The organism is Rhizobium aouanii (assembly GCF_037002925.1).
Taxonomy (GTDB): domain Bacteria; phylum Pseudomonadota; class Alphaproteobacteria; order Rhizobiales; family Rhizobiaceae; genus Rhizobium; species Rhizobium aouanii.
Window position 1 is genome coordinate 110,937 of the sequence record NZ_JBAMYD010000003.1, and the last position, 347,565, is coordinate 458,501.

Consider the following 347,565-nt stretch of genomic DNA (forward strand, 5'->3'; position numbering starts at 1 on the left):
TTGCGGGCCGAGCTGCGAGACATCGGACTCGAAAACCGGTGAACATCAAAATGGCGACACCCAGAACGGCCTTGGAACGAATTCCGTGGTGCTCGATATATTGCGCGAGGGTCCTGGGGCGTCGCCGTCGCATACCCGTCGGTGTGCACTGCAAATGGGTTGACCAGTTTGCCGTCCTTCTTGGTGTCGAAGACCTGGCGGAGCACTTCAGGCGTTCATCGGCGGCGAAGGACGTTTCCTTCTTTCGGTCTCGAAGCACCTCGATATTGTTGTGATCCATGTAGGTGGAAAAGATTAAGGCGCTGGCACCGGAATACTCCGGCCGGCGCAAGGGTGTTGTCTGGATCAAGCCGACGTTGGTTGCTGAGATTGAATACCGGGCATGGACCCACGACGGAAAGCTGCGCCATGCATCCTATAAGGGGCTGCGCGAGGTGCAGGACAATCCTGCGGTTTATGAGATCGGCTAGCATTCAGCGGGTAAAGAGTGCCAGAAGGCGGGCTATGACGCTGAGCTTTACCGGGATGCCGATTGTTTTTTTGCCGAGCTTTGTAAGCCGCCAGCCGGTCACGTAGCTCCATCCGCCACCCGGACTATGAATGGCGACGAGACCGAGGTCGCATGCGCGATTTACAACGGTTTTGTCGTAATCCTCCCACTCCCCGTCAGTCATGAGACAGCAGAGATCCTCTTCCTTCGCCGTCATATAGAGAAGTTGAATAACTTCCTCGTCAGGTGACGCTATGGCAGCCGCAGAGGACATGCCTGCGCTATTTATTATGTTCATGAATTTCCCTCACCCCAAGTAATTAGCTACAGCCCATGCGAGTAATTCGCGCAAGCACTATTTCTGGACTTTTGTAATATTGGTTACCAAGTGCACAGTTGTTCAACAGGTGTCTAAGTGTGGCAGGGTGTGGCAGCCGCCATTGATTTCTAATGAGAAATATTTCAGCGGAGGTGGCGATAAGCTCGGTAACTGTTTGACTTCGCCCGCTTGCGCCCTTCCGGGCGAGGCCTCCAACATCTTCCACAAGACATAATCTGTGTGAAACGCTGCTGGTTCAGCGGTACGGCATTGGTGTTTTCGATGTTACCAGACCCGCTGGCCGGGCGAAAAATCGAACTGTAACGGATTGATTCCCGTGAGGCGGTAGAGCGCTCTCAGGCCGCGTTTGCGGATTTCCGCCTGATATTGCAGATCGCTCAATTCGGGCCTCTCATCGATATCGGGACCGGCGCCGAGCAGCCGCCGCATGCCTTGCGGCGAAATGCGGGTGAAGCTGCGAATGTCGCCGCTGCTGTATTTGATCAGCAGCAGTCAGGCATCGGCATTGTAGCGAAGCGCTTCTATGCCGCGTGATTTGATCATGAAGGTTTGCATGTGCACACCCATAGCGGAAGGTGAGCGCGCCGCAACAAAATGGTTGACGTAACGTTAATACGCGTGCGGCTGTCGAGGGCTGGACTTCAAAGGAAAAGAACGCATGTCAGACCCGTGCTCGCCGACATGCATTGCCGCGATGCGAGGATATCTCCGAGTGCGCTTCGGCGCCCTATCGCTTCCAAGTCGTTTCGCCGTCCAGCAGCCCGCAGCAGAATATGCCGATGAGCGCCGCGACGATGAAGAAATCGAACAGCGTGAAATATTCGAAAATCGCAGACATGGCCTGCTCCTCCTATTTCCTCCGTCGCAGATCATAACATGAAGGGGCAGAAGATTCCACGTTTGAGTTGTGGCGTCCCTCCTGCCCCTGTGGCGTGGAAGAGGCGCCTGCCGGATTCTTTTTGTCGGCGCCTGCCAAGCCTTGAAAGCATCCGTGGCGGGGATTAAGAGACGAGGGACAGGAACCGCTTTTCAAGAGCCAGAGGACATGATGGATTTCGAAGCAGCGCGCGCAAAGATGGTCGATACCCAGGTTCGCACGACGGACGTTACCTCGCATTCCGTGCTGACGGCGTTTCTCACGGTGCCGCGTGAGGCTTTCGTGCCGGAGAAGGCGAAGCTGCTGGCTTATATCGACAACGACGTCGAGATCTCCGCAGCCGCTCCGGGAAAGCCCGCCCGCTTCCTGATGGAAGCGTCGCCGCTCGCCAAGCTGCTGCAGTTGGCAGCGATCACCAAAGACGACTTCGTGCTCGAGATTGGCTGCGGTACGGGTTATACCTCGGCGCTTTTGTCGATCATTGCCGGCTCCGTCATCGCGCTCGAATGCGACGAGGCGCTGGCCACTGAAGCGAAGGCGCAGCTTGCCGGCTACGCCAAGGTCGAGGTCGTGACCGGCCCGCTCGAACAGGGCTACGCTGCCGGCGCTCCCTATGATCTGATCTTCATCAACGGCGCAGTCGAAGAGGTTCCGGCGGCCCTTCTCGGTCAATTGCGCGATGGTGGCCGTCTGATCACCGTCGAAGGTTACGGCAATGCCGCCCGCGCCAAGGTCTTCGTCGCCGAGCGCGGCGCCATTTCGGAAAACGTCTTCTTTAACGCCTCGGTCAAGCCGCTGCCGGGTTTCGCCAAGGCGCGCGAATTCGTTTTCTGATATCGTTCTTGTCGATGACATTCAGCAACGGGCGCCATTGGCGCCCGTTTTTTGTCAGCGCCGCTGCAAAGCCTTCACAAACATCATCTAGGCTGACGCCGCCACGGCGGATCGGACGGATGTTATGCGCTTCAACCTCGGTTTCATGGGATGCTTCCGCCGCAAAATCGCGACAGGTTTTGCGGGTGGCAAACATCCGGTAACAAAACTGTGCATGGCCGCATTCATTTGATTCGCGATGATTTTTTTCACGCTTGGGGTATTCTAAGGTCGTGGTGATTCGGATGAACGCTCCACACCATCCGGTCGTTGTTTTGGGATAACGGGGATAGAAATGGCTCAGCCAAGTGTAGCGCGTGAACCGTCCATGGAAGAAATTCTGGCGTCCATCCGTCAGATTATCGAAAGCAATGAGCCCGGCGCCGGCAAGGCGATTTCCGCGTCCCTGCCGCCGGTCTACGGCGCCGACGAGGATGACAATGGCTCCGAAATTCATCTGACGGTCGACGATACCTATGCCGGCGTGGAATTCCCCGAACCGGTCATGCGCTCCTCCGATCCGCGTTTCGTCGCCGCCAATTCGGCCGGCACCGCCCCCGAAGCAGAAGTTCCGGCCCGCGCTCTGTCGCTTGCCGATGTCGCCGCCCGTGTGCGCGCCGCCTCCGAGCGCAGCGCCGTGCAAGCCGGTCAGGCCCTGCGCGAAATTCCGAGCGGCTTCCGTCAGCCCGAACCGCAGCCTGCCGTGACGCCGGAACCGCCGCGCGCCGCGGCACCGCAGCCGCAGCCGGCACAGCCTGTTTTCCCGGATGCCGCAGCGCCCATCCAGCCTCCTGCGATCCAGCAGCCGGCCGAGCCGGTGTTTACGGAAACGCAAAGGGTTGTCGTCGCCGAGCCTGCGCCTGCCGTCGAAACAGCGCTGCCGGCCATGGAACCTGCCCAGTCGTCGACCGAGCATTTCCTGCCGAGCGTCATAGACGAGGTCCAGCCGACGCTGCTTTCGGAGGATGCCGGCCTGCAGATCAGCCGCTCCTTCGAAGAGCTCGCCGCTGCGATCGACGGTGCCGAGCGCCGCTCGCTGGACGAGATCGCAGAGGACATGCTGCGCCCGATGCTGCGTGAGTGGCTCGATGATAATCTGCCGACACTGGTCGAGCGGTTGGTGCGCGAGGAAATCGAGCGCGTGGCGCGCGGCCCGCGCCGCTGATCGGATTGCTTTTTCCTGAAAAGCCGCTCCGGTCTCCGGGGCGGCTTTTTTATTGACTTGGCCGTGACCATCCTATTTACAAACGCCACCCTCGAACCTCGAAATTGGTCAGAAAATGCTCGACAAGACCTATGATTCCGCTGCCGTCGAACCGAAAATCGCCGCGTTATGGGATGAGGCGGACGCTTTCCGCGCCGGCGCGAACGCCAAAGCCGGGGCCGAGACCTTCACCATCGTGATCCCGCCGCCGAATGTCACCGGTTCGCTGCACATGGGCCACGCGCTGAACAACACGCTGCAGGACATACTGGTGCGCTTCGAGCGCATGCGCGGCAAGGACGTGCTCTGGCAGCCGGGCATGGACCACGCCGGCATCGCCACGCAGATGGTCGTCGAGCGTAAGCTGATGGAACAGCAGCTGCCGGGCCGCCGCGACTTGGGCCGCGAAGCCTTCATCGACAAGATTTGGGAGTGGAAGGCGGAATCGGGCGGCCTGATCTTCAACCAGCTGAAGCGTCTTGGTGCGTCATGCGACTGGTCGCGCGAACGTTTCACCATGGACGAGGGCCTGTCGAAGGCGGTTATCGAGGTTTTCGTCACCCTCTACAAGGAAGGTCTGATTTACAAGGACAAGCGCCTGGTCAATTGGGATCCGAAGCTGCTGACGGCGATTTCCGATATCGAAGTCGAACAGCACGAGGTCAAGGGCAATCTCTGGCACCTGCGCTATCCGCTGGAAAAGGGCGTAACCTACCAATACCCGATTGCATTCGATGAGGAAGGCAAGCCGACCGAATTCGAGACGCGCGATTATGTGGTCGTCGCAACGACACGACCGGAGACCATGCTGGGCGATACCGGTGTTGCCGTCAATCCGAAGGACGAACGCTATCAGGGCATTGTCGGCAAGCATGTCATTCTGCCGATCGTCGGCCGCAGAATTCCGATCGTTGCTGACGATTATGCCGATCCGGCTGCCGGCACCGGCGCGGTGAAGATAACGCCCGCGCACGATTTCAACGACTTCGACGTCGGCAAGCGGGCAGGTCTTCGCGTCATCAACATCATGAACGGCGACGGCACGATCACCATCAAGGACAATGAGGATTTCCTCGAAGGCCTCGACAATCCGGCGGCGCTGCATGGCGCCTGGGATCGCCTGGAAGGCCAGGACCGTTTCTATGCGCGCAAGGTCATCGTCGAGATTTTCGAAGAGGCGGGCCTCGTCGACAAGATCGAGCCGCACAAGCACATGGTCCCGCACGGCGACCGCGGCGGCGTGCCGATCGAACCGCGGCTGACCGAACAGTGGTACGTCGATGCAAAGACGCTCGCCGAACCGGCGATCGCCTCGGTCCGCGAAGGTCGCACCAGGATGGTGCCGAAGAGCTGGGACAAGACCTATTACGAATGGATGGAAAACATCCAGCCCTGGTGTATCTCCCGTCAGCTCTGGTGGGGTCACCAGATCCCCGCCTGGTACGGCCCGGACGGCCAGGTCTTCGTCGAAAAGACCGAGGAAGAGGCGCTGCAGGCGGCGATCCAGCACTACCTTTCGCACGAGGGGCCGATGAAGGCCTATGTCGAGGACCTGCTTGAAAACTTCAAGCCGGGCGAGATACTGACGCGTGACGAGGACGTGCTCGACACGTGGTTCTCCTCAGCACTCTGGCCTTTCTCGACGCTCGGCTGGCCGGACGAGACGCCCGAACTGGCGCGTTATTACCCGACCAACGTTCTCGTCACCGGCTTCGATATCATCTTCTTCTGGGTTGCCCGCATGATGATGATGGGCCTGCACTTCATGAAGGATGAGGACGGCGAACCCGTCGAGCCGTTCCAGACCGTCTATGTCCACGCGCTGGTGCGCGACAAGAATGGGCAGAAGATGTCGAAATCGAAGGGCAACGTCATCGATCCCCTCGAACTGATCGACGAATACGGTGCCGACGCGCTGCGGTTTACCCTGGCGATCATGGCGGCGCAGGGCCGGGACGTGAAGCTCGATCCGGCCCGCATCGCCGGCTACCGCAATTTCGGCACCAAGCTCTGGAACGCCACACGCTTCGCCGAGATGAACGGCGCGAAGAGCGACCCGCATTTCGTGCCCGAAGCCGCCGAGCTCACCATCAATCGCTGGATTCTGACGGAACTTGCCCGTACGGAACGTGACGTTACGGAAGCACTCGAAGCCTTCCGCTTCAACGATGCTGCCGGCGCGCTCTACCGCTTCGTCTGGAACGAGGTCTGCGACTGGTATCTCGAACTGTTGAAGCCGGTCTTCAATGGTGAGGACGAGGGCGCCAAGGCGGAAGCCCAGGCTTGCAGCGCCTATATTCTCGAAGAGATCTACAAGCTGCTGCATCCCTTCATGCCCTTCATGACCGAAGAGCTTTGGGCCCATACCGCAGGCGAAGGCAAAGAGCGCGACACATTGGTCTGCCACGCCGAATGGCCGGCGCCGTCTTATGCCGATGACGGGGCCGCCGACGAAATCAACTGGCTGATCGACCTCGTCTCCGGCATCCGCTCGGTGCGCGCTGAAATGAATGTGCCGCCATCGGCGACAGCCCCGCTTGTCGTCGTCAAGGCCAACAACCTGACGCGTGAACGGCTGTTCCGCCACGATGCCGCCATCAAACGGCTTGCGCGCGTCGAGGCGATATCGCTGGCTGATGATGCGCCCAAGGGTGCCGCTCAGATCGTCATCGCCGAGGCCACCATCTGCCTGCCGCTCGGCAATCTGATCGACCTTTCCGCCGAAAAGGCTCGTCTGGAAAAAGCGATTGCCAAGATGGAAGGCGAGATCTCCCGCATCGACGGCAAGCTCTCCAACGAGAAGTTCGTCGCCAACGCCAATCCCGAAGTGGTCGAGGCCGAGCGCGATCGTCTCGATGAACTGAAGGGTCAGATCGCAAGCCTGAGGATCGCTCTTTCCAGGGTGAGCGAAGCCGGGTAAGTTTCGTCGACCCGTTTTGGTAAGTTATTTCAAAGACGCGCCCTTTGCGGGGGCGCGTCTTTTTGTGTCGTTCTGGGCGTGATTCTGTCGCGAACGCGGCTGGTTTTAGGCGCCGAGCCTGTGGATTGTGGCTTTGTCAGTATCCGTTCGGCGAAAACTGTCACTGTTGTCTGATTGATACAGTTTCTGGAATGCTTGGAACGAAAACCCAAAAACCCATCTCAAAATCAATTGCTCTGGAATAAAATTTTATTAACCAGGTTTTTTGACGTGTCCGTCAATTTGTTTACGTAAGTTCGCCGTTGCAATGCCTGGGAGCGCTGCCGTGGGGCGCGTTGCCATATCGAGCGAACGCTTACTAAAGTGGCGTCACATCAATTGCTGGAGTGGGGGAGACACAATGGCATCGCGTAGGTTTTCCAAGGGCGTAACGTCGCTCGTTCTTTTTTCGTCGCTTGCATCGCCGTCCTTCGCCGGCGGTCTGGAGCGCGGCGGATACAATATCGACCTTCTCTTCGACAATTCGAGGTTCGCTGTCCAGTCCGGCGCGACCTTTGTCATGCCGCAGCGCAAGCTGAAAAATGTCAGGGATACCGATGCCACCGATGGCCTCGGCACGAACGGCATTGGCGGCGGTTCGACCACGGCGGATGATACCGAGGACTACTGGATCCCCTATCTCGGGGTGAAAGTCGGTTTCGGCGATGCCATCGACTGTATGGGCGATTTTTCGACACCCTTCGGCGCACATACCAATCCCGGCGCTGACTGGTTGGGCGTCAACGACAACATCGAAACCAAGATCAGCACCCGCAACTATGGCGCCACCTGCTCCTATCGTTTCGATATGGGGCCTGGCCAGCTCCGCCTGATCGGCGGCGGCTTCTATCAGACGGTCGAAGGTTTCAAGACACGCCTCGTCGCGCCGATCCCAGGGGCGGCCGCGCTGGTCTATGACGGCACCGGTCGTCTGGACCTTGCCGACCAGGCCATGGGATGGCGGGCGGGCATCGCCTACGAAATCGAGGAATATGCCTTCCGCGCCAGCCTGGTCTACAACAGCAAGGTCAAATATGACAATCTTACCGGCACGGTCGACCTGACCGAGGTGCCGGCGAATCCCGCCAATCCCTACCTCGGCGTCGTTACGCCGGTCTACGGTTCGGCCGAAGCGCCCGATTCTGTGGAATTGAAATTGCAGAGCGGCATTGCGCCCGATTGGCTTGCCTTCGGTTCCGTCAAGTGGACGAACTGGAGCGTGCTGCAGTCGATCGCCTTCTGCCCGAAGGCCAACAAGGGCGTCGTCGCCTGCGGCGCCGGCAGCCAACTCACCTCGCTCGATCTCTTCTACCGCGACGGTTGGACGATCAGCGGCGGCGTTGGCCACAAGTTCAACGAACAATGGGCCGGCGCCCTCAGCCTGACCTGGGATCGAGGCACGAGCCAGGGCTACGGCGCCCAGACCGACACATGGACGCTCGGCGCGGGTGTCTCCTATACGCCGGTGGAGAATGTCGAGTGGCGTCTGGCCGGCGCGCTCGGCATCATGACCGGCGGGGAATCCGGCACCTACGTCTATAATGGCCGGACCTACGGCAACGACGTCTCCTATTCCTTTGGCGACGATCTGTTGGCGGCCCTTTCCACCAGCGTAAAGGTCAAGTTCTGATCTTGCAGCCCAAGTAGAAGTCTTAGAGCCCGGCAGTTTGCCGGGCTTTTCTTTGGGCGCCGCAAGACAAATCGACGTTCCAATTTGTGACGATTCAGCAACACATTTTTACGACGTTTGGCGTATGGTGGTGGTGGGGCGAATTTGTCCATTTCCCGCCACAAAGAGGGCGCAGCGATATTTGCGGGTGAGGAAATGGCAGGCGTACGGTGCGTGTAAATAGTAGCATGGGTCGATTTTTTTCCGGGTACATCAGATCGTACGGCGCGATTGGCGACATTCGTTTGATTACGGTTGTTTCGCTTTCCGAACAAGGCTGTTCCGGCCGCCAATCCGGCCTCGCGATGAAGTCGTTGATCCGTTCATTGTCGCTGTTTTCGACCCGCTCGGATGAGCAGCCCGGCTTTGCCGGAAAGGTCGATACCGGTTTCGTCACATTTACTGTTTACGAATGCGATAAAGGCGGGAAGGCGGATGCCGCACCTGCCGAAAGAGTGCCACGGAGATTGCAGTCGAGCCATGCCGGGAGCCGGGTGGTTCTGAAGGATGGGCTGAGAATATCGCCTTTGAGAAAAGGCCAGTGGGCTGGATGCGACGCGGGTAAAGGAGCCATGGAGCTCGCCGCGGGATCGCTCGCCTCGAAGAAATACATCCGCGGGATGCACGGCATGAGCGCCGTTGCCGCCTGCCTGGGATGAGCGAAAGAAATCGGTTGAAATGGTGACGTCCGAGTTCAAACTGTTCAAATTCATGCTGGTGGGCATGTCTATAGCGCTGGCGCTGTCCGGTCCGTGCCGCGCATTCGACATCAAAGGTGGCGTCAGCAAGGAATCCGGACCCTTCGATCTCTTCAAGTTCGGCTTCAAGGCCTATAAGAACGGCCAGAAGGAAGAGGCGGTCGAAGCCTATAAATACGCCGCCGAAAAAGGGCATACCGGCTCGCGCTGGGCGCTCGCCAACATGTATGCCGATGGCGACGGTGTCACGCAGGACGATTTCGAAGCCTTCAAGATCTACAGCGAGATCGCCCAGCAGGGTGTCGAACCCGGCTCCGAAGATACCGGCTTCTTCGTCAACGCGCTGCTCTCGCTCGCCAACTATTACAAGCACGGCATCGCCGGCAGTCCGGTCAGGACCGACCTCAGCCAGGCGCGCCAGCTTTATTTTCAGGTGGCTTCCACCTTTGGCGTGCCCGAGGCGCAGTTCCAGCTGGCGCAGATGATGCTGGCCGGCGAGGGTGGCAATTCCAGCCCGCAGCAGGCGAAGAAATGGCTGAACCAGGCCCGCAAGAGCGGCCATCCCGGCGCCATGGCGGTCTTCGGCAATATTCTGTTCGACGAAGGCCAGACGGCCCGTGGTCTGGCGCTGATGACGGCGGCACTCGACCGCTGCAAGCCCAAGGACTGCGGCTGGATGGAAGCGCTGCAGGAGCAGGCCTTCTCGGTTGCAAACGAGTCCGACCGCCGCACAGCGGTATCGCTGTCGCACACCATCGCGAGCGGTACCGACGACTGAGGCTGGGCGGAAGGCCTCAGCCCGCGAAATCGAAATAGGCGATGACAGGCACGTGGTCGGACGGCTTTTCCCAGGCCCGCACATGTTTTTCGATCGCAGCCGACGTCATCCGGTCGGCAGCTTCCGGCGACAGCAGCAGATGGTCGATGCGGATACCGTTGTTCTTCGGCCAGGCGCCGGCCTGATAATCCCAGAAGGAATAGAACTGCGTCGCATCCGTCGTGGCGCGCACCGCATCCGTCAACCCGAGATTTTCGAGCCGGCGGAAAGCCGCCCGCGTCTGCGGCAGAAATAGCGCGTCGTTTTCCCAGACCTTGGGATCGAAGCAGTCGTGCGGTTCCGGGATGACGTTGTAATCGCCGGCAAGGACCAGCACTTCCTCGTAGGCCAGCCGTTCGGCGGCGAACGTCCGCAGGCGCTCCATCCAGGCGAGCTTGTAGGGATATTTCTCCGTTTCGATGGGATTGCCGTTCGGCAGGTAGATACAGCAGACGCGCAGGATGCGCGTGTCGGACAGAGTGAACGCCGCTTCGAGGAAACGCGCCTGTTCGTCCAGCGGATCGCCGGGCAGGCCGCGGTTCACTTCGAAAGGTGAACTCTTGGAGAGGATCGCCACGCCGTTGAAGCCCTTCTGACCGTGTGTCTCGACGTGATAGCCGAGCGCCTCGATCTCCAGCCGCGGGAAACCCTCGTCGACCGTCTTGATCTCCTGCAGGCAGACGATATGCGGATCGGAATCCTTGAGCCATTGCGTGAGATTGTCGATGCGCGCTTTGACGCCGTTGATGTTCCAAGTCGCGATCTTCATCTCTTCGCCCTGTTCGCTTCGTGCGCTTCTTTTATCTCGGTCTTTGATCACCGGACAAGACGATAAACCGGCCGGAAGAAATTCTTCGGCCGGTTCGTGGGAGAATGTTATGAGTTCAGGCGTTCAGATCGAGAAGCTGGTGCCGCAGCCGCAGCTTGCCACCGCGTTCGGGTTCTTGATCTGGAAGGATTGGCCAAGCAGATTGTCGACGAAGTCGATCTCCGAGCCCGCCATATAGGCGAGCGAAAGGCTGTCGATCAACACTTTGGCATCGTTCTTTTCGACGATGATGTCGTCGTCGCCGGCGCTGTCGGCAAGGTCGAACTTGTAGGAAAAGCCCGAACAGCCGCCGCCTTCGACCGAAACGCGCAAGGCGCTCTTGCCGGCTTCGGCGCCGACGATCGCAGCGATACGCTTTGCCGCGGCATCTGAAAGGGTTACACTCGTATCCGTCATGTTTCCTCCTGCCGGGGTCAAGATCCGGAGAGAATGGGTTTTGGCACTTGAACGTTCAAATGCCTGATATCAAAGAAACTTACCATGATATTCGCGAAAAGGCGATGATGCGCCGAAGCGGTTAAGAAAGCGCCTCTTTGCCGTTTCATCGGGCTATAGGTATGAAGAGCGTCAAGCGGCGTCAATGGGCAGATGCGGCAACATGCAGGATGACGGTGAAGAATGACGATCGATACGCGTGCTTTGGGTTTCGGCAGCAGTGAGAGGGCGGTCTATGCGGCCGACCCCTGGACGACGCGCGGGCGGCTCTATCAGGAGGACGAAAGCCCGACGCGCTCCGATTTCCAGCGCGACCGCGACCGCATCGTCCACACCACCGCCTTCCGCCGGCTGAAGCACAAGACCCAGGTCTTCATCGCCCAGGACGGCGATCATTACCGCACCCGGCTGACGCATACGATCGAGGTGGCCCAGATCGCCCGCGCGCTTGCCCGCGCCCTAAAGCTCGACGAGGATTTGGCCGAAGGCGTGGCGCTCGTGCACGATTTCGGCCATACGCCGTTCGGTCATACCGGCGAGGACGCGCTGCACGAGGTGCTGCTGCCCTATGGCGGCTTCGATCACAATGCCCAATCGCTGCGCATCGTGACCAAACTGGAGAGGCGTTATGCCGAATTCGACGGCATCAACCTGACCTGGGAAAGCCTCGAAGGTCTCGTCAAGCACAATGGTCCGCTTCTGACGGCTGATGGAGTCGGCACCCGCGGTCCGGTTCCGCAGCCGATCCTCGATTATTGCGAGCTGCACGATCTCGAGCTTGCAACCTTTGCCAGCCTTGAAGCCCAGGTCGCGGCGATCGCCGACGACATCGCCTATAATACCCACGATATCGACGACGGCCTGCGCTCCGGTTACCTGACTTTCGACATGCTGGAGGAAATCCCGTTTCTTGCCGGGCTGATGGCCGAGGTGAGGGAGCGATATCCGCATCTGGAGCCGAGCCGTTTCACCCATGAGATCATGCGCCGCCAGATTACCCGCATGGTCGAAGACGTGATCGGCGTGGCGCAGCAGCGCCTGTCGGTCCTCCGCCCTGAGAATGCGGCCGACATCCGCGCTGCCGACCGGGTTATCGCCACCTTTTCCAAGGGAATGGCCGAGACTGACAGGCAGATCAAGGCCATGCTCTTCAAGCACATCTACCGCAATCCCGATATCATGCGCATCCGTGCCGGTGCCGCCCAGATCGTCACCGATCTCTTTGCCGCCTACATGGCCAATCCCAAGGAGATGCAAAGCCATTACTGGGTCGATCATATCGCCGGCCTGTCCGATGCGCCGAAGGCCCGCCATGTCGGCGATTATCTCGCCGGCATGACCGACACATATGCGATCAGCGCCCACAGGCGGTTGTTTGACCACACTCCGGATTTGCGATAGGCAGCGGTCGCCCACGCCGAGGGCCGATTTGAGCCTTTGGCACAGCCTATGCATGGAAGAGTGCGATGAACCTTTTTACCGACTTCGAAGCCAGGATCAAAACTGCCCTTGAACAGATCGATCTGGTCAGGGAAAAGCGATCCGAGCTCGATTTCGGCCGCATTACCGTCGAGCCGCCGCGTGACGCGAGCCATGGCGATGTCGCGACCAATGCCGCAATGGTGCTGGCAAAACCGCTCGGAACCAATCCGCGCGCGCTGGCCGACGTCATCATAGCCAAGCTCAAGGAGGATGCAGACGTCGCCGATGTCTCGGTCGCGGGTCCCGGCTTCATCAACATCCGTCTCGCCGTCGGCTACTGGCAGCGGCTCCTCGCCTCGATGATCGGCGCCGGCACCGATTACGGCCGCTCGACGCTCGGCGAGGGCAAGAAGGTCAATGTCGAATATGTTTCGGCCAATCCGACCGGCCCTATGCATGTCGGCCATTGCCGAGGCGCCGTCGTCGGCGACGCGCTTGCCAACCTGCTCGCTTTTGCCGGTTACGGCGTCGAGAAGGAATATTACATCAACGATGCCGGCTCGCAGATTGACGTGCTCGCCCGTTCCGTCTTCCTGCGCTATCGCGAAGCGCTCGGCGAAAAGATCGGCGAAATCCCCTCGGGTCTCTATCCCGGCGACTATCTCGTGCCCGTCGGCCAGTCGCTTGCCGCCGATTATGGCGTGCGGCTGCACAACATGCCGGAAGACCAATGGATGCCGATCGTCAAGGATCGCACCATCGATGCGATGATGGTGATGATCCGTGAGGATCTGGCGGCTCTGAACGTCCATCACGACGTCTTCTTCTCCGAACGCACCCTGCATGCCAATGTTGCAGCTGCGATCCGCACGGCGATCAACGACCTGACCTTCAAGGGCTATGTCTACAAGGGCACGCTGCCGCCGCCGAAGGGCCAGCTTCCCGAGGACTGGGAAGATCGCGAACAGACATTGTTCCGTTCGACCGAGGTGGGCGACGATATCGACCGGCCGCTGATCAAGTCGGACGGTTCCTACACCTATTTCGCCGCCGACGTCGCTTACTTCAAGAACAAGTTCGACCGCGGTTTCGACGAGATGATCTATGTGCTCGGCGCCGACCACGGCGGCTACGTCAAGCGTCTGGAAGCGGTTGCACGCGGTGTTTCGGATGGTAAGGCGAAGCTGACGGTACTGCTCTGCCAACTCGTCAAGCTCTATCGCAACGGCGAGCCGGTGAAGATGTCGAAACGCTCGGGCGATTTCGTCACGCTTCGGGACGTCGTCGAAGAAGTCGGCCGTGATTCGGTCCGGTTTATGATGCTCTATCGCAAGAATTCCGAGCCGCTCGACTTCGATTTCGCCAAAGTGACGGAACAGTCGAAAGATAATCCTGTTTTTTATGTGCAGTATGCGCATGCTCGCTGCATGTCGGTCTTCCGGCAGGCGAGGGAGGCTTTTCCCGACCTCGATGTCTCCCACGAGAAACTGGCGAAAACCGTTGCAGGCATTGGCGATCCGGCCGAATTGCAGCTTGTCGCCAAGCTCGCTGAATTCCCGCGTATCGTCGAGGCGGCGGCCCAGTCGCAGGAGCCGCATCGTATCGCTTTTTACCTCTACGACCTCGCCAGTTCCTTCCACGCGCACTGGAACAAAGGTAAAGATCAGCCGGAATTACGATTTGTTAATGATAAAAACCGAGAATCAAGTATTGCCAGACTTGGGCTGGTGTACGCCGTCGCGTCGGTTTTGAAGTCGGGACTTGCCATTACAGGCACTGCCGCACCGGACGAAATGCGATAACGTCACCATTTCCCCACAATGCGCTGGCATTTGAGCGTTGGCGTTTGCGAGTGGGAATAGGCATGGCTGATAAACAACTTGCGTATGATACGCGCGGAAAAAACGATCTGTTTGCCGACGATGATCCGTTGGCTGAACTTGCCCGTATCGTCGGCTTCGAGCCGCGTGTTGCGGCGAATACGGTGACGGAGACCGCACGGCGCGAGCCAGCCCTCGATCTCGAGGATGAGCTTGGGCGCGAGTTCGATCGCTACGATTCGCCACGTCCGCTCGCAGAGCTCGACCGGCCCGCCGAACCGATCTCTGATGACCTCACGCCTGAAGATTACGTCGAGCCCGTTCTCGATGCTTCTTCCGCTGCCGAACATGCGGAGGCTCCTGAGCCGGTTTCGGTTTCTGTCGTCGCTGTTGAGGCTGAAGAAGCTTTGCCCGACGCAGGAAGTGGGGACGCATCTGTCGCCGACTGGGCGGAGCAGCTTTCTCCCGAGCCCGACGCGTCGGTGCAATCGGCCTTCGGCGGTGCGCGCGACCTGATCGAGGAGCTTGAACTGTCGATCGGCGCAGCTCCGGTCTCTTCGCTGGCGCAGCCCACTAAGGCGCCGCAATGGTCGGCTGCCAGCATCAGGCTGCCGCTTGCCAATTTCCATGCCCCGAGGCGCGAGGAACCGGTTGTTTTGCCGGAGCCAGTGGTCGAAACGGTCGCCGCACCGGTTGCTGAAGCGCTATCCGCCGATCTTCCTGTGGTCGAGCCTCAACCTGTCATCGAGCCGTCGGCGCTTGTCGCCGCTGTCGAGCCTTCCGAGGAATTCGAATCCGCTTCTCCGTCACTTGGCTTTCCCGCCGAACTCGATCGCCATGATGAGGTGATCGCGCCGGAAGAGACCGCTGAGGCCGAAGAATTCGTCGAAGTCGAGGAAGAGCTGGAGGATTTCGGGCCCGAGGCCGGTTTCGATCTCATCGCCGCCGCCGTCGAAGGCGAGATCCAGGCCGATGCCGCGCTGACCGAGGTCGTGCCTGATGTTCCGCACACCGCCGGCACATTCGATCTCGACGATCTGCTCGCCGACGTCTCGCGTTATCCGGTCCCGCAACGTGCCAATCCGGCGCCCGTCTCGCCGCAACCCGCTTCGATCGAGGCAGCGCCCGTTCCGGCCGCTCCCGCCGCCGCACCTGTTCAGTCCGAGGTGATCGCGCCCGCACCGCTCGCCGTAGCACCCGTCCGGTCTGTCCCAGTCGAGCCGGCTCCGGTCTATGCGGCCGAAGCCGCAAGACCGATCGCGCCGCAGCTTGCCGAGGTCGGTACGCCTCAACCTGCCGCAGCGGCATATTCGCCGACGCCGCAGGCGGCACCGGAAGCCGACGACCCCTTCGCCGGCCATGATTTCGAGCTGGATCTTGCCGGCATCGAGCTGGAACTCACCGATCTCGATTTTTCCGAGCCGTCCGAGCCAGCACCGCAGCCTGAGCCGCCAGCCCCTGCTCCCCAGCAGGCCGCTGCCGTCGCTTCTCGGCCCGCTCCGGTTTTTGCTCCTGAGCGGCCGGCTCCTGCTTTTGAGCAGGCTGCTGCCGCTCCTGCACGGTCCGCTCCGGCCTTCGTTCCCGAGCCGCAGGCTCAAGCTCCGGCTCCGGCTTTCAACTGGACGCCTGTCTCCGAATCGACCGAAGACCTGCCATTCGATCCGGCGATGATCGCCGATCCGGAGGATCGTCCCGAGGCCGTCGACGACATGCACGTGCCGGCGCTGCCGCCGGTCGAGCAGCCCGCGCCGGTCGCGAAATCTGCGGATTTCGATTTCGATCTCGACGCCGAGATCGCCAGCTTCTTTGAACCGGCCAAACCGCGGCAAACGCCGACGCCGGTGCGGGATACGGCCGCCGCTGCTGCAAAGCCGGTCAAGCCCACCATCGCCGATGGCCTCGATGATTTCGAACGGGCGCTGGAGGAAGATTTCCGCCGCAGCGTGCGCGAGCCGGTCGAGCGCCGCGAGACCTCCGAGGTCCGCATTGAATCGGCAAGCCAAGCCGCCGATTTCAGCCGCGCCCGATCGATGCGCCAGTTGCTTGCCGGGGCCGTCGTGCTCGTGGTCTTTGCCGGCGTCGGTTATGGTGTCTATTCCTCCGTCTGGAACGGCGAGGGGCTCGGCATTGTCGCGTCCGGCGAACCGCGCGTGATCACCGCCGACAAAGAACCGGTCAAGGTCGTTCCGGAAAATCCTGGCGGCAAGACCGTGCCGAACCAGGATAAGGCCGTCTACGACCGCGTTGCGGGTTCTGCCGAAGAGCCGAAGCAGAAGGCGCTCGTTTCTTCCGATGAGGCGCCCGTCGATGTGGTCCAGCGCACGCTGACACCGGAAGCGCTGCCCGAGGACGACGAGAACGCCAGCGTCGACGATCAGGTCACGCCGACTGCGGTCGGTGAGACGGAGGATCCGCGTCTGCTGCCAACCCAGGACAACGCCGACAACGCTTCGGCAACCAACACTGACAAAACGCCGTCCGTTTCGCCGCGCAAGGTCCGCACGATGATCGTCAAGCCTGACGGTACGTTGGTCGCCCGCGAGGAACCGGCGCCCGTCGACGAGCCGACACAGTCTGCCCAGGCGACACAGTCTGCCCAGGTGACGCCCGCTGCCCAGCCGATGCCGCCGGCTCATCCGGCGTTGACGGCTCCGTCGACCTCGTCCGCGCAATCGACCCCGGCTGTACCTCCCGTCGGTGGAACGGCCGCAAGCTTCCCGGCAAGCGCCGAGGTTGCTTCCGCCGATGCGCGTTCTGCAGCCCCCGTCGAAACCGCGCCGGTGCAGCCGCCGCTCGCCGGCAGTGCCGACGCGCAGGCCGCAAACCCGGCTCCGGTCGCTCCGCCGGTGCGCCCGGTCAAGACCTCGGGGATTGCCGATACCGCTCCCATTCCGACCGCCCGTCCGGCCGACCAGCCCGTCAACGTCGTCGGCACCGTCACCGAGAAGGGCAATGTCCGCCCGCCTTCTCAGCAGCCGAAGACGACGGAGGTCGCGGCCGCAGCACCAGTCGCCGCAAAGCCGCAGCAGGCCGCATCCGCCGGCGGCTACGGCATCCAGATCGCCTCGCTGCCTTCGGAAGACGAGGCGACCAAATCCTATGCCAACCTGTCCAAGAAATTCGCCAGCGTGCTCGGCGGCCGCAGCCACGAGATCCGCAGGGCCGATATCGCCGGCAAGGGCACTTTCTACCGTGTCCGCATTCCGGCCGGTTCCAAGGATGAGGCCGCAGCACTCTGCGAACAGTATCGCGCGGCGGGTGGAAGCTGCCTGATCTCCAGGTAGGATCGCGTCTTTGAATATCGGAGCGGCGGGCCGGATCGGTTCCGCCGCTCTTTTTTGTGCATCGGGCTCGACCTTGCTCGCATCTGCCCGGGCTCCGCTCTAAGATTCTGACATGACCGAATCAAAAGCGATGATCCTTGGCTGCAGCGGCCTTGCCCTCACATCCGAAGAGAAAGCCTTTTACCGGGGCGAGCGACCCTGGGGCTTCATCCTCTTCGGGCGCAACATCTCCGAAGCACGGCAGATCGCCGATCTCGTCGCCGAACTGCGCGATAGCGTCGGCTGGCATGCGCCGGTGCTGATCGACCAGGAGGGCGGCCGCGTCCAGCGCATCCGCCCACCCATTCTCACGCGCTATCCTTCCGGCCAGGAGCTCGGCGATCTCTATCGCCGCAATCGCGCACTCGGCCTGCGCGCCGCCTGGCTGATGTCGCGGCTGCACGCCTTCGACCTTTCGAGCCTCGGCATCGATGTCGATTGCCTGCCGGTGCTCGACGTGCCGGTCGAGGGCAGCAGCAGCGTCATCGGCGACCGCGCCTATGGCGGCGATCCGGAGACCGTCATCGCGATGGGTAGGGCGGCTGCCGAGGGGCTGAAGGCCGGCGGCCTCTTGCCCGTGATGAAGCATATGCCCGGCCACGGTCGCGGCTTTGCCGATTCACATCTGGAGCTGCCTGTCGTCAGCGTCCCGCGCGATGAGCTGGAGCTCCATGATTTCCCGCCCTTTGTCGCGATGAAGGACGAGTTGATGGCCATGACCTGTCACGTCGTTTTCGCCGCCATCGACCCGGACAGTCCGGCGACGACCTCGCGCAAGGTGATCGACGGCATCATCCGCGAGCACATCGGCTTTAACGGTCTGCTGCTCTCCGACGACAGCTCGATGAACGCTCTTTCCGGTACGATCGGTGAACGTGCGGCGAATATCATTGCAGGCGGATGCGATATCGTGCTGCATTGCAATGGCAATATGGACGAGATGCGGGAGGTTGTGGCAAATGTTCCACCGCTCGCCGGCATATCGCTTGCCCGCGCAAAAGCGGTGGAAGCGGGCTTCGCGGCGCCGGATACCGCCGATGAAGCGGAATTGAGGGCGGAATTCGAGGCAATGTTTGCAACGGTCTGATCGTAAGGGAGCAGCTAGGTGAACACGGTCAAGGGCACGGAACGTCCGCAGGCGGCAACGCCGATGGACAAGCTGTGGCAGGATAACGGTGCCGAGCGCGCCAGCCACGAGCCGGCGCTGGTGATCGACGTCGCCGGCTTCGAAGGTCCGCTCGACCTGTTGCTCTATCTCGCCCGCAACCAGAAGGTCGATCTGTCGCGCATTTCGGTGCTGGCGCTCGCCGAGCAGTATCTGCTCTTCATCGAAAGCGCCCGGCGTATCCGCATCGAGCTTGCCGCCGATTACCTCGTCATGGCAGCCTGGCTTGCCTATCTCAAGTCGAAGCTGCTCATTCCCCAGCAGGCCAAGGATGACGGCCCTTCCGGCGAGGAGCTGGCGGCAACGCTCGCCTTCCGCCTGAAACGCCTCGAAGCCATGCGCCAGGCGGCAGCCGGCCTCGTCAACCGCAACCGCCTCGGCCGCGATATCTTTGTGCGCGGCGCGCCCGAACATATTCCCGACCGGCAGCAATCCGCTTATGCGGCGAGCCTTTACGATCTCCTGACCGCCTATGCGGCGCTGCGCCAGCGCCATGCCGTCACGCAGGTGACGATCGAGCGGCGTACCGTCTGGTCGCTGACCGATGCCCGCGAGCTGCTGACCCAGATGATCGGCGAGGTCGCCGACTGGACGGCGATGGAGCATTATCTGCTGCGTTATCTCGCAGCGCCCGAAGAACGCGTCACGGCAATCGCCAGCGCCTTTGCCGCCTCGCTGGAGCTGGTGCGCGAGGGCAAGCTCGAAATCCGCCAGGACGGCGCCTTTCAGCCGATATATATGCGCCGCGGTCCGAAACATGCCACGCTGCAAGTGGTCGAACAGGAGCGGCCGGTTTGATCGATCTGAAGGGCGAAGAGGATTTCGACGGCAATTTCGAAGACAGGGGCCGCGACCTGCAGGCCGAGATCGAGGCCGAGCGCATCGCCGAGGCGCTGGTCTTCGCCTCCTCGCAGCCGGTCTCCGAAGGCTTCCTCGCCGAGCGCCTGCCTGAGAAGACTGACGTGCATGCGATCATGCTGCGCCTAAAGGAGCAATATGCGCCGCGCGGCGTCAATCTCGTGCAGGTCGAAGGCGCCTGGGCCTTCCGCACTGCCGCCGACCTGTCCTTCGTCATCCGCCGTGATGACAATGAGGTGAAGAAGCTTTCGCGCGCCGCGCTGGAAGTGCTGGCGATCATCGCCTATCACCAGCCGGTGACGCGTGCCGAAATCGAGGATATCCGCGGCGTCCAGACCTCTCGCGGCACGCTTGACGTGCTGATGGAAGCTGGCTGGGTTCGGTTTCGTGGTCGCCGGCGCACGCCGGGCCGGCCGGTGACATTGGGCACGACACGTGATTTCCTCGACCATTTCGGTCTCGAAGAGCTGCGTGACCTGCCCGGTCTCGAAGAGTTGAAGGGAGCGGGCTTGCTGTCGGGCCGCATTCCGGCGAACTTCAATATTCCCTCGCCGTTGATGAACGACGAACTGACCGAGGACGAAGACCCGATCACCCAGATGGACCTCGAGGAACTGGGGTTGCTGGCACCACGCGGCACCTCCGAAGATTGAGGGGCCTGCGTCTTGCTTTTGCCATGCATGGCGAAAACAATGGTGGCCACCACTTTTCGATGGGTCAACGGCTTGTCACAAAGGGCGATACCGTGACATTAAGCTCAATCCAAAGGGCTTGATGTTGGAAACGGTGTGGGAAATCCTTACATCGTAGGAACATGGAAACAGGGAGTTAGCGTAATGGGTTCTTTTAGCATGTGGCACTGGTTGATCGTTCTGGTCATCGTGCTGTTGTTGTTCGGTCGCGGCAAGATCCCGGAACTGATGGGCGACGTTGCCAAGGGCATCAAGAGCTTCAAGAAGGGCATGACGGACGAAGACGCGCCGGATACGGCAAAGACCGTCGATCACAAGGCCGACGAAACGAAGTAACCAAGTCCGGGAAAAAGCGCAGCCCCCGCGCTTCCCGTCCAGGAGCCTTGCATGTTCGATATTGGCTGGACCGAGCTTTTGGTCATCGCGATCGTACTGATCGTGGTCGTCGGTCCCAAGGATTTGCCGCCGATGCTGCGCGCTTTCGGCAAGATGACGCAGCGTGCCCGCAAGGTGGCGGGCGATTTCCGTGCGCAGTTCGATGAAGCGCTGCGCGAAGCCGAGCTTGACGATGTCCGCCAGACGATCGGCGACGCCCAGAAACTGAACCCGGTCAACAGCCTGCGCGAGGCGATGAACCCGCTTCGCCAGATGGGCAACGAGATCAAGGCCGACCTGCAGAAATCGACTACGGTCACGGAAAACAAGACCGAGGTGCCGCCCGATGCTGTCGCAGCCCCGACGCCGTCGATGAGCCTGCCGGAAACGCCCCCGTTGGTGGCGACACCTGCGTCGCCTGAACCCGTCGCAGCAGCGATTGTGCAGGCCGATAGGGTTGCGGCTAAACCGAAAGCCGTGCGCAAGCCGCGCGTCAAGGCTGCTGACCAGGTCGATGCCGCGGCCGCCGTTGCCGTGCCTGTGGAAAAGCCGAAACGCACGACGGCAGTCAGGAAGCCTGCAACGCTGAAGAAGCCTGCGCAGACAAAGAAGGACGAGGCATGAGCGGTGATATTGAAGACAAGCCGCAGCCGTTGATCGAGCACCTGATGGAGCTGCGCACGCGGCTGATGTGGTCGATCGGCGCATTTTTCGTTGCCTTCATCGCATGCTTCTTTTTCGCCAAGGATCTCTTCAATTATCTGGTCATCCCATACAAGACAGCGGTCCAGTGGGCTAATCTCGACGTCGAGAAGGCCCAGCTCATCTACACCGCGCCGCAGGAATTCTTCTTCACCCAGGTCAAGGTGGCGATGTTCGGCGGCCTTGTAGTCGCTTTCCCGATCATCGCCGCCCAGGTCTACAAGTTCGTGGCGCCCGGCCTCTACAAGAACGAGCGTCAGGCTTTCCTGCCGTTCCTGATCGCCTCGCCGGTCCTATTCCTGATGGGCGGCGCGCTCGTCTATTTCTTCTTCACGCCGATGGTCATGTGGTTCTTCCTGTCGATGCAGCAGGCGCCGGGCCATGACGAAATAGCGATCTCGCTGATGCCGAAGGTCTCGGAATATCTGAGCCTGATCATGACGCTGGTCTTTTCCTTCGGCCTCGTCTTCCAGCTGCCTGTCATCACCACGCTGCTCGCCCGTGTCGGTCTTCTGACGTCGCAATGGCTCGCCGAAAAGCGCAAGTTTGCCATCGTCCTCGCCTTCGTCGTCGCAGCCGTGCTGACGCCGCCGGACCCGATGTCCCAGATCGGCCTTGCGATACCGACGATCCTTCTCTACGAGATTTCCATCTATGCGGCGCGACTCGTGGAGCGCCAGCGTACCCGGCAGGCGGTCGAAAAGGAAACCGGATCCGCAGATGTTGCCAAGACGGACAGCGTCTGAGCGGCGATCCCGGAAATCCCTTCATGAACGCCGTCCCATCCGGTCGAAGCCCGGTCAGGCTTTGGCCGGGTCATTTCTGTTGCAACGACCTGGAACGACGATGCTCGATATCAAATGGATCCGTGAGAATCCCGAAGCGCTCGATACCGCCCTAGCCAAGCGCGGCGCGGAGCCTTTGGCTCAAAGTGTCGTTGCTCTCGATGAAAGGCGCCGCTCCGCCGTCCAGAAGGCGCAGGACTTGCTGTCCCGCCGCAACCTCGCCTCCAAGGAGATTGGCGCGGCGATGGCCCAGAAGAACAGCCAGCTGGCCGAGAAGCTCAAGGCGGAGGTCTCCGAACTGAAGACCCTGCTGCCGGCGATCGAGGAAGAGGACCGGCAACTGACGGCCGAACTCAACGACGCGCTCTCGCGCATCCCGAACATCCCTTTCGACGACGTCCCGGTCGGCAAGGACGAGCATGACAATGTCGTCACTCGCACCGTCGGCGAAAAGCCGCGCTGGAACCACGCACCGAAGGAGCACTTCGAAATCGGCGAAGCGCTAGGCTATATGGATTTCGAGCGTGCTGCCAAGCTCTCCGGCTCGCGCTTCACCGTTCTGACCGGGCCGCTCGCCAGGCTCGAGCGCGCGCTCGGCCAGTTCATGGTCGATCTCCACACCAGCGAGCACGGCTATACCGAAGTCAGCTCGCCGCTGATGGTGCGCGACGAGGCCGTTTATGGCACCGCCCAGCTGCCGAAATTCGCCGAGGATCTCTTCAGGACGACGGATGGACGCTGGTTGATTCCGACGGCCGAAGTGACGCTGACCAATCTGGTGCGTGAGGAGATCCTCGATCAGGAAAGGCTGCCGCTCCGCTTTACTGCGCTGACGCCGTCCTTCCGTTCGGAAGCGGGATCCGCCGGCCGCGATACGCGCGGCATGCTGCGCCAGCATCAGTTCTGGAAATGCGAACTCGTCTCGATCACCGATGCCGAGAGCGCCGTTGCCGAGCATGAGCGGATGACCGCCTGCGCCGAGGAAGTGCTGAAGCGCCTCGGCCTGCATTTCCGCACCATGACGCTTTGCACCGGCGACATGGGTTTCGGCTCGCGCAAGACTTACGATCTCGAAGTCTGGCTGCCGGGACAGAATGCCTTCCGTGAAATCTCTTCCTGCTCGGTCTGCGGCGATTTTCAGGGTCGGCGGATGAATGCGCGCTACCGCGGCAAGGACGACAAGAGCAACAGGTTCGTCCACACGCTGAACGGTTCCGGCACGGCGGTCGGCCGCTGCCTGATCGCCGTCCTTGAAAATTATCTGAACGAGGACGGTTCCGTCACGATTCCGGACGTTTTGCTGCCTTATATGGGCGGATTGACCAAAATCGAACGGGCGGCCTGAGGCGATGCGCATCCTGCTTACGAATGACGACGGCATTCACGCCGAAGGTCTTGCCGCGCTGGAGCGGATCGCGCGCACGCTGTCCGACGATGTCTGGATCGTGGCGCCCGAGACCGACCAGAGCGGCTTGGCCCATTCGCTGAGCCTCTCCGAACCTTTGCGGCTGCGCAAGATTTCCGACAAGCATTTCGCCCTGCGCGGCACGCCGACCGATTGCGTCATCATGGGCATCAGGCAGGTGATGGACATCAAGCCGGATCTCGTCCTGTCAGGCGTCAATTCGGGCTCGAACGTTGCCGACGACGTGACCTATTCCGGCACGATCGCCGGCGCCATCGAGGGCACGATGCAGGGCGTGCGCTCCTTCGCGCTGAGCCAGGCCTATCTCTATGAGGACGGCGCGCGCATCGTGCCCTGGGAGGTCTGCGAGACGCATGCGCCGGCTCTTCTGGAAAAGCTGATGGTCCTGGACCTGCCGGAGGGCACGTTCCTCAATCTCAACTTCCCGAACTGCCGACCCGACGAGGTCGACGGCGCCGAGGTGACCATGCAGGGCAAGCTCGCCTTCAATCTGCAGGTCGATGCCCGCTCCGACGGCCGGGGCTTTCCTTACTACTGGCTGAAGTTCGGCGAGCGCGCCGGCGCCTTCGTCGAGGGCACCGATATTCACGCCCTGAAGCATAACAAGATCTCGGTAACGCCTTTGAAACTGGATCTGACCGATTATTCCGTGACGGACCGCGTGGCGCGGGCCTTGGGATACGGAGCACAGGTTTGACGGCAAGACTGGCGGAGAAGGAGGGCTTTGCGGCACTCGTCCTCAGATTGCGTGCCGAAGGCATCTCGGACCTCGATCTGCTGACGGCGGTCGAGCAGACGCAGCGTTCGTTGTTCGTGCCGCCGCAATTCGCCGACGACGCCTATTCGAGCCGGACGATCCCGATCGAATGCGGTTCCTTCCTCGAAGGCATCGATTTTGCCGTCCGCATCCTGCATCACCTGAAGCTCAAGCCCGGCCAGCGCGTCCTGGAGATCGGCACAGGAAGCGGCTTTACCGCCGCCGTGATGGGCCGCCTGGCCGAGCGGGTTCTGTCCATCGACCGCTACAAGACGCTGACATCAGCCGCGCAGCGGCGCATGGAATCGCTTGGTCTGCGCAGCGTCGTCATCCGCCAGGCCGACGGCAGCGCCGGCATGCAGGGTGAGGGCACCTTCGATCGCATCCTGGTGACAGCGGCCTTCAACGCGATGCCGCGCTTTTATACAGACCAGCTCGTTTCCGGTGGCTCGATGATCGCGCCGCTGATGATTTCCGAGAATGAGTGTCGCATGGTGCGGCTGACGAAAACCGGCAGCCGTTTCGAACGCGAGGAATTATTCGAGGCGCCCTATCTGCCGATCGTTCCGCGCCTTGCCTCGCTGCTTTAGGCACTGCGATTTTTCACCTGTAAGCTATGGTTATCAACTTCTCAAAAAAATCGCACTGATTCCAGCATCTTAACTGCGTGGTAATACTAACGCGTTTTAATAGACTCACAAATGGTTGCGTTCTCAGTGGGTCGAGTCATGCGTTTCAGTCTTTCGCCAAAGTTCGGGAAGTCGGCCGGTAATCTTCTGGTTGTGAGCCTGCTGGCAAGTGCCGCAACGGGCTGCAGTTCCGATGTGACACGGTTTGGCGGCTTGTTTTCCTCCTCAGGGCAGGATCAGATCACTACCGGTTCAGTGCCGCGCAGGAATATGAACGGCTCTCAGGGTGATCCGGTGCCGCGAGCCGATCTTAGCAGTTCGGCCGTTGCCGGCCAGCCAGGCTATGGCGGCGGCAATGACGCACTGAACCAGCCTTATCCGGCAAGCCCGGGTTACGATCCGACCCGCACATCGAGCTCGAGCGCACGTCTCGCTTCCGCGCCGGTCTCAGTGCAGCGTTCAGAGTTGGCCGCGCCGACGTCCGCGGCACCCTCCCGGCAGAGGGAAAAGGAAGTCGCGCTCGCCCAGCCTTTCCCGACTGCACCGCAGGCTGAGAAGCCTCGACTGGTAGCGCCGGCCGCGCCGAAGGTTACGCCCGATACGCTGACAACAGGCACGACGCCCAAGGTTTCCGGCTGGTCCTCGACCAACGCTCCGTCGGTGACGCTGCGTCCGGGTGAAAGCATTGCCACGCTCTCGAGGCGCTTTGGCGTGCCTGAAAAAGAAATTCTGCGCGTCAACAACCTGAAGACGGCATCTGCCGCCCAGCCTGGCCAGGCGGTCCTCATCCCAACCCTCAACGGCGGCAATGCCGCCAAGGCCGCGTCGCAGGCGGCTGACCTTTCCAAGCCCGGCAAGATGCCGGCGCCGAAGGCACCTGAGCAGAACGTCGCCGTCATTCCAGGCGCCAATTCCGCTCGCGACAAGACACTGGCGAGTGGCGATGTCACCGGCAAACTTCCCGCCGGCGCCGGCAAGGATCCGAAGGCGCCTGCCGGGACCTATGTCGTCAAGCAAGGCGATTCCCTGGCAAAGATTGCCAAGGCGACCGGTAGCAATGTCGACGACCTCAAGGCCGCCAACAATCTTTCGGCCAGCTCGCTCCGCATCGGTCAGGCTCTGAAGATCCCGACCGGCACCGCCGATAATATCAAGACCGCCTCGATCCCGGCTGAGAAGGTCGATCCGAAGCCGCTCCAGCCGGCGGCTGCCCAGCAGACGGCTTCCGCGCAGCCCGCGCCCTACAAGGCGCCGGCCGCCACCCAGACCGTCGACGATGCCGAGAAGAAGTCTGATGTCAGTTCCGCTGCGCCGGAATCGACCGGCATCGGCAAATATCGCTGGCCGGTGCGCGGCCAGGTCATTGCCTCATACGGCGCCAACGTCAACGGCAACCGCAATGACGGCATCGACATCTCGGTCCCGCAGGGCACGCCGATCAAGGCCGCCGAAAACGGCGTCGTCATCTATGCCGGCAACGGCCTGAAGGAACTCGGCAACACGGTTCTCGTCCGTCACGACGACGGCACCGTCACCGTCTACGGCAACGCCGATACGCTGAGCGTCACCCGCGGCCAGAAGATCCAGCGCGGCCAGACCGTCGCCGTCTCCGGCATGAGCGGCGACGTCAAGCAGCCGCAGGTCCATTTCGAGGTGCGCAAGGATGCGTCCCCGGTCAACCCGATGACTTTCCTGGAATAGGTACAGCGTACCAGGAAACGCAAAAGCCCGGCCGCCAGCCGGGCTTTTGTCATTGATGGATGCCGCCCAAAAGTGGGCAGCGGTTTTGGGAGAACGACGTGCATCAGCGCGTCGCATGAATTCCGATCGGCGCGACGCACTTCAGCCCCGGTCGATGTGAACCCGCATGCGTCCGGCCAGGTCCTGAATATACTGCCATGCGACGCGGCCGGAGCGTGCACCGCGCGTCGTTGCCCATTCCAGCGCTTCGGCATGCATCTTGTCGCGTTCGAGCCCGAGCTTGAAGTGATCGGCATAGCCGTCGATCATGCCGAGATAATCCTCCTGGCTGCATTTGTGGAAGCCGAGCCAGAGGCCGAAGCGGTCGGAAAGCGAAACCTTCTCCTCGACCGCTTCCGACGGATTGATCGCCGTCGACTGCTCGTTTTCCATCATGTGGCGCGGCAGGAGATGGCGCCGGTTGGAGGTGGCGTAGAAGAGCACATTGTCCGGCCGCCCTTCGATGCCGCCGTCCAGTGCCGCCTTCAGCGACTTGTAGGCGGTATCGTCGTGATCGAAGGAGAGATCGTCGCAGAAGACGATCACGCGGTACGGCGTGTCCTTCAGGAGGTCGAGCAGATTGGGAAGGCTGGCGATATCCTCGCGGTGGACTTCGACCAGTTTCAGCGAGGCGCTGTTTTCGCGCCGGACATCCTCGTGCACGGCCTTGACCAGCGAGGATTTGCCCATGCCGCGCGCGCCCCAGAGCAGCACATTGTTGGCGGCATACCCCTCGGCGAAACGCACCGTATTCTCGTGCAGGATGTCGCGCACGTGATCGACGCCGCGGATAAGCGTCAACGCCACCCGGTTCGGCCTCTTGACCGGCTGCAGATGCTGGCGCAGTGGCGCCCAGACGAAACAGTCGGCAGCATCCCAATCGTTGAGGGCGGGTGCCGGTCCGGCAAGACGCTCGACGGCGTCTGCGAGCCGTTTCAGCTCGGCAAGCAGGGCTGTATTGATTTCCTCGGTCATCGGTGGCCTCCTGATGTCTCACTGCGGCAATCCGCTTTGATCTTTCGATGCCGCTAATGCATGTCGCCCGGAAGCGTGGAGCGGTTCCGGGATAACGACATGCTTGAAAACAAAAGAGCTAAAGCGCGTCGCATCGATCAAGTTCGATGCGACGCGCTTTAGCATGGCGTTTTGGTGGCGGAAAGGTTATGAGGCAGCGGAATCGGTACGGTTTCCGGCTGTTTCTGTTGCATTCATCGAAGCCGTAACTATAGTCCGGCAACCTGAAAAGAGAGGCGGAGTTCCGCCGCCCAAGCCTGAGGAGTTTAGCATGTTCATCACCCCGGCATTCGCCCAGAGCGCGACCGATACCGCAACGGGATTCGGCGGTTCCGGTTTCGAAATGATCATCCTGTTCGTGCCGCTGATGGTCGTCTGGTACTTCCTGCTGATCCGTCCGCAGCGCGCGCAGGCAAAAAAGCGTGAGGAAACCCTGAAGGCGATCCGTCGCGGCGACCAGGTCGTCACCGGCGGCGGCCTCGTCGGCAAGGTCACCAAGGTGATCGACGAAAAGGAAGTCGAAGTCGAGATCGCCGACGGCGTGCGCGTGCGCATCGTCCGCAGCGGCATCTCCGAAATTCGCGTCAAGGGTGAACCGGTCAAGGCCGACGCGGCGTAACAAGCGATAACGGCAGGACCGCCGGATCGGAAGATCGTCGAGAGAATGTTGCATTTTTCCCGCTGGAAAACACTTCTGATTTGGCTGGCCGCGTTTGCGGCCATCGTCATCGCTTCGCCCAATCTGCTGACCGAGGCGCAGCGATCCTCCCTGCCGGACTGGTTGCGGCACGACCGCGTCGTGCTTGGTCTCGACCTGCAGGGCGGCTCGCATATCGTTCTCAAGGTCGAGCGTTCCGATATCGTCAGGGACCGCCTGGAAGAGGTGGTCGCCAATGTGCGCAACGCGCTGCGCGGCGCCGGCATCCGCTATACCGGGCTCACCGGCAATGACCAGACCGTCACCGTCCGCATCACCGATGCGGCCCAGACACAGGCGGCAGTCGATCTCCTGAAGCCTTTGACGACGGCTGGTGGACATTCGGGACCTGAGGTCGCCCTGCAGCAGGGTGACCAGGGGCAGCTCTCGCTGCAGATTTCCGACGCCGGCATTACTGCTGATGTCGCTTCCGCCCGGACCCGCTCGCTCGATATCGTTGGCCGCCGCATCGCCGGATTGGGCAATGATAATTTCCTCGTTCGCCCCGATGGCGCCGACCGCATTGTCGTGCAGGTGTTGGGATCGATCGATGCGGAGCGGCTGAAGAACATCCTGAACCAGCCGGCCAAGCTTTCCTTTCACCTGATCGACGAAAGCATGTCGGGGCAAGAGGCGCTGAACGGTCGCTGGCCAGCGACATCGCAGGTGCTCTATTCGCTTGACGATCCGCCGGTGCCTTATCTCGTCGACCGCACGGCTTTCGTCACCGGCAGCAACATGGTCGATATCGAGCCGGTCGTCGATCCACGGACGCAGGATACTTCGATTGCCTACCGTCTCGATGCCGAAGGCAAAGAGCGGCTGGCGCAGGCGACAGGGCAGAATATCGGCAGGCACCTTGCCATCGTCTTCGACGATCAGGTGATGTCGTCACCGGTCATCGATGCGGCGATCACCGGCGGCGAGGGCCGGATTTCGGCAAACTTCTCCGAGGATGGCGTCCGCGACCTTGCGATCATGCTGCGCGCCGGCGCCTTGCCGGCGACGCTGACCAGCGTTGAGGAACGCAGCGTCAGCCCGAAATTCGGCGCCGATTCCATCTTCAACGGTCTCGTTGCCGGTCTCGTCGCCGTCGTATTGGTCGCGGCCCTGATGATCGCACTCTATCGCATCCTCGGCCTCATCGCCGTCGCATCGCTCTTCCTTAACCTGATCCTCATCGTCGCGGTGCTCAGCCTTGCCGGCGCGACGCTGACCTTGCCGGGGATTGCCGGCATCGTGCTGATCGTCGGCATGGCGGTCGACTCGAATGTTCTGATCTATGAGCGAATCCGCGAAGAGGAAAAAACCACCCATTCCTTTGCGGAGGCGGTCGGCCGCGGTTTCTCGCGCGCATTCGCCACGATCGTCGATGCCAATGTGACGATCTTCATCGCCGCCATCATCCTCTTCTTCCTCGGCAGCGAATCCATCCGCGGTTTCGCCGTGACGCTGGCGGTCGGCATCCTGACGACCGTTTTCACGGCCTTCACGCTGACACGCTCGATCGTCGCCGTCTGGTTGAGAAGGCGCCATCCCCGGCATCTGCCGAAGAGCGTGCTGACGCATCTTTTCGAACACGCCAATATCCGCTTCATGGGGATCCGCCGTTATGTCTTTACGGCGTCGGCGGTCATCTCGCTGATCGCCATGGCCGCCTTTGCCACCGTCGGCCTGCATCTCGGCATTGATTTCACCGGCGGCTCGCTCATCGAGGTCACGGCGAAGCAGGGCAATGCCGACATCGCCGATCTCAACGCGCGCCTCAACGATCTCAACCTCGGTGAGGTCAGCGTCGAGCGCACGGGCGGGCCGTCGAACGCGCGCATCCGCATTGCTTCCCAGGGTGGCGGCGAAAATGCCGAGCAGTCGGCGGCGACGCTGGTGCGTGGCGAGCTCCAGGAAGATTATGATTTTCGCCGCGTCGAGGTCGTCGGCCCCGCCATCTCCGGCGGATTGACGATGATGGCGACGCTCGGTGTGCTTGCCGCACTTGCGGCGATCCTGATCTACATCTGGATCCGCTTCGAATGGCAATTCGCGGTCGGCGCCATCGTCGCCACGCTGCACGACGTCATCATCATGCTTGGTCTCTTCGTGCTGACCGGCATCGAGTTCAACCTGACGAGCATCGCCGCCGTGCTGACCATCGTCGGTTATTCCCTGAACGATACGGTCGTGGTCTACGATCGAATGCGCGAGAATCTGAAGCGATACAAGAAGATGCCGCTGCCGATCCTGATCGATGCTTCGATCAATCAGACGCTGTCGCGCACCGTTCTGACCGCGGCGACGACGTTGATCGCCTTGCTGGCGCTCTTTCTCTTCGGTGGTGAAGTCATCCGTTCCTTCACCTTTGCGATGCTCTTCGGCGTCGCTCTCGGCACCTTCTCTTCGATCTATATCGCCGCTCCTGTCTTGATCGTCTTCCGGCTGCGGCCGGAGGCTCCCGACGGGGAAGAGAGCAACAAGACGGATGCTGGTGTAAAATCCGGCACGGTGGTTTGAAAACATGGCAAAAGGCATAGAAATCCGCGCCGCACATTTCCCCGGGCGCGCTCCGATCGATGCTTACGGCAATGGCGGCTTTCGTTTTGCCGACATGTCGCATCGCGGCTCGATCCTTTGCCTACCCTCCGGCATTCACGGCTGGGATATGGACATGTCGAAACCGCTGTCGCCTGAAAATTTTCGCCGGGTGCTGGATGAGGCCGCCGATATCGAGGTTCTGCTCGTCGGTACCGGAACCGAGCTTCGCCGTCTGCCCGAGGAATTGAGGCTGGCGCTGAAGTCGCGCGGCATCTCCTCCGATCCGATGAGCACCGGGGCTGCAGTGCGCACCTTCAATATCATGCTCGCCGAGCAGCGTGCCGTCGCCGCGGCGTTGATTGCGGTCTGACGATGACCGAAGCGCATATTGCGACCAACCAGGAGATCTGCCTGGCGATGCTGCGTGACAGCGATCGCGACCGCTATCTCGCCTGTCTGCTGTCGCCGGAGGCAAAGCGCGGCGCGCTCGCAGCTCTTTATGCCTTCAATGCCGAGCTTGCCCGCATCCGCGATCTCGTGCACGAGCCCTTGCCCGGCGAGGTGCGGCTGCAATATTGGCACGATCTTCTGGAAGGCAGCGCACATGGCTCGACGGCGGCCAATCCCGTCGCCGCAGCCCTTATCACCGCCATCGAAACGCACCGCCTGCCGCGCAAGACGCTGATCGACATGATCGAGGCCCGTACCTTCGATCTCTATGACGATCCGATGGAGACACGTCTTTCGCTTGAAGGCTATGCCGGCGAAACGGCATCGGCGCTGATTCAGCTCGCAAGCCTGGTGCTTTCGCCGGAGGAGGCAGCACGCTCGGCCGACGCCGCCGGCCATGCCGGCGTCGCCCAGGCGGTCGCCGGGCTGTTGCTGCTGATGCCGCTGCATCGCCGCCGCGGCCAGATCTATATTCCGCTGCAGATCCTTTCCGCCACTGGTCTCGACCGCGATGCCTTCCTTGCCGGCGAAGACAGGCCGCGCATCTCTGCCGCCATCGAGGCCTTCGCCGGCCTCGGTCGCGAACATCTGGCAAAGGCAAGGGCGGCGGGGCCGATTGCGCCGGCCGTCTTTCCAGCCTTCCTGCCGGCTACGCTTGCCGAACCGGTGCTCGTCAAGGCGCAGAAACGGGGCGCCTTGCTGTTCGACCGGCCGCTGCAGCCGCCGCAGTGGCGCCGCCAGCTGCGGATGGGGCTGGCTGCCGCACGCCGAAAAATCTGATATCGGTCAAATTCGCGCAAGTCTCGCGCATTACAAGGCTTCCACCGCTACCCTTTGAACGGAGACTCGGCGTGGGCATTATCGTCTGGTGCGTCCTTTTCGCCATCGTCATTTTCTTTGCTTTCGTGGCAACGCGCATGGCCGCGCAGAATAAGGACGATGGCCTGCATGACACGGGCCTTGCCATCATCGAGTTCGGCCGCGCCTTTCCGACCGAGGCGATCCGTCAGCTGCAGGTGACGGAAAACGGCCAGGCCGTCTTTGTGCGCCTGCACGACAACAAGGCCGGCTTCATGCGCAACATGTCGCGCCATTTCTCCTGCCACCTGATCGAGCCGGGCCGGGTGCGCGTCGTCGGCTCGGAAACGGGCAGGGGACTGGTGATCGACTTCCTCGATGCACCCCATCACAACGGTGGTTTCGAATTCGCTTCCGCCAAGGAGGCCTCGGAGGTTTCGCTCTGGCTGCTCGGCAATTATATCGCCGAGCCGGATAAGGACCTGCCGCCCGGCAATATTTCGGCGGCGAACAAGCAGTAGCAAATGTCGCCCAAAAGTATGCAGCGGTTTTGGAAGGACGACATGCGTAAAAGCAAAGACTTCAAGCGGGTCGCATGAGCTAGGCTTGAGGCGACGCGCTTGAAAAGCGCCGATCAGGCGCTTTCGGCAAACGTCGACTGTTGACCGAGCCAGGCCGCGCAGTCGGCAAGCGCACGCCGTGCGATCAGCTGCCGCTTCATGATCGTCTTGTCCTTGCCGCGGAAGCGCTTGACGCCTTCGGGTTTGACGATCGACCCCGGCTGGAGCTCCGGAAACAGCCCGAAATTGATGTTCATCGGCTGGAACGATCGTTTGCCCGGCTCCTCGTCGGTGACGAGGTGCCCACCGGTGATATGACCGAGCAGCGAGCCGAGCGCCGTCGTCGCCGGCGGTAGCGAAATCGCCTCGCCCTTGCGTTCGGCGGCGGCGAAACGCCCGGCCATAAGCCCGACGCTGGCGCTTTCCACATAACCCTCACAGCCGGTGATCTGGCCGGCAAAGCGCAGGCCGGGCCGCGATTTCAGCGTCAGCGACGGATCGAGCAGGGTGGGGGAGTTGATATAGGTGTTGCGGTGCAGACCGCCGAGACGGGCAAATTCCGCATTTTCCAGACCCGGGATCATCCGGAATATATCCGCCTGCGCGCCATATTTCAGCTTCGTCTGAAAGCCGACCATATTGTAGAGCGTGCCGAGCGCATTGTCCTGACGCAGCTGCACGACGGCATAGGCCTTGACCGTCGGATTATGCGCGTTCGTCAGCCCCATCGGCTTCATCGGTCCATGACGCAGCGTCTCGCGGCCGCGTTCGGCCATCACCTCGATCGGCAGGCAGCCGTCGAAATAAGGCGTGCCCTCCCATTCCTTGAAACCGACCGTGTCGCCGGATATCAGCGAGTCGACGAAGGCATTGTACTGCGCCTCGTCCATCGGGCAGTTGATGTAATCCTTGCCGGTGCCGCCGGGGCCGACCTTGTCGTAGCGCGACTGATACCAGCAGATATCCATGTCGATGCTCTCACGATAGACGATCGGCGCGATGGCGTCGAAGAAGGCAAGCGAATCTTCGCCCGTCTCCGCCTGGATCGCACTTGCCAGTGATGGCGCCGTCAATGGTCCGGTGGCGACGATGGCAAGATCCCAATCCTTCGGCGGCAGGCCGGTGACCTCTTCACGCACGACGGTAATCAGCGGGTGGTCATGGACCGCCTTGGTCACCGCCTCTGAGAAGCCATCGCGGTCGACAGCGAGCGCACCACCGGCCGGTACCTGGCATCGATCGGCAGCGGCCATGATCAGCGAACCCGCCATGCGCATCTCGGCATGGATGACGCCGACGGCATTGCTGGTCGCGTCGTCGGACCGGAAGGAATTGGAGCAGACGAGTTCGGCAAGGCCGTCGGTCTTATGCGCATCCGTGCCGCGCACCCCGCGCATTTCATGCAGGATAACGGGAACGCCGGAACTGGCGATCTGCCAGGCGGCTTCCGAACCGGCAAGCCCGCCGCCGACGACGTGGATAGGAGAATAGGAGGAGATCGTGTTCATTCCGGGCTGATATCATGTCGGCAGGTGCGATCCAACACCCCGGAATCAAAAACGGCGCCCTGGGGCGCCGTCTTGGAAGCATCGTACTCGCTATTAGCGGAACGAGCGGGATGCGATATTCCGGATGTCGTAGCGGCTAACGCCGATATCGGACAGGGTCTGGTTCGAAAGGCCGCCGAGTTCATTGAGCGTACGACGGTAGCTGAGCCAGCTTCTTGCAATGCGGATCGGGTTCATTGTCTTCATCCTATGTCCGCGGGACGGCGGGATCGCCTGTCTCTCTGCGGTTGATGTTTATATAGGCGAGAACCGTCCGATTGTGCAGTGCAAATAAAAGGCGTCTGCCATGCAATTGTGCACTATGATGCTCTTCAATTAAGCAGAGGATATTTTTTGAGCGGGCTAACGAGTGGGAAAACCTGCAACCGCCGCGGCCACCACGTGCAGACAAAAGAAAACGCCCGCTGTGGGTACAGCGGGCGTTCGATCGAGAGCAATCGTGCTTGGGAGGAGCAGCGATCGCCTGGAATTAGCGGTGAGAAGCCTCACGGGCAACGCGATGGATGTCCGAACGGTCGATGCCGAGATCGTGCAATTCGCGGTTGGTCATGCGGCCGAGTTCCGTGACGGTCTGACGATACTTGCGCCAGTTATTGAAAGAGCGAGAGAAGTTCATGTTAAGCCCCTTTCCGAGGGTTTCATCCGCCAGCAGCCACCGATCGGCGCTGACCTCTATATGATGACTGGAATATATGTTGCGACGCGAAAGACTAAAATAGACAAGTTTTCAGATCACCTATGCGAGGCATGCAATGCTCAATGGGTATTTGACCCAGACTTACCATTTTTTGGTCAACGAATAGGCAGAATGACTTTTGAGAAAGCAGTTCGGTTTGGAGAGGCAAATAGGGTGCCGTAGCAGAAAATGCTGCTTCCTCCGGTGATTCCGCCCGTCCATCCGCTGCAAAGAGGCGTTTCCGCTTCGGATCGGACGTCGCCATCCCTTCGCGGGGTGGTGGGGCGGCGTCACGACAATGTGGCATGACGGCGCCATGCGACGAAAATCCTCTCACCGCCAAGGCTTCAATGAAGCTTTGGCCAAACAAAAACGCCCGCCGGGGGAGGATCCGGCGGGCGCGTTATGGTGACTGACAACTGGGAGGAGGAGTGTTGCCAGTCTATCGCAGCGCGCTGGGAGGAGGAGTGCGCGGCTGCGAATCTCGTCACGGAAAAAGCATCCGCGGGCGTCCGGCTGATGCCGGGCCGGGGCGCCATCCCCGTGCTTCGATGTGCTGATCAATAGTATGACTAATGAGTATTGTGCAGTGCAATAAATTCATGGGGGATATGCAAGAACCGCATACCTCTCCGTCCATAGGCTTATATTAGCGCTTCTGACGTTAGCGGCCGGTTAACACTGGATACTATTTAGACCAGTGAGGAACTTGTATAATTGTCGCAAGAGCGTTTGCGAACACCCGTGCTGCGTCTATAACGGCGTGAGCTGCAGCGCCGCAGTCGACGTTGCGGAAATCGAGGGGTTGAGCATGTATCGCGGCAGATTGGAGCGGGATCTCTCGCTCTGGGTGGGCAAGGGCCTGCTCGGGCAGGAAACGGCAGGTGCGCTTCTCGCCGAATATGACAGCCGCCCGGCAAGCTTCAGCCTCGGCAGGGTGCTGATGGCGCTGGCGGCGGTGCTGCTTGCCGCTGCCATCCTGCTGGTCGTCGCCTCCAACTGGGAGGCCATCCCGCGCCTGGTGCGCGTGGGCGGCATCCTTGCGCTGATCTGGTTCGTGCATATCGCCGCCGCCCGGATGCTTGCCCGCGGTGCGACAGCCGCCGCAGGCGGCTTGCTGGTCATCGGCGCAATGAGTTTCGGCGGCGCCATTTCGCTGGTCGGCCAGATGTATCACCTCTCGGGCGACCAGCAGACGGTGATGTATCTCTGGTTCGCGATTGCGACGGTCTCCGCGATCCTCTTCCGTTCAGCCGCCGTGACCGTCGTCGCTGGCTTCCTTTCCTGGGCGTCCTTCGCCGTCTATCTTGAGAATTATGACACGCATTGGATCGGTCTCGATCCCTGGATTGCGCCCGTCATGGCAGTAATCGTCATCGGGCTGGTGCGGTATACCGGCGCCGAGCGAGCGCGCCATCTGGCCTATCTGCTGCTGATCGGCTGGCTTGCCTGGCTCTATACTCTTTATGAGGAGATCGCCGTGGCGCTTGCCTTCGCCATCGGCGGCATGGCGGCCTTCGTCCTGACGGCGTTGCCGCTCCGGCCTATTGCCTCCTTGGTCAGAAGCGCCGGTGCGGCTCCTGCCTTCTACAGCTTCCTTGTCGCCGCAATCGGCTTCCTGCTGCTGCATATCGAGATCGAAGACGGCTGGGGTTTGGTGGTGCTCGGAATGGCGACGCTTGCCGCTTCCGTGCTGGCGATCGTCCTGCGTGGCAGGGATAATGGCGCGGTGCGATATCTCGCCTATGCGACCTTTGCCGCGGAGATGCTCTATCTCGCCTCCGTCACCGTCGGCTCGATCCTCGGCACGTCAAGCCTCTTCCTCTTCTCCGGTCTCGTGGTTGCGCTGGTCGCCTGGATGGTCATCCGTCTCGAACGGCGGTTTTCGGCGAATGCACAGGGGGAACGGGCATGAGCTCGTTCATCGCAAGGCTGCAATCCGGTAAGGGCTATTTGCTTTCGGCCATCATCGTCGCTGGTCTGCAGACACTTATCCTCGGCACGATCATCCAGAGCCGGGCGTCGATCCTCAGCGATGGCGCCGAGGTGCTGCTGAAAACGGCGCCCGTCGATCCGCGCGATTTCCTGCGCGGTGATTATGTCGTCTTGAACTACGACATTTCCTCGGTGCCGGTGCAGACGGTTTCCGGCGGCATTCCGGCCGAGGCCGGCGAACGGGTGCTATGGGTCCGGTTGAAGAAGCAGGAGGACGGTTTCTGGACGGTGACCGAATCGTCCTTTCACGAACTGCCTCCGCAGCCGGAGACCGTGATCCTGCGCAGCCAGCCATTTTATAGTGGCGGACTTGCCGCCGGCGACAGCATGCGTGTCGAATACGGCATCGAGCGCTACTACGTTCCAGAAGGCGAGGGCAAGCCGCTCGAGCAGGCCCGCAATGACGGCAACGTCGCCATCGCAGTGCGTGTCTCGCCTGATGGAAGCGCACAGATCCGCAGCCTGCTCGTTGACGGCAAGCCGGTTTACGACGAGCCGCTTTACTGATCTCGTTACACTTCGGGGCAGGGCGGCTCCAGGGCCGCAAATCCCCTGTCATTCACCGTTCATTTTTCCTTTGCCTCGACCAAATCGGGTGATATAGAGACGCCGCGCTCCGGAAGGCCTCATGCGCAGGCATAGGCATGCGGTTTTGTGAACGCGGGTATGGTGAAATTGGTAGACACGCCAGATTTAGGTTCTGGTGCCGCAAGGCGTGGGAGTTCAAGTCTCTCTACCCGCACCAAGCTGTTTGCAGGCGGGAGACTGAAATCGGTTGGCTTAGGGCAGCCGAGAGTTGTCCCGAATACCCGGACGCGAGTGCCGTTCCCCTTTGGGCGGAATGATACGGGAATTGGGAAAAGCCACGCGCGGCAGGATCGCCGGCGTCGTGCTCATCGAAACGAACGGCGTCTGGGCACGGCCGCCACGAAATGAAGGTAGGAAGACATGCAGGTTATCGAAACGCTCGCTGAAGGGCTGAAGCGCGAAATCAAGGTCGTAATCCCGGCCAAGGACATGCAAGACAAGATGAATGAGCGTCTTGCCGATGTGAAGGACAAGGTTCGCATCAACGGCTTCCGTCCGGGCAAGGTACCTGCCGCTCACCTGAAGAAGGTCTACGGCAAGTCGATCATGGCCGACCTCGTCAACGAGATCGTCCGCGAGCAGCCGGCCGCCATTCTGTCCAGCCGCGGCGAGAAGTCGGCCACGCAGCCGGAAATCGCCATGACGGAAGACAAGGACGAAGCCGATAAGATCCTCGCCGCCGAGCAGGATTTCGAATTCACGCTCTCCTATGAAGTTCTGCCGCCGATCGAACTGAAGTCGGTCAAGGGCATCAAGGTCACGCGCGAAGTCATCGACATCTCGGACGACGAAGTCAACGAGCAGGTCCTGAAGGTCGCCGAAAGCGCCCGCGCCTATGAGACCAAGACCGGCAAGGCCGCGAACGGCGACCGCATCACCATGGACTACGTCGGCAAGGTCGACGGTGAAGCCTTCGAGGGCGGCACCGACCAGGGCGCCGAACTGGTGCTCGGCTCCGGCCGCTTCATTCCGGGCTTCGAAGACCAGCTCGTCGGCGCCAAGGCCGGTGACGAGAAGACCATCACCGTGACCTTCCCGGCCGACTATCCGGCCAAGAACCTCGCCGGCAAGGAAGCGACCTTCGACGTGTCAGTCAAGGAAGTCGCCGCACCTGCCGATGTCGAGATCAACGACGAACTCGCCTCCAAGCTCGGCATCGAATCCGCTGATCGTCTCAAGGAGATCGTCCGTGGCCAGATCGAATCGCAGTACGGCTCGCTGACTCGCCAGAAGCTGAAGCGTCAGATCCTCGACCAGCTCGACGAGATGTACAAGTTCGAGACCCCGAACTCGCTCGTAGACGCCGAATATAACGGCATCTGGAGCCAGGTGAACAACGACCTCGCCCAGTCCGGCAAGACCTTCGAGGACGAAGACACGACCGAGGAGAAGGCTCGCGAGGAATACAAGACGCTCGCCGAGCGCCGCGTTCGCCTCGGCCTCGTTCTCTCGGAAATCGGCGAAAAAGCCGGCGTCGAAGTCAGCGAGGACGAGATGCAGCGCGCCATCTACGATCAGCTGCGTCAATATCCGGGCCAGGAAAAGCAGATCCTCGAATTCTTCCGCAGCCAGCCGGGTGCGGCCGCTTCGATCCGCGCACCGATCTTCGAAGAGAAGGTCATCGATCACCTGCTGACCGAAATCGACGTCACCGACAAGAAGGTGACGAAGGAAGAGCTGCTCGCCGAGGAAGAAGGCGAAGCGAAGGCCGAAACCAAGAAGGCCGCACCGAAGAAGAAGGCTGCCGCCAAGGCCGAAGCAGCTGACGCCGGTGAAGGCGAAGAAGCCGCACCGAAGAAGAAGGCTGCTCCGAAGAAGAAGGCGGCTGACGAAAGCGCCGAATAATCGCTTTTCAGTTCAGAAGTTTGGAAGGGCCTCGCCATCGTGCGGGGCCTTTTTCTATTGTCCAGGTCAGTTGATACTCGAACGCCTACTCCATTGTGTTTATTCACTCTGAACAACAAAGAGTTGCATTAAAGTATAACTAGATGCAAGTTTCGCTGATGGTGGAGGGATCTGAAAATGACCGCAAAGCACGACATGAAGAAGCTAGTAGAGGAAATTTATGCTGTGCGTGACCGTGGCGATGTCGAAGCTACGCTTGCGCTGATCGGCGAGAATTGCACCTTTCGCATGGTCGGCAATACCCGGCTGGCGCCTTTTTCGACTGAATCAAGCGGGCATGATTTTCGCCAGGCGATAACGCAGCTTATCACTGTATGGGATCTATCGAATATCAGGACAGCCGGCATCTATGTGGACGAAGATGAGCATATGGTCTTTGCCCACCGCGAAGGCGAGGTCAGGCACATCCCATCGGATGTGAGCTTCCATACGGAATTCGTCGACAACATCCATTTCCGGGATGGGAAACCGGTCAAGATCGTCGAATTCGTCGACACGCTGCAAGTGGCCGAGACCACCAAGATGATCCAAGTCGCTTAAACGGCAAGTCGGAGCTTTCAAAGCGCGTTGTCAAACTTGATTGATGCGACGCACTTTAGCGACATGTATCGGCTTGCCGCCCATGTGTTCGGGCGTCAGCCGCGGTTCGCAAGAATCGGCGCTCAATGCGCGGTCAGTTGCGCGACTTTCCTGACATGGCTGACGGCTGCGGCGCCGCCGGCGGTCTGTGTGAAGAGGTGGAGTGTTTCCTCTTCGTCGTCGGCAACCGGCGTCAGAGCCTGGTCCATATAAGTCTTCGACTTTGCATCCCTTGAAATCAAGAACGCCGAAATCGTCAGGCCAATGATCGTGCCGGCGAGCGAAGCATGTTTGCGGAAGGTTTCCCAGGCAAAGCGCGGCCAGAAGACGAGCGGATTCTCGCGCGGCAGATCCGGGCGCCGCTCCGACGGCGTCTTCAGGCGCAGCAGGCCGCTTTGCAGCGGATGCACGTTTTCCAGCGGCACGGTGGTCGCGAAAGAGACCAGAACCTTGACGAGCCTTGCGAGCGGTACGCCGGTTGCTACGGCGCGGCGCAGCAGCGTCTTCATATGATCGGGCGAATAATAGAGCGACCAGGCCTCGTGGTAGATGTCTTCCCATTCCTGCTTGCTCATCTTCGGATGCGCGGTGCAGACATGCTCGACATCGTAGATGTTCAGATCGGCATCCATGTCGACGCCCTTCTTCCACAGGACCTGATGGTCCTCGGAGCCGGGCAGCGGCGTCAGGATGAAGAATTCGATGACGTCGAGCGGCAGCTCTTCCTGGATGATCGTGATGTCGCGGCGGATCGATTCCGGCGTATCGGCGGGGAAGCCCAGGATATAGCCGGCAAGCGTCATGATCCCCTGCGCCTTCCAGGCGAGCAGCATCTTGCGGTATTCGGTGATCTTGTTCTGGTTCTTCTTGGCGGCGGTCAGATTATCAGGATTGACGTTTTCGAGGCCGATGAAGACGCGGGTGACGCCGGCGCGCCTGGATTTCTCGATGAAATTGGGGATCTTGTGGCAGAGCGTGTCGACCTGGATCATCAGGCCGAGCGGAATGCCGTCCCGTTCCTTGAGTTCGATCAACCGGTCGAAGATCGCTTCCCAATCCTTGTTGCGGGCGAAATTGTCGTCGGTGATGAAGAATTTGTGGATGCCCTGCGCCCAGTTCATCCGCACCAGTTTTTCGACGTCGTCGGCCGAGCGGAAGCGCGACTTGCGTCCCTGCACGTTGATGATGGTGCAGAACGAGCACTGATAGGGACAGCCACGTCCGGCATCGAAGCTGGTGCTGAGCCCGAGCGTGCGCTGGATGTTGTCCTTCGGCAGGAAGGGAACCGGTGTGCCGCCGATGCCGGGAAGGTCGTTCATGAAATTATAGAGTGGCTTCAGCTCGCCGGCTGCGGCATCGCGCAGCACCATGTCGAGCCGGCCCTCGGCCTCGCCGGCAAACATCGAGATGCCCATGTCGCGGCAGGCGTCGAGCCCGACCGCCTTGCCATCCAGCATCGACAGGCAGCCGGAAACATGGAAGCCGCCGATCGAAACCGGCAAGCCGGCATCGCGGAAGGGACGGGCGATATCGAGGGCGCGCGGATATTGGTTGGTCTGGACGCCAACCAGCGCGATCATGCCGAAATTGTCGTGACGCTTGAACTGTGCCAGCAGTCCGGCGATATCGATCCGCGTATTGGTCTCGTCGATCACGGTGATATCGATCGCCGTATCGTCTCCTAGCACCTTGCGCTCGGCGCATTCGGCGGCAATGCCGTAGAGCGCCGCCAGCGAATTGGAAGGGATCATCGCCCGCCACCAGCGGATGACGTAGCCGTCGTCGTCATAATGCGACGGCTTGATCAGGATCAGCTGAAAACGTCTGCGCGCAGCTTCCAAGACATGGGACAAGAGTATCTATCTTTCTTTAGAAGCTTTTGCCCGAAGGCAAAATGGCGTTGAAGGCATATACCGGCACGACATACCAATGCGATTTAGGAGGTCAAACTAAGGCGTAAAAAAACGGTACGGCGCGCAAACGCTTCGCGAAGTGTATCATTCCTCAATATACTACCCGATATCGAGCAGCAATGCGCGATGGTCGGAGACTTCGGGCGCCTCGACCACCTCGAATTTGGCAACCTTCATCCCCGGCGTCACCAGCATGTAGTCGGCAAAGCGGCCCTGCTTCAGATAGTAGGAGGTTCGCGTGTCTACAAGGCCGCTTCCGGTGACGAGGTCGGAAAGCCCGAGTCTGGCGAGAATAGCAAAGGTCGCGCTATCGGGCAGCACGTTGAAATCACCGCAGACGACGAGATTTTCGTCGCCTGGCCAGACACGGTCGATGAGCCTGACCAACGCTATGGCCTGCTCTTCGCGGGCCGTTGTGTCGCCCTTGCCTGCGGGATCGCGCAGGCCATGCATGTGGGCGATGGTCACGGTAGAAGCGCACTCATGGCTGAAGAGACGGATGCAATGGGCGTTTCGCGGCCGAGGATGTTCGCCCCAGCCATCGGCGGAAAAACGGCCATGCACGAAGCCCAGCCCTTGGGCGATGACGGAATGCGTTTTGCGCACGAAGGTCGCTAGCCCGAATTCGGCGACAATGGCGCTATCGCCATCGAAGAGTTCGCCTCTCGATGTCGGGCAGAAGAAGCCGTCATGGCCGGGCAGGGCGGTGCTGATCTCGGTAAAGAGATTGAAGCGCTGCGGCAGCTCGACATCGCCGTCCCGATAGACCGACCAGCCTGAGCGGGTGCCGGGTGCGCGCAAAACCTCCTGCAGGCACAGCACGTCGGGTTCGGCCGCCGTCACATATTCATTCAGCGCCTCATGAAGCCTGCCGCCCCATGCGTTCAGCGAGATGATGCGCAATGTCATTCGGCTCCGTTTTGGTGGCCGGACTTAGACGGCAGTTCCCTCGACGATGCGACGGACTTTAGAGCTCCGACTTGATGTCGCCCATCCGGTTCCAGGCATCGAGGCCGGCGATCTTGTAGGCTTCGGCGAGCGTCGGATAGTTGAAGGTGTTCTCGACGAAATATTCGACGGTCCCTTTGAGATTGAGCACCGCCTGGCCGATATGCACCAGCTCGGTGGCGCCTTCGCCGACGATATGCACGCCGAGCAGGCGGCGTGTCTTCAGCGAGAAGATCAGCTTCAAAAGCCCGGTGTCGAGGCCCATGATATGGCCGCGCGACGTCTCGCGGAAGCGGGCGATGCCGCATTCATAGGGAATACCGCGCTCCTTCATCTCTTCTTCGGTCAGGCCGCAGGTCGAAATCTCCGGCACGGCATAGATGCCGTAGGGGAAATATTTCGGCGGCTCCTTGGCGACCGCGCCGACCGCGACGCGGGCGGCGATGCGGCCCTGTTCCATCGAGGTCGAGGCAAGGCTCGGAAAGCCGACGACGTCGCCGGCGGCGTAGATGTTGGCAACCGATGTCTGGAAGGTTTCCGGATTGACCTTGAGACGGCCGCGGCTGTCGGCTTCGAGGCCTATGGCCTGAAGGTTCAGCGCATCAGTCGCCCCCATGCGGCCGGCGGCGAAAAGCACCATGTCGGTCGTCAGGCGCCGGCCGCTGTCGAGTGTCAGTCCGACCTTGCCGTTTTCGAGCCTCTCCACCTTGTCGGCCTTCTGGCCGAGCAGCAGCTTCATGTTGCGGTCGCGCAGCTGGTAGGTAAAATCCTCGATGATTTCCTTGTCGATGAAGTCGAGCATTGTCGCCTTCGGGTCGATGACGGTGACGGCGGTGTCGAGCGCGCTGAAGATCGTCGCATATTCGATTCCGATGACGCCGGCGCCGATGACCACCATCGATCGCGGCAGGTCCTGGATGTCGAGCAGTTCGTCGCTGTCGAGAACGGTCTTGCCGTCGAAGGGCATGTAATCGGGGCGGAACGGCTTTGTGCCGACGGCGAGCAGCACGCTGGCGGCGGTGACCTGCGTGGTCTCGCCGTCATCCTTGATCACCTGCAGCGTCGACGCATCGATGAAGCTCGCCTTGCCGCGAATATGCTGCACGCGGTTGCGGGCGAACTGGTGTTCCAGCACCTCGACCTCGTGGTTGAGCGTAATCAGCAGGCGGCGGCGCAGGTCATCTGCACTGATCTCTTCCTTGACGCGGTAAGACCGGCCGTAGAAGCCGCGTTCGCGCCAGCCGGAAAGATTAAGCGCAGTCTCGCGCAGCGTTTTGGAAGGGATGGTGCCGGTATGCACGGATACGCCGCCGACGCGTTTTCCCTGCTCGATGACAAGCACTTTCTTGCCGAGTTTTGACGCCTGGATCGCGCCGCGGCGCCCTGCGGGACCGCTGCCCACCACAACGAGATCGTACTGAAGCATCATCAAGCCCCGGATTGGAAAGGAATCATATTGCAACGCAAAATGTCGCCCGTCCATCGTTAGCCGGTCAATGTTACAGATTGTTTTACGACCATCTGATTGGTCCTGACGGGTGCTTTTTCGGGCAAGTGAGCCCTGCGAGAAACAGCTTTACGCCATGGGTCGTAGCCGACGAACACCGGCAGGGGTTCTTGCCATGTTCTGTGGCTCGACGGCATTTCATGCGCGGGTGATGTAGTCCGCCGAAATATCGCCCACCTTGGTGACGCCGAGCAGCGCCATATTGCTATGCAGTTCCGTCTTCAGGATATCGGCCGCCTTGAGCACGCCCGGTAGGCCCGCGACGGCTGCGGCATAAAGGAACGGCCTGCCCACGAACACGAAACAAGCCCCGAGCGCCAGGGCCTTCATGATGTCCGTTCCACGCCTGAACCCGCCATCGACCATGACGGCAACGCGGTCTCCAACACGGGATGCAATCTCCGGAAGGACCTGGAGGGGAGATGCGGTGCCGTCGAGCTGGCGGCCGCCATGGTTGGAGACGATTACGCCATCCGCTCCGGTGTCGACAGCCCGGGCCGCGTCGTCAGGATGCATGATCCCCTTGACCACGAGTTTGCCGGACCATCTGTTGCGTATCCGCTCCAGATGGTTCCAGTTGAGATGGTCGCGCCTGCCGAAATCTCGCGTGACATTCGAGGAGATGATCGGCGCGCCTCTTGTGGCATAGGAATTTTCAAAATGCGGAATACCGTGCCGGACGATCGTGCGCAGGAATGTGCCGGCGGTCCAGCGCGGGTGCGAGATGCCCTGCCATGCCAGGCGGAGACCGGGACGCAGAGGCGTCGAAAACCCGGCCCTTACATTGTTTTCACGGTTTGGCAGCGTGGCTGTGTCCACGGTCAGCAGAAGCGTGCGCAAGCCGGCCGCGCCGACGCGATCGATGAGAGCGTCGATACGGTCGGGTTCGCCGGGGAGATAGGCCTGAAACCATGCTTGCGGCGAAACCGCAGCGATCTCTTCCAAAGGGACAAGCGATGAACCGCTTATGATCATCGGGATTCCCGATTGATCCGCTCCTTGCGCGAGCACGATGTCACCTCGATAGGCCATCAGCGCGCTGATACCCATCGGCGCGATGCCGAATGGTGCGGCATGGGTCTTGCCGAAGAGGCTCGTCTCGGTGCTGCGTTTCGAGACGTCCCGAAGGACACGAGGTCGGAAGGCATAGGCCTGGAAAGCCTCTGCATTATGCCGTAGCGATGCATTGGTCTCGGTCGCGCCTGCAATATAACCGAACAGCGGCTTTGGCAGATGTCGCCGCGCCTTTATTTCAAAGTCATCGAGGCAGAGCACTTCGCGGCAGAGCCGGGTCGATCGATCGGTGTTGCCGCTGCGGATCGTCATGGAGTTTCATCTTCTCGGTATTTCGGGCGGGCATTGTCCAGTGAGTAGCGGTGCAGAACTGCATACAATCCCGCACCGCCGACTGCTGTCAACTCCAGCATTCCTCAGTATTCTCGCGGATGGACCGGGGGCATGGTCGACGCGCCGGGGCTGCATCTCGTCGGCGATCGGTCGTAGTGTTTGTTCAGATCAGCTTCAGCCCCTTCAGGCTGACATGGCCATCCTTGCCGATGATGACGTGGTCGTGGACGGTGATATCGAGCGCCTTGGCGGCATCGATGATCACCTTCGTCATGTCGATGTCGGCGCGCGATGGCGTGGGATCGCCGGAGGGATGATTGTGCACGAGGATCATCGCCGTTGCCGAAAGCTCAAGCGCGCGTTTGACCACCTCGCGCGGATAGACCGGCGTATGGTCGACCGTGCCGCGGCCCTGCACCTCATCGGCGATCAGCACATTGCGCTTGTCGAGGAAAAGGATGCGGAACTGCTCGCGGGTCTCGTGCGCCATGGCGGCATGGCAATACTGGATGACCGAAGACCACGAGGACAGGACCTGTTTGCTCCTGAGTTCGCTCTTCAGCGTCCGGTGGGCGACAGTCGAGATCAGCTTCAGGTCGAGCGCCACGGCCTCGCCGACGCCCTTGACCTCCATCAGCAGCGCCTGAGGCGCACCGAAAACGCCGGCGAGCGAGCCGAACCGTTCGATCAGCGCCTTGGCGATCGGCTTGGTGTCGCGTCGCGGGATCAGGCGGAAAAGCAGCAGTTCGAGGATTTCGTAGTCGGCCAGCGCCGCATCGCCTTGCTCCCGGAAGCGGTCACGCAACCGCTCGCGATGGCCGTGATAATGCTCTTGGCCGGCGAGTGAGGCGGGTAGGGCGGCCCTGGCATTTGGTGCGGACGGTTTCTGCGGCTGGCCTGCAAAGAACGAACGTTCGTCGGCGGCAATCGGCTCTTGCGTCTCGAAAGGCAGCTCGTCGTCGGAAGATGTCGAAACAGGCCCCTTCGCCATCAGACCTTCACCCGTTGTGCGACGGCAGACCGGGGCGGTCGAGCCCACCCGGCGACAGCGTGAAGATCTCGCAGCCATCGGAGGTGACGCCGACCGTATGTTCGTACTGGGCTGAAAGCGAGCGGTCGCGGGTGACCGCGGTCCAGCCGTCGGCCAGCACCTTCACATGCGGCCGGCCGAGGTTGATCATCGGCTCGATGGTGAAGATCATGCCTTCGCGCAGCTCCGGCCCCTCATTGGCGCGGCCGTAATGCAGGATATTCGGCGAATCGTGGAACAACCGGCCGACACCGTGGCCGCAGAAATCGCGCACCACCGAACAGCGCTCGGCCTCTGCATAAGTCTGGATCGCCTCGCCGATCGCGCCGGTGCGGGCGCCGGGCCTGACGGCGGCAATGCCGCGCATCAGCGATTCATAGGTGACGTCGAGCAGCCGCTCGGCAGCACGCTTGACGACGCCGACAGGATACATCCGGCTGGAATCGCCGTGCCAGCCGTCGAGCACGTAGGTGACGTCGATATTGACGATGTCGCCGTCACGCAGCGGCTTATCGTTCGGAATGCCATGGCAGACGACGTGGTTGATCGAGGTGCAGGTCGATTTGGTGTAGCCGCGATAGTTCAGCGTCGCCGGATAGGCGCCGTGATCCATGCCGAAATCGAAGACGAACCTGTCGATCTCATCGGTCAGCAGGCCGGGCTTGACGATGTCGGCAAGCGCATCGAGGCAGCGCGCGGTCAGCTGGCATGCCTTGCGCATGCCCTCGAATGCTTGCGCGTCATAAAGCCGGATGGCGCCCGTATTCTTCGGGGGCGCAGTAGAGGCTTCGATATAGTTCACCATTGCAGGGCCTTAGCGGAGATTGTTAGATTTGTCCATAATGCAGCTATGCCGGGTTCGTCCATCACGATCAACCGCTGGCACGAGATTTCTGAACCGATCCGGGCCGCCCAACGTGCAGCCTTCCACATCCGTTCGACGGACAATCAACGGTCCGGCTCGAATATCCACAATCTTCCCAAAGGGATAGGATTGATTGCATGCAGCTTCCCCGCTACTCACCGATTGGTGACAGCGGGGAAGGGTCGATCATGCTGAATGAAGCCGTAAATCTTGAAAATTCACCCGGGACCGGCGAGGGGCCGGAACGGCGCGCGCGTGATCGCGGTGCCACCGAGCGCGCAATCCTTGCCGCCGCCAAGGGGCTGCTCGCTGAGGAAGGCTTCCAGAATTTCGGCATCAACGCGGTCGCGCGCCGCGCCGGTTGCGACAAGCAGCTGATCTATCGTTACTATGGCGGCCTCGACGGCTTGGTCGAGGCGATCGGCGCCGATCTCGGCACATGGGTGAAGGATCGCATTCCGGAAGACGCGGGCGGCATGTTCCTGCTCACCTATGGTGACCTGATGGAGCGGCTGTCGCTTCTCCTCCTCGACGCCTTGAGAAACGATCCACTGATGCGCCGCATCCTCGCCTGGGAGATATCGGAAAACACCGAGCAGGTGAGGCGGTTGTCCGAGGCGCGTTCGAAGGCGCTTGCTCTTTGGCTGGAGCGCATGCGCGGCTCGCTGGCGCCGCCGAAGGGCGTGGATGCGGCAGCCGTCAACGCCATTGTCATCGCCGCGATCCAGCACCTTGTGCTGTCCGCCGCAGCCGGCGGGCAGTGTGCCGGCCTGTCGCTGAAGACGCCGAAGGATTGGGAGAAGGCGGCGACGGCGCTGAAGCGCATCGTGCGCGGCGTCTACGGCTGATATCTGCTCATCCACAGGGGGCGGGCGTAGCATTAACCTTAACAAATGGTTTACGTTGCGTGGGGCTGGTTAACCCGACAGTGTGGTCTCAGCAGAGATTGTATGAGTAGAAGACCCGAGTTGACGACCATGGGAACCAAGATCGCCAAGGCAGTGTTTTTGGTGGCGGCGATGATGTTTTTCGCAGTCCTGGCGCTGGATATCGCAACTCCGACGCTCGTGCTTTGTATCATGGCTTTGTCGACCTGGTTGGTCTCTCTTGATCTGCCTGTCGCGCGCAAGCATGGAGGAGAGGCCGCATGAAGTGGTTTCTGATCTTCTGGGCCGGCCCCATCGTCTTTCTGGGCGGATGGTACTGGCTCTCCTATTACGACATGAGTTTCGGCATCTTTATGCTGAGCCGGCAGGTCCATGACCTGACCTTCGAGCTTTACGGCAAGGCGCTCGGCATTCCGCCGGAGACCATCCCGCCGCTGGTTGCCCGCGCGATTGCGGTGGACAGCCTCGTCGTCTTCGCCATCCTGGCCTTCCGGAAGCGCAAATCGATCATCGCCTGGTGGAAGACGCGTCAGGCGCTGAATTCATCTCCATCAGACCTTGCCAGCAAGGATAGCCTGTCAAGCGCGCCCTGAAGGATGAAGCTTGCCGCGGCCGAATCGATCCGTTCGGCCCGCTTGGCGCGCGAAACGTCCATTTCGAGCAGCGTCCGTTCGGCGGCAACCGTCGAAAGCCGCTCGTCCCAATAGACGAAGGGCAACGCCGTCTTCTGCTCCATATTGCGCACGAAGGCGCGCGTCGCCTGCACGCGCGGACCCGCCGATCCATCCATGTTCATCGGCAGGCCGATGATGAAGCCTGCGACCTTTTCCGATTGTGCGAAGTCCAAGAGCGCCTGGGCATCGATGGTGAACTTGACGCGGCGGATCACTGTGCGCGGCGTGGCGAAACGCCGCCCGAGATCGGACATCGAAAGCCCGATTGTCTTGGTGCCGAGATCGAGGCCGGCAATCGCCTGTCGCGGGACAAGCGTCTCGGCCATTTCCTCGATCGTCAGCACCGTCATCGCCGTTTCATCCCGTCAAAACAAATTGAAGTCGCCGCCGCTTTTCTTTGCGGCCACGTAAGATATGTCCTTAAAGCATGTCGCGCAAAAGTGTGCCGCGGTTTTGCGATAACGACATGCGCAAAAACAAAGACCTAAAATGCTAGGAGCGAATCTGAAAGATCGCGAAGCGTTTTAGGGCATGACGCCGAAAAGTGTGAGCGGTTTTCGGACGACATCATGCTCTCATTCTTTGATGTGGCATCGAAACCGGCTTTGCATCACGTAATAAAGGAGACATTTCATGAAGATCACCTGGCTCGGCCATTCCGCCTTCCGCATCGAGACATCAAAGGCGAAGATCCTGCTCGATCCATTCCTCAGCTATAACGCCTCCTTTTCCGGCCAGGATATCAAGGATGTCTCCGCCGGCATCACCCACATCCTGTTGACGCATGGCCATGGCGATCATGTCGGCGATACCGTGGCACTCGCCAAGGAAACCGGCGCCGTCGTTCTCGCCAATGCCGATCTTGCAGCCTGGCTTGGCTCCAAGGGCGTCGACAAGATCGAGATGGGCAATACCGGCGGCACGATCGCGCTCGGCAGCTTCTCGGCAACCTTCACCAACGCGCTGCACTCCTCCGCCCAGATCACCGAGGACGGCGTCTCGCATGCGCTCGGTAATGCCAACGGCCTGATGCTGCATTTCGACGACGAAGCCTCGATCCTTGCCATGGGCGATACCGACATCTTTTCCGACATGGCGCTGATCAACGAATTGCACCAGCCTGATATCGGTTTCGTGCCGGTCGGTGACCGCTTCACCATGGGCGGCGCGGTGGCGGCCCTTGCCTGCCGGCGCTATTTCAACTTCAAGACCGCGATCCCCTGCCACTACGGCACCTTTCCGATCATCGACCAGACGGCGGAAAAATTCGTTGCCGGCATGGACGGATCGAAGACGGATGTGAAGGCGATCAGGCCTTCCGAGAGCCTGTCGATCTGACGAAACCCCGTTGCGTCAGGCGGACATGGCCTTTATAGCGGGTAGGAAAAATCCTATCCGGAGAATGCCATGTCCGTCGATCTTGCCACCGTGAAGCGTGTCGCCCACCTTGCCCGTATTGCCGTCTCCGAGGACGAGGCAAATCGCATGGTCGGCGAGCTGAACGGCATCCTTGGCTTCGTCGAGCAACTCTCCGAAGTGAATGTCGAGGGCGTCGAGGCGATGACGTCGGTGACCCCGACGGCGATGAAGAAGCGGCCCGATGAGGTGACCGACGGCAGCAAGGCAGCCGATATCGTCGCCAATGCGCCCGTCACCGACCACAATTTTTTCCTGGTGCCGAAAGTCGTCGAATAAGGCTTCGAAGCCTCTTTCCGACCCTGTTGCCATTTCCAGATCTGAAGCGAAAACACGATGAGCGAACTCACCAGCCTGACCATTGCCGAAGCCCGCCAGAAGCTGCGCGCCAAGGAAATCACCGCGATCGAACTGACCGAAGCCTATATCTCGGCGATCGACGCAGCCAATGACCGGTTGAATGCCTATATCAAGATCACGCCGGATCTCGCCCGCGTCATGGCGAAGAACTCCGACGAGCGCATCGCCGCCGGCAAGGCAGGCGAACTCGAAGGCATTCCGCTCGGCATCAAGGATCTCTTCGCCACCGTCGGCGTTCACACCCAGGCCTGCAGCCACATTCTCGATGGTTTCGAGCCGCGTTATGAATCGACCGTCACGCAGAACCTCTGGGATGACGGCGCCGTCATGCTCGGCAAGCTGAACATGGACGAGTTCGCCATGGGCTCGTCCAACGAGACCTCGCATTACGGCGCTGTGATCAATCCCTGGCGTGCCGCAGGCTCCAACCAGCAGCTCGTGCCCGGCGGCTCATCGGGCGGTTCGGCCTCAGCCGTTGCCGCCCATCTTTGCGCCGGCGCGACCGCGACCGATACCGGCGGCTCGATCCGCCAGCCGGCTGCCTTCACCGGCACCGTCGGCATCAAGCCGACCTATGGCCGTTGCTCGCGCTGGGGCACAGTCGCCTTCGCTTCCTCGCTCGACCAGGCAGGCCCGATCGCCCGCGACGTGCGCGATGCCGCGATCCTTTTGAAGTCGATGGCAAGCGTCGACGCAAAGGACACGACATCGGTCGATCTGCCGGTGCCGGATTACGAAGCAGCTCTCGGCCGATCGCTGAAAGGCATGAAGATCGGCATTCCGAACGAATACCGTGTCGACGGCATGCCGGATGAGATTGAGACCCTTTGGCGCCAGGGCATCGCCTGGCTGAAGGAAGCGGGTGCCGAAATCGTCGACATCTCGCTGCCGCACACCAAATACGCACTTCCGGCCTATTACATCGTCGCTCCCGCCGAGGCATCCTCGAACCTCGCGCGCTACGACGGCGTGCGCTACGGCCTGCGCGTCGACGGCAAGGATATCGTCGACATGTACGAGAAGACGCGTGCCGCGGGCTTCGGCAAGGAAGTCAAGCGCCGCATCATGATCGGCACCTATGTGCTGTCGGCCGGTTATTACGATGCCTATTACATCCGCGCCCAGAAGGTGCGCACGCTGATCAAGCGCGATTTCGAACTCGCCTTCGACGCCGGCGTCGATGCCATCCTGACGCCGGCAACGCCGTCGTCCGCCTTTGGAGTTGCCGATGAGAACCTCGCCGCCGATCCGGTGAAGATGTATCTGAACGACATCTTTACGGTGACGGTCAACATGGCGGGCCTGCCCGGCATCGCCGTACCGGCCGGCCTTGACCATAAGGGACTGCCCCTCGGCCTGCAGCTCATCGGCAAGCCCTTCGACGAGGAAACCCTCTTCAAGACCGCCCATGTCATCGAGCAGGCGGCCGGCCGGTTTACGCCGGCCAAGTGGTGGTAACGGATCTAACGATCCGAAGAATAGCGGCTGCCGACCACGAAACGGTCGGCGCCGTCGGCTTTGCTGCATGGTTGACCGATTGATAGCCGGAACCAGGAGAAGGTTTTATGGCCAGCGATGATCTTGCGCAGTTGATCGAGGCATTCGATCGCCTCTCTGCCGGCGGTTTCACCATGGGCGCGGAGTGGCAGGCGGTCCACGACATCTGCCAGCGCCACGAAGGCGAACAGCCGTTCGACTGGGGGCACGCCCTTTGCCATCGCATCGAGGGCGATGACTGGAACGCCGACTACTGGTATCGCCGCGCCGGCAAGAGGCGCGGCATGGGCTCGATGGCCGACGAGTGGTCGGCGATGCGGGCGGAACTTTCTGCAAAGGCTTGAGGCGATACCGCCGATCGCGCCCGTTCGAGACGCGATCGGAAGTGCCACGATTACCTGTTGTTCAGCTGCGACCTGACCAAACTCAGCCCTCTTTCGGTGATCCGGTAGGGGTGACCTCCTGAGGACTTGATTGCCCTCAGCCGCTTCAGCCTGCGGAAGAGATCGAGGTCGACGCCGGGATAGAGCCAGCCGTCGCGAGTGAAGCAACTGACCGCTTCGATCTTCCTGTCGTCGTCGCGGGTAATTTCAATGCGGCCGCCTTGGGCCATGAGATGCAGGATGCGCTGCTCCGTGCGAGAAATGTCCATGTGTTGAGATCCGGTATCGCGCCCGGCAGGGCGCACAAAAACGATCTGGCGCTCACTCGAACGTCAGGGTTTCGTTTTTTCGGGCCCATGCGCGCAAGCGAACTTGCGGGCAGGGCCTTTACCGGGTCTCAGGCAGGCTCAACATAAAACACCTCGATAAGACCTATTATTCAGCCCGGAAAATACGGTCAAGAGCGTACTTGTCTCTCAAAACCAGTCGACAACCGCAGTTTCGGTCGATCATCCCGTTGGAGCTACTGGTAAAATTCGCGACTCAATGGTCTAGTTGCGGGGTAACGCGGAGGTGTCGTTGATCCACATTCGCAATGCCCGCGACGGTGAAGCGGAGCTATTGAGCGAGATCGGGCTCAGAGCCTGGCAAAAGGCGATGGCGTCGATCGGCGAATCGGACGCGATGGTCGACGCAGCGCGCAGCGCCTTCCGGAATTTCGTGGAAAACGACTGGCTAACTATCACCGTCGTCGAGCAGAACGGCCAGGTCGCAGGCTGGGCAGCACGCGAGGGATTGGACGAAACCATCTCGGATTTCTGGATCGATCCCGCATTCACCCGCCAGGGCCTCGGTTCGGCCCTTCTCGTCCGCATCGAAAAGGAGATCGCCGATCAGGGCTTCGAGAAGGCGGCGATGCAGACCCATTCCGGCAACAGCGAGGCGATTGGCTTCTTCCGGAAGCACGGCTACAGCATCCATTGGCTCTCGGTCGCCTACAATCCGAAGCTTGATCGAGACGTACCCTCCGTTGGATTGACGAAACAGCTCGTTTCGGACGGCCAAGGTGGATATGGGCAGGAATTCTGACGCTTCAGAAATCCTGAGGAAGCAGAAAGCTCCATTGCGGCACGAAGGCCAGCGCAGCAATCAGTGCGCCATGCAGGATCAGGATCGCCGCCAGGATTGACCGGAACGGCTCCTTTCTCGTCTTGTGCCGCAACAGCTGCTGTGCCGCCACCGCGCCAAGGCTGCCGCCGATCAGCGCAAGCAAAAGAAGCGTGCGCTCGCTGATGCGCCGCTTGCCGTGGCGCGACGCCTGCTTGTCGAAGAAATAGATCGAGAATACCAAAAGGTTCAGCGCCAGAAACAGCAAGGCCCATTTGATAATATCGGTCATCGTCATAGGGGAACCCTACCGCGGCTGCGTTAATGGACGGCAAAACCGCAATGCGCGCCATGGCGAAAGCCTTGCACCGGCACGCCATTTCCTTTACCTCACAGTGGAAAAGAACAGCCTGCAAAGAGCATCAGATGACCCTTGTCGACGTCCGCACACCTGATCCGAAACGCTTCATCCCCGGCGCCACCGGCGACTGGGAAGTCATCGTCGGCATGGAAGTCCATGCCCAGGTGCTGTCCAATTCGAAGCTTTTCTCCGGCGCTTCGACGGAATTCGGCAAGCCGCAGAATTCGAATGTCTCGATGGTCGACGCTGCCATGCCCGGCATGCTGCCTGTCATCAATGAGGAATGCGTCAAGCAGGCGGTGCGCACCGGCCTCGGCCTGAAAGCCCAGATCAACAAGCGCTCGCTGTTTGATCGCAAGAACTATTTCTATCCCGACCTGCCGCAGGGCTATCAGATCTCGCAGTTCAAGGATCCGATCGTCGGCGAGGGCAAGATCGTCATTTCGCTCGGGCCGGACCGCCAGGGCCAGTTCGAGGATATCGAGATCGGCATCGAGCGCCTGCATCTGGAGCAGGATGCCGGCAAGTCGATGCATGACCAGCACGCAACCATGTCCTATGTCGACCTCAACCGTTCCGGCGTCGCTCTGATGGAGATCGTCTCCAAGCCCGACATGCGCTCGTCCGACGAGGCCAAGGCCTATATGACCAAGCTGCGCTCGATCGTGCGTTATCTCGGCACCTGCGACGGCAACATGGACGAGGGCTCTATGCGCGCCGACGTCAACGTCTCCGTCCGCCGGCCGGGCGAAGATTTCGGCACGCGTTGCGAAATCAAGAACGTCAACTCCATCCGTTTCATCGGTCAGGCGATCGAATACGAAGCCCGTCGCCAGATTGGCATTCTGGAGGACGGCGGCAAGATCGATCAGGAGACCCGCCTGTTCGACCCGAACAAGGGCGAGACGCGCTCGATGCGCTCCAAGGAGGATGCGCACGATTATCGTTATTTCCCCGATCCGGACCTGCTGCCGCTCGAATTCGACGATGCCTTCATCAAGGCGCTCGAAGCCGATCTGCCGGAACTGCCTGACGACAAGAAGGAGCGCTTCGTGCGCGAGCTCGGGCTGTCGATCTACGACGCCTCGGTGCTCGTTTCCGAAAAAGCGATCGCCGATTATTTCGAAGCGGTCGCCGCAGGCCGTGACGGCAAAACGGCCGCCAACTGGGTGATCAACGATCTGCTCGGCGCCCTGAACCGCACCGGCAAGGACATCGAGCAGACCCCGGTTTCGCCGGCTCAGCTCGGCGCCATCATCGATCTCATCAAGGCCGAAACCATCTCCGGCAAGATCGCCAAGGATCTCTTCGAGATCGTGCTCAACGAGGGCGGCGATCCCGCCGAGATCGTCGAAGCACGCGGCATGAAGCAGGTGACGGATACCGGCGCGATCGAAAAGGCCGTGGACGAGATCATCGCCGCCAATCCCGAACAGGTCGAAAAGGTCAAGGCGAAGCCGACCATGGCGGCATGGTTCGTCGGCCAGGTGATGAAGGCGACCGGCGGCAAGGCCAATCCGCAGGCTGTCCAGGCCCTCGTCAAGGCGAAGCTCGGCATCGAGGAGTAAGCGGGTGTATTTCGTCCGCACCGCCGGCGAGCACGACCTGGAGAAGGTGCGCGCCCTCTTGGTGGAGAGCTTTCATGCCACCTATGACAGCCTGCATGGCAGAGCCAAGGTGGCGGATCTGATCGCCCATCTCTTTTCGCCGGCGGCGCTGAAGACGCGCCTCGTGCGAAAGGATGCCGAATTCCTCGTTGCCGATGACGGCCGCAATATCGGCGGCATGGGTTATGCGGCAATGTCGCAGCAATTGACGAAGACGGTCATGCTGCATCTCCTCTATGTCGGGCCGGCGCTGCAGCGCCAAGGTATCGGCCGCGATATCTTCGCCGAGCTCGAAACTTGCTTTCCCGATGCCGAGATCATGCGCCTCGAAGTCGAACCGCAGAATGCTGCGGCGATCGCCTTCTATCTCACGCACGGCTTCACCGAGATCGGCCGCAATGAGAATAGCGAAGCCGGGCAATCCGGCATTCCGGCATTGGTGTTGGAAAAGCGCTTGGCGGGTTAAACGCCTGTATCGTTGAGTGCCTTGCTGTGGTGGGTGTGGTAGGTCTGGAGCAGTTGCATCAGTCGCTCCTTGCTGACGGTAAGACCACTCGTTTCGATGCGTAGTTGCCGAAGATCATTCGTGGCACGTGCGGTATGGAATAGTGAGAACATCGGTTTGCGACCCTGAATGCCGTCTGGTCGGCACCAGACAGCGATTGTATCTCCGGTGCCTTCTGCGTCCGTTCCCGGCGATGCGGACAACAGGTTGCCCAGAACCAGAAAAATTGTTCGTAGAATCCTTTGCGCCAGGGTGGGTGCCGCAGCCTCGATGCGTGCGACTGCTGGCCACGGAATTAATTCTTGCATTAGCCGAAGATCTTTGAAGCCATTTGGGCCTATCGCAATGATCGTCTTATTGGATGAAAAGATCAGGACATAAAGATTGCGAAATAGGTAGTACGCAATTGGCGGCCCACAGAGCAGGAACAGGAAAAACGAATTCAAAGTCCTATCGAAAATCCAGAAGCCGAAGACAACTATCACCAGTGTTGATAGTGCAATTCTAAGCCGAATATCCCTCGCGGAGTATCTGACCTCACGGATATCGCTCAAGAACATCCGTCTTTTTCCTTCCGCAACAATCATCGTCCGATTTTTACATAGGTAGAAAAGTGTGATGCCACAAGATTTGAATATCCGTGAAGCTCGCAAGGACGATCTGCCGGCGCTGGTGGCTATGTTTGCCGCCGATGCGCTCGGCGGTCACGGCGATACCACGGAAGCTGAAGCTTTCCCGGATTATCTCAGGGCCTTCGCCGTCATCGAGGCTTCGCCCGACCAGACGCTTTACGTCGCAGAGCGTGGCGGCGAGGTCGTCGGCACGTTCCAGACGATGGTGACGACCTCGCTCACCGGTCGTGGCTCCTCGGCGATGATCATCGAGGCGGTGCAGACGCGCGCCGATATGCGCGGGCAGGGGGTCGGCGGACTGATGATCGAATTCGCCATTGCCGAGGCAAAAGGCCGCGGTATCGGGCGGGTAGCGTTGACCTCGAATGCAGTACGCAAGGATGCCCACCGTTTCTATGAAAGGCTGGGCTTCAAGCCCTCGCATCTCGGTTTCAAGATGGCTTTGAAATGACCCATGGCCGTCGTGGAATCGCTGGACAATTCGGCTTGGCGACGGCATAAGCGAGGAAACGAATTCTGGTTTGGCTCGCATCTGGCGGGCACAAGGAAAAGACATGTGGAATCTTCTGGTTCAGACCTTTACCTGGTGGAACGGTCAGACGATGGGCACGCGTTTTGCGACCTGGCGTTTTGGCAAGCGCGTCGGCGAGGATGAATTCGGCAACGTCTACTACGAAGGCGGCATGTCCTCCTACGGTCTGCCGAAGCGTTGGGTGATCTACAAGGGTTATGCCGAAGCCTCCGCCATTCCGCCGGGCTGGCATGGCTGGATGCATCATCGCACCGATGTTCCCCCCTCCAAGGAGACCTACGTCGCCAAGGAGTGGCAGAAGCCGCACCGTCCCAACCATACCGGTTCGCCGCAGGCCTATCGTCCGCCGGGCTCCATCGCCGTTCCGGGCGAGCGGCCGCGTGTCACCGGCGACTACGACGCCTGGACGCCGGGCAACTGAGGCGGCTCGACCGGGCGATCCCAAGACCCGGCTTTTGGCCACAATTGACCTTTACCCGCAGGTTGGCTGCGCTTGACCGCGGCCGTGAACTGAAAATGTCTGGAGACGGGTACATATGAAGCTCTTCACGCGGAACATGGTGCTGCGTGCCGCCGGATCGCTGCTGGCGCTCTCGGCCCTGCTTCCGGCGGTTGCGGCAAATGCCGCACGCATCGAAAATCCGGTTGCCGTCTTCTCCGGCCTCGACAAGATCACCGGCCGGATCACGACCTTCGACGTCTACGTCAACGAGACGGTACAGTTCGGCGCATTGCAGGTGACACCGAAAGCCTGCTATTCGCGCGACCAGTCGGAAGCACAGAAGATCGACGGTTTCGTCGAGGTCGACGAGATCACCCTCGACCGCAAGATCCGCCGCATCTTCACCGGCTGGATGTTCGCCGCCAGCCCCGGCCTCAACGCTGTCGAGCACCCGATCTACGACGTCTGGCTGAAAGACTGCAAGGCAAACTCGGATGTCCCGGCGCCTGACGGCGCCAAGGCGAAGTAACTGCGTCTTCGCTGGTCTGCCGCATCTTCCTCAACCCGGCGTGTGGCAAGGGGCGATGTTGTCTGCCGGATTTTACTCTGAAAACGATCCTCAGAATTCCAGATGCGGCGATTCCATCGCCGCGGCAAGCATCGCGGCATAATCGGCCTTCGGAACGTCGATCGCTCCGAACGTCTTCAGGTGCTCGGTGGTGAACTGGGTGTCGAGCAGGGTGAAGCCCCTTTCCCGCAGCCGGTCGACCAGATGAACGAGGCAGATCTTCGAAGCATCCGTCCGGCGCGAAAACATGCTTTCGCCGAAGAAGGCCGAGCCGAGCGAGACGCCGTAGAGGCCGCCGACCAGTTTATCGCCCTCCCAGGCTTCGACGGTATGGGCATGACCCATGTCGAAGAGCGTCGCGTAAAGCGATCTGATCGTCTTGTTGATCCAGGTGCTCGGGCGCCCGGATGTTTCCTCCGCACAGGCGGCGATGACCTGATCGAAAGCGTGATCGAAACGGATCTCGAAGGGTTTCTTGCGCACTGCCTTGGCAAGGCTTTTCGACACGTGGAAATGGTCGAGCGGCAGCACGCCACGCAGTTCCGGTTCGACCCAAAAGATCTCCGGGTCATCGGCGGATTCGGCCATCGGGAAGAGGCCGATGGAATAGGCGCGCAGGAGAACGTCAGGGGTTATGCCTGGTGACTTCCTGCGCGATCCTGCCATTCCTGTCCTATGCCGCTGGTGTGTTGGCGAGGTAGTCTTCCAGCCAGTGGATGTCATAGTCGCCGTTGGCGATATCCTGGTTGGAGACGAGATCCTGGAACAGCGGCAGCGTCGTATTGATGCCGTCGACGACGAATTCGTCGAGCGCGCGGCGCAGCCGCATCATGCATTCGACGCGGGTACGGCCGTGCACGATCAGCTTGCCGATGAGGCTGTCGTAGTAGGGCGGGATCTTGTAGCCCTGATAGGCACCGGAATCGATGCGCACGCCGAGGCCTCCCGGCGCGTGGAAATGCGTGATCGTGCCGGGCGAGGGCACGAAGGTGCGCGGGTGCTCGGCATTGATACGGCACTCGATGGCGTGACCGGAAAAATGCACCTCGTCCTGCGTCACCGAGAGACCGCCGCCGGAAGCGACGCGGATCTGCTCATGCACCAGGTCGATGCCGGTGATCGCTTCGGTGATCGGATGCTCCACCTGCAGACGGGTGTTCATTTCGATGAAATAGAACTCGCCGTTTTCGTAGAGGAATTCGATCGTGCCGGCGCCGCGATATTTCAGCTTCTTCATGGCGTCGGCGCAGACCTGGCCGATCTTCATGCGCTGCTCGACGTTGAGTGCCGGCGAATTCGCCTCTTCCCAGACCTTCTGATGGCGCCGCTGCAGCGAGCAATCGCGCTCGCCGAGATGGATGGCATTGCCTTCGCCGTCACCGAACACCTGAATTTCGATGTGGCGCGGCTTGCCGAGATATTTTTCCATATAGACGGCATCGTTGCCGAAGGCGGCTGCCGCTTCCGTGCGCGCCGTCGACCAGGCCTCGATCAGGTCAGCCTCGCTCTTGGCGACCTTCATGCCGCGTCCGCCGCCGCCGGCCGTGGCCTTGATCAGCACGGGATAGCCGATTTCGGCGGCCGTCTTCAGCGCATCCTCCTCGGTCTTCACTTCGCCGTCCGAGCCCGGAACGACGGGAATGCCGAGTTCCAGCGCCGTTGTCTTGGCGGTGATCTTGTCGCCCATGATGCGGATATGGTCCGCCGTCGGCCCAATGAAGGTAATGCCGTGGGCTTCGAGGATATCGGCGAACTTGGCATTCTCCGACAGAAAGCCGTAACCCGGATGCACGGCGTCAGCGCCGGTGATCTCGCAGGCGGCGACGATCTGGTGGATGTTGAGATAGCTCTCGCGCGAGGAGGGCGGTCCGATGCACACACTTTCGTCGGCAAGGCGCACATGCATGGCATCGGCGTCGGCGGTGGAATGAACCACGACGCAGGCGATGCCGAGCTCCTTGCAAGCCCGGAGCACGCGAAGGGCGATTTCCCCGCGATTGGCGATGAGGATTTTCGAAATCATGGGCATCGGCCTATTCGATGACGACGAGGGCTTGGCCGTATTCGACGGGATGTCCGTCATCGACGAGGATCTCGGTCACCTTGCCTGACTTCGGCGAGGGGATCTGGTTCATCGTCTTCATCGCTTCGATGATGATCAACGTCTGGCCTTCCTTGACGGTTGCGCCGACTTCGATGAACGGCCGCGCGCCCGGCGCCGGCGCCATGTAGACGGTGCCCACCATCGGTGCATTGACGACATTGGCCGGGTTACGGCTGGGAGCTGCGGCAGGCGCAGCAACGGCCGCCGCAGCGGCGGCTGCGGGCGCGGCATAACCAGGTGCTGCGATCGGCGCCTGGACGTATTGCGGCGTGCCGGCGCGCGAAACGCGGATGCGCAGGTCGTCCTGCTCGACCTCGATCTCCGTCAGATCCGTTTCGTTCAGAATATTGGCGAGATCGCGGATCAGTGCCTGGTCGATACCCGATTTCTTTTCAGCCATGGTGTTGCCCTGTCTTCTTCTTATGCCGTGATGTTCTTCAGCGCGTGGAGCGCCAGGATGTAGCTATGAGGCCCGAAGCCGCAGATCACGCCTTTGCATGCCGGGGCGATCATCGACTTGTGGCGGAATTCTTCCCGTGCATGCACGTTGGATATGTGGAGCTCGACGACGGGAATGGAAATCGCGCGGATCGCATCATGCAGTGCGACCGATGTATGCGTATAGGCGCCCGCATTGATCGCAACGCCCACGGCCTGTTCCTCGGCCTCGTGGAACCAGTCGACCAGCACGCCTTCGTGGTTGCTCTGGCGGAAATCGATATCAAAACCGAGTTCGCGGCCTGCGGCCTTGCAGTCCAGCTCGATGTCCTTGAGCGTCTTGCCGCCATAAATGCCAGGCTCTCGTTTGCCCAGCATGTTCAGGTTGGGGCCGTTCAGGACAAAAATCGTTTGCGTCATCGAATGTTCCGTAAAATGTACGACGGCAACCTATAGACTCCGCGAAGGCTGAATGAAAGCCCTTACGGATTGCCCAGCGGCAATCGTGCCACATTTGTCCACATGGTTGAAACACTTCGATTTTGGCGATTAGATGGGCTGACGGTCGGCGCTTTAATTACTCAGCAGGCGGTCTTGCCGCAGCTGCGCATGTTCTTGACCTTGGCTTCGAGATCGTCAAGCCCGACGGCGCCGGGCACCATTTCGTTGCCGATCACATAGGAGGGCGTGCCGCTGATGCCGAGACTGGAGGCAAGCCGGTAGGTTGCCTGGACTATACCGTCATTCGGGCTCTTTGCGATCTCGGCGCGGATCTTGTCCTCGCTGACGCCGAGCGAGGCAGCGACCGCGACCGCTGTTTCGTCAGAGGCACGGCCTTCGGTGCCGAGAAGGGCGACGTGGAAATCGGCATATTTCTCCGGCGCGAGCTTGCGGAAGGCGTCGGCCACCTTGTGGGCGGCGATCGAATCCGGCCCGAGGATCGGGAATTCCTTGAGGACGAAACGGACGTTCTTGTCCTTCTTCAGCATCGCCTGCATGTCGGGAAGCGCATGGCGGCAGTAGCTGCAATTATAATCGAAGAATTCGACGACGGTGACATCGCCCTTGGGATTGCCGAGCGTGACGTCGTTCTTCGATTCGAAGATGTCGGTGCTGTTCTCTTCGATCGCCATATTGGCCTTCACCGACCGCTGGGCCTCCTGCTTCTTCTGCAGCGCATCCTGGACTTCCAGCATGATCTCGGGGTTCTCGAGCAGGTATTGCTTGATGAATTCGCCGAACTCCTTCTTCTGCTGGTCGTCGAGCGCTGCCGCCGGAAGCGGAAGGGCGATCGATGCGGCAAGCGCCAGTGCGGTGAAGGTCTTCGGGAAGAATGCCATGATATCCTCGTCATCGGCGATATGGTCGTCTCTTCGTCGAGAAGACCCGTCGCCGGGTTAATGGACTTGAATGCGTCGCGTCAAGGTACGGTGCGTTCGGTTCTGCTCAAATCAGAATTTTTCATCCCCACGCGGCCCTCGCGGGATTGTGATGAGCCGATTAATGCGGCAATTGTCGGGCCGTCATTGCAGAAGCTGAGCGAGAAACGATCTTGTTTTCCATATCGAAACGCAGCGAAGTCGAGCCTTTTCACGCCATGGACGTCCTGGCGGAGGCGACGAAGCGGCGTGCGGCCGGCCATCCGGTGATCTCGATGGCGGTTGGCCAGCCCTCGCATCCCGCACCTCTAGCGGCCCTCGAAGCGGCGCGCGCAGCCCTTGCCGAAGGTCGGATCGGTTATACCGATGCGCTGGGGACGGCGCGGCTGAAATCGGCGCTCGCCTGGCACTACAAGGATCGCCACGGCCTGGAGATCGATCCCAGACGCATCGCCATCACCACCGGTTCCTCGGCCGGCTTCAATCTCGCCTTCCTGTCGCTCTTCGATGCCGGCGATGCCGTGGCGATCGCAAGACCCGGTTATCCTGCCTATCGCAATATCCTGGGCGCGCTAGGGCTGAAGGTTCTCGAAGTGCCGGTAACGGCCGAGACCCACTTCACCCTGACGCCGCAAAGCCTCGAAGCGGCGCAGATGGAAAGCGGCATGACGCTGAAAGGCGTACTGCTCGCAAGCCCCGCCAATCCGACTGGCACGGTGACTGGCCGCGATGGGCTGAAGGCGCTTTCGGATTACTGCGCGGCCCATTCCATCGCTTTCATCTCCGATGAAATCTACCACGGGCTGACCTTCGCCGGCGAGGAGGCGAGCGCGCTGGAACTGACCGACGAGGCGATCGTCATCAACTCCTTTTCCAAATATTATTGCATGACCGGCTGGCGAATCGGCTGGATGGTACTGCCGGAACGCCTGGTTCGGCCGATCGAGCGGGTGGCGCAGAGCCTCTATATATCCCCGCCCGAGCTCTCCCAGATCGCGGCCACGGCCGCTCTCAGCGCCGGCGCCGAGCTCGATCATTACAAGGCCAGTTACGCCGGCAACCGCGATTTGCTGATGCGGCGACTGCCGCAGATCGGGTTTTCGATCGCTTCGCCGATGGATGGCGCCTTCTACGCCTATCTCGACGTCACCCGCTTCACCAATGACAGCATGGGCTTTGCCAAACGCATGCTCGCGGAAATCGACGTCGCCGCAACGCCCGGTCTCGATTTCGATCCGCTGGAGGGAAATCGAAGCCTGCGTCTGTCCTATGCGGGCTCGCAGGCGGAGATCGCCGAGGCGGTGGAGCGAATCGCAGCCTGGTTGAAGTAGCGTCCGCTGCCGGGCAGGCGGCAGTGCTCTCCAATCCTCAGCTGCGCCGCGAAAACAGCGAGGCAAGTGTCGAAGACGGTTTGTTGTTCAGCCGCGGCACCACCACGAGCTGCTTGATGTCGCCGCGCTTGTAGGCGGCGAGGAAGCGGCGGTAGTCCTTGAAGGAGACGCAGCCGTTGGAATCGCCGTTCTTGCCGAGCATGTAGGTGTGGGCAAGCAGGCCGACACGGTCATAGATGGCGTCCGAACCCTCGATCGGCGTCAGCCGCAGCGCCTCGACGCCATGGAAAAGGCTCTCGCGCATGGTGAGAACATAGGTGTGCGGCGGCGTCGGTCCGCGCATCTTCTTGTTGGCGAAACGCGGCTTGTCGCGCATCTTGCCGAGCCCGGAATGGGCCTCGAGCCGCTCGCCGTTCGGCAAATAGACGATGCTGTTTTCGATATCGTAGATCGCCACGCCTGCGCGCAGTTTCGGCGAGAAGACCGGCTTGTCGTAGCGCGGCACTGCATCGTCCTCGTCATCCTCGATCGGCGAGTTCGGCTGGGCATAGGCAAGCACAGGCTCGCCAGAGCGCTCAGAGCCCTTGGAGGCCGGTGTCGGTTTGCCGATGAGTCCGTCAGGACGCGCCATCGGCAGCGGCACCGAACCTTCGTCCGGCGCCAACACGAGATCGAAGGGTGGCGCGTCTTCCGCGGCGGCGACAACCACCGGAGCTGGTTCCGATGCGGGAATGGAGGCCGTTTTGAGGGGAGATGCGGTTGGCTCGACCGGAGCCGGCGCGATTTGCCGGGATCCGGCATCGGCAAGAGCCAGCAGGGTCGGGAGTTCGGCTGCGGCGACGGCTTCTTTCGACGGAACGATGATCCGGTCGCCGTCGTCTTCTTCCGTCTCTGCCGAGGCGAGCTCGACCGGCGCCGCCGCAATCACATCATCCTTGCGGAATTTGGCGCTGTCGGAGATCGCCGCCACGACCGACTGTTCGGCAGCCATGGCGAGCCGGTTGTTTTTGGCGAGAACCGCAAGCGCCGTTGCCGCGGCGGCGGTCTTTTCGGCATGGGATTGGATGAGGGTCGCGGTCAGAGGGACCTTCGGCTTCGCATCGAAGGCGGCCAGCCGGTCGGCCTTGCCGACATGGATCAGCCTCTCATGGCTCGGTGAAGGCGCCACCTTCGGCGCGGTCGCCATCTGTGCTAGGCGATCCGGCGGAGAATAGGGAGTGGCAATCGAGTGCATCGTCGCGAAGGTCGCGATCAGCCAGGTGGAGGTCAGAAATCCGGCGCCGACAACACCGTAAAGGAAACCGCGAGATCTGCGCCAACGGAAAGCAGATCCGCCAAGAGGGGTGACGTCATCGAACGTCCCGACCGCACACGCCATACTAAACTCGTCTTTCAAACTCGCTGCGCAGGCCGGCGGCACTGACTGACTACACTTCGCCGGGGGCCGGTACAGGCGCAAATGGGCCGAATTTAGACCACCCACGACGTCCGACTGTCTCGCAAGGATGACGAATTATGGTTTCTAATTTGTTTACGCGGCGTCGCTCTTTCTTTCGACGTCTCAAAAAGAGATGCGTTGGGCCTTCTCAGGCGCGCTCCATCACATAACTTCCCGGCGCTTCCTCGATCGCGTTCAACGCATCGCCGCCGGGTTTGCGCGCCGGCACGCGTCTGCCGTCATGCGTCTCAATCCAGGCCTGCCAATGCGGCCACCATGATCCTGGAGTCTCCGTCGCGTGCTCGAGCCAGGTCTCGTAGTCTCCCTTGGCGGGGCCGCCCGTCCAGAATTGATACTTCTTCCTGTCGGGGGGATTAACGACGCCGGCGATGTGTCCGGAGCCGGTCACGACGAATTCCACCTTGCCGCCGAAGAACCGGCTGCCGAGGAAGACGGACTTGGCAGGGGCGATGTGATCCTCGCGGGTGGCGAGATTATAGATCGGGATCTTCACGTCCTTCAGCGACACGGGCTTGCCGTCGAGGATCATCTCGTTCTGCGTCAGCGCGTTCTTGAGATAGCAATTGCGCAGGTAGAAAGCATGGTTTGCCGCTGCCATGCGGGTCGAATCGGCGTTCCAGAACAACAGGTCGAAGGGCAGGGGATCCTGGCCCTTGAGGTAGTTGTTGACGAAATAAGGCCATATCAGCTCGGAGGCGCGCAACATGTTGAAGGCCATGGACATCTTCGTGCCGTCGAGATAGCCGGCCGCCTGCATATGCTCTTCGAGCGATTCAAGCTGCTCCTCGTCGACGAAGACCTTGAGGTCGCCGGCATGGGTGAAGTCGACCTGGGTGGTGAAGAGTGTGGCGGTCTTGATGCGCTTGTTCTTCTCCTTGGCATGCAGTGCCAGTGTTGCCGCAAGCAGCGTGCCGCCGACGCAGTAGCCGACGGCGTTGACGTCCTTTTCGCCTGTCGCCTTCTCGACCGTTGCCAGCGCGAAATCGATGCCCTCGCGGGCATAGGCCGCCCAGTCCTTGTCGGCGTGGCGCGCATCCGGGTTGACCCAGGAAATGACGAAGACCGTCTGACCCTGGTCGACGCACCATTTGATGAAGGATTTTTGCGGGTTGAGGTCGAGAATATAGAATTTGTTGATCCAGGGCGGGCAGATCAGCAGCGGCCGCTTCAGCACGGTTTCGGTCGAAGCCTCGTACTGGATGATTTGGCAGATGTCGTTCTGGGCGATCACCTTGCCTGGCGTCAGCGCCATGTCGCGGCCAACGGCAAATTTCGTCATGTCGGTCTGGCGAAGACGAAGGTCGCCATGTCCAGCAGCGATATCCTCGGCCAGCATCTTCATCCCGCGCACCAGATTGGCGCCGCTGGTCGCGATCGTCTCGCGGTAGAGCTGCGGATTGGTGGCGATGAAGTTGGTCGGCGAAAGCGCTGCCGTGATCTGCTTCACGTAGAAGCCGGCCTTGTGTTTGGTGTGCTCGTCGAGACCATCGGTTTCCGACACAAGCTTTTCTACCCAGTCGGTCGTGACGAAATAGACCTGGCGAAGAAAATCGAAGAACGGATTCTTCTCCCAATCCTCGTCCGAGAAACGCTTGTCCTTGCGGGTGTCCGGCTCGGGAGGCGTGGGATCGCCCTGCATGCCGCGCGTGCCTTGCATGCGCTGCATCGAGCGCATCCAGATGCCGAAGAACGAGGACATCAGCTGCGTTTGCGCCTCGAAGGTGCGGCGCGGATCAGAAATCCAGTATTCGGTGACCTTGGAAAGCGTCTTGACCATGTCGGTCATCGGATCGACGGTGCTTTCGGTGATCTCGCCGCGTTCGCGCGGCGCAAGCCAGGCTGACGCTGCTTGTCCGAGATTTTCGAGCGCCCGGGCGAAATTCATCGCCATGGCCTCAGGATCCTTCAACAGATAGGGATCGAGATCGGTCGCGTCGAAGCCGGCCTTTTCGCCATTCTTTTGGCCGCCATTCTCCTGCTTGCTGTCGGTCACCATTTCCTCCGGCGGCAGCACCACTCTTTTTATCCATTCGTTGTACATCGTGATCGAACGAGAAAACAAGTTCCACCCGCATCGGCTCATGCTATTGCTTTGTGGCTGCGACAAATTTAACAGTCGAAGCAGTCAAAACTGGATTTTTGAGGCATGACGAAGAACGGCATTCGGCGCATCGCAACCTTCAACCGCACCGCACTGATCTGCGCCGCGGCGGCGATGGCCCTTGCCGGATGCAATCTGACGGCGGAACAAAAGGCCGCAGCCGCCGCCAAGCGAGCGGCACCGACCGCCGTCGTCATGCCGGCCACCAAGGGCGAGGCGGCCGAGGGCGGCCTTGCAAAATACCCGGACGGCTATCCGAATTTCGGCGCGCCGCTGACCGCCGCCAATGTGCAGATGAGCGACGAGCAGGCGGCCGACCTGCAGCATCAGCTGACGGCACTTGCCGCCCGGCGCAAGGCAGGCGCAATCTCGGAAGCCGAATATCAGGCCAAGGTCGCCGAAATGCGGCGTCTCGCCGCCGAGCACGGCACCGATACGCTGTCTGAAATCTCCAAATAGACCTTGCCTTTCAGGCAATTTGGACGCAAAGCCTTCGGCAAGGATCGGAAGATACAATTTTCCCGATAAAGCGCGTTACGCGGCCTTTCCGTCAAAGAATCGCCGCGTCGCTTGGGTCTGATGAAATACGGCGTTGCGATTCTGAAGTTCGTGTCGCAGCCGCCGGGAGACGGAACGAACTTCGACTGCGGCCCGAAATGCCGCCTTTCCATGGGGAATGAGATGGAAGAGTTTCACAAAGTCCGGCGTTTGCCGCCTTATGTTTTCGAACAGGTCAACCGTTTGAAGGCAAGCGCGCGAGCGGGCGGCGCCGATATCATCGATCTCGGCATGGGAAACCCCGACCTTCCCACTCCCCAGTCGATCGTCGACAAGCTTTGTGAGGTCGTGCAGGATCCGCGCACGCACCGCTATTCCTCTTCCAAGGGCATTCCGGGCCTGCGCCGCGCCCAGGCCGCCTATTATGCCCGCCGTTTCGGCGTCAAGCTCAACCCGGATACCCAGGTGGTCGCCACCTTGGGCTCCAAGGAAGGCTTCGCCAACATGGCGCAGGCAATCACCGCGCCTGGCGACGTGATCCTCTGCCCGAACCCGACCTATCCGATCCACGCCTTTGGCTTCCTGATGGCGGGCGGCGTGATCCGCTCCATGTCGGTCGAGCCGGATGAGAGCTTCTTCGAACCGTTGGAACGCGCCGTCCGGCATTCGATCCCGAAGCCGCTGGCGCTGGTTCTCAATTATCCCTCGAACCCGACGGCCTATGTCGCGACGCTCGATTTCTACAAGGACGTCATCGCCTTTGCGAAAAAGCACGACATCATCGTGCTTTCCGACCTTGCCTATTCGGAAATCTACTTCGACGGCGCCCCGCCGCCGTCGGTTCTCGAAGTGCCGGGCGCAATGGACGTGACCGTCGAGTTCACCTCGATGTCGAAGACCTTCTCCATGCCCGGCTGGCGCATGGGCTTTGCGGTCGGCAATGAGCGGCTGATCGCGGCGCTCACCCGCGTCAAATCCTATCTCGACTACGGCGCCTTCACGCCGATCCAGGTGGCGGCGACGCATGCGCTGAACGGCGATGGTTCCGACATTGCGGAAGTCCGTAACGTCTACAAGCGCCGTCGCGACGTCATGGTCGAAAGCTTCGGCAAGGCCGGGTTCGACGTGCCGCCGCCGGCTGCGACGATGTTCGCCTGGGCGAAGATCCCGGAAAAGTTCCGTCATCTCGGTTCGCTGGAATTCTCCAAGCTGCTGGTCGAGAAGGCCGACGTCGCCGTTGCCCCGGGCATCGGCTTCGGCGAAATGGGCGACGACTACGTCCGTCTGGCACTTGTCGAAAACGAACACCGCATCCGCCAGGCTGCGCGCAACATCAAGAAGTTCATGTCGACGGCAGACGAGACGATGCACAACGTCATCTCGCTGAACGCACACCGCTAATCCAACTCTCGGGCAGCCGCGTCCGGCGGCTGCCGCCACACAGATATTTCAGGATCGATCTATGGCAGATGCCCTCAAAATCGGCATTGCGGGCTTGGGCACCGTTGGCGCCTCGCTTGTCCGCATCATTCAGCAGAAGAGCAACGAGCTTGCCGTTACCTGCGGGCGTCCGATCACCATCACGGCGGTCTCAGCACGTGACAAGGCGAGGGACCGCGGCATCGATCTTTCCACTGTTAGCTGGTTCGACCGGCCGGAGGAGCTTGCCGAAAAGGGCGATATCGACGTCTTCGTCGAGCTGATGGGCGGCGCCGAAGGCGCGGCCAACATCTCCGTGCGCGCTGCACTCCAACGTGGTCTCCATGTAGTGACAGCCAACAAGGCGCTGCTTGCCTATCACGGCGTCGAGCTTGCGACGATCGCCGAGGAGAAGGGGTCGTTGCTGAACTTCGAGGCGGCGGTCGCCGGTGGCATCCCGGTCATCAAGGCGCTGCGTGAATCGCTGACGGGCAATTCCGTCTCGCGCATCTACGGCATCATGAACGGCACCTGCAATTATATCCTGACCAAGATGGAGAAGGAGGGGCTTTCCTTCGCCGAATGCCTCAAGGAAGCGCAGCGGCTGGGTTATGCCGAGGCCGATCCGGCCTTCGATATCGAGGGCAACGACACGGCCCACAAGCTTTCCATTCTGACGACGCTCGCCTTCGGCAATCAGATCGCGGCCGACGACATCTATCTCGAAGGCATCACCAACATCTCGATCGAGGATATCCACGCCGCTGCCGAGCTCGGTTATCGCATCAAGCTCTTGGGCGTTGCCCAGCGCACCGATACCGGCATCGAGCAGCGCGTCCATCCCACAATGGTGCCGGTCGATTCGGTCATCGCCCAGGTCGACGGCGTCACCAATGCGGTGGCGATCGAATCCGACGTGCTCGGCGAACTGCTGATGGTCGGCCCCGGCGCCGGCGGCAACGCCACGGCCTCGTCGGTGCTTGGCGATATCGCCGATATTGCCAAGAGCCAGCCAGGCGCCCAGCGCGTTCCGGTGCTCGGCCATCCGGCAACGACGCTGGAGCCCTACCGCAAGGCGCAGATGCAGAGCCACGAGGGCGGCTATTTCATCCGCCTGACCGTGCTCGACCGCACCGGCGTCTTTGCCAGCGTCGCAACCCGCATGGCCGAAAACAACATCTCGCTGGAATCGATCGTCCAGCGCTCCAAGCAGCATCTGGCGCCATCGCACCACCAGACGATCATTCTCGTCACCCATGCGACGACGGAAGAATCTGTGCGCAGGGCAGTCGTCTCGATCAAGTCGGAAGGTTATCTCTTCGGTGAGCCGCAGGTGATTCGCATCGAGCGGCCGAAAGAGGAAGGCTGACCTCTTTTTTTGCCATAATCCCGGATGGCTGACCCGCTCTGTGCACGCAGGGCGGGTTTTTGTATTGCCTGTTTAGCCGCTCTCACGAAAACTTATATTAACAGATACCGAAACATTGATATAAATAAGCCGGGAGAGGGAGTCGCCGGCTTTGGAGAATTTCGTGAACAAGGACAGCCATGCCGGGAAGGGGTATGGTCGCCCGGAAGAGGAACCTCCCGATCATCCGGGTGTGTTTAAAGAAGTCCCCGAGACGAACCGTAACAAGGTTCGTGACCACCCGTCCGACGAGGCCTCGAATGAGGCCCATGACGACGACGAAAGCCCGGAAGGTCGTAACTGGGCCATTCTTCTCACCCTCTTCTCCGTCATCCTGGTGCAACTAGGCGGCATCGCCCTGATCGTCTGGGCAGTATTCTGGTAAAAATCCGTGTCTGCAAATCCATCGCTATGTTATCTCCGCTGCTCCTGTAGAAAGAGCAGATGAAGTCAGCGGAGTATGGCATGGCAGATCTCGTCGACCCGGTACAGCGCGCGTTTCTCGGTGTGGAGAAATCCGCGCTCGACAATCGCTGGGTCGCACGGCTCGACCAGGCCGGGCAGAACCGCGCGCTGGCCATGTCGCAGATCCATGGATTGCCGGATCTCATCGCCCGGGTGCTCGCCGGGCGCGGCGTGACGGTAGACGAGGCGATCGAATTCCTCGACCCGACGATCCGCAGCCTGATGCCCGATCCTCATAAGCTGACCGACTGCGAAAAGGCCGCGACCCGCCTCCTGCGCGCGATCGAGCGCGGCGAGAGCGTGGCCATCTTCGGTGACTACGACGTCGACGGCGCAGCCTCCTCGGCGCTGATGTTTCGCTTTCTCAGCCATTTCGGCGTCAGGGCGAGCATCTATATCCCCGACCGCGTCTTCGAAGGTTACGGTCCCAATCCGGCGGCGATCAACCAGTTGATCGACAACGGTGCTGAGCTGATCGTCACCGTCGATTGCGGCTCCACCAGCCACGAGGCGCTGGCCGCCGCTGCGGCGCGTGCTATCGATATCGTCGTCATCGATCACCACCAGGTGACACATGAGCTGCCGCCCTGCCATGCGCTGGTCAACCCGAACCGCGAGGACGATCTCTCGGGGCAGGGCCATCTTTGCGCGGCCGGCGTCGTCTTCATGGTGCTAGTCGCGACGCTCCGGCTGCTGCGTGCGGCCGGCAACAAGCGCATCCTGGCGCTCGACCTGCTGCAATGGCTGGATATCGTGGCTCTTGCGACGGTCTGCGATGTCGTGCCGCTGAAGGGCCTCAACCGCGCCTATGTCGTGAAGGGTCTGGTCGCTGCCCGCCACCAGAGCAATGCCGGACTGGCAGCACTGTTCCGCAAGGCGGGGCTCGCCGGCCCGGTGACGCCCTATCATTTCGGCTTCCTGATCGGCCCGCGCATCAATGCCGGTGGGCGGATCGGCGACGCGGCACTCGGAAGCCGGCTGCTGACGCTCGACGATGCTGGCGAGGCTGATGTGATCGCGCAGCGCCTGGACGAGCTCAACCGCGAACGCCAGGCGATGGAGGCGATCATGCTGCAGGAGGCCGAAGCCGAGGCGCTTGCCGAATATGGCGATGGCGAGGGCGCCTCCGTCATCGTTACCGCCCATGAGAAATGGCATCCCGGTATCGTCGGGCTGATTGCGGCGCGGCTGAAGGAGAAATTCAAACGGCCCGCTTTCGCGATCGCCTTCGATCCCTCCGGCCGCGGCACCGGCTCGGGCCGCTCGATCAACGGCTTCGATATGGGCAGGATGGTCCGGGCTGCGGTTGACGAGGGGCTGCTCGTCAAGGGCGGCGGCCACGCCATGGCCGCGGGTCTGACGGTCGAGCGCGCCGATCTTGGCAGGCTAAGGACCTTCTTCACGGAGAAGGCCGCAAGAACGGTTGCCGGCCTCGTCGCCAACGAAACGCTGAAGATCGACGGCGCGATCGGCGCAAGCGGCGCTACCCTCGAACTCATCGATCGCCTGGAGGCCGCCGGCCCCTACGGCTCCGGCCACGCACAGCCGCTTTTTGCCGTGCCGGCGCATAGGGTGCGAGACGCCCGCCTGGTCGGTGAGAAACATGTGAAGGTGACGCTGGAGGCCATGGACGGATCGCGGCTCGACGGCATCGCCTTCCGCGCCGCCGATACGGCGCTCGGCAATCTTCTCGTCAATTCACGCGGCGCCAGCCTGCATGTCGCCGGTTCGCTCGGTGCCGACCATTACCAGGGCGCACGCCGCATCCAGCTCCGCGTCTGCGATGCTGCGCCGGCGAAATAGAGCAGTCGCGCAAGAGTGCTGACGATGGGAAGTCTCAAAGGAGAGAAAGTGGTACGCCCTAGGGGAGTCGAACCCCTCTTCCCAGAATGAAAATCTGGTGTCCTAACCGATAGACGAAGGGCGCTTCCTTCGTGGTGGCGCCCTTATAGTCAGCACCTTCGAAGGCCGCAAGCGCCAAGGCGCGAAAAAATCATCGTTTTCGCCGATTTATTTGCCGCTGTGGAAAATCGAGGCGCAGGCTACGGCGGAGCGGAGAAAAATCAAACCGGCGGGCTAGAATGGGCGACGTCGCGCGAACCAGAAGGGTTCTCCTCGACGGGACTGATAGCGCCGGCCGACGTCGATCGAATGACGACGGCCTATCATCGGGATGGTACGCCCTAGGGGAGTCGAACCCCTCTTTACAGAATGAGAATCTGTCGTCCTAACCGATAGACGAAGGGCGCAGGCAGCCTCGTTAAAATAGGAGTGCGCGCTGGCTTCTGCAAGCGGAAGTGTTGGCTTCTATATGGAGAGAAAGTGGTACGCCCTAGGGGAGTCGAACCCCTCTTCCCAGAATGAAAATCTGGTGTCCTAACCGATAGACGAAGGGCGCTTCCTTCGTGGTGGCGCCCTTATAGTCAGGCGTTTTGAATCCCGCAAGCGGAATTGCGGTTTTCTTTCAAAAAAATGACAGGAAATCCGAGTGTGTTCGAGAAGCCGATTATTGAAACCGAATCAATAGGCTGCCGGTTGTTTCTTTAACGAGACGAGGTGCAGCTGCCGTAACGTAATGCTGAAATCGCGCGGGTGTCAGATCGCTCTTGCCGTCGTTATCGGTGTGCGCTTGCCGCCGCAGCCCCAGTTCCAGTCACGGGTTTTGCCGGTATCGAGGTGAACCGAATCCGTGTGGCAGTAGGTGCCGACGCCGCCGCGGTCCGGAAGCGAGCGGATATAGGCGGCGATATCCCATTTCGTCACGCCGTCGATCTGGATGTCGGCGGCCTCGCAGCTCTTGTGCATCGATTCGTCAGCGCCGCCGACGAGGCGGTTGTGCTCTTCGTCGCGATAGCCGGAGGTGACGATAACAGGCCGGCCGAAATAACTTTCGACCATCTTGATCACTTTCAGCAGGTCGGGCTTGAAGCAGCCGACCTCGACCTTTTCGTTCTGGAGATGCAGCCCGTTCGGCGCGATACGCGTCATGCCGGGCAGGGCCGCCTTGTGCAGCAGGCCGGAGAGGCTGCCGAGCAGGTTCTGCTTCGGCGCGCTGTAGAGCGCGTTCATCGTCGAGGTCGGAATGCTGGCCGTCGCCAACGATGCCGTCTGCACGGGCGCAAGCTGCGTGCTGCTATTCTGCGAGGATTGCTGCGGCAGCACTGGCTCCACCGGCTGTGTGGGCACGGGCGGTTGGCTGTAGACGCTGCTTCGCGCAGGTGCTGCACCTTCCACCGGCACATAGGCCTGCGGCTGAATGACGGTGGACGTGCTGTTGTTCTGCGGCGCCGGCTGATGATCGGAAAAGATGCTCATCGCCTGCGCGTTGATCCGGGTCGACTGCAGGACGAGCCCGCCAATATTGGCAGGCGCCGCCATTGCCGAGCCGGCGGGCGGGGCGGCTGCATTCGGATCTTGTGCCACGACCTGAGGCGCGCCCTGGACGCCGGAGACGTTGACGAGCCGGGGGTCGGTATAGACCGAACGTGGGGCAGGGCTTGCAGGCGCTGCCGTGGCCAGCTGCGGTGCTGCTGCCGGCACAGCCTGAACCACCGCCGCCGAATCGAGCGCCTTCTTGTCCGACGCACAGCCGGACAGTGCCAGCACCGAGGTGGCGATCAGCAAAGCGCCCGTCACGGGCATCCGCATCTGCATGTTACGCAAGCGACAGTCTCCAGTTGATGCGGAAAATAGGCGACAAACGCTTCTCTTCCGCTTCGAGTCGCCAGGAGATTGCCTGCGGCGTGGGATGGCGGCAAGCGCCGAGGCGCCGGCCGGACCCGAAATCGAAAAAACCACAAGCCTCGCAAAAGCCTTGCGGCAAAAACCCTTACCAGGCGCCGGTATTGCCCATCGAGGCCCAGGGCTCAGTGGTCGGAAGCGGGCTGCCCTTCTGCAGGATTTCGATCGAGATGCCATCGGGCGAGCGAACGAAGGCCATGTTGCCGTCGCGCGGCGGCCGGTTGATGGTGATGCCGTTGTCCATCAGATTCTGGCAGGTCGCGTAAATATCGTCGACCTCATAAGCGAGGTGGCCGAAATTGCGTCCTCCGCTATAATCTTCCGTGTCCCAATTGTAGGTCAGCTCGAGGCAGGGCGCTTTTTCGCTGCGCGCACGGTCGAGATCGTCGCGAGCAGCCAGGAAAACCAGAGTGAAGCGGCCCTTCTCGTTTTCGTGGCGGCGAATCTCCTCCAGCCCGAACAGCGTGGTGTAAAAGGTGAGCGAGGCGTCCAGGTCTTTGACGCGAACCATTGTATGAAGATAACGCATTCTATTTACTCCTTTATTGGGGCTAGCTTTTTTCGGCGAGCCGAGGTCAGCTTCGGGCAAGTCATCTTTATAAAATGTGCACCTGGGAATAACCGAAAACTAGGACTTGCGCTTATCCGTTACCAAGATGTTAATCTTGATTTCAAGAATCAGTTAACCGTAACAGTGTGACGCGTATTCGAGGGGCTGGCGACAATGGCTGACAGGATTTCATCGAACGAATACTCCGACCTCGACGAGCTATCAGGAGAGGCGGTCGATCTTGTTGAAATCACCGGCGTCGTCAAGTGGTTCGACGTCGCCAAGGGTTTTGGCTTCATCGTGCCCGACAACGGCATGCAGGATGTTCTCCTGCACGTGACCTGCCTGCGCCGCGACGGTTACCAGACGATCCTCGAGGGGACGCGCATCGTCGCCCTCATCCAGCGCCGCGAGCGCGGCTATCAGGCCTTCAAGATCCTCTCGATGGACCAGTCGACCGCGGTTCATCCCTCGCAGCTGCCGCCGGTGCGCACCCATGTGCAGGTCACCGCGACGAGCGGGCTCGAGCGTGCGCTGGTCAAGTGGTTCAACCGCACCAAGGGCTTCGGCTTCCTGACGCGCGGCGAGGGCACCGAAGATATCTTCGTGCATATGGAGACGCTGCGCCGCTTCGGCCTGACGGAGCTGCGCCCCGGCCAGGTGGTTCTCGTCCGCTTCGGCGACGGCGAAAAGGGCCTGATGGCCGCAGAGATCCATCCCGACGTTCCGAGCCCGGCAAGCCGGTCGCACTGACATGCGCGGCCTAATCCTATTTGATGCTATCAGAAGCGCCATATTGGCGCTTTTTTTCATGGTGGCGCTGCCGGCGTTGGCTCAAGAGGAGATGCGGTTCGACAAGGAGCCGCTGCTCATCCAGACCGCTGCGGGCAAGGTATTGCATTTCACTGTCGAAATCGCCGCGACCCCGGATCAGCGCGCCCGCGGATTGATGTTTCGCAAGGTGATGGCCGATGATGCCGGCATGATCTTCGATTTCGACCAGCCGCGGCGCGTCACCATGTGGATGGAAAACACCATCCTGTCGCTTGATATGCTTTTTGCCGACGACACCGGCACGATCCGCCACATCAAGGAAAAGGCAGTGCCCTATTCGCGCGACATCATCGATTCGATGGTTCCGGTGAAATACGTCGTCGAACTCAACGCCGGCATCGTCGCCAAACTGGGAATCAAGCCCGGCGACAGGATCGTCAGCGCCACGACAACGAAGAAGGCGAAGTGACGGCGCGCGACCACGAGCAGGGGTGCGGCTGTCAAGGAATTCAACAATATCGGGATATTTGAATGGTCGGAGTGGAGAGATTCGAACTCCCGACCCTCTGGTCCCAAACCAGATGCGCTACCAGGCTGCGCTACACTCCGTGCCGTGAATGGCAGGGGAGATACACGGTTCACTTCGCCGTCGCAACCCATAAATCCAGCTCTGGCCGAAGATTCCTCGCCGGACCTGTGGATGCAAGACAGAAAAATCTTGATAGGCCGCCAGCCTGCTTGCCGGGCGCACGAGTTCGGTCCGCCTGGCGCAATTGTACGTCAGCACAAGGCTACCTTAGCCGTGGGCGATCAGGCCGATATATTGGGCGTAGCTGATGACAACGTAGAAGAACGCCGTGATGCTAGCGCCTATGACAATGGCATTGAACTCCGCCGAACGTCTCATCATGAGCTGCAAATCCACTGAAATCGATTGAGCCGTAAACTAGTGCCGAGGGAAGGCAGCGGCAATCAGGTTGTGATCACAAGGTGAGACAAGCGGAAATATTGCGAAATCCGGCCGGCAATCACCGGATTTGAAAGGGAGGCGGTGTCGGCCGTCATGCGAACGGAGTCGGCAGCCGTGTCGCACTCCGCCTTTTTTCTTGAAAAAGCGGGGATTCGCGGCTAAGCAAAATTCATCTCTTGGCATTATCCTCAGCGATGATGCCAAGGCCCGAGAACGGGCCGGCAACGGGATTGAGACCATGAAAGGCGGGCGCTGCCCGCATAGTCGGAGACGCTGCAGTCATGTCTGCCAAGATCTATCGTCCAGCCAAGACCGCCATGCAGTCCGGCAAGGCCAAGACCCATCTCTGGGTGCTTGAATACGATCAGGAGTCGGCGCGCAAGATCGATCCGATCATGGGCTACACTTCCTCGGGCGATATGCGCCAGCAGGTGAAGCTCACCTTCGAAACGCAGGAACTCGCCGAAGCCTACGCCCAGCGCAACGGCATCGAATACCGCGTCATCGCGCCGAAGGATCCGGTCCGCCAGGTCGTCGCCTATCCGGACAATTTCCGCTATACCCGCACGCAGCCCTGGACGCATTGAGATTTCTGGTCCAGATATGCCGCATCCGGTCGCGCTCCCTGAACGCGACCGCCGGACGGCCCCTTAGCTCAGCTGGATAGAGCACCTGCCTTCTAAGCAGGTTGTCGCAGGTTCGATTCCTGCAGGGGTCGCCACCATCTTACGCAGCGCCAGATACGTCTGGACAGCCTTCAAGATTACCGGACTCTACGCCCACATACGTCTGGCCTCTCGGTCCGCCGGAAGATCCGGCGTCGCTTCTGGCAGATCGACAGCTTTATCCGCGCGACGGCCTGCGTTACAGCCGCCTGTGTTCACGCGCGCCGTCCGCTGGGAGCACCCGCTGAACATTGTCGATATTACATCCACAATGAGCACAGGAAAGGTTAGATCTTGCCGAGGCTTTATGGGCAATAACACGGCATTTCGATATGCTCAGTTTGCCGTCCCGAACATTGCTTGCACAAACTTGTCCTTCTCGGCCGATTGCGCGGGTGAATTACCCCTTGCGAACATCAGTGTCCTCCATGCGTCACGGCCGGCAACGACAATGGTCACCTCGACGTTGGCGTCATTGAAGTTTACGGACTTTCCTGTGGCTCGCAGAGCGGGTATCCCCTGAACAGTGACTGGCTTCCATTCAGTGGTGATGCTGATGTCTGAGGCGATCGCCCTCTTGATCGCATCCGCATAGGCGGCGGGCTCGATTCCTTCGGACGGAAACTGCTCGTAACCGAGTATAGCCTCGGCGAGTAGGTCGTTGGAGGCGAAGTAGAAAGCTCGGCCGCTATTGGTGGTCATTTCCTTCGCCTGCCAGGTCTTTCCGATGATTGCTGGTTTCTTCGTCACAGGGTTGACCCATGTCTGGGTGCCGACGAGGTTTCTGGAGGCCTCTTGATCCTCGACCCGCAGGACGATGTTGCCCGTGAACAGGGCCATGACGACCACGATCGCCGTTCCAAGCCGCATTTTCGACGGATTGGCGACGACCGGAGGATTGCCTTCGTCGTAGCTTGCGGTCTTACCTTCCGCGAGGCGGCGGTATTGGTGGATTTGCGTGAAGAGGGCGACGAAGGGTATGCCGAGACCCAGGCCGGCGACCCACACCTTGAACTCTCTACCGAGGAAGAAGCCGATGCGGTTGCGGTCAACGGGAACAGGTACGCGCACACCTACGATAGCCTTGCCGGGCGTATAACCCGTTGTGATCATGCACAGGGCGAGGAATAGGGTGACGAGCGGTAGCAGAAGGAGACCGAATAGGCCGGTGTTCATCGTGACAATCTGTAAGTAGACGTCCGGCGCATACAAGACCGCCAGGAGGACGGTACAGAACCCGAGTAGCGGCACAAATATGAGATTGTCGATGAACCTCGCCCAGAAACGAGGCCATGGTCGAGACGTGATGACCACGCCTTCTCCGCCTACACGCGGTTCGAAAGCGGGCGGTGGTCGCTTAGAAAGCTGGACGACAGGCAAAGGTGGCGGCGCAACGAAGGCTGACGCAAACTCTGGATGTTCGGAGGCTCGTTGCCATGCGTCCATTCCCTCATGCCACAGGTAGATTTCGCTTGTGATCTGCCCGCTTTCGATGAGTTCTCGAAGTTCGTCTTCGCCAACAGGACCCTTTTGATTCTGTCCGACCGCATAATACCAATCTGCCATGCTCTAGCCCCCATGCCCTTGACGGCAACAATTAGCAAGAGCGTAGAGCATCGTAAAGTTGCAGCAAGACGATAAGGTAAACGCCGATCGCAATGCCGGTACACCAAGATCGGCTCGTTGCTACTTAAACGACTTTGGGCGGACGGCTTGCGAGCCTGACAGCGCAAGCCGGCGGCGCATCCTGTTTAGCGACCTTGAAAAATTTTGATCAGCTTCGGAGTGGGCCGGTGGCGTTTGATGTCAACGACGTCGTCATAGGTGGCGCGACCGGAAGCGAGCGCTGCGACAAATCGATTGCAGCCAACGCGCGCAGCGTCTTTATCCGACGTGTTTGTCAAAAGGCCGAAGTTGCGAGTGGTCCTTCCATCGAAGCCCCTCACGCATTCTTTGACGGCTTCATTTCTCGCTCTCGCGCTGCCCTGCAGCAATGTGACGAGAGCATCATAGTCCTGACGCGTCGGCGTGCAGGCAGTAAGCAATCCCATGGCAATCAATACTGTTAGGATACCAGCGCGCATTATTATATTATTCCCTTAATTACCCATTGATCGGCGTTCGATGTTTATTTCGATTCGTGTGACGCGGGAAAGACCGTATGCGAAATTGCGAAGGTCGATCGGAAGGCAGAAATGCCTTGCTTCAAACGCGCTTGAAATGGCGAAGCCAGGAAGATGCGCGCGGCTCGAATTCGGCAATCGTTTCGTTATTCGCCAAAGCTCGGGAACGCGGTGCCCACATCTGTTCGAGCGGCGGATTTGCACTGCTCGAGCGTTTCCGCAAATTCTTCCCTGGAATCTGCTCGAGCGATCTCAGTGAACGACGGAGAGGTAGCGGATGCCGGCTTCATCCGCCGCTCTCATCAGCGCTTCCCGCGCGGCGCCCGGGGGCGTCGTTCCGCGGATGGCGTCGAGGCATGTCCTCACCGCCACGACATACTCCTCGCCATCATCGCCCGGCCATTCGGAAATGAGCATGGTGGCTGCATCGCCGAGTGTCCTGACGACGCTGTATTTTTCCTGGCCGCTCATGAGGATCCTCAGCGCGGGAAACTGATGCGATGTGTACCGATTCATGACATTTGGTCCTTGCATCATAAACATATTAGTAACTCTGCAAGAAGCGTTCCAACCGGCGCTGCAGGATGATTATCCTCTATGAATCGACAAAAGCAGTCGGCAACGCCTCTCCAGGCAGGAAGCCGGCAACTTGTTTTAAACACATTGCCGTCATATTGATTCATCTATCGAAATTGCTTGTCGAGCTTGGTTTGCGCCCTTGGCGTCCCAGCTGATCTTTCCTTTCAAAATCGATTTCTGCGCCGTCCGGCAGCCGCCGGAGGGTGATTGTCATGCCGGTTGAGGGGGATCGTCGTGAACGCAGGCAAGCCTTTGATCGACGCAAGCCTCCGCCATCGCCGCTGCCTGATATGCCTTCGGTCTTTGACCGCGGATGTCAGTGTCGGCATTCCGGCTGGGTTTTCCAGCCATTGAGGAGAATTTCATGAGCAAGACCAATGCAGAGGCACTGTTGCGCAAAGCGCAGCGCCAGGTTGCCAATACCAGCGGCGGTGGCCATCTCGGCGGCACCAACTTCGGTCAGGGCAATGACGCCAAGACTGCGTCCGGAAGCGGCAATCGCCCGGCGGGCAAGGGCCGGCCACCAGCTGGCGGCAAACGCTGACGACAGCGCCGCGCATCTTTTGAGACAGGCAAAGGATGGCTGCATCATTTTGTCCTTAAATCGGATCCGATTTAAGAAATTATGCAGGAGAAGCAGCATCGCGATTGAGGACAGCCCCGCCAAAATGGCGGGGTTTCTGTTTGACAGGCCTCTGAAGGGCGCGGCTCTTCTCAGCGATCCAGGAAATGATCGAAGTAGACCTGGGGGATAGGATAGGCGTGGACGCCCCTGTCGACGAAGCTGCGCCTATAAAGGCAATTTCTGAGAGCCGCGTTGTAGTGCAGGCTTCGCGGGTCCGGCGAGCCTCGTCGCCATGAGCTTGCTTCCGGCACGCAGCGTTGGAGTGCCTTGTCGTATCGAGCCAGGAGGACCGGGTCAGTATCGACCCGAATGCCGCTGTAGGATTGATAATTTGACGGAGATTCTGCGGCCGATATACAGCCCAGGCTAACTGCAACACCAACGACTGCCATCAATCTCATCGGATTTAATTCTCCCCTGATCGATTATCGAAGTATCGAGCCGAACGTTATTGGTTCCAGCGCCTGCGGGCAAGGGACGCCTTGTTCCGGCGTCCGCATCTGCCGGAGACGGTATCCACATCGCTGCCGCCACAGAATAGCGGCAGCGATGCGTCATCGATCAATCCAGGAGGTCGGCCGGTACCTTGCCGCCGTTTTCCGAAAGCCGCTTCATCAGTGCCTTGTGCAGCCACATGTTCATTTTTGCGGAATCGTTGGTGTCGCCGGTATAGCCGAGTTCAGCGGCAAGTTCCTTGCGCTCGGTCAGGCTCGCATCCATCCCGACGGCTTTCATCAGGTCTACGATCGAGCGGCGCCAATCGAGTTTCTGACCGCTCTTCTTTGCCGCCGCGTCAAGGATCGGGACGATATCGACTGTAGCTGTGCCTGGTGCAGTGGCCGTGGGGACCGGCTTGCTCTGCGGGGCAGGGGCCGCAGGCGCCGGACTGGGGGCTGCCGACGGTGAGGCAGGCGCTGGCGCCGGCTCTGTCTTCGGCGCGCCGGCAGCAACGGGTTCGGCTGCTTTCGCCTCTCCGAAGATTGCATTTTTGATCTTGTCGAAAATACCCATTCTAAACCTCCAGTTCCATCAGATGAGAACATGCTGAAACATGGACTTCCCGCTTGATATATCCAGGCGGAAAGGGAGATATTTTTAGCATGTTCAATCGTTGGTGGAAAAGCCTAGGACAGCTGTGGTCCATCAAAAGGAACAGCTGCCATCGGATTGATCGCCGCCGGCTGAAGATTGCTGGCGCAAGCGGAGGGAATACTTCAGCAGCCTTCCGACTGTCATCAGACATGCCCGCTTTTGGCACAGTCGGTCCGTCGATTCGGAATTCAATAACCGCGAAACATCATTATACGCCGCCGAACCGACTTGCCGCGCCCTGTCGTGAAACATTCGTCATCTCTTCACGTTGCCTTGCCATGGACGTCCTGTAGTTGCAGGCGATCCGATCGATCGAAGGTACGCGCGTTCCTCGATTTTCGACTGCCGGGCAGATCGTTCGGCGGAATGGAAACGGAGGAAAACATGACCCATCACCACAATAGACTCTCCTTTGCAGTCTTCGCATCCACCTGCGCCCTCCTTGCCATGCCGGCAAGCGATGCGCGTGCGATCGATGTCGGTGTGTCGGTGAATGCAGGCAATGCCGTCAGCGCCGATGTCGGGGCTTCGATTGGCGGTGGGAGCGGCATCAGCGCCGATGCCAATGCTTCCGTTGGCGGCTCGAATGGCGTCAATGCCGATGCGACCGCCAATGCCGGCGGTGGCCGGGGCATAGATGCCGATGTCAATGCCAGTGTCGGCGGCGGCCGCGGTCTCGACGCAGACGCCAAAGCCAGGATCGGTGGCGGGCGCGGCGTCAATGCCGATCTCAATGCACGCACCGGCGGTTCCGATGGAATTGATGGCAACGCCACGGCCTCGGTCGGCAGCGGCAATGGCATCTCCAATCTCGCCATTGGCGGGGTAGACGAAGCTGGCGGCGATGCCACGGCTACGCGTGGTAACACCCTCAGCCCCTCACAGGCCCGCACTCTGGAGGCCTTCCGGGCGAGGCCTGTCAATGAGCAGCGCAAGATGCTCGTCCGTTGCGCCGATATCTCCGGTTCAGGCGGCTCCGATTCGGGTCTTGCCGGTCTCTGCAGTCTGCTGCAGGCGACAGCCTCCCGCTGAACGTGAAAGACCCGCCGAACCGGAAGGTGCGGCGGGTCTTTTCAAAGGACGCTTCGCTCTAGTGCAGGATCTGGCTGAGGAACAGCTTGGTGCGTTCGTGCTGCGGGTTATCGAAGAAGGCGGCGGGTTCGTTCTGTTCGACGATCTGGCCCTGGTCCATGAAGATGACCCGGTTGGCCACCTGGCGGGCAAAGCCCATTTCATGGGTGACGCAGAGCATGGTCATGCCTTCCTCGGCAAGACCCACCATGGTGTCGAGCACCTCCTTGATCATTTCGGGATCGAGCGCCGAGGTCGGCTCGTCGAACAGCATGATCTTCGGGTTCATGCACAGCGACCGGGCGATCGCCACGCGCTGCTGCTGGCCGCCGGAGAGCTGGCCCGGATATTTGTTGGCCTGCTCCGGGATCTTGACCCGCTTCAGGAAGTGCATGGCCACTTCTTCGGCCTGCTTCTTCGGCATCTTGCGGACCCAAATTGGCGCCAGCGTGCAGTTTTCGAGGATCGTCAGATGCGGGAAGAGGTTGAAGTGCTGGAACACCATGCCGACTTCGCGCCGCACCTCGTCGATCTTTTTGAGATCGTTGGTGAGCTCGGTGCCGTCGACGACGATTTTGCCTTTCTGATGCTCTTCCAGGCGGTTGATGCAGCGGATCATCGTCGACTTGCCCGAGCCCGACGGGCCGGCAATGACGATGCGCTCGCCGCGCATGACCTTCAGGTTGATGTCGCGCAGCACGTGGAAATCGCCGTACCACTTGTTCATGTTGACGATCTCGACCGCCACTTCCGTTGCGGAAACGGTGAGCTTTTTCGCTGGAGCTTCAGCCATGACTATTTTCCCTCATTCTTATCGTTGTAGCGTTCTTATCGTTTGTGGCCGGTATCGAGATGGCGTTCCATGAAACCTGAATAGCGCGACATGCCGAAGCAGAACAGCCAGAAGATGAAGCCCGCGAAGATCAGGCCCGTGATCGGCGTGACGGCGCTTGCCCAGTTGGAATCGGAGAAGTTCAACTTGACGATGCCAAGCAGATCGAACATGCCGATAATGGTGACCAGCGACGTGTCCTTGAACGTCCCGATGAAGGTGTTCACGATGCTCGGGATGACCAGCTTGATGGCCTGCGGCATGATGATCAGCCGGGTCTTCTGCCAATAGCCGAGGCCGAGTGAATCGGCGCCTTCGAACTGTCCCTTCGGGATCGCCTGAAGGCCGCCGCGGATCACTTCAGCCATATAGGCCGACGTGAAGATCGACACACCGATCAGCGCCCGAAGCAGTTTGTCCACGTTCCAGCCTGTGGGAAGGAAAAGCGGCAGCATGACACTTGCCATGAACAGAACGGTGATCAGCGGAACGCCTCGAATGACCTCGATGAAGGTAACGCAAAGCATCCGGATGACGGGCATATTCGAGCGGCGTCCCAGCGCAAGCAGAATGCCGACGGGTAGGGAGACGGCAATACCGACAAAGGACAGGACGAGCGTCACCATCAACCCGCCCCAGAGCGGAGTCTCCACCACTTCGAGGCCGAAGCCGCCGTGAAGAAGCCAGAAGGCGATGACCGGCAGGACGGCGAACAGAAGAATGGCGTTCAGACCCTTGCGCGGCGCCGACGGGATCAGCATCGGAACCAGCAGCAGAATGAACAGGATCCCGACGATCGCCGGCCGCCAACGCTCACCGAGCGGGTAGCGGCCGAAGATAAACTGATCGTACTTGGCGCTGATGAAGGCCCAGCATGCACCGCTCCAGCCGTCAGGCTGGATGCCGCCCTGGATCGTCGTCGCGCAGAATGTGCGGTCCGGCCCGGACCACACGGCCTGGATGAACAGCCAGTTGACGAGCTGCGGCACGGCCCATGCGATGAGCGCAAGAGCCAGGATCGTCAGGATCACGTCCTTCGGAGTTGCCAGGAGATTGCGACGTATCCAGGCGACGGCTCCCCTCTCGCCGGGCGGCGGCGGTTCGGCGGCAAGGATGGACGTTCTGACGAAGGGTTTATCGGCAACCGACATCTTATCTCTCCACCAGTGCCATCTTGGCATTGAACCAATTCATGAACAGCGACGTGAGAATGCTCAAGCTGAGATAGACGATACCCCAGATGCAGACGATCTCGATCGCTTGACCGCTCTGATTGAGGATCGTGCCACCGACGGCAACGAGATCCGAGAAACCGATCGCGATGGCGAGTGAGGAGTTCTTGGTCAGGTTGAGGTACTGGCTCGTCAGCGGCGGGATGATGATGCGCAGCGCCTGCGGCACCACGACAAGTCTCGTTACGCTTGACGGATGCAGCCCCAGCGCGCCGGCTGCTTCGGATTGTCCCTTTGGAACGCCGCGAATGCCGCCGCGAACGATCTCGGCGATGAACGAGGCGGTATAGAAGGACAGAGCGAGAAACAGCGACATGAATTCGGGGCCGACGACGGAGCCGCCCGTGAGGTTGAATTTTCCGGCAACCGGAACGTCGAAAGTGAGCGGAAAGCCTGAGACAACGAAGACCAGCAATGGCAAGCCGACGATCAGTCCGATCGCCGTCCATACGGTATGGAACGGCTGGCCCGTTGCGGCTTGGCGTTTGTGGGCCCAGCGCACGATGACGATGGTGGCGACAATCGCAATCAGCAGGGCGATGCCGACCGCTATCATGCCCGTCTCGAAGATCGGCTTCGGGAAGGCTAGTCCTCTGTTGTTGAGGTACATGCTGAACGGCAGACCCACCGACTCGCGCGGCTGCGGCAAGACGGAGAGAACGCCGAGATACCAGAAAAAGATGACGAGCAGCGGCGGAATGTTGCGGAAAACCTCGACATAGACCGTGCAGAGCTTGGCAATCAGCCAATTGCGCGACAGCCGGCCGATCCCGATCAGGAAGCCGATGATGGTCGCCGTGAAGATACCGGTCACCGCCACCAGCAAGGTATTCAGAATGCCGACGAGAAGTGCGCGCGCATAAGTCGAGTCACTCGAAAAGCCGATCAGCGACTGGCCGATTTCGAAACCGGCGCGACCGCTAAGAAAGCCGAAACCCGATGCCGTATTGCTGCGCGCAAGGTTCACGGCCGTGTTATGGGCTACCCACCACACAAATCCCACGAGAACAACGATTGTTAGAACCTGGTAAAATATGCTCCGGTATTTCGGGTCGTACATTGCCGACCGGAAACTCCAGCCGGTGCCATGCAAAGGTGTCCTATCCACAGCCTCATGCGTCATACCGCGCCAATCCCCTTGTGCCCGTTTTCGGGCTTTCTTTTTAACTTTTTGGAAGCGGGAAGGCGGCTCGGCCGCCCTCCCGGTATTTCATGCCAGTGCTCGATTAACGAACCGGCGGTGCGTACTGGATGCCGCCCTTGTTCCACAGAGCATTCAAGCCGCGTTCGATCTTGAGCGGGCTGCCCTGACCGATGTTGCGCTCGAAGATTTCGCCATAATTGCCGACGCCCTTGATGACGTTGGCGGCCCAATCATTGGTCAGGCCGAGATCGGTGCCGATCTTGGTGTCGGTCTCGCTGCCGAGGAAGCGCTTGATATCAGGGTTCGGCGAGTTCTTCATCTCGTCGACATTTGCCTGGGTGATGCCGAACTCTTCGGCATTGATCAGCGCATAAGCCGTCCAGGAAACGATGTCGAACCACTGATCATCACCCTGACGGACGGCCGGGCCAAGCGGCTCCTTGGAGATGATCTCAGGAAGGATGACGTGTTCGTCGGGATTCTTCAGCGTCAGACGCAACGAATAGAGACCGGATTGGTCGGTCGTGTAAACGTCGCAACGACCGGCGTCGTAGGCCGCGTTGACCTCAGGAAGATTTTCGAAGACGACCGGATTGTACTGCAGATTGTTCGTCTTGAAATAATCGGCGAGGTTCAGTTCCGTGGTCGTGCCCGACTGCACGCAGATTGCGGCGCCGGAGAGTTCGAGAGCCGACTTCACGTTCAGGCCCTTGCGCACCATGAAGCCCTGGCCATCATAATAGGTGACGGGACGGAAATTGAAGCCGAGTGCGGTGTCGCGGTTGATCGTCCAGGTCGTGTTGCGCGAGAGGACGTCGATTTCACCGGACTGCAGAGCGGTGAAGCGTTCCTTCGCATTTGTCGGCGTGTACTTGACCTTGGTGGGGTCGCCGAACACGGCCGAAGCGACGGCCTTACAGAAGTCGACGTCGAAGCCGGCCCAATTGCCGGAAGCGTCAGGTGCGGCAAAGCCGGTAAGGCCGGTATTGACGCCGCACTGAACGAAACCCTTTGCCTTGACGTCTGACAGAGTGGTGGCGGAGGCGGCCGAGGCGCCAACTGCCAAAACTGCTGCGCCGATGGCGGCGGACAGGAGCTTATTTTTCATTTTCCCAACCTTTTCCGTTGTCTTATCTTTTCTTGTGGGGAGTGCGTGCCGACAATCCGTGCCGCCTCCCCATTGTCTCGACACCCTCCCGGCGCGAGTGGGTCTATCACAGTCGCAAATGTCACTATGGTCAAGTGTCGCGCTCAATAATTGCGGCGAAATTCAACATTTTGGCAGATAGCGCTGCATTCATGGGCGGTTGATTAGGAAATAGGCGTCCGGTTGCGGAAAAATAACGCGAAAATCGAAATTTCCATGATTTCGGATCGTCACCTCAACCGATCTTCAAGGGGTTGACCGGAAACGGCGGGGCGTCCAAAAGTCTGGTTTCGCGACCTTCGCAAAGGCTATCCCCGACATGAAAGACAAAGACAGCTTGCTGCAGAATGCCGGCATCAACACTCGCCTGACCCATATCGGCAACGACCCCTTCGACTATCACGGCTTCATCAATCCGCCCGTCGTGCATGCCTCGACGGTGCTGTTTCCGAATGCGCGGGCGATGGAGACGCGCACGCAGAAATACACTTACGGAACGCGGGGCACACCGACGACGGATGCGCTCTGCGAGGCGATCGACGCACTCGAAGGCTCGGCCGGCACGATCCTCGTGCCCTCGGGCCTTGCCGCCGTCACTATACCATTCCTGGGTTTCGTCGCTGCCGGCGATCATGCGCTGGTGGTCGATTCGGTTTATGGCCCGACGCGCCATTTCTGCGACACGATGCTGAAGCGCCTCGGCGTCGAGGTGGAATATTACGACCCGGAGATCGGTGCCGGCATCGAGACGCTGTTCCGGCCGAATACGAAGCTCGTCCACACCGAGGCTCCGGGCTCCAACACTTTTGAAATGCAGGATATTCCGGCGATCTCCGCAGTTGCGCACCGCCATGGCGCCGTCGTCATGATGGACAATACCTGGGCGACGCCGGTCTATTTCAGGCCGCTCGATCACGGCGTCGACATCTCGATCCACGCATCGACGAAGTATCCGTCCGGTCATTCGGATATCCTGCTCGGAACGGTTTCGGCCAATGCCGAGCACTGGGAGCGGCTGAAGGAAGCAAACGGTGTGCTCGGCATCTGCGGCGCACCCGATGATGCATACCAGATCCTGCGCGGATTACGCACCATGGGCCTGCGCCTCGAGCGCCACTATGAAAGCGCGCTTGATATCGCGAAATGGCTGGAGGGCAGGGACGACGTCGCCCGCGTGCTGCATCCGGCCCTGCCGAGTTTCCCCTCTCACCATCTCTGGAAGCGCGATTTCAAAGGCGCCAGCGGCATCTTTTCCTTCGTGCTTGCCGCCGACGGTCCCGAAAAGTCCAGAGCAAAGGCGCATGCCTTCCTCGACGCGCTCAGGATTTTTGGTCTCGGCTATTCCTGGGGTGGCTTTGAAAGCCTCGCCTTGCATGCCTATCTCAACGATCGCAAGGTCGCCAAGGCGCCGACGGACGGTCCGGTCATCCGCCTGCAGATCGGCATCGAGGACGTGGCCGACCTGAAGGCCGATATCGAACGGGGTTTTGCGGCGGCAAGCGCGGTCTGATCAGGCACGCTCATCGTCGCTTGCGGCGCCTCAAGGCAGATCGACAGCCCGATAGCCGTAGATCCAATCGAGATCTGCCGCGAGGCTTAGCGGCGGCTTGAGGCCGAGCACGAGATCGCGGCCGATCCGGATCGGCCCTTTCGCATGATAGGCGAACCGGTTGAAGGCGCCACGCTGGCGAAGCTTCGCAATGCGCGGCGCCCGATGTCTTTCGAACCGCGCCAGCGCTTCCGCCACGGGACGGTTCGAAAGAAACGCGGCCAGTTCGTAGGCATCTTCGATCGCCATCGCCGCTCCCTGTCCGGCAAAAGGCATCATTGCATGCGCGGCGTCGCCGATCAGAACCGTCTTTCGGCCGTCCTGCCAGGAACCCGCGGTGGTTTCGAACAGCGGCCAGAACGTCAGCTTCCTATGTCTGTCGAGCAGCGAGACGATCGCGGTGTTCCAGCCGGAAAGGCGCGCCCGCAACTGCGCCCGTTGCTCGGCCGTCGGCTCGCTTTGCCAGGCCTGCGGCGCGATATTGCCGGCGGTGATCGCCACCATGTTGAAGCTGCCGGTCTCCCTCAGCGGATAGCAGACGAGATGGGCCGAACCGCCGAGAAAAGCCGAAACGCTTGCCCGGTCGAGGAATCCGGGCGCCTCCGTTTCGGCAATCGTAAAACGGTAGGCGATATTACCGGAAAAGCGCGGCGAGGGGCTGCCCGGAATGGATTGCCGGAGCTTCGACCAGACGCCGTCGGCGCCGATCACAACATCGGCCGCCCGCTCGAAAGGCGGTAGGGTCAAGTCCATCCGCACGCCGAGGTGAAGCCGGCAGAGCGGATCGGCCGCAACCGCAGCCAAAAGGGCTTTCTGCAATGTGGTGCGGTGCAGGACGCCATAGGGAGCGCCCCAGCGTTCCCGCGCGAATTTGCCGGCCGGCACCGCTGCGAGCTGGCGCAGCGATCCGCCCGATATCAGGCGGATCGCGTCCGGCTCGAGCCAGACCTTTGTCAGTCCTTCAAGGATACCGAGTTCGGCAAGGATGCGGGAAGCGTTTGGCGAAACCTGCAATCCGGCGCCGATGTCGGTGAGTTCGCCCGCCTGCTCGAAGATCTCCGAACTGATGCCCCGGCGCGAAAGCGCAAGGGCAGCTGTCAGCCCTGATATCCCGGCGCCGATGATGGCGGCATGTTCGACCGGCATTGTCCGCCCGATCCGGATCTGGACGGGTTACGCCGCCTTCACGTGGAAAACGCAACCGGCCGGATTGGTCTGGCTGGGCTTGAGCGCGGAATTGAAGCGATAGAGCGTCGAGCAGTAGGAACAGACCTTCTCGTTGTCGTCGCCCATGTCGATGAAGATATGCGGATGATCGAAGGGAGCCGAAGCGCCGGTGCACATGAATTCCTTGACGCCGACTTCGATAACGCGGTGACCGCCGTCGTTCTGGAAGTGGGGAATGTTGTGGCCGGCCATGTCGCTCTCCGAATGCTTTGAAATGTGCGCGAACCTTATAAGCCTTCGCCGCAAATGTGTAGAGCCAAACCGCCGCGCCGGGCACAGTTTTTAGCCACAGTTTTTGGCTTCACGATGAAAGGCCGCTCGATTATGGTCGCGCCAAAAAGGAAGGCCCGATGAACCTGAATATGCCTACATTTTCGAGCTTCACCCATGATGGATTGCAGCTTGCCTTCTTCGATGAGGGCGATCCGGCCGGCGTCCCCGTCTTGTTGATCCATGGTTTTGCCTCGACCGCAAACGTCAACTGGGTGCACCCGGGCTGGCTGAAGACGCTCGGCGATGCCGGCTACCGGGTGATCGCCATCGACAATCGCGGCCACGGGGCAAGCGACAAGCCGCACGATGCCGAAGCCTATCGTCCCTGGGTCATGGCCGGCGATGCGATCGCCTTGCTGGATCATCTCGGCATCCCCGAAGCCAATGTCATGGGCTATTCGATGGGCGCCCGCATCTCCGTCTTTGCCGCGCTTGCCAATCCGCATCGCGTCCGTTCGCTGGTGCTCGGCGGCCTCGGCATCGGCATGACCGACGGCGTCGGTGACTGGGACCCGATTGCCGATGCGCTGCTGGCTCCCTCGCTGGAGGCGGTGACGCATGCCCGCGGCCGCATGTTCCGCGCCTTCGCCGAGCAGACGAAGAGCGACCGCGTCGCCCTTGCCGATTGTATACGCGGCTCGCGCGATCTCGTCGCCCGCTCCGATATGGCCAAGCTGGACATGCCGACGCTGATCGGCGTCGGCACCAAGGATGATATCGCCGGCTCGCCGCAGGAATTGGCGGCGCTGATGCAAAATGCCGAAGCGCTCGATATTCCCGGCCGCGATCATATGCTCGCTGTCGGCGATAGGGTTTTCAAGCGGGCGGTTCTGGCCTTCTACGCAAAGGTCGCCCATCGCTGACAACATCGTGATGCCGAAAAGCCATACTAAAAAACCACGGCGACGGCACCCATTTATGTTATTGGCGTTTTCCTCTATATATTGGCATTCCGAAACGGCATTCCTTCCGGCAACGAGGAGAGCGGCGATGGTCGCAAAGACTGACATTCGTGCTTTTGACACAGGCCATCCGGTGAAGGTGATGGATCCCATCTGGGACAGCTTGCGCGAGGAAGCCCGGCTCGCCGCCGAACGGGACCCGGTTCTCGCCGCCTTCCTTTATTCGACCGTGATCAACTACCGTTCGCTCGAGGAATGCGTCATCCACCGCATCTGCGAACGTCTCGATCACCCCGACATGCAGGCGAACCTGCTTCGCCAGACCTTCGAGGAAATGCTCCTCGACTGGCCGGACTGGAGCTCCATCCTGCGCGTCGATATCCAGGCGATCTATGACCGCGATCCCGCCTGCCTGCGCTTCATGGAGGCGGTGCTTTATTTCAAAGGCTTCCACGCGCTGCAGACACATCGTCTCGCTCATTGGCTGCTGAACCGCGGCCGGCGTGATTTCGCGCTCTATCTGCAGAGCCGCTCCTCCAGCGTCTTCCAGACCGACATCAACCCGGCCGCCCGTATCGGCAAGGGCATATTCCTCGATCACGCCACCGGCCTCGTCGTCGGCGAGACGGCCGTCATCGGCGACAACGTCTCGATCCTGCACGGCGTCACACTCGGCGGCACCGGCAAGGAAGGCGCCGACCGCCATCCGAAGATCGGCTCCGGCGTCATGATCGGCGCCGGTGCGAAGATCCTCGGCAATATCGAGATCGGCTACTGCTCACGCGTCGCCGCCGGCTCCGTCGTGTTGAAGGCGGTGCCACCCAAAAAGACGGTGGCGGGCGTGCCGGCCAAGGTCGTCGGTGAGGCCGGTTGTTCCGAGCCGTCGCGCAACATGGACCAGGTGATCGGCGCCGATATCTGAGCGCCCATTGGAAACAAGGATAGGAAAAGTCGGCGGGATCCGAGCGGGGAGGGCCATGAGTAAACGGCAACCTTGCCTTTACACCGCTGCATTTCCTGTGCAAGAAGCGGCCAATCAAGACCGCTTACGGAGATGACAGAGTGAAGCCAGAAGAAATCAAGAAGCTCGACGCCTATTTCAAGCGCATGTTCAACCCACAGATGATCGTCAAGGCGCGTCCGCGCAAGGATGATTCTGCGGAAGTCTATCTCGGCGAAGAATTTCTGGGTGTCGTCTATATCGATGACGAGGACGGCGACCGCTCCTACAACTTTTCGATGGCGATCCTCGACGTCGATCTCTGATCGCGCTCGAAAGCTTCAAAAGGACCGAATGGCGCGATCCGTTCGGTCCTTTTTTCGTTTTTTCGTTTCGGAACGAGAATTTATTCAAAACTTCCGGTTGCGGCATTCTGATATATTTTAGCAAAATCAATTAAAGACGTACGTGCCCCGGCGCGCGGGCTTTGTTATATAATTGTAATGCAACTACGGGATGTTTTGCAATGCACAAGACTACTTGACTATTTGTGCATTGCAGCTACCCTGCCGCCACCAACAGCCCAACGGAGGATGGCTCATGTTCAACTTTGACGATGCTAACAAGAAGAGCAAGGAAGCCGTCGACACGGCCCTGAAAACCTATTCCGACACGACCAAAGGTTTTCAGGCGATCGCCTCTGAAGCCACGGAATATTCGAAGAAATCCTTTCAGGACGCGGTGACGCATTTCGAAACGCTGGCCGGCGTCAAGAGCTTCGAGGCCGCTTTCGAGCTGCAGACAAACTACGTCAAGGCGTATTTTGAAGGCTTTGTCTCCGAGACGACGAAGCTCAGTGAGATGTATGCCGATCTCGCCAAATCAGCCTACAAGCCCTATGAAGCGCCGATCGCCGCTGCCGTCGGCAAAACCCCCAAGTCGGTCGCTTCGGCGACGCCTGCTGCCGCATGACCTGATTTTGACGGCGCAACCTGCGCTACATATTGAAAAACGAGGACCGGCTACGCATCTGTGGCCGGTCTTTTTGTTTCCGCTTTCGCTGCAGCGCCCGCATGGGATCGGCCAGGGACTTTTTTGGTCTTTCCCGTGCATGCCGGCCATTTCTTGATTGCAGTGTCTGACAGGGGGCTTAAAATCAGCCTATTATGAACTAAGTTAGTGTTTCAGATATTCGGCGGGAAAAGCACCCTCCCATGCTCCGCCGGATTGCTTGAGGAATGAATGACAATGATCGCAAAGCCGATCCGGATGCAGAACGACAGCGAAAGGAACGGGGACAACGCAAATCGAACCTCGGTCATCACACGCACCAAGCCGAAGACCAAGAAGCCCAATCTTTATCGTGTGCTGCTTTTGAATGACGACTACACTCCCATGGAATTCGTCATCCATATTCTGGAGCGTTTTTTTCAGAAGGATCGTGAAAGTGCCACCCGCATCATGCTCCATGTCCATAACCACGGCGTCGGCGAATGCGGAATATTCACATACGAGGTAGCGGAAACGAAGGTCAGCCAGGTGATGGACTTCGCCCGGCAACACCAGCATCCGCTGCAATGCGTCATGGAAAAGAAGTGAGGATCTGAACGTGCCAACATTTTCGCCTAGTTTAGAGAAGGCGCTCCATCAGGCACTGACCTTTGCCAACGAGCGGCACCACGAATATGCGACGCTCGAGCATCTGCTGCTCGCCCTGATCGACGATGCCGATGCGGCCGCGGTCATGGGTGCCTGCAATGTCGATCTCGACGCGTTGCGCAAGACGCTCGTCGAATATGTCGATAACGAACTTTCCAACCTGATTACCGGTTATGACGAGGATTCGAAGCCGACCTCCGGCTTCCAGCGTGTCATCCAGCGTGCCGTCATCCACGTGCAATCGTCCGGCCGCGAGGAGGTGACCGGCGCCAACGTGCTCGTCGCCATCTTCGCCGAGCGCGAAAGCCATGCCGCCTATTTCCTGCAGGAGCAGGAGATGACCCGCTACGATGCCGTCAACTATATCTCCCACGGCATCGGCAAGCGGCCGGGCGCTTCGGATGTGCGTCCCCCGCGCGGCGCCGAGGACGAAGCCGAAAGCAGCAAGCCGACGGCGCGCGGCGGCGAGGAAGAGGGCGGCCCCAAGAAGCAGCAGGATGCGCTCAAGGCCTATTGCGTCAATCTCAACGAGAAGGCCAAGGGCGGCAAGATCGATCCGCTGATCGGCCGTCACGCCGAGGTCAGCCGCACGATCCAGATCCTGTGCCGCCGTTCGAAGAACAATCCGCTCTATGTCGGTGATCCCGGCGTCGGCAAGACGGCGATCGCCGAAGGCCTTGCCAAGCGCATCGTCGAAGGCAAGGTTCCCGAAGCGCTCGCAGATGCGACGATCTTCTCGCTCGACATGGGCACGCTGCTCGCCGGCACGCGCTACCGTGGCGATTTCGAGGAGCGCCTGAAGCAGGTCGTCAAGGAACTGGAAGAATATCCGGGCGCCGTGCTCTTCATCGACGAGATCCACACGGTGATCGGCGCCGGCGCCACCTCGGGCGGCGCGATGGATGCATCGAACCTGCTGAAGCCGGCCCTGTCATCGGGCGCGATTCGCTGCATCGGTTCGACCACCTATAAGGAATACCGCCAGTTCTTCGAGAAGGACCGTGCGCTGGTTCGTCGTTTCCAGAAGATCGACGTCAGCGAACCGTCGATCGATGATGCAATCGAGATCATGAAGGGCCTGAAGCCCTATTTCGAAGAATATCATCACCTGCGTTATTCGAACGACGCCATCAAGTCGGCCGTCGAATTGTCGGCCCGCTACATCTCCGACCGCAAGCTGCCCGACAAGGCGATCGACGTGATCGACGAAACCGGTGCGGCCCAGATGCTGTTGCCGCCGTCTAAGCGCCGCAAGCTGATCACCGAAAAGGAGATCGAGGCAACGGTCGCCACGATGGCGCGCATTCCGCCGAAGACCGTGTCGAAGGACGACGAAGCGGTGCTCGCCAATCTCGAGCAGGAATTGCGTTCGGTGGTCTACGGCCAGGATATCGCGATCGAAGCCCTTTCGACCTCGATCAAGCTGGCGCGTGCCGGTCTTCGCGAGCCGAACAAGCCGATCGGCGCCTATGTCTTCTCCGGTCCGACCGGCGTCGGCAAGACCGAGGTGGCAAAGCAGCTGGCATCGTCGCTCGGCGTCGAACTCCTGCGCTTCGACATGTCGGAATATATGGAGCGGCACACGGTTTCGCGTCTGCTCGGCGCACCTCCCGGCTATGTCGGCTTCGACCAGGGCGGTCTTCTGACTGATGGCGTCGACCAGCACCCGCATTGCGTGGTCCTGCTCGACGAAATCGAAAAGGCGCATCCCGACATCTACAATATCCTCTTGCAGGTCATGGACCACGGCACGCTGACCGACCACAACGGCAAGAAGATCGACTTCCGCAACGTCATCCTGATCATGACGACCAATGCGGGTGCTTCGGAGATGGCCAAGGCGGCGATCGGCTTCGGCTCGTCCAAGCGCACCGGCGAGGACGAAGAGGCGCTGACCCGTCTGTTCACGCCGGAGTTCCGCAACCGTCTCGACGCGATCATTCCTTTCGCGGCGTTGCCGACGGCCGTCATCCACAAGGTCGTACAGAAGTTCATCATGCAGCTGGAGGCCCAGCTTTCCGAAAGGAACGTCACCTTCGACCTGCACGAGGATGCGATCGCCTGGCTGGCGGAAAAGGGTTACGACGAGAAGATGGGCGCCCGCCCGCTTGCTCGCGTCATTCAGGATACGATCAAGAAGCCGCTTGCCAACGAGATCCTCTTCGGCAAGCTGAAGAAGGGCGGCGTCGTCAATGTCACCGTCGGCCCGAAGGAAGACGGCAAGCCCGGCATCGTGCTCGAAGCCATCTCGGAAACGGCGCCGATCAAGCCGAAGCCCGAAGCCGAGGTCGTGCATCCCGAAGCCGAGGATGGGGATGACGGCGAGCTGAAGACGAAGGCGGCCCGCAAGACCCGCGCCAAGGCGGTGCCGCAGGCCGAGCCTGAGGTCCGCGACGCCCCGAAGAAGGGAAGCGCGGTTCCGAAGGTTCCACGCAAGAAGTAAGATACCGTCATCGAATTGGAAAAGGCCGCGTCACCCGCGGCCTTTTTCGTTTCCGGATCAGAGCCTGGTGTAGTCGATCTCGAGAAAGTCGGCGACCTCGGGCACCCAGCGGTCGCGCACGAAGGCGACATGCAGGGGATGGAGGTTGTACGTGTCGTAGCCAGCCTGATCGTCGAATTCCATCGAAAAGCCGAAGGTAAAATCGTTTTTTGGACTCGTCTGCCGAAGCTGCTCGAAGCTCCGCACGCTCGGGATCTTGGCAAGCACCAGCGCGTCGGCGAGAAACGACGTTTCTTCAGCCGAGCCGGCTTCGTGCTTCAGGCGGAACGCGACAGTATGGCGGATCATGATCTTGTTCCAAATAATTGTCTGGATGAATTCCCTCAAATCGAGAGGTGTTGACCTTACGTCAGCGCTGCCCTGATCTTTTCGGCATTGGCGGCAAGCACGGCGCCATCCTCCATCTTGCCGGAATGCGGCTTGAGGGCGACGCCCTCGTGGCGCGGGATGACGTGGAAATGCAGATGGAATACCGTTTGCCCGGCCGCCGGTTCGTTGAACTGGGCAATGAACACGCCGTCGGCGTCAAAAACCTCCTTGAGTGCCTTGGCGACCTTCTGGACGACTGATATCGCATGGGTGAGGGTGGCTGGATCGGCATCGAGAATATTGCGCGACGCCGCCTTCGGAAGGACGAGCACGTGGCCCGGCGCCTGCGGCATCACGTCCATGAAGGCAATGGTATGCTCGTCCTCGTAAACCCGGTGCGAGGGGATTTCGCCGCGGAGGATCTTGGCGAAGATGTTGTTGTCGTCGTAAGCGGCCGGGCTGGTCATCGCGAAATCTCCTCGTTTTCACAGGGCGTGCGTCGTTTTCAAACGCGCAAGGGACGCTGAAGCACTTTGAATTACTGCATAATTTTAAGCCTAAATCGATTCCGATTTAGGGAATTATGCGTTGACCGGGTAACGCGGCCGGTGCGGCGGCGTCAATCCTCCTGCTGACGCTCGCCCTTGCGGAAAGGACTGTGCTCGCTCAGCAACTCGCTCATCTGTTCGACATCGGCGCGCTCGCGGGCGAGATAGTCGCCGATCGCCCGGCGAAGGCCGGCATGCGCGACATAATGGGCGGAGTGCGTCGTCACCGGCAGGTAACCGCGGGCAAGCTTATGTTCGCCCTGCGCTCCGGCCTCGACCCTTTTAAGCCCTTTCGAAAGGGCGAAGTCGATCGCCTGGTGATAGCAGACCTCGAAATGCAGGAAGGGATGATCCTCGATGCAGCCCCAGTGACGGCCGTAGAGCGTATCACCGCCGATGAAATTGATCGCGCCGGCGATATAGCGCCCGTCGCGCTTGGCCATGACGAGCAGGATATCATCTGCCATGCGCTCGCCGATCAGCGAATAGAACTTACGAGTGAGGTAGGGCCGGCCCCACTTACGCCCGCCGGTATCCATGTAAAACTTGAAGAACTGGTCCCAGATGCGTTCCGTCAGGTCGCGGCCGGTCAGCCAGTCGATGCTGATACCGTTTTCAAGTGCGGCGCGGCGCTCTTTGCGCAACGCCTTGCGTTTGCGCGAGGCAAGCGTTTCGAGAAAATCCTCGTGATTGGCATAGCCGTCATTGATGAAATGGAATTGCTGGTCGGTGCGGTGCAGATAGCCGTCCATCTCGAAGACGCCGATCTCTTCGTCCGGCACGAAGGTGATATGGGCCGAGGAGATGCCGAGCCGGCGCACCACCTCCTTCAGGCTTTCGGCGATCGCGCTCTGGATCGGCAGCCGCTGCAGCCCCTCGGCGACAAGAAGCCGCGGGCCTGTCGCCGGGGTGAACGGGATCGAGCACTGAAGTTTGGGATAATAGCGCCCGCCGGCCCGCTCGAATGCGTCGGCCCAGCCATGGTCGAAGACATATTCGCCCTGGCTGTGGTTCTTGAGATAGCCGGGCAGAGCGCCGATCAGTTCGCCGCGATCGGTCTCGAGCAGCAGATGGTGGCCGAGCCATCCCGTCTCTGCGTCGGCCGAGCCGGATTCTTCCAGCGACGATAAAAAGGCGTGCGAAACGAAAGGGTTGTAGGAAATCGCAGCGCAGGTCTTCGACGCCCCGGAAAGCCTGGACCAACTCTCCGGGGAAATCGCGGTGAAGGAGCGTTCGACGCGAATGGATAATTCATCAGTCATGGGACAAATGCGAAGCCTGTGGGAGGATGGTCTCGGCTCTGCCTTACAGCGCCGCGCGTCTTTTCAGACGCGCAACGGACGCTGTAACACTTTGAGTTGCTGCATAATTTTATCCTCAAATCGATCCGATTTAAGGAGCTATGCAGCAGTCTGCGCATGATCTTGGCCAAAAAGCGAGCGTCAGGCAGTCATACGCGGATCGAAGCCTTCGAAGGTCATCTGGTCTGCATTGGCGAATGTGCGTCGGCGCGCCTGTTCGTCACGCACCGTCCAGGTGATGACGGGAATGCCCTTTTCGCGTTCGCCGGTGATGAAGGCATTCGGCAGGTCGTCATAATAATAGGAGATGAAATCGAGACCGATCTCCATCGCCTTCGCATGCGTCTTGAACTCTTCCGGCGTGTTGCCGTTGGCGGTCAGCCCGAGCGGGTAGGGTGAGCCAAGCGCCTTCAGGTCGCGCAGCAGCCAGTGGTCGAAGCTCATCAGCGCCACCTTGCCCTCATAGCCTTCGAGGACCTCGAGCACAGCTTCGGCGAAACCTTCGTCATCGGCCTCGCGCCCCTTGAGTTCCAGCACCAACGGCACCTTGCCTTCGACGAGATCGAGGAGCTGGCGCAGCGTCGGCACCTTGTCGCTCGTGCCGCCAACGGCGATCAGTCCGAGTTCCCTGGAGGTGCGCTCGCGGATGTCGCCGTTGAGATTGCACAGGCGCTGCATATCCTCGTCGTGAAAGATGACCGGTACGGCGTCGGAGGCATAATGCAGGTCGCATTCGATCGCAAAGCCCGCTTCGACGGCGCGCGAGAAGGCCGAAAGCGTGTTTTCCCAGACATGCGTGTTGAGGTCGTGATAGCCGCGATGGGCGACCGGCAGTTCCCTGATCCAGGCAACATTGGTCATTCTGCGATTTCCATGATAGCGTCTATCTCGACGGCGGCATTCAGCGGCAGGGCCGCCATGCCGACGGCGGCACGCGCATGTTTGCCGGCTTCGCCAAGCACGCCGGCAATCAGGTTCGAAGCGCCGTTGATGACCAGATGCTGCTCGACGAAGTCAGGCGCCGAGGCGACGAAGCCGTTCAGCTTGATGACGCGCCGGATACGGCCGAGATCGCCGCCAAGTGCGGCCTTTGCCTGGGCAAGGATGTTGATGGCGCAGAGTTCGGCGCCGCGCTGACCCGTTGCAACGTCGACTGTCGTGCCGAGATGGCCCGAGACAGCGACCTTGCCGCCTTCGAGCGGCAGCTGGCCGGAGATGTAGAGAAGATTGCCGCTGATGACATAGGGAACGTAATTTGCAGCAGGTGCTGCGGCTTCGGGAAGGGTTATCCCCATCTCAATCAGGCGAGCCGCAATTTCATCGGGCATTTTCGTCTCCGCTTTTGTTGTCAATTCTTCAAAAATTATGCATCAAGACTAGATTCTTCAATATGACAGTTTCGAGCCTCGATTTGGCCGAAAGCCTTCTTATAACATGGCGACCGAGTCCAACAGGAGTTAATAGATGTTCCGATCGAGTCTTGTCGCTCTGCTTCTCGCCAGCGTTTCCGCCAATGCATGGGCGGCTGCGCCCGCGGTGAGCGCTGCGATCGCGACCGGCCTCGTCGCCCATCGCGCGGTCTACGATCTGGAACTGAAGGACGCCTCGGACCGCTCCGGCATCGCCGGCATGTACGGTCGCATGGTCTATGAGTTCGACGGCAGCTATTGCCAGGGCTTCACCACCAATTTCCGTTTCGTGACGCAGATCGACACCGGCGACAGCGTGCGTGTCAGCGACCAGCAGACGAAGACCTTCGAGAATTTGAAGGACGGCAAGTTCACCTTCGACACCAAATCCTTCACCGACGAGCAGCTCGATAAAGAGGTCAACGGTGCGGCTCAGGACCAGCCGGATGGCGTCAAGGTCGATCTCAAGCAGCCGGCGAGCCGCGAGCTACAGCTCGCTGAAAGCCGCTTTCCCACGGAACATATGCTCGATGTGATCCAGCACGCCAAGGACGGCAAGCGCTTCTTCGAAGCGCGCGTCTTCGACGGTTCGGACGACGGCGACAAGTCGCTGGCGACGACGACGATCGTCGGCAAGCAGGAGACGCCGATCGCCGAGGAAGCCGATGCCGGCAACGCCGGCGCCTTTTCCAAGACCGCCTTCTGGCCGGTGACGATCGCCTATTTCAACGAGAGTGCGAAATCGGATGCGTTGCCGGTCTACCGCATGTCCTTCAAGCTCTATGAGAACGGCATTACCCGCGACCTGACGATGGATTACGGTGATTTCGTCCTGACCGGCAAGCTTGCCAAGCTGGAGCTGCTCGACCGCAAAGCCGAGGTTTGCAAGTAGGCGACGGGCTCTCGCCTGTCATAAAACTGTATCATAAAATTCACTATGGTTCGGCGATCAGCGATGACTGAGTCGCCGTCTGTCGTCCTGCTTTTCGGGTCGGTGCGATCCTGGTGGCCAAGCCATTGCGACGACGTCTATCTGCTGGACTGCGTAGACCATTACGCATCGCAAGCTTGAAAGCCCGAACCATGGCCGACACCGATCTCGCGACTGTTCAGAATGCCGCCCTGCCGGTTGTTGTCGCCGATCCGGCGGAAATTGCCCGCATTTCCGATAGCATCAACATCACCGACCGTGCCGGCATCTCGGTCTATGGCGACCGCGCCCAGCAGGCGGTCAGCGATTATGCCGACAGGATCCTGCGCGAAGTCCGCAACAAGGACCTCGGCGATGTCGGCCGCCTGCTGACCGACATCATCCTCAAATCGAAAAGCCTCGATCCGGCATCGCTGAAGGATAAGGGTTTCCTCAGTCGCATGTTTCTCTCGGCCAAGGCCAGGCTCGAACGCTTCAAGGCGGAGTTCGAAGACGTGGCCGGTCAGATCGACCGGATCGGCCTGGAGCTCGACCGCCATAAGGATACGCTGAGGCGCGACATTGCGCTGCTCGACGACCTGCATGAGGAAACCAGGCAATCGATCATGCGGCTCGAGGCCTATGTTCAGGCCGGCAAGACTTTCGCCGAGCGTTTCCGCAGCGTCGATCTGCCGAGGCTGAAGGCGCAAGCCGAGGCGGCGGCGACCGGCCCCGGCGGCGGCATGCTGGAGGCGCAGACCTATCAGGACAGCCTGCAGGCGCTCGACCGGCTGGAAAAGCGGGTCTTCTACCTGCAGCAGGCCCGTCAACTCGGCATCCAGCAATTGCCGCAGATCCGCATCGTTCAGGCGGGCGATGAGACGCTGATCGAGAATCTGCAGGCGACTTCGGCGCTGACGGTGCCGGCCTGGAAGCAGAAGATGGTGATCCTGCTCGGCTTGACGCGGCAGAAATCGGCGCTCGACCTGCAGAAGGCGGTGACCGACGCCACCAACGACATGATCCGCCAGGCGTCCGAGATGATGAAGGACCAGGCGATATCAATCGAGCAGCAGTCGCAGCGCGGCATCGTCGATATCGACACGCTCGCCAAGGCGAACAGGGATCTGATCGATACGATATCAGGCGTGCTGCAGGTTCAGGAGGAGGGACGCCGCAAGCGGGCGCTCGCCGAACAGCAGATGGAGCAGATGACGATCGAACTCAAGAAGGCGATGACCCAAGCGTGATCGGCAAGATGACGATGCGAGCACTGCTTTCAGGCCTGGCACTTCTTGCCGCTCTGCCCCTTGCCGGCTGCAATCCCTTTGGCCAGGGGCCGGATTTCTCGATCGTATCGGGATCGGAGAACACCGTTCTGCAGCCGATCGTCGAAGAATTCTGCAAGCAGAAGAACGCCACCTGCACCTTCAAATATGAAGGCACGCTCGATATCGGTCTGGCTCTGCAGAGTGACCAGGGCGTCGCGCAGGATGCGGTCTGGCCGGCCTCCAGCGTCTGGGTCGACATGTTCGACACCAAGCGCCGCGTCAAGAGCCTGACCTCGATCGCCCAGACGCCGGTGGTCTTGGGCGTGCGCAGGTCGAAGGCTGAGCAGCTCGGCTGGATCGGCAAGGACGTCTTCATGAAGGACATTCTCGCTGCGGTCGAGAGCGGGTCGCTGAAGTTCCTGATGACCTCGGCGACGCAATCCAATTCGGGCGCCAGCGCCTATCTTGCCATGCTGTCGAGCGCGCTCGGCAACAAGCCGGTGATCGAGCCCGGCGATCTCGACGACAAACACGTCCAGGAGAGCGTCCGGTCGCTGCTGTCAGGTGTCGTGCGCTCTTCCGGCTCTTCCGGCTGGCTTGCCGATCTCTATGTCGAATCCGCCGGCAAGGGCACGATCTATGATGCGATGTGGAATTACGAGGCGGTGCTGAAGGAAACCAACGACAAGCTCGCCGCCCTGTCGCAGGAACCGCTTTACGCGATCTATCCGGCCGATGGTGTGGCCATGGCGGATTCGCCTATCGGTTTCGTCGATCATGGCCGCGGGCCGGAAGTCCAGACCTTCTTCAACGATCTGCTCGCCTATCTGAGCTCGGCCCCCGTGCAGCAGCGCATTGCCGATACCGGCCGGCGCATTCCCTTGACCGGCGTTGCCGCAAAGCCGGAGCCGAGCTGGAACTTCGATCCCGCCCGGCTGGTGACGGCGATCCGCATGCCGGAGGCGGGCGTCATCCGCCAGGCGCTCAACCTTTATCAGGCCGTGCTGCGCAAACCGTCCCTGACCGCGCTCTGCCTCGATTTTTCCGGCTCGATGCAGGGGGACGGCGAGGACCAGCTGCAGAAGGCGATGCGTTTCCTGTTGACGCCAGACGAAGCGAGCAAGGTGCTGGTGCAATGGTCGCCCGCTGATCAGATCATCGTCATTCCCTTCGACGGCAGCGTGCGCAACACCTTCATGGCGAGTGGAAACCCGCTGGAGCAGGAAGGGCTGCTGAACGAGATTTCCCGGCAGAAGGCGAATGGCGGCACGAACATGTATGCCTGCGCCGAACGGGCTCTGCAGCAGATTGCCCGAACCGACAAGCTCTCGACTTATCTGCCTGCCATCGTCATCATGACCGACGGCAAGTCCGATGATCAAAGCCAGGCCTTCACCAGAGAATGGAACGCGATGGAGCCGCATGTGCCGATTTTCGGCATCACATTCGGCGATGCCGACAAGACCCAGCTCGACAGTCTCGCCAAGCTGACCTCGGCGCGCGTGTTCGACGGTGGTTCGGATCTCGCCACCGCCTTCCGCACCGCGCGAGGCTACAATTAGGACAGGCATGCGCAACTGGCTCGGCAATGACGGCAACTGGATCGTGGCGGGACTGGCGGCGGCAATCACCGTGCCGCTCTTGAGCTTTGCCGCCGGCATGCCCTTCTGGATCGCCGCCATCATCGCCCTTCTGGTCTTTGCCGGCCTCGTCATTCTGCTCGCGCCGCGCCGGCTGTTCGAAGGCCTCGATATCAAGAGCATCGGCAGCGGGCGCGTCGCCTTTGCCCGCGACCTGCTGGAGGCCGCCGTTCCCTTTGCGCAGAGGCTGGAGACCGCCGCCGACACGATAAGCGATCGTCAGATGGCAGCCGCAGTCCGCCATCTCGCCGAAATTGCCGCTGATGTCTTTCACAAGGTCGAGGCCAAGCCCGAGAGCGCCAATGCGGTACGGCGGTTCCTCTCCTATTATCTGCCGCGTTCTGCCGAGGTGGCGGAAGGTTTTGCCGTCATCGAGGCCAAGCGCGTTCCCGACCCCAAGCAACTGGAGGAAGTGCGCGGCGTGCTGGTCAAGCTCGAAGAGGCCTTCGTCCATTATGCCGACAGCTTGGTTGATGAGGAGCTCGGCACGCTCGACACCGATCTGCGCCTCATCCAGGCATCGCTCAAAGAGGATATTGGACGCTGATGGCCCTTTCTCGTCGCGCCTTTGGAGTGGGACTGCTCGGAGCCGGCGTCGTCGGCACCGGCGGTTATTTCGCCGTCCGGGATCGGCCGGAACTGCAGGGCCTGCTCGGCAGCCGCACGACGCTGTTCGGCTTCGTCGGCGGCGAGAAGGAGGCCTTCCTGGCCGACCCCGACGTCATCAGCGCGCTCGGCGGATACGGATTGACGGTGAACGGCCGCGTCGCCGGCTCCGTCGAGATGGTTCGCGAACAGGCGCTGCTGTCGCAGCATCCGCAATTCCTCTGGCCGTCCTCGTCGATCATGGTCGATATCGCCAGGCAGAACGGCATTTCTATCCGCAACGACCGCGTCGTGCTGAACACGCCGATCGTCGTCTATTCCTGGCAGCCCGTTGTCGACGGACTGATGAAAGCGGGATTGGTGACGGTGACGAACGAAGGCCATCATCAGCTCGACCTCAAGGCGCTGCTTGATGCGATCCTTGCCGGATCCGACTGGTCGAAGCTCGGCGTCAATTCGCTCTACGGCCGCGCCCGCATCGTCTCGACCGATCCCAACCGCTCCAATTCCGGCTTCATGTTCGCAGGCCTGGTGCTCAGCCTGTTCAGCGGCAATGTCGCGACTTCAGGCGACCTTGCTACGTTTGGCGGCAAGGTGCAGGCGATCTTCCGCAATATGGGCTTCAAGTCGCCGTCCTCAGGCAAACTTTTCGACCAGTATCTCGCAGGCGGCCTCGGTGGCGAGCCGATGATCGTCGGTTATGAGAACCAGCTGGTCGAATGGATCCTCGCCGATCCCGCACGCTGGGAGCGCATCAAGGCGAGTGCCGGCGCAAAGCCGGTGGTGCTCTATCCGCGCCCGACCGTCTATTCGGCGCATCCGCTGATCGTCGTCGACGAGAATGCCAACCGGTTGATCGAAGCGCTGGTGAGCCCGAATCTTCAGGAGCTTGCCTGGACGAGGCACGGCTTCCGCGGTCCGCTGGGGACCGCCACCGGCAACGCCGACAGCGCGATCGGCACCCTGCTGCCGGCCGAGGTCGATGCCATCCTGCCGATGCCCGACGCAGGCGTCATGCTGTCGCTGCTGCCGACGCTGGCAAGCTGAGCCGCCAGGTTTTTTCGGCATAAGCCTTGCTTTTGCACCAAATCGAATGTATGGGCACCGGCATTCCACACGTAAGGCATGGGATCGTCCGGGAGAAATCCGGGCTGTTCCGCCCGGTGGCACCCTCGAAGAGAGTGCTGTTCGCCTTGCGGAGGTTCAACCGGAAAAGGAGTAACAAGGCATGGCATTGCCTGATTTTTCTATGCGTCAGCTTCTTGAGGCAGGCGTCCACTTCGGCCACCAGACGCATCGCTGGAACCCGAAGATGAAGCCGTACATCTTCGGCGATCGCAACAACATTCACATCATCGATCTGGCCCAGACCGTTCCGATGCTGTCGCGCGCCCTTCAGGTCGTCAGCGACACCGTTGCCCGCGGCGGCCGCGTTCTCTTCGTCGGCACCAAGCGCCAGGCGTCTGAGATCATTGCCGACAGCGCCAAGCGCTCGGCCCAGTACTACGTCAACTCGCGCTGGCTCGGCGGCATGATGACGAACTGGAAGACGATCTCCAACTCGATCCAGCGTCTGCGCAAGCTCGACGAGATCCTGAACGGCGAAGCCCAGGGCTTCACCAAGAAGGAACGCCTGAACCTCGAGCGCGAACGCGAAAAGCTGGACAAGGCTCTTGGCGGTATCCGCGATATGGGCGGCACGCCCGACCTGATGTTCATCATCGACACCAACAAGGAAAAGATCGCGATCGACGAAGCCAAGCGCCTCGGCATCCCGGTTGTCGCCATCATCGATTCGAACTGCGATCCGGACCTGATCGACTATCCGATCCCGGGTAACGACGACGCATCGCGCGCGATCGCTCTTTACTGCGAGCTGATCTCCCGCGCCGCCATCGACGGCATCGCGCGTCAGCAGGGCTCTTCCGGCCGCGATCTTGGCGCATCCTCCGAAGTTCCGGTCGAGCCGGCTCTCGAGGAAGCAGCCGAAGGCTGATGAAGGCGGGCGGATCGAAAAGGTCCGCCAATGCTTGCAGAGACTGGGAAAGGCCGCTCGCGACTCATCGAAGTTCGGCGGCCTTGCCTGTTTCAAGGGGAGGGCGTCAGGCTCTCCGTCCGATAAGTTTCATATGACGCGTCTTCATCACGCTGTCATACATACAGGTACATTTCGTGCCTCAATCCGGTGCCGAGCCGCGCTTTGCGGCCCACCGTATGAACCGACAAGAGGAAGCTAATGAGCGAGATTACGGCTGCAATGGTGAAGGAACTGCGCGAAAAGACCGGCGCAGGCATGATGGACTGCAAGAAGGCTCTTGCTGAAACCGCTGGCGACATGGAAGCGGCGATCGACTGGCTGCGTGCCAAGGGCATCGCCAAGGCCGACAAGAAGTCCGGCCGCACCGCTGCCGAAGGCCTCATTGGCGTTTCGAGCCAGGGCACCAAGGCTGTCGTCGTCGAAGTCAATTCCGAAACCGACTTCGTCGCCCGTAACGATGCCTTCCAGGAACTCGTTCGCGGCATCGCCAAGGTCGCCGTCTCGACCGACGGCACTGTCGATGCCGTTGCCGCTGCGATCTACCCGGCATCCGGCAAGTCCGTGTCCGACACGATCAAGGATGCGATCGCAACGATCGGCGAGAACATGAACCTGCGCCGTTCGGTTGCTCTCTCGCTCGAGGACGGCGTCGTCGCCACCTATATCCACAATGCCGTTTCCGACGGCCTCGGCAAGCTCGGCGTTCTCGTTGCGCTGAAGTCGACCGGCGACAAGGAAGCCCTGAATGCCATCGGCCGTCAGGTTGCCATGCACATCGCCGCCACTGCGCCGCTGGCGATCCGCCCGGAAGAAGTCGATGCCGCCGTCGCCGAGCGCGAGCGCAACGTCTTCATCGAGCAGTCGCGCGCTTCCGGCAAGCCGGACAATATCATCGAGAAGATGGTCGACGGCCGTATGCGCAAGTTCTTCGAGGAAGTCGCTCTTCTCTCGCAGGCTTTCGTCATCAATCCGGATCTGACCGTTGCAGCCGCCATCAAGGAAGCTGAAAAGGCCGTCGGCGCGCCGATCGAGGTTGCCGGCATGGCCCGTCTGCTGCTCGGCGAAGGCGTCGAGAAGGAAGAAACCGACTTCGCGGCCGAAGTTGCTGCTGCCGTCAAGGGTTGATCTTCCAGCCATAATTGGGAAAACACGAAGGGCATCGCGTGACAACGCGGTGCCCTTCGTGTATCGGGCATTCACGGCAATTTACGAGGAGCCAAGATGTCTTTAGAGCCTGTCTATAAACGTGTTCTACTCAAGGCTTCCGGCGAAGCGCTCATGGGTGGCCAGGGTTTCGGGATCGATGTGACGGTGGCGGACCGCATTGCATCTGACATCGCCGAGGCACGGCATATGGGCGTGGAAGTCGGCGTCGTCGTCGGTGGCGGCAATATCTTCCGCGGTGTCGCGGTAGCGTCCAAGGGCGGCGACCGGGTGACCGGCGACCATATGGGCATGCTCGGCACCATCATCAATGCGCTGGCGCTGGCGACCTCGCTGCGCAAGCTGAACATCGATACGGTGGTGCTTTCGGCCATCTCCATGCCCGAGATCTGCGAGAGCTTTTCGCAGCGCGCAACCCTTTACCATCTGTCGATGGGACGCGTGGTGATTTTTGCCGGCGGCACCGGCAACCCTTTTTTCACCACCGATTCCGCCGCAGCACTCCGCGCCGCCGAAATGGGTGCGGAAGCGATCTTCAAGGGCACCCAGGTGGACGGCATCTATACCGCCGACCCGAAGAAATATCCCGATGCGACCCGGCTCGACCGGCTGACGCATCAGGAAGTGCTGGACAGGGGGCTTGCGGTGATGGACGTTGCCGCCGTAGCGCTCGCCAGGGAGAATTCCATTCCGATCATCGTCTTCTCGATCCACGAGAAGGGTGGTTTTGCTGAAATCTTGACGGGCGGTGGTCTCAAGACCATCGTCTCCGACAACTGATGTAAGCTGCGCCGCGGTTTCGGCGCAGCCCTCGCTAGAACATGATGATTTTAGGCCCGGTGGGGCCTAAAATCTGAATCATGTTCTACATTAAATAGTTAGAGCATGATGTCGCCCGAAAACCGCTGACACTTTTCGGCATCATGCTCTGGACGGGAGCATCCATATGAGTGAAGGTATCGACATTAAGGAACTGAAGCGCCGCATGGACGGTGCGATTTCCGCATTCAAGAGCGACATCGCATCGCTGCGCACCGGCCGTGCTTCGGCCAACATCCTCGACCCGGTGACGATCGAGGCCTATGGTTCGCGCATGCCGCTGAACCAGGTCGCCAACATCACTGTGCCCGAGCCGCGCATGCTGTCGGTTTCCGTCTGGGACAAGTCGATGGTTAGCGCGGTCGAGCGCGGCATTCGCGAATCCAATCTCGGCCTCAACCCGATCGTCGATGGCCAGAACCTGCGCATCCCGCTGCCGGAGCTGAACGAGGAGCGCCGCAAGTCGCTCGTCAAGGTGGCGCACGACTATGCCGAAAAGAGCAAGGTGGCGATTCGCCATGTCCGCCGCGACGGCATGGACGGCCTTAAGAAAGCCGAAAAAGACGGCGTAATCGGCCAGGACGAGAGCCGGGCGCAGTCGGAACGTGTCCAGAAGATGACGGACGAGACGATTTCCGAAATCGACCGCTTGCTTGGCGAGAAGGAAAAGGAAATCATGCAGGTCTAGTGGATCTGTGCCTTTGCCTGGAAAGACCGGACGGGAAATGTCGGAATCTGTATTTGTGACTGTGCCAGAGCATGTTGCCATCATCATGGATGGCAATGGCCGTTGGGCCAAGCAGCGTGGCCTGCCGCGCACAATGGGCCATCGCAAGGGCGTCGAGGCGGTGCGCGAGACAGTCCGCGCCGCCGGTGCGGCCGGCATAAAATATCTGACCCTCTTTGCCTTCTCCTCGGAGAACTGGCGCCGGCCCGAAGCCGAGGTTTCCGATCTGCTCGGCTTGCTCAAGGCTTTCATACGACGCGACCTCGCCGAACTCCATCGCCAGAACGTGCGCATCAAGGTGATCGGCGACCGCCACAGCCTGCGTAGCGACATTCTCGGCCTGTTGCTGGAGGCGGAGGAGACGACCAAGGACAACACGTCACTGACGCTCGTCATCGCCTTCAACTACGGTTCGCGCGACGAGATCGCCCGCGCCGTCGTCAGCCTCGCCCGCGATGTCGAGGCCGGCCGCCTGAGAGCACAGGATATTACACCGGCACTGATCAACGCCCGTCTCGACACGGCCGGCATTCCCGATCCGGATCTCATCATCCGCACCAGCGGCGAAGAGCGGCTTTCCAATTTCCTTCTCTGGCAGGCCGCCTATTCGGAATTCATCTTTCTTCCGGAATATTGGCCGGATTTCAGCCCCGAGATCTTCCGCTCGGCGCTCGAGACATTCGCCTCTCGTGACCGGCGCTTCGGCGGCCTGTCGTCGCAGGCGGCCGCGGTCGGCACCTGATGCAGAGGGAATTGAAGCTCCGCATCGTTTCAGGACTGATTCTTGCTGCCATCGTTCTTGCCGCCACCTGGTATGGCGGCATTGCCTTCCGTATCCTGGCGGTCGTGATCGGCCTGCTGATCTATTATGAATGGTCGAAAATGACAGGCATCGCGCGGGATTGGGTCGCCAATGCCGTCGGCTGGATCGGCGAGGCGGCAATTGCCTTCCTGGTGCTTGTCGGCAATTTCGAATTCGCCGCCGGCATGCTGGCCGGCGTCACCGCCGTCGGCATCGCCCTGATCATGCTGCAGGGCACGAGCCGCTGGTTGCCAGTGGGCCTGTTTTATGCCGGCGCCACCGGCCTGTCGCTTGCCGCGATCAGAGGCGATGACCGGCTTGGCCTTTACGCCATGCTCTTCATCTTTGCCGTCGTCTGGGCAACCGATATCCTTGCCTATTTCGTCGGCAGGGCGCTTGGCGGGCCGAAGCTTGCCCCTTCGATCTCGCCCGGAAAGACCTGGTCGGGTGCAATCGGCGGCGCCGTTTCGGCGGTCGCAGCCGGCGTCGTCCTCGTCCATTTTCTGCTTCCGGGCGCTGAAATCATCGCCGCCGGCGTGGCGTTCGTTCTCTCGGTTTGCAGCCAGTCGGGCGATCTTTTCGAATCGTTCATCAAGCGAAAATTCGGCGTCAAGGATTCGAGCCGTCTCATTCCGGGCCATGGCGGCGTCATGGACCGTGTCGACGGACTGATTTTCGCCTGTTTTTCGGCGTTCTTGCTTGCTGGGCTTTTTTCCCTGATAAAGGGGGCCGAAATGACGTCGCTTGGCGCGGCATTGTTCGGACTCTGACAAACGCGGCAGTCTGACGGAAAGGACTCATGGAAACGATGAGCGGCATATACGCATTTCTGATGGGGAACATCGTCACCTTCATCCTCGTGCTGTCCCTGCTCGTCTTCGTGCATGAGATGGGTCATTACCTCGTCGGGCGCTGGAGCGGCATTCGCATCCTTGCCTTTTCCGTCGGCTTCGGTCCGGAGATATTCGGCTTCACCGACCGCCACGGAACGCGCTGGAAGATTTCGGTGATCCCGCTTGGCGGTTACGTCCGATTCTTCGGCGACGAGGATGCATCGAGCAAGCCCGACACCGACAAGATCGCTGCCATGTCCGAGGAGGACAGGGCGCGCTCCTTTGCCGGCGCCAAGCTGTGGAAACGCGCTGCAACAGTCGCGGCTGGCCCGATCGCCAATTTTCTGCTGGCGATCGCCATCTTCACCATTCTTTTCTCGGTCTATGGCCGCACGATCGCCGATCCTGTCGTTGCCGAGGTCAAGCCGGACGGCGCTGCCGCTGCCGCCGGCATCCTTCCAGGCGATCTCCTGGTCGCCATCGACGGCGGCAAGGTCGAGACATTCGACGACGTGCGCCGCTATGTCGGCATTCGCCCGAGCCAGAAGATCGTCGTGACGATCGAGCGCGCCGGCCAGAAACTCGATGTGCCGATGGTGCCGCAACGCGTAGACCAGACCGACCAGTTCGGCAACAAGGTCGAGCTCGGCCAGATCGGCATCGTCACCAGCCGGGAGGCCGGCAACTTCCGCTTGAAGACCTATACGCCGCTGCAGTCGCTGCGCGAGGCTGTGATCGAGACCCGCGACATTGTCACCGGCACCTTCAAATATATCGGCAACATCTTCAGCGGAACGATGCGCGCCGATCAATTGGGCGGGCCGATCCGCGTGGCGCAAGCTTCGGGCCAGATGGCATCGCTTGGAATAGGCGCAGTGTTGCAGCTTGCGGCGGTGCTTTCTGTTTCGATAGGATTGCTTAACCTGATGCCGGTTCCGGTACTTGATGGCGGCCACCTGATGTTCTATGCGGTGGAAGCGGTGAGGGGGAAACCGCTCGGCTCTTCGGCCCAGGAAATTGCATTTCGCATCGGCCTGGCGATGATACTGACATTGATGGTTTTCACGACCTGGAACGACATTGGCTCGTTGAGAGGGTAAACGAGCAAGGCAAGGCCAATTACTATTTATTTACGATGTTTCAAGGCTGTAGTGGCGAATGGGTCACGCTTGCAAATGAAGTAAACAGAAATTAACGGCCTGCCTTGCTTGTATGTCAAAAGCGGGTAAAACGACACACGTGACCGGAATCGGGTTTTCCTGGGGCCGGGGACGAGGGAAACAAAAGGTAATGGGTGAAATGAAGGCTGGTTCAAAGTTTTTGAACGCAGTATCGGCGGTTGCGCTGTCTGCTGGTGTTGTTGCTTCGGGCGCAGGTGCTGTGACGTTCGTTTCCGCTACGGCCGCTGAGGCCGCGGTTATCCAGCGCATCGATGTGCGCGGCGCAAGCCGTGTCGGCGCGGAAGCCGTTCGGTCGAACCTCACCATCGCTCCCGGAAAGAGTTTTTCGAACAGCGATATCGATGCCTCGGTCAAGCAGCTCTACGGGACGGGCTACTTCTCCGACGTCAAGATCTCGGTTTCAGGAAGCACGCTCGTCGTCAACGTTCAGGAAGCCCAGCTGGTCAATCAGGTCGTCTTCAACGGCAACCGCAAGATCAAGGACGACAAGCTCGCGACGATCGTCCAGACCCACGCCGCAGGCCCCTACAGCGACACTCAGATCCAGGCCGATATCCAGTCGATCAAGGAAGCCTATGCTGCCACCGGCCGCAGCGAGGTCGAAGTCACGACGCAGGTGGTGCCGCTCGGCGAAGGCCGCGTCAACCTTGCCTTCGTCATCAACGAGGGTGACCGCACCAAGATCGATTCGATCAACTTCGTCGGCAACAATGCCTACAGCGCCGGCCGCCTGGCCGCCGTCATCAACACCAAGCGTTCGAACTTCCTGTCGTTCCTGACCCGCAAGGACGTCTACAACGAAGACAAGCTCCACGCCGACGAAGAAGCGCTGCGTCAGTTCTATTACAATCGCGGCTATGCCGACATGCGCATCGTCTCTTCCGATGCCACCTTCGACGACGCGACCAACAAATACACGCTCACCTTCAATATCGAGGAAGGCCAGCGCTACGACTTCGGACCGGTGACCGTCCAGTCGACCGTCGAAGGCGTCGGCTCAGAGCAGCTACAGCCGCTGGTGCGCACCCGCGAAGGCCAGGTCTACAACGCCAAGGAAGTCCAGAAGTCGATCGAGGCGATCTCCGATCAGGTGGCGTCTGCCGGTTATCCCTTTGCGCGCGTCACGCCGCGCGGTAACCGCGACCTCAACAACAACACGATCGGTGTCGAATATCTGGTCGACCAGGGCGAGCGCGCCTATGTCGAGCGCATCGAGATCCGCGGCAACAGCCGCACGCGCGACTACGTCATTCGCCGCGAATTCGACATGAGCGAAGGCGACGCCTTCAATCAGCAGATGATCACCAAGGCCAAGCGTCGCCTCGAAGCGCTCGGTTACTTCTCCTCGGTCAACATTTCCACCGCTCCGGGCAGTTCGCCGGACCGCGTCGTGGTGATCGTCGACGTGCAGGATCAGTCGACTGGTTCGTTCGGTGTCGGTGCGGGTTATGCCGCCGGCGGCGACGGTCTGTTGCTCGAAGCCTCGATCGAGGAAAAGAACTTCCTCGGCCGTGGCCAGTACATCCGCATCTCGGCCGGTGGCGGCCAGGAAGGCTCGCGCGCATACGGCCTCAGCTTCACCGAACCCTATTTCCTCGGTTATCGTCTGGCGGCAGGCTTCGACGTCAACCGCAGCGAAACGTCGAGCAACGACGACTACGACTACGAGGAAACCAGCGTCGTCCTGCGTGTGACTGCGCCGATCACCGAAGATCTGGCGACGACCTTCCGCTATAACTACAAGCAGATGAAGTATGACGGCGATACCTCTGATCTTTCGGCGACCTACGCCAATCTGGTCGACGAGAGCCCGTGGACACGCTCTTCCGTCTCGCAGACGCTGACCTACAACACGCTTGACGACACCGTCCTGCCGCGTGAAGGCATCTATGCGACGGCGACGCACGAACTTGCCGGCCTCGGCGGCGACTCGCAATTCTACAAGATCTACGGCAAGGCCCGTTATTACCACTTGCTCGCTGACGATGCCGATATCATCGGCTCGCTCTCCGCTTCGGCTGGTTATGTCGTTCCCTTAGGTGACCATCTGAACGTCTTCGACCAGTTTACGCTGACCAACGGCGATATTCGCGGCTTCGAGAACAAGGGTATCGGCCCGCGCATCCGCGGGGATAACGATGACCCGCTCGGCGGCACGACCTATTTCACGGCGTCTGCGGAAGCGACCTTCCCGATGCCGGGCTTCCCGCGCGACTTCAACCTGCGTGGCGCAGTCTTTGCCGATGCCGGCACGCTGTTCGGCAACGACGTCGAGCTTCTTGGGTCCGACCAGGCCGACGGCACCAGCGCTTCGCTGCGCGCTTCCGTCGGTGTCGGCGTCGTCTGGCAGTCTCCCTTCGGTGCATTGCGTCTGGATTACGCGATCCCGGTCCTCAAGGAAGACTTCGACAAGACGCAGAACTTCAAGTTTGGCATCAACAACCAATTCTGATATCGGCAGTCCGGAACTGTAAGACTCAATTCCGTTCTGGAGCATTGCCGATGGAGCAAAACGTTTTTTTTCTGCCCCATGAAGGTCTGAAGCTCGTTGAGCTGGCAGAGTTTCTTGGGGCGGAACTTGCCAATTCCGACTATGCCGATGTTATCGTCAGGTCCGTTGCTCCCATCAGCCGGGCCCGGGCAGGCGATGTCTGTTATATCCTGTCGCGCCGCAGCCGCGATGAACTGGCGACATGCGAAGCCTCGGCGGTGATCTGCGACAAGGCGCTCGCCGATCTCATTCCCCCACATATCCCGGTCATCCTGTCGTCCAATCCGCATGCGGCCTTCGCGATGGCGGGCGGCCTGTTTTATCCCGCGGCATTGCGCCCGGTCATCTTTTCCGGTGAAAGCGAGATCGCGCCAAGCGCGGTGATCGATCCAAGCGCCAGGCTTGAAAAGGGCGTGATCGTCGAGCCGATGGCCGTCATCGGGGCGCATGCAGAGATCGGCGAAGGGACGCGCATCGGCGCGCACAGCATCATCGGTCCGAATGTCAAGATTGGCCGGGATTGTTCGATTGCGGCCGGCGCCAGTATTCTCTGCGCGCTGCTCGGCAATGGCGTCATCATCCACAACGGCGCCCGTATCGGCCAGGATGGTTTCGGTTACGCACCGGGTCCGCGCGGCATGATCAAGATCGTCCAGATCGGCCGGGTGATCATCCAGGATAATGTCGAGATCGGCGCCAACACCACGATCGACCGAGGCGCCATGGACGATACGGTGATCGGCGAAGGCACCAAGGTCGACAACCAGGTACAGATCGGCCACAACGTTCAGATCGGCCGCCATTGCGCCATCGTCGCGCAGGTCGGCATTGCCGGCAGCGCGAAGATCGGCAATGGCGTGCAGATCGGCGGCCAGGTCGGCATCAAGGGGCATGTGACGATCGGCGACGGCGTGCAGATCGCCGCCAAAAGCGGTATCATGACCGATCTTGCCGCCGGCGGACAATATGGTGGCACACCTGCGCGCCCGCTGAATGACTATCTGAGAGATGTCGCGCAACAGATGTCCAAGACGAAGCTGCGCGGGAAGAAACCTGGAGGCGAGCAAAATGACTGAGGAAGCCACGACAACGCTTTCTTCGGCTGACATCATCGAGATCATGAAGCTGCTGCCGCATCGCTACCCGTTTCTCATGGTCGACAAGATCATCGAGATTGACGGCGACAACACGGCGATCGGCATCAAGAACGTCACGGTGAACGAACCGCATTTCACCGGTCATTTTCCGGAATCTCCGATTATGCCCGGCGTTCTCTTGATCGAGGGCATGGCGCAGACCGCGGGTGCGATCTGTGCCAAGAAGGATGGCCAGCCAGGCAACCTCGTCTATTTCATGACCATCGAGAATGCGCGCTTCCGCAAGCCCGTCGTACCCGGCGATCGTGTTGAATTCCATGTCAGGAAGCACAAACAGCGCGGCAATATCTGGAAATTCCATTGTGACGCCAAGGTAGACGGCGCGCTTGTCGCCGAAGCCGATATCGGCGCGATGATCGTTCGTAAGGATCAGGCATGAGCACTATCGCCGAAAGCGCCCGCATTCACCCGATGGCTGTCGTCGAAGACGGCGCGACCATCGGTGAGGGCGTCAAGATCGGTCCCTTCTGCCATGTCGGGCAGCACGTTGTCCTGCATGCGAATGTCGAGCTTGTGTCGCATGCGGTCGTCACCGGCCGCACCGTGATCGGCAAGGGCACGCGTATCTTCCCGATGGCGGTCGTCGGCGGCGATCCGCAGAGCGTTCATCATGGCGGCGAGGAGACGACGCTGACGGTCGGCGCCAGTTGCACGATCCGCGAGGGCGTGACGATGAACACCGGCACGGCCGATTTCGGCGGCCAGACGATCGTCGGCGACAATAACCTCTTCCTTGCCAATTCCCATGTCGCGCATGACTGCCGGGTCGGCAATCACGTAATCATGTCGAACAACGTCATGCTTGCCGGCCATGTCGTCATCGAGGATCGCGTCATCCTGGGCGGCGGATCGGCCGTTCACCAGTTCACCCGCGTCGGCCGCCAGGCCTTCGTCGGCGGGCTCTCGGCAGTCAGCTACGACGTCATTCCCTACGGCATGCTGAACGGTAATCCCGGGCTGCTGAGCGGCCTCAACGTCGTCGGCATGACGCGCGCCGGCGTCGACCGCGCAGTCATTCACAGGGTGCGTCGCGCCTACAAGTCGATCTTCGAAGGGCCAGGCTCCGTCCGCGAAAACGCCGCCGCCATCCGCGAAGAATATGCCGATTGCGAGCAGGCGGTCCACATCCTCGACTTCATCGCCGCCGACAGCGACCGCGCCCTGTCCTCGCCGACCCGGGGGCAGAAGGGCTAGTCCGTGACTCTTTCCGGCGATACCGCTGCGGGCCGGCTGGCGATCATCGCCGGCGGCGGCCTTCTGCCTTCCTATGTCGCCGAAGCTGCGCGCGCGGCGGGCGAAAATCCCGTCATCGTCGCACTGAAGGACGAAAGCGACCGGCGCTGGGAAGGGTATGACCATGCCGTCATCGGCGTCGGCGATTTTGCAGCTCTCGAGGGCCTCCTGAACCGCTACGGCATCGGCCGTGTCGTCATGTCCGGCAGCGTGCGGCGCCGGCCGGAATGGCGCGAGGTGCGCCCGACGCTGCGCACGCTGATGAAGATGCCGGCCACGATCCGCACCTTGCTGTCCGGCGGCGACGATACGGTGCTGCAGATGGTGATCCGGCTGATCGAGGGAAACGGCCGCCGCGTCGTCGGCGCTCATGAGATCGCTCCCGACCTTCTTGCCTACGTCGGCCCGCTTGGCGCTGCAGCGCCTGGCGAGGAAGACCGGCGCGATATCAGGCGCGCAGCCGATGCCGCTGAGATGCTGGGCCGGCTCGATGTCGGCCAGGGCGCCGTCGCCATCGGCGGGCGCATCGTCGCGCTGGAGGGTCTTGAGGGCACGGACGAGATGCTGGAGCGTGTCGCGGGTCTCAGAGCCGCCGGGCGCATCTCGCCGCGCCGCCGCGGCGCGCTGGTCAAGCTCTGCAAGCCGCAGCAGGATATTCGCGCCGACTTGCCGGCGATCGGCGTTTCCACGGTCCTGAACGCGAGGAAAGCCGGCCTTGCCGGCGTCGCCGTCGAGGCCGGCCGCTCGCTGGTGCTCGATCGCGCCGCCGTCATCAAAGCCGCCGATGAGGCCGGGCTTTTCGTCTGCGGCATCGATCGCGGCCTGAAGGCATGGGGGCTCGAATGAACGGGGCGCCGCTGAAGATCGCCGTCATTGCCGGCGAGGTGTCAGGTGATCTGCTTGGTGCCGATCTTATCGCCGCCCTGAAGCGGATTCATAGCGGACCGGTGGAACTCGTCGGCGTCGGCGGCGAGGGGCTCCAGGCCGAAGGCTTGAAATCCCTGTTCGATTTCTCCGAGCTGTCGATCATGGGCATCACCCAGGTGCTGAGCCGGCTGCCGAAGCTCTATACCCTGATCCGCCGGACAACGGCTGCGATCATCGCCGCAAGGCCTGATATTCTTCTCATCATCGACAGCCCGGATTTCACCCATCGCGTCGCCAAGCGTGTCCGCACCGCGTTGCCCGATCTGCCTGTCGTCAATTATGTCTGTCCGAGCGTCTGGGCCTGGAAGGAATATCGCGCCACGCGCATGCTCGCCTATGTCGATCACGTGCTCGCCGTCCTGCCCTTCGAGCCGGCAATAATGCGCGCACTCGGCGGGCCCGAGACCACCTATGTCGGCCATCGCCTGATCGCCGATCCGGCGCTGCTCGAAGCGCGGCGGCTGCGCGCCGGGCGCGCACCCGTCGGGCAAGCGGGCAAGGCGATCCTGATGCTTCCGGGGTCAAGATCCTCCGAAATCGCCAAGCTCCTGCCGTTCTTCGAGGACGCGGCCAAGGAACTCGTCGCCCGCAACGGCCCGATGCGATTCCTGCTGCCGACCGTGCCGCACAACGAAGCGCTGGTGAAGGGGCTCGTCGCCGGCTGGGCCACGCCGCCGGAGGTGGCGATCGGGCCGGCGCAGAAATGGAAGGCCTTTGCCGAAGCGGATGCGGCGATGGCAGCCTCCGGCACGGTGATCCTCGAACTCGCCCTTGCCGGCGTGCCGACGGTGTCCGTCTACAAGACGGATTGGATCATCCGGCTGCTCGCCCCGCGCATTAAGGTGTGGACGGGCGCATTGCCCAATATCATCGCCGATTATGCCATCGTGCCGGAATATCTGAACGAGATCGTCCGCGGCGCCAGCCTGGCGCGCTGGATGGAGCGGCTGTCGGCCGACACGTTCGAACTGAAGGCTATGAACGAGGGTTACGATCTCGTCTGGCAACGAATGCAGACCGAAACGCCGCCCGGCGAGCACGCCGCGGAGATCCTTCTCGATGTCTTGAAAAAGAAAAAACCCGGTCGTTTCTGACCGGGTTTTCTTTTGGGTTCTTTTAAAGCAATCAGCGCTTCGAAACCGGAATATAGTCGCGCTTCGGTTCGCCGACATAGAGCTGGCGCGGACGGCCGATGCGCTGTTCCGGATCCTCGATCATCTCGTTCCACTGCGCGATCCAGCCGACGGTGCGGGCGAGCGCGAAGAGCACGGTGAACATGGTCGTGGGGAAGCCCAGCGCCTTCAGTGTGATGCCGGAATAGAAGTCGATGTTCGGATAGAGCTTCTTCTCGATGAAATATTCGTCGGTAAGCGCGATGCGCTCCAGCTCCATCGCCACTTCGAGCAACGGATCGTCCTTGATGCCGAGTTCGCCAAGCACTTCATGCGTCGTCTTCTGCATGATCTTGGCGCGCGGATCGTAGTTCTTGTAGACGCGGTGACCGAAGCCCATCAGGCGGAACGGATCGTTCTTGTCCTTGGCGCGGGCGACATATTCCGGAATGCGGTCGACCGTGCCGATTTCGTTCAGCATGTTGAGCGCTGCTTCGTTGGCGCCGCCATGCGCGGGCCCCCAGAGGCAGGCAATGCCGGCGGCGATGCAGGCGAACGGGTTGGCACCCGACGAACCGGCGAGACGGACGGTCGAGGTCGAGGCGTTCTGCTCGTGATCGGCATGCAGGATGAAGATGCGGTCCATGGCGCGGGCAAGCACTGGATTGACCACATATTCCTCGCAAGGCACGGCAAAGCACATGCGCAGGAAGTTCGAGGCATAGTCGAGGTCGTTCTTCGGATAAACGAAGGGCTGGCCGATATGGTACTTGTAGGCCATGGCGGCAAGCGTCGGCATCTTGGCGATCATGCGCAGGCTGGCGACCATTCGCTGGTGCGGATCGGTGATGTCGGTCGAGTCGTGATAGAAGGCCGACAGCGCGCCGACGCAGCCGCACATGACGGCCATCGGATGCGCATCGCGGCGGAAGCCGGTGAAGAAGCGGCTCATCTGCTCGTGCACCATGGTGTGGTGCGTGACGCGGTAATCGAAATCCTTCTTCTGCACGGTGGTCGGCAGTTCGCCGTAAAGCAGGAGGTAGCAGACTTCGAGGAAGTCGCCGTGCTCGGCGAGCTGCTCGATCGGATAGCCGCGATGCAGCAGGACACCTTCGTCGCCGTCGATGTAGGTGATTTTCGATTCACAGGATGCAGTCGAGGTAAAACCCGGATCGTAGGTGAAGGAAGCGGTGTTCTTGTAGAGGGCACCGATATCGATGACGCTCGGGCCGATCGTGCCGCTTTTGACAGCAAGGTCGACAGACTTGTCACCAATTTTTATTGTAGCGCTTTGATCCGTCATGCTGATCCTCCGAAATGGCGGTGGCGCCATAAAAGCGCCATAGGGGTTAAGCGTCCTCACCGATAGCTATATGATCGCGAGGCTAATGCCAAGTTACCGTGACGGCATTTTGTGCATTGCGGTATTATCTTTTAGGCACTGCAGCGATGAGCCGCACGCATATCGGAAGCCGATGATTCGACTGCTCTTTTGGGGCTCGCGATTTTCCCTCATATTTCAATCGATTATCCTTGCCGGATTTGATTGGAGGTTGCATTCTGGCCGCCTTCACAGCCGGGCTTGGGCGGTTCATGCAGGAGTTGACGACAGTCGAATTGCGGCCGGAAGCAGGCGAAGGCCTCGCCGACTCCAACAGTTTTTCACCACCTGTCGTGGTGACGCGATCGACAAGGACGCAGTCGGCGACACCAATGCGCCACCGGCTGCCGGCCGCAGCCTCTCACTTGCTGCGTGCCGGCATGCGCATGCTGGGCGAGGAGGCGGACCATGGCCGCCTGCTGCTGTTCTCGCCGGTCTTCCTCGGCGCCGGGTCAGCCGTCTGGTTTCTCGCGGCATCGGATTTTCCTCTCATTGCATCGCTGCTCTGCCTGTTGGCGCTGACCGTGGCGGTTCTCATTGCCAGCCGCCGGGCCGCGGTGCGGGCAACGCTGCTTGCGCTTTCGCTCGTGGCCTGCGGCATGGTCACGGCGCAGTTCGAGAGCCGGCGGGCTTCCACAGTGATCCTCGATTCCGCCGTGACGACGACGGTGACCGGCCGCGTCGAGCGGCGCGAAGGCGACGGTCGCGGGCGGTGGCGCTACATTCTTGCCGTCACCGGCACTGAGGCGCCACAGGTGAAGCGGCGGCCGGAACGTATCACCGCGATCGCCCGCGGCGCGGACGCGGCCTTCGAGATCGGCGATCTCATCACCGGCAGGGCGCGGCTGACGCCGCCGGCGGGCCCAGCTCTTCCCGAGCTCAACGACTTCTCCTTCAGTGCCTATTTCGATGGCATCGGCGCCAACGGTTTCTTCTACGGTGCACCGACGAAGGTCGATGCGCAGGCAGCTCCCCAGGCTGCAAGATCGACGGCGGAAGCGCTGCTCGAAGGGCTCTACCGGTTGCGCAGCGGCATTGGCGACCGCATAAGGTCAATCCTGCCCGGCGACACCGGCGCTTTTGCCGCTGCTCTGGTGACGGACGAGCGGCGGGCCATTTCGGATGCGACGACGGAGGCGCTGCGCCAGTCCGGTCTGGCTCATATCATCGCCATCTCCGGTCTCAACATGGCGCTATCGGCCGGCATCTTCTTCGTCGGCTTCCGGATGCTGCTCAGCCTCTTTCCCGGCATCGTTGAGGCCTACCCGACGAAGAAGATCGCTGCCGCCGGCGCGCTCATCGCCGTCACCGCCTATTTCCTGATCTCGGGCTTTGCGGTCTCTGCCGAGCGCGCTTTCATCATGATGGCCATCATGTTGATTGCGGTCTTCTTCGACCGGCCGTCGATCAGCCTGCGCAATGTCGCTCTCTCCGCACTCGTCATCATCGTCATTTCGCCGTCCGAGGTTTTGGGTCCGAGCTTCCAGATGTCTTTTGCCGCGACATTGGCGCTGGTCTCGGGTTATCAGCTGTGGAAGGACCGGCGCGTCCGCGAAAACGCCTTCCTGAAGCTGCCGATCATCAGGCCTTTCGTTACGATTGCAGGCTTCTTCGGCGGCGTCTTCCTGACCTCGCTGATCGGCGGTTTTTCCACCGCGCTGTTTTCGATCGAGCATTTTCATCGCCTGACCGCCTACGGCCTGCCGGCAAACCTCGCGACAATGCCGATCATCTCCTTCATCGTCATGCCGGCCGGCCTGCTGGCGATGCTGCTCATGCCTTTCGGTCTGGATGTTTTGCCCTGGAAGGTCGTCGGATTCGGCCTCGATCTGGTGATCGCGGTGGCAAAGACGGTGTCCGGCTGGGATGGTAATATCGACGTCGGCCGCTTGCCAGCCTGGTATTTCGCTGTCGCAGTGGCAGGCTTTCTGCTGCTGACGCTGCTCCGCACCCGCTTGCGCCATGTCGGCACATCGATCATCGCGGTTTCAACGCTCATCCTGTTGCTTCTGCCGGTTCCCCGGCCGCCGGATCTGGTGATTTCGGAGGATGGCAGTCTCGTTGCAATCGTCGAGGCGGCGGCAATGGCTTCCAACCGTGAAAGACCGCCGGATTTCATCTTCGATCAGTGGCAGAGAGCGCTGGTCCTGCCGAGGCATGATCCGCCGAAGATGCTGGATGGTCCTGCTCTCCCAACGCAGGGAGAAGATCGCCGCGTCAGGCTTTCCCGCGATCAGCAGAACGAAGCAAGGACCGCGATGCGGTCGGCCGCAGCGGGCGGTGACGCAAACCGCTTTTCCTGCGTCAAGAAGGCCTGGTGCACATCAAGGCTTGGCAATGGTCAGGTGGTAACCGTCATCGACAACGCCGCCTACCTCGGCCCGGCATGCGACGCGGCCGATATCGTCGTGACGTCGGTCCGCTTTCGCTTCAACAGCTGCCGCTCAGGCGCGACGCTCTTCACCGGTGAAACGCTGCGCAGAACCGGTTCTATCGAGTTGCGCTTCACGGACGCTGGCCTCGAGGTCGCAACGGCATTCGATGCATTGTCGCGGCCATGGATGCGCCATCGCGCCTATGACTGGCGCAGCAATAGTTTTACCGAATCGGGCCTGGCCAATGTCAGTGATAGCGGCGAATGAGACCGACAAGTTTGCCCTGAACCTTGACACGGTCCGGCCCGAAGATCCGGGTCTCGTAAGCCGGATTGGCGGCCTCCAGTGCGATCGAGGCGCCCTTGCGGCGGAAGCGCTTGAGTGTCGCTTCTTCGTCGTCGACCAGAGCAACGACGATGTCGCCAGGACTTGCGGTGCTGCCGTTGCGGATTATCACGGTGTCGCCGTCGAAGATGCCGGCGTCGATCATCGAATCGCCCTTGACCTCGAGCGCATAATGTTCACCGGAGCCGAGCATGTCGGCCGGAACGACGATGTCGTGGGTATTGTTCTGGATCGCTGAAATCGGCACACCGGCAGCGATTCGGCCCATGACCGGCACGGAGACCGAGTTGCCGTTGTCGGCGACGGGCTTCGCGGGAGCAGGAGTGGCGACCGGCTGCGGTTTGCCGAGGCTGCCCTCGATGACGCTCGGCGAAAATCCGCGCCGGGGCTGAATGCTGGGGCTGTAGGCCTCCGGAAGCTTGATGACCTCGAGCGCGCGGGCGCGGTTCGGTAGGCGGCGAATGAAGCCTCGCTCCTCGAGCGCTGTAATCAAGCGATGAATCCCGGACTTGGAGGCGAGGTCCAGAGCATCTTTCATTTCGTCGAAAGATGGCGGAACGCCGGATTCCTTCATGCGCTCATGAATGAAAAGGAGAAGCTCCTGTTGTTTGCGCGTGAGCATCGACGTTGTGACCTCGTGATTGAAACAAATCCAGAACAGACACTATATGTTCCATATGTGTTCCGCAAGTAGCTAAATTTCCGTAAAACTTGGTGCCAACTCGTTGAGATTTTTATTTTCTTTCGCCGGATTGGGACACATCTCTTGCATTGAGGGGCGCGCCGTCGCACATCTCTTGCCGTTTGAGGGAGGGATAATCATGAGCGAGCATTCCGCCAAACCGCACCCGCTGGATCATGTCGTGCTGCCGGTCGTCAATATCGATCTGGCGCGCGAGAGGCTCGGCAAGCTCGGCTTCACCGTTGCCGCCGATGCGCGCCATCCCTTTGGAACGGAAAACGCCTGCGTCTTTTTTGCCGACAAGACCTATCTGGAGCCGCTCGGGATTGCGAGCGTCGAGGAGAGCGAGGCATCGGTGCGGCAAGGCAATGTCTTCACTGCCCGCAACCAGGCCTTCCGTTTCCGCTGTGGCGAGGAGGGGCTTTCGGGGCTGGCGTTCGGCAGCAAGGATGCCGGCATCGATCATCAGGATTTCGTCGGCGCCGGATCGAGCGCCGGCGAGATGCTGCAGTTCACCCGGCCGATGACGATGCCGGACGGTTCCGAGACGATTGCGGGCTTCAAGCTGGCTTTCGCCGGCGACCTGCGCGCGCCTGATCTCCTGCTTTTCACCGTCGAGCGCATCAATCCGCTACCGGCCGACCGGGCCGCGCTGGAGACGCATGCCAATGGTGTCACCGGCATAGTCGAGATCGCGCTTTGCGCACCTGATGCTGCCGCATTCGCTGCGTTCGTCAGCCTTGCCGTGGCGCAATCGGCAGTCGAGAAAACCGGTTTCGGCGTCACTATCGCGGCATCGAATGCGATAATCAGCCTGATGACGCCAGAAGGGCTGGAGGCCTATTTCGACATCGCCGGCTCATTCGCAGATCGCGGCCTGCGCGGCCGGGCAATCCTCTTTGCTGTCGCCGATCTTGCCGTGACAGAAGCGCATTTGGCTGCTAACGGGGTGACATACACGCGCAAGAACAATCGCATTCTGGTGAAGCCCGCGCCCGGGCAGGGCACGCTCTTCGCCTTCGAGGAAACACGATGAGCACTGATACGAATTCCGAGGTCAGGATTGGCGAAGGCCAAGGCCAGGTCACCTTTTCCAATACCGGCCGCCTGTCGCTGATTGCGGGGCCGTGCCAGATGGAGAGCCGCGACCACGCCTTCATGGTTGCCGGCATGCTGAAAGAGCTTTGCGCAAAGCTCGACATCGGCCTCGTCTACAAGAGCTCCTTCGACAAGGCTAACCGCACCTCGCTGTCGGCCGAGCGCGGTATCGGGATCGAAAAGGGTCTGGAGGTCTTTGCCGACCTCAAGAAGGAATTCGGTTTTCCCGTCCTGACCGACGTTCATACCGCCGAGCAATGCGCCGAGGTGGCAAGGGTCGTCGACGTCCTGCAGATTCCGGCCTTCCTCTGCCGCCAGACCGACCTTCTCATCGCCGCCGCCAAGACCGGCCGCGTCGTCAATGTCAAGAAGGGCCAGTTCCTCGCTCCCTGGGATATGAAGAACGTTCTGAAGAAGCTCAATGCCAGTGGCAATCCGAACGTGCTGCTGTGCGAGCGCGGCGCCTCATTCGGCTACAATACGCTGGTCTCCGACATGCGTTCGCTGCCGATCATGGCGGCGATGGGCGCGCCCGTTATTTTCGATGCAACCCATTCCGTGGCGCAGCCGGGCGGGCAGGGCGAATCCTCCGGCGGGCAGCGGGAATTCGTGGAAACCCTGGCGCGCGCAGCGGTGGCTACCGGTATCGCCGGTGTCTTCGTCGAAACCCATCAGGACCCCGACAATGCCCCTTCCGACGGCCCGAACATGGTCTATCTCAAGGACATGCCGCGGCTTCTCGAAAAGCTGCTTGCCTTCGATGCGGTCGCCAAGGCTTGACGTTCAACAGCCTGACATGATCGTGCTATAGGCCGGGAACGCTGGTTCGAAGGCTGGAAATTGCAGCATTGTAATTTGCACGCCTTCGACTAAGACAGGTTTCGAACCGACTTATCATCCACCGAGCAGGAAGAACCCATGACTGCAATCACCGATATCATCGCCCGCGAGATTCTCGATAGCCGTGGTAACCCCACCGTCGAAGTCGATGTCTATCTCGAAGATGGCAGCATGGGCCGCGCGGCCGTTCCCTCGGGCGCCTCGACGGGCGCGCATGAGGCGGTCGAATTGCGTGACGGCGGCAAGCGCTACCTGGGCAAGGGCGTCGAAAAGGCGGTCGAAGCCGCCAACACCGAGATCTTCGACGCGATCGGCGGCATCGACGCCGAAAACCAGATCCAGATCGACAACATCATGATCGAGCTGGACGGCACGCCGAACAAGTCTCGTCTCGGCGCCAATGCCATTCTCGGCGTGTCGCTGGCCGTCGCCAAGGCTGCCGCCCAGGCCTCCGGCCTGCCGCTCTACCGTTATGTCGGCGGCGCTTCCGCCAGCCTGCTGCCGGTGCCGATGATGAACATCATCAATGGCGGCGCCCATGCCGACAACCCGATCGATTTCCAGGAATTCATGATCCTGCCGGTCGGTGCCGATTCGATCGCCGAAGCCGTGCGCATGGGTTCGGAAGTCTTCCATACGCTGCGTAAGGAACTTGCTAGCCAGGGCCACAACACCAATGTCGGCGATGAAGGCGGCTTCGCGCCGGGCCTGAAGAGCGCGCCTGAGGCCCTCGACTTCATCATGAAGTCGATCGAGAAAGCCGGCTACAAGCCGGGCGACGACATGTGCCTCGGCCTCGACTGCGCCTCGACCGAATTCTTCAAGGACGGCAAATACGTTCTCGAAGGGGAAGGCCGTACGCTGGAATCGGGCGCCATGGCCGAATATCTGGCCGAGCTCGCCGCCAACTACCCGATCATCTCGATCGAGGACGGCATGGCCGAAGACGACTGGGACGGCTGGAAGACGCTGACCGACCTGGCCGGCAAGAAGACCCAGCTCGTCGGCGACGACCTCTTCGTCACCAACTCCGCCCGTCTTCGCGACGGCATCCGCATGGGCGTCGCCAACTCGATCCTCGTCAAGGTCAACCAGATCGGCTCGCTGACGGAAACGCTCGACGCCGTCAACACGGCGCACAAGGCGGCCTATACCGCCGTCATGTCGCACCGCTCCGGCGAGACGGAAGATTCGACCATTGCCGATCTCGCGGTCGCCACCAACTGCGGCCAGATCAAGACCGGTTCGCTGTCGCGTTCCGATCGTCTTGCCAAGTACAACCAGCTGATCCGCATCGAAGAAGGCCTCGGACCCCAGGCCCAGTATGCCGGCCGCTCGATCATCCGCGGCTGATCGGATCTGACTTTTGATTGTTTAACCCGCGCCTTCCCGGCGCGGGTTTTTTCTTGCCCGTTTTTTAGAGTCAACGAACGGTTAATCTCTGCGCGCTAGATTGAACGAATTGGTAATGCGTTCAAGAGCATGCGTGTATGTGGACAAAGCATCATAAAAAGAGAAGAATCGGTCGCTTCGTCATTCCGGCCATGACGGTCGCCTTCCTTTCCTACTTCGGTTATCATTGCATCCATGGCGATTACGGCCTGCGCGCGACGGAGACATTCGAGCGTCAGCGTGTCGCGCGTGAAAAAGAGCTTGCCGTCTTGAAAGCAAAGCGCGAACATCTTGAAAATCAGGTTGCGCTCTTGAGTGATGGCTCGCTCGACAAGGATATGCTGGACGAAAAAGCGCGTTATCAGCTCAACATGTCGCGCGCCGACGAGATCGTCGTTTTCAACCAATATTCCAATTAACCGGAAATAGGTTAATTGAAATATTCGTAGTTTTTTCAACGGTTTAGCGTTGAATACGAGCCATGCATTTATGGCATTGCTGTGGTCATATTTCTTCCCTATGGTACGCGCCACCAAGAACCGACAAACCCATAGGGAGGGTTGAATGGCGCCGCGAAAGACCGCGACCGTTTCCAGCCGCAAAACTGCAGCAAAACCGGCAGCCAAAGCATCGAATGGAGGCCCGGTAGCCGACTTCGATCGCGATGAAGAGCTCAAGGCCTATCGCGAGATGCTGTTGATCCGCCGCTTCGAGGAGAAGGCCGGCCAGCTTTACGGCATGGGCTTCATCGGCGGCTTTTGTCACCTTTACATCGGTCAGGAAGCTGTCGTCGTCGGCATGCAGATGGCGCAGAAGGATGGCGACCAGGTCATCACCGCCTATCGCGACCACGGCCATATGCTGGCAACCGGCATGGAAGCCCGCGGCGTCATGGCGGAACTGACCGGGCGTCGCAGCGGCTATTCCCACGGCAAGGGCGGCTCGATGCACATGTTCTCGAAAGAGAAGCATTTCTACGGCGGCCACGGCATCGTCGGTGCCCAGGTCTCGCTCGGAACGGGTCTTGCCTTTGCAAACCGCTACCGCGGCAACGACAATGTCTCCATCGCCTATTTCGGCGACGGCGCCGCCAACCAGGGCCAGGTCTACGAGAGCTTCAACATGGCTGCTCTCTGGAAGCTGCCGATCGTCTACATCGTCGAGAACAACCGTTACGCCATGGGCACGTCGACCGCACGCGCCACCGCGCAGTCGAATTACTCGCTGCGCGGTTCCGGCTTCGGCATTCCCGGCATTCAGGTCGATGGCATGGACGTCCGCGCCGTCAAGGCTGCAGCCGACGAGGCGCTCGAACATTGCCGTTCAGGCAAGGGTCCGATCATCCTCGAAATGCTGACCTATCGTTATCGCGGTCACTCCATGTCCGACCCGGCGAAGTATCGCTCCAAGGACGAAGTGCAGAAGATGCGCTCCGAGCATGATCCGATCGAACAGGTGAAGGCACGCCTCGTCGAAAAGGGCTGGGCTTCCGAAGACGATCTGAAGGCGATCGACAAGGATGTCCGCGACATTGTCGCCGACAGCGCCGATTTCGCCCAAGCCGATCCGGAGCCGGATGCATCCGAGCTCTATACCGACATTCTGCTGTAATCGGGGAGGGAACCCATGCCTATCGATATCCTCATGCCCGCCCTCTCTCCGACCATGGAAGAAGGCACGCTGTCCAAATGGCTGAAGCAGGAAGGTGACAAAGTCACCTCGGGCGACGTGATCGCCGAAATCGAAACCGACAAGGCGACGATGGAAGTCGAAGCCGTCGACGAAGGCGTCATCGGCAAGCTGCTCGTCGATGCCGGCACCGAAGGCGTCAAGGTCAACACCAAGATCGCCGTGCTGCTGCAGGACGGCGAATCCGCTTCGGATCTTTCGGCCGCCAAGCCCGCCGCCGCACCAGCTCCGGAAGTTGCCCAGGAAGAGAAGCCGACCAACACCGGTTCCGCTGCAGCACCGCTTCCGGCCGAGCCGAAGGCCGTCGTTCCGAACGACCCCGAAATCCCGGCCGGCACCGAAATGGTGTCGACGACCGTGCGCGAAGCGCTCCGCGACGCCATGGCCGAGGAAATGCGCGCCGACGAAAACGTCTTCGTCATGGGCGAGGAAGTCGCCGAATACCAGGGCGCCTACAAGGTCACGCAGGGGCTGCTGCAGGAGTTCGGCGCCCGCCGCGTCGTCGATACGCCGATCACCGAGCATGGCTTTGCCGGCGTCGGCGTTGGTGCCGCCATGGCCGGCCTTCGCCCGATCGTCGAATTCATGACCTTCAACTTCGCCATGCAGGCGATCGACCAGATCATCAACTCCGCCGCCAAGACGCTCTACATGTCCGGCGGCCAGATGGGCGCTCCGATCGTCTTCCGCGGCCCGAATGGTGCAGCGGCCCGCGTCGGCGCCCAGCACAGCCAGGATTATGCAGCCTGGTACAGCGCCATTCCCGGCCTGAAGGTCGTCATGCCCTATACGGCATCCGACGCCAAGGGCCTGCTGAAGGCTGCCATCCGCGATCCGAACCCGGTCATCTTCCTCGAAAACGAAATCCTCTACGGCCAGCACTTCGATGTGCCGAAGCTCGACAATTTCGTTCTGCCGATCGGCAAGGCCCGCATCCATCGTCCGGGCAAAGACGTCACGGTCGTCTCCTTCGGCATCGGCATGAGTTATGCAACCAAGGCCGTCGCCGAACTCGAGAAGCTCGGCATCGACGTCGAACTGATCGACCTTCGCACCATCCGCCCGATGGACCTGCCGACTGTCATCGAATCGGTGAAGAAGACCGGCCGTCTGGTGACCGTCGAGGAAGGTTATCCGCAGTCCTCCGTCGGCACCGAAATCGCCACCCGCGTCATGCAGCAGGCCTTCGACTATCTCGATGCACCGATCCTGACGATCGCAGGCAAGGACGTTCCAATGCCTTACGCCGCCAATCTCGAAAAGCTCGCACTTCCGAACGTCGGCGAAGTGGTCGATGCGGTGAAGGCTGTTTGCTACAAATAAGGGGCGGGCGATGGCCGTGATGAAAGATGTCAGGCGCATTGCTTGGTCAATCTATTGGAAGTTCGTTTTACTCAGCGTCATCTGCGGTTTTGTTGCCGGTGCAGTTTTTGGGTTCGTTTTAGGGTTTGCTGGTCGGGTTGCCGGCATACAGCAAGAGACGATGACTCCGTTTCTGCAATGGGGTGGTGCTATTAGCGGTCTGATCGCAAGTTTTTTTGCGTTCAATTTTATTTTGGCACGCACAATTGGAAAGTCGACTGGTGGGCGGCAGCTTGAACTCGCCGTTGTCGATTCGCTCAGGGAGGGCCACTAATGCCGATCAATATCACGATGCCCGCCCTCTCTCCGACCATGGAGGAAGGCAATCTTTCGAAATGGCTGGTCAAGGAAGGCGACAAGGTCAAGTCCGGCGATGTGATCGCCGAGATCGAGACCGACAAGGCGACGATGGAAGTCGAAGCCGTCGATGAAGGCACGGTCGCCAAGCTCGTCGTTGCGGCCGGCACCGAAGGCGTCAAGGTCAATGCGCTGATCGCGGTTCTCGCCGCCGATGGCGAGGATGTCTCCGCTGCCGCAAGCGGTGCGGGTTCCGCTGCTCCGTCACCGAAAGCTGACGGTGCAGCCGCGCCGAAGGCCGATGCTGCACCGGCTCCGGCCTCGCCTACTCCGGCTGCGGCACCTGCACCCGCCGCTGCACCCGCCTCGGTTTCGGCTGATGGCAACCGCACCTTCTCTTCGCCGCTTGCCCGCAGGCTGGCCAAGGAAGCCGGTATCGACCTTTCGGCAATCGCAGGCTCCGGCCCGCACGGCCGCGTCGTCAAGAGCGACATCGAGGCCGCCGTTGCCGGTGGCGGCGCCAAGGCCGCAGCCCCTGCCGCTGCTGCCTCCGCTCCGCAAGCCTCCGCGGCTCCGGCTCCGGCCGCTGCGCCGAAGGGCGCGTCCGAAGAAGCTGTGCTCAAGCTCTTCGAGCCTGGCTCCTACGAGCTCGTGCCGCATGACGGCATGCGCAAGACGATCGCCAGACGCCTGGTCGAATCCAAGCAGACGATCCCGCATTTCTACGTCAGCGTCGATTGCGAGCTCGATGCGCTGCTGGCGCTGCGCGCCCAGCTGAACGATGCGGCTCCGCGCAAGGACAACGCTCCGGCCTACAAGCTCTCGGTCAACGACATGGTTATCAAGGCCATGGCGCTGTCGCTGCGCGACGTTCCGGATGCCAACGTCTCCTGGACCGACAGCAACATGGTCAAGCACAAGCACGCCGATGTCGGCGTCGCCGTCTCGATCCCCGGCGGCCTGATCACCCCGATCATCCGCAAGGCCGAGGAAAAGACCCTGTCGACGATCTCCAACGAGATGCGCGATCTCGGCAAGCGGGCCAAGGACCGCAAGCTGAAGCCCGAGGAATATCAGGGCGGCACCAGCTCGGTCTCGAACATGGGCATGATGGGCGTGAAGAACTTCGCAGCCGTCGTCAACCCGCCGCATGCGACGATCCTCGCGGTCGGCGCCGGCGAACAGCGTGTCGTCGTCAAGAAGGGCGAAATGGCGATTGCCACCGTGATGTCGGTCACACTCTCGACCGACCATCGCTGCGTCGACGGCGCGCTCGGCGCCGAGCTGCTCCAGGCCTTCAAGGGCTACATCGAGAACCCGATGGGCATGCTTGTCTGATAGCGGCACGAGGCGGAAATGACCAAGACCGTTCTTTGCTATGGTGACTCGCTGACCTGGGGTTATGACGCCGAGACGATCGGCCGTCATGATTACAAGAATCGCTGGCCGAGCGTGCTTCAGGCAGCGCTCGGCGGTGACGCGCGTATCATCGACGAAGGCTTGAACGGCCGCACCACCGCTTTCGACGACCATCTCGCCGATTGTGACCGCAACGGTGCGCGCATCCTGCCGACGATCCTGCAGACGCATGCACCGCTCGACCTCGTCATCCTTTTGCTCGGCACCAACGACATGAAGCCGGTCGTGGCAGGTTCGGCCTTTGCCGCATGCCAAGGCATCAGCCGGCTCGTGCGGCTGATCCGCAATCATGCCTGGCCCTTCGAATTCGATGGGCCGGAGATCCTGATCGTGGCGCCGCCGGCGATCCGCGCGACGGGCAATGTGCCCTTCGCCGCATCGTTTCCCGGCGGCATCGAGGAATCGGCAAAGCTCGCAACGCTTTATCGTGATCTTGCCGACGAACTCGGTTGTGGCTTCTTCGACGGCAATTCGGTCGCCAAGACCACACCGATCGACGGCATTCACCTCGATGCGGAGAATACGCGTGCGCTCGGCCGCGGGCTGGAATCGATCGTGCGGATGATGCTGGGGATCTGACCATGACCTCCTTCATCGCCCTCCGGCAGGCCTCACGGCAGGATGCCTCGGAGCTGGCGATTCTGGCGGATATCGCATCGCGCGGTTTTGCCTCCTGGCTCTGGTTTGCCGGTGTGGGAAACGGCGTGAGCGATACGCCGCTGGAGCAGGGCCGGCTGAAGATGAGCGAGGAGGAGGCTGTCGGCGGTTGGCGGGATGCCGTCATTGCCGAGGCCTATGGCGAGGTCGCTGGCGTGGCGATCGGTCATGCGCTAGGTGAGGGGATAGGCGATATCGAGGCGACGATTCCGGCGACCGCACCGATGCTCGCCTTGCAGAAAACGGTGGTCGGAAGCTGGTTCATCGGCAGTCTCGGCGTCTATCGCCACCTGCGCGGCATCGGCATCGGACGCAGGCTGCTGGAGGATCAGATCGAAAGGGCCGATCGCCGCCTCGTCAGTCTCATTACCGCAAATGATAACGAAGCGGCTTTGTCGCTTTATGGAAGAAACGGATTCCTCGAGGCTGCGCGCGCCGATGCCGTGCCGCTCTTCGAAAACAGCAAGAGACACGCGTGGGTGCTCATGACCCGCACCGCAGCGTAACAAAGGCAGGAAACACATGGCTGAATCCTACGACGTCATCATCATCGGCTCCGGCCCCGGCGGCTATGTCGCCGCCATCCGCGCCAGCCAGCTCGGCCTCAAGACTGCGATCGTCGAGCGCGAGCATATGGGCGGCATCTGCCTGAACTGGGGCTGCATACCCACAAAGGCGCTGCTGCGCTCGGCCGAGGTGCTCGATCACGCCAACCACTTCAAGGATTACGGCCTCGTTCTCGAAGGCACGGTCAAGCCGGATGCCAAGGCCGTCGTCGGCCGCTCGCGCGCCGTCTCCGCCCGTCTGAATGCCGGCGTCGGCTTCCTGATGAAGAAGAACAAGATCGACATCATCTGGGGCGAGGCGAAGATCACCAAGGCTTCGACAGGGACCCAGGCGGGCGAGATCGTCGTCGGCAAGCCGTCGAAGCCCGTCGTCGAGCCGCAGCATCCGCTGCCGAAGAACGTCAAGAGCGGCGAGGGCACCTATACCGCCAAGCACATCATCATCGCCACCGGCGCCCGTCCGCGCGCGCTGCCCGGCATCGAGCCGGATGGCAAGCTGATCTGGACCTATTTCGAGGCGCTGAAGCCGGATGTTCTGCCGAAGTCATTGATCGTCATGGGTTCGGGCGCGATCGGCATCGAATTCGCCAGCTTCTATCGCTCGATGGGCGTTGACGTGACGGTCGTCGAAGTCATGCCGACCATCATGCCGGTCGAGGATGCCGAGGTCACGGCGATCGCCCGCAAGCAGCTTGAAAAGCGCGGCCTCAAGATCTTCACCAGCGCCAAGGTCACCAAGGTCGACAAGGCCACGGACAGCGTCACCGCTCACGTCGAGACGGCCGATGGCAAGGTGCAGCAGATCACCGCCGACCGGCTGATTTCGGCCATCGGCGTTCAGGGCAACATAGAAAATCTCGGCATCGAGGCGCTCGGCGTCAAGACCGACCGCGGCTGCGTCGTCATCGACGGCTACGGCAAGACCAATATCGCCGGCATCTATGCGATCGGCGATGTCGCTGGCCCGCCGATGCTGGCGCACAAGGCGGAACATGAGGGCGTCGTCTGCGTCGAAAAGATCGCCGGCCTCCCGAATGTTCATCCCACAGACAAGGGCAAGGTCCCGGGCTGCACCTATTGCAATCCGCAGGTCGCCTCCGTCGGCATCACCGAAGCCAAAGCCAAGGAGCAGGGCCGCGACATCCGCGTCGGCCGCTTCTCCTTCGCGGCGAACGGCAAGGCGATCGCGCTCGGCGAAGACCAGGGCATGGTGAAGGTGATCTTTGACAGGAAGACCGGCGAGCTGCTCGGCGCCCATATGGTCGGCGCCGAAGTCACCGAACTCATCCAGGGCTTTGTCGTCGCGATGAATCTCGAAACGACCGAGGAAGAGCTGATGCACACGATCTTCCCGCATCCGACTGTGTCCGAAACGATGAAGGAAGCGGTGCTCGATGCGTACGGCCGCGTCCTGAACGCTTGATACTTTCCAATGCCGCCCTTTATGTCGGGGTGGCAAAGCCACTCCGCGGGGTGGAAAAAACGAAAGGAAATCATCATGTCTATGGAGACGCAGGCGTTGCTGGTGTTTTTGCTGATCGGCCTGGTTGCGGGCTTCCTGGCAAGTCTCGTCGTCGGTGGCGGCGGGTTGATAAGATGCCTGCTGAGCGGAATCATCGGCGCCTTCGTCGGCGGCTATCTGTTCAGCACGCTCGGCATTTCGCTGGGCATTGAAAATGCGCTGGTGGTGCAGATCATCCACGCCACCGTCGGCGCCATCATCGTGGTTCTGATCGCGAGAGCGGTCGCTTGAGGCGTAACTGAGGGCCAACTTGAGGGTAGGGGAAGGCATGGAAAGCGTCGGCTGGATTTCGGCAATCATCATCGGCGGGCTTGCGGGCTGGCTCGCCGGCAAGCTGATGGAAGCGCGATACGGGATTTTCCTGAATATCGTGCTCGGCATTGTCGGCTCGGTCGTCGCAAGCGCCATCCTCGCGCAGTTTCATCTCGAGGTGGTCGGCGGGCGGCTCGGCTATTTCGTGACGGGTTTCCTCGGCGCCTGCTTGTTGATATTCCTTGCGCGGCTGGTGCGGCGCTAGATCCGAATGAGATTTGCCGCATAGGGGCGGTAGAAAGCTGAAACTGCAATGGTGACCATCCTCGATACGATCAATCCCGACGCCAAGCGCGTGCGGCATCCGGAGAAGGCGCATCGGCCGGACACGGAAGTCATGCGCAAGCCGGACTGGATTCGCGTCAAGGCGCCGACCTCCAAGGGTTATGCCGAGACGCGCGCGATCGTGAAGGAGCACAAGCTAGTCACCGTCTGCGAGGAGGCCGGCTGCCCGAATATCGGCGAGTGCTGGGACAAGAAGCACGCGACCTTCATGATCATGGGCGAGATCTGTACCCGCGCCTGCGCCTTCTGCAATGTCGCCACCGGCAAGCCGAACGCGCTCGATATGGCCGAGCCCGAGAACGTCGCCAAGGCAGTCAAGGAGATGGGCCTCAGCCATGTCGTCATCACCTCGGTCGACCGTGACGATCTGGAAGACGGCGGCGCCGAACACTTCGAAAAGGTGATCTGGGCGATCCGTGCCGCCTCGCCGATGACGACGATCGAGATCCTGACGCCCGACTTCCTGAAGAAGCCGGGTGCGCTGGAACGCGTCGTCGCCGCCAAGCCCGACGTTTTCAACCATAATATGGAAACGGTGCCTGGCAACTATCTGACGGTTCGCCCCGGCGCCCGCTACTTCCATTCCGTCCGCCTGCTGCAGCGGGTGAAGGAACTCGATCCGACCATGTTCACCAAATCGGGCATCATGGTCGGTCTTGGCGAAGAGCGAAACGAAGTCCTGCAGCTGATGGACGATCTGCGCACCGCCGATGTCGATTTCCTGACGATCGGCCAGTACCTGCAGCCGACCCGCAAGCATCATAAGGTCGAAAGCTTCGTCACCCCCGACGAGTTCAAGTCTTACGAGACAGTCGCCTACAGCAAGGGCTTCCTGATGGTCGCCTCCAGCCCGCTGACGCGCTCGTCCCACCATGCCGGCGACGACTTTGCTCGGCTGAGAGCGGCGCGCGAGAAGAAGCTGTTGATCGCCGCCGAGTAACATCTGGTACTTGCTTTTTGATTGAACCGCGGCGATTTTTGCGGCGGTTTTTCATTGGGCGGCCGGCGATGAACATCACCTTCGGATTGAAATCGGCGTTGGCCGAAGCCGACCGTATTCTGGTGATCGGCAGCCCCGGCAGCGGCAAGAGCACGCTCGCAAAGCGGCTTTCGCGAGCGCTCGACCTTGACTACATCTCCATGGACCGCGACTTCTACTGGCTACCGGGCTGGAGAAAGAGGCCGCGCAACGAGATCGACAGCCTGATCTCCAAGGCGGTGGCGAGAGAACGCTGGATCATGGATGGAACCGGCCTCAACTCCTTCCATCTTCGCCTGCCGCGCGCAGACGCCGTCATTTGGCTTCGGCTGCCCAGATATGCATGTCTGTACGGCGCGGTCTCGCGAACATTCCGTTATTTTGGGCGCAACCGTCCCGAACTGCCTGCCGGCTGCCCCGAACGCCTCTCGCTGGAGGCGCTTGCCTATATCTGGAATTTCGAGCGCGATGCCGCACCTCTGATCGAAGCGGCGCTTCAGGATCACGGCCTTGCAAATTCCACCGTCATCATAAGATCGCGCAAAGCAGCTAACCGGTTCGCCGCTCTTGGCGTTTGAGAGCATGCCGGCGATACCTACGGGTTGCGGGGAGTTGAGATGGATCAGAAAGTAGAGCTGCCGCCGCGTCAGCAGATCACCGATCTTAAACAGGCGGCAAGGCACATCCGTACAGCCCACCGGATCCTCGTCATCGGCTGTTCGGGCGGCGGTAAATCGACGCTGTCGCTGAAGATCGCCAGGCGCTTCGGGCTTTCCTACATTTCGCTCGACCGCGATGTTTTCTGGCTTCCCGGCTGGGTGGTGCGCGACAGGGTCGAGCAGAGAAAGATCATCGCAAGCCGGATCCTCGAAGAACGTTGGATCATGGACGGCACGAACCCATCTTCCTTGGACATTCGGTTGCCGCGCACCGATTTCGTCATCTGGGTCCGCATGCCGCGACTTGTCTGCATCTGGGGCGCAATCAGCCGGTGGGCGAAATGGATAGGCCGCACTCGCCCCGAAATGGCGCCGGGCTGTATCGAGAAGATCGATTTGGAATTCCTCCGCTTCATCTGGACTTTCGAGGAAAAATTCGCGCCGCGTCTCGTCGCGGGCATCGCCGAGCACGGCCCCGAAGTGCCGGTTCTTCAGTTAGAGCCTTTCCTGGTCAGATTGCAGCATTCTGTTGGCTCAAACGGAGTCGGATGGTCGACCGGCCGGCGCGCGCCGTAGCCCAGCTCTACGGCCAAGCCGGCCGGTCGATCAGCCGGCCCGTTTCAGCCAACCCGAAGGGCCGGGCATCTTTGCGCCAGGGCAGAGGCGATCGGCTCGGACGTCCCAAGGGGTATGCCCTTCGCCAATCGCCTCTGCCCTGACGAAAACCTGCTCCGGCAGAATGCTGCAATCTGACCAGGAAAGGCTCTAAAAATCCCGCTGCCAGATGCGCGAGCTTCTTGATCTTCTCGGCCGGCCCGATTAATTGCCGCTTATGCCGCAATTCGAAACGCACCGTCCCGTCCCGCACACGCCCGAGCAGATGTTCGATCTCGTCGCCGATGTCGAGCGTTATCCGGAATTCCTGCCGCTCTGCGAAGCCCTCGCCATCAGGAGCCGCAAGGAGCGCGACGGCAAGATCCTGCTCGTTGCCGACATGACGGTCGGCTACAAGGCGATCCGCGAGACCTTCACGACACAGGTGCTGCTGAACCGGGCCGAACACGTCATCGAGGTCAAATATATCGATGGCCCGTTCAAATATCTCGACAATCGCTGGCACTTTGCCGAGACGCCGTCTGGCGGCTGCACCGTCGATTTCTTCATCGATTACGAGTTCAAGAGCCGCATCCTGGGCGCGTTGATGGGCTCGATGTTCGACCGCGCCTTCCGCATGTTCACCGAAGCCTTCGAGACGCGCGCAAACAGAATCTACACGCCGGCGCGATGAGCGAACCGGCGTCAGGTCGCATAGAGCGTGCGCACCATTTCCAGCGCCGTCCTGATCGTCGCCAGCCGAACCTCGCTGCGGCCGATATCGCCATAGAGCATTTTCCGATGGATGAGCGTGCCGGCGCGCGATTTGGCGGCGAGATGCACGAGGCCGACCGGCTTTTCTGCCGATCCGCCACCCGGGCCGGCAATGCCGGTGACGGCAACGGCGATCTCGGCGCGCGAGCGGAAGAGGGCGCCATGCACCATCTGCCGCGCCGTTTCCTCGGAGACCGCCCCGAAGCGTAGCAGGGTTTCCGCCTGCACGCCGAGCATCTCGATCTTCGCGCTATTCGTATAGGTGACGAAGCCGCGGTCGACGACGGCGGACGAGCCCGAAATCTCCGTCAGCGCCCCGGCGATCAGCCCGCCGGTGCAGGATTCGGCGGTCGAGACCATCAGCCCTGCAGCCGTGAAGTCGCGGATGATCGCCTCCGCCGTCGAAATAATATCCTGAGGAAAAAGGCTCATCATTTCCTCCCGCGATAGACGACGGTCGCAGTGGCGATCGCCGCGATGCCTTCGCGCCGGCCGACGAAGCCGATCGTCTCGTTGGTCGTCGCCTTGACCGAGCAGCGCTCGATATCGATGCCGAGATAATCCGACAATTTCGCCCGCATGGCGTCGCGATGCGGGCCGACCTTCGGCGCCTCGGCAATCAGCGAGACGTCGGCATTCATGATCGTGCCGCCGTGCTCGCGCACGATTGCGGCGGCATGCTCGATGAAGATCCGCGAGGCCGCCCCTTTCCATTGAGGGTCAGACGGAGGGAAATGATCGCCGATATCGCCGGCGCCACAGGTGGCGAGCAGCGCGTCCGTCAGCGCATGCAGCGCAACGTCGGCATCCGAGTGACCTTTGAGCTTCTGGTCGTGCGGAATGAACACGCCGCAGAGCGTCACACCATCGCCCGCGACGAGCTGGTGCACGTCGTAGCCGTTGCCGGTACGCACGTCCGGAAGCAGCGAAGCCGACAGCTTGTCGTCGGCCATGGCGATATCATTCTTGACCGTTAGCTTGACGTTGTCGGCCGTGCCCTCGACGATCGTCACCGGAATGCCCAGCCATTCGGCAATCGAGGCATCGTCGGTGAAATCGCTTCGTCCGCTCGCGGCTGCCTTCTCATGCGCCTCTAGGATCGTTTCGAAGGCGAAGGATTGCGGCGTCTGCGCCGCGTAGAGATGCTCGCGTGAAACCGTCGTCAGCACGATGCCGGCGCTGTCGGCGCGCTTCAGCGTATCGGTGACCGGGATCGCCGGCAGGACCGCCTGCGCGCCGGCGCCAAGGCTTTCGGCGATGCGGTCCAGAAGCACATGGTCGAAGAACGGCCGCACGGCATCGTGGATTAGCACATGGCTGATGTGCTTGTCCTTGAGGTATCTGAGGCCGGCAAGCACGGATTGCTGCCGGGTCGCAGCCCCATGCACCGTTTCGATCGGCGTTGCCGAGATGATGTGGCGGAAGGCTCTCGCAAACAGCGCCTCGTCATCGGGATGGATGACGACGACGATCTGCCTTGCCGCTTCCCATGTCATGAAGTTTTCAAGCGTATGCACGATAACCGGCTTGCCGCCGATCATGCGATATTGCTTGGGGCCTTCCTTGGAGGATCCTGCGCGCTCGCCGCGGCCAGCCGCCACGATGACAATTCCAGCCGATATCGGTTGCTTAGAAGGCATTTGCAGCATAAATCCCCTAAAATATGCGGAATTGACCCGAGTGCTCTAACGTCTTGCTTTGGCCTTTTCCAGCATCTGCCCGAAAAATATCAATTCCGGTCCCAGCCCCCTTGGCAAGTCAGGGAATAGTGGCTAAAAATAATGCAGTTCTATTGTGTGCCCGAAAGATAATCATTTGATTTCCCAGGACCTCGCAGCGCCTTTCCAAATCGGACCCGTGTCCGTGCGGAACCGCGTTGTACTGGCGCCGATGTCCGGCGTCACGGATATGCCATTCCGCGAGCTTGCGTGGCGCTTCGGCGCCGGCCTCGTCGTCACCGAAATGGTGGCGAGCCGCGAACTGGTCAACGACACGGCCGAATCCTGGTCGCGGCTCAGTGCTGCGGGCTTCCGGCCGCATATGGTGCAGCTTGCCGGGCGCGAGGCGCACTGGATGGCGGAGGCGGCCAAGATCGCCGCCGATCACGGCGCCGATATCATCGACATCAACATGGGCTGCCCGGCAAAGAAGGTGATTGGCGGTTATTCGGGTTCTGCGCTGATGCGCGACCCCGATCACGCGCTCGGCCTCATCGAGGCGACGGTCAAAGCCGTCGACATTCCGGTGACGTTGAAGATGCGCCTTGGCTGGGATGAGAATTCGATCAACGCGCCTGATATTGCCCGCCGCGCCGAGGCGGCCGGCATCCAGCTTGTGACCATTCATGGGCGCACCCGCATGCAATTCTATGAAGGCCGCGCCGATTGGGATGCGATCCGCGCCGTCCGCGAGGTGATCTCCATTCCGCTGATCGCCAATGGCGATGTCGAAACCGCAGGCGACGCACAGGAAATATTGCGCCGCTCCGGCGCCGATGCCGTGATGATCGGCAGGGGCTGCCAGGGCAGGCCATGGCATGCCGGCGTCCTTGCCGGTGCGCCCGAGCCGCTACCGCAGGAGATCGCCGATATCGCCGTCGAGCATTACCGGATGATGCTGGATTTCTATGGCGAAGCGGTGGCGATCCGCCACGCCCGCAAGCATCTCGGCTGGTATCTGCAGCGTTTGGCGCCTGACCTGTCAGGCGCTGAAAAAGCGGAGATCATGACCTCGCGCGACCCGCGTGAGGTGGCCGCGCGTCTTTACGATGCATTGGCGGCCAGTGTTGTCGACAGCCGGGAGGCGGCATGATGAAGGATATGACATCTCCGTCCGATCACGCCGGCGGGACCGTCGCCATGGCCGTGCTGAACGCCATCCAGAACCCCGTCGTCATGGTCGACGAATCCGGCTTCGTCGTTTTCGCCAATTGGGAGGCGGAGGCCTTCTTCGGCGCCAGCGCCTCGCATCTGGCGCGTTACCGGATCTCGACCTTCATTCCTTTCGGCAGCCCGCTGCTCGCCCTGATTGACCAGGTGCGCGAGCGCAAGGCGCCGGTCAACGAATATCGCGTCGACCTGAGTTCGCCCCGCCTCGGCCAGGACAAGCTCGTTGATCTCTACGTCGCCCCTGTGCTCAGCGAGCCCGGCGCCGTCGTCATCGTCTTCCAGGAACGCTCGATGGCCGACAAGATCGACCGACAGCTGACGCATCGCGCCGCCGCCCGCTCGGTGACCGGCCTTGCCTCGATGCTGGCGCATGAGATCAAGAACCCGCTCTCCGGCATCCGGGGTGCTGCTCAGCTGCTCGAACAGTCTGCGGTCGATGAGGACCGTGCGCTGACCCGGCTGATCTGCGACGAGACCGATCGCATCGTCTCGCTGGTCGATCGCATGGAGGTCTTTTCCGACGAACGCCCTGTCGACCGCATGCCGGTCAACATCCATTCTGTGCTCGATCATGTGAAGGCCGTCGCCAAGGCGGGTTTTGCCCGCAACATCCGCGTCACCGAGAGTTACGACCCGTCGCTGCCGGCCGTCTATGCCAATCGCGACCAACTCGTCCAGGTCTTCCTCAATCTGGTGAAGAACGCCGCCGAAGCAGTCGGCGATCGGCCGGACGGCGAGATCATGCTGACGACGGCCTACCGTCCCGGCATCCGTCTTTCGGTCGCCGGCACGCGTGAAAAGATCTCGCTGCCGCTGGAATTCTGCGTTCACGACAACGGCCCCGGCGTTCCCCTCGATCTGTTGCCGCATCTCTTCGATCCCTTCATCACCACCAAGCCGAACGGCAGCGGCCTCGGCCTGGCGCTGGTCGCCAAGATCATCGGCGATCACGGCGGCATCATCGAATGCGACAGCCAGAACAGCCGCACGACATTCCGCGTTCTCATGCCGGCGTCCAAGGACGCCTCGCTCGAAGACGCCTCTATAGCAAGCTCGACAGGACCTTCTCGATGACAGCCACGATCCTCGTTGCAGATGATGATGCGGCCATCCGGACCGTGCTCAACCAGGCTTTGAGCCGCGCCGGTTATGACGTCCGCATCACCTCCAACGCCGCTACCCTCTGGCGCTGGATTTCGGCAGGCGAGGGCGATCTGGTCGTCACCGATGTGGTGATGCCCGACGAGAACGCCTTCGATCTGCTGCCGCGCATCAAGAAGGCGCGGCCCGACCTGCCCGTCCTCGTCATGAGCGCCCAAAACACTTTCATGACCGCCATCAAGGCCTCGGAGAAGGGCGCTTACGATTATCTGCCGAAGCCCTTCGACCTCACCGAGCTGATCGGCATCATCGGCCGTGCGCTGGCCGAGCCGAAGCGCAAGCCCGCCAAACTCGAAGACGACATGCAGGACGGCATGCCGCTCGTCGGCCGGTCGGCGGCGATGCAGGAAATCTACCGCGTGCTCGCCCGGCTGATGCTGACGGACCTGACGCTGATGATCACCGGCGAATCCGGCACCGGCAAGGAACTCGTTGCCCGTGCGCTGCATGATTACGGCAAGCGCCGCAACGGCCCCTTCGTTGCGATCAACATGGCGGCGATCCCGCGCGACCTGATCGAATCCGAACTCTTCGGCCATGAGAAGGGCGCCTTCACCGGCGCGCAGACCCGCTCGACCGGCCGCTTCGAGCAGGCCGAAGGCGGCACGCTCTTTCTCGACGAGATCGGCGACATGCCGATGGACGCCCAGACGCGGCTCTTACGCGTCCTGCAGCAGGGCGAATATACCACCGTCGGCGGCCGTACGCCGATCCGCACCGACGTGCGCATCGTTGCCGCCACCAACAAGGACCTGAAGCAGGCGATCAACCAGGGCCTCTTCCGCGAAGATCTCTACTACCGCCTCAACGTCGTGCCGCTGCGCCTGCCGCCGCTGCGCGATCGCGCCGAGGACATTCCCGATCTGGTGCGTCATTTCATCCAGCAGGCCGAAAAGGAAGGCCTCGGCTCCAAGCGCTTCGATCAGGAAGCGCTCGAACTGATGAAGGCCTATGCCTGGCCGGGCAATGTCCGCGAGCTGGAAAATCTCATCCGCCGTCTGATGGCGCTTTACCCGCAGGATGTCATTACCCGCGAGATCATCGACGCGGAACTGCGTTCCGACGTGCCCGACAGCCCGATCGACAAGGGGCCGATGCGCAGCGGCTCGATGACGATCGCGCAAGCCGTCGAAGAGAACATGCGCAGCTATTTCGCAGGCTTCGGGGACAATCTGCCGCCGCCCGGCCTCTATGATCGCGTGCTGACCGAAATGGAGTATCCGCTGATCCTCGCCGCCCTGACGGCGACACGCGGCAACCAGATCAAGGCGGCTGATCTTCTCGGTCTCAACCGCAACACCTTGCGCAAGAAGATCAGGGAACTTGGCGTCTCGGTCTACAGGAGTTCCCGCACCGCCTGAGCCTGCTCTGGGCGCATAAAAAGAAGGCGGCGGGCCCTCATATCTGCCCACCGCCCACCCTCCCGGCGTCCGCCGCCACGGTCGGGAGGAGAGGTGAGCCTATCCGAGCCAGGCCACGGTTTGTATCCAAGCAGACAAACAAAGATGCGGTGTCATTCGACAGTCACATAAGCATTTGTGAGGAGTGTTTTGCCGAGAGGCGAATGTCATTGAAGTTGCTGCGATCATTGTCGCGGTGCCTGTGGATAGGCTGTGGATATCCGGTGGATGACAGGATCAATCAGCGCGCGATAATGTCGCAGATTCCAATCGCATGTTGCCTATCCGTTCCGAATCTCATCATTCTGCCGTTGCTGCTGTCGACCTCCGCCGCAAACGTCGTCGATCGCATGCCACGGGCGCTCCGACTGATGTCGTGGAGCGCCCTTTTTCATTGCGGTCGGGCTGACGGGAACTGCGACATCGTATTTTGGTCAACTTGGCGGGCTGAGCCTCGTATATCGTTGCGCATGCCATAGATTACGCCAATCGGTCGTCGATCAATCGGGCGACGCCGACCCCGGTGACAAGCCGGCACATATTCATAATTTGCGGGAGTTGCATGATGGAATATCGACGTTTGGGAAAGTCGGGCCTGAAGGTGAGCGAGTTCTCCTTCGGTTCCTGGGTCACGTTCGGCAAGCAGGTCAATGGAGGCGACGCCGTCGACCTCATGAAGCTTGCCTATGACAATGGGGTGAACTTCTTCGACAATGCCGAAGGATACGAGAGCGGTAAGTCCGAAATCGTGATGGGCGAGGCGCTCAGCAGGCTTGGCTGGAGCCGCGACAGCTTCGTCGTCTCCAGCAAGGTCTTCTGGGGAGGTGAGAGGCCGACGCAGCGCGGCCTGTCGCGCAAGCATGTGACCGATGCCTGCCATGCAGCGCTCAAGCGGCTCCAGGTCGACTACCTCGATCTGTACTTCTGCCATCGCCCGGATATCGACACGCCGATCGAGGAAACGGTCCGGGCGATGCACGATCTCGTCGCCCAGGGCAAGGTGCTCTATTGGGGCACGTCGGAATGGTCCGCGCAGCAATTGACGGAGGCCTATGCCGTTGCCCGGGACTTGCGCATCACGCCGCCGACCATGGAACAGCCGCAGTACAACATCTTCGAACGCCAGAAGGTCGAATCCGACTATCTGCCGCTCTACGACCTGATCGGCCTTGGCACGACGATCTGGTCGCCACTCGCCTCGGGCGTCCTGACCGGCAAATACAATAACGGTGTGCCGGCCGATAGCCGTATGAACCTGCCGGGCTATGAATGGCTGAAGGAAAAATGGTCCAGTGATGCCGGCCTTGCCCAGCTCAAACAGGTTGGCGAGCTTGCAAAACTTGCCGACGAGAATGGCCTGTCGATCACGCATCTCGCCCTTTTGTGGTGCCTCGCCAACCGCAATGTCTCGACCGTCATTCTTGGAGCCTCGCGCGCCAGCCAGCTGCAGGACAATCTCGCGGCTCTCTCACACCGACAGAAGATGACGTCTGACGTGCTGGAGCGGATCGACACGATCGTCGGCAATAAACCCGAAGCACCACGGCGCTTCTAGAGAAAACAAAACCTTCCTCGGCGGGTCAGATTAAGGCTCGTCGAGGGAAGCACGGCTTGACAATGTGACCAGACGCGTTGCATTTTCGCCACAATGCGTTGCTTAAAGGTCACGCAAGGGTTTTGGACATTCGCTCCCGATCGAGTGTTGCAGCGCTGGCTTTTTAAAGCCGGCGTTGCTTGGTTTTCGATCGGATGGCGAGGGCGGCAGGTGCCGTCTGAAGAGAGGCCGAATGACGCAGGATGGGGTATCGCCGGCGGCGGCGGGCGAGACGGTGACGACGGTGACCGATCGCCGCGCCCTTTTTGCCGTGCCCGGCCTCGTGCTCGCCGGTGGCGCGCTTCTCTGCGCCACGGCCACGCTTTTCGTGCTGCTCGGACTGACGCCGATCGCGCCGACGTCGCATGTCGTCATCACCTCGGTGATCGTCAATTCCTTCTTTGTCCTGACGCTGCTCGCCTTGATCGGCCGCGAGGTGGCAAGGCTGCTGAAAGCCCGCACCCGTGGCCGTGCGGCAGCCCGCCTGCATATCCGCATCGTCGTGCTGTTTTCGATCGTCGCGATCACGCCGGCGATCCTCGTCGCCATCTTCGCCAGTATCACGCTGAATGCCGGCCTCGACCGCTGGTTCGCGCTGCGCACCCAGTCGATCGTCAGCTCGTCGCGCAATATCGGCCAGGCCTACATGATGGAGAATGCCAGCTACCTGCAGGGGCAGACGGTCTCCATGGCCAACGACCTGGAGCGCAACCGCGCGCTCTACAGCCTCGACAGGACGGGTTTTGCCGACCTGATGACCCGCCAGGCGAGGGGCCGCGGCCTGCTCGGCGCCTTCCTCGTCGAGCGCGACGGCTCGGTGATCGTCCAGGCCGATATCGCCACCGAAAAGCCGCTACCCGCTATTCCCCAGGACGCCCTGGAAAAGGCGGCGGCCGGCCAGCCGACGCTGATTCCGCCCGGCGTGACCAATCTCGTCGGCGCCATCATCAAGCTCGATGCCATCCAGGGCACCTTCCTTTACACGGTGCGCGCCGTCGATCCCAAGGTCATGGGCGCCATGCGCATGATGGAGGAGAACGCCACCGAATACCGCTCGATGGAGGCCAACCGCTTCTCGCTGCAGGTCGCCTTTGCCGTGCTCTATATCGGCTTCGCGCTGATCGTGCTTTTGGCGGCGATCTGGACGGCAATCGCCGTCGCCGACCGCATCGTCCGGCCGATCCGTCTGCTGATCACCGCGGCCGACAGCGTCGCATCGGGCAATATGGACATCGTCGTGCCGGTGCATGCCGTCGACGGCGACGTCGCCAATCTGTCGCGCACCTTCAACAAGATGATCTCGGAAATCCGCACCCAGCGCGACGAGATCCTCGAGGCCAAGGACGAGGTCGACGACCGCCGCCGGTTCATCGAGGCGGTGCTCTCGGGCGTCACCGCCGCCGTCATCGGCGTCGAGCAGGACCGCCGCATCGCCATCGTCAACAGCTCGGCCGAGACGCTGATGTCGCTGTCGGCCGACGAGATGCTCGGAAAGCAGCTGGTCGACATCGCGCCTGAGGTCGATCACGTGCTGACGGAGGCGGCGGTGCGTTATCGCGGCGATTTCCGCAAGCAGATCGCCCTTGTGCGCGGCGGCACTGTGAGGACGCTGAGCGTCCAGGTCACCCGCGAGGAAGTGCGCGACATGAGCGAATCCTACGTGATCACGCTCGACGACATCACCGATCTCGTCATCGCCCAGCGCTCGACCGCCTGGGGCGACGTGGCAAGGCGCATCGCCCATGAGATCAAGAACCCGCTGACGCCGATCCAGCTGTCCGCCGAGCGCATCCAACGCCGCTACGGCAAGCAGATCGACCCGGATGACCGGACCGTCTTCGACCAGTGCACGGATACGATCATCCGCCAGGTCGGCGATATCGGCCGCATGGTCGACGAATTCTCCGCCTTTGCCCGCATGCCGAAGCCGACCAAGGAGCCGAGTGATCTGCGCAATATTCTGCGCGACGCGATCTTCCTGCGCGAGATGGGCAACCATCACGTCACCTTCGAGCAGGATTTCGGCGACCAGCCGCTGGAGGGTCTGTTCGACAGCCGCATGCTCGGCCAGGCCTTCGGAAATCTCATCAAGAATGCCGTGGAATCGATCGAGGCCGTTCCGAGCGACGAGCGGGACGAACGCAAGGTTCTCGTCCGCGCCGCACTCGATACCGGCCGCGACCGCTTCACCGTCGACGTGATCGATAATGGCCGCGGCCTGCCGGTGGAGAACCGCCACAGCATTCTGGAACCCTATATGACGATGCGCGAGAAAGGCACCGGCCTCGGCCTCGCCATCGTCAAGAAGATCATCGAGGAACATGGCGGGCAGCTCGAGCTGCATGATGCGCCCGTCGATTTTGACCGGGGAAGAGGGGCCATGATCCGCGTGCATCTGCCACGCCTGGATCCGACGCCTGCTGCCCCCGCAGCCAATGACAAGGAAAGCGTTTATGGCCTCTGATATTCTCGTCGTGGACGATGAGCACGATATTCGCGAGATCGTTTCCGGCATTCTCTCCGACGAAGGGCACGAGACGCGCACGGCCCATGACAGCGACAGCGCGCTGGCGGCGATTTCCGATCGCGTGCCGCGGCTGATCTTCCTCGATATCTGGATGCAGGGCAGCAAGCTCGATGGTCTGTCGCTGCTCGACGAGATCAAGACCCGCCATCCGGAACTGCCCGTGGTGATGATATCGGGCCACGGCAACATCGAGACCGCCGTATCGGCGATCAAGCGCGGCGCCTTCGATTTCATCGAAAAGCCCTTCAAGGCCGACCGGCTGATTCTGATCGCCGAACGCGCGCTGGAGAATTCCAAGCTGAAGCGCGAGGTCTCGGATCTGAAGCGCCGCACCGGCGATGCGCTGGAGCTGATCGGCACCTCGGTCGCCGTTTCGCAGCTGCGCCAGACGATCGAGAAAGTTGCGCCGACCAACAGCCGCATCATGATCCTCGGCGCGTCGGGCTCCGGCAAAGAGCTGGTGGCGCGGATGATCCACAAGAAGTCGGCTCGCGCCAACGGCCCCTTCGTCGCGATCAACGCCGCCAACATCACTCCCGAACGCATGGAAGTGGCGCTGTTCGGCACCGAGGGCACGCCCGGCCAGGCGCGCAAGATCGGCGCGCTCGAGGAAGCCCATCGCGGCATCCTCTATCTCGACGAGGTCGGCGAGATGCCACGCGAGACGCAGAACAAGATTCTCCGCGTGCTTGTTGATCAGCAGTTCGAGCGCGTCGGCGGCTCCAAGCGCGTCAAGGTCGATGTCCGCATCATCTCCTCGACCGCCTATAATCTCGAGAGCCGCATCGCCGAGGGCTGGTTCCGCGAGGATCTCTACCATCGCCTTGCCGTCGTGCCGGTGCGTGTGCCCGCACTTGCCGAGCGGCGCGAGGACATTCCCTTCCTCGTCGACCAGCTGATGCGTCAGATATCAGAGCAGGCGGGCATCCGTCCGCGCCGCATCGGCGACGACGCCATGGCGGTGCTGCAGGCGCATGACTGGCCCGGCAACATCCGCCAGCTGCGCAACAATATCGAGCGGCTGATGATTCTCGCCCGCACCGACGGGCCGGATGCGCCGATCACCGCCGACATGCTGCCGACCGATCTCGGCGACATGCTGCCGAAGGTGTCCGCCAAGAACGACTATCACATCATGACGCTGCCGTTGCGCGAAGCCCGTGAGATGTTCGAGAAGGATTATCTGATCGCCCAGATCAACCGCTTCGGCGGTAATATCTCGCGCACCGCGGAATTCGTCGGCATGGAGCGTTCGGCGCTGCACCGCAAGCTGAAGTCACTCGGCGTCTGATTGTATCCGGCGCGGCCGCTGCCGCGCCGCGTCCCATATTGCTTCCCGGAAGACCAGGTTTCCCATGCCGAGAATTGCCTATGTGAATGGCCGTTACGTCAAGCATTCCGATGCCAGCGTGCATATCGAGGATCGCGGCTACCAGTTTGCCGATGGCGTCTACGAGGTCTGCGAAGTGCGCCACGGCTATATCGTCGATCTCACGCGCCATCTGAACCGTCTCGACCGTTCGCTTGGTGAATTGCGCATCGCCTGGCCGATGGGCCGGGCGGCGCTGACCCAGGTCATTCGTGAGACGCTGCGCCGCAACCATGTCCGCAACGGGCTTTTCTACATGCAGGTGACGCGCGGCGTCGCCCGCCGCGATCATGTCTTCCCGGCCGAGGGAACGCCGCCCTCGCTTGTCATCACCGCCAAGAGCACCGATGCCAGGATCATTGCCGCCAAGAACGCCAACGGCATCCGGGCGATCACCCTTGTCGACAATCGCTGGGACCGCGTCGACATCAAGTCCATCGGCCTGCTGCCGAATGCCATGGCCCGCCAGCAGGCCAAGGAGGCTGGCGCCCAGGAAGCGATCTATGTCGACGGCGACGGCATGGTGAAGGAAGGGGCGGCGACAAACGTCTGGATCGTGGACCCCGACGGAACGCTGGTGACGCGCCCGGCCGAACACGGCATTCTGCGCGGCATTACCCGCACCACTCTGATGGATGTCGGAGCCAAGCTGGGGTTGACGATCGCGGAGCGGAATTTCTCCGTTTCGGAGATGCTCGCGGCCCGCGAGGTCTTCCTCACTGCAGCCACAAGCATTTGTTTTCCGGTCGTTTCCGTCGATGGTCAGGCCATTGCCAACGGCCATCCAGGCAGCGTTTCGCAGAAAGTCCGCGAGGCCTTTTTCGACGTTGCGGAAAAGATTGCGATTTGATACCAAGATTTGCTGGACAGGTGGAATGAGGATGCCACCGGTCTTCGTATGGTGAGGTTGATTGATATTCTACCGACCAGATCAGGTCGGCAATAAAGAAAGAAGCGGCGCGATGGCGGAACGTTCTCAGAATCTTCAGGACTTATTTCTCAATACTGTTCGCAAGCAAAAGATTTCCCTGACAATCTTTCTGATCAACGGCGTGAAACTCACGGGCGTTGTTACGTCTTTTGACAATTTCTGTGTTCTTCTTCGCCGTGACGGCCACTCGCAGCTCGTGTATAAGCATGCGATATCGACGATCATGCCGGGCCAGCCCATGCAGATGTTCGAGAGCGAAGAAGCCGCGTCCTAACAGGATCAGCCGTCATTTCGACACGCGATACCAAGAACGATTCGATCATCCCTGAGGCCGCCAAGCACAGGGACGACATGCGCGCGACTGTCGTCGTGCCGGTTCTGAAATCGCGCAGTCGCGGCGGCCAGAGCGAATCGGCCTCGACCCGCACCCCGGAAAGCCGGCTCGAAGAGGCGACGGGCCTTGCCCAGGCGATCGACCTCGATGTCGTCAACGGCTCTATCGTCCCGGTCAACGATCCGAGACCGGCCACGCTGCTCGGCACCGGTAAGATCGAGGAGATCAAGGCGCTGCTCGACGAGCGCGATTCCGGTCTCGTCATCGTCGATCATCCGTTGACGCCGGTACAGCAGCGCAACCTCGAAAAGGAATGGAACGCCAAGGTCATCGACCGGACGGGCCTCATCCTCGAAATCTTCGGCCGCCGCGCCTCCACCAAGGAAGGCACGCTGCAGGTCGATCTCGCCCATCTGAATTATCAGAAGGGCCGTCTGGTGCGAAGCTGGACCCACCTTGAACGTCAGCGCGGCGGCGGCGGCTTCATGGGTGGCCCCGGCGAAACCCAGATCGAAGCCGACCGGCGGATGCTGCAGGACCGCATCATCAAGCTCGAACGCGAGCTGGAGCAGGTCGTGCGCACCCGCCAGCTCCACCGCGCCAAGCGCCGCAAGGTGCCGCACCCGATCGTGGCGCTGGTCGGCTATACCAATGCCGGCAAGTCGACGCTGTTCAACCGCATCACCGGCGCCGGCGTGCTGGCCGAAGACATGCTCTTTGCCACGCTCGACCCGACCCTTCGGCGCATGAAGCTGCCGCACGGCCGCACCGTCATCCTCTCCGACACCGTCGGTTTTATCTCCGACCTGCCGACCCATCTGGTCGCCGCCTTCCGGGCAACGCTGGAAGAGGTGCTGGAAGCCGATCTCATCCTGCATGTCCGCGACATGTCCGATGCCGACAACCAGGCGCAGAGCTCCGACGTGATGCGCATCCTGAACGACCTCGGCATCGACGAGGCCGAAGCCGAAAAGCGGCTGATCGAGGTCTGGAACAAGATCGACCGGCTGGAGCCCGAGGTGCACGACACCATGGTGCAGAAATCGGCCGGCGCCAGCAACGTGGTCGCGGTGTCAGCCGTCAGCGGCGAGGGCGTCGACACGCTGATGGAAGAGATCAGCCGCAGACTGTCAGGCGTGATGACCGTGGCAACGATCCGCCTTCCGGTCGACAAGCTGGCGCTGCTCCCCTGGCTTTACGATCACGCGATCGTCGACGGCCGCGAGGATAATGAAGACGGCACGATCACGCTTGATCTGCGCTTGTCCGAAACCGAAGCCACCGAACTGGAACGCCGCATCGGCAGCGGACCGAAGTCTTCAAAGGAAGATTGGGAGCGGTAAGGTCGGCGAGACCAGCCCCTCATCCGGCTGCCGCCACCTTCTCCCCGTAAACGGGGCGAAGGGACAAGCCGCGGACCTCTCCATTCCCCGCACTCCTCTCGCATGGCACGTCCCCTCTACCCGTTTACGGGGAGAGGGTTAGGGTGAGGGGCAGCCATCTCCGCGAACGGACAGGCGATAACTCACTCCGCCACGATCGCTCTTTCAATCGCCTTCGCCGCCTGCCAGATTTCTTCCATGCGTTCGAGACTGACTGCCTCAAGCGTCTCGCCTTCTGCTTCAAGAACCTGCTCTATATGACTGAACCGACGCCGGAATTTCGTATTCGTGCCACGCAGGGCCTGCTCCGGATCGGCCTTGATATGTCGGCCGATGTTGACAACTGCGAAGATCAGGTCGCCGAGTTCGTCGCTGACCTTTGCCTGATCGCCTTCGCGAAGGGCTGCCCGCAATTCGCCGATCTCCTCTTCGATCTTGTCGAGGATCGGCTCCGGCGCTGACCAGTCGAAGCCGACCTTGGCGGCGCGTTCCTGCAGTTTCAGGGCTTCCGTCAGAGCCGGGAAGCTACGCTGCACGGAACCGAGGAAGCCGCTGTTGAAGTCCTCGGTGATGCCGCGCCGTGACCGCCGCTCAGTGCGCTCGCGTTTCTCCGCCTGCTTGATCTCGTCCCATTGTCTCTTCACGGCGTCCGGCGTATCCGCCGCCGAGCGGGCAAAGACGTGCGGGTGGCGGCGGATCATCTTGGCAGTGATGGCGTTGACCACGTCGCCGAAGGAAAATTCGCCGGCCTCCTCGGCCATGCGTGCGTGAAAGACCACCTGCAGCAGCAGGTCGCCCAACTCGTCGCAAAGATCGTCCATATCGCCGCGCTCGATCGCATCGGAGACCTCATAGGCCTCCTCGATCGTATAGGGCTTGATCGTCTCGAAATTCTGCTCGATGTCCCAGGGGCAGCCGGTTTCGGGATGGCGCAGCGCCGCCATGATCTCGATCAGCCGCGAAATGTCTTTGGAAGGTTCCATGTTGCCTCGGTTCTGCAGGCTTCAGTTCAGTGGGCCTCTGTTCAGGGGCCCTCAGTTCAAGGGAATGTCGTTGGCGCTCTTCGACGATTGGTAGCTGGTCGACAGCGCGTCGTAGCGCGCCTTGATGCGGGCGGTCTGCGTCTTCAGCGCGGTCTTCAGCTGAGCCTCTTCGGTCTCGACCAGATCGGCGATGGCGAAGCTGTTCCAGAAGGCGTTTTGCCTGCGGTAGCCGCCGGGTTCAAGCCCGAAGACTTCCTTGAGGATCTTCAAATCGTGCGGAATGGCAAAGGCGTCGCGCGAATCCTCGTGGCTGAAGAAATAGTAGAAATTGTCGAAGCCGGCCCAGGTAATCGCCGACATGCACATGGTGCAGGGCTCGTGCGTCGAGAGGAAGATCAAATCCTTGGTCGGCGGCTTTTCGCCAAGCTCGTAGAATCGCTTCAGCACATGCACCTCGCCGTGCCAGAGCGGATTGTCCAGTTCGTTATTGGTCTCGGCGACGACGAGCGAAAGATCGGATTTCCTTAAGATCGCCGCACCGAACACTTTATTCCCAAGCGAAACGCCACGCTCCGTCAGCGGCAGGATATCGTCTTCCATGACCGAAAGCAGGCGGGAGGCAATGGTCTTATCAGGCATGAGGGCCCTCCAGTTTTCCTCAGTCTATCGCCTTGCCGGCGCGAGTGAAATGCGTCAAGCGCCGGTGGACGTCTTTTGCCACAGGCTTTATACTGCGCTGCAGCAAGCGGGCTGAGAAATATGCGGCTTTTGGGCCGCACGGGTGACTTTTCTCAAATCATTGACGGCACGAGCAAAAGAATACCCGCTTGCTTGGGCTTTCGAATTTCTGTTCCTTCAATCCCTTGTCGATCAAGGGCATATTCCGGCAACCTCGAAGTGGATTGATGATGCCTCCCAAGACTGAACAGCTTTCGGTATTTCCCGCCTTCTTTCGCGTGGAAGGCCAGAAGACGGCTGTCTTCGGCAATGGCGACGAAGCTTTCGCCAAGGTGCGGCTGCTGCTGAACACAAAGGCGCGGATTGTCGCCTATGCCGACCGGCCGGAAGCCGATTACCACGCCTTCCTGATCGCCAACCGTATCGAGACCGCGCGCGCTGCCTTCGCAGCCGACCAGGTCGAGGGTTCGGCGCTCGTCTTCGCCGCAACCGGCAATGAAGCCGATGACCGCAGCATCGTCGATGCCGCCCGCGCTGCCCGAATTCCGGCCAATGCCGTCGATCAGCCCGATTACTGCGATTTCTTCACGCCGGCGCTGGTCAACCGCGCGCCCGTCGCCGTTGCGATCGGCACCGAAGGGGCAGGGCCGGTTCTGGCGCAGATGATCCGCGCCCAGATCGACCAGCTTCTTTCACCCTCGCTCGGCCGCCTTGCCGGGTTGGCAACGAGCTACCGCAAGGCCGTCGAACAACTGGTTCCCAGAGGCGTCTCGCGCCGGGTCTTCTGGCGCCGCTTCTTCTCCGGTGCCGTTGCCGATGCGGTCGCCAACGGCAACCTGCCGCAGGCCCGCCATGCTGCCGACCGGCTGCTGCACGCGATGGACAAGGTCGCCGGTCACGTCTGGCTGGTCGGCGCCGGTCCGGGTGCCGAAGATCTGCTGACGCTGCGCGCCCAGCGCGTGATGATGGAAGCTGACGTCATCGTCTATGACGCGCTGGTGCCGCAGGCGATCGTCGATATGGGTCGCCGCGATGCCGAGCGGCTTTCCGTCGGCAAGCGCAAGGGCTGCCACTCTAAATCCCAGGAAGAAATCAACGACCTGCTGGTCGATCTCGGCCGCCAGGGCAAGCGGGTCGTGCGCCTGAAATCCGGCGATCCCCTGGTCTATGGCCGCGCAGGCGAAGAGATGGCCGCACTGCGCGCTGCCGGCGTCACCTATGAGGTCGTGCCCGGCATCACCTCGGCTTTCGCCGCCGCTGCCGATTTCGAGTTGCCGCTGACGCTGCGCGGCGTTGCCTCCTCGCTGGTCTTCACCACCGGCCATGATCTCACCGGCGACGTGCTGCCCGATTGGGCAAGCCTTGCCGTTTCCGGCGCGACGATCGCCGTCTATATGGGCCGCACGGTTGCTGCCTCCGTCGCCGAGCGGCTGATGCAGGCGGGCATTCCCGCTGAAACCACCGTCGCCGTCATCGAAAATGCCAGCCGCGCCGATCGCCGCCTGCTGCATGGCACGCTCGCCGATCTGCCCGATCTGCAGCACCGCGACGAGTTGACGGGGCCCGTCATGGTCATCATCGGCGATGCGGTCGCCGGCGCCAATTTCGAACTGTCCGAGCCACTGGTGCGCGCGAATGCCCGGCTCGAGGAACTTGCAAGGAGCTGACTATGGGTGACAAGGTTCTGACCGCCAACCGGCTGACGGACGGCATTGCCGTCTGGCTGGATGCGAACGGGAAGTGGTCCACCTCGCTGCAGGAGGCGCTCGTTGCCCGTCATGCCGAGGCCGTCGCGGCGCTGGAGGCGATCGGCAAGAAATCCTATGCCGACAACGAGGTCGTCGACGTCGCCGTCGTCGACGTTCAGGAAACCAACGGCATTCTCTGGCCGCTTCGCCTTCGCGAGCGCATCCGCGCACAGGGCCCGACCATGGAATATGCCCCGGGCTACGCTCCTGCCGATCCCGAATTCATTGCAGTCTGAGGAAGACGATGTACCGTTACGACGAATTTGACCATGCCTTTGTTACCGAGCGCGTCGAGCAGTTTCGCGATCAGGTCCAGCGCCGCCTTTCCGGCGAGCTCGCCGAGGATGCGTTCAAGCCGCTGCGCCTGATGAACGGCGTCTACCTGCAGCTCCACGCTTACATGCTGCGCATCGCCATTCCCTATGGCACGCTGAGCGCGCGCCAGCTGCGCATGCTCGCCCATATCGCCCGCACCTATGACCGCGGCTACGGCCACTTCACCACGCGCCAGAACCTGCAGTTCAACTGGCCGAAACTGTCCGACATTCCCGATGCGCTGGCCGATCTTGCCAGCGTCGAGATGCATGCCCTGCAGACCTCGGGCAACTGCATCAGAAACGTCACCGCCGATCACTTTGCCGGTGCTGCCGCCGATGAGGTCGCCGATCCGCGTCCTTACGCCGAAATCCTGCGCCAGTGGTCGTCGGTCCACCCGGAATTCTCCTTCCTGCCGCGCAAGTTCAAGATCGCCGTCACCGGCGCCGAGCGTGACCGCGCCGCAATCCAGGTCCATGATATCGGCCTGCACGTGAAGAAGAACGACAAGGGCGAGATCGGCTTTGCCGTCTATGTCGGCGGCGGCCAAGGCCGTACGCCGATGATCGCCAAGCTGATCCGTGACTTCCTGCCTGAGGAAGACCTGCTCTCCTACACCACGGCGATCGTGCGCGTGTATAATCTGCACGGCCGTCGCGACAACAAGTACAAGGCTCGCATCAAGATCCTCGTGCACGAGACCGGCACCGAGGAGCTGACGCGCCAAGTGGAGGCCGAATTCGCCGCTCTGAAGGATACCGAGCTCAAGCTGCCGGAAAAGGACGTCCAGTCGATCTCTGCCTATTTCGCGCCACCTGAGCTGCCCGAGCGCGCCGAAGGCTGGGAAAACCTTGCCCGCTGGAAAAAGGCCGATTCCGGTTTCTCCCGTTGGGTCCAGCAGAACGTGCAGCCGCACAAGAACCCCGATTATGGCATGGTGACGATTTCGCTGAAGCCGATCGGCGGCATTCCGGGCGACGCCTCGGATGCGCAGATGGATGCGATTGCCGATCTCGCCGAGGAATATGCCTTCGACGAGATCCGCGTCAGCCACGAGCAGAACCTGATCCTGCCGCATGTGGCGCTGGCCGATCTCGAAGCCGTCTATCGCGGCCTCGTCGCCATCAATCTCGCCGAAGCCAATGCCGGCCTGATCACCGATATCATTGCCTGTCCCGGGCTGGACTACTGCGCGCTCGCCAATGCGCGCTCCATTCCGCTGGCGCAGGAAATCTCCCGGCGTTTCGGCAATGCCGAACGCCAGGCGGAGATCGGCGAACTGAAGATCAAGATCTCTGGCTGCATCAATGCCTGCGGCCATCACCATGTCGGCCATATCGGCCTGCTCGGTGTGGAAAAGAAGGGCGCCGAACTCTACCAGATTACGCTCGGCGGCTCCGGCGACGAACATACCTCGATCGGCGAAATCATCGGCCGCGGCTTCGAGCCGGATAGGGTGACCGACGCGATCGAGACGATCGTCGACACCTATCTCGGCCTGCGCCTCGATCCATCCGAGAACTTCCTCGCCGCCTATCGCCGCGTCGGACCGCAGCCTTTCAAGACCGCGCTCTACGGCACGACGGCTGAAGCGGCATAAGGAGGGGATGATGACGAAGATCTGGAGAGAAACCGGTTTTGTCGAAAATGATCCCTGGGTGATCGAAACCGACGAGGTGAAGGCGACCGAGGAGCAGAAGCCGCTGCTCGGTCTCGAGGAACTGATCGCCAAGGCCGACGAAAGCAACGATGTCGGCCTCGGCGTGCTGATCAAGCCGGCCGACGACGTGCGCAGGCTGGAGCCCTATCTCTATCGCCTCGAAATCGTCGCCGTCGCCTTTCCGGCTTTCAACGACGGCCGCGCCTTCAGCCATGCCTCGCTGCTGCGCCAGCGCCTGGGTTACACCAACGAGCTGCGCGCCGTCGGCGACGTGCTGATCGATCAGGTGCCGCTGATGCTGCGCGTCGGCATCGACAGCTTTTCGGTCACCAACGCCACGGCGCTGAAGCGTCTTTCCGAAAACCGTCTTCCAGCCATTCCCCATCATTATCAGCCGGCAGTGCGTGACGCCGAGGCCGGCAAGGGCTATAGTTGGCGCCGTCAGGCGAAGCCGGCCGCATAAGCGGCTGGGCCGCCGTTTTACGATGGCGGATGATAGCATGAAGAGATTCGAAGTGGCGGTGATCGGTGGCGGTCTGGCCGGCATGATTGCCGCAATCGCGCTGGCGCGCGGCGGCCGCAGCGTGGCGCTGGTGGCACCCCTCGCTCCGAAGGAGGATCGGCGCACCACGGCGCTGATGGATCAGTCGATCCGCTTTCTCGACCGGCTCGCGCTCTGGGAAAAGCTCCGCCCCGCAGCCGCTCCTCTCACCAGCATGCGCATCATCGACGGCACCGACAGGCTGCTGCGCGCGCCGACCACCACCTTCCGCGCGGCCGACGTCGGCCTCGATGCCTTTGGCTATAATTTCCCCAACAGGGCGCTGATCGATATCCTCGAAGAGGCCGCTGCCGGCGAGGGCAATATCACCCGCTTCACCGATATGGCCGAATCGATCGACATATCAGCCGAGGTGGTCTCGATCACGCTTGCCGGCGGCGAGACGCTGTCGGCCGATTTTGCCGTCGGCGCCGATGGCCGCGGCTCGAAGCTGCGCGAGACCTCAGGCATTGCCGTGCGCAACTGGTCCTATCCGCAATCGGCCATGGTGCTGAATTTCGTCCATTCGCTGCCGCACCAGAATATCTCGACCGAATTCCATACCAAACACGGCCCCTTCACCCAGGTGCCGCTGCCGGGGAGCCGCTCCAGCCTCGTCTGGGTGCAGGATCCCGCTGAGGCAGCGAGCCGCATGGAATTGCCGCTTGCCGAGCTCGGCGCCCTCGTCGAGGCGCGCATGCAGTCCATGCTCGGCAAGGTCAGCGTCGAGGAGGGCGTCCAAGTCTGGCCGCTGTCCGGCATGATGGCGCATCGTTTCGGCAAGGGACGCATCGCGCTGATTGGCGAGGCCGCCCATGTCTTCCCGCCGATCGGGGCACAGGGGCTGAACCTCAGCCTTCGCGATATCATGGCGCTTGCAGAAATCCTTTGCGATAGGGCGGAATTGCCGCTACCGGCCGACGCCGGCGAAAGCTTCGACCGCAAGCGCCGCGCCGACATCATGACGCGCACGGCCAGTGTCGATCTTCTCAACCGCTCGCTGCTCTCCGATTTCCTGCCCGTCCAGATGCTGCGGGCTGCCGGCCTGCATATCCTCTCGGCGATACCGCCGCTGCGCAATATCGTGATGCGCGAGGGCATCGAGCCCGGCCGCGGCTTTCGCGATATTCCCGATGCGCTACGGGAAAAGCTGAAGCGGAAGAAGGCCTGAGCGGATTACGATCAGCCAGAGCGAAACAGTCACCACCGAAAACACCGTGGTGATCAGGATCGTCGCCGAAGCGCGCTCCTGCCAGACGCCATATTGCTGGCCGATGACGAAGACATTGGTCGCCGTCGGCAGTGAGGCGAGCAGCACGGCGGCCTGGATCCAGACCGGCTCGAAACCACCCACCGCCGTCAGCGCAATGAAAACCGCGATCGGATGCAGGATCAGCTTCGCCGGCACGATATAGGAGATTTCTGCCGGGATCCGCTTCAGCGGCCGCAGCGCCAGCGTCACGCCCATCGCAAACAGCGCGCAGGGAGCCGCCGCCTGCGCGAGATAATCGACGAGGCGCTGAAACGCCAGCGGCTGGTCGATGTGCAAAGCGGCCACCGCAAAGCCTGCCGCCGTCGACAGGATGAAGGGATGCAGCGCGACCTTCCGGACGATATCGGCGACAAGCTGGCCTGTTGAACGCTTGTCGTCGCCGGCAGCTGCCATCAGTGCCGGCGCCACGACGAAATGCAGCGCGTTTTCGAAGCAGATGATCAGAGCTACCGGCACCGCCGCACCTTCGCCGAGCGCCAAGAGCGCTAGGCCCGGCCCCAAATAGCCGATATTGCCGTAGGCGCCGGCAAAAGACTGGATGGTGCAATCGGCAAGCGAATTGCCGCGCAGCAGGCGGCCGATGGCGAAAAGCAGGATGAAGACTGCATAGGTCGCCGCGATATCGGTGGCGATGAAATCGACGCGCGTCAGCTCTTCGATCGGCGTGCGCGAGACCAGCTTGAAGAACAGAGCGGGCAGGGCGGCATAGATGATGAAGGTGTTCAGCCAGCCGAGCGCTTCGGCCGGCTGCTTCGTCGCCTTGGCGGCGATGTAACCGATCAGGATCAGGCCGAAGAACGGCAATAGCAGGCTGACGATTTCGGCCAAGAGGTCTTCCAGGGCGCGGGGATGATCGGCGGGTCAGGATCTGACTTAAGCAATTCCAACGAAACTGTGTAGCGGTTTTTGCGCCCGGAATTGCGCAGAAACAAGAGCAATTCCAGCAAAAGTGTGTAGCGGTTTTGCGTCCGGAATTGCGCAGAACCAAATCGATAGAGCGTGGACTCATTCACGCGATGAGTACACGCTCCAAGATCCCAACCCGACAAGCGATCAGTAGTCCCAGAAGGCCGCCACCCAACGAAAGGCGTCGCCGTCGACCGCCACCCGGCCGACGGATGGGAACGGCAGGTGGGTGGCCACCAGTTGCTCGCCGGTCTCCGCCAGCTCCCGCAAAAGACGGATCCGAACGCGCGCCGCCTCCTCGGGGTCGTGCTCGAAGCCGTTGAACCAGTCGGGGTGCTCAAACCCGACCGCGAACACGGCGTCACCGGCAAACATCAGCCGGTCGCCGCCGGACGCGACGCGAATCACGCTGTGCCCAGGGGTGTGGCCGCCGGTGCGATGAACGACCACGCCCGGCGCCACCTCGTACTCGTCATCGAACAGCCTGAAATGGCTGCGATACTCTTTGGCGAACCGCCCGGCGGTCGCCCGAAGCGCGTCCGGGAAGCCCGGCGGCATGGAGACACGGGAAAAATCGGGCGCCTCCCAGAACTTGACCTCGGCCGCCGCCACGTGGATGCGCAGGTCCGGACGCAGTTGCTCCTTCACTCCGTCGACCAGCAGCCCCCCAATGTGGTCCATGTGCATGTGGGTCAGCACCACGTCGGTCACCGACGCAAGATCGATGCCGGCGGCTTCCAAACGCTTGATCAGCTGCCCGGCCCGCGGCAGGTGCAGGTCCGGGTCGATCCCCAGCCCGGCGTCGAGGAGTATGGTCTGGTCGCCGCTGCGCACCACCACCACGTTCAGCGCCCAGTCCAAAGCGTCCGGCGGCAGGAACATGTCTTTCAGCCAGGTCGCTCGGACGGCCGGATCGATGTTGTGTCCCAGCATCGCGGTTGGGAGCGGAAGCACTCCATCGCTGATCACCAGCACCTCAATCTCGCCGACCCGCACCGCGTAGCGCGACGGCACCAATTCGTCGAGCCGAGGTCTGCCGGTGTGTGCGGTGTTTTCCAGGCTCATCTTTGTCTCAAGGTTCATGTTCGTCTCCTTCTGACCGCCGCCTTAAACACGGCATCGACGACGCTACATGGAGGCGTGTTTGCGATCGATTGGTCGAGGGATAAGGACGCGTGGGGCCGAGGGACAGGACAAGCCATACCGCGGCATAGGTGCAGGCCTCACTTTTCACTGCCGGCGGCGTGCTGATGGAGGCGGAGTCGATCAGATCAGCGAACGCGGCAAGCCTGCTACCGCCATTTCTCGATGAGAAATCCCGATGGTCCTTGGAGGCACCTTGCCAGGATAACGGACCATGGCGGGCCGAAAGATCGAGGCTACTTCGAGCTCCGTCTTTTCGACAAGCGACTGGTCTGCGAAACGGTTAAGAATAGGAGGACTTCGGAAGGCCACCGAATAGCCCGCCACCGCATCGCATCGCGGAGACAACTTCCGACGAAGACCGTGCAGTGGCCGGTCGGTGGCGTCAGTCAGAGCATGTCGATCAGGCCTCCGTCCACGCGCATCGAAGCTCCAGTCGTTGCGGACGCCAAAGGGGAGGCCAGATAGGTGACGAGATTGGCAATTTCCTCGACGCTCGCGGCCCGTTGGATGATCGAACCGGCGCGGTGCTTCTTGACGAAGTCCGCCGCCACCTCCTCGATCGGTTTCCCCGTCTTCGCGCGTTCCTCGGCGAGCATCGCCTCGACGCCTTCCGAAAGCGTGGGGCCGGGAAGGACGGAGTTCACGGTGACGCCCGTGCCAGCCATGCGTTTAGCAAGGCCGCGGGCAACCGCGATGTCTGCGGTCTTGCTGACACCGTAGTGGATCATCTCGACCGGAATGTTAAAGCCGGATTCAGACGCGATGAAGATGACGCGGCCCCAATCGAGCTTCTGCATGCCCGGAAGATATGCGCGCGAAAGCCTGACGGCGGACATAACGTTCACCTGCCAGTGTCGGTCCCATACCTCGTCGTCCGCATCGAAGAAGTCTAGCGGCTGGAAGATACCCGCGTTGTTGATGAGGATGTCGACGTGAGGAACTTGGGCGACAAGAGCGTTACATCCGCCAGCGGTCGCGAGATCCGCTGCCGCCGCGGTCACGCTTCCCTTGGCGCCTTCGCCTTTCAGGCGGTCGGCGGCCTTCGCGGTCTTTTCTTCGGACCGGCCGTTGACCACCACGTCCGCACCCGCCCTCGCGAGCTGGTGGGCGATTGCGTATCCAATGCCTTCGGTGGATCCGGTAACCAGAGCTGTCTTGCCTGTGAGGTCGATCTGCATCTTCTGCTCCTGTGAGGTTGGATGATAGAAGGTATGAACTGGCGACCGGTCGCGCAACAGCCCACGATGCGGATAATCCTAGGCAGGATCGACGGTCACGATCCCTCGTCCGGTATGTTCAAGACCTCTCCGCACGCCTTGCAATGAACGGCGTCCGCGTCATGGCGCTGAAGGCCGCATCGGTGGCAGGGATAGGTCACTTTGTGAGGGCGGACCACTGCCTGAGCAAGCCTGACGAAAAGGGAAATGCCGACGATCATTGTCACCACGGAAGTGAGCTTTCCCAGCGTTCCCGGAAGCGTGATGTCTCCGAATCCCGTCGTCGTCACCGTCGCGACCGTGAAGTATAGCGCGTCGACGAACCCTTCGCTTCCCTCCCTGTTGTAGAAGAAGGACGTATAGACGAACCCGGTTGCCATGAAGAGGAACACAAGGAGATTGATCACCGCCCGGACGACGTCGAGAAGATATAAATAGCCCGCCTTGCGCAGCAAGTCCTTGAGCAGCGGACTGGTGCCGATCGCCCAGAGCCGCATGATCCGCAGGAAAGCGAAATTGAAGAGCAGGTCCGGCAGCAACAGCGTGGCCAGCACCACGAAGTCGATCCAGGTCATCGGCCGCCGAATCCACTCGCGCACAGAGAATGCGGCGATCGCCCGGCCCGCCATCTCGGCTGCGATCCACACGGCTATCGCATAGTCGATGATCAGATAGGACGGACCGGATCGCAGGTACGGGCCGAGCAGGAAGAAGGCGAGAATGGCGACGTCAATGGCAGCAAATACCAGCCGAAAGGCGATCGCCTGCCTGCCATCGGCCCTATCGAGCCTTCGCAGCGCTTGACGAAGCGAATTCTGCCGAGAGCCCTTGTCGGATTCGAAGGTTTTCATCCAGGGAATGTAGATCCCTCATCGGCGTCCGCAAGTCGCCAGGAGATCGAACTCCTGGTGACAGGCTGCAGGGGCGCCTCGATCTCAGGCGACGGACCACCCGCCGTCCACCAGCAGGTTCGCGCCGGTGATCAGGCTCGCAGCCGGTGATGCAAGGAAGACCACGGCACCCACCACATCATCGGTTTCACCGATACGGCCGAGCGGAATGTGACCGAGCGTCGCTTCGCGATTGTCGGCATCGGATAGAAAAGGTGCTGTGCCATCGGTGTAAATGAAGGTCGGCGACACGGCATTTACGGTGACATTATAGCGTGCCCACTCGGCTGCGAGGCAACGCGTGAGATGGTTGATGGCCGCCTTGCTCATGCAATAGATTGCCTCGCCGCGCAGTGCCACGGTACCGGCCTGTGAGCTGATGCTGATGATCCGGCCCCCGTTGCGCTTGATCATCTGACGGCCCACAGCCTGCGTCATCAGAAAGGTGCCCTTGATGTTGACATCGAGTATCTCGTCAAGGTCCTTCTCCTCGACGAGCTCCGCGAGATTGCCTGGAGCCACGCCCACATTGTTGACGAGGACGTCGATCCGACCGAACGTCGTAAGCGCCGCGTCGACGGCTTGTGCGATATGAGCCTTATTGGGAATGTCCAGTTCAACGGTGAGGACTTTTCGTCCCGCGGCCTCGAGTTCGGCGACCAGTCCAGCCGACGCTGCGACATCGCGAACCCCCAAAACGATATCGGAACCTGCTGCGGCACAGGCAAGTGCGCAAGCTCGACCGATGCCACGGCTCGCTCCCGTCACTAAGGTCACCTTGCCCTCAAGGCTGAAGTCCGGCGCATTCTTCTGCATCACGATGCCTCCCTCGATGAAGCTCATTTATGGCAGCGTCGGCGTGCGGATGCCAGATGTTCTGCAAGTGCTGACCCAGCCGGTGGCCTAGCCGATCTGCATCAGGATCGGAAAGGTCTGCTGGAACCAGATCGCCACGTTGCTGACCCATCCGAAGAGGAAGGCGAGGCCGGTCAGCACGAGGAGGAGACCCATCACCTTTTCCACCGTGCCGAGATGGCGGCGGAAGCGCGACAGGAAGCGCATGAAGGCGCCGGAAAAGCCGGCGGCGATCCAGAAGGGGATGGCAAGGCCGAGCGAATAGATGGCGAGCAGCCCGGCACCGGAGCCGACCGTTTCGCGCGAGGCGGCAACGCCGAGGATGGCGCCGAGCACCGGGCCGATGCAGGGCGTCCAGCCGAAAGCGAAGGCAAGGCCCATGATATAGGCGCCCGTCAGCGTTGCCGGTTTGCCGCTGCTCTGGAAGCGCGCCTCACGCGCCAGCACCCCGATTCGAAAGAGGCCAAGGAAGTTCAACCCCATGACGATGATGATCAGCCCGCCGATCTTCGACAAGAGGTCGAGATGCTGGCGAAGCGCCATGCCGATGCTGGAAGCACCGGCGCCGAGCGCCACGAAGACGGTGGCAAAGCCGAGCGTGAAAAGCAGTGCCGAGAAGAACACGCCGCGCCTGACGTCGGGAGCCACCGCCACCGCACCACCGCCGCGGAACTGCTCGACGGAGATGCCGGCCATATAGCAGAGATAGGGCGGAACGAGGGGAAGCACGCAGGGCGACAGGAAGGAAAGCGCCCCGGCAATCAGCGCGCTCCACAGGGAAATATCGGCAATCGACACGCATTCTCTCCGGCTGCAATCTGCGTGATGTTCCTAGCTTTGCAGGCAAGCGATTGCCAATCACCTTTTTGCGCGCGCAAGAAATCTGTCTCTGCACGTAAGACATTTGTCTTGGCGCGCGCAAGAAATGTGCCGATCGTTTGCAAAAGGCAAAATTTTCGGTTGACCGGCATGGGTCGCCTGCCTATGTTCCGCCCACTTCCAGCCGGGGTGGTTACACCCGCGGAGAGGGAGAGCGTAGCTCAGCTGGTAGAGCAACTGACTTTTAATCAGTAGGTCTCGGGTTCGAACCCCGACGCTCTCACCAACGATTTCAATGACTTAAAGCCTTGGATTGGCCTAAATATCGGCGATAATACCCTCACACATGTCTCGCGCAGTCCGGGAGGGTAAAGTGACCTCGCATACAGTATTCGGTGACAAGGTTCGAATCTATCGTCGCGCCCAGAGTTCCCTGTGGCAATGCTCCAACCTATTTGGAGGGACGGGAGTGGCACGTGAGCACCAAAACGGACAGTCTCGCGCTGGCCAAGGAGTTTGCGGAGGACTGGTATCTTGAGCTCCGGGGCAAAAGCCGGGTGGGTCAGCTGAAGCAGGAAAGAACCTTTGCCGACGCTGCCAAGCAGTTCGTTCGGGAATATGTGCCACTCACGAATGGGGAACGTAATCCGCGCTACGTGAAGGACCACGAGGCGCGGCTAGATAACCATTTGCTGCCCTACTTCGACAACATAGGCCTCAGTGACCGCAGTGGTGGTCCTCGCGGCGTACTCGGTGATGGTGCCGATATTTTCCGCACGTCGGGTTCCAAAATTATAGTACTTGAAAGTACCTAAAATGATCCTATAGTTGAAGCCCTTGGAGAAAAATCGGCCAATGGACTTCGCACTCCTTTTCAACCTGTTCCGGAAGCCCAAACAGGCCAACGTCACCGACGTCACGCTCTGGCACAAGCACGAGACACTCCTGCCGGTGCCACTCGTCGACGCCGCCGCCCGAAACCCATCGGGACAAATCTGGCGCCGGCTGAACGGTATGCAATGGGAATATAAGCAGGACCCTGAAACGATTGAAGAATTCGATGCTCGACAATATTGAGGCTTAAAGCCCTACTGTCGCACCGAACCTACGCCTCTGCATTTGTCTTGTCGGCTGCGGAAAGCGCATTATCGGCAATCAGCATAATGGTCGTTGCCGTGCCGGCCACTGCCCCAACGGAGGCCGTGACTATGCCCTGTGCGGCCTGTTTGGTGCGGAACGGCGAGCAGTAATCTCCGCCGCCGTCCAGCTTGTCCCCCAAGGGTTATAGGCGTTCAGCCATCATAGTGGCCGGAAAGTGCCGCCTCGGCAGACTTAACAACCACGGCGATATTCACGCCCTTCGTCAAGGTTGTCCCGGTCGCGCGAAGGTCTGTCACTACTTTCAGGCCGCCCGATTTAGGCTCCGGGAGCGGTACGATGGTGCCGTTGTCCAGATCAGCGATCCAGAGTTCGTCTCGACCTTCAACACTAATAACAACAACTGTAGCCATGTTATTCCCTCCAACGATTGATGTTTAAAATCCGGCTTTCTTCAGGCCTTCACGATAAAGATCTTTATGCCATTGCTCTTTACTTGGAACCGCGGACAACCATTTGTCCACATCGAAGTCCGGATTGCCTTCGCGAAACCTCCGTACGAAGACCCGCGCCTTGTCCTGACGGCCCAACATGGCCCAGTTCGCGGCGGACAGCCTGTCCGCCAAATTGGGATCGGCCATCTGCCCAATGTAGTCCAGCGAAGCTTCGAATTCGCCGAGCGCATAGTTTGCTCCCGCACCGGTCCAGAAATAGGTATCGGGACCGAGCGGGTTCAATTCAATTGCCCGCTCGATCTTTCGCAAGGCCATGGCGGGAAGCGAACAATGAACCAACGTGTCAGCGTAGTCGGCAATCACGTCGGCGTAGTGCGGAGCAAGGCTCTCCGCCACTTCCATTGCCTCGGCGCTTTCGTCAAACGCCCCCTGCAACAGTTTGGCGACCCCGAACTCGCGATACCCATCGGCGAAGTCCGGACGTGTCTCGGTGGCCTGCTTAGCCAAGCTCTCCGCCGTTTGCAAAAGCTCGATATCACCTCGGGCCGTCAGCAACCATTCCTTGGAGTAGGTCCGCGCCATCGAGCTCAGTGCGGGTGCGAAATCGGAGCTTACGCTGAGTGCGGCTTTCATTTCCTTGCGCGCACGCCGCAAGTTCGGAAGCGTCAACCGCGCCAAGTGCCGCCTGCCGACAAGATATCGATGGTAAGCGATCGGGTTTAGATCCTCGCGCAACGCCTCGTGGCGCTCGATTTCGCTGGACACGGAGAGAGCGATCCGTCGGGCGACCACTCTCCGGTCTTTGACGAGATCCATGTGATCAAGGCTGAATCTTTCCGCCCAAACAATTTGATTTTGGTCGAAGAAGATCAGTTGGGCGAACAGGGTGACGTCATCGTCCGTATTGCTGATCCGGGTATCGAGAATATAATTGACGCGATGCCGTTCGAAGAAGGCCTTCTGCGTCTCCAAGAGGTGGCCGATTTGAACCGCCGAATAGGGGGCTATGACCTCCAGACTGTTGAAGGCACAAAATCCGATTGTGATATCTTCCACCAAAGAAGCGGCTAGAAAGCCGGCTTGCGGTTGGACGGACTGGTTCTTGGGCGGAAGCAGCACCAGACGGGGAATTGCAACCCGGATATCTTGGGGCTCAAGGGGAAGAGCGGCCTCGAATTTCGGCTTCGAAGGCGCTGATGTCGGACGGAGGGATATGGCGTCACCATCGGGTCTGGTGCGCGCTGCGATCCCTCGCAATATCGCATTCCGCCGCTGTTCAAAATGGTTCCTGAGCGACGTAACCTCGTCTTCCGCCTGGAATATCTCGATGAGCATTTGCAGCGTATCGGGATCCTTCGGCTCCGTCCGGAATAGGATAACTGCAGCCTTCCTCAGGAGTTCGGATTCCTTCGGCGACTGTGCCAGGCGGGACGCTGCTCTCAATGTATTTCCGAGAAGCGCGATATGGCAAATTTCGCGCTCGGCGAGCCACTGTTGAAACCGACGACTATGACTGTGAACCGACCCCAGAAAAGGCTGGTTCATCAGCTTCACGAGTTGCTTAAGCCGCGAGAACGGTTCAACCCCTTCCTCCGTCTCAGATAACAGAATGTCGGAAGACAGAGAATCCAGGTCGAGGGTGACCATGTTGCCCTGGGATGAAAGGATATTTGTCCCGAGTTCAATTTGACGGGCCTTCATTCTCGAAATCAACTTACGCAAAGTCGCAAGCGTGTCGTCCCTATCGGCGTCGCCCCACAGAAAGCTCACCAATGTTGGTCGATCCGCGGAACCTTGATCGGTTGTAAACAAATACGCGAGGAGCAGCAGGCCTTTCTCGGGAAACGCGACATCATTCCCGTCCTCGTCAACGAGCTGCAACCTACCGAAGGTCTTCAGAACAAAAGCCATTTTGCCCTTTAAGCCACCCAATTGGCTCGGCGTTTACATGAAAGTGCGGGTGCGTATATTTCACCAGCAGAAGTCGAAGGCTACATCCTTGCGACGGCACCTTGTCGCAATGTGGGGCGAAATTCAAGTTGATGCGGTCGAGATCGTCCGTGTGGTGGATGGCCGGCGCGATTTGGCGGCCTTTTCTGAAATTTTGTTGGGGAGGCGGCCGGCACTAAGGGCCATCGCACACCCTCACATAACCGCCTAACTCCGCTTATTCGTACACACAGTTTTTACGCGCAGTTGAAAATTAATACAGGGGCACTAAGTAAAATCAAAAAGATATCTGCTGATGCAACTGACTTTTAATCAGTAGGTCTCGGGTTCGAGCCCCGACGCTCTCACCATTTCTGGTCTTCAAGATAGCTGCCGCGATCTAGATCAGCAGTCGCAGCAACGCGCCCTCGTCCTTCACCCCATGCTGGTACGAATGGATAACCCGCTGAGCCAGATCTTCACGCTCGGCGTCTGTTGTAATTTGTCGCACCGAGCTGATGTGGTCAAATACCCTCTGGCACAGGGCAACTTCTTCGTCGCTCAACGCGGTCTGTGCGTCGGCTATCTGGGATCGGATCATGATCGCCCTCACTTCTTTCGGAACGATATTGGGATCGAACCATCTCCTTTTTAAGCGCATGAAGGGAGACACAAGGTCGTGAGGTCTCATCGCAATCTTCCGGATAGGCCTTTGTCGACAACTAGTGTTCGTCGGACCGCTCCACACATAAGCGGAAGTCGGCTTTCTCCGGGCATTCTAGATCACTTCGTACCCTATCTTCTCAAGCGAGAGTAACGCGCCAAGCCTTTCTTCATTCGACAGGCTTCGAAGAGAAACGTTAAGTGCGTCAAGGCCGCCTAAATTGTAGAGATTGACGACTATATTGAGTGACATTGTTAATCTCCCGTTGACTTAGTATAACACCGGCAAAATGATTTGCCTCATGCTTGTTAATATTTTCACATATTATCGTTTCAAAATATTGTTTGCGATTTTCTTGATTGGGAATGTGGGTTTGATTGGACGCGGGCAGAACCTCGCGTCTTTGCCGCAGGAATTGACCTTCGTTCTGTCCTATACCGTACATTGAAATCTCCGGAACTCGGCATAAAATCAGTGCGTTGTGGTTACGTGTCACGTCAGCATCTGGGAGGATTGCGATGTTTCAAGGTATGCACGGCTCCAAGTCGGCACTGGGTCCAGAAGATCTCACAATGATCAAGGACATCCATGACGAATGGTGCGCCGAACGCTGCTGCTCCAAGGATAGCCCAAGTGCAATCAAGGCAGCTCAAGAGTTGATCTCCATGTTCGAGCATGGGGTACGGTCAAAAGACGATCTCCGCCTTATGGTGGGTACCATAGGCGCCCATTTGCTCAAACACTGAAAGAAGCCCAGGGTGATCCGCTGCTGGCGAGCGCTTGCGCGCATGGCCTGGGCTGTCGTTTACGTGCGTCCATGCATGTGACGCGACGTTTGATGAAATTGGCTAAGACATAGGAACCAAACTCCGCTGCGGTCCGTTTTCTTCTCATCAACAGATAGGAGAAATCGACCATGGATTGGAATCGTGTCGAAGGAAACTGGAAGCAGGCGAAGGGCAAGATCAAGGAGCAGTGGGGCAAACTCACGGACGATGATCTCGACCAGATCGCCGGCAAGCGCGACCAACTGGAAGGCAAGATCCAGGAACGGTATGGCATCGAAAAGGACCGGGTCAGACGCGACGTCGATGACTGGACCGGTCGCCAGACCTGGTAGCGCCTCGAACAAAAACCCGGTGAAAGCCGGGTTTTTGCTGTCGAAGAAGCGAGGGCCTGCAAGAGCTGTCGGATGTCATGAATATCCACCATATGCCAAGAGAAGTGCGCCGATCGCGATAACGGCGAGCGCTGGCCAGTTTTGGGATATCCCGAGGAACCTGAGGCCTTGGCGTCGTGGTTCCAGCGTGGTGCCGCCTTGCGGCATTCGATGCGGATTACTCGGTTTTCGACCAAGCACCGAGGTAAAGAGAAAAAGAAGTCCGCCGATGATGAGAGCGGCTCCGGTGAGGATTGCCCACATGATGGCCTCCGCTAGCGATGAGGATCTGGGGTAAACCAAATCCGGACCTGATCGTTCCGCGAGTGGCTGCTCACTTGAACAAGCTCTGCGCCGGAACCAAAGCCATCGCATGGAATTTGACCGCTGATTAATCTTGGAGATCCCTGATGGACAAGACACCGAAGACGGCAATCCGCGGCATGATGTTCTACGTACTGGCTCTTCTCGTCCTCGGGGTGCTGGCAGGCGCCGCCTACATGATCTATGGCCATCCCGCCGATCCGTCCGAGCGACCGGCGGCCGAAACGATTCCGCAAAAAGCTCCGGCTCCGCAGTGATACCCTTTCCAAGTCATTGATTGATCGCCGTTCGAGAACAGACGATGCCCGGGGAAGATGCCTGTCAAAATCCGGCGTCCACCCGGTCAGGTCGTGCTGAAACGCCTTAGGTTCCACGGCACCAGATCAGCAAATGGCAAAGAATATGGCTTTCGAAAGCAAGGCCGATATCCTGTCGCAAGTCCTTCCAACCAGTATGGAACTCTTCTTATAGGGAGAACAACCTGCGACAGAGAAATCGGCATCTGCGCAGAGGCGGTGAGATTGGGGAGAAGCAGTGGGGGCCAGCTCTGTCTGGAACCCTGAATGAGTGCGTCGGAACAGGGGAGTTTGCAGATGAGGGAACATGCAGTCGTGATATCAGGGGCAGGGCCGACGGGCCTGATGCTGGCAGGCGAACTGGCCTTGGCAGGCGTCGATGTCGCCATTGTCGAGCGCCGCCCTGACCAGGGGCTTGCCGGTACGCGTGCCGGCGGTCTGAGCGCGCGCACGCTCGAGGTTCTCGATCAGCGCGGCATCGTCGATCGGTTCCTCGCGGAAGGGCAGGTAGCCCAGGTCACGGGTTTCGCGGTGACGCGTCTGGATATCAGCGATTTTCCGACCCGGCACAATTACGGGCTGGCGCTGCGGCAGAAGCATATCGAGCGCATTCTTGCCGACTGGGTCGGCGAGCTGGCGGTGCCGATCTATCGCAGCCTCGAGGCAACGGGTTTCGCCCAGGATGACAGCGGCGTCACCATCCAACTCTCCGATGGGGCCTCGCTCAGGGCCTGCTATCTCGTCGGCTGCGATGGCGGCCGCAGTCTGGTTCGCAAGGCTGCCGGCATTGCGTTTGAAGGATGGGATCCGACGACCGGCAACATTCTCGCCGAAGTGGAGATGGAACAGGAGCCGCCATTGGGCATCCATCGCACGGCCCTTGGCATCTATGCCTTCGGCAGGGAGGAGTATGAAATCCGCGACGACAGGATCGTCTTTGCCAAGGAAGGTCCGATCGGGGTGATGGTGCCGGAGAAGAATGCCGGCGCCACGACCGAACCGACGCTCAGTGATCTCAGGGAAGCCCTCCTCGCTGCATTCGGTACGGATTACGGCATCCATCGCGTCAACTGGATTTCCCGGTTCACCGACATGTCCAGGCAGGCAACGGCCTACCGCAAGGGCCGGGTACTCCTCGCCGGCGATGCCGCCCACGTGCATTCTCCGGTCGGCGGGCAAGGCCTGAATACCGGTGTGCAGGATGCCGTCAATCTTGGTTGGAAGTTGGCCCGGGTGGTAAAAGGAAGATCGCCTGAAGCCTTGCTCGACAGCTATCACGCCGAGCGGCATCCGGTTGCCGCCCGCGTGTTGCGCATGACGATGGCGCAGGTGGCATTGCTGCGCACCGACGATCGCACCGAAGCCTTGCGTGACGTGGTAACGGAGCTGCTTGGCATGGAGGAGCCGCGCAAACGCATCGCTGCCGAAATGTCCGGATTGGCAATCCACTACGAGTTCGGCGAGGGGCATCCGCTGCTTGGCCGCCGTATGCCTGACCTCGACCTCACCACATCAGATGGTTCTCTGCGTCTCTTTACGCTGCTCCAGGATGCGCTGCCGGTGTTCTTGAACCTCGGCGCCCCCGGCAGTTTCGACATCGCGCCGTGGTCGGACCGCATCAAGTTGGTAGACGCCGGATATGACGGCGCATGGGAACTGCCGGCGCTGGGCTTGGTCTCGGCGCCAACTGCAGTGTTGATCCGGCCCGATGGATATGTGGCGTGGGTGGGCGACAGAACGCAGGATGGTCTGCAAGAGGCGATGAATAGCTGGTTCGGACCGCCCGGCTAAAGCCGACAAAGCGCTTGCCTAAGCGGCAAGCGAGATCGAACCACAATCCGATATCGTCGCGGGATCCGGCATCGGTTTGCCGCGGCGTTCCCATGTCCGGCGGCTGATGCCGAAAGCCTCCCAGGGGCGTGCTTGGCTGAAAGAATTGGCGAGATAATCGGCTCTGGAAAGCGCACCGGCGGCGCGTCGCTGCTCCTCTTTTCGGCTTCGGTCCCGCTGCCGCCGCTTTTCCTTTTGAAGTTTTGCTCTCTTCCGCTTCGGCACATCGAAGGCGCCGATGGTGCGGATATCGAGGGCGCTCCGTTCCGCGTAGCTGAGGTGCAGAGCATGGCCGAGCGCGTCGGCCGACAAGTCGGAAAAGCGCAGCTTTGTCCGCTCGTAGATGACCTCCTCTATGTCGGCTTTCCCAGCCCAGGGCAGCCACCGCGCCGCCCAGCCGAGGACCACCTCGACGAACTCTTCCTTGAATTCGACAAGGGCGAGGCAGGCGATCACCTCGACGTAGATCAAGGCATCATCGGCCTCCGGCACGATCTCTCCGTGGCGATGCCCGATCAATTTTTCGATCTCGCGCATCCGGCCGCGGAAATGGTTCCAACGGCTGGCCCGCGTACGGCGCTGGACGGCCTTGTAACCGAGCAGGCAGTCGCCGATTTTGATGGCCGTAACATCCCGCGCCAAGCCCTGCCGCCGATCGGCTTTTGCAATCCGCTTTTCCGATTGACCCGCTTCATCTGCGCCAATAAGACGAGCCATCGAATTCCCTTAAGCATCTGCCTTGGACGGCGAAACGGCTGATTGTAAAGGAAGGGCCGGGGGGTGATCATCCACTTTTTGCAATCCGGCGAACATCGGTGCGCAGGAAAGCTTCAATTCTTGGGCAACGCGCCGTAATAGGCCGCGAGCGCATGAATATCGTCGTCGGTCAGGCCTGCAGCAGCCCTGGTCATCACACCCGCATAGGCGCCGCCGCCACGATTTCCGCTGCGGAAAAGACCCAACTGGTTTTCAAGATAGGGTATCGGCTGGCCGGCAAGGCGGGGATAGGCTTCGTTGACACCGGCAGCGTCATGGCACGCGGCGCAGGCCGCGATGCCACGCGTCCGGTCACCGCGTTCCGCAAGGACCTTGCCGCGAGAGAGCATTTCCGAAGGTCGGCCCGTTTCGGTGGGTCCGCTCTGACTGGCGAAATAGCTGGCCAGCTTTTTCCGGTCTTCGCTCGATGTCTGCGAGAGCGCAACCTTCATGACGCCGCTTGGACGCTTGCCGGCCGCGTAAGCCTCGAGACTGTCGCGGATGTAGGTCTCCGACTGGTGTGTCAGACGCGGAATAAGACTGGTTTCATCGGGGCCTGCCGGCGAATGGCAGCCTTCGCAGCTTTTCACGATCGCAGCGAAGTCCCGGGATGCCGTCGCGGAAAAGCCGGCGAGCCGCTGATAGGCGGCCTGGTCGAGGCTTGGATATTCCCGCAGAAAGGCGACCATGGCCCAGACCTCGTCGTCTCGCTCCAGCGACGGCCAGGCGGGCATGCCGGTATAGCGCACGCCATGTTTGACAATCTCGAAGAGCTGGGCATCGTTCCATGTCGTGGTGACATGCAGCAGGTCGGGCGGAGGAGGAAGCATGTTTTCGACGGTGGCGGGTCGCGGCATAGCCGGCGAACCATGACAGCCCGCACATCCGGTTTCGTAGTGACCTGCGGCAAGCGGCAGCATGGCCGCAGTAAACCGTGGCGTATGCCCGCCGAGCGCTGCCGTGCGCACGGATGACCGCATCACCCAATGCAGGAACCAGTCCGTAACGCGCCAATGCCCGGTGCTTGCACGGGTGTCGATGATGCCGGCCCAGGCGACAAACAGGCCCGCTGCGGCAAGTATTGCGGCGCCGGCAGATATCCGTCTCCACCTTATCCGCATTGGCTGCCCCTTGAAGACGTGGGCTTGAGGATGTCGGCAAGCAGGAAGATGGCGCCGAGCATGTAGGCGGCTGCGCCGACCAGGAGCATGACGACACCGCCGAGTTGCTGATCGGTGTCGCGGCTAAGGGCGAAACCGAGACAGGTGACATCTCCGGTCCCATAAAGCGGGCGAGGCGCAAGGGTCAGCAGGACACCGAGCAGCGTCATGTGGATCGAGGTGAAGAGCAGGCCGATGATGCCCGCCAGCCGCTGGGTGCCTTCATCATGCCGCTGGATACACGCGGTCCACAACAGAATGCCGGCGAGAAGGAAGCTTGCCTGTTCGAGAAGCATCGCATCAAGCCGCGTTTCCGCCAGCCGACGGAGCGCCGGCATATGCCAGAGCCAGGCGACGATGAGCTCGGCGACCGAGGCGAGTACCGGCCCGAACCAGGGGAGATGGACTGCGGGATCGAGCCACCTGCCGCTGACGGCTATCGCCAACAGCGGAGCTGCAATGGCGACGGTCGTCATGTGGACGATCATATGCGCCGTCAGCGATCCGCCGTTCCAACTCGTCGCAAGAAGCGCCAGCGCAAGACAAAGGGCAAAGATGCCGGTGACAAGAGCAAGGTTCTTCATCTTGCGCAGGCCTCGATAAAAATCAGCGGGACCGATACGAAAATGACCGCAACGAAACTCAGGCCCGACAGCAGCAGTGTTGCAAAGCCCTGGAACAGCAGCCGGTCTTGCCTCGTCGGTTCGTCATGGGGCGGATCGCCGCTGCCGAAGCCCCATTGCCGCCAGGCGAGCCAGGCGGCACCGAGAATGGCAAGCAGCGCGAGCACCGTCGCAATGGACAAGGTAAAGCGGAGCATGCCGAAAGAGAAAGCAACTTCCGATGCTTTCGCGCAATAGACGGCGGCTGCGACGTAGCAGACAAGAAAGTGCAGAGCCCAGACGGCGGGCCCGGTAAACAGGGTCCAGAGCGTTTCCACCTCTTTTGGGATCAGGCGCATCTCGTCACCTCAATTCTGGAAACAAGCCCAGCACTCCGAAGGAGGTGAGGGCAGTGATGACCAGGAAGTGCCAGTAGAGCACGACATTGCGCAGATCGGCGTCATATTCCGCCGTCAGACGACCCGCAAAACTACTCGCCAGACAATAGAACTGCATGATCACGGCAACGAGGCCATGAATGACCGTCCAGAGCACGATGACCCAGACGATCGCCGGATAGACATGCGCCGTCGGCTGCATGTCGTACAGATAAGGACCGGCCAGACCGGCGGCGCAGGCGGCAAGTGTGAGGATCGTTGAGGTGAGGAGGCACAGGCGGGCGGATGCCATCCGGCCCTTCGAATTGACATACCGCGCAAACAGCATGGCAAGCCAGGCAAGGGCAAAGAGCGCGGCCGCCATCAGGGGCCAGAGCCTGCCTGGACCCGGCAATCCTGCCGTAAAATCGGGATGGATCGTCCAGTAGAAGAAATAGCCGAACATCAAGCTGGCATAGGCCGTGCCGTCTCCGGCCATGGTGATGAACACGGCCCACCAGCCGACCGAAGCCGGGCCGGAGGCGTAAAGGGGAACCTGCTTGCCAAGCCCGATATCCCTGAGGTTTTGCCTTGGTATCTCGTTGGTTCCCGTCCAGAGCCAGATCAGGATGGCGGCAAGTGTCACGGCGGCGCATAGCGCCGTCAAGATCCACCAATGGAAGGTCAATGCGATGAACGCGCCGCCAAGTGCCAAAGCGGAGATGATGGTCAGAAGCGACGTGCCGCCAACCCGCAGGCATTGTAGCGGTTCGGCGTCCAGAACCGACGTCACGAGCGTTTCGCGCCGACCGTCGGCCGCGTCGGGCAGATAGAACCGGCCGGCTTTGATGCCGTCGATCAGTTCCGGCTGGTCCCAGAGCGGATACCGGCTTTTGATGATCGGAATGGACCGAACCCCCCAATTTTCTTCCGGCTCGCTGATCCACTCGAGCGTTCCGGCATTCCAGGGGTTCATTTCGCCTTTCGGTTCGCGATGTCTAGGGCGCAGAATATCGATGACGATGATGGTGACACCTGCGGCAAAGATGAAAGCGCCGATGGTGGAGACGAGGTTCAGGAGGTTCCAGCCGACATCGGCCGGGTAGGTGAAGACCCGACGCGGCATGCCGCGCAGGCCGGTCAGGTGCATCGGAAAGAAGGCGGTGTTGAAACCGACGAACATGAGCCAGAAGGCGATCTTGCCCCATCGAGCCGAAAGTTTTTGTGCGTTCACCAGCGGATAGTAATAATAGATTCCGGCAACCACCGGAAACAGCATGCCGCCGATCATCACGTAATGGAGATGGGCGACAACGAAATAGGTGTCATGCGCCTGCCAGTCGAAGGGCGCGAGAGCCACCATGACGCCGGTCAACCCGCCTATGACGAAGATCGCCAGTCCCCCAACGCCAAAGAGCATGGGAAGGGAAAAGATCACCCGGCCGGCCAGCATGGTGGCAATGAAGACAAAGATCTGCACCCCGGTCGGGATTGCGACGGCCTCGGATGCTGCCGAAAAGAAGGCCAGTGAAATCTGCGGCAGGCCGGTGGTGAACATGTGGTGGACCCAGAGCCCGAAGCTCAGGAAGCCCGTGCCGACCGCGGCCAGCACGATCCAGGAATAGCCGATGATCGGACGCTGCGCGAAGGTCGGAACGATCATCGCCATCAGCGCGATGGCGGGCAGGAAGATGATGTAGACCTCGGGGTGGCCGAAAATCCAGAACAGATGCTGCCAGAGCAGCGGATCGCCGCCACGTGCTGCGTCGAAAAAAGGCCAGTCGAACATCCGCTCCATCTCGAACAGGATGTCGCCGGCAATCAGCGGCGGGAAGGCGAAGAGGATCATGCCCGCCACGATCAGCAGATACCAGGCAAAGAGCGGCATCATGTTGATCCGCATGCCCGGCGCCCGGCATTTCATGATGCCGACGATGAGTTCGACGGCTGCGGCGATGGAAGCCACTTCGATGAAGGAAAGGCCGAGCAACCAGATATCCGCGCCGATGCCGGAATATTGCTTGTCGGTGGCAAGCGGCGGATACATGAACCAACCCGCATTGGGCGCCGCCCCGAAAAATATCGACCCGCAGACGAACACGCCGCCGAGCGCAAAACTCCAGAAGCCGAAAGCCGAAAGCCGCGGAAACGGCAGTTCCCGCGCGCCGAGCATGGAGGGCAAGAGGAAGATTGCGACGGCCTCGAAGATCGGAACGGCAAACAGGAACATCATCACGGTGCCGTGCAGCGTGAAGGCCTGGTTGAAGAGGTCGGCGGAGAGAAAGTCGTTGTCGGGGACTGCCAGTTGCAGGCGCATGAGCAGCGCAAGGATTCCGGCAAACAGCATGAAGATGAAGGCGGCCGATCCATACCACAGGCCGATCTGAGTGTTGTTGACGGAGGTCCAGTAACGCCAGCCTTTCGGATTGGCCCATACGCGCCGAAGTTCCGCTTCTTGCGCTGCGGATGTGTCTGCTGAGACCGAAGCCAGGGGTTCCGTCATTTGAGCCCCCCGAGATAGCGGGCAATTTCCTCGATATCATCTTCGGGAAGCATGTTGAAAGCGGGCATCTTCGCGCCCGGTTTCACCGATGAGGGGGAGCGAATAAAGCGGGCGATGTTTTCAGGCGTATTGGCAAGCGCACCTGCGCCGATCGAGAGGCGGGCGCCGATCAAGGTGAGATCCGGCGCGGTCTGGCCGGCGACCTGCAGTCCACGGAGTGAATGGCACCCCACACAGCCATGGCGCTGCAGGAGTTGTCCGCCTTTATCCGCAGCGCTTGCCTGGCCGTCGGTCAGGCTGCTGCGCCAAGCACTGTAATCGTCCTCCTCCATGACGATGACCGAGAAAGCCATATAGGCATGCGAGGCACCGCAAAATTCGGCGCAAGGGGCGCGATAGCTGCCGGTGCGCGTTGGCGTCAGCGTGAGGAAATTGGTCCGGCCCGGAATCATGTCCATCTTGCCGCCAAGCGTCGGAATCCAGAAGGAATGAATAACGTCGGTTGCTTTGAGAGAAAAAGTCGCCGGCCGGCCGACGGGCAGGCGAATTTCGTTGGCAGTCTCGAAAGCAGGCTGGTCGCCGACGGCCGGATAGCGAATACGCCACCAGAACTGCTCCCCCGTCACCTCGATCGCCCCATCCTTTTCTGCAAGCGGGTTCCAAGACCGTATCGCCGGCATCAGCCAGACTGCGTAGCCCAGCAAAAGCAGAAGGACGACAATCGGAAATGCAACTCCACCCCAGGCAATGAGCGCGCCGGCCTTCTCCGCCGGCCATGCTTCCCGTCGATGGCGCGCAGCGTGAAGGAACAGGAAGGTTACGCCGACCCAAATCGAAATGCCGCCAATAACCATGACGACAAACAGCCGATAGACCGCCTCCGATTCCTCGCCGGCGGGACTAAGCGCGGACTGCTGACCGCTGCAACCCGCAAGAACGAGTGCACTGAAAGGAATAAGACATCGCAGGATTGTCGGTCTCCCTTTCCTCCAATGCTCAAGCTCTCCGATATGGAACGCCTATGTCCGGTGGCAAGTGGCTGATGTTTGTCGGGCGGCAACTGGGCGGTATCGCAGATGCCGTGAATACATCACAACCGGCGACCGAAAATTTCTTTAGTGAAACAGCCGGCTCGGCCTTTTCGAAACCTGTCAGGAGGCGTCGGCGGATCAATCGCGCTTCGTGAAGTGTTTTCAACCAAGCGCGTGCTCCGGCTTCCCTCGTCCATACGATCGCCGGGAGAAGACGCGGTTGAGCCGCCGCATGCCATCAGCACGTCTGCAATCAGCGGAAGCCGAAGAAACTCAAAATCGCGAGCACGATAACGACAGCGCCGACAAGCCAGATCAAATTGTTCATGGGAACCGTTCTCCTGTTGAAGGTCGGGCCATTGTGACCCGATCACTTAACGGTGAGCAGGGCTTGGAGTTCCCAACCGGTCCAATTGCCGTAGCGTGCTGCCTTCGGCGCAAAACCAATTTCCGGCGCTATGCCTTTCAATAGCTGCACGAGCGCGCATTGCCGGGCCTGAATCCACCGGCGCATGCCGGATTTACCGATGTATCCCGCTGATATTGAAAATCCTGGTGATCCTGCCTTGCAGGCAATGTGCAGGAAGACGTGAGCACGGATACACCGATCAGTACTCCCGCTACCAATGGAAAAAATCGGCTCATCTGAACGTCTCTTCGCAAGGTTGTCATGGTCGCGATCTAATATGCTAACACGAGAATATACGAAAACTTCTGGCCCGCTGGATCACGCTCACCTGAGCCGAAACATTCCTATGATTGATCAATCAATCTATAATCGTGATGCGTCGTGCCTCAACCGATGATCAAATTCACATAAGTCTAAGCTGATCGGGCTATTCTGTCGTTATGGAAGTAGTTGCGCGGCGTTAATAGTCAATCAGCCTCGATTGTGACTTGAACAAATCGCGGTTTTTCAGTAAAATTACACCATAAAAAAGTAATATAAATGGGAGGATACTATGTCGTCAACTCGGTTTGATCCGATTCTGCTTCACCGCAAACATTTCATCGACGAGATCACCTGCCTCGATGAAATCTTCGATTTTCTCGACGAGTGGCCGGAGGACAAACGGGGTTTGGCATATGACACGCTGTTGAAGGCGTGCAGAGATGCGGCCAACGGGCGTTTCCCGCTGAGCGCTGCGCGCGAGAATTTCCGGCGGTTCCTGAAGATGGCTGGCGTGCTTGCGAAGGTCGAGGGTGGCCCCAAATTCGACGGACTGATGAATCATCAAATTGGAAATGCTTAGTCAGATATAGGCCTGTGGGGGCCGTCTGCATGGCAGGTGTGGACGCGCCGTAACATCAGTTGCGGCGCGTCTGGGTTTCGATATCTGCTGATCGGATGATCGCCTATTTCTTGGCCAAAAGGCGCCGCGGCAAGCCCTGCCAAGAGGCAGATGGCTATTCGGGTGTCGGATCTCGACAGATCTCAGTGTAGGCCGGCATTCTCCCAGTTGCATCGGAAGACCAGCATGGGCTTCGAAAATCCCTTGAACCGTCGACGCGTTGCGTGAGCGAAAAGGTCGGCGGTGCCGTATTCCCGAAAAATATTCTCCGAGACGAGGATCTGGTCGCTGGAGGCTGCCGCACAGAGACGCGCGGCAAGTTGCACGGTCGAGCCGAAGAGGTCGTTGCTGTCCTCGACCGGTTCGCCGCAGTCCACGCCGATGCGGATATGGATAGGCTCGGTGTTTCCGCCGTTGTAACGCTCGAATTCCTGCTGGATCGCCATGGCGCATGCGACGGCTGCCGTTGTCGCGGCGAAGGCCGCCATGATGCCGTCGCCGGTGTGTTTCACTTCGCGGCCTGAATTCTGGCTGAGGCATCTGCGCACGATAGCGTCATGGGCCCTGACCATTTCGGTCGCAATGCGGTCGCCGAGGCGCGATGTCATCGCTGTCGATCCGACGATGTCTGTAAAGAGGATTGCCCGGTGGCCGGGATCGACGTCGCTGGACGACTGGCCAGGTGCCGGATCCGGGTCGTGAATCCGGCCGAGAAAAGCCTCGACGGCTGACAAGGCGACCTCGACGATCTCGCCGGCGACGAAACCGTGGGCTTCGCGATGCACACATTGCGCGGTTTCCGCGTCCGGCGCATCCACGAGACAAAAGGCGGTCCCACGCCGCTGATCGAACCAGTAGGTCAGGAACTTGACGCCGTATTTGTCCTGGATATCGAGATCCATGCGATGCGCCTGGGCAACGTCGGCGGCTGTCGTCCCTTCAAGAAAGTGTCGATCCATGAAAATAGGCATCGCGCGCTCCTCCCAGATCCGCCGCGTGCAGGATAGATGGCATTGTACGACCGGGATGGAACTCCGTCCACCTCTGGCACAATCCATGAATGATTATAGAGGTTCTTGCTTCCAGCAATGCATATGAGTTGCTGTAATCCTTATAGAGTATAAAAAGGAAAGACTGAGTTTTAATCAGCAGGCGTGGGATGGGAAGCCCGATATTTACCATAATCAGTCGCTTAATGACTGATCGCAGGACTCTGCTTCAAGCTCCATGTTCTCAAAAACACCGGCCGCAGGGGATCTGGAGGGGACGAAAAGGAACGTCTACACTGCGAGCCTCGCTGAAGATCAAATCCCGTAAGGCCACGCTCCGGCAGGTGACGCGGCCCGCCAACGGCACGCAATTTGCATCGTACCCATAAGCTCCACCGAAATTGGGAAAAGCTGTAGCAAAGTGAGACAGACGGCACATTTTAGACCGGTTGGCTTGGCCTCAATGGGGCTCGGCCATTATGCCGTTATTAACTCTGTGTGGGACGCCGCGCGTACGCTCCTGCGCGACTGGCCGGTAGACGACGGCGAAGAGTATTTCGAGGCCGTCAAGTCGTGCCTGGATGCGATTATCGGCGATCTCCCACCGGAACATGTGCGGGCGGCCTTCATCAGGGCGGCACAGGAGGCCGGCATTGCGGTCATAGAAGCGGCGGACTGAATAGTCTCCGCGCTTCCACACCCATCTTCAAAGCCAGATCGTCCCGACGCTTGACTTTTCCTGCCGAAGTTCTAAAGTAGAACAAAGCAGGAACATTGGAGATGATCATGACGCATACGGAACAGGTGATCGCCAACGCCCTCGCGCTCGTCGAAGCGTCTCGCGCAGCCCGGGAGCGAGATCAACAGCGACGTGCCGCATGGCAGAGAAAGGTCGAACTCAGCCGGCCGCTGCCGCCATTGCCGCGTCCGGTTCAATTGCCGCTGGCGCTGAACTGATGCAGCCGGCAAGCAACTTGGAACCCGGTCAGGCACGCCCCGAACACGCTGGGGCCGATCAAGCCTGGCCTGATCAAGCATGGGAAGTGGAAGCCGTGCTTGCCTGGCATGACGACAATGCCAAGGCGGCGATCCGCTCGCTGCTCGATGACTGCAAACATCTCCGCCAGCAACTGGCGCTGGCGGAAAGCGTGATGAGCCGCGGGATGGCCCGCGGCTGGGCGCCGCGATACGAGCGGGACGCCCTTTGACGGCCGACCTTCGCCAAGGATGTTGAGCCGGTCAAATAACGGAGCCGGCAACAGGTGTCAGCCACCTGCCACCCTGATCTACCCTCCATCCTGGGAAGCCGGCTTGCGGCCATCAGCATGTCCGCGCCGTGACTTTGGAACGGCAAGTTTGGTTCTGGCTAGTCGGCCGGCGTCACACGGGTCCAAAACGCGTTGAACACGACCGAATCGAAGAAGGCCGAGGCGCGGACGATACGGCCGTCGCGCATGTCGAGAAACCAGGCATAGGTGTTTGCGTAAGGCTCCCCGTCGCGGGCGATGCCGCGGGCGTCGAAAAAGACGATCACAGTGTCGCCGTCGGCATAGACATTGCGGATCGCGGGCTTCAGCGGCGCCTTCATGCGGGCATTAAACGGGCGGATCACCTCGCGCAAGAATGCTTCGCGGCTGGGATAGGTCTTCGATGCCAGCGAATAGCCCTCGATTGTCCAGCGGGCGTCGTCGGCGAGGAGGTCATAAGGACTGCCTGTGCCGGCCGCCCAAGCTTCGAATCCAGCCTCGACGGCTGCCTTGTTGCGGCGTTCGGTTTCGGTCAGCGTCTGCGCTGCGGCGCGGGCTTCGAGCCCGCCCAGAGCAAGGATGGTGGCGGCGATGCCGAGGGTTGCATTGAAGATGCGGCGGGCCAGGGATTGCTGGCGGCGGACGGTTGCCGTTGCGGTGTAGGACATGGGTTTCTCCGGAAAATCGTGTTGGTGGCACGACACCCGTGCCCGGGTGCCGCTTGCGGCGCTCGCCGCCGGAACTCTGCTTAGATCTGGTTCTCCCAAGCTCTCAGCTGATGCTCCTTCAGCATGTCCTCGACGACCTTCGGAACGACGTTGCGGAACCTGCCGGTGTCGGCCGGAACGACGTCGATCATACGGTCGATCATTTCCTTCGGGTCCATCTTACCTTCGGGGGTGGCGAAGAAATCGTCGAAGCCCTTGCGCAGATCTGCGCGCTTGGTGAAGTTCTTGCTGTCATCAAGCCAGCGGAACGGATTGTCGGCCATCGTCTCGTTGTAGCCGGTGTAGTAGGCGCCCGGATTGATCGTCTGGATCTTGATGCCATAGGGGGCGAGTTCCTGCTGCAGCGCTTCGGCGATCGATTCCAAAGCGTGCTTGGTGGAGACATAGGTGCCCCAGTTGGCCGGAGTGAAGAGGCCGCCCATCGAGGACGTGAAGACCACCTTGCCCTTCTTGCGTTCGCGCACCCATTTCTGGACGACGCCCTGGGTCAGCAACAGCGGCAGGAAGACATTGACTTCGTAGTTCTTGCGAACGAGCTCGATCGGGATTTCCCAAACCGGACCGGCTTCGCCCATGCCGGCATTGTTCCAGAGCACGTCAAAGTCCCAGCCCTGCGCCTGCTTGATGTCGTAGGGGTCGGTGAGGTCGAGACGCTCGACTCGAACGTTCTTCAGTCCGAGGGCGGAGACCTCCTCACGCAGCGGCGTGACCTGCGACGAAACCTGCGTGGTCGCGATGATGCTGTGGCCGTTCTTTGCCATGCCAATGGCGGCAGCCTTGCCGAAGCCGGAGCCTGCACCAGTGATCAAAATGGTCTTGGTCATGTGACATTCCTTTCGATACTTTGGGGTTGGTCAAATCAAGGGTCGGCACAAGCATCACGCGACGGCTGCAGCCGCTGCCTGCGCGATTTCCAAATCCTGCGGAACCGCTCCGCCGGAAACGCCAACGGCGCCGATCACCGTGCCGTCGCGGGCAAAAAGCGAGATGCCGCCGGGAAAGGGAGCCAGGCCGCCGTTGGATAATTCGAGGGCATGGGCGGGAGCGCCGGGCTTGCAATATTCCCAGACGGCCTCGCTTGTGGTTTGAAACAATACGGCCGTCCGAGCCTTGCCCATGGCAAGGTCGATGGAGCCGAGCACGGCGCCGTCCATTCGGCTGAACGCCTTGAGATGAGCTCCGGCGTCCAGGACCGTGATATTGACCGGCACACCGATTTCTTTAGCCCGCGCCTCGCCTGCGGCGATGATCTTGCGCGCTTCGTCAATGGTAATCATCTCCCTGCTCCTTTTTCGTTTGGGGGCTAGTCCTCCCCGCTCGATGAGACAGGTGTAGGCCGAAAAGGGCTTTGCGGTATTTTCAGCTCTTGCTGTGCTATGCGCAGATCTTGCGCTCCGGCGTGCGTGCTCCGGCAGGCGGATACCGTTAACCGGCGATGAGCGCGCGGTACTGGCCGGGCGTCAAGCCGGTCATCTTGCGAAAGGCGCGCGTGAAATTTGCTTGCGAGCCGAAGCCGGTATCGAGCGCGATCTCCACGAGCGAGGATCCCGCAAGCCGCAGCTTTTCCTTGGCCGCCTCGATCCGTCGCTTGGTAACGTAGCGATGCGGGGTGAGGCCGGTAGTCTTGCGGAACATGCGGGCAAAATGAAAGGGGCTGAGGCAAGCCTCCGCAGCAAGGTCATCCAGCGAGATCTCCGCTGCGATCCGGGCTTCAATGAAATCGAAGACGCGTTGCAGCCTTTTTGGGTGGACGGTCGGAGCCCGCGCGGCGGGTTGCCACCTGCCGGAAGAATAGGTGCCGAGCAGGTGCGCCGCCAGTGCCGTCTGAATGCCGTCGAGGAAGAGTCGACCAGTCGGCTCAAGGCTTCTGTTCAACAAACCCCGGAAGAGTTGACCGATCTGCAGCACCATCGGATCGGGGACGCCGCCCGCATAGGCGAGCTGCACCTTGGCCGGGTCGATGTCAAAGTTCGAAAGCGCGCTCTGGCCTAGCAGCGAAGGCGGTAGAAAGATGTGCAGGGACTCGGGCATGGTGCCAATGATTTCGACACTGCTCTCATGGACACCCGCCGGACATATCCAAGCGACACCGGGACGAGCGATCGCCTCCCGCCTGTGGCCGTCACCGGTCCACCTGATCTTCGAATGACCCGAGAGCAGGACGGCTATTTCCGTGCATTCGAGTGTAAGGTCGACTTGCCAGCCCGGATCGAAACGCCTGAGCTCGACCTGCAGCGACGAGCATTCAACGAGCCCGCCCACTCGCTCGCTGGTCCGATACTTTCTGTCCCCTTGCGATTCCACGAAAGTCATGTCGCATCCACGCCGTGAAGATAGATCTAAACTCGAATTGTTCGGTCTCGGCGGGCCGATCGCCACCGCCACGCCGCTGTCAATCTGCAATCATCTTTGATTTATTAAATGAATATTTTTCAGGCACGCCGCCCTGCTGTCAGGGGACCTGCGTATTACGTCAGGATTTTGGCTGAAATTCAGGCGAGCGCAAGTCCTATGGAACAAAGCGATACCGCAGCCCCTTGTGCCTTCAGTCAATTCACGCCTGCACTGACGCCTTTGCGGATGACCGAGCGCCGACGAGGGCAGGGACCCTCCTCCGGGGAAAAACTGGAGTTGAGGCGATGAACTGGTGGCAGCCTTGCGCAGGCGCGCCCGCAATGGTTTGGTAGCGTCCTGCATTCGCAACACTTCCGGTGATTCCCAATGTTCGATATTCTGTGGCGCGGCCTGGTGATCGGCGCCGGCGCAACCATCCTCATGGACCTCTGGGCGATCCTGCTCACGCAGTTTGGCCAGCCACCGGCCAACTGGGCACCTGTGGGACGCTGGTTCTGGCACCTTCGCCGCGGCAATGTCTTTCACGAGAAAATTGCCGGCGCCGAGCCCTATGCCCATGAGCTGGCGCTCGGCTGGATCAGCCATTACGCCGTCGGCATTCTCTATGGGGTGATCTTTGCCATGATCATGGGCTCGGCCTGGCTGGCGGCACCGACATTTCTTCCCGCCTGGGTCTTCGGTATCGTCACCGTTGGGGCAGGGTGGTTCCTGCTGCAGCCCGGCCTCGGCATCGGCTGGGCCGCTTCCAAACACCCGACCCCGAACAAGGTGCGGTGCTTCAATCTGCTGGCTCATACGGTGTTTGCGCTGGGGCTCTATGGGACGGCGCTGATCATCGGCTGAGACCAGCCAAAACCCCTCCCCAACCCCTCCCCACAAGGGGGAGGGGCTAAACCGCGGCCGGCGCCAGCAACAAAAGCGAGCTCTTGCTCGCTGTGACCGTTCCACGGATTATTGCGATAGAGGTTATCGCAAGCGGTGCGGCATCTTAGCCCCTCCCCCTTGTGGGGAGGGGTTGGGGAGGGGCCTTTCTTGGATACCTACGAACCATACTGCCTTACCGCGCAGCCCAGTTGGCGCCGCGGCGGAAGATGGTCTTCATCTGGGGAACGTCGAATTCCTTGGCCTGATGGCCGAGCGAGGAATAGAAGACCCGGCCCTTGCCGTATTTCCGCTTCCAGACGACGGGCATGACGACGCCGTCGATCCAGTAGGCGTGTTCGCCGGTGAATTTCGTCGTCGCCAGAACCTCGTTCGAGGGGTCGACATGCATGTAATATTGCTCTGAGGTATAGGGGAAATCGGCAATACCCTCCATGAGCGGATCGTCAGGGCGCGTGATGTTGACGGTATAGTCGATGATGTTGCCGGGGTGCGCCACCCACTGGCCGCCGATGATGAACTGGTAGTCGACGGAGTCGCGGAAGGCATCGCCCGCGCCGCCGTGATAGCCGGCGATACCGACGCCGCTTTCGATCGCGGTCGCGAGGTTCTTGACCTCTTCCTTCTCGATCTTCGACATCGTCATGATCGGCACCACGAGGCTGAGATCATGGACGGAAGGGTCGGCAAGCGCCTCGGTGCCGTGCTCGAGATAGACCTTGAAGCCGTCTTCCTCGAGCATGGTCTTGATGATTTCGGCGCACTCCTGCGGCTCATGCCCGCTCCAGCCGCCCCAGACGATCAGTGCTTCTCGCATAGTCTTTCCTCCTGAAATCTATTTCGCCAGTCGTCCGTCGACGATGGAATCGGACAGCGGGGCAGGGCGCTCCGTTGCCGTGGTGATCGCGACCGTCCGGCCGGTCGCGGCGGCGCTGTGGAATGCTTCCATGACTTCGAGCACATGCAGGGCCAGATCGCCATTGGCGCGGTGCGGCCGGTTGGAGCGGATCGCATGCGCCATATCGGCAACGCCGAGCGAGCGGTAGTTGCCATCGGCATAGGGTGAGGTGACCGGCTGGTCCTCGAACGAACCGCCCTTCTTCAGATATTCCACCGGGCCGCCAAACTTGTTGGGATCGGGAACAACAAGCGTGCCCTCGGTGCCGTAGACTTCCAACGGCACATGCTTGTGGCCGGCAACGTCGAAGCTCATGGCGATCTGGACGACGGCGCCGTTGGCAAAGGCCATCATGCCGGTGACATGGGTCGGCACATGCACGGGGATGCGTTCGCCGTTTCGCGGTTCGCTGGTGATCAGCCGCTCGGCCCGCGGCGTCGTTGCAAAGCCCGCAACTTGAGAAACTGGTCCGAGAAGATTGACGAGATCGGTGATGTAATAGGGACCCATATCGAGCATCGGCCCGCCGCCGACTTCATAATAGAAGGCCGGGTTCGGGTGCCAGCGCTCATGGCCGGGGCACATGAAGGTCGCCGAGCCGCCGACCGGCTGGCCGATGACGCCTTGGTCGATCAGGGCACGCGCCGTCTGGTGGCCGCCGCCGAGGAAGGTGTCGGGGGCAGCGCCGATGCGGAGATTCCTCGCCTTGGCGGCGTCCGCCAATTTTTTCCCTTCCGCGAAATTAATCCCGAGCGGCTTTTCCGAATAGGTGTGCTTGCCGGCTTCAAGCGCCTGCAGCGCCACGGCAACATGGGCCTTCGGGATCGTCAAATTGACGATGATCTCGACCTTGGGGTCGGCAAAAAGCTCCTCGACCGTCTTGACCGGAACATTGAATTCCGCAGCCTTCGCTTGCGCCAGCTCCCGGTTGAGATCGGCGACGCCGCGGATATCGAGAATGGGAAAGGATGCCATCGCCGTGAGATAGGCGCCCGAAATATTGCCGCATCCGATGATGCCGATACCGACCTTGTCCATGAATTCCTCCATTGATCGTGCCATTGATTTTGATTGTGCCGCCCGTCAGAGCGCCGGCCCCGTCGTGCTCCAGGGCGATTCGTAGAGTTCGTAGAGCGCCACCGCAGCGGCACCCTGCGCCCAGAAATCATCGGTCGAATCGTCGAAGACGAGTTCGCTCACGCCGCGCAGCGACGGCGGAATGGCGAGCGCATAAGCATCGCGCAGGCTGTTGAGAAAGGGTTCTCCGAGCGCCAGGCTCGACCCCACAAGAATGACCCGCGGCGGCGCAAACAGCGTGACGATATTGGCAATGGTCAAACCCACCGCTTCGCCGGCGCGGATGGCGGCACTGATCAGCCGGTCGTCATCGGCCTTGATCAGTGCCTGGGCATGGTTCATGCCGCGCCCGAGGCGGATGGCCTCGGCAAAACGCCCGTCGGCCTGCTGTTCGCCGAGGATCGCGCTTTCGCCGGCCTGGCTGAAAAGCCGGACGACGCCATTCGGGCCCATGCCGAGCACCAGGTCGCCGAGATTGTGGCTGAGGCCGCCGGCGCCGCGAAACAGGCTGTTGCCGTGCAGGACCCCGAGACCCAGTGTCTGCTCCAACGAAATCAGCACCATATCTTCGAGATCGCGCGCCTTTCCAAACCAGTGATGGCCAAGCGTAATGGCGTGGGCGTCGCTTTCGACAATGGTCGGCGTTGCCAACCGCGTCGACATCTCGGCGGCGAAATCGACATTGGTGTCGCGAAAGATCGGGCTGCTACGGATATAGCCGGTGCGGTGCTCGATGACGCCGGGAAAGCCGAGGCAGACGCTGTCGACATCTTCAAGCGAAAGCCCGGCATCGACGACGCAGCGCCTGACACCATCCTCGACCAGATCGGCGATGACGCCGATCGGCTGCCGGTCGATGCGGATCGGCAAGGCGAGCTTCGACAGCACGTCGCCGCGGAAATTGGTGACGACGAAGACCATCCTGTTGGCGGCGATCTTGGCGCCGACCACGCGGGCAGCATCCGGATTGAGCTCCAGCATCACCCGCGGCCGTCCGCGCACCGCCTCGTTGCGGATATCGCCTTCGTGACGCGGCAGGATCAGCCCGTCGTCGAGCAATGAGGCGGTGATAGCCGAAACGGTCGTGGTGGAGAGTTCGGTACGCTCGCTGATCTCTATCCGCGAGATCGGACCATGGCGCCTGATGGTATCGAGCACGTTCAAGCGATTGATCGCGCGCATTAATTCTGGATCTGCGGTCTTCATGGGAACTAGCCAGGCGAGCGTTTCGTTGGGGCGGAACCCAAATATTTTTAACGGGTTACGAAATAAATAGCAGGGAATTCAGTGGCCATGTCAAGCGCATTTAATAAAAATAGAGGCATTGGGTTGACAATATGCCAAAGCTCCATTGAATTAATCCGCATAGGGGAAAAATTGTGAGGATAGGCCCCTGGGAGGAAAAATCATGACTTTTAGGTTCAAGAGCGCCGCTTTTGGCGGCAGGCGTATCGCATCCATGGCCGCGGCCGCCGGCATGTTGCTGGCCGGAGCAGGTGCCGCTTCGGCGGCGACGGTGGTCAAGTGGCTGCATCTCGAGCTCGACCCGAAATATGTCGCGGCCTGGGAAGACATCGTCAAGAAATACGAAGCCCAGCATCCCGACGTCGATATCCAGATGCAGTTTCTCGAAAACGAGGCCTTCAAGGCCAAGCTTCCGACATTGCTGCAATCCGACGACGTACCGGATTTCTTTTTCAGCTGGGGCGGTGGCGTCTTGAAGCAGCAGTCCGAGACCGGCGCCCTCCAGGATGTGACACCGGCGCTGGATGCCGATGGCGGCAAACTGCGTGGCGCCTATAGCCCGGCGTCGGTCAACGGCCTGACATTCGAAGGCAAGACCTGGGCTATTCCCTATAAGGTCGGTCTGGTCAGCTTCTTCTACAACAAGGAGTTGTTTGCCAGGGCCGGCGTGAAGGCCGAGGACATCAAGAACTGGACTGATTTTCTCGGTACCGTGAAGAAAATCAAGGAGGCAGGCATCGTGCCGATCGCCGGCGGCGGCGGTGAGAAATGGCCGATCCACTTCTACTGGAGCTATCTCGTCATGCGCGAAGGCGGACAGAAGGTCTTCGAAGCGGCAAAGACCGGCCAGGGTGAAGGTTTCCTCGATCCCGCGATCATCAAGGCCGGCGAGGATCTCGCCGAACTTGGAAAGCTCGAACCGTTCCAGCCCGGCTATCTCGGCTCGACCTGGCCGCAGGCGCTCGGCGTTTTCGGCGACGGCAAGGCTGCGATCATCCTCGGCTTTGAAAATACCGAGGCCAACCAGCGCAAGAATGCCGGCGACGGCAAGGGTCTCGCACCCGAAAATATCGGCCGTTTCGCCTTCCCGGCGGTTGATGGCGGCGCCGGCAAGCCGACCGATACGCTTGGCGGCCTGAACGGTTGGGCCGTTACCAAGAAGGCATCCAAGGAAGCGCTCGATTTCCTCGCCTTCCTGACCAATGCGGACAATGAGCGGGCGATGGCCAAATCAGGCATGCTTCTGCCCGTTGCCGTCGGCGCCGGCGACGGCGTCACCAACCCGCTGCTTGCCGAATCGGCAAAACAGCTGGCCGCTTCGACCTGGCATCAGAATTATTTCGACCAGGATCTGGGTGCAGCGGTCGGCCGTGTCGTCAACGACGTGTCGGTGGAAATCGTCTCCGGGCAGATGAATTCCAAGGACGGCGCCCAGATGATCCAGGACGCTTTCGAGCTGGAACAATAACCAGCGCCTGCAGACCATCCTGGCGCTCCAGTGAAGAGCGGGAGCGCCAGTATTGCTGCCGACATGCCGAAAGCAGGACCCATGGCCAATATTTCAGTCCCGTCGATAACCACGGCCGCAAGGCCGGCAAAAAGAGCCGCAAACAGCAAGAGCTCGGTCGCCCATGACCGGCTGGCGGTGCTGTTGATCTTCCTGCCGCCGGCGCTGCTGCTTTTCACGCTCTTCGTCATCATGCCGATGGGCGAGGCGGCCTGGTACAGCCTCTATAAGTGGAATGGCTACGGCACGCCGACCGAGTTCATCGCGCTGCGCAATTTCCAGGTTCTGTTCCGCAATGCGGCCTTCACGCAGGCGCTGGTCAATAACGGCCTGATCATCGTGATCTCGATCTGCATCCAGGTGCCGCTCGCCATCTGGCTGGCCACCATGCTGGCGCACCGCATTCCGGGTGTCGTCGGCTACCGCCTCATCTTCTTCCTGCCCTATGTACTGGCGGACGTCGCCGCAGGCCTCATCTGGCGCTTCGTCTATGATGGCGACTATGGCCTGTTTGCCGCCGTTTCCAACTTCTTCGGCTTCGCCAACCCTTACGTGCTCGCCGACAAGGACGTGGCGATCTATGCCGTGCTTGGGGTGATCGTCTGGAAATATTTCGGCTTCCACATGATGCTGTTCATCGCCGGCCTGCAATCCGTCGACAAGAGCGTGCTGGAGGCCGCCGAAATCGACGGCGCCACCGGCTGGCAGAAGTTCCGTTACGTGACGCTGCCGCTGCTCGGCTCGACCTTGCGTCTTTCCATCTTCTTTGCCGTCGTCGGCTCGCTGCAGCTCTTCGACATGATCATGCCGCTGACGGGCGGCGGGCCGTCCAACTCCACCCAGACGATGGTCACCTTCCTCTACACCTACGGCGTCATGCGCATGCAGGTCGGCCTCGGCAGCGCCGTCGGCGTGGTGCTCTTCATCATCTGCGTGACGCTCGCCTTCGGTTACAAAAGGATATTCATGCGCCATGACTGATATGAGCTCTTCCATCCGCATGAGCACATCAACACGCGTCTATCTCTACGTGTCGCTGAGCCTGATTGCCGCGATCGTGCTCGTGCCGCTGCTGACGACGGCGCTCGGCGGCTTCAAGACGCTGGGCGACTTGCGCACCAATCCCTTCGGCCTGCCGACGGAGTGGCAATGGGCGAACTACACCGATATCCTCTTCGGCGAACGTTACTGGCTGCAGATCGGAAATTCGCTGGTGATCGCCTCGCTCACCGTCCTCCTGACGCTGATCGTCTCGTCGATGGCGGCTTTCGCCTTTGCCCATGTCCGCTTTTTCGGATCGTCGTTCCTGCTCAATTATTTTCTGCTCGGCCTGATGTTTCCGGCGGCGACCGCGATCCTGCCGCTGTTCATCCGCATCCGCGATCTCGGCCTGCTCGATACCTATTGGGGCGTGGTGCTGCCGCAGGTGGCCTTCGGCCTCGGCATGAGCATCCTGCTGTTTCGAAATTATTTCCGCAACCTTCCGGAAGAATTGTTTCAGGCGGCATTCGTCGACGGTTGCGGCTATCTCCGCTTCTTCTGGCATATCTCGCTGCCGCTTTCCCGGCCGATCGTCGCCACCGTCAGTATCATCTCCTTCGTCGGCAGCTGGAACAGCTACATCCTGCCGCTGATCATGCTGAACTCGGAATCGAAATATCCCTGGCCGCTCGGCATCATGGTCTATCGCGGCGAGTACGGCACGGAGTGGCAGCTGGTGCTGGCCTTCATTACGCTGACCATCCTTCCCACCATCATCGTCTTTTTCGTCGCCCAGAGACACATCATCGCCGGTCTGACCGCCGGTGCCGTGAAGTCCTGAGCCGAACCGTTGGAGTACAATCATGGCATCCGTTGAACTCACCGATATCAGCAAGACCTATGGCGCCGTCGATGTCATCCACGGCATCTCGCTTCACATTGAGGATGGCGAATTCGTCGCCCTCGTCGGGCCGTCCGGTTGCGGAAAATCGACGCTGCTCAGAATGATCGCCGGCCTCGAGGAGATCACCGACGGCGAGATCGCCATCGGCGGCAAGGTCGTCAACGCCATGACGCCGCGCGAACGCAACATCGCCATGGTCTTCCAATCCTACGCGCTCTATCCGCACATGACGGTCGCTGAGAACATGGGCTTCAATCTGAAGCTCGCCGGCGTTGCCAAACCGCAGATCGAGGCCCGGGTGGCCGAAGCCGCCCGCATGCTGGATCTCGCCAACCTGCTCGACCGCAAGCCGGCCCAACTTTCCGGCGGCCAGCGCCAGCGCGTCGCCATGGGGCGCGCTGTCGTGCGCAATCCCGCCGTCTTCCTGTTCGACGAGCCGCTCTCCAACCTCGATGCCAAACTCCGCGTGCAGATGCGCTCGGAAATCAAGACGCTGCATCAGAAGGTCAGGACGACCTCGATCTATGTCACCCATGACCAGATCGAAGCGATGACGCTTGCCGACCGCATCGTCGTGCTCAATCAGGGCAGGGTGGAGCAAGAGGGGACGCCGCTCGAACTCTACAGAAAACCCGCCAATCTCTTTGTCGCCGCCTTCATCGGATCACCGGCGATGAACATGCTCGAAGGCACGGTCGACGGCGAAAATGGTGAGCCCGCCGCCCGCCTCGGCGACGGCACGGCAATCCGCATCGCGCCCGACCGCAAGGTCAAGGCCGGCCAGGCCGTCACCATCGGCCTGCGCCCCGAACATCTCGTTCCCGGTGTCGCCGCCGGCACGCCGCTCGCCGGCCGGACGATGCTGGTGGAACCGACAGGCGCCCAGACGCATGTCGTCTTCGATCTCGCCGGCCAGCAGGTGACCGCCATCGTCGACGGCGAATATCCCGCCCGTTACGGCGCCGTCTTCGAGGCGAGTATCACCAGCGATCAGGTGCACGTCTTCGACCGCGGCACCGGCGTGGCGCTGTAGACGCAAGAATGGGGCATGCGATCCTCGGTCTAGGAGATCGCCGAATCCAGCCCCTCATCCGCCTGCCGGCACCTTCTCCCCGTAAACGGGGCGAAGGGACACGCCGCGGCCCTCTCCGTTTCTCACCCACGTCTCGCAGGACACGTCCCCTCTACCCGTTTTTACGGGGGTCCGGAGGACGGGTCGAGATCTGTGGCTCGACCCCGGTAAGGTTAGCGTGAGGGGCAGCTATTCACGCGTTCCGGCGGCAAGACCCGGGCCACTACTCCCTAGACCATAAACTGCCATTGGTGGTATTTGCGGCATAACTCCGAAAATCTTCAGCTCAATGCATGCATCAGTGACGATCGCCTGGAGTGGTTCGAGATCGTTAGCATGAATTGTGGCGGCCGAAATTGCTTGAATGATCCGGCGATTTCGGCGTTAGGCGCTCCCTAAGGTATACGTTCCGTATGGAAGAAGAGACTTCATTGGACGGCGGCGGGCGTACCCGAGTTTCGCGACGCGGCAGCGTGGTCTTTCGCGCATCAGGTCCATGGTCCCATACGGTCATCAGTCTTCTGCAGCATCTTGAGCGCTCCGGTTTTTCTGAAGCACCGCGTGTGATAGGCCGAGGTTTCGACGAGCAAGGACGCGAAACTTTATCATTCATCGAGGGTGAAATTCTTCATCCCGGGCCTTGGGCCGACGACGCACTTCCCCGGTTGGGGGATATGCTCAGACGACTGCACGACGCCACCAGTTCATTTTCAATTCCGAAGGATGCCGTTTGGCGACCATGGTTTGGTCGCGCCGTCGGTCGTGGTCCACTGGTCATTGGTCACTGCGACACTGGACCTTGGAACATCATATCCCATGCAGGCCAGCCGATTGCTTTGATTGATTGGGAAGTTGCCGGTCCAGTGCGCCGGGATATCGAACTGGTGCAGGCATGCTGGTTGAACGCTCAGCTCTATGATGATGACATCGCGGAAAAGGTGGGCCTCGGTTCGGCAACAGCGAGGGCACGACAAGTCCGCATGCTGCTCGACGGATATGGCCTGGCACGGAATGCTCGAAGCGGGTTCATCGACCAGTTGATCGAATTCGCAGTGCTGGATGCAGCCGCACAGGCAATCGAATCCAGCGTCACCGCGGAAAGTAAGGACTCTGAGCCACTCTGGGCAATAACATGGAGAACAAAGAGTGCGGCCTGGATACTCCGCAATCGCCGCATGTTGGAGACCGTTCTTGTTTGACGACGCGCTATCCCCCAGACGTCGGAGTTCCTCGTCAGGATTGCGCAATTGCCGTGATTATAGTGAGATGCAGAGAGCTTATCCCGTTAGGCGAAAGCGCGACAACAGGGTCGCATGCTATGGCACCGAGACGAAGGATGACTTTAGAACTGGACGCTGAAACGATTTCGCGGCTCATCCAGCACATTGAGCCCGATCTTACCGTCAGCGGTTTCTCCCGGCTGGAGGGCGGCAGCACTGAGGTCTACAGGATTGATCTTGCGAATTCCGATTACGGGTCGCTGGTTCTCAAGATTTATCCGGACGAGCCCGAGTGGGGACCCTCGAAGGAGGCGCTCGTAGCGGGCTGGCTCAAGGATTTGACGCTGCCGGTTCCTACGTGGCTGCGCGTCGATGAATCACGGTCCCTTCTGCCATTACGCTATTCCTTGTTGACTCATCTGCCCGGCCGCTCGCTTCGTCACTGGATGGCCGAGCCTGATATCAAAAAGGTCTATCGCCAGATGGGGGAGCTTCTGAGGCGCATTCATGCGGTGCCGATGCCTGCTTATGGCTACGTGCATGGCCAGGGCATCGACAAACCGATACCCACGAACGCAGATTATATGATCGCGGCGTTCGACGATGTGTTTCGGCGGTTTCGCGACCTTGGCGACGATCCCGAGTTGGCAAGTCGTCTGCAACAATTTGCCGAGGGCAGCTTCGATATTTTCGACGCAAGCGACGGTGCGGTTCTCGCCCACGACGATCTTCATCAAGGCAACGTGTTGGCGGTGCGTGGCAAGGCTGGCGGACTTGAATTGAGCGGGCTTGTCGATTTTGGAAACGCACGCGCTGCCGATAAGCTCTTTGATTTGGCCAAGGCCCTTTTCTGCTCTGCACATGAAGACCCGCGCAGCTACCAGCCAATTTTGGAAGGTTACGGCTCGGTCGATCACCCGGACACCGAAAGGGCGCTTCGGCTCTACACTCTTTTCCACCGGGTCAGCATGTGGTGCTGGCTAACGAAGATTGGCGTAGACGCTGCAGCCGAGGCCGGCCCCGGCGGAATTATCCGCGATTTGCGCGAAATGGTGATCTAGCAAGGCAAGTCCGAAGGAGGCCGCCGATGTCGAAATTATTCGAGGTTTAAAACGGCCGGAACTTCACGGCTGCGGACCCGCTCCGGGAAGCTGGACGATCAAAAGACCAAAACCTAAAAGAGATTAGGCCCAAATCCGCCTCTTGAAGGAGGAGAAAAAATGAAACGCATCGAGATGGAGGTGAGCGGCGGCTGCCAGTGCGGTGCCGTGCGCTACCACGCAACCGCTATGTTTGACAATTCGCATCTCTGCCATTGCCGCATGTGCCAGAAAGCCTCGGGCAACATCTTTGCCGCGCTCGTCGCCGCGCCCGATGATGCGCTCACCTGGACACGCGGCAAGCCGAGCGTCTGGAAGAGCTCGGAGCTTGTCGAGCGCGGCTTCTGCGCCAATTGCGGCACGCCATTGTTCTTCCACCACCTCGAAAACGGTCGCACCAACCTGATGATCGGTTCGCTCGACGATCCGCACGCCTTCTCGCCGCTTGCCAATACCTGCACCGAGAACATGGTGGCATGGTTCGATACGATCACGGGCATAGAAAATACCGGTGCGACCGAAAACAACGGCGCCGACTGGGCCGCGGCGATCAAGGAGAGCAGCAACCAGCACCCCGATCACGATACCACCTCTTGGACGGCGAGGGTGCGTGATGGCTGAGTCCTATTCCGGCGGTTGCCAGTGCGGCGGTTGCCAGTGCGGCGCTGTCCGTTGCCGCTGTTCCGAAAAGCCGTCGTGCCGGAAACCAACGACAGCAACAGCTTATTTTCAAGATGATGCACGCAGGGGTGCCTGAAGGTCTGCTCTTTAGCTAATTCGTGCCTCGACGCAGCCCGTCAGTTTCCGGCCCGGCCCCCGCTCCGTCTTGACCCCCGCGCATAGCGGTCCTACAAGATAGACTATGGCAACACACCTCTGACTGGCCGCGCCTTGCGGCCTTGAGCGAAGCACAGTCCTGCACGACACCGCGGGGCCACTTCCACTTGCCAAGCCAAATCAGAGATTTTCCAATGCCCACGCTCTACCTCACTTGCGGTCTTCCCGGTTCGGGGAAGACGTCGCTCGCCAAGATAATCGAACATGAAGCATCTGCCCTCCGTTTGACCGGAGACGACTGGATGCACAAGCTTTACCCCGGCATCTCTACGCCGGAAGCCGAAACTGGTCCGTGCCGTGGTAGAGTCGAGAGCCTGCAATGGCAGATCGCTCTGCGTGCCATCAGGCTTCAGTGTAACGTTGTCGTGGATTGGGGAGTGTGGTCACGGGCAGAACGCGACACCTGCCGGGAGGAAGCTCGCGCAGCTGGTGCCCGCGTCGTCCTCTGCTTCCTCGACGTTCCCTTTGATGAGCTTTGGGACCGGGTCTCCCAGCGAAACGCCGAGCTTCCAGTCGGCACGTTCGACATCTCGCGGGCGGACCTGCTTAGGTGGTCGAAGCTGTTCGAGCCGCCAACCGCCGAGGAGTTGGCGCTTTACGATCGGCAAACCCATCCAGCCATCACCGCCCTTAGATGAAACGCCACAGCGCCAGGGTCTTCTCCGTCTGCGTAGTAGGCGGGTCCGGACCAGCTCGTTGATTTCGCGTAAGGCGACAGCGCAACAGACGCGCCGCTCTCGGCCCATAACGGTCGTCTATCCAAGCCGCGCCGATCTCCGTTGTTGGTGCGAACCGGACAACCGCCGGCCGCGCCACCCCGGCGGCCTACTGCCACGCTGTATTATTCCGCTGCGATCCGTGTAACGCCGTTGGCCTGGACGATCTTTTCCAGTAGCGCCAGCTCTTCCTGGGTAAGATCCGTCAGAGGCGGGCGCACAGGCCCAGGGTTTTGCCCGAGGACGCGAAGGCCGGCCTTGATGATGGAGACGGCATATCCCTTCTTGCGGTTGCGCAAGGCGACGAAGGGGAAGAAGAAGCTCTTCAAGATCTCATCAACGGTTGCCTGATCGCCGGTGCGCAAGGCGCCGTAGAAGCGCTGGGCGAGGGCAGGCACGAAGTTGAAGACGGCCGATGAATAGGTGGTCACGCCTGCGGCGAAATAGGCCTGGGCATAAACCTCGTGGGTCGGCATGCCGCCGACATAGACGAGACGGTCGCCGAGCAGAGTGGTGATCTCGATCACCTTGTCGACATCGCCGACGCCGTCCTTGAAGCCGATCAGGTTCGGGCATTCGTCCGACAGACGTGCGATGCTGTCGGCGGTCAGGATGGCGTTGTCGCGGTTATAGACGATGACGCCGATGCCAACCGATTGGCAGACTGCCTTGACGTGGGCGACGAGGCCCGCCTGTTCGGCAAACATCAGATAGGGCGGCAGCAGCAGCAGCCCGTCCGCGCCGGCCTTTTCGGCCGCGACTGCGATCTCGATGGCGAGCGACGTGCCGTAGCCGGTTCCCGAAATGATCGGCGTCTTGCCGGCCGACGCCTTGGCGGCCCGGATAACCTGCGGGATCTCTGACGGGTTGAGGGAGAAAAATTCACCGGTGCCGCCGGCTGCAAAGAGTGCAGCAGCGTCATAACCGGAAAGCCACTCGACATGGCGGCGGTACTTGGCTTCGTCGAACTTGAGGTGCTCGTCGAAATGCGTAACCGGAAACGAGAGGAGACCACTACCGACGGCCTTCTTCAATTCAATCGGGTTCATCATGAAGTCCTGTTCTTGACGTGTTGAAAACTGGGCTCACTCGCTTTCGAGCACTTGCAGAAGTGCTGCGATATAGCCGTAACAAAAGGCAAATGCGGTCGCGGACGGATCCTTGCCGCTGACGGTCGGAACATGGTCGGGCATCAGCATGTATTTGAACCCGACTTCCTTGTAGATCCTGGCCGAGCGGACCATGTCCATGTCGCCTTCTTCAGGGAAGGTCTCCATGAAGGACAGCTTGCCGCCGCGAATATTGCGGAAGTGCACATTGAAGATCTTGTCGCGCTGGCCGAACCAGCGAATGACATCGTCGATTTCCTTGCTGGGATTTTCGAGCATCTCGCCGATCGAGCCCTGGCAGAAATTGAGGCCGTGATACGGGTTCTCGCGCATCAGCACGAACTTCTTCAGGCCTTCCACCGTACCCAGCACCCGCGTCACGCCGCGATAGCCGGGCGGCGTATAGGGATCGTGCGGATGGCAGGCGAGCCGGACGCGGTTGCTTGCAGCGACAGGAACGACGCGTTCCAGGAAATAGTCGATCCGCTCCCAGTTTTCGTCCTCGGAAAGCACGCCGGCAAGACCGGGCTCGGCCTGCTGGTCCGTCTTGTCCCAGCGGAAGCTCGCATTCAGCGATCCGCCGCGTCCCGGTTCATCCGGCGTGCGGGGAATGCCGATCAGGTTGAGATTGTACTTCACCGCTGGAATGCCGGCTGCCGCGACGTTCTCGATCAGCTTGCAGACGGCGTCAATCTGCCTGTCGCGATCGGGCCCGGCAAGCAGGATATCAGGATAGGAAGCTTTTTCGATCGGCTGCGAGGGCAGCGGCAACTGGATCATGTCGAGGATCAGGCCGAAACTTTCGACCTTGTCGCGATGGCGCTCGAGATCGGAGAGCGTCCAGCTGCTCGGCTTTCCCGGCGGGTCGGCATTGATATGCTTCACGCCCAGTTGCGCGAAAATACGATAATCATCGTCATCCCGCGCTGCGACCTGCGTTCCCAGATACATTTGAGTCTCTTTCGAAATTACACAACGTCATATGACATAATATGAATTTCGAAGAGTGTCGAGCCCTATTGCTGCTCGGCGAGCATGCGGTAGCGGCGTTGGCTGGCCAGCATATGCGCCCGCATTGCCTGTCGCGCCCGCTCCGGATCCTGGTCGGCGATTGCCGAGAGGATTTCGACATGTTCGGCATAAACCTTCTGAAGATAGTCACGGTCATTGGCTTCCGGCAGCGTCGGAAACTGGCCGCGGGGGATGGCTCTGGGGCCGAAATGGCGCAGAACATCAACATAGAATCGGTTGTTCGTGGCGGCGGCAATCGCCATGTGAAAGGCGTAATCCGCCTCCACGGTTTGCTGCCCGGTTTCGATGAGATTCGCCATTCTGCGGTTGGCTTCGCGAATCGCCGCCTCCTGCTCGGCAGTGCGGCGATAGGCGGCAATTGCCGCTGCTTCACCCTCGGCCGCCATGCGGAACTCCAGCAATTCCAGGGTTTCCGGAATGCTTTTGATTTCCACCGGCGTCAGCGACAGGACCGAATGCGCCTTCGGATCTGCGACAAAGACCCCTTTGCCCTGGATCGGCTTGACGAAGCCCGCCGACCTGAGATCGGCAATCGCCTCCCGCACCACGGTGCGGCTGACGCCGAATGTCGCTTCAAGCTGCGGCTCGGTCGGCAGTTGATCGCCGACGCGCAGCTTCCCCGTTTCGATTTGCCCCCGCAGCTGATCGATGACCTGCTGCGCCAGTCTTTGCCGGCCACCGCCGAGTGTCGTCATTGTCCGCTCCCCAATCCCTTTTCGTCAGTCTGCCGCTCGGGTCTTGCAAATCATATCAGACTTCGATAAATCATAATACGACATACGGCCGACATCATATGTCTTTTATAGTAGTCTAGGGAGGACTGACAATGAAGCATTTTTCTAGGGGCTTGTTCGTCGGCGCCGTCATCGGTGCCCTGACGATCGCTGCACCGCTCTCGCAGGCCGCCACGCCGCAGGATCAGCTGGTGGTCGGCACATCGCTGGCGCAGGTTCTGTCGCTGGATCCGCACCAGGCGACAGAAGGCAAGGCGGTCGAGATCATGTCGAATCTTTACGATCGGCTGGTCGCCAGCACGGCCGACGGCAAGATCCTTCCGCAGCTGGCGGAAAGCTGGAAGATCGATGACAAGGGCATCACCTTTACGCTGCACAAGGCCAATTTCGCCTCCGGCAATCCGGTCACCTCGAAGGATGTCGTCTATTCATTGGCGCGGCTCCTGAAGATGGACCAGGCCGCCGCCGCCAACCTCAAGCGCGTCGGTTACGACAAGGACAATGTCGAAAAGCTCGTCAAGGCCGTCGACGACCAGACGGTGCGCATCGATCTCTCCGACCAGGTGACGGCAGAGCTTCTGCTCTACCGGCTGGCGACGACGACCACCAGCGTGGTCGACAGCGTCGAGGTCGAAAGCCACGCCGTCGATAATGACTACGGAAACGCCTGGATGAGAACGCATTCGGCCGGCTCCGGTCCGTTCACTCTCAATCGCTGGTCTCCGAACGAACTCGTGATCCTTGACGCAAACAAGGACTATATGGCCGGCGCGCCGAAGATGCGCCGCGTCATCGTTCGGCATGTGCCTGAAAGCCAGGTCGAGCGGCTGATGCTCGAACGCGGCGATATCGATATCGCCAGCGCGCTCAGCGCATCCGATCTCGCGACCTTCCAGGACAAGCAGGGCTTTGCCATCCAACGTATTCCGACGGGCGGTTTCTACGTGCTGTCGATGAATGCCGGCAACAAATACCTCTCCAACCCGAAGGTCCGCGAAGCCATTGCCTACGGCATCGACTATAAGGGCATCGAAAAGACCATTATGGGCCCCTACGGTCGGGTGAGAAATGTTCCCGTTCCCGAGAATTTCGAATATGCGATCCCCAACCCCGATTGGCAGCTCGACGTCGAAAAGTCCAAGCAGCTGCTGAGCGAGGCGGGCTTCAAGGACGGCTTCTCGCTGTCGCTGAAGACCATTGCGCAAACACCGCGCATCGATCTTGCCACCGCCATCCAGGCATCGCTTGCCCAGGTCGGCATCAAGATCGACATCCAGCAGGGCAACGGCTCGGAAATCATCGCCGCCCATCGCGCCAGGGATTTCGACCTGCTGATCCCGCAGACCGGCGCCTATATGCCGAACGTGCTTGGGTCGATGGAGCAGTTTTCCTCCAATCCCGACAACTCGAAGGAAGCCAACAATGCCGGCAATTTCGTCTGGCGTTCGGCTTGGGACATTCCGGAACTCACGGCCCTGACGGCCAAAGCATCGATGGAGCCGGACGCCAAGAAGCGTGGTGAACTCTATGTTCAGATGCAGAAGATGTTCGTCGAACAGAAGCCGGCGGTGCTTCCGCTCTTCGAGCGCTTCGAGCCGATCGTCCTGTCCGGTAAGGTTCAGGGATATGTCGGGCATCCCTCGCAATTGACGCGTCTCGAGAACGTCACGAAGGTCGAAACTCAGTAATACGCCAAGGCAGCCGATCATGAAGGAACTCTCCGTAGCCGAATTTGGCCGACGCCTGGCGCATTTGCTGGTCAGCCTGTTCATTCTCTTGTGTGTGACCTTCGTGATCGGCCGCATTCTCCCCACCGATCCGGTCGGCGCGATTGTCGGCGAGCTCGCCGATCCCGCCGCCTATGCGGCGATGCGGGCGCGCCTGGGGCTCGATCTGCCGATCTACCAGCAGTTTTTCCTCTATCTGAACGGGCTGGCGCATGGTGATTTCGGCACGGCCGTCTTGACGGGCAATCCGGTCTCTGCAGACCTCGCTCAAGCCTTTCCGGCGACATTCGAACTCGCGACGTTGGCGGTGATCATTTCGACCTTCGTCGGCGTTCCGCTCGGCCTGGTCGCGGCGCTGTTTCGCGACAGCCTGATCGACAAGACCGCCCGGGTAGTGGCGCTCGTCGGTCATTCGATCCCGGTTTTCTGGTTCGGTATCGTCGGGCTCGTCATCTTCTATGCCGGCCTTAACTGGGTCGGCGGGCCGGGCAGGATCGATGTCTTTTACGAAGGCCTCGTCACGCCGCAAACCGGGCTGTTGTTGATCGACAGCCTGCTGCAGGGCGAGACGGAAATCTTCTGGAATGCGCTCGGCCATATCATCCTTCCTGCCGTCATCCTCGCCTATGCGGCGATGGCCTACATCACCCGCATGACGCGCAGTTTCACCCTGGAGCAGTTGAGCCAGGATTATGTCATCGCCGCCCGCGCCAAGGGTGTCAGCCCAACCGGCACGATCTTGCGCCATGTCCTGCCGAACATTGCGGTGCAGCTGATCACCATCCTGGCCATTTCCTATGGCGGGCTGCTCGAAGGCGCTGTGGTCACCGAGATCGTCTTCTCCTGGCCGGGCATTGGCCAGTACATGACGAACGCGCTGATGATCGGCGACATGAACGCCATCGTCGCCGGCACCATCATTGTGGGATTCATTTTCATGTTGTTGAACTTTCTGGCCGACGTCGCCTATGCCGTCTTTGATCCGCGCATGAGGGAGACGGCCCGATGAGCGACGCACTCCGCAGCGAGATTCGGATCCGCCCTCCAAGTGTGTCGAGCCGCATGGCGGCGTCGCTTGCGCGCGCCGGCGGCAAATTGGCCGACGAGCCGCTCGGTCTTGCGGGGTTCGTCATCCTTGGTCTGCTCTGCGTGATCGCGATCTTCGCGCCGCTTCTGGCGCCTTATGATCCGGTCGTGCAGTCGCTTGGCGACGCCTTGCAGCCGCCGAGCCTCGCGCACTTGGCAGGTACGGACGAATTCGGCCGCGACATCTTGAGCCGCCTGATCTTTGGCACGCGCATCACCATCCAGACCGTATTTTCGGTCTCCCTGATCGTCGGGCCGATCGGCCTGTTGATCGGCGTCGTTGCCGGCTTCTTCGGAGGGCGCACCGATGCGCTGCTGATGCGCGCCACCGACGTCGTTCTCTCTTTCCCGTCGCTGATCCTGGCGCTCGCCTTTGCTGCGGCGCTCGGCGCCGGATTGACCACGGCAATCATCGCGATCTCGCTGACCGCATGGCCGCCGATCGCGAGACTCGCGCGCGCCGAGGCCCTTGTCGTCAGGAACGCCGACTATGTGGTCGCCGCCCGCCTTTATGGCGCCTCGCCGATGCGCATTCTTCTCCTCTACATCGCGCCGATGTGCGTCCCATCGGTCATCGTTCGGCTGACGCTCAACATGGCGGGCATCATCCTGACGGCGGCTTCCCTTGGCTTTCTCGGGCTTGGCGCCCAGCCGCCGGCGCCGGAATGGGGCGCGATGATCTCCAGCGGCCGCAAGTTCATGCTCGATTATTGGTGGGTTGCCGTGATGCCGGGTATCGCCATCCTCCTCACCAGCCTTGCCTTCAACATCGCCGGAGATGCTCTGCGCGACATTCTGGATCCTCGCCATGCAAGATCGTGATCTGCAGCCCGTTCTTTCCGTCGAAGGATTGAGCGTCCGTTTCGGCCGAGGCGCCGTGCCCGCCGTCTCCAACGTGACTTTCGACGTCGGGCGCGAACGTGTCGGGATCGTCGGAGAATCCGGCTCCGGCAAATCGACGACCGGCCGCGCCATCATGCGTCTTCTGCCGCCGGCCGCGGTGGTCTCGGCCGAGCGTCTGGATCTCGCCGGCAGTTCGTTGCTGTCGAAGACCGAACGTCAGATGGGCGCGCTGCGCGGCAAGGACATCGCGCTGATCATGCAGGATCCGCGCTATTCGCTGAATCCGGTGCTGTCGATCGGCAAGCAGATCGCCGAAGCCGCACGCCTTCATCTCGGTCTTCATAAGAAACAGGCGCATGAGGCTGCCCGCGCCATGCTGGAGCGCGTGCGCATCAGCGATCCGGAGCGGGTCATGGCGCTTTATCCGCACCAGATATCGGGTGGCATGGGTCAGCGCGTGATGATCGCGATGATGCTGCTGGCGCGGCCGAAGCTGGTTATCGCCGACGAGCCGACCTCGGCACTTGATGTCAGCGTTCGCAAGGATGTGCTCCTGCTGCTCGATGAGCTGGTGCGCGAGAACAATTCCGGACTGCTGTTGATCAGCCATGACATTCGCATGGTGGCAGCCTTTTGCGAGCGCATCATCGTCATGTATGCCGGCCGGATCGTCGAGACCCTGACCAGCCTCGATGAGGCTCGCCATCCCTATACCCGCGGGCTGATCGCTGCGCTACCCGACCCCAGGAATCCGGTTCGCCGGCTTGCGGTTCTCGACAGGACGAAACTCGATCTGGAGACGGCACAATGATAAATGTGCGTGACCTCGATGTCGTCTTTGCCTCCGGTAAATCAAGCAACCATGTCGTCAGGGGCATCAGTTTTCAGGTCGGCCAGGGGGAGACGCTCGGCATTGTCGGTGAATCCGGATGCGGCAAATCGACGGTGCTGCGTTGCCTTGCCGGCATGGAGGCCGGTTGGACCGGTCACATCGAGCTTGGCGGCAAACCGATCGGCAAGAGGCGCTCCCGCGAGGAGCTGAAATTCGCCCAGATGGTGTTTCAGGACCCTTACGGATCCCTGCATCCGCGCCATCGGATCGGCACCGCCTTGGCGGAACCGCTGCGCGCCATGCGCCATTCCGATATCTGGTTGAAGGTCGAAAAGGCATTGATCCAGGTGGGTTTGCCGGCGAGCTTCGCAAACCGTTTTCCGCATGAGCTTTCCGGCGGCCAGCGGCAAAGGGTGGCCATCGCCCGCGCTCTGATCCTGTCGCCGCCCATCCTGTTGCTCGATGAGCCGACATCGGCGCTCGACGTCTCGATCCAGGCTGAGATCCTCAACCTGCTGGCCGATCAGCGCGAGGAAAAGGGCCTGACCTATCTGCTCGTCAGCCACGACCTCGCGGTCATCGCCCATATGTGCGACCGGGTGCTGATCATGAAGAATGGTTGCTTCGTCGATGATCTCACCAGGGAGGATCTGCAGGCCGGTATCACCCATGATGCCTATGCGCGTGAACTGTTCGAAGCGAGTTTTATCGAGGCTTGATATCCCTCGGCCTTGTGCCCGCTGCTGTCCGGTTTGCGTGGATAGCTGCCCCTCACCCTAACCCTCTCCCCGTAAAAACGGGGCGAGGGGACGTGCCACACGAGAGGTGGAGGAAGGGGAACGGAGACGGCGCGGCGGGGTCCCTTCGCCCCGCGAGCGGGGAGAAGGTGGCGGCAGCCGGATGAGGGGCAGGCTTCAACGATTCGGACAGCATTGACCGTGGCGCGGGATTGTCAGCGGCCTTCCGTAACGGCAGACACATGCCTGACCGCCGCGACGCTGCCCCTTTCGACGAGATGGCAGGCAAGCTCGACCCGCCGTCTTGGCGTCGCAAGGCCGAGCATCATGTCGCGCAGCAGATCGAGCGCGGTGGCGCCCAGTTCGCGCATCGGAATATGCACTGTCGACAGCGGCGGATTGAGAAAGGCCGACTGCGGCAGGTCGTCTATGCCCATCACCGAGATGTCCTGCGGCACGGCATAACCCATCGCCTGCAATCCGCGCACCGCGCCATTGGCAAGACTGTCGCCCGCCGTCAGGATGGCGGTGAAGGAGAGGCCTTTCTCGCGGACAAGACGGGTGATCGCCTCGGCGCCGAGCTCCGGCAGCCAGTCGTCGACCTCGAGGACCAGATCGGCATCGGCCGTCAGCCCATGATGCTGCAGGGCATCGCGCCAGCCCTCGAGGCGCCGCTCGATCGTTCGCCGACCCGGCCTCAGCATGAACAGGATGCGTTCATGCCCGGCTTTGATCAGCCGCTCGGCGGCGATGAAGGCGGCCGAGCGGTTGCAGGGCGTAACGCTCGAAAGCCGCATATAGGGATCGTCGCTGTTGACCAGCACGACGGGCTTTCCGAGATCAGCCGCCGCCGCCAGCATCTCCTCTTCGTCGACGGTCAGGATGAGCATGCCGCCAAAGCTCGGATCATCACGCATCTCGGCGACGACGCGGGCTTCATCCCCCTTATCGGCAACCGGGCGCATCGCCAGTTCTATGCCGAGGGCGGCGGCGCGCGCATTCAATCCTTCGAGCACGTAGACCGTAAACTGGTTGCGGACATAGTCGATCATCGCTGCGCCGGAGGCGACGAGCATGACCTTCTTGCCGGCGACGCTTGCCGGCAGGGCGTAGCTGACCGCACTTGCCGTTTCCAGCACCAGCTTGCGAATCTCCGGCCTGACGCCCTTTTCGCCGGCCAGCGCACGCGACACCGTGCTGATCGAGACGCCGCATCGGGCGGCAATGTCGTCGAGGCGCGTGCGCCTGCCTTTTTTCTCTTCCGCCGCCATGTCGTCTCCTCGCACCCGCTACTATGCAAAAATCTTTCAGATTGCGCAAATGGATTGCCTGTGCACAATCGTTCCCTGAGGAGTCCGCGGCAAGCGGCAGAGCAGGGAGGCTTTGAAGATGCGGCTTGAGGGCCAATCCATGCGTCGGCGTTTTGTCCGGCGTCTCAAGGATCGAGCATGATGCCGAAAAGTGTGAGCGGTTTTCGGACGACATCATGCTCTAGCTGTTCTAGGGCGGGCTGAAGCATGACCGCTGAGCAGCAATCCCATCTCCGCCGTGCGACGGCCAAGGCCAGCCCGATCGTCTACTGGCAGCTCGCCAACCTGTGGCAGCAGCGCTACGACGTCGCCGACCGTCCGATGGAAGGCAGCATGGATCCGTTTTTCTTCGTCACCAAGACGAAGAACTTCATTCCGCATGAATATCCCTGCCGCACCGAATTCAAAAAATCCTTCTCCGGCCGGCGGCCGCAACCGGCTGCCGAATTCGAGGCTGTCCGCTGGTGGCTCCCCTTTGCTTCCCCACGTGTCGATCTTTCCGGCTTCTGGTTTCGCCCGACACGCATCGGCTGCTGGGCGCGCACATTCCTCGATGCCCGCGTGGCGGGGCGTGCGACGCTTCGGCTGTCGACCTGCGGCGGCGCGATCCTCTTCGTCAACGGCCGCGAGCAGGGCTTCATGGCGCCTTACCAGCGCAATCTCGAAGCTCAGCAAGACTTCAAGGTCGAACTCACGGCCGGCCTGAACGAGATCCGCGTCTATTTCGACGATCTCGCCGAGCGCGATGCCCGCTTCTATTTCCAGCTGGATTATGTCGAAGGACCGGAAGTTGAAACTGCCGTGCCCGTTCCCATCGCCGCCGGTGATGCGGATGCGCTGGAGGCGATCCTCGAAGGAATGCGCTTCGACCGCACCGCCTACCTCGGCGAAGATGTGACGATCCTTTTTCCCGCGCCGCTGCCGGTGGCGCTGACCTGCCATGTCGAGATCGAAGGCGACTTCATGTCGATCGAGCGCTTCGATTATGATTTCGAGCTGGAAGCGGGAGCAACGAAACTGGCGCTCGGAACCTCGGCGGATATGCCCGCCGATTTCCGCCATTTCCGCATCACGTTCAAAACAGGCGAGCTTTCGCTCGGTCGCACGCTCGGTGTCGAGATCTGTCATCCTGAGCGCCAGGGGGAGGCACCCGCCGCCCTTGAGAACCGCGTCGCCGAGGCGCTGGCCGAGGTTGCCGCCCATTCCGAGCCCGACACGGTCTGCGCTTTTGCACGCCTTGCGCTGGGGCAGGGCGGCGAGGAAACCGAGGCGATGATCTCGGCGATGCTCCCGGTCATCGAGGATTGTCACGACTGCGCCGATTTCGTGCTGGTGCCGCTGCTCTTTGCCTATACGCGCTGGAGCGATCTGCTGTCACCTGCGCTGCGCGACAGGATCGAACACGCCGTCCTCAAATACCGCTACTGGATGGATGAGCCAGGCAATGACGTTCAGTGGTATTTCTCGGAAAACCACGCGCTTCTCTTCCATACCGCTGCCTATCTCGGCGGCAGGCTTTTCCCGGAAGCCGTCTTCGTCCGTTCCGGCCGCAGCGGCGCCCAGCAGATGCAGGTCGGCGAAGAGCGTGTCCGCGCCTGGCTCGATCACTTCGAGCGCTGGGAAATGGCCGAGTGGAATTCCGTTCCCTATTTCCCGATCGATCTCAAGGGGCTGACGGCGCTCGCCGCCTGCGCGCCGGATGAGACGATCCGCAACCGGGCGAGTGCCAGCATCGTCCGCCTGATGGAGATCGTCGCCCGCTCAGCCCATCACGGCATGCTGACCGGCAGCCAGGGCCGCTCCTACGAACATACGTTGCGCCCCGGCCGCTCGGTCGAACTCTCCGCCATAGCCCGGCTGCTCTGGGGCCGCGGCTGGTACGGCCGGCGTGTCCACGCTTTGCCACAGCTTGCCGTCTGCATTCGCGATCACGGCCTGCGTTTTCCCGAAGCGCTTGCGGCGATTGCGGCGCACCAGTCGGACGAGGCGCAGGAATGGACCTTTTCCCAGGGTGAGAACCGTTTCGCCGCCCTCTACCACTATAAGACCCGTGACACCGCGCTCGGTACCATCGCTCATTATCGTCCCGGCGCCTGGGGCTACCAGGAGACGGTGCTGCATCTGCGCTTGGGCGACCGGCCGGAAGCGCAGATCTGGATCAACCATCCCGGCGAAACCATCCAGTTCGGCTACGGCCGACCGAGCTTCTGGGGCGGCTGCGGAACGCTGCCGCGGGTGCACCAGTATCGCGATCTGGCGATCCTCGATTTCGAAATCCACGAGGGCCAACCGGATTTCACTCATGCCTGGTTCCCGATCGAGGCTTTCGACGACACGGTGGTTGACGGCAATCTGGCGCTCGCCCGCTCCGGCAATGGGATTGCGATGCTGATCGGCAACGGCGCACTGAAGCCGGTAAAGCAAGGCCCGACGACGGATGTCGAGCTGCGACTGGCCGGACGCAAAGGCCGCTGGATCGTCCGTCTCTCCGATATCGGACGCGAGGGAAGCCTTGACGAAATGCAGGCGCGTTTCGCCACGCTATCGGCGCGGCGAGACGATGAGGGCGCATTGATCGTCGCCGATCCGGATTATGGCCGGGTCGTCTTCGAAGAAGATGGCACAGTGCGTGCAGAAGGCCGTATTCTTCGCCCGCCGGACTGGTCGGTGCGGGGAGAAGCGGTACATCTGGAGATACCGGGCAGGCAGCCTCGGCGCGCGGCCTCGTAGACGACGTGTTCGGCAGGTGGAGGACCAGCCGGGCGCGGCAATTTTTCGGTCAAGAGGAGGAGAAAATGACCAGAATGAAATCGATCGGCGCGGCTTTTGCTGCAATTCTCTTGAGTTCCGTTGCCGCCCATGCCGGCGACGTGCGCATCATGTGGTATTCCGATGGCGGCGAAGGCGAGGTGATCAAGGATCTGCTCTCGCGCTTTTCCAAGGCCAATCCCGATGTCAATGTCATCCTCGATGAGGTCTCTTATGACGTCGTCAAGGAACAGCTGCCGGTGCAGCTCGAAGCCGGGCAGGGGCCGGATATCGCCCGCCTCACCAATCTGAAGGCGCCGGCCCAGCACTGGCTCGATCTTCGCCCCTACCTCACCGACGCGAAATATTGGGAGGACAATTTCGGCGCCCAGGCCGACTGGATGCGTCCGGACGGCTCGAATGCCATCACCGGCTTCATGACGCAGCTGACGCTGACCGGCGGTTTCGTCAACAAGACGCTGTTCGAACAGGCCGGCGTCGAGATCCCCGGCCCGAAAGCCACCTGGGACGACTGGGCGGCGGCGGCCAAGAAGGTTGCCGACAGCCAGAAGGTCTTCGCCATGGCGATCGACCGCTCCGGCCACCGCGTCTCCGGCCCGAATATCTCCTACGGCGCCAACTATATCGCCGCCGACGGCAAGCCGGCGCCGATCGATCAGGGCGCCAAGGAGTTCCTCAGCCGCTTCGTCAAGTGGAACGAGGACGGCATCATCAACAAGGATGTCTGGGTCAGTGCTGCCGGCACCACCTACCGCTCCGCCGCCGAGGACTTCATCAATGGCGGACTTGCCTATCTCTATTCGGGCAGCTGGCAGGTCTCGGGCTTTGCCCAGAAGATCGGCGACAATTTCGACTGGGTGATGGCGGGAAGCCCCTGCGGTTCGGCCGCTTGCACCGGCATGCAGGGCGGCGCCGGTCTGGTTGCCGTCAAATATACCAAGAACCCGAAGGACGTCGCCAAGGTGATGGATTACCTGGCAGGTGCCGACGTGCAGAAGGAATTTGCCGAACGCAGCCTGTTCATTCCGGCGCATAAGGGCGTCGCCGCCGGCCAGATGGACTTCAAGACCGACAATCCGCATGTGCAGGCAGCGCTGAAGGCCTTCGTCGAAGCGGCCGGCCAGACGGCGGCACCTGCCATGAAGCTGCCGGGCTGGAAGTGGTCGGATGCCTATTACAGCGCCATCGTCGCCCGCATCAGCCAGGTGATCGCCGGCGAGATGAAGCTCGACGACGCCTATGCCCGCATCGACGAGGACATCAAGGCCAAGGTCGCCGGCAACTGACGGAAGAACAGATGACGGCGAAGACGGCTTCTTCTGAACCACCTGTCAAAACCGGTCTGCGGCAGGCGCTGCTTGCGCCTGTCCGGCTTGTCATGGGGATCGTCGACATTCCCATGCGTGGCTGGCAGAAGCTGGCCGGGCTGAACGGCATGGCGGGCGTCTTCCTGGCGCCCAACATGCTGATCTTCACCGTCTTCGTGCTGCTGCCGCTGGTCATCAACTTCATCTATTCGACGACGAGCGGCAGCGCCATCTTCCTGCAGAACAGGACCTATGTGGGCGCCGACCAGTACCGCATCCTCTTCGATTGCCGCTCTTATCTCGATCCCTCGACCTGTGCCGCCGACACTTTCTGGGCGGCCGTGCGCAACACCGCCGTCTTCGTCGTCTTCCAGGTGACGGCGATGTTGATCGCAGCGCTCGCAACGGCGCTGATCCTCAACCGCGAGCTTTCCAATCGAGGCTTCTGGCGCGCCGTCTTCTTCTTCCCGGTGCTGCTGTCGCCTGTCGTCGTGGGCCTGATCTGGAAATGGATCCTGCAGCGTGAGGGCCTGTTGAACTATGCGCTGAGCCCCTTCGGCTTCGAGCCGTTCTCCTGGCTCAGCGATCGTTTCTGGGCTTTCTTCTTCGCCGTCTTCGTCTCGGTTTGGGCGCATATGGGCTTTTATGCGCTGATCCTGCTCGCCGGCCTGCAGGCAATCCCGCGGGATCTCTACGAGGCGGCGGCGATGGACAGCGCCCGTCCGATCCGCATCTTCCGGCGCATCACCCTGCCGCTGCTGATGCCGAACCTCATCGTCGTCCTGGTCTTGGCGCTGATCCGCGCCGTGCAGATCTTCGACGAGGTCTTCGTTTTGACCGGCGGCGGCCCAGGCACCAGCACCATGTACATCACCCAATATATCTACGAGACCGGCTTTGCGAGTTCGCTGCGCAATCCGGGGCTGGCGTCGGCCGCCTCGATCCTGATGGGCATCGTGCTCGTCATCCTGACGCTGGTCCAGCTCGGCGTCAGTAGCCGCAACGAGAAGAAGGGAGCACGCCAATGAGCGCTGTCTCTGCCTTTCTGCTTCGCCGCCGCGGCCGAGGCTGGCATTGGACCGATGTCGTCACCTGGATCTGGCTGATCTCGGGCGTCTTCCTGATGTTCGGCCCGGCCGTCTGGCTGGTCTTCTCTTCCTTCAAGACGCCGGCGGCCCTTGCCGAATTCCCGCCGTCCTTCCTGCCCTATGTCACCGAACAGGCAGTGGTGCCGGGTTACGACAAGCCGTTGCCGCTCTATAATGTCGTGATGCCGGATGGCAGCACGCGTGTGCTCGCCGAAGTCCGCCGCATCGGCATCATCGGCCAGATGGTCGATCCGAAGCAGCCGGGCGAAATCGTCAAGGCGAATATCAAGGACCGCACGCCGGTGCGCCAGGTCGAATTCGCCGGCGGCAACTACACCGAACCTTTCCAGCGCTTCGATTTCTTCCTGTTCCTGCGCAACTCCGTCTTCGTCACCGTCGTGGCGACGGCGATTACGCTGCTCGTCAATTCCATGGCCGCTTTCGCGCTGTCGAAATACCAGTTCCCCGGCCGCACCGCGGTCATGCTGATGATCCTGGCGACGCTGATGGTGCCGCTCTCGGTCATCGTCGTGCCGCTCTATTCCGTCATCGGCACGTTGAACCTCTTCGACAGCCTCTGGGGCGTCATCCTGCCGACGGTCGCCACCCCGACCGGCGTCTTCCTGCTCAGGCAATACATGCTGACGATCCCCGACGAATTGCTCGACGCCGCTCGTATGGACAAGGCCAGCGAATGGCAGATCTACTGGCGCATCATCCTGCCGCTGTCGGCACCGGCTCTCGCCGTGCTGGCGATCTTCTCGGTCGTCTGGCGCTGGAACGACTTCCTCTGGCCGCTGATCGTGCTCTCGCGCAAGGAACTCTATACGCTGCAGGTCGGCCTCAACGTCTATGCCGGCGAGCTCAATGTGCAATGGCACTACATCCTCGCCATGACCGTCGTCTCGATGATCCCGGTCGTGCTGATCTTCGTCTTCCTGCAGCGCTTCATCACCACGGGCATTGCCGGCTCGGGGCTCAAATAAGCCACCTTAAGAAAAGAAAACAGGAGAGTGCATGAGCGGGCTCGAGCTCAGGAATATCGTCAAGAATTTCGGCGCCGTCGAGGTCATTCGCGATGTCTCGCTTGAGATCAATGACGGCGAATTCGTCGCTTTCGTCGGCCCCTCCGGTTGCGGGAAATCGACGCTGCTGCGCCTGATTGCCGGCCTCGATAAGCCGACCGGCGGCAGCATCGCCATCGACGGCAATGATGTTACCGCTATCAGCGCTGCCGATCGCGGCCTGGCCATGGTCTTCCAATCCTATGCGCTCTATCCGCATATGAGTGTCCGGGAAAACCTCGCCTTCGGACTCGAGAACACCAAGGTGGCGAAGGCCGAGATCGAAGCGCGCATTATGGACGCTGCGCGCATGCTGGAGATCGAGCCGTTCCTGCAGCGCCGTCCGGGCCAGCTCTCCGGCGGCCAGCGCCAGCGCGTCGCCATCGGCCGCGCCATCGTGCGTCGGCCGGATGCCTTCCTGCTCGACGAGCCGCTGTCCAATCTCGACGCCGAACTCAGGGTCAGCATGCGGGCCGAACTTGCCGCCCTTCACGCCCGCCTGAAGGCGACGATGATCTACGTCACCCACGATCAGGTCGAGGCAATGACGCTGGCCGACCGCATCGTCGTGTTGAGAGGCGGCAGGATCGAGCAGGTGGGAACCCCGCTGGAACTCTACAATAAGCCGGCCAACCGCTTCGTCGCCGGCTTCATCGGCGCGCCGCACATGAATTTCCTCGAAGGCGCAGTTGTCGGTCACGAGGACGGTTTCGCCGAGGTCGAAACCGTCGGCGGCCATCGACTTTCAGTCATTGCCAAGGAGGCCCGCCCGGCGGGCGAAAGGGTCAGCATCGGCATCCGGCCGCAGCATATCACCCTTGCCGATGCCGGCTCCGCGAGCAGGCTGGATACCCGCGTCACCCTTGTCGAGGAACTGGGCTCGGAGACCGTGGTTCATGCCGAGGCGGCGGGCAAGAAGCTGATCGCGGTCTTTGCCGGCCAGCAGCGCATGAAATCGGGCGAAAGCCTGCCGCTGCATCTCGACCCCGACGTGCTGCACCTCTTCGGCGAGGATGGCCGGCGCCTGTCTTAACGAATGTCGCGCAAAGTGGGCAGCGGCTTTCCGTTCGAAAAGAGCGGGATGAGGAAGCGGACCGGGCGGGGCAGGAAGCTCGTCAGCCCATTTCGCTGACCACCGGGAGAAAGCGGAAAAATCCCGATTTTCTCCAGCACCGCCGCGTCCGCTTGGCGCGGCCCGCAACCTCGGTCCGAAAATGCGCATATCGGCGAAAAGGTTCCAGGAAAACAACCGCATTCCCCCATGCCGGAAGCCTCGATGCGGTGCGCCGGCTCTTTCCAAATCGACAGGTCGCACTAGCTTAAAGGGGACGTGACGAAAGGAGAAACCTATGACCGACGCACCGAATACGGCGACCCCGGCGCGAAGAGGGTTGCGTGGCCGCCCTTATAGCATCGGCGAATTTGCCAGGAAATATCGGTTGGACGACAAAGAGGCAAAGCGCCTCTACGACAAGTTCGGCCCGTCGGCCACCGAACTCGACCTGTTGATGGCAGCAAAGCAGCGCCCACCGGGCCTGCCGACCAATCTTGACGCCTGAAGGCGCTCTATGAGGATCCGAACTGGAAGTTGCCTTTGCGGGGCGGTGGCCTACAGGGTGGAAGGGGAGCCGCTTCGCACCGGCCTTTGCCACTGCGCCGATTGCCGCAAATCGAGCGGCTCCGCCTTCACCTTCTTCGCGGTCTGGCCGCGCCAGGCTTTTTCCCACAGCGGTGAGATCGCCACCTTTTCAGGCCGCAGCTTCTGCCCCGCCTGCGGCAGCAGGCTTTTCTGCCTCAGGGAGGGCGAGGCGGAAATCCGCCTAGGGTCCCTGGACACTCCGCCGACCGACCTTGCGCCTGGCTATGAAGTCTGGATCAAGCGGCGCGAACCGTGGCTGCATCCTTTGCCGGGCGCCGGCCAATATGCCGAGGACGCGGATTGATAGACGCTTCGGGCGCCTGAACCAGCCTTTCCTTACCAATATTTCATTTCACCCATCCGCAATTCCGTGCCAGTTCGGCGGCACGCTAATCGCCGGTTCATCTGCGTTGTGATTATTTCACCGCAGAGGCCGCAGGCGGCCACTGACGGATTGAGGACGACATGAACAAAATCGTAAGCGGCAGCGAGACCGGAGCAAAGACAGGCGCAGCATCCGATCTGGCAGCGGTCCTTGCCGCATCGGGACGGCAGGGCAAGCGTGGCCGCTGGCGCGGACGCCTGATCATCCTGCTGATTCTCATCGTTGCCGCAGCAGTCGCCGCTTATTTCTATATGGGCCGTGGGCAAAGCGAAGTGAGCTATGCCACCCAGCCGGCAAAACGCGGTGATCTGACGGTGCTCGTCACCGCCACCGGCTCCGTACAGCCGACCGAGCAGGTGGATATATCGAGCGAGCTTTCCGGCACGGTCCGCGACGTCAATGTCGATTACAACAGCACGGTCAAATCAGGCGAAGTGCTCGCCCTCCTCGATACGAATAAGCTCGAGGCGGATGTGAAGAGCTCGCGCGCCAAGCTCAATTCGGCTAAGGCGAATGTCATCAAGGCCAATGCCGATATGCAATCCGCAAGCACCTCTCTCGAGCGGTTGAAGAGCCTGGTCAGAAGCAACGTCTCCACCCAGCAGAGCCTCGACGACGCCAGCTACAAATATGATTCCGCCGTCGCCGCCAAACAGATCAACGAAGCCGAGGTCCTGGCCTCGGAAGCCGACCTGCAGCTTGCCGAAGTCAATCTCGCCAAGGCGAAGATCATATCGCCGATCGACGGCGTCATCCTCACCCGCTCCGTCAATCCGGGCGCCACGGTCGCAGCCTCGCTTTCGGCCCCGATCCTTTTCACCATCGCCGGCGACCTGAAGAAGATGGAGCTGCAGGTCGATGTCGACGAGGCCGATGTCGGCCAGATCGCCGTCGGCCAGAAGGCGAAGTTCACGGTCGACGCCTATCCCGACCGGACCTTTCCCGCCGAGATCGAGCAGATCCGCTTCGCCTCCGAAGTGGTCAACAATGTCGTGACCTATAAGGCGGTTCTATCCGTCGACAATGCCGACCTGCTGCTGCGCCCCGGCATGACGGCGACGGCCGATGTCACCGTCGAGGCCGTCAAGGATACGCTGATGGTGCCGAACGCTGCGCTGCGCTATGCCCCGGCGCAGGCAGAGAGGCGCGGCCGCGGCATTTTCGGCATCTTCGGCCCGGCACGCCAGCGCAACAACAATGCCGGCCCGGCGCTGAAGGGCGCTGAGCGCCGCGTCTGGGTCCTGCGCAACGGCCGGCCAGTGCCTGTTGTCATCCAGGTCGGCGCATCCGACGGCCAGTTCACCCAGGTCGTCTCCGGTGACATCAAGCAAAACGACGCACTGGTGATCGACGCCACGGCGCGTGCGAACTAGGCGGAGAGACGGATGGCAAGCCCGCCGCTCATCGAATTCAGACAGGTCTCGAAAGTCTATGGCGAGGGCGAGGCGGCGATCCGCGCGCTCGACCACGTCGACCTTGCGATCAACGCCCATGAATTCGTCGCGATCATGGGGCCGTCTGGCTCCGGCAAGTCGACGGCCATGAACATTCTCGGTTGCCTCGACGTGCCGAGTGCCGGCGACTACATCTTCGAAGGCATTCCGACCAGCGGCTTCGACCGCAGCCAGCTGACGCTGCTGCGCCGCCACATGCTCGGCTTCGTCTTCCAGGGCTTCAATCTTCTGTCGCGCACCTCCGCCGTCGAAAATGTCGAGCTGCCGCTGATCTATCGCGGCATGGCGGTGCGCGAGCGGCGCGAGCGGGCCCGCGAGGCGCTAGCGCTGGTCGGATTGACCGGGCGCGAACATCACAAGACACAAGAACTGTCAGGCGGCCAGCAGCAGCGCGTCGCCATCGCCCGCGCCATCGTTACCGAGCCGGCACTGCTGCTCGCCGATGAACCCACAGGCAATCTCGATACGAAGACCAGCGTCGAGATCATGGATCTGATGACGCGGCTGAACCGCGAGCAGGGCATCACCATCGTCATGGTCACCCACGAGCCCGACATTGCCGCCTATGCGCAGCGGCTGTTGCGTTTCGTCGACGGCAAGCTGGAGACGGAAGTCGAGCATCGGAAGAGGGCGGATCATGTTCTTTGAGACGCTGAAGCTGGCGCTGCGGGCCATCAGCCGCAATATGCTGCGCTCGTTCCTGACCGTGCTCGGCGTCGTCATCGGCGTTGCCGCCGTCATCGCGCTGGTGACGATCGGCAACGGCACCACCGCACAGGTCTCGACCGAGCTGTCGCGGCTGGGCACCAACATGCTGTTCGTCCGCCCCGGCCAGTTCGGCCCCGGCCGGGCAAGTTCTGAGGCCAAGCGCTTCAGCGTCAAGGACGTCGCGGCGATCCGCGACCAGATCGGCGGCCTCAGGGCCGTGGCGCCGCTCAACCAGTCCACGGCGACGGTGATTTTCGGCGGCCAGAACCATTCCACCAGCGTCTCCGGCACCACCAACGATTATTTTATCGCACAGGACTGGAACCTGGCGCTCGGCCGCAATTTCACCCCCGCCGAAGAACGCGGCCAGGCGCGCTGCATCATCGGCGAGACGGTGCGCTCGCAGCTGTTCGGCAGCGCCGACCCCACCGGCCAGCAGATCCGCGTCGGCAAGGTCTCGTGCCCCGTCATCGGCGTGCTTGCCAAGCGCGGCCAGTCCGGCATGGGCAACGACCAGGACGATGTCGTCATCATGCCGGTCAAGGTGTTCCAGCGGCGCATCAGCGGCAGCAGCAACGTGCCGCAGATCATCATCTCGGCGCGCGACGGCGTTTCCACCGCCAAGGTGCAGTCCGATGTCGAAAATCTCCTGCGCGAGCGCCGCAAGATCGTCCCCGGCCGCCAGGACGATTTCAACGTCAACGACATGACCCAGATCGCCGCGGCGATGACCGGCACGACGACGCTGCTGACCGGCCTGCTCGGCGCCGTTGCCGCGATCAGCCTGCTCGTCGGCGGCATCGGCATCATGAACATCATGCTGGTCTCCGTCACCGAGCGCACCCGCGAAATCGGCATCCGCTTGGCGATCGGCGCGCTCGAAAACCAGGTGCTCACCCAGTTCCTGGTCGAAGCGGTGGCACTGTCGCTGTTCGGCGGCATCACCGGCATCATACTGGGCCTCGGCCTCGGTTTCGGCACCGTGACACTCCTGAAAGTGCCTTTCGTCTTCAGCCCGCTCATGGTCGCCGTCGCCTTCCTGTTCTCCGCGGCAATCGGCATGATCTTCGGCTATTTCCCGGCGAGAAGGGCCGCGCAGTTGAACCCCATCGAGGCGCTGCGGCACGAGTGAAAGACTGTGGCTCCCCGATAAATGCGCCATGGCAATACGCATGACGTCTCTCTGCTCTTGTCAATCGAACGCAACCGCTATCGGAGGCCAAGCATCATGCCGCTTAACAGGCTGGTGATCTATGCTGGGAATGTCGAGGAAACGGCGTGCTTTTATGAGAAGCACTTCGGTTTCAAGGCAACCAGCCTGCCCGGCGACAGGATCATTGAACTCATCGCTCAGGACGGCGGTGCGAATATCATGCTGCACCAGGCCGCCAAGGGCCAGCGGAGCGGCCAATCCACCGTCAAGCTGGTCTTCGACGTGGAGGACGTCGAGGCCTTTTGCAGGCGATGCGCGGAGAACGGCCTGGAGTTCGGTGCCATCCATAAAGCCGATGGCTATCAGTTCGCCAATGCAAAAGACCCATGTCAAAATTCGATCTCGGTTTCCAGCCGGGCATTTCGCAAGGGGTGACCGAGGGAAGGTAGCGCGCGCTTTGCCTCTATAGACGAGGGCGAGTTTGGCGAGAGAGCCAACCGCACTCTCCGTCCTCCTCGGCCTTGAGCCGAGGACCCATGCCGCGGCTGCTGATGGATGCGAGGTGGATGCTCGGCTCAAGGCCGAGCACGACGGAGAGTGGGGTGGTCGGCAGGAGCCATTCACGGCGTAGACGCCCGCGCCTGCAATGCCATTCCGCCGATTTTCAGCAGCCTCGCGAATGTTATCTATCTGTCTCTATTCGATATTTCGGTGCCGACTTGTCTTCGGTTTTTGGCCGTGTCACTATGTGATATATCAGACTTGGCGACGGAGCTCCGTATTGCAGACTTCACAAAGCCATCTTGCCTATCTCGCGCTGGAGCATCTGATCGTGACGCTGGCCTTGAAGCCCGGCGCGCTGGTCACTGAAAAGCAGCTGATCGATATGGCGGGCCATGGGCGTACGCCGGTGCGCGAGGCGATCCAGAAGCTTGCCTGGCAGGGGCTGATCCTGGTCAAGCCGCGCGTCGGCCTGCAGATCGCCGAGATCGCGGCTGAGGATCATGGCAATGTCATGCAGGTGCGCCGCGAGCTGGAGCCGATCGCGGCAAGCCTTGTTGCTGAACATGCAAGCGACGAGCACCGCGCGCGCCTCATCGATTGCGCCCGCGCGATGGAGGAATGCGCCGTCACCGGCGATCTCGCCGGCTTCTTCGCCGCCGACAAGGCCTTCGACGAAATCCTTGAAGATGCCTGCCCGAACGGCTTCATCCCGGCAGCACTCGGCCCGGTGCAGACGCATTCACGTCGCCTCTGGTACTCCAAGGCAAGTCCGGAGCGCATGGATCGCGCCATCGCGCTGCATGTCGCCGTCATCCGCGCCATCCATCAAGGCAGGCCGGATGAAGCGCGCACCAGCATGGCGGTGCTGATCGATTACCTTAGCCACACATAGCAACGGCCCCGTTTCCGGAGCCGTTGTCAGATCAGATTGTCAGAAATGCTTTAGCCGACGAAAGCGCGCTCGATGACGAATTCGGCAGGCTTGCTGTTGGCGCCTTCATCGAGGCCGGCCTTCTCGAGCAGTTCCTTGGTATCCTTCAGCATGGCCGAGGAACCGCAGATCATGCCGCGGTCGATCGCTGGGTCGAGCGGCGGCACGCCGAGATCGGTGAACAGCTTGCCGGAGGAGATCAGGTCGGTAATGCGGCCGCGATATTCGAAATCCTCGCGCGTGACTGTCGGATAGTGGCGCAGCTTGTCGCCGACGACTTCCTTCAGCAACTCGTCGTTCTGGATCTCGTGCACGAGGTCGAAGCCGTATTTCAGCTCTGCGACATCGCGGGTCGTATGGGTGAGGATGACTTCCTCGAACTTCTCATAGGTCTCGGGATCGCGGATCAGGCTGGCGAAAGGCGCAATGCCCGTTCCCGTCGAGAACATGTAGAGACGACGGCCGGGCGTCAGCGCATCGAGCACCAGAGTGCCCGTCGGCTTCTTGCGCATCAGCACCTGGTCGCCCGGCTTGATCGCCTGCAGATGCGATGTGAGCGGGCCGTCAGGCACCTTGATCGAGAAGAATTCAAGCTCTTCGGCCCAGGCCGGGCTGGCGATCGAATAGGCGCGGAACACCGGCTTGCCCTCGACCATCAGGCCGATCATCGCGAATTCGCCGGAACGGAAACGGAAGCCCTGCGGCCGGGTCATCGTGAAACGGAAGAGCCGGTCGGTATAGTGCGTGACATCGAGCACCGTCTCGGCATAGACGCCGGCGGGGATGGACAAGGCGAAGTCTTCGGTCTTTGCAGGCGCGTTCATTTCGGTAGCGGATCCCGTTTCGTCGGATGAACAGTCGGATGCGAGCGAGATATTACAAATCCGGCCGGAATTAAAGGCATTCCATTCCACGCGACGCTTCTAAAGGGAAATATGCATGTCATTGTCAGGATTCAATGGGGAGCAGGGGCAGGCGGGGAATGTCGTATTTCCCGCTGGCGAAGCCGGGCAAAGGATGCATATTAGAGCAGCGCGCCGCAAACGGATACCGGTTTTCGAGAAAAACGGTGCGACAACAAAGACCTACGGCGTCGAACCCGATTCAACAGCAGGGTCCGGCAATGGTGGCGAAAAAAAAGATGCTTGCCGGGGCGAGCGCGATAGGGCGGTCGGGGGAATATGAAGATTTTCAACTATAAGCGTGTTCCTTATGCGGAGATGCGCGCCTTTTCCGTCCATATCCTGACGGCATCCGGCTCCTTCCTTGCCTTTCTCGGCGTTGTTGCCGCCGCCGAGCACCGCTTCATCGACATGTTCTGGTGGCTGGGCCTTGCCCTTCTCGTCGACGGCATAGACGGGCCGATCGCCCGCAAGGTGCGCGTCAAGGAAGTGCTGCCGAACTGGTCGGGCGATACGCTCGACAATATCATCGATTACGTCACCTATGTGCTTCTGCCGGCCTTCGCGCTCTATCAGAGCGGCATGATCGGCGAGCCCTGGTCCTTCGTCGCTGCCGGCATGATCGTCGTCTCCAGCGCTATCTATTATGCCGATATGGGCATGAAGACGGACGAGTATTTCTTCTCCGGCTTCCCCGTCGTCTGGAACATGATCGTTTTCACGCTGTTCGTCATCGACGCCAGCGCCACGACGGCGCTCACTGTTGTCATCGTCTCGGTGGTGCTGACCTTCCTGCCGATCAATTTCCTCCACCCGGTCCGGGTCAAAAGGCTGCGCCCGCTCAATCTTGGCATCTTTTTCCTATGGTCGGCGCTCGGCATCTTTTCGCTGCTGATGCATTTCGACACACCCGAATGGGCGCTCATTCTCTTCATCGTGACCGGAGCCTATCTTTACGTCATCGGCGCGGTGCTGCAATTCTTCCCCGCCCTTGGACGCGAAGCATAGGACAGGCAAGATGACCAAAACGCAGGCGGTTTCATTCTCGAGAACGGGCGGGCCGGAGGTTTTCGACTATGTCGAGATCGATCTTCCCTCGCCCTCGGCGGGCGAAGTGCAGATCAGGCAGGCGGCGGTCGGGCTTAATTTCATTGACGTCTACTTCCGCAACGGCACCTACAAGACCCCGCATCTGCCGTTCGTCACCGGCAAGGAGGGCGCCGGCACCGTGACATCGGTCGGCCCCGGCGTCGAGGATTTCAAGGTTGGCGACCGTGTCGCCTATGCCAGCGCCGACGGCGCCTACAGCGCCGAACGCAATATCGAGACGCGGCATCTGGTGCATGTGCCTGACGGCATAGAACTCGAAACGGCGGCGGCGATGATGCTGAAGGGCATGACTGCCGAATACCTCTTGAACCGCACCTTCAAGGTCGGCCCCGAGACCGTCCTGCTGTTTCACGCCGCCGCCGGCGGCGTCGGCCTGATCGCCGGCCAATGGGCTAAGGCGCTCGGCGCCACCGTCATCGGCACGGCGGGCTCCGAAGACAAGATCGAGCTGGCGCTCGCCCATGGCTACGACCATGTGATCAACTACAAGAACGAAGATTTCGTCGCCCGCGTTCGCGACATCACCGGCGGCAAGGGCGTGGATGTCGTTTACGATTCGATCGGCCGGGATACTTTTCCACAGTCGCTCGATTGTCTGAAACCGCGCGGCCTTTTTGCCTCCTTCGGCCAATCCTCCGGTCCGATCGAGAATTTCACCCTCGCAATGCTGGCGCAGAGGGGCTCGCTCTTTGCGACGCGGCCGACGCTCTTCACGTACATCGCCGCGCGCCAGGAGCTGATCGACAGTGCCAAAGCGCTATTTGATATTGTGCAAAGCAACAAAGTGCGTATCAATATCAATCAAACCTATCCGCTGCGTGAGGTTGGGCGGGCTCACGTGGATCTGGAAACAAGAAAAACAACAGGAACGACGCTGCTGATTCCATGAGATCCGAAACGGACCGGTCGGCAGAAGAAATGAGGGGAACGTGTCGCCATTGAATGTGCCGGATTCCGGTGCGTTATTATCGGTCCAGAAGCTGACGAAGTTCTTCGGTGGCTTTGCCGCCTGCAATGAAATCGATCTCGATATCGCGCCGGGCGAAATTCATGCGCTTCTCGGCGAAAATGGTGCAGGCAAATCCACCCTGGTGAAGATGCTGTTCGGCGTTCTCGAGCCGACGGGCGGGCATATCCTCTGGCAGGGCCAGCCGGTCGCGATCGCGTCGCCGGGTGAAGCCCGTAAGCTCGGCATCGGCATGGTCTTCCAGCATTTTTCGCTGTTCGAGGCTCTGACGGTTGCCGAAAACATCGCCCTGTCGCTGGATGACGCCATCCCGATCGACAGGATCGCCGAAGAGGCGAGGGCACTGTCCATCGCCTACGGCCTGCCGCTCGACCCGCATGCCCATGTCGCCGATCTCTCGGTCGGCGAGCGCCAGCGCATCGAGATCGTCCGCGCGCTGCTGCAGAACCCGAAGCTCATCATCCTCGACGAGCCGACCTCGGTGTTGACGCCGCAGGAGGCCGACAAGCTGTTCGAGACGCTGTTCAAGTTGCGCGCCGAAGGCCGTTCGGTTCTCTATATCAGCCACCGCCTGGAAGAAGTGCAGCGTATCTGCGATCGCGCCACCGTGCTGCGTCATGGCCGCGTGACCGGCGCCTGCGATCCGAAGCGGGAAACGCCTGCCTCGCTCGCTCGCATGATGGTCGGCAGCGAAGTGGCGACCGTGACGCATCCGGAGCGCAGCGACCGGGGCGAGGTGCAGCTTGCCGTCGCCAGTCTTTCCGTCGCCGCGCGTACCCCTTTCGCCATGTCGCTGCGTGATGTCTCGATGGCGGTGCGCTCCGGCGATATCCTCGCCATTGCGGGTGTCGCAGGCAACGGGCAGAGCGAGCTCTTCGATGCACTGTCTGGCGAATATCCGGTCGCCTCGGCCGAGGCGATCGTCATCCGCAAGAAACACGTGGGCAACCAGGGCATTACCGCCCGCCGTCTTCTCGGCGCCGGCTTCGTGCCGGAGGAGCGCCACGGCCACGCCGCCGTCTCCGCCATGAAACTGTCGGACAACCTTGTCCTTGCCCGCAGCCAGTCGGACCGCAAGGCGTTTCTGGGCCTCTTCGGCATGATCCGCCGCGGAGCGGTCAAATCCGCCGCCAGGCGCATTTCAGAAGCGATGGATGTGCGCAAGAGTGGCGAAGATCCGGCCGCCGGCTCCCTGTCCGGCGGGAACCTGCAGAAATTCATCGTCGGCCGCGAGCTCGACCGCCAGCCGGCGGTGCTCGTCGTCAACCAGCCGACCTGGGGCGTCGATGCCGGAGCGGCAAGCCGCATCCGCCAGGCGCTCGTTGATCTCGCAAGAAGCGGTTCGGCCGTCGTCGTCATCAGCCAGGATCTCGACGAAATTTTCGAGGTGGCGACAGATATCGCCGTCATCTCCGAAGGCCGCCTTTCCCGGCCTTTCCCGGCGGGCGAACTGACGCGTGAAAAGATCGGTCTGCTGATGGGCGGCCTGCACGAGAGCAGCTCTGCCCCGGAGGCGCCCCATGCGCATTGAAGAGGCAGCCCATGCGCATTGAACTGGAAAAACGCCCCGACGTTTCGAAGCTCTTCGGCTTCGTCTCGCCGCTCCTCGCCCTTGTTCTGACGCTCACTTTCGGCGCCATCATGTTCGCCTTGCTCGGCAAGGATCCGGTTGGCGCGCTGAGCGCGTTCTTCGTCGAACCGCTGCTCGAGGTCTGGTCGCTGCATGAGCTGGCGATCAAGGCCGCCCCACTGATCCTGATCGCCGTCGGCCTGGCCGTCTGTTATCGCTCGAACAACTGGAATATCGGCGCCGAAGGCCAGTTCACCATCGGCGCCATCACGGGATCGTATCTGCCGATCATCTTCTACGATTGGCATTCGCCGTTGGTACTGCCGCTGATGCTGATATTGGGCGCGCTCGGCGGTGCCCTCTTCGCCGCCGTTCCGGCGCTGCTGAAGGCGCATTTCAACACCAATGAGATCCTGACATCGCTGATGCTGGTCTATATCGCCCAGCTCTTCCTCGACTGGCTGATCCGCGGCGCCTGGCGCGATCCGAAGGGCTTCAACTTTCCGGTTTCCCGTGATTTCCCGCCGGAGGCGGTGCTGCCGGCGATCTGGGAAGAGTCGGGCCGCGCCCATTGGGCCTTCATCTTCGCCATTGTCGCCGCAATCGGCGCCTGGTTCATGCTGCGTTATACGCTGAAAGGCTTCGAGATCGTCGTGCTCGGCCAATCGGAACGGGCAGGGCGCTTTGCCGGATTCTCGTCGAAGAAGATGATCTGGTTCAGCTTTCTCTTCTCTGGCGCTCTTGCCGGCCTTGCTGGCATCAGCGAGGTTTCCGGCTCGATCGGCCATTTGCAGCCGGCGATCTCGCCGGGCTACGGCTTCACCGCCATTATCGTCGCCTTCCTCGGCCGCCTCAATCCGCTCGGCATCATTGCATCGGGCCTGGTGCTGGCGCTGACCTATCTCGGGGGCGAGGCGGCACAGCTTTCGCTCGGCGTTTCCGACAAGGTCACCCGCGTCTTCCAGGGGCTGCTGCTCTTCTTCGTGCTCTCCTGCGATACGCTGATTTATTACAAAATCCGCCTGGTCTGGTCGCGGGTCGGGGGCAGGGCGGCATGAGCATCTTTGAAGCGATTCTGCTGACCGTCATCACCGCCTCCACGCCGCTCGTCATCGCCGCACTTGGCGAACTGGTGACCGAGCGCTCCGGCGTTCTCAATCTCGGCGTCGAGGGCATGATGATCATGGGCGCGGTCGGTGCCTTTGCCACGGCACAGCTCACCGGCTCGGCCTATATCGGCATTGTCGGCGGCGTCGTCAGCGGCGCGCTGTTTTCGCTGCTCTTCGCCTTCCTGACGTTGACGCTCGTCGCCAATCAGGTGGCGACAGGCCTTGCGATGACGATCCTGGGCCTCGGCGCCTCCGGCATGCTCGGCGAGGCCTTCGTCGGCGCGCCCGGCGTCCGGCTGCTGCCGATCGAAATCCCGGTGCTTTCGGCCATTCCCTATGTCGGAACGGTCCTCTTCAAGCAGGATCTGATCTTCTACCTGTCGATCCTGCTCGTTATCGCCGTCAACTGGTTCCTCTTCAAGAGTCGCACCGGACTGAAGATCCGCGCCATCGGCGACAATCACGCCTCGGCACATGCGCTCGGTATCGACGTCATCCGCATGCGCTACCTTGCCGTGATGTTCGGCGGCGCCTGCGCCGGCCTTGCCGGCGCGCAGTTGTCGCTGATCTATACGCCGCAATGGACAGAGAACATGTCCGGCGGGCGCGGCTGGATCGCGCTGGCGCTCGTCGTCTTCGCTTCCTGGCGGCCTTGGCGCCTGCTGGCCGGCGGTTATCTTTTTGGGGCGGTAACGATCCTGCAATTGCACGCGCAGGCCTTCGGCATCGGCATTCCTTCGCAGTTCCTCTCGATGCTGCCCTATGCGGCGACAGTTGTGGTCCTCATCATCATCTCGCATAATCGGCGCACGACGTTGATCAATACGCCGGCCTCGCTCGGCAAAGCCTTCGTGCCGGACCGGTGAACAACAACAAGACAGGTTTCGAAAACTTCCAACCAACAGGGATCAATATGAAAAAACTAGCACTTGCTCTCGCAGCGACAGCTGCCCTCGTCCTGAGCATCGGTTCGGCCGCCGAGGCGGCTGATAAGACCAAGGTCTGCTTCGTTTATGTCGGCACCCGCACCGACGGCGGCTGGACGCAGGCCCATGAGAACGGGCGCCTCCAGATCGAGAAGGAATTCGGCGACAAGATCGAGACGCCCTACCTCGAAAGCGTTCCGGAAGGCCCGGATGCCGAACGCGCCATCGAGCGCATGGCCCGCTCCGGTTGCTCGCTGATTTTCACCACGTCCTTCGGTTTCATGGACCCGACTATTGCCGTCGCCAAGAAGTTCCCGAAAGTGAAGTTCGAGCATGCGACAGGCTTCAAGGCCGCCGACAATGTCGCGACCTACAATTCCCGCTTCTATGAAGGCCGCTACATCAGTGGCATTATCGCCGGGAAGCTCTCGAAAACCGGCACGGCCGGCTATATCGCCTCCTTCCCGATTCCCGAGGTGGTGATGGGCATCAATGCCTTCGAAATCGGCGCCAAGTCGGTCAATCCGAACTTCAAGATGAAGGTTATCTGGGTAAACACCTGGTTCGACCCGGGCAAGGAAGCCGATGCCGCCAAGGCGCTGATCGACCAGGGCGTCGATATCCTCACCCAGCACACGGACACGACCGCGCCAATGCAGGTCGCCGAGCAGCGCGGCGTCAAGGCCTTCGGCCAGGCTTCCGACATGATCAAGGCTGGTCCGAACGTCCAGCTGACCGCGATCATCGACACTTGGGGCAATTATTACGTCAAGCGCGTCAAGGCGCTTCTCGACGGCACCTGGAAGTCAGAGCAGAGCTGGGATGGCCTCAAGGACGGCATCCTGACGATGGCGCCCTACACCAACATGCCCGACGACGTGAAGAAACTCGCCGAGGAGACAGAAGCCAAGATCAAATCAGGCGAACTGCATCCCTTCACCGGTCCGATCAACAAGCAGGACGGCACGCCGTGGCTGAAGGCCGGCGAGAAGGCCGATGACGGCACGCTGCTTGGCATGAACTTCTATGTCGAAGGTGTGGACGACAAGCTGCCGGGTAAATAATCCGCACGTCCATCTCGCAAATGCGAAGGGCGCCTCTGTAGGGCGCCCTTTTTGCTGCAGTGCATCCCAAGATTCCGATTTACAAAAGTAATACTATATGATTTTTTGACCGTGCGCCGCGAGGAGCGGCATTTGGGAGGAAATCATGAAATTGAAGACTGCACTTTTGAGTGCCACGATTCTGGCTGCCTGCATGTTCGGTTCGGCTTCGGCCGCCGGCCTCACTGTCGGCTTCTCGCAGATCGGCTCGGAATCGGGCTGGCGTGCGGCTGAAACGACCGTGACCAAGGAACAGGCCAAGAAGCGCGGCATCGATCTGAAGTTTGCCGATGCGCAGCAGAAGCAGGAAAACCAGATCAAGGCTCTGCGCTCCTTCATTGCTCAGGGCGTCGATGCCATTCTCATTGCTCCGGTCGTTGAAACCGGTTGGGATGACGTTCTCAAGGAAGCCAAGGAAGCCGAAATCCCGGTCATCCTTCTTGACCGTACCATCAAGGCTCCGGATGATCTCTACCTGACGGCGGTGACGTCGGACCTGGTCCATGAAGGCAAGGTTGCAGGCGACTTCCTGGTCAAGACCGTCGGCGACAAGAAGTGCAATGTCGTCGAGCTTCAGGGCACCACCGGTTCGTCGCCGGCCATCGCCCGCAAGAAGGGCTTCGAAGAGGCCCTTGCAGGCCACGACAACCTCAAGATCGTTCGCAGCCAGACCGGTGACTTCACCCGCACCAAGGGCAAGGAAGTCATGGAAAGCTTCCTGAAGGCCGAGAATGGCGGCAAGGATATCTGCGCTCTCTACGCCCATAACGACGACATGGCCGTCGGCGCCATTCAGGCGATCAAGGAAGCCGGTCTGAAGCCCGGCAAGGATATCCTCGTCGTCTCCATCGACGCCGTGCCGGATATCTTCAAGGCCATGTCCGAAGGCGAGGCCAATGCCACGGTCGAGCTGACGCCGAATATGGCTGGTCCGGCCTTCGATGCGCTCGAAGCCTATCTGAAGGACAAGAAGGCTCCGGCCAAGTGGATCCAGACCGAGTCGAAGCTCTACACGCCGGCCGACGAGCCGATGAAGGTCTACGAAGAGAAGAAGGGTCAGGGCTACTGATCTGATGTGACGCCGCTGTATAATTCCTGAAATCGGAATTCGATTTCCGGCTAAAATCATGCAGCAACTCAAAGCGCTACAGCGTCCTTATGCGTCTCGAAAAGGCGAGGGCGCTGTAGAACCGCACCGGCCCGTCATGGACCGGTGCGGAACTGCCTTTGCCGCCTTGGGACGTCATGTCCGGCCGCGGCGCGGCTTTTGCCGTCAATATCAGGAAAACAGACCCTTATGATTCACGATTTCGAGAACGTTCTTGCGGCCTCCGGAATATCGAAATTCTTTCCTGGCGCAGTGGCGCTGGATAAGGTCGATTTCACGCTCCGCAGAGGCGAGGTGCACGCATTGCTGGGCGAGAACGGCGCCGGCAAGTCGACGCTGATCAAGTGCATCACCGGCGCCTATCATCGTGACGAGGGCAGCCTGACGCTGGACGGCCAGGAAATCAATCCGGCCAATACGCTCGCCGCCCAGAAGCTCGGCATCGGCACGGTCTACCAGGAGGTCAATCTCCTTTCCAATCTGAGCGTTGCCGAAAATCTCTTTCTCGGGCGCCAGCCAAGGCGCTTCGGCATGACCGACGTGCGTGCGATGAACCGCAAGGCGCGTGAGTTGCTCGCCGGCTACGGCGTCGATATCGACGTCACCGCCGAGCTCGGCCGTTTCTCCGTCGCCGTCCAGCAGGTGGTTGCCATCGCCCGTGCCGTCGATCTTTCCGGCAAGGTGCTGATCCTCGATGAGCCCACTGCAAGTCTCGATAATCAGGAAGTGGCGCTGCTCTTCCGCATCATCGACGACCTGAAGAAGCGCGGCCTGGGCATCGTCTTCATCACCCATTTTCTCGAGCAGGTCTATGCGATCAGCGACCGTATTACCGTGCTGCGCAACGGCAAGCTCGTCGGCACCCGCGATGTCGCCGATCTGCCGCGCCAAGGCCTGATCGCCATGATGCTCGGCCGCGAACTGGCCCATGTCGAGGAGACCGTCAGGGAACACAACCTTGCGGCGGGTGATGTTCGATACCGTTTTTCAGGCTACGGCAAACGTGGCAAGGTCAAACCTTTCGATCTCGATGTGCGCGCTGGAGAAGTGGTCGGCGTCGCCGGGCTGCTCGGTTCCGGCCGCACCGAAACCGCCGAACTGCTCTTCGGCATCGAGCATGCCGACAGCGGCAGCGCCACGATCGACGGCCAGCCGGTCACGCTTTCGAGCCCCCGCGCGGCGATCGCAAAGGGTTTCGGTTTCTGCCCGGAGGACCGCAAGACCGATGGCATCATCGGCGACCTGTCGATCAGGGAGAACATTGCCCTGGCGCTGCAGGCCCGCCGCGGCTGGACGCGGCCGCTGTCGCGCGCCGAGCAGAATACGCTTGCCGACCGCTACATCAAGGCGCTCGATATTCGCACCACCGATCGCGAAAAACCGATCCGGCTACTGTCCGGCGGCAACCAGCAGAAGGCGATCCTCGCCCGCTGGCTGGCGACCAATCCGAAGTTTCTGATCCTCGACGAGCCGACCCGCGGCATCGATGTCGGTGCCCATGCCGAGATCATCCGGCTCATCGAAGAGCTCTGTGCCGGTGGCATGTCGCTGATCGTGATTTCCTCGGAACTTGAAGAGCTTGTCGCCTATAGTTCACGTGTCATCGTACTTCGCGACAGACAGCATATCGCCGAGCTGACAGGCGAGCGTATCACCGCTGCCGGCATCGTCGATGCCATCGCTGCGGCCGAGCACAAGATGGAGGATGCATGAGGTTCTCGCTGAGAGCGCTGACATATCGCCTGGCGCCGCAATTGATTGCGCTCGTTGTCATTCTTCTGTTGAATTTCATCACGTCACCGCAGTTTTTTAATGTTGTGGTTCAGAATGACCGGCTTTATGGGAGCCTGATCGACGTCCTGAACCGCGGCGCGCCGGTGGCGCTGCTGGCGATCGGCATGACGCTGGTCATCGCCACCAAGGGCATCGACCTGTCCGTCGGTGCTGTCATCGCGATCTGCGGCGCCGTCGCCGCCTCGTCGATTGTCTCAGGAAATTCAGTCTCATATACCATTATCCTGACGCTTGCGATCGGGCTTGCCTGCGGTGTCTGGAACGGTTTCCTGGTGGCAGTCCTCAATATCCAGCCGATCATCGCCACGCTGGTGCTGATGGTGGCCGGCCGCGGCATCGCCCAGTTGATCACTGAAGGCGCCATCCTGACCTTCAACGATGATGGGCTCACCTTCTTCGGCAGCGGTTCGCTGGCTCTCCTGCCGATGCCTGTCGTCATCTGGCTTCTCGTCGGCCTGCTCGTCATCCTGCTCGTCCGCCGCACGGCGCTCGGCATGCTGATCGAGGCCGTCGGCATCAATCGCCGCGCCAGCACGCTCTCCGGCATTCAAACGCCGGTGCTGCTGATGGCGGTCTATATGCTGAGCGGGATCTGCGCCTCGATCGCGGGCATCATCGTCGCAGCCGACATCAAGGGCGCCGATGCCAACAATGCCGGCCTGTGGCTGGAACTGGACGCGATCCTCGCCGTCGTTGTCGGCGGCAATTCGCTGCTCGGCGGCCGCTTCAGCATTCTCGGATCGCTGATCGGCGCGATGATCATCCAGGCGGTGAATACCGGCATCCTCTCCGCCGGCTTCCCGCCTGAATTCAACCTGATCATCAAGGCCGTCATCATTATCGTCATTCTCGTCATCCAGTCGCCGGCGGTACAATCGCTCGCTATCTTCGCCAGCCGCCGGCAGGGCAGGGAGCAGCTGAAATGAACTCGAAATACCTGCCGCTGCTTGCGACCATCGTCATCTTCGTGCTCGCCTATGCCGGCTGCGCGCTGCAATATCCGAACATTCTGTCGACGCGCGTCATCGGCAATCTTTTGACCGACAACGCCTTTCTCGGTATCGCTGCCGTCGGCATGACCTTCGTCATCATTTCGGGCGGCATCGATCTGTCGATCGGCTCGGTCATCGCCTTTACCGGCGTCTTCCTCGCGGTGATCCTTGAGAATACCTCGATCCATCCGCTGCTCGCCTTCGCGATCGTGCTCGTCATCACCACCGCCTTCGGCGCTGTCATGGGCGCGATCATCCACTATCTCGAAATGCCGGCCTTCATCGTGACACTTGCCGGCATGTTCCTGGCGCGCGGCATGGCCTTCGTGCTCTCGATCGACAGCATCCCGATCAACCACGAATATTATTCGACGCTGACGAGCCTCTATTACCGTCTGCCCGGTGGCGGGCGGCTGACGCTGATCGGCGGCATCATGCTTCTAGTCTTTGCCGTCGGCATCTTCATCGCCCAGCGCACCCGCTTCGGCACCAATGTCTATGCGCTCGGCGGCGGCACGCAGACGGCGCGGCTGATGGGCGTGCCGGTCGGCCGCACGACAATCCAGATCTATGCGTTGTCGGGTTTTCTGGCGGGTCTATCCGGGATCGTTTTTTCGCTGTACACCTCTGCCGGATATTCTCTTGCAGCAGTCGGCGTCGAACTCGATGCCATCGCGGCGGTCGTCATCGGAGGGACGCTGCTGACGGGAGGAGCGGGATTCGTGGCGGGAACCTTGATCGGTATCCTGATCCAGGGGCTCATTCAGACCTACATCACCTTCGACGGCACACTGTCGAGCTGGTGGACCAAGATCCTGATTGGCCTTTTGCTGTTTGCATTCATCCTGATGCAGAAAGCCATCCTGTTCGTTTCCAGTCTGAACAAGAGGTACGCCTGAGGGGGAGACGGATCGCTTGCGCTACAAATTGGACGAGACACGTAAAACGGGGCGCAGAACGCGAACGAGCCACGCTCAGGTCGTCGACGAACTCGGCAAGGCGATCGTCGCCGGCACCTATCCCGTCGGCTCGATCCTGCCGGGCGATACGGAACTGGCGCAGCGTTTCAAAGTGTCCCGCACCGTGTTGCGCGAGACGATGAAGACGCTCGCCGCCAAAGGGATGGTCGTCGCCAAGGCCCGGGTCGGCACGCGTGTGACCGAGAAGAATCTCTGGAACATGTTCGACAGCGAAATTATCGCCTGGCATTTCGACAACGGCGTGACGGAAGAATTCCTGCTGCAGCTCTACGATATTCGTCTCGCCTTCGAACCCTTCGCCGCCGGTCTCGTCGCTGAACGGGCGAATGCCGAGGAGATCGAGACGCTGCGCGGGCTGGCGCTCGATATGGCAGCGGCCGGTCATACGGCCGACAGCCTGGCACTCGCCGACCTTCGTTTTCACCTGGCGATCGCCGAAGCCTCGCACAATCCCTTCATGCGGACACTAGGGAGCCTCATCGAAGCAGCCCTCGTCGGCATGTTCAGGATGAGCACGCCGCCAACCGAAAACGGCTTCGCCAATATCGCCGATACCCATATGCGCATCGTCGATGCGATTGTTTCCGGCGATAACGCCGCCGCGCGCCGTGCGATGGAGGACGTCATCCTGGACGGTCGCATTCATGTGCATGAAGCTTTCGCAGCCCGCGGGTCCGGGACCGTCGAAGGGTCGATTTCAGCCGCCATTTCACCCTTGTGAGGGCTTTGTTTGTCTGCAGCGCCGCGCATCTTTCGAGAGGCGCAAAGCAGGCTGCAGCACTTTGAATGGCTGCATGATTTTATCCTTAAATCGATTCCGATTTAAGGAATTATGCAGTATGAGGCGATAAAGCCGCCTCATGGCGCGGATTCGCGGAGCAAATCATGGAACGCACTTGTCTTGCCGTCATCCTTGCCGCCGGTGACAGCACGCGGATGAAATCCTCGAAATCGAAGGTCCTGCATCCGGTCGCCGGTCGGCCGATGATCGCCCATGTCGTCGAGGCGGTCGCCTCCGCCGGCATCTCGTCCGTCGCCCTTGTCGTCGGCCGCGATGCCGAGGACGTCGCAAAGGCGGCAAGCATCGACGGCGTCGGCATCGAATCCTGTCTGCAGAAGGAACGCCTCGGCACCGGCCACGCGGTGCTGGCAGCGCGCGAAGCGATCGCCAAGGGTTATGACGATATCCTCGTCACCTATGGCGACGTGCCGCTGCAAACCGACGCACCGCTGAAGGCCGCCCGCCAGGGCCTTGCCGATGGCAGCGATGTCGTCGTCATCGGCTTCCACACCGACCGCCCGACCGGCTACGGCCGCCTGCTCGTCAAGGATGGCGAACTCATCGCCATTCGCGAGGAGAAGGACGCGACCGATGCTGAGCGCGCTGTGACCTGGTGCAACAGCGGGCTGATGGCGATCAACGGCAGAAAGGCGCTCGATCTTCTCTCGCGCATCGGCAATGCCAATGCCAAGGGCGAATTCTATCTGACCGATCTTGTCGAGATCGCCCGTTCGCTCGGCGGACGCGTCACCGCGGTCGATGCTCCCGAGATCGAGATGACCGGCTGCAACAATCGGGCCGAACTCGCCGTCATCGAGCGCTTCTGGCAGGAGCGCCGCCGCCACGAGATGATGCTTTCCGGCGTCACCATGATCGCGCCGGAAACGGTCTTTCTCGCCTATGATACCGTCATCGGCCAGGATGCGCTGATCGAGCCGAACGTTGTCTTCGGTCCTGGTGCTGTGATCGACAGCGGCGCCGTCATCCATGCCTTCTCACATATCGAAGGCGCGCATGTCAGCCAGGGCGCGACCGTCGGCCCTTTTGCGCGGCTGCGTCCGGGTGCGGATCTCGGGACCGGTTCGAAGGTCGGCAATTTCTGCGAGGTCAAGAACGGCAGGCTCGGCGAGGGCGCCAAGGTTAACCACCTGACTTACATCGGTGATGCCGTCATCGGCGCCGGCAGCAATATCGGCGCCGGCACGATCACCTGCAACTATGACGGCGTCAACAAGAGCGAAACGGTGATCGGCGAAAACGCCTTCATCGGTTCCAATTCCTCGCTGGTCGCGCCGGTGACGATCGGCGACGGCGCCTATATCGGCTCGGGCAGTGTCATCACCGTCAACGTGCCGGCCGACGCGCTGGCGCTCGGCCGCGCCCGGCAGGAGATCAAGCCCGGCCGCGCGACGTTGCTGCGTGAACGTGCGCTCGCCATCAAGGCGGCGAAAAAGGCGAAAGCCTGACCGGCCTTGCGTAACCGGCGGAAATTGAAAGTGACCGCCGAGGTGATTGAGAAATAAGCAAGAATCGTTAGGACTGGCCTCGTTGTCGAAGCCTTTATGGGGATACTATATGTGCGGCATTGTGGGGATCGTCGGAACTGCGCCTGTTGCGGGGCGCCTGGTCGATGCGCTGAAGCGTCTCGAATATCGCGGTTACGATTCCGCCGGTGTCGCCACCATTCATGACGGCGTGATGGCTCGCCGCCGCGCCGAGGGCAAGCTGTTCAATCTGGAAAAGCGCCTCGACAGCGAACCGCTGCCCGGCACCGTCGGCATCGCCCACACGCGCTGGGCGACCCATGGCGTGCCGAACGAGACCAATGCCCATCCGCATTTCGTCGAAGGCGTCGCCGTCGTCCATAACGGCATCATCGAGAATTTTTCCGAGCTTCGCGACGAGTTGACCGAAGAGGGTTCGGTTTTCAAAACCCAGACCGATACCGAAGTCGTTGCCCATCTGATGGCGAAATATTTGCGCGAAGGCCTGGAGCCCCGCGCCGCCATGCTGAAGATGCTGAACCGGGTGACCGGCGCCTATGCGCTGGCCATCATGCTCAAGGCCGATCCCGGCACGATCATGGCTGCCCGTTCCGGCCCGCCGCTTGCCGTCGGCTATGGCCGCGGCGAGATGTTCCTCGGCTCGGACGCGATCGCGCTTTCGCCCTTCACCAACGAGATCACCTATCTCGTCGACGGCGATTGCGCCATCCTCACCCGCGACGGTGTCGCCGTGCTCGATTTCGCCGGCAAGCCGGTCAAACGCGCCCGGCAGATCTCGCAGGCGACTGCCTATGTCGTCGACAAGGGCAACCACCGCCACTTCATGGAAAAGGAAATCTACGAGCAGCCGGAGGTGATCTCTCACGCTCTCAGCCACTATGTCGATTTCGCCGAGAATACGATCGGCGCCAATGCCGCCGCGATCGACTTCAAGGCGGCGACCGGCCTTGCGATCTCGGCCTGCGGCACTGCCTATCTCGCCGGCCTCGTCGGCAAATACTGGTTCGAGCGTTATGCCCGCCTGCCGGTTGAGATCGACGTCGCCTCCGAGTTCCGATACCGCGAAATGCCGCTGTCGCCGTCGCAGGCAGCCCTCTTCATCTCGCAGTCCGGTGAGACCGCCGATACGCTGGCATGCTTGCGTTATTGCCGCGACAACGGCTTGAAGATAGGCGCCGTCGTCAATGTCCGCGAATCGACGATCGCGCGCGAATCCGACGCCGTCTTCCCGATCATGGCCGGCCCCGAAATCGGCGTCGCCTCGACCAAGGCCTTCACCTGCCAGCTTGCCGTGCTGGCAGCGCTGGCGATCGGCGCCGGCAAGGCGCGCGGCACGGTGAGTGCTGACGAGGAGAGGGCGCTGGTGCGCCATCTTGCCGAAATGCCGCGCATCATGAGCCGGGTGCTGAACCTCATCCAGCCGCAGATGGAAAGCCTGTCGCGGGAGCTGTCGAAGTGCAAGGACGTGCTCTATCTCGGCCGCGGCACCAGCTTCCCGCTCGCCATGGAAGGCGCGCTGAAGCTCAAGGAGATTTCCTATATCCACGCCGAAGGTTACGCCGCCGGCGAGTTGAAGCACGGACCGATCGCGCTGATCGACGAGAACATGCCTGTTATCGTCATCGCCCCCTACGACCGTTTCTTCGAAAAAACCGTCTCGAACATGCAGGAGGTCGCGGCCCGCGGCGGCCGCATCATCTTCATCACCGACGAGGCCGGTGCGGCGGCCTCGAAACTGCCGACGATGGCAACAATCACCCTGCCTGTGGTCGACGAAATCATCGCACCGATGATCTTCTCGCTGCCGATCCAATTGCTCGCCTATCACACCGCCGTCTTCATGGGCACCGATGTCGACCAGCCGCGCAACCTGGCGAAATCCGTGACCGTGGAATAAGCCTGCAGCACCGGGACCGTCCCGCCGAAACATATTGTGCGGCGTCCCGAATTCTGGCAATTTTGGTGTGCGGACAAGGGGGAAGGGCCGGCGTTCCGGCCCGTCCAGGACTGATATGGAGTTCATCAGGAAACGATGGCCGACAACACCCCCAGAATGCCGGTCGCGACGCGGCTGAGGAATAATTTTCTCGCAGGACTGATCATCTGCGCCCCGATCGCGATTACCATCTGGCTGACCTGGACCTTCATCCACTGGTCGGACAGCTGGGTCAGGCCCTATATTCCGGCACGCTGGAATCCGGAAAGCTATCTCAATTTTGCCATTCCCGGTTTCGGCCTGTTGACTGCCGTCGTGCTGATCACTGTCGTCGGCTTTCTCGGCAAGAACCTCATCGGCCAGAGCATCGTTGGTTTCGGCGAATCGATCGTCCAGCGCATGCCGCTGGTGCGGACGATCTACAGAAGCGTGAAGCAGATTTTCGAAACCGTGCTGAAGGAGCAGTCGAACTCCTTCAAGAAAGTCGGCCTCATCGAATATCCAAGTCCCGGTCTCTGGGCACTGGTTTTCGTCGCCACCGACGCCAAAGGTGAAATCGCGTCGAAGTTCAATGCCATGGGCCAGGATATGGTGGCGGTCTTCCTACCGCCGACGCCGGTGCCGACGGCTGGTTTCCTCGTCTTCGTTCCGCGTGAGAAGATCGTCTTGCTCGACATGTCGCCGGAGGATGCCGCCAAGTTCCTGATTTCGGGCGGTCTGGTGGCTCCTGAAACCCCGCAGCCGGAGCCGAAGCAGAAGCATTTGCCGCGGCCGAAGCCGGTGGCGGTTTCCAAGGCTGAATGATGCATGTCGCCCAAAAGTGTTCGGCGGTTTTGGGATAACGACATGCATAGAACAAAGACTTAAAGCGCGCCTCGGCGCGCTTTAGCCCGCTCTCAAGAACCGGATCGCTTCGTCGCGGCGGAAAAGATAGAGCAGGGTGCGGATCGCCGTTCCCCTCTCCGTGGTCAATTCCGGATCCCGCTCGATCAGGTAAGCCGCATCCTTGCGGGCGATCTCCAACAGGTCGGCATGCGCCTCGAGACTGGCGATGCGAAAGCCCGGCGTGCCGGATTGCCGTGTGCCGAGCAACTCGCCTTCACCGCGCAGCTTCAGATCCTCCTCGGCAATACGGAAGCCGTCCTCCGTCTCCCGCATGATCGAGAGCCTGGCATGGCCGGTCTCGCCGAGCGGCCCCTTGTAGAGCAGGATGCAGGTCGAGGCCTCGTCGCCGCGCCCGACGCGGCCGCGCAGCTGATGCAATTGCGCCAGGCCGAAACGCTCGGCATGTTCGATCACCATGATCGTCGCGTCCGGCACGTCGACGCCGACCTCGACGACGGTGGTGGCGACGAGCAGCCGGGTCTCGCCGTTCTTGAACGCCATCATCGCCCCGTCCTTCTCCGGCCCGCTCATGCGGCCGTGGATCAGGCCGATGCCCGGGCCAAGTGCCGAGACCAACGTCGCATGCCGCTCCTCGGCCGACATCAGGTCGAGCTCTTCGGACTCCTCGACCAGCGGACAGATCCAGTATGCCTTCTTGCCCTCGGTGATCGCGCCTTGCAGTCGGCCGACGATTTCGCCGGTCCGTTCCATCGGTACGGTGATCGTCTGGATCGGCTTGCGGCCGGCCGGTTTCTCGGTGAGCTTGGAGACGTCCATATCGCCGAAGGCGGCAAGCACCAGCGTGCGCGGGATCGGCGTCGCCGTCATGACAAGCATATGCGGCGAGAGGCCCTTGGCGGTCAGCCGCAGGCGCTGATGCACGCCGAAACGGTGCTGCTCGTCGACGACGGCAAGCATCAGATTGGCGTAGGCGACGCTGTCCTGGAACAGCGCATGCGTGCCGATGATGATCTGGGCAGCACCCGAGGCGATACGCTCCAGGATTTCCTCCCTCTCGCGTCCCTTGGTTCGCCCGGTCAGCACCTCGATGCCGAGCCCGGCGGAGGCGGCGAATTTCGAGATCGTTGCGTGGTGTTGCCGCGCCAGGATTTCGGTCGGCGCCATCAGCACGGCCTGGCCGCCGCTCTCGATCACCGCCGCCATCGCCATCAGCGCCACCAGCGTTTTGCCGGAACCGACATCGCCCTGCAGCAGCCGCAGCATGCGCTCGTTGCCGGCCATGTCCTTCAAAACCTCGGCGATCGCCTCGTTCTGGCTTGATGTGAGCGAGAAGGGCAAGGTCTTCAGGATCTTGCTGCTGATGGCGCCGGTCGCAGTGACTGGCTGGCCCGCCACCTTACGCAGCCTCTGCCGGACCAGGCTCAGCGACAGCTGGCCGGCGAGGAACTCGTCATAGGCAAGCCGCCGCCGGGCAGGGGCCTGCGGGTCGATATCGCTGGGATCGCGCGGCTCGTGCAGCATGTGGAAGCTGTCGCGGATCGACGGCAGGCCCTGCTTCTCGGTCAGCGCCAGGTCGATCCATTCCGGCAGCTCGGGAAAACGCGGCAGGCCGGCGTCGATGATCTTGCGCAGCGTCTTCGGCGAAAGCCCCGCCGTCAGCGGATAGATCGGCTCGACCAGCGGCAGGCTCTCCGTCTCGTCGGCCCTGACGATATAGTCGGGATGTACCATCGAGGCGCGACCGTGGAACCAGTCGATCTTGCCGCTGACCGTCACCTCCGCGTCAACAGGCAGCTGCTTTTCCAGCCATGCCGCCTGTCCGCGGAAGAAGACCAGCGTCAGCTCGCCGGTCTCGTCATGCAGGAAGACGCGGTAGGGAATATTGCTTTTGCCGCGCGGCGGCACCTGGTGCCGGTCGACGCGCGCCGTGATCGTCACGATCGCACCCTGCGGCGCGCGGGCGATGCCTGGTTGGTTGCGCCGGTCGATCAGCGAGAAGGGCGCGTGGAAGAGCAGATCGATGACCCGGCAATCCTCCAGCGTCTCGCGCCCGAGCAGCTTGACCAACAGGTCGGCGATCTTCGGTCCGACGCCCGGAAGGCCCGAAATAGGGGAAAACAGAGGATCGAGAATGGCGGGGCGCATGCGGCCAAAATGCGATGAACAATGCGGCCTTGGCAAGGCTGACAAGCCGCTTTCGAGGGTCTATAGAGGCGCATCAACAGGAAGGTAATGCCATGACAGGTGTCACGCTCACGAGTGCCGGTCTCGACCCGCGCCGCCGCCGGATCCTTTTCCGTTGCTGGCATCGCGGCATCCGCGAAATGGATCTGGTCTTCGGCCAGTTCGCCGAAGCCGAGGTCGCGGCGCTGTCGGAAGCCGAGCTCGACGAGTTCGAGACGATCATGGCGGAAGAGGACAATGATCTCGTCCGCTGGATCATGGGAACATGGCCGGTGCCTGAGCGTTTCCAGACACCGATGTTTGCCCGCATCGCCGCCTACAAGCCCGATTTTGACAAGCCCCTCAGGACGCCGGAATGATCCCTGGTTTCGATGCGAAGAAGCTTGCGGCCATTGCCGAGCCGCTGACGATCGGCAATGTGCCGGCAGGTCTTGAAACGCTGCTGCTCGCCGAACTCGCCCGAACGGGAGAGCCGGTCGCCTATGTCATATCCGACGGCCACCGCATGGCCGATCTGGAGCAAATGCTGGGCTTCGTCGCCCCTGAAATTCCGGTTCTCACCTTGCCGGCCTGGGACTGTCTGCCTTATGACCGCGTCTCGCCGAGCGCCGACACCTCGGCTCGCCGGCTGGCTGCGCTCGGCGGCCTCATCGCCCATCGCAAGAAGCCGCATGCGGCAATCGTGCTCGTCACCGCCAATGCCATGCTGCAGAAGGTGGCGCCGCAGGATGTCATCGAAAGCCTGACCTTTTCGGCCCGCCCCGGCAACCAGCTGCGCATGGATGATCTCGCCGGTCGCCTCGAGCGCAACGGCTTCGAGCGCGTCGCGACCGTTCGCGAAGTCGGCGAATATGCCGTGCGCGGCGGTATTCTCGACGTCTTCGTGCCGGGTTCCGAAGAGCCGGTCCGCCTCGATTTCTTCGGCGACACGCTGGAAAGCATCCGCAGCTTCGATCCGGCCAGCCAGCGCACGATCGGGCAGGTGCGTTCCCTCGATCTCAATCCGATGAGCGAAGTGACGCTGACGCCCGATACGATCAGCCGTTTCCGCAAGAATTATCTCTCCGCTTTCGGCGCGACCACACGCGACGACGCGCTCTATCTCGCCGTCTCCGAAGGCCGCCGTTACCCCGGCATGGAGCACTGGCTGCCGCTTTTCTACGAGAAGCTCGATACCGTCTTCGATTATTTGAGCGGCTTCCGTATCGTCATCGACCATACGGTGCGTGAAGCAGCCGAAGAGCGCTCCAAGCTTGTTTTTGACTACTACGACGCCCGCCTGAACTCCGGCCAGCCGGCCAAGGGGATGACGCAGGGCACGCCTTACAAACCGGTGACGCCGGGCCAGCTCTATCTCGACAGCAAGCTTTTCGGCAAAACCCTCGATGCGCTGGGCGCGATCCGCATCAGCCCCTTCAACGAGCATGAGGGCGAGGCACGGCGGGTCGTCAATGTCGACGCCCGCCAAGGCCAGCGCTGGGCCCGTTCGAATGCCGAAGGCGGCGGCGATGCCGAACGCATCAACATCTTCGACGTCGTCGTCAAGCATATTGCCGACCGCCGCGCCGCCGGCGCGAAAGTGCTCATCACCGCCTGGACCGAAGGTTCGCTGGAGCGCCTGCTGCAGGTGTTGAACGAACATGGCCTGGAAAAGGTCAAGCCGATCGAGGCGCTGAAGGATGTCGGTTCGCTGGCGAGAGGCGAGGCTGCCGCTGCCGTGCTCAGTCTCGAAGCAGGCTTCGAGGCCGGCGACCTCGTCGTCATCGGCGAGCAGGACATCCTCGGCGACCGCATGGTGCGCCGCTCCAAGCGCCGCAAGCGCGCCGCCGATTTCATCTCGGAAGTCGCGGGCCTCGACGAGGGCTCGATCGTCGTCCACGCCGAACACGGCATCGGCCGCTTCATCGGGCTGAGGACCATCGAGGCCGCCGGCGCGCCGCATGCCTGCCTCGAACTGCAATATGCCGACGAGGCCAAGCTCTTCCTGCCGGTCGAAAACATCGATCTTCTCTCGCGTTACGGCGGCGAAGGCACCGAAGCCCAACTCGACAAGCTCGGCGGCGGCGCCTGGCAGATGCGCAAGGCCAAGCTCAAGAAGCGCCTCCTCGATATGGCCGATGCGCTGATCCGCATCGCCGCCGAGCGCCTGACGCGCCATGCGCCGATGCTGACGACGCCAGAAGGCCTTTACGACGAATTCGCCGCCCGCTTCCCCTATGACGAGACCGAGGACCAGGATAACGCCATCGAGGCGGTGCGCTCGGATCTCGCCGCCGGCCGGCCGATGGACCGTCTCGTCTGCGGCGACGTCGGTTTCGGCAAGACCGAAGTAGCGCTGCGCGCCGCCTTCGTCGCCGCGATGAACGGCGCCCAGGTCGCCGTCGTCGTGCCGACGACACTGCTTTCCCGCCAGCATTTCAAGACCTTCTCCGACCGTTTCCGTGGTCTGCCGGTGCGCATCCAGCAGGCCTCGCGCCTTGTCGGCGCCAAGGAGCTGGCGCTGACCAAGAAGGAAGTGGCGGAAGGCAAGACCGATATCGTCGTCGGCACCCATGCGCTGCTTGGCGCCGGCATCAAATTCGCCAATCTCGGTCTGCTCGTCATCGACGAGGAGCAGCATTTCGGCGTTAAGCACAAGGAGCGGCTGAAAGAGCTGAAGAGCGACGTGCATGTGCTGACGCTGTCGGCAACGCCGATCCCGCGCACGCTGCAGCTTGCCATGACCGGGGTGCGCGAATTGTCGCTGATCACCACGCCGCCGGTCGACCGCATGGCGGTACGCACCTTCATCTCGCCCTTCGACAGCCTGGTCATCCGCGAGACGCTGATGCGCGAGCATTATCGCGGCGGCCAGAGCTTCTATGTCTGCCCGCGCCTCGCCGATCTCGAGGATGTGCATGCCTTCCTGCAGTCGGATTTGCCGGAGCTGAAGGTCGCCGTCGCCCATGGCCAGATGCCGGCCGGCGAACTCGAAGACATCATGAACGCTTTCTATGAAGGCCGTTACGACGTGCTTCTCTCGACCACCATCGTCGAATCCGGCCTCGATGTGCCCACGGCCAATACGCTGATCGTTCACCGCGCCGATATGTTCGGCCTTGCTCAGCTCTATCAGCTGCGCGGCCGTGTCGGCCGCTCGAAGGTGCGCGCTTTTGCGCTCTTCACCCTGCCTGTTAATAAGGTGCTGACGGCAACCGCCGAACGCCGGTTGAAGGTGCTGCAATCGCTGGATACGCTCGGCGCCGGGTTCCAGCTGGCGAGCCACGATCTCGATATCCGCGGCGCCGGTAATCTGCTCGGCGAGGAGCAGTCCGGCCATATCAAGGAGGTCGGCTTCGAGCTTTACCAGCAGATGCTGGAAGAGGCGGTTGCCGAGGTCAAGGGTGTCGACGAGATCCACGATACCGGCTGGTCGCCGCAGATCTCCGTCGGCACGACGGTGATGATCCCGGAAGCTTACGTGCCTGACCTGCACCTGCGCATGGCGCTCTACCGCCGCCTCGGCGAAATCACCGAGCTCAAGGAGATCGATGGCTTCGGCGCCGAGATGATCGACCGCTTCGGGCCGATGCCGATCGAAGTCCAGCACCTCTTGAAGATCGTCTACATCAAGTCGCTCTGCCGCACCGCCAATGTCGAAAAGCTCGATGCCGGTCCGAAGGGCGTCGTCGTGCAGTTCCGCAACAAGGAATTCCCCAACCCGGCCAACCTCGTCGGTTATATCGGCAAGCAGGGCACGATGGCGAAGATCCGCCCCGATCACAGCCTGTTCCTGACCCGCGACCTGCCGACGCCGGAAAAACGCCTGCAAGGTGCCGCGGTCGTCATGACGCAGCTGGCCGAGCTTGCGAAATAGAGCAATTCCAGCAAAACTGTGCCGCGGTTTTGCGTCCGGAATTGCGTGGAAAAGGGAGATGGAGATGGCAAAATACGGCGCAACGATCGCCTGGCAACGCAACGGCGAGACCTTCACCGACAACCGCTACAGCCGCGCCCACCGCTGGACCTTCGACGGCGGCATCGAGGTGAGGGCGTCTTCTTCTGCGCATGTCGTTCCGCTGCCCTATTCCGCCGAGGATGCCGTCGATCCGGAAGAGGCTTTCGTCGCCTCGCTCTCCAGCTGCCACATGCTCTGGTTCCTGTCGATCGCCGCCAAACAGCGCTTTTGCGTCGACAGCTACACCGATGCCGCCGAGGGCATCATGGAGAAGAATGCCGAAGGCCGTCTTGCCATGACCGTCGTGACGCTGCGGCCGCATGTCGTCTTCAGGGGCGAAAAGCAGCCTTCGCTCAGCGAGTTGGAAAGCCTGCACCATCGCGCCCACGACGAATGTTTCATCGCCAATTCAGTGAAGACCGAGGTGCGCTGCATTCCGGTTCTGGGCTGAAGCTGGAGCCGGCGACGTCAGTTGAGCCCCGACCGCGCCTCGGCCTTCGCCTTGGCGATATCGCGCAACGCGTTCGCCAGCACGTCGGGCGTCTGAGCGCCGCTGACGGCATATTGCTGGTCGAAGATGAAGAACGGCACGCCGTTGACGCCCATCTCCTGGGCCGCCTTGATCTCGGCCACGATCAGGTCGCGATCGGCATCGGAGGCGAGCAGCGAGGCGATGACCGAGCGGTCGAGGCCGGCCTTTTCGGCAATATCGAGCAGCACAGCATGTTCGCCGACATTGCGGCCTTCCTCGAAATTCGCCCTGAACAGCGCGGCAACGACCTTGTCCTGCTTCTCGCGGCCTTCGATCATCGCCCAGTGGATCAGTCGATGCGCATCGAGCGTGTTCGGGCCGATCTTGATCGCCTCGAAATCAAAGGCGATGCCGACCTCGCGGCCGTAATCGGTGAGCATCTTGTGCGCCTGGGCCACACGCTCCTCGCCGCCGAGCTTCTCCGCCAGCGCCTTCTTCTGGTCGACGCCTTCCTTGGGGTAGTCGGGATTGAGCCGGTACGGCCGCCAGTTGATGTCGACGCCGATTTGGTCCTGCACCTCGGCGATGGCGAGTTCCAGCCGCGCCTTGCCGAGATAGCACCAAGGGCAGACGACATCCGAGACGACGTCGATGGTGATACGCTCCATGATGATTTTCCTTATTTCTGTGCGCCTCCGAAGGAGGCATGAGGACCGGCGGTTCGCCAGTTTTACTGCGCGCTCGTATCCCACCATACCGGCAGCTGATAGCCGCTGAGCGGTACGCTGTCGGGACGGCCGATGCGCTTGCTCCGCGCCACCCATTGCTGGTCCATGTGATAGAGCGGCAGCACGTAATGGCTGGAAAGCAGCAGCCGGTCATAGGAGCGGACCGCTGCAGTGAAATCCTCCGCCGAGCGTGCCCTGAGCAGGTGATCGATCAGTGTGTCGAGATCGGGATCGTTGGCGCCGGCGAAGCTGTCGGTTCCCTCGCGCGTGCGCGCAACCGAAGACCAGCGGCCGAGTTGCTCGTTCCCAGGGGACAACGACGAGGTATAGGACTTCATGATCATGTCGTAATCGAAGCTGTTTGTCCGGCTCTGATACTGCGAATCGTCGACCGTGCGGATCGAAGCGGCAATGCCGATCGTCTGCAGCGAGCGCTGATAGGCAACTGCAAGCTTTTCTTGGTCGGCATTCTGCGTCATGATCTCGAAGGCGAACTGGCGGCCGGACGCATTGAGCATCTTGCCGCCCTGGATCGTATAGCCGCCCTGTTTCAGTTGCTCGACGGCCTGTTTCAGCACATTGCGGTCGCGGCCGGAACCGTCGGTGACCGGCAGCTTGTAGGTGCCGTCGAGAATCTCCGGCGCAATTTTGTCCTTGATCGGCCCGAGCAGGGCAAGCTCGGCCGCATTGGCGGGAACGCCGAAACTCGACAGCTCGGAATTCTGCCAGAAGCTCTGCGTGCGTTTATAGGCGCCGGAATAAAGGTTCTTGTTCGCCCATTCGAAGTCGAACACCAGCGACAAGCCTTCGCGCACCTTGGGATCGGTAAAGATCGGCCGGCGCGTGTTGAACACGAATCCGAGCATGCCGCTCGGCAGTTTCGGTGTGAACACGTCCTTGACCACAGCCCCCGAGGTGACGGCGGGGAAATTATAGGCATTGGCCCAATGACCGGGATTGCCGTCGGGATAGATGTCGACATCGCCCTTCTTGAAGGCCTCGAACAGCGTCGTGTCCTGCAGGAAATACTGGACGGTGATCTGGTCGTAATTGTCGGTGCCGACCTTGGCGGGAATGTTCTTGCCCCAGTAATTCGGATCGCGCTCATAGGTGATGCTCTCGCCGGGCTTCACCGTCTTCACCTTGTAGGGACCGGAGCCGACCGGGGGCGTCAGCGACGAACGGTCGAAGGTTTCTGGGTCGATCGCATGTTTCGGCAGCACCGGGAACAGGCCGAAGATCAGCGGCGTCTCCCGGTCGGCCTTGTCGTTGAAGGTGAAGCGCACGCTGCGCTCGCCGACCTTCTCCATCTTGGCGACGACGTTGAGGCGGTTGGCGAAGGGCACGCGGCCCTTGTCGCGCATCAGCTCGAAGGTGAACATCACATCCTCGGGCGTCACCGGCTGGCCATCAGCCCATTTCGCCTTCGGATTGAGGTTGAACTGGATGAAGCTCCTGTCGTCGTCCCATTCGACCGTTTCGGCCAGCAGGCCGTAGAGTGTGAAGGGCTCGTCCCTGGAACGCTGCATCAGCGATTCGTAGACGAGATTGCCATAATCCGGATCCCACATGCCGCGCGCCGTCGTGCGCATGCTCTTGAGGATGAACGGGTTGAGGTTGTCGAAGGTGCCGACCACGCCATAGGTGATCTTGCCGCCCTTTTTCACGTCGGGGTTGACGTAAGGGAAGTGCTTGTAGTCGGCCGGCAAGGCCGGCTCGCCGTGCATCGCGATGCCGTGCAGCGGCTCGGCAGCGACAGTGCCGCACAGCAGCGAGAGGACGAGGGGGACAACAAACCGGAGCATTCGGCAATCCTTGATCCGTGAAAACGGGGCATGATTCACGCCAAGATTATCATGGGGTCGATCGATTCCAACACGGAACGGCGATTTCTTTGGCATCGCGACGAAATGCTCCTCAAATTGCCAAAGAAATGCTGGATATCTTGAACGCTGCGATGTAACAGGTGAACCCGAAGTTTCGGGGTCATGCATTTGCCTTATTTTTTTAAGAGGTGGAGTGTCAACGACCCGATGGTTGGGGCGGCAAGACGCTGCCCCGAACGGATATCAGGAGACGGAATTCGTTATGATGTTCAAGTCTGAAAAGAAAATGCGGGCAGCACTGTCCGTTCTGGCAGTGATGTTCGGCGCCGCTTCGGCTCCGGTCTCCTCCTTCGCACAGAGTGCGGCGGCACCGGCTCCGGCCGATGCCCCGGCGCAGGCCGCAGGTGCGCCGAAGCTTGGCTGGTACAAGACCTGCAGCAAGCAGGAAGACAACGACATCTGTGTTGTCCAGAACCTGATCCTCGCCAATGGCGGCCAGCTTGTCACGGCCGTCGGTCTGATCTCGGTTTCCGGCAAGATCAATCGCAAACTCCTGCAGGTTTCGGTTCCCACGGCACGCCTCGTTCCTCCCGGCGTCATCATGCAGATCGACGGCGGTAAGGGCCAGAAGCTCGACTACGCCGTCTGCCTGCCGGACAAGTGCACCGCCGAAATTCCGCTGACCGACGCGATGATCGCCAGCCTCAAGAAGGGCAGCGATGTGATCTTCACCTCGATCAACTTCCGCCGCGCTCCGAACCCGATCAAGATTTCGCTCGAAGGCTTCACCGGCGCTTATGACGGCGAACCGGTGACCGAAACCAAGCTCGCCGAAAGCCAGCGCAGCCTGCAGGAAGGCATGCAGAAGAAGGCCGAAGAAGCCCGCAAGAAGTTGGAAGAGGCCCAGAAGGCAGCCAAGGCGCAGTAATCCTGCCACTTTCTTTGAAACAGAAACCCGGCTTCGCGCCGGGTTTTTTGTTGCGCAAAGGAAAGGCCTCGCCGGGAGAAGCGAGGCCTTGATTCAACGATCGGCACGAGTGGGTTAGTGGGCGAAGCTCATCTTGGGTTTGAACTGCCCTGAAGGGGCCTGATCGAAAATCTGGTAGATCTGCGGATTGCGAAGCGGCGTGCCGCTTTCATCGTTCATCAGGTTTTGCTCGGAGACATAAGCGACATATTCGCTTTCGTCATTCTCGGCGAGCAGGTGATAGAAGGGCTGGTCCCTGCTCGGGCGCACCTCGGCGGGAATGGAATTCCACCATTCCTCCGTATTCGCGAACTCCGGATCAACGTCGAAGATGACGCCGCGAAACGGAAAAACCTTGTGCCGAACCACTTCGCCGATACTGAACTTTGCTACTCTTTCTTTCATGGTACGACTTCCTTTCATCACCAAATTTGGTGATTGGTGTCGCGCAAATCAAGATTTTTGCGCGAGTTCGTCACATGAACGTCATATCCTCCTTCTGCATAATTCCTTAAATCGGAACCGATTTAAGGACAAAATTATGCAGCACTCCAAGTTCTACAGCATCCTTTGCGCGTCTGAAAGACGCGCGGCGCCGTAGTGGCGTCCATGACCTGGGAGGCGAAAGCCCCGGCGGGCCGGGACTTTCTGTGTTCGCGGCCGATCAGGCCGAATAGTACATGTCGTATTCGACCGGATGCGGCGTCATTTCGAAACGCATCACCTCAGCCATCTTCAGCTCGATGAAGGCATCGATCTGATCGTCGTCGAAGACGCCGCCGGCCGTCAGGAACTTGCGGTCCTTGTCGAGGCTTTCGAGTGCTTCGCGCAACGAGCCGCAGACGGTCGGGATCTTCTTCAATTCCTTCGGCGGCAGGTCGTAGAGATCCTTGTCCATGGCCTTGCCGGGATGGATCTTGTTCTTGATGCCGTCGAGACCGGCCATCAGCATGGCGGCAAAGGCGAGATAGGGATTGGCGGTCGGATCCGGGAAACGGACTTCGACGCGCTTGGCCTTCGGGTTGGAGCCGAACGGAATGCGGCAGGAAGCCGAGCGGTTGCGGGCCGAATAGGCAAGCAGCACGGGGGCTTCGTAACCCGGGACGAGACGCTTGTAGGAGTTCGTCGACGGATTGGTGAAGGCGTTGATCGCCTTGGCATGCTTGATGATGCCGCCGATATAGAACAGGCAGCTCTCGGAAAGGCCGGCATATTCGTCGCCGGCAAAGGTCGGCTTGCCGCCCTTCCAGATCGACTGGTGCACGTGCATGCCAGAGCCGTTGTCGCCGAAGATCGGCTTCGGCATGAAGGTCGCCGTCTTGCCGTAGGCGTTGGCCACCTGGTGCACGACGTATTTGTAGATCTGCATCTTGTCGGCGTTGCGCACCAGCGTATCGAACTTGATGCCGAGTTCGTGCTGGGCGGCGGCGACTTCATGGTGGTGCTTTTCGACGACGACGCCCATTTCGGAGAGCACCGTCAGCATTTCCGAACGCATGTCCTGGGCGCTGTCGACGGGGGGAACCGGGAAATAGCCGCCCTTGACGCGCGGGCGATGGCCGAGGTTGCCGGTCTCGTAATCGGTATCGTCGTTCGACGGCAGTTCGGTCGAATCGAGCTTGAAGCCGGTATTGTAGGGATCGGCCTTGTACTTGACGTCGTCGAAGACGAAGAATTCGGCTTCAGGGCCGACGAAGACCGTATCGCCGATGCCGGATGCCTTGAGGTAGGCTTCGGCCTTCTTGGCGGTGCCGCGCGGATCGCGGTTATAGGCCTCGCCGGAAACCGGATCGAGGATGTCGCAGACGATGACCATGGTCGACTGGGCGAAGAATGGGTCCATATGCACCGTTTCGGTATCGGGCATCAGCACCATGTCGGACTCGTTGATGGCCTTCCAGCCGCCGATCGACGAGCCGTCGAACATCACGCCATCAGCGAACATGTCTTCATCGACGCAGACAACGTCCATCGTCACATGCTGCAGCTTGCCCTTCGGGTCGGTGAAACGCAGATCGACGAACTTTACGTCGTTCTCCTTGATCTGCTTCAGAATTTCGCTTGCGGTCGCCATTAATGAGTGTCCTCCGATTTGCGATGACGGTGTAGGTCGGCGATGACGGTAACGGACTTTGCGCGATTGGCAAAGTGGTCAGATGGCATCAATGCCGGTCTCGCCGGTGCGGATGCGGATAACCTCTTCGACGTTGGAGACGAAGATCTTTCCGTCGCCGATGCGGCCGGTCTGCGCCGCCTTGCGGATCGCATCGATGACCGCCTCCGCGTTCTCGTCGGCCAGTACGACCTCGACTTTGACCTTCGGCAGGAAATCGACGACGTATTCGGCTCCGCGGTAGAGTTCCGTGTGGCCCTTCTGACGGCCGAAACCCTTGGCTTCCGTGACCGTGATACCCTGCAGGCCAACTTCCTGAAGGGCTTCCTTCACTTCGTCCAGCTTGAAAGGCTTAATGATCGCTTCGATCTTTTTCATGAGAAAATGTCTCTCCGCTTCTCTTGTTATGGCAGGAATTTTCCCGCTCGCCGGATATGATGCAGATATCGTGCCAGTTTGAAATCCATCTTGTCGAAAAAACACGTCGATTCTGCCAAAACCGGCGCGTTTGCGGGGAATTCCATGTGGTTTTGGCGACGGTCAGATGGAAAAACATTGTCTCCCGATCAAAATCCCATCGGAAACGGAAAAACTCATGTATTTTCGCAACTGCGAATAAACATCACGCTGAGATGAAAATATAGGCAAATGCCTAAATGGAGTCCTTCTCTTTGGTATTTCAGGCGGTTGTTTTTTAGGCGTTTTTTGATTGAATAGGATGATGAGCAAACATCTGTCCGACCTTCTTCTCACGCCTGCCGAAATGGCCGCCGTCGACGCTGCCGCGGCCGCATCCGGCATCGACTCCTTCGGCCTGATGGAGAGGGCAGGTGCCGCGGTCGCGGCCGCTGCTCTGCGCCTTCATCCCGGAGCATTGCGTTTCGCCGTCTTCTGCGGACCCGGCAACAATGGCGGCGACGCCTATGTCGCAGCACGTCACCTGCATGAGAGCGGGGCGAGAGTGGCTCTCTTCCACCTTGGCGATCCCGTGAGGCTGAAGGGCGATGCCGCGCGTGCCCGCACAGGCTGCGCGCTTGAGGGACAGGAACTCGACCTCTATCGGCCGGAAACCGGCGACGTCGTCATCGATGGCCTGTTCGGGGCGGGGCTTGGCCGCGAAGTGTCGGCCGATGTGCGTGCGCTGATCGAGCGCGTCACCGAGGCCAGTATTCCCGTGCTCGCCATCGATCTACCCTCCGGCCTCGATGGCCGTACCGGAAAGGTGCTGGGTGCCGCCTTCCGGGCCTGCAACACCATCACCTTCATGACCCGCAAGCCCGGCCATCTGCTGATGCCGGGCAGAGAGCTTTGCGGTGAACTGGAGGTCTTCGACATCGGTATCCCGGCCCGCATCGTCAGGGCTGAGGCAGGCGGCCTCATCGCCGAGAACACGCCGGATGCCTGGAAGAGTGCGCTGCCGGCCGAGCAACTGGAAACCCACAAATACAAGCGCGGTCATCTGGTCGTCTTCTCGGGCGAGGCCGACAAGACGGGTGCGGCACGCATGTCGGCAATCTCTGGCCTGAAGGCCGGCGCCGGCCTGGTGACGATCGCCGCCCCCCGCGCGGCGATGGCCGCCAATGCCGCGCATCTGACAGCCGTCATGCTGCATGCCATCGACGACGAGGCCGACCTCGGCGACTGGCTCTCCGACAAGCGGCTGCAGACCTTCGTCCTCGGCCCCGGCTTCGGCATCGGCGCCAGGGCACGCGGCTTCGTCTCGGCCCTTGCCGATCGCCACCTGGTGCTCGATGCCGACGGCATCTCCTCGTTCAAGGATGATCCGCAACAGCTGTTTGATCTCTTCCGAGGTGAGCCGCGTCTGGTGTTGACACCGCACGAGGGCGAATTCGCGCGGCTCTTTCCCGATATCGGCGGCGACGATGGACTCGGCAAGGTGGATAAGGCTGTCGCCGCCTCCCGCCGCGCCAATGCCGCGATCATTTACAAAGGCGCCGATACCGTCATCGCCGCACCCGACGGCCGTGCGCTCATCAATACCAACGCTCCCGTCTGGCTTGCCACCGCCGGCTCAGGCGACGTGCTTGCCGGCATCATCGGCGGATTGCTCGCCCAGGGCCTGCCGGCCTTCGAGGCCGCGGCCGCCGGCGTCTGGCTGCACGGCGAGGCCGGCCAACGTGCCGGCAAGGGGCTGACGGCGGAGGAGCTTGCAGCCGAGGTATTGCCGCTTTAGCGCCGCCGCATCCTCCTGCACCTCGAACGCAGAAGCAATCCGCACTGTCCCCGACATGTCTGGCCGTGGCGTAGGCTGGGTTGTTTTAACATTGTAAATGCGGCCGACGTGTCAGTTGAGTGACGGGTTTTATTTCGAATTTTTAGAGCGACATCGATCAGCGAAAGAATGTCCTGCGCCCCGAATCAGCAATCCGTAAAACTAAACTGTCATTAAAATGTTAATGAATGGAAATACTTAATGGTGTCAGGAATTCCTGTCGGCTGAACCACGGGGGTTCGTACGGCCGGTCCTGAGCTGATCTGGTGTGAATTCTGATCGAAGTCCGCAGTAAACGGTTGCGAGGGGGAAGCGCCGATGGAACGTTTTTTTCGGCAAGTCCACAGAGTGACGACCGCCGCCCGCTTTGCCGGACTTGCGGCAATTGTCGGTTCACTCTTCATCGCTCCTGCAGCCATGGCCGAGCCCATTCGCGGCGCCGGCTCCACATTCGCGGCACCCATCATCGCGAAGTGGGCGGAGATCTATGAGAAGGCGCGGATGGATGACGGCGACTTCAGCTCACCCGATTGGACGGTAGACTACGAGCTCGTCGGTTCGCTGGCAGGTCTGATGCGCCTTGACCAGCCGGAGCTGGATTTCGCTGCGACCGATGTGCCTGTCTCCCACGACGAGCTTTTGAAGCATGGCCGCCAGCAGTTTCCGATCGTGCTCGGCAGTGTGGCGATTGCCGTCAACCTTGACGGTATCGACAAGGGCCGTATCAACCTGACTGGCCCGCTGCTTGCGAATATCTATCTCGGCAAGATCCAGTCATGGGCCGATCCTGCCATCAAGGCGATCAACCCGGCGATCAGCCTTCCCGATCAGAAAATCAGCCCGGTTACCCGCAAGGACGGGTCAGGCACCACCTTCATGTTCACCGAATACCTGACCTCGGCAAGCCCGGAATGGAAGGCGGCACATGGAGCGGATACGCTGATCGCCTGGCCTGTGGGGACGAGTGTCGAGGGAACCGGGGATCTCATTCGCGCAGTGCAGGCAACCAAGGGGGCGATCGCCTATGCCGATTTTGGCCAGGTCGAACGCGCAAACCTGCCCTATGCCGCTGTTCAGAACAAATCGGGCCAGTTCGTAAAACCGGGACCGGATGGCGTGCGGGCTGCCGCCAGCACCGCCTCATGGGATGAAGCGAAGGATTTTTCGGTGTCGCTCACGGATCAACCGGGAGAGGCGGCCTATCCAATCAGCGGGGCGACATTTGCTGTCGTTCCCATGACGGGACAGGCGCCCAATCGCTATCGCCGCGTGCATGATTTTTTCCGCCTGGCGTTCGAGACAGGCAGTAAGGACGCCGAAGCGCTGGGCTATGTGCCTTTGCCGCCGCAGCTCGTCAGTCAGATCGTCAAATACTGGCTGAAGCAGGATGCATCCGCGAGCCAGTAAATCGTTCGCGCGCATGATACGCGGCCGGGACATCCCCGACCGTAGGAAATCGGGCATGTGAGGCGCGGAGCGTCGTTGAAGCGCGCCATTTTGGCGCCAAGGGGGTAAGGCGTAATGAACATCGACATTTTCAAGGATATTCTTGTGCCCGTTATCGGCGGGCTGGGGATATTCATGCTCGGTCTGGAGTTCATGTCGAACGGCATCCAGGCACTCTCCGTCAACAAGATGCGCGCATTTCTCGCAAAAGCGGCAGGCACGCCGATCAAGGGCGTGATCGCCGGAACTCTCATCACCGGCGTCATCCAGTCATCGACGGCAATGACGGTCATGGTCGTCGGCCTCGTCAATGCCGGTGTTGTCGGATTGCGTCCGGCGATCAGCGTCATCATGGGCGCCAACATCGGAACGACGCTCGGAAACGGCCTGATCGCCTTGCCGCTCGGTCCTCTTGGCCTGATCTTTGCGGGCGTTTTTTCGCTGGTTTACTGCTTTGCCAAGAGCGAGCGGATCCGCAACGTCGCGCTTGCCTGCATGGGCTTCGCGCTGATTTTCTACGGTCTCAATCTGATGACCGGCGGCCTTCGGCCGCTGCGCAACATACCGGAGGTCATGGACGTTCTGTCGACGCTGACCGCCGACTCCTATTACAACCTGATCAAGTGCGTGCTGATCGCTGCCGGCGTCACCGCGATGATCCACTCCTCGTCGGCGACGATCGGTATCGTCATGGGGCTTGGCGCGGCTGGTGTCCTTGACTGGACGACGGCGGTTGCCTTCTCGCTGGGTGCCGATCTCGGAACCACGATCACCTCCTGGATTGCCTCGCTCAATCTGTCGAAGAACGCCAAACGCGCTGCCTACGCCCATATGTCCTTCAACATTATCGGCGTCTGTATCACCGTGCCCTTGTTCTTCGTCTCGATCGACGTTCTGGCATGGGCGATGCAGTGGTTCGGCGGCGATCCCGGCGTTCCTGTCGTCATCGAGGGCAAGGAGACATTTCCGCTGGTCCCGGTCGCTGTCGGTCTCTATTCAACCTTCTTCAACGTCTTCAATACGGCGCTGCTGTTTCCTTTCGTCAGCGTGTTCGAACGTGTCTTGTCGCGTATTGGCCGCACCGATGCGGAGGATGTCGAAGACTATTCGACGCCGAAATTCCTCGATCGCAGGCTCACGAGCGACTTCGCGCGGGCCGTTCCAGCCGTCCAGCAGGAGACCGCGCGGCATCTGCAGGCCGGCGCGATGTTCCTGGATATTGCCCGGTCTGCCAAGTCGGCGCCATCGGACCCGGGCGAACACTATCTCGCCACCGATATCCTCAGCCGCGACATTCGCGACTACACCGCATCGCTGATGAAGGAGGATCTGCCTTACGAGCAACTCGATCTGGTTGCCAGCCTGATCGAGGAGGCGGATTTCACCGCTGCGTTGACGGAATCGATGCATCAGGTCGCCCGGCGCGTGAAGCGTGAAAAATTCAGCGAGCCCGCTCTGGCGATCGTCAACCAGGCATTGAGCAAGCTCGATGCCTCTTTGCAGGAAATCATGCCCGACTATGGCGTGGTTCGTCCCTCGATGCCGGCCGGCCATGTCAGCCTCCCCACCGTCACCGAACTTCGGGCTCAGACACTGGCGCTTGGCCCGAATGCCGGCGCGGCTGAACGCGGCACGATCCTGGCGCTTCTCGGCTCGGTCGAGCGCGCGGAGATTCTGATCCGCCGCATCGACGAGGAGCGCAAATCCGTGAACCGGCAGAGCGTTCTGTCGCGGGCTTCTCAGAAACGGGAACGGCAGGTCCGTCCTCCGCTGGACGAGGGCGGCTTGAGCCCGATGCCGGCTGAATAACGGCCATTGTCGTCGCGATCCTTGCGTGGCATCTTCCCGCCGGAGGATGCTACGTCTCGTTGACGGGCTTTCCGTTTTCACTGTGTAAGTCTGTCTTCCCGACGGAGGCTCGAATGAGTATTGGCCTGATCGCCCTTCTTGATGATATCGCGGCATTGGCCAAGGTGGCTGCGGCATCGCTCGACGATATTGCCGGCCAGGCTGCCAAGGCAGGCGCGAAAGCGGCTGGCGTCGTCATCGACGATGCGGCGGTCACGCCGCGTTACGTCACCGGATTTTCGCCAGCGCGCGAACTGCCGATCATCGGCAGGATCGCGCTCGGCTCGCTGAAGAACAAGCTGCTGATCCTGCTTCCCGCAGCGCTTATCCTGAGTCTCGTCGCCCCGCAGGCGATCACGCCGCTGCTGATGATCGGCGGGCTTTACCTCTGCTACGAAGGCGTGGAAAAAGTCTACGGGCTGGTGCTGCCGCATGCGGCCCACGCCCATGAATCGGCACTCGAGGCAACGAGCCTCGATGCCAAATCGATAGAAGACGAGAAGGTTGCCGGCGCAATCAAGACGGATTTTATCCTGTCGGCGGAAATCATGGCGATTACGCTTGCCGCAGTGCCGTCAGGCGGCATGTTCACCCAGGCCCTCATCCTCGCCGTCGTGGGACTGGGCATCACGGTCTTGGTCTATGGCGGCGTGGCGCTTATCGTCAAGGCCGATGATCTGGGTCTGATGCTGGCGCGTGCGCGCACCGCCTCTCCGATCGGCGCCTTCTTGCGTTCGATCGGAAAGGGGCTTGTCACGGGCATGCCTTATTTTCTGAAACTGCTTGGCATTGTCGGAACGGCCGCCATGATCTGGGTCGGCGGCGGCATCATCGTTCACGGCCTCGAAGCCTATGGCATCGGCGGCCTTGCACATCTGATCCATGATGCCGGCGAGGCGACCGCGCATGCCATTCCCGCTCTGGCATCGGTGCTCAGCTGGATCGTCGAGGCCGCAGGAGCGGGCATCGTCGGTATCGTCGCCGGCTTGATCGCTATTCCGGTCGCAGGCTATATCGTCTCGCCGATCTGGCGCTACCTCAAATCGCTCCTGCCGCGCCGCCGGAAAGAGGCGCTGGCGGACGGGAAGAAATGAAACCGTCGTCCATCGACGAGCAATCCGTCATATCCAGCGGGCGCGCTTGAAACGGATGAAAAGTCCGATGCACATGACAGCGATGACTGCCAAAACGACAAAATAACCGTAGCTGGTTTTCAGCTCGGGCATATTGTCGAAATTCATGCCGTAGATACCGGCGATTGCCGTCGGAACGGCGAGAATGGCAGCCCAGGCCGCCAGCTGCCGGGTGATCGTGCCCTGTCTTTGCTGTTCAAGCAGATTGCTCGCTTCGAAAACCGATGTGATCACGTCGCGCAAGCTTGCAACCATCGTCTCGACACGGTGCATGTGCTGAAGCGCATCGCGGAAATAGGGCTTCGCTTCCCTGTCAAGCGACGGCAGGTCGAGATGGTAGAGCTTGCCGCAAAGGTCGAGCATTGCGTCCAGCACCCGCTGAAACAGAATGATTTCCCGCCGCAACTTGAAAATCCGGGTGATCTGGCTGCGGTCGAGAAACGCGTCGAGCATCTTTCGTTCCATGTCGAGAACGGCATCCTCGATCGTGCGCACGATGGGAAGGTAGCCGTCGACAATGAAATCGAGAATGGCATGCAGAATGTAGTCAGTGCCATGGCAGAGCGTCTTCGGCGAAGTCTCCAGCCGGCCGCGCAGCTCTCCGTGCCCGCGCTCCGAGCCATTCCGCACGGTGATGATATAGCGCTTGCCGACGAAAATTGCGGTTTCCCCGTAGGTGATATGATCTCCCTCAAGCTGCGCCGTCTTTGCGATGACGAACAGCTGGTTGTCATAAACGCTGAGCTTCGGCATCTGCAGGGAACTGAGCGCATCGGCGATCGAGAGTTCGTGAAGGCCAAAACGGCTTTGCAGCAGCAGGAGTTCGTCCCGGCTGGGCTTGTGCAGGCCGATCCAGATGAATTCATTATCCGTCGCCGGAATGGAGGCAGCCTCGAAAGGGACAGCCTCGACCCGGCGTCCGTCGCGATACAGATAGGATGCGGCAACGCTCATGCGGGCTCCCAGGTTACCACGCTCATGATGCCCTCATGCAATGCGTGTCTGACGATGTGATACCCACAAGGTCACGATCCTTTTGTGACTATCGAGCCCCGCCTATTTCGCCAACGCCTGCTGCAGGGCGATCGCCCCATGCGGCGCATTGACCTTGCCTTCATGAATCATGAAGGCGAAGACGTCGCGTGGCTCGACCCTCACCTTACGATCTCCATCGATCAGCGGCAGATCGTCGGGAACCTTGCCTTCGGCCCAGGTCTCCAGCCGGGTTGCCCAGGCCTTCAGGTCCTTCTCCGGGTAGCAGGTCGGAATATCGTCCGAGCCCTTCTGCAGCCTGGCATAGACGAAATCGGCCGTGACGTCGGCGATCATCGGATATTCGAAATGTTCGGCACAGACCGGCGCCACGCCGTATTTCGAAAGCAGCGCCACGAACTCCGGCACCTTGAAGGAATCGTGCCGTACTTCGACCACGTGGCGGAGCGCCAGCCCATCCTGTTTTGCCGGCAGCAGCTTCAGGAAGGCTTCGAAATCGTCCGGATCGAACCTCTTCGTCGGTGCGAACTGCCACAGCAGCGGCCCGAGATGATCGCCGAGTTCGCTGATGCCCGATGACAGGAACCGCTCCATCGACTCACCGGCTTCGGCAAGCACCCGTCGATTGGTGACGAAACGGGTCGCCTTCAGCGAGAAGATGAAACCGTCGGGCACATCAGCCGCCCATTTGGCAAAGACCGCAGGCTTCTGCGTGCTGTAATAGGTGCCGTTGACCTCGATGACCTTCAGCTGGCGGCTGGCATAATTCAGCTCATCCTTCTGTTTCAGGTCATCGGGAAAGAAATGCCCGCGCCAGGGCTCGAAGGTCCAGCCGCCGATGCCGGTGCGGATAGTGCCGGATTTCGTCATGTCGTCCTCCCCATTCGCAGCCGCTCAGGCCGCATTGATCTCTTTCGTCATGTCGACGAGCGTCCATCCTGGCCGATAAGGGTTCGGCCGGCGACCCGTTTCCTGAAACCCGAAGGCGCTGTAGAGCGCGATATTCCGCTCCATCCGCGCATTCGTGTAAAGCCGGATCTCCGGCACGGCCCATTCCCGTGCCTTGCCTTCCAGCCAGCGCAGCATCGCCAGTCCATGACCGGCACCCTGAAAGGCCGGCGAGACCGCGATGCTGAACAGCATGAGGTGATCGGAATGCTGCTCGACGACCACCAGGCCGGCCGTTTGCCCGCCGATCTCGCAGAGCCAGACCTCGCCGCGTTCGATCCTCGGTGTGTAATCCTCCGTCACCGGCATCGGCGGAGCGCCGAAGAGTTCGCTATAAGGCCGATAAGCGGCTGACGTCAGCGTCGCGATCGTTTCCAGATCATCGGGCGACGCCGGCCGCATCGTCATTCCGCCGCAACCGCCTTCTTCGCCGGCCGCCGTTCCAGCAATTCCTTCAGGAACTGTCCGGTATAGGACCGCTTCTCCTTAACGATCGCTTCGGGCGTACCGGTTGCGACGATCTCGCCGCCGCCGTCGCCGCCTTCGGGGCCGAAATCGAGCACCCAATCGGCCGTCTTGATGACTTCGAGATTATGCTCGATCACCACCACCGAATTGCCCTGGTTGACCAGTTCGTGCAGCATTTCGAGCAGCTTGGCGACGTCGTGGAAATGTAGGCCGGTCGTCGGTTCATCGAGAATGTAGAGCGTGCGCCCCGTCGAGCGTTTCGACAGTTCCTTGGCAAGCTTGACGCGCTGCGCCTCGCCGCCCGAGAGCGTATTGGCCTGCTGGCCGACCTTGATATAGCCGAGACCGACATCCTTCAGCGCTTGCAGCTTGTCGCGCACCGCAGGCACCGCGGCGAAGAAATCGACACCTTCCTCCACGGTCATATCGAGCACGTCGGCGATCGACCTCTGTTTGAAGGTGACGTTGAGTGTCTCGCGATTGTAGCGCTTGCCGTGGCAGACGTCGCAGGTGACGTAGACATCCGGCAGGAAGTGCATCTCGATCTTGATGACGCCGTCGCCCTGGCAGGCCTCGCAGCGTCCACCTTTGACGTTGAAGGAGAAGCGGCCCGGCTGGTAGCCGCGGGCCTTTGCCTCCGGCAGGCCGGCGAACCAGTCGCGGATCGGCGTAAAGGCGCCGGTATAGGTCGCCGGGTTCGAGCGCGGTGTGCGACCGATCGGCGATTGGTCGATGTCGATCACCTTGTCGATATGCTCGAAGCCGTCGATGCGGTCGTGATCGGCCGGGTTTTCACGCGCGCCCATGACGCGCCTTGCCGCCGATTTATACAGCGTCTCGATCAGGAAGGTGGATTTGCCGCCGCCTGAAACGCCGGTCACCGCCGTGAACACGCCGAGCGGGATCGACGCCGTGACGTTCTTCAGATTGTTGCCGCGCGCGCCGACCACCTTGATCTCGCGGCCCTTCTTCGGCTTGCGGCGTTCGTCGGGAACGGGGACGCCGAGTTCGCCGGAGAGATATTTGCCGGTCAGCGACTTCGGATTGGCCATGATATCCTGCGGCGTGCCATGGGCGATGACCTGGCCGCCGTGAATGCCGGCGGCCGGGCCGATATCGACCACGTCGTCGGCCGACAGGATCGCATCCTCGTCATGTTCGACGACAATGACGGTGTTGCCGATGTCGCGCAGGTGCTTCAGCGTGTCGAGTAGCCGGGCATTGTCGCGCTGATGCAGGCCGATCGACGGTTCGTCGAGCACGTAAAGCACGCCCGTCAGCCCCGAACCGATCTGCGAGGCAAGCCGGATGCGTTGGCTTTCGCCGCCCGACAATGTGCCGGAATTGCGCGACAGGCTGAGATATTCCAGGCCGACATCGTTGAGGAAGCGCAGCCGGTCGCGGATTTCCTTGAGGATGCGCACGGCGATCTCGTTCTGCTTGGCATTGAAGCTTGCCGGCAGCGTCTCGAACCAGTCGCGGGCGACGCGGATCGACATACCAGTCACTTCGCCGATATGCAGCGTGTCGATCTTCACCGCCAAGGCCTCCGGTTTCAGGCGGAAGCCGTTGCAGGAAGGGCAGGGGGCCGCCGACATGAAGCGCTCGATATCCTCGCGCGCCCAGGCGGAATCGGTCTCTTTCCAGCGGCGCTCGAGATTGGTGATGATGCCTTCGAAATTCTTCTGCGTCGTGTAGGAGCGGGCGCCATCGGCATAGTGGAATTCGATCTTGTCGTTGGTGCCGTTGAGGATGACGTCCTTGGCCTCGTCGGAGAGATCGTTCCAGCGGGTGCCGAGCTTGAAGCCGTAATGTTTGCCGAGCGCTTCCAACGTCTGATTGTAATAGGGCGAGGTCGACTTGGCCCAGGGCGCGATCGCCCCGTCGCGCAGCGTCCGCTCGGGCTCGGGCACGATCAGATCCGGATCGATCTTCTGCTGAGCACCGAGGCCATCGCAGGTCGGGCAGGCGCCGAAGGGATTGTTGAAGGAGAAGAGCCTGGGTTCGATCTCCGGAATGGTGAAGCCGGAGACCGGGCAGGCAAACTTCTCCGAAAACAGCACGCGTTCATGCGTCTCGTTCAGCGACTTGTTGGCCGAGCCGCCGGCCGACGTTTCTTCCGGCGGCAGCGGCTTGTCGGCGAATTCTGCGACCGCCAGCCCGTCGGCAAGCTTCAGGCAGGTCTCCAGGCTGTCGGCCAGGCGCGCCGAGACATCCGAGCGCACGACGATGCGGTCGACCACCACGTCGATGTCGTGCTTGTATTTCTTGTCGAGCACCGGTGCCTCGGCGATCTCGTAGAACTGCCCGTCGACCTTGACGCGCTGGAAGCCCTTCTTCATCAGCTCGGCCAGTTCCTTCTTATATTCGCCCTTGCGGCCGCGCACGAGCGGCGCAAGAATATAAAGACGGGTGCCTTCGCCGAAATCGAGGATGCGGTCCACCATCTGGCTGACGGTCTGGCTCTCGATCGGCAGGCCGGTGGCCGGCGAATAGGGAACGCCGACGCGGGCAAAGAGCAGGCGCATGTAGTCGTAGATCTCGGTGACGGTGCCGACCGTCGAGCGCGGATTGCGCGAGGTGGTCTTCTGCTCGATCGAGATCGCCGGCGACAGCCCGTCGATCTGGTCGACGTCGGGCTTCTGCATCATCTCGAGAAACTGCCGGGCATAGGCCGACAGGCTCTCGACATAACGCCGCTGGCCCTCGGCATAGATCGTGTCGAATGCGAGCGAGGATTTGCCGGAACCCGAAAGCCCGGTCATGACGATCAGCTTGTTACGCGGCAGATCGAGATCGATGCTCTTGAGATTATGCTCGCGCGCGCCGCGGATGGAGATCGTCTTCAGTTCGCTCATCGTCTCTGCTTTGGTTTTCTGGATGACAGCCCTTATTTAGTGATGCCGACGGGCGAGTCGAGGCTGAATATCCGCAAGGGCTCAAGGTTTTCGATTCTGTTGACAGGATCATACGGATAAACTAGAACAAATAAAGAACAAAATTCCTGATGGATGCATGCGGCTTTCTGATGGATAAACATGTGGATTAAATGCCGCCCATGCGCATCGGCGGTCCGTGATGGTTTAAGGTGCGCCGATCGATTAAACGCCGCCGGGCAGGGCGGCAGGCAGGGTGAGAAGTATGGCTGGTAGCGTGAATAAGGTAATTCTGGTTGGAAACGTCGGGGCAGACCCCGAAATCCGCCGCACTCAGGATGGCCGGCCGATCGCCAATATCCGTCTTGCAACCTCGGAGACCTGGCGCGACCGCAATTCCGGCGAGCGCCGCGAAAAGACCGAATGGCACACGGTCGTCGTCTTCAACGAAGGCCTCTGCAAGGTCGTCGAGCAATATGTGAAGAAGGGCGCCAAGCTCTATATCGAAGGCCAGTTGCAGACCCGCAAGTGGCAGGACCAGCAGGGCCAGGATCGCTACAGCACGGAAGTGGTGCTGCAGGGTTTCGGTTCGACGCTGACGATGCTCGACGGCCGCGGTGAAGGCGGCGGCGCGAGCCGCGGTAGTGGCACTGGCGCTGGCGGCAACGATTATGGCGACGACTACGGCGCACCGGCTCCCTCCTCATCGCCGAGCCGCGGCGGTGGCGGCGCCGGTAACTTCTCGCGGGATCTCGACGACGATATCCCGTTCTGATCGGTAGCCTTTTTTGGCTTTGTGAAAGACTTGAGAGAGCATGGTGCCTTGGACGGCGTCATGCTCTTTTTCGTTGAACCTGCACCGGATGGGCCTGAACCATCTGCCGCTATTTTTAGTGCGGCGTCGCGCTGATCAGATTGAACGCCGACTTCGCGCCATCGACGACGAATTGTGCGGCGAGCGCTGCGAGGATGACGCCGAGGAGCCGTGTCAGGATCGCCCGGCCAGTGACGCCGAGGAAACGGTCCAGCCTTTCGGCGATGAGCAGCATGACGAAGGTCAGCAGCATATTGGCGGCAATGACGCCGATCAGCTGCGCTTTCCCGATCGAGGTGGCCAGCGTGCCGGCAAGCAGGATCGTCGCCGAGATCGCGCCCGGGCCGGCAATCAGCGGCAAGGCGAGGGGAAAGACGGCGATATTCTCGATATGATCCTTGGTGATCGCCGCCTCTGTCGCCTTCTCCTTGCGCTCTTGCCGCCTCTCGAACACCATCTCGAAGGCGATCCAGAACAATAGCAGCCCGCCGGCGATGCGGAAGGCGCCGATCGAAATCCCGAGCACGCCGAGCACGCCGGCGCCGAACAGCGCGAAGACGGCAAGGATGATGAAGGCGATGACCGAGCCGCGCAGCGCCACCTGTGTGCGCTCGACCCGGCTCATGCCTGTCGTCAGGCCCAGAAAGATCGGTGCGAGCCCCGGCGGATCGATGGTGACGAGAAGCGTCGTGAAGGCGTTGATCAATTGGTCGGCGCTTGCCATCAGCTCTCCGGAACCCCATATGAGTGCGTGGTTTTTATGATTGTGAAGCGGGGATTCCGATTTGGCAAATATCCCGCAGCTGCCCGCGGCTGATTTGTCCGGTCCGGCCGCGCAACGCGCATGTTTTACCCTCTTTAAGCCGCAAAAGCCTGTTCAAAACGTGCTGTGAAATTGGCGCGGCAACAGGCTTTCCGCTATAAATCTTCAAGTGATTCTAGAAGAGATCGTGATCTGTTTTGACTGAGCAAACACCCCCCGGCGGCGGGAAGCTCCCGCCAGGCATCGAGCCCATCTCCATCATGGAGGAAATGCAGCGGTCGTATCTCGATTACGCCATGAGCGTCATCGTCAGCCGCGCGCTCCCCGACGTGCGCGACGGCCTGAAACCCGTGCACCGGCGCATCCTCTACGGCATGTCCGAGCTCGGCATCGACTGGAACAAGAAATACGTCAAATGCGCCCGCGTCACCGGTGACGTGATGGGTAAATTCCATCCGCACGGCAATTCCGCGATCTATGATGCGCTTGCCCGCATGGCGCAGCCCTGGTCGCTGCGTCTGCCGCTGATCGACGGTCAGGGCAATTTCGGTTCGGTCGATGGTGATCCGCCGGCGGCCGAACGTTATACCGAATGCCGCCTCGAAAAGGCTGCCCACTCGTTGCTCGACGATCTCGACAAGGAAACCGTCGATTTCCGCGACAACTACGACGGCACGCTCTCCGAGCCGGTCGTGGTGCCCGCCAAGTTCCCGAACCTGCTCGTCAACGGCGCCGGCGGCATCGCCGTCGGCATGGCGACCAACATCCCGCCGCACAATCTCTCCGAAGTCATCGACGGCTGCATCGCGCTGATCGACGATCCGGCCATCGAGCTGCCGGAACTGATCCAGATCATTCCCGGTCCCGACTTCCCGACGGGGGCGAAGATCCTCGGCCGTGCCGGCATCCGCTCGGCTTATGAAACCGGCCGCGGCTCCGTCATCATGCGCGGCGTCGCCGCCATCGAGCCGATGCGCGGTGACCGCGAGCAGATCATCATCACCGAGATTCCCTACCAGGTGAACAAGGCGACGATGATCGAGAAGATGGCCGAGCTGGTGCGAGACAAGCGCATCGAGGGCATCTCCGATCTGCGCGACGAATCCGACCGCCAGGGCTATCGCGTCGTCGTCGAGCTGAAGCGCGATGCCAATGCCGAGGTCATCCTCAACCAGCTTTATCGCTATACACCGCTGCAGACCTCCTTCGGCTGCAACATGGTGGCGCTGAACGGCGGCAAGCCCGAACAGCTGACCCTGCTCGACATGCTGCGCGCTTTCGTCTCCTTCCGTGAGGAGGTCGTTAGCCGGAGAACGAAATTTCTGCTGCGCAAGGCGCGTGACCGCGCCCATGTGTTGGTCGGTCTCGCCATCGCCGTCGCCAATATCGACGAGGTCATCCGCGTCATCCGCCAGGCGCCCGATCCGCAGTCCGCCCGCGAAGAGCTGATGACCCGCCGCTGGCCGGCCGAAGATGTCGAAAGCCTGATCCGTCTGATCGACGATCCGCGCCATCGCATCAATGACGACCTGACCTACAATCTCTCCGAAGAGCAGGCCCGCGCCATCCTCGAACTGCGCCTTGCCCGCCTGACGGCCCTTGGCCGCGACGAAATCGGCGACGAACTCAACAAGATCGGCGAGGAAATCAAGGATTATCTCGATATTCTCTCCTCGCGCGTCCGCATCCAGACCATCGTCAAGGATGAACTCATCGCCGTCCGCGACGAGTTCGGCACGCCGCGCCGCACCGAGATCGTCGATGGCGGTCTCGAAATGGACGACGAGGACCTGATCGCCCGCGAAGACATGGTCGTCACCGTCTCGCATCTTGGTTATATCAAGCGTGTGCCGCTCACCACCTACCGCGCCCAGCGCCGCGGCGGCAAGGGTCGCTCCGGCATGACCACCCGCGACGAAGATTTTGTTAGCCGGCTATTCGTCGTCAACACCCATACACCGGTTCTGTTCTTCTCCTCGCGCGGCATCGTCTACAAGGAGAAGGTCTGGCGCCTGCCGATCGGCACGCCGACCTCACGTGGCAAGGCGCTGATCAACATGCTGCCGCTCGCACCGGGCGAGCGCATCACCACCATTCTGCCCTTGCCCGAGGACGAGGTGAGCTGGGACAATCTCGACGTCATGTTCTCGACGACGCGCGGCACGGTTCGCCGCAACAAGCTGTCGGACTTCGTCCAGGTCAACCGCAACGGCAAGATCGCCATGAAGCTCGAAGAGGAGGGCGACGAAATCCTCTCCGTCGAGACCTGCACGGAAGATGACGACGTGTTGCTGACGACGGCGCTCGGCCAGTGCATCCGCTTCTCCGTCGACGACGTCCGGGTCTTTGCCGGCCGCAACTCGATCGGCGTGCGTGGCATCTCGCTTGCCGGCGGCGACCGCATCATCTCGATGACCATTGTGCGCCATGTCAACGCCGAGCCATGGGAACGCGCCGCCTACCTGAAGCGCGCCGCCAACGACCGCCGCCTGACGACGGGCGAGGCCGAGGAAATCGCGCTGGTCGGCGAGGAAGTCACCGAGGAGGGGCAGCTGAGCGACGAGCGTTACGAAGAGCTGAAGCAGCTCGAGCAGTTCGTCCTCACCGTCTCCGAGAAGGGCTTCGGCAAGCGTTCGTCCTCCTACGACTTCCGTATCTCCGGCCGCGGCGGCAAGGGCATCCGCGCCACCGACACGTCGAAGACCGGCGAGATCGGCGAGCTGGTCGCAGCCTTCCCTGTCGATGACGGTGACCAGATCATGCTGGTCTCCGATGGCGGTCAGCTGATCCGCGTGCCGGTCGGCGGTATCCGCATCGCCAGCCGCGCCACCAAGGGTGTCACCATCTTCTCGACGGCCAAGGACGAGAAAGTCGTCTCGGTCGAGCGCATCAGCGAGCCGGAGGAGGATGAGACGGAAGAGGCTGTCGAGGTCGCCGAAGGTGCCCCCGCTACCGACGAGGGTGCTACCGACGAAGCTGCTGGCGACGAGGCACCGATTGCCGATGGCGATCCGACCGGGCCTGCGGAGGAATGATCAAATGAGCGGGGCGGCTTCGAGCCGCCCTTTTCTTTTTGAACCGGATGATGGTTCGGGACGACACTCAAAGAAAAAGCCGGACGCTGGGTGCGTCCGGCTTTGAATGGCCCTGGCGACAGAAGGGGGCCACTCAAGGGTGGGAAGAGGAGAGAAAGGGACGTCAGAACGCTCTATGTTTTTCGTTCAGAGCCTTCACCTCTTCGCCTTCGCGCCGGAGCGCTGAAATCGTCGAGGCCACAGACACGATGAACATGACGCTGATAAGGGCGGTGAGCACTGTCAAGATCGTGAACATAGGCATTCCTTTCCTGGGGAGTTGCGTTCTCGCCCCTCAGTACTGGCCCAGAACGGCCGTGCGGGCCGAAGCATAGGGACCATAAACCTTGGACGTATCGACCTTCTGATCATAGAGAGCGACAGTTGCGGTCAGCATGCCCGTGACCATTACCATCCAGAGCACGTTAATCATCGTAATCTTGCCGGGCATTTTTATTCCTTCCGCGCCGCTCTACGTATCGGTTGAATGAACGCATCCGCCTGTAAATGGTTCCGCCGGATGTTGATCGGGTGTTTACCAATGCCGATCTGAAGCGACCTTGAATGTCTCGTTCATCTGGCATTCAGATTCGAAGCTTCGCGCAGCCGGCCCTGGGCGCGCACGATCGCCGCATGCTCGGCAAGCTCCGGCCGCACCCAGCTCATCTCGTATCGATCGGCGAAATAGCCATAGGCCATCTCGGCGGCAAGCGAGAAAACGACGGCAAGTGCAACGAGCACGATCAGCATGGACTTGGTCTTTCGGGAAACGCCGGATGCCGGAATGGCAGCGGCCGACTTGATGATTGAAGTTAAGCAGATCCTGTCTGAAACGGCCTTGAATGGCATATTCATCCGCCGTTCAGCCGTCGGGAACGACTGGGCAAATCACTTGCGGCAAGGCGGCATCCGTGACAAAAGGCGTCAAACCAACGGTCGAGCCACATGACGACAGCTTTCTATCCGGGGTCCTTCGACCCGATCACCAACGGGCATGTGGATGTTCTGGTCCAGGCGCTCAACGTCGCCGAAAAGGTGATCGTCGCGATCGGCATCCATCCCGGCAAGGCGCCGCTCTTTTCCTTCGAAGAGAGAGCCGAGCTGATCCGCCGTTCGCTGGCTGAAGCGCTGCCCGGCAAGACCGGCGACATCGCCGTCGTCGCCTTCGACAATCTGGTCGTCGATGCCGCCCGTGCCCATGGCGCCACGCTGTTGATCCGCGGTCTTCGCGACGGCACCGATCTCGATTACGAAATGCAGATGGCCGGCATGAACCGGACGATGGCGCCCGATATCCAGACCATCTTTTTGCCGGCGGGCACGGCCTCGCGGCCCATTACCGCCACATTGGTCCGCCAGATCGCCGCCATGGGCGGCGATGTCAGCGCTTTCGTGCCGGCCGCCGTCTTGCAAGCCCTCACATCCAAGCGCCCAAACTAGCAGGCGCAAAGACTAGGCGGAACCCGCCGCAATGGAGCTCATATGAAACTCTTTTATCTCGCATTTGCCGGCGTGTTGTATCTCGCCTCCTTCGCGGGGGATGCCTTCGCCCAGTCGGCCGATCATTATCTCACCATCCAGCTGAAGGATGGCCCTGTTGTCATCCAGCTCATGCCTGAGGTGGCGCCGAAGCATGTCGCCCAGATCGAGGCGCTGGCCAAAAAGGGCGAATACGACAACGTCGCCTTCCATCGCGTCATCGATGGCTTCATGGCTCAGACCGGCGACGTCAAATACGGCAATATGGAGAAGGGCTTCGACGCGAGCCTTGCCGGCACCGGCTCCTCGGATATGTCTGACATCCCGGCTGAATTCTCCAAGACCCCGTTCGTGCGCGGTACGGTCGGCATGGCCCGCTCGCAGGATCCGAATTCCGCCAATTCGCAGTTCTTCATCATGTTCGCCGAAGGCTCCTTCCTGAACGGCCAGTACACCGTCGTCGGCAAGGTCGTCTCCGGCATGGAGAACGTCGACAAGATTAAGAAGGGTGAAGGCCAGAACGGCGAAGTCAAAAGTCCCGATCGGATGATCAAGGTCACCCTGGGCAAGAAGTAAGTTACGAGAGAAACAAGAGGAGAAGGCAAATGGCCGAGATCAAGGATCCCGAAAACACCGTCATTCTGGAAACCACCAAGGGCAAGGTTGTTATCCAGCTTCTGCCGCAGGTCGCGCCGGAGCATGTCGCCCGCATCAAGGAACTCGCCCGCGAGAAGGCCTATGACGGCGTCGTTTTCCACCGCGTCATCCAGGATTTCATGGCCCAGACGGGCGACGTCGAATTCGGCAAGAAGGGTTCGGAAACCTTCAATCCCAGCCGCGCCGGCATGGGCGGTTCCTCGAAGCCGGATCTGAAGGCCGAATTCTCTGCGACCACGCATACGCGCGGCACCTGCTCGATGGCTCGTTCGCAGAACCCGAACTCGGCCAATTCGCAATTCTTCATCTGCTTCACCGACGCGCCTTGGCTGAACAAGCAGTATTCCGTCTGGGGCCAGGTCATCGAAGGCATGGATAACGTCGATAAGATCAAGCGCGGCGAGCCGGTTTCCGATCCGGACTCGATCGTCTCCATGCGGGTTGCCGCCGACGTCTGATTGTGATTTCTGCTGAAACCCGCCCTTGCGCATAGCTGCGCGGGGCGGGTTTCGCATTGCCTGAAAGTGCCCTGATGCGCGTAGACCTTTTCGATTTCGATCTGCCCGACGAACGCATAGCGTTGCGGCCCGCCGAGCCGCGCGACAGCGCGCGCCTGCTCGTCATCGATCCGAATGCGGAAAACAGCCTGTCGGACCATCGCGTCGGCGATCTCACATCCTTCCTGCGGGCTGGTGATGCGCTGGTCTTCAACGATACCAAGGTCATTCCCGCCCAGCTCGAGGGCATCCGCCATCGCGACGGCGCCGGCGGCCAGCAGGTGTCGGCAACGCTGCACATGCGCATCGGCCCCAGCCGCTGGAAGGCCTTCGCCAAGCCGGGCAAGCGCATCAAGGAGGGCGATCGCATCTCCTTCGGCCATTCCGCCGAAAGCTGTTTCCTCGGCTCGCTCGATGCCACCGTCGAGGAAAAGGGCGAGGCCGGCGAGGTGACGCTGCTGTTTGATCTCTCAGGCCCGGCGCTTGACGAGGCGATCGCCGCCGTTGGCCATATCCCACTGCCGCCCTATATCGCCGCCAAACGTCCCGAGGACGAGCGCGACCGCGCGGATTATCAGACGATCTATGCTCGCGAGGAGGGCGCCGTTGCCGCCCCCACCGCCGGCCTGCATTTCACGCCTGCGCTGTTCGAAGCGCTCGACAAGGCCGGCATCGAACGCCATTTCGTCACGCTGCATGTCGGTGCCGGCACCTTCCTGCCGGTCAAGGCCGACGATACCGCCGATCACAAGATGCATCTGGAAAGCGGCTATGTCAGCGCCGAGATCGCCGCCCGGCTGAATGCCGTGCGGGAAAGAGGCGGGCGCATCGTCTGTGTCGGCACGACTTCGTTGCGGCTCATCGAGAGTGCAGCCGAGGAAAGCGGAGAGATCATGCCCTGGGCCGGCGCTACCGGCATCTTCATCACGCCCGGTTACCGCTTCAAGGCGGTCGACATGCTGATGACCAATTTCCACCTGCCGCGCTCGACGCTGTTCATGCTGGTCTCGGCCTTTGCCGGCTTCGAAACCATGCACGCGGCTTATAAACACGCCATTTCGACGGGCTACCGCTTCTACTCCTACGGCGACGCGAGCCTTCTTTTCCGGAAAGACAGATGACAGACAACTTCCAATTCGCCCTTGAGAAGACCGATGCCGGCGCACGCCTCGGCAAAATCTCCATGCCGCGCGGCGAGATCCGCACGCCGGCCTTCATGCCGGTCGGTACCGTCGGTACGGTCAAGGCGATGTATCTCGATCAGGTGCGCGAGACCGGCGCCGATATCATCCTCGGCAATACCTATCACCTGATGCTGCGCCCGTCCGCCGAGCGCGTCGCCCGTCTCGGCGGCCTGCACAAGCTCATCCGCTGGGAACATCCGATCCTGACCGATTCCGGCGGCTTCCAGGTGATGTCGCTGTCCGGCCTGCGCAAGCTCGACGAGCAGGGCGTCACCTTCAAGTCGCATGTCGACGGCAGCCTCCACCATATGTCGCCGGAGCGCTCTATCGAAATCCAGGGGCTGCTCGGCTCCGACATCCAGATGCAGCTCGACGAATGCGTGGCGCTGCCGGCCGAGCCGAAGGAGATCGAGCGCGCCATGGAAATGTCGCTGCGCTGGGCCGAGCGCTGCCGGGTCGCCTTCGGCGAGCAGCCGGGCAAGGCGATGTTCGGCATCGTCCAGGGCGGCGACATTCCGGCGCTGCGCATCCGTTCGGCCGAGGCGTTGAGCCAGCTCGACCTCAAGGGTTATGCGATCGGCGGCCTTGCCGTCGGTGAGCCGCAGGACGTCATGCTGCAGATGCTGGAAACGACGCTGCCGGTACTGCCGACAGAAAAGCCGCGTTACCTCATGGGCGTCGGCACACCTGACGATATCCTGAAATCGGTCGCCCGCGGCATCGACATGTTCGACTGCGTCATGCCGACTCGTTCCGGCCGCCATGGCCTGGCTTTTACCCGCCGCGGCAAGGTGAATATCCGCAATGCCCGCCATGCCGAGGATATGCGCCCGCTCGACGAACAGTCGAACTGCCCGGCCTCGCGCGACTATTCGCGCGCCTATCTGCACCATCTCGTCCGCGCCAACGAGGCGCTCGGTGGCATGCTGCTCTCCTGGCACAATCTCGCCTATTACCAGGAACTCATGCAGGGCATCCGCAAGGCGATCGCCGAAGGCCGCTTCGCCGATTTCATGGCGGAAACGCAGGAGGAATGGGCGAGGGGTGATCTCGAACCGGTGTAAGGGCTACTCCGTCCCCGCGTTGCTTACAGCGGGGACTGCGGACGCAGGGTTTGGCGCAACCATTCTTCTAAGTTTTTTGCGCACTGGCTCGTCGAAGTGAACGGCGGCGATGCCAGCCGCAAAGTAAATTCCGACGACGACGACCATACCGGCTACCGGAGAGGTAGGAAGGTCAAAGCCCTTTTGCCGCAGTGACTGCAGCAGACTGAAGATGGGGCCATGCAGGATATAAATCGGATAGGAAAGCCTCCCCAGCCAACGGAATACCAGCTCGACCAGGCCGGTCTGTCTCGTGCGCATCGCAAGCCAGACAATGGCCGGGAAGACCAAGAGGCATATTAAAAAATCAAAATACGGGAAACCGAAGAATATGCGGGCTGGTATGTTGGTGACGAAGATCAGACAACCACAGAGAAGAAGGCCGGTAATGTTGCCGTTATTGACTGTATTCGGTTTCTGGACGTCATATAACCTGTAAAGGCAGATTCCGAGCGAGAACGAGAACAGTACTCTTGAAAAGCCAAATCTGAAGTCGCCCGCCTCGGGACCAATATCGAAGTTGCCTCCGACCAATGCCCCATAAATGGTGATGCCGGCCGCCCCCAGGGCGATGGCGATCAAGCTTCTGAATGACAGTCGTATCAGAAGCACGGAGAACAGCACTCCGGCCCAGAGCTCGAAGAAGAGCGACCAGCTGGGCCCGTTGAAGGGAAAGATACCTTCTTGGCTTGCGCTTGGAATGAACAGGATTGCCCTCAGCAGAAGGTCCGCCAGGGTGGAGTAGTCCAACCCGTTTTTAAGCGCGTAGCTGAAAAGACCAATCGGAAGCGAAAGGAGATAAAGGGGATAGAGCCGAATAATGCGCTGCAGCAGAAGCCCGGCGGGCGAAATCTGCCCCGCCGTCAGTCGCTTCTCATATGAATTTGCAAGGACGACGCCGCTCAACAGAAAGAAGAGATCAACGGCAAGATAACTGATATTCGCCGGTATCGGACCCAGCGTACCAGCCGTGTGGAGGAACATGACCATAATAGCCGCAATTCCTCGCAGCGCCTCAAGAGCTGTAAAAAATTGTTTGCCAGCGTTCAACGCAACAACCCCCCGTTGGCACTTTGTTACTCCAGGAGGATTTCAAAATCGTTATTGCAAGGAAACCGTGCAATCGGTCGAGTTTCCACCGAAGTGTGGAAACAGCGCGTCAAATGCCCTTGCTGTCCGCATCGGGCATGATCTGCACGCCGTTGATCCTGTAGCTGCCGTCCGGCTGACGGGTGATCTGGTAGATCGCCGTCCAGTCCTTGCCGTCGCGGCCTGAAATCAGCACCTCGTGATAGATCAGCGCGCCGTTGTCGATCGAGCGGCTGCGTCCGAAGGCGTAATTGCCGGGGTGATAGACCGGCTCGTAGCTCTTCTTCACCATGGCGAAGAACAGGTTCTTGTCGGGATACAGCGCCCTGATTCCAGGCGCGGCGAAGGAATAGGCGGTCTCGGCATCGTCCTTGAGGAAGGCCTTGATCTGTTCCTCGATGATCGTTCGCGTCGTATCGATCGGATCTTCGGCGCGGGCCGATACGGGGGAGAGGAAGGACGCGGCACACAGAATAAGAACTGCGAAGAAGGCGCGCATGGTGTATCTCCGGCTCTATCGGGGAAAGGATCGCCGATAGAGTAGAAGTGTAGGCGGTTTTCAGCGCAAGGAAAGTGGACTTTACGACCAGCGGCGGAACAGCGCGCTGGCATTCACCCCGCCGAAGCCGAAACCGTTGGTGATCGCATAGTCCATTGCCAGCGGCCGCGCCGTCTTGCCGACGATATCGATGCCGTCGGCGGCCGGATCGGTCTCATCGAGGTTGCGGGTCGGCGGCGCGATCTGGTCGCGCAGCGCAAGGATGGTGAAGATTGCCTCCAGCCCGCCGGCGGCACCAAGCAGGTGGCCGGTCGCCGATTTCGTCGCGCTGACGACGATACCGCCATTGCGGCCGAAGACCGTGCCGATCGCCGCGATCTCGCCTCTGTCACCGACCGGTGTCGAGGTCGCATGCGCGTTGAGATGCCTGACCTCCGAAGCCGGGATCTTCGCCTGCCTGAGTGCTGCCTCCATCGCCCGGCGCGCGCCGTTGCCGTCTTCGGGTCCTGAGGTCATGTGGTAGGCGTCCGCCGCCGTGCCGTAGCCGACGAGTTCGGCGAGCGGCGTGGCGCCACGGGCAAGCGCGTGTTCCAGCGTCTCGATGACCAGGATGCCGGCGCCTTCGCCCATGACGAAACCGTCGCGCGCCGTGTCGAAGGGGCGCGACGCAAGCTCCGGCGTCTCGTTGAAGCCGGTGGAAAGCGCGCGTGCGGCAGCAAAGCCGCCGAGGCTCACCTTGTCGATGCAGGCCTCTGCACCGCCGCAGATCGCCACATCCGCTTCGCCGGAGCGGATCAGCCGCGCCGCATCACCGATCGCCTGGACGCTGGCGGCACAGGCCGTCACCGGAGCGCCGAGCGGTCCCTTGAAGCCATAACGGATGCTGACTTGGCCGGCGGCGAGATTGACGAGGAAGGACGGCACGGTGAAGGGCGACAGCCGCCGCACGCCGCGCGTTTCGCCGATCCGCACCGCTTCGGCGATCGCCGGGAAGCCGCCGACGCCCGACGCGATGATCGTTGCCGTGCGCTGGCGCTCGCCTTCGTCGGTCGGCATCCAGCCCGCCTGCTTCACGGCTTCCTCCGTCGCCGCCATGGCGAAATGGATGAAGCGGTCCATCTTCTTCTGGTCCTTCGGCGTGATGTAACGGTCGGGATCCAAACCGGCCTCAGCATCTTCCGCTATACCGGGAACGATGCCGCCGACCTTGGCCGGGAGGTCGCCGACGATATCCTCCGTCAACACCCTCAACCCCGAACAGCCGTCGAGAAGGCGCTTCCAGGAGGGCTCGACGCCGGTGCCGAGCGGCGAGACAAGTCCCATGCCGGTGACAACGATACGATCCATTCTTTTGTCCTTTCTATGCGTCGATGCCGAGATACCAGGCGCGCATGCGGGCGATCCGCTCGCGCACCTCGTCATCGGCGGCGGGACCTGCAAGCAGGCTGGTGTTTTCAGGTGTCACTTGTTCGCCGGTCCGCGCATCGACCAGCATCGTTTGGCGCTCCCTGCCGGAAGCGGCATCGCCCAAGAGAAAGGCGAGGTCCTCTTCCGGGATCTGCCGGCTTCCCCAGGAAAACAGCGTGATCAGAACAGGAAAGAAGTCACGGCCCTTGTCCGTCAGTCGATATTCGTAACGGGCAGGGCGCTGATTATAGAGACGCCGTTCGAACAGCCCTTGATCGGTCAGGTGTTTCAGCCGCCGCGTTAGGATGTTCGGCGCCACGCCGAGGCTTTTCTGAAATTCGTCGAAGCGCGAAAGCCCCTGAAAGGCATCGCGCAGGATCAGCATGCTCCACCAGTCGCCGACGCTATCGAGCGCGCGCGCCGCCGGGCATTTGAAATCGCTGAAGCTCGTTCGCTGCATGGCTGATATCACTACAGCAGTGACTATCATCATGCAAGTTACTTCCAAAACCGCCGCACACTTTCGCGCGACATGTTTTAGATCGCGTTGCCCTCGAAAATCCGGGCAAGCATGATGCCGGCAACGAGCATGCCGGCTGCCACGAAGATCGTATCGCCCGGCGTGCCGATATAGAGCGGTCCAATATTGGCAAAGAGCAGGAAGGCGATGAGGAAATTCGCCCAGCCCCAGACGACATTCGCCGTGGGCGAGCCGAGCTTTGCCCCTCGCGCGAATGGGATGCGGAAGCGACGGCCGCTGACGCCGCTGACGAAATGCGGGACGCCGTTGGTCAGAAAGGCTGCGGCGATGAAATGAGCGATATAGGCGATCCAGGGCAAAGGTTTCTCCTGATCTGCACGGGTGGCGTCAACGGAGAAATGTGGCCGGGATTCCGGCTCCGGCAAGAGGAGGAGAAATGACTGCCCGTGAGGTGGTAGGCCCGCCCCGGAAGGGGACGGGCCGACCGGGTCAGACAAGCAGGAGATCTTTGAAGTGAAGTGCGGCGGAATTATCGAGATCCGCCACGTGGATGGCCGCGCCCGCTGCGCTTCCATCCGCGTCATAGGATAGAACCCCGCTGGACTTATCGTAGATCAGCTTGTCATCCGCCTCGAGCGCTTTCGTTCCCAGAACGAAATTCTCATCCGAAAATCTGGATAGGTTGAGCGCAGCGAAAATCGAATGATCGAGCATCAGCTTGTCGCCCGCCGCGGAGGAAAAATCCCGGATCTTGTCGACGCTGGTATTGTCGGGCTTCACATCGAAGACGAAGGAATCGCCTCCGCCGCCGCCGGTGAGAACGTCAGCACCGGCCTTGCCGATCAGCTTGTCGTTTCCGAGCCCGCCGACCAATCGATCGGCACCTTTGCCGCCGTTGAGAGAATTGTTTCCGTCGTTGCCGGTGAGAATGTTGGCCGTATTGTTGCCCGTCGCATTGAGATTGGCCGTCCCGGTCAAGGTGAGGTTTTCGATCGTTCCGACCGTATGCTTCTGATCGGCCAGGCTGAAGGAGATCGACGCCTTGATGGTATCCGTTCCGCCGCCCCGGCTTTCGTCGACGATTTGATTGGCATTGGTCACGGTGAAGGTGTCGTTGCCGGTGCCGCCATAGAGATGATTGGTGGCCGGCGGAGTGCTGGCGCCGCTGCCTGCTATCTCGATGATCAAGGGATGGTCGACGACATCGAGCGTCAGCGAAGAGACGTTGCTGAGGCTTCTGATCGCCGTCGTCCCGGTCAGCGGGTCGAAGACTTTCACGGAGCCGAACGAAGCCCCGAGATTGACCTTGACGGCTGTTGCCGCGGCCTGAATGGCCGTGTCGGAGGACTGGTTCCAGATATCTGGCTCGTTCCAGATTATGATCTGGTAGCTTCCGTCCGATTTTTCCGTCAGCAGGCTGCGGCCCGACGACGGCATGCCGTCGATCGAATAACTGAGGGTCCCCGCGCTGAAGCTCGCTTTTGTTGCGCCGTCGTCCTCAAGAATTTCGGTCAGGTTATGGATCGCCGTCGCAGCCGGCTTGGCCGAATAGTCGAGATGAAAAAGGCCGAAATGCTTTTCCTGATTGGTGCCCTGCGGATCGGAATAGGCGTCCAGCAGCTCGTAGATGAACGTATTTTTCGAGCCGAGTGCCGCCCCGTCCATCAGCGTATTAAGCAGGAGCTTTGCCTGCGTCGCTTCACTGACGCCTTCCCAGCCGCCATTGGTGTCGGCGGTGAGCGAGGTGTGGTAACCGGTCTCGGTGATCGCCAGCGGCTTGCCCGGATCGGCAGCGCGCTGAACGCCGGATTCTCGGGAAAGCCATGAGAATGGTTGGTCGCCATCCTTCGCATAGGTGTGGATCGTCGTGTAGTCGGAGGCCGAAGCGACCGTATATCCGGTAAAGCCGAGAACGGGGATGTTCTTCAGCAAGGGATCGGCGTTGACGGCGGCGGACAGGTCCTTCTGATAGGCGACCGCTGCGGCCTGGCCGCTCAGGCCATGATAGCTGACCGGCCAGTTGTTGACTTCGTTCGGACCTTCGATACCGACGACCGATCCGGGATGGGCCTGCACGAAGTCATGCAGTCGCTGGGCGACAGTGGCGGGGTCGACTTCCCGCTGGGCGCTGAAGACGAATTGCACGCCGGCTTCGGCCGCATCGCCGAGATGCGTTTGGCCGTTAGGGTCGGAAGCGGAGTTTGGTGCATGATCGCGAACCGTATCAAGGCCGAGATAGTCGAGAGCCTTAACAACTTCTCCGACATTGGAATATTTTCCGTCGGTGTAGTCGATATGCGTGTCAATTCCAAAGGAACGAATAATATCGTTTATTCTAACGGCTTGAGCCACAATTTTTCTCCCAGTTTAAGAGGGAATTGGCAATGGGAATATATCCCCGATTACTGTCGATGATTCGATTTAACACACGATAATGGCCGACGCAGTGTTGCCCGTTAACCATGATATATTGTCTTGAATGTGGCCTGTTCCGATGGCCGGCGCGCCGATCGCGCCGCCGCCTTCGGTGCTAAATTCTTAGAACAGTGGACCCGCACGATGCGGCTTATCAAGCCGCAGCTTTTCCTGACGGAAGAGGACTATTCGGACTGGTCGGCGATGACCGAGCCAAGCCGGATCGGCGACGGGCTCGGCTTCGATGCAACCTGGTACGGCGATTTTAATCACAACCTCGTCGAATATCACGGCGGCGCACAGGCGCAGCTGTTGAGGAATGCCGGCTTCGGGGACAAGCGGGCGCTGACCATGTCGTCTCTTGCCGGCGCATTGCAAACGAGCGCGCGATTCAAGGTGATTTACAATCAGTCGCATGATGATGCGGCAATCGCGAAGTATCGGCGCGAACCGCTGTTATCGCGGTCAATTTCGCACCGTTGTCGGCTAGACCAGGGCGCGGGCGGAGGCGAGCTCCAGGTTTGTGGCGGCGATGACGCTGCTATCGGCCGGGACGATGAATGTTTTTCATGGGCGAGGAAATCGGCGCCCAGAAGCCCTATCGCTACAATGATTTCCTCGAGAACCGGGAGAATATCCTCGGCGAAGCAGATTGCAGCGGGCCAGGATGATCCGCTGTTATCGCGATCTGATCGCGCTCAGCATCCATCAGGATGCGATTCGGTCCGCAACATCGTGCTGAATGCGGTGTTGCCGGCATCAGGCGTTCTGGTTTTTCGCAGGCTATGACGCTTCCGCCGTCCGGTATGATCAGGCAAAGCCGAGCGGCAGATTTTCCACTTTTCTGTCATTGCCGTAGTCGCGCTCATGCGGCGAGCGACGACGGCCATCGCGGCGAGCGGAAAGATCGATGCGGTTTTCGGCGAAGATCCCATCGGGCCAGGTTCCGGTGTCATGGCAATCTGCGTCGATCTTGGGGGCAAGGATTTTCAGGATCATCAGGATTCCTCCGCGGCGCACCATCAACACTCGGAAAGGCCGTCTGGTTCCGTTTATAAACCCCGAATTATTAATAAATTAACCATAAGACTTAAGGGCAAGGCGACAGCGGCAATTATTGTCCCAAGGCTTGTTGCCTTGTGTCGAAACGGCATAGCGGTGGAACTCCGGAGCCGGATGGCCGTTGAGGTGCATGAACACAGGAGGTTTCCATGCAGCTGATCGATACTCGGGTAACACAGGCCGGCGACATCTTCACCGTCGAATTCCTGGGCGAGGGAGGAGAATCGATTTCCGTCAACATCGACAACTCCCATGGCGAACTTGACGATACGACCGCGGTCGACCACGCCAAGGTCATGATGGTTCAGCTGACCGCCTTTGCCGGCAGCGAAGCAGACGGCAGCATCAACCGCTACGATGCCTTGAGCAACGGCAATTTCGACGAAGGTAGCAAGGGCTTGATCGGCCAGCCGAGTGCGCGTTCGGCCGGCGACAGGCAAACGCTGGAAGAGGAACTCGATGAAGGCCTCGAGGACAGCTTTCCTGCAAGCGACCCTGTCTCGGCAACAGTATCATCCATTCCCGCCAACGCACCACGGCAGTGATTGCAACGTAACGTTGCAAGCGCCCGCGTGTTCTTGATGCCAATACAGGTCAAGGCTGCCCCCGTTCCGGCGGGCGGTCCGCGCCAGCATGACAGATTGATGTCAAAACTGAGAAACAGCTGAAAACCTCAGCTGTGTGATTGACATGGGAGCCTTCTAGAGAGGGCACGAGAAGGGAGCGCCCGTGACGCGCTCCCGACGTCTCGGGATGCGCCCTATGAAAATCATTCAGATCACCGACACCCATTTCAGCCCCGGCAAGCAGCATTTCAACGGCAACTGGGCGCCGCTTTTGAGCTGGATCGAAGAGACCGGCGCGGACCTGATCGTGCATACTGGCGATCTCACCGTCGACGGCGCCGACAATGGTGACGACATCACCTTTTCCATGGATCTGATGCGTCGGGTGTCGATCCCGATGCTGATCGTCCCCGGCAATCACGATGTCGGCCACCTCAAGGGATCGGATCAGCCCGTTAATGCCGAGCGGTTGTCCCGTTGGCGCAGCCTTGCCGGCGACGACCGCTGGCTGGAGGATGCCGGTGCCTGGCGCTTCATCGGATTGAATTCGCTGCTTCTCGGTCATGAGGATGACGAGGAGGAGGCGCAGTTCGAATGGCTCGACCAGGCGCTGTCCGACAGGGCAGGGCGGCGCGTGGCGATGTTCGCGCACAAGCCGCTCTTCGTCGATGCACCCGATGAAGGCGATACCGGCTATTGGAGCGTTCGTCCGGTTCAGCGCCGCCGGCTTTATGATCTGATATCAGCCCATGACGTGGCGCTGTTTGCGAGCGGCCATCTCCATTGGGCCTGGCAGGGGCGTTTCGACAATACCCAACTGACATGGGGTCCGTCGGCCGCCTTCATCATCGACAAGATGGAGCGCGAGATGCCTGGCGATCGCCTGATCGGTGCCGTCGTCCACGAGTTCGATACTGATGTCGAAAGCACGATCGTTGCCGTTCCCGGCATGACCGCGCATGTGCTCGACGATGTCGTGCACGAAGTCTACCCCCAGGCGGTCAAGCAGCGGGAACCCGTCGAATGAGCTCGCTCTCGCTTCGCGGCATCACCAAGGCGTTCGGCGGCAACCAGATCCTCGATGGCGTCAGCCTGGATGTCGCCGCCGGTGAATTCATCGCGCTGGTCGGCCCTTCCGGCTGCGGCAAGAGCACGCTATTGCGCGTCCTTGCCGGCCTCGACCACGCCGATCAAGGCGAGATCCTGATCGGCGGCAAGGGTATGTCCGGCGTTGCAGCTGCCGACCGCAACATCGCCATGGTCTTTCAGTCCTACGCGCTTTATCCTCATCTGACGGCCTCTGAGAATATCGCCGTGCCTTTGGCGATGCGCCGGCTGTCGAGGATGCAGCGACTGCCCTTCATCGGGTCGTTGATACCGGGCCAGCGCGCCACCCGCGCGGTGATCGCCCGCGACGTCAGGGATATGGCGACGTCGCTGAAGATCGACCACCTGCTCGACCGCAAGCCCGGCCAGATGTCGGGCGGCCAGCGTCAGCGCGTGGCGCTGGCCCGCGCCATGGTGCGCCGGCCGAGCGTCTTCCTGATGGACGAACCGCTCTCCAATCTCGATGCCAATCTGCGCGTTCACGCCCGAGGCGAGATCGTCGACCTGCATCGCCGCGCCGGCGTGCCGACGCTCTATGTCACCCACGACCAGGCGGAAGCGCTTTCCATGGCCGACCGTGTCGCCGTGATGATGGGCGGAAAGTTGCTGCAGATCGCCAGCCCCGAGGTCATCTACGACGATCCCGCCCATATCGAGGTCGCCCGCTTCATCGGCCAGCCGCGCATCAATCTGTTGCCCGCCTTTGCCGAAGGCGGCGTCATTCTCTGCGGCGGCCTGCGCCTGACGCTTGAGAATGCGCCCGACGGCAAGATGCCGGTCACGCTCGCCATTCGCCCGGAATTCGTCTTTGTCTCCAAGAGCCGGCATGACGGCCTTGCCGCCCGGATCGAACGCGTCGAATTCCTGGGCTCCGAAGTCATCCTCCATTGCCGGCTCGAGGCGATCGGCGAGACTGTCATCGCCAAGGTTCAACCCTCCGAAGCCTCCGGCCTTGTGGCAGGCGATCCGGTCGGCCTGCGGCTTTCGCCCGGCCGCACGCTGATCTTTGCCGAGGACGGCAGCCGGCTGACCGGCGGCGTTGCAACGGGGGATGCCGGGCTCGGGTCGACCGGTGCCGTGCTCGCCGACGGCGCTGCGGAGCGGGAGAGGGCGCATGGCTAGCATCGTCTCCATGGCCGTGCCGCAGGATGCCGCCGTTGCGCATCGGCGCAGCGAGGCCCGCATCGCCTGGATGCTGGTGATGCCGGCGATGATCCTGCTGTTTCTCTTCGTGCTTTTGCCGGTTGCATCCGTCATCGTGCTCGGCTTCACCGATTTCGAGCTCGGCTATGGCAAGTTCCGTTTCGTCGGCTTCGAGAATTATGCGCACCTTATTACCGACCGGACGTTTCGCAAGTCGCTCTGGAATACGACGGTCTATACCGCGATCGTCGCACCCATCTCGATCCTTCTCGGCCTCGGCATCGCCATGCTGATCGAGAGCGAGACGAAGGCGCGCAGCTTCTTCCGCACCGCTTATTTCCTCCCGGTCGCCTCGCTGATCGTCGCCATGGCGACCGTCTGGCAATATATGTTCCACCCCACAATCGGCCCGCTCAACGCACTGCTCGCCCTCGTCGGGCTTCCCGGCCCGAACTGGCTCGGCAGCTCCGGCACGGTGCTTTACAGCCTCTCGATCATCGGCGTCTGGCAATCGGCCGGCTTCAATATGGTGCTGTTCCTCGCCGGGCTGACGGCGATCCCGCGCGAACTTTACGCCGCAGCCGAGGTGGACGGCGCCAAATCCTCCCTCGACCGCTTCCTGCTGGTGACCTGGCCGATGCTCGGGCCGACAACGCTCTTCGTCATCACCATCAGCATCACCAATTCAGTCAAGGTCTTCGAGACGGTGAAGACGCTGACCGAGGGCGGCCCGAACAAGGCCTCGGATGTGCTGCTCTTCACGATCTACCAGGAAGGCTTCGTCTATCTGCGCGTCGGTTATGCCTCGGCGATAACGGTGGTCTTTCTGCTGATCCTGGTGGTGCTGATGTTCCTGCAGTACCGCATTCTCGATCGCCGGGTGCATTACACATGATGACGAACGCTTTTCCCCTCGGCAGGATCATCCGCCTGACACTGCTTTCGCTCGGCGCAATCATCTTCCTGTCGCCCTATGTCTTCATGATCTCGACGGCGGGCAAGGCCCAAAGCGACATCTTCACCTCGTCGCTGTCGCTGATCCCGGCGCACTTCACCTATGCCGAGAATTTCGCCAAAGCCTTGAGCCGGGTACCGATGGCGCAACTGTTGTGGAACGGCGTCGTCGTCTGCGGGCTGATCTTCTTCTTCCAGGTGCTGGTAGCAATCCCCTGCGCCTACGCCATGGCAAAGCTGCGCTTCGGCGCCGCCCGCGCCATGATGGTGCTTGTCATGCTCGGCCTGCTGGTGCCGATCCATGCGACCGCGCTGCCGCTCTATGTCGCCTTCGACCGCGCCGCGCTGCTCAACACCTATGCCGCGCTGGTCGCGCCCTTCACCATTTCGGTCTTCGCGATCTTCATGTTCCTGCAGTTCTTCCGTGCCATGCCTGACGATCTCATCCATGCCGCGCGTCTCGACGGCATGTCGGAACTCGGCATCGTCGCCCGCGTCATCGTGCCGAATGCCTGGCCGGCGGTCACCGCCTTCGCCATCTTCTCGGTCGTTGCCCATTGGAACGATCTCTACTGGCCGCTGATCGTCATCAGCAAGCAGGACTATGCCACGCCGCCGCTTGGCCTGATGTATTTCCGCGCTGCCGAGGCCGGCGACGACTACGGCGCGCTGATGGCGGCGACCCTCATCATTACCCTTCCCCTCGTCATCGCCTTCCTGCTTGCGCAGAAGCGCTTCGTCGAGGGCATCACCATGACCGGTCTCAAAGGCTGACCGGTTTCAACCCAGGAGAACGAGCGATGAAACATATCACCCAGCTTCTCGCCGCAGCGGCCGTATCGATGGCAATTGCGCTTCCCGCGCATGCCGAGACAACGCTGACGGTCCACTACCCGATGCCGGGCTTCTTCAAGGACGTGATGGACACGATCTCGAAGAAGTTCATGGAAGAAAATCCCGATATCAAGATCCAGTTCGCCAGCCCGTCGGCCACCTATGAAGAAGGCATCCAGACGATCCTTCGCCAGGTCGGCACCAGCGAAATGCCCGATATCACCTTCATCGGCCTCAACCGCCTGCGCATGCTCGACGAACGCGACGTCGCCGTCGACCTCGGCCCGCTCGTCCAGAAGGACGGCAATATGGCCGAGCAGGGCTTCTCCGACACGATCCTCAAGCTTGCCCAGGTCAAGGGCAAGCAGGTGGGCCTGGCTTTCGCGACCTCCAACCCGATCATGTATTACAACGCCGATCTCGTGAAGGCAGTCGGCGGCGATCCTGAAAACCCGCCGAAAACCTGGGATGAGGTCATCGCGCTCGGCGGCAAGATCAAGGCGCTCGGCAATGGCGTCGACGGCATCGATTACCGCTGGCAGGGCGACGACTGGATGTTTTCGGCACTGCTCTTCGGCGCCGGCGGCAAAATGCTGAGCGACGACGAAAGCAAGGTTGCCTTCAACGGCCCGGAAGGTCAGAAGGCCGTCGAGGTCCTGCATCGCTTGGTCACCGAAGGCGGCATGCCTGTGTTCACCAAGGCCGCCGGCGAACAGGCTTTCGCAGCCGGCAAGGTCGGGTTCGAATTCCAGACCACAGGCGCGCTGCGCAACACGATCAAGAATGTCGGCAACAAGTTCGATCTGCGCACCGCCAAGATCCCGCTGATCGATCCGGTCAACGGCCGCCTGCCGACCGGCGGCAACGCCGTCGTTATCCTGACGCATGTCGCCGCCAAGCAGGATGCCGCCTGGAAGTTCGCCAAATTCGCCGCCGGCCCTTATGGCGCTTCCGTCGTCGTGCCCGGCACCGGTTATGTCCCGAACAATGAGCTTGCCGCCAAATCGGCCGATTATCTCGGCGATTTCTACAAGCAAAACCCGCTGTTCCAGGCAGGCCTCAGCCAGATGCCGGTCATGATCCCCTGGTATGCCTTCCCAGGCTCGAACGGCGTCAAGGTCACGCAGACGATCGTCGACAATCTCTCGCGCATCGTCGACCAGTCGGCCGAGCCGAAGGAAGCGCTGGATGACGCAGCCGCCGATGTCGAGGGCATGCTGCCGCGCAGCTGATCGGCTTCCCGATCGGGAACAGGGCAGGGCCGCCACGCCGAGCGCGTGGCGGCCCTCTGGTTTCGCAAGCGTCAGATGGCGCGCACGGTGCCGCCGCGGCGAAGTGTATAGGCGACATCGAGATGGCGGGCAGGGGCAGCATTCTCCGCCATGTCGAGAAGCAGCGAGGCGGCCGTTGCCCCCATGCTGGCATCCGGCATTTCGATGGTCGTCAGCGGTGGATCGATCAGCCGGCCGATGGCAATGCCGTCGAAGCCGGCGACCGAAACATCCCCAGGCACGGAAAGCCCCTCGCGCTTCAGCGCGCCGATGACGCCGAGCGCCAGCAGGTCGTTGGAGGCGATGATCGCCGTCGGCGCAAGCGAAGTCATCGCGACACCAAGATCGAGCTGGTCATAGCCGCTGACGAACGGGATCTGCACCGCATCGAGGGGTGTCAGCCCGTTCTCGGCCATAGCGTCGAGATAACCGCGGTAGCGAAGGTGGGCGCGGTCGGAGGCGGCAAAATTCCCAGAGAGAAACAGAATGCGGCGATGGCCCATGCCGATCAGGAATGTCGCGATCTCGCGGCCGGCGCCGCGATTGTCGGCAGTGACCGCCGCCGGAAACTGCGCCGTCGGCAGGTTGTTGAGCAGCACCGTCGGCGGGAGCTTGGCAAGCAGCGCCTTGCTGGTCGATGGATCGCAGACGGTGAGGATCAGCCCGGTCGGCCGGTCGTTCAAAAGTGCTGCGACGGCATCGGCCTCGCGCGCCGGATCGTAATTCGACTGGGCGATCAAGACGCCATGGCCGGCCACCAGCATGCGGTTCTGGATGCTCGACAGTGACGAGGCAAAGACCGGATTGGTGATGCTCGGGATCAGCACGCCGACCACAGGTCTGCGTCCGAGCCGGCCGGCGGACGAGCCGGCCGGGCGATAGCCGAGTTCGGCGGCCGCACGGCGCACCTTGCGCACCATCAGGTCGCTGGCCGGTCCGTTGCGGTTGAGAACCCTGCTCGCGGTCGCCAGCGAGCATCCTGCCCGGAACGCGACCTGCTCTAATGTCGCCATCGAAAACGCCTCCTGGTGACAGCATCGAGGCGCAATCGCTTAGGCGGGTTCGATGACAATGGTCTGACAGCCAGAGCATGATGCCGAAACGTCTGAGCGGTTTTCAGACGACATCATGCTCTAACTCATTAATTGAGAACAGGATTCAGATTTTCGGCCGACCGGGCGTAAAATCATCCTGTTCTCGGCAGAGTTATCTACTTCTTATTCATTACAAACATGGAAGTTGATGGGGAATGCAACCTGTGGAATAGTCAGGTTGGCGCGATCTACCCTCTTCATTCTCATCACCTGGACAAGAATGTCTCACAAAAAAATGGAATGCTCCACGGTGTGGTGGTTTCTCGCGACGATCTCCCTCGCCGCAAACTTCATGTCGCCAGCCTATGCGGACAGCCCGTCCGTGCCCTGGCCACAAACGCAAAGCGACATCCAAGCCCATCCCCACGTGCGTTTCGGCATGCTCGCCAACGGCATGCGATTTGCGATCATGCGCAATGTCACGCCGCCCGGACAGGCAGCGATCCGCTTTCGCATCGGCTCCGGTTCGCTCGACGAAAACGACAACCAGCAGGGTCTGGCGCATGTTCTCGAGCACATGGCCTTCAAGGGTTCGACACATGTTGCCGAAGGGGAGATGATCCGTATCTTGCAGCGCAAGGGCTTGGCCTTCGGGCCAGACACCAACGCCCATACCTCTTATGACGAGACTGTCTATGCACTCGATCTGCCCGAGGTCGATGCGGACACGGTTTCGACGGGCCTGATGCTGATGCGAGAAACGGCGAGCGAGCTCACCCTCGACGCTGGCGCCTTCGATCGCGAACGCGGCGTCATCCTGTCGGAAGAGCGGCTGCGCGACACGCCGCAGTATCGCGCGGCTCTCGAAATTATGAATTCGCTGCTCGCCGGCAAGCGCGCGACCATGCGGACGCCGATCGGTAAAGCCGACATCATCAGCAATGCGCCTGTCGCCCTCGTCCGTGATTATTACCGGGCCAATTACCGACCCGATCGGGCAACGCTGATGGTGGTGGGCGATATCGACCCCGCCGCCATGGAAACCGAAATCCGGCAGCGCTTCGGCGATTGGAAGGCCGTCGATCCGGCGCCGACAAAACCGGATCCCGGCAAGCTGGTGACGAAAGGCGAAAGCGCCGACCTCATCGTTGTTCCCGGTGGCATGACGAGCGTACAGGTCGCTTGGACGCGTCTCTATGACGCGGCGCCTGACACCTTCGCCAAGCGCCGCGCTGAGCTTATTGAAAATCTCGGTCTCATGGTGCTCAATCGCCGGGTGAGCACCATCGCCGGCAAGGCGGATGCCCCATTCATCAGTGCGGGCGTCGGCTCTCAGGATATCGTCGATTCCGCTCATGTCGTCCTGATCGCGGCCAACTCCGAGCCGGACAAATGGCAGGCGGCGCTCACGGCCATTGACCAGGAACAGCGTCGTATCCAGGAGTTCGGCGCTACGCAGGCGGAGATCGATCGCGAAATCCTCGACTATAGCTCGGCCCTGCAGGCTGCGGCGGCCGGAGCCGCGACGCGCACGAACACCGACGTCGCTTCCATGCTGGCGAGCAGCGTCGATGATGATCAAGTCTTCACCTCGCCTGCTGAAGACCTCTCGCTGTTCGAGACGATGACGAACGGCGTCACGGCGGCCGAGGTCAATCAGGCCCTGCAGCGTGCTTTCTCCGGCAACGGTCCGCAGGTCGTGCTACAGACGGCCCAATCACCTGAGGGCGGAGCCGACGCGGTTCGGCAAGTCTACCATGCCTCACATGCCGTCGCCGTCTCCGCACTATCCAGTGCAGCTGACGTCGCCTGGCCCTACGCCCATTTCGGCGCGCCGGGCGCTGTCGTCGAACGCCGCGCCGTCGACGATCTCGGCCTGACCATGGTGCGCTTTTCCAACGGCGTGCGGCTTACCGTCAAGCCAACCAAGCTGCGTGCCAACGAAGTGCTGGTGCGTGAAGATATCGGCGGCGGTCGGTTGGACCTGCCGCACGACCGTTCCGCCCCGATCTGGGCATCTCCGGCCGTCGTGCTGTCCGGCGTGAAGGCCATGGACTACCAGGATATCCAGAAAGCGCTGACGGCCAACATCGTCAGCATCGATTTCTCGGTCAGCGACAGCTCCTTCAGGTTCGATGGTCGTACGCGGACTGAAGATCTTGCGACGCAACTGCAGCTCATGACCGCGTACACCTCCGATCCCGCCTATCGCCCCGAGGCGTTCAAACGTGTGCAGCAAGCCTATTTGAGCGGTCTCGATCAGTATGAGGCGACGCCCGGCGGTATTGTCAGCCGCGATTTCCCAGGTCTCGTGCATTCGGGCGATCCGCGCTGGACCTTCCCCGATCGCGCGCAGTTGTCGGCCGCTCATCCAGAGGATTTCGAGGCGCTGTTCCAACCTATGATCTCCAACGGCCCGATCGATATCACCATCGTCGGCGACGTAACGGTGGACGACGCGATTCGGCTGACAGCTGAAACCTTTGGCGCCTTGCCGCCGCGCCCGGAGACGATGTCGAGCGACGATCGCAACGACGTGCGTTTTCCGGTGATGAACGAGAAGCCCGTTGTGGAGACCCATAAGGGCAGGGCAGATAACGCCGCTGCCGCGGTAGGGGCTCCGATTGGCGATTTGCTTTCCGACCTGCCACGGTCCTTCACCGCCAATCTCGCCACCCAGATTTTCCAAAACAGGTTGGTCGATCAGTTTCGCATCGCAGAAGGAGCAAGCTATGTGCTGGAGGGCGATGCTGACCTGTCAAGTGAAGTCCCTGGCTACGGCTACGCATATTTCTACGTCGAGACAGACCCGGCAAAGGTCGCGCGCTTCTACGCACTCGTCGACGACATCGCCAAGGATCTGCGGTCGCGTGATGTCTCCCCGGACGAACTCACGCGCGCCCGGGAACCGATTATCGAGACACTGAAGCATCAGCAGCAGGGTAACGAATATTGGATTGAATATCTGCGCAGCGCTCAGACGGATTCGCGTGGTTTAGACCGGATACGCGACAATCTCAGCGGCTATGACAAGGTCGCCGCCGCAGATATTCGCACGTTTGCCACGACCTATTTCAGCCCGGAAAAATTCTGGAAATTCGAAGTGCTGCCGCCGGCGGTGCGATAGGACGGGGCTTTGCTCAGGAGCGACGTTTGACCACGCGCATGTTCATCTCAGAGCGAAGCGCAAAGCCATGTGTCTTGTAGAGCGAAATGGCCGATGTGTTCGCGGCATAGGCGTGCAGATAGGCTGTGTCGCCGCTCGATGCGATCTCTCCGGCAACGAAGCGGAAGAGCACGGCGCCGAGGCCGCGTCCCTGGAATTCGGGATGGGTGCAAAGCCCGCTGAGCTCGATGAAGCCTGTCTGCCGCATCCGTTGCCCGGCCATCGCCACCAGGCGGCCTTCGCTCTTGATCCCCCAGAAGCTGCCGAGGCTCTGGGCTCGCAACGTAAACGGCCCGGGTTTGGTCAGTGTCGCCAAATCAAGCATGTCGGCGGCATCGGCCTCCGTCAGCGGCTGGATGCGAGGATCGGAAATCCGCTCACAGCGCCGCTCGGCTACCATCTGGACCACCGATGCTTCAGTGATGACGGCAAGACCCGGTGGAATGGCGATCGGACCGGATTCGACGAGAATCATGCTCTCCTCTTGCGAAGGCAGGTTCTCCAGGGCGTCGAGGCTCTCCGGCGTATCGTCGGCGGACGCCGCGAAAGGGACGATGGCGGGTGGGTATCGCCGCGCGGACTTGCCGCCTTCGGCAAGATGGGCATGCGCGGTCTCCAGCGCGCTCCAGATGGGTCGGTCGAGGACATGGGGCATTATCGTTCCTCCTTGGCGGCGTTGCGGCGCGCAAGCGGCACCGCCGCAAGCCCGTCCTCGATGGCTGCCAGCTGTTCGAGGATCGGCCCGTCGAGATCGCCGCAGAGATCCGCAACGGCAGCGGCGATGCGCGGCCAGATCACCTTTTTCGAATGATCGACGAGGTCCTGTCCCTTGTCGGTCAGCGAGACCAGTCTGCGACGCTGATCATCCGGGGCCGGCTGCATGTCGACGTAACCGAGTTCGAGAAGCTGGCCGATGGTGCGGGTTGCGCCGGGCTGGGTGATGCCCACCGCCTGCGCGAGTTCGCCGATCGTCAATGGCCCAGCCCGGTCGATCGCTGCAATGAATGGATATTGGCCCGCCTGGATGCTGAGACCGGCCTCGTCGATGACCTGCTGCGTATCGGCCTGCAGCCTCTCTCCGATGCGCCGCAACCGGCTGCCCATGCACAGAAACCCCAGCGTCCGGACCACATCCTCGACCATGTTGATCTCCATTTGTATTGGTTATTATATAACATGTTATACATTAAGGGGCAATTCTTCTGCGGAAAGGGCCGGCAGATGAATCCCGGGACAGGGCGGCATGGCACGAACAAGTACCTCGATCAGCCCCGCCATCTCCTGGCCATCAGCAACGCCGCCAGCACACAGCTGAGCAGACCAAGGGACAATGGTAGACCCTGATGTCCGATCAGTTGCATCGCCAGTCCTGTCGCAGGCGAGCCGACGATGCCGCCGATGCCCCATACCAAGGCGAAGGCGGCGTTGCCGGCGATCAGGGCCTGGCCGGTGAAACGCTCGCCGAGCTGGATCAGCGACAGGGTGTAGATCCCGAACGAGACCCCACCCCAGACGAAGACGAGCGGCCATATGAGCCACGAATTGAAGGCCCACGGCAGCAGCAAGCAGCTGGCGAGGCAAGCCAGGACACAGAAGAGCATCATCCGCGCCGAGCTGAACCGTTCGGCCAAGCGCCCGAGCAAAATCTGCAGCACGGCATTGCCGGCAATGAAACAGGTGATGAGCGACGCGATGCGCTCCTCGGCGCTGCCGAGTGCTGCGCCATAGACCGCAAACAGCGAAAGCAGGATCTGCTCGAAGGCGGCGGCAGTAAAAACCGCAAATAACAGCAGCGGTGCCAGCGAGAAGAAGCGGCCCACCGATGTTGCCTCGCCTTCACCAGGCATGTCGGGCAGGCGTGGGACGACCGCAAGCACGATCAGGCCGCAGAAGAGGAAGGCCGTAATGCCGATCGCGAAGGGCGGCCAACCCTCAGTGCCGGTGAGCCAGAGCGACAGCGGGCCGATGGCGAAGCCGCCCGAAACGATCGATGAATAGAGTCCCATGATCCGGCCCCGGCGCAGCGCCGGCGTGAGCGAGATCAGCCAGGTTTCGCTGATCACGTAAAGCGGATTGGCGAAGACGCCGAGCAGGAAGCGCAGCGGCATCCAGGCCCAGACGTCCTGCGCCCAGGCAATCGTCATTAGGGTGAGCGCGGCCAGGATCGAACACAGGGTCGCCAGCCGCGCCCCACCCACGCGCCGCGAAAGCGCCGGAATGAAGGGCGCCGATAGAATGAAACCGAGCGGCGTCATCGCCGCCGACAAGCCGATCAGGCCTGATGTCGTCCCTTGCCGCTCCAGGATGAAGCTGAGCAGCGGATAGGTCAGCCCCTGCGCCACGGCAAATACCGTGACGGTCGCGATGATACCCGCCATTGCGGCCCATGGGATCCGATCATCTCGCGGCGATGTCGTGCCGTGCAAGTGCCGATCCGACACGTCTGACGGCTCCACAGACGTTCCCGCCCGCGCCGCGTGATGCGGCGCCAATGCAGGGGTGGAAGTATCGTTCATGGCAACCTCCATGGGGTTTGAAGGTGCGGGAACCTTCAAGCTCAAAAGAGGACGAATTCTGCGGGATACGGCGAGCGCCGTAATTAAGCGCGTCCAAAAAGTTCTCAAAAACTTCCAAAGGGACTAAATAGGTCTGCATCGAATTTTGCCCCGACCAAAAGTCCTCACCACAGCAATTTCCGCCGGACATCATCAGGACAATCAGGAAATGACCGCCTCGCCTTCCTTTCTTGGCCTTCCAAATCGCCTCGCCGATGGCCGTTTGCCCCGTGCGGTGATCTTCGCAGCCGGTCACGGCAGCACCTATCCGGGCAAGGACAGCAGCGGCTATGTCCTGGCTGCCGATGCCATCCGCGCTGTGAGCCAGGACGATGCCGCGCTCTTAGAGCACTGGGACTTCGATCTCGGCGGACCGTTGTTCGATGGTAAACCGGGGTGCTGCATCGACGCCGGTGACGTCGAAACCTCCATGCATGACAATGCCGCCAACCGCGCCCGGATCGAGGTGAAGACGCGCGAGATCCTGTCTGTGCCCGCCGTGCCGATCCTGCTCGGCGGCGACTGTTCCGTGACCATTCCCTTCATCGCCGGCTTTGCCGATCATGAACCGGTCTGGATCCTGCAGGTCGACGCCCATATCGACTGGCGTGACGACGTGCATGGCGAGCGTTTCGGCTATTCGAGCCCGATGCGTCGGGCGAGCGAGATGCCGCATGTCGCCGGCATGGTGCAGGTCGGCCTCCGTAGTGTCGGCAGCGCACGCCTCGCCGACATCGAAGCGGCGCGGGCCTACGGCAGCCGCTTCGTCACTGCCCGTGAAATTCACGCCGACGGCGCCGAAGCCGCTCTCCGGCATATTCCGCAAGGAGCGCGGGTCGTGATCACGCTCGACTGCGACAGCCTCGATCCCAGCATCATGCCGGGTGTGGCGGCGCGGACGCCCGGCGGCCTCACCTATACCGAGGTAATCGACCTGATTGCCGGCCTTGGCAGGCGGGCCAGGATCGCAGGATTAGATCTTGTCGAGCTCTATCCTCCTGCCGACATCGACCGCCTGTCGGCCCTGACCGCCGCGCGCCTTGTCGTCAATGTAGTCGGCGCCATCGCCCGGCAGGTTTGAGATCCGGCTCGCGGCATGGTAGCCGGACAAGGTTTCATCGACGAGCGAGAGGGTGTTCTGATGCGGCTAGAGCCTTGAACTGGACCGAATTGTCCCCTGCTGAACAGTTCCAACGAAGGCTGAAAGTCTCTAGGATGCGCTCGATGCAGGGATCGCGCTTTGCCTTTGGTCCGTTTGTGTTTGATCCGGTGGCTGGAACGCTCCTTCGGAACGATGATCCCGTTGCCGTTGGTCATCGCGGGGTAAAGCTGCTTGCTGCCCTCGTCGAGCGGCCCGGAGAAATCCTGGGGAAGGGCGAGTTGATGGACGCGGCCTGGCCGGGCATATCAGTCGAGGAGGGCAACCTCACCGTCCAGATCGCGCAACTGCGCAAGCTGCTCGGTCCGGCCGCCGACGGCGGTGAATGGATCTCTACGGTGCCGCGTGTCGGCTACCGTTTCACCGGCGCCATCAATCAGCTTGGCCGCGTCAAGCGAAAACCTTTGCCGCTGCCCGACAAACCATCGATAGTAGTGCTGCCCTTCGTCAATATCAGCAATGATCCCGAGCAGGAATCCTTCGCCGATGGGCTGACCGAAGACCTGATCACCGACCTGTCCAGGATGCCGGGCCTGTTCGTCATCGCCCGCAGCTCGGCCTTCGCCTATAAGGGAAGGGCGATGGATGTGCGCGCAATCGCCGAGGAGCTCGGCGTGCGCTACCTGCTGCAAGGGAGCGCACGCCGGGCAGCAGGGCAGGTGCGCATCAACGCCCAGCTGGTCGACGCCGTCAGTGGCGATCATCTCTGGGCGGAACGCTTCGACCGCAGCCTGGACGATATCTTTGCCGTTCAGGACGAGGTGACCGCCAAGATCGTGGAAGCGCTGCTCGGCCGGCTGCGCGCACCGCCGCCGCGCAACCGGCCCAAAAATCTCGAAGCCTACGATCTCTGCGTGCGGGCGCGCAAGCTGATGGACGACTCGCCGCAGACGGCGCGGGAAGCACATCTGATGCTGACGCGGGCGATTTCGCTCGACCCCGCCTATGCGGAGCCCTATCGCTGGCTTGCCATAAATCACTGGATGGGAGAGGTGCATTCCGGCGGACCGACGGAGCCTACGCGTAAGACTGCTCTGCAACTGGCGCGCAAGGCGGTGGCGATCGATCCCAACGATGCCGGCTGCCGCTGGATCCTCGCCTACCTGCTTGCCTACGAGCGCAGTTTCGCCGAGGCGGATGCGGAGTTCGCCAAGGCGATCGAACTCGACCCGAATGAGGCCGACACCTTTGCGGCCCTATCCGACATCGCGGTTCTCGCCGGGCGGATCGGGGAGGGGCTTGAGCATATCGCCAAGGCCTTCCGGCTGAACCCGTTCCCGGCAGGCTGGTATTACCTGACGCTCGGCCAGGCGCAATATGCCGCCGGCCAATACGAAGCCGCCATCGAGACGCTGCGCCGGGACGAGACCTATCGCACGAGCTCACGCCGTTTCCTGGCGGCAAGCCTTGCCCAACTCGGCCGGCTCGACGAGGCGCATGCCGAGGTCGAATTGTTCCTCGTCGCCAACCCGCATTTTTCAACCCGCCACTGGGCGGCGGCCGAACCGTTCCGTGACGCTCGGACGCTTGCGCATTTCATCGACGGGTACCGCAAGGCCGGTCTCCCCGAGTGATGCGCTGGCCGAGTGATGCGCTGGTGCGACGCAAAGACGGCCCGAAATTAGAGGGTGCCGGGCCGTGCGGTGGTGGTCGCTTGACTAGCAGAAGACAAAAAGCTCTCTTCGGCGGTGGGTACTTTTCCCTCTGGGGTCAGGTCGTCGACAGCTTTCGGAAGATCGCGCTTCAGGCGCCCCAGAATCTCTTCATGCGAAAGGCCGGTACTGGCCGCGATCTCGTTGAGAACGTCCGGTCCCAGTGCTTCCGCGAGCTGGCCGTCATCAATGTCCGCATTCGGACCGGGTTTTACCCACGACTCAGCCTTGTCACCGTGACCATTCTGCTGAAACGTCTTCAGCAGATCGCCCAGGCCGCCGCTGACGACGCTTCCGGACGTCAGCCCGCCGAGAAGGCCGCCGAGACCACCCGAGCCGGTCAGTCCGCCAAGAATGCCGCCAAGCCCCCCGCCGGGCTGCTGGTTTCCCGCGCCGGCCTGCTGAGGGTTCTGAATGCCCCGTAGAAGCTCCCCGATCTTGTCTCTGTTTTGATAGCCGGCAACGGCAAGGACGGCGAGAAGCGCCTTCAATTGACCGCTCATCATGATGAATCCTCCTATGGTGCTCCAACGTGCACGCGACCCAAAGCAGAGCGCTGCATGGGCAGCAATGTCCAGAGGGGCCAAAGGTTCCGTCGCTTTGAAAACAAGGCCGCACGGTTGGAATCCTCCGATGGTCTCGAAGGCCGGCCGGCCCACCTCATGGCTCACGCCGCGGTCAGATTTCCGGGCAGCCGCGCTGGTTTGCGAAGGTCATTCGTTCCGGTCCACGGCGCGTCATCCCCTGCACAACGATTCTGCGGGGAGACATGCGTACGATCTGTGCTCTGCGAAGTCCTTCGCTCCGCGCGATGTCGAGAGCATCATCCGGGTCGCAGCCTCGCGGTCCGCGGCGATCATATCCATATCGATCACGATCGCGATCCCGGTCGTAAACGCCGACGCCACCGGGGCCGAGCCGCAGCTCCAAATCCTGCGCGGCCGCGATCGTCGGCGAGATCGTCAACCCGGTTATCGCGGCCAAGCCGACCAGTACGAACTGAAGAGATTTCCGCATGAGTTCCTCCCATGGTTCAATGTTTATATAAATGACAACATCGCCATGCGAGATTTGTTCCTTGAGATAAGAGGAGTCGATGCGAGCGACGAACTTGTAGTTCGTCTCATGGAAAGCGCGTCACATGAATCCAATTTCGATGCGATGCGCTTTAAAGATCATTCGCTTCAAACAGCCATGTTCGACGCTGCCGACATCACCTCCCGCGGGGTGGGACTGCCGAACATATATGGCGGCCATCCGCTTCGACTTCGGTGAAACACCAGCGCACGACACCATCCGATCGAGCAGAAATTCGCCTGCGGGCTGGCCTTCGCCGATGGCGATCACGCAGCGTCGTTCGGCGGCAACCGGTCGATCAGTCTCAGTCTGGCGAGGGCGGTCCCGCTCCGGGTTCCTGATCGCCGCTCGGTTCTGGCCCGATCGATCGCAACGTCAGCCCTTCCGGGGACGGACCTCCTTGAACACGTATGGCGCTCCGGTCCCTGACGGGATTGCATACACGTCATAGGACGCCTGCGGGTCGTCGCCCATTCCCAACGAGCCGGACGGCATGCCCGGCACGGCCAGCCCCCGGACCGGCGGCCGCTCCTGCAACAGGCGCTGGACGGCCTCGAGCGGCACATGTCCCTCGAGGTAGTATTCCTCGACGACGGCGGTGTGGCATCCCTGCATGTCGGCCGGCACGCCCAACCGCGCCTTGATCGCTGCAAGGTCGTCGGTGTCGCGAGCGTCGAGGGAAAATCCTGCTGCCGCCATCGCCTTCGACCATTCATGACAGCAGCCGCAGTTTGGATCCTTGTAGACCGTCATCTTCGTCGGCGTGGCGGCACGTGTCCCTCCGCCAACGAACGCCAAGGCGGATGCCGCCATTGTAATAAAGCTTCTCCTGTGCATCGTCTCCACTCCTTGATGTCCTGCCGCCCGGATCGAGACCGGGCGGCAGGAGCCCACTATTTTACTTCAGTGACGGTCAGCTTGCCATTCACGCGTTCGGCGACGAACTCGATCTGCGAACCTTCCTTCAGCCTTTCGAGCAGAGCCGGGTCTTCGACCCGGAAAACCATCGTCATCGCAGGCATGTCGAGGCTCTTCAGGTCCTCATGCTTGATGGTCACCTTGTTCGTTTTGGCGTCGACCTTGTTGACGACACCCTTGGTGAATTCCTGGGCGAACGCGCCGGAGGCCGCGCTGGCAGAGAGCAGGGCGGCCACGCTGATTTTGATCATGGCAGTTTTCATGTTCGCAGCTCCTTTTTTGCTGATTATTTCCCGGCGACGGTGACGTCGCCGTGCATGCCGGCTTCGTAATGGCCGGGGATAAGGCAGGCGAACTTGAACTCGCCGTCGGTGGTGAATTTCCAGACGATCTCGCCGGATTGGCCTGCCGGAAGACGGATGGAATTGGCGTCCGCATGTTCCATTTCCGGGAACTTCTCCATGACCTTCTTGTGCTCCAGAATCTTGTCTTCCTGATCGAGCACGAATTCGTGGTCGATGGTTCCGGCATTCTTGATCGCGATCTTGACCGTCTGCCCCTTGCGGACGTTGAAGACCGCGGGAATGAAGAGCATCTTTCCGTCGTCAGTTTCCTTCATCGTGACGCGGATGGTCTGTGTCGCCTTGGCTTTGTCGCCGGGTTCTCCGACAGCTATCTTCTCACCGTGGCCACCGGCATGATTGCCGGAAGCGAGCGCTGGAGACGCGAGGGCGACGAGCGCCAGTGCCATGAGATAATTCTTCATCCGGAATTCCTTTCGATGTTGAGATTGGACCTCAGCCGTTTGTCGGCTTCGGCGTGATTTGCGTTTTTGCGTCTTTGGCCTTGGTCGCGTCCGGAAGGTCTCCGGTCCACTCGAAGGCCTGCGTTCCGGGCGGGTTTTCGTACCAGCCAGGATCTGAGTAATCGTCCGCCGAGATCCCCTCGCGGACCTTTACGACCGAGAACATGCCGCCCATTTCGATCGGACCATGCGGCCCCCAGCCGGTCATCATCGGAACGGTGTTCTCGGGGATGGGCATTTCCATTTCGCCCATGTCGGCCATGCCTTTGGTGCCCATGGGCATGTATTCCGGCTGCAGCTTCCTGATCTTTTCGGCGACCTTCGATTTGTCCGCACCGATGAAGGTTGGAATGTCGTGACCCATGGCGTTCATCGTGTGGTGCGATTTGTGGCAATGGATCGCCCAGTCGCCGAGATACTTGGCGTCGAACTCGTAGGCACGCATCGCGCCGACGGGGATGTCGATGCTCACCTCCGGCCACCGCGCTTCCGGCCGCACCCAACCGCCGTCGGTACAGGTCACCTCGAAATCGTAGCCATGCATGTGGATCGGATGGTTGGTCATCGTCAGGTTGCCGACGCGGACGCGCACCCTGTCGTTCTTCGACACGACCAGAGGGCTGATGTCCGGGAACACGCGGCTGTTCCAGCACCACATGTTGAAGTCGGTCATCTCCATGATCCGCGGCACGTAGGAGCCGGGGTCGATGTCGTAGGCGTTGAGCAGGAAGACGAAGTCTCGGTCGACGCGCATGAACTTGGGATCTTTCGGATGGATCACGAAGAAACCCATCATGCCCATGGCCATCTGCACCATCTCGTCGGAATGCGGGTGGTACATGAAGGTGCCGGATTTCACGAGGTCGAACTCGTAGACGTAGGTCTTGCCGACTGGAATATGCGGTTGCGTCAGGCCGCCGACGCCGTCCATGCCCGACGGCAGGATCATGCCGTGCCAGTGGATCGTCGTGTGCTCCGGCAGCTTGTTGGTGACGAAGATCCGGACGCGATCGCCCTCGACAGCCTCGATCGTCGGTCCCGGTGACTGTCCGTTGTAGCCCCACAGATAGGCGGTCATGCCGTCCGCCATCTCGCGTTCGACCGGTTCGGCGACGAGGTGGAACTCCTTGACGCCATTGTTCATCCTGTGCGGCAGGGTCCAGCCGTTGAGGGTGACCACGGGCTGATAGTCCGGACCTGAGGCAGGGTGAAGCGGCGGCTGCATGTCCGCCGATTCCATGGTCGGCGCGTCGGGCAGGCCCATCGCCGACGTCTTCGTCCAAGCGGCTGTGCTGAGCAGAGCGGCGCTGGCTCCAAAAAGTTGTCGTCTGTTGAACATGGTGTGTCCTTTCTCAATGACCGCCGCCAGCGCTGCCTTCGGAAGCAGCGGCGACCTCGGTCTCTGCCGACGCCTTCGTCGTGCCGCCGCCGTAGATCGCAGGCGCCAGATCGGCTTCGGCCAGCCAGAAATCTCGCTTCGCGTTGACGGAGAGCAGGATGGAGTTGATCTTGTCGCGGGTGTCTGTCAGCAGCTCGAAGGTGTTCGAGATCATGCCGTTGTAGGTCAGCAGGGATTCCTCCTCGACCTTGGTGCGCAGCGGCACGACGCTGTTGCGGTAGTGCCGCGCGATATCGTAGTTCGAGCGGTAAGCCTCGTAGGCTGAGCGTGCTTCCGAGCGGACGTTGACGGCTTTCTCCGCCAAGAGGTTCGCCGCCCGCATGTAGGCCAGCTCGGACTTGCGCATCCGGGCCTTGCCGGTGTCGAAGATCGGGATGGCGAACTCAAGCTCGACCTGCGCAGTGGTTCGCGTTTTCGTCTCGTCGTCCTCGATTTCGCGTTCCGTTTCGAAACCGGTCAGGATTTCGAGGTCGGTCACATAGCGTGTCGCCTCGGTGAGGCCGTAGGACTTGGCCGTGGCCTCAAGGTCGAGCTTGGGGATCTGCAGATCGATGCGGTTCCTGAGAGCCTCGGCCTCGATGGTATCGCGTCTGATGACGGACTTGGGCAGTGGCGGCAGGCTGTTCGGAATTTGGTAATCCAGATCTGAGCCCCAGAGGCCCATCAGCCGCGTCAGCTCCTCCTTGGCAAGACGGGCGGACAGGCGGGCCTTCGCCGTTTCTCCGGCGAGTTCGGCGACGAAGACATGCTCACGGGCTTGAGCGCCCTTGGTCATTGCGCCGGTCTCGCCAAGCTTCTCCGCGAGTTCCGAGGCTGCGTCGGTGGTCGCCTGGGCGCGCTGGAGCTGCCCGACGGTCTCCCATGACGCCACCGCGGTGATCCAGCCGCGCCGGGTGTCGGCGGCGACTTGGAGTGTCTTCACCGCCGCGGTCAATTGCGCCTGCCGGAAGCGGGTGTCGGCGATCGCCATGTCCCTGTTCTTCGTGGCGAGCGCCAGGATGTTCGTCGCAATCATTCCTTCGATCGTCTTGAACGCCTGCAGTCCCGGAGTCCCGATGCCGGTGGTGCCGATGGAGACGGTCGGGTTGAGGAACATCGTCGACTGCCAGGCATCGGCGGCGCTGTCGCCAAGATCGGCATAGGCGGCCTGCAGTCCCTTGTTGTTGAGCAGCGCAATCTGGACGGCCGTCTCGACATCGACGGGCTTCGTTCGAGCAAGCAGGCTTTTGACCTGCGCGGCCGCCGATCGGGCCTGGTTCTGGTTCTGGATCCAGACAGTCTCTTTCGCCGTGACGGTGGCGGTCTTGTTGGCAACGGAGGGGAAGCCCGCGTCTTTGCGGGAATACTCGGCGCCTGTAACGCAGCCGCTCAAGGCAAGCGGAAATGCCAGCGCCACGACCAGTTTTCTGGTGCCGATCATGAGCCGTCTCCATTCATGGGAGACTGCAGATCGTTCTGTCTGCGCCAGGGTTTGGGATCGACCGGCTGCCGGGCGACGTAGCCTGCGATCGGCGACCTGTATGCCGCCGGAGGTGCGGACGGCTGGTCGACCGCGGTGGAAGACGCCACCACGTCGGGAGGAAGTGTGGATGCGCAGCCGCCGACGACAAGCGGCAGCCCCACCACGAAAAGCGAGGGTTTCATTATGAAATTTCCGAATATGAGATAGCCTTACGGGGCGCTCGCCCGGAAGCAGGCAAGCGTCCGACTAGACCCGATCAAACGGGTACGTCTCTATTCAGATATTCGGGGGACGGTGGAGGGGCGGCAGCTCGCCAAGGGTCGTCCGGTCGTCGATGAACTGCCGGATCGAGGTTACGACGGGTCTGCTGACATCTTGGCCTTCACAAATGATGCCAAAGCCGCCGCAGAAGTCCTTGCAGCATTCCTGCTTGACGAGCTTCGACGCACCATCGTCCTCTTCTTCGGATACGTCGCCATGCGAGTGGCCGTGATGGGCCGCCGCCGACATGTCGTGGCCTTCGTGGGATGGCGTCACGTCCGAGACGACGGCTTTCAGCTCGGGGAAGGAGGAGCCATGCATCACCGCATTAGCGTTCGACAGGGAGTACCCCGCCAGTGATACGATGATCACCAGCCGCATCAACACGAGCAGTCTGCTCATTGCGATTCGGTACATCTTGCCCATGCTCCTCGAACTACATGCAAAGCAGCTCGATTTCAATTGCGACTCATCTTTCGTCGATGTTCGCGTCCTTTATGTGGCACGGAACCGCTCATCCCGTTCAGATCCTGGTATTCTCAGCCAAGACCGGCCGCTACGTCGTGCTGATGTTCGCCACGTTACAGATCTTCGGCTGACCGCTTCCGGAGCGGGAACACCATCCGGTCGACCGTCTCGTCACGGGCGACGACCGTATGCCAAATCGCCGCCGCGAGATGCAGCGTCACCATCGCCAGGATGATCCTCGATCCGACGACGTGGTACGGCGCAATCCCGAACCAGAAGTAGCTAGCGACGACGCCCATGCAGGCCTGCCCAATGATCGCGGCGTAGAAGGCGTGGTGAAGCGCCGCGGCTGCTCGCTCACTCCATGAGCTGGGTGCGCTGGTTTCGGAGGGCTGAAGAAGACGAAGAACCAGCCGCAGGCCCATCAGTAGGCCGATCGCCATTCCCCCATAGTTGTGGAGATGGTGCTGGACGACGTCCCAGTACGCCGGAGTCATGCTCATGTGGACGGCGTGGTGGGTTCTCTCGATGCTGCCGCCCGTCAGATACTGGACCGGCACCAGGAGGGCGACCAGCCAGTGAAGTCCTATCTGGGCCAGCGAATAGCCAGGTTTCATCGAATTGTTCCGAGCGAGAGGCGCAGACTAGCCGGCGACGGTTAATGCTTCCTCATTGGCCGTTGCCAAAACGCAAGGCCGCCACAGATCACTGGTACTGTGGAACATTGCGGCTGCCGCACCGTTCGGCGCCGGAAGGAAACCAGCCGAATGAGACTTGGAAGCATCTTCCGGTACGCTCAGCTTTTGGTCGTCGCTCTCCTGGTGGCGGCAAATCCTTTCGGCATGGCCGCGGCGCCGAGCACCCTTCAAAGCCAGCACTGTGCAGTGGTGGGGGAGCGTGATCACCATGTGGGGCATGCCTATGGCATGCAGGCCGGGTGCTGTTCGGCGATGCACTGCTGTCCGATCCTTCCGGAACTTGCCAAGGTCGCGGCTCCGCACTTCGAACCGGGAAGGCATGAACGGACGCAGTCCGTCGACAGGCCGCTCCTGCTGATCGGTGCGATCGATCCGCCGCCCCGATTTCAGGCGGGCTGAGACGGACCAAACAATCAACCAGATTTCGGAGATCGAAACATGAAGACGTTCACCAAGCTTGCCTTGTGCACGGCAGTCGCCGCCGGCTTTGCAATCCTGCCGTCGGCGGTTTCCGCCCAATCGACGATGACCTATCCGGAAAAATGCAAGTCCGAAGACATGGACATGTCGAAGGCGGACATGCCTTCGGGCGGCATGCCGATGGGCGACATGACCGACTACCAGAAGGCGTCGATGGACGGCATGAAGGGCATGCACATGAACATGATGCAGGGGATGATGAAGAAGGACGCCGACGTCTCCTTCGTCTGCGGCATGATCGCCCACCACATGGGCGCGATCAGCATGTCGGAGGTCGAACTGAAGTACGGCGACAATGAAGAGGCCAAGCAGATGGCCCAAAAGGTCATCGAAGCCCAGAAAAAGGAGATCGAAGAGATGTCCAGGTGGGTGGACAAGGAAGCCAAATAGGAGATTGAGCCATGCATCACATGTCGACTGAAATGAAAGCCTGCATCGACAATTGCCTCGCTTGCTACAGCGAATGCCTGTCGATGGCCATGGGACATTGCCTGGAACTGGGCGGGGAGCACACCAAGCCTCCGCACTTCAAGCTGATGATGGCATGCGCTGAGATTTGCCGGACCTCTGCGCACTTCATGCTGATCGGCTCGGAGCACCACAAGCATGTCTGCCGGGAATGCGCAGAAATCTGCGGCCAGTGCGCCGAAGACTGCGAGCGGGTGGGCGATATGCAAAGCTGCGTCGACGCCTGCCGTCGTTGCGCCGATAGCTGCCGCAAGATGGCAGCGTGATCGGGGAGGGGGGTGTCCGTTCGCCCTCTTCCTGCCCAGATGAGAACGGATATCCGGTGAAGCGACGGATATCCGAAGCAAGTGGCATGGCCCGGTTTGGAACGCAGCGTTTATGAAACAGACCGCTTACACGAAGAAGGTTGGACTGCTCTCCATCGTGGGAGCAGTCCTGATGACGGGGGTTCCGTCGCCAGCCGCGGAGGACCCCGTCTCCCGTCGACAGGCGGACATGAAGGCCATGGCCGCCGCGGCGAAGACGATCTCCGGCATGTTCAAGGATCCGGCGGCTTACAAGGCCAGCGAGTTCAAATGGGCGGCCGACACCATCCGTGACAAGTCCGGGAGTGTTCTCTCCGCACATTTCGGGTCCGAGGCCGACAGTCGGCAATCGAAGGCCGGGCCGAACATCCTTAAGGAGCGCGAGCGGTTCGACCGCATCGCCAACGACCTGGGCGATTACGCCGTCGCGCTGGACGCCGCCGCGCAGAACAATCCAGGACCGATGTCCGCCAGCATGCGCATGAAGCCTGGAGAAGCCATGGGTGGCGGCCCGCTCGGCACCCACGTCCGCGACGAGCAGGAACTGCTGGCAATGCCGGCGGAACACGCGTTCCACCTCATGCTCCAGACCTGTACGACCTGCCACGCCAAGTTCAGGATGGAATAAGGGCGATCACGCGGGACCGGAATTGCTCGCCTTGTTCAAGCGTCCGACCTTTCAAGCACGGCCTCATTCGCTTCAAACAGCCATGTTCGACGCCGCCGACATCACTTCCCGAGGGGCCGGACCGCCGAACATATGGCGGCCATCCTCCTCGACTTCCGTGAAACACCAGCGCACGACGCCATCCCGATCGAGCAGGAATTCGCCGACGAGCTGGCCGTGGCCGGTGGCGATCATCTGCTCGTCATCCTCAGTGATTTCATAGCCGTCCGCCTTGTCGAGGAATTCCGACGCCGCCATCGGGTCCATAGGCGCTGGAAGCTCGCCCGGCATGTCGATGCGCATGGACATCACCGTGTTCATGCTGACTTTGCGCGGCCACTCATTCTCATCTTCAGTGAACTGCAGATTCGGCAGGCCGAAGGCCCTGTGCGATACCCGTTCCGGGTCCGAGGCCGCCAGCAGATTGGGAAGTGGATGGTAGCGGAAATAGAGGCGGGCGCGGTCGATCGGCGTGTTGACGACGGTCAGGCTGTCGATGCCCTTCTCCTGCAAGGCGTCGGTGAGTTCGGCCATGGCGGCGATCTGCCGGCGACAGAAGGGGCAATGCAATCCGCGGAACAAGCCGACGAGCACCGGCTTCTGGCCGCGAAAATCGTCGATGGCGACCTTGCCCTGGCGGGTGATCGCATCCAGCACCACGTTCGGCGCGCGATCTCCCGGCTGCAATGGTCTTCCGGCGTGGTTCTCCTGCATGTTTCGTTCCTCCCTTTATGTTTTTGAATCGATTTGCCAAATCGATCTCCGGCGATCACTTCAACGAGGACAGATCAGTCGAGAAACGGCAAGACGACGAGCGTGCCTGGGTCGAGGTTGTGGCGGATGCACACATCCTGTGCCAGCGTGAAATACCGTTCCGCCTCGTCCATGTCGTCATGCTCAAGGCTGAGCGTCGCCAAGCCATCATAGCACGGAAAGAGCAGTTGCGGTTCATCAATTTCCTTCGCAACCTCAAGGGCTTCTTCGTAATACTTACGAGCTAGCTTCGGCTGCCCGTGGCATTGATGAATCTGGCCCAGCACGATCAGCGGCACGGAGAGATGGTCGCGCTGATCGAGCGCCCGGTCGATTTCGACGGCCTTCTCCGCCGCTGGTACACCTTCGACGGCGCAGCGATCTGTGAAGGTACAGCATGCGACGGCGAGGTTTGCGAGAAGGCGCGCCTGGAAGCCGAGATCGCCTATACGGGTCGCAACCTCCAGACCGCGCCGGCAGATCCTGATGGCGTTGGCGGGATCGACAATTGTGTAGAGAACGCCGAGATTGGAATAGGCGCGACAGGCGGCACTTTGCAGATCGGCCTTTTCGGCAACCGAGAGGCTGCGCTCCACTTCCTGTACGGCCTCGCGGCGACGTCCGAGCCGCGCAAAGGCCGCACCCTTCGTGTTCAGCGCCTCCGCCATCGCTCGCGCTGTCTCTCGTCCGGCCTCGGTCGTCCCGTCGATCGGCAGCGTTTGCAGGCATTGCAGCGCCTGCGTCGCCCACTCTGCGGCAGCGGACTGATCCCCCATGCGGAAGGCCAGATGGCCGCGCTCCTGCAGGACATGTGCACGTTCGACCGGCGCATCGATCGTTGCGATCATCGCTTCGGCTTCGGCCAAATGTGTCTCCGCTTGATCGCGGCGCCCTGCATCGAGATGCAAACGGCCGATCTTGCGCAATATCCTCGCCGCGGCGATAGGATTGTCTCTGGTGCGGTGGATCGCCAGCGCCCGCTGATAATGGTTCAAGGCGGCGTCGCGCAGGCCGGCGGGACCGCAGAGATCGGCAAGACGCTCCAAGAGCGCCTGTTGCTCCGGTGTCACCTCCGCCTCGTTTGCGAAGGCCGCAAGGGCCTGACGGTAGAGGCGCATTGCATCGTCATTGGCGTAGGCCTTGCGCGCCAGATCGCCCGCCGCCATCAGATAGGTGGCGCCTTTGGCCTTTTCGGTGGTCAGGCTGAAGTGATGGCCGAGCTGTGCCAGATGCTCGGGCCGGTCGGGCGCTGCACCATATTGACGTTCCAGAACCTGACCGATCCGTCGATGAAGCTCCATGCGCCGTTGCAGCAGAAGATTGTGATAGATGACGTCATGCATCAGCGTCTGGCTGAAGCGATAGCCCGGCGACCCGCCGGCATCCGGCCCATGCAATTCCTCGATGATATTGGCATCGCAGAGATGATCCAATGCGGCATCGATGGCGGCTGGGTCGGTGGCGATGGTGCGGAGCAGGGCGGTATCGAATTTCGGGCCGACCACCGCAGCCTCTTGCGCCAGCCGTCTGATCTCCTGTGGCAGACGATCGACGCGGGCAAGCAACAGGGCTTGCAGGTTCACCGGTATATCGACATCCGTGTCTTCCGCTGCGACATGCCAGCGCTGGCCGTCATTGTGCAACGTGCCCATGTCGATCAGTGCCCGAAGGATTTCTTCGATGAAAAGCGGGTTGCCGCCGGCGCGGTCGAGGATGCGCTTGCGCATCGTCACCGGCAATCTGCCGTGACCCTCGCCAAAAAACGCAGCAAGCAGCTTCTGCCCGTCGGTCGCAAAGAGTGGGCCAAGACGCTGCACGGTGACGCTGACGCGATTGGAGTCCAGTGGGTCGGTCTGCGATGTCGGCCGGTAGACCGCCAGCAGCATCAACCGGCTGCGCTCCAGCCGATCCATCATGAAGCGAAGCACTTCCAGCGAGGCGGCGTCCGCCCAGTGCAGATCCTCGATGACAAGCAGCAGAGGACCCTGCGCCAGCCGCCGCTCGAAGACGGTGCGGACGGCATAGAAGATCTGCCGTCTCAACTGCTCCGGCTCGATGTACCGCAACGCGCCATCGGGATCGCCGAGGCCGAGGACATGCAGAAAAAGCGGCAGAAGTCCCTCGACCTCTTCCTGCGTCAGATCGAGCGCGCGGAACCCCGTTGCCAGCAATTGCCGCGCCCTGTCGAGATCGTCCCGCTCGCCGATGCCGTAGGCGCTGCGCACGACCGCGCCGAGCGTGCCATAGGATTGTTCGCCGAGCGGAGAGCAGGTCGCTTTGCGGATGGCGAGGCCCTGGAAACGGGCAGCAGTGCCGGCAATTGCGACGAATTCGTTGACCAGCCGCGACTTGCCGATGCCCGCCTCGCCGATCAGACGGACAAGCTGCGCAGCACCACCGCAGGCAAGGTCGAGGCATGTCAGCAACCGCGACAGCTCCGTATCCCGTCCGATCATCGGTGCCTGAAGGCCGAAACTCTCGAGCCCGCGCGCCGTATGCGGCGCTTCCGACAGCCCTGTCAGCCGATGGACAAGAACGTTTCCGCTTTTGCCGCGCAACGCCTGCGCTCCGAGACTCTCGAAGGCAAAGGCATGGCGGGTGAGGCGATAGGTCAGCGGCCCGACAAGGATATCGTTTTCGCCGGCCATGGATTGCAGGCGTTGGGCGATGTTTACCGTGTCGCCGGTCACCGAATAGGATTTTGTATTGACCGCACCGAAGCCGCCGGTAACGACAGGGCCGCTATTGATGCCGATATGCAGACGCAGCGGCACGCCGGCGCGGGCGTGCCAGCGCTCGCCGACCTGCGTCGCCCGACCGATCATATCGAGTGCGGCACCGAGCGCCCGGACCGGATCGTCCTCATGAGCGACCGGCGCGCCGAACAGCGCCAGCAGCGCATCGCCGACGAATTTGTCGACGAAGCCGCCATAGGCCTCGACCGCCTGGGTCATCTCTTCGAACAATTCGTTCTGCAGCACTCGCATGACTTCAGGGTCGATCTGCTCGCTCAGCGTCGTGAAACCGCAGAGATCGGCAAAGAGCACGGTCACCGGCCGCCGGTCGGCATCGCCGTCAGATTTAGACTGCACCGCCTCGATGTTTGGCTTCGACGCGGGTTGGACTTTGGCCGAAACCGACGCGCCACAGCTGGGGCAGAAGGCAAAATCGGGCTGACAGGGATAGCCGCAGGTGGCGCAGGTGATAGGTTGCCTTGCGCCGCATCGCGGACAGAAAGCAAAACCGCTCTGAATATCGAACCCGCAGCCGCTGCACTCCATCGGACGCATCTCACGAAACCCCGATGTACGGCTAAGCCGCAACCAGCAGGCCTCAGAATAGGAAACAAGCATGAACCTGCTGCCCCAGGCCCGCAAGCACTAAACAAACGGCGAACCGACGATGATGATCCTGTTCGGAACATCTTTAAGCCAGCCGAGTCGCCGAGCGAGGTTCGAGAAGCCATGTCACGATTGAATTTTTTGTGATGAATATTGACAATATATGCTACGCTGCACCACGATAGAGGAAGAACGAAAGGGTAGGCCCATGGCATCGGGCAGCATTCATGTGAAGGTCAGCGGCGTGCTGCAAGATCACATTCAGCAGCAGATCGGTGACGACGGCCTCTATGAGAATGCGAGCGAGTACATTCGCGCCCTGATCCGACGCGATTTGCAAGCGCGCGACGAGGCATGGGATGGCCTGCAAAAGGAGCTTGCACCCGCAATGCGTGCCGACGACAGCGAGTTTGTCGTCGTTTCCCCTGAAGACGTTATCCGCCGCAACAAGCGCCGCTGAGCATGGTAGCCTATCGGTTTTATCCACGCGCTGACGCCGCGCAGGACAAGATTTGGCGTGACACTTTCGAAGCGTGGGGAGAAAAACAGGCAGATGCGTACATTCTCGGGCTACATGTTTATTTGCAGCGTTTATGCGAGGATCGCCTGATCTGGCGACAGCTTCCGCAACGGTTGACAGTTCCCACTGACATCAGGCGTCGGGCCTATTTCAGCCGCTATGAGCATCACTACCTATTCTTTCGTGAGCTTGAGAACGGTAATCTTGGCGTCATGAGCATTCTTCACGAACGGATGGATTTACCGGTGCGGCTTAAAGAGGACTTGGCCGCTCTTTCAAACAAAGAGTCGTGACACAGCATCTTTGATCAGAAGCGGGCTGAAGAAAATCGATTCGGTGGAACGGCATAAATCCATGATCGAGACGCCAGTCTCGATCATGAAGTCTTCGGCTAGAATAGACGATGACTGCGGGCTGCACGATCGCACGGCTTGCTTTTGGGGTGTTCGATCATTAGCCGTTACTGCCGATTGGTATCGGTCAGCCTTGCAACCCGGCAGTGGAGGAGCACCGGCCGGTCCACGTCGATCATCTCCTCAATCCTGGCGTCGAGGTCGGCCGGGGTCTCGCAATGAAGGCCGATAGCGCCGTAGGCTTCTGCAAGCTTGGCGAAATCGGGCAGCGAAGCCGCATAAGAGCGAAATCGACCACTGCCCTCCGGCACTTGATCCCATTCTCGCGCCATGCCCGGATGCTCATCGCTCAAGATGAAGATCTTGATCGGCGCTTGATGCTGTATCGCCGTCGACAGCTCTTTCATCGTCGTTTGCACCGACGCGTCGCCGGCAATGTCGATGACAAGGCGGCCGGGATTTGCGAGCTGCGCCCCCAGCGCGGCAGGAAGACCGAAGCCCATCGTCCCCAATCCCCCGGAGGTAATCCAGCGATTGGGCCTGTCGAACCCGAAGAACTGCGCCACCCACATTTGCTGACCGATCTCCGTGGCGATGATCGGGTCGTGCGGCTTTGTCAGCGCATGCAGGCGCTCCAGGGCATGTTGCGGCATGATGGCATGGTCCAGCCGCTGGTAGGAAAACGAATCGTGGGTTCGCCAGTGATCGATCTGTGTCCACCACGCCCGCAACCGCTTCTGTTCGGGGACGTTGGAAAGCGACCGCCAGGCATGGATCAGATCCGCCAGCACATGCGCGGCGTCGCCCTGAATGCCGATGTCGACGGCAACGCGTTTGTTGATCGACGAGGCATCGATATCGATCTGGATTTTCTTCGAGCGAGGCGAAAACTCATGGACGCGCGAGATCGCAAGATCGTCAAACCGCGCGCCGATGGCGACCATCAGATCGCACTCGCCAATTGCCATATTGGCTTCATGCGAGCCGTCCTGTCCGGCGACCCGCAGCCAGTTCGGCCCGGTGGCGGGATAGGCTCCAAGTCCCATAATGGTGGACGTTACCGGAAAGCCGGTGAGGTCGACGAACTCACGCAACAATCTCGATGCCTCCGGTCCGGCGTTGATGATGCCGCCGCCGGTATAGATAATGGGGCGCCGGGCTTCGGCCATCAATGAGATCGCCGCTCGGATCGCGTTTTGATCGCCTTGCATTGCCGGCTGGTAGCTCGGCAGCGGAGCTACCTTGTCAGGTGAGACGTAGGTCCCGCTGGCGAAGAGCACGTCCTTCGGCATGTCGACGAGAACAGGGCCGGGCCGGCCGGCCGCCGCGATCCGGAATGCCAGATGGATCGTCGTGGCAAGATCGTCGATGTGTTGGACCAGGAAATTGTGCTTTGTGCAGGGGCGGGTGATGCCGACCGTATCGCATTCCTGAAAAGCGTCCGTTCCGATCAGACTTGTCGGCACCTGGCCGGCGAGGCAGACGAGCGGCACGGAGTCCATAAGGGCATCCTGCAGCGCCGTGACCGCATTTGTAACGCCAGGTCCCGATGTCACCAGCATGACGCCAACTCGTCCTGTCGAGCGGGCATAGCCTTCGGCGGCGTGTCCGGCCCCTTGCTCATGGCGCACCAGGAAATGTTTGATGTCCTCCTGTTGGAAGATTTCGTCATAGATCGGCAGCACCGCTGCGCCGGGATAACCGAAAATGTGTTCGACGCCGTTGTCGCGCAGCGCTTGCAGAACGATCTCGCCGCCGTTCATGCGACGATCAGAGGGATTGTTGAGGAAAGAGTTGGCTGTCTCGCCGGTCATATCTGGGTTCCGTCGTGAGTGAGGTGATGGGTGCGACGGGGCATAAAAAAAGGCCCCGTCAGGGACCTGTTTTCGGCGCATGGGTGGCTGTTGCCGGACGATCAGACCGTCCTGCCCATGCGCGATATCACCACTACGAGAACCATTGCGATTTTCATCGGCGATAGAGCTAGCGCCAAATCTACACGTCGTCAACGTTGCCTCTGCGTAGATTGTATCTGTGGTTGAGAATACTGGATCAGTGACGAGGCAAGGGTAGGGGGCAACCCGTTCGCAACCCGTCGACAAGGCAAACTCTGCCCGTACGATCGCCACTAAGCGATTTCGACCACGTGTTCCAGTGCGCCCCGGTCAGGGTTTCCGAGCCAGCCACCGGCGTTCGGTATCGGCGCGACCCAAGTTCTATGGCGAGGTATATGCGCCATCGAGGATCTGGCGCGCCTCGGCCCGCGGCGCGGCGACGGAATGACGCTTAACGAGCGAACATTCGAGCTTCGCAATGGGATAGCGCTTGCCGGGCGTACTTTCCGGGTTGAGATGTTCGATTGCCCATTGCCCCATGGCAAGGTGTGGAAGGACCGAAGTCGTCAGCGGAGGGACGAGATGTCGTGAAATTTCTTCGTCGTCATAACCCACCACCGACATGTCCTGGGGAATGCGAAGCCCTGCATCCTTGAGCGCCTCGTAGCACCCGATGGCAGTGCGGTCGTTCTGGCAGAAGATCGCGGTGGGCGGCTCTTTCAGAGCAAGCAGTTTCATCGTGGAGGCATAGCCGGCACCGGCCGACCAGTCGCCTTCAATGACCAATTCCGGATCGAAGGGTATATCGGCGGTCGCCAGCGCGCGGCGATATCCCGTCAGCCGGTCCTGCGCAGCCTGCATCCAGATTTCACCGGTGATCGTTGCGATGCGATGGTGTCCGTGCATGATCAGATGCCGGGTCGAGCTCTGCCCTCCCGCGATCTCGCTCGGCACCACGGCGGGAAAGGCATGGTCCGCCGTATAACAGTTCAGCAGGACCGTCGGGATGTTGAGCTTGCTGACATAGGATGGAAGCTCCACCTGGCGGGTATAGATTGTCATATATATGAGCGCCGATATGCCTCCGTTCGTCAACGCCTCGATTGCTTTCGGCTCCATGACGGGGTCACTGAGCGTCTGGGTTACCAGAAGGACGTTGCCGGCGTTCCAGGAGGCTTGCCGCGCGCCTTCGATCGCAACGATCGCTTCCGGGCTGGTGGCGAGTTGATCCACGGCGAAACCGATGACGTTGTCCAGTCCCGAATAAGAGGCCTTCGTCGTATAGGTTTTCTCCATGTAACCGAGCGCGCGCGCCGCCTCCAATACGCGATCGCGCGTCTGTTGTGAGATACGGGTGCCGGGCGTGTCGTTGAGGACGAAGGAGACGGCCGCCTGCGAGCAGCCAGCCGCCGCGGCGATGTCCATCATCGTCACGCGCACAGGCTTATTTTGGGTCTTGGGTTTTCGCATTCGTGGAACTGTCTCTGCTTGGGATAACGGGTCAGGGGTGATCGATCGTCGGTTTTGGTAATTAATATTACCATCTATCTGAAAGCGCTGGCAATTGCAGGAATTGTTGCAACACTATCAGTTATTGGCAAGTGTCAGTACAAAATCGCCATCGTAGCCATTGCACGATGAAATGTTTTGATCTGCATTGATAATACTATTTACTAATTAAATTTCTTGTATACCGTCAGGGAGCGATCGGAACCTATGCCACTCGTCGCTTTGCGACGGCCCTAGGAGGGGGCGCGCATCCGGCCGGCCGTAAATCGGAAACGGGCCCGTGCAACTGCGGCCCCTCGGGAGGTGTATTATGAAACAGCTGAAACGCAATGCAGCCTTGTTTTTCGCCGGGTTGATGCTGAGCGCGGCACCGATTGCCGTATCAAATGCTGCCGACAAGCCGACACTCGCATTTGTCGTCAACGGCGCATCCGACTTCTGGAAAGCCGCAGAGGCGGGCGTGAAGAAGGCGCAGGGCGAGATGCCCGACTACCAGATGGAGCTGAAGTACCCTGAGCAGGCATCGGTCGCCGTGCAGCAACGGCTTATGGAAGACTTGGTCAGTGCCGGCGTCAAGGGGATCATGGTTTCCGCAGTCGATCCCAAGACCCAGACGGACGGCTTGAACAAGATCGGCTCGCAGACTGCTCTCTTCACCACAGATAGCGACGCGCCGCAGACCAACCGCGTCGCCTATATCGGCTCATCGAATATCGACGCCGGCATGCAGGCCGCCGAAATCGCCAAGAAGGCGATGCCGGACGGCGGCAAATGCATCGGCTTCGTCGGCCTGCTCGGCGCCGACAATGCCAAGGAACGCATCCAGGGCATGAAGGACGGCCTGAAGGGCACGAAGATCGAGCTGACAGATGTGCGCGGCGACGATATCGACCAGACGCGCGCAAAGAAGAACGTCGAGGACGCGCTGGTGGCCAGCCCCGACGTCACCTGCATGGTCGGCTTCTACTCCTACAATACGCCGCGCATCTATGAGGCGTTGCGCGACGCCGGCAAACTCGGCCAGATCACCGTCGTCGGATTTGATGACGATCCGATCACGCTCGGCGGCGTCAAGGAAGGCACCGTCGCAGCGACCGTCGTGCAACAGCCGTTCGAATGGGCCTATCAGGGCATGAAGCTGATGGCGGCCTACCTCAAGGGCGACAAGTCAGGCGTTCCCAGCAACGGCTTGATCATCATCCCGACGGTAATCATCGGCAAGGATGACGTTGACAAATATGCCGCCAGCCTGAAGGCCATGTCTGGAAAATAACCCTCCTTCGCGGCGGGGGCACTTGCCGCCGCCGCGAAAGACGTCTCATGCCGACAGTATTGGCAGCCATGGACAGGCGATGAACCACAGCTCCGACATCCCGTCACCGGACGCGCTTGCAACGCCATTCCTTTCGCTTTCCGGCGTTGGCAAGACCTATCCGGGAGTCGTTGCGCTTGAGGGCCTGTCGATCGACATCATACCGGGCGAGGTCATCGGCCTCGTCGGCGAGAACGGGGCTGGAAAATCGACGTTGATGAAGATTCTCGGCGGCGTGATCGCGCCCGACCGAGGCACGATTCTGCTCGACGGCGCAGAGCTTCGTTTCCTCACTGTGGAATCGAGCATCGCATCAGGCATCGCCTTCGTACACCAAGAACTCAATCTCTTTGAGAATCTCGACGTTGCCGCCAATATCTTCCTGGGCCGCGAGCCGCTGAAGGCCGGACCTCTCAAGCTCGTCGATCGCAATCGGCTGCGAGACATGGTGAAGCCGCTCTTGAAGCGGGTAGGGGCTCATTTTTCCGCCGACACACCCGTGGCATCGCTTTCCCTTGCCGAGCAGCAGATGGTGGAAATCGCCAAGGCGCTGTCCATCAACGCCAGGCTCGTCATCTTCGACGAACCCACGTCCAGCCTGCCGCTGGCCGAAACCGAGCGTCTCCTGAGCATTATCAAATCGCTGAAAGCCGATGGCATCAGTGTGGTTTTCATCTCGCATCGCCTCCACGAGGTTGAGCGCGTCGCAGACCGGGTCGTGGTCCTGCGCGACGGCACTCTTGTGGGCACGCTCGCCAAAAAAGACATCGGTCACGACCAGATGGTCAAGCTGATGATCGGCCGGATGCTTGCGGCCCGGACCGCAAAACCGCAGCGCTCGCCCGGCGCGGTCGCGCTGAAGGCAAGCGGCGTGCGCACCGAGGCCTATCCCGGCCGTCCCGTTGATCTGGAAATCCGGTATGGAGAAATCATGGGGCTTGCGGGGCTTGTTGGGTCGGGCCGCACCGAGCTTGCAAAAGTACTCTTCGGCATTGACCGGAGCTTCGGCGGAGCCATTCTGCAGGACGGGCGGCAAATTGCGGTCAGTTCTGCCCGGGACGCCGTCGCCCGTGGCATTTTCCTGGTCCCGGAAGATCGCAAGCGCAACGGCATTCTTCTTGATTTCCCGATCGCCCAGAACATAACCCTTGCCGATCTCCCCAAGCTCTCCAGCCGCTTCATGCTTTCTGCCGAGCGGGAGAGGGCGGCGGCCGAAAAGCAGCGCGTTCGCCTCGGTATCAAGGCGCCCTCCGTTTCGACGCGAACCGGCACTCTGTCAGGCGGCAACCAGCAGAAGGTGGTGCTTGCCAAATGGTTGTCGATGAGCCCGAAGGTGATGATCTTCGACGAGCCGACACGCGGCATCGATATCGGCGCGAAGAACGAGATCTACGGCCTGATGCGAGCGCTTGCCGATGCCGGAGTGGCGATCCTGATGATATCAAGCGATATGGAAGAGGTGATCGGCGTTTCTGACCGCATCGCCGTCATGCACGAGGGCCAGATCGCCGGCATATTGGAAGAGGACGAAATCAGCCAGGAAAGCGTCCTTTTGCTTGCCGTCGGCAAAAGGGTAAAATAGCGGATGCGGTCAATATAAATAAGTATCGGGATGGATTTCGAATGATCAAAAAAGATCTCGGACTGCTGCTTTTGATCGTCGTCGTCGGCATCGTCGTCGCCATCATCAACCCGCGCTTCTTGCTGCCGATCAACCTGGCCAACACTGCCAACCTGATCGGCCTGTTCGGCATCCTGTCGATCGGCCAGGCCTTTGTCATCATCACAGGCGGTATCGAGCTTTCCGTGGGCTCGCTCGTAGCGCTTCTCGGCGTGCTGTTCGTCGATTTCATCGCGGTCCAGGATATGTCCTGGATGCTGGCGCTGCCGCTCATTCTCGCGCTCGGCGCAGTCATTGGCGCCGTCCACGGCTGGCTGATCACCCGGCTCAACCTGCAGCCCTTCGTCGTCACCCTCTGCGGCCTCCTGATTTATCGTGGGGCAGCGCGCTTCTATACGGCCGACGGAACAGCGGGTTTTGCCTTCGGCCAAAATTTCCCCGACCTCGAATTCCTGACCGCCGGACGGTTTTACGGCGTTCCCAACACCTTCATCGCTCTCGTCATCATTGCCGTGGTCATGTGGATCATGCTGCATCGGTCTGTTTTCGGGCGTTATCTTTACGCGATCGGGAAGAATGAGGAGGCGGCTCGCTATTCCGGTATCCGTACCGGCCACATGGTCATGTCGGCCTATGTCATTTGCGGGCTGCTGACGGCGCTTTCGGCGATTTATTTCGCCATGTACACGCGCTCGATCTCGCCGGCGAGCCATGGTCAGTTCTACGAACTCTACGCAATTGCCGCTGCCGTACTTGGCGGTTTTTCGCTCCGCGGCGGCGAGGGATCGATCGTCGGCGTCGTGCTGGGCACGGTCCTGCTCCAGGAGTTGCAGAATCTCGTCAATCTACTTGGTATCCCTTCGTCGTTGAATTTCGCCGTCATGGGTGGCGTGATCCTCATCGGCGTCCTGATCGACCAACAATGGCACGCCATCCGCGCAAAGCGCCGCCTTGTCTCTGCCGCCCGGCAGACCGAAACTCGTCTTTCGAACGAAGGCAGTTTGCCAGCGGTTGCCAATCGGGACTAGCCCGAATATCTCAAAGTATGGAGTGCATCGGCCCCCAAGAATCTGAGAAACTTCTTTTGCAACAAAAAGTTATCAGGTTCATGGACGGGGTCCGATGCAAACACAGTGTATTCTCGATCCGCTGGAATTTGAAGGCTTCGATGGCCACAAAGTTGTGGCTGGCTTCGACTGCGGCGCAATCACCTCAGATGCCGGCGCCTTGCTCCTTCGCCATGTCGACAGAGCCATCGGCCCGTTCGGCCAAGCTGCGGCGTTCGAACATTGACGCCAGCGCAGGATCGGTGGCCGAACTCGATCGCATCATCGGGCAGATCCGCCAAAGCTGGCCGAACGTGCGCATCGTCCTGCGTGCCGATTCCGGCTTTGCCCGCGACGAACTGATGGACTGGTGCGAGAGCAATCAGATAGATTATGTCTTTGGCCCGGCGCGCAACCCGCGGCTGGAAGGGCAGATCGCCCCGGCCATGGAGGAGGCGCGTCTGTCATCCAAGGCAAGCGGCCAGGCTGCCCGCGTCTTTGTCGACTTGAAGATCGGCGCACAGGTCCGCGTCTCGGTGCGTCGCATCAAAGTGGCAATGGCTTCGGCTTGTCCTTATGCCGACGAATTCGCCCTCGCACACGCCCGAATATGCACCGCGGCCCGATGACGTCGCTGGATCGCAACCCCGACCACCAACAACAGAGGATACATCGCACAAATCACCGACGCCGCACCCGCGGCGCTCCCTGCGCTCGCCTTCAATGCCACGCGCTAAAACAGCAGCCGCCTAGCTGCAACTATAGAGCCAAAACTGGCAGGCGGTGAGAAAAGCGGGCTAGGCGTCATGAGGATACCAGCCAATCTTGTCCAGCGTCCTGGCCGCTGGAAGAACATGGGTGATGGTCCTTCGCCATTGAGACCGGCCGCGAACGCTTTCCACGCTGCAAGGACTTGAATCATCGCACTGCAATGAATTATATCACGTCATGATATTTCTGTGGACCGAGCTCGATCTTCAACATGTCAGACATCCCGTACCCCTTATATTCACTTTCAGACGAAGTGCTTGCCGACCGGCTGGGCCTCACGACGCGAGAGTTTCAGCGATATCGAAAGCAAAAACTCGTCACGGTTTCTTCAACCGCCACCGTCGGTCAGAGCGAGGGCGTCATGGTCACCTGCCAACTTGGAAATCGGGTCTGGGAAGGCCACGTCGTGAACGGGTGCATCACCTTCGAAGAGGTTAAGTTCCTGCGCGGGAAACGCGCGACAAACCGACGCTAGGATCGAGCCGCAAGCATTGATTTCGACACTTCAGGAAGAGGAAGAACATGAGGAAGCTTGCCAGCCTTGCTATCGCTGCATCGATGCCATTGACCGCCCATGCTGCGGCCAGGATGGTGTCTCAAAACGGCGATTGGGGCGTATATTCCTTTACGAGAAACGGATCTCGAGTTTGCTACGCGCTTTCGGTGCCGACGGAATCAGCACCCGCCAATGTGGACCATGGAAGGAATTATTTCCTGATCGCGCCAGCGGAGAAGCGAAGCGGCAATGAACCTGAAGCCATCTTTGGATATGCCTTGAAGAGCGGCTCAATTGTCCAGGTTTCAATCGGGGACAAGACTTTCAAGATGTTCGTCAAGGATAACACCGCCTGGGTTTCCGACGCCGCTCTCGAACCGGAACTCGTTGATGCACTTCGGTCCGGCAGCCGAATGACGCTGCATGCGATGTCGGCGCGAGGCACTCGTACGACCTATACCTATTCACTGACGGGCGTCACCGCGGCGCTGCAGCGCGTTGTCCGCTGCAAGTGAGGCGGACTTCAACCTATTCCGAACGGTGCCTTCTGCTCCGATGTCGCAAGCTCTTCTAGGCGATGCCTGGGAGTCCTGCCTCTACCTGACAGGAGCAGATCCAGTTCCTGTTTCGAATTGCCAAACCGCTGAAGAATCCGTTCCGCCTCGTGCCGGCCAAGGCCGTAGCGCCGACGTAGGCTTCGGACATGGTAAAGGGATTCGTCTTGTTCGGCCTCCACTTTAAGTTCCTTCATCCGTTGTCACAGCGCCACCGGCTCTTCGTGATCATCACAATGCCGTCGCTGGCCGCTCTCCGGTTATCAAGCGGTTTGCCCCGGCCGCTCGAAGTTCGACGTCCTCATGCGCCCACCTGGCAAATTCGTCCAAGGTCGTCGTCCGGGAGAAGGGGATGCCGAACAGGCACTGTCGGTAAGCGACGACGCCGTTTTCGATCCGGGACACATAACGCGGTCGTCCGGGATCGCGCGATACATAGGCATGGTCTGGCTGAATCAGCGAGCGTTGCATGTCGAATATCTCCTTCGCAGGACCAATGAGCGGCGCACGCAATGGTTCCGTTTTCAGCAGAAAATGTCACGTGATGATGTATTTGGGGCTCAGAGCTGCAAGAAGACGTAGACCACTCCACCCCATATCGCCGCGACGAACAGGAGGACGGCAGCGAGAAAGACCTTGCTATCCGGTGACATGGTCACGCTCCGACGCCACAGCCCACAATTGATGTTTGCCGCCCTGCGCCGGAGATCAATTCACCGCCTGTAGCTGTTGAGCCTGCGACACCTCGGAAGATGTCTCTCCGGGGATGGAGGCGATGGCGAACATGACCGCGACATAGCAGGCAAACACAGCGGAGAGGAAGGCGGTCATGGTCATGGGCTCGCTCCTTATATCATGTGATGACATTCTTTAACTGTTCGGCCATATTGTCAATCCTGAATGCAGCATGAACAAAAAGGGGGGCGGATGGCTGGGGAGAAAATATTGATCGTCGAAGACGACCTGCTGATCGCGGCTGATCTTGAGGATATTGTAACGACGCTTGGCTATGAGATCTCCGGGATAGCCGACAGCTTCGAGACCGCGCAGCAGTTCGCCGCCTTCAGCACGATTGCCCTTGTGGACGTCAACCTGAGGGACGGAGCGACCGGCCCGCGGATCGGCCAGTATCTCGCGAGCGATTTCAGCGTCGCGGTCGTCATGGTCACGGGAAGCCCCGAACTGATCGAAACCGATCTCTCCAAAGTTATCGGCCTGATATCGAAACCAGCCCATCCAAACTTGATCCGAGACGTGCTCGAATATCTGAGGACAATCCGCGAAGGCGAGCGAGGCGTCCCGCCAGGAGGAATGCGACTTTTCGCTTGAACAGGCTGGGGAGGGGGAAACGACATGATCGATAGACGCGCCGAAGTCGGTCTCTGGGTAGGCCGGCTGGAAACCATTCTGATCGATCGGGGAGTGCTGAGGGAGGACGGCGAACTCGCGATCCAGGTCGGATCGCGATTTCCCAAGGACGTTGAAGACGCGCTGGACGGATTCATCGAGAACCCGATCGAGCTGATGGGCCTTCTGAAAATATGCCGGCACGCGCGCGACGGCAGACCGTTGTCGCCTGCCGTCCTGATGGCCGCCCACCTCATGACCAGAGAGGTTCTGCAGGCATTTGAGGATTCCGAGGCCGCTGGCGATTTCAGTGCGTAAAAATGGCCCGCCCGAAATCATTTCGGACGGGCCTCGCGCGGACCGGACAACTCATCACTTCCGGCCTGAACTCTAGCTGTCGGTGACTGCGGCATCTCCTCCCGATTGCGGCAGTTCCTTCATCTTCACGAGCTGGTCGGCGCAGGCGTCCGCCGCGTTTGTGATAGTACCGTCGATCCCCGCGATCTTGGTCCAGCCTCCATCGGTGATGAAGTCGTCACGCTGCCATGACGACTTCGCCTGCAGCGTCTTGAGGTTCTCCTGGGCATCGCTCGCAGTGACGAAGTTATGGACGCAAATGCCCGCGACCAGATCCGCCTTTGCGTTACGAACGGCGATATCGGCCATCACCGCGGCCCTTCCCGACGTCGTCCATCCTCCCCAGGTGAATCCGAGCACCACGGTCAATGCCGAGGCGCCGACAACAGACCAAGCCCATACGCTCTTTGTTGGTCTGTAGCCGTCTTCATCATACTGCATAGCCGTTCTCCTCCTTTTTATATCACACCATGATACAAATGCGCGTTTGGAGGTCAAGCATGTCGCGATCAAGAAATGGTGAGTGACGGCTAGGCCATTTCCGTGACCTGACGAAGACGGGATAGGGATTCAGCCAGCAGCGGCTCATGCGCAAGCATCGCCTCGACATGAACCTTCGCCAGAGATTCAAGCGTCCGCTCGCCATTTGCGGTCAGGCCGATTAGCACGCTGCGCTTGTCATCTTCCGCGGGTATCCGCTCGGCGAGGCCTGCCGAGCACATCCGATCGACGAGCTGGACGGCGCTGTTATGGTGCATGAGCATCTGTTCGGCCAGATCGCGAAGCCTGATCTGCCAGCCCGGAGCAGTCCGCACGACCAGGAGAGCCTGATACTGCTGCGATGTAACGCCCGCCTCGGCAAGGGCCGCCTCGCTGAACGACAGGAACCGCCTCATGGCTAGCCGGAACCCCGCCAGGCCTTCATAGACGTCGTCAGCAAGGCCAGAAGTCCGGCGTCCCGATCGAGGCATGCGAACAGTCCTTCTCAAATGTGATGATGTGATATGAACAGCGGAGCACGCTGGAAGAATGGTCCCGAGCTGAGCCGGCGAGGATGATAGTGAACGCCGCCGCCCATAATCCGTCCATGTTGCTAAAAAGACTGTGCCTATTTCGTGACTTCGTGAAAAAATTCTATCGTGCTTCAAAGATGCCAATTCGGAGCGCCGCAGACGAACCGTTTGAACGTCCGTCTTGGAAGAGTTGCCCGACTTCCTTACCGGCGACAGCGATCACTCTGCCGATGCAGAAGAGCTTGTAGAAGGTGGCTGCGGCCCGCGACGATGATTGCCCATCGGGTCAAGGCGGGCGATCCGGCTATCCGCGAGATTGGACTTTTAAACGGGGCTTGTTAGCCTGCCTCTTCGGCCTCGGGTTCGGAGAAAAGCTTAGACCGGACCTCTTCCACAGTTTTCCCTTCCGCACGAAGTGCGACGATCCTCCGTATGGTGGCGTAGGATTTCGGATCGTTTCGCTTGGTTGCCGAATGCCTGCACCACTCGTCGAGGAGCAGACTTACCACGACATTTTCGCTGGCGTCCGTCCACGCCGCTTCGGGGCGTCGATGGACAACGAGGCCAACGAGCCCGAACAGCTTCAAACCTAACGCGGACGCTGAAAATATCATTCCGTGATACTAATGGGGTTTTCGCTCGCCAGGAAATCACAAAATTGAGGGCGGCCCTTGGATGTCTCCTGGGAAAAGAGTCCCCCCACCTTGGGCGCCTTTTACCTACGTGAAATCGAACGATACCCATTCCAGACGACTTTCCTCATAGACGCTTTGCGTCGGCGCGAGTGAGGAGGGGTCGGCGAAGCATCCCAAGGCGACGGCTACGAGATCTTCTCTGAATTCCGGCATCCAGAAAACCGTAGACCCGCATACCGGGCAGAACCTGAATTCGATCGATTTCCCGCTGTCGCCCGACCGGACGTAGCTGGTCGATACGCCGGAGGTCTCCATTTGATCTGCGTGGAAGAAAACGGCCACGCCGAACGCGCTGCCGGTGCGACGTTGGCAGGCCCGGCAATGGCAGGCAGAGATTTTGGCAGGTTCTCCGTCGGCGGTGATCGAAAGCTGGCCGCATGAACAACTGGCTGCTCGTTTCATTCCGTGCTCCTGCCAAATGATGTCTGCGAAAGCAACACCACGCACCCGATAGCTATTTTGGAGATATTGCCGCGAGACCGCTGGACAGACCGAACAGCGTCCATCAGGTGTCAGGTCTACGCTAGCATACCGCTCAGTAGATATCCGCCGCATATTCGCCAGTCGTCTTTGTAGAACTTAGTGTTACTCCGATTCCCTTTCGACCGCACGCCGCGCCCGGATAGCAGCGGCGATGAAGACGCGTGAAAGGCCATGATAAAGCGGCTCGCGCGAAAGAATGCGCGAAGTCACGTAACCTATCATAGACACTGCCATGATCGTGATGACCGCCTGATGATCGCCGGTCATTTCCAGAATGATGACGAAGGCCGTCATCGGGGCCTGCACGACGCCCGCGAAATAACCGGCCATGCCGAGGATGGCCGCCAGTGCGATGCTGGTGCCGAGCAGCGAACCGACGGTGCTGCCGAAACCGGCGCCGACGGCGAGCGACGGCGCGAAGATCCCGCCGGGAATACCTGACAGCATGGACAGGAAGCTGGCAGCGAGCTTCTCGACGAAGAAGAGCAGGGGCAGGGCATTGCCTTCGACAGCGCCTCGCGCCTGTTCGTAGCCGGTACCGAAGGTCGTGCCGCCGGAAGCGACGCCGATCACCGCGATCGCCAGGCCGCAGATACCCGCAAGAACCAACATCCGCTTCAGCGGCTGTGGCTGGGCCCAGCGGCGAATCTTTTGGCCGAAGTGCAGTGCAAAGCCGCTGAAGGCCGCTCCCAACGCACCGCCGCCGATACCGCAGATCAGAACCAGCCCCCAGTCGCGAAGCTCGGTGGGGGCAGCCGATGCCATGCCGAAATAATTGTAGCTTCCCGAAATCCCGAGCGCCGCAAGGCCGGAGAGGATGACTGCCGTGAGCACCAGCCCGTTCGCCCGAGACTCGTAGGTCCGGCTCATTTCCTCGATCGCGAAGACGATACCGGCAAGCGGCGTGTTGAACGCCGCCGCAATGCCTGCCGCCGATCCGGCAAGGATCAGCCCGCGCGCCTGTGCCATGCCACTAAACCGGGCAACAGCGAGCATGATCGACGCGCCGACCTGCACGGTCGGTCCCTCGCGGCCGATCGAGGCGCCGGAGAACAGCCCGAGCACCGTCAACACAATCTTGCCGAAGGCGATCTTCAGCGACAGCAGCCGCGTGCGATCTTCCTCGTTCTTCAGATGCCGGGCGGCGATCGCCTGCGGGATGCCGCTACCGCCAGAATTCGGAAACAGCGTTGCCGCCAGATAGGCCGACAGCATGAAGCCGAGCGGCGTCAGCGCTAGTGGCAGCAGAAAGGCCCATTCACCGGAAGAGGTGAGAGACCCAAAGCCCTTCTGCGCCAGATCCGCAAGCTTCGCAAAGCCAACGCTGATCGCCCCGATCGCCAAGGCTCCGCACCAGAACACCAGCCTCGGCCGCCACAGGGAAAACGAACCCCAGAGAACACGGGAGCGGCGAAGAAGCTTGGAGTAGCGATAGGGAATGGGCATGAAGGACTCGATACGTGACGCAGATCAGGAAGTCTTCTAATGCCAAAAGCGCGGGAAGATCACCCCCTCAATTGCAATAACCGGGCGCGCAGGATTGCAGGCATGCCTAAGCACGCAGCAGCACGCCATGTTCGACGCATTCGGATAGGTCGCCGGCCCTCGGCCCGGACGGCGTCGTCATATTTTGCATGAGGAGTGGAATAAACTCCGGCAGCCGCCTCCGCATTTCTGTCAAAGGATGCAACGACAACCGCGGCAGACTCAGGCATCATCCATTGAGCGAGAGTATAATCTGAGGCGCGCTCCTGAGGCGGTTTAGCGCCAAAGGAACCTGGCTCGCTCCCTGGCTCCCCCCGCTGGAGCGGGCTTTTTCTGCCGGTCCACGTCCGCGGGAAGAACTGCAGATATGACGGGGTGACAACCGCGGCAATCCAAGTTCCATCTCCTATTGTGAGAAGCGCTGATCGAGACTGGATGTCCATCAGCGGTCGATTGATGCGAGATGTGGGCGATATCGGACGGAGACTCTGGAAATCCGTGTTGCTTTTCGGTATCCCATGCCGGATGGCGTGTGCTGCGTGCGCCACGGGCTTCCCGAAATCGACGGAGACCAAGAACAACCTTCCAACAGGGGAGCGCGAACCCATGTCCTTGCCAATCTCCACCGGCCGCATTCAATCGACTCTCCGCAGATTTCTTGACAGCGAGGCATCTGGTGGCCTCGTTCTTATGGCTGCCGCAGCGATGGCGCTTGCCGTTGCAAATTCCTCGCTGGCAGAAGCCTATTTCGATGCCCTTCACTTCTATATCGGGCCACTGAGCTTACAGCACTGGATCAATGACGCCCTCATGGCCGTGTTCTTTCTGCTCGTCGGTCTGGAGATCAAGCGTGAGATGCTCGATGGCCAGCTCTCGACTTGGAGCAGGCGAATCCTTCCCGGTGCCGCGGCGGCGGGAGGAATGCTCGCCCCCGCCCTCATCTATCTGGCTTTCAATGCCGGTACGCCGGCAAGCATTCGCGGTTGGGCGATCCCGACGGCCACCGACATTGCCTTCGCGCTCGGAGTGCTATCGCTCTTTGGGAGCCGGGTTCCTGCGTCGATGAAAATCTTTCTGGCGGCGCTTGCCATCATCGACGACCTCGGCGCCGTCATTGTCATCGCACTCTTCTATACAAGCGGTCTTAATCTCTCGGCTCTCGCTGGAGCTGCCGCAGTCCTGGCCCTCCTGTTCTTGATCAACCGAGCCGGCGTGAAGACGCTGACGCTCTATCTCGCCGTTGGCGTCGCCTTGTGGGTGCTCATGTTTATCTCTGGCATCCACGCCACGCTTGCAGGCGTGCTGCTGGCTTTGACGATACCGATTAAACTCTCGCCCGGCGCTCCGGAGGCTAGCGACGCCGAATCCCCGCTGCACCGGCTCGAACACCTCCTTCATCGGCCCGTGGCATTCGTCATCGTGCCAGTATTCGGCTTCGCCAACGCCGGCGTTTCCCTTCTCGGCACGTCGATCTCGAGTTTAGCAGATCCTCATACGCTCGGCGTCGCTGCCGGATTGTTTGCAGGCAAGTTGCTCGGCGTGCTGTCTGTCGTCGGTCTCCTGGTGAAGTTGGGTTTTGCGCAGCTTCCGGCAATGGCAAACTGGACGCAAATGACGGGTGTCGCGCTCCTTTGCGGCATCGGCTTCACCATGAGTCTTTTTATCGGTCTGCTCGCTTTCGACGATCCAGCCGTGCAGGACAAGGTCAAGATCGGCATCCTGCTGGGTTCGGCGATTTCTGGCGTGGCCGGATCCGCGGTGCTGATGGCGAGCCGGAGGAAAACCAGCCGTCCGTAGCCGTTGGCGAACTTGCCGTTCGTTTCTCCGGTGTGGATTCTCCCTCGCGGCGACGCCTCTCCGAGCATAAACGGCCGTTCTACCGGGAGTTTGTGGCTCGCGGATTTCACAAAGTCCGCCGCTTTCCTCGCTGCTGGAACAAGCGAACGCCTTGCCAAGTCAATACATAAAAAGCCGCACCGCATAACGCGGCGAGCGGAAGGCCGCCGATAAGCACTGGTTTTAGGATCGGATGCCAAAGCGCTGCAAAATCGAGGTGCCGGAGCAGGGAAAACAGATTGGCTTCGCCCACCCTCTCAGGCTGCCGGCCTGACAGAAAAATGCCAATCCGGTAGGCGGCAGCAAAGATCAGCGGAAAGGTAAGGGGGTTCCCAAAAGCCGTCCCGAGCGCGGCCGCGATCATGTTGCCTCTCAAGATAAACGCTAGGCAAAACGCCATCACGAAGTGAAAGCCCAGGAAAGGCGTACAGGAGACGGCGACCCCTGCTGCAACGCCAGCCGCAACGGCATGAGGGGTAGCCTTCAATCGAAGTACTCGAATGGCAATGTACCGGATGGACCGCAATAACCCCTTGGATGGCCAAAAGACGGCGCGGATGCGCTGAGCCGGTGAGAGCGGCTTCCGTCTCCTAAACAGCATTCCTTGACCTTCCGCCGCTTGAGCGCTTGGTTCTACAATTGATGATATATCGAAGGATCGGCGCTTGAAATGCAAGACATCGATTTGTGCAGGCGAGGTCTCTTTCGCGCCCGCCCATTGCCTCACCGATGTAGTTTGTCGCCCTCTCCTGATCTTGCAAGGATGGGACGAATCAGGGTTTCGATCGGGCAGGGCACTGTCCATCCATTTCAAGGCTGTGCCCGAAGCTTGCTCGCGGCAGCCTCAATGAAGCCGACTGCGGTCGCAACGCCATCCTCGCCCCGTATCAATGTGCCAACCGCATCTGCCTGGCGTCGCATAGGAGGATCGTCCATGGCTGCGAGTGCTGCTGTCAGGCTCTCGACGGTCAACGCTCTGCGATCGAGCGAGAGACCGACGCCGAGTTCCATTACCCGCCTTGCCCAGAACGGCTGATCGCCGAAAAATGGGCAAATGGTCATGGGCTTGCCGGCCCGAAGAGCGGCCGCGGTCGTTCCGGCGCCGCCGTGGTGGATGATCGCACTCGCCTCATGAAACAACCTGTCGTGAGGGGCGTCACGAACGACATGAACGTGCCGGGATCTATGTTCTGCGGTTAGGGCACCGCCTCCAAGAGCCAAGATACCCCGCTTGCCCTTGCTCGCGAGCGCCTCGACAACAATGGCTGTCATCCGGCCTGGATCGACGCCCGGCATGCTTCCGAAGCCGACGTAGATTGGCGGCTCTCCGTCGGCGAGGAATGCTGCCAAGTCGTCTGGAGGTCGCCAGTTCTTGCTGTCGAGAAACCAGTAGCCACTCACCAGCACGTCACTGCCCCAGTCCGGAGGGACCGGCACGACATGGCGACTGTAGGCATAAAGCGTGCCGTTGGAAGCAACGGCGGGCGTTCTGCGTCGCGCGAGACCAAGCTGCTCCGCCCTCCAGGTCGAGAGCATCTTGCCGAACAGAAATTCTGCACCCCTGATGGCCGCGACATGGCTGATCCGGTTGAACCTGCCCATGTCTTTGAAAGGTAACATCGGGCTGGGAAAAGCGGAGGTCGGCGTAAAGCCCGGTAGCGGCGATGCCAGAATAACGGGGCACTGAAGCGCCTCCGCCATATGTGGTACTGCGATTGCTTTCGGATGATGCACGAAGATATCGGGTGCGAAGGCCTGGGCCGCTTTCCATTCCGCGTCGAGCAGGGTTCGCATCATCAGGCGGGCGTACTTAAGTAGCTTGAGACCGGCACTGAAGCCCTGGCCGCCGGCGATCGCCGCCTTTCCTTCGGGCGTATCGAGAAGAGCGAGAAACTCTCCCGGCAGGGGCGCGAAAGCGATGCCGTGACCTTGCACCATGCTCTCGAACTGAACCGGAGCAGCAAGCTGTACTCGGTGTCCTCGCTTGATCAAACCCAATGCAAGAGCGATATAGGGCTGAACGTCGCCGCGCGTGCCTAGTGTATGGATGGCTACCCTCATTGCGCCGTCACCTCGCTTCCACATGGATCCTAATGGCTGTTGCGGCCTTGCGCGACAGCCACAGGCCCGCATCCACCATCCAGCTGCGCAACGTCTCGCGCGACACCCGCAATCCATCGCGCTCGGCAAGCTTCTCGGCCGCCAATGTCGGCCCGAAGTCCGCATAGCGTTCGCCAACCAGCGTCACGGCGTAATCCCGAACACCATCGCTGATGCGGTTGTTCGACGGTCGGCCGATCGCCTTGTGCCGGATCGACGCCGCGCCGCCAGTGCGTATCCGATCCAACAGACGACGCACCTGGCGCGTGCTCAGATCAAGCACATGCGCCGCCGACACCATCGTCATCCGGCCGGCCATCACTTTCGACAAAATCCCGATCCGCTGCAGGTCGCGCTCGCTCATCGCTATCAGTCCCATCCGCAATCTCCACCGTCATCAAACCCGGGGAGAGTGACATTCCAACTTTGCAGAAACAGGACACTTCAACTTTGCGGCTACATGCTTGTATCGCATAAGATAGATTATGGAACATGAAGCCCACTTGGTTTTGTTTTTTGCTGAATGAAATAGCCTCTCAGACCGCTAAAGATGCGGCTATCGGCGATTGGCGTTATTATTTAGATATCAATGTGTTCTATGGAGAAGTTACAACTTTGGTATAGCATGAATTCTAGATTTCCCGATGTGCAATTGTCGAGAGGTCTTGCCTGAGACTGCGCGTCCAATTCGGCATTACACACATCAAGTTTGATTGAGAACAGTCAGCATGCCTCCGAAATCGATCAAGGAACCCTTCTCTTGCAAGAGCACAATCCGGGACTCCACCAGTTCCTTTAACTGACTACTGGTTGACTTGAACCCGAGCCCACGCGCGACTGCATTCACCGCCTGATCTACTGTGGCCCCGAGGCTCGTTCTGATGATTGTGATAAGCCCTTCGTCAATTTCCATCGGCGGCAGCATTTCGATCCGACGCAGGCTGAGAGACGTGACGCCGCTACGATCCCTGAGCGTGATGTCCTTGTCCGGCCAAAGCAGAAACTCCCCGTCGCGCACGATGTCCTGAGAACTCTGGGCGATTGTGATTGCCGCGCCGACATGGGCGTCGATCCGGTTTCCCGCCCGCTGAAGACCCCAGGCCGACCTGATCCGGGTGACGACCTCGTCCTGATGCACTGGTCCTTCTGCTCCGACCGTTTGCTTTACGAGTGCGATGACTACGCCGATCGGGGCCTCGTGAAGTTCGCCTACGATATTCGGTCGGAGCACAGCCTCCTGATACAAGGTTGCGCTCGAAATTTCGTCGACGATAACCGGCTGCAGACCAATCTCTGTAACGTTCGCACGTTCGATAGTGACGACTTCGACTGGTACCGCTCGCCTCGATAGGTGTTCCTTTGTTCCCAACCTGACGTCGGCCTTGGCCCGCTCGATGGCGGCGACGAGGCGTTCAAGTTCCGCTTTTGGCCTTTGGAACCAATCTGCACTCCAGATGCGGTAGATATTCCAGCCATGATCCTCGAGGACCGCCTGTCGAAGCCGGTCTCGGTCACGAGCCGAACGCGAGTCATGGTATGCGGCTCCGTCGCATTCGATCCCGAGAATATATCTGCCCGGTATCTGCTCGTCGGCCACCGCCAGATCTATGAAGAACCCGGCGATTCCAACCTGCGGATGGACCTGATAGCCCCTCTCCTGAAGCGCAGCCATGACCTGTTCCTCAAAAACGCTGTCCATGCCTCGATCGGTGCGCTGCGACATCGAAAGCCTGCCCGTTCGAGCGTAATGGAGAAACAGTTTGAATGCGAAGACGCCTTTGCCTTTTCCACGTTCGAGATCGATGTCCTCGTCGGTGATCGAAGCGTATACTTCGCAGCGCCGCTTTGCGCGGCTGATAAGAACATTGAGACGACGTTCGCCTCCCTCAGCTCCCAACGGCCCGAAGCGCATGCTCATTGGCGCGCCGCTTGGCCCCTTGGCATAGGCGACGGAAATGAGGATGACGTCGCGCTCGTCGCCCTGAACGTTTTCAAGGTTCTTGATGAAGAAAGGTTCGCTCGGATGCGAGTGGAAGAACTCCTCGGTTTCTGGGTTGAGGCGCCGCAGCAGTTCCAATTGGTCCTGGATCTCTCGACGCTGCTTGATGGAGAATGCCGCGACGCCGAGCGACAGGCTCGGCGATTGGAACGCATGTCGTATGATCGCTTCGGCGACGACCTTGGCCTCTACCTTGTTGACGCCATCCTCGAAGACGCCGCCAGGCACATGCTGAAAGCGGAGGCCCATGCCCGCCTCGGCAGTATAAGGACTCGGTACAATGAAGAGCTTGCTATCATAGAACTGGCTGTTTGAGACCGCGATCAGAGACTGATGGCGGCTTCGGTAGTGCCAGCGGAGCATCTTTTCCGGAAGGCCTCGGGCGGAGAAGAGTCCCAGGATGCTTTCAATATCTGACACCTGAGCGCCGTCCCGGGCGTCGTCGTCATCCAACGTGCTTGAGGTCATTTTCGAGAAGAAACGGGTGGGCGGCAACTGACGCTCGTCCCCAACCACGACCACCTGTTTAGCGCGGGCCACCGCTCCCAACGCGTCTACCGGCTGAATTTGACTGGCCTCGTCCATGACGAGGAGATCGAACTGCAGAAGCCCGGGCGGCAAGAACTGTGCTATGGAAAGCGGGCTCATCATGAAGACTGGCTTAAGCGCCTGTATCGCTACGGACGCGCGTTGCATGAGCTGGCGGATCGGCATGTGACCGCGACGGCGCGCCATCTCTCCCCTAAGGACTCCGACAGGACCGATCCCGCTGACGGCAGGAATTCGTTTGTGGTGAGCGCGGACGACCTCTAGACGGGATAGCGCCATTCTGCTCCGGTCCAACGTCGCGAATTCGTTTACAAGCCGCCCGTGCACTTCGCCGTCGAAACGTGATAATTCGGGGTCGGCGGAATGCTGATGCCTGAGGATCCCTTCGTAGATCGCCATCTCCACATACGGCACGACGTCATCCGGCTTCACCCGTCCATCTTCGAGGCGTTCGACAACAAGACCGACGCCGGCGTTCGCAGCGTCTTCCGCTCTTCCGCGATACGCGGCCCATTTGGATAGGTGCTCCTCGGTCTCGACCCATTTCGCGAGCTTTTGCGCGACCGTCGCAAGCTCCGTCTGTCCGATTTCGCGCGCGCCGAACACAATCGAGACATCCGCCTTCAGGAAGCCGAGCAAAGCTTGGAGATCGTGTTGAAGGATCTCTCCTCTCGCCAATGCATCGCGAGCTTTCACAGCTACCACGGAGCGGTCGGATACGCGCGAGCTTAGCAGGCGGATGTCGGAGTTCTGTGAAATCCACTCAGTCGTGCGAGACAGCAGCGACCAGTCAGACTCCGTCCCCTTCCAAAGCGGACCGAAAGAAGCCCGCCCGAGGGAGTCCAGCCGCTCCAGAGTGGATTTCAGGCCGCGCGCCAATGCGAGCAGCTTCAATAGCGCAAGACGGTGTGCGTTTGTTTCCGGAACAGAGCGGACCAGCGTAAGGAAGACCTTGTGGGCATCGGCGATTTCGCGGGCGAATTGCGATGTCTGTGTAAGCGAGACGCCATCTGGGCCTGGAGCGTCCGAAAACAAAACTGACGCCTTCTCACCAAGATCCTTCCATAGACTGAGCAGAAGACGTCGTGACTCGTCCAGCAGCGCCCTCACCTGCTCACAACGGGCCGCTACCGACGTCCTGTCGGAGAGACGACCGGCTATCAACCGTGCTTCGACACCGACACCGCGCAGGCTTCGCATCCAAAGTACGAGGTTTTCAAGTGGCTTCGGGTCCGACTTTTCTCCTCGCCAATCCGCTCCGAAAGCAGATCTGCCGAGGCTGTCGCCGTCCTTGATCGCAGCGCGGGCGCTCTTGCCCTTCTGGAGAAGATCAAGGATTCGAACAGTTTCGTCGGGTGAAGTCTCGGTGGGCATTACGCTGCGCAGAAGCGCCTTTGCCTTGCGCCAGTCACCGCTCATGAACCTGAAGAGACGCTTGCCATGGACGGCGACCGCTGCCCGCACCTGCATAAGGTCGATATCCCAGGCCTGCTCAGAGATCTTGCCTTCAAGCTCGGCACGAATACGCCGAAAGTCTCCCACGGCCTCAGAGAGATCGGAGGCCTGGTCAAGGCCTCGTTCCCAGATGGCGGCAACGAAGGCGTCCGGACTGGCGTCCGGGGCTTCGGCTACGCGCTGCCCGATGACGATGAGCCGATCAATCGATGCCAAGGTCGGAGAAGCATTGACGCCGAGCAGGGTACGCAACGCGCCCGCGCCCGCCAGGAAGCGCGGCAGCACAGAAGCAAGCTGTTCGATCGTGGCAAACCCGCTTTGTGAGAAGTCTGCAGAAAGACGGACGAATTGCGTGGCAATCGGCTCAGGATCAGATTCCCATGCGGCCGGCGTCATGCGGGCCGCGACTTCGGCCGCGTATGTCGAGAATTCGGCGCCGCCAACGACAAGATCGCGTACCCGATCCAGTTCGGTCGCCCATGCGTCGTTTGCCAATGCCTCCGAAGATATCTCCGAAGGACACGAGGCGACCCTTTCCGCGGTCGACGCGACGTCCATAAAGTTTGCAAGCGAGTGCGGCGATGATAGTTCGAGCGTCTGCGATACGTCATCCATCTGGCTGTGCAATTCAGCCAGTTCCGTGGCCGTCGTTTTCAATCTCGTCGTCAGACGCTCAAGATCGAGCGGGGTAACTCCGGTAAGCCCGACACCGTACCACGGATGGTGCTTTGGCAGGCCGATGTCCTTGATGCGTTCAGCAAGTTCCGTCAGCAGCGACTTTGTCCGCTCGCGCACCTCTGGCGTCCAGTCCGCAGCAACCGGCAGCTCGATATCCGATGGAGCCATGCCCTCGCGACGCAGCCTTGCAAGGTGTCCCATGACTTGGAAAGGGGAAAGCGAGTAGGGTTGATACACGCGGTGAATGCGTGCCGGATGGGCGTTAAGTAAATCGCGTGCGTCCGTGAGGCGCTGATCGAGCGCACTGCCGGATTCCCCTTTGGGCGTGCCGAGCTCCCAAGTATGCTGCAGCTCCGCGAGGACGGCGCGCTTGTTCGCCTTGTTACTATGGAGTTCGAGGCAGGCTTCGCCGACGCCGGCATGGTCGAGGCGTCGTTTCACGACCTCGAGTGCCGCCATCTTTTCGGCTACGAACAGCACCGTCTTGCCGTCAGCTACCGCCGACGCGATAATGTTGGCGATTGTCTGGGATTTTCCCGTGCCCGGCGGGCCTTGAATGACGAGGTCCCTCCCTCGCCTGACTTCGTGGATCGCGGCCGTCTGCGAACTGTCGGCGTCGACGATATGCGTCATCTCGGAAGGCGAAATGTGCTCGTCGATCTTGACGTCCTCGCCAAGTAGCTGTTCGCCGCCCTCGAAACCATCGGAAACCAAACCGGTGATGAGTGGCAGCTCGGTGAACTTAGCATCCTTAGGCCAGAGCGTGGGATCAAGGTCTCTGTACATGAGGAATTTGGCGAAGCTGAAGAGACCGAGCACGATGTCGTCGGGTTGGACGGACCAGTTTGGTTTCATCGAGATGCACGCCGCCACTTTGGCGGCGTAGTCCTCTAATGTGAAGTCGTCGCTCCCCTCGAACACCGGCATTGAGATCTGATGGACACGGTCGAGAAAGGCCTCGAGGGAGAGGTTTGAAGCGAGGTCCTCCTGGCGTGCTCGAAGCTTGAAGCGCTCGGCTGCGCTGCCACGCTCCAACGACACCGGCACGAGGATGAGCGGTGCGTAGCGGACGTTCTCCGCATTGTTGGGATCGATCCACTTCAGAGTGCCCAGTCCGAGGAACAGGATGTTAACCCCCTGCTCTTCCTCTAACGTCCGGGCATCGAAATAAAGATCCAGCAGACGCTTCTGGAGAGCATTTGGCGTCATGCGGGTCTGGAGCTTGGTGTCGCCATGACGAACAAGCCGACCATCGCCCTCGCGTTCATCATCGTCCGGGAGCGCGAGTTCGATCAGTTCCTCACCATCGCCGTCATCCTTGGATTCCCGCCCCTTCGCCCCCGCCAGGAAAGTCATGGTCCTTCCATCGGTCACAAGGATTCGAAACACTTCGGACGACTTCTCGTCGACAACGTCGATGGTTTTCGCACTTTTCGAAAAGCGGGGAACGTTCAAAAGGCGGTTGCGCGCGGAAAGGTCAAGTAGTTCGGTTCTGGCCTTTTCGATCTTGGCTTCTACAGACAGATTACTTTGAAAGATGGACGTTTCGTTCTGTTCCAATGCGCCGTCTGCTATGTCGATCATATTCTCGCTCCCTGCTAACCTTTAGATGCAGTAAATCGATCAACCAGTCTAGCAGGACGTGTAGTTATGTTAGGTCAGCTGGCTCATGCTGGAGAGCGATCCGTGCGGCGCTGTTGCCGCCGGTTGGCAGCAACGTCCGGGCCTGCGAGCGACATTGATGGGCTCCCAGACATTCCTGCCAAGTGCGCGGCGCGTTGTATAAACGCTGGACCTGACATGCATGTGCTTTGACGAGATTCGACGGAAAGCTCGCCAGTACGCCCGATGACATTTATTCCTCAAGTGTCGGGATGACTTTCGATGGTCTTTGCAGTTCCGAGGCGGCAGCGGTTGCCGCGGCATCGGCGGGACCGCCGGAAACATGGACGGTCGGCGTTGCAAACTGGATGCCTTTTTCCGCGAATGTCTTCTTGAGCATGGCGAGCGCCTTTCGGCGAACGCCGAACTGTTCGCCGGGTTTCGTCATGAACTTCAGCCGTATCTGCACACCATAATCCGCCATCTGCTCGATCCCCTGCATTTTCAGGGGCTCGATGATATTGGGCCCGAGTTCGGCATCCTCCAGAAGCTCAGCGCCGATGCGCTTGATGGTCTTGCGGACCTCCTCGAGGTCACTGTCGTAGTTCAGGGTGAGCGTAATAATATCGATGACCCAGTCGCGGCTGAGGTTTTGCACCGCGCCGAGTTCGCCGAAGGGAACGATGGTGACCGGACCGCGATGATGGCGCAGGCGGATCGATCGCAGCGAGAAACCTTCGACCGTGCCTTTATATTTCGCCGCCTGGATGTATTCGCCGATGCGAAAGGCATCGTCGAACAGATAAAAGACGCCGGAGATGATGTCCTTGACGAGTGTTTGCGCACCGAAGCCGACGGCTATGCCGACGACACCGGCGCCCGCCAGCAGCGGTCCGATCTGAATGCCAACGGCATCCAGGATCATCAGGAAGCCGACAGCGCCGATCGCCAGGAAGAGTACATTGCGAAGAATGGGAAGGAGGGTATTCAACCGCTGACGCCGCCGCGCGTCGGGACCATCCTGATGTCCCCCCTGCTCGCTTCGCGACGCCATCGCCATCTGACTGTCGATCAGCGTGCTAGCGAGCTTCCAGATAACGTCGGTCACCAGCAGCACGATAACAATGCGGATTCCCGCGCGGATCAAACGCGTGGTCACCGTTTCGGCAGCGGCGAGATCACTGAGATTGACATTCCATGCGCGGGCAATGAGCAGCGCAGCGACCACGATGAGACCGTTGCGCAGCGTTTGCATGATGACAACGGACCATCCGACGACGGCCGGATCCTCGACCGCCTGCCCCTCCCCGGATTGTACAATTCGACGAATGATATCATGAGCCACCGAAACGGTAAGCGGCAGAAGCGTGATGACGACCAATGTCCAGAATGCACCGCGGAGCCCGGATACCCATAACAGCCACGATAGCAGCATGCTCGCGCTGAAACCGACACAGACCAGCCGGCTCACGGGCGGCCCGTCGGAACGAAAGTGCCGCAGCCAGATCATAACGATCAAAGCGATTGAAACGACACCGAGCCATGCTGCGGTAAAGAGGTCGACCAAGATGGGTGAAGCCCGGATCGTCCCGATCACTTCAATGGTGGCCCAGCCAGCCGCCAGCACAGCGACGATTCCGAGGAGCCAGTAGTACCAGAACCAGGCAAGCGAGGTGACGAGTGTCAGAAGTCGCATATGCGGCAAACGGGCGCCCGGCGCGATGACAATGCGGCCCACGAGCACGCCAAGGCGCACCATGAGCGCGGCGGATAGCAGGATGAGTGCAATATCGCGAAACACGGCAGGCCACGGAAAGAGGATAAACGCGCCGAGGCTTCCGATCAGATAACCGACCAAGGCGAGAAGACCCATCGAAAGCCGGGCGGCGTGGAGTTTGATCCGCTGCCGGACGGTGTCGGCGGGCGCGTTCAGCACAAAATGGAGCAGCCCTCGCCCTGACCACCAGGCAAGCCGCTGCGCAACGAACCCACCTGCGACGAAAAGTATGACCGCCAAGATCAGGCCGACAGGTTCGATGCGATCATCCGTTTGGAAGACCCGGATCGCCGACTGGATCTGCCCGGGAAGGGTCGGAACGGCATCGACGAGTGTGAGCAGCCTCTGGCGCAAATCCTGTAGCGACGTGGCAATCGACGTCGGTGCCGCCTCTTGCGTGACTGCTACCGGCTGCGCCGGTTCCTGATTGCTGGGGACGATCCGATTGACCAGCGCTCGTCCGGAATCATCATTCGGCAATTCGATAATAACCCGGATCGGCGCCGAGGAATTGGTCGGCTCAGCCGCCGAGGCGGGGTTTGCACTCGCCAGCAGAAGCGTTGAAAATATCAGCGTCAGGAATGCGCACACTCTGCGGCGGGGATGACGGTCGTTGGTGATGCGCATGTGGCCGTGGTCCCCGCGATGGTGTCGTCGCTTTTGCTGGGTTGGTCGAAACTTCGGACTTTGTGAAGCGTTGCACGACCAACGTCAATTGACGAACCGGTCTCGGGGACGCTGACTGCGAACCAAAGGTTAAGACCGCAAGCTTCTGAAGGCCTCCCTGATCTCCTGACTGAAGAGCTCCGGCTCCTCCCAGGCAGCGAAGTGACCGCCCTTGGAGGCGTGGTTGTAGTAGATAAGTTTCGGATAGGCCTTCGACAGCCAGTGCTTTGGCGGCTTGTAGACCTCTCCGGGAAACACCGTGACGGCGACCGGGACTTTGACGGGCGTGAGTTTTGCGCCCGACATGGCGTTTTCCCAATAGATGCGACCGCTGGAGGGGCCGGTGTTCGTCAGCCAATACAGGGTGATGTTGTCGAGGATGGCATCCTTGCCAAGGGCCTGTTCGGGATCGCCGCGTGTATACACCCAGTCGGCGATCTTGTCGTAAAGCCAGGCGGCCAGGCCGACCGGAGAATCCGCAATACTGTAGCCGACCGTCTCCGGTCGCGTGCTCATGATCGCTGCGTAACCGAAGCCGTTGTTGAGGAAGTCCCGGGCTTCGTCGAAGACGACCTTCTCATCCTGAGACAAGCTGTCGGGAGCCGGCCCTCCATCTTTGAGAGCCTGGGCTGCGTCCGCTGGAAACGTCGTGGCCCGCTCGATCCTGTTGACGTGGATCGCGAGCAGCCCATCGGGTGCCTGGCGGCCCAAGGCGTCGCTGATGATCGCGCCCCAGTCACCGCCTTGCGAGACATAGCGGTCGTAATGCAGTCGCTTCATCAGCACGTCCCAGGCAGCGGCTATCCGCTGGGGGTTCCAACCCGCCGATGGAGGTTTGCCGGAGAAGCCGAACCCTGGAATCGAAGGGATCACCAGATGGAAGGCATCATCAGCCGTGCCGCCATGCGCCGTCGGATCGGTGAGCGGCCCGATGACATCAAGCAGCTCGAAGACCGAACCGGGCCAGCCGTGGGTCATGATCAGCGGCAGCGCGTTTTCATGACGGGAGCGGACATGGATGAAATGGATGTCCAGTCCATCGACAGTGGTGAGAAACTGCGGAAAACTGTTCAGCCTGCTCTCCGCCTTCCGCCAGTCGTAGGGCGACTGCCAGTAGCGCACCAGTTCCTTCAGCCTGTCGGGCTGGACGCCCTGCGAACGGTCCATGACGGTTTCGCCATCGGGCCACCGAGTGTCGGCGAGACGCCGCCTGAGATCTGCGAGCGCCGCCTCGGAGACCTCAACCTTGAACGGTCGAACCTCCTCGGACGCGACGCCGACAACATCAGCAGCGTTAGACGTGCGAGGAAGGAAAACGGCGGTTATACCGGCCGCGGCAAAGCCTGACAGCAGTGAGCGGCGCGATACGTCGCGGTGTTTCAAAACGTTCAGCATTGCCATGATGCCGTGTCCTTTCGTGATATCGAGGAGAGGATAAGATGCCCTGCCCGCTTCAATGCCGAAAATGTCAGGCCTGGTCCGCTCCGGAATGAAAGATCAGAAGCTTGTTGCCTTCTGGATCGCGAAAATATGCGCAGTAAGGACCCGTGCCGTTCTCGCCACGCGGACCAGGAGCCCCTTCGTCCGAGCCACCCGCCGCCAATGCAGTTGCATGGGCTTCGTCGACCTTTGAACGGGACGGAGCTTCGAAAGCAATCATTCCACCGTTGCCGACGGTGGCAGGGCGGCCATCGAACGGCTTGATGATGCCGAATTCGAGCGTGCGATGTCCGTAGTAGATGGCTCGGTTGGGCTGGACGAGGACTCGTCCGATCCCGAACACGGCCAGAAGCTTGTCGTAGAATACCGAGGCGGCATCCAGATCGTTGGTGCCGACAGTGACGTGGCCCGGGAGGCCGCGGACCTTGTCGGGGGTGGCCGCAACCTGTCTGCTTTGGGTAATGTCAGTCATATCAGTTCTTCCTTATATTGTCGCGGCCGACGCTTTGCCGTCCGCAAGCAAACGCCAACGAGCTGTCTCAAATCGGCGGTTGGTGGATATTGGGCGGGTCGACGGCCGGCCGGCACCTCGGGAAAGTGAGAGGCACCCTCTCACTCAGATGTCAGCCTTGGGCAGCCGAGTCGCAGCGCTGCCGCCGTCGAGAGGGTTCCTCTCACTTTCTCCGGCTACCGCGGGCTGACGCCATGCTCAATTATTTGTGGAGACAGCCGGCTTTTGGGCTTTGGCTGACCGCCGTTCAGAAAGGACATCCTATGTCTAAGGACAAAACCGCACATGCTGCATCAGTCGCAGCAACTCCGTCTTCCCACACGGCTGAAGCCTTCGCTTCTACGCAAGCCGCGCAAGACACCATCGACTTTATCGAGATCGACGAAGTCCTGACGCTGAGGAGGATGATTGTCCGCGCCCCCACGCCAAAAGGCCCCGTGCTTTTCCTGCATGGGTTTCCGGAAACACTGACGGTGTGGAAGGAGATCGCGACAACGCTTGCTCACGACTACGACGTCCATGCTTTCGATTGGCCAGGCTACGGACAGTCGTCGCGCCCGGCTTCGGAACGGTTTTCCTATGCGCCGAGGGCGTACGCCCGAGTGTTGAAGGCCTATATCGAGCGGGCAGGCATCGACCGGTCGAAGCTCGTGATTTACGCGACTGACATCGGTGCCCTCCCCGTCCTGCTGCTTGCTCTCGACGAGCCGACGATCGCCAGGCAGATCATCGTCGGAGACTTCGCGCCGTTCGACCGGCCGCACCACATGTGGGAGAACCTACAGAATCTCAAAGCCGAGCCAACCGCCTCGCCGACCCGTGCCTACATGAACAAGACAAGCGACGAGATCCTTCAGAACGTGCACAGGCGCGGCCTCTCACCCGCTGAACAATTCGATCTGCGGATCGACGTCCAGCAAGACATGATCCGGTCATGGAGCCGTGATGGCGTCACGTCGGCGGATGCATTCGCGCACTACTACGCAAGTTTCACCCGCGACCAGCAGTATCTCGAGGCCAACCTCGACCGGCTGAAGACGCCTATGAAGGTGATCTGGGGCGAGAAAGACATTTATATCACAAAGGAAATGGGCATCGAGTTCGCCGGCAAGATCGGTGCGAAACTCGACCTCCTGCCAGGCATTGGCCACTTTCCACACCTTCAGAATCCGAAACAAACGGCTGAAGAGATAATCGCATCATTCAGATAATATTGGATTATCTTCGCATACGGAACGCGCGCGCAGCCGCGGCAAGTGCCCAGTCGACAAAAGCCCGTACCTTCAACGCGAGAAGCCCTTGTCGCGCGTAGACGATATGGATGGGCTGGGGTGGGCCGTCGAAATCGCGAAGGATCGGAACGAGCGCGCCGGACGCCAGCTCGTCTGGAACCTGATAGTCGAACAGCCGCGCGATCCCCGCCCCGCCGACGGCCGCCGCAACACAGTTCGCCGCCGTATTCACCTCAAGCCGGTTGCGAGGCGCCGCCTCTATCGGCGTGCCGTCGACGTCAAACGTCCAGAAAAATGTTCGCTTGTTGAAGATGATCCCGTCGCGATCGATGAGATCGCCGGGTCGCTCCGGCATGCCATGCCGCTTGAGATAGGCAGGGCTCGCGCAGGTCAGCAGGCGGAATTCCCCAATCTTGACGGCATGGAGGGCGCTGTCGGCGAGGTCGCCGAGACGGATCGCGATATCCACCTGCTCGGACACGAGGTCGACCGTGCGGTCGAGCGACAGAAGGTTCAGCGACACCTCCGGGTATTTGTCCATAAAGCTCAGAGCAACGGGCAGCAGGTAGCGGCTCCCGTATTCGATCGGCATCGTGATCGTCAGCACGCCTCTGGGCGTCTGGTATTCCCCGGACGCCCTTCGCTCGGCCTCCTCGAGATCCGCCATGATCTTTCGAGCGGCGTCGACATAGTCGCGCCCGGCATCGGTGAGCTGCAGATTGCGGCTGGTGCGGACGATGAGGTTTGCCCCAAGCTGCCGCTCAAGTTCGGCGACCTTTCGGCTGACGCTGGGCAATGGCGCGTTGAGCTTCCTGCTGCCGGCCGAGATGCTCCCGGCGTCGACGACGGCCAGCAATATGCGCATCGCTTCGAGACGATCCATCGGACACCGCCAATACCGCTTATGTGCAACCAGCCTAAGGCTAGGCTTTAGAACAATGATGCCGAAAAGTGTGTGCGTTTTTCGGACGACATCATGCTCTAACTCTTAGATTTAGAACAGGATTCAAATTTAGGCCGACCGCGCCTGAAATCATCCTGTTCTAGTCAAGCAGCTTGCGTATGGCCATGATCCCCTTTGCAGCATCCGACCAGGATTGACGCCAGATCAACACGCCGACGCTGAGGATGGTCGCAACGGCGAAGGGGATTGGCCCGAGGAACCAGAAGGCGGCTGCGACGGTGAAGTAGTAAGACCGGACTCCGACGCTGAACGATCGAAGCGCCGGGTTCAAAACCAAGGTCAGGGCGTTCGTCCAGCCGCCGATGTCCCTGTCTTCATCGCGGGATGGGCTCGCCCCGATTGCCGCCAGGCAGTAGTTGATCTGCCGGACCGCCCAGATGAAATCGGATAGGCCCCGCAGCAGCGTCGCCATGATCAGGAGGACCTTGCATTGGAAAAACCACGCCGGGTCCTGGGCCGCAAACATCGCGATCAGGCCACCACCCGATCCATAGTTTGGCTCCATGAACAGCGCGCCGCTGAGACCGACGATGACGATAAGATTGGCGGAGCCGAAGAAGGATGCCGAATTGATGGTGTGCCCGAGGATCGCGGCATCGCCGATGAAGTTGTTGTCTCGCGTCAGCACCTCCCGCATCCAGGCCGCGCGAATGCGCACCATGTCAACGGAAAGGCTGTCGTTCTTCCTCGGCCACCCCGCTGCCATCAAAGGCTCGACGGCCACCCAGACGAGAAGGAAGAACACGATCGCCGCGATATTCAGAAAATCCATGGTGCCCCCGAACCGAATGTGGATTTTTTCTGAACAGTACTTCGAGCTAACCGCAGCTCCAAGCGACTATCGCCGCCCTACCCTTCAGATCGACCGCCTATGTTCGCGCGTCATGGTCTGTCGCGGACTGGCGCGAGGTAACGGGACATCGTCGAAGCCCGAAGCCGAATGTGCTCGATCGCCTGTTGCGGCGTCACGGCCAGGAAACCGACATGGTCGCGGGGGCGCAGCTGGACGAAAGCGTCCAGATCCGAATCCACCACCGTGGCGATCTTGGGATATCCTCCGGTCGTCTGGTGGTCGGCCAGGAGAATGGTGGGAACACCGTCTCCGGCCACCTGCACAGAGCCCCGCACGATCGCTTCCGATGGCATGTCCAGCGCGACGCTCGGCGCAAGCGACGGACCTTGGAGGCGTACGCCCATGCGGTCATAGGCGTCGCTCAGGCGGAAAGGCGACGAAAGGAAATTCGTCAAGGTTTCTTTCGAGAAGAACCGATCCTGTGGACCGACCACCACACGCAGCTCGGCTCGCGGTCTTGCGATGACCGGACAGGTGATCGGACCATGTCGATCATTTCGCACGTCCGGATCGGCGATAGTGATCGTCTGCCCGGCTGCAAGACGCCCGCCACCAAAGCCGGAGAGACTGTGCGTCGACATGCTGCCGAGCCAGGTCTTCGCTTCGATATGACCGGCGAAGGCCAGATACGTCCAGCTTCCCCAGTGTCCAGGACGGATTGCCAGCCGCTCCCCGGCCCTCAAAGTGGCGACCATCCATGCGCCGCGCTTGTCGCCGGCATGCTCTACGATGAAGCCTCCTCCCGCGACGGCGAAGGTAACCTCCCCCGACATGCAGTCGAGAACCAGCCCGCCCATGGAGACTTCGATTGCGGGCTGACCGGCAGGATTGCCGATGGCGGCGTTGGCGGCGGCAAACGAGATCCTGTCCATCGGACCGGAGGCCGGAACACCGTAACGCATCAATCCGTAACGTCCTCTGTCCTGGACCGCGACGTGAGGACCCGCGAAGTTGATTGCAAGGACGGCTTCGCTCATGCGAGGCACCTCGCGTCGAATTCGGCCCTCGATATGCGGCGGAAACGCACCGCATCGCCGATGTCGAAAAGGAACGGACGGTCGTTGGACGCGGCGTCGAGGATTTTTGTCGGCGAACGGCCGATGATCCACCAGCCGGTCGGCATGGTGAGCGTGCTCACCAGGCATTGCGGACCGGCGATCAGCACGCTTCCGGCGGCGATGCCACGAATAGGCGCCGGCTTCCTCGGCTGCTGAATGGCTTTGGGCACGCCTGCGAGGTAAGCGTATCCTGGAGCGAAGCCGTACATGAAGACGCTGTAGTCGCCGGAGAGATGGGCGGATATAACGTCTTCCGGCGATAATCCACTTGCCTCGGCGACGGCGGCAAGATCGGGCGCAAGATCGGGATCGTAGCAGACTTCGACTTCGCGCATCGCCCCGATCGTCTGTGGAACCTCGGCCGTCAGACGCTCGGCAATGGCCGCCTCCGTCGTCCGATGATCGGCCACGAGCGGATCGAAGCATACGAGAATGCTGGCATAGGCCGGAATGGCTTCGACGAATCCTTGAAAGGGCGCCGCCTTCAACGCTGCATCCAACTTGACGACCTGATCGTGGATCCGTTTATCGATGGTCGTGCCGAATTCGACGAGCACCGCGTGGCCGCCCACCGGACGGTAGTTCGGAACGCTGCCGGACGCTGCGAACGGAGCCTGTGACACGTCAGCCGGCGCCTTCGATCGGAATGATAAGATAGCCATTGGCCATCACTTATTTTCCTGCGTCGGCTGGAGGAATGGACCCACCTCGATGCCTGCCTTTTGCAGCTCCCGGCGCACGTGGACGGCCATTGCAAGCGCTCCCGGGCTGTCCCCATGAACGCAGATCGAGTGCGCATCGAGAGGGATCGGAACGCCGTCGACCGTCGGCATGAGGCCGCTGGATAGGTACCCGATCAATCTAGATGCCGCCTCCGCGGGGTCATGGATCATCGCTCCCGGCAAGGTACGCGGAACGAGCCGACCCGTGGAGAGATAGCCGCGATCGGCAAAAATTTCGCTGAAGACGGTCATCCCGGCAACGCGGGCCGCATGTTCCAGCTCTGTCCCGGAGATCGCCAGTATGGCAAGTTCCGGCGAGACCGCTCGGGTTGCGCGGATGATGGCGTCGGCGACCGGCCGTTCGTCGGCCGCCCAATTGGCGAGTGCGCCGTGTGGTTTGATGTAACGGACGCGGGCGCCCGCCAGAGCCGCAGCTCCCATCAGCGCGCCGGTCTGCGTCGCGACAAGCTGCTCAACCTCCCGGATGCTCAAGGGGATCAGGCGTCGTCCGAAACCCTCGCGATCTGCAAAGCCCGGATGGGCTCCAGCGACGACGCCCCGTTCGCTGGCCAAGGCAAGCGTCTCCACCATGGTCGCCGGATCTCCGGCATGGCCGCCACATGCGATGTTCGCACTGGTGACAACGTCAAGGATCGCCTTGTCGTCGCCCATCCGCCAAGGTCCAAACGCCTCCCCCAAATCAGAATTGAGATCGATTTTCGTCATGATTTCCGTCAACCCTTCGCGCCGGTCTTGTCAGCTTCGTCGCATGCTGGAACGTCGAAGCCGAGGTGGAGCACATCTTCGCCGTGCGCGTCAAGAAAACGACGCTGTCGGCTGCGCGCAGCGAGCTTGTGTGCGTTGTCGACCTAAACTGTCCTTGCCGTTGCGTCTGATCGAAAGGCGGCTAAGATTGGGGGCGAAACGGTCGACCGCCCTGTCATTTGATCGAGCGCATCGTATTCTTTCGAGAGCCAGGTGACGTAGCCACCCGGCAGCATTGGAGTGCAGGCCGGGGATGCGGAAATGAATCATGTCAACAGAGCTTTGGGAACGTCCGAATTTTCCTTTACCGACGAGCCTGGCATTTTCACCTGGGAGTTGGCGACCGACAAGGTTTATGCGGATTCGGCGCTGGCAAATCTGTTTGGGCTCGATCCGGAAGAGACCCTCACGGGGTTGCCGGTCATCAGATACCTCGACCGGATTCATCCGGACGACAAGCCATCTGTGGCCAAGGCGATTTCAGAATCGGTGATCACAGGAAATCCGTATCGCTGTGACTATCGGGTATTTGATCGAAGCGGGCAAATAGTCGCCGTGGCGGCCTTGGGCCGTTGCTTCAGGGATGAAGCCGGAAACCCGTCGCAATATGCGGGTATCGTCTTCCCGACGAATGATCACGGGAAGCAAGACGAATTGTCCGCTCACTGCAATGCGGCACTGAAAATTGCGCGGTCAACCGGCCTGCGGACGATGGCCGATGCGCTTGAAGCTATCGTCAGGGAGCTTGCCAAGCCGATGCCTTCAGACGTCGCGAAGGTTCATTGATTCGTTCCAAAGCTTTGGTTGTGGCATCAGACTTTCGATGACGATATTGCTGCTATCGGCGACGCGCCGCGCGCACTCTGAATTAGTGACAAAGGAGAGCGGGCATTTCGAGGTGGGTCAACAGCGACCGTGTCACCCCTCCCAAGAGGAATTCGCGTAGTCTCGAATGGCCGAATGCGCCGGCGACGAGCAAATCTGCCTTGCGTTCCAGGGCGGCAGCTTGAATGACGCTGGCCGGTGAGTTTCCCTTCGTTTGCACGGCTGCGATATCGACGGCAAGACCAGCCTTTCGAAGCGCGGTCGCAAAGCGGTCTCGGGCGCGCTCGTCAATCTGCTTATCATCGGTGACGGAAATCAGGACGACACGCGAGACCTGTTCCAGCAACAATCTGGCGCCTGTCAGTGCCCGCGCGACGGTGGCTCCTCCATCCCAGGCGACGGCGACAGCATCGATCCGGCCGGAGAAATTATCCGGGGGAAAAAGCAGGAGCGGTCTCCCGCTTTCAAACAGCACGCTCTCGATCAGCGGCCTCATCAGCACAGATGCTTCCAAAACGGAAAGATCATATGCGCGCGACAGTTCGGCAAGAGTTTGTGCGACAAATGGCTCCCTCGCATCGAATGGCTGGATATCGACCTCGACCTCGGCTTTTTTCGCATAATCACGGAGCGTCTGCCCGAGAACGGTTCCATTGTCCTTACTCAAGCGCTCCGCCTCGGCACGCATTCTGTCGACGTCAATGAGTGATGGAGATCGCGGCTGAAAGGGTTCGACCCTGACCAGCGGTATGCTTGCCGTCAAACCGGCCTTCTGGTGAAGGGAAACAGCGACAGCGTTCTGAAGGAGCGAGAAGGAGCTTGCGTCTGGATAGGTGGCCAGCGGTAAATGGAATTGCGCTTTCACGGCTGATGTCCTCCGAATGGTTGGAGGTTATCATAGCGCACAGGTGTCTCCCGCGCTTTGACGAAGATCAAGGTCGTTCCACCCGAAAGTGCGAACGTGATATTGACGGTCCTCATCAGGAAGCAAGCGGAATTCGTTGGGCGAAGCGGCAAAGATCGATGCCGGCGGCACAAGAAGAGGATTGCAGCGCCACCGGCACCATTGCGGCATTGGCGGTCTTTGCGCTGGGCTTCGCCAATCTTCTTGCGAAAGCCGTCCTTGCAGCAAGTATGGCGAGTATCGCTTATGCGGTTCGTTTCGCGATCCTGGTGGCGTCGGACGTTTGCCGGAATTGCTGGCCTGCTTCTAGCGTGAGCGCTTATTCGCGTATCAAACTCGCCCCCCGCACCAGACAGCCATCATCAACGACGATCCGTCACTGCCGTCTCACCTCCTGGATATGACTAACAAATCCCGCAAGCAGTACGCCGAGCGCAAGACGCCGAACCAGTCTGGCTGCAATGAAGGTTGTGCCGATCGCCGCGGCAAGTTTCAGCCAGGGATAATCGCCAAGCTGGACATGAGCGCTTGCATCGACCGATACCGCCTTGGCTTTCAGCGCCGCTTCGGCATCCTCGCGCAACACGCCTATACGGGCATTCAGCAGCCTTACCTCATGCTGCAGGGCATGCAGGCTCTCGTCGGCCTTTTCACCCGCGGTCTGCTCAGCCGCATCGGCAAAGGGCGGATCGCCTTCCGCGATCAGTTCGTCGGGGTCAGGCGGAAGGCCGTGGCGGTTGATGGATGATTGCATCGACATCTCCTCGAATAGGGTAAGCGAGAAAAATGAAGCCCGGCATTGGGGCCGGGCCTCATAATATCAATGGTCGCGCCGGAAACCCTGGCTCTGGTGAGACCCGCCCTGGGATTGCGACTGGCTTTGCGATTGCCGATCGGCATCGTCCGATGGCTCGTTACTGCCGGGCAAAGTATAGGCGCGCACTTTGGCGCTTCCATGCGTGGTGTCGCGCATTGCCACTGGGCGGGCGTCGTCGAATGCGCTCTCGGACACGGCGAGATCGTCCGACGATTTGCCGCCGGAGGCTTGGCCGGCAAAACCGGTATTGGACGCGCCTTGTTGCCTGTCCTCCAACGACCAGAGATCTGCACGCTCATCCATGTCGATGCTGCCTTCGTCGTCCAGAATATCGTGGACGGTCTCGTAGAGCGCGTCATCGACATCATTGACCTGGACGAGGAAACCGCCTCGCCGCAGCCCTTCTGCGTAGACCGCGCGATCCTCGTCGGGGAAGAAGAAGTCTGCTAGCGCGTCGAAGAAGCCGCTGCGGTCGTCGCTCATCGCGCCGGTATTTTTTGCGCCCGCCTCATATCCGGGCATCAGCCTTATTCTCGCAACCGGCACGCCCGCGTCCTCAAGACGGGAGACGGCGGATTCGGCGTCCGATCGGCTGTCGAAGAATGCAGCAAGGCTGCTGCCGCCTGTCGGGCCTGAAAAGGCCGGGTTGGTATCATTGTAAATGCTGCCCATGGGACTCTCCTCTCGGTATCTGGATCCAGCCGCCAAGCCGAAGTTTGGCCGAAGTCTGGTTTCCTGACTTGAAGAACCGGCGGCTGTGTTGAATGTTCCAAGGGAATGGCGATGCTCCGCTGTATCGCCTGCTGTTTCATTGCCGCCAGCCATTTCGACGCGCAGACGCGCAAATTACGCCGCCTGCGAAATCGCTCAGCGGTTGACGTCAAACCTTCGAGACGCTAGCACGGCTTTGACGTATTGGGGATATTCATATGGACATGTTTACGGCAGCCGGTATGACGGCTTTGCTGCAGGTCATTGCTATCGACCTCGTTCTCGCCGGCGACAACGCCGTGGTTATCGGTCTTGCTGCTGCCGGCCTCGAGGCGACACAGCGCCGCAAGGCGATTATCGTCGGCATCGTGGCCGCGACCGTTTTGCGCATTCTCTTTGCCAGCGTCGCAGTCTACCTGCTGGCGATCGTCGGCCTGCTGCTGGCCGGCGGTCTGCTGCTGCTCTGGGTCTGCTGGAAGATGTGGCGCGAGCTTCGCGCCGGCCATGGCGAGCATCACGGAGCGGTGGGTGCCGAAGGTGCGCCGAAAAAGACCTTCTTCCAGGCGGCGACCCAGATCGTCATTGCCGACGTCTCGATGTCGCTCGACAACGTGCTGGCCGTTGCCGGTGCTGCGCGCGAACATCCGAGCGTGCTTGTCATCGGTCTTGCCCTGTCGATCGCGCTGATGGGTATTGCCGCAAACTTTATCGCCCGGTTGCTCACCAACCATCGCTGGATCGCCTATGTCGGCCTGCTGATCATCCTCTATGTCTCGCTCGACATGATCCATCGCGGCGGCGTCGAACTGCTGCCCTACGTGCAAGCGAGCGGGTTCAAGCTT

The 347,565-nt window shown here is 60.9% G+C and carries 338 protein-coding genes, 7 tRNA genes and 6 pseudogenes (1 of these 351 cut by a window edge); 206 read left to right on the forward strand and 145 right to left on the reverse strand.

The window, feature by feature from the left end; all coding sequences use genetic code 11:
* Positions 1-23, reverse strand: the 5' portion of a protein-coding gene (locus tag V8P77_RS06325; protein ID WP_335911296.1) for a site-specific integrase. The gene continues 328 nt to the left of window position 1, outside the view; the window shows 23 of its 351 coding nt (coding positions 1-23); its start codon is at positions 21-23; its stop codon lies beyond the left edge, outside the window.
* A 288-nt stretch (positions 24-311) separates the two neighbouring features.
* Here V8P77_RS06325 and V8P77_RS06330 point away from each other — a divergent pair.
* Positions 312-470 (forward strand): annotated as a pseudogene (locus V8P77_RS06330) (ATP dependent DNA ligase); the annotation flags it as partial.
* 3 nt (positions 471-473) lie between these two features.
* Here the strand turns inward: V8P77_RS06330 and V8P77_RS06335 are convergent.
* Positions 474-788: a hypothetical protein gene (locus V8P77_RS06335; RefSeq protein WP_335911297.1), complete on the reverse strand. Its 315-nt coding sequence runs from the start codon at positions 786-788 to the stop codon at positions 474-476.
* Between the two features lie 306 nt (positions 789-1,094).
* Positions 1,095-1,397 (reverse strand): annotated as a pseudogene (locus tag V8P77_RS06340) (hypothetical protein).
* Between the two features lie 478 nt (positions 1,398-1,875).
* Here V8P77_RS06340 and V8P77_RS06345 point away from each other — a divergent pair.
* Positions 1,876-2,541, forward strand: coding sequence for a protein-L-isoaspartate O-methyltransferase family protein (locus tag V8P77_RS06345; protein ID WP_335911298.1), 666 nt, complete (start codon positions 1,876-1,878; stop codon positions 2,539-2,541).
* On the opposite strand, the gene V8P77_RS06350 is transcribed toward V8P77_RS06345, so the two are convergent.
* A complete protein-coding gene (locus V8P77_RS06350) occupies positions 2,495-2,737 on the reverse strand; it encodes a hypothetical protein (RefSeq protein WP_335911299.1) in 243 nt (80 codons plus the stop codon). The two genes, V8P77_RS06345 and V8P77_RS06350, sit on opposite strands and share 47 nt — an antisense overlap.
* Positions 2,738-2,875: 138 nt before the next feature.
* Here V8P77_RS06350 and V8P77_RS06355 point away from each other — a divergent pair, with 138 nt between their 5' ends.
* The 5 genes from V8P77_RS06355 to exoR all read left to right on the forward strand — a co-directional run bounded on the left by V8P77_RS06355 (position 2,876) and on the right by exoR (position 9,888).
* Positions 2,876-3,745: a PopZ family protein gene (locus V8P77_RS06355; protein ID WP_335911300.1), complete on the forward strand. Its 870-nt coding sequence runs from the start codon at positions 2,876-2,878 to the stop codon at positions 3,743-3,745.
* 115 nt (positions 3,746-3,860) lie between these two features.
* Positions 3,861-6,704: a valine--tRNA ligase gene (locus V8P77_RS06360; protein WP_335911301.1), complete on the forward strand. Its 2,844-nt coding sequence runs from the start codon at positions 3,861-3,863 to the stop codon at positions 6,702-6,704.
* A gap of 400 nt (positions 6,705-7,104) precedes the next feature.
* A complete protein-coding gene (locus V8P77_RS06365) occupies positions 7,105-8,373 on the forward strand; it encodes an OmpP1/FadL family transporter (RefSeq protein WP_335911302.1) in 1,269 nt (422 codons plus the stop codon).
* 227 nt (positions 8,374-8,600) lie between these two features.
* Positions 8,601-9,071, forward strand: coding sequence for a hypothetical protein (locus V8P77_RS06370; RefSeq protein ID WP_335911303.1), 471 nt, complete (start codon positions 8,601-8,603; stop codon positions 9,069-9,071).
* Positions 9,072-9,090: 19 nt separating this feature from the next.
* Positions 9,091-9,888 (forward strand): exopolysaccharide production regulator ExoR, encoded by a 798-nt coding sequence (exoR, locus tag V8P77_RS06375; protein WP_335911304.1) that lies wholly within the window; start codon positions 9,091-9,093, stop codon positions 9,886-9,888.
* Between the two features lie 16 nt (positions 9,889-9,904).
* Here exoR and xth read toward each other — a convergent pair whose 3' ends face one another.
* Positions 9,905-10,696 (reverse strand): exodeoxyribonuclease III, encoded by a 792-nt coding sequence (gene xth / locus V8P77_RS06380; protein ID WP_335911305.1) that lies wholly within the window; start codon positions 10,694-10,696, stop codon positions 9,905-9,907.
* A 123-nt stretch (positions 10,697-10,819) separates the two neighbouring features.
* Positions 10,820-11,152 (reverse strand): iron-sulfur cluster insertion protein ErpA, encoded by a 333-nt coding sequence (gene erpA, locus V8P77_RS06385; protein WP_335911306.1) that lies wholly within the window; start codon positions 11,150-11,152, stop codon positions 10,820-10,822.
* 222 nt (positions 11,153-11,374) lie between these two features.
* On the opposite strand from erpA, the gene V8P77_RS06390 reads away from it, so the two are divergent.
* The 13 genes from V8P77_RS06390 (at position 11,375) to V8P77_RS06450 (ending at position 26,846) form a co-directional block, all read left to right on the forward strand.
* Positions 11,375-12,592, forward strand: a complete 1,218-nt coding sequence (locus tag V8P77_RS06390) for a deoxyguanosinetriphosphate triphosphohydrolase (RefSeq protein WP_335911307.1) — start codon at positions 11,375-11,377, stop codon at positions 12,590-12,592.
* Between the two features lie 65 nt (positions 12,593-12,657).
* Positions 12,658-14,415: an arginine--tRNA ligase gene (gene argS / locus V8P77_RS06395; RefSeq protein ID WP_065279720.1), complete on the forward strand. Its 1,758-nt coding sequence runs from the start codon at positions 12,658-12,660 to the stop codon at positions 14,413-14,415.
* A gap of 62 nt (positions 14,416-14,477) precedes the next feature.
* Complete coding sequence (locus tag V8P77_RS06400) at positions 14,478-17,717, forward strand: SPOR domain-containing protein (RefSeq protein WP_335911308.1); 3,240 nt, start codon at positions 14,478-14,480, stop codon at positions 17,715-17,717.
* A gap of 112 nt (positions 17,718-17,829) precedes the next feature.
* Positions 17,830-18,843, forward strand: coding sequence for a beta-N-acetylhexosaminidase (gene nagZ / locus V8P77_RS06405; RefSeq protein WP_335911309.1), 1,014 nt, complete (start codon positions 17,830-17,832; stop codon positions 18,841-18,843).
* Positions 18,844-18,861: 18 nt separating this feature from the next.
* Positions 18,862-19,719 carry a segregation and condensation protein A gene (locus V8P77_RS06410; protein WP_335911310.1) on the forward strand — a complete coding sequence of 286 codons (858 nt, stop codon included), beginning with the start codon at positions 18,862-18,864 and terminating at the stop codon, positions 19,717-19,719.
* A complete protein-coding gene (gene scpB, locus V8P77_RS06415) occupies positions 19,716-20,432 on the forward strand; it encodes an SMC-Scp complex subunit ScpB (protein WP_335911311.1) in 717 nt (238 codons plus the stop codon). The genes V8P77_RS06410 and scpB overlap by 4 nt, the downstream gene beginning before the upstream one ends.
* A 183-nt stretch (positions 20,433-20,615) precedes the next feature.
* Positions 20,616-20,807 carry a twin-arginine translocase TatA/TatE family subunit gene (locus tag V8P77_RS06420; RefSeq protein WP_003538990.1) on the forward strand — a complete coding sequence of 64 codons (192 nt, stop codon included), beginning with the start codon at positions 20,616-20,618 and terminating at the stop codon, positions 20,805-20,807.
* 51 nt (positions 20,808-20,858) lie between these two features.
* Positions 20,859-21,470, forward strand: coding sequence for a Sec-independent protein translocase protein TatB (gene tatB, locus V8P77_RS06425; RefSeq protein WP_335911312.1), 612 nt, complete (start codon positions 20,859-20,861; stop codon positions 21,468-21,470).
* Complete coding sequence (gene tatC, locus V8P77_RS06430; RefSeq protein WP_025394335.1) at positions 21,467-22,294, forward strand: twin-arginine translocase subunit TatC; 828 nt, start codon at positions 21,467-21,469, stop codon at positions 22,292-22,294. The genes tatB and tatC overlap by 4 nt, the downstream gene beginning before the upstream one ends.
* A gap of 100 nt (positions 22,295-22,394) precedes the next feature.
* The gene (gene serS, locus V8P77_RS06435; protein ID WP_335911313.1) at positions 22,395-23,678 is read left to right on the forward strand and encodes a serine--tRNA ligase; all 1,284 of its coding nucleotides are present in this window, start codon (positions 22,395-22,397) and stop codon (positions 23,676-23,678) included.
* Positions 23,679-23,682: 4 nt separating this feature from the next.
* The gene (gene surE / locus V8P77_RS06440) at positions 23,683-24,456 is read left to right on the forward strand and encodes a 5'/3'-nucleotidase SurE (RefSeq protein WP_017991200.1); all 774 of its coding nucleotides are present in this window, start codon (positions 23,683-23,685) and stop codon (positions 24,454-24,456) included.
* Positions 24,453-25,106: a protein-L-isoaspartate(D-aspartate) O-methyltransferase gene (locus V8P77_RS06445; protein ID WP_011651660.1), complete on the forward strand. Its 654-nt coding sequence runs from the start codon at positions 24,453-24,455 to the stop codon at positions 25,104-25,106. The genes surE and V8P77_RS06445 overlap by 4 nt, the downstream gene beginning before the upstream one ends.
* 138 nt (positions 25,107-25,244) lie before the next feature.
* Positions 25,245-26,846 carry a peptidoglycan DD-metalloendopeptidase family protein gene (locus V8P77_RS06450; RefSeq protein ID WP_335911314.1) on the forward strand — a complete coding sequence of 534 codons (1,602 nt, stop codon included), beginning with the start codon at positions 25,245-25,247 and terminating at the stop codon, positions 26,844-26,846.
* Positions 26,847-26,987: 141 nt separating this feature from the next.
* Here V8P77_RS06450 and V8P77_RS06455 read toward each other — a convergent pair whose 3' ends face one another.
* On the reverse strand, positions 26,988-27,860 hold the full coding sequence (locus V8P77_RS06455; RefSeq protein WP_335911315.1) for an ATP-binding protein: 873 nt from the start codon (positions 27,858-27,860) through the stop codon (positions 26,988-26,990).
* A gap of 310 nt (positions 27,861-28,170) precedes the next feature.
* Between V8P77_RS06455 and yajC the strand changes: the two genes are divergently transcribed.
* From yajC to V8P77_RS06480, 5 genes are all read left to right on the forward strand, one after another.
* Positions 28,171-28,518 carry a preprotein translocase subunit YajC gene (gene yajC / locus V8P77_RS06460; protein ID WP_003539006.1) on the forward strand — a complete coding sequence of 116 codons (348 nt, stop codon included), beginning with the start codon at positions 28,171-28,173 and terminating at the stop codon, positions 28,516-28,518.
* Positions 28,519-28,563: 45 nt separating this feature from the next.
* A complete protein-coding gene (secDF, locus tag V8P77_RS06465; RefSeq protein ID WP_335911316.1) occupies positions 28,564-31,104 on the forward strand; it encodes a protein translocase subunit SecDF in 2,541 nt (846 codons plus the stop codon).
* A gap of 4 nt (positions 31,105-31,108) precedes the next feature.
* Positions 31,109-31,495, forward strand: a complete 387-nt coding sequence (locus tag V8P77_RS06470; protein WP_003539009.1) for an Mth938-like domain-containing protein — start codon at positions 31,109-31,111, stop codon at positions 31,493-31,495.
* Positions 31,496-31,497: 2 nt separating this feature from the next.
* Positions 31,498-32,355, forward strand: coding sequence for a phytoene/squalene synthase family protein (locus tag V8P77_RS06475; protein ID WP_335911317.1), 858 nt, complete (start codon positions 31,498-31,500; stop codon positions 32,353-32,355).
* 71 nt (positions 32,356-32,426) lie between these two features.
* A complete protein-coding gene (locus V8P77_RS06480; protein WP_335911318.1) occupies positions 32,427-32,894 on the forward strand; it encodes a hypothetical protein in 468 nt (155 codons plus the stop codon).
* 113 nt (positions 32,895-33,007) lie between these two features.
* Here the strand turns inward: V8P77_RS06480 and trmFO are convergent, their stop codons facing one another.
* The 3 genes from trmFO to V8P77_RS06495 all read right to left on the reverse strand — a co-directional run bounded on the left by trmFO (position 33,008) and on the right by V8P77_RS06495 (position 35,117).
* Positions 33,008-34,441: a methylenetetrahydrofolate--tRNA-(uracil(54)-C(5))-methyltransferase (FADH(2)-oxidizing) TrmFO gene (gene trmFO / locus V8P77_RS06485; RefSeq protein WP_335911319.1), complete on the reverse strand. Its 1,434-nt coding sequence runs from the start codon at positions 34,439-34,441 to the stop codon at positions 33,008-33,010.
* 93 nt (positions 34,442-34,534) lie between these two features.
* Complete coding sequence (locus V8P77_RS06490) at positions 34,535-34,678, reverse strand: DUF1127 domain-containing protein (protein WP_003539017.1); 144 nt, start codon at positions 34,676-34,678, stop codon at positions 34,535-34,537.
* Between the two features lie 292 nt (positions 34,679-34,970).
* Positions 34,971-35,117, reverse strand: coding sequence for a DUF1127 domain-containing protein (locus tag V8P77_RS06495; protein ID WP_003539019.1), 147 nt, complete (start codon positions 35,115-35,117; stop codon positions 34,971-34,973).
* 871 nt (positions 35,118-35,988) lie between these two features.
* Between V8P77_RS06495 and V8P77_RS06500 the strand changes: the two genes are divergently transcribed.
* The 5 genes from V8P77_RS06500 to V8P77_RS06520 all read left to right on the forward strand — a co-directional run bounded on the left by V8P77_RS06500 (position 35,989) and on the right by V8P77_RS06520 (position 40,205).
* Complete coding sequence (locus V8P77_RS06500) at positions 35,989-37,092, forward strand: DUF2157 domain-containing protein (RefSeq protein ID WP_335911320.1); 1,104 nt, start codon at positions 35,989-35,991, stop codon at positions 37,090-37,092.
* Positions 37,089-37,679, forward strand: coding sequence for a GDYXXLXY domain-containing protein (locus tag V8P77_RS06505; RefSeq protein WP_335911321.1), 591 nt, complete (start codon positions 37,089-37,091; stop codon positions 37,677-37,679). The genes V8P77_RS06500 and V8P77_RS06505 overlap by 4 nt, the downstream gene beginning before the upstream one ends.
* Positions 37,680-37,832: 153 nt before the next feature.
* Positions 37,833-37,917 (forward strand) — tRNA-Leu (locus V8P77_RS06510).
* Positions 37,918-38,120: 203 nt separating this feature from the next.
* Complete coding sequence (tig, locus tag V8P77_RS06515) at positions 38,121-39,605, forward strand: trigger factor (RefSeq protein WP_335911322.1); 1,485 nt, start codon at positions 38,121-38,123, stop codon at positions 39,603-39,605.
* A gap of 177 nt (positions 39,606-39,782) precedes the next feature.
* A complete protein-coding gene (locus V8P77_RS06520) occupies positions 39,783-40,205 on the forward strand; it encodes a nuclear transport factor 2 family protein (RefSeq protein WP_335911323.1) in 423 nt (140 codons plus the stop codon).
* A gap of 122 nt (positions 40,206-40,327) precedes the next feature.
* Here the strand turns inward: V8P77_RS06520 and V8P77_RS06525 are convergent, their stop codons facing one another.
* From V8P77_RS06525 to map, 6 genes are all read right to left on the reverse strand, one after another.
* Entirely contained in the window at positions 40,328-42,097 is a 1,770-nt protein-coding gene (locus tag V8P77_RS06525) for a B12-binding domain-containing radical SAM protein (RefSeq protein ID WP_335911324.1), read from the reverse strand.
* Positions 42,098-42,256: 159 nt separating this feature from the next.
* Complete coding sequence (locus V8P77_RS06530) at positions 42,257-43,066, reverse strand: endonuclease/exonuclease/phosphatase family protein (protein WP_335911325.1); 810 nt, start codon at positions 43,064-43,066, stop codon at positions 42,257-42,259.
* 58 nt (positions 43,067-43,124) lie between these two features.
* Positions 43,125-44,531, reverse strand: a complete 1,407-nt coding sequence (gene sthA / locus V8P77_RS06535; RefSeq protein WP_222341376.1) for a Si-specific NAD(P)(+) transhydrogenase — start codon at positions 44,529-44,531, stop codon at positions 43,125-43,127.
* Positions 44,532-44,750: 219 nt separating this feature from the next.
* A complete protein-coding gene (locus tag V8P77_RS06540; protein WP_335911326.1) occupies positions 44,751-45,938 on the reverse strand; it encodes an alpha-hydroxy acid oxidase in 1,188 nt (395 codons plus the stop codon).
* Between the two features lie 184 nt (positions 45,939-46,122).
* Complete coding sequence (gene radC / locus V8P77_RS06545; RefSeq protein ID WP_335911327.1) at positions 46,123-46,950, reverse strand: RadC family protein; 828 nt, start codon at positions 46,948-46,950, stop codon at positions 46,123-46,125.
* Between the two features lie 7 nt (positions 46,951-46,957).
* The gene (gene map / locus V8P77_RS06550) at positions 46,958-47,794 is read right to left on the reverse strand and encodes a type I methionyl aminopeptidase (protein ID WP_335911328.1); all 837 of its coding nucleotides are present in this window, start codon (positions 47,792-47,794) and stop codon (positions 46,958-46,960) included.
* Positions 47,795-48,042: 248 nt separating this feature from the next.
* Between map and V8P77_RS06555 the strand changes: the two genes are divergently transcribed.
* The 3 genes from V8P77_RS06555 to V8P77_RS06565 all read left to right on the forward strand — a co-directional run bounded on the left by V8P77_RS06555 (position 48,043) and on the right by V8P77_RS06565 (position 49,334).
* Positions 48,043-48,702 carry a TetR/AcrR family transcriptional regulator gene (locus V8P77_RS06555; protein ID WP_335911329.1) on the forward strand — a complete coding sequence of 220 codons (660 nt, stop codon included), beginning with the start codon at positions 48,043-48,045 and terminating at the stop codon, positions 48,700-48,702.
* A 129-nt stretch (positions 48,703-48,831) separates the two neighbouring features.
* On the forward strand, positions 48,832-49,005 hold the full coding sequence (locus tag V8P77_RS06560) for a hypothetical protein (protein WP_026158656.1): 174 nt from the start codon (positions 48,832-48,834) through the stop codon (positions 49,003-49,005).
* The gene (locus V8P77_RS06565; protein WP_077981153.1) at positions 49,002-49,334 is read left to right on the forward strand and encodes a DUF6105 family protein; all 333 of its coding nucleotides are present in this window, start codon (positions 49,002-49,004) and stop codon (positions 49,332-49,334) included. Before V8P77_RS06560 ends, V8P77_RS06565 begins: the two co-directional genes overlap by 4 nt.
* Here the strand turns inward: V8P77_RS06565 and ruvX are convergent.
* Positions 49,271-49,765 (reverse strand): Holliday junction resolvase RuvX, encoded by a 495-nt coding sequence (gene ruvX, locus V8P77_RS06570; protein ID WP_017960224.1) that lies wholly within the window; start codon positions 49,763-49,765, stop codon positions 49,271-49,273. The two genes, V8P77_RS06565 and ruvX, sit on opposite strands and share 64 nt — an antisense overlap.
* A 283-nt stretch (positions 49,766-50,048) precedes the next feature.
* On the opposite strand from ruvX, the gene V8P77_RS06575 reads away from it, so the two are divergent.
* The 4 genes from V8P77_RS06575 to V8P77_RS06590 all read left to right on the forward strand — a co-directional run bounded on the left by V8P77_RS06575 (position 50,049) and on the right by V8P77_RS06590 (position 53,032).
* Positions 50,049-50,753 (forward strand): metal-dependent hydrolase, encoded by a 705-nt coding sequence (locus V8P77_RS06575; protein ID WP_011651680.1) that lies wholly within the window; start codon positions 50,049-50,051, stop codon positions 50,751-50,753.
* A 69-nt stretch (positions 50,754-50,822) separates the two neighbouring features.
* Positions 50,823-51,110, forward strand: a complete 288-nt coding sequence (gene gatC, locus V8P77_RS06580; protein WP_335911330.1) for an Asp-tRNA(Asn)/Glu-tRNA(Gln) amidotransferase subunit GatC — start codon at positions 50,823-50,825, stop codon at positions 51,108-51,110.
* A 57-nt stretch (positions 51,111-51,167) separates the two neighbouring features.
* Entirely contained in the window at positions 51,168-52,649 is a 1,482-nt protein-coding gene (gatA, locus tag V8P77_RS06585) for an Asp-tRNA(Asn)/Glu-tRNA(Gln) amidotransferase subunit GatA (protein WP_335911331.1), read from the forward strand.
* 107 nt (positions 52,650-52,756) lie between these two features.
* A complete protein-coding gene (locus V8P77_RS06590; RefSeq protein ID WP_335911332.1) occupies positions 52,757-53,032 on the forward strand; it encodes a hypothetical protein in 276 nt (91 codons plus the stop codon).
* A 50-nt stretch (positions 53,033-53,082) separates the two neighbouring features.
* Here V8P77_RS06590 and V8P77_RS06595 read toward each other — a convergent pair whose 3' ends face one another.
* Positions 53,083-53,340, reverse strand: a complete 258-nt coding sequence (locus tag V8P77_RS06595) for a YjhX family toxin (RefSeq protein ID WP_012757267.1) — start codon at positions 53,338-53,340, stop codon at positions 53,083-53,085.
* Between the two features lie 310 nt (positions 53,341-53,650).
* Between V8P77_RS06595 and V8P77_RS06600 the strand changes: the two genes are divergently transcribed.
* A complete protein-coding gene (locus V8P77_RS06600; RefSeq protein WP_335911333.1) occupies positions 53,651-54,160 on the forward strand; it encodes a GNAT family N-acetyltransferase in 510 nt (169 codons plus the stop codon).
* 4 nt (positions 54,161-54,164) lie between these two features.
* On the opposite strand, the gene V8P77_RS06605 is transcribed toward V8P77_RS06600, so the two are convergent.
* Entirely contained in the window at positions 54,165-54,476 is a 312-nt protein-coding gene (locus V8P77_RS06605) for a DUF1294 domain-containing protein (RefSeq protein WP_335911334.1), read from the reverse strand.
* 128 nt (positions 54,477-54,604) lie between these two features.
* Here V8P77_RS06605 and gatB point away from each other — a divergent pair, with 128 nt between their 5' ends.
* Positions 54,605-56,107 (forward strand): Asp-tRNA(Asn)/Glu-tRNA(Gln) amidotransferase subunit GatB, encoded by a 1,503-nt coding sequence (gatB, locus tag V8P77_RS06610; RefSeq protein WP_335911335.1) that lies wholly within the window; start codon positions 54,605-54,607, stop codon positions 56,105-56,107.
* 4 nt (positions 56,108-56,111) lie between these two features.
* Positions 56,112-56,612: a GNAT family N-acetyltransferase gene (locus tag V8P77_RS06615; RefSeq protein ID WP_335911336.1), complete on the forward strand. Its 501-nt coding sequence runs from the start codon at positions 56,112-56,114 to the stop codon at positions 56,610-56,612.
* Here V8P77_RS06615 and V8P77_RS06620 read toward each other — a convergent pair.
* The gene (locus V8P77_RS06620; protein WP_335911337.1) at positions 56,609-57,211 is read right to left on the reverse strand and encodes a hypothetical protein; all 603 of its coding nucleotides are present in this window, start codon (positions 57,209-57,211) and stop codon (positions 56,609-56,611) included. The genes V8P77_RS06615 and V8P77_RS06620 overlap by 4 nt on opposite strands.
* A 58-nt stretch (positions 57,212-57,269) precedes the next feature.
* Here V8P77_RS06620 and V8P77_RS06625 point away from each other — a divergent pair, with 58 nt between their 5' ends.
* From V8P77_RS06625 to V8P77_RS06635, 3 genes are all read left to right on the forward strand, one after another.
* A complete protein-coding gene (locus tag V8P77_RS06625) occupies positions 57,270-57,734 on the forward strand; it encodes a GNAT family N-acetyltransferase (protein ID WP_335911338.1) in 465 nt (154 codons plus the stop codon).
* 103 nt (positions 57,735-57,837) lie between these two features.
* Positions 57,838-58,236 (forward strand): NADH:ubiquinone oxidoreductase subunit NDUFA12, encoded by a 399-nt coding sequence (locus tag V8P77_RS06630; protein WP_020049728.1) that lies wholly within the window; start codon positions 57,838-57,840, stop codon positions 58,234-58,236.
* A gap of 115 nt (positions 58,237-58,351) precedes the next feature.
* A complete protein-coding gene (locus V8P77_RS06635) occupies positions 58,352-58,786 on the forward strand; it encodes a DUF2155 domain-containing protein (RefSeq protein WP_335911339.1) in 435 nt (144 codons plus the stop codon).
* 90 nt (positions 58,787-58,876) lie between these two features.
* Here V8P77_RS06635 and aat read toward each other — a convergent pair whose 3' ends face one another.
* The 5 genes from aat to V8P77_RS06660 all read right to left on the reverse strand — a co-directional run bounded on the left by aat (position 58,877) and on the right by V8P77_RS06660 (position 62,707).
* Complete coding sequence (aat, locus tag V8P77_RS06640) at positions 58,877-59,491, reverse strand: leucyl/phenylalanyl-tRNA--protein transferase (protein ID WP_335911340.1); 615 nt, start codon at positions 59,489-59,491, stop codon at positions 58,877-58,879.
* 7 nt (positions 59,492-59,498) lie between these two features.
* A complete protein-coding gene (gene accC / locus V8P77_RS06645) occupies positions 59,499-60,854 on the reverse strand; it encodes an acetyl-CoA carboxylase biotin carboxylase subunit (RefSeq protein ID WP_017960235.1) in 1,356 nt (451 codons plus the stop codon).
* A 4-nt stretch (positions 60,855-60,858) separates the two neighbouring features.
* Entirely contained in the window at positions 60,859-61,329 is a 471-nt protein-coding gene (accB, locus tag V8P77_RS06650) for an acetyl-CoA carboxylase biotin carboxyl carrier protein (RefSeq protein ID WP_017960236.1), read from the reverse strand.
* Positions 61,330-61,349: 20 nt separating this feature from the next.
* Positions 61,350-61,787, reverse strand: coding sequence for a type II 3-dehydroquinate dehydratase (gene aroQ, locus V8P77_RS06655; RefSeq protein ID WP_335911341.1), 438 nt, complete (start codon positions 61,785-61,787; stop codon positions 61,350-61,352).
* A 161-nt stretch (positions 61,788-61,948) separates the two neighbouring features.
* Positions 61,949-62,707: a DsbA family protein gene (locus V8P77_RS06660; protein WP_335911342.1), complete on the reverse strand. Its 759-nt coding sequence runs from the start codon at positions 62,705-62,707 to the stop codon at positions 61,949-61,951.
* A gap of 212 nt (positions 62,708-62,919) precedes the next feature.
* On the opposite strand from V8P77_RS06660, the gene V8P77_RS06665 reads away from it, so the two are divergent.
* Positions 62,920-64,077, forward strand: a complete 1,158-nt coding sequence (locus V8P77_RS06665) for a pyridoxal phosphate-dependent aminotransferase (RefSeq protein WP_335911343.1) — start codon at positions 62,920-62,922, stop codon at positions 64,075-64,077.
* Between the two features lie 37 nt (positions 64,078-64,114).
* Here V8P77_RS06665 and V8P77_RS06670 read toward each other — a convergent pair whose 3' ends face one another.
* A complete protein-coding gene (locus V8P77_RS06670) occupies positions 64,115-65,455 on the reverse strand; it encodes a tlde1 domain-containing protein (protein ID WP_335911344.1) in 1,341 nt (446 codons plus the stop codon).
* A 208-nt stretch (positions 65,456-65,663) separates the two neighbouring features.
* A complete protein-coding gene (locus tag V8P77_RS06675) occupies positions 65,664-67,532 on the reverse strand; it encodes a PHA/PHB synthase family protein (protein WP_335911536.1) in 1,869 nt (622 codons plus the stop codon).
* 150 nt (positions 67,533-67,682) lie between these two features.
* Here V8P77_RS06675 and V8P77_RS06680 point away from each other — a divergent pair, with 150 nt between their 5' ends.
* From V8P77_RS06680 to recJ, 5 genes are all read left to right on the forward strand, one after another.
* Positions 67,683-68,096 (forward strand): SHOCT domain-containing protein, encoded by a 414-nt coding sequence (locus V8P77_RS06680; protein WP_131640206.1) that lies wholly within the window; start codon positions 67,683-67,685, stop codon positions 68,094-68,096.
* Positions 68,097-68,318: 222 nt separating this feature from the next.
* Positions 68,319-69,536 carry an LL-diaminopimelate aminotransferase gene (locus tag V8P77_RS06685; protein WP_131644041.1) on the forward strand — a complete coding sequence of 406 codons (1,218 nt, stop codon included), beginning with the start codon at positions 68,319-68,321 and terminating at the stop codon, positions 69,534-69,536.
* A 61-nt stretch (positions 69,537-69,597) separates the two neighbouring features.
* Positions 69,598-70,923, forward strand: coding sequence for a homoserine dehydrogenase (locus V8P77_RS06690; RefSeq protein WP_335911345.1), 1,326 nt, complete (start codon positions 69,598-69,600; stop codon positions 70,921-70,923).
* Positions 70,924-71,086: 163 nt separating this feature from the next.
* Positions 71,087-71,347, forward strand: coding sequence for a hypothetical protein (locus tag V8P77_RS06695; protein ID WP_335911346.1), 261 nt, complete (start codon positions 71,087-71,089; stop codon positions 71,345-71,347).
* 80 nt (positions 71,348-71,427) lie between these two features.
* Positions 71,428-73,230: a single-stranded-DNA-specific exonuclease RecJ gene (recJ, locus tag V8P77_RS06700; RefSeq protein ID WP_335911347.1), complete on the forward strand. Its 1,803-nt coding sequence runs from the start codon at positions 71,428-71,430 to the stop codon at positions 73,228-73,230.
* A 49-nt stretch (positions 73,231-73,279) separates the two neighbouring features.
* On the opposite strand, the gene V8P77_RS06705 is transcribed toward recJ, so the two are convergent.
* The 5 genes from V8P77_RS06705 to gloA form a co-directional block, all read right to left on the reverse strand.
* Positions 73,280-73,354: transfer RNA gene (locus V8P77_RS06705), tRNA-Glu, on the reverse strand.
* 247 nt (positions 73,355-73,601) lie between these two features.
* Positions 73,602-73,676: transfer RNA gene (locus V8P77_RS06710), tRNA-Glu, on the reverse strand.
* Between the two features lie 74 nt (positions 73,677-73,750).
* Positions 73,751-73,825: transfer RNA gene (locus V8P77_RS06715), tRNA-Glu, on the reverse strand.
* A 197-nt stretch (positions 73,826-74,022) separates the two neighbouring features.
* Positions 74,023-75,090: a YcbK family protein gene (locus V8P77_RS06720; protein WP_335911348.1), complete on the reverse strand. Its 1,068-nt coding sequence runs from the start codon at positions 75,088-75,090 to the stop codon at positions 74,023-74,025.
* Positions 75,091-75,256: 166 nt separating this feature from the next.
* The gene (gloA, locus tag V8P77_RS06725; RefSeq protein WP_335911349.1) at positions 75,257-75,697 is read right to left on the reverse strand and encodes a lactoylglutathione lyase; all 441 of its coding nucleotides are present in this window, start codon (positions 75,695-75,697) and stop codon (positions 75,257-75,259) included.
* Between the two features lie 195 nt (positions 75,698-75,892).
* Between gloA and V8P77_RS06730 the strand changes: the two genes are divergently transcribed.
* Both V8P77_RS06730 and V8P77_RS06735 read left to right on the forward strand, forming a co-directional pair.
* Complete coding sequence (locus tag V8P77_RS06730; RefSeq protein WP_012757289.1) at positions 75,893-76,471, forward strand: cold-shock protein; 579 nt, start codon at positions 75,893-75,895, stop codon at positions 76,469-76,471.
* Between the two features lies 1 nt (position 76,472).
* Positions 76,473-76,961: a DUF192 domain-containing protein gene (locus V8P77_RS06735; protein WP_335911350.1), complete on the forward strand. Its 489-nt coding sequence runs from the start codon at positions 76,473-76,475 to the stop codon at positions 76,959-76,961.
* Positions 76,962-77,024: 63 nt separating this feature from the next.
* Here the strand turns inward: V8P77_RS06735 and V8P77_RS06740 are convergent.
* A tRNA-Pro gene (locus tag V8P77_RS06740) sits at positions 77,025-77,101 on the reverse strand.
* 642 nt (positions 77,102-77,743) lie between these two features.
* On the opposite strand from V8P77_RS06740, the gene V8P77_RS06745 reads away from it, so the two are divergent.
* Together V8P77_RS06745 and V8P77_RS06750 are read left to right on the forward strand one after the other, a co-directional pair.
* A complete protein-coding gene (locus V8P77_RS06745) occupies positions 77,744-78,049 on the forward strand; it encodes an ETC complex I subunit (protein ID WP_003539138.1) in 306 nt (101 codons plus the stop codon).
* Between the two features lie 57 nt (positions 78,050-78,106).
* Positions 78,107-78,183 (forward strand) — tRNA-Arg (locus V8P77_RS06750).
* 280 nt (positions 78,184-78,463) lie between these two features.
* Here V8P77_RS06750 and V8P77_RS06755 read toward each other — a convergent pair.
* The 3 genes from V8P77_RS06755 to V8P77_RS06765 all read right to left on the reverse strand — a co-directional run bounded on the left by V8P77_RS06755 (position 78,464) and on the right by V8P77_RS06765 (position 80,793).
* The gene (locus V8P77_RS06755; protein WP_335911351.1) at positions 78,464-79,693 is read right to left on the reverse strand and encodes an RDD family protein; all 1,230 of its coding nucleotides are present in this window, start codon (positions 79,691-79,693) and stop codon (positions 78,464-78,466) included.
* A 185-nt stretch (positions 79,694-79,878) separates the two neighbouring features.
* On the reverse strand, positions 79,879-80,211 hold the full coding sequence (locus V8P77_RS06760) for a hypothetical protein (protein WP_335911352.1): 333 nt from the start codon (positions 80,209-80,211) through the stop codon (positions 79,879-79,881).
* Between the two features lie 291 nt (positions 80,212-80,502).
* Positions 80,503-80,793: a DUF982 domain-containing protein gene (locus tag V8P77_RS06765; RefSeq protein WP_011651794.1), complete on the reverse strand. Its 291-nt coding sequence runs from the start codon at positions 80,791-80,793 to the stop codon at positions 80,503-80,505.
* Positions 80,794-81,193: 400 nt separating this feature from the next.
* Here V8P77_RS06765 and V8P77_RS06770 point away from each other — a divergent pair, with 400 nt between their 5' ends.
* Entirely contained in the window at positions 81,194-81,373 is a 180-nt protein-coding gene (locus V8P77_RS06770) for a hypothetical protein (protein ID WP_003539245.1), read from the forward strand.
* A 170-nt stretch (positions 81,374-81,543) separates the two neighbouring features.
* On the opposite strand, the gene V8P77_RS06775 is transcribed toward V8P77_RS06770, so the two are convergent.
* On the reverse strand, positions 81,544-81,855 hold the full coding sequence (locus tag V8P77_RS06775; RefSeq protein ID WP_335911353.1) for a hypothetical protein: 312 nt from the start codon (positions 81,853-81,855) through the stop codon (positions 81,544-81,546).
* A gap of 160 nt (positions 81,856-82,015) precedes the next feature.
* Positions 82,016-82,465: a DUF3597 domain-containing protein gene (locus V8P77_RS06780; RefSeq protein ID WP_131622534.1), complete on the reverse strand. Its 450-nt coding sequence runs from the start codon at positions 82,463-82,465 to the stop codon at positions 82,016-82,018.
* A 465-nt stretch (positions 82,466-82,930) separates the two neighbouring features.
* Here V8P77_RS06780 and V8P77_RS06785 point away from each other — a divergent pair, with 465 nt between their 5' ends.
* Entirely contained in the window at positions 82,931-83,578 is a 648-nt protein-coding gene (locus tag V8P77_RS06785) for a hypothetical protein (protein ID WP_335911354.1), read from the forward strand.
* Between the two features lie 58 nt (positions 83,579-83,636).
* On the opposite strand, the gene V8P77_RS06790 is transcribed toward V8P77_RS06785, so the two are convergent.
* The 4 genes from V8P77_RS06790 to V8P77_RS06805 form a co-directional block, all read right to left on the reverse strand.
* Positions 83,637-84,410 (reverse strand): amino acid ABC transporter ATP-binding protein, encoded by a 774-nt coding sequence (locus V8P77_RS06790; RefSeq protein ID WP_011651798.1) that lies wholly within the window; start codon positions 84,408-84,410, stop codon positions 83,637-83,639.
* A gap of 35 nt (positions 84,411-84,445) precedes the next feature.
* Positions 84,446-85,600, reverse strand: a complete 1,155-nt coding sequence (locus V8P77_RS06795; protein ID WP_335911355.1) for an ABC transporter permease subunit — start codon at positions 85,598-85,600, stop codon at positions 84,446-84,448.
* Position 85,601: 1 nt separating this feature from the next.
* Positions 85,602-86,804 carry an amino acid ABC transporter permease gene (locus V8P77_RS06800; protein WP_335911356.1) on the reverse strand — a complete coding sequence of 401 codons (1,203 nt, stop codon included), beginning with the start codon at positions 86,802-86,804 and terminating at the stop codon, positions 85,602-85,604.
* Between the two features lie 103 nt (positions 86,805-86,907).
* Entirely contained in the window at positions 86,908-87,933 is a 1,026-nt protein-coding gene (locus V8P77_RS06805) for an amino acid ABC transporter substrate-binding protein (protein ID WP_003539258.1), read from the reverse strand.
* A gap of 358 nt (positions 87,934-88,291) precedes the next feature.
* Between V8P77_RS06805 and V8P77_RS06810 the strand changes: the two genes are divergently transcribed.
* On the forward strand, positions 88,292-89,482 hold the full coding sequence (locus tag V8P77_RS06810; RefSeq protein WP_335911357.1) for a cystathionine beta-lyase: 1,191 nt from the start codon (positions 88,292-88,294) through the stop codon (positions 89,480-89,482).
* Between the two features lie 30 nt (positions 89,483-89,512).
* Here V8P77_RS06810 and V8P77_RS06815 read toward each other — a convergent pair whose 3' ends face one another.
* Positions 89,513-90,667, reverse strand: a complete 1,155-nt coding sequence (locus tag V8P77_RS06815; protein WP_335911358.1) for an FAD-dependent monooxygenase — start codon at positions 90,665-90,667, stop codon at positions 89,513-89,515.
* 27 nt (positions 90,668-90,694) lie between these two features.
* Positions 90,695-90,940 carry a zinc-finger domain-containing protein gene (locus V8P77_RS06820; RefSeq protein WP_003539274.1) on the reverse strand — a complete coding sequence of 82 codons (246 nt, stop codon included), beginning with the start codon at positions 90,938-90,940 and terminating at the stop codon, positions 90,695-90,697.
* Positions 90,941-91,098: 158 nt separating this feature from the next.
* On the opposite strand from V8P77_RS06820, the gene V8P77_RS06825 reads away from it, so the two are divergent.
* From V8P77_RS06825 to clpA, 6 genes are all read left to right on the forward strand, one after another.
* Positions 91,099-91,884 carry an alpha/beta fold hydrolase gene (locus V8P77_RS06825; protein WP_335911359.1) on the forward strand — a complete coding sequence of 262 codons (786 nt, stop codon included), beginning with the start codon at positions 91,099-91,101 and terminating at the stop codon, positions 91,882-91,884.
* Between the two features lie 127 nt (positions 91,885-92,011).
* Positions 92,012-92,845 (forward strand): serine O-acetyltransferase, encoded by an 834-nt coding sequence (gene cysE, locus V8P77_RS06830; RefSeq protein ID WP_335911360.1) that lies wholly within the window; start codon positions 92,012-92,014, stop codon positions 92,843-92,845.
* A gap of 140 nt (positions 92,846-92,985) precedes the next feature.
* A complete protein-coding gene (locus V8P77_RS06835; RefSeq protein ID WP_003539277.1) occupies positions 92,986-93,189 on the forward strand; it encodes a DUF3126 family protein in 204 nt (67 codons plus the stop codon).
* A gap of 274 nt (positions 93,190-93,463) precedes the next feature.
* Complete coding sequence (locus V8P77_RS06840) at positions 93,464-93,835, forward strand: phasin family protein (RefSeq protein ID WP_264421316.1); 372 nt, start codon at positions 93,464-93,466, stop codon at positions 93,833-93,835.
* A 276-nt stretch (positions 93,836-94,111) separates the two neighbouring features.
* Positions 94,112-94,462, forward strand: coding sequence for an ATP-dependent Clp protease adapter ClpS (gene clpS / locus V8P77_RS06845; RefSeq protein ID WP_017988219.1), 351 nt, complete (start codon positions 94,112-94,114; stop codon positions 94,460-94,462).
* Between the two features lie 10 nt (positions 94,463-94,472).
* Positions 94,473-96,965 (forward strand): ATP-dependent Clp protease ATP-binding subunit ClpA, encoded by a 2,493-nt coding sequence (gene clpA, locus V8P77_RS06850; protein WP_335911361.1) that lies wholly within the window; start codon positions 94,473-94,475, stop codon positions 96,963-96,965.
* A gap of 57 nt (positions 96,966-97,022) precedes the next feature.
* Here the strand turns inward: clpA and V8P77_RS06855 are convergent, their stop codons facing one another.
* From V8P77_RS06855 to V8P77_RS06875, 5 genes are all read right to left on the reverse strand, one after another.
* Positions 97,023-97,313: a Dabb family protein gene (locus tag V8P77_RS06855; protein WP_335911362.1), complete on the reverse strand. Its 291-nt coding sequence runs from the start codon at positions 97,311-97,313 to the stop codon at positions 97,023-97,025.
* Between the two features lie 56 nt (positions 97,314-97,369).
* Positions 97,370-97,801: an HIT family protein gene (locus V8P77_RS06860; protein WP_335911363.1), complete on the reverse strand. Its 432-nt coding sequence runs from the start codon at positions 97,799-97,801 to the stop codon at positions 97,370-97,372.
* A 152-nt stretch (positions 97,802-97,953) separates the two neighbouring features.
* Complete coding sequence (locus tag V8P77_RS06865) at positions 97,954-99,144, reverse strand: GNAT family N-acetyltransferase (RefSeq protein WP_335911364.1); 1,191 nt, start codon at positions 99,142-99,144, stop codon at positions 97,954-97,956.
* Between the two features lie 180 nt (positions 99,145-99,324).
* Positions 99,325-100,044, reverse strand: coding sequence for a glycerophosphodiester phosphodiesterase (locus tag V8P77_RS06870; RefSeq protein ID WP_335911365.1), 720 nt, complete (start codon positions 100,042-100,044; stop codon positions 99,325-99,327).
* Entirely contained in the window at positions 100,041-100,511 is a 471-nt protein-coding gene (locus V8P77_RS06875; RefSeq protein WP_017960272.1) for a RidA family protein, read from the reverse strand. Before V8P77_RS06875 ends, V8P77_RS06870 begins: the two co-directional genes overlap by 4 nt.
* A 136-nt stretch (positions 100,512-100,647) precedes the next feature.
* Between V8P77_RS06875 and V8P77_RS06880 the strand changes: the two genes are divergently transcribed.
* The 18 genes from V8P77_RS06880 (at position 100,648) to lpxB (ending at position 119,485) form a co-directional block, all read left to right on the forward strand.
* Positions 100,648-101,484: a cell envelope integrity EipB family protein gene (locus tag V8P77_RS06880; protein WP_129420777.1), complete on the forward strand. Its 837-nt coding sequence runs from the start codon at positions 100,648-100,650 to the stop codon at positions 101,482-101,484.
* A gap of 191 nt (positions 101,485-101,675) precedes the next feature.
* Entirely contained in the window at positions 101,676-102,752 is a 1,077-nt protein-coding gene (locus tag V8P77_RS06885) for a toxic anion resistance protein (protein ID WP_131622544.1), read from the forward strand.
* Positions 102,753-102,766: 14 nt separating this feature from the next.
* Positions 102,767-104,335, forward strand: a complete 1,569-nt coding sequence (locus V8P77_RS06890; RefSeq protein ID WP_335911537.1) for a substrate-binding domain-containing protein — start codon at positions 102,767-102,769, stop codon at positions 104,333-104,335.
* Between the two features lie 7 nt (positions 104,336-104,342).
* Positions 104,343-104,960, forward strand: coding sequence for a 5-bromo-4-chloroindolyl phosphate hydrolysis family protein (locus V8P77_RS06895; RefSeq protein WP_335911366.1), 618 nt, complete (start codon positions 104,343-104,345; stop codon positions 104,958-104,960).
* Positions 104,960-106,066 carry a type 2 periplasmic-binding domain-containing protein gene (locus V8P77_RS06900; protein WP_335911367.1) on the forward strand — a complete coding sequence of 369 codons (1,107 nt, stop codon included), beginning with the start codon at positions 104,960-104,962 and terminating at the stop codon, positions 106,064-106,066. Before V8P77_RS06895 ends, V8P77_RS06900 begins: the two co-directional genes overlap by 1 nt.
* Positions 106,067-106,247: 181 nt before the next feature.
* Positions 106,248-107,015, forward strand: a complete 768-nt coding sequence (gene rpsB, locus V8P77_RS06905) for a 30S ribosomal protein S2 (protein ID WP_003539287.1) — start codon at positions 106,248-106,250, stop codon at positions 107,013-107,015.
* A gap of 240 nt (positions 107,016-107,255) precedes the next feature.
* Positions 107,256-108,182: a translation elongation factor Ts gene (tsf, locus tag V8P77_RS06910; RefSeq protein ID WP_335911368.1), complete on the forward strand. Its 927-nt coding sequence runs from the start codon at positions 107,256-107,258 to the stop codon at positions 108,180-108,182.
* Positions 108,183-108,278: 96 nt separating this feature from the next.
* Positions 108,279-109,001, forward strand: a complete 723-nt coding sequence (gene pyrH, locus V8P77_RS06915; RefSeq protein ID WP_003539289.1) for a UMP kinase — start codon at positions 108,279-108,281, stop codon at positions 108,999-109,001.
* Between the two features lie 166 nt (positions 109,002-109,167).
* Entirely contained in the window at positions 109,168-109,728 is a 561-nt protein-coding gene (gene frr, locus V8P77_RS06920) for a ribosome recycling factor (RefSeq protein WP_018241888.1), read from the forward strand.
* Between the two features lie 37 nt (positions 109,729-109,765).
* Positions 109,766-110,509 (forward strand): isoprenyl transferase, encoded by a 744-nt coding sequence (locus V8P77_RS06925; protein ID WP_003539291.1) that lies wholly within the window; start codon positions 109,766-109,768, stop codon positions 110,507-110,509.
* On the forward strand, positions 110,509-111,339 hold the full coding sequence (locus V8P77_RS06930) for a phosphatidate cytidylyltransferase (protein WP_335911369.1): 831 nt from the start codon (positions 110,509-110,511) through the stop codon (positions 111,337-111,339). Before V8P77_RS06925 ends, V8P77_RS06930 begins: the two co-directional genes overlap by 1 nt.
* A 29-nt stretch (positions 111,340-111,368) precedes the next feature.
* Positions 111,369-112,502 (forward strand): RIP metalloprotease RseP, encoded by a 1,134-nt coding sequence (rseP, locus tag V8P77_RS06935; protein WP_003539293.1) that lies wholly within the window; start codon positions 111,369-111,371, stop codon positions 112,500-112,502.
* Between the two features lie 199 nt (positions 112,503-112,701).
* A complete protein-coding gene (gene bamA, locus V8P77_RS06940) occupies positions 112,702-115,035 on the forward strand; it encodes an outer membrane protein assembly factor BamA (protein ID WP_335911538.1) in 2,334 nt (777 codons plus the stop codon).
* A 50-nt stretch (positions 115,036-115,085) separates the two neighbouring features.
* Positions 115,086-116,150 carry a UDP-3-O-(3-hydroxymyristoyl)glucosamine N-acyltransferase gene (gene lpxD / locus V8P77_RS06945; RefSeq protein WP_335911370.1) on the forward strand — a complete coding sequence of 355 codons (1,065 nt, stop codon included), beginning with the start codon at positions 115,086-115,088 and terminating at the stop codon, positions 116,148-116,150.
* A complete protein-coding gene (fabZ, locus tag V8P77_RS06950; RefSeq protein WP_003539296.1) occupies positions 116,143-116,610 on the forward strand; it encodes a 3-hydroxyacyl-ACP dehydratase FabZ in 468 nt (155 codons plus the stop codon). The genes lpxD and fabZ overlap by 8 nt, the downstream gene beginning before the upstream one ends.
* Complete coding sequence (lpxA, locus tag V8P77_RS06955; RefSeq protein WP_335911371.1) at positions 116,607-117,425, forward strand: acyl-ACP--UDP-N-acetylglucosamine O-acyltransferase; 819 nt, start codon at positions 116,607-116,609, stop codon at positions 117,423-117,425. The genes fabZ and lpxA overlap by 4 nt, the downstream gene beginning before the upstream one ends.
* A 3-nt stretch (positions 117,426-117,428) precedes the next feature.
* Complete coding sequence (locus V8P77_RS06960) at positions 117,429-118,310, forward strand: LpxI family protein (RefSeq protein ID WP_335911372.1); 882 nt, start codon at positions 117,429-117,431, stop codon at positions 118,308-118,310.
* Entirely contained in the window at positions 118,307-119,485 is a 1,179-nt protein-coding gene (lpxB, locus tag V8P77_RS06965) for a lipid-A-disaccharide synthase (RefSeq protein ID WP_335911373.1), read from the forward strand. Before V8P77_RS06960 ends, lpxB begins: the two co-directional genes overlap by 4 nt.
* Before the next feature lie 31 nt (positions 119,486-119,516).
* Here lpxB and gltA read toward each other — a convergent pair whose 3' ends face one another.
* The gene (gene gltA / locus V8P77_RS06970) at positions 119,517-120,806 is read right to left on the reverse strand and encodes a citrate synthase (protein ID WP_003539304.1); all 1,290 of its coding nucleotides are present in this window, start codon (positions 120,804-120,806) and stop codon (positions 119,517-119,519) included.
* Positions 120,807-121,096: 290 nt separating this feature from the next.
* On the opposite strand from gltA, the gene V8P77_RS06975 reads away from it, so the two are divergent.
* Positions 121,097-123,526, forward strand: a complete 2,430-nt coding sequence (locus V8P77_RS06975; protein ID WP_335911374.1) for a ComEC/Rec2 family competence protein — start codon at positions 121,097-121,099, stop codon at positions 123,524-123,526.
* Here V8P77_RS06975 and lexA read toward each other — a convergent pair.
* On the reverse strand, positions 123,507-124,226 hold the full coding sequence (gene lexA, locus V8P77_RS06980; protein WP_003539306.1) for a transcriptional repressor LexA: 720 nt from the start codon (positions 124,224-124,226) through the stop codon (positions 123,507-123,509). The genes V8P77_RS06975 and lexA overlap by 20 nt on opposite strands.
* 199 nt (positions 124,227-124,425) lie before the next feature.
* On the opposite strand from lexA, the gene V8P77_RS06985 reads away from it, so the two are divergent.
* The 17 genes from V8P77_RS06985 to V8P77_RS07065 all read left to right on the forward strand — a co-directional run bounded on the left by V8P77_RS06985 (position 124,426) and on the right by V8P77_RS07065 (position 138,651).
* A complete protein-coding gene (locus tag V8P77_RS06985; RefSeq protein WP_335911375.1) occupies positions 124,426-125,322 on the forward strand; it encodes a VOC family protein in 897 nt (298 codons plus the stop codon).
* Entirely contained in the window at positions 125,319-126,164 is an 846-nt protein-coding gene (gene kdsA / locus V8P77_RS06990) for a 3-deoxy-8-phosphooctulonate synthase (RefSeq protein WP_335911376.1), read from the forward strand. The genes V8P77_RS06985 and kdsA overlap by 4 nt, the downstream gene beginning before the upstream one ends.
* 138 nt (positions 126,165-126,302) lie before the next feature.
* A complete protein-coding gene (gene eno, locus V8P77_RS06995) occupies positions 126,303-127,577 on the forward strand; it encodes a phosphopyruvate hydratase (protein WP_077981102.1) in 1,275 nt (424 codons plus the stop codon).
* A gap of 137 nt (positions 127,578-127,714) precedes the next feature.
* Positions 127,715-128,035, forward strand: coding sequence for an FtsB family cell division protein (locus tag V8P77_RS07000; protein WP_335911377.1), 321 nt, complete (start codon positions 127,715-127,717; stop codon positions 128,033-128,035).
* A gap of 145 nt (positions 128,036-128,180) precedes the next feature.
* Entirely contained in the window at positions 128,181-129,227 is a 1,047-nt protein-coding gene (gene pdhA, locus V8P77_RS07005; RefSeq protein ID WP_131663947.1) for a pyruvate dehydrogenase (acetyl-transferring) E1 component subunit alpha, read from the forward strand.
* Positions 129,228-129,242: 15 nt separating this feature from the next.
* A complete protein-coding gene (locus V8P77_RS07010; RefSeq protein WP_335911378.1) occupies positions 129,243-130,628 on the forward strand; it encodes a pyruvate dehydrogenase complex E1 component subunit beta in 1,386 nt (461 codons plus the stop codon).
* 10 nt (positions 130,629-130,638) lie between these two features.
* A complete protein-coding gene (locus V8P77_RS07015) occupies positions 130,639-130,941 on the forward strand; it encodes a hypothetical protein (RefSeq protein WP_335911379.1) in 303 nt (100 codons plus the stop codon).
* A complete protein-coding gene (locus V8P77_RS07020; protein ID WP_335911380.1) occupies positions 130,941-132,302 on the forward strand; it encodes a pyruvate dehydrogenase complex dihydrolipoamide acetyltransferase in 1,362 nt (453 codons plus the stop codon). The genes V8P77_RS07015 and V8P77_RS07020 overlap by 1 nt, the downstream gene beginning before the upstream one ends.
* Before the next feature lie 18 nt (positions 132,303-132,320).
* Positions 132,321-132,962 carry an SGNH/GDSL hydrolase family protein gene (locus tag V8P77_RS07025; protein ID WP_335911381.1) on the forward strand — a complete coding sequence of 214 codons (642 nt, stop codon included), beginning with the start codon at positions 132,321-132,323 and terminating at the stop codon, positions 132,960-132,962.
* Between the two features lie 2 nt (positions 132,963-132,964).
* Complete coding sequence (locus tag V8P77_RS07030) at positions 132,965-133,546, forward strand: GNAT family N-acetyltransferase (protein WP_335911382.1); 582 nt, start codon at positions 132,965-132,967, stop codon at positions 133,544-133,546.
* Between the two features lie 16 nt (positions 133,547-133,562).
* Positions 133,563-135,029, forward strand: a complete 1,467-nt coding sequence (lpdA, locus tag V8P77_RS07035; protein ID WP_335911383.1) for a dihydrolipoyl dehydrogenase — start codon at positions 133,563-133,565, stop codon at positions 135,027-135,029.
* 75 nt (positions 135,030-135,104) lie between these two features.
* Positions 135,105-135,359 (forward strand): GlsB/YeaQ/YmgE family stress response membrane protein, encoded by a 255-nt coding sequence (locus V8P77_RS07040; protein WP_017960300.1) that lies wholly within the window; start codon positions 135,105-135,107, stop codon positions 135,357-135,359.
* A gap of 37 nt (positions 135,360-135,396) precedes the next feature.
* Positions 135,397-135,645, forward strand: coding sequence for a GlsB/YeaQ/YmgE family stress response membrane protein (locus V8P77_RS07045; RefSeq protein WP_003539331.1), 249 nt, complete (start codon positions 135,397-135,399; stop codon positions 135,643-135,645).
* Between the two features lie 48 nt (positions 135,646-135,693).
* A complete protein-coding gene (gene lipA / locus V8P77_RS07050; RefSeq protein WP_012757334.1) occupies positions 135,694-136,665 on the forward strand; it encodes a lipoyl synthase in 972 nt (323 codons plus the stop codon).
* A gap of 68 nt (positions 136,666-136,733) precedes the next feature.
* Positions 136,734-137,282, forward strand: coding sequence for an AAA family ATPase (locus V8P77_RS07055; protein ID WP_335911384.1), 549 nt, complete (start codon positions 136,734-136,736; stop codon positions 137,280-137,282).
* 39 nt (positions 137,283-137,321) lie between these two features.
* Positions 137,322-137,939 carry a P-loop NTPase family protein gene (locus V8P77_RS07060; RefSeq protein ID WP_335911385.1) on the forward strand — a complete coding sequence of 206 codons (618 nt, stop codon included), beginning with the start codon at positions 137,322-137,324 and terminating at the stop codon, positions 137,937-137,939.
* A 256-nt stretch (positions 137,940-138,195) separates the two neighbouring features.
* Positions 138,196-138,651 (forward strand): type II toxin-antitoxin system RatA family toxin, encoded by a 456-nt coding sequence (locus V8P77_RS07065; protein ID WP_017993995.1) that lies wholly within the window; start codon positions 138,196-138,198, stop codon positions 138,649-138,651.
* 11 nt (positions 138,652-138,662) lie between these two features.
* On the opposite strand, the gene V8P77_RS07070 is transcribed toward V8P77_RS07065, so the two are convergent.
* Both V8P77_RS07070 and V8P77_RS07075 read right to left on the reverse strand, forming a co-directional pair.
* Positions 138,663-139,166 carry a CinA family protein gene (locus V8P77_RS07070; RefSeq protein WP_335911386.1) on the reverse strand — a complete coding sequence of 168 codons (504 nt, stop codon included), beginning with the start codon at positions 139,164-139,166 and terminating at the stop codon, positions 138,663-138,665.
* A complete protein-coding gene (locus tag V8P77_RS07075; RefSeq protein ID WP_335911387.1) occupies positions 139,163-140,380 on the reverse strand; it encodes a bifunctional 2-C-methyl-D-erythritol 4-phosphate cytidylyltransferase/2-C-methyl-D-erythritol 2,4-cyclodiphosphate synthase in 1,218 nt (405 codons plus the stop codon). The genes V8P77_RS07070 and V8P77_RS07075 overlap by 4 nt, the downstream gene beginning before the upstream one ends.
* Positions 140,381-140,525: 145 nt before the next feature.
* On the opposite strand from V8P77_RS07075, the gene dusB reads away from it, so the two are divergent.
* From dusB to hflX, 9 genes are all read left to right on the forward strand, one after another.
* A complete protein-coding gene (gene dusB / locus V8P77_RS07080; RefSeq protein WP_335911388.1) occupies positions 140,526-141,542 on the forward strand; it encodes a tRNA dihydrouridine synthase DusB in 1,017 nt (338 codons plus the stop codon).
* Positions 141,539-142,693: a two-component system sensor histidine kinase NtrB gene (locus V8P77_RS07085; RefSeq protein WP_027665947.1), complete on the forward strand. Its 1,155-nt coding sequence runs from the start codon at positions 141,539-141,541 to the stop codon at positions 142,691-142,693. The genes dusB and V8P77_RS07085 overlap by 4 nt, the downstream gene beginning before the upstream one ends.
* A complete protein-coding gene (gene ntrC / locus V8P77_RS07090) occupies positions 142,690-144,141 on the forward strand; it encodes a nitrogen regulation protein NR(I) (protein WP_077981088.1) in 1,452 nt (483 codons plus the stop codon). The genes V8P77_RS07085 and ntrC overlap by 4 nt, the downstream gene beginning before the upstream one ends.
* A 604-nt stretch (positions 144,142-144,745) precedes the next feature.
* The gene (locus V8P77_RS07095; RefSeq protein ID WP_335911389.1) at positions 144,746-145,735 is read left to right on the forward strand and encodes a potassium channel beta subunit family protein; all 990 of its coding nucleotides are present in this window, start codon (positions 144,746-144,748) and stop codon (positions 145,733-145,735) included.
* A 232-nt stretch (positions 145,736-145,967) separates the two neighbouring features.
* Positions 145,968-148,238, forward strand: coding sequence for a sensor histidine kinase NtrY-like (locus tag V8P77_RS07100; RefSeq protein ID WP_335911390.1), 2,271 nt, complete (start codon positions 145,968-145,970; stop codon positions 148,236-148,238).
* Positions 148,228-149,592 carry a nitrogen assimilation response regulator NtrX gene (gene ntrX / locus V8P77_RS07105; protein WP_011651865.1) on the forward strand — a complete coding sequence of 455 codons (1,365 nt, stop codon included), beginning with the start codon at positions 148,228-148,230 and terminating at the stop codon, positions 149,590-149,592. The genes V8P77_RS07100 and ntrX overlap by 11 nt, the downstream gene beginning before the upstream one ends.
* A 64-nt stretch (positions 149,593-149,656) precedes the next feature.
* On the forward strand, positions 149,657-150,520 hold the full coding sequence (locus tag V8P77_RS07110) for a D-amino-acid transaminase (RefSeq protein ID WP_221940427.1): 864 nt from the start codon (positions 149,657-149,659) through the stop codon (positions 150,518-150,520).
* Between the two features lie 112 nt (positions 150,521-150,632).
* The gene (gene hfq, locus V8P77_RS07115) at positions 150,633-150,875 is read left to right on the forward strand and encodes an RNA chaperone Hfq (protein WP_003539403.1); all 243 of its coding nucleotides are present in this window, start codon (positions 150,633-150,635) and stop codon (positions 150,873-150,875) included.
* A gap of 77 nt (positions 150,876-150,952) precedes the next feature.
* Positions 150,953-152,278: a GTPase HflX gene (hflX, locus tag V8P77_RS07120; protein ID WP_335911391.1), complete on the forward strand. Its 1,326-nt coding sequence runs from the start codon at positions 150,953-150,955 to the stop codon at positions 152,276-152,278.
* A 182-nt stretch (positions 152,279-152,460) separates the two neighbouring features.
* Here hflX and mazG read toward each other — a convergent pair whose 3' ends face one another.
* Together mazG and V8P77_RS07130 are read right to left on the reverse strand one after the other, a co-directional pair.
* Complete coding sequence (mazG, locus tag V8P77_RS07125; RefSeq protein WP_335911392.1) at positions 152,461-153,300, reverse strand: nucleoside triphosphate pyrophosphohydrolase; 840 nt, start codon at positions 153,298-153,300, stop codon at positions 152,461-152,463.
* Positions 153,301-153,351: 51 nt separating this feature from the next.
* A complete protein-coding gene (locus tag V8P77_RS07130) occupies positions 153,352-153,939 on the reverse strand; it encodes a deaminase (protein WP_335911393.1) in 588 nt (195 codons plus the stop codon).
* A gap of 269 nt (positions 153,940-154,208) precedes the next feature.
* Here V8P77_RS07130 and cysG point away from each other — a divergent pair, with 269 nt between their 5' ends.
* Genes cysG through V8P77_RS07155 form a run of 5 tightly spaced genes read left to right on the forward strand, consistent with a single transcriptional unit; the run spans position 154,209 to position 159,413 of the window.
* Positions 154,209-155,645: a siroheme synthase CysG gene (cysG, locus tag V8P77_RS07135; protein WP_335911394.1), complete on the forward strand. Its 1,437-nt coding sequence runs from the start codon at positions 154,209-154,211 to the stop codon at positions 155,643-155,645.
* Between the two features lie 2 nt (positions 155,646-155,647).
* Positions 155,648-155,962 carry a DUF2849 domain-containing protein gene (locus V8P77_RS07140; protein ID WP_011651871.1) on the forward strand — a complete coding sequence of 105 codons (315 nt, stop codon included), beginning with the start codon at positions 155,648-155,650 and terminating at the stop codon, positions 155,960-155,962.
* A gap of 8 nt (positions 155,963-155,970) precedes the next feature.
* Positions 155,971-157,641, forward strand: coding sequence for a nitrite/sulfite reductase (locus V8P77_RS07145; protein ID WP_335911395.1), 1,671 nt, complete (start codon positions 155,971-155,973; stop codon positions 157,639-157,641).
* Positions 157,642-157,651: 10 nt separating this feature from the next.
* Positions 157,652-158,164, forward strand: a complete 513-nt coding sequence (locus V8P77_RS07150) for a DUF934 domain-containing protein (RefSeq protein WP_335911396.1) — start codon at positions 157,652-157,654, stop codon at positions 158,162-158,164.
* Between the two features lie 37 nt (positions 158,165-158,201).
* Positions 158,202-159,413 carry a UbiH/UbiF family hydroxylase gene (locus tag V8P77_RS07155; protein ID WP_335911397.1) on the forward strand — a complete coding sequence of 404 codons (1,212 nt, stop codon included), beginning with the start codon at positions 158,202-158,204 and terminating at the stop codon, positions 159,411-159,413.
* Here V8P77_RS07155 and V8P77_RS07160 read toward each other — a convergent pair.
* From V8P77_RS07160 to V8P77_RS07185, 6 genes are all read right to left on the reverse strand, one after another.
* The gene (locus tag V8P77_RS07160; RefSeq protein WP_335911398.1) at positions 159,381-160,343 is read right to left on the reverse strand and encodes an AEC family transporter; all 963 of its coding nucleotides are present in this window, start codon (positions 160,341-160,343) and stop codon (positions 159,381-159,383) included. The two genes, V8P77_RS07155 and V8P77_RS07160, sit on opposite strands and share 33 nt — an antisense overlap.
* Positions 160,344-160,568: 225 nt before the next feature.
* Positions 160,569-161,504 (reverse strand): MBL fold metallo-hydrolase, encoded by a 936-nt coding sequence (locus V8P77_RS07165; protein WP_335911399.1) that lies wholly within the window; start codon positions 161,502-161,504, stop codon positions 160,569-160,571.
* Between the two features lie 449 nt (positions 161,505-161,953).
* Positions 161,954-162,745, reverse strand: a complete 792-nt coding sequence (locus tag V8P77_RS07170; protein ID WP_335911400.1) for an SDR family NAD(P)-dependent oxidoreductase — start codon at positions 162,743-162,745, stop codon at positions 161,954-161,956.
* Between the two features lie 95 nt (positions 162,746-162,840).
* Entirely contained in the window at positions 162,841-163,635 is a 795-nt protein-coding gene (locus tag V8P77_RS07175; RefSeq protein WP_335911401.1) for a potassium channel family protein, read from the reverse strand.
* An 84-nt stretch (positions 163,636-163,719) separates the two neighbouring features.
* Positions 163,720-164,490: an SDR family NAD(P)-dependent oxidoreductase gene (locus tag V8P77_RS07180; protein ID WP_335911539.1), complete on the reverse strand. Its 771-nt coding sequence runs from the start codon at positions 164,488-164,490 to the stop codon at positions 163,720-163,722.
* Between the two features lie 87 nt (positions 164,491-164,577).
* Positions 164,578-165,327, reverse strand: coding sequence for a cytochrome c biogenesis CcdA family protein (locus V8P77_RS07185; protein ID WP_335911402.1), 750 nt, complete (start codon positions 165,325-165,327; stop codon positions 164,578-164,580).
* A gap of 231 nt (positions 165,328-165,558) precedes the next feature.
* On the opposite strand from V8P77_RS07185, the gene V8P77_RS07190 reads away from it, so the two are divergent.
* The 3 genes from V8P77_RS07190 to V8P77_RS07200 all read left to right on the forward strand — a co-directional run bounded on the left by V8P77_RS07190 (position 165,559) and on the right by V8P77_RS07200 (position 166,425).
* Positions 165,559-165,634 (forward strand) — tRNA-Lys (locus V8P77_RS07190).
* A gap of 190 nt (positions 165,635-165,824) precedes the next feature.
* Positions 165,825-166,163: a hypothetical protein gene (locus V8P77_RS07195; RefSeq protein WP_335911403.1), complete on the forward strand. Its 339-nt coding sequence runs from the start codon at positions 165,825-165,827 to the stop codon at positions 166,161-166,163.
* A gap of 40 nt (positions 166,164-166,203) precedes the next feature.
* Entirely contained in the window at positions 166,204-166,425 is a 222-nt protein-coding gene (locus V8P77_RS07200) for a hypothetical protein (RefSeq protein WP_335911404.1), read from the forward strand.
* A 215-nt stretch (positions 166,426-166,640) separates the two neighbouring features.
* Here V8P77_RS07200 and V8P77_RS07205 read toward each other — a convergent pair whose 3' ends face one another.
* From V8P77_RS07205 to V8P77_RS07215, 3 genes are all read right to left on the reverse strand, one after another.
* On the reverse strand, positions 166,641-166,859 hold the full coding sequence (locus V8P77_RS07205; protein ID WP_335911405.1) for a hypothetical protein: 219 nt from the start codon (positions 166,857-166,859) through the stop codon (positions 166,641-166,643).
* Between the two features lie 24 nt (positions 166,860-166,883).
* Positions 166,884-168,812: a hypothetical protein gene (locus V8P77_RS07210; protein ID WP_335911406.1), complete on the reverse strand. Its 1,929-nt coding sequence runs from the start codon at positions 168,810-168,812 to the stop codon at positions 166,884-166,886.
* 418 nt (positions 168,813-169,230) lie between these two features.
* A complete protein-coding gene (locus V8P77_RS07215; protein ID WP_335911540.1) occupies positions 169,231-169,431 on the reverse strand; it encodes a hypothetical protein in 201 nt (66 codons plus the stop codon).
* Positions 169,432-170,066: 635 nt separating this feature from the next.
* On the opposite strand from V8P77_RS07215, the gene V8P77_RS07220 reads away from it, so the two are divergent.
* Entirely contained in the window at positions 170,067-170,240 is a 174-nt protein-coding gene (locus V8P77_RS07220) for a hypothetical protein (RefSeq protein ID WP_261330492.1), read from the forward strand.
* 170 nt (positions 170,241-170,410) lie between these two features.
* Positions 170,411-170,614, forward strand: a complete 204-nt coding sequence (locus V8P77_RS07225; RefSeq protein WP_335911407.1) for a CsbD family protein — start codon at positions 170,411-170,413, stop codon at positions 170,612-170,614.
* 75 nt (positions 170,615-170,689) lie between these two features.
* On the opposite strand, the gene V8P77_RS07230 is transcribed toward V8P77_RS07225, so the two are convergent.
* Positions 170,690-170,917 (reverse strand): hypothetical protein, encoded by a 228-nt coding sequence (locus V8P77_RS07230; RefSeq protein ID WP_335911408.1) that lies wholly within the window; start codon positions 170,915-170,917, stop codon positions 170,690-170,692.
* Between the two features lie 146 nt (positions 170,918-171,063).
* On the opposite strand from V8P77_RS07230, the gene V8P77_RS07235 reads away from it, so the two are divergent.
* Positions 171,064-171,234 carry a hypothetical protein gene (locus V8P77_RS07235; protein WP_335911409.1) on the forward strand — a complete coding sequence of 57 codons (171 nt, stop codon included), beginning with the start codon at positions 171,064-171,066 and terminating at the stop codon, positions 171,232-171,234.
* A 336-nt stretch (positions 171,235-171,570) separates the two neighbouring features.
* A complete protein-coding gene (locus V8P77_RS07240; RefSeq protein WP_335911410.1) occupies positions 171,571-173,064 on the forward strand; it encodes an FAD-dependent monooxygenase in 1,494 nt (497 codons plus the stop codon).
* Between the two features lie 18 nt (positions 173,065-173,082).
* Here the strand turns inward: V8P77_RS07240 and V8P77_RS07245 are convergent, their stop codons facing one another.
* The 6 genes from V8P77_RS07245 to coxB all read right to left on the reverse strand — a co-directional run bounded on the left by V8P77_RS07245 (position 173,083) and on the right by coxB (position 179,511).
* Positions 173,083-173,820: a hypothetical protein gene (locus V8P77_RS07245; RefSeq protein ID WP_335911411.1), complete on the reverse strand. Its 738-nt coding sequence runs from the start codon at positions 173,818-173,820 to the stop codon at positions 173,083-173,085.
* Between the two features lie 113 nt (positions 173,821-173,933).
* The gene (locus V8P77_RS07250) at positions 173,934-174,980 is read right to left on the reverse strand and encodes a c-type cytochrome (RefSeq protein ID WP_335911412.1); all 1,047 of its coding nucleotides are present in this window, start codon (positions 174,978-174,980) and stop codon (positions 173,934-173,936) included.
* Positions 174,971-175,603 carry a cytochrome c oxidase assembly protein gene (locus tag V8P77_RS07255; RefSeq protein WP_335911413.1) on the reverse strand — a complete coding sequence of 211 codons (633 nt, stop codon included), beginning with the start codon at positions 175,601-175,603 and terminating at the stop codon, positions 174,971-174,973. The genes V8P77_RS07250 and V8P77_RS07255 overlap by 10 nt, the downstream gene beginning before the upstream one ends.
* Entirely contained in the window at positions 175,600-175,980 is a 381-nt protein-coding gene (locus tag V8P77_RS07260) for a hypothetical protein (RefSeq protein WP_335911414.1), read from the reverse strand. The genes V8P77_RS07255 and V8P77_RS07260 overlap by 4 nt, the downstream gene beginning before the upstream one ends.
* Before the next feature lie 4 nt (positions 175,981-175,984).
* Positions 175,985-178,501: a cytochrome c oxidase subunit I gene (ctaD, locus tag V8P77_RS07265; protein ID WP_335911415.1), complete on the reverse strand. Its 2,517-nt coding sequence runs from the start codon at positions 178,499-178,501 to the stop codon at positions 175,985-175,987.
* Positions 178,498-179,511: a cytochrome c oxidase subunit II gene (gene coxB, locus V8P77_RS07270; RefSeq protein ID WP_335911541.1), complete on the reverse strand. Its 1,014-nt coding sequence runs from the start codon at positions 179,509-179,511 to the stop codon at positions 178,498-178,500. The genes ctaD and coxB overlap by 4 nt, the downstream gene beginning before the upstream one ends.
* A 241-nt stretch (positions 179,512-179,752) precedes the next feature.
* Here coxB and V8P77_RS07275 point away from each other — a divergent pair, with 241 nt between their 5' ends.
* Positions 179,753-180,004, forward strand: coding sequence for a hypothetical protein (locus V8P77_RS07275; protein ID WP_335911416.1), 252 nt, complete (start codon positions 179,753-179,755; stop codon positions 180,002-180,004).
* Between the two features lie 490 nt (positions 180,005-180,494).
* Positions 180,495-180,785 carry a DUF982 domain-containing protein gene (locus V8P77_RS07280; protein ID WP_335911417.1) on the forward strand — a complete coding sequence of 97 codons (291 nt, stop codon included), beginning with the start codon at positions 180,495-180,497 and terminating at the stop codon, positions 180,783-180,785.
* Between the two features lie 182 nt (positions 180,786-180,967).
* Here the strand turns inward: V8P77_RS07280 and V8P77_RS07285 are convergent, their stop codons facing one another.
* Positions 180,968-181,795: a nickel-binding protein gene (locus V8P77_RS07285; RefSeq protein ID WP_335911418.1), complete on the reverse strand. Its 828-nt coding sequence runs from the start codon at positions 181,793-181,795 to the stop codon at positions 180,968-180,970.
* 439 nt (positions 181,796-182,234) lie between these two features.
* Here V8P77_RS07285 and V8P77_RS07290 point away from each other — a divergent pair, with 439 nt between their 5' ends.
* From V8P77_RS07290 to V8P77_RS07300, 3 genes are all read left to right on the forward strand, one after another.
* Positions 182,235-182,492 carry a DUF982 domain-containing protein gene (locus V8P77_RS07290; protein WP_011651896.1) on the forward strand — a complete coding sequence of 86 codons (258 nt, stop codon included), beginning with the start codon at positions 182,235-182,237 and terminating at the stop codon, positions 182,490-182,492.
* Between the two features lie 107 nt (positions 182,493-182,599).
* On the forward strand, positions 182,600-182,770 hold the full coding sequence (locus tag V8P77_RS07295) for a hypothetical protein (RefSeq protein WP_162039352.1): 171 nt from the start codon (positions 182,600-182,602) through the stop codon (positions 182,768-182,770).
* A complete protein-coding gene (locus V8P77_RS07300) occupies positions 182,770-183,021 on the forward strand; it encodes a hypothetical protein (protein WP_335911419.1) in 252 nt (83 codons plus the stop codon). The genes V8P77_RS07295 and V8P77_RS07300 overlap by 1 nt, the downstream gene beginning before the upstream one ends.
* A 158-nt stretch (positions 183,022-183,179) precedes the next feature.
* On the opposite strand, the gene V8P77_RS07305 is transcribed toward V8P77_RS07300, so the two are convergent.
* From V8P77_RS07305 to V8P77_RS07320, 4 genes are all read right to left on the reverse strand, one after another.
* Positions 183,180-183,728, reverse strand: a complete 549-nt coding sequence (locus V8P77_RS07305; protein WP_335911420.1) for a nuclear transport factor 2 family protein — start codon at positions 183,726-183,728, stop codon at positions 183,180-183,182.
* Between the two features lie 80 nt (positions 183,729-183,808).
* On the reverse strand, positions 183,809-184,612 hold the full coding sequence (locus tag V8P77_RS07310; RefSeq protein ID WP_335911421.1) for an SDR family oxidoreductase: 804 nt from the start codon (positions 184,610-184,612) through the stop codon (positions 183,809-183,811).
* A 54-nt stretch (positions 184,613-184,666) separates the two neighbouring features.
* Complete coding sequence (locus V8P77_RS07315) at positions 184,667-185,065, reverse strand: GlcG/HbpS family heme-binding protein (RefSeq protein ID WP_335911422.1); 399 nt, start codon at positions 185,063-185,065, stop codon at positions 184,667-184,669.
* Between the two features lie 148 nt (positions 185,066-185,213).
* Positions 185,214-186,101 (reverse strand): helix-turn-helix domain-containing protein, encoded by an 888-nt coding sequence (locus V8P77_RS07320; protein WP_335911542.1) that lies wholly within the window; start codon positions 186,099-186,101, stop codon positions 185,214-185,216.
* Between the two features lie 408 nt (positions 186,102-186,509).
* Here V8P77_RS07320 and V8P77_RS07325 point away from each other — a divergent pair, with 408 nt between their 5' ends.
* Entirely contained in the window at positions 186,510-186,986 is a 477-nt protein-coding gene (locus V8P77_RS07325) for a DUF2938 domain-containing protein (RefSeq protein ID WP_335911423.1), read from the forward strand.
* Between the two features lie 214 nt (positions 186,987-187,200).
* Here the strand turns inward: V8P77_RS07325 and V8P77_RS07330 are convergent, their stop codons facing one another.
* Genes V8P77_RS07330 through V8P77_RS07340 form a run of 3 tightly spaced genes read right to left on the reverse strand, consistent with a single transcriptional unit; the run spans position 187,201 to position 190,206 of the window.
* Positions 187,201-187,842, reverse strand: a complete 642-nt coding sequence (locus tag V8P77_RS07330) for a ThuA domain-containing protein (RefSeq protein WP_003539493.1) — start codon at positions 187,840-187,842, stop codon at positions 187,201-187,203.
* A gap of 18 nt (positions 187,843-187,860) precedes the next feature.
* Positions 187,861-188,961, reverse strand: a complete 1,101-nt coding sequence (locus tag V8P77_RS07335) for a Gfo/Idh/MocA family protein (protein WP_335911424.1) — start codon at positions 188,959-188,961, stop codon at positions 187,861-187,863.
* A 45-nt stretch (positions 188,962-189,006) separates the two neighbouring features.
* Entirely contained in the window at positions 189,007-190,206 is a 1,200-nt protein-coding gene (locus V8P77_RS07340; RefSeq protein ID WP_003539497.1) for an ROK family transcriptional regulator, read from the reverse strand.
* A 202-nt stretch (positions 190,207-190,408) separates the two neighbouring features.
* Here V8P77_RS07340 and V8P77_RS07345 point away from each other — a divergent pair, with 202 nt between their 5' ends.
* From V8P77_RS07345 to V8P77_RS07380, 8 genes are all read left to right on the forward strand, one after another.
* The gene (locus V8P77_RS07345; protein ID WP_335911425.1) at positions 190,409-191,713 is read left to right on the forward strand and encodes an ABC transporter substrate-binding protein; all 1,305 of its coding nucleotides are present in this window, start codon (positions 190,409-190,411) and stop codon (positions 191,711-191,713) included.
* An 81-nt stretch (positions 191,714-191,794) separates the two neighbouring features.
* On the forward strand, positions 191,795-192,733 hold the full coding sequence (locus V8P77_RS07350; RefSeq protein ID WP_003559249.1) for a carbohydrate ABC transporter permease: 939 nt from the start codon (positions 191,795-191,797) through the stop codon (positions 192,731-192,733).
* Complete coding sequence (locus tag V8P77_RS07355) at positions 192,726-193,574, forward strand: carbohydrate ABC transporter permease (RefSeq protein WP_003539503.1); 849 nt, start codon at positions 192,726-192,728, stop codon at positions 193,572-193,574. Before V8P77_RS07350 ends, V8P77_RS07355 begins: the two co-directional genes overlap by 8 nt.
* A 22-nt stretch (positions 193,575-193,596) precedes the next feature.
* Positions 193,597-194,670, forward strand: a complete 1,074-nt coding sequence (locus tag V8P77_RS07360) for an ABC transporter ATP-binding protein (RefSeq protein WP_264395583.1) — start codon at positions 193,597-193,599, stop codon at positions 194,668-194,670.
* 452 nt (positions 194,671-195,122) lie between these two features.
* Positions 195,123-195,908, forward strand: a complete 786-nt coding sequence (locus tag V8P77_RS07365; protein ID WP_335911426.1) for a protein kinase family protein — start codon at positions 195,123-195,125, stop codon at positions 195,906-195,908.
* A 137-nt stretch (positions 195,909-196,045) separates the two neighbouring features.
* Positions 196,046-196,990, forward strand: coding sequence for a phosphotransferase family protein (locus V8P77_RS07370; RefSeq protein ID WP_335911427.1), 945 nt, complete (start codon positions 196,046-196,048; stop codon positions 196,988-196,990).
* 159 nt (positions 196,991-197,149) lie between these two features.
* The gene (locus tag V8P77_RS07375; RefSeq protein WP_335911428.1) at positions 197,150-197,650 is read left to right on the forward strand and encodes a GFA family protein; all 501 of its coding nucleotides are present in this window, start codon (positions 197,150-197,152) and stop codon (positions 197,648-197,650) included.
* A 350-nt stretch (positions 197,651-198,000) separates the two neighbouring features.
* Positions 198,001-198,504 (forward strand): P-loop nucleotide/nucleoside kinase family protein, encoded by a 504-nt coding sequence (locus V8P77_RS07380; RefSeq protein ID WP_335911429.1) that lies wholly within the window; start codon positions 198,001-198,003, stop codon positions 198,502-198,504.
* Between the two features lie 203 nt (positions 198,505-198,707).
* Here V8P77_RS07380 and kdgD read toward each other — a convergent pair whose 3' ends face one another.
* From kdgD to V8P77_RS07395, 3 genes are all read right to left on the reverse strand, one after another.
* Positions 198,708-199,634 (reverse strand): 5-dehydro-4-deoxyglucarate dehydratase, encoded by a 927-nt coding sequence (gene kdgD, locus V8P77_RS07385; protein ID WP_335911430.1) that lies wholly within the window; start codon positions 199,632-199,634, stop codon positions 198,708-198,710.
* Positions 199,635-199,667: 33 nt separating this feature from the next.
* Positions 199,668-200,642, reverse strand: a complete 975-nt coding sequence (locus tag V8P77_RS07390; protein ID WP_335911431.1) for a mannonate dehydratase — start codon at positions 200,640-200,642, stop codon at positions 199,668-199,670.
* 65 nt (positions 200,643-200,707) lie between these two features.
* Positions 200,708-201,418: a FadR/GntR family transcriptional regulator gene (locus tag V8P77_RS07395; protein ID WP_335911432.1), complete on the reverse strand. Its 711-nt coding sequence runs from the start codon at positions 201,416-201,418 to the stop codon at positions 200,708-200,710.
* Between the two features lie 131 nt (positions 201,419-201,549).
* Between V8P77_RS07395 and V8P77_RS07400 the strand changes: the two genes are divergently transcribed.
* Genes V8P77_RS07400 through V8P77_RS07420 form a run of 5 tightly spaced genes read left to right on the forward strand, consistent with a single transcriptional unit; the run spans position 201,550 to position 206,664 of the window.
* The gene (locus V8P77_RS07400) at positions 201,550-203,145 is read left to right on the forward strand and encodes an ABC transporter substrate-binding protein (protein WP_335911433.1); all 1,596 of its coding nucleotides are present in this window, start codon (positions 201,550-201,552) and stop codon (positions 203,143-203,145) included.
* 19 nt (positions 203,146-203,164) lie between these two features.
* A complete protein-coding gene (locus tag V8P77_RS07405; protein ID WP_335911434.1) occupies positions 203,165-204,193 on the forward strand; it encodes an ABC transporter permease in 1,029 nt (342 codons plus the stop codon).
* A complete protein-coding gene (locus V8P77_RS07410) occupies positions 204,190-205,092 on the forward strand; it encodes an ABC transporter permease (protein ID WP_335911435.1) in 903 nt (300 codons plus the stop codon). The genes V8P77_RS07405 and V8P77_RS07410 overlap by 4 nt, the downstream gene beginning before the upstream one ends.
* Positions 205,079-205,924, forward strand: a complete 846-nt coding sequence (locus V8P77_RS07415) for an ABC transporter ATP-binding protein (RefSeq protein WP_335911436.1) — start codon at positions 205,079-205,081, stop codon at positions 205,922-205,924. The genes V8P77_RS07410 and V8P77_RS07415 overlap by 14 nt, the downstream gene beginning before the upstream one ends.
* Positions 205,921-206,664 carry an ABC transporter ATP-binding protein gene (locus V8P77_RS07420; protein ID WP_335911437.1) on the forward strand — a complete coding sequence of 248 codons (744 nt, stop codon included), beginning with the start codon at positions 205,921-205,923 and terminating at the stop codon, positions 206,662-206,664. The genes V8P77_RS07415 and V8P77_RS07420 overlap by 4 nt, the downstream gene beginning before the upstream one ends.
* A gap of 233 nt (positions 206,665-206,897) precedes the next feature.
* Here the strand turns inward: V8P77_RS07420 and V8P77_RS07425 are convergent, their stop codons facing one another.
* Positions 206,898-207,953: a LacI family DNA-binding transcriptional regulator gene (locus V8P77_RS07425; protein WP_335911438.1), complete on the reverse strand. Its 1,056-nt coding sequence runs from the start codon at positions 207,951-207,953 to the stop codon at positions 206,898-206,900.
* Positions 207,954-208,199: 246 nt separating this feature from the next.
* On the opposite strand from V8P77_RS07425, the gene V8P77_RS07430 reads away from it, so the two are divergent.
* The 12 genes from V8P77_RS07430 to V8P77_RS07485 all read left to right on the forward strand — a co-directional run bounded on the left by V8P77_RS07430 (position 208,200) and on the right by V8P77_RS07485 (position 220,955).
* Positions 208,200-210,722 (forward strand): hypothetical protein, encoded by a 2,523-nt coding sequence (locus V8P77_RS07430; protein ID WP_335911439.1) that lies wholly within the window; start codon positions 208,200-208,202, stop codon positions 210,720-210,722.
* 65 nt (positions 210,723-210,787) lie between these two features.
* Positions 210,788-212,047, forward strand: coding sequence for an ABC transporter substrate-binding protein (locus tag V8P77_RS07435; protein WP_335911440.1), 1,260 nt, complete (start codon positions 210,788-210,790; stop codon positions 212,045-212,047).
* A gap of 11 nt (positions 212,048-212,058) precedes the next feature.
* Positions 212,059-213,096: a carbohydrate ABC transporter permease gene (locus tag V8P77_RS07440; RefSeq protein WP_335911441.1), complete on the forward strand. Its 1,038-nt coding sequence runs from the start codon at positions 212,059-212,061 to the stop codon at positions 213,094-213,096.
* Complete coding sequence (locus tag V8P77_RS07445) at positions 213,093-214,142, forward strand: carbohydrate ABC transporter permease (protein ID WP_335911442.1); 1,050 nt, start codon at positions 213,093-213,095, stop codon at positions 214,140-214,142. Before V8P77_RS07440 ends, V8P77_RS07445 begins: the two co-directional genes overlap by 4 nt.
* 31 nt (positions 214,143-214,173) lie before the next feature.
* Positions 214,174-215,253, forward strand: a complete 1,080-nt coding sequence (locus tag V8P77_RS07450; RefSeq protein WP_335911443.1) for an ABC transporter ATP-binding protein — start codon at positions 214,174-214,176, stop codon at positions 215,251-215,253.
* 316 nt (positions 215,254-215,569) lie between these two features.
* Positions 215,570-215,779, forward strand: a complete 210-nt coding sequence (locus tag V8P77_RS07455) for a hypothetical protein (protein WP_335911444.1) — start codon at positions 215,570-215,572, stop codon at positions 215,777-215,779.
* A 9-nt stretch (positions 215,780-215,788) separates the two neighbouring features.
* Positions 215,789-216,163, forward strand: a complete 375-nt coding sequence (locus V8P77_RS07460; RefSeq protein ID WP_335911445.1) for a GFA family protein — start codon at positions 215,789-215,791, stop codon at positions 216,161-216,163.
* Positions 216,164-216,324: 161 nt separating this feature from the next.
* Complete coding sequence (locus V8P77_RS07465; RefSeq protein ID WP_335911446.1) at positions 216,325-217,617, forward strand: efflux RND transporter periplasmic adaptor subunit; 1,293 nt, start codon at positions 216,325-216,327, stop codon at positions 217,615-217,617.
* 12 nt (positions 217,618-217,629) lie between these two features.
* Entirely contained in the window at positions 217,630-218,346 is a 717-nt protein-coding gene (locus V8P77_RS07470) for an ABC transporter ATP-binding protein (RefSeq protein WP_335911447.1), read from the forward strand.
* The gene (locus tag V8P77_RS07475) at positions 218,336-219,538 is read left to right on the forward strand and encodes an ABC transporter permease (RefSeq protein WP_072638506.1); all 1,203 of its coding nucleotides are present in this window, start codon (positions 218,336-218,338) and stop codon (positions 219,536-219,538) included. The genes V8P77_RS07470 and V8P77_RS07475 overlap by 11 nt, the downstream gene beginning before the upstream one ends.
* Before the next feature lie 96 nt (positions 219,539-219,634).
* A complete protein-coding gene (locus V8P77_RS07480) occupies positions 219,635-219,994 on the forward strand; it encodes a VOC family protein (protein WP_335911448.1) in 360 nt (119 codons plus the stop codon).
* Positions 219,995-220,340: 346 nt separating this feature from the next.
* A complete protein-coding gene (locus tag V8P77_RS07485) occupies positions 220,341-220,955 on the forward strand; it encodes a GntR family transcriptional regulator (protein WP_335911449.1) in 615 nt (204 codons plus the stop codon).
* 50 nt (positions 220,956-221,005) lie between these two features.
* Here V8P77_RS07485 and V8P77_RS07490 read toward each other — a convergent pair whose 3' ends face one another.
* Complete coding sequence (locus V8P77_RS07490; protein ID WP_018069601.1) at positions 221,006-221,818, reverse strand: ferredoxin--NADP reductase; 813 nt, start codon at positions 221,816-221,818, stop codon at positions 221,006-221,008.
* 357 nt (positions 221,819-222,175) lie between these two features.
* Here V8P77_RS07490 and pcsA point away from each other — a divergent pair, with 357 nt between their 5' ends.
* The 14 genes from pcsA (at position 222,176) to V8P77_RS07560 (ending at position 238,581) form a co-directional block, all read left to right on the forward strand.
* The gene (gene pcsA / locus V8P77_RS07495; RefSeq protein ID WP_130668304.1) at positions 222,176-222,904 is read left to right on the forward strand and encodes a phosphatidylcholine synthase; all 729 of its coding nucleotides are present in this window, start codon (positions 222,176-222,178) and stop codon (positions 222,902-222,904) included.
* A 10-nt stretch (positions 222,905-222,914) separates the two neighbouring features.
* Positions 222,915-223,895 carry a quinone oxidoreductase family protein gene (locus V8P77_RS07500; protein ID WP_335911450.1) on the forward strand — a complete coding sequence of 327 codons (981 nt, stop codon included), beginning with the start codon at positions 222,915-222,917 and terminating at the stop codon, positions 223,893-223,895.
* A gap of 40 nt (positions 223,896-223,935) precedes the next feature.
* The gene (locus V8P77_RS07505) at positions 223,936-225,504 is read left to right on the forward strand and encodes an ABC transporter ATP-binding protein (protein ID WP_335911451.1); all 1,569 of its coding nucleotides are present in this window, start codon (positions 223,936-223,938) and stop codon (positions 225,502-225,504) included.
* Positions 225,505-225,515: 11 nt separating this feature from the next.
* The gene (locus tag V8P77_RS07510; protein ID WP_335911452.1) at positions 225,516-226,601 is read left to right on the forward strand and encodes an ABC transporter permease; all 1,086 of its coding nucleotides are present in this window, start codon (positions 225,516-225,518) and stop codon (positions 226,599-226,601) included.
* The gene (locus tag V8P77_RS07515) at positions 226,598-227,518 is read left to right on the forward strand and encodes an ABC transporter permease (RefSeq protein WP_131630452.1); all 921 of its coding nucleotides are present in this window, start codon (positions 226,598-226,600) and stop codon (positions 227,516-227,518) included. Before V8P77_RS07510 ends, V8P77_RS07515 begins: the two co-directional genes overlap by 4 nt.
* Before the next feature lie 47 nt (positions 227,519-227,565).
* Entirely contained in the window at positions 227,566-228,642 is a 1,077-nt protein-coding gene (locus V8P77_RS07520; RefSeq protein ID WP_335911453.1) for a BMP family ABC transporter substrate-binding protein, read from the forward strand.
* Positions 228,643-228,787: 145 nt separating this feature from the next.
* Positions 228,788-229,750 carry a galactofuranose ABC transporter, galactofuranose-binding protein YtfQ gene (gene ytfQ / locus V8P77_RS07525; protein WP_003539585.1) on the forward strand — a complete coding sequence of 321 codons (963 nt, stop codon included), beginning with the start codon at positions 228,788-228,790 and terminating at the stop codon, positions 229,748-229,750.
* A 228-nt stretch (positions 229,751-229,978) separates the two neighbouring features.
* Positions 229,979-231,502 (forward strand): galactofuranose ABC transporter, ATP-binding protein YtfR, encoded by a 1,524-nt coding sequence (ytfR, locus tag V8P77_RS07530; protein ID WP_335911454.1) that lies wholly within the window; start codon positions 229,979-229,981, stop codon positions 231,500-231,502.
* Entirely contained in the window at positions 231,499-232,509 is a 1,011-nt protein-coding gene (locus tag V8P77_RS07535) for an ABC transporter permease (protein ID WP_335911455.1), read from the forward strand. The genes ytfR and V8P77_RS07535 overlap by 4 nt, the downstream gene beginning before the upstream one ends.
* Positions 232,506-233,474: a galactofuranose ABC transporter, permease protein YjfF gene (gene yjfF, locus V8P77_RS07540; RefSeq protein ID WP_335911456.1), complete on the forward strand. Its 969-nt coding sequence runs from the start codon at positions 232,506-232,508 to the stop codon at positions 233,472-233,474. The genes V8P77_RS07535 and yjfF overlap by 4 nt, the downstream gene beginning before the upstream one ends.
* Positions 233,475-233,490: 16 nt before the next feature.
* On the forward strand, positions 233,491-234,276 hold the full coding sequence (locus tag V8P77_RS07545) for a FadR/GntR family transcriptional regulator (protein WP_335911457.1): 786 nt from the start codon (positions 233,491-233,493) through the stop codon (positions 234,274-234,276).
* 164 nt (positions 234,277-234,440) lie between these two features.
* The gene (gene glmU, locus V8P77_RS07550; protein ID WP_335911458.1) at positions 234,441-235,802 is read left to right on the forward strand and encodes a bifunctional UDP-N-acetylglucosamine diphosphorylase/glucosamine-1-phosphate N-acetyltransferase GlmU; all 1,362 of its coding nucleotides are present in this window, start codon (positions 234,441-234,443) and stop codon (positions 235,800-235,802) included.
* Between the two features lie 109 nt (positions 235,803-235,911).
* The gene (gene glmS, locus V8P77_RS07555) at positions 235,912-237,738 is read left to right on the forward strand and encodes a glutamine--fructose-6-phosphate transaminase (isomerizing) (RefSeq protein ID WP_335911459.1); all 1,827 of its coding nucleotides are present in this window, start codon (positions 235,912-235,914) and stop codon (positions 237,736-237,738) included.
* Positions 237,739-237,873: 135 nt separating this feature from the next.
* Positions 237,874-238,581: a DUF502 domain-containing protein gene (locus V8P77_RS07560; RefSeq protein WP_025394528.1), complete on the forward strand. Its 708-nt coding sequence runs from the start codon at positions 237,874-237,876 to the stop codon at positions 238,579-238,581.
* A gap of 81 nt (positions 238,582-238,662) precedes the next feature.
* On the opposite strand, the gene recG is transcribed toward V8P77_RS07560, so the two are convergent.
* Positions 238,663-240,768, reverse strand: a complete 2,106-nt coding sequence (recG, locus tag V8P77_RS07565) for an ATP-dependent DNA helicase RecG (protein ID WP_335911460.1) — start codon at positions 240,766-240,768, stop codon at positions 238,663-238,665.
* 92 nt (positions 240,769-240,860) lie between these two features.
* On the opposite strand from recG, the gene V8P77_RS07570 reads away from it, so the two are divergent.
* The 3 genes from V8P77_RS07570 (at position 240,861) to V8P77_RS07580 (ending at position 245,195) form a co-directional block, all read left to right on the forward strand.
* Entirely contained in the window at positions 240,861-241,166 is a 306-nt protein-coding gene (locus V8P77_RS07570; RefSeq protein WP_020049899.1) for an FAD assembly factor SdhE, read from the forward strand.
* On the forward strand, positions 241,163-244,663 hold the full coding sequence (gene mfd, locus V8P77_RS07575; protein WP_335911461.1) for a transcription-repair coupling factor: 3,501 nt from the start codon (positions 241,163-241,165) through the stop codon (positions 244,661-244,663). The genes V8P77_RS07570 and mfd overlap by 4 nt, the downstream gene beginning before the upstream one ends.
* Before the next feature lie 64 nt (positions 244,664-244,727).
* Entirely contained in the window at positions 244,728-245,195 is a 468-nt protein-coding gene (locus tag V8P77_RS07580; protein ID WP_335911462.1) for an OsmC family protein, read from the forward strand.
* A gap of 17 nt (positions 245,196-245,212) precedes the next feature.
* Here V8P77_RS07580 and V8P77_RS07585 read toward each other — a convergent pair whose 3' ends face one another.
* Together V8P77_RS07585 and V8P77_RS07590 are read right to left on the reverse strand one after the other, a co-directional pair.
* Positions 245,213-245,884 carry a DsbA family oxidoreductase gene (locus V8P77_RS07585; RefSeq protein WP_335911463.1) on the reverse strand — a complete coding sequence of 224 codons (672 nt, stop codon included), beginning with the start codon at positions 245,882-245,884 and terminating at the stop codon, positions 245,213-245,215.
* Positions 245,885-245,946: 62 nt separating this feature from the next.
* The gene (locus V8P77_RS07590; RefSeq protein WP_335911464.1) at positions 245,947-247,749 is read right to left on the reverse strand and encodes an extracellular solute-binding protein; all 1,803 of its coding nucleotides are present in this window, start codon (positions 247,747-247,749) and stop codon (positions 245,947-245,949) included.
* A gap of 283 nt (positions 247,750-248,032) precedes the next feature.
* Here V8P77_RS07590 and V8P77_RS07595 point away from each other — a divergent pair, with 283 nt between their 5' ends.
* Positions 248,033-248,698, forward strand: a complete 666-nt coding sequence (locus V8P77_RS07595) for an invasion associated locus B family protein (RefSeq protein ID WP_025394534.1) — start codon at positions 248,033-248,035, stop codon at positions 248,696-248,698.
* A gap of 114 nt (positions 248,699-248,812) precedes the next feature.
* Here the strand turns inward: V8P77_RS07595 and hspQ are convergent, their stop codons facing one another.
* The 3 genes from hspQ to V8P77_RS07610 all read right to left on the reverse strand — a co-directional run bounded on the left by hspQ (position 248,813) and on the right by V8P77_RS07610 (position 251,228).
* Complete coding sequence (gene hspQ, locus V8P77_RS07600; protein WP_003539613.1) at positions 248,813-249,142, reverse strand: heat shock protein HspQ; 330 nt, start codon at positions 249,140-249,142, stop codon at positions 248,813-248,815.
* A 259-nt stretch (positions 249,143-249,401) separates the two neighbouring features.
* Positions 249,402-250,811, reverse strand: a complete 1,410-nt coding sequence (gene glnA / locus V8P77_RS07605; RefSeq protein ID WP_011651961.1) for a type I glutamate--ammonia ligase — start codon at positions 250,809-250,811, stop codon at positions 249,402-249,404.
* Between the two features lie 78 nt (positions 250,812-250,889).
* Positions 250,890-251,228 carry a P-II family nitrogen regulator gene (locus tag V8P77_RS07610; protein WP_003539626.1) on the reverse strand — a complete coding sequence of 113 codons (339 nt, stop codon included), beginning with the start codon at positions 251,226-251,228 and terminating at the stop codon, positions 250,890-250,892.
* 343 nt (positions 251,229-251,571) lie between these two features.
* Between V8P77_RS07610 and V8P77_RS07615 the strand changes: the two genes are divergently transcribed.
* From V8P77_RS07615 to V8P77_RS07630, 4 genes are all read left to right on the forward strand, one after another.
* Positions 251,572-253,044, forward strand: coding sequence for an NAD(P)H-hydrate dehydratase (locus V8P77_RS07615; protein ID WP_335911465.1), 1,473 nt, complete (start codon positions 251,572-251,574; stop codon positions 253,042-253,044).
* A gap of 357 nt (positions 253,045-253,401) precedes the next feature.
* Positions 253,402-254,490: a phosphate ABC transporter substrate-binding protein PstS gene (gene pstS, locus V8P77_RS07620; protein WP_335911466.1), complete on the forward strand. Its 1,089-nt coding sequence runs from the start codon at positions 253,402-253,404 to the stop codon at positions 254,488-254,490.
* 114 nt (positions 254,491-254,604) lie between these two features.
* Positions 254,605-256,338 carry a Na/Pi cotransporter family protein gene (locus tag V8P77_RS07625; RefSeq protein ID WP_335911467.1) on the forward strand — a complete coding sequence of 578 codons (1,734 nt, stop codon included), beginning with the start codon at positions 254,605-254,607 and terminating at the stop codon, positions 256,336-256,338.
* A gap of 113 nt (positions 256,339-256,451) precedes the next feature.
* Entirely contained in the window at positions 256,452-257,471 is a 1,020-nt protein-coding gene (locus V8P77_RS07630; RefSeq protein ID WP_335911468.1) for a DUF808 domain-containing protein, read from the forward strand.
* A gap of 27 nt (positions 257,472-257,498) precedes the next feature.
* On the opposite strand, the gene V8P77_RS07635 is transcribed toward V8P77_RS07630, so the two are convergent.
* From V8P77_RS07635 to uvrA, 4 genes are all read right to left on the reverse strand, one after another.
* The gene (locus V8P77_RS07635) at positions 257,499-258,464 is read right to left on the reverse strand and encodes a magnesium and cobalt transport protein CorA (protein WP_335911469.1); all 966 of its coding nucleotides are present in this window, start codon (positions 258,462-258,464) and stop codon (positions 257,499-257,501) included.
* A gap of 102 nt (positions 258,465-258,566) precedes the next feature.
* Entirely contained in the window at positions 258,567-259,373 is an 807-nt protein-coding gene (locus V8P77_RS07640; protein WP_335911470.1) for a DUF72 domain-containing protein, read from the reverse strand.
* A 24-nt stretch (positions 259,374-259,397) separates the two neighbouring features.
* On the reverse strand, positions 259,398-259,859 hold the full coding sequence (locus tag V8P77_RS07645; RefSeq protein WP_105005991.1) for a GNAT family N-acetyltransferase: 462 nt from the start codon (positions 259,857-259,859) through the stop codon (positions 259,398-259,400).
* Positions 259,856-262,777: an excinuclease ABC subunit UvrA gene (gene uvrA / locus V8P77_RS07650; protein ID WP_221963559.1), complete on the reverse strand. Its 2,922-nt coding sequence runs from the start codon at positions 262,775-262,777 to the stop codon at positions 259,856-259,858. Before uvrA ends, V8P77_RS07645 begins: the two co-directional genes overlap by 4 nt.
* Positions 262,778-263,060: 283 nt before the next feature.
* Here uvrA and V8P77_RS07655 point away from each other — a divergent pair, with 283 nt between their 5' ends.
* Positions 263,061-263,570: a single-stranded DNA-binding protein gene (locus V8P77_RS07655; RefSeq protein WP_335911471.1), complete on the forward strand. Its 510-nt coding sequence runs from the start codon at positions 263,061-263,063 to the stop codon at positions 263,568-263,570.
* 115 nt (positions 263,571-263,685) lie between these two features.
* Here the strand turns inward: V8P77_RS07655 and V8P77_RS07660 are convergent, their stop codons facing one another.
* On the reverse strand, positions 263,686-264,333 hold the full coding sequence (locus V8P77_RS07660) for a MarC family protein (protein WP_335911472.1): 648 nt from the start codon (positions 264,331-264,333) through the stop codon (positions 263,686-263,688).
* A 236-nt stretch (positions 264,334-264,569) separates the two neighbouring features.
* Here V8P77_RS07660 and gyrA point away from each other — a divergent pair, with 236 nt between their 5' ends.
* On the forward strand, positions 264,570-267,407 hold the full coding sequence (gyrA, locus tag V8P77_RS07665) for a DNA gyrase subunit A (protein ID WP_335911473.1): 2,838 nt from the start codon (positions 264,570-264,572) through the stop codon (positions 267,405-267,407).
* 163 nt (positions 267,408-267,570) lie between these two features.
* On the opposite strand, the gene V8P77_RS07670 is transcribed toward gyrA, so the two are convergent.
* The 3 genes from V8P77_RS07670 to V8P77_RS07680 form a co-directional block, all read right to left on the reverse strand.
* Positions 267,571-267,705 carry a hypothetical protein gene (locus V8P77_RS07670; protein WP_018445350.1) on the reverse strand — a complete coding sequence of 45 codons (135 nt, stop codon included), beginning with the start codon at positions 267,703-267,705 and terminating at the stop codon, positions 267,571-267,573.
* A gap of 36 nt (positions 267,706-267,741) precedes the next feature.
* Entirely contained in the window at positions 267,742-267,897 is a 156-nt protein-coding gene (locus V8P77_RS07675; protein ID WP_003539654.1) for a hypothetical protein, read from the reverse strand.
* Between the two features lie 122 nt (positions 267,898-268,019).
* Complete coding sequence (locus V8P77_RS07680; RefSeq protein ID WP_335911474.1) at positions 268,020-268,301, reverse strand: hypothetical protein; 282 nt, start codon at positions 268,299-268,301, stop codon at positions 268,020-268,022.
* Positions 268,302-268,391: 90 nt separating this feature from the next.
* Between V8P77_RS07680 and coaD the strand changes: the two genes are divergently transcribed.
* The 5 genes from coaD (at position 268,392) to tgt (ending at position 272,327) form a co-directional block, all read left to right on the forward strand.
* On the forward strand, positions 268,392-268,886 hold the full coding sequence (coaD, locus tag V8P77_RS07685; protein ID WP_065279928.1) for a pantetheine-phosphate adenylyltransferase: 495 nt from the start codon (positions 268,392-268,394) through the stop codon (positions 268,884-268,886).
* 42 nt (positions 268,887-268,928) lie between these two features.
* The gene (locus tag V8P77_RS07690) at positions 268,929-269,501 is read left to right on the forward strand and encodes a peptidylprolyl isomerase (protein WP_131622713.1); all 573 of its coding nucleotides are present in this window, start codon (positions 268,929-268,931) and stop codon (positions 269,499-269,501) included.
* Positions 269,502-269,530: 29 nt separating this feature from the next.
* Positions 269,531-270,040 (forward strand): peptidylprolyl isomerase, encoded by a 510-nt coding sequence (locus V8P77_RS07695; RefSeq protein ID WP_003539661.1) that lies wholly within the window; start codon positions 269,531-269,533, stop codon positions 270,038-270,040.
* Positions 270,041-270,114: 74 nt separating this feature from the next.
* Positions 270,115-271,200 carry a tRNA preQ1(34) S-adenosylmethionine ribosyltransferase-isomerase QueA gene (queA, locus tag V8P77_RS07700; protein WP_335911475.1) on the forward strand — a complete coding sequence of 362 codons (1,086 nt, stop codon included), beginning with the start codon at positions 270,115-270,117 and terminating at the stop codon, positions 271,198-271,200.
* Entirely contained in the window at positions 271,197-272,327 is a 1,131-nt protein-coding gene (gene tgt / locus V8P77_RS07705; RefSeq protein WP_335911476.1) for a tRNA guanosine(34) transglycosylase Tgt, read from the forward strand. The genes queA and tgt overlap by 4 nt, the downstream gene beginning before the upstream one ends.
* 3 nt (positions 272,328-272,330) lie before the next feature.
* Here the strand turns inward: tgt and V8P77_RS07710 are convergent, their stop codons facing one another.
* The 6 genes from V8P77_RS07710 to V8P77_RS07735 all read right to left on the reverse strand — a co-directional run bounded on the left by V8P77_RS07710 (position 272,331) and on the right by V8P77_RS07735 (position 278,194).
* Positions 272,331-273,416, reverse strand: a complete 1,086-nt coding sequence (locus tag V8P77_RS07710) for an acyltransferase family protein (RefSeq protein ID WP_335911477.1) — start codon at positions 273,414-273,416, stop codon at positions 272,331-272,333.
* A 109-nt stretch (positions 273,417-273,525) separates the two neighbouring features.
* Positions 273,526-273,954, reverse strand: coding sequence for a DUF4864 domain-containing protein (locus V8P77_RS07715; RefSeq protein WP_335911478.1), 429 nt, complete (start codon positions 273,952-273,954; stop codon positions 273,526-273,528).
* 81 nt (positions 273,955-274,035) lie between these two features.
* Positions 274,036-275,301, reverse strand: a complete 1,266-nt coding sequence (gene fabF / locus V8P77_RS07720; protein ID WP_335911479.1) for a beta-ketoacyl-ACP synthase II — start codon at positions 275,299-275,301, stop codon at positions 274,036-274,038.
* A gap of 13 nt (positions 275,302-275,314) precedes the next feature.
* The gene (locus V8P77_RS07725; RefSeq protein ID WP_335911543.1) at positions 275,315-275,821 is read right to left on the reverse strand and encodes a winged helix-turn-helix transcriptional regulator; all 507 of its coding nucleotides are present in this window, start codon (positions 275,819-275,821) and stop codon (positions 275,315-275,317) included.
* A 77-nt stretch (positions 275,822-275,898) separates the two neighbouring features.
* Positions 275,899-276,201 (reverse strand): hypothetical protein, encoded by a 303-nt coding sequence (locus tag V8P77_RS07730; RefSeq protein WP_335911480.1) that lies wholly within the window; start codon positions 276,199-276,201, stop codon positions 275,899-275,901.
* A 130-nt stretch (positions 276,202-276,331) separates the two neighbouring features.
* Positions 276,332-278,194: a calcium-binding protein gene (locus tag V8P77_RS07735; RefSeq protein ID WP_335911481.1), complete on the reverse strand. Its 1,863-nt coding sequence runs from the start codon at positions 278,192-278,194 to the stop codon at positions 276,332-276,334.
* A 123-nt stretch (positions 278,195-278,317) separates the two neighbouring features.
* On the opposite strand from V8P77_RS07735, the gene V8P77_RS07740 reads away from it, so the two are divergent.
* On the forward strand, positions 278,318-279,046 hold the full coding sequence (locus V8P77_RS07740) for an alpha-amylase family protein (protein WP_335911482.1): 729 nt from the start codon (positions 278,318-278,320) through the stop codon (positions 279,044-279,046).
* A gap of 21 nt (positions 279,047-279,067) precedes the next feature.
* Here V8P77_RS07740 and V8P77_RS07745 read toward each other — a convergent pair whose 3' ends face one another.
* Positions 279,068-279,256 (reverse strand): hypothetical protein, encoded by a 189-nt coding sequence (locus V8P77_RS07745; RefSeq protein ID WP_003539671.1) that lies wholly within the window; start codon positions 279,254-279,256, stop codon positions 279,068-279,070.
* A gap of 212 nt (positions 279,257-279,468) precedes the next feature.
* Here V8P77_RS07745 and V8P77_RS07750 point away from each other — a divergent pair, with 212 nt between their 5' ends.
* From V8P77_RS07750 to V8P77_RS07775, 6 genes are all read left to right on the forward strand, one after another.
* Positions 279,469-279,864: a hypothetical protein gene (locus V8P77_RS07750; RefSeq protein ID WP_335911483.1), complete on the forward strand. Its 396-nt coding sequence runs from the start codon at positions 279,469-279,471 to the stop codon at positions 279,862-279,864.
* Positions 279,865-280,081: 217 nt separating this feature from the next.
* On the forward strand, positions 280,082-280,912 hold the full coding sequence (locus tag V8P77_RS07755) for a metallophosphoesterase family protein (protein ID WP_335911484.1): 831 nt from the start codon (positions 280,082-280,084) through the stop codon (positions 280,910-280,912).
* Positions 280,909-282,114: an ABC transporter ATP-binding protein gene (locus tag V8P77_RS07760; RefSeq protein WP_335911485.1), complete on the forward strand. Its 1,206-nt coding sequence runs from the start codon at positions 280,909-280,911 to the stop codon at positions 282,112-282,114. Before V8P77_RS07755 ends, V8P77_RS07760 begins: the two co-directional genes overlap by 4 nt.
* The gene (locus tag V8P77_RS07765; RefSeq protein WP_335911486.1) at positions 282,107-283,030 is read left to right on the forward strand and encodes a carbohydrate ABC transporter permease; all 924 of its coding nucleotides are present in this window, start codon (positions 282,107-282,109) and stop codon (positions 283,028-283,030) included. Before V8P77_RS07760 ends, V8P77_RS07765 begins: the two co-directional genes overlap by 8 nt.
* A complete protein-coding gene (locus V8P77_RS07770) occupies positions 283,027-283,863 on the forward strand; it encodes a carbohydrate ABC transporter permease (protein WP_335911487.1) in 837 nt (278 codons plus the stop codon). Before V8P77_RS07765 ends, V8P77_RS07770 begins: the two co-directional genes overlap by 4 nt.
* Before the next feature lie 26 nt (positions 283,864-283,889).
* Positions 283,890-285,155 carry an ABC transporter substrate-binding protein gene (locus V8P77_RS07775; RefSeq protein ID WP_335911488.1) on the forward strand — a complete coding sequence of 422 codons (1,266 nt, stop codon included), beginning with the start codon at positions 283,890-283,892 and terminating at the stop codon, positions 285,153-285,155.
* Between the two features lie 71 nt (positions 285,156-285,226).
* Here V8P77_RS07775 and V8P77_RS07780 read toward each other — a convergent pair whose 3' ends face one another.
* Positions 285,227-286,207: a substrate-binding domain-containing protein gene (locus tag V8P77_RS07780; RefSeq protein WP_131645689.1), complete on the reverse strand. Its 981-nt coding sequence runs from the start codon at positions 286,205-286,207 to the stop codon at positions 285,227-285,229.
* A gap of 229 nt (positions 286,208-286,436) precedes the next feature.
* On the opposite strand from V8P77_RS07780, the gene V8P77_RS07785 reads away from it, so the two are divergent.
* A complete protein-coding gene (locus V8P77_RS07785) occupies positions 286,437-289,355 on the forward strand; it encodes a M16 family metallopeptidase (protein ID WP_335911489.1) in 2,919 nt (972 codons plus the stop codon).
* Positions 289,356-289,368: 13 nt separating this feature from the next.
* On the opposite strand, the gene V8P77_RS07790 is transcribed toward V8P77_RS07785, so the two are convergent.
* The 3 genes from V8P77_RS07790 to V8P77_RS07800 all read right to left on the reverse strand — a co-directional run bounded on the left by V8P77_RS07790 (position 289,369) and on the right by V8P77_RS07800 (position 291,772).
* Entirely contained in the window at positions 289,369-290,049 is a 681-nt protein-coding gene (locus V8P77_RS07790) for a GNAT family N-acetyltransferase (protein ID WP_335911490.1), read from the reverse strand.
* Positions 290,049-290,537, reverse strand: coding sequence for a MarR family winged helix-turn-helix transcriptional regulator (locus V8P77_RS07795; protein ID WP_335911491.1), 489 nt, complete (start codon positions 290,535-290,537; stop codon positions 290,049-290,051). The genes V8P77_RS07790 and V8P77_RS07795 overlap by 1 nt, the downstream gene beginning before the upstream one ends.
* 122 nt (positions 290,538-290,659) lie before the next feature.
* Positions 290,660-291,772, reverse strand: coding sequence for an MFS transporter (locus tag V8P77_RS07800; RefSeq protein WP_335911544.1), 1,113 nt, complete (start codon positions 291,770-291,772; stop codon positions 290,660-290,662).
* 346 nt (positions 291,773-292,118) lie between these two features.
* Between V8P77_RS07800 and V8P77_RS07805 the strand changes: the two genes are divergently transcribed.
* Both V8P77_RS07805 and V8P77_RS07810 read left to right on the forward strand, forming a co-directional pair.
* Positions 292,119-293,030, forward strand: a complete 912-nt coding sequence (locus V8P77_RS07805) for an agmatinase (RefSeq protein WP_335911492.1) — start codon at positions 292,119-292,121, stop codon at positions 293,028-293,030.
* A gap of 143 nt (positions 293,031-293,173) precedes the next feature.
* On the forward strand, positions 293,174-294,682 hold the full coding sequence (locus tag V8P77_RS07810; protein WP_335911493.1) for a winged helix-turn-helix domain-containing tetratricopeptide repeat protein: 1,509 nt from the start codon (positions 293,174-293,176) through the stop codon (positions 294,680-294,682).
* A 47-nt stretch (positions 294,683-294,729) separates the two neighbouring features.
* Here V8P77_RS07810 and V8P77_RS07815 read toward each other — a convergent pair whose 3' ends face one another.
* The 11 genes and pseudogenes from V8P77_RS07815 to V8P77_RS07865 form a co-directional block, all read right to left on the reverse strand.
* Positions 294,730-295,266 (reverse strand): YidB family protein, encoded by a 537-nt coding sequence (locus tag V8P77_RS07815; RefSeq protein WP_335911494.1) that lies wholly within the window; start codon positions 295,264-295,266, stop codon positions 294,730-294,732.
* Positions 295,267-295,438: 172 nt separating this feature from the next.
* Positions 295,439-295,777 carry a hypothetical protein gene (locus tag V8P77_RS07820; RefSeq protein WP_025394568.1) on the reverse strand — a complete coding sequence of 113 codons (339 nt, stop codon included), beginning with the start codon at positions 295,775-295,777 and terminating at the stop codon, positions 295,439-295,441.
* A gap of 167 nt (positions 295,778-295,944) precedes the next feature.
* A pseudogene (locus V8P77_RS07825) lies at positions 295,945-296,101 on the reverse strand (AhpC/TSA family protein); the annotation flags it as partial.
* A 111-nt stretch (positions 296,102-296,212) separates the two neighbouring features.
* Positions 296,213-296,674, reverse strand: a complete 462-nt coding sequence (locus V8P77_RS07830) for a DUF411 domain-containing protein (RefSeq protein WP_335911495.1) — start codon at positions 296,672-296,674, stop codon at positions 296,213-296,215.
* Positions 296,675-296,730: 56 nt separating this feature from the next.
* The gene (locus V8P77_RS07835) at positions 296,731-297,018 is read right to left on the reverse strand and encodes a copper-binding protein (protein ID WP_335911496.1); all 288 of its coding nucleotides are present in this window, start codon (positions 297,016-297,018) and stop codon (positions 296,731-296,733) included.
* Positions 297,019-297,041: 23 nt separating this feature from the next.
* Positions 297,042-297,521, reverse strand: coding sequence for a cupredoxin domain-containing protein (locus V8P77_RS07840; RefSeq protein ID WP_335911497.1), 480 nt, complete (start codon positions 297,519-297,521; stop codon positions 297,042-297,044).
* A gap of 31 nt (positions 297,522-297,552) precedes the next feature.
* Positions 297,553-298,899, reverse strand: a complete 1,347-nt coding sequence (locus V8P77_RS07845; protein ID WP_335911498.1) for a multicopper oxidase family protein — start codon at positions 298,897-298,899, stop codon at positions 297,553-297,555.
* 13 nt (positions 298,900-298,912) lie between these two features.
* Positions 298,913-300,379, reverse strand: a complete 1,467-nt coding sequence (locus V8P77_RS07850; protein WP_335911499.1) for a TolC family protein — start codon at positions 300,377-300,379, stop codon at positions 298,913-298,915.
* On the reverse strand, positions 300,376-300,603 hold the full coding sequence (locus tag V8P77_RS07855) for a hypothetical protein (protein ID WP_335911500.1): 228 nt from the start codon (positions 300,601-300,603) through the stop codon (positions 300,376-300,378). The genes V8P77_RS07850 and V8P77_RS07855 overlap by 4 nt, the downstream gene beginning before the upstream one ends.
* Before the next feature lie 94 nt (positions 300,604-300,697).
* Positions 300,698-301,108, reverse strand: coding sequence for a hypothetical protein (locus V8P77_RS07860; RefSeq protein WP_335911501.1), 411 nt, complete (start codon positions 301,106-301,108; stop codon positions 300,698-300,700).
* Positions 301,109-301,263: 155 nt separating this feature from the next.
* Entirely contained in the window at positions 301,264-301,767 is a 504-nt protein-coding gene (locus tag V8P77_RS07865; RefSeq protein WP_335911502.1) for a cytochrome b, read from the reverse strand.
* A gap of 150 nt (positions 301,768-301,917) precedes the next feature.
* On the opposite strand from V8P77_RS07865, the gene V8P77_RS07870 reads away from it, so the two are divergent.
* From V8P77_RS07870 to V8P77_RS07885, 4 genes are all read left to right on the forward strand, one after another.
* Positions 301,918-302,247: a hypothetical protein gene (locus V8P77_RS07870; protein WP_335911503.1), complete on the forward strand. Its 330-nt coding sequence runs from the start codon at positions 301,918-301,920 to the stop codon at positions 302,245-302,247.
* A gap of 39 nt (positions 302,248-302,286) precedes the next feature.
* A complete protein-coding gene (gene copM, locus V8P77_RS07875) occupies positions 302,287-302,718 on the forward strand; it encodes a CopM family metallochaperone (protein ID WP_222353590.1) in 432 nt (143 codons plus the stop codon).
* An 11-nt stretch (positions 302,719-302,729) separates the two neighbouring features.
* Positions 302,730-303,062 (forward strand): four-helix bundle copper-binding protein, encoded by a 333-nt coding sequence (locus V8P77_RS07880; protein WP_003539709.1) that lies wholly within the window; start codon positions 302,730-302,732, stop codon positions 303,060-303,062.
* Between the two features lie 112 nt (positions 303,063-303,174).
* The gene (locus V8P77_RS07885; RefSeq protein WP_335911504.1) at positions 303,175-303,729 is read left to right on the forward strand and encodes a cytochrome c; all 555 of its coding nucleotides are present in this window, start codon (positions 303,175-303,177) and stop codon (positions 303,727-303,729) included.
* Between the two features lie 72 nt (positions 303,730-303,801).
* On the opposite strand, the gene V8P77_RS07890 is transcribed toward V8P77_RS07885, so the two are convergent.
* Positions 303,802-304,482 carry a peroxiredoxin-like family protein gene (locus V8P77_RS07890; RefSeq protein WP_335911505.1) on the reverse strand — a complete coding sequence of 227 codons (681 nt, stop codon included), beginning with the start codon at positions 304,480-304,482 and terminating at the stop codon, positions 303,802-303,804.
* A 74-nt stretch (positions 304,483-304,556) separates the two neighbouring features.
* On the reverse strand, positions 304,557-307,802 hold the full coding sequence (locus V8P77_RS07895) for an adenylate/guanylate cyclase domain-containing protein (RefSeq protein ID WP_335911506.1): 3,246 nt from the start codon (positions 307,800-307,802) through the stop codon (positions 304,557-304,559).
* 268 nt (positions 307,803-308,070) lie between these two features.
* Here V8P77_RS07895 and V8P77_RS07900 point away from each other — a divergent pair, with 268 nt between their 5' ends.
* Both V8P77_RS07900 and V8P77_RS07905 read left to right on the forward strand, forming a co-directional pair.
* A complete protein-coding gene (locus V8P77_RS07900; protein ID WP_335911507.1) occupies positions 308,071-308,322 on the forward strand; it encodes a ribbon-helix-helix domain-containing protein in 252 nt (83 codons plus the stop codon).
* 2 nt (positions 308,323-308,324) lie between these two features.
* A complete protein-coding gene (locus tag V8P77_RS07905) occupies positions 308,325-308,675 on the forward strand; it encodes a type II toxin-antitoxin system RelE/ParE family toxin (RefSeq protein ID WP_335911508.1) in 351 nt (116 codons plus the stop codon).
* Positions 308,676-308,842: 167 nt separating this feature from the next.
* On the opposite strand, the gene ilvB is transcribed toward V8P77_RS07905, so the two are convergent.
* Both ilvB and V8P77_RS07915 read right to left on the reverse strand, forming a co-directional pair.
* Complete coding sequence (gene ilvB, locus V8P77_RS07910) at positions 308,843-310,549, reverse strand: biosynthetic-type acetolactate synthase large subunit (RefSeq protein WP_335911509.1); 1,707 nt, start codon at positions 310,547-310,549, stop codon at positions 308,843-308,845.
* A 402-nt stretch (positions 310,550-310,951) separates the two neighbouring features.
* The gene (locus V8P77_RS07915; protein WP_335911510.1) at positions 310,952-312,040 is read right to left on the reverse strand and encodes a LacI family DNA-binding transcriptional regulator; all 1,089 of its coding nucleotides are present in this window, start codon (positions 312,038-312,040) and stop codon (positions 310,952-310,954) included.
* 349 nt (positions 312,041-312,389) lie between these two features.
* Between V8P77_RS07915 and V8P77_RS07920 the strand changes: the two genes are divergently transcribed.
* The 5 genes and pseudogenes from V8P77_RS07920 to V8P77_RS07940 all read left to right on the forward strand — a co-directional run bounded on the left by V8P77_RS07920 (position 312,390) and on the right by V8P77_RS07940 (position 317,840).
* The gene (locus V8P77_RS07920) at positions 312,390-313,352 is read left to right on the forward strand and encodes a sugar-binding protein (RefSeq protein ID WP_131642690.1); all 963 of its coding nucleotides are present in this window, start codon (positions 312,390-312,392) and stop codon (positions 313,350-313,352) included.
* A 79-nt stretch (positions 313,353-313,431) separates the two neighbouring features.
* On the forward strand, positions 313,432-314,973 hold the full coding sequence (locus tag V8P77_RS07925; RefSeq protein ID WP_335911511.1) for a sugar ABC transporter ATP-binding protein: 1,542 nt from the start codon (positions 313,432-313,434) through the stop codon (positions 314,971-314,973).
* A gap of 41 nt (positions 314,974-315,014) precedes the next feature.
* On the forward strand, positions 315,015-316,040 hold the full coding sequence (locus V8P77_RS07930; protein WP_335911512.1) for an ABC transporter permease: 1,026 nt from the start codon (positions 315,015-315,017) through the stop codon (positions 316,038-316,040).
* Positions 316,041-316,276: 236 nt separating this feature from the next.
* Positions 316,277-316,687 (forward strand): annotated as a pseudogene (locus V8P77_RS07935) (transposase); the annotation flags it as partial.
* A gap of 664 nt (positions 316,688-317,351) precedes the next feature.
* Positions 317,352-317,840: an invasion associated locus B family protein gene (locus V8P77_RS07940; protein ID WP_335911513.1), complete on the forward strand. Its 489-nt coding sequence runs from the start codon at positions 317,352-317,354 to the stop codon at positions 317,838-317,840.
* 270 nt (positions 317,841-318,110) lie between these two features.
* On the opposite strand, the gene V8P77_RS07945 is transcribed toward V8P77_RS07940, so the two are convergent.
* Both V8P77_RS07945 and V8P77_RS07950 read right to left on the reverse strand, forming a co-directional pair.
* Positions 318,111-318,350, reverse strand: a complete 240-nt coding sequence (locus V8P77_RS07945) for a hypothetical protein (RefSeq protein WP_335911514.1) — start codon at positions 318,348-318,350, stop codon at positions 318,111-318,113.
* A 237-nt stretch (positions 318,351-318,587) separates the two neighbouring features.
* On the reverse strand, positions 318,588-318,716 hold the full coding sequence (locus V8P77_RS07950; RefSeq protein WP_335911515.1) for a hypothetical protein: 129 nt from the start codon (positions 318,714-318,716) through the stop codon (positions 318,588-318,590).
* 90 nt (positions 318,717-318,806) lie between these two features.
* Here V8P77_RS07950 and V8P77_RS07955 point away from each other — a divergent pair, with 90 nt between their 5' ends.
* Both V8P77_RS07955 and V8P77_RS07960 read left to right on the forward strand, forming a co-directional pair.
* Positions 318,807-319,208: a response regulator gene (locus V8P77_RS07955; protein ID WP_335911516.1), complete on the forward strand. Its 402-nt coding sequence runs from the start codon at positions 318,807-318,809 to the stop codon at positions 319,206-319,208.
* 24 nt (positions 319,209-319,232) lie between these two features.
* A complete protein-coding gene (locus V8P77_RS07960; RefSeq protein WP_335911517.1) occupies positions 319,233-319,544 on the forward strand; it encodes a hypothetical protein in 312 nt (103 codons plus the stop codon).
* A gap of 72 nt (positions 319,545-319,616) precedes the next feature.
* On the opposite strand, the gene V8P77_RS07965 is transcribed toward V8P77_RS07960, so the two are convergent.
* The 4 genes from V8P77_RS07965 to V8P77_RS07980 all read right to left on the reverse strand — a co-directional run bounded on the left by V8P77_RS07965 (position 319,617) and on the right by V8P77_RS07980 (position 323,220).
* Complete coding sequence (locus V8P77_RS07965; RefSeq protein ID WP_335911518.1) at positions 319,617-320,024, reverse strand: hypothetical protein; 408 nt, start codon at positions 320,022-320,024, stop codon at positions 319,617-319,619.
* An 89-nt stretch (positions 320,025-320,113) separates the two neighbouring features.
* Positions 320,114-320,554 carry a MarR family winged helix-turn-helix transcriptional regulator gene (locus V8P77_RS07970; RefSeq protein WP_025398023.1) on the reverse strand — a complete coding sequence of 147 codons (441 nt, stop codon included), beginning with the start codon at positions 320,552-320,554 and terminating at the stop codon, positions 320,114-320,116.
* Positions 320,555-321,315: 761 nt separating this feature from the next.
* Positions 321,316-321,693: a GFA family protein gene (locus V8P77_RS07975; RefSeq protein WP_335911519.1), complete on the reverse strand. Its 378-nt coding sequence runs from the start codon at positions 321,691-321,693 to the stop codon at positions 321,316-321,318.
* A 183-nt stretch (positions 321,694-321,876) separates the two neighbouring features.
* Complete coding sequence (locus tag V8P77_RS07980) at positions 321,877-323,220, reverse strand: chloride channel protein (RefSeq protein ID WP_335911520.1); 1,344 nt, start codon at positions 323,218-323,220, stop codon at positions 321,877-321,879.
* A gap of 645 nt (positions 323,221-323,865) precedes the next feature.
* Here V8P77_RS07980 and nhaA point away from each other — a divergent pair.
* The gene (gene nhaA, locus V8P77_RS07985) at positions 323,866-325,056 is read left to right on the forward strand and encodes a Na+/H+ antiporter NhaA (RefSeq protein WP_335911545.1); all 1,191 of its coding nucleotides are present in this window, start codon (positions 323,866-323,868) and stop codon (positions 325,054-325,056) included.
* Between the two features lie 106 nt (positions 325,057-325,162).
* Here nhaA and V8P77_RS07990 read toward each other — a convergent pair whose 3' ends face one another.
* From V8P77_RS07990 to V8P77_RS08020, 7 genes and pseudogenes are all read right to left on the reverse strand, one after another.
* Positions 325,163-325,696 carry a DUF2062 domain-containing protein gene (locus V8P77_RS07990; protein ID WP_335924654.1) on the reverse strand — a complete coding sequence of 178 codons (534 nt, stop codon included), beginning with the start codon at positions 325,694-325,696 and terminating at the stop codon, positions 325,163-325,165.
* Positions 325,697-325,905: 209 nt separating this feature from the next.
* Positions 325,906-327,156: a glycosyltransferase gene (locus V8P77_RS07995; protein ID WP_335911521.1), complete on the reverse strand. Its 1,251-nt coding sequence runs from the start codon at positions 327,154-327,156 to the stop codon at positions 325,906-325,908.
* 46 nt (positions 327,157-327,202) lie between these two features.
* Positions 327,203-327,574: pseudogene (locus V8P77_RS08000) on the reverse strand (helix-turn-helix domain-containing protein); the annotation flags it as partial.
* A 324-nt stretch (positions 327,575-327,898) separates the two neighbouring features.
* Positions 327,899-333,460 carry a DUF3320 domain-containing protein gene (locus V8P77_RS08005; RefSeq protein ID WP_335911522.1) on the reverse strand — a complete coding sequence of 1,854 codons (5,562 nt, stop codon included), beginning with the start codon at positions 333,458-333,460 and terminating at the stop codon, positions 327,899-327,901.
* Positions 333,461-333,731: 271 nt separating this feature from the next.
* Positions 333,732-335,882, reverse strand: a complete 2,151-nt coding sequence (locus tag V8P77_RS08010; RefSeq protein WP_335911523.1) for a mechanosensitive ion channel domain-containing protein — start codon at positions 335,880-335,882, stop codon at positions 333,732-333,734.
* A gap of 129 nt (positions 335,883-336,011) precedes the next feature.
* Complete coding sequence (locus V8P77_RS08015) at positions 336,012-337,322, reverse strand: epoxide hydrolase family protein (protein WP_335911524.1); 1,311 nt, start codon at positions 337,320-337,322, stop codon at positions 336,012-336,014.
* A 67-nt stretch (positions 337,323-337,389) separates the two neighbouring features.
* Positions 337,390-337,833, reverse strand: a complete 444-nt coding sequence (locus V8P77_RS08020) for a VOC family protein (RefSeq protein ID WP_335911525.1) — start codon at positions 337,831-337,833, stop codon at positions 337,390-337,392.
* A 302-nt stretch (positions 337,834-338,135) separates the two neighbouring features.
* Here V8P77_RS08020 and V8P77_RS08025 point away from each other — a divergent pair, with 302 nt between their 5' ends.
* Complete coding sequence (locus V8P77_RS08025; RefSeq protein WP_335911526.1) at positions 338,136-339,083, forward strand: alpha/beta fold hydrolase; 948 nt, start codon at positions 338,136-338,138, stop codon at positions 339,081-339,083.
* On the opposite strand, the pseudogene V8P77_RS08030 reads toward V8P77_RS08025, so the two are convergent.
* The 5 genes and pseudogenes from V8P77_RS08030 to V8P77_RS08050 all read right to left on the reverse strand — a co-directional run bounded on the left by V8P77_RS08030 (position 339,072) and on the right by V8P77_RS08050 (position 343,427).
* Positions 339,072-339,987 (reverse strand): annotated as a pseudogene (locus V8P77_RS08030) (LysR family transcriptional regulator). The gene V8P77_RS08025 and the pseudogene V8P77_RS08030 sit on opposite strands and share 12 nt — an antisense overlap.
* Positions 339,988-340,147: 160 nt before the next feature.
* On the reverse strand, positions 340,148-340,840 hold the full coding sequence (locus V8P77_RS08035) for a DUF599 domain-containing protein (protein ID WP_335911528.1): 693 nt from the start codon (positions 340,838-340,840) through the stop codon (positions 340,148-340,150).
* 110 nt (positions 340,841-340,950) lie between these two features.
* Positions 340,951-341,907 carry a 5-oxoprolinase subunit C family protein gene (locus V8P77_RS08040; protein WP_335911529.1) on the reverse strand — a complete coding sequence of 319 codons (957 nt, stop codon included), beginning with the start codon at positions 341,905-341,907 and terminating at the stop codon, positions 340,951-340,953.
* Positions 341,895-342,602, reverse strand: coding sequence for a 5-oxoprolinase subunit B family protein (locus V8P77_RS08045; protein ID WP_335911530.1), 708 nt, complete (start codon positions 342,600-342,602; stop codon positions 341,895-341,897). Before V8P77_RS08045 ends, V8P77_RS08040 begins: the two co-directional genes overlap by 13 nt.
* 45 nt (positions 342,603-342,647) lie before the next feature.
* Entirely contained in the window at positions 342,648-343,427 is a 780-nt protein-coding gene (locus tag V8P77_RS08050; RefSeq protein ID WP_335911531.1) for a LamB/YcsF family protein, read from the reverse strand.
* Positions 343,428-343,727: 300 nt separating this feature from the next.
* On the opposite strand from V8P77_RS08050, the gene V8P77_RS08055 reads away from it, so the two are divergent.
* Positions 343,728-344,252, forward strand: a complete 525-nt coding sequence (locus V8P77_RS08055) for a PAS domain-containing protein (RefSeq protein WP_335911532.1) — start codon at positions 343,728-343,730, stop codon at positions 344,250-344,252.
* An 82-nt stretch (positions 344,253-344,334) separates the two neighbouring features.
* Here V8P77_RS08055 and V8P77_RS08060 read toward each other — a convergent pair whose 3' ends face one another.
* The 3 genes from V8P77_RS08060 to V8P77_RS08070 all read right to left on the reverse strand — a co-directional run bounded on the left by V8P77_RS08060 (position 344,335) and on the right by V8P77_RS08070 (position 346,684).
* Positions 344,335-345,156, reverse strand: coding sequence for a universal stress protein (locus V8P77_RS08060; RefSeq protein WP_335911533.1), 822 nt, complete (start codon positions 345,154-345,156; stop codon positions 344,335-344,337).
* Positions 345,157-345,571: 415 nt separating this feature from the next.
* Positions 345,572-345,949 carry a hypothetical protein gene (locus V8P77_RS08065; protein WP_335911534.1) on the reverse strand — a complete coding sequence of 126 codons (378 nt, stop codon included), beginning with the start codon at positions 345,947-345,949 and terminating at the stop codon, positions 345,572-345,574.
* A 66-nt stretch (positions 345,950-346,015) separates the two neighbouring features.
* Positions 346,016-346,684: a hypothetical protein gene (locus tag V8P77_RS08070; RefSeq protein WP_077978166.1), complete on the reverse strand. Its 669-nt coding sequence runs from the start codon at positions 346,682-346,684 to the stop codon at positions 346,016-346,018.
* 257 nt (positions 346,685-346,941) lie between these two features.
* Between V8P77_RS08070 and V8P77_RS08075 the strand changes: the two genes are divergently transcribed.
* Positions 346,942-347,565: TerC family protein (locus tag V8P77_RS08075; RefSeq protein ID WP_025394600.1), on the forward strand; the 624-nt coding region annotated here is incomplete at its 3' end.

Excerpts from the sequence above, each read along its gene's own strand:
- V8P77_RS06335 (WP_335911297.1), bottom strand. The coding sequence starts at position 788 with ATGAACATAATAAATAGCGCAGGCATGTCCTCTGCGGCTGCCATAGCG.
- V8P77_RS06345 (WP_335911298.1), top strand. The coding sequence starts at position 1,876 with ATGATGGATTTCGAAGCAGCGCGCGCAAAGATGGTCGATACCCAGGTT.
- V8P77_RS06350 (WP_335911299.1), bottom strand. The coding sequence starts at position 2,737 with ATGTTTGCCACCCGCAAAACCTGTCGCGATTTTGCGGCGGAAGCATCC.
- V8P77_RS06355 (WP_335911300.1), top strand. The coding sequence starts at position 2,876 with ATGGCTCAGCCAAGTGTAGCGCGTGAACCGTCCATGGAAGAAATTCTG.
- V8P77_RS06360 (WP_335911301.1), top strand. The coding sequence starts at position 3,861 with ATGCTCGACAAGACCTATGATTCCGCTGCCGTCGAACCGAAAATCGCC.
- V8P77_RS06365 (WP_335911302.1), top strand. The coding sequence starts at position 7,105 with ATGGCATCGCGTAGGTTTTCCAAGGGCGTAACGTCGCTCGTTCTTTTT.
- V8P77_RS06370 (WP_335911303.1), top strand. The coding sequence starts at position 8,601 with ATGGGTCGATTTTTTTCCGGGTACATCAGATCGTACGGCGCGATTGGC.
- exoR (WP_335911304.1), top strand. The coding sequence starts at position 9,091 with ATGGTGACGTCCGAGTTCAAACTGTTCAAATTCATGCTGGTGGGCATG.
- xth (WP_335911305.1), bottom strand. The coding sequence starts at position 10,696 with ATGAAGATCGCGACTTGGAACATCAACGGCGTCAAAGCGCGCATCGAC.
- erpA (WP_335911306.1), bottom strand. The coding sequence starts at position 11,152 with ATGACGGATACGAGTGTAACCCTTTCAGATGCCGCGGCAAAGCGTATC.
- V8P77_RS06390 (WP_335911307.1), top strand. The coding sequence starts at position 11,375 with ATGACGATCGATACGCGTGCTTTGGGTTTCGGCAGCAGTGAGAGGGCG.
- argS (WP_065279720.1), top strand. The coding sequence starts at position 12,658 with ATGAACCTTTTTACCGACTTCGAAGCCAGGATCAAAACTGCCCTTGAA.
- V8P77_RS06400 (WP_335911308.1), top strand. The coding sequence starts at position 14,478 with ATGGCTGATAAACAACTTGCGTATGATACGCGCGGAAAAAACGATCTG.
- nagZ (WP_335911309.1), top strand. The coding sequence starts at position 17,830 with ATGACCGAATCAAAAGCGATGATCCTTGGCTGCAGCGGCCTTGCCCTC.
- V8P77_RS06420 (WP_003538990.1), top strand. The coding sequence starts at position 20,616 with ATGGGTTCTTTTAGCATGTGGCACTGGTTGATCGTTCTGGTCATCGTG.
- tatB (WP_335911312.1), top strand. The coding sequence starts at position 20,859 with ATGTTCGATATTGGCTGGACCGAGCTTTTGGTCATCGCGATCGTACTG.
- tatC (WP_025394335.1), top strand. The coding sequence starts at position 21,467 with ATGAGCGGTGATATTGAAGACAAGCCGCAGCCGTTGATCGAGCACCTG.
- serS (WP_335911313.1), top strand. The coding sequence starts at position 22,395 with ATGCTCGATATCAAATGGATCCGTGAGAATCCCGAAGCGCTCGATACC.
- surE (WP_017991200.1), top strand. The coding sequence starts at position 23,683 with ATGCGCATCCTGCTTACGAATGACGACGGCATTCACGCCGAAGGTCTT.
- V8P77_RS06450 (WP_335911314.1), top strand. The coding sequence starts at position 25,245 with ATGCGTTTCAGTCTTTCGCCAAAGTTCGGGAAGTCGGCCGGTAATCTT.
- V8P77_RS06455 (WP_335911315.1), bottom strand. The coding sequence starts at position 27,860 with ATGACCGAGGAAATCAATACAGCCCTGCTTGCCGAGCTGAAACGGCTC.
- yajC (WP_003539006.1), top strand. The coding sequence starts at position 28,171 with ATGTTCATCACCCCGGCATTCGCCCAGAGCGCGACCGATACCGCAACG.
- secDF (WP_335911316.1), top strand. The coding sequence starts at position 28,564 with ATGTTGCATTTTTCCCGCTGGAAAACACTTCTGATTTGGCTGGCCGCG.
- V8P77_RS06470 (WP_003539009.1), top strand. The coding sequence starts at position 31,109 with ATGGCAAAAGGCATAGAAATCCGCGCCGCACATTTCCCCGGGCGCGCT.
- V8P77_RS06475 (WP_335911317.1), top strand. The coding sequence starts at position 31,498 with ATGACCGAAGCGCATATTGCGACCAACCAGGAGATCTGCCTGGCGATG.
- trmFO (WP_335911319.1), bottom strand. The coding sequence starts at position 34,441 with ATGAACACGATCTCCTCCTATTCTCCTATCCACGTCGTCGGCGGCGGG.
- V8P77_RS06490 (WP_003539017.1), bottom strand. The coding sequence starts at position 34,678 with ATGAACCCGATCCGCATTGCAAGAAGCTGGCTCAGCTACCGTCGTACG.
- V8P77_RS06495 (WP_003539019.1), bottom strand. The coding sequence starts at position 35,117 with ATGAACTTCTCTCGCTCTTTCAATAACTGGCGCAAGTATCGTCAGACC.
- V8P77_RS06500 (WP_335911320.1), top strand. The coding sequence starts at position 35,989 with ATGTATCGCGGCAGATTGGAGCGGGATCTCTCGCTCTGGGTGGGCAAG.
- V8P77_RS06505 (WP_335911321.1), top strand. The coding sequence starts at position 37,089 with ATGAGCTCGTTCATCGCAAGGCTGCAATCCGGTAAGGGCTATTTGCTT.
- tig (WP_335911322.1), top strand. The coding sequence starts at position 38,121 with ATGCAGGTTATCGAAACGCTCGCTGAAGGGCTGAAGCGCGAAATCAAG.
- V8P77_RS06520 (WP_335911323.1), top strand. The coding sequence starts at position 39,783 with ATGACCGCAAAGCACGACATGAAGAAGCTAGTAGAGGAAATTTATGCT.
- V8P77_RS06530 (WP_335911325.1), bottom strand. The coding sequence starts at position 43,066 with ATGACATTGCGCATCATCTCGCTGAACGCATGGGGCGGCAGGCTTCAT.
- sthA (WP_222341376.1), bottom strand. The coding sequence starts at position 44,531 with ATGCTTCAGTACGATCTCGTTGTGGTGGGCAGCGGTCCCGCAGGGCGC.
- V8P77_RS06540 (WP_335911326.1), bottom strand. The coding sequence starts at position 45,938 with ATGACGATCCGCAGCGGCAACACCGATCGATCGACCCGGCTCTGCCGC.
- radC (WP_335911327.1), bottom strand. The coding sequence starts at position 46,950 with ATGGCGAAGGGGCCTGTTTCGACATCTTCCGACGACGAGCTGCCTTTC.
- map (WP_335911328.1), bottom strand. The coding sequence starts at position 47,794 with ATGGTGAACTATATCGAAGCCTCTACTGCGCCCCCGAAGAATACGGGC.
- V8P77_RS06555 (WP_335911329.1), top strand. The coding sequence starts at position 48,043 with ATGCTGAATGAAGCCGTAAATCTTGAAAATTCACCCGGGACCGGCGAG.
- V8P77_RS06560 (WP_026158656.1), top strand. The coding sequence starts at position 48,832 with ATGGGAACCAAGATCGCCAAGGCAGTGTTTTTGGTGGCGGCGATGATG.
- V8P77_RS06565 (WP_077981153.1), top strand. The coding sequence starts at position 49,002 with ATGAAGTGGTTTCTGATCTTCTGGGCCGGCCCCATCGTCTTTCTGGGC.
- ruvX (WP_017960224.1), bottom strand. The coding sequence starts at position 49,765 with ATGACGGTGCTGACGATCGAGGAAATGGCCGAGACGCTTGTCCCGCGA.
- V8P77_RS06575 (WP_011651680.1), top strand. The coding sequence starts at position 50,049 with ATGAAGATCACCTGGCTCGGCCATTCCGCCTTCCGCATCGAGACATCA.
- gatC (WP_335911330.1), top strand. The coding sequence starts at position 50,823 with ATGTCCGTCGATCTTGCCACCGTGAAGCGTGTCGCCCACCTTGCCCGT.
- gatA (WP_335911331.1), top strand. The coding sequence starts at position 51,168 with ATGAGCGAACTCACCAGCCTGACCATTGCCGAAGCCCGCCAGAAGCTG.
- V8P77_RS06590 (WP_335911332.1), top strand. The coding sequence starts at position 52,757 with ATGGCCAGCGATGATCTTGCGCAGTTGATCGAGGCATTCGATCGCCTC.
- V8P77_RS06595 (WP_012757267.1), bottom strand. The coding sequence starts at position 53,340 with ATGGACATTTCTCGCACGGAGCAGCGCATCCTGCATCTCATGGCCCAA.
- V8P77_RS06605 (WP_335911334.1), bottom strand. The coding sequence starts at position 54,476 with ATGACGATGACCGATATTATCAAATGGGCCTTGCTGTTTCTGGCGCTG.
- gatB (WP_335911335.1), top strand. The coding sequence starts at position 54,605 with ATGACCCTTGTCGACGTCCGCACACCTGATCCGAAACGCTTCATCCCC.
- V8P77_RS06620 (WP_335911337.1), bottom strand. The coding sequence starts at position 57,211 with ATGTTCTTGAGCGATATCCGTGAGGTCAGATACTCCGCGAGGGATATT.
- V8P77_RS06625 (WP_335911338.1), top strand. The coding sequence starts at position 57,270 with ATGCCACAAGATTTGAATATCCGTGAAGCTCGCAAGGACGATCTGCCG.
- V8P77_RS06630 (WP_020049728.1), top strand. The coding sequence starts at position 57,838 with ATGTGGAATCTTCTGGTTCAGACCTTTACCTGGTGGAACGGTCAGACG.
- V8P77_RS06635 (WP_335911339.1), top strand. The coding sequence starts at position 58,352 with ATGAAGCTCTTCACGCGGAACATGGTGCTGCGTGCCGCCGGATCGCTG.
- aat (WP_335911340.1), bottom strand. The coding sequence starts at position 59,491 with ATGGCAGGATCGCGCAGGAAGTCACCAGGCATAACCCCTGACGTTCTC.
- accC (WP_017960235.1), bottom strand. The coding sequence starts at position 60,854 with ATGCCCATGATTTCGAAAATCCTCATCGCCAATCGCGGGGAAATCGCC.
- accB (WP_017960236.1), bottom strand. The coding sequence starts at position 61,329 with ATGGCTGAAAAGAAATCGGGTATCGACCAGGCACTGATCCGCGATCTC.
- aroQ (WP_335911341.1), bottom strand. The coding sequence starts at position 61,787 with ATGACGCAAACGATTTTTGTCCTGAACGGCCCCAACCTGAACATGCTG.
- V8P77_RS06660 (WP_335911342.1), bottom strand. The coding sequence starts at position 62,707 with ATGGCATTCTTCCCGAAGACCTTCACCGCACTGGCGCTTGCCGCATCG.
- V8P77_RS06670 (WP_335911344.1), bottom strand. The coding sequence starts at position 65,455 with ATGGCGTGTGCGGTCGGGACGTTCGATGACGTCACCCCTCTTGGCGGA.
- V8P77_RS06675 (WP_335911536.1), bottom strand. The coding sequence starts at position 67,532 with ATGGTGACCGACAGCAAGCAGGAGAATGGCGGCCAAAAGAATGGCGAA.
- V8P77_RS06680 (WP_131640206.1), top strand. The coding sequence starts at position 67,683 with ATGACGAAGAACGGCATTCGGCGCATCGCAACCTTCAACCGCACCGCA.
- V8P77_RS06685 (WP_131644041.1), top strand. The coding sequence starts at position 68,319 with ATGGAAGAGTTTCACAAAGTCCGGCGTTTGCCGCCTTATGTTTTCGAA.
- V8P77_RS06690 (WP_335911345.1), top strand. The coding sequence starts at position 69,598 with ATGGCAGATGCCCTCAAAATCGGCATTGCGGGCTTGGGCACCGTTGGC.
- recJ (WP_335911347.1), top strand. The coding sequence starts at position 71,428 with ATGGCAGATCTCGTCGACCCGGTACAGCGCGCGTTTCTCGGTGTGGAG.
- gloA (WP_335911349.1), bottom strand. The coding sequence starts at position 75,697 with ATGCGTTATCTTCATACAATGGTTCGCGTCAAAGACCTGGACGCCTCG.
- V8P77_RS06730 (WP_012757289.1), top strand. The coding sequence starts at position 75,893 with ATGGCTGACAGGATTTCATCGAACGAATACTCCGACCTCGACGAGCTA.
- V8P77_RS06735 (WP_335911350.1), top strand. The coding sequence starts at position 76,473 with ATGCGCGGCCTAATCCTATTTGATGCTATCAGAAGCGCCATATTGGCG.
- V8P77_RS06745 (WP_003539138.1), top strand. The coding sequence starts at position 77,744 with ATGTCTGCCAAGATCTATCGTCCAGCCAAGACCGCCATGCAGTCCGGC.
- V8P77_RS06755 (WP_335911351.1), bottom strand. The coding sequence starts at position 79,693 with ATGGCAGATTGGTATTATGCGGTCGGACAGAATCAAAAGGGTCCTGTT.
- V8P77_RS06760 (WP_335911352.1), bottom strand. The coding sequence starts at position 80,211 with ATGCGCGCTGGTATCCTAACAGTATTGATTGCCATGGGATTGCTTACT.
- V8P77_RS06765 (WP_011651794.1), bottom strand. The coding sequence starts at position 80,793 with ATGTTTATGATGCAAGGACCAAATGTCATGAATCGGTACACATCGCAT.
- V8P77_RS06770 (WP_003539245.1), top strand. The coding sequence starts at position 81,194 with ATGAGCAAGACCAATGCAGAGGCACTGTTGCGCAAAGCGCAGCGCCAG.
- V8P77_RS06775 (WP_335911353.1), bottom strand. The coding sequence starts at position 81,855 with ATGAGATTGATGGCAGTCGTTGGTGTTGCAGTTAGCCTGGGCTGTATA.
- V8P77_RS06780 (WP_131622534.1), bottom strand. The coding sequence starts at position 82,465 with ATGGGTATTTTCGACAAGATCAAAAATGCAATCTTCGGAGAGGCGAAA.
- V8P77_RS06785 (WP_335911354.1), top strand. The coding sequence starts at position 82,931 with ATGACCCATCACCACAATAGACTCTCCTTTGCAGTCTTCGCATCCACC.
- V8P77_RS06790 (WP_011651798.1), bottom strand. The coding sequence starts at position 84,410 with ATGGCTGAAGCTCCAGCGAAAAAGCTCACCGTTTCCGCAACGGAAGTG.
- V8P77_RS06795 (WP_335911355.1), bottom strand. The coding sequence starts at position 85,600 with ATGTCGGTTGCCGATAAACCCTTCGTCAGAACGTCCATCCTTGCCGCC.
- V8P77_RS06800 (WP_335911356.1), bottom strand. The coding sequence starts at position 86,804 with ATGACGCATGAGGCTGTGGATAGGACACCTTTGCATGGCACCGGCTGG.
- V8P77_RS06805 (WP_003539258.1), bottom strand. The coding sequence starts at position 87,933 with ATGAAAAATAAGCTCCTGTCCGCCGCCATCGGCGCAGCAGTTTTGGCA.
- V8P77_RS06810 (WP_335911357.1), top strand. The coding sequence starts at position 88,292 with ATGAAAGACAAAGACAGCTTGCTGCAGAATGCCGGCATCAACACTCGC.
- V8P77_RS06815 (WP_335911358.1), bottom strand. The coding sequence starts at position 90,667 with ATGCCGGTCGAACATGCCGCCATCATCGGCGCCGGGATATCAGGGCTG.
- V8P77_RS06820 (WP_003539274.1), bottom strand. The coding sequence starts at position 90,940 with ATGGCCGGCCACAACATTCCCCACTTCCAGAACGACGGCGGTCACCGC.
- V8P77_RS06825 (WP_335911359.1), top strand. The coding sequence starts at position 91,099 with ATGAACCTGAATATGCCTACATTTTCGAGCTTCACCCATGATGGATTG.
- cysE (WP_335911360.1), top strand. The coding sequence starts at position 92,012 with ATGGTCGCAAAGACTGACATTCGTGCTTTTGACACAGGCCATCCGGTG.
- V8P77_RS06840 (WP_264421316.1), top strand. The coding sequence starts at position 93,464 with ATGTTCAACTTTGACGATGCTAACAAGAAGAGCAAGGAAGCCGTCGAC.
- clpS (WP_017988219.1), top strand. The coding sequence starts at position 94,112 with ATGATCGCAAAGCCGATCCGGATGCAGAACGACAGCGAAAGGAACGGG.
- V8P77_RS06855 (WP_335911362.1), bottom strand. The coding sequence starts at position 97,313 with ATGATCCGCCATACTGTCGCGTTCCGCCTGAAGCACGAAGCCGGCTCG.
- V8P77_RS06860 (WP_335911363.1), bottom strand. The coding sequence starts at position 97,801 with ATGACCAGCCCGGCCGCTTACGACGACAACAACATCTTCGCCAAGATC.
- V8P77_RS06865 (WP_335911364.1), bottom strand. The coding sequence starts at position 99,144 with ATGACTGATGAATTATCCATTCGCGTCGAACGCTCCTTCACCGCGATT.
- V8P77_RS06870 (WP_335911365.1), bottom strand. The coding sequence starts at position 100,044 with ATGACCAATGTTGCCTGGATCAGGGAACTGCCGGTCGCCCATCGCGGC.
- V8P77_RS06875 (WP_017960272.1), bottom strand. The coding sequence starts at position 100,511 with ATGCCCGATGAAATTGCGGCTCGCCTGATTGAGATGGGGATAACCCTT.
- V8P77_RS06880 (WP_129420777.1), top strand. The coding sequence starts at position 100,648 with ATGTTCCGATCGAGTCTTGTCGCTCTGCTTCTCGCCAGCGTTTCCGCC.
- V8P77_RS06885 (WP_131622544.1), top strand. The coding sequence starts at position 101,676 with ATGGCCGACACCGATCTCGCGACTGTTCAGAATGCCGCCCTGCCGGTT.
- V8P77_RS06890 (WP_335911537.1), top strand. The coding sequence starts at position 102,767 with ATGCGAGCACTGCTTTCAGGCCTGGCACTTCTTGCCGCTCTGCCCCTT.
- V8P77_RS06895 (WP_335911366.1), top strand. The coding sequence starts at position 104,343 with ATGCGCAACTGGCTCGGCAATGACGGCAACTGGATCGTGGCGGGACTG.
- V8P77_RS06900 (WP_335911367.1), top strand. The coding sequence starts at position 104,960 with ATGGCCCTTTCTCGTCGCGCCTTTGGAGTGGGACTGCTCGGAGCCGGC.
- rpsB (WP_003539287.1), top strand. The coding sequence starts at position 106,248 with ATGGCATTGCCTGATTTTTCTATGCGTCAGCTTCTTGAGGCAGGCGTC.
- tsf (WP_335911368.1), top strand. The coding sequence starts at position 107,256 with ATGAGCGAGATTACGGCTGCAATGGTGAAGGAACTGCGCGAAAAGACC.
- pyrH (WP_003539289.1), top strand. The coding sequence starts at position 108,279 with ATGTCTTTAGAGCCTGTCTATAAACGTGTTCTACTCAAGGCTTCCGGC.
- frr (WP_018241888.1), top strand. The coding sequence starts at position 109,168 with ATGAGTGAAGGTATCGACATTAAGGAACTGAAGCGCCGCATGGACGGT.
- V8P77_RS06925 (WP_003539291.1), top strand. The coding sequence starts at position 109,766 with ATGTCGGAATCTGTATTTGTGACTGTGCCAGAGCATGTTGCCATCATC.
- V8P77_RS06930 (WP_335911369.1), top strand. The coding sequence starts at position 110,509 with ATGCAGAGGGAATTGAAGCTCCGCATCGTTTCAGGACTGATTCTTGCT.
- rseP (WP_003539293.1), top strand. The coding sequence starts at position 111,369 with ATGGAAACGATGAGCGGCATATACGCATTTCTGATGGGGAACATCGTC.
- bamA (WP_335911538.1), top strand. The coding sequence starts at position 112,702 with ATGAAGGCTGGTTCAAAGTTTTTGAACGCAGTATCGGCGGTTGCGCTG.
- lpxD (WP_335911370.1), top strand. The coding sequence starts at position 115,086 with ATGGAGCAAAACGTTTTTTTTCTGCCCCATGAAGGTCTGAAGCTCGTT.
- fabZ (WP_003539296.1), top strand. The coding sequence starts at position 116,143 with ATGACTGAGGAAGCCACGACAACGCTTTCTTCGGCTGACATCATCGAG.
- lpxA (WP_335911371.1), top strand. The coding sequence starts at position 116,607 with ATGAGCACTATCGCCGAAAGCGCCCGCATTCACCCGATGGCTGTCGTC.
- lpxB (WP_335911373.1), top strand. The coding sequence starts at position 118,307 with ATGAACGGGGCGCCGCTGAAGATCGCCGTCATTGCCGGCGAGGTGTCA.
- gltA (WP_003539304.1), bottom strand. The coding sequence starts at position 120,806 with ATGACGGATCAAAGCGCTACAATAAAAATTGGTGACAAGTCTGTCGAC.
- V8P77_RS06975 (WP_335911374.1), top strand. The coding sequence starts at position 121,097 with ATGCAGGAGTTGACGACAGTCGAATTGCGGCCGGAAGCAGGCGAAGGC.
- lexA (WP_003539306.1), bottom strand. The coding sequence starts at position 124,226 with ATGCTCACGCGCAAACAACAGGAGCTTCTCCTTTTCATTCATGAGCGC.
- V8P77_RS06985 (WP_335911375.1), top strand. The coding sequence starts at position 124,426 with ATGAGCGAGCATTCCGCCAAACCGCACCCGCTGGATCATGTCGTGCTG.
- kdsA (WP_335911376.1), top strand. The coding sequence starts at position 125,319 with ATGAGCACTGATACGAATTCCGAGGTCAGGATTGGCGAAGGCCAAGGC.
- eno (WP_077981102.1), top strand. The coding sequence starts at position 126,303 with ATGACTGCAATCACCGATATCATCGCCCGCGAGATTCTCGATAGCCGT.
- V8P77_RS07000 (WP_335911377.1), top strand. The coding sequence starts at position 127,715 with ATGTGGACAAAGCATCATAAAAAGAGAAGAATCGGTCGCTTCGTCATT.
- pdhA (WP_131663947.1), top strand. The coding sequence starts at position 128,181 with ATGGCGCCGCGAAAGACCGCGACCGTTTCCAGCCGCAAAACTGCAGCA.
- V8P77_RS07010 (WP_335911378.1), top strand. The coding sequence starts at position 129,243 with ATGCCTATCGATATCCTCATGCCCGCCCTCTCTCCGACCATGGAAGAA.
- V8P77_RS07015 (WP_335911379.1), top strand. The coding sequence starts at position 130,639 with ATGGCCGTGATGAAAGATGTCAGGCGCATTGCTTGGTCAATCTATTGG.
- V8P77_RS07020 (WP_335911380.1), top strand. The coding sequence starts at position 130,941 with ATGCCGATCAATATCACGATGCCCGCCCTCTCTCCGACCATGGAGGAA.
- V8P77_RS07025 (WP_335911381.1), top strand. The coding sequence starts at position 132,321 with ATGACCAAGACCGTTCTTTGCTATGGTGACTCGCTGACCTGGGGTTAT.
- V8P77_RS07030 (WP_335911382.1), top strand. The coding sequence starts at position 132,965 with ATGACCTCCTTCATCGCCCTCCGGCAGGCCTCACGGCAGGATGCCTCG.
- lpdA (WP_335911383.1), top strand. The coding sequence starts at position 133,563 with ATGGCTGAATCCTACGACGTCATCATCATCGGCTCCGGCCCCGGCGGC.
- V8P77_RS07040 (WP_017960300.1), top strand. The coding sequence starts at position 135,105 with ATGTCTATGGAGACGCAGGCGTTGCTGGTGTTTTTGCTGATCGGCCTG.
- V8P77_RS07045 (WP_003539331.1), top strand. The coding sequence starts at position 135,397 with ATGGAAAGCGTCGGCTGGATTTCGGCAATCATCATCGGCGGGCTTGCG.
- lipA (WP_012757334.1), top strand. The coding sequence starts at position 135,694 with ATGGTGACCATCCTCGATACGATCAATCCCGACGCCAAGCGCGTGCGG.
- V8P77_RS07055 (WP_335911384.1), top strand. The coding sequence starts at position 136,734 with ATGAACATCACCTTCGGATTGAAATCGGCGTTGGCCGAAGCCGACCGT.
- V8P77_RS07060 (WP_335911385.1), top strand. The coding sequence starts at position 137,322 with ATGGATCAGAAAGTAGAGCTGCCGCCGCGTCAGCAGATCACCGATCTT.
- V8P77_RS07065 (WP_017993995.1), top strand. The coding sequence starts at position 138,196 with ATGCCGCAATTCGAAACGCACCGTCCCGTCCCGCACACGCCCGAGCAG.
- V8P77_RS07070 (WP_335911386.1), bottom strand. The coding sequence starts at position 139,166 with ATGATGAGCCTTTTTCCTCAGGATATTATTTCGACGGCGGAGGCGATC.
- V8P77_RS07075 (WP_335911387.1), bottom strand. The coding sequence starts at position 140,380 with ATGCTGCAAATGCCTTCTAAGCAACCGATATCGGCTGGAATTGTCATC.
- V8P77_RS07085 (WP_027665947.1), top strand. The coding sequence starts at position 141,539 with ATGATGAAGGATATGACATCTCCGTCCGATCACGCCGGCGGGACCGTC.
- ntrC (WP_077981088.1), top strand. The coding sequence starts at position 142,690 with ATGACAGCCACGATCCTCGTTGCAGATGATGATGCGGCCATCCGGACC.
- V8P77_RS07095 (WP_335911389.1), top strand. The coding sequence starts at position 144,746 with ATGGAATATCGACGTTTGGGAAAGTCGGGCCTGAAGGTGAGCGAGTTC.
- V8P77_RS07100 (WP_335911390.1), top strand. The coding sequence starts at position 145,968 with ATGACGCAGGATGGGGTATCGCCGGCGGCGGCGGGCGAGACGGTGACG.
- ntrX (WP_011651865.1), top strand. The coding sequence starts at position 148,228 with ATGGCCTCTGATATTCTCGTCGTGGACGATGAGCACGATATTCGCGAG.
- V8P77_RS07110 (WP_221940427.1), top strand. The coding sequence starts at position 149,657 with ATGCCGAGAATTGCCTATGTGAATGGCCGTTACGTCAAGCATTCCGAT.
- hfq (WP_003539403.1), top strand. The coding sequence starts at position 150,633 with ATGGCGGAACGTTCTCAGAATCTTCAGGACTTATTTCTCAATACTGTT.
- hflX (WP_335911391.1), top strand. The coding sequence starts at position 150,953 with ATGCGCGCGACTGTCGTCGTGCCGGTTCTGAAATCGCGCAGTCGCGGC.
- mazG (WP_335911392.1), bottom strand. The coding sequence starts at position 153,300 with ATGGAACCTTCCAAAGACATTTCGCGGCTGATCGAGATCATGGCGGCG.
- V8P77_RS07130 (WP_335911393.1), bottom strand. The coding sequence starts at position 153,939 with ATGCCTGATAAGACCATTGCCTCCCGCCTGCTTTCGGTCATGGAAGAC.
- cysG (WP_335911394.1), top strand. The coding sequence starts at position 154,209 with ATGCCTCCCAAGACTGAACAGCTTTCGGTATTTCCCGCCTTCTTTCGC.
- V8P77_RS07140 (WP_011651871.1), top strand. The coding sequence starts at position 155,648 with ATGGGTGACAAGGTTCTGACCGCCAACCGGCTGACGGACGGCATTGCC.
- V8P77_RS07145 (WP_335911395.1), top strand. The coding sequence starts at position 155,971 with ATGTACCGTTACGACGAATTTGACCATGCCTTTGTTACCGAGCGCGTC.
- V8P77_RS07150 (WP_335911396.1), top strand. The coding sequence starts at position 157,652 with ATGACGAAGATCTGGAGAGAAACCGGTTTTGTCGAAAATGATCCCTGG.
- V8P77_RS07155 (WP_335911397.1), top strand. The coding sequence starts at position 158,202 with ATGAAGAGATTCGAAGTGGCGGTGATCGGTGGCGGTCTGGCCGGCATG.
- V8P77_RS07165 (WP_335911399.1), bottom strand. The coding sequence starts at position 161,504 with ATGAACCTTGAGACAAAGATGAGCCTGGAAAACACCGCACACACCGGC.
- V8P77_RS07170 (WP_335911400.1), bottom strand. The coding sequence starts at position 162,745 with ATGCAGATCGACCTCACAGGCAAGACAGCTCTGGTTACCGGATCCACC.
- V8P77_RS07175 (WP_335911401.1), bottom strand. The coding sequence starts at position 163,635 with ATGAAAACCTTCGAATCCGACAAGGGCTCTCGGCAGAATTCGCTTCGT.
- V8P77_RS07180 (WP_335911539.1), bottom strand. The coding sequence starts at position 164,490 with ATGCAGAAGAATGCGCCGGACTTCAGCCTTGAGGGCAAGGTGACCTTA.
- V8P77_RS07200 (WP_335911404.1), top strand. The coding sequence starts at position 166,204 with ATGGACTTCGCACTCCTTTTCAACCTGTTCCGGAAGCCCAAACAGGCC.
- V8P77_RS07205 (WP_335911405.1), bottom strand. The coding sequence starts at position 166,859 with ATGGCTACAGTTGTTGTTATTAGTGTTGAAGGTCGAGACGAACTCTGG.
- V8P77_RS07210 (WP_335911406.1), bottom strand. The coding sequence starts at position 168,812 with ATGGCTTTTGTTCTGAAGACCTTCGGTAGGTTGCAGCTCGTTGACGAG.
- V8P77_RS07215 (WP_335911540.1), bottom strand. The coding sequence starts at position 169,431 with ATGATCCGATCCCAGATAGCCGACGCACAGACCGCGTTGAGCGACGAA.
- V8P77_RS07220 (WP_261330492.1), top strand. The coding sequence starts at position 170,067 with ATGATCAAGGACATCCATGACGAATGGTGCGCCGAACGCTGCTGCTCC.
- V8P77_RS07225 (WP_335911407.1), top strand. The coding sequence starts at position 170,411 with ATGGATTGGAATCGTGTCGAAGGAAACTGGAAGCAGGCGAAGGGCAAG.
- V8P77_RS07230 (WP_335911408.1), bottom strand. The coding sequence starts at position 170,917 with ATGTGGGCAATCCTCACCGGAGCCGCTCTCATCATCGGCGGACTTCTT.
- V8P77_RS07235 (WP_335911409.1), top strand. The coding sequence starts at position 171,064 with ATGGACAAGACACCGAAGACGGCAATCCGCGGCATGATGTTCTACGTA.
- V8P77_RS07240 (WP_335911410.1), top strand. The coding sequence starts at position 171,571 with ATGAGGGAACATGCAGTCGTGATATCAGGGGCAGGGCCGACGGGCCTG.
- V8P77_RS07245 (WP_335911411.1), bottom strand. The coding sequence starts at position 173,820 with ATGGCTCGTCTTATTGGCGCAGATGAAGCGGGTCAATCGGAAAAGCGG.
- V8P77_RS07250 (WP_335911412.1), bottom strand. The coding sequence starts at position 174,980 with ATGCGGATAAGGTGGAGACGGATATCTGCCGGCGCCGCAATACTTGCC.
- V8P77_RS07255 (WP_335911413.1), bottom strand. The coding sequence starts at position 175,603 with ATGAAGAACCTTGCTCTTGTCACCGGCATCTTTGCCCTTTGTCTTGCG.
- V8P77_RS07260 (WP_335911414.1), bottom strand. The coding sequence starts at position 175,980 with ATGCGCCTGATCCCAAAAGAGGTGGAAACGCTCTGGACCCTGTTTACC.
- ctaD (WP_335911415.1), bottom strand. The coding sequence starts at position 178,501 with ATGACGGAACCCCTGGCTTCGGTCTCAGCAGACACATCCGCAGCGCAA.
- V8P77_RS07280 (WP_335911417.1), top strand. The coding sequence starts at position 180,495 with ATGTCGTCAACTCGGTTTGATCCGATTCTGCTTCACCGCAAACATTTC.
- V8P77_RS07285 (WP_335911418.1), bottom strand. The coding sequence starts at position 181,795 with ATGCCTATTTTCATGGATCGACACTTTCTTGAAGGGACGACAGCCGCC.
- V8P77_RS07295 (WP_162039352.1), top strand. The coding sequence starts at position 182,600 with ATGACGCATACGGAACAGGTGATCGCCAACGCCCTCGCGCTCGTCGAA.
- V8P77_RS07300 (WP_335911419.1), top strand. The coding sequence starts at position 182,770 with ATGCAGCCGGCAAGCAACTTGGAACCCGGTCAGGCACGCCCCGAACAC.
- V8P77_RS07305 (WP_335911420.1), bottom strand. The coding sequence starts at position 183,728 with ATGTCCTACACCGCAACGGCAACCGTCCGCCGCCAGCAATCCCTGGCC.
- V8P77_RS07310 (WP_335911421.1), bottom strand. The coding sequence starts at position 184,612 with ATGACCAAGACCATTTTGATCACTGGTGCAGGCTCCGGCTTCGGCAAG.
- V8P77_RS07315 (WP_335911422.1), bottom strand. The coding sequence starts at position 185,065 with ATGATTACCATTGACGAAGCGCGCAAGATCATCGCCGCAGGCGAGGCG.
- V8P77_RS07320 (WP_335911542.1), bottom strand. The coding sequence starts at position 186,101 with ATGACTTTCGTGGAATCGCAAGGGGACAGAAAGTATCGGACCAGCGAG.
- V8P77_RS07325 (WP_335911423.1), top strand. The coding sequence starts at position 186,510 with ATGTTCGATATTCTGTGGCGCGGCCTGGTGATCGGCGCCGGCGCAACC.
- V8P77_RS07330 (WP_003539493.1), bottom strand. The coding sequence starts at position 187,842 with ATGCGAGAAGCACTGATCGTCTGGGGCGGCTGGAGCGGGCATGAGCCG.
- V8P77_RS07335 (WP_335911424.1), bottom strand. The coding sequence starts at position 188,961 with ATGGACAAGGTCGGTATCGGCATCATCGGATGCGGCAATATTTCGGGC.
- V8P77_RS07340 (WP_003539497.1), bottom strand. The coding sequence starts at position 190,206 with ATGAAGACCGCAGATCCAGAATTAATGCGCGCGATCAATCGCTTGAAC.
- V8P77_RS07345 (WP_335911425.1), top strand. The coding sequence starts at position 190,409 with ATGACTTTTAGGTTCAAGAGCGCCGCTTTTGGCGGCAGGCGTATCGCA.
- V8P77_RS07350 (WP_003559249.1), top strand. The coding sequence starts at position 191,795 with ATGGCCAATATTTCAGTCCCGTCGATAACCACGGCCGCAAGGCCGGCA.
- V8P77_RS07355 (WP_003539503.1), top strand. The coding sequence starts at position 192,726 with ATGACTGATATGAGCTCTTCCATCCGCATGAGCACATCAACACGCGTC.
- V8P77_RS07360 (WP_264395583.1), top strand. The coding sequence starts at position 193,597 with ATGGCATCCGTTGAACTCACCGATATCAGCAAGACCTATGGCGCCGTC.
- V8P77_RS07365 (WP_335911426.1), top strand. The coding sequence starts at position 195,123 with ATGGAAGAAGAGACTTCATTGGACGGCGGCGGGCGTACCCGAGTTTCG.
- V8P77_RS07370 (WP_335911427.1), top strand. The coding sequence starts at position 196,046 with ATGACTTTAGAACTGGACGCTGAAACGATTTCGCGGCTCATCCAGCAC.
- V8P77_RS07375 (WP_335911428.1), top strand. The coding sequence starts at position 197,150 with ATGAAACGCATCGAGATGGAGGTGAGCGGCGGCTGCCAGTGCGGTGCC.
- V8P77_RS07380 (WP_335911429.1), top strand. The coding sequence starts at position 198,001 with ATGCCCACGCTCTACCTCACTTGCGGTCTTCCCGGTTCGGGGAAGACG.
- kdgD (WP_335911430.1), bottom strand. The coding sequence starts at position 199,634 with ATGATGAACCCGATTGAATTGAAGAAGGCCGTCGGTAGTGGTCTCCTC.
- V8P77_RS07390 (WP_335911431.1), bottom strand. The coding sequence starts at position 200,642 with ATGTATCTGGGAACGCAGGTCGCAGCGCGGGATGACGATGATTATCGT.
- V8P77_RS07395 (WP_335911432.1), bottom strand. The coding sequence starts at position 201,418 with ATGACGACACTCGGCGGTGGCCGGCAAAGACTGGCGCAGCAGGTCATC.
- V8P77_RS07400 (WP_335911433.1), top strand. The coding sequence starts at position 201,550 with ATGAAGCATTTTTCTAGGGGCTTGTTCGTCGGCGCCGTCATCGGTGCC.
- V8P77_RS07405 (WP_335911434.1), top strand. The coding sequence starts at position 203,165 with ATGAAGGAACTCTCCGTAGCCGAATTTGGCCGACGCCTGGCGCATTTG.
- V8P77_RS07410 (WP_335911435.1), top strand. The coding sequence starts at position 204,190 with ATGAGCGACGCACTCCGCAGCGAGATTCGGATCCGCCCTCCAAGTGTG.
- V8P77_RS07415 (WP_335911436.1), top strand. The coding sequence starts at position 205,079 with ATGCAAGATCGTGATCTGCAGCCCGTTCTTTCCGTCGAAGGATTGAGC.
- V8P77_RS07420 (WP_335911437.1), top strand. The coding sequence starts at position 205,921 with ATGATAAATGTGCGTGACCTCGATGTCGTCTTTGCCTCCGGTAAATCA.
- V8P77_RS07425 (WP_335911438.1), bottom strand. The coding sequence starts at position 207,953 with ATGGCGGCGGAAGAGAAAAAAGGCAGGCGCACGCGCCTCGACGACATT.
- V8P77_RS07430 (WP_335911439.1), top strand. The coding sequence starts at position 208,200 with ATGACCGCTGAGCAGCAATCCCATCTCCGCCGTGCGACGGCCAAGGCC.
- V8P77_RS07435 (WP_335911440.1), top strand. The coding sequence starts at position 210,788 with ATGACCAGAATGAAATCGATCGGCGCGGCTTTTGCTGCAATTCTCTTG.
- V8P77_RS07440 (WP_335911441.1), top strand. The coding sequence starts at position 212,059 with ATGACGGCGAAGACGGCTTCTTCTGAACCACCTGTCAAAACCGGTCTG.
- V8P77_RS07445 (WP_335911442.1), top strand. The coding sequence starts at position 213,093 with ATGAGCGCTGTCTCTGCCTTTCTGCTTCGCCGCCGCGGCCGAGGCTGG.
- V8P77_RS07450 (WP_335911443.1), top strand. The coding sequence starts at position 214,174 with ATGAGCGGGCTCGAGCTCAGGAATATCGTCAAGAATTTCGGCGCCGTC.
- V8P77_RS07455 (WP_335911444.1), top strand. The coding sequence starts at position 215,570 with ATGACCGACGCACCGAATACGGCGACCCCGGCGCGAAGAGGGTTGCGT.
- V8P77_RS07460 (WP_335911445.1), top strand. The coding sequence starts at position 215,789 with ATGAGGATCCGAACTGGAAGTTGCCTTTGCGGGGCGGTGGCCTACAGG.
- V8P77_RS07465 (WP_335911446.1), top strand. The coding sequence starts at position 216,325 with ATGAACAAAATCGTAAGCGGCAGCGAGACCGGAGCAAAGACAGGCGCA.
- V8P77_RS07470 (WP_335911447.1), top strand. The coding sequence starts at position 217,630 with ATGGCAAGCCCGCCGCTCATCGAATTCAGACAGGTCTCGAAAGTCTAT.
- V8P77_RS07475 (WP_072638506.1), top strand. The coding sequence starts at position 218,336 with ATGTTCTTTGAGACGCTGAAGCTGGCGCTGCGGGCCATCAGCCGCAAT.
- V8P77_RS07480 (WP_335911448.1), top strand. The coding sequence starts at position 219,635 with ATGCCGCTTAACAGGCTGGTGATCTATGCTGGGAATGTCGAGGAAACG.
- V8P77_RS07490 (WP_018069601.1), bottom strand. The coding sequence starts at position 221,818 with ATGAACGCGCCTGCAAAGACCGAAGACTTCGCCTTGTCCATCCCCGCC.
- pcsA (WP_130668304.1), top strand. The coding sequence starts at position 222,176 with ATGAAGATTTTCAACTATAAGCGTGTTCCTTATGCGGAGATGCGCGCC.
- V8P77_RS07500 (WP_335911450.1), top strand. The coding sequence starts at position 222,915 with ATGACCAAAACGCAGGCGGTTTCATTCTCGAGAACGGGCGGGCCGGAG.
- V8P77_RS07510 (WP_335911452.1), top strand. The coding sequence starts at position 225,516 with ATGCGCATTGAACTGGAAAAACGCCCCGACGTTTCGAAGCTCTTCGGC.
- V8P77_RS07515 (WP_131630452.1), top strand. The coding sequence starts at position 226,598 with ATGAGCATCTTTGAAGCGATTCTGCTGACCGTCATCACCGCCTCCACG.
- V8P77_RS07520 (WP_335911453.1), top strand. The coding sequence starts at position 227,566 with ATGAAAAAACTAGCACTTGCTCTCGCAGCGACAGCTGCCCTCGTCCTG.
- ytfQ (WP_003539585.1), top strand. The coding sequence starts at position 228,788 with ATGAAATTGAAGACTGCACTTTTGAGTGCCACGATTCTGGCTGCCTGC.
- ytfR (WP_335911454.1), top strand. The coding sequence starts at position 229,979 with ATGATTCACGATTTCGAGAACGTTCTTGCGGCCTCCGGAATATCGAAA.
- V8P77_RS07535 (WP_335911455.1), top strand. The coding sequence starts at position 231,499 with ATGAGGTTCTCGCTGAGAGCGCTGACATATCGCCTGGCGCCGCAATTG.
- yjfF (WP_335911456.1), top strand. The coding sequence starts at position 232,506 with ATGAACTCGAAATACCTGCCGCTGCTTGCGACCATCGTCATCTTCGTG.
- glmU (WP_335911458.1), top strand. The coding sequence starts at position 234,441 with ATGGAACGCACTTGTCTTGCCGTCATCCTTGCCGCCGGTGACAGCACG.
- glmS (WP_335911459.1), top strand. The coding sequence starts at position 235,912 with ATGTGCGGCATTGTGGGGATCGTCGGAACTGCGCCTGTTGCGGGGCGC.
- V8P77_RS07560 (WP_025394528.1), top strand. The coding sequence starts at position 237,874 with ATGGCCGACAACACCCCCAGAATGCCGGTCGCGACGCGGCTGAGGAAT.
- recG (WP_335911460.1), bottom strand. The coding sequence starts at position 240,768 with ATGCGCCCCGCCATTCTCGATCCTCTGTTTTCCCCTATTTCGGGCCTT.
- V8P77_RS07570 (WP_020049899.1), top strand. The coding sequence starts at position 240,861 with ATGACAGGTGTCACGCTCACGAGTGCCGGTCTCGACCCGCGCCGCCGC.
- mfd (WP_335911461.1), top strand. The coding sequence starts at position 241,163 with ATGATCCCTGGTTTCGATGCGAAGAAGCTTGCGGCCATTGCCGAGCCG.
- V8P77_RS07580 (WP_335911462.1), top strand. The coding sequence starts at position 244,728 with ATGGCAAAATACGGCGCAACGATCGCCTGGCAACGCAACGGCGAGACC.
- V8P77_RS07585 (WP_335911463.1), bottom strand. The coding sequence starts at position 245,884 with ATGGAGCGTATCACCATCGACGTCGTCTCGGATGTCGTCTGCCCTTGG.
- V8P77_RS07590 (WP_335911464.1), bottom strand. The coding sequence starts at position 247,749 with ATGCTCCGGTTTGTTGTCCCCCTCGTCCTCTCGCTGCTGTGCGGCACT.
- V8P77_RS07595 (WP_025394534.1), top strand. The coding sequence starts at position 248,033 with ATGATGTTCAAGTCTGAAAAGAAAATGCGGGCAGCACTGTCCGTTCTG.
- hspQ (WP_003539613.1), bottom strand. The coding sequence starts at position 249,142 with ATGAAAGAAAGAGTAGCAAAGTTCAGTATCGGCGAAGTGGTTCGGCAC.
- glnA (WP_011651961.1), bottom strand. The coding sequence starts at position 250,811 with ATGGCGACCGCAAGCGAAATTCTGAAGCAGATCAAGGAGAACGACGTA.
- V8P77_RS07610 (WP_003539626.1), bottom strand. The coding sequence starts at position 251,228 with ATGAAAAAGATCGAAGCGATCATTAAGCCTTTCAAGCTGGACGAAGTG.
- V8P77_RS07615 (WP_335911465.1), top strand. The coding sequence starts at position 251,572 with ATGAGCAAACATCTGTCCGACCTTCTTCTCACGCCTGCCGAAATGGCC.
- pstS (WP_335911466.1), top strand. The coding sequence starts at position 253,402 with ATGGAACGTTTTTTTCGGCAAGTCCACAGAGTGACGACCGCCGCCCGC.
- V8P77_RS07625 (WP_335911467.1), top strand. The coding sequence starts at position 254,605 with ATGAACATCGACATTTTCAAGGATATTCTTGTGCCCGTTATCGGCGGG.
- V8P77_RS07630 (WP_335911468.1), top strand. The coding sequence starts at position 256,452 with ATGAGTATTGGCCTGATCGCCCTTCTTGATGATATCGCGGCATTGGCC.
- V8P77_RS07635 (WP_335911469.1), bottom strand. The coding sequence starts at position 258,464 with ATGAGCGTTGCCGCATCCTATCTGTATCGCGACGGACGCCGGGTCGAG.
- V8P77_RS07640 (WP_335911470.1), bottom strand. The coding sequence starts at position 259,373 with ATGACGAAATCCGGCACTATCCGCACCGGCATCGGCGGCTGGACCTTC.
- V8P77_RS07645 (WP_105005991.1), bottom strand. The coding sequence starts at position 259,859 with ATGACGATGCGGCCGGCGTCGCCCGATGATCTGGAAACGATCGCGACG.
- uvrA (WP_221963559.1), bottom strand. The coding sequence starts at position 262,777 with ATGAGCGAACTGAAGACGATCTCCATCCGCGGCGCGCGCGAGCATAAT.
- V8P77_RS07655 (WP_335911471.1), top strand. The coding sequence starts at position 263,061 with ATGGCTGGTAGCGTGAATAAGGTAATTCTGGTTGGAAACGTCGGGGCA.
- V8P77_RS07660 (WP_335911472.1), bottom strand. The coding sequence starts at position 264,333 with ATGGCAAGCGCCGACCAATTGATCAACGCCTTCACGACGCTTCTCGTC.
- V8P77_RS07670 (WP_018445350.1), bottom strand. The coding sequence starts at position 267,705 with ATGTTCACGATCTTGACAGTGCTCACCGCCCTTATCAGCGTCATGTTC.
- V8P77_RS07675 (WP_003539654.1), bottom strand. The coding sequence starts at position 267,897 with ATGCCCGGCAAGATTACGATGATTAACGTGCTCTGGATGGTAATGGTC.
- V8P77_RS07680 (WP_335911474.1), bottom strand. The coding sequence starts at position 268,301 with ATGAATATGCCATTCAAGGCCGTTTCAGACAGGATCTGCTTAACTTCA.
- coaD (WP_065279928.1), top strand. The coding sequence starts at position 268,392 with ATGACGACAGCTTTCTATCCGGGGTCCTTCGACCCGATCACCAACGGG.
- V8P77_RS07690 (WP_131622713.1), top strand. The coding sequence starts at position 268,929 with ATGAAACTCTTTTATCTCGCATTTGCCGGCGTGTTGTATCTCGCCTCC.
- V8P77_RS07695 (WP_003539661.1), top strand. The coding sequence starts at position 269,531 with ATGGCCGAGATCAAGGATCCCGAAAACACCGTCATTCTGGAAACCACC.
- queA (WP_335911475.1), top strand. The coding sequence starts at position 270,115 with ATGCGCGTAGACCTTTTCGATTTCGATCTGCCCGACGAACGCATAGCG.
- tgt (WP_335911476.1), top strand. The coding sequence starts at position 271,197 with ATGACAGACAACTTCCAATTCGCCCTTGAGAAGACCGATGCCGGCGCA.
- V8P77_RS07715 (WP_335911478.1), bottom strand. The coding sequence starts at position 273,954 with ATGCGCGCCTTCTTCGCAGTTCTTATTCTGTGTGCCGCGTCCTTCCTC.
- fabF (WP_335911479.1), bottom strand. The coding sequence starts at position 275,301 with ATGGATCGTATCGTTGTCACCGGCATGGGACTTGTCTCGCCGCTCGGC.
- V8P77_RS07725 (WP_335911543.1), bottom strand. The coding sequence starts at position 275,821 with ATGCAGCGAACGAGCTTCAGCGATTTCAAATGCCCGGCGGCGCGCGCG.
- V8P77_RS07745 (WP_003539671.1), bottom strand. The coding sequence starts at position 279,256 with ATGATCCTGAAAATCCTTGCCCCCAAGATCGACGCAGATTGCCATGAC.
- V8P77_RS07750 (WP_335911483.1), top strand. The coding sequence starts at position 279,469 with ATGCAGCTGATCGATACTCGGGTAACACAGGCCGGCGACATCTTCACC.
- V8P77_RS07755 (WP_335911484.1), top strand. The coding sequence starts at position 280,082 with ATGAAAATCATTCAGATCACCGACACCCATTTCAGCCCCGGCAAGCAG.
- V8P77_RS07760 (WP_335911485.1), top strand. The coding sequence starts at position 280,909 with ATGAGCTCGCTCTCGCTTCGCGGCATCACCAAGGCGTTCGGCGGCAAC.
- V8P77_RS07765 (WP_335911486.1), top strand. The coding sequence starts at position 282,107 with ATGGCTAGCATCGTCTCCATGGCCGTGCCGCAGGATGCCGCCGTTGCG.
- V8P77_RS07770 (WP_335911487.1), top strand. The coding sequence starts at position 283,027 with ATGATGACGAACGCTTTTCCCCTCGGCAGGATCATCCGCCTGACACTG.
- V8P77_RS07775 (WP_335911488.1), top strand. The coding sequence starts at position 283,890 with ATGAAACATATCACCCAGCTTCTCGCCGCAGCGGCCGTATCGATGGCA.
- V8P77_RS07780 (WP_131645689.1), bottom strand. The coding sequence starts at position 286,207 with ATGGCGACATTAGAGCAGGTCGCGTTCCGGGCAGGATGCTCGCTGGCG.
- V8P77_RS07785 (WP_335911489.1), top strand. The coding sequence starts at position 286,437 with ATGGGGAATGCAACCTGTGGAATAGTCAGGTTGGCGCGATCTACCCTC.
- V8P77_RS07790 (WP_335911490.1), bottom strand. The coding sequence starts at position 290,049 with ATGCCCCATGTCCTCGACCGACCCATCTGGAGCGCGCTGGAGACCGCG.
- V8P77_RS07795 (WP_335911491.1), bottom strand. The coding sequence starts at position 290,537 with ATGGTCGAGGATGTGGTCCGGACGCTGGGGTTTCTGTGCATGGGCAGC.
- V8P77_RS07800 (WP_335911544.1), bottom strand. The coding sequence starts at position 291,772 with ATGGCGGGTATCATCGCGACCGTCACGGTATTTGCCGTGGCGCAGGGG.
- V8P77_RS07805 (WP_335911492.1), top strand. The coding sequence starts at position 292,119 with ATGACCGCCTCGCCTTCCTTTCTTGGCCTTCCAAATCGCCTCGCCGAT.
- V8P77_RS07810 (WP_335911493.1), top strand. The coding sequence starts at position 293,174 with ATGCAGGGATCGCGCTTTGCCTTTGGTCCGTTTGTGTTTGATCCGGTG.
- V8P77_RS07815 (WP_335911494.1), bottom strand. The coding sequence starts at position 295,266 with ATGATGAGCGGTCAATTGAAGGCGCTTCTCGCCGTCCTTGCCGTTGCC.
- V8P77_RS07820 (WP_025394568.1), bottom strand. The coding sequence starts at position 295,777 with ATGCGGAAATCTCTTCAGTTCGTACTGGTCGGCTTGGCCGCGATAACC.
- V8P77_RS07830 (WP_335911495.1), bottom strand. The coding sequence starts at position 296,674 with ATGCACAGGAGAAGCTTTATTACAATGGCGGCATCCGCCTTGGCGTTC.
- V8P77_RS07835 (WP_335911496.1), bottom strand. The coding sequence starts at position 297,018 with ATGAAAACTGCCATGATCAAAATCAGCGTGGCCGCCCTGCTCTCTGCC.
- V8P77_RS07840 (WP_335911497.1), bottom strand. The coding sequence starts at position 297,521 with ATGAAGAATTATCTCATGGCACTGGCGCTCGTCGCCCTCGCGTCTCCA.
- V8P77_RS07845 (WP_335911498.1), bottom strand. The coding sequence starts at position 298,899 with ATGTTCAACAGACGACAACTTTTTGGAGCCAGCGCCGCTCTGCTCAGC.
- V8P77_RS07850 (WP_335911499.1), bottom strand. The coding sequence starts at position 300,379 with ATGATCGGCACCAGAAAACTGGTCGTGGCGCTGGCATTTCCGCTTGCC.
- V8P77_RS07855 (WP_335911500.1), bottom strand. The coding sequence starts at position 300,603 with ATGAAACCCTCGCTTTTCGTGGTGGGGCTGCCGCTTGTCGTCGGCGGC.
- V8P77_RS07860 (WP_335911501.1), bottom strand. The coding sequence starts at position 301,108 with ATGGGCAAGATGTACCGAATCGCAATGAGCAGACTGCTCGTGTTGATG.
- V8P77_RS07865 (WP_335911502.1), bottom strand. The coding sequence starts at position 301,767 with ATGAAACCTGGCTATTCGCTGGCCCAGATAGGACTTCACTGGCTGGTC.
- V8P77_RS07870 (WP_335911503.1), top strand. The coding sequence starts at position 301,918 with ATGAGACTTGGAAGCATCTTCCGGTACGCTCAGCTTTTGGTCGTCGCT.
- copM (WP_222353590.1), top strand. The coding sequence starts at position 302,287 with ATGAAGACGTTCACCAAGCTTGCCTTGTGCACGGCAGTCGCCGCCGGC.
- V8P77_RS07880 (WP_003539709.1), top strand. The coding sequence starts at position 302,730 with ATGCATCACATGTCGACTGAAATGAAAGCCTGCATCGACAATTGCCTC.
- V8P77_RS07885 (WP_335911504.1), top strand. The coding sequence starts at position 303,175 with ATGAAACAGACCGCTTACACGAAGAAGGTTGGACTGCTCTCCATCGTG.
- V8P77_RS07890 (WP_335911505.1), bottom strand. The coding sequence starts at position 304,482 with ATGCAGGAGAACCACGCCGGAAGACCATTGCAGCCGGGAGATCGCGCG.
- V8P77_RS07895 (WP_335911506.1), bottom strand. The coding sequence starts at position 307,802 with ATGGAGTGCAGCGGCTGCGGGTTCGATATTCAGAGCGGTTTTGCTTTC.
- V8P77_RS07900 (WP_335911507.1), top strand. The coding sequence starts at position 308,071 with ATGGCATCGGGCAGCATTCATGTGAAGGTCAGCGGCGTGCTGCAAGAT.
- V8P77_RS07905 (WP_335911508.1), top strand. The coding sequence starts at position 308,325 with ATGGTAGCCTATCGGTTTTATCCACGCGCTGACGCCGCGCAGGACAAG.
- ilvB (WP_335911509.1), bottom strand. The coding sequence starts at position 310,549 with ATGACCGGCGAGACAGCCAACTCTTTCCTCAACAATCCCTCTGATCGT.
- V8P77_RS07915 (WP_335911510.1), bottom strand. The coding sequence starts at position 312,040 with ATGCGAAAACCCAAGACCCAAAATAAGCCTGTGCGCGTGACGATGATG.
- V8P77_RS07920 (WP_131642690.1), top strand. The coding sequence starts at position 312,390 with ATGAAACAGCTGAAACGCAATGCAGCCTTGTTTTTCGCCGGGTTGATG.
- V8P77_RS07925 (WP_335911511.1), top strand. The coding sequence starts at position 313,432 with ATGAACCACAGCTCCGACATCCCGTCACCGGACGCGCTTGCAACGCCA.
- V8P77_RS07930 (WP_335911512.1), top strand. The coding sequence starts at position 315,015 with ATGATCAAAAAAGATCTCGGACTGCTGCTTTTGATCGTCGTCGTCGGC.
- V8P77_RS07940 (WP_335911513.1), top strand. The coding sequence starts at position 317,352 with ATGAGGAAGCTTGCCAGCCTTGCTATCGCTGCATCGATGCCATTGACC.
- V8P77_RS07945 (WP_335911514.1), bottom strand. The coding sequence starts at position 318,350 with ATGCAACGCTCGCTGATTCAGCCAGACCATGCCTATGTATCGCGCGAT.
- V8P77_RS07950 (WP_335911515.1), bottom strand. The coding sequence starts at position 318,716 with ATGACCATGACCGCCTTCCTCTCCGCTGTGTTTGCCTGCTATGTCGCG.
- V8P77_RS07955 (WP_335911516.1), top strand. The coding sequence starts at position 318,807 with ATGGCTGGGGAGAAAATATTGATCGTCGAAGACGACCTGCTGATCGCG.
- V8P77_RS07960 (WP_335911517.1), top strand. The coding sequence starts at position 319,233 with ATGATCGATAGACGCGCCGAAGTCGGTCTCTGGGTAGGCCGGCTGGAA.
- V8P77_RS07965 (WP_335911518.1), bottom strand. The coding sequence starts at position 320,024 with ATGCAGTATGATGAAGACGGCTACAGACCAACAAAGAGCGTATGGGCT.
- V8P77_RS07970 (WP_025398023.1), bottom strand. The coding sequence starts at position 320,554 with ATGCCTCGATCGGGACGCCGGACTTCTGGCCTTGCTGACGACGTCTAT.
- V8P77_RS07975 (WP_335911519.1), bottom strand. The coding sequence starts at position 321,693 with ATGAAACGAGCAGCCAGTTGTTCATGCGGCCAGCTTTCGATCACCGCC.
- V8P77_RS07980 (WP_335911520.1), bottom strand. The coding sequence starts at position 323,220 with ATGCCCATTCCCTATCGCTACTCCAAGCTTCTTCGCCGCTCCCGTGTT.
- nhaA (WP_335911545.1), top strand. The coding sequence starts at position 323,866 with ATGTCCTTGCCAATCTCCACCGGCCGCATTCAATCGACTCTCCGCAGA.
- V8P77_RS07990 (WP_335924654.1), bottom strand. The coding sequence starts at position 325,696 with ATGCTGTTTAGGAGACGGAAGCCGCTCTCACCGGCTCAGCGCATCCGC.
- V8P77_RS07995 (WP_335911521.1), bottom strand. The coding sequence starts at position 327,156 with ATGAGGGTAGCCATCCATACACTAGGCACGCGCGGCGACGTTCAGCCC.
- V8P77_RS08005 (WP_335911522.1), bottom strand. The coding sequence starts at position 333,460 with ATGATCGACATAGCAGACGGCGCATTGGAACAGAACGAAACGTCCATC.
- V8P77_RS08010 (WP_335911523.1), bottom strand. The coding sequence starts at position 335,882 with ATGCGCATCACCAACGACCGTCATCCCCGCCGCAGAGTGTGCGCATTC.
- V8P77_RS08015 (WP_335911524.1), bottom strand. The coding sequence starts at position 337,322 with ATGGCAATGCTGAACGTTTTGAAACACCGCGACGTATCGCGCCGCTCA.
- V8P77_RS08020 (WP_335911525.1), bottom strand. The coding sequence starts at position 337,833 with ATGACTGACATTACCCAAAGCAGACAGGTTGCGGCCACCCCCGACAAG.
- V8P77_RS08025 (WP_335911526.1), top strand. The coding sequence starts at position 338,136 with ATGTCTAAGGACAAAACCGCACATGCTGCATCAGTCGCAGCAACTCCG.
- V8P77_RS08035 (WP_335911528.1), bottom strand. The coding sequence starts at position 340,840 with ATGGATTTTCTGAATATCGCGGCGATCGTGTTCTTCCTTCTCGTCTGG.
- V8P77_RS08050 (WP_335911531.1), bottom strand. The coding sequence starts at position 343,427 with ATGACGAAAATCGATCTCAATTCTGATTTGGGGGAGGCGTTTGGACCT.
- V8P77_RS08055 (WP_335911532.1), top strand. The coding sequence starts at position 343,728 with ATGAATCATGTCAACAGAGCTTTGGGAACGTCCGAATTTTCCTTTACC.
- V8P77_RS08065 (WP_335911534.1), bottom strand. The coding sequence starts at position 345,949 with ATGCAATCATCCATCAACCGCCACGGCCTTCCGCCTGACCCCGACGAA.
- V8P77_RS08070 (WP_077978166.1), bottom strand. The coding sequence starts at position 346,684 with ATGGGCAGCATTTACAATGATACCAACCCGGCCTTTTCAGGCCCGACA.